The organism is Streptomyces sp. RPA4-2, assembly GCF_012273515.2.
GTDB lineage: Bacteria > Actinomycetota > Actinomycetes > Streptomycetales > Streptomycetaceae > Streptomyces > Streptomyces kaempferi.
The window spans coordinates 2,695,031-3,153,980 of the sequence record NZ_CP050975.2 but is presented as its reverse complement, the minus strand read 5'-3'; the positions used below and the strand labels follow the sequence as shown (position 1 = coordinate 3,153,980).

The following is a 458,950-nucleotide window of genomic DNA, read 5'->3' as shown; positions in this document are numbered from 1 at the left end:
CAAGGAGCTCCAGGTCGCCCAGGAGCAGACCAAGGACAACGACCGGCTCACTCTGTACTTCTGCATGAACTACGGCGGCCGCGCGGAGATCGCGGACGCGGCGCAGGCCCTGGCGGAGGATGTGCGGGCGGGCCGGCTCGACCCGGACAAGGTCACGGAGAAGACCTTCGCGAAGTACCTGTACTACCCGGACATGCCGGACGTGGACCTGTTCCTGCGGCCCAGCGGCGAGCAGCGCACCTCCAACTACCTGCTCTGGCAGAGCGCCTACGCCGAGATGGTCTTCCAGGACGTCCTGTGGCCCGACTTCGACCGCCGTGACCTGTGGCGCGCCTGTGTGGAGTTCGCCCAGCGCGACCGCCGCTTCGGTGGCGCCGTCCCGAACGAGGACCTCCTCGCCATGGAGGAAGCGATGCGGGGCCGGCCGGAAGGGACCTGACAGCGCCGGACGCCGAGAGGCGCCGAGAGACAGCGAGAGGGGCTGCCCGGCCGGGCAGCCCCTCTCGCTGTCTCTGTCTCGCGCTGTCGCGCGTCAGCCCTTGGCGGCGGCGCACTCCGCACAGGTGCCGAAGATCTCCACGGTGTGGGCGACGTTCACATAGCCGTGCTCCGCCGCGATCGCCTCGGCCCACTTCTCGACGGCCGGGCCCTCGACCTCGACCGCCTTGCCGCAGACCCGGCAGACGAGGTGGTGGTGGTGCTCGCCGCTGGAGCAACGGCGGTAGACGGACTCGCCGTCGGAGGTGCGCAGCACGTCCACCTCGCCCGCGTCGGCGAGGTTCTGCAGCGTGCGGTACACGGTGGTGAGCCCGACGGAGTCACCCTTGTGCTTGAGCATGTCGTGGAGCTCCTGCGCACTGCGGAACTCGTCCACCTCGTCGAGCGCCGCCGCCACGGCGGCACGCTGCCGGGTGGAGCGGCCCCGAACGGGCGATCCAGCGGTAGTCACCGTTGCCTCCTCGCGTCTGCCCTTGCCCGGCCATTGTGCCAGCCCGGACTGTGCGTGGTCAGACGCCGACCTTGCGTTCCGGGGCGCGGCCGGCCGGAATCACGCACTCCGCCGGGTCCCCCGGCATCTGCCCGGCCGCCGCGGCCCGCGCCCGGCGCCGGGCGAGCGGCGTCGCCAGCGCGGTGAGCGCGATGAACCCTCCGATGGTCAGCAGCACGATCGTCGCGCCGGGCGGCACGTCCTGGTAGAACGAGGTCACCGTCCCGCCGATCGTCACGCTCACCCCGATCGCCACGGCGATCGCGAAGGTGGCGGCGAAGCTGCGGCTGAGCTGCTGGGCGGCCGCGACCGGGACCACCATCAGCGCGCTCACCAGCAGCAGGCCGACGACGCGCATGGCGACCGTCACCGTGACCGCCGCCGTGACGGCGGTGAGCAGGTTCAGCGCGCGCACCGGCAGCCCCGTCACCCGCGCGAACTCCTCGTCCTGGCTGACCGCGAACAGCTGGCGGCGCAGGCCGAGAGTGACCAGGACGACGAAGCCGGCGAGCAGGCAGATCGCCGTCACGTCGGACTCGCTCACCGTCGAGAGGGAGCCGAAGAGGTACGAGGTCAGGTTGGCGGTAGTCCCCCCCGCCAGGCTGGTGAGCATCACGCCGCCCGCCATACCGCCGTAGAAGAGCATGGCCAGCGCGATGTCGCCGCGCGTCTTGCCGTACCAGCGGATCAGCTCCATCAGGACGGCGCCGAGGACCGAGACGGCCGTCGCCATCCACACGGGGTTGGTCGAGAGCAGGAAGCCGAGGCCGATACCGGTCATCGCGACATGACCGATACCGTCGCCCAGCAAAGCCTGGCGGCGCTGCACGAGGTAGATGCCGATGGCGGGCGCGGTGACGCCCACCAGGACCGCGGAGAGCAGCGCCCGCTGCATGAAGTCGTAGTTCAGGAAGTCCATCAGCTCAGCAGTCCCGTCCGGATCGGTTCGGCGTCGTGAGCCGCGTGCGGGTGTACGTGGTCGTGGCCGGGCAGCGCGTGCTGGCCGACCGCCCGCGGGGGCGGGCCGTCGTGCAGGACGCAGCCGTCCCGCAGGACGACGGCGCGGTCGATCAGCGGCTCCAGGGGGCCCAGCTCGTGCAGGACCAGGAGGACGGTGGTGCCCGCCGCCACCTGCTCCCTGAGCGTCTGCGCCAGCACCTCCTGGCTCGCCAGGTCGACACCCGCCATCGGCTCGTCCATGATCAGCAGTTCGGGTTCGGAGGCGAGGGCGCGGGCGATCAGGACGCGCTGGTGCTGGCCGCCCGACAGGGCGTTCACCGAGTCCTTGGCGCGGTCCGCCATGCCGACGAGCTCCAGGGCCTGGCGTACGGCCTCGTGGTCGGCCTTGCGCAGCACGCCGAAGCGGGCACGGGAGAGCCGGCCGGAGGCGACGATCTCGGTGACCGTGGCGGGCACGCCGCCCGCGGCGGTCGTGCGCTGCGGGACGTACCCCACCCGCTTCCAGTCGCGGAAGCGGCGGCGCGGGGTGCCGAAGATCTCGATCTCGCCGCCGCTGACCGGGACCTGGCCGATGACGCTGCGGATGGCCGTCGACTTGCCGGAGCCGTTCGCGCCGAGCAGCGCGACGACCTCGCCGCGGTGCACCGTCAGGTCGATGCCACGCAGGACGGGGCGCGAGCCCAGTTCGGCGGTCACGCCGCGCAGGGAAATGACGGACTCGCTCACGCTGTCCTCCTGGAACTGGGGATCATGTGGGTCATGGGGGTCACTTGGGGCCCAGCGCCGTCCGCAGCGCCTTCAGATTCGCATCCATGACCTGCAGGTAGTCGCTGCCCTTGGATTTGTCGGTGATGCCCTCGATCGGGTCGAGGACGTCCGTCTTCAGCTTCGCGTCGCCGGCGATGGTCTTGGCGGTCCTGTCGCTGACGAGCGTCTCGTAGAAGACCGTCGAGACGCCGTCGGCCTTCGCCATCCTCTCAAGGTCCTTCACACGGTTCGCGCTGGGCTCCGACTCCGGGTCGAGGCCGTTGATCGCCTCCTCGGTGAGGCCGTAGCGCTCGGCGAGGTAGCCGAAGGCGGCGTGCGTGGTGATGAAGACCTTGGTCCTGGTGTGCGCCAGCCCGGTCTTGTAACGGGTGTCGAGAGCGGAGAGCTTCTTCAGCAGGGCCGCGGTGTTCTTCTCGTAGTCCGCGGCGTGCTTCGGGTCGACTTTCTCCAGGGCCTTGCCGACGCCGCTCGCGACCTGGGCGTACCTCACCGGATCGAGCCAGATGTGCGGGTCGGCGGAGCCCGTCTCCTCGCCCGTGGAGCTGTCGTGCGAGGCCGCGTGCCCGCCGACCTCGTTGCCGTGCTTCTCCAGCGTGGTCAGCGACGCGGCGTCGACCTTGGCCTTGACCGAGGACTGCGCCACGGCGTCGTCGACGGCCGGCTGCAGGTTCTTGAGGTAGACGACGGCGTCCGCCGACTCGAGCTGGACGATCTGCCGGACGCTGATCTCCAGGTCGTGCGGCTCCTGGCCGGGCCGGGTCAGACTCGTCACGTGCACGTGCGTCCCGCCGATCTGCTCGGCGAGGTACTGCAGGGGGTAGAACGACGCCACGACGTCGAGTTTCCCGCCGCTCCCGCCGTCGGCCGCCGCGGAGCCGGAGCAGCCGGAGAGCGTGCAGAGACCGAGAGCGGTGGCCACCAGCGCGGCCGACCCGGATATGAGGCGTCGTCGTACGTTCATGACAGTCATTTTCAACAAAACTGGAAACGATTGTCAACAAGCCCTCGGTAAGTCCTCGGTGAACAGCGGCCCGAGCGGGGTGGTCACCGAACCGATTTGATACGAGGGTGGGCGGCGCCGGTAACCTGAGTCATTCGCGCCGTCCGTCGTACTGAAGAGAGCATCGTGGCCGCCGACAAGATCGACACCATCGTCAGCCTGAGCAAGCGCCGTGGCTTCGTTTTCCCGTGCAGTGAGATCTACGGGGGACAGAAGGCCGCCTGGGACTACGGCCCGCTCGGCGTCGAGCTCAAGGAGAACATCAAGCGCCAGTGGTGGCGCTACATGGTCACCTCCCGTGAGGACGTCGTCGGCCTCGACTCGTCGGTGATCCTGGCCACCGACGTCTGGGTCGCGTCGGGTCACGTCGCCACCTTCACCGACCCGCTCACCGAGTGCACCTCCTGCCACAAGCGCTACCGCGCCGACCACCTGGAGGAGGCCTACGAGGCGAAGCACGGCCGCCTCCCGGAGAACGGCCTCACCGACCTGAACTGCCCGAACTGCGGCAACAAGGGCACCTTCACCGAGCCCAAGCAGTTCTCGGGTCTGCTCTCCACCCACCTCGGCCCCACGCAGGACAGCGGCTCCGTCGCCTACCTGCGCCCCGAGACCGCGCAGGGCATCTTCACCAACTTCGCCTCCGTGCAGCAGACTTCCCGCCGCAAGCCGCCGTTCGGCATCGGGCAGATGGGCAAGTCCTTCCGCAACGAGATCACGCCCGGCAACTTCATCTTCCGCACCCGCGAGTTCGAGCAGATGGAGATGGAGTTCTTCGTCAAGCCGGGCGAGGACGAGAAGTGGCAGGAGTACTGGATGCAGGAGCGCTGGAACTGGTACACCGGCCTCGGCATGCGCGAGGAGAACATGCGCTGGTACGAGCACCCGGCCGAGAAGCTCTCGCACTACTCCAAGCGCACCGCCGACATCGAGTACCGCTTCCAGTTCGGCGGCAACGAGTGGGGTGAGCTGGAGGGCGTCGCCAACCGCACGGACTACGACCTGAAGGCGCACTCCAAGGCGTCGGGCCAGGACCTGTCCTACTTCGACCAGGAGGCCGGCGAGCACTGGACCCCCTACGTCATCGAGCCCGCCGCCGGTGTCGGCCGCGCGATGCTGGCCTTCCTCCTCGACGCCTACGTCGAGGACGAGGCCCCCAACGCCAAGGGCAAGATGGAGAAGCGCACCGTGCTGCGCCTCGACCCGCGCCTCGCACCGGTCAAGGCCGCCGTCCTCCCGCTGTCCCGCAACCCGGAGCTGTCGCCCAAGGCCAAGGGCCTGGCCACCGCGCTGCGCCAGCACTGGAACATCGACTTCGACGACGCCGGTGCCATCGGCCGCCGCTACCGCCGCCAGGACGAGATCGGCACGCCGTTCTGCGTCACCGTCGACTTCGACACCCTCGAGGACAACGCGGTGACGGTGCGCGAGCGCGACTCGATGAAGCAGGAGCGCGTGTCGCTGGACCAGATCGAGGGCTACCTCGCGTCCCGTCTGATCGGCTGCTGATCACCTGCTGATCACCTGCTGATCGGTCGCCGAGCGATCGGCGACCGGCGGGCCTGCTGACCGGCGCCGCCCGGCGATGACGAAGCCCCCGCCTCCCGTGACCACGGGGGGCGGGGGCTTCGTGGTGTCTCAACGGCCTTGCAACGCCTTGACGTTGTCCCCGAACGTCCAGTTCTTCGAGCCGTCCCAGTTGACCGACCACGTCATCAGACCCTTGAGCGCGGTCCCGTAGTGGCGCCAGGCCTGGGAGACCAGGCTCGGCGACATGTAGCCGCCGCCCGCGCCGGACTGGGCCGGAAGGCCGGGGACCTGCTTGTCGTAGGGCACCTTGACGGTGGTGCCCTGGACGACCAGCCCCTTGTTCAGGCAGTCCGTCTGCGCGACGAAGCCCTGGACGGTGCCCGCGGAGTAGGAGTCGCCGGAGCAGCCGTACATGCTGCCGTTGTAGTACTGCATGTTCAGCCACCACAGCCGGCCGTTGTCCGCGTACTTCTTGACGATCGGCAGATACGCGCCCCAGATCGAGCCGTACGTGATGCTGCCGCCGGTGACGTAGGCCGTCTCCGGCGCCATGGTCAGCCCGAAGTTCGCCGGCATACGGGCCAGCACGCCGTCGATGATGCGGATCAGGTTGGCCTGGGAGGTGGAGAGTTGGCCGATGTTCCCGCTGCCGACCAGGCCCGTCTCGATGTCGATGTCGATCCCGTCGAAGTTGTACTTCTGGAGGATGGGCACGATCGTCGACACGAACCTGTCCGCGACGGCGGAGGAGCTGAGGTCGATCCCGGCGGCGGCCCCGCCGATGGACAGCAGGAGCGTCTGCCCGGACGCCTTGGCCGCGCACATCTCCGCGGGCGTCGCGACCTTCACGCCCGTGTCCATCCCGTCCTCCCACAGCGCGGTGCCGTCGGACCGGATGACGGGGAAGGCCGCGTTGAGCACGTTGTAGCCGTGCGCGGCGATTCGGGAGTCGGTGATCGGGGTCCAGCCGAAGGGCGGGTGGACCCCGTTGGACGACCCGTCCCAGTTCTCCCAGTAGCCCTGGAGGACCTTGCTTAGAGCGGGGCGGGACTTCACGGCGCAGGTGTCGGCCGCGGTCGCGGTGGGGGCGGCGGCGACCGACAGGGGGGCGAGGACGGCGGCCGCCAGCGCGACGGCGAGCAGGCGCAACTTCCGGCGGATCATGCGGGGCCTCCTGGAGTGGGGGGAAGGAGGGGCGTGTCGCATGCATGACAGTGCGCGCGGTCCAGACCTGTCGTCAATAGGTCTGGACCAAATAGGGGTGATGGCGGTGACGGCGGGGGTGGCGGCTATGGCGGTGATGGCCTACGGGGCGGCTTAGAGCGGCGTGGCTGACATGTAACAGCTGACAGATATTGAAATCTGTCAGCTGTCATGCCATGGTGGGTACGGGTCACCTGTACGGCCCCCGCCCCCAACCCAAGGAACCTTCATGCGCACCCGCCCCCTCGGAACGACCGGTCCCCAGGTCTCCGCCCTCGGCCTCGGCTGCATGGGCATGTCCGCGCTGTACGGCGACGCGGACCGGGCCGAGTCCATCGCGACCGTCCACGCCGCACTCGAAGCCGGCGTGACCCTGCTGGACACCGGCGACTTCTATGCCATGGGCCACAACGAGATGCTCATCGGCGAAGCCCTGCGCACCGCCCCCGCCGCCCTGCGCGAACAGGCCCTCACCAGCGTCAAGTTCGGCGCGCTGCGCGACCCGGACGGCGGCTGGAGCGGCTACGACGGCCGCCCCGCCGCGGTGAAGAACTTCGCCGCGTACTCCCTCCAGCGCCTCGGGGTGGACCACATCGACGTCTACCGGATCGCGCGGGCCGACCCCGGCGTGCCCATCGAGGAGACGGTCGGCGCGATCGCCGAACTGGTCGAGAAGGGCCACGTCCGGCACATCGGCCTCAGCGAGGTCGGCGCCGACACCATCCGCCGGGCCGCCGCCACCGCCCCCATCAGCGACCTGCAGATCGAGTACTCGCTCATCTCCCGCGGCATCGAGGACGAGGTGCTGCCGACCACCCGCGAGCTGGGCATCTCGATCACCGCGTACGGCGTGCTCTCCCGCGGTCTGATCTCCGGCCACTTCACCGCCGACCGGCAGCTCGGCGCGAACGACTTCCGGACCATGAGCCCCCGTTTCCAGGGCGAGAACCTGCGGCACAACCTCACCCTCGTCGAGGCGCTGCGCAAGGTCGCCGAGCAGAAGGGCGTCTCCGTCGCCCAGATTGCCATCGCCTGGGTGCTCTCGCGCGGCGAGGACATCGTGCCGCTGGTCGGCTCCCGCACCCGGCAGCGGCTGGCGGAGGCGCTCGGCGCCCTGGACATCACCCTCGACGCCGGGGACCTCACCGCCATCGAGGAGGCCGTGCCGGACGGCGCCGCCGCGGGCGACCGCTACCCGCGGGCGCAGATGTCCCACCTCGGCACGGAGCGCTGACAGTACCGCCGGGTACGGTCGTCGTCATGGCACCACCGACCAGCGAGACCCTGACCGCCGAGCGCATCCTCGAAGTCACCGAGGAGGTGCTGCGCCGCCACGGCCCGGCCAAGGCCACCGTGGTGGACGTGGCCCGCGCGCTCGGCGTCAGCCACGGCAGCGTCTACCGCCACTTCCGTACGAAGGCGGCACTGCGGGAGGCGGTCACCAAACGCTGGCTGGACCGCACGTCGCAGACGCTGGGCCGGATCGCCGGGACGACGGACGAGACGCCTCCCGAGGCGCTCAGGCAGTGGTTCGGAGCGCTGTTCGCCGCCAAGCGGCACAAGGCGGGCGACGACCCCGAGCTGTTCGCCACGTACACGGTGCTCCTCGCCGACACCAGCAGCGTGGTCGAGGAACACGTCCTGGAGCTCGTCGGCCAGCTCACGGACATCGTCGGCCGGGGTGTGCGCGAGGGGGACTTCGCGGCGGTGGACGGCGGCGCCGCCGCGACGGCCCGCGCGCTCTTCGACGCCACGAACCGCTTCCACGACCCGGCCTACGCCCGCGAATGGGAACAGCCGGGCATCGAGGCCGAGTTCACGGCGGTCGTCGACCTCGTCCTGCGCGGCCTGCGCCCCTGACCGGCGGACCCGGCGGAGAGTGCTCAGCTCTCCGTCGGGTCCACCGTCGCCTGGTGGGCCTCGGCGAGGTGCTCCTCGGCCTTCAGCCACGGCAGGAACTGCGCGCTCTTGCGCCAGCCGCAGGTACCGCACCTGATCGTGCGCTGCATCCCCGTCCGCTGGACGTGGACGACGTGCTCGCGGCCGTGCTGGTCCCAGCGGCTCACCTTGCTCGTGTTGATCTGCAGCATGGAACCTCCTGGTGTTTCCGTTCCCCTTGCCCGGCAAGGCATGTGCAGCAAGGAGTGTGCAGCATGGAGAAGATCAACGGGGGCTCTCGGGTCATGAGTTGACCGACGGCGCCGTGAGGCCGTCCGCCTAGACTCCGCCGCATGACGACCGAAGCCGCCGCCATCGCGCGGGATCTCGCACCGAACGGCACGCTGCGGGCCTCCATCAACCTGGGCAATCCGGTACTGGCCCGGGGCACTCCGCAGTCCCCGGCCGGCATCACCGTGGACCTCGCGCGCGAGATCGGCGCGCGGCTGGGCCTCCCCGTGGAACTCCTCTGCTTCGACGCGGCCCGCAAGTCCTACGAGGCGATGGCGGAGGGCCGCGCCGACCTCTGCTTCCTGGCCGTCGAGCCCGCACGCGAGGCCGAAGTCGCCTTCACGGAGCCGTACGTGGTGATCGAGGGCGTGTACGCCGTGCCCCGCGACTCGGACCACGTGAGCGCCGCCGACGTCGACCGTCCCGGTGTACGGATCGGTGTGAAACGCGGGTCCGCCTACGACCTGTTCCTGTCCCGCACGCTGCGGCACGCGAGCGTCGTACGCGGGGACGAAGGCGTCGAGGCGTTCCGCGCCGGGGGACTGGAGGCCGCGGCCGGGATCCGGCAGCCGATGACCGCGTATGTCGCGGAACATCCCGAACTCCGGCTGATCGAGGGCCGGTTCATGCAGATCCGGCAGGCGGTCGGCACGACCAGGACCCGCCGCCGCGAGACCGTCCGCTTCCTCCGCGATCTCGTCGAGGAGCTGAAGTCCGGCGGCTTCGTCGCGGACGCCCTGCGGCGTTCGGGCCAGTCGCCGGCCCTGGTCGCTCCGCCGGCCGGACCGGGGCCGGCCCCCGTCACCGCCGAGTTGCAGTGCGTCGTGCTGGACTGCCCGGACCCGCACCGGCTCGCCGGGTTCTACGCGGACCTGCTCGGCGGTGAGGTCGACCGGCCCGACCCGCGCTGGGCGCTCGGCGAGGGCTGGGCGACGCTCCACACGCCGTCCGGTCCGGTCCTGGCCTTCCAACGGGTCGCGGAGTACGAGCCGCCGCGCTGGCCCGAGCCCAGCCGGCCCCAGCAGTTCCATCTGGACTTCGGCGTCCCGGACCTGGACCTCGCGCGCGAACGGGTCCTGGCGCGGGGTGCGACCGTACTGGACGACTCCGACGGGCGCGGCTGGCACATCTACGCGGACCCGGCCGGGCACCCGTTCTGCCTGGTCCGCCACTGATCCGACCCGCCGCGGCCGGGTGGGCCCCGGCCGGGTACGGCCCCGCTACGGCGTCCGTGCCGGTCCGCCACTGATCCGACCCGCCGCGGCCGGGTGGGCCCCGGCCGGGTACGGCCCCGCTACGGCGTCCGTGCCGGTCCGCCACTGATCCGACCCGCGCGGCCCGGTGGGCACCGGCCCGGCACGGGCACGGCGTCCGTCCTGGTCCGCCACGGTCCGGCTCGTGATGGGCCCCCGGCCCGGGGAGGGGCGCCGTACGGTCCGTCGTTGTCCAGCCGTCCCCGTGCCGTCCTCCACGTCGATCGGCCCGTCACCGGTCGGCCTCGATCGGCCCGTCATCGGTCGGTCTCGGCGGGGCCGTCGCCGGCCGTTCCCGTCACCGTCCGAACCCGCCGGCCGGTCCGCGTCCGGCCGGCCCCTCCGGGGGTCGGCCAGGGGGCCTGCACCCGGCGGTCAGGCGCCGGTGGGGCCGCCCCCCGGCCGCCCGCCGATCAGCCCGCGCGGCGATGCCGTCAGCCGACCGTGCGCGGCAGCCGCAGGCTCAGTGCCGTCGTCAGGACCACGCCCGCCAGCTGCACCAGGAGCGTCGTCACCAGGGCGTCCCGCATGCCGTGGCCGGGGACTAGGGACAGGAACAGGGTGCCCAGGGTGGCGACGCCGACGGCGAGCGCCGACTGCTGGGTGGTCGCCATGACGCCGCTGCCGACACCGGCCCGCGCGGCCGGCACCTCGGAGAGGACGATCCGGATGAGCACCGGCAGCTGGAGCGCCTGCCCCGCACCGGCGACCGCCGCGCCCGGGAGCAGCTCCCACACCCCGAGGTCCGGCCAGGACCGCCACGCGGTCAGCGTGATGAGGGCCACGCCCACCACCTGGATCAGGCCGCCCGCGGTGACGACCCGGGTGCCGTAGCGGGCGATCAGCCGCGGCCCGCAGAGGGAGGTGAAGAAGAAGACGACGGCCATCGGGGCGAGTGCCAGCCCGGCCGCGACCGGACCGAGGCCCGCGCCCCGCTGAAGCGCCACCGCGATCACGAACATGAATCCGCTGAAGCCGATCGAGAACGGCACGATCATGATCAGGCCCCGGCGCAGCGAGGTCAGCGCGAACAGGCTCGGTGGCACCAGGGGAGTGCGGCCGGCCCGGTCCTCGCGGCGCTCGACGAAGTAGAATGCCGCGGCCACGAGGGGGAACAGGGCCAGCGACAGCCAGGTCCACAGCGGCCAGCCCGCCGCGCGGCCCTCGGTCAGCGGGGCCAGGAGCGTCAGCAGCGACAGCGCGAGCAGGACGGTGCCGGGGGTGTCGATCGGCTCCGGGTGCTGCGAGCGGGTCTCGGGGACCGCCCGTGCGGCCAGCACCAGGCCGAGCACGACGACGGGCACGTTCACGAGGAACACCGCGCGCCAGCCGGTGCCCGCGATGTCCGCGGCGACCAGGAGGCCGCCGAGTATCTGCCCGGCGACCATGGAGAGCCCGGCCGTCGCGCCGTACAGGCCCATGGCCTTGGCACGGCGGCCGCCCGCGGTCGCCGACTGGATGGTGGCGAGCACCTGCGGCAGCATCGCGGCGGACGCCGCGCCCTGTGCGACACGGGCCGCGACCAGCGTCCAGGCGCTGGGCGCGAGCCCGCACGCCAGCGAGGTCAGGCCGAAGGCCGCCATGCCCCCGAGGAAGAGCTGCCGTCGCCCGAAGAGGTCGCCGAGCCGGCCGCCCAGGACGAGCAGGACGGCGTACGAGACCCCGTACCCGGCGACGACGAGTTCGAGGACGGCCTCGCCCGCGTTCAGGTCCCGGCCGATGGTCGGGAGGGCCACGTTGACGATGAAGAAGTCGATGAGCGGGAGTGCCGCGCCGAGCAGCACGGTGAAGAGTCCGAGACCACCCAGCAGGGGTGGCGCGGACGGTGATCGGACTGGTGTGGTCAGGGTTCCGGTTTCGGTCACGTAAAGAGCTTCGTCCCACCCTCAGGCTGGTACCAGAGTCTCCTTATCCTGGTAGAGGCAGTACCTGGCAACAGGTTCCGGCGGACGGCAGTCTGGAGACATGACGACGATGGTGCGGGAGACGACCACCACCCCGGAGCCGGCCGCCGGCGCCGCCCCGCGCGGAAGCGCGATCCGGCGGCACGAACTCGCCGCCTTCCTGCGCAACCGGCGCGAACGCATCCCGCCCGAGCAGGTCGGACTGCCCCGCGGCCACCGCCGGCGCACCCCGGGACTGCGCCGCGAGGAGGTCGCCCAGCTCTCGGCCGTCGGCGTCACCTGGTACACCTGGCTCGAACAGGCCCGCGACATCCAGGTCTCCGAACAGGTTCTCGACGCGCTGGCCCGCACCCTGCTGCTGGACTCCAGCGAGCGCGGCCACCTCTTCCAACTTGCCGGCGCCGTCGACCCCACGCCCGCCGCGCGGTGCCCGACCCTCACCCCGGCGCTGCGCCACATGCTGACCCAGCTGGAGCCGGTCCCGGCCTGCATCCAGAACAGCCGGTACGACATCCTGGCGTACAACCGCACCTACGCCCGGCTGATGATGAGCGACCTGGACGCGGTGGCGCCCGAGGACCGCAACTGCATGGTCCTCGTCTACACCCACGAGGAGTGGCGCAGGTCGATCGTGCTCCTCGACGAGACCATGCGCATGATGGCCGCCAAGCTGCGCGCCTCGATGGCCGGACATCTCGGCGAGCCCGCCTGGAAGATGCTGGTCAAGCGACTGCGGACGGAGTCGGCGGAGTTCCGCGAGATCTGGGAGCGGTACGAGGTGTTCGGCGGCTCCCGCAGCAAGACCAAGCAGTTCCTCAACCCGTACGTCGGGCTCCTCACCCTCGACCACACCGACCTGTGGCTCGCCCCCGACATGGGCGCCCGGATGGTGACGTACGCCCCCACCGACGAGGCGAGCCGTGCGGGGCTGGAGAAGCTGTACGAGATCGCGCGGGCGGCGGAGACCGAGGCGGCCCAGGGGGTCGGCACCCCCCGGGCCTTCTGAAGCGCTCAGGCCGCCGGCGCGTCCTGGGAGCGGGCGCCCACCGGTTCGCGCGTCTCCACCTCCGCGGGTGCCAGCTGCCTCGCCGTGCGTTCGGCGGTGCCGCGTGCCCAGCGTCCGCTGGTCAGGGCGCCGAGGACGAGGACGGCGAGACCGCAGCCGGTGAGGATCCACCAGCCGGGGCGGGCGGCCGAGACGAACGTCTCCCGGTACGCGGAGGCGTGGATGCCGGACGCGAGGACGGCGCCGATCACGGCGACGCCCAGGGTGCCGCCGATCTGGCGGCTGGTCGAGGCGACGGCCGCGGCGACACCGGCCTGGGTGCGGGGCATCCCGGAGACGGCGGTGTTGGTGATGGGGGCGTTGACGAAGCCGAAGCCCAGGCCGAACAGGACGTAGCCGATGACGAGCGTGACGTTCGACGTCTCGGCCTCGAAGGCGGCGAACAGCAGCCCGCTCGCGGTGGTCGCGACCCCCGCGATCAGCAGGGACAGACGCGGCCCCCGACTGCCGACCAGTCGCCCGGACAGCGGCGCGCACACGAAGCACATCGCCGCCATGGGCAGCATCCACAGGCCCGCGTGCAGCGCGTCCAGGCCGCGGACGTTCTGCAGATAGAGCGTCGACAGGAACAGGAAGCCGCTGAGCGCCGCGAACGCGCTGACGGCGATGACCGTGGCCCCGCTGAACGGCGCCGAGCGGAAGAAGCGCAGATCGATGAGAGGTTCGGCGCGCCGGGGTTCGTACCGGAGGATGCCGAGCAGGGCGGCGACAGCGATCGCGCCGAACGCGGCGGTCCTGGCGACGCCGGAACTGGGCGCCTCGATGATCGCGTACGTCAGCGAGCCGAGCAGCGCGATGACGAGGAGCTGGCCGACCGGGTCGGGGCGGCGGGCCTTGGGGGCGCGGGACTCAGGGACGTACCGCCAGGTGAGCAGGAGGGCGGCGAGGCCCACCGGGAGATTGATCCAGAAGATCGAGCGCCAGCCGACCGAGTCCACCAGCAGTCCGCCGACCAGCGGGCCCGCGGCCATCGATATGCCGACCACGGCGCCCCAGGCCCCGATCGCGCGGGCGCGCTCGCGCGGGTCCGTGAAGGTGTTGGTGATGATCGACATCGCCACCGGGTTCAGCATGGAACCGCCGACCGCCTGCACCATGCGGAAGGCGACCAGCGATTCGAGGTTCGGGGCGAGGGAGCACAGCACCGAGCCGAGGGTGAAGATCACCAGGCCCGCCTTGAAGATCCGGCGCCGGCCGATGCGGTCGGCCGTCGAACCCGCGAGCATCAGCAGCGACGCGAGGACCAGCGTGTACGCGTCGATCGTCCACTGGAGGCCGGCGACGCTCGCGTGCAGTTCCTTCTGCATCGAGGGCAGGGCGACGTTCAGCACCGTGTTGTCCAGACTCACGATCAGCAGACTCATGCAGCAGATCGCGAGCACCAGGAGGCGGTGGCGTGGGGTGAGCTCGGGCATTCCACAAGCCTACGCCGACTTCGATAGTGCGTCTAACTAATGACCCGCGTGGAGTTCGTGACGGCGGTCACGGCGTGCCCCGACGTCCACCGCACGTCCCCGGGAGACCGCTTCGACCACTGTCACGGCACGCGCTCCCGTACGCGACAATGGGGGAATGTCCACGACCGTCCTCGCCCCCGCCGCCCCGCTGGCGATCGGCCCCCACGCCGTCCAGCCGCCCGTCGTCCTGGCCCCCATGGCCGGGATCACGAACGCGCCCTTCCGCACCCTGTGCAGGGAGTTCAGCGGCGGCAAGGGTCTGTTCGTCAGCGAGATGATCACCACGCGGGCGCTGGTCGAGCGCAACGAGAAGACCATGCAGCTGATCCGCTTCGACGCGACCGAGCAGCCGCGCTCGATCCAGCTGTACGGCGTGGACCCGGCGACCGTCGGCAAGGCCGTCCGCATGATCGCGGAAGAGGACCTCGCCGATCACATCGACCTGAACTTCGGCTGCCCGGTGCCGAAGGTGACGCGCAAGGGCGGCGGCTCCGCCCTCCCCTACAAGCGCAACCTGCTGCGGGCGATCCTGCGGGAGGCCGTGAGCGGCGCCGGGGACCTGCCCGTCACGATGAAGATGCGCAAGGGCATCGACGACGACCACATCACCTTCCTGGACGCCGGCCGGATCGCCGTCGAGGAGGGTGTCACGGCCATCGCGCTGCACGGCCGCACCGCCGCGCAGCACTACGGCGGCACGGCGGACTGGGACGCCATCGCGCGCCTCAAGGAGCACGTGCCGGAGATCCCCGTCCTCGGCAACGGCGACATCTGGTCCGCCGAGGACGCGCTGCGCATGGTGCGCGAGACCGGCTGCGACGGCGTCGTGGTCGGGCGCGGCTGCCTCGGCCGGCCATGGCTGTTCGCCGACCTGGTGGCGGCCTTCGAGGGCCGTACGGACGGCCGGGCCGAAGGCCCCGACGGGCACGGCGTCCGCCCGACCCTCCGCGAGGTCGCGGCCGTCATGGTCCGGCACGCCACCCTGCTCGGCGAGTGGATCGGCGACGAGGCCCGCGGTGTCATCGACTTCCGCAAGCACGTGGCCTGGTACCTGAAGGGCTTCGCGGTCGGTTCCGACATGCGAAAGCGCCTCGCGATCACCTCGTCGCTCGCCGAACTCTCCGAAGGGCTCGCCGAGTTGGACCTCGACCAGGCGTGGCCGACCGGCGCCGACGGCCCCCGTGGCCGCACCTCCGGCAACAACCGGGTCGTCCTGCCGGACGGCTGGCTGAAGGACCCGTACGACTGCGCGGGCATCAGCGAGGACGCCGAACTGGACACCTCCGGGGGCTGACCGGCGCGGCCCCTGCCGACGGCAGGCGCCCTCGACAGGGGAACACCGCTCCCCGACACTGATCGGCGTGACGGACAGCACGGTATGGGTCGCGGTCCTCACCGGCGCGACGGCGGTGCTCGCCGGCTGGGTGACCACCCTGGGCAACGCCCGCGCGGCCCGGGTCCAGGCCGAGGCGTCGGCCCGGGTCCAGCACCGTGACCGGCTACGGGAGACCCGGCGCGCCGCCTACCTCGACCTCATGGAACAGGCTCACCTCACCGGCCAGTTGTACTGGCGGGTCGGCGACGCCTACACCCAACTCGACGACCCCGACGACCGTCTGACGCGCGTTCAGGAACTGCGCGACGAACTGCGCGGCGCCTTCGACCCACTCATGCGCGGTGTCCGGGTCGTCGTCCTGGAGGGCCCGGTCCGGGCCGCCGAGGCGGCCACCGCACTCCAGCAGGCGGCGGCGCAGGCCAACCGCGCGCTGTGGCGCGTGACCTGCGGCGACCCGGGCGCCCGCGAACGCTTCGAGGAGGCCCACGCGGCCTTCCGCCACACGCTGGAGCGGTTCATCGGGACGGCCCGGGACGCCATGAGCGCTCCCTGAGTCCCGTCAGGCTCCCCCCACCGCCGTCAGCAGCGCCAGCGGCGCCGCCGCCGACCTCGACTCCCGTACGCACGCGTGCGGGTAGGGCACCGGCTCCGTGTGCGTGGCGCGGCCGTAGCCCGCGAGGACCTCGGGGAGCCGGTGGCCGGCCGCCGTGGCCGCGTCGACCAGGGCGTGGGCGACCGCGCGGGCCTCGTCGTGCAGGCCGTAGCGGGCCAGCCCCAGCGTGATCAGCGCGTTGTCGTGCGGCCAGACCGAACCGCGGTGGTACGACAGCGGGTGGTACGCGGGCTGGCCGGCGGCCAGGGTGCGGACGCCCCAGCCCGAGAAGAAGTCCGGCTCCAGCAGCCGCCGGCCGACCAGTTCGCCGTACTCCTTGTCCAGGAGACCGGACCACAGCAGATGGCCCGCGTCCGAGGCGAGCGCGTCGACCTGACGGCCGTCGCCGTCCAACGCCAGCGCGGGGAAGGCCTGTTCGCTCATCCAGAAGTCCCGCTGGAAGCGGTCGCGGAGATCACCGGCGGCCTGTTCCAGAAGGGCCGCGTAGACCTCGTCGCCCCAGACCGTCCGGGACAGATGGGCGGTGCGGCGCAGCGCGTCGTACGCGTATCCCTGCGCGCCCGCCGCCATCACCGGCCCACTGGGACGGCTGCCGTCCGCCGAGCAGATCGCGCCCGGGGAGTCCTTCCAGTTCTGGTTGGCGAGACCGCCGCCGTCCGCGCGGTAGACGAGATAGCCGCACGAGGTCAGTCCGCCGTGGTCCAGCATCCAGCCGATCGCCGCGCGGGCGTGCGACTCCAGCCGCCGGGCCAGGGCCACGTCCCCGGTCTGCTCGGTGTACGCGCCGAGCAGCACCAGGAACAGCGGCGTGGCGTCCACCGACCCGTAGTACCGCCCGTACGGCACCTGCCCGAAGTGCGCCAGCTCGCCGTGCCGCACCTCGTGCACGATCTTGCCGGGCTGGGCCACCGCGGCCGCCCCCACCTCGACCGCCTGGGTCGCGGCGAGCGCGGGCAGCGTGGCGGCGGCGAGCCGGGGGCGGTAGGGAAGCGCGAACAGCGAGGTCAGCAGGGCGTCACGGCCCAGCAGGGTGAGGAACCAGGGCACCCCGGCGGCCGGCACCCGCAGTTCCTCGCCGTCCGGGCCGGTCGCCGGGACCTGGAGCACCGCGAGGTCCGACAGCCCGCGCGCGCAGGCCGCGGCCAGCTCCGGCCAGCCGGTCGGGAAGGGCACGCCCTCCGCGAACTCGTCCTCCAGCGCGAGCAGCCGGTCGTTCGCCGCGGCGGGGGAGAGCGGCACCTGCGGCTCCTTCAGCGCGCCGTGCGGACGCGCCGCGACGCGCAGCGACAGCTCCGCCGATTCGTGCGGCGGGAGGTCCAGGGTCCACACGAGGCGCCGGGCGCCCGTGCCCGTCTCCTCGACCCCGCCCGGCGGCGGCTCGGAGGTGACCGTCGTACAGGACCGCCACTCCCGGCGCCGGTAGCTGAACTCCACCCCGTCGTCCAGGATCCGGCGCTCCCGTACGGCGCCGGTCTTGACGTACGTGCGGTGGTCGGAGCGCAGCTCGAACTGGTCCGTGAAGTCGGCGTCGACGGTGAGCGCGATACGCACGGTCGTGGGCGTCGGACGGTTGCTGGTGACGCGCAGCGCCTCCACGAACGCGCCGTCGGTGACCGCCTGTTCACGGAAGAGCGTGTACGCGGGCGGTTCGTTGCGGCCGCCGCGCGGGACGAGCACACAGCGCGCCGTGTCCCCGTCCGAGACCGGCGTCAGTGCCTCGGGCACCGCGCCGTCGACGGTCAGCTGCCAGCGGCTGAGGTGCCGGGCGTCCCGTACGAACAGCCCGTCCGGGGAGCTGCCGCCCCGCACCCCGCTGATGTCCCCGCCGTCACCCACGGCGGCGAACGTCCCACCGTGCACGAGCAGATGATGCCGGTCCGTCATCCCCGGTCCCCTCCCTTGGCGCCCGTCTCGAATGAACCGCGCGGTGCCGTGCCGTCCGGCGGTGTGCCGTGCGGGGCCGCGCCCTGTGCCGTGTCGAACGTGTCGCGCCCCGGACGGGACACGACCTGGTCCGCCCCTGGGGGCTCGTGCAGCAGGTCCAGCGTCAGCGCGGCCGTCCAGCTGAAGCCGAGTGCTCCGCAGGCCTCGCCGGTGTACGGATCCACGTACTCCGCGAACCCGGACGTGTCCGCCGTCTCCAGCAGCGCCGAGCGCAGCTCCTGCGCGCGCCCGTGCTCCCCGTGCAGCCGCAGCCCGCGCTCCAGCAGCCAGTTGGTGTTGAACCAGGCCGGGCCACGCCAGTAGCGGCGCGGGTCGAAGGCGTGCCCGGTCAGGTCGTAGCTGGGCACCAGCCGGGCGACCCCGCCGAGCCCGAAGTGCGGGCCGCCCGCGGTGCGGACGAGGGTGGTGGCGATGTCGCGGGGCAGCGCGGGAAGGATGAGCGGCAGCAGCCCGGCGACACTGCGCTCGGGGATCAGGGCGCCACTTGGAGAGCGCCGCTCCGTACCGTGAGCACCGCTCCGCGAGCGCTGCTCTCGTTCGCGAGCATCGCTCTGTGACCGGTGCTCCGCTTCGAGAGCACCGCTCTGCGCGCGTTGTTCCGCGGCGCGATCGCCGGCCCGTGAGCGCCGCTCCGCTTCGAGAGCACCGCTCTGTAAGCACGGCTCCGACGTGCGATCGCCACTCGGAGAGCGCCGCTCCGTTCCGTGAGCACCGCTCTCGCCCTCGCCTCCGCCGTACACGTCCCGGCAGAAGAACATCCCCTCGGCCGGGTCCCACAGCCGCGCCACCAGCGCCGCCGTCAGGCGCTCCGCGCGTGCGTGCCGTGCGGTCCCGGCCGCGCCCAGTTCCCGGGCGATGGCCGCGAGCGCGTGCTCGGAGGCGATCAGCAGCGCGTTGAACGCCGGGTCCTCGACGGCGAATCGGCCCGCGCCGGCCCCGGCCTCCGCCCCGGCCCCGTCGGCGTATCCGCCGTCCCGGTAGTCCGTCGCGAGCCGCACGTACCGCCCGTAGTCGAGATCCGTCGGGCGGTCCTCGGCGGACCCGTGGTCGAGGTCGGCGCGCCGGAAGGTGCGCGGCGGGGCCGGGGTGATCCGGCCGAGCGGGGCGTCCCAGCAGGGGCTGTTGTCCATGCCCTGCTCCCAGGGGTGGACCACGGAGGCGAGCCCGCCGCCACCCAGGTCCCGGCGGTGCAGCAGATAGCGGTGCCAGGCCGCGAGGCGGGGATACACCCGGGGAAGGAAGGACCGCGCCCGGGACAGGCCGGGGTCGGCCTGGTGCACCAGCCAGGCGGCGAGCGCGTGCACCGGTGGCTGCACGATGCCCGACGTCTGTACGGTGCGCGGGGCACCCGCGGCGCGCCCTGCGGTCGAGGAGCGCCAGAAGTCGGGGCTCGGGAAGTACGCGTCGAGTGGGACGGAGGGGTTGAACACGATGTGCGGAATCCGGCCGTCACCCCACTGGGCGCCGAGCAGGGTCTCCAGTTCCGTCTGCGCCCGCAGGGGGGACACATGGCGCAGCCCGATCGCGATGAAGGCCGAGTCCCAGGACCACTGGTGCGGATACAGGCCGCGCGAGGGGACGGTGGACGTTCCCGTCCAGTTGCCTTCGAGCACGTGGGCGGCCCTGAGGTGCAGCGACCCGGCGGACCGGACGGGATCGTATACGTCGGCGGCGGAGTGGGTGATCTCGCCCGAACCGGGCGGAGCGGGGGAGCCCGAGGTGCGCACGGGGGTGGTGATTCCCGTGCGGCGGATGGTGAGTTGGGTTGTGCTGTCCACTCAGGTCTCCCCGAAGACGTCCGGCCGACCGGTTCGGCACTGGGTACCGTAGGGTTACGTCTATTTAACACGCAAAACCCAATATGTAATGCAGAGTTGGGGAACGCAAGGGGTGGGGCATGACCGGCACGACGGGAAGGGCGGCGAAGGCCATGAGGGCCGGGAACCAGGCAAGCGCCGGAGATCTGCTCGAACTGGTGCGCAGCGGCCGTGCCACGACGCGCGGCGCGCTCCAGCAGGCCACCGGTCTGTCCCGGGCCACGGTCGGCCAGCGCCTCGACCGGCTCTTCCGCGCGGGCTGGCTGCGTGAGGGCGCGGGCGGCCCGGTGGACTCACCGCTGGGCGGCCGCCCCTCCATCACCCTGGAGTTCGACGACGCGCACGCCGTCGTCCTCGCCGCCGATCTCGACACCCGGCACGGCCGGGCCGCCGTGGTCTCGCTGACCGGCGAGATCCAGGCCGAGCACCACGGCACGCTGCGTATCGAGGACGGCCCGGACGCGGTCCTCGGCGAACTGGGCGGCTGGTTCGCCGAACTGCTGGAGAAGGCCGGGCGGCCCGTGGGCTCGGTGTGCGGGATCGGGCTGGCGGTGCCGGGCCCGGTCGACAGCGAGACCGGACGGGTCGTGCAGCCGCCGATCATGCCGGGCTGGGACGGTTACGACATCCGGGGGCGCCTGGGGCGCGCCTTCGCGGAGCAGACGGGCGGCGGCGGCTCCGGTGTCCCCGTCCTCGTCGACAACGACGCCAACCTGATGGCGTACGGCGAACAGCGCGCCGGGTACCCGGACTGCTCGGCGTTCGCCCTGGTCAAGGTCTCCACCGGTATCGGCGCGGGCATGGTCGTCGGCGGCTCCATCTACCGGGGTGTCGACGGCGGCGCCGGCGACATAGGGCACATCCGGGTCGGCGCCGACGCGCTGTGCCGGTGCGGCTCGTACGGATGCCTGGCGGCCGTCGCGAGCGGTGGCGCCGTGGCGCGGCGGCTCGTGGAGTCCGGAGTGCCGGCCGCGTCCGGCTCGGACGTGCGCGACCTGCTGACGGCCGGGCACCCGGAGGCGATGGCGCTCGCACGGGAGGCGGGGCGGCAGGTCGGGGACGTCCTCGCGACCGTCGTGACCCTGCTGAACCCGGGTGTTCTGATGATCGCCGGAGACCTGGCCGGAACCCCGTTCCTCACGGGCGTGCGTGAGCTCCTGTACCAGCGGGCGCTGCCCCGCTCCACCGCTCATCTGGACGTGGTGACGTCGAAGCTCGGCGAGCGGGCCGGACTGGTCGGCGCCGGGGCGCTGGTCGTCGAGTACCTGTACGCGCCGGAGCGGGTCGAGGAGCGGCTGGCGGCGCTGGGCGTCTGAGCCTGTGGGCCGTCCGAGCCCGCGCGCTGTCCGAGCCTTCCGTGCCTGGTGCCTGGTGCCTGGTGCCCGGTGGCCGGTGCCAAGTGACAGCCGTGTGTCGCGTCCGCGTCGTGGTCCGCATGATGAAATTCCGGCCCTCGTTCCGGCGTGATTCTCGCCACCTCTGATCGGTGTAATGCTCAGATGAGCGGATCTTGGGCGGCTGCACTTCCCTAAGGGGTGGCACTCAGTGCCACCCCTTGATCGTTCATCGATTAAACTCAGGCGTGCCGGAGCATGCTCACATGAGCGATTTTGTGGGCGAGTGTGCGCTCACTCGTTCAAGAAGTGAAAACATCCCGCTCCGGGCGCTTGCCAAGCCTTGACTTTCGATCGCGTGGCGGACGGGTGGTTACAGGCGTATGACGTGCAAGTGGACGTACCCAGGTGCCTTCGATCTGGGTATGTTCCTCGCCGTCAGGGCAGCCACCGCGACGTCGAGGAGTCGAGACTCGTGTCGGAAAACAAAGATCCCCACGTAGCCGAGAGCGGCGACAGCGGCGTCGGGGACGTGAAGTTCGTCTACGACTTCACCGAGGGCAACAAAGACCTCAAGGACCTCTTGGGCGGCAAGGGTGCGAACCTCGCCGAGATGACCAACCTGGGCCTTCCCGTCCCTCCGGGCTTCACGATCACCACCGAGGCGTGCAAGACGTACCTCGACAGCGGCGAGGAGCCCGCGGCACTGCGTGACGAGGTCAGCACGCACCTCAAGGCCCTCGAGGCGAGCATGGACAAGAAGCTCGGCCAGGCCGACAACCCTCTGCTCGTATCGGTCCGTTCCGGTGCGAAGTTCTCGATGCCCGGCATGATGGACACGGTCCTGAACATCGGGCTCTCCGACAAGTCCGTCCAGGGGCTCGCCCAGCAGGCCGGCGACGACCGCTTCGCCTGGGACTCCTACCGCCGCCTCATCCAGATGTTCGGCAAGACCGTCCTCGGCGTCGACGGGGAGCTCTTCGAGGACGCGCTGGAGGCCGCGAAGGTGGCCAAGAAGGTCACCGTCGACACGGAGCTTGAGGCCGCGGACCTCAAGAAGCTGGTCACGAAGTTCAAGAGGATCGTCAAGACCGAGGCCGGCCGGGACTTCCCGCAGGACCCGCGCGAGCAGATGGACCTCGCCATCCACGCGGTCTTCGACTCGTGGAACACCGACCGCGCCAAGCTCTACCGCCGCCAGGAGCGCATCCCGCACGACCTCGGCACGGCCGTCAACGTCTGTTCGATGGTCTTCGGCAACCTGGGCCCCGACTCCGGCACCGGAGTCGCCTTCACCCGTGACCCGGCCTCCGGCCATCAGGGCGTGTACGGCGACTACCTGCAGAACGCCCAGGGCGAGGACGTCGTCGCCGGCATCCGCAACACCGTCGCGCTCGCCGAGCTGGAGTCGATCGACAAGAAGTCGTACGACCAGCTGATGCAGATCATGGAGACCCTGGAGAACCACTACAAGGACCTCTGCGACATCGAGTTCACCATCGAGCGCGGTCAGTTGTGGATGCTCCAGACCCGAGTCGGCAAGCGCACCGCGGGCGCGGCCTTCCGGATCGCCACCCAGCTGGTGGACCAGGGCCTGATCGACGAGGCCGAGGCGCTCCAGCGGGTGACCGGCGCCCAGCTCGCCCAGCTGATGTTCCCGCGCTTCGACGACCAGGCGAAGGTCGACCAGATCGGCCGCGGCATCGCCGCCTCGCCGGGTGCGGCCGTCGGCAAGGCCGTCTTCGACTCGTACACCGCGATCAAGTGGTCGCGCTCCGGCGAGAAGGTCATCCTGATCCGCCGCGAGACCAACCCCGACGACCTCGACGGCATGATCGCGGCGGAGGGCATCCTCACCTCCCGCGGCGGCAAGACCTCGCACGCGGCGGTCGTCGCGCGCGGCATGGGCAAGACGTGCGTGTGCGGCGCGGAGGAACTGGAGGTCGACACCAAGCGGCGGCGCATGACGGCCCCCGGCGGCGTGGTGATCGAGGAGGGCGACGTCGTCTCCATCGACGGCTCCACCGGCAAGGTCTACCTCGGCGAGGTCCCGGTCGTACCCTCCCCGGTCGTCGAGTACTTCGAGGGCCGGATGCACGCCGGCGCGGACGACGCCGACGAACTGGTCGCCGCCGTGCACCGGATCATGGCGTACGCGGACCGGGTCCGCCGGCTGCGGGTGCGGGCCAACGCCGACAACGCCGAGGACGCCCTGCGGGCCCGGCGCTTCGGAGCGCAGGGCATCGGCCTGTGCCGCACCGAGCACATGTTCCTCGGCGACCGGCGCGAGCTGGTGGAGCGGCTGATCCTGGCCGACACGGACGCGGAGCGCGAGGACTCGCTCAAGGAGCTGCTCCCGCTGCAGAAGCGGGACTTCATCGAACTCTTCGAGGCGATGGACGGCCTTCCGGTGACGATCCGTCTCCTCGACCCGCCGCTGCACGAGTTCCTGCCCGACGTGACCGAACTGTCGGTACGGGTGGCGCTCGCGGAGTCGCGCGGCGACGCCAACGAGAACGACCTGCGCCTGCTCCAGGCGGTGCACCGGCTGCACGAGCAGAACCCGATGCTGGGCCTGCGCGGTGTGCGCCTCGGCCTGGTCATCCCCGGCCTGTTCACGATGCAGGTACGGGCCATCGCGGAGGCGGCGGCCGAGCGCAGGAACGCCAAGGGCGACCCGCGCGCCGAGGTCATGATCCCGCTGGTCGGCACGGTCCAGGAACTGGAGATCGTCCGCGAGGAGGCCGACCGGGTCATCGCGGAGGTGCAGGAGACGACGGGCATCGAGCTGAAGCTCGCCATCGGCACGATGATCGAGCTCCCGCGGGCGGCTCTCACGGCGGGGCAGATCGCCGAGGCCGCCGAGTTCTTCTCCTTCGGCACGAACGACCTCACGCAGACCGTCTGGGGCTTCTCCCGGGACGACGTGGAGGCGAGCTTCTTCACGGCGTACCTGGAGAAGGGCATCTTCGGGGTGTCGCCCTTCGAGACCATCGACAGGGACGGCGTGGGCTCCCTGGTCCGCTCCGCCGTCCAGGCCGGCCGCGCGACGCGTCCGGACCTGAAGCTCGGCGTCTGCGGCGAACACGGTGGCGACCCCGAGTCGGTCCACTTCTTCCACGAGGTGGGCCTCGACTACGTCTCCTGCTCGCCGTTCCGGATTCCGGTGGCGCGCCTGGAGGCGGGCCGGGCGGCGTCGACGGCGAAGGGCAGCGACCACCGGTAGCCCTTCGGGAGCACCGGTGACTCCGGGCCCGTCGACCACCATTCACCCTCACCGGCGATCGACGGCTCCGGCGTACGAAAGAAGCGGGGCGGCACCTTGTGCGAGGTGCCGCCCCGTCGTGCGTGGCCCGCGCTTCTCGGGGACGGGGCCGGCGTCCCGGTCCTGCTCGCCCGCGCGCTGGGCGTCGTGGCCGTCGCCGCCGTCGGCGCCTTGCCGTTGGCCGGGTGGCGGATTGCGTACGGTGAGGGACAGACATCGGTGGAGAGAGGTCCGGCATGACCGCGTGGAACGTGAACGACATCCCCGACCAGAGCGGTCGTACGGCCGTCGTCACCGGCGCCAACAGCGGGATCGGCTATGTGACGGCGCGTGAGCTCGCCCGGCGCGGGGCGCGGGTCGTGCTGGCCTGTCGCAGCGAGGCGCGGGGGAGCGAGGCCGGTGACCGGATCGTGACCGAAGTGCCGGGCGCCGACGTGGAGTTCGTACGGCTGGACCTGGGCGACCTCGACTCCGTCGGGGAGTTCGCGGCGACATACGACCATGCGTACGGAGAGCGGCTCGACCTGCTCGTCAACAACGCCGGAGTGATGGCCCTGCCGCCGGGGCGCACCACCGACGGGTTCGAGACACAGTTCGGGGTCAACCACCTGGGGCACTTCGCCCTCACCGGACTGCTGCTCCCCGCGTTGCTGAACACCCCCCGCGCCCGCGTCGTGACCGTGTCGAGCATGATGCACGTGCTCTCCGACATCGACATCGACGACCTCGACAGCGCGCGGCCCTCCTACCGGCGCTGGATCGCCTACGCCCGCTCCAAGACCGCCAACCTGCTCTTCACCCACGAACTGGCACGCAGGCTGGCGGCCGTCGGCTCCGACGTCGTGGCGGCCGCGGCCCACCCCGGGTACGCCTCGACGAACCTGCAGACCACCGGGCCCCGGATGGCCGGCCGCAAGGGGGCCGAGCGGTTCATGGAGATCGGCAACCGGGTCTTCGGGCAGAGCCCGCGGGCGGGCGCCCTGCCCACGCTGTACGCGGCCACCGCGCCCGGCGTGCGCCCCGACTCCTTCACCGGACCCTCGTTCGCGATGTGGCGTGGCGCGCCGGCGGAGTCCTGGCGGACCGGCCGGACCCGCAACGACGCGGCGGGCGAGCGGCTCTGGGACGTTTCCGAGCAGCTCACCGGAGTGTCGTACGACGCCCTGAAGGCCTGACCGGTCCGCCGGCGCTCAGAGCGCGCCGCCGCCGTCGACCACCAGGTCCGTGCCGACGACCGACGCCGCGTCCTCGGACGCCAGGTACAGGACGGCCGCGGCGACCTCCTCCGTCCTCGACACCCGGCCCAGCGGCAGTTCGTGCCGCACCCGCTCGACCCGCTCGGCCTCCGACTCGCCGGGGCGCAGCGACATCGTGGTGGCGGCGGCGCCTGGGCTGACGACGTTGATCCGGACGCCGTCGGCGATGTGGTCGAGGGCCGCGGCGCGGGTCAGCGCGGTGACGGCCGCCTTGGACGCGGCGTAGGCGGCGACGCCCGGACGCCGGGTGTGCACGCCGATGGTGGAGGCGATGTTGACGATCGCACCGCCGGCCGGCTGGGTCCGCATCTGCCGGATCTGGGCCTGGAGAGCGAGGAACACGCCGGTCGTGTTGATGTCGAACTGCGCGTGCCAGTCCGCCTCCGCGAGGTCGGCGAGCGGTGTCCCGCCGTGGAAGACGGCCGCGTTGTTGACCGCCACGTCGAGTGAGCCGAAGCGGTCCACGGCCGTCCTGACGAGATCCCGCCAGTCGGCGGCGCGTGACACGTCGGCGGGCACGGCCAGCGCCTTGCCGCCGCGCGCCTCGATCAACGCGACCGTCTCGTCCAGCGGGGCGGCGGTGCGCCCGGCGACGACGACGTGCGCGCCCTCGGCGGCGAACGCCAGAGCGGTGGTGCGGCCGATGCCGGATCCGGCGCCCGTGACGAGGGCGGTCCTGCCGGAGAAGCGGACGCTCACGAGTTCTCCATTCGTCTGCGGTGTCGTACGGGACGCGTACGCGAGGGATGGTCTTTACAGACTGATCGGTTCAATATGAGGGGACGCCGAAACGCGCCGAGCGGGGCGCGTTCAGTCGAGCAGGGTCAGTGCCTGCTCCGCGGCGTCCTGTACGCGGGCCGGGTCCGTGGACGCCTTGCCCACCACCCGCAGTCCCTGCATCAGGACCAGCAGCATGCGGGCGAGGGCCAGCGGGTCGCGGCCGGCGGGCAGTTCGCCCTGGGCCTCGGCGCGGACCAGGGCCGCGTGCAGCAGGGTTTCGAGGTGGTCCCAGTTGTGCTCTACCCGGCGGGCCGCGTCGGTGTCGTGCGGAGCCAGTTCGGTGGCCGTGTTGGTGACGAAGCAGCCGCTCAGGCGCCGTTCGCCGGTCGCCGCCTCGGTCGCGAAGCGGCGGACCACCGCACGGACGGCCGGCAGGGCGGGGCCCGGCTGGGACAACTCCCGCAGCAGTTGCGGATTGCGCGCCTGCTGATAACGGTCCAGCGCCTTCAGATACAGGTCGTGCTTGTTGCCGAAGGTCGCGTAGATGCTGGCGCGCCCGACGCCGAGGTGCTCGACGAGATCCGCCATCGACGTCGCCTCGTAACCGCGGCGCCAGAACAGCTCCAGGGCCGACTGCAACGCGGCGTCCGGATCGAACTCCTTGGTCCTGGCCATGCGGGGGAGCCTAGGCTTTTCCAGAACGAACGGTCAAGTCAGAGGGTGTGCAAGCTGCGCCGATGTTGTCCCTGCCTCGTACGTCCTCACCTCGTACGTCGTGACCGTCACCGTTTCGTCGTCCAGGCACCGTCCCGACCCCAGGTCGAACCGCTGCTTGAGGAGCGGCGAGGCGACGAAGGGCCGGCCCTGGTGGGAGCCGGTCAGGCCGCGGGAGAGGACCGCCGCGCCGCTGAACGGGTCGCGGTTGTCGATGGCGTACGTCCGGCCTGCCCGGTCGCGGAAGACGGCGGCCTGACGGCCGTCCGGCAGCAGTGCGGCCACCCCCCGGCCGGGCGTCAGGGCCGAGAAGTCACAGATGGTCAACCAAGCCTCTTCCAGGCGTAGTTGAACCTTCAGTGGAGGGGCGCTGTGTGGTCGGGTCATCGCTGGGCGCTTCCTTCCAGGGGGCGTGGGCCGATGGCCAGCAGCGGCAGGTCCGGCTTGATCTGGTCGCGCTCGGGGACGAAGCCGACCACCGGGTCGGGGGTGCCGGGGGCGTTCACGAACGACACGAACCGGGCCAGTCTCACCGGGTCGCCGAGGGTTTCCGCCCACTCGTCGCGATAGGCGCGGACATGAGCGGCCATCAGGGAGTCCAGCTCCTCGCAGATGCCGAGCGAGTCGTGCACGACGACGTCCCGGACATGGCCGAGGCCGCCCGTCATCCGCTCCAGCCAGGCCGAGGTGCGCTCCAGCCGGTCGGCGGTACGGATGTAGAACATCAGGAACCGGTCGATCAGACGGACCAGCCCGGCATCGTCCAGGTCCTGGGCCAGCAGGTCCGCGTGGCGGGGCGTGGCGCCGCCGTTGCCGCCGACCCAGAGGTTCCAGCCGGTGGCCGTGGCGATGACGCCGAAGTCCTTGGACCGGGCCTCGGCACACTCCCGGGCGCACCCGGAGACCGCCGACTTGAGTTTGTGGGGTGAGCGCAGTCCCCGGTAGCGCAGCTCCAGGTCGATCGCCATCCGGACCGAGTCCTGGACCCCGTAGCGGCACCAGGTCCGGCCGACGCAGGACTTCACGGTCCGCAGCGCCTTTCCGTACGCGTGCCCGGACTCGAAGCCCGCGTCCACCAGCCTGGCCCAGATCAGGGGGAGTTGCTCGACCCGCGCGCCGAACAGGTCGATGCGTTGACCGCCCGTGATCTTCGTGTAGAGGCCGAAGTCCCGGGCCACCTCACCGATCACGATGAGCTTCTCGGGGGTGATCTCGCCGCCGGGGACGCGCGGCACGATCGAGTAGGAGCCGTTCCTCTGCAGGTTGGCGAGGAAGTGGTCGTTGGTGTCCTGGAGGGCCGCCTCCTCGCCGTCCAGGACATGGCCGCTCGTGCCGATGACCGGGGCGAGCGAGGCGAGAACCGAGGCGACGGCCGGTTTGCAGACCTCGCAGCCGTCGCCGCCCCGGGCGCCGGGCCGTCCGTAGCGGTCGAGCAACGCCTGGTACGAGGAGATGCGCAGCGCGAGGACGATCTCGTACAGCTCCTCGCGGGTCTGCGGGAAGCAGCCGCACAGGCCGTGGTCGGCCTCGACGCCGTGCGCCGCCAGCTCCTCGTCCACGAGCTGACCGAGGACCTTGACGCAACTCCCGCATCCGGTACCGGCCTTGGTGCACTTCTTCACCTCCGGCACGGTGGTGCGGGAGTGTTCGGTGACCGCGTCGCGGACCGTGCCCTTGGTGACGTTGTGGCAGGAGCAGACGACGGCCGAGTCGGGGAGCGCGGAGGGACCGAGAGCGGCCGGGGCACCCGCGCCCGCCGGGAGCACCAACTGCCCGGGAGCGATCGGCGGCACCGATCCGGTGAGGGCGCGCAGGGTGCCGTACGCGTCGGCGTCGCCGACCAGGATGCCGCCGAGCAGCTCGCCGTCGCGGCCGATGACGAGCTTGCGGTAGGTGCCCGAGCGCGCGTCGGCGTAGACGACGTCGAGGCAGTCGGCGGTGGTGCCGTGCGCGTCGCCGAAGGACGCGACGTCCACGCCGAGCAGCTTGAGCTTGGTGGAGAGGTCGGCACCGGTGAAGCCGGCGGCCGCGTCCGCGCCGGCGATCGTCGCGGCGGCCGTCTCGGCCATCTCGTAGCCGGGCCCGACCAGCCCGTACACCCGGCCGTCGGACGCGAGGGCGCACTCGCCGATCGCGAACACGCGCGGATCGGAGGTGCGGCACCGCTCGTCGACCGTGATGCCGCCGCGCTCGCCGACCATGAGTCCGCTGTCGCGGGCGAGCCGGTCGCGCGGACGCACGCCCGCCGAGAACACCACGAGGTCCGTGGCGAGTTCGGAGCCGTCGGAGAGGCCCATGCCGGTCACGGCGCCGTCGGCGCCGGTGACGATCTCCCGCGTGCCGGTGCCGGTGTGGACGGTCAGGCCGAGGTCCCTGACGGTACGCAGCAGCGCCGCGCCGCCGCCCTCGTCGACCTGCACGGGCATCAGCCGCGGTGCGAACTCCACGATGTGCGTGGCCAGTCCGAGGCTCTGGAGCGCGCCCGCCGCTTCCAGCCCCAGCAGCCCGCCGCCGACCACCGCGCCGGTGGTCGCACGCGTCTTCGCGTACTCCTCGATGGCGAGCAGGTCCTCGATGGTCCGGTAGACGAAGCAGCCCTCGGCGTCCCGGCCGGGCACCGGCGGCACGAAGGGGGAGGAGCCGGTGGCGAGGACCAGGGTGTCGTAGGCGACGGTCAGGCCGGAGCGGGCCGTGACCGTCCGCGCCGCCCGGTCGATCGTCCCGGCCGGGTCGCCGAGGTGCAGTTCGATGCCGTGCTCGGCGACGAACCCGGCGTCGGTCAGCGAGAGTTCGTCCGGGGTGCGGCCCGAGAAGTACGAGGTGAGCCGGACCCGGTCGTAAGCCGGACGGGGCTCCTCACCGAGCACGACCACCCGGTGCGTCGCGGTCAGCCCGCGCTCGGCCAGCGCCTCCAGGAAGCGCTGGCCGACCATGCCGTGACCGACGAGCACGATCGTGGGGGTGTCCGTGGACATCGGGAGCCTCCGTCGTCGGGGTGCGGTGCAGCGGCCTGCGGCCAGGACCCCGCGGTTCCGGCGCCGGTCACCACCGGCCGCGCGTTCGAGGTCATGCCCGCAGCCTGCGATGCCGGTGTTACCCGGTCGCATCGCCGTGGTTTCCCGGGCGGAACGCTGATCTCAGCGGGGGCGGGGACCGGCTGTGAGGGTCCCGCCCCACACGCGTCACCGGCGGGTGCCGGGCGGTCCCGCGGCAGCTCGGCGGTGGGAGCCGAACCTCACAGGACGCCCCCTTTGATGGACGGCACATCCATCCCCTCCATAGGGTCGCGATCATGCCCGACATATCGCTGACCATGGTCGTTGTGCTGTGCCTCGCCTCCCTCGCGGCGGGATGGATCGACGCCGTGGTGGGCGGCGGCGGACTGCTCCTGCTGCCCGCGCTGCTGCTCGGGCTGCCGGGCGGCACCTCGGCGGCGTACGCGCTCGGTACCAACAAGGCGGTCGCGATCGTCGGGACGAGCGGCGCGGCGGTGACGTACGCGCGCAAGGCGCCCGTCGACGTGCGGCTGGCCGTACGGATCGGTCTCGCGGCGCTCGCCGGCTCCACGGCCGGTGCCTTCGTGGCCGCCGGGATGAGCACGGACGTCCTGAAGCCCGTCGTGATGGTGGTCCTGGTCGGCGTCGGGACGTTCGTCATCCTGCGTCCCGCCTTCGGTACCGCGCCCTCCGCCGAGCCCGTCCCGCCGCGCCGCGTGCTCGCCGCGATCGGACTCGCGGGCCTCGGCATCGGCTTCTACGACGGGCTCATCGGCCCCGGCACGGGCACCTTCCTCGTCCTCGCCCTCACCGCGCTGCTCCACCTCGACCTGGTGACCGCCTCGGCGACCGCGAAGATCGTCAACTGCTGCACCAACGCGGGCGCCCTCGCGACCTTCGCGTGGAAGGGCACGGTGTACTGGCAACTGGCCGCGCTGATGGCGGTCTTCAACCTCGTCGGCGGCACCGTCGGGGCGCACACCGCGCTGAAGCGGGGCAGCGGGTTCGTCCGGGTGGTCCTGCTGACGGTGGTGTTCGCGCTGGTCGCGAACCTGGCCTACCAGCAGTGGGTGGCCTGAGGCCGCCGCTCGGGCCGGACCCGTGTCGGCCGCCCGCGGGCGGGCCCGGGTCAGCCGCCGCCGGTCAGGTGGGCGAAGACGACCACGTTGCCCTGGTAGCCCGTCGTCCTCGAATAGCCGCCGCCACAGGTGATGACGCGCAGTTCGGGGCGGGGCGCGGCCCCGTACACCTTGTCGTCGGGGAAGTCGCGGGCGTCGTACACCTCGACGGCGTCGACGGTGAAGTGCGCGGTGCCGCCGTCGCGGCGCGCCACCTCGATGGCGCTGCCCTTGCGCAGGGCGCCGAGGCCGTAGAAGACGGCCGGCCCCTCGGTGTTGTCGACATGACCGGCGACGATGGCGGTGCCGCGCTCGCCGGGCGTGGTGCCGGCCTCGTACCAGCCCGCGAGGTTCTTCTGCTCGGCGGGCGGGACGTCCAGACTGCCCTGGGGGGTGAGTCCGAGTCCCATCAGCGGGGCGTCCACGCCTATCGAGGGTATGCGGATCCGTTCGGGCGGGGAGTGGCGGAGCGCGGGGACGGACTGCCGGGCGGCGCTGCCGGTGCCCGACTGGGCGGCGGAGGGCTGGGGCGGCGGATGGCTCTCGGTGCCGCTGCGCACCAGCCAGACGCCCGAGCAGAGGGCGACCACGGTGACGGACGCTATGACGGTGTTGCCGACGCTGCCGGGGCGACCGGCTTTGGTTATCCGGTGCACTGGAGCCTCCTCTCGGGGTTCTGCGGGGGTTCGTCAGGGGTTCCGCAGGGGTCTTCGAAGTCCTGTCGGGGCTGCCTCGGGGTTTCGTCGGGGTGGGTCCCCGTCCCCCTCCGGGCCGCGAGGGGCGTCGGGCCACGGAGGGGGAGGGAACGGCGGTACCGGCGGACGGACAGCGGAGGGTGTCCGTCAGATCCCGTCGCCTCTCGCCCGGCGATGCAGGAGCCAGGTACCGCCCGCGGCGGCGACGGCCAGTGCCGCCACTCCCGCCGCGGTCTTCGTGGGGTCGGTGCCGAGTGCGCCACCGACGCCCGTGTTCACATGTCCGCGCGGCTGGAGCTGGTCGCGCGCCGAGGTCGCCGAGGTCATGGTGACCGTCAGATCGCCGGTGACCTGTGTGCCGCGGGAGCATTTCGCGACGATCTCGTACGTCCCGGGCTGGGCGCTCGGCGGCACCCGGAACCGGCCGACCGCGTCGTTCTCGTGCGGGCCGGCGGCGAGCGGGAAGGTCCCGGCGCCGACCGCGCTGGCGTCACCCGTCGCGGCGCCGTTCGTGCCGCACGCCGCCGTGCTGACGGCGATGTCGCCACCCGGGAGCGCGGTGGAGGGGGACACCTCCAGACTCACGGTGCTTTCGCCGTACGCGGGCGCGACCGTGAGACCCGCGGCGGCGACGGCGAGCGCGGTACCGGTCAGCAGACGGGCTGTGCGTCGCATGGTTGCTGCTCCTCCGAGGGGGCGCGGCCCGCGGCACCCCCAAGTGCCGCTGCGTCGGTCGTGCCCCTGCCCTTCCGAGGTAAGTGGTACCGGCACGCGCCCGCTTGCCGGGGAAGGCCGGAAGCGTGGTGAACGGGTGGTGTACGAGAGGGCCGTACGGGGGGATCGGAGGACGTTTCGGCAGGTCAGCGGTGTGCGTCGAGCGCGAGGGGAGAACGGGGGTCCGAAGGGGGGAGGGCCCGGGTGAACGGGTGAAGGGCGTCCGGGCCCGGCGACACGGCCGTCCGGGCCCGGCGACACGGGCGTCCGGGCCCGGCGGCAGGACGCGGCGCCCGCGCGACCTCGACGGGACCGGACGGTACCCGGGTGTACGGCCCGGCGCGTCAGCCCACGGACACGGCGGACCAGGCCGCCGCCACCGCGCCGTACTCCGTGCTCCCCGCGCCGTACAGATCCTTCGCCGCGTTCAGTGTCGCCGTCCGCGCGCCCGCGTACTTGGTCGAGGACGTCATGTAGACCGTCAGCGCCCGGTACCAGATCGCGCCGAGCTTGTCCCGGCCGATGCCGGTGACCGTGGAGCCGTTGCAGGTCGGGCTGTCGTAGGAGACGCCGCCCACGGTCGCCGCGCCGCTGCCCTCGGCGAGCAGGTACGCGAAGTGGTTCGCCACGCCGGACGAGTAGTGGACGTCGAGGTTCCCCACCGACGAGCTCCAGCAGTCCGCCGAGCTGCCGTCCTTGGAGGGCCGGTCCATGAAGCGCAGGGCCGGCTTGCCGAACCCGGAACGCACGACCTTCTCGCCGATCAGGTAGTCACCGGGGTCGGTGGCGTTGTGCGCGTGGAACTCCACCAGCGTGCCGAAGATGTCGGAGGTCGCCTCGTTGAGGCCGCCGGACTCGCCCGAGTACGTCAGCGCCGCCGTCTTCGAGGTCACGCCGTGGGACATCTCGTGACCGGCCACGTCGAGCGCGACCAGCGGGCCGAGCGTGGTCCCGTCACCGTCCCCGTACGTCATGCAGAAGCAACTGTCGTCCCAGAAGGCGTTGTTGTAGTTGCTGCCGTAGTGCACACGGTTGTACGAGCCCTTCCCGTCGCCCGCGATGCCGTTGCGTCCGTGCACGTCCTTGTAGTAGTCCCAGGTCGCGTCCGTGCCGTACTGGGCGTCGACCGCGGCCGAGGCGCGGTCCGCGGCCGCCCCGCTGCCCCAGTGGTTGTCGGTGTCCGTGAAGAGGGTCGCCGGGGCCCGGCTGACGCAGATCCCGAGGATGCACAGGTCCGTCTTGTTCGCCGCGTCGCCCGTGTACGTGTTGCCCCGCGTCGGGTCCTTGAGCTGGTACGCCGATCCGGACGGCGTGGTCTCCAGCGGGACCGTGCCGCTGTAGAGCGAACGGCCGTCGCCGGCCGCCGTCTCGACGCTGTCCCAGGCGTCGATCTGCCGGCCGGTGCGGGCGTCGGTCAGCACCGCGCGGGCGACCGGGTTGCCCAGGGAGTCCTGGCCCGCCACGTCGGTGCGCCAGGCCAGTCGGGGAGCGCCGTGCAGGGCGTCGACCACCAGCTTCGGCCTGGCCGTCACCTTCCTCAGGGTCTGTCCGTCGTGTGCGGCGCGCAGCGCGGTGGCGGCCAGGGAGGCGGCCTTCGGGCCGGAGAGCGCGGGCGTGGTGGTGGGCACGGCGAGGTCGCGGGAGGTGGCCAGGTCCGCGCCGCGGTAGGAGCCGTTCGGGGCGAGATGGACCACGAAGTCACCGCCGAGCACGGGCAGTCGGCGGTACGTGCGGTCGTAGCGCACATGCCGGCCGCCGTCCGCGTCGATGACGACGTCGCGCACGCTGGTGCCCTCGGCGGAAGTCAGGCCGAGGCGCGCGGCCTCGCGCACGAGGGCCGTCGCCGCGTCGGCGATCGCGGTGGCCCGGCTGCCGCCGCAGCGGTGGGGGTGAGGGCGGTGGCGGTGGGGGTGAGGGCGGTCGCCAGCAGGGCGGTGGTGGCCGCGGCCACCCCGGCGGCGGCCAGACGGGAACCTCGGGTGGGGCGTATCCGGTTCCGACTCATCGGTCTCCTCGGGGAGGCACGCTCAGGCGCGTGTGGGGGGCGCTGATGCCCGTTCAGATTTAAAGGTCCATGACATGTCATGTCCATAGCGCATACGTGGTTGCGGCGGGTGTGGAGGGAATCGTTTCCGCGCCCTCACGAATGAGAGGCGATCATGGAGACCGCAGCCGGAACACCCCCGGAATGACCACAGGAACGACGGCCGTGGCAACGTCCGCGGCGTCCACCGGGACACCCCGGGGCCGAGAGAGGGGACTGGCTCTTGAGCGTCACCGACGGGGAACCGCTGCCCTTCTTCGTCTACGGCACCCTGCGCCCCGGCGAACACCACCACGACCTCTTCCTGCGCGGCCGGACGCGGTCCGAACAGCCCGCCAGGATGCGGGGGATCGTGCTGTACGACGGACCCGGATACCCGTACGCCGTCGAGGAACCCGCAGGTGTCGTGCGCGGGGAGCTGGTCACGGCGCTGCCCGAGGCGTACGCGGAACTGCTCGGCGCGCTCGACCGGCTGGAGGGCAACCTGTACGAGCGGATGGTCCGCGACGCGGCCCGCGTGGACGGCACGGCCGCGCGGGCCTGGGTCTACCTGGCCGCACCCGCCGTCGCCGCCCGGTTGCGGACCCACGGTCGGCTCGTCCCGGGCGGGGACTGGCGGGAGCGTCGGCGTGGACCGTGACGGGACCCGTCGTCGACGCCCGGCGGGAGCGGTGCGCCGGGCGCGGTGCGCGGTGCTTGAGCGGCGTCCGCCGGCCGGCTACTGGCGGTTGAGGGAGCGGGTGACGCCCGCCGCGATCGTCGTCGCCAGGATCCAGCCGGTGGCGACCAGCAGATACGAGAGCCACTGGTAGCCGCCGCGCGGCGCGAAGGCCGTCTCCTGCCCGAAGTCGACCAGGGGCAGCAGCAGGTCGAGGGTGTAGACGAGCGGATTGAAACCGGGCGCCTCGGCCGGCTTCAGGGCGTGCGGGTGGTGCAGCGCGAAGGCGACCGCGCCCGTGCACAGCAGCAACAGCAGCCAGCCGGCGGCACGCATCGGCCGGAAGCCGTACCCGACGGTCGCGTCCTGCAGATGACCCCAGAACCGGGCGGGGCGTGACAGCGTCCCGCGATGCCGCCGGAGCTTGGCCAACTGCACCGTACGCGCGGCGGCGTCGTCGCCCGCGGTCCGGTAGGCGGCCGCCAACTGCTCGTAGGCGTAGGGAAGATAGCCGGACTCCTCGCGCTCCAGCAGCGGCAGCCGCAGCTCGGCGGGCAGGTGCGGGGCGAGGGTGCGGTAGCCGAGGCCGTCGAGGCGCACCTGTCCGGGCCAGGTCTCCGGGGGAACGTGCAGCAGGTCCAGCTGGGAGCGGCGCAGATTCACCGTGCCCACGATCGGGGCGGCCTCGCGCAGCCACAGCTCGCCGATGACACAGCTGCTGGCCCGCAGGGCGGGTCCCCCGGGGTTCGACAGCCGGGCGTAGGCCAGATTGAGCTGGTGGGGAATCCTCGCGCCGCTCAGGTTGACCCGCCCGTACGCGCGCAGCCGCATGGCCCGCAGATCGGTGCCGACCGACAGCGTCTCGGCGTGCAGCGCGGTGCCGCCCGGCGCGTGCAGTTCGGCGTCGTCGAGGTTCAGCTGCCCGCCGAGGGTCGCGCCGTTCAGCCGGACCTGGCCGTGGGCGACGAGACCGACGGCCCACACATCGGTGCCGACCTCGGCGTGGTTGAGCTGGAGGGCCGGTTCCGCGGCGGCCTCCGGCGCGCCGGGATCCCGGTCCGGGGCGTCCGGGTCCGGTGGCACGCCGAGCCGCGCCCCGTTCAGGAAGACGGCGCCCGAGATCTTCGCGCCCTGGAGCCGCACCTGCCCGGTGACACGGCAGCAGCTGAGCCGCAGCACCCCCTCCACCCGCACGGTGCCCGCGGTGAGTCCGGGCAGCACCGAGTCGCTCAGCACCAGGTTGCGCAGCCGCGCCCCGTACAGGTTCGGGTCCTGCTCGAAGTGGCAGAACCGCAGCCGTACGGGGTGGTCGACCGTCCCGTAGGTGAGGTCCAGCCGTCCGGTGACGCGCGCCCCGCTCAGCCTCAGGCCGGCTATCTCACCGTCCTGGACGGCTCCGCCGATCAGCAGCGCCCGCAGCACCTCGGCGCGCACGGTCCGCTCCGGTCCCCAGGAGGCCCCGTCCGCGGGGTCCTCGTCGGGGCTCTCGCGGAAGTCGACGCCCTCGCCGCGTGGGAAGGCGTCCCGGACCCGGCACTCCGCGGGCGTCAGGTCGGCGGGGATCACCGCTCGCCCGCAGCCGCCAGCGCCCGCGCCACCCCGGGCTCCTTGTGCCCGAGGAACCGCGGATCGGGCTCGAACACCACGTCCAGCAGGGCCTTGCCCGCCGCGAACACCTCGCGGGCACCCCCGTAGTACCAGGTGGCGTCGTGCTTGGCGTCGACCCCGACGCCGTACGAACGCACCCCCGCCGCCCGGCACAGCGCGACGGCCCGCCGGATGTGGAACCCCTGGCTGATCAGCACCGCCTCGTGGACGCCGAAGATCTTCCGGGCCCGCACGCACGAGTCCCAGGTGTCGAACCCGGCGTAGTCGCTGACGATCCGGCCGTCCGGCACCCCGTGCCTCGTCAGATACGCGCGCATGGCGTCCGGTTCGTCATAGTCCTCGCGGCTGTTGTCCCCGGTGACGAGGACCACCTCGATCCGCCCCGCCCGGTACAGCCGCGCCGCCGCGTCCAGCCGGTGCGCCAGGTACGGCGACGGCTCGCCGTCCCACAGCCCCGCCCCGAAGACCATCGCGACCCCGGTCCTCGGTACGTCCGCGGTGGTCCGCAGCCGGTCGCCCGTCACCACGTACAGCCAGGTCGCGGGAAGCAGCGCCAGCACGCACAGCACCATGACCACCTGTACCGCCCTGCGCTGCCCGGCACGGGTGCGGGGGAGCCGCGGGAGCCGTCCCAGCCGCGGGAAGAACGGTCTACGGATGCTCGGGCGCGGCAGGCGCAGCATGATCGGTGTCCCCCAGATGGCGTCGGCTCGCGGCGGCGTTCGACAGATGGGGACGCAGCGTAAGCCCGTTCGGTTCGGCGCGGTGCGGTGACCGGGGTCACCCGGTGCCCCCGACCGCGCGTGCGGGGGCCTCACAGACCGGCGGAACGCCACCGTGAACCCCCGGAAAACACCCGTCATGCCGGTGCAACGGCGCGGCAACCTCCTACCGGCACGATCGGTCCATGACGGCGTCGCCATCCCCTCACGACGAGTCCCCGACCGGCACCGGGGGCCGGCCGCTCCCGGGCGCCCCCCTCGACAGTACGGCGCAACTCATGAACGCGATCACCAGCCGGCTCGGCCATCAGCTCAGCCTCGTCGACCTCGACGGCACGCGGCGGCCGCCGCCCCCGCCGCTCGTCCTCGTCGCGCACGGCAGCCGCGACCCGCGCGCGCTCGGCACCGTGAGCACCCTCGTCGAACGGGTCCGCGAACTGCGCCCGCACCTGTCCGTGCGGCTCGGTCACCTCGAGCTCGACGAACCGCTGCTGCCCGCCACCCTCGCCTCGATCGACACGGCCCGCGACCCCCGGGCCGTCCTCGTGCCGCTGCTGCTCGGCCGCGGCCACCACGTCAAGCGCGACGTCCCCGACGCGGCGGCCGCCGTCCCGGGCCTGCGTGCCCGCGTCGCCGCCCCGCTCGGCCCGCACCCCCTGCTCGTCGAGACGCTGTACGCACGGCTGGTCGAGGCCGGCTGGCGCACCCGGATGAGTGACGCCGCCCGCCGGGCGAGCGGTGTCGTGCTGGCCGCAGCCGGCTCCCGCGACCCCGAAGCGGCCGTCGACACCCGCCGCACCGCCCGCCTGCTGGCCGAACGCCTCGGCGTGCCCGTCGCGGCGGCGTACGCCTCCGCCGCCGCGCCCACCGTCCCGGCCGCCGTACGGGCCATGGCCGCCCGCGGCCGCCACCGCATCGCCGTCGCCTCCTACTTCACCGCGCCCGGCCGCTTCGCCACCGCGTGCGCCGAGGCCGCCCCCTGGATTGCCGCCGCACCCCTGGGCACCCACCCGGCGATGGCCCGCCTCGTCCTGCACCGCTACGACCAGGCCCTCGCGGCCCCCGAGCCGGCCTCCGAACGCGAGCTGGTGCCGCGGCAGGCAACGTTCGCCCCGTCGCGACGTCCGGCACGCTCCCCCACAGCCTCAAGGGCGTGGGAGGTGCCCCCACTCGCCGCACCGGCCGAAAGCCCAAGTACGTCCAGTACGAGGACTTCCGGCCGGCACGCCGAGAGCACGCACCGGACGCCGCTCCTCGAAGGGCAGACGTTGCCTGCCACGGCACCAGCCACCACCTGAACCGGGGCTCGCGGTGGTCCTCCGCGCCCCGATCGTCAGCGCCTGCGTCTACTGTCGGATGCATGGAAGGCACCGCACCGAAGGCGTACGAGCACCACACCGGCCCCGAGGAGTACGACGAGACCGCCGTCGAGCGCTGGGCCGTCGAACCCGACAAACGCCCCGGACGCACCGCCTTCCAGCGCGACCGCGCGCGTGTCCTGCACTCCTCCGCCCTGCGCAGGCTCGCGGGCAAGACCCAGGTCGTCACGCCCGGCACCCTTCCCCAGGGCCTCGACTCCGCCCGCAGAGGGGGGACCCTCGACCGGGCCTGGGACGCCAGCCCCCGCACCCGGCTGACGCACTCCCTGGAATGCGCCCAGGTCGGCCGTGAACTGGGCGCGGCCCTCGGCTGCGACCCCGACCTCGTCGAGGCGGCCTGCCTCTCCCACGACCTCGGCCACCCGCCCTTCGGACACAACGGCGAACAGGCGCTGAACGAGTTCGCGCGGGACTGCGGAGGCTTCGAGGGCAACGCGCAGTCGCTGCGGCTGCTCGCCCGCATAGAGCCCAAGCGGTTCGTGCCGTCCGAGGCGACCGGCGAGCTGGTCAGCGTCGGCCTCAACCTCACCCGTGCCACCCTCGACGCCGCCACCAAGTACCCCTGGCCGCGCGGCGCCCACCCCACCGCCCCCGCGTCACCGAAGTTCGGGGTCTACGAGGACGACCGGCCGGTCTTCGACTGGATCCGCAAGGGCGCCCCCGCCACCCGCACCTGCTTCGAGGCCCAGGTCATGGACTGGTCGGACGACGTGGCCTACTCGGTGCACGACGTCGAGGACGGGCTGCACGCGGGCCACATCGACCCCGGCTGTCTGCACGCCGAGCCGGAGCGGCAGGAGATCTTCGCGGTGGCCATCGGGCGGTACGTGTCCGCGGAGACCGACCCCGCCGAGCTCGCCGAGGCCCTCGACCGGCTCCTCGACCAGGAGTGGTGGCCGCACGGCTACGACGGATCGGCCATCGCGCAGGCCCGGCTCAAGGACGCCACCAGCCAGCTCATCGGCCGCTTCTGCCTGGCCGCCGAGGGCGCCACACGGGCCACGTACGGCCTCGGCCGACTCACCCGCCACGGCGCGGAACTGGTCGTTCCGCGCGCCGCGCGCCTGGAGTGCGCGGTCCTCAAGGCGGTGGCCGACCGTTACGTCATGCAGCGCGCCGAACAAGAACTGCTCCGCGCCGATCAGCGGGTCGTCGTCGCCGAACTCGCCGAGGCGCTCACCGCCCGCGCCCCGGACGGCCTGGACCCGCAGTTCAGGGCCCTGTTCGACGAGGCACCCGACGACCGCGCCCGCAAACGGGTGATCGTCGACCAGATCGCCTCGCTGACGGACGCCTCGGCACGCTCACTGCACCTCAGGCTCACCACCCGCCCCGGCACAGGCGGCGGAGTGTGACCCTGCGTGGCCTGATCGGGCCACTCCCTCTTCCCGCATCACGCTGCGTGCGGGACGCTCGCATGGGGCGACATCCTTACGAGGAGGCATCAAGTGGTCGACGCGGATCAGACATTCGTCATCGTCGGAGGAGGCCTGGCCGGCGCCAAGGCGGCCGAGACACTCCGAGCGGAGGGATTCACCGGGCGGGTGATACTGATCTGCGACGAACGTGACCACCCCTACGAGCGGCCGCCGCTCTCCAAGGGCTACCTCCTCGGCAAGGAGGAACGCGACACCGTCTTCGTGCACGAACCCGCCTGGTACGCGCAGAACGACGTGGAGCTGCACCTCGGTCAGACCGTCGACGCGATCGACCGGACCGCGAAGACGGTCCGCTTCGGCGACGACGGCACCCTCGTCCACTACGACAAGCTGCTCCTCGCGACCGGCGCCGAGCCGCGCCGCCTCGACATCCCGGGCACCGGCCTCGCCGGAGTCCACCACCTGCGCCGCCTCGCCCACGCCGAACGGCTGAAGGGAGTGCTCGCCGCGCTCGGCCGGGACAACGGGCACATCGTGATCGCGGGCGCCGGCTGGATCGGCCTGGAGGTCGCGGCCGCGGCCCGCGAGTACGGCGCCGAGGTCACCGTCGTCGAGCCGGAGGCGACCCCGCTGCACTCGGTGCTCGGCCCCGAGCTCGGCCAGCTCTTCACCGAGCTGCACCGCGAGCACGGCGTCCGCTTCCACTTCGGCGCCCGCCTCACCGAGATCGTCGGCCAGGACGGCATGGTGCTCGCCGCCCGCACCGACGACGGCGAGGAGCACCCGGCCCACGACGTACTGGCGGCCATCGGGGCGGCGCCGCGCACCGGGCTCGCCGAGGCCGCGGGCCTGGAGATCGCCCCCCGGGCGCACGGCGGCGGCATCGCCGTCGACGAGCGGCTGCGCACCTCCGACCCCGACATCCACGCCGCCGGCGACGTCGCCGCCTTCCCCCACCCCCTCTTCGGCACCCGGCTGCGCGTCGAGCACTGGGCCAACGCCCTCAACGGCGGACCGGCGGCCGCCCGCGCGATGCTGGGCCGCGAGACGACGTACGACCGTGTGCCCTATTTCTTCTCCGACCAGTACGACGTCGGACTCGAGTACTCCGGCTGGGCGCCCCCGGGCACCTACGACCAGGTGGTGATCCGGGGAGACGCGGGCAAACGGCAGTTCATCGCCTTCTGGCTGAAGGAGGGCAGGGTCCTGGCCGGGATGAACGTGAATGTGTGGGACGTCACGGAGCCGATCCAGCAGCTGATCCGATCCCGGTCCCAGGTGGACGCCGAGGCCCTGGCCGACCCGCACGTCCCGCTGGACAGTCTGCTCCCGTGACCCACGGCGGCACTCGGCTGTCACCGCGCCCCCGTAGAATTCACCCGTGGCTGGAAGGATCAACGACGAGGACGTGAAGGCTGTTCGGGACGCGGTCCCGATCGACGCCGTCGTCTCGGAGTACCTCCAGCTGCGCAACGCGGGCGGCGGCAACCTCAAGGGCCTCTGCCCCTTCCACGACGAGAAGTCACCGTCCTTCCAGGTCAGCCCGAGCAAGGGTCTCTTCCACTGCTTCGGCTGCCAGGAGGGCGGCGACACCATCACGTTCGTGATGAAGGTCGACCACCTCTCCTTCTCGGAGGCGGTCGAGCGCCTCGCCGGACAGGCGGGCATCACACTCCGTTACGAGGAGGGCGGGTACAACCCGTCCAACCAGCGCGGCGAACGCATCCGCCTGGTCGAGGCCCACAAGGTCGCCGCGCAGTTCTACATCGAGCAGCTCGACACCAGCCCCGAGGCCGACGCCGGCCGCAAGTTCCTCGCCGAGCGCGGCTTCGACCAGACCGCCGCCGCGCACTTCGGCGTCGGCTACAGCCCGCAGGGCTGGGACCACCTCACCCGCTACCTCCGCGGCAAGGGCTTCTCGGACAAGGAGCTGCTCCTGTCCGGCCTCTCCCAGGAGGGCCGCCGCGGCCCCATCGACCGCTTCCGCGGACGCCTGATGTGGCCGATCCGCGACATCGGCGGCGAGGTCGTAGGCTTCGGCGCGCGCAAGCTGTACGAGACGGACAACGGCCCGAAGTACCTCAACACGCCCGACACGGCGATCTACCGGAAGTCCCAGGTCCTGTACGGCATCGACCTCGCCAAGAAGGAGATCGCCAAGACCAGCCGCGCGGTCGTCGTCGAGGGCTACACCGACGTCATGGCCTGCCACCTGGCCGGCATCACCACCGCCATCGCGACCTGCGGCACGGCCTTCGGCGGCGACCACATCAAGATCCTCCGCCGGCTGCTGATGGACAACGGCTCGGCGCGGGTCATCTTCACCTTCGACGGCGACTCGGCCGGCCAGAAGGCGGCCCTGCGCGCCTTCGAGGACGACCAGAAGTTCGCCGCCGAGACCTACATCGCGGTCGCCCCGGACGGCATGGACCCCTGCGACCTGCGCCTGGCCAAGGGTGACGAGGCGGTCGCCGACCTCGTCGAACCACGCACCCCGCTCTTCGAGTTCGCGCTGCGCCACATCGTCGCCCGCTACGACCTGGAGACCCCCGCCGGACGGGCGGCCGCCCTCGACGAGGCGGCCCCGGTCGTCGCCCGCATCAAGAACACCGGCGCCCAGCACGAGGTGGCCGTGCAACTCGCGGGCATGCTCGGCATCCTCGACACCCAGTTCGTGGTCAAGCGGGTGGCCCAGCTGGCCCGTTGGGCCCGCGACCGCGGCGGCAAGGGCCCGGCCGGCCCGGCCCCCGCCGGACAGCGACCCCAGCAGACGTACGCCGCCGTCCAGACCCCTCGCGGCGGCCCCGCGCTCAACCTCCGCAACCCCGTCTTCGCCACCGAGCGCGAGCTGCTCAAGCTCGCCCTCCAGCGCCCCGAGCTGGTCTCCCCGGCCTTCGACGCCTACGGGATCGACGAGTTCACCGCCCCGCCGTACGCCGCCGTACGCCAGGCGATCATGGAGGCAGGCGGCGCGGAGTACGGGGCCCAGGACCCCCAGGAGTACCTGGTCCTGGTCCGCGAGGCAGCCCCGGACAACACGGTGCGCGCCATGGTCACCGAACTGGCCGTCGAGGCCATCATGCGCAAGACCGTCGACGAGACCTACGCCGGCGACCAGCTCGTCATGGTCCGCCGCCGTGCCGTCGAGCGCCGCGTCGTGGACGTCCAGGGCGCCCTGGCCCGCGCCAGTGCCCACGGCGACCCGGCCCAGCTGACCGCTGTGCAGAACGAGTTGTGGGTCCTCCAGCAGTACGGGCAGGCGCTGCGCGAGCGGGGCGCGGAGGCGCTCTGAGGCCCGGCCCGGTCCGGGCCGCCGCCGCGCCACGGGTCCCGCGCCCGGAGCCCGCACCCCGCTGAAGCGGCCCCGGCGCTCACACCGTCCCCGGAGTGCCCGCCCCCACATGCGCCTTTCCGCAGGTTTCGCACGCCCGGTCCTGCGCACTCGTGCACGAGGGTAATCACGCGGTCACGGACCGGGCGCAAAAAGTCACCGCACGCCCCTCGTGGCGGCGATGTGTCGTACTCCACACTGGGTTCCGGTGCCTGAGTCCTCGGAGCGCGGCCGACCCGCACGCGGCGGGTTCCCGATACCCGCCGTTCCGCCAAACGACTACGGGATGGACAGCGGCGAGGCCGCCGACCCCATCCCCGACGTACCGCTGCCGCACGTCTCAGCAGCGACATTCCTGGAGGTCGCCCCCGTGCAGACCCAGACCCTGACACAGACCGACAATTCCACGGACACGGACACGGACGCGGAGCCCGGCGTCGTCGCGGCGCTCCCCCCGCAGAGCCGTGCCGCGCACCACCCCGAGGCGGAGCCGGAAGTCCCGCCCGAGCCGGACGGGCCGCCCGCGGACGCGGTCGACGTCGAGACCGAGGCGCCCGAACCCGTGGAGCCGCTGCGCACCCGCACCGCGGACACCGGCGGCCCCTCCTCCGACCTGTTCCGTCAGTACCTGCGCGAGATCGGCCGCATCCCGCTGCTCACCGCGGTCGAGGAGGTCGAACTCGCCCGCCGGGTGGAGGCCGGTCTCTTCGCCGAGGAGAGGCTGCGGCTCGCCTCCGACCTGGACAGCCAACTCGCCCTCGACCTCGACAAACTGGTCGTCATGGGCCGCATGGCCAAGCGCCGGCTGATCGAGGCGAACCTGCGGCTCGTGGTCTCGGTCGCGAAGCGCTACGTGGGCCGCGGCCTGACCATGCTCGACCTCGTCCAGGAAGGAAACCTGGGCCTGATCCGAGCCGTCGAGAAGTTCGACTACGCCCGCGGGTACAAGTTCTCCACGTACGCGACCTGGTGGATCCGGCAGGCCATGTCACGGGCGCTGGCCGACCAGGCCAGGACCATCCGGGTCCCCGTCCACGTCGTCGAGTTGATCAACCGGGTGGTCCGCGTGCAGCGCCGCATGCTGCAGGAACGCGGCTACGAACCCACCCCCGAAGAGGTCGGCGCCCACCTCGACCTCCCCAGCGAGCGGGTCAGCGAAGTCCTGCGCCTGGCCCAGGAGCCGGTGTCCCTGCACGCCCCCGTGGGCGAGGAGGACGACGTCGCGCTGGGCGACCTGATCGAGGACGGCGACGCGGCGTCCCCCGTCGAGTCCGCCGCGTTCCTCCTCCTGCGCGAGCACCTGGAGGCGGTCCTTTCCACGCTCGGCGAGCGGGAACGCAAGGTGGTGCAGCTCCGCTACGGTCTGGCGGACGGCCGCCCCCGCACCCTGGAGGAGATAGGCCGCATCTTCGGCGTGACCCGCGAACGCATCCGCCAGATCGAGTCCAAGACCCTCAACAAACTGCGGGACCACGCCTTCGCGGACCAGCTGCGCGGCTACCTCGACTGAGCGCCCCTCCGCCGACATCGAACGAAAGAACGAACGAAAGAACGAAAGAACGAACGAAGGACCGGGCAAAGGACCCGGCAAAGGACCGGGGAGGAGCGCTCGCTGCGGCGAGCACCCCTCCCCGATCCCTGAACCCGTTGGCCGGTCTAGTCGACCTCGGCCACCGCCTGGGCGAACTGCGCCTGGTACAGCCGCGCGTACGCGCCGCCCGCCGCGAGCAGCTCCGTGTGCGCCCCCTGTTCCACGATCGACCCGTTCTCCATCACGAGAATGGTGTCCGCGTCCCGGATCGTGGAGAGCCGGTGCGCGATCACGAACGACGTCCGCCCGTGCGCCAGCTTCGCCATCGCCTTCTGGATCAGCACCTCGGTGCGGGTGTCGACGGAGCTGGTCGCCTCGTCGAGCACCAGGATCACCGGATCGGACAGGAACGCGCGCGCGATGGTGATCAGCTGCTTCTCACCCGCGCTGACCCCGCTTCCCTCGTCGTCGATCACGGTGTCGTAGCCGTCCGGCAGCGTCCGGATGAACCGGTCCGCGTGAGCCGCCCGCGCCGCCTCCTCGATCTCCCCGCGGGTCACGTCGCGCGAGGCCCCGTACGCGATGTTCTCCGCGATCGTGCCGCCGAACAGCCAGGTGTCCTGGAGCACCATGCCGATCGCGGACCGCAGTTCGTCCCGGGACATCGACGCGATGTCGACCCCGTCGAGGGTGACCCGGCCGCCCGTGACGTCGTAGAAACGCATCAGCAGGTTCACCAGCGTCGTCTTGCCCGCACCCGTCGGGCCGACGATCGCCACCGTGTGTCCGGGCTCCACCTTCAGGGACAGGTCCTCGATGAGCGGCTTCTCGGGGTCGTAGCGGAAGGACACGTTGTGCAGTGCCACCCGCCCGCGCAGCTCGTCCGGGCGCGCGGCCGGCACGGGATCCGCCGCCTGCTCCTCCGCGTCCAGCAGCTCGAAGACGCGCTCCGCGGAGGCGACCCCGGACTGCACCATGTTCGCCATCGACGCGACCTGCGTCAGGGGCATCGAGAACTGCCGGGAGTACTGGATGAAGGCCTGCACATCACCGATCGACAGCGTGCCCGACGCGACCCGAAGCCCGCCGACCACCGCCACCAGTACGTAGTTCAGGTTCGACACGAACATCATCAGCGGCTGCATGACCCCGCTGTTGAACTGGGCCTTGAACCCGGCCTCGTAGAGCTTCTCGTTCTGCTCCGCGAACTGCGCGGCCGACTGCTCCTGGCGTCCGAACACCTTCACCAGGGTGTGCCCGGTGTACATCTCCTCGATGTGCGCGTTGAGTATGCCGGTGGTGCGCCACTGCTGCACGAAGTGCGGCTGCGAGCGCTTGCCGATGCGGGTGGCGACGAAGAACGAGAGCGGGACGGTGACCAGCGCGACGAGCGCCAGCAGCCACGACACCCAGAACATCATCGCGAGCACACCCACGATGGTCAGCAGGGAGTTGACCAGCTGGCCCATCGACTGCTGGAGCGTCTGCTGGATGTTGTCGAGGTCGTTCGTGGCCCGCGAGAGCACCTCGCCGCGCTGCCGCTTGTCGAAGAACGAGAGGGGCAGGCGCGACAGCTTCGCCTGGAGGTCCTCGCGCATGTGGAAGACGGTCTTGTTGACGGCCCGGTTCACCAGGCGCGTCGCCACCGCCATCAGCAGACCGGCCACCAGGAACGTACCGAGCGCGATCAGCAGTACGTCGCCGACGGCGCCGAAGTCGATGCCTTTGCCCGGGGTGAAGTCCGTCCCCGAGAGCATGTCGGCCATGCCGCCGTCGCCCCGCTTGCGCATGCCCGCGAGGACCTCGGCCTTGGTGGCCCCGGCCGGCATCTGCCGCCCGATGATCCCCGCGAAGACCAGGTCGGTGGCCTTGCCGAGGATCTTCGGCCCGACGACCGAGAGCCCCACGCTGAGCACGACCGCGCACAGCATGACGTACAGGGTGACGCGCTCGGGTTTGAACTGCGTCAGGAGCCGTTTCCCGGATCCCTTGAAGTCCAGCGAGCGCTGATCGGGGCCGCCCCCGGCCATCATGCGTCCCATGGGCCCGGCCATCAGGCGGCCTCCGCTTCCGTCAGCTGGGAGAGCACGATCTCCCGGTAGGTCTCGTTGTCCGCCATCAGTTCGTGGTGGCGTCCGGTGCCGACGACCCGGCCCTCGTCGAGGACCACGATGCGGTCGGCGTCACGGATGGTCGACACCCGCTGGGCGACGATCACCACGGTCGCCTCGGAGGTCTCCTCGGCGAGCGCGGCCCGCAGCGCCGCGTCCGTCGCGTAGTCGAGGGCCGAGAAGGAGTCGTCGAAGAGGTAGATCTCCGGGCGCTGCACGAGGGTGCGGGCGATCGCGAGGCGCTGGCGCTGACCGCCCGACACGTTCGTGCCGCCCTGCGCGATCGCCGACTGCAGGCCGTTGTCCAGCTGTTCCACGAAGCCCTTGGCCTGTGCCACCTCCAGCGCGTGCCACAGCTCCTCGTCGGTCGCGTCCGGATTGCCGTAGCGCAGGTTGCTCGCCACCGTGCCCGCGAACAGGTACGGCTTCTGCGGGACGAGCCCGACCGTCCTGGCCAGCAACTGCGGCTCCACACTGGCCACGTCCTCGCCGTCCACCAGGACCTGGCCGTCGGTGGCGTCGAAGAGACGGGGGACCAGACCCAGCAGGGTCGACTTCCCGCTGCCCGTCGACCCGATCACGGCCGTCACCTCGCCCGGCCGCGCCACCAGGTCGATGGACCTCAGCACCGGCTCCTCGGCACCCGGGTAGCGGAACCCGGCGCCGCGGATCTCCAGATGACCGTGGCGACGCAGCTCCAGGACGGGCGCGGTGGGCGGCACGACGCTGGAGGAGGTGTCCAGGACCTCCTGGATGCGCTCGGCACAGACCTCCGCGCGCGGCACCATCATGAACATGAAGGTGGCCATCATCACGGACATCACGATCTGCATCAGATAGGCGAGGAACGCGGTGAGATCGCCGATCTGCATGCCGCCACTGGCGATGCGGTGGGCACCGAACCAGACCACGGCGATCGACGAGAGGTTCACGACGGTCATGACCATCGGGAACATCAGTGCGAGCATCCGGCCGGTGGCCAGGGACATCTTGGTCAGCTCGGTGTTCGCGCCCCGGAAGCGGTCCTTCTCGTAGTCGTCCCGGACGAAGGCGCGGATGACGCGGTTGCCGGTGATCTGCTCGCGCAGCACCCGGTTCACGGTGTCCAGGCGCACCTGCATGGTCCGGAACAGCGGGCGCAGCCTGCGCACGATCAGCGTCACGCCGATGCCGAGGATGGGCACGACGGCGACCAGGATCGCGGACAGCGGCACGTCCAGGCCGAGGGCGAGCACGATGCCGCCGACGCACATGATCGGCGCCGACACCAGCAGGGTGAACGTCATCAGCGTCAGCATCTGCACCTGCTGCACGTCGTTCGTGGTGCGGGTGATCAGTGACGGGGCGCCGAAATGACCGACCTCGCGCGCGGAGAACGACTGCACCCGGTCGAAGACGGCCGCGCGGATGTCCCGGCCGACGGCCGACGCCGTCCGGGCGCCGTAGTAGACGGCTCCGATGTTGCAGAAGACCTGGACCAGCGAGATCCCGATCATCAGGGCACCGAAGGACAGGATGTATTCGGTGTCCCCCTTGACCACGCCGTTGTCGATGATGTGGGCGTTCAGGGTCGGCAGGTAGAGGGTGGCGCAGGTCTGCAGGAACTGCAGGAACACCAGGAGGGCGATGGGTTTCTTGTACGGACTGAGGTAGGTCCGAAGCAGTCGTATGAGCACGCGGCTTCTCTCGGAGTCGGCGACGGCAGTGCGGTCGGTGGTGCACCACCCCCTATCGTCGGACACTCCACCCGCGTTACCCCAATCGATTAATCCAAGAGCGGACCAAGAGCCGACCGGAACCGGACCTTCGGACGTACGCCCGCGGCCCTTACGGGACTTCACCGCGCGTCCCGGCTTCCCCGTGTGCCCCCCTGTGCGCCCTTATGCGCGAAACGCCCCAGGATGCGTCTGCTCCCGTACGGAGACGTACTGCTGCCGTACGGCCTGGCCCACCGCCAGTTCCTCGCCGGGCTCCAGAACCTGGGCGACCGCACCCTGCCAGACGGGTGGCAGCCGGGGGTCGAGGGTGCCCTGCGACACGCCGAGTGCCCAGGCCGCCTGGCGGGCCGCGCCGAGCGCCGCGTAGTCCGCGGGCTGCGGTACGACGACCTGCGCGCCGAACAGCGCGGGCGCCGCGGCCTGCACGGCCGACAGCTCCGCGGCGGCCCCGAGCAGGAAGACCCGCCGGACGTCCACGCCCCGCCCGCGCAGGACGTCGAGCGCGTCCGCGAGCCCGCACAGCATGCCCTCGAAGGCGGCCCGCGCCAGGTGTTCGGGCCGCATCGACTCGCGCCGCAGCCCGGCGAGCGTGCCCGCCGTGTGGGGGAGGTTCGGGGTCCGCTCGCCCTCCAGATAGGGGAGCAGGACCAGTCCGTGCGAGCCCGGCGTGGACTTCATCGCGAGCTCGGACAGGCTCTCCAGGTCGGGCAGGCCGAGCAGTTCGGCGGCGCCGCGCAGGGTCCGTACGGCGTTCAGGGTCGTCACCACCGGCAGATGGAGCCCGGTCGCGTCCGCCAGTGAGGTGATCATGCCGGAGGGGTCGGCCAGCGCCTCGGTGTGTACGGCCATCACGGACCCGGACGCGCCGAGGGAGACGACCGCGTCCCCGAGCCCGATGCCGAGCCCGAAGGCCGCCGCCATCGTCTCGCCGGTGCCCGCCGAGATCAGCAGCCCCTCGGGGGTGGTGCCCGCGGCCTCGGACGGGCCGAGCACCTCGGGAAGCGTGGCCTGGTGGCCCAGCGCGAGCTCGACGAGATCCGGCCGGTAGGCGCCGGTCGCCGCCGACCAGTAGCCGGTGCCGGAGGCCCCGCCGCGGTCGGTGGTCCGGCGCAGCGGGCGGCCGAGCAACTGCCACACCAGCCAGTCGTGCGCCTGGAGCAGTACGGCGGTGCGCTGGGCCGCGTCGGGTTCGGTCCTGTTCAGCCAGCGCAGCTTGGTCACCGGCTGCGCGGCCTGGGGGACGCAGCCCACGGCCTGGGCCCATGCCTCGCGCCCGCCGAGCGCGTCCACCAGGTCGGCGGCGGCGACCTGGGCCCGCTTGTCACCGCCGACCAGGGCGGGGCGCACCGTGTTGCCCTGCGCGTCCAGCGGGACGAGCCCGTTCTGCTGCGCCGACACGCCGATGGCCTGCACGCCTTCGAGCAGGCCGCCGCCGGCGGCCTCGCCCAGGGACAGCAGCCACGCCTGCGGATCGACGTCGGAAGGGCGGCCGCCGCTCTCGGTGCTCTCCACCGGGTGCGGCGCATACCCCTGCCTGAGCACGGCGCCCGTGTCCGTGTCGCAGACGACGATGCGAGTGAAATCGGGTGAACTGTCCAACCCGGCGACTATCCCCATGGCGGAAATTCTGCCGTACCGCGGGAGGTGAGCGCGCCGGGCCGGGTGTCACGCCTGGTGAGCGCGGGTGGCCGGGGGCCCCTGAGGCCCCGGTGCCAGGGGCCCGATGCCTCTCGCACCGGGCCTTTCGGGCGATACGGCCATCCGGTGGCTCAGGTGTTCGTGGTGCCCCAGTCGTCCTCGCCGGTGCCGTTGGTGTTCCGCTCGCGCAGGGAGCGGACCCGCTGGGTCACCGAGGCGGGCACGTGGTCGCCCATTTTCTCGCTCACCGCGTGGTAGGCCTTGCCCGCGACCTGGCGCCCCTGCTGGGCGGCGGTCTCGGCGGTGTTGCGCACGGCGGGGTTCTGCGCGACCTGCCGCGCGGACTTCTTCAGCTGTTCGTAGCGCTCGCGCCCGGCGCGTGTGCCCAGCACGTAACCCACGGCCAGTCCGGCGACGAATGTGAGCCGGTACCGCATGACGGCCACCCTTCCCTTGCGTCGGCATCGGTGCGGGGGGAACCGATTGGCGGAGCACCCCCCTGCTTGCGCTAATGTATGTGTCGCAGCGAGCGCACGCCCCCTGGCGAATACCCAGGTAGGTGCGTTCGATGCAACAAGGCAATCCCCTGTAGCTCAATTGGCAGAGCAGCCGGCTGTTAACCGGCAGGTTACTGGTTCGAGTCCAGTCGGGGGAGCGCGATCTCCTGTAGCTCAATTGGCAGAGCAGCCGGCTGTTAACCGGCAGGTTACTGGTTCGAGTCCAGTCGGGAGAGCAACGGAAGAGGACCCCTCTGGGGTCCTTTTTCATGTCCGGGGGAACCGGGTGGCCGGCGCCGAAGTCCTCATGGTCATGCGTTGCCGACCATCCGAAGCAGGAGATCGTATGAGCGGCTATGCTGCGGCAGACGGCGCGCACAAATGTGCGCGACGCGCCGTAAGGGGCGGTAGCTCAGCCGGTTAGAGCAGCGGACTCATAATCCGTCGGCCGTGGGTTCGAGTCCCACCCGCCCCACCCAGTGCCTGCGTAGCAGAACCGTTTCTATCTGTGGAAACGCGGTAACGGCAGTCGCAGCCCCGAGTCGGCGGTCCCCATTCATCCATCCGGACCAGGACCAGGCGGCCCACCCGCGCACGGACGGCCGACCCACGGCCCGGCGGATCCCCACGGACCCCCGTCGGCGGCCGCACGGCCTTCGGTGACGGTGTGCGGGACGGCGGTCGGATGATCCGGCATCCACGCGCGCCCACGCCCGTCCGGAGGGCAGCCGAGTCCACCTCCCCGGGAGGGGCGGGGCGACAGGGCCGGGCTCGCCCCAACTGGTGAACGCGGCGTCACAAACCCCTGTACCTGGTCGGTTACCCCTCCGTCGGCTCGCTCGGCGTCGCACGGCAGCTCGTCGGGCGGCTCGCGGACGCGTCCACCGGCCGGCTCGCGGCCCTCGCCACCGGCGACGGCGGGGACGCCCGCAGCACGCCTCAGCGCCCCAGTGCCGCCCCGCCGTTGATGTGCAGCAGCTGCCCCGTCAGATACGCCGCCTCGGGCGACGCGACGTAGCGGACGGCCGCGGCGATCTCCGAGGGGTGTCCCGGCTGCCCCGTCAGGGACTGCGCGACCCGCGACGCCACGAACTCCGGGGTCGCGCGGTCGCCGAAGAACTCCGTGTCGCCGACGAAGCCGGGGGCGACCGCGTTGACGGTGATGCCCTCGGGGCCGACGCGCTGGGCGAGGTCGTAGGTGTACGTGTTGATCCAGGCCTTGGAGCCGCCGTACGACCCCGGGCCGCGCAGCGAGGCGATGGAGGAGAGCTGCACGATGCGCCCGCCGGGCCTGCGGATGTGCGGGAGCAGGGCCTCGGTGAGCAGCACCGCGGTCAGGACGTTGGCGTCGAAGTTGCGGCGGTAGCCGTCCGCGACGGAGGCGAGGGTGCCGTCGTGCGCGGCGGCCACGTTGCCGCCCGCGTTGGCCACGAGCACGTCCACCGGAGCCTCGTCCGCCGTGATGAAGTCCCGCACCGTGCCGACCTGTTCGGGGTCGGAGAGGTCCGCCGCGCACCAGGTCGCCGCCGACTCCCCGAACCGGCTGTTCAGTGTGTCGGCCGCCTTGCGCAGCACCTCCTCGCGGCGGCCGAGGAGCACCAGCCGATCCCCGTCCGCGGCGAACGCCTCCGCCGTCGCCAGGCCGATCCCGGTGCCGCCACCGGACACCACCACGCGCCGCTGGGCCATGGTCACCCCGTCCTCACCCTTGTCCCGTCCCCAACTCGCCCTGTCTCCCGCACGTCCGTGGATGTGAACAGAAGTCATATCCGCGTATGCGAGTGGTGACGGTACGGAGGCCGGGGGAGGGCGTCAAGTGGCCGTGAGAAAAGCGCAGTTGATGAGGAGGCCCGACCGGACCGGCGCTCACAGGGGTGACTGCCACACGACCGTCGTCCCCGCACGTCCGCGCCCGTCTCCGTCCTCCGTGTCTCCGTCCCCCGTGCCTTCGTCCTCCCTGCGGCCCCCGCCCGTGTCGCCGTCGTCGAACACCGTCAGCCGCACCCCGGCCCGCCCGTCGGGAAGTCTCCTCGTCGCGTCCACCGTGACCTCGATACGGGACACCCCGGAGCGGCGCGCGGCGGAGGCGAGGGCGCGGCGGAGAGCCACGAGCAGGTGGCCGACAACGGGCTCCGGCACGAGTGCCTCCACCGCGCCGGTGAATCGGGTGGACGGCTGGAAACCCAGGGCCGCCGCCGCGCCCGCCGTCTCGCGCAGCACCTTGCCGCGCAGGGTGGTGGGGGCGTCGGCCGGCGGCTGCTGGAGGGCGAAGATCGCGGTGCGTACCTCCTGGACGGTGGACTGCAGTTCGTCGACGGCCCGGCCCAGGATCTCGTGCACCTCCGCGTCGACCTCCCCGGCGCTGCGCCGCTGCGTGGACTCCAGCATCATGCCGGTGGCGAAGAGCCGCTGGACGACCAGGTCGTGCAGGTCGCGAGCGATCCGGTCGCGGTCCTCGTAGACCGCGAGCCGCTCCCGGCTGTGCCGGGCGTCCGCGAGGACCAGCGCCAGCGCGGCCTGTGAGGCGAACTGTGCGGCGAGCAGCCGTTCCGCCGCGCTGTACGGGCGGCCGCCGCGGTCGCGGGGCAGGGCGAGTGTGCCGATGAGACGGCCGCCCGACTGCAGCGGCAGCATCATGTTCGGCCCGAACCGGTGTCGTACGTGGGTGGTCAGTCGCGGGTCGGTCGCCGAGTCGTCGATGAACACCGGTTCGCCGGCCAGGAGTTGTTCCAGCAGGGGGCTGCCGGGAGTGATCGTGGTGCCGACGATGTCACCGAGGTCGGCGGAGCCGTCCGGGGTGGCGGCGGTCACGATCCTCATGCCGCTCTCCTCCGTGGGCTGCAGGATGAGACCGGCCGAGGCGTCGGCGAGGATCCTGGCCCGCTCGGCGACGGTCAGCAGCGCGTCGGCGGCGTCCTCCCCGCTGAGCAGCGCGGTGGTGACGGCAGCCGCGCCCTCGATCCACCGCTCGCGCTGCCGGGCCGTCTCGTACAGCCGGGCGTTGCCGATCGCCACGCCGGCCTGGGTCGCCAGCACCCGCAGCAACTGCTCGTCCTCATCCGTGAACGGACCGCCGCGCTTCCCGGCGACGTACAGGTTCCCGAACACCGCGTCGTCGACGAGGATCGGGACGCCCAGGGAGCCGTCGGGCCGCTCATGGGGCCACCGGTCAGGTCCGGCCGCCGGTGGCCGATCCGTACGGATCTCCAGCAGCCCCGCGTCGCCGGGATCGGCCATGTCCAGCGCCGCGCTCCGGGCCCCCGTCAGTTCGGCGGCGGCATCCACGATGTGCTGGAGCGTGGCCCGCAGTTCGAGATCGGAGCCGACGCACAGGACGGCTTCCACGAGGGCCGGGAGACGGGGGACGGGGTCGGTCATACGGGCCCCTCGGGGGTCGGAGGACGGGGATCGACCGCTCCCGGGCGGGCCGGCCGTCAGCCCGGCAGCGGCTCCAGCGTCAGCGGCTCGATCTTGCCCTCCAGCATGTAGCCCAGGCCCTGCACCGCGCAGACGTCCGGCCGCTCGGCGATGTGCACCGGCATGCCCGTCGCGTGCCGCAGCATCTGGTCGAGCCCCGGGAGCAGCGCGCTCCCGCCGACCATCATGATCCCGCGGTCGGCGAGGTCGGCCACCAGATCCGGCGGACAGGCCCGCAGCACCTTCCCGATCCCGTCGAGTACGGCCGTCAGCGGGGTCTGGATGGCATCGCGTACGGCGGCGGTGTCGACCTGCACCGAACGGGCGAGGCCGGTCGCCACGTCGCGCCCGTGGATCTCCGTGGACGTCGGGCCGTGCGGGGTGAGCCCGTTGCCGGACAGGGCGAGCTGGAGGGGCCGTACGGACTGCGACGGAAGCATCAGCTCGTGCTGGTGGCGCAGATGCTGCACGATCGCGCGGTCGACGGCCTCACCGCCCACCGGAATGCGTTCGGCGGTCACGATGGAGCCGAGGGACAGCACGGCGACCTGGGTGGCGGCGGCACCGCACACCATGATCATGGTGGCCTCCGGCCGCTCGACCGGCAGCCCGCAGCCCACCGCCGCGGCGATCAGCGTGTCGACCAGCTCCACCCGCCTCGCCCCGAGGCCGACGAGCGTCTCGATCGTCGCGCGCTGCGCCAGCGGGTCCGCGTCGTGCGGGGTGCAGGCGGCGGCGCGCAGCCTCGGCTTGCGGCGCAGGGTGCGGCGCACCTTGTCGCCGAGCAACTGCCGCAGCATGCGCTGGGCCATCTCGATGTCGACGACCGTGCCGCCCGACACCGGCCGCATCACCCGGATGTAGTCGGGGGTGCGGCCCGTCATCTTCTCCGCGAACTCACCGACCGCGATCAGCGCGCCGTTCTTCGTGTTGATCGCGGCGACACTCGGCTGGTCGACGACCAGTCCCGCGCCCTTCACATACACACGGGTCCTGGCCGCGCCCAGGTCGACTGCGAAGTGGCAGCGGCGCAGCTGCTCCAGACTGGCGGTCATGGCGGGTCCTCCCGAGAGCAGACCGTCGGGCTCCGCCTCGTGGCGGTCCCTATCTCGCATCGTCCGCTCAAGAGGGCCGGGGCGCCTTCTGAAGGGGGGCCGGGCGGGGTACCGCCGAACGGGTGACGCCGGGCGGTCCCCGACGATCGGCGGGCGGGAGGATCGGCAGACCGGAGGACCGTCCCGGCGGGGGGCGACCGGCCGGGCCCCGCTTCCCCGTGCGCGTGCAGATGCCCCCCGTCCTCGCAACCCGTGCCGCTCCCCGGGTCCCCGCAAGTCGCGCCGATGTCCCGCTTTCCGCGGCCCGCCCGACTCGCCCCGGCCTGTTCCGACCCACCCCGGCCTGTTCCGACCCACCCTGGCTGTTCCGACTCACCCGGCGCGTCCGGACTCACCCGGCCGGTCCCGGCGGGAAGCCGCCAGGGCGCCTTCCCGCCCGAACCAGGAGCCCCTCCGGGCGGTGGGGACGCGGTCGCGGGCCCCATGGTGGGGGCGGCGCCGGCTCCCCCTCCCAAGGGGAGCCGGCGCCGCCCGCGCGCTCACTCCCCCCGGTGCTCCGCGATGCCCCGCACGACCCCCAGGTCCAGCAGGTCCTGCGGCCGGATGCGGAGCTGGTCCGCCGTGGCGCGCACCTCGCTCGCGGGACGCTTGAGGATGGCGGCCGCCAGCTCGGGCGCGATGACCGAGAAGTAACTGTCCGGCGTGGCCCAGGTGTTGCCCGGCGCGGCCAGCGCGAGGGCGCCGCCCGAGCCGCCCTCGCCGATCACCAGGGTGGTGACGGGCGTGCGGGCGGTGGCCACCGCGGCGAACAGGTCCGCGATCGCGGAGCCCGCGCCCTGCCGCTCGGCCTGCTCGTCGTTGGCGGCGCCCGGGGTGTCCACCAGCGTCAGCACCGGGATGCCGAGCCGGCCCGCGAGACGGATCAGCCGGGCCGCGGTGCGGTACCCGGCGGGACGGGTCGCGGTCCCGCACTGCGCCGCGTACGCGACCGTCCGCCCCCGTGGCCCGGAGCCGAACCCGCACAGCAGACCGGCGTCGGTGCCGCCGCAGCGGTCGCCGCCGATCGCCGCGCGGCGGCTGAAGTACGCGTCCAAGTAGGCCTCGGCGCGGGGGCGTTCGGGGGAGCGGGCCCGGTCGACGGCGTCCCGGCCGGTGGCGGGCAGACCGGGCGCGCCGAGGGCGGCCGGCACCGGTGCGGCCTCGGCGGAGGGGGCGCTGAGCAGGGCCAGCCACAGCGCCAGCGTCTCCCGCAGCTCCCCTTCCGGTACGACGGCGTCCACCGCGCCCGCCGCGACCTGGGCCTCGGCCGTGTACGCCGCCGGGTCCGCGCCGGGCGGGCGGACCCGGGAACCGGCGAATCCCACCTGGGCGCCGGGCAGCGCCAGGATCACGTCGGAACCCGCGCCCAGCGTGGCCCAGCCGCCCCCCGTCGTCGGATCCCGGACCACCGCGATCTGCGGCAGCCCGGCCTCCCGGGTCAGCGCCGACTGCCGTGCCACCCGCTGGAGCTGGGTGAGCGCGAGCATGCCCTCCTGCATCCGGCTGCCGCCCGTCGCGACCAACGAGACGACCGGCAGCCGGTGTTCGCGGGCATGGGTGTACGCGGCCTCCAGCCGGTCCCCGGTGCGTTCGCCGAGCGAGCCGCCGAGGAAGCCGAACTCGAAGGCGATCAGCGCGACCCTGGTACCGCCGACGACCGCGCTGCCGCAGACGACGGACTCGTCCTCGCCGGTGCGGGCGGCGGCACGGGAGCGCGCCTCGTCGTACCCCTGCCAGGACAGCGGGCCGTCCGGCTCGAAATGCCGTATCGGTACCCGGAGTCCGGTGAACTCGTCGGTGACGAGGGCGATGGCCTCACGGGCCGGGAGGCGGTCAGTCATGCGTGACGTCGTTCGGGTGGGCGCTCGGGCGGGAGTCCGCGAGGGCGTCCGGGAGCGCTCGCTTCAGGATCTTGCCCATGTCGTTGCGGGGCAGGGCCGACAGGAAGCGCACGGTGCGCGGGCGCTTGTGCGGGGCGAGCCGGCGGGCCACGTGGTCGGCGAGTTCGCGGTCGAGGCCGGGGGCGGGGGCGTCCACCGGCACCACCCAGGCCACGATCCGTTCGCCCAGGTCGTCGTCGGGCTCCCCGGTGACGGCGGCCTCGCGCACGGCGGGGTGTTCGAGCAGCGCGTTCTCGATCTCACCGGCGCCGATCTTGTAACCACCGCTCTTGATCAGGTCGGTGGCCTTGCGGCCCACGATGCGTACGCAGCCGTCGGCGTCGCGCACCGCCATGTCACCGGTACGGAACCAGCCGTCCGCGGTGAACGCGGCGGCGGTGGCGTCGGGCCGGTTCAGGTACTCGGTGAACAGGTTCGGCCCGCGCACCTGGATCTCGCCCACGCTCTCGCCGTCGTAGGCGCCGGTGGGGTTGCCCTCGGTGTCGTACGAGCCGGTCGGGGTGCCGTCCGCGTCGTACGAGGCGAGCGTCGAACCGTCCTCCTCGACCAGCCGCAGCCCGACGCCCGGCAGCGGCACCCCGACGGTCCCGGGCCGCGCCGGGCCGTCCACCCGGACGCTGGTGTTCATGAGGGTCTCGGTCATGCCGTACCGCTCGACGACCGGCCGCCCGGTCGCCGCCGTGATCCGCTCGTGGTCGTGCACCGGCAGCGCGGCGGAACCGGAGACCAGCAGCCGCGCCCGGCCGAGCGCCTTGGCCAGCTCCGCGTCCTCGGCGAGCGCCTCGGCGAGCCGGTGGTACATCGTCGGCACCCCGAACAGCATGGTGGCCCCCGCGTTCAGCTCACGCGTCACGCCCTCCGTGCTGAACCGCCCCAGGTGCCGGACGGCCCCGCCGCGCCGCAACGGCCCGAGGACGCCCAGGATCAGCCCGTGCACATGGAAGAGCGGCAGTCCGTGCACGAGCACGTCGTCGCCCGTCCACTGCCAGGCGTCGGCCAGCGCGTCCAGGGTCGAGGCGATCGCGCGGCGCGGGACGACGGCGCCCTTGGGCGGACCCGTGGTGCCGGAGGTGTAGACGACGAGGGCGGGGGCGGCGGGGTCGTCCGGCTCGGCCGGGGGCTGCGGCACGACACCGCCAGCGTGCCGCGTCCCGACGTCGATGCGCTCCAACTCCCGTACGGGTGAGGGGAGGTCGTCCCCCTCCGCGGCGAGCACCAGTGAGGGCGCGCTGTCGGACACGATGTGCCCCAGTTCGCCCTCGCCCGACTTGGGGTTGAGCGGTACGGCGGGTACCTGGGCGAGCAGCGCGGCCACCACCCCGACGGCCGTCTCCAGGGACGGCGTCGCCCATACGGCGATCCGTCCCCGGCCTTCGAGGCGCGCGGCCAGGGCGCCCGCCGAGGCGGCGAGTTCCGCGTACGTCAGGGACCGGTCGCCGAAGCGGAGGGCGGGCCGCCGTGCGGTCGAACCGCTGACCAGGGCCGGGAAGAGGGAGGACACGCGGGGTGCTCCTTGCCAGTAGGGACGTTCTGCCGGTGACAGTCAGAACCGTTCCTACACCAGGGCGCGGGAAACCTGCCGGAGCCCGCGACCGGCCGAGCGCGAGGCAGATCACACCGCACGGCACAGGGTGAGGCCCCGCCCGGCCTCACACGGCGACCCGCCCCCGGACGCGCTCGGCGACCCGCGCGAGGGCCCCTACCGAGACCCGCACCGGGACCCGGCCCCGGACGCGCTCGGCGACCCGCGCGAGGGCCCCTACCGAGACCCGCACCGGGACCCGGCCCCGGACGCGCTCAGCGACCCGCACGAGGGCCCCGCACCAGGGCCCGTACCAAGACCCGCACGAGGACGCGCGTCGACGTCCACGCGAGGGCGCGTGCCGGGCACGCGCGCCGGGACGTCCGGGCGGCGGGTGGCCGCGCCGTTCCCGAACCGGGAACGCCCGTGCGGAAAACCATGGCGTGGGACGATCCGGGCCCGTAGTCTCGCCCACGGCGCGACCATTTGACGGGTCAACATCCACGACGCCATCACGGGTCGACCGGGCGACGGAGCGAGGAGCGGGGCGGAGCGAGGAGTGACGCGGAGTGCGGCGAGCGGTGTGACGGGCAGGACGGCCGGACGGGCCGGCGGCGTCTGGAAGCGCGCGGCGGCACTGTTCTCCCGAAGAGCCGACTCCGAGATGCGCGCCCTCGCGGTCGAGCTCTCCCGGTCCCTGAGGAAGCGCCTCGACACGCCCGTCGACGTACGGGAACTGGCCGGCGCGCTCTGCGAGGAGATGAGCCGGCGCCGGGACGGCCGCCCCGTCCAGCTCCGCTTCGAACGCTTCCCCGACGAGATCGAGGTCACCGGTCTGTGGGTGGAGTTCCACGACTTCGACCTCGTCATCGTCGAGGAGCGAGCCGAAACGGTCCAGCAACTCGTCATCCTCGGCCATGAGTTGTGGCACATGTCGGCCGGTCACGCGCACTCCCACCACCACTTCGCCGGCGCGGCGGCCGCCCGCGCCCTGTCGGACGACCCCCGCTGGCAGGAGATCGCGCTCACCGTCGCCGCCCGCAACGGCTCGCACGAGGCCGACGAGGCCGAGGCCGAGGACTTCGGCCTCCACCTCGCGAGCGTCTTCCGCTCCTGGGTGACCGGCTCCCGCCCACAGGGCCCCGCCGATCCGGTCGGACGCGCCATCCAGGCCTCCCTGGGCTACCGCGGCTCCCAGGACTGACCGGCGATGGATCCCTCCCACTTCCTCGCCGGGATCTACATCTCCTTCTGGATACCGATCGCGGTCCTCACCGCCGCCCTCGCCATCAAGCTGCCCAGCATCGTCAAGCTCTGGAGGGACCCGCTCCTGAGAGCCGTCGGCGGCCTCCTCGTCCTCGCCTGCGCCGTCTTCGTCTCCGCCGCGCCGCCGACGATCACGTGGACCAACCGCGTCACCGGCGTACCGAACATCTCGGCGCCCCTGCTCTACAGCCTCGTCACCGCCTTCGGCGGAGCCTGCCTGCTGATGATCACCACCTGGCGCAACGGCATCACCGACCGCGCGGCCACCCGCCGCGCCACCCGCTGGGTCGTCGCCGTCTACGCCGGCGTGATCGTCGCGCTGTGGGTGCTGTTCGCGCTCGCCGACACGCCCGACGAGCGGATCCGGGACCTCGACACGTACTACGCCCGCACGCCCTTCATGCGCGAGGAGATCGTCCTCTACCTGCTCGCGCACACCGCGGCCTGCCTGATCACGTCCAAGCTGATCTGGAACTGGATCCGTACCGACGGACTCGACGTATGGCTGCGCGGCGGGCTGAAGTTCCTGGGCGTCGGGTACACGATGAACCTGGTCTACGACGGCGCGAAGCTCTCCGCGGTCGGCGCCCGCTGGAGCGGCCACGACCTGGACCGGCTCAGCACCGACCTGGCCCCGCCGGTCGCCTCCCTCTCCGCCGTCCTGATCGCGGTCGGCTTCATCCTGCCGCACGTGGGCCAGTACGTGCAGCGGCGGGCGCGCACCCGGCTCGGCCTCTGGCGGCTGCGGCCCCTGTACCGGCTGATGCGGACGGCCGTGGGAAGCCGGGTCCCCTTCAAGCTCCGGGTCACCCCGGAACTGCGCCTGATGCGCCGTGAGACGTACATCCGGGACGCGCTGCTCCACCTCGCCCGGTTCCTCGACGAGGACCTGCGGCGCACGGCGTACGAGGCGGCGGTCGGCCTGGGGTTCGAGACCGGCCGGGCGAGGGCGCTCGCCCACGCGGTGACGCTCCAGGACGCCGTCGAGACCGGGCGGCGAACGCGTCGGGACGACGCCACCGCTCCCCTCGTGGACCCGGACACCGAGAACCTGCTGGCGGAGATCGAGTCCGTGTCCCGGGCCCTGCGCCGCCCCGAGGACATCCGGGCGGTGCGCGCCGTCGCGGCCGTCCCGGCCGAGCGCGTCACGGTCCGATGAGCGCCCGGCCCCCGCACGGGCCGGGTCCGCACGGGCGGTTGTAGCCTCCCCGGGGATCAGACGTTACGAGGATGGAGTCCGCCGTGGCCCGCAGCGCCGCCCGCCCCCGCATCGCACTCGCCACCTACCGGCCCGAGGAGGGCACGACGAGCGCGGACCGGGACCTGCCCGTGCTCAAGGGGGCCCTGGAGGACGCCGGGGCGCGGGCGGGGATCGTGCACTGGGACGATCCGGCCGTCGACTGGGCGGACTTCGACCTGGTCGTCATCCGCTCGACCTGGGACTACAGCTGGCGGGTCGCGGAGTTCGTGGCGTGGGCCGAGCGGGTCGCGAAGCTCACCCGGCTGGCGAATCCGGCGGCGATCGTGCGGTGGAACACCGACAAGCGGTACCTCGGTGAGCTGGCCGGGGCCGGGGTGCCGACCGTGCCGACCCGGTACCTCGCACCCGGCGACCCCGCCGACCTTCCGGACGGCCACGAGTACGTGGTGAAGCCCACGTCGGGCGCGGGCGCACGGCTCGCCGCCCGCTACCGGCCCGAGGAGCGGGAGACCGCGCTGCGGCACCTCGCCCGTCTGCACGAACGGGGGCTGACCGCGATGGTCCAGCCCTACCTGCGCGGCGTCGACACCTCCGGCGAGCGGGCGCTGCAGTTCTTCGGCGGACGCTTCCTGCACGCCGGCCGCAAGGGCGCCGTCCTCGAGCCCGGGACGGCCTACGACGCGGACAAGGTCCCGCATCCCCGGATGGAGGTCTGGCAGCCGACCCCGGCCGAACTCGCCCTCGCCGAGCGCGCGCTGGCCGCCGTACCGCACGGGCCGCACGGTACGGACGGGCCGCATGGTACGGACGGGCCGCACGGTACGGACGGCGACGCCCTGCTCTACGCCCGGGTCGACGTCGTCGACGGCGACGACGGCCGGCCGTGCGTCATGGAACTGGAACTGGTGGAACCCAACCTCTTCCTCTGGCTGCACCCGGAGTCGGTGCCCGCCGTCGCGGAGGCGGTCATCCGGGCCGCCCGCTGACGGCCACCCGCTGCAGCAGCCCCCAGGTGAACTCGGCCGCGCACTCCTGCCGTACCCCCGACGCGTCCGGGGCCGTGAAGGCGAGCCCCCAGCGGGTGGGGGCGGTGCCCTCCAGCGGCCGGGCGGGGGCGAAGGCGCGGGCGGCCTCGTCGACCGTGCAGGACCAGGGGGTCAGGTCGTCCAGGGTCCTCAGCACCGGGCCCGCGGTGCCGGGGGCGCGGACCAGCCATTCGTTCCAGACCACGCCGTTCGACAGGGCGAGGACCTCGAAGCGCAGACCGGGCCAGAGGGGCACGGGCCACAGCAGGGCCTCGCAGGCGAGGTCGCCGATCCGGCGCGGGGTGACCGACTCCGGGGTGCCGAGGACCGAGCGGTAGCGGTGGGCGGCGGAGCGGGAGCGCGGGGCGTGCAGCATCGCCTGCCAGCGCCGGTTGGCCTCGCGCATGTCCGCGAGGGAGACACCCAGTTCGTGGCGGGCGTCGTCGACGAGGTCCGGGTTGTGGTCGGCCATGCGGCGCAGCAGGACCAGTTGGAAGTCGAGCGGTGTGAAGGGTCCTGCGGGTCGCTTGGCGGGCATGCGGCCCATGATCGCGCATCGGGCCGGCCCACGGGCGGCGTCGCGCGGGAGGTCCGTACGTCCCGCCGTCCCCACCGGTCGAAATCAGCCCCTGGCACCTCGCTGTCGCCCACCCATTGCCCCTCCAAGACCACCATGAGTAGCCTGTGTTCGTCATGCCGATCGTCTGTTGAAATTTCGAACATAGGGAGGGGGCCGGTTGTGGGACGCCTCGTACCTGCCGTGACCCGAGCTCTCGACATTCTCGAGCTCTTCCTCGACGGGGACGGCACGCTCTCCGCCCCCGACATCGTGCGCAGGCTGCAACTGCCGCGGACGACGGTGCACGAGCTGGTCACCACGCTCGCCGCCCGCTCGTACATCGTGCAGATACCGGGCCAGCCCGGACGCTACCGCCTCGGCGTGCGGCCGTACCAGCTCGGCAGCCGCTATGCCGAGCAGCTGGACCTCGCCGCGGAGGGCCAGCAGGTCGCCCGCACCGTCGCCGAGACCTGCGACGAGACGGTCCATGTGGCGATCCTCGAGGGCACGGACGTCATCTACATCGCGAAGGTCGACTCCACGCACGCCGTGCGCATGGTGTCGGCGGCCGGGCGCCGCCTTCCCGCCCACTGCACCTCCGTGGGCAAGATGCTGCTCGCCTCGCTGCCCGATCCGGAGCTGGCCTCCCGCATCCCCGACGACGCGGACCTGGCCGCGATGACACCGAACAGCATCACCGAACCGGGCGCCCTGCGCGAGGCCCTGGCGGAGATCCGCCGCCGCGGCGTCGCCGTGGAGAGCCGTGAGTCGAACCCGGACGTCAGCTGTGTCGCCGCCCCGGTGCGCGACCGCACGGGACAGGTCGTCGCCGCGCTCTCCATCTCCGTACCGATGATCCGCTGGAGCGACGAGCGCCGCGCCGAGCTGGAGCAGCTCGCCGCGAAGGGCGCGGCCGACCTCTCCGAGCGGCTCGGCCACCGGAGCGTGCGGGGATGACCTCCTTCGACGTCGCGATACGCGCCGACGCGGCCCTCGGCGAGGGCCCGACCTGGGACGCCCGCGAACAGCGGCTGATCTGGGTCGACATCCTCGGCTCCCGGGTCCACACCTACGATCCCGTCTCCGGGCGCCGTACGGTCATGGTCACCGAGCAGCACGTGGGCGCGGCCAAGCCCCGCGTGGGCGGCGGCCTGGTGGTCAACCTCCGTGACGGGGTGGGGCTGTACGATCCCGCAGGTTCATCAGGTTCATCAGGTTCATCAGGTTCATCAGGTTCATCAGGTTCATCAGGTTCATCCGGTTCATCCGGGGGATTCCGCTGGCTGCACCGCGAACTCGTCCCCGGCCGCCGGGGCAACGACGCGGCGGTCGCCCCCGACGGCGCGCTCTGGGCCGGCAGCATGCGCTACGACGAGGACCGGGGCGGCGGCGCGCTGTCCCGGATCGCCGCGGACGGCACCGCGCACACCGTCCTGGACGACGTCACCGTCAGCAACGGCACGGGATGGAGCCCCGACGGCCGGCTGATGTACTACATCGACACCCCGACCCGGCGGATCGACGTCTTCGACGTCGGCGAGGACCAACTTCCCCGCAACAGGCGGGCTTTGGTGACCATCGCTGCTGACGAGGGTTACCCGGACGGCCTCACCGTGGACGCCGATGGCTGCGTCTGGGTGGCGTTCTGGGACGGCGGCGCGGTCCGCCGCTACACCCCCGACGGCCGCCTCGACCGCGTGATCGCCCTCCCGGTCCGCCGCCCCACCGCCTGCGCGTTCGGTGGCGCGGACCTGACCGACCTGTACATCACCACCGCCCGTACGGGTCTGGTCGCGCCGCACCCGCTCTCCGGCTCGGTCCTCGTCGTCCCCGGCGCGGGCAAGGGCCTGGCACAGCCCGCGTTCGCCGGCTGACGGTTTCCCGGACAACAGGCTCCCCCCCGACGTCCCCGCCCGGTCGCCGACCGGACGGGGACGATCAGGCTCCGCCGACGGTCACCGGCCGGGGGAGGCCACCGGTGTCACCGGCACTCCTCCGGCCGCGCTGCCCATCAGCGTCAGCCGCACGGTGCCCGGCCCCGCGGGTGTGGTCCCGTCCGCCAGCACGGCGAGGGCCAGGGTGTTGGCACCACGTGTGTTCAGCACCCCGTTCGGCAGCACGAAGGTGTGCTGAGGACCTACGTCGTTGATGTACTGGCCCAGGTTCCAGCCGTTCAGGAAGATCTGGACACGGTAGGCGCGGGACGGGTCGTCGGTGAGGGTGAGCCCGATCGAGGCGTCCACGGCGGGGTCGACCGCGAGCCGGAACCCGGTGCGGTACCAGCAGACTCCCTGCCCCCGCCGCGCCTGCGGGAACTCCACGGCCTTCCAGCCGCCGTCCGCGAACCCCGGCAGATGCCAGCCCTGCCGCTCCCCGTACAGACCGCCGTGGTTCAGCGGCCCGCGCACCGGGTCCGGGGCCGCCGCGCCCTGGATCCGCCAGGAGAGCGCGGGCGAGGCGCCCCCGAAGGTCACGGCCGTCAGCCCGCGGGCCGCCTTGTGCGTGTCCCGGGCCGCGCCGTCCTGGTCGTGCTGCATCCGGCGCACCAGGACCGACAGCACATGCGGCCCCTTCGCCCGGCGGGCCTCCGGCGTGATCGGGAAGGTGGCCCTGGCGGCCCAGGTCCCCTGCCGGACCGTCTTCTTGTCCGGCACCGGCATCCGGTGCGTGCCCAGCGGCCTGCCGTCCAGCCACGCCATCAGCAGCCCCTGCGTGCCCGTGACGTACGACAGGGACACCGACTCCGCGCCGGCCGTGTCCGCGAAATGACCCCGGTACCAGACGTCCCCGTAGTGGAAGCCGTAGTCGTCGGCGAACAGCACGGGCTGTCCGGCCGGTACGGGGGTGACGCTGTGGGAGGACGTCCGGTCGGCGGTCCGCCAGGCCGAGTCGTCGAAAGGGGCGGCGGACTCCGGGTTCTCGGAGTGATGGCGCCACTTCCCCAGCGCGGGGAGCGCGACGGCCGGTACGCCGGGCAGCCGCCGCTCGGCCAGCCGACTGCCGGACGGGGTCGCGCGGGTGCGCACCGCGCCCTGGTTCCAGACCACGCCGTCCACCCCGCGCGGCCCCCACACCTCCAGGTCCGCGGCCGTCACCGTGTCCCCGGTGAGATGGACGGTGGTGCCGCGCAGCTCCGCGGTGCGCACCAGGGCCGGGCCCCGCACCAGGACCGGGCCGGACGGGGTGTCGTGACGCCACAGCCGCGCCGAGGCCCTGTCGTCGGCCAGGAGCAGCAGGAGGGGCACCGTGTTGCCACCGCCCTCCACCAACACGCGTGTCAGGCCACTGAGTTCGGCGTCGATGCGCAGCAGGCCGTGCGCGTGCTCATGGCGTGCGCTGCCCTCCAGCACGGTGACCTTCGGCGTGCTGGCGCACTCCAGCACCGTCCAGGTCGCCTCGCCCTCGCGCCCCGTGAACACCGCGATGTCCTGACGCCCGGCGGCCAGCCGCAGCATGGGCTGCGCGCTGGAGTACCGCAGGGTCCGCCGCCCGAGGGAGAGTCCGGTGGCGAGCAGCCGGGCGTCGAGACCGGGGAGGGGCACGCGGACGCTCTCGCCGGCGAGCGTGACGGCGGCCACGACGTCGGCGGGCCGGTCGTTGCGCAGCACGTGGAAGTGCGCCTTGGTGTCGGGATTGACGAGGTGGTACGCCGTGATCCCGGCGACGGCCCGCGACCCGCCGCCGTCGCCGACCGCGACGGCCGGCGCCCGGTCCAGTTTGGCGAGGTCGGGCACGGAGTGCAGGAGCTGCCCGATCTGGTGCATGGGGACCAGCTTCGGGGTCGGCCTGCGGGCCTCGTCGAGAGCGGCCCCGTAGTCGTACGACGTGTAGACGATCGGCGCGGGCAGCCAGCCCCAGGAGGTGCCGCCGAAGGTCATGTAGACGTTGTGGATCTTGATGCCGTTGGCGAGGTTGGTCAGGTAGAAGCGCCGCTCGTACGCCGCGTCCCGGGTCCGGGCCGACTCCGCGTACCCCTTGCCGTCGAACTCCACCCCGCCCCACGGGTCGAACCAGCCGCCGCCGAACTCGGCGACGAACCCCGGGGTTCCGGGGCTCGCGGTCGCACCGCCCTTCGTTCCGCCGACGCCGTAGTAGCCCCAGTCCGGCGGCGGTTCGGCCGGGGACGGGTAGCCGTCGAACCCGTACAGGTAACGGCCCTTCTCCCCACCGGTGCTGAAGGTTCCCGGTGCCCAGTGGCCGTTCCTGCCCTTGTCGTTGTGGAACAGCGGTACGTCGATGCCGTCGGCGCGGACCTTGGCGTACAGGTGGGCCATGTAGTCGCGGCCGCGCGGGCTGGTGACGTTGTTCGCGTACTCGTTCTCCAGCTGGTAGAGGACGATCGTGCCGCCGCCGTCGGTGTGGAGGTGCCGGGCCGCGACCCGGTTCACGGCGGTCAGCCACTCGTCCACGTGCGACAGGTACGTCGGGTCGGAGGTCCGGGCGGTGCCCCGGGTGGCCGTCAGCCAGCCCGGGAAGCCGCCGGCGTCGACCTCGGCGTTGATGTACGGGCCGGGCCGCAGGATCACGTACAGACCCGTCTCGGCCGCCGTGCGCAGGAACAGGCCGAGGTCGCGGACGCCCGTGAAGTCGTAGTGCCCGGGGGCGGGGGAGTGGTAGTTCCAGGAGACGTAGACGCTGATCGTGTTGTAGCCGTGGGCGCGCAGCTTCTGCAGCACGTCGCGCCAGAGGGAGGGGCTCGGCAGCCGGAAGGGGTGGACCTCGCCGGACCACAGCACCACGCGCCTGCCGTCGATCAGCATGGAGTAGCTGTCGAACCCGATGGTGTGCCGCCGTCCGTCGGCGCGGGGCGGTCCGGGCGCGGGCCCGGTGGGCACGGTGCCGGCCGCGTACGCGCCGCCGTCCCCGCTGCCGCCCAGCGTGAGGCCGAGTGCGGCGGTGCCGGCGAGTGCGCTGAAGGTACGTCTGCTCAACACCATGCGGGGCCTCCCAGGGACAGCGGCGTCGCTGTGATCATTGTCCACAGCGATACGTCCTATTCCGGTCATATGAGATTCCCGGCGCGGCAACGGCAGCCGGGCCTCAGGCGCGGGAGACGGCGTAGGTGAGGAAGCCGGACCAGGTGGCCGGGGAGAGGGTGAGGTGGGGGCCCTGGGGGTTCTTGGAGTCGCGGACGTGGATGGTGCGGGGGGAGGCAGCGACCTCTACGCAGTCGCCGTCGCCGCCGCTGCTGTAGCTGGACTTGCGCCAGGAGAGGGCAACCTCTACGCAGTCGCCCTGGCTGCCACTGCTGTAGCTCGACTTGAACCACATCAGTCCGCTGGTGCTCATAGGTCTCCTCGCATGCGCTTCAGCAGGCCCCTGGAATCCTCTGGGGTGAGGGCCTGCGAGCGCAGTTTTGCATACCGCTGATGGAGGCGGCTGATCTCTTTCGGGTCGGAGATGAGTCGACCATTTTCTTGCCCCTCGGAATAGCCGAACCACTGATTCTCCGGGGTCTCCAGCAACTGCATCGGGCCGTCCAGCCCCGCGTGCACAGGTTGTTGGAGCTGCATGATCTGCAACTCCACGTTCCAGTGCCGGTCGGTTACCTCCAGCAGGTGGTCGAGCAATGCTCGCGTGACTTCGGTGCCACCGGTGCGCCGCTCCAGTACCGACTGTTCCACGATGAAGCTGAACGCACAGGGCGGCTTCCTGCGTGTGGACAGCAGCTCGTGCCGGGCCAACCGCGCCACGATCCGTTCGTTCAACTCCTCCTCGTCCGGAATCGGTGGCACGCTCAACGACACCGCCCGTGCGTACGCCTCCGTCTGTAAAAGCCCCGGTACGACTCGGCATTCGTACGTGTACAGGCTGATTCCCACCGCTTCCAACCGGGCCCATCGCCGGAACCACGCCGCCAGTCCCGGCTGCCGTGCCAGATGCCCCGCCGCCTTCCGTAACGCCCCGGTGTTCCCCAGTACCTGCTCCGCCCGGTCGACGAACGTCGGGTCCGGCATGCGGCGTCCCAACTCCACCGAAGCCACCGTGTGTTTGGAGAACCGCACCCGTTCGCCGAACTCCTCCCGGCTCAGCCCCGCGTGCTCCCGTAACGCCTGTACGACCGCCCCGAACGTCCGCAGACTGTCGGACGACTCCGGCTCGCCACCCGTCCCCACCGCACCCTCGACCGCCATGGTCACCTCCCGCGACCATGGTCACGCCCCGTGACCAGTACTGTCCACCCCGTCACCGCGTACGCTCCCGCGGCGTACGCGGCGCCGACCTGGTGAAGTGCCCGTGACCACCGTCAGATTGGGGGCATGACCGCACCATCCACCCCCCGACGCCCGGTTACCGTACGTGTGTTCACGCAGCGTTTCAGCGCCACCCCGCGCGGCGCCCGCCTCGCCCGCCACCTCGCCCTGGACCAGCTGCACACCTGGGGCGTCCCGCACGGCACGGACGCCTCCGACACCGCCGCCGTGATCGTCGCCGAACTGGCCGCCAACGCGGTGACCCACGGCCGGGTGCCGGGCCGCGACTTCGAGCTGCGGCTCTCCCTCGTCACGGGCAGCGTCCGGGTCGAGGTCAGCGACACGCGCGACGGGACACGTCCGCCGGGACCGGGCGCCGTACCGCCCGCGGACCCGCTCGGCGAACAGGGGCGCGGGCTCGTCCTCGTCGAGGCGCTCGCCGCACGCTGGGAGGTACTGGACCGGGAACCGCCCGGCAAGACGGTCCGCGCCGAGATCGACCTGCCGGGACGGTCGGCCCTGACCGGACGAGCGGACGGGAGGTGAACGGGACGCCGGCCCCCACCGCGCGGTCAGCCGACGGGCGCGCCGAACCACCTCGGCATCACGCCGAGCAGATCCTCCTGGTCCTCGCCGGCCCAGGCGACATGACCGTCCGGCCGCAACAGCACGGCGGGCACGTCCAGTTCCTCGCCGGCGTCGACGACGTGGTCGACCCGGTCCGCCCAGCCCGCCACCGAGAGCCGGCCCGTCCCGTCGAGCAGCAGCCCGCGACCGGCGTGCGTCAGCCCGTAGAGACGGCCCTGCTTCAGTTCCATGTCCCGCATCCGCCGGCCGAGCAGGTCGTGCCCCTCGCCGAAGTCGTAGCGGACCCCGACCGCGGTGATCATCTCGGTGACGTACCGGTTCACCTCCTCGAAGTCCATCAGTTTCGAGAGCAGCTCGCGCAGCGCGGTCGCCCCCGGATCGGTGCCCAGCAGCGTGATCTGGGCGCGAGTGTTGTCCAGCACGCGGGCGCCCACGGGATGGCGTTCGGAGTGATAGCTGTCCAGGAGGCCCTCCGGTGCCCAGCCGCCGACCTCGGCGGCCAGCTTCCAGCCGAGGTTGAACGCGTCCTGGACGCCGAGGTTGAGCCCCTGCCCGCCGGTCGGCGGATGGATGTGCGCCGCGTCGCCGGCCAGCATGACCCGGCCGACCCGGTAGCGCTCGGCCTGCCGGGTCGCGTCGCCGAACCGCGAGAGCCGGCGCGGCGAGTGCACGCCGAAGTCGGTGCCCGCGACCGCCCGCAGCCGCTGCCTGAACTCCTCCAGGGTCGGCGCGCTCGCCCGGTCCTCCGCCACGCCGTCGGCGGGCACGATGACGCGGTACGTCCCGTCCCCGTTGGCGATGGTGCCGAACCGCAGCTGAGTCCTGCGGACCTCCGCGACGACGGCCTCGACCGTCGCCCGGTCCTCGGTCATCTCCATGTCGCCGAGCAGCGTCTCGACCTTGGCGGGCTCGCCGGGGAAACCGACACCGAGCAGCTTGCGCACCGCGCTGCGCCCGCCGTCGCACCCGACGGCATACCGCGCCCGCAGCCGTGTGCCGTCCGCGAGATCGACGCTCACCCCGGCGTCGGCCCCGGCCCCGTTCCCGTCGTACTGACTCAGCCCGACCGCCTCGCGACCGCGCCGGATCTCCGCGCCGAGTTCGAGGGCGCGCTCGTGGAGCAGGCGCTCGACGACCGGCTGCGGGGTGGAGAGGCCGTACGGGTGCGCCGTGTCCACCCCGTCGGGCCACGGCTTGTGGATGCCGCCGAAGAAACCGCCGACCCGGAACTTCTCACTGACCGCGAGGAACCGGTCCAGCAGGCCGCGCTGGTCCATGATCTCGACGCTGCGCGCGTGCAGGCCGCGCCCGCGGAACTCCGTGGTCGGCTCGGACAGCTTCTCCAGCACGACCACGTGCACACCGTGCAGGCGCAGCTCGCAGGCGAGCATCAGCCCGGTCGGTCCGCCGCCGACCACGATCACGTCAATCATCAGAACGCCCGTTCAACCAGAGGGGATGTTGGCCGGACGCCCCGTGCGCAGGCCCGCGCGCCGACCGACGTCATACGCGGACAACGGCGCATGTACGTCGTGAAGCAGGCATTTCCGCAGGTTCCGGCCCCGGTCGACGATTCTGCGGCACGACCGGGGCCTTGCCGCAAGCCCCCTGGCGCGCTATACGTTGAAGAGGGCAAGGAGCGGGAGTTCTCCTTGCCCTTCGTCGTCCGCGCGGTCCGGGAGGATCTCCCGCCGCGAGCGTCCGCCCTAGCCGACCTGGTTGTACATCGCGCCGGCGGCCGGCCAGCCCGTCGGCTGCGGCGCGGGCTCAGGTTCCGGCTGGGTGCGGCCCCGGACCTGGGCGGCGGTCAGGCCGCCGTTGCGCAGGCCCGGTATCCCGGTCTGGCCGAGTCCGGCGGCCGGCGCGGGAGTCATACCAGGCATACCGTTCGGAACAGGCATGCCGGGCATGCTCGGCATGGGGGGCGCGGACATCGGCGCGGGCTGCATCTGGGCCACCGCCGGCATCGGCGGGGGCTGCATCTGGGCGACCGCGGGCATGGGCTGCTGCCGCGGCGGGGCGGCCGGGGGCATGGGGGCCATGGGCGGCATCATGGCGGCCGCCGGGGCGGGGGCGGGCATCATGGCGGCGGCCGGCGCGGGCATCAGACCGGGCATGCCGCCGGGCAGTTGTGCCGGAGCCTGCGCCGGGCCCGGCCAGGTCTGCGCGGGCGGCAGGCTGGGCATCGCGGCGGCCTGCGCGGCCAGCGGCATGCCGACCCCGTTCGTCTCGCTGATCAGGCGGTCGACCGCCGCCGTGCCCGAGCTGTAGCCGGTCCCTGTGCTCGGCTCGGGCACGACGGCTCCCCTCCTGGACCCGTAGAGCACCTGTTCCAGGCCGGACACCAGGCGACGCACGTCCACCTGGGGGCGCACCACGAGTCTCAGGAAGCGACTGGACGAACCGATCTTGTTGCCGCACTCGCGGACCAGGATCCGGTGCTCGGTGAGCAGCCGGTCGCGGACGACGGTGCCCTCGGCACCCACGGGCAGCCGTACGAAGAGGAAGTTGCCCTGCGAGGGGTAGACCGTCAGACCGGGCAGCGCGGTCAGCTGACGCGCCATGTCGAGCCGGTCGCGGCGCACCAGGTGCAGGCTCTCCATGTACTCGGCGCCGTGCTCCTTGAGCATGAACACCACGGTCTCCGCCAAGGAGTTGAGGTTCCACTTGGGCAGCATGGAGCGGATCTTGCCCGCGAGCGCGGGGTTGGCCACGAGGTAGCCGAAGCGGATGCCGTGCAGGCCGAAGTTCTTGCCGAGGCTGCGCAGCACGATGACGTTGGGCCGCAGCACCGCCTCCTCGACGACACTCGGTTCGTTCTCCGCGTCGGCGAACTCCAGGAACGACTCGTCGATGATCACCAGGTCCAGGTCCTGGAGCGCGTCCATGAAGTTCACGACCGTCTGCCGGCTCAGGAAGCCGCCGTCCGGGTTGTTGGGGTTGCAGATGACGGCGACCCGGGTGCCCCGGGCACGGATGAACTGGATGTACTTCGCGGGGTCGAGGGCGAAGGCCGTCGACTCCTGGAGCGGGAACATGTCGACGCGCTTGCCGGTCTCCATCGGCTGGTCGGTCCAGCGGCCGAAGGTGGGGACGGGGATGGCGAGGGACTCGCGGACCAGCAGGTGGTCGATCCAGGTGATCAGTTCCGTGGAGCCGTTGCCCATGGCGACACAGCTCGGCGGAAGCTGGAGCAGCGCGCACAGCTCGGCCGTGATGGTGTCGGCGCTGCTCGGGTAGTACGTGATGATCTCGCGCAGCCGCCCGGCCAGTTCGTCGAACATGCCGGGCGTGGGGAAGTACGGGTTGCACGGGATACAGAAGTCGATCGGGCCGACTCCATCGCTCTCGCGGGCGAGCGCAGCCATCGAGGGGCTGTGCGCCGCAGTACCGCGGAACAGCGAGGCGACGTTGTCGGCCATGGAACCTCCGTCTCTGGGTGGCCCGTGCGGGGGAGCACGGGCCGCCCTCTCATACGGAGACGGGGGTGGCGCTGTTCAACTCGTGAGGATCCGGTGAGGGTCCGAGCACCGGGGCAACCTCAAGGCCCTCGACGGCGTCCGGCACCGGGTTTCGGGGTGTCAGGCGCCGAAGGAGTGCACCGTCGTCGTGCGGTAGGTCTGCCCCGGGCGCAGCACCGTCGAGGGGAAGGAGGGCTGGTTCGGGGAGTCCGGGAAGTGCTGGGTCTCCAGGCACATGCCGTCGCCCTGCCGATAGGTGTGTCCGGAGGTGCCCACCAGGGTGCCGTCCAGGAAGTTGCCCGAGTAGAACTGCACGCCCGGCTGGTCGGTCGCGATCTTCAGGGTGCGGCCGGAGCCCGGGTCGCGCAGGGTGGCGATGTGCTCGGGCCGGGCGGTGACGCCCTTGTCGAGCACCCAGTTGTGGTCGAAGCCCTTGGCGGTGACCAGCTGGGGGTGGCCTGCCCGGATGTCGCGGCCGACCGGCTTGGCGCGCCGGAAGTCGAAGGGGGTGCCCGCGACCTTCGACAGTTCGCCGGTGGGGATCAGACCGGCGTCGGTGGGGGTGAAGCGCCCCGCCGCCAGGGTGAGTTCGTGGTCGTAGATGCCGCCGCGGCCCTCACCGGCGAGGTTGTAGTACGTGTGGTTGGTGAGGTTGACGACCGTGGCCTTGTCGGTGGTGGCCTCGTAGTCGATGCGCCAGTCGCCGTGCCGGGTGAGGGTGTAGGTCACCTTCACCCGGAGCGTGCCCGGGTAGCCCATCTCGCCGTCGATGCTGGTGTAGTGCAGGTGCAGGCCGACGTCGGAGCCGGAGGTGAAGCCCTCGATGTCCCAGACCTTGGTGTTGAAGCCCTTGGCCCCGCCGTGCAGGCTGTTCACGCCGTCGTTGACGGAGAGTTGGTAGGTCTTGCCGTCGAGAGTGAAGCGCCCGGCCGCGATGCGGTTGCCGTAACGGCCGATCGTCGCCCCGAAGAACGTCGTACCGGCGACGTAGGACGCCAGGTCGTCGTATCCGAGGGAGACGTTCGCGTAGTGGCCGTGCCGGTCGGGGATCTCCAGGGACTGGACGATCCCGCCGTAGGAGATGACCTTCAGACGTGTGCCGCCGTTGGCGAGCGACCAGCGGTGGACCTTCGTGCCGTCGGCGAGCCTGCCGAAGAGTTCCTTGACCGGTTTCCCGCCCCCGGTGCCGGCGTGCGCGGTGCCGACGGTGGCGGCGGTGACACCCGCGGCGGCAGCCGCGGCGATGATCGTTCGTCTGCTGGTTTCCATATACGGCTCCTGCAGTGGAAGTTGAAGGCCCCCACCGAGGTGGGGGCCCTAGCGACTTACGAACCGACCTTGCGCTTGTTCCACACGTCGAACCCGACCGCGGCCAGCAGTACCAGACCCTTGATGACCTGCTGCCAGTCGCTGCCGATGCCGACGAGGTTCATACCATTGTTCAGCACGCCCAGGACGAGACCACCGATGATCGCGCCGAGGACCGTGCCCACGCCGCCGCTCATCGACGCGCCGCCGATGAACGAGGCCGCGATCGCTTCGAGTTCGAAGTTCAGACCGGCCTTGGGCGAGGCCGCGTTGAAGCGGGCGGCGAAGACCAGACCCGCCAGGGCCGCGAGCATGCCCATGTTCAGGAAGACCAGGAAGGTGACCTTCTTGTCCTTCACGCCCGACAGCTTCGCCGCCGGGAGGTTGCCGCCGATCGCGTAGATGTGGCGGCCGATGACCGCGTTGCGCATCAGGTAGCCGAAGCCGGCGACCAGGACGCCGAGGATCAGCAGGACCACCGGAGCGCCCTTGTAACTGGCGAGCAGCATGGTGACGGTGAGTACGGCGGCGATCAGCGCGACGAGCTTGAGCAGGAAGAGGTTCCTGGGCAGGACGCCGAGTGAGAACTCCTGCTGCCGCTTGCGGTCACGGACCTCCTGGAACACCACGAAGGCGATCAGGGCGATGCCGAGCAGCAGCGTGAGGTTGTGGTAGTTCGTGTCGGGCCCGACCTCGGGCAGGAAGCTGTTGGCGACCTTCTGCAGACCCTCGGGGAACGGGCCGATCGTCTGGCCCTTGAGGAAGATCTCGGTGAGACCGCGGAAGGTCAGCATGCCCGCCAGGGTCACGATGAACGACGGTATGCCGAGATACGCGATGAGGAAGCCCTGCGCCGCGCCCGCGGCCGCGCCGATGGCCAGGCACAGCACCAGGGCGAGTGGCCAGGAGAGGTTGTGGTTGACCATCAGCACGGCGCCGATCGCGCCCACGAACGCCGTCAGCGAGCCGACCGACAGGTCGATGTGGCCCGCGATGATGACGAGCATCATCCCGATCGCGAGGATCAGGATGTAGCTGTTCTGCAGCACCAGGTTGGACACGTTGCGCGGCAGCAGCAGGTCGCCGTTGGTCCACACGGCGAACAGCACCACGATCAGACCGAGGGCGAACAGCATGCCGTACTGCCGCATGTTGCGGCGCATGCCGTCCAGCATCAGCTGAAGCAGGCTCCCTGCCGTGTCCGAGCCGCTCTTCCCGGCCGGCGCGGGGGCCGGCGTCTTGGCGGTCACATCCGTGCTCATCGGGTTACCTCTTTGTCCTTTGTCATCTGACGCATCAGCGATTCCTGCGAGGCTTCCGCCCGCGAGAACTCACCCGTCAGCCGTCCCGCTGCCATCGTGTAGATGCGGTCGCACATGCCGAGCAGCTCCGGCAGCTCGGAGGAGATGAAGACGACCGCCTTGCCCTCGGCCGCCAGCCGGTCGATGACCGTGTAGATCTCGAACTTGGCGCCCACGTCGATCCCGCGGGTCGGCTCGTCCAGGATCAGCACCTCCGGGCCCGCGAAGATCCACTTGCTCAGGACGACCTTCTGCTGGTTGCCGCCCGACAGCTTGCCCACCGGCTCGAACACCGTGGGTGCCTTGATGTTCATCGACTTGCGGAAGCCCTCGGAGACCTGTCGCTCCTCGTGCTCGTCGACGATCCCGCGCTTGGAGACCTTGCCCAGGGCGCTGAGCGTGATGTTGCGGTTGATCGTGTCGATCAGGTTGAGGCCGTAGTGCTTGCGGTCCTCGGTGACGTACGCGATCCCGTGCCCGACCGCCTCGGACACGGTCTTCGTCCGGATCTCCTTGCCGTCCCTGTGCACCGTGCCGCCCGCGTAGCGGCCGTAGGCGCGCCCGAAGACGTTCATCGCCAGTTCGGTGCGCCCGGCGCCCATGAGCCCGGCGATGCCGACGATCTCACCGCGCCGTACGGTGATCGACACGTCGTCGACCACCTTGCGCTGCTGGTCGATCGGGTGGAACACGGTCCAGTCGCGGATCTCCAGGGCGGGCGCGGCTCCCTCCTGCGGGTGGTGCGGAGTCCGCTCCGGGAAGCGGTGTTCCAGGTCGCGGCCGACCATGCCGCTGATGATCCGGTCCTCGGTGGTCTCCGCGGCCTTCACGTCGAGCGTCTCGATGGTCCGCCCGTCGCGCAGGATGGTCACCGAGTCCGCGACCCGCTCGATCTCGTTCAGCTTGTGGGAGATGATGATCGAGGTCATGCCCTGGTTCTTCAACTCCAGGATGAGATCCAGGAGTTTGCCGCTGTCCTCGTCGTTCAGGGCGGCGGTCGGCTCGTCCAGGATGAGCAGCTTCACCTTCTTCGACAGCGCCTTGGCGATCTCGACGAGCTGCTGCTTGCCCACGCCGATGTCGGCGACCCGGGTCTGCGGGTTCTCGTCGAGCCCGACCCGCCGCAGCAGCTCGGACGCGTGCCGCAGCGTCTCGGTCCAGCTGATGAGCCCGCGGGTGGCGTGCTCGTTGCCGAGGAAGATGTTCTCCGCGATGGAGAGGTAGGGCACCAGGGCCAGCTCCTGGTGGATGATCACGATGCCGTGCTGTTCACTGGCCCTGATGTCCTTGAACGTGCAGACCTCCGACTCGAAGAGGATGTCCCCTTCGTAACTCCCGTGCGGGTGAACGCCGGAGAGGACCTTCATCAAGGTCGACTTGCCGGCGCCGTTCTCCCCGCAGATGGCATGGACCTCGCCCTGCTGGACGGTCAGAGTGACGTCCGACAGCGCCTTGACGCCGGGAAAGGTCTTGACGATCGAGCGCATTTCCAGGACGGGTCCCGCCATGGTCGTGCCTTCCAATCACTAGGAGGTGGCGGTTACTTGAGGTCGCTTTCCTTGTAGTAGCCGGTGGCGACCAGTTCCTTCTCGTAGTTGGTCTTGTCGACGCTCACCGGCTGCAGCAGGTACGCGGGGACGACCTTGGTGCCGTTGTCGTAGGTCTTGTCGTCGTTGATCTCGGGCTTCTTGCCCTTGAGCGCCGCGTCGACCATGTTCGAGGCCACCGTCGCGAGCTTGCGGGTGTCCTTGTAGACGGTCATCGTCTGGTCGCCGGCGATGATCGACTTCACCGACGCGAGCTCGGCGTCCTGGCCGGAGACGATCGGCAGCGGCTTGCTCTTGGACCCGTAGTCGTCCGACTTCAGCGACGACAGGATGCCGATGGAGATGCCGTCGTAGGGCGAGAGCACCGCGTCGACGTGGGCCGTCTTGTACGCGGAGGTCAGGATGTCGTCCATGCGCTTCTGCGCGGTGCCGCCGTCCCAGCGCAGCGTGGTGACCTGGTTCAGCTGCGTCTGGCCGGACTTGACGACGAGCTGCTTCTTGTCGATGTACGGCTGCAGGACGGTCATCGCGCCCTGGAAGAAGTACTTCGTGTTGTTGTCGTCGTTCGAGCCCGCGAACAGCTCGATGTTGAACGGGCCCTTCTTGCTGCCGTCCTTCAGACCGAGCTTGTCGACGATGTAACCGGCCTGCAGCTCGCCGACCTTGGTGTTGTCGAACGACGCGTAGTAGTCGACGTTCTTGGTGCCGAGGATGAGGCGGTCGTAGGAGATGACCGGGATCTTGGCGTCGGCGGCCTGCTGGAGCACGTTGTTCATCGACTTGTTGTCGATGGCCGCGATGATCAGCGCCTTCACACCCTGCGTGATCATGTTCTCGATCTGCGAGACCTGCTGGTCCGGGTCGTCCTCACCGAAGGCCAGCTTGGTCTTGTACCCCTTCGACTCAAGGTCCTTGACCACGTTCTTGCCGTCCCCGATCCAGCGCTCGGAGGACTTGGTCGGCATCGAGATGCCGATGGTGGCTCCCTTGATGTCCTTGCTGTCGCTCTTGCTGCCGCCGTCGCTGCTCTGGCCGCAGGCGGACAGGGACAGGGCGAGGGATGCGGCGCCGGCTATGGCGGTGAGGGCAGCTCTGCGATTACGCATGATCATCTTCCTTGATGTCGTGGACCGGACTCGGCCTCGCGATGCGGGGACGCTCCGCGGGGCGGTGCGAAGAAAAGACCGAGGAGAGGTGTGTGGGATTGTGCGCGGCCGTGTCGGCTTTTGTGAAGGGGAGTTAGTCGGAACGTTATGAGGAGGTGTCAAAACGCGACATCGGACCGGGAGTTCGCGAGCCGAGCGGCGCCATGTCGCCGTCCGCTCCGTGCCGTGCGAGCAGGTCCAGGGCGAGCCTGCCGCGCCGCACCCGCTCCCTGGCGGTGTTCAGGGTCAGATCCCGCAGGTGGTGGCCGTACGGGTAGATCCCGGGGGCCTTGGACAGGCCGAACTTCAGATAGATCGGTGCGCCGCGCCGGATCAGCTCGGCCACCTCGTACATCCGGACATACCCGCCGAGATCGTCGGGGGCTTCGATGTACATGTCCATGGGTGCGGCCGAAACCCGACGGATCTCCGTGAGGTGATCGAGCGTCAGGTCGCTCGGCACGTTGACGGAGTCAGCGCCGAGCCTTTCGTATACCGCGTACGAGGCCGGGTTGACCGGCCCCACGAGTGCCGAGAGCTTGAGCGTCGTGTCGGCCGGGATGATCCCGGCCACGCGCGCCCGGTGCAGCGTCCACAGCACGCCCTCGTCGGCGACGAGCAGACACTGGACGCCCAACTCCGTTGCCCTGACGGCGTCTTCGACACAGCCGGCCACCGCGTCGTGGCCGCGGGCGCGCAGTCCGCCGCCGCGGGAGTCGGAGCGTACCGAACCGCCGATGTCCCAGGTGCCGCGCGGACCGGTGAACAGACACAGCTCGATGTCGCGCGAGGCGGTGGCCTCGACCATCTCGGTGATCTCGGCGTCGGTCAGCATCCAGACACCGCTGCCCTGGCTGATGCGGTGGATCGGCACATCGAGCCGCGAGGACTCCTTGAGGACCACGGCCAGGGCCTCGGGACCCTCCACGGACGGGACCTCGGTGCGCCAGCGGCCGCCTTCCGGGAAGCTGTGCGGCGAGGCGTCGGCGGGGGAGAGGGCGGGCGCGCCCAGGCCGAGCGCGGCGAGTGCCTGCTCACCGGGTCGACGGGGAACCGAGGGAGAGGGGTCGGTCACTGGCTGTCCTTCATGTTCTTGTTCGTGATTTCGGACGGAGTTCGCGGCTCTGGGCGTGCGGAGGCCGGGTGGTACGCCGGTACGGAGCCGTCAGGTGACTCCGTACCGGCGTACGGCTAAGGACGCAGAAGGACCTTGCCGACCGCGGGATCGCCGGACCCCACCAACTCGATGGCCTCGGCGAACCCGGCGAGCGGCAGTTCGTGCGTGACCAGCGGCAAGGGGCTGAGCAGCCCCGCGCCGAACACCCGCACCGTGTGCGCCCAGGCCGCCGGCGGCGCCCCGAACACGGTGTGCACCTCCAACTGCCGTACGACGAGGTCGGTCGGGTCGAGCCCCTCGGCGCCCGGCGCCGGGATGCCCGTGAGGACCAGGCGTCCGCCGCGCCGGAGCAGGGAGGCGGCGGTGCGCGCGGCGGACGCGGACCCGGCGGTCTCGATGACGACGTCGAAGTCGGCGGGCAGTTCCTGGTCCTTCGTACGGAAGTCGGTGGCACCGAAGGTCCGCGAGAGCTTGTCCCGGTCGGGGCGGGTGCCCACGACGAGCAGCTCCCCGGGGGAACCCGCCCGCAGGAACTGGACGGCGAACATCCCGAGCGTCCCCGTGCCCACCACCGCGACCCGTTCACCGGGGCGCGCGTCCGCCTTGAGCGCGGCCGCCGCGACACAGGCGGCCGGCTCCAGGAGGGCCGCCGCCGTCAGGTCGGCGTCGTCCGGCAGGACGTGCAGCAGCCGGGCCGGCAGGGTGAGGGTGGCGGCCATCGCACCCGGCTGGGTGAAGCCCGTCTCCTCGTACCCCGCCGTGCACAGCGTGGTCTCGCCCGCGTGGCAGCGGTCGCAGACCTGGCAGTTGCGGAAGCCCTCGCCGACGACCTTGCGGCCGACGAGACCGGCGGGCACCCCGGCACCCACCTCCGCCACCGTCCCGGACCACTCGTGGCCGGGGGTGAGGGGATAACGCACGTACCCTTCGGGCCGGTTGCCCTGGTACACCTCGCGGTCGCTGCCGCAGATGCCGACGGCGTGGACCCGGACCAGCGCCTCGCCCGCGGCCGGCGGCACCGGCTCGTGGGCGGTCAGCCGGTGCTCACCCGGCGCGTCGACGACGACCGCGGTACTCACTGCGCCCCCTTCGGCCTGCGCTGCTCCCAGCCGTCCGCCCAGAGGTCGAAGCGGGCCTGCTGCTGCGGGAACTCGGCCGCCGCGTCGACGTCCAGCTCGACACCGAGACCGGGTTCGTGGGACAGCTCGAAGTAACCGTCGACGACCTGCGGGGCGCCCTTCACGACCTTCTTGATCTCCGCGTCCGCGAAGTCGTTGAAGTGTTCCAGGATCTTGAAGTTGGGGGTGCTGAAGCCGACCTGGAGGGAGGCGGCGGTGAGGACCGGGCCGCCGACGTTGTGCGGAGCGACGAGCACGTAGTGGGCCTCGGCGGTCGCGGCCAGCTTCCTGGTCTCCCAGATCCCGCCGAGATGACCGACGTCGGGCTGGATGACGTCGACGGCCTGGCTCTCGAACAGCTCACGGAACTCGATGCGGTCGTGGATCCGCTCGCCGGTGGCGATCGGGATGTCGACCTTGGCGGCCACCTTCTCCAGCGCCTTCAGGTTCTCCGGCGGCACCGGCTCCTCCAGCCACGCGGGCTTGAAGGGCGCGAGCTCGCGGGCGAGCCGGACGGCGGTCGAGGGCGAGAAACGGCCGTGCATCTCCAGCATCAGCTCGGTCTCGGGGCCGATCGCGTCGCGCACCGCCTCGATGAGCGAGACGGAGTAGAGCGTGGCCTCGTGGTCGAGCTCGAAGTGGCCGGTGCCGAACGGGTCGATCTTGAGGGCACGGTACCCGCGGGCGACGACCTCCTGAGCGGCCTTGTGGTACGCCTCCGGGGTCCGCTCGGTCGTGTACCAGCCGTTCGCGTAGGCCTTGACCCGGTCGGTGACCTTGCCGCCGAGCAACTGCCACACGGGGACGCCGAGCGCCTTCCCCTTGATGTCCCAGCAGGCCATCTCGATGACGGCGATGCCCGACATCACGATCTCGCCGGCGCGCCCGTAGTCGCCGTACTTCATGCGCCGGACGAGGTCCTCGACAGCGAACGGGTCGGAACCGAGAATGTGATTGGCCTCCGCCTCCCGCAGATAGCCGATCAGTGCGTCGGTGTGGCCCAGCATGCGGGTCTCGCCGACTCCGGTGACGCCCTCGTCGGTGTGCACCTGGACGTAGGTCAGGTTCCGCCAGGGCGTCCCGACCACGTGTGTGCTGATTCCCGTGATGCGCACGGCAGTTGCCCCCTGTGCTCTTGCGGTTCTGTTCGAAATTTCGTCACACGTTCGAAATGCTGGCGTGACAGTAGGATGCGGGCCCGGGAGTGTCAATGGGTCGAACGCGACGGTCGGCGGCGGATTTTGGCGGTATGCCTCGGGTCGTCGCACACGTGCCGCTGTGAACGAGGGGGGCGACGCGCCGAAACGGATGGTTCACCACACAACTTTCACAGCCGTGACTATCAACGGGACGCATGAGGAACTTAGTCTTCCGGCGTCATGGACTACTGCGACCCGTGCCGAAGGCACCTCAACGGCGCCCTTGCCTGCCCGGGGTGCGGCACCTCAGCCGAACAGCTCCGCTCATCCGCGGGCCGCACCGGGGCGCACCCGGAACCGGACGCGGGGACGAACCCGTACGACTCCGACGATCGGTACGAGAGCGAGGGCGCGTACGGGGAAGGCCCCGATGACGACGGCGACGACGGTGACGGGGGCGACGGGGGCGACGGCGGGGACGATGGTCGTCGCCGGACCGGCGGGCGACGGCGCGGGCGCGCTCCCGCCGGTGCGAGCCGGCGCGACCGGAAGGCCGCGGCGCACCGCAGGAGGCGCCGCAGGGTGCTCTTCGCCGGAGCGGGGCTGTTGCTCGCCGCGGGCGGACTGAGCCTCGCCGAACTCGGTATCGAGGCGCCCGGAGTGACCCCGCACGCGGCCAGCGCGGACGCGTCCGCCGACGGCGGCTCGGGTGCCTCCGCGGAGCGTACGGCGCGGCCGACCGGTGACACCGGCGGTTCCGGGGGCGGGGCGCCCACCGCCACGGGCTCGCCGAGTGCCTCGGCGTCGCCCTCCGCTTCCGCGTCCGAGTCCGCCAAGGGCGACAAGTCCAAGGACGGCGACAAGAAGGACACTCAGGGGCAGTCGGCCACGGCGGGGACGGGGGTGGGGCCCCGGTGTCGGCGCCCGCCTCCTCGGGGCCGCCGCGTTCCGCCACGACGCCGCCGGCCGCGCCGACGTCGGCGCCGCTTACCGTCGCACACGTGCAATCGTTTCCTGTGGTGGTGCACGTCGCCCCGCCGCCCGTCTCGTAGCTGGGGCTCCGCCCCGCCAGGGGCGCTGCGCCCCTGGACCCCCGCCTCGCCAGGGCTCGTCCTCAAACGCGGGACGGGCTGAAAATCAGCAGCCCAGGCCCGCACCATCAGCCCGTCCGGCGCTTGAGGACAAGGCCCTTGAGGCCGAACGGGGGTCTGGGGGCGGAGCCCCCAGTTACGGCGTCAGCATGCGCTGAAGCAGATCGCGCAAAGACACCCGCTCCTCACGCGACAGCCCCGCCAACGGCTCCCGGGCAAAACGCAGTGACTCCCGCAGGGAATGCGCCACCCGCCGCCCCTCCTCGGTCGCGGCCGCCAGCTTGACCCGCCGGTCGGAGGGGTCCGGGCGCCGCTCCACCAGCCCCCGCACCTCCAGCCGGTCCACGATCCCCGTCACGTTCGACGGCTCGCACTTCAGCTTCTGCGCCAGCCTCCGCATCGGCAGCGGCTCCAGCGACAGCAGACCGAGCAGCCGCGCCTGCGCCCCGGTGAGGGCGTGCTCGGCGGCGGCGTCCTCGTACTCCTCGTGGTAGCGCGCCACGACCGAGCCGATGAGGTCGACGACCTCCAGGGTGAGAGGGTCGATCCGGTGCGTCTTCTGGGTGGCCATGGCCTCCAGGCTACTCCCTTACTTGACATCATGAAATATTCAGGAGCATGGTTGTTTCAGGTAGTGAAGTATTAGAGCCGTAGTGCGCAGGCAAGCGTGCATGCATGCAGGAAAGGCACACACCCTCATGACCGACACCCAGCTTCCCTCCGTCAGCCGCGAATGGCACCTGACCGCCCGCCCGGTCGGCTGGCCGAAGCCCGAGGACTTCGCCCTGGTCGAGGCCGAGGTTCCGCAGCCCGGGGAGGGCCAGGTCCTCGTCCGCAACAAGTACGTCTCCGTCGACCCCTACATGCGCGGCCGGATGAGCGCCGCCAAGTCGTACGCCGCCCCCTACGAGCTGGGCGCGGCCATGCAGGGCGGTGCGGTCGGTGAGGTCGTCGCCTCCCGCGCCGAGGGGATCGCGGCCGGTGACCACGTCCTGCACTTCCTCGGCTGGCGGGAGTACGCCGTCGTGGACGCCAAGCAGGCCGTCAAGGTCGACCCTGAGGCCGCGCCGCTCTCCGCGTACCTCGGTGTCCTCGGTATGACCGGCCTCACCGCCTACGCGGGTCTCCTGCGCGTCGCCTCCTTCAAGGAGGGCGACTCCGTCTTCGTGTCGGGCGCGGCCGGTGCCGTCGGCAGCCAGGTCGGACAGATCGCCAGGCTCAAGGGTGCCTCGCGGGTCATCGGTTCGGCGGGCTCCGACGAGAAGGTGAAGCTGCTCGTCGAGGAGTACGGCTTCGACGCCGCGTTCAACTACAAGAACGGCCCGGTGGGCGAGCAGCTGCGCGAGGCCGCCCCCGACGGCGTCGACGTCTACTTCGACAACGTGGGCGGCGACCACCTGGAGGCCGCCATCGGCCGGCTGAACCGGGACGGTCGCGTCGCGGTCTGCGGCATGATCTCCGTCTACAACAACACCGAGCCCGCTCCCGGCCCGAGGAACCTCGCCCGTCTCATCCAGACCCGCGGCCGCATCCAGGGCTTCCTGGTCGGCGACCACTACGACCTGCAGCCGCAGTTCGTCCAGGAGGTCGGAGCCTGGGTCCGCTCCGGCGAGCTCAAGTACAACGAGACCGTCGTCGAGGGCATCGAGAACAACCTCGAGGCGTTCTTCGGCGTCCTGCGCGGCGACAACACCGGAAAGATGATCGTCAAGCTCTGACGCCCCGGCGGGGCTTCTGCTGGACTTCCGACATACGGTAACTTTTTTCCGAAGTCGTCGCGATCGTGGGCGCGAGTCGCGGCGGACCAGGGAGGAACGCACCGTATGTCCATCCAGCAGTCCGACGTCCTGTACACCGCCGTCGCCACCGCGCACAACGGCCGCGACGGCCGGGTCGCCACCGACGACGGCAGGCTCGACGTCGTCGTGAACCCGCCGGAGGAACTGGGCGGGAGCGGCGCCGGGACCAACCCGGAGCAGCTCTTCGCCGCCGGGTACAGCGCCTGCTTCCAGGGCGCGCTCGGCGTCGTCGCCCGCGGGCGGAACGCCGACCTCACCGGCTCGACGGTCACCGCCAGGGTCGGTCTGGGCAAGAACGACGACGGGTTCGGCATCATCGTCGAGATCTCCGCGACCCTCCCGGCCGTGGACGCGGCGACGGCGCGGGACCTGCTCGAGCAGGCCCATCAGGTCTGCCCGTACTCGAAGGCGACCCGCGGCGACGTCACGGTGACGCTCGTCTGACGGGCCCACCGACCGCGGCGCGGGCCGCGTCCCGGGAACGGGGCGCGGCCCGCGCGCGGTGGGGCGGGCGGCGGCCGGACCTCGCACCGCCTCAGGACACGGTCAGCAACGCCCGTGCCACTTGCGGGAATTCGCCCTTCGGGTGATCGCGGAAGAGCGGTTCGGTGCCGAAGAGGACCGCGTGCGGGCCGCTGATGACGCAGGCGTGGCCGCCGGCCGCTCTCGGGCCGCCGCCCGCCGTCGGCCGCCAGTGGCCCGAGACGAGCGGGTCGCCCGGCGCGTACGCCTGCTCGACGCGGACGTCGGGGCCGAGGCCGGTGAACCAGACGGGCGCGTAGACGAAGCTGTGGGCCGGAGCGCCGGACGTGATGCCGCCGTTCCCCGAATTCACCACGCGTACCACGCCGTTGGCGTCCGCGTCGCCCTCGACGGGCACTGCCGCGAGCAGACCTGTCGCGCTGGTGAGCGCGGCCCCGGAGGTGCCGCGTCCGACCAGTCCGTGGCTGCCGAGGAAGGCGTCGAGGGCCGCCCGCGCGGCCGGGTTCAGACGGGCGCGATCGAGTCCCGCCGACACGAACAGGACGTCCGCCGCGGACCAGTCGAAGCCCGCGTCGAGGACCGCCGTCGACACCGGTACGACGTCGAAGTCCATCTCACGCAGCGCGAAGAGCTCGCCCGGAGTGACTGCCGCGGCGACCCGGACCCGGTGCAGCAGAGTTCCCCGGGCGTCCGGGGCCGCTTCGAAGACGACGTCGTACCGCCGGGCGAGGGCGGTGGCCCGCGACCGCGCCGAGGAGGGCACGGCCGCGCTGCCGTCCGCCCGCCGCCGTACCGCGACCCCTTGCCGGAGCAGGGAGTTGAGCGCCGCGACCGCCTGGGGGGTGTCGAGACGCAGACGCAGGTCGCCGTGCGGGGCGACGTACCCGGCCGGTGCGGCCGCCCGCACCGGCCGGGCGGCGGCGGCCGCGGCCGCCGCCGGCAGGTCGCCGGCCCGTACCCGTACGACCGACGCGCCCCACAGCCGCCCCAGGCTCCAGCCGGAGATGTCGTACATCGTCGAGACCTTGTCGCTGATGTCCCGCCCGTCCGCCAGCAGCACGTTCGCCAGCCCGCGTCTGGGCTGGTGCAGGTCGACGACGTACGAGCCCCGCGCGTACGACCGTCCCGCGAGCCGGAAACCGCGGGCCTCGACGTCACCAATGCCACGGATGGCGCATCCCCGGCGCATCCCCGGCGGGTCGCAGAGGGCATGCTGGGGTTGGGCACCGGCGCGACGGAGGGCCGCGTGGGCTCCGGACCGATGTGCCGCGCGTGGCGAGGAGGGCCCATGTCCCCGATTCCGTCGCTCCCCAGCAGGGACGACCTGCTGCGCATGGCGCGCACGGCGACCGACGTCACCGGCCAACTCCTCGACACGGCGGGGAACATCACCAGAATCGCGCTCAACACCCTTGATCCCCGGGACGGGTCGGGGGCGGAGGCGCTGCGGGTGCTCCGGGAGACCACGGCGGAGCTGGCCGAGGCGAGCGCGTCGCCGCAGGCGCAGGAGGCCTTCTACCGCATCGTGGACACACTGACGCGGCTGGGGACGACCGGGGCGCCGCCGGCGACGCATCCCGTGAGTGAACCGGCCCGGGTGCTGCTGGCCGCCGTGGGCGACAGCCTGCTGCCGGTCCTCGACGCGGTGGAGCCCGCGGTGGAGGAGGCGGCCGCCGCGCTCGGGGAGCTGTTGGAGGCGGGGTCGCCGTTGCTGCCGACGGTCGCGGGGGTGGTGGCGGGGGTGCTGCTCGCGTCGACACCGGTGGTCCGCGCGGCGGCCGAGGTCCTGCGCGACGCGTCCCCGGAGCTCCGGCGCATCGCCGACGCGTCGACCGCGGCGCTCGCCGAGCGGGCGGCCACGGCGGGTGCGGGGGTGGTACGGGCCGCGCTGCCGCCGCTGGCCGACCTCACGGAGGCGGCGGCCGCCACGACGAACGCCGTCCGTCCCGTCCTGATCGCTTAGAGCGAGGAACTCCTCGTCTCCGGCCTCGAACGTCTCCAGCCACTGCTGCGGCCTCCGCGTCCCGGGCGGGACGGGTGGGGCGGGCGGCGGCAGTCCGGGTGTCGGCGGCGGTGTCGCCCGCGGCGGACGGAAGCGCGGTGGTGGCGGTGACCCCGGCGTAGGCCCGCTTAAGCGCCCACGCGTCCAGGGGCGCCGGGCACGGGGAAGGCGGCGGGGGCGCCGGTAAAGTGGCCCGCATGCGTGATCTCGGGGCAGGGTTCAACTACCTCATACAGGGCCAGCGATGGGTCGCACGGCATGGGAAGCAGTACGGATTCGGCCTGCTTCCGGGGCTGATCACCCTCGTGCTGTACGCGGCGGCACTCATCGCGCTCGCCGTCTACGGTGAGGACTTCGTCACCTGGGCCACCCCTTTCGCGGACCACTGGACGAGTCCGTGGCAGGGCCTCTTCCGCGGACTTCTGACCGCCGTGCTCTTCGCCCTCGCCCTCCTGCTCGCCGTGATCACCTTCACCGCGGTCACGCTCCTCGTCGGACAGCCCTTCTACGAGTCGCTCTCCGAGAAGGTCGACCGTGACGTCTCCCGGGACGGCACCGCCCCCGAATCCGGGCTGCCGCTCTGGCGCGAGCTGTGGATCTCCGGACGCGACAGCCTCCGTATCGTCGTACGGGCCCTGGTCTGGGGCATCCTCCTCTTCGCCCTCGGCTTCGTCCCGGTCGTCGGCCAGACGGTCGTCCCGGTGATCGGCTTCTTCGTCACCGGCTTCTTCCTCACCGAGGAACTGACCGCGGTGGCCCTCCAGCGCCGCCGCGTCGACCTCCGCGCCCGCCTCACCCTGCTCCGTTCCCGCAAGATGCTGGTCTGGGGCTTCGGCACCCCCCTGGGCCTCGCCTTCCTGGTCCCCGTGGTCGCCGTCTTCCTGATGCCGGGCGCCGTCGCGGGCGCCACGCTGATGGCCCGTGACCTGCTGGGCGAGGAGACGGGCGAGCCGAACCCGGACCGGGAGGACCAGGGGGACCAGGAGGACCGGGAGCTGGGGGCTACGGCGTGAACCAGGTTCTCGCGGTGGCCGTCATCACCGTCCTGGCCGGCCTCGGCGTCAGTCCCGCGTTCGCGCCGTCCCACTGATCCCCGGCGCGCCCGCGTCGGCGGCCACCGTCAGGATCGACCGGACCTGGGCGATGATGTCCAGCCGGTTGCGTACGAACCCGGGATCGGTGACCGTCCCGGTCGCCGGGTCCGTGTTGCCGGTGCCGAACTCGAGCACGGGCGTGTGGACATGGCCGCCCGGCAGGCTGTCGTGCAGGCCGAGGCGGTCGCGCAGCAGCGTCGCGCGGTAGGCGATCTCGTTGGAGAGATAGTCGCCGCCGCCCCCGGCACGCGCCGTCGAGCCCGGGGTCGGGCCGTCGGGGCGTACGACCGGATCGGTGCCTCCCGCCGGGATCTCGGTCACCGACGTGTGGTCGTACACCGGGAAGCGGCCCGTGTCCGCGGCCACGATCCGCGCGTACGGGAGGGTCGTCGTCGTCCACTGCGGCTGCGAGGCCGGATCGGTGACCGGGACCGTCCCGGTCCGTGACACGTTCTCGTTGTCCGGGTAGCCGCCCCGCCAGGCCCCGTTGGTCCGCTCCACGTCGAAGCGGCCGACGCGGCCCTGGCTCACGGTCGTGAACAGGTCCACGCGCGGCAGTTGCCGCCGCAGCGTCCGCTCCACCGTGCCGTCGGCGAAGTCCTGCCAGCGGACGGGGAAGACGGCGGTCTCGACCCGCGCGGGTCCGTGCGCCGTGCGGATCGTCGTGCCGTCGAGGGCGAGGGCCGTGGCCCCGGACGGATTGGAGGTCCGGACGTCCTGGTCCAGCGTGAACGGGTCGAATCCGGTGACCAGGATCCGCTTCAGGCCTTTGGCGCACGGCCAGTGGATGTCCTGCCGACCGCGCGAGGTCTGCTCCAACGCGTCGAGCAGACCGGTGCGTTGCGCGTCCGTCAGCCCGAACCGGGGCGTCCACTGCCGCACTTCGCGGGTCATTCCGAGCCGCGCCCAGTACAGTGGCCGGTCGTCGTCGCGGCTCAGGTCGCCGCCCGCGGGGCCGCGTCCCTGAGCCCGGTCCACGGCCCGCCGCCACAGCCGCGCACCCTGCCGGGCGACCACGTGCTCGGCCCTCGCGTACGAGCCCGACCGTTCCAGCGCCCGGGCGAACTCCGTCGCCACCGTGTCGAATCCGGAGCGCCGCAGAATCTCCTGGGGCGCGGCCCGGTCGAGCCGCCGCTCCTCCACGGTGGCGGAATCCACGGTGCCGGAATCCACGGTGGCGGAATCCACGGTGCCGGAATCCAAGGTGGCGGAGCCCGTGGTGCCGGAGTCCGTGAGGCGGGGGTGCGCCGCGGCCGACGCGGTGGGGACGGCGGCCGACCCCGCCATCAAGGTCAGTGCGAGTAATCCGATGCGAACGCCTTTGTAGGTCAAGGGAGTTCATGCCTTCCGTCGCCGTGGGGTGCTGCCGGACGGCCGCAGTATCGCGTGCCCGAGGGGGCGTACGCCATGAGGGGTGACGCGCGGTGCGACGGTCGTACGGGGAGCTCCGTCACACGGGGATCCGTGCCGCCGCCTCCCGCAGCGCGCCCAGGAACGCCGCCGTGGCCGGTGCCGGGGACCGGCCACGTACCGTCGCCGCGTACACCGCGCGGGCCGTCGCCCCCTCGTCGCGCACCGGAAGCAGGACGACGTCCGGGCGCACGGACTCGGCGGCGAGCGCCGGGACCAGGGTCACCCCGAGACCGGCGGCGACGTACCCCTGCTTGGCGGTCCACTCGGCCACGACATGCGCGACGCGCGGACGGAAGCCGTGCCGCAGGGCCGCGTCCAGAAGAGTGCCCTCGGGGCGGGCGGAGCCGGATATCCAGTCGGCGTCGGCGAGTTGGGGCAGCCGCACCGACGTCTCGGCGGCGAGCGGGTGACCGGCGGGCACGGCGACGTACAGGGACTCGTCGAGGAGATGGTGCAGGGCGTAGGCCTCCAAGGGGGCGCGGCCCGTCGTCGAGACGATCGCCAGGTCCAGATGGCCCGCGGACAGCCGGTCCAGGAGCGCGGGGGTCAGTCCCTCCTCGCGGCTGAGCCGTACCCCCGGACGGTGGGCGCGGAAGGCGGCGATGGCGCGCGGCACCAGTGCCGCGTCGGCCGTGGCGAAGGCCCCGAAGCGGAGCCGGCCGCCCGCCGCCTCGCGCAGCTCCGCCAGTTCGCGTCCGGCGCCGTGCAGCCGCTCGACCACCGTCTCGGCGTGCGGCACGAGGACCCGTCCCGCCTCCGTCAGCCGGACGCCCCGGGGCAGCCGGTCGAAGAGCGCGGCCCCGCCGAGCGCCGACTCCAGCGAGGAGATCTGCCGGGAGACCGCGGACTGCGTCCAGCCGAGGGTCCGCGCGGCCACGGTGAACGAACCGTGCCGGGCCACCTCCAGGAAGACTCGCAGCCAGGTGGTGGAGAGACCGGGTACGTCATGCGGGTCGGGCATGGGACCCATGCTAGACATTCGCTTGCCGCATCACCCGGGCGCGCCTAGCGTCGGGGACATGGAAAAGATCGCATTCCTCGGACTCGGTCACATGGGCGCGGCGATGGCGCGCCGACTCCTCGACGCGGGGCACCCGTTGACCGTCTGGAACCGTACCGCCGCGAAGGCGGAGCCGCTGGTCGCCGCAGGGGCCACGCTCGCCGCGTCCCCGGGCGAGGCCGTGCGGGACGCCGATGTGGTGATCACGATGCTCGCCGACCCTGCCGCGCTCTTCGCGGTCGCGGACACCGTCGTGCCGCGACTGCGCCCGGGGACGTACTGGGTGGAGATGTCGACCGTCGGCCCGGACGTGGTGAAGGAGCTGGCCGCCCGGCTGGGGGAGGGCGTGCGGCTCGTCGACGCGCCGGTGGCGGGCAGCACGGACAAGGCGGCCGCGGGGCAGCTCGGCATTCTCGCGGGCGGTGACGTGGCGGGCGTCGAGCGGGTGCTCGCCCCTCTCGGCACCGTCACCCGTACCGGCCCGTCCGGCTCGGGCGCCGCGCTCAAGCTCGTCGTCAACACCGCCGTGCTCGGCGGGGTCGCCCTCGTCGCCGAGGCCATGGTCCTCGCGGACGCGCTCGGCCTCGACGAGGACACCGTGCGATCCTCGCTCGCGGGCGGTCCGCTCGGCGGCGCCGTCGGCCGTGCCTTCGCCGAGGACGTGCACTTCGGTACCTCGCTCGCGGTGAAGGACGTCGCCCTCGCCACGGAGACCGCCCGGCTCCCCGCCATGGAGGCGGTGCTGGAGCACTATCAGCGGGCGGCGGCCGATCCCGCCGTCGCCGGCGCGGACATCGCACAGGCCGTCGAACGCATCCGCCGGCATTCGGCCTGAGGAGACTCCGTGCGGATCACACTCGACAACCCGGCCGCCGCGCCCCAGCCCGCCAACGGCTACTACTCCCAGGTGGCCCGCGTCGAACTCGCGGGCGGTGGGGCCCTGTTGTACCTCTCCGGTCAGGTCGCCGACGGTGTCGGCCTGGCCGAGCAGAGCCGGGGTGTCTTCGAGACGATCGACGCGCTGCTGAAGGCACACGGCGCCACGCTCGCCGACGTCATCAACATCCGTACGTACCTGACGGACATCACCCGGCTCCCCGAGTACGGCGCCGTACGCGCCCGGTACCTCACCGGCACCCCGCCCACCAGCATGACCTTCGAGGTGTCCCGCCTCTTCAGGCCGGAGGCGCTCATCGAGATCGAGGTCGTGGCCGCCGTCCCCGCCGCCCGGGGGCCGGAGTGATTCCTTCCGGGTGATACTGCCGCGCATGAAGGTCATCAAGGCGGTGAACCTGGGCGTCCTGTTCCTGCTGGAGCTCGCCGTCCTCGTGGCAGCCGGGTACTGGGGGTTCAGCGGGGACACGGCGGCACCGGTGACCTGGCTGCTCGGCATCGGGGCCCCGGCCGTACTGATCGTTCTGTGGGCGCTCTTCGGTTCCCCGAAGTCGCGCCACAAGACCCGTGGCGCGGTCCGCGTCGGCTTCGAACTGCTCTGGTTCGGGGCGGGCGTGGCCGCGTCGGCCCTCGCCGGGGCCACGGGCTGGGCCGTCGCCCTCGGCGCCGTCTGCGTGGTGAGCAAGGCACTGGCGGTCGTCTGGCACCAGTGAGCCGACGCGGTGGGCCGACGACGGTGGAGCGTCGGCGGTGGGCGACCCGTCCGTGGCCGGGGCTCAGGCCTCGCCCAGCAGCACCAGGAAGTCCCGGAACGCGGCCGGCATGTCCACCGACTCCGGATCCAGCAGCCACTGGTACTGGAGCCCGTCCATCACCGCCACCAGCAGGGGGGCGGCGCGCTCCGGCGTGAGCCCGCTCGGCAGCCGTTCCCCGTACTCGGCGCGCAGCACCTGCGCCATGCTCGCGCGCACGGCGACATACCGCCGGGTGAAGAACTCGCGCGCCGGATGCCCCTCCGTGACGCTCTCGCCGAGCAGCGCCGAGAAGGTCTGCACGATGCCGGGCCGCATCGCGTTGTAGTCGGCGAGCGAGGCCAGCAGGTCCAGCCGCCACTGGCTGTCGGGCACGGCGTCCCACTGGTCACGTTCCTTGAGGACCGCTACCAGCAGGGTGTCCTTGGTCGGGAAGTAGTGCAGCAGCCCCTGCTGGGTGAGGCCCACGCGCTCGGCGACCGCGGCCATGCTCGCGCCCCGGTAACCGCGTTCGGCGATCACCTCCAGGGCCGCGCGCACGATCTCCGCGCGCCGCTCCTCGCTCCTGGTCCTGCTCGTCATGGCGTCACCGTACGGTATCCACTCACCCCGAATATCACGGCAAGGCAACGAAACCTACCGCTCTACAGGTCGCGGGTGCAGGATGAGAACGCCCGGCGGATCCCGCGGCCGTACAGCCGTACAGCCGTACAGCCGTGCGGGTTTCACGGGATTCATGGGCTTCACGGGTTTCACGGACTTCAACGAGGAGGTGCCACCGTGACGGAGGCAGCGGAGACAGCGGAGAGCCGGACCGGGACCAGGGGCGGGAGCGCGGCGGACCGGGAGCGCGAGACGGTCGTCGAGGCGGCCCTGGGCAGGCTCGGCCTGGACGCGAAGGCGCGGCTGCTCGCGGGGCAGGACATGTGGTCGCTGCCCGGACTCCCCGAGATCGGACTGCGCTCCCTCGTCATGTCCGACGGTCCGATCGGCGTGCGGGGCGTGCGCTGGACCGCCGACGACCCGTCCATCGCCCTCCCCTCACCGACCGCGCTCGCCGCCACCTGGGACCCCGCACTGGCCCACCGTGCGGGCGTCCTCCTCGCCCAGGAGGCCCGCCGCAAGCATGTCCACGTGCTGCTCGCGCCCACGGTCAACCTGCACCGCTCACCGCTCGGCGGCCGTCACTTCGAGGCGTACAGCGAGGATCCGTACCTGACCGGACGGATCGGCGCCGGCTATGTGCGGGGCGTGCAGTCCGGCGGCGTCGGCACCACCGTCAAGCACTTCGTGGCCAACGATGCCGAGACCGACCGTTTCACGGTGGACAACCTCGTCTCCGCACGCGCCCTGCGTGAGCTCTATCTGGCCCCCTTCGAGGCCATCGTCGAGAACGCCCACCCCTGGGGCATCATGACCGCCTACAACTCGGTCAACGGCACCACGATGACCGAGCACCACCACCTCGTGAACGAGGTCCTGCGCGGCGAGTGGGGCTTCGACGGCTTCAACGTCTCCGACTGGACGGCGGCCCGCTCGACGGTCGGGGCGATCGAGGGTGGCCTCGACGTCGCCATGCCCGGTCCCGAGACCGTGTACGGCGACGCGCTCGCCGCCGCCGTCCGCGCGGGCCGCACCGAGGAGGCGAAGGTCGACGAGGCCGTCCGCAACGTCCTGCGGCTCGCCGCCCGCGTCGGCATCCTGGAGGGCGCCGAACCGGTGGTCACGGAGCTGCCGGAGCAGGTGGACGGCGAGGCCCTGGCCCGCGAGATCGCCCGCCGCTCCTTCGTCCTCGTACGCAACGAGAACGCGACGCTGCCGCTGCGGCCGGGCACGGTGGCGCTGAGCGGCGCCGCCGCCCGCGACGCCAGGGTCCTCGGCGGCGGCTCCGCCACCGTCTTCCCCGCCCACGTGGTGTCGCCCCTGGACGGTCTCACCGCCGCACTCCCCGAAGGCAGCCTGACGTACGCGGTCGGCGCCGACCCGAACCAGGAACTCGCCGTCGCCGACAAGGGGTTCACACTCCGCGCGGAATGCCGCGACCGCGACGGCGAGCTGATCGGCAGCGGCTCCGCGCCCAACGGCCACCTCCAGTGGATGGGCAACGACCTCCCCGAAGGCGTCACCCACGACACCCTCCACACCGTGGACCTGCGGGGCACCTTCACCCCGCGAGTGAGCGGCACGCACACCTTCGGCATCAAGGGCCTCGGCGCGTTCACGCTCACCGTCGACGGCACGGTCCACTTCGAGGGCACCCAGCTCCCCACGGAGGACAGCCCCTTCACGGCGTTCTTCGGCGCCCCCGAGGAGCGCGCCCGGGTCGATCTCACCGCAGGAGAGACCTACGAGGTGTCCCTGCGCCAGGTGGTCGTCCAGCCCGAGGGCGCGCCCCTGCGGATGGTCGGCTTCTCCCTCGTCCACCAGGAACCGCGGCGCGACCCCGACGAACTGATCGCCGAGGCGGTCGAGGCGGCCCGCGCCGCGGACACCGCCGTCGTCGTGGTCGCCACCACCGAACGTGTCGAGTCCGAGGGCTTCGACCGCGGGGACCTCCGGCTCCCCGGGCGCCAGGACGACCTGGTGCACGCCGTCGCCGCCGCCAACCCGAACACCGTCGTGATCGTCAACTCCGGCTCACCGGTGGAACTCCCGTGGCGCGAGGAGGTCGCCGCCGTGCTGCTCACCTGGTTCCCCGGCCAGGAGGGCGGCAGCGCCCTCGCGGACGTCCTCACGGGCGCGCACGAGCCCGGCGGCCGGCTGCCCACGACCTGGGGTCCGCTCGCGGACGCCCCGGTCACCCAGGTGGTGCCCGTCGACGGCGAACTCCCGTACACCGAGGGCGCCTTCATCGGCTACCGGGCCTGGGAGAGGGACGGCAAAACCCCCGCGTACCCCTTCGGGCACGGCCTCGGCTACACCGACTGGGCGTACGAGTCGATCGAACCTTCCGACGGCGACGGTGACAGCGCCGCGACGGTCACGGTCCGCGTCCGCAACTCCGGCGCGCGCTCCGGCCGCGAGGTCGTCCAGCTCTATCTGACGCCGGTCGAGGCGGACAGCGAGCGCCCGGTCCGCAGGCTCGCCGCCTTCGCCGGAGTCGGGGCGGGTCCGGGTGAGACCGCCGAGGCCGTGCTCGGCATCCCCCGCCGCGCCTTCGAGGTCTGGGACGAGGACGCCGGCACGTGGGCGTTTGTGAAGGGTTCGTACGAGGTTGCCGCAGGCCGCTCGATCACCGACCGCCGGGTCGTGGCGACGATTAACGTCTGATCCGGGACAGCCCCCCCCGAGTAGCCCCGGTCCGGAACCTGACATCCGGACCGGGGCTCGTCGGTTCCCGGACCTCTAGGAGCGCATCCCGAACCCGTACACCGTCTCCGAGCGGTACGTGTCCCCCGGCCGCAGCCGCGTGCTCGGGAACTCCGGCCGGTTCGGGGAGTCGGGGAAGTGCTGCGTCTCCAGCGCGATCCCGTCGCCGGGCGCGAACGGGTCGCCCAGGTGGTCCGCGGTGTAGAGCTGGAGGCCGGGCTCGGTGGTCGCGACCGTCAGCACCCGCCCGGAGGAGGGGTCGTGGAGCTCGGCGACCTCGACCGCGCTCGCCGTCGTCCCCTTGTCCAGCACGAAGTTGTGGTCGTACCCCCCGCCGGCCTTCCGCGCCGTCCGGAAGTCGAAGCGCGTGCCGTCCACGGACTCCAGCACCCCGGTGGGAATGAGATCCGCGTCCACCGGCGTGAACCGTGACGCGGACAGCCGGAGTTCGTGACCGCCGGCGTTCCCCGAACCTGCCAGGTTCCAGTACGAGTGGTTCGTCAGGTTCACCACGGTCGGCGCGTCGGTGACCGCCTCGTACGCGATGCGCAGCGCGCCCGCCGCGTCCAGTCCGTACGTCGCCGTGACCTCCAGACGGCCCGGGAAGCCCTCCTCGCCGTGCGGGGAGACCCGGGTGAGCCGCAGCCCGTGTCCGACCGGTTCCACGTCCCACACCCGCTTGTCGAAACCGCGATCCCCGCCGTGCAGGGAGTTGGGGGCGTTGTTCTGCGCGAGGCTGTAGGTGAGACCGTCGAGCGGGAAGCGGCCGCCGGCGATCCGGTTGGCGTACCGCCCGACCAGCGCCCCGAGGTACGGGTCCGGGTGGGCGAGGTACCCGTCGAGGCCGGGGAAGCCCAGCACCACGTCCGCGCGGTGCCCGTCCCGGTCGGGGATCTCGACCGACTGGACGATCCCGCCGTACGTCAGGATCCGCACCCGCACCCCGGCACGCTCCAGCGTCCAGCGGTGGACCGGGGTGCCGTCGGGAAGGGTGCCGAAGAGTTCGCTGTCCATGATCGGAAGCCTAGGCCAATGACCTGTGCCCCCTCGCCCAGGGCGTGGGGCGAAAGTCCCGTCGTCCGCCCGGAGGGCGTGCCAGGCGTCGCGAGGCAGACGGGACTTTCGCAACACGCCCTATGCCATCGGCTGCCGGGCCGTCACCACCCGGTAGGCCAGCTCCGCGAGCCGGGCCTGACCGTCCCTGCTCGGGTGGAACCAGTCCCAGTGGCTCAGCTGGTCCGTGCCGAAGCGGAAGCCGAAGACCGCGCCCCCGTCGAAACGGCAGCGCCGGTCCTTGGCGCACACGTCCCCGAGAACCTTGTTGTACTGCTCCACCCGGTCCTGCACCTTCGCCCGCCGCAGCGCCGCACGCGAGCCCAGGGAGTCCGCGTCGGCCAGCATCGAGGGACAGATGCCCAGTTTCCAGATCTGCTTGCCCAGCGGGTTGCCGCGCCCCTCGGACCACAGCCGCTTCAGATCCGGCACGCTCGACACGTACACCTGGGTCTTCGGCAGCTCGTCGCGCAGGGTGCTCATCGCGTCCTGGAACGCGGCGCGGAAGCGGGCGACCGAGGTCATCGCCGAGACCGACGAGCGGCAGGCGTCGTTGGCGCCCACCATCACGGTCACCAGCTCCGGCTTCTCGGCGACGGCCCGCGCCATCTGCTCCGGCAGGTCCGCCACCCGCGCACCGGTCACCGCGTAGTTCCAGCTGCGCTCGGCGGCCCCCTCCGGCCCGAGCAGCCGCACGGCCAGGCTGCGGACCCCGGTGTCGCTGCCGGTCGCCCAGGAGACCTCGGGACAGTCGGACAGCACGGTGCAGGCGTCGAAGCCACGGGTGATGGAGTCCCCGACGGCGGCCACGGAGTGGGGACTGCGGTTCCAGAGGGGGGACGGCTTCGGGGACGGCCGGCCCTCGACCGCGCCGTGCGGAGCGGAGGAGCCGTCACCCGAGGCGTCGCACCCGGCCACACCCAGCAGGGCCGCCGCCACCAGGGCGAGGACGGCGCGCGGACGGTGGCTACGGATGCGCATCCCCTGGTCCCCTCGTTCGTTGAACATAATCGGTCAGCACCTGACCGACACGGTTGGCCGACACCGCGCAGTACAGGGTCGGTCGCACCGCGTCCCCTTGGGTGAAACCTCAATGTTTCTGGGCGCTGGGACCGACGGTACGTCACACTCCTTGCGCCACCGCACGGTAGCCTCGCCACGTGGCCGCCCTGCCACTGCCGTTCCGCTAAGTTACAAGATGTCTCGCTCTGCCCGGAGGCCCCAGTGACGACACGTGGAGTTCTCTACGTGCACTCCGCGCCCCGCGCGTTGTGCCCGCACGTCGAGTGGGCGGTCGCGGGTGTGCTCGGTACGCGCGTCAACCTCGACTGGATCCGGCAGCCCGCGGCGCCGGGCACCTGGAGATCCGAGTTCTCCTGGAAGGGCGAGGTGGGCACCGCCTCCAAACTCGCCTCCGCGCTGCGCGGCTGGCAGATGCTGCGCTTCGAGGTGACCGCCGAGCCCTGCGCCACGGCCGAGGGCGAGCGCTACAGCTGCACCCCCGAGCTCGGCATCTTCCACGCCGTCACCGGGATCCACGGCGACATCCTGATCCCCGAGGACCGGCTGCGCGCCGCGCTCCTGCGCTCCCAGCGCGGCGAGACCGACCTGGAGGCCGACCTCGCCAAGCTCCTGGGCAAGCCCTGGGACGACGAACTGGAACCCTTCCGGTACGCGGGCGAGGGCGCCCCGGTCCGCTGGCTCCACCAGGTGGTCTGACCTGATGACGGGCGTGACGGAAAGCCTTTAGGGGCGCGGGGAACCGCGTGCCCGGCCTCCACGACCCCGCACCCGACGAACAGGACGCACACACGGATGTGGCCCGGACTCCGACAGGGAGTCCGGGCCACACGCCGGTTCAGTGCACCTACGGCCGGCTTCAGATCGTCCGGAACGCCAGCACCACGTTGTGCCCGCCGAACCCGAACGAGTCGTTCAGCGCGGCGATGCGGCCCTCGACGGGCAGCTTGCGAGCCTCCCCGCGCACGATGTCGGCGTTCGCCTCGGCCTCGGGGTCGAGGTTGTCGACGTTGATGGTCGGCGGAGCGATCCGGTTGTACAGAGCCAGCACCGACGCCACCGACTCCACACCCCCGGCACCACCGAGGAGGTGACCGGTCATCGACTTGGTCGCGGAGACCGCCATGTGGTCGGCGTCGTCACCGAAGACCTTGCGCAGCGCCTTCAGTTCCGCCACGTCACCGGCGGGCGTCGAGGTCGCGTGCGCGTTCACGTGCACGATCTCGGCCGGGTCGAGGTCGGTGTTGTCCAGCAGGTTCTGCAGGGCGCGCGAGATGCCGCGGCCCTCCGGCTCCGGCTGCACGATGTCGTGGCCGTCGGCGGAGATGCCCTGGCCGACCGCCTCGGCGTAGACCCGGGCACCGCGCTCGGCGGCGTGCTCGGCGGACTCCAGGATCAGGACGCCGGCGCCCTCGCCCAGCACGAAGCCGTCGCGAGCGACGTCGTAGGGCCGTGAGGCACCCTGCGGGTCGTCGTTGTTCTTCGACATCGCCATCATGTTGCCGAAGGCGGCGATGGGCAGCGGGTGGATGGCCGCCTCGGTACCGCCGGCGACGACGACGTCGGCGCGGCCGGTGCGGATCATCTCGATGGCGTAGCCGATCGCCTCGGCGCCCGAGGCGCAGGCGGAGACCGGGGTGTGCACGCCGGCGCGGGCGCCCACGAGCAGGCCCACGTTGGCCGACGGGCCGTTCGGCATGAGCATGGGGACGGTGTGCGGGGAGACGCGGCGGACGCCCTTCTCCTTCAGCACGTCGTACTGGTCGAGCAGGGTGGTCACGCCGCCGATGCCGGAGGCGATGACGGTGCCGAGGCGGTCCGGGTCGATGGCCGGGTCGTCGCCGGCCCGGTCGGTGAAGCCGGCGTCCGCCCAGGCCTCCTTGGCCGCGATCAGCGCGAACTGCGCCGAGCGGTCCAGACGGCGGGCCTGCGGGCGGGGGATGACCTCGCCCGGTTCCACGGCGATCTGCGCCGCGATACGGACCGCCTGTTCGGCGGCCCATTCCTGCTCCAGGGGGCGGACACCGGACTTACCGGCGACGAGGCCCTCCCAGGTAGAGGCTACGTCGCCACCCAGCGGTGTGGTTGCGCCGATACCGGTGACGACCACGGTGCGATTGGTCGAGCTCACGGGAATTCTTTCTCCAACGGATACGAGGATTCAGCGGCGCCACCGCCGGGTGGCGGGGCAACGGACTGATCGATGGACCGGGCCGGGCCCGGTCCGCGGATCAGGCCTGGTTCTTGAGGATGTAGTCGGTCGCGTCGCCGACGGTCTTGAGGTTCTTGACGTCGTCGTCCGGGATCTTGACGTCGAAGCGCTCTTCGGCGGCGACGACGACCTCGACCATGGACAGCGAGTCGACGTCCAGGTCGTCGGTGAAGGACTTGTCCAGCTGGACGTCCTCGGTGGGGATCCCGGCGATCTCGTTCACGATCTCGGCGAGACCTTCGACGATCTCTTCCTGAGTGGCGGCCATGTCAGGCGCTCCTTCGGTATGTATCCAGTTGGTGTGGCGGTACTCCGGCCGGAGTGGTCCGGAACGGTGTGCCTAGGGGAGGGTAACGACCGTGGCGGCGTACACGAGACCCGCCCCGAATCCGATGACGAGCGCGGTGTCGCCGCTCTTCGCCTCACCGGTCGCCAGAAGCCGCTCCATCGCGAGCGGAATCGAGGCGGCCGAGGTGTTGCCGGTGGTGCGTACGTCCCGGGCGACCGTGACGTGCGCCGGCAGTTTCAGCGTCTTCACCATCGAGTCGATGATCCGCTCGTTGGCCTGGTGGGGAATGAAGACATCCAGGTCGTCCGGGCTGATCCCGGCCGCGTCCAGCGCCTGCTGGGCGACCTTCGCCATCTCGAACACGGCCCAGCGGAAGACCGCCTGGCCCTCCTGCGTGATCGCAGGGAACTTGATCTCGCCCTTGGAGTCGAGCGGGAGCGTCGAGACGTCGCCGATGTGGAAACGGTCCCACGGGACGGTCTGCTTGATGGTGCCGGCCTTGTCGCCCTCACTGCCCCACACCGTGGGGCCGATGTGCGGCTCCTGGGAGGGGCCCACGACGACCGCGCCCGCGCCGTCGCCGAACAGGAAGGCCGTCGCACGGTCCTCCAGGTCGGTGAGGTCGGACAGCCGCTCCACGCCGATGACCAGGACGTACTCCGCCGAACCCTCGACGACCATGCCCTTGGCCAGGGTCAGTCCGTAGCCGAAGCCCGCGCAGCCGGCCGAGATGTCGAAGGCGGCGGCCTTGTTCGTACCGAGCTTGTCGGCGATCTCGGTGGCGATGGCCGGGGTCTGGCTGAAGTGGGACACGGTGGAGACGACCACGGCGCCGATCTGGTCCGCGTCGATCCCGGCGTTGGCGATGGCCTTGCCGGACGCCTCGATCGACATCGCGGCGACGGTCTCCTCGTCGGAGGCCCAGTGCCGGGTCTCGATGCCGGAACGCGAGCGGATCCACTCGTCGGAGGAGTCGATCGTCTCGAGGATCACCTCGTTGGGCACGACCCGGACGGGACGGTAGCCGCCCACGCCCAGGATCCGTGCGTACGGGGCGCCCTTGCTGGGCTTGATCTTCGACATGCTCTCGGGCTCCTTGTCAGGCGCTGTGCTCGGCGAGGAGCTCGCGAGCCGCGTCGAGGTCGTCTGGGGTCTTCAGCGCCAGGGTCTTCACACCCGGCAGCGCGCGCTTGGCGAGGCCGGTGAGCGTGCCACCCGGGCACACCTCGATCAGCGCGGTCGCGCCGAGCTCCTGGAAGGTCTCCATGCACAGGTCCCAGCGGACCGGGTTGGCCACCTGGCCGACCAGCCGCTTCAGGACGTCGGCGCCGGACTTGACGGCCTGGCCGTCCTTGTTGGAGACGTACGTGACCCGCGGGTCCGCGGGGCTGAGGTCCTCCGCGGCCTGCGCGAGCGCCTCGACGGCGGGTGCCATGTGGTGCGTGTGGAACGCGCCGGCGACCTTCAGGGCCACCACCCGGCGTACGCCGTCGGGCTTGTCCGCCTCCAGCGCGGCCAGCTGCTCCAGCGTGCCCGCGGCCACGATCTGGCCCGCGCCGTTCACGTTGGCGGGGGTCAGGCCGAGCTTCTCCAGGTGCGGGACGGTCGTCTCGGGGTCTCCACCGAGCAGCGCCGACATACCGGTCCGCGTGACGGCGGCGGCCTCGGCCATCGCCAGGCCCCGGGTGCGTACGAGCGTCAGCGCGGCGGTGTCGTCGAGCACCCCCGCGAACGCGGCGGCGGTGATCTCACCGACGCTGTGCCCCGCGACGGCGCCGGGCGCGAGGTCGCGGACGTCGCCGAGTGCCGCGGCGGAGAGGAGTCCGGCGGCGACCAGGAGCGGCTGAGCGACAGCCGTGTCCCGGATCGCGTCCGCGTCGGCCTGCGTGCCGTAGTGGGCAAGGTCGAGACCGATGGCGTCCGACCACGCGGCGAGGCGGTCGGCGGCACCGGGGAGATCGAGCCAGGGGGTCAGGAAGCCGGGCGTCTGGGCGCCCTGGCCGGGAGCGACGAGTACGAGCACTCTCACACTCTCTCTTGTGGACGGCCACGGCCGCCCGTGGGGACAGGGACGAAGAACACGAAGGGGAATTGTAGGGCTCCGACAAATGCCTACGTCTGGAGATCTCCATCGGCCAGACGCCCCAGGATGAGCGCGATCCGCAGTGTGAAGGCGGATCGTACATCCGAGGGTGACCAACCGGTGACGTCAGTCACACGTCGTAGCCGGTAGCGCACGGTGTTGGGGTGAACGAAGAGCATTCGGGCCGCGCCTTCGAGGCTGCTCGCCTGTTCCAGATAGACACTGAGGGTTTCGAGGAGCGCGGAGCCGGCTTCCTCCAGTGGTCTGTAGATCTCCTCCACCAGTTGCTCACGGGCCGAGGGATCTCCGGCGATCGCGCGCTCCGGCAGCAGATCGTCGGCGAGGACCGGGCGCGGGGCGTCCTGCCAGGCGAAACACGCCTTCAGGCCGGCCGCGGCGGCCTGCGCGGAGCGGGTCGCGGCGAGCAGGTCGGGCACGATCGGCCCGGCGACGACGGCCCCGGCGGCGTACGGGCCGATCAGCGACTTGGCCACCGCGAGCGGGTTGTCGCTGCCGCCCGCGATCACCACGAGCCGGTCCCCGAGCACCCCGGTCAGCACCTGCAGCTTGGCGTGCCGGGCCGCCCGCCGGATGGCCTCGACGGTCAGCTCGCTGTCACCGTCGGGCGCCGTACCCAGCACCACGCAGACGTGTTCGGGGGAATTCCAGCCGAGAGCGGCGGCGCGGGAGACGGCGCCCTCGTCCGCCTCGCCGGAGAGCACGGCGTTCACGACCAGGGACTCCAGCCGGGCGTCCCAGGCACCGCGTGCCTCGGCGGCCTGCGCGTAGACCTGGGCGGTGGCGAAGGCGATCTCACGGGCGTAGACGAGGAGGGCCTCGCGCAGCACCGACTCGTCGCCGGGAGCGGCCACCTCGTCGATGGCACTCTCCATCACCTCGATCGTCGTCCGCACCATCTCGACGGTCTGGCGCAGGGTGATGGCCCTGGTCAGCTCGCGGGGGGCGGTGCCGAACACGTCGGTGGAGATGGCCTGGGGCGCGTCGGGACGCCGGAACCACTCGGTGAACGCGGCGATACCGGCCTGGGCGACGAGCCCGATCCAGGAACGGTTCTCCGGTGGCATGGCCCGGTACCACGGCAGCGTCTCGTCCATCCGCGCGATGGCCTGGGCGGCGAGACTTCCGGACGACTTCTCCAGCCGCTTCAGGGTCGCGGAGTGCGTGTGGATGTCGTGCGCTGGGCGCTCGGGGTTGCTGCGTTCGGGTTCGGGCACGGGACAAGACTGCCTTATCAGGACGGAGCTGTGCGGCGGCGGGTCTCCCATCGGGGCCGGGAGGGAGAGGAGCGGGGCTACGGTGGGAGACGTGACGGACGTACGGCGCTGTCGGATGTGGCGGATGTGGCGGATGTGATCGAGGTACGGCGCGCTGACGAGCGCTACCGAGGAGGGGACCCGGCGGCCGGGATCTCCTCGCTGCACGCCTTCTCCTTCGGCCCGCACTACGACCCGGACAACCTCCGCTTCGGCGCGGTGATCGCCTGCAACGAGGAACGGCTCGCGCCCGGTGCGGGATTCGACGAGCACCCGCACAGCCACACCGAGATCGTCACGTGGGTGGTGGAGGGGGAGCTGACCCACCGGGATTCGGCCGGTCACGAGTCGCTGGTGCGGGCCGGGGACGTACAGCGGCTGAGCGCGGCGGCCGGCATCCGGCACGTCGAGCGCAACGACGGGCCGGGTCCGCTGGTGTTCGTACAGATGTGGCTGGCCCCGGCCGCGCCCGGTGGCGTTCCGTCCTACGAGGTCGTCCACGGCATCGCGGACTCCACGCCGTACGCGGTCCCGGAGGCGGAGGCGATGCTGCATGTGCGGCGGCTGGCGGTGGGGGAGCGGACGGCGCTTCCGGACGCGCCGTTCGTGTACGTCCACGCCGTGCGGGGCGAGGTGCGTCTGGACGGCGGGGAGCTGGGCCCGGGGGACGCGGCCCGGATCACGGACGCGAAGGATCTCGAGGCGGTGGCGACGGCTCCGGCGGAGCTGTTGCTGTGGGAGATGACGGCCTCGCGCTGAGACCCGCGGCCCCGGATTTCGTGCGGTGGTCCTTCGGCTGCGACCGGCCCCCACTCACCCGCACCCGAAGCACCACCCTCTGTGTCCCGAAACGGGTCAGCCCCGCAGCTCGGAGAGAACCGCGTCCGTGAACGGCGTCCACGCCTCCGCCGCCCATGGCCCGAACGCCCGGTCCGTGAGGGCGACGCACGCGGCGCCCACCACCGGGTCGATCCACAGGAACGTACCGGTCTGCCCGAAGTGGCCGAAGGTGCGGGGCGAGGACGAGGCACCCGTCCAGTGCGGGGACTTGGAGTCACGGATCTCGAAACCGAGCCCCCAGTCGTTGGGGTTCTGGTGGCCGTATCCCGGCAGCACCCCCTTCGTACCGGGGTACTGCACGGTCATCGCGTCCGCCATCGTCCGCGGATCGAGAAGCCGTGGCGCCTGGACCTCCGCGGCGAACCGCACGAGGTCCGCCACCGTCGACACCCCGTCCTTCGCGGGCGAGCCGTTCAGCGACGTCCCCGTCATGCCCAGCGGCTCCAGCACCGCCTGCCGCAGGTATTCGGGGAAGGAGATGTCCGTCGCCTTGGCGATGTGGTCCCCGAGCACCTCGAACCCGGCGTTGGAGTACAGCCGCCGCTCCCCGGGCGGGGACGTCACCCGGTGCTCGTCGTACGCGAGCCCCGAGGTGTGCGCGAGGAGGTGACGGACCGTCGCACCGGGCGGACCCGCCGGCTCGTCGAGATCGATGGCCCCCTCCTCGTACGCGACGAGCGCGGCGTACGCGGCGAGCGGCTTGGTGACCGAGGCGAGGGGGAAGCGGTGGTCGACCGGACCGTGCGACCCCGTCACCGTGCCGTCCGCGCGGACGACGGCCGCCGCGGCCGTGGGGACGGGCCAGTTCTCGATCAACGCCAGGCTGCGCAGGGACATGGGTACGAGCCTAAGCGGCTCACAGCCGAAGCCGCATCGAGGGGTCCGGCTTGCGTACGAACCCGAGGGACGCGTACAGCGGCTCGGCCTCGGCGGAGGCGTTGAGGTCGACCTGGGGCACGTCCCGCTCGCGGAACCAGTCGAGCAGCGTCTCCATGCAGGCCCGCGCGTACCCCCGGCGCCGCGCGTCGGGGTCGGTGGCGACGCTGAAGACGTGACCGACCGCGCCCCGCGGATTGCCGGGCCGCCCGATCCGGTACTCGATGGTCCCGGCGACGAGCGCGGCCAGCGCGCCCGGCCGGCCGGGGTGGTCGACGACGAAGGCCGCGAAGTCGCCCTCGGGGCGGGCCAGCCTGCCGCGTATCGTCGGGAGCGACCCTGCGTGCCACTCCGTGGAGCCGTCGGTGGTGAAGACCGAGTCGAGCATGATCTGGCGCAGGCGGAGCACTTCCGGTGCGTCCTCGGGCAGGGCACGGCGTACGAGAGTCATGATCCGCACGGTAGCCAGCGCGCCCCGCGGACGTCCTCCGTTTCGCGGCGGCCGCCTTTTACCGGATACCGCTTGCTTGGAGTGCACTCCAAGGTTTTAGCGTGGAGGTCATGACGGTGATGGAGACCACGGCCGAGGCCGCCGAGACCGGCACCAGGACCGATGTGTGCGCGGCGCCTCCCGAGCGGCACCGGCGCCCGGACGGCCAGGACAGCTACACGATCAGCGAGGTCGTCGCCTTCACCGGCCTGTCCGCGCACACCCTGCGCTGGTACGAGCGGATCGGTCTCATGCCGCACATCGACCGCTCGCACACCGGACAGCGCCGGTACAGCAACCGCGACCTGGACTGGCTGAGCCTGGTCGGCAAGCTCCGGCTCACCGGTATGCCGGTCGCCGACATGGTGCGGTACGCGGAACTGGTGCGGGAGGGCGACGACACCTACCTCCAGCGCTTCGAGCTGCTGGAGGCCACCCGCCGGGACGTGAAGGCGCGGATCGCCGAGCTCCAGGACACCCTGGCCGTCCTCGACCACAAGATCAGTTTCTATGCGGACGCCGGGCGGCCCCTGGCGTCGGAGAGGTCCCGATGACGGACAGCAAGATCGCGAAGGTACGGCTCGGCGCCGACGGCCCCGAGGTCGGGGCACAAGGCCTGGGCTGCATGGGGATGAGCTTCGCGTACGGGCCCACCGACGCCGACGAGGCGCGGGCCACCCTGGAGCGGGCGCTGGAACTCGGCGTCACGCTCTTCGACACCGCGGACGCCTACGGCCAGGGCGAGAACGAGAGGTTCCTGTCGCCGTTCTTCAAGGCGCACCGCGACGAGCTCGTCATCGCGACGAAGTTCGCCCTGTCGATCCCGCCGGACAACCCGACGACGCGGGTCGTCCGCAACGACGCCCCGTACATCCGCCAGGCCGTCGAGGCGAGCCTGAAGCGGCTGGACGTCGACGTGATCGACCTCTACTACATGCACCGCCGTGACGTGAAGATCCCCATCGAGGAGACCGTCGGGGTCATGTCCGAGCTGGTGCGCGAGGGCAAGGTCAAGCACCTCGGGCTCAGTGAGGTCACCGGCGGGGAGCTGCGCGCCGCGCAGGCCGTGCACCCGATCACGGCCGTGCAGTCGGAGTGGTCGCTGTTCAGCCGGGACATCGAGGCGGGCGTGGTTCCGGCGGCGGGGGAGCTGGGCGTGGCGCTCGTCCCGTACTCGCCGCTCGGCCGCGGTTTCCTGACCGGATCGTTCGCCAACGCCGACACGGACCTCACCGCCACCGACTTCCGCCGGCAGCAGCCCCGCTTCACCGGCGACAACGCTGCCGTCAACGCGGCCCTGCTGGAACCGGTACGCGAGATAGCCGGGGCGCACGGCGCCTCGCTCGGCCAAATCGCGCTGGCCTGGGTACAGCGGCAGGCCGCGTCGTACGGGGTTGCGGCGGTGCCGATTCCGGGGACGCGGCGGCGCGGCCGGGTCGAGGAGAACGCGGCGGCCACGCGGATCGTTCTCGGCGACGAGGAGATGGCGCTGCTGGAACCGATCGCCTCGAAGGTGGCGGGGGAGCGGTACGCGGACATGTCGTTCTCGTCGGCGGGGCGGGAGTAGGAGGGCGGCGGCGCCGGCGCGTCTCACAGCTCCGCCAGCAGCTCCGCCTTCTTCCTCGTGAACTCCTCGTCCGTGACCAGTCCCGCCTCGTGCAGCTCGCCGAGGTGACGGATGCGGTCGGCGATGTCGGCCGGGTCGCGGCGGGGAGCGGGGACCACGGCCACCGGTGCCGGGCCCGAGGCCCGTACGGCGGCGAGCACCGAGGCCGCGAACGGGAGCGACTCGTGGACGGGCCCGTAACCGAGTCCGAAGACGACGGCGGCCGGATCCTGGTCGGCCTGGGCGGGCTGCGCGGCGGCGGGCTCGCGGCGCAGCAGCCGCAGATGCCCCTCGAAGACCTCGGGGGAGCGCCACTCGACGCCGCTCAGTCCGGCGACCGGGAAACTCTGGTCGCCGGCCTTCCACTTGGCGGAGGACGCGCCGGTCCAGAACCAGCGGAAGGACACCGAGGTGCCGTCGAAGGCCGCCCTCCCGTCGTACGCCTTGAAACGCAGCGGCGCCTCGGGTGCCGCGACCAGGTAGCGCTCGGGGGGTCCGGCGTCGTCGGCCAGCCGGGCGCGCAGTTCGTCCGCGTAGTACTCGGCGAGGGTCTCCCGGTCGGAGGGCAGCACCAGCCGATAGGGGTCGCACCCCTCCTTGAGCTGCCCGGCGGCCGCGTCCATCAGCGGATCGGCGCCCGCCCTCGGGACGGCGTGCAGCACGACCGTGCCGCGCCTGCCCGGCGCCAGTGTGACCGCCTCGATCGCCTCCAGGGGGACCCGGCGTTCGCCGAGCGCCTGGAACAGCTTCGGTGTACGGCTCCCCCGCTCGAAGCGGATGAGCACGGAGTCGGACTCGAACTCCCAGGCGGCATGAAATCCGGCCAGTACGTCACCCATGAGGGCCATCGTAAGCGGCGCGCCCGCCGGAGTCCCCTCCCCGGGCGGGCCGCACTTCTTCGGTCCTCTACGCGCGTCCCGCCGCGGAGGTGGCGGGCAGGTCCTGCCGGCAGACGTCGTCGTCGTGCGCGCACGATACCGAGTCGTATGCGCCAACGCCGATGTCGGCGAAGTTGCGCAGGCTCTCCGTACCGGGCTCGAAATATCCGCCGTGGCCCTTCGCGTCCCGGGCGGACAGCACCCGCGCGCCGAACGCCTTCGACACCGGGTCGGCGCCGTGTCCGAGGCCGCCGAACTCGAGGTACGGGACGTCCTGGATCCAGTCGTCGGAGTCCCGCATCGCCCAGACGCGGGCGGAGGTGTGCAGCGCCGAGGCCTTGTCGGCCCGCATGCCGGGACTGCCCGCGACCGCTATGTCGGAGACCCGGGAGGGCAGCGTGTGAGCGGCGACACCGCACAGCACCGAGCCGTAGCTGTGGCAGTACAGGGCGACGGGGGCCTTGCCGGGCAGCGCGCGCAGCAGCGCGTTCAGCCGGACCGCGCCTTCCTGCGCGCGGACGCCGGTGGCCGCGTCCATGCCGAGTCCGCTGGGTGCGGTGTAGTCGGCCCAGGCGATCACGGCCGTACGCGTCCGGGGGCTCGCCGCGCGCTCCGCCCCGTAGAGGGAGGTCGCCATGCCGACCGGTGCCGAGTACTTCTTGTTGGTGCGCTGGAAGGTGAGCAGGTCGGTGTCGACGCCGGGTACCACGACGGAGATCCGCTGGGCCCTGTCGAGGTTGCCGAAGACCTCGGCGACCCGGCCCGAGCCCATGGGATCGAAGGCGAGGAAGGTGCGGCCCTTGTGCAGCATCGCCTCGTAGCGGTGCATGCGGCGGCCGGCCTCCTGGTGCCCGAGGGACGAGAGCCGGTTGTCGTGCATGCGCCCGAGCTCGATCCCGCGCTGCTGCCCGATGGCGATGCGGTTGGCCGTGTAGCGCAGCCGTACGGGCGCGCCGTTCATGTTGCCGACCGCGAGCGGGTAGCGGTGCGCCAGCCGGCCGCGCTGGCGGGCGTCGAGCGAGGCGAAGAAGCGGGACAGGCGGCCCGGTGCGGAGTCGGGGTCCGGGAGAGCCTGTCCGGCGACCCGGCCGTGCTGCCACGCGGAGCGGGACGCCTGGAGGGGGGTTGCCCCCCGATGGCTGTGGACCGCTGTCCAGCCACTGGTGGTCAGCATCACGAAAACCACGGCCAGCGCGAGCAACGCGCGCCAGACGTTCAGTTGGGGAGATGTGTCGAAGGAAGTCACTGAGAGGACACCCTAGGAGAAGAGGGGTGCCTCCCGTTAAACGAGTGGTGGGGATCACGTTTCTGGCGGGGTAATTGGGGCAAAGCGGGTTCAGTTTCAGATAAATAGTGACGTTGTGTGCGCGGAGTTGCTCATTCCGTGCGCCACTTCTCCGCCAATGCGGGCCCCAGCTGGTCGAGATGTGTGACGGTCAGCGCGCGGATCGCCTCGATACTGTCGTCCTCGCCCGCGCCCCACATCCGGTGCGTCACCCGCATCACTCCGCAGAAGACGGCCACCGCGACCCGCGGTCTCGGATCCGTGTCCACGTCGAGCCCCTCGCGCTCGGCGATCACCCGGGCGATCTCGTCCTCCAGCTCGGCGGAACGGCGCAGATGGGCGGCGAGCAGCGCGGGCGTCGCCTCGATCAACCGGTGGGCGCGCATGTGCAGTTCGATCGGGACCACCGCCTCGACCGCCTCGCTGATGGTGTCCCAGCCCTCCAGCACGGCACCGCGGAGTGTCTCCAACGGGGCTTCGTGGGGCGGGCGTTCACGGACGGCGGCGAGGAAGCGCGACTCGGCGATGCCCTGGGTGAACAGGGCGACGTCCTCCTTGCCCGCGAAGTAGCGGAAGAAGGTGCGCTGCGAGACGTCGACGGCCTCGGCGATCTCGTCCACGGTCGTGCGTTCGTAGCCCTGGGTGACGAACAGTTCGAGGGCGGCCCGCAGCAGCGCGTCCCGGGTGCGCTGCTTCTTGCGCTCGCGCAGGCCCGGACGCGGCGCCATCTGTGTGACGGGGGTCGTGTCCATGGGGTCCTCTTCCGTTCTCCCGTCCAGCTCAGCGTACTCGTGAGTGACGTGACAGTTACCGACTTGTGAATTGGTTTGTCAATTGTCAGCGGCTGTCACTAGCCTCGACGCATGACTAGTCAGACCACCATCGACACGACGGGGTCCGGGGACAGGACGCCACTCGCCCCGTCGGATCCGCCGGGGGCCTCCGGGCTGCGCGGCCACCCGTGGTTCACCCTGTTCACCGTCGCCGTCGGCGTCATGATGGTCGCCCTGGACGGCACCATCGTCGCCATCGCCAACCCGGCCATCCAGAAGGACCTGGGCGCGAGCTTCGCGGACGTCCAGTGGATCACCAACGGGTACTTCCTCGCGCTCGCGGTCACCCTGATCACCGCGGGCAAGCTCGGCGACCGCTTCGGGCACCGCCAGACCTTCCTGATCGGTGTGGTCGGCTTCGCCGCGGCCTCCGGGGCCATCGGCCTGTCCGACAGTATCGCCCTGGTGGTCACCTTCCGTGTCTTCCAGGGCCTGTTCGGCGCGCTGCTCATGCCGGCCGCCCTCGGCCTGCTGCGGGCCACCTTCCCGGCCGAGAAGCTGAACATGGCGATCGGTATCTGGGGCATGGTCATCGGCGCCTCCACCGCGGGCGGCCCGATCCTCGGCGGCCTGCTGGTCCAGCACGTGAGCTGGCAGTCGGTCTTCTTCATCAACGTCCCGGTCGGTGTCGCCGCGCTGGTCCTCGGCCTGCTGATCCTGACCGACCACCGCGCGCAGAACGCCCCGCGCTCCTTCGACATCCCCGGCATCGCCCTGCTCTCCGGCGCGATGTTCTGCCTGGTCTGGGCGCTCATCAAGGCCCCGGCCTGGGGCTGGGGCGCCGGCCTCACCTGGACCTTCCTGGGCGCCTCGGTGCTCGGTTTCGCGCTCTTCGCCCTCTGGGAGACGCGGGTCGCGGAGCCGCTCATCCCGCTGGGCCTGTTCCGCTCCGTACCGCTGTCGGCGGGCGTGGTCCTCATGGTGCTGATGGCCATCGCCTTCCTGGGCGGCCTGTTCTTCGTCACCTTCTACCTGCAGAACGTGCACGGCATGAGCCCGGTCGACGCCGGGCTGCACCTGCTCCCGCTCACCGGAATGATGATCGTGGGCTCCCCGCTGGCCGGCGCCCTGATCACCAAGACGGGCCCGCGCATCCCCCTGGCGGGCGGCATGGCCCTCACCGCGATCTCCATGTACGGCATGTCCACGCTGGACACGGGCACCAGCGGCGCGGTCATGTCGCTCTGGTTCGCCGGTCTCGGCCTCGGGCTCGCCCCGGTCATGGTCGGCGCCACCGAGGTCATCGTGGGCAACGCGCCGATGGAGCTCTCCGGTGTCGCCGGCGGTCTCCAGCAGGCCGCGATGCAGATCGGCGGCAGCCTCGGCACGGCGGTCCTGGGCGCCGTGATGGCCTCCAAGGTCGACGGCGACCTCGCGGGCAACTGGGCCGACGCCAAGCTTCCGCCGCTCACCCCGGCCCAGCTCGACCAGGCCTCGCAGGCCGTCCAGGTCGGCGCCGCACCGGTGGCCAAGGGCACCCCGCCCGAACTCGCGGCCAAGATCACGACCGTCGCCCACGACACGTTCGTCTCCGGCATGAGCCTGGCCTGCCTGGTCGCGGCCGTGGTGGCCGTGGTCGCGGTCTTCGTCGCGCTGCTCACCAAGAGGGGCGAGAACGCGGACGCCGCGGGCGCGGGTGCCGGTCACATCTGACCGGCGCATTCCAGCCCGGTTTCACCCTTCCGGGTGATACCGCTCAAGATCCCACCCGTTCGGCACGCGCCGCAGGTCACAGTGGGTCACGCCCTCCGCACGAACACGGGGGCGAACGGATCTGCGGCGCGCTGTCGGAGGGGGGCAGCGCGCCCGCAGTTCCGAGACGGACGGCCCCGCGGCCGCGTCCGTCAGCGCGCGTGCTCCTCCGCCACCCCGGGCGCGGGGGGCAGGACGATCTCCCGGACGCCCGACAGCGCGGCGACCTCCGCGCGAAGCGCCCGCACCTCCTCCGTCAGCGCCTCGATCGCCGCCGTCTGCCGGCGCTCCTCCACGTCGTCCTTCTCGAAGCGCGAGATGAACCACGCCGCGATGTTGGCGGTGACGACACCGAGCAGGGCGATACCGGAGAGCATCAGACCGACCGCGAGGATACGGCCCATCCCCGTGGTCGGCGCGTGGTCCCCGTACCCCACCGTCGTCATCGTCGTGAACGACCACCACACCGCGTCACCCAGCGTCTTGATGTTCCCGTTCGGAGACTCCCGCTCCACCGACAGCACCGCGAGCGAACCGAACATGAGCAGCCCGATCACCGCGCCCCCGACATAGGTCGTCAGCTGGATCTGCGAGGCCATCCGGGCCCGCCGCCCGACCAGGGTCAGCGTGGCGACCAGCCGCAGCAGCCGCAGCGGCTGAAGGATCGGCAGGATCACCGCGCACAGGTCCAGCCAGTGCGTCCGGACGAACTCCCCCCGGCGCCGGACGAGCAGGAGCCGTACGAGGTAGTCGACGGCGAAGGACCCCCACACCGTCCACTCCACCGCCGTGCACGCCACCGCCACGGCGGGAGAGGCGTCACTGTCCACGATCGGCACGGCGTAGGCCAGGGCGAACGCCACCGCGAGCGCCAGCAGGGGCCGTTGCGTGCGCTGCTCCCAACGGTCCTGTGCCGATAGCTCTTTCATACCCGCATCGTAGGAAGAAAGACGGAGGGGCGGCGGAGCTCAAGGCTCCGCCGCCCCTCACACGGCCGACGCAGGCGGGTCCTACGCGTCGCCGCCGGCGGCTCCGGGATCGGCCGCCGCCACTTCGAGCAGCTGGTAGCGGTCGATCGCCTGCTTCAGCACCGACCGGTCGACCTTGCCCTCACGGGCCAGCTCGGTCAGCACCGCGACCACGATCGACTGCGCGTCGATGTGGAAGAAGCGCCGCGCCGCCCCGCGGGTGTCCGCGAAGCCGAAACCGTCCGCGCCCAGCGACTGGTACGTCCCCGGCACCCAGCGCGCGATCTGGTCGGGAACCGATCGCATCCAGTCCGACACGGCCACGAACGGTCCCTCGGAACCGCTCAGTTTCCGCGTCACATACGGCACGCGCTGCTCCTCCTCGGGATGCAGCAGATTGTGCCGCTCCACCTCGACGGCCTCGCGCCGCAGCTCGTTCCAGGAGGTCGCCGACCAGACGTCCGCCCTGACGTTCCAGTCGGCGGCGAGGATCCGCTGCGCCTCCAGCGCCCACGGAACCGCGACGCCCGACGCCAGGACCTGAGCCGGGATCGAACCCGAAGTGCCCTCGCTGAAGCGGTGGACGCCCTTGAGGATGCCCTCCACGTCGACGTTCGCCGGCTCCGCCGGGTGCTGGATCGGCTCGTTGTAGACGGTGAGGTAGTAGAAGACGTCCTCCGCGTCCGGACCGTACATCCGGCGCAGACCGTCCTTCACGATGTGCGCGATCTCGAAGCCGTACGCCGGGTCGTACGCGACACAGCCCGGGTTCGTCGAGGCGAGCAGCTGGGAGTGGCCGTCCGCGTGCTGCAGTCCCTCGCCGGTCAGCGTCGTACGGCCGGCGGTCGCGCCGAGCACGAAACCGCGCGCCAACTGGTCGGCCATCTGCCAGAACTGGTCACCGGTGCGCTGGAAACCGAACATCGAGTAGAAGACGTAGACGGGGATCAGCGGCTCGCCGTGCGTGGCGTACGCCGAGCCCGCCGCGATCAGCGAGGCGGTGCAGCCCGCCTCCGAGATGCCGTCGTGCAGCATCTGACCGGTCGGCGACTCCTTGTACGCGAGCAGCAGATCGCGGTCCACGGACTCGTACTGCTGACCGAGCGGGTTGTAGATCTTCGCGCTCGGGAAGAAGGAGTCCATGCCGAAGGTGCGGTACTCGTCGGGCGCGATCAGCACGAACCGCTTGCCGATCTCCTTGTCCCGCATGAGGTCCTTCAGAAGCCGTACGAACGCCATGGTCGTGGCGATCGACTGCTGACCCGAACCCTTCTTCACGCTCGCGTACGTCTTGTCCTCGGGAAGCTCCAGCGGCTTCGCGCGCACGACACGCGTCGGGACGTAGCCGCCGAGTCCCTTGCGCCGGTCGTGCATGTACTGGATCTCTTCGGAGTTGCGGCCCGGGTGGTAGTACGGCGGCGCGCCGTCCTCCAGCTCCCTGTCGGAGATCGGCAGGTGCAGCCGGTCGCGGAAGCCCTTGAGGTCGGCGACCGTCAGCTTCTTCATCTGGTGCGTGGCGTTGCGGCCCTCGAAGTTCGGCCCGAGCGTCCAGCCCTTGACCGTCTGCGCCAGGATCACCGTCGGCTGGCCCGCGTGCGCCTTGGCCGCCGAGAACGCCGCGTAGATCTTCTTGTGGTCGTGACCGCCGCGGCCCAGGTGCAGGATCTGGTCGTCGGTCATGCCCTCGACCATGGCGCGCAGCCGGTGGTCGTCGCCGAAGAAGTGGTCGCGGATGTACGAACCGGTCTCGGTGGCGTACGTCTGGAACTGGCCGTCGGGCGTGGTGTTCAGCTTGTTGACGAGGATGCCGTCGCGGTCCTGCGCCAGCAGCGGGTCCCAACTGCGGTCCCACACCAGCTTGATGACGTTCCATCCGGCGCCCCGGAACTGTGACTCCAGCTCCTGGATGATCTTGCCGTTGCCGCGCACCGGGCCGTCGAGACGCTGGAGGTTGCAGTTGACCACGAAGGTCAGGTTGTCGAGGCCCTCCCGAGCCGCGATGGACAACTGTCCGAGCGATTCCGGCTCGTCCATCTCGCCGTCCCCGAGGAACGCCCAGACGTGCGACGCGGAGGTGTCCGCGATACCGCGCGCCTCCATGTAGCGGTTCATCCGCGCCTGGAAGATCGCGCCGAGCGGGCCGAGGCCCATCGAGACGGTCGGGAACTCCCAGAAGTCCGGCATCAGCCGCGGGTGCGGGTATGAGGACAGCCCGTACGGCGCCTTCGACTTCTCCTGGCGGAACGCGTCGAGCCGCTGCTCGCTCAGCCGGTCGAGCAGGAACGCGCGGGCGTAGATGCCGGGGGACGCGTGACCCTGGAAGAAGATCTGGTCACCGCCGTCGCCCCCGTCCTTGCCGCGGAAGAAGTGGTTGAAGCCGACGTCGTAGAGCGAGGCGGAGGAGGCGAAGGTGGCGATGTGGCCGCCGACGCCGATGCCCGGACGCTGGGCCCTGGACACCATCACGGCCGCGTTCCAGCGGGTCGCGTTGAGGATCTTGCGCTCGATCTCCTCGTTGCCGGGGAAGAAGGGCTCGTCCTTGGTGGCGATGGTGTTGACGTAGTCCGTGCTGCGCATCTCGGGCACGGCCACGCGCTTCTCGCGGGCCCTCTCGATGAGCCGCAGCATCAGATAGCGGGCGCGCTCGCGGCCGCGCTCGTCGACGGCGGCGTCGAGCGAGTCGAGCCACTCCTGTGTCTCTTCGGGGTCGAAGTCCGGGACCTGACTGGGAAGGCCGCCAATGATGATCGGATTGCGATCGGATCCGGAAGCCACGCTGTTCCTTCGCTGTCAGAGGGCTGTCTGAAGGCTGCCCGGGGGGCTGAGTAAGGGCTTTCTGGGCGCTGTCTGGGGCGGATTCACGGTGTCTCGGCACCGTTCCCCAATCGTGTACCTCGGGAACGGAATCGTCATCTCTACCGATAGGTAACCGAGACATTCCCGCAGTTCGCCGGGACGGGCCAGACCAAAACGCAACGATACGCTCACTCCGTGACGCGTTCCGCAAAGTCGTTCGGGTCTCGTACGCTCCAAGGGTTCCGAACTTCACAAATGGGGCAGAAAGGTGTGGTGTGCGTCACCTATGGCCGTGATTCGCCGACTGGAGTTGCGCCGACACCGCCGGGATCGTCACCGTTTCGGCGGTCTCGACGGCCGGGTACTTGCGCGATCCGCCCCGCCCGTGTGGACTACGGCCAATGCTTCGCGCACGCGCGTGGCTGAGACATCTACCGAAACATGATCAGGAGGCAAGCCGTGAGCGCGACCGCGGACCACGCGGAGGAGCGGACCAACCCGGCCGGCAGGCTGGGGTTCGAGCCCGGACAGGTGGTCCAGGAGATCGGCTTCGACGACGACGTTGACCACGACCTCCGTGAAGGTATCGAATCGTTGATCGGCCAGGACCTGGTCGATGAGGACTACGACGACGTCGCAGACGTCGTACTGCTGTGGTTCCGCGACGAGGACGGCGACCTTACGGATGCCCTGGTGGACGCCATCGGTCTCCTTGAGGACGGCGGCATGATCTGGCTGCTGACCCCGAAGACCGGCCGGGACGGCTACGTCGAGCCCAGCGACATCAATGACGCCGCCCAGACCGCGGGCCTCTCCCAGACGAAGAGCATTTCCGTGGGGAAGGAGTGGTCGGGCACGCGTCTGGCCACGCCCAAGTCGAAGCGCTGAGCTGTCGCTCCGTCTGACGCAGAGCATCCGTGTGTGCGAGGCCCCCGCCGGCGATCCGCCGGCGGGGGCCTCGGTCATGGGCCGATCCGGGACGCCCGGACGTCCCTGCGTAGGGTGGTCGTCACCCGAACAGCCCCCTGGAAGGGAAGCGTGTGAGTATGGCGATCGAGGTCGGCACCGAGGCACCGGACTTCGAGCTCAAGGACAACCACGGGGCCACCGTGAAGCTGTCCGACTTCCGCGGCGAGAAGAACGTGGTGCTGCTCTTCTACCCGTTCGCTTTCACCGGTGTGTGCACCGGCGAGTTGTGCGCCCTGCGCGACGAACTGCCGAAGTTCGTCAACGACGACGTCCAGCTGCTGGCCGTCTCCAACGACTCCATCCACACCCTGCGCGTCTTCGCCGAGCAGGAGAGCCTGGACTACCCGCTGCTCTCCGATTTCTGGCCGCACGGCAACACTTCACGCGCGTACGGCGTCTTCGACGAGGACAAGGGGTGTGCCGTGCGCGGCACCTTCATCATCGACAAGGCGGGCGTCGTGCGCTGGACCGTGGTCAACGGTCTGCCGGACGCGCGTGACCTGAACGAGTACGTGAAGGCGCTCGACACCCTGTGATTCTTCGGTCGCAGGGCCTGCAGGGTGCGGGAACCCGTCACTAGGATCGACACGTTGATCCGATACCAACGCACGACGGGGCTCCCCGCCCCCGGACACCAATGGGAGGACTCGTGGGAGTCAGCCTCAGCAAGGGCGGCAACGTATCGCTGACCAAGGAGGCCCCGGGACTGACCGCGGTCATCGTCGGTCTGGGATGGGACGCCCGTACGACGACCGGCGTCGACTTCGACCTCGACGCCAGCGCCATCCTCACGAACGCGGACGGCAAGGTCAGCTCCGACCAGAACTTCGTGTTCTTCAACAACCTGAAGAGCCCGGACGGCTCGGTCGAGCACACCGGCGACAACATCACCGGTGAGGGCGAGGGCGACGACGAGCAGATCAAGGTGAATCTCGCCGCCGTCCCGGCCGACGTCCAGAAGATCGTGTTCCCGGTCTCCATCTACGACGCCGAGAACCGCCAGCAGTCCTTCGGCCAGGTCCGCAACGCGTTCATCCGCGTGGTGAACCAGGCCGGCGAGGCGGAGATCGCCCGCTACGACCTCTCCGAGGACGCCTCCACGGAGACCGCCATGGTCTTCGGCGAGCTGTACCGCAACGGCGCGGAGTGGAAGTTCCGCGCCATCGGCCAGGGGTACGCCTCGGGTCTGCGCGGCATCGCGCAGGACTTCGGCGTCAACGTCTGAGCCGTACACCGGCGTCGAGCCCCGGCCGTACGGCCCAGTCCGTCGTGGGCCTACGGCTTACGGCCTCCGGCTCCTCGGCCCGGCGTCGCACCTCTTCGGGTGCGGCGCCGGGCCTGCCCGATATCTGTGCGCCCCGCGTGCGACATATGAGCGCCGGGGCGCCGCGCGCATGCTGTGCCGTGCCGGGGGAAGACACCCCCCGGACCCGGACCAGACGGACGGGCCGGCCGGGAATGGCGGGGACACCGCCCGCAGGACTGAGTGAACGCTTCACCGGGGAGGAATCAGATCATGGGCGTCACGCTCGCCAAGGGAGGCAATGTCTCCCTCTCCAAGGCCGCACCGAACCTCACACACGTGATGATCGGTCTCGGCTGGGACGCGCGTTCCACCACCGGAGCCCCCTTCGACCTGGATGCCAGCGCGCTGCTGTGCAACTCCGGCCGGGTGCTCGGCGACGAGTGGTTCGTCTTCTACAACCAGCTCAAGAGCCCCGACGGCTCGGTGGAGCACACCGGCGACAACCTCACGGGTGAGGGAGAGGGCGACGACGAGTCGATCCTGATCGACCTCTCCAAGGTGCCGGCCAACGTCGACAAGATCGTCTTTCCGGTCTCCATCCACGAGGCCGACAACCGCGGCCAGACCTTCGGCCAGGTCAGCAACGCCTTCATCCGTGTGGTCAACCAGGCCGACGGCCAGGAGCTCGCCCGCTACGACCTCTCCGAGGACGCCTCCACGGAGACCGCGATGATCTTCGGTGAGGTCTACCGCTACAACAGCGAGTGGAAGTTCCGCGCGGTGGGCCAGGGATACGCGTCCGGATTGCGTGGTATCGCCCTGGACTTCGGGGTCAATGTTTCCTAGGCCCACCTGCACCAGCCGAGGGCGGGCCTCTAGACTTCGTGGTCAACAGTAGGTAAAGCCGAGTACGGCGCGGGGGAAGCCCTTCCCCAAGCCGGCGCTTGGGGGTGCCCCCACCACACGATGATTGGGTAGCCAGTGCTTCTGAAAACCTTCGGCTGGTCGTTCGCGATTACCGCGATCGGTCTGGTCGCAGCGGCCTTCTACGGGGGGTGGACCGCCTTTGGCATCGTGGCGATCCTGGCCGTCCTGGAGATCTCGCTGTCCTTCGACAACGCGGTGGTCAACGCCGGAATCCTGAAGAAGATGAGTGCCTTCTGGCAGAAGATCTTCCTCACGGTCGGTGTGCTGATCGCCGTCTTCGGTATGCGTCTGGTCTTCCCCGTCGTCATCGTCGCCATCAGCGCCAAGATCGGCCCGATCGACGCGGTCGATCTCGCGCTGAACGACAAGGACAAGTATCAGCAGCTGGTGACCGACGCCCACCCGTCGATCGCCGCCTTCGGTGGCATGTTCCTGCTGATGATCTTCCTCGACTTCATCTTCGAGGACCGCGACATCCAGTGGCTGCGCTGGATCGAGCGCCCGCTGGCCAAGCTCGGCAAGGTCGACATGCTGTCGGTCTGCATCGCCCTGATCGTCCTGCTGATCACCTCCTTCACCTTCGCGGTCCACGCCCACCAGCACGGCGGCGGCCACGCCGACAAGGCACAGACGGTGCTGATCTCCGGCATCGCCGGCCTGATCACCTACATGGTCGTCGGTGGACTCTCCGGCTACTTCGAGGACCGGCTCGAAGAGGAGGAGGAACGCTCCCACGAGGAAGAGGAGGAGGCCGAGCGGACCGGCAAGAAGAAGCCCGCCGTCGTCCTGGCCGGCCAGGCCGCCTTCTTCATGTTCCTCTACCTCGAGGTCCTTGACGCGTCGTTCTCCTTCGACGGCGTCATCGGCGCGTTCGCGATCACCAACGACATCGTGCTGATGGCCCTCGGTCTCGGCATCGGCGCCATGTACGTCCGTTCGCTCACGGTCTACCTGGTCCGCCAGGGCACCCTCGACGACTACGTCTACCTGGAGCACGGCGCCCACTACGCGATCGGCGCCCTCGCCGTGATCCTGCTCGTCACCATCCAGTACCAGATCAACGAGGTCATCACCGGTCTCGTCGGTGTCGTCCTGATCGGCTGGTCCTTCTGGTCGTCGGTACGCCGCAACAAGGCGCTCGCGGCCGCCGAGGGAAAAGGCACGACCTCGGACGAGAAGGCTGAGGTCTCGTCCGGGGTCTGACGGACTCCCCTTTTCCGGAGGCTCGGGTCGCCTCCGGGGCGCCGGTGCCGGTGTCGAGCGGGTGTGAACCCGGGCCCGGTGAGGGAACGCTCTGAACGGGGCGGCTGTCGAGGACCAGTCCTCACGGCCGCCCCGCCGCGTATCGAGGCAACATGGGGGCGGGATTCGGTAATGGGCTTCTGGGACGAGCTGTGGCGCGGACGCACGACGGACTTCGACTCCGGCAGCGCGGCCACCAACTCCATAGAACTGACCAAACGCAGCCACACGGTCTCGCTCACCAAGCAGGGCGCGGCCACCGGCAACCTCCGCATCAACCTGTCCTGGCGGATGCGGACCTCCGACATCGGCGGCGGCCAGCAGCGCGGCAGCCTGCTGCGCCACCCCCTCAAGATCTTCAAGCCGGACGTGGTCCAGGCACACACGCAGAGCATGGTGAACGTCGACCTCGACCTCGGCGTGCTCTACGAGCTCACGGACGGCACCAAGGGCGTGGTGCAGCCGCTGGGCGGCCTCCTCGGTGAGATCAACGGTCCGCCGTTCGTGAAACTCAGCGGCGACGACCGCTTCGGTTCCGGGTCGGGCGAGACGGCGTACGTCAACCTCGACCACCGCGACGACATCAAACGGCTGCTGGTCTTCGTCTACATCTACGACCAGACGCCCGCCTTCGACCGCACGCACGCCGTCATCACCCTCTACCCGAGCAACGGCCCGCGGATCGAGATCGGGCTCGACGAACGCCATCCGCAGGCCCGGTCCTGCGCGGTCGTGATGATCGAGAACAACAAGGGCGAGATCACCGTGCGCCGCGAGGTGAAGTTCGTCTACGGCTTCCAGGCCGAACTCGACCGGCTGTACGGCTGGGGACTGCAGTGGGGGCGGGGGTACAAGTCCAAGGTCGACCGCTGAGCACGCCTCGATGTGGAACGTCCCCGCGGGACAGCTCCCCGTCCCGGCCGCGGAGCGCCGCCCCGGCAGGACGGCTCCCCGCGGGGCCGCTCAGCGGCCGACGAACTGGGGACCCTGCGGCGGCAGCCGGAAATCCGGGTCGGGCAGGGCACCGACCGCCTGCGGGAAGCCGTACGCCGGCGGCACGGCGGGCGCCGTCTGCGGCTGCGGATAGCCGTAGCCCGGCCGGCTCACCGGCTGGGGATAGCCGTAGGCGGGCTGCGCGGGTGCCGTCTGCGGCTGCGGATAGCCGTACGCGGGCTGCTGGGGCACCGGAGCGGGCTGTTCGGCCGGCAGCGGCACCGAGGTCTCCGGCGACGTCACCGGGACGGCCCAGTCCGCCGCCTCCGGTACGGCCCCGGTCGCGGACTCGGGCTCCGACTCGTCCACCGTGATCCCGAAATCGGAGGCCAGCCCCTCCAGCCCGTTCGGGTAACCCTCGCCGAGCGCCCGGAACTTCCAGCCCGCTCCGCGCCGGTACAGCTCGCCGCAGATCAGCGCCGTCTCCGTACCGGTCTCCGGCTTGACGTCGAAGTACGCCAGGGGTTCACCCTCGGCACCGGAGGCGTCGTACAGCAGAATGCGCAGGGAGCGTACGTGGTCGAAGGACACCCCGTCCGCCGATGCGACCAGCAGAATCTGTCCGACGCCGGACTCGACACCGGCCAGATCTGTCTGGATCGTGTCGGTGAGGCCCTCGGCGACGCGCTTCTTGCCGAGCCGCCAGACCTTGCCCGAAGGATGACGTGGCTGGTTGTAGAAGACGAAGTCCTCGTCGGATCGCACACGACCGTCGGGACCGAGGAGCAGTGCCGAGGCGTCGACGTCCGGGACACCCTGCCCGGGAGTCCAGCGCAGCACGGCACGAACCGCTGTGGCGTCCAGCGGGATGTTCGACCCCTTCAGCATCGCGTGCGTCATGCGGTCATCCTGCCCTCTCGGTCCTGGTCACGACAACGCGGGGGTGAGGATTCCCCATCGGAGCGTGAGGACAACCGACATGGCCGAGTTACCTGAACTTCACGCCCGGTGGGAACCCCTGACATGCATTTGTACGTACTATTACCGGCCACATCACGTAGATCCGACTAGCCGCCATAGGGGAGTCTCATGCGTCATTTCGGGCACATCGCCCCTGTAGAGCGGCAGCGGCTCTTCCACCGCGAGCCCTGCGTCTTCACCGCCGACTCCCCGCCCCGCCTGCTGGCGGCGGCCCTGGGAGCCACCCTCTACAGCCCCGCGACCCGGCCCCACCTCGCCGACGACATCCTCAAGCAGGCCGCGCGCGGCGTGGTCTCCATGGTGCTGTGCCTCGAGGACTCGATCGACGACTCCGAGGTCGTGGGGGCGGAGCGGAACCTGGTCCGGCAGTTCGCCGACCTCGCCGCACGCCCCGCCGCCGAGCTCCCGCTGCTGTTCGTGCGGGTCCGCGAGCCGGAGCAGATCCCGGATCTCGTACAGCGGCTCGGCGCGTCCGTGCGGCTGCTGTCCGGATTCGTCCTGCCGAAGTTCACCGAGGAGCGGGGTGTCCCGTTCCTGGAGGCGCTCACCGCGGCCGAGGCCGCGAGCGGGCGGCGGCTGTTCGCCATGCCGGTCCTCGAATCGCCCTGCCTGCTGTACCTGGAGAGCCGCCGGGAGACCCTGGCGGGCATCTCCCGGGTCGTCGACAAGTACCGCGACCGCGTCCTCGCGCTGCGCCTGGGCGTCACCGACTTCTGCTCGGCGTACGGACTGCGCCGAGCACCCGACATGACCGCCTACGACGTCCAGATCGTCGCCTCCGTGATCGCCGACGTGGTGAACACGCTGGGCCGCGCGGACGGCACCGGCTTCACGGTGACCGGACCGGTCTGGGAGTACTTCCGGGTCCAGGAACGCATGTTCAAGCCGCAGCTGCGCCGCAGCCCCTTCCTGGAGGGCGAGGTCGAGGAGCTGCGCGAGGCCCTGATCGAGCACGACATGGACGGACTGCTGCGCGAGATCGCCCTCGACCGGGCCAACGGACTGCTCGGCAAGACCTGTATCCACCCCTCGCACGTCCCGGCCGTGCACGCCCTGTCCGTCGTCAGCCACGAGGAGTGGAGCGACGCGCAGGACATCCTGCGGCCCGAGCGCGGCGGCGGGGGTGTGCTGCGGTCGGCGTACACGAACAAGATGAACGAGGTGAAGCCGCACCGCGCCTGGGCCGAGCGCACTCTGGAGCGCGCCGAGGTGTTCGGCGTCGCGAACGAGGACATCGGCTTCGTGGAGCTGCTCGCCGCCGGGCTCCCGGCCTGACCGGGCCGCGCCGACACGTACGACCTCGCAGACTAAGGAATTGATGGACAACGTGGTGTGGACGGGGACCTGGGTCGCGGAGCGGCTCGGCGTCGAACTCGTCGGTGACGAGAAGCTGGGCGACCTGCTGGGACTCGCGCTGCGGCGCAACCCCCGGCGGGCGCATCTGCTGGTCTCGAACGTGCTGGGCAAGCACGTCCCGCAGTCGCCGTCCGTGGTGTACGGGTACGGGTTCGCGCTCGGCCGCCGCGTGCGGGAGCTGCTCGGCACCGAGGACGCCCGTGCGGCGGTCGTCCTCGGGTACGCGGAGACGGCCACCGGGCTCGGCCACTGCGTCGCCGACGGGGTGGGCCTCGCGCCCTACCTCCACTCGACCCGCCGCCCCGTCCCGGGCGTCACCCCGGCGGGCGGTTTCGAGGAGTCGCACTCGCACGCCACGTCCCATCTGCTGCTGCCGCAGGACCCCGGTCTGCTGGCGGGGGGCGGCCCGCTGGTCCTGGTCGACGACGAGTTCTCGACCGGCAACACGGTCCTCAACACCATCCGTGACCTGCACGCCCGCCATCCGCGCGAGCGGTACGTGATAGTGGCGCTGGTCGACATGCGGTCGGCCGCCGATCTGGGGCGGCTGGAGGACTTCGCCCGGGAGATCGGCGCGCGAGTGGACCTGGTCGTCGCGGCGAGCGGCACGGTGAAGCTCCCGGAGGGCGTACTGGAGAAGGGCCAGGCCCTGGTCGCGGAGTACGAGTCCGCCGACCGGAGCGCCGCCGGGTCCGCGCCGGCTCCGGGCGACGGGTCCGCGCCGGCCACGGGCGTGGCGTCCGACGGCGAAGCCGGTCGCCCCGGCCCGGGTACACCCGCCGCTGCCCTGTCCGGCGGGGGGAGCGGGAGGCGGCTGCCGGAGAGCGGCTTACCGCCGGCGCCGCGGGCACGGCCGACGGCCCGGCCCGCCCGCCCGAGCGCGCCCCCCGCCGCCGCGGGCACCCGGCCGCCACCCGTGTCGGGCTCGGCTGGCCGCGCGGCGTTCCCGACGGCGGTAAGCACGGGTTCACGCCCGGACAGCGCGTCCGTCTGGACGGGGCCCTGCCCGTCATGGCCGCACGGATCGCCGAGGCGCTGCCGGCCGGCGCCCGCCGCGTGCTGGTGCTCGGCTTCGAGGAGCTGATGTACGCGCCGCTGCGACTGGCCAGGGAACTGGAGCAGGTCACGGCCGCCGAGGTGCGCTACTCCACGACCACCAGGTCCCCGGTCCTCGCCGTCGACGACCCCGGCTACGCGATACGCACCCGGCTCGCCTTCCCGGCCCACGACCACCCGGACGACGGCCCCGGGGAGCGCTACGCCTACAACGTCGCGGGCGCCGGCTTCGACGCCGTCGTGGCCGTCGTGGACTCCGCCGCCGACACCCCCGAGCTGCACGCCCCCGGGGGACTGCTGGCCCGGCTCGCGGACCACACCCCGAGCGTCCTGCTCGCCGTGGTCCCCTCCTACGTCCCCGCACGGCCGTCCACCGAAAGGCCCTCCATGCTGCCCGAGCCCCTCCGCGGCCCCGCCTTCTCCTCGTACGAGCCGGACGAGGTCGGCTGGCTGCTGCGGGATCTCTCGGACGTGACGCTGGAGGCGCCGACGGAGGAGCGCGAGGAGGCGATCCAGAGCGGCGGCGCCCACTACGCGGAGTCGCTGCCCGTCGAGTACCAGCCGAGCGACCAGTACCAGGAGCTGTTCCGCGCGGCCCTCGGCACCTCGGCCGCCCGCATCGCCCAGGCCGTCGGTGCCGTCACCGAACTGGTGCTCGCCGAGCGCTCCCGCTCCCCGCTCGGACCGGGCCGGGACACCTCGGCCCCGCGGCCGGTCCTGGTGTCGCTGGCCCGCGCGGGAACCCCCGTCGGCGTCCTGATGCGCCGCTGGGCCCAGTACCGCCACGGCATCGAACTGCCGCACTACGCCGTCTCCATCGTCCGCGGCCGTGGCATCGACCCCAACGCGCTGCGCTGGCTGGCCGCCCACCACGACCCCGCCGACGTCGTGTTCGTCGACGGCTGGACCGGCAAGGGCGCGATCACCCGCGAACTCGCCCAGGCCGTCGAGGAGTTCGAGGCGGCCGAGGGAATCACCGGCTTCGACCCGGAGATCGCGGTCCTCGCCGACCCGGGGTCCTGCGTACGGACGTACGGCACCCGTGAGGACTTCCTCATCCCGTCCGCCTGCCTCAACTCGACCGTGTCCGGGCTGATATCGCGGACCGTCCTGCGCTCCGACCTGGTCGGCGAACACGACTTCCACGGCGCGAAGTTCTACCGCGAACTCGCCGGCTCCGACGTCTCCGTCGAGTTCCTGGACGCCGTCGCGGCCCACTTCCCCGACGTCGCCGAGGCGGCCTGCGGCCAGGCGAAGGAACTCCTCACCGCCGACCGCACCCCCACCTGGGAGGGCTGGGCGGCCGTCGAGCGGATCAGCGAGGAGCACGGGATCCACGACGTGAACCTCGTCAAGCCGGGCGTCGGCGAGACCACCCGGGTGCTGCTGCGCCGGGTCCCCTGGAAGATCCTGGCCCGCGCGGGAGCCGGCGCCGACCTCGACCACGTACGGCTGCTCGCCGAGCAGCGCGGGGTGCCTGTCGAGGAGGTCGCCGAACTCCCTTACACCTGCGTGGGGTTGATCCACCCGAAGTACACGCGGGGCGCGACCGGTGCCGACGGCAGGGCGGTGGCGGTCTGATGTCCGCGGCAAAAGCTCTCGTCGCCAGCGATCTGGACCGTACGCTCATCTACTCCGCCGCGGCCCTCGGGCTGACCATGCCGGACGCTCGGGCGCCCCGGCTGCTCTGCGTCGAGGTGCACGAGAGCAGGCCGCTGTCCTACATGACCGAGACGGCCGCCGCGCTGCTCTCGGAACTCGGCGACACGGCGGACTTCGTGCCCACCACGACCCGCACCCGCAAGCAGTACCAGCGCATCAACCTGCCGGGGCCCGCCCCGAAGTACGCGATCTGCGCCAACGGCGGGCACCTGCTCGTCGACGGCGTGTCCGATCCGCGGTGGCACGCGCGGGTGACCACGCGGCTCGCCGCCGAGTGCGCTCCGCTGGCCGAGGTGCGCGCGCACCTGGAGGCCACCGCCGACCCGGCCTGGGTCCGCAAGCACCGGGTCGCCGAGGACCTGTTCGTCTATCTCGTCGTCGAGCGCGAACTGCTGCCCGAGGAGTGGGTGAAGGAGCTCGCCGTCTGGGCCGAGAACCGCGGCTGGACCGTCTCGCTCCAGGGCCGCAAGATCTACGCCGTTCCGAAGCCGCTCACCAAGAGCGCGGCGATGCGTGAGGTCGCCCGGCGCACCGGCACGACCCTGACCCTCGCCGCCGGTGACTCCCTCCTCGACGCCGACCTGCTGCTGGCCGCCGACCGGGGCTGGCGTCCGGGCCACGGCGAACTGGCCGAGGCCGACTGGACCGGGCCGGCGGTCACGGCGCTCCCGGAGCGGGGCGTCGCGGCGGGCGAACGGATCCTGCGGGAGTTCATGACCGCCTGCGGGCGGCCCGGCCCGGTCTGAGGAAGCGCCGACGGGTCCCGGGGGCGACGCTCCCGGGACCCGCCGGACAAACGTGAAGAGTTCCTGAGAAAAGGCGGGTCAGCCGCAGCAGCCTCCGCCGCAGCAACCGCCGCCGCCCCCGCCTCCACCACCGCTCGCGCGCGGCGCCGACGCCGCGCCGCCCGTCGCGACCGCGACGGTGGAGAGAAGTTTCACTGTGTCGTCATGTCCGGCGGGGCAGGCCGCGGGGGCCGCGGATTCCGCCATCGGTCGGCTCAGTTCAAAGGTGTCGCCGCAGGTCCGGCAGCGGTACTCGTAGCGAGGCATGTGCCCAGGTTAGCGGGCCGGTGGCGACGATCGCAGTGTTCCGTGACGCGGCTTTCCGGCGGGGCCGGCGGGGACCGGAACCAGACAGTCCGCGGTCGCCCGCAGCAGGCCGGCTCGAGCTCCGGAACATTTCTGTCTCGTTCCTGAGCGAAGAGATCGTATTAGTCGCTGATAATTTAAGAGGGCCGCGACGAGCCGCAAGGTCGGGGATGGGGGGCTCGCAGCCGCATGTGCGGCCGCTGCATCTGCCCGCGCGCGCAATTCCGAAGTGCGGAGGGAGACGCAGTCGTGACCGAGGCATGGCATCACATGGATGTCCCGCATCCTCTGGGCCGTCCACGCGCCGGAGCCCGCCATGGCTGAACCGGGGGAGGACGACCGCGCAGGCCGCCGCGAGGACGAGCCGAAGGACCCCGCGGGCCGGCGCACGGGGAACGAGTCGCCCGCCGAGGAGACCACGCAGCTCCGTATACCGCCGCGCGCCGGACGCCCCGCCGAGGAGACCACCCAGCTTCGAATACCGCCCGCCGAGGAGACCACGCAGCTTCGTCTGCCACCGCGCGCGGACCGCCCCGCCGAGGAGACCACCCAGCTTCGTATACCGCCGCGCGCCGATGTCCCCGACGAGACTCCCGCCGAGGAGCCTCCGGAGGCGGAGGAAGACACACAACAAGCCGATCGAGCGGCGAATTCACGCCATCGTGGCTCCCGTCGTCGGCCCGTGCAGTCCTCCGCTCTCGTCGGGCGGCTCGCGCCTCTCGCCCGCCGTCTGAAACCGCAGTACCCCCGGCCGGGCCGGACCGGCTGGCGGCGCTGGGTGCCCTCGTGGCGGCAGTGGCTCGCGGCGTGGGGCCTGGCCATCGGCCTGAGCACCTCGCTGCTGGCCATCGCGTACGCCGCCACAGACATTCCCAAGAACCTGAACACCTATGCCACCCAGCAGGACAACGTCTACTTCTGGTCGGACGGAACACCCATGGCCCGTACCGGGTGGGTGCAGCGGCAGGCGATGCCGTTGAAGGACATACCCGAGCAGGTGCGCTGGGCGGTGCTGGCGGCGGAGAACGAGAGCTTCTACTCCGACCCGGGCATCTCCTTCAAGGGCATCAGCCGCGCCCTGGTGCGCACGGTGGGCCAGGGGGACACCCAGGGCGGTTCGACGATCACCCAGCAGTACGTCAAGAACGTCTATCTGACCCAGAACCAGACGGTGACCCGCAAGTTCACCGAGGCCATGATCTCCCTGAAGCTCGACAACAGGATGAGCAAGGACAAGATCCTCGAGGGCTACCTCAACACCAGCTGGTTCGGCCGCGGCACCTACGGCCTCCAGCGCGCCTCCCAGGCCTACTACGGCAAGGACGTGAGCCGGCTCAACGCGAGCGAGGGCGCCTTCCTCGCCTCGCTCCTCAAGGGCGCGGGCCTCTACGACCCCACGCTGAGCCAGAAGAACCACGACCGGGCCGTGGAACGCTGGTCCTGGATCCTCGACCGCATGGTCAAGATCGGCAAGCTGTCGCCGGCCGAGCGCGCCCAGTACACGAAGTTCCCCGAGCCGCTCAAGCAGGGCCGGGTCTACGACACGGGCAAGCAGAGCGACTACCTGGTGGAACTGGCGACCCAGTACGCCAAGAAGGCCGGCCACATCTCCGACAAGGAGTTCGACCTGGGCGGCTACCAGATCTACACGACCTTCGACCGCAAACGGGAGACCGCGCTCACCGACGCCGTGTCCCAGGCCCGCAAGAAGGCGCTGAAGAGCGATCCCGGTACGGCGAAGACCGCGCACTACGGAGCCGCCTCGGTGGCCACCGACGGCCGGATCCTCGCCGTCTACGGCGGTCCGGACCACCGCACGCAGGGCTACAACGAGTCCAACGCCACCACCGTCCCGGCCGGTTCGGCGTTCCTGCCGTTCGTCTACGCCGCCGGACTCCAGCACGGGATCCACAAGACCCGCGACAGCACGGCGGCACCGGTCTCGCCCGAGTCCGTCTACGACGGTGACGACGGCGTCCCCGTCTCCACGCCCGAGGGCCCCTACTGGGACCGCGGCGGCAAGAAGGTCGCCGCCCACAACGACGGCAACAAGTCCTACGGGCCGATCAGTCTGCGCAAGGCGCTGGCCGAGTCCGTGAACGTGCCGTTCATGCAGCTCGGCATGGACACCGGACTGGACAAGGTGCGGGAGACCGCCGAGGCAGCCGGACTGCTCCCCTCCAGCCTGGGACCGCAGGTGCCCGCGCTGTCGCTGGGCAGCTCCACACCCAGCGCGATCCGGATGGCGAACTCGTACGCCACCTTCGCCGCGGAGGGGTCGCACACCGAGCCGTACTCCGTGCGGCGCATCACCCGCAACGGCTCCTCGGTCGCCCTGGTCACGCCCCGGTCCCACCGCGCGGTACGTCCCGAGGTGGCCACCCAGGTCACCGAGGCGCTCACGGACTCCTTCCGCGAGGCGCATCCCGCCGCGTCCCAGTCCGCGCCGCGGGCGGCCGGGAAGCCCGGCACCACGCACGACGACAAGGCCGCCTGGTACGTCGGCACGAACAGTTCCGTGTCGACGGCGGTCGTCCTCTACCGCCTGGACCTGACCAAGAGCCTCGAACCGCTGCCGCTCAAGGGGATCGCAGGCACCCCCGACGACGATGTCCCGTACGGCATCTGGGCCGGCGCCATGAGCCCGCTCGGCTGACCACGACGGCCGAGAAGCCGTCTCTCGCTCCGTCCGCCCCCCTCCCAGAATGTGCCCCGTATGAACTCGAAGCACAGCCGGCGCCGCCGCCGCGAGCCCGCTCCCGGTTCCGCTGCCACGTCCGCGCGCCAGAGTTTCGTGGCGATGACGGCGTTCCTCGTCGTGGCCACCTCCACGGCCGCCTTCCTCGCTCTGCGGGGCTCGGACAGCACCACTCCGGCCGCGTCCGCCGGACGCGGCTCCAGTGCCGCCCCGAAGGCGCCCAAGGAGCCCGTGTGGGACGGGAAGACCAAGGTGCTCGGGGACGGCTCCACGTCCTACAGCGGCCCGCAGAAGGGCGGGTTGAAGCCCGTGCCGCTCAAGCCGGGTGAGAAACCGCCCCAGTTCGTCGTCTTCTCCTGGGACGGCGCCCTGCAGGGCGACGACAAGCTCTTCTCGCACTACACGGAGATGGCCAAGGAATACAACGCCCACATGACGTTCTTCCTGACCGGCATCTATCTGCTGCCCAAGGCCAAGAAGAAGCTCTACGAGCCGCCGATGCACTCGCCGGGCTCCGCCGCGATCAGCTATCCCACCGACGAGCACATCCGTACCACGCTGGAGCAGCTCGGCGAGGCGTGGAAGGAGGGCAACGAGATCGGCACCCACTTCAACGGCCACTTCTGCGGTGACAAGGGCGGCGGGGACTGGAGTGTGGCGGAGTGGGAGAGCGAGATCAACCAGTTCTTCTCCTTCGTGGAGAAGTGGAAGACCAACACCGGCTACACCGACCTGCCGGCCCTGCCCTTCGACCCCACGCGTGAGGTCAACGGCGGCCGCGCGCCGTGCCTGGAGGGGCAGCCGAACCTGCTCAAGGCCATGAAGGCCACCGCCAAGAAGTACAAGTGGCGCTACGACGCCAGCTCGGCCGGCCAGTACCAGATATGGCCCACCAAGCAGGAGGGCGTCTGGGACTTCCCGCTCCAGATGCTGCCGTACGAGAAGGGCAAGTACCAGGGCCTGTCCATGGACTTCAACTTCCTCTACAACCAGTCCGGCGGCGAGACCACGGGCGACCCGGCGAAGTACCCGCAGTGGGAGCAGGAGACCGTGCAGTCGTACATGGCGGGCTTCGACCGCGTGTACTACGGCAGCCGGGCGCCACTCTTCATCGGCAACCACTTCGAGGACTGGAACGGTGGCATCTACATGAAGTCCATCGATCAGGTCGTCAAGAACGTCTGCACCAAGAAGGGCGTTCGCTGTGTGTCCTTCCGGGAACTGGCCGACTGGCTCGACGTGCAGAAGCCGGCGACGCTGCTGCGGCTGCGCAGCCTGGATCCCGCGCAGTCGCCGGACTGGTCGACGGTGGTGAAGTAGCTTTTGGCCGGTCAACTTACCTTTCTGGTAGGGGAGTTGACCTTGTCTCCATGAAATCCACCCGGTTTCGCCGCAGTTGAACACCACGGGCACCGTGACGGGCTTCAGCGCGCACCACGCCCTGACCGATCCGGGCGACCACGTGAGGGCCGTTGCCCGGCGCGGTACTGGTTGCCTGCCGCGGTGCTAGGGGTCCATGGCCCCGGGATCCCTGCCCCCGTGGTCCGTGGTGCCGGGGTGGTCCCTGCCCCCCGGGCCCATGGTGCCGGGGTGGTTCCTGCCCTCGGGGTCCGTGGTGCCGGGGGCCTCGCTCCCGGGGCCCATGGTGCCGGGGGCCTCGCTCCCGGGGTCCATGGTGTCGCGGGTTCCGCTCCCGGGGTCCATGGTGTCGCGGGTTCCGCTCCCAGGACCCATGGCCGGGGAGTCCTTCTCCCTGGAGATCGTGGCTCCCGGGGTCCCCGGGGCCTGCGGGGTGCTGCGGCCTCGTTGCAGCGCCGTCGCCGTGGCCGACTCCTGCAGGGTCCGGACCCGCTCCTCCCGTTCCACCGCCTCGGGATTGCGGGCCTTCCAGTACGGGTTGTCGTGCGGCAGGGCCGAGCCGACCCTCCCGTACATCCCGAAGAACATCAGCAGGACGCCCACCACGAAGCTGAACAGCACATTCTGGATGTGGAAGGCGAGGAAGTTGAAGGTGGTGTCCAGCAGCGCCAGGTTCAGGAAGCCGCTGAGGATGAACAGCACACCGAGCACCATGTTGACCGTCGAGGCGACGTTCCCGCCGATCACCATGCCCGCGAACAGGATGAGCCCGACGCAGATGGACAGCACACTGAGCGTGCCGTTGGTGTTCAGCCCCACGACGGTGTCCCCGTGGGTGGTGAAGAAGCCGATGTTGTCGGTCAGGCCCAGGATGCCGAAGGCGAGCAGGAACAGGCCCATCAGGCCCGCGCCGATCCGGTAGAACGTGCTCAGCCGGTGATCGACGGGCAGGTGCTCGTCGAGGACGAAGCGCTTCCCGGGTCCGGGACGAAGTACGTGCGTGGCCATATCCGCCTCCCTCTGCAGCTAGCGGAGGCCGTACGTACCCACCAGCATCCGCCCGCGGGGCCGCGACCGCCACCACAGGACCGCCCGCGACGGACGGACCGGCGGGGAGAGGCGGCGGCAGGGTGCGGGGTGGAGGCGGAGGCGGAGGTGAACACAGGGGCGGGCGGCCGCCCGGAGCGGTCAGGCCCCGGCTCCCCGCTCCCCGCGGATCTGGGAGACGACCCGCGCCGCCGCCCCCCGTACCGCCTCCGTCTCGGTCAGGAAGTGCCAGAAGTCGGGATGACGCCCCTCCAGCGAGGAGACGGCGCGGTCCAGGCGGGCCACGGCGTCGTCGAGGGGACGGGCGTGTCGCGGGTCCGGCGTGTTGCGGCCCGCCATGGCCAGCCGCTGGGCGTCGCGCAGGGCGAACCGGGTGCGGTCGATCTCCTGCTGCGGGTCCTTGGCGACGGCGTTCAGCCGCCGCAGCCGGTCGCCGGCCGCCGACACGGCCTCGTCGGTACTGTTCAGCAGCGCCCGCACGGTGGACAGCAGCGAGGTCGCGTCCGGCCAGCGCTGGGCGTCCCGCGCGGCCTGCGCCTCCTTCAGCTTCAGCTCGGCCTGCCGCACGTTCTCCGCGGCATGGTCCGGTACGTGCTGCAGGTCCTGCCAGCACGCGGCCGTGAAGCGGCGCCGCAGCTCGCTCAGTACCGGCTCCACCTGCCCGGCACGGGTGGTCAGCGCCTGGGCGCGGGTGCGCAGCGACACCAGCCGGTGATCGATCTCGGCGGCCCGCTCCGGCAGCCGCTCGGCCTCCGCGCGCACCGCCCCGGCCTCCCGGGAGACTCGCTCTGCCCGCTCCAGCGTCTCGGGCACGCCGTGCTGCCCGGCGCCCTGGTTGAGCTTGGTCAGCTCGGGTCCGAGGGCGGCCAGGCGGGCGGCGAGATCGTCGGCCGTGAGCCCGGAGCCGCGTACGTCGTCGAGCGCGTTCGAGGCGGCGAGCAGTGCCTGGCGGGCCCGCTCGACGGCCGGCGCGAGGCGGGCCAGCTGGGTCTCGGCCTTGCCGAGCAGCGGACCGAGCCCCTGCGCGTACCGGTCCAGCTCGCCCTTCACCCGGTTCAGCTCGTCCTTGGCGGCGGTCAGCTCGGTACGGGCGTGCGCGGCGACCGAGGCCTCCAGCTCGTCACGGTCGAGGTCGTGGGCGTCGACGGCCTCGATGTACTTCCCGCTCGCGTCGTCGATGCGCCGCCCCAGCGCCTCGAAGTCGGAGACGGCGCGGCGGGCGGCGGGGGAGTCGTCGACAGCGGTGATCGTCTCGATCGAGATCCGCAGATCCCGCTGGGCGGTGTCCAGTTCGTAGAAGGCGGCCGCTGCGGCGTCCTTCGCGGCCTGCGCCTCGGCCCGCTGGCTCTCGGAACGCCCGCCGAACCACCGACGGGTGCCGCCGCCGGCGAACGCGGCGGGCAGGACGAGCGCGGCGAGCAGGGGGAGGGTCATGAGGGCCAGCGCGTCACGGTACCCACGGGGGCGACGGGCGCGTACCGAGAGCGCGCCCGACGGCGACGGTGTGTGCGGCTCTGAAGATGTCGTCGCCGTCACATCCCTCTCCCGTGCTGTCATCCACCCTGTTCCGGTGTCATTCTCCCACCGGTAGAGGACGAACACACGGGCCGAAAGGTTCGCAAGTTCGAACCGAGAGTTCGAACCGAGAGTTCGAGGCGGGAGTTCGATCAGCGCGAGCTTGAACCGTGGGCGCGCACCGTCAGCGCGCATCGTGGGTGCGCACCGTCGGCTCGACCGCGAGCTACTTCGCGGTGCGCGTCCGTACGGTGATGCTCCCGTCGCCGGTGTGGGCGGAGACCCGGTGTGAACTGGCCGGGTCCCGGGGCACGGACACCCGCACCGAGCCGTCGTCGCTCCCGGTGGTCACCCGGTAGGCGTCGTGGGGCAGCTCGATGGTGAGGGAACCGTCGCCGCTGCGGGACTCCACCAGGTCCGGTACGACGCCGAGCCCGAGCCGTACGGAGCCGTCCTCGGTACGGGCGCGCACCCGGCGCGAGTCGACGTCGAGCGCGCTGATCGAGCCGTCGCCGCTGCGCAGGTCCAGCGGGCCGGAGGAGTCCGTCACCCGGACGCTGCCGTCCGACGTGCGGATGTTCAGTGCCGCCGCGAAACCGTTCGCCCGTACGCTGCCGTCGCCGTCGACGACGTTCACGGCGACGCCGGACGGCACCACGATCCGGTGCTTGGCGCTGCAGTCGGCGATCATGCCCGAGCACTTCATCCGCAGGGTGAGCCGGTCGTCCTTCATCGCCCAGGTCACCCTGGGGTCGCCGCCGACGACGACGTGCCCCTGGAACCACCGGGTGACCTCGACCGTGTCCGTCCGCGCGGAGCCGGCGACCATGAGTTCGAGCGCGGAGTCGTCCGAGTCCACGGTGAGCGTGCGCCCGTGCAGGGCGAAGGACCGGTGCTCCGGATGCCGGTCGTCCCCGGCGCCGGCGCCGCATGCCGCGAGTGTCGCGACGAGGGCCACGACGGCGCCGGTCGCGGCCACCGTCCGAGTGCGCGCTGTAGGTGCCATGAAGATCCATCCCCCTGAGAAGAACGCGAGTGCGCCGGGCCCCTCGGGCACGTTCCTCCGACGCACTTCGACCGTACGGATCCGGGCGCCGACGGGGGATCCGGGCGGCTGGCGGATCGGGGGTGGGGTTAACCCCCGTCCACCGGCCTTTCCCGACCGGATACGGGTTTGCGGGGCATGCCCCCGGGCAATGTAGGCTGTCGACTCGTCCTGGGCGCGTAGCTCAGTGGTAGAGCGCCGCCCTTACAAGGCGGATGTCGGCGGTTCGAAACCGTCCGCGCCCACCAGTCTCAGGACATGACTAAGGCCCAGGTCAACCGGTGCGAAGCCGGAGACCTGGGCCTTGATCTTTCTCGGCGACTTTTCGCCGCCGTGCCACTCACGTGCCAGATGGTCCGCGCGGAGGTCGCTTCACCTTCCGGATCTGACCGTCCACGTAGTCGGCGATCTCGTGATCGCGCCCGTTGACGAGGTGCTGATAGACCAGCGCGGCCCGCACCGACGAGTGGCCCATCCGTTGCATCAACTCGCGGGTGGTGGCGCCACCGGTCGCGGCGAGGGTGTTCCCGGTGTGCCGGCCTGAGTCTTGACGGTTCGGCTTCACCAGAAGCTTGACGTTGGACCTAGACGATCTCTGGTTGTTCGGGGGTCACTGGATGACGGTATGCGAGCTCAGTCAGCGGCAGAGCGCCATGATGGTGTCATCGAAGTCGGGGAACTCCCGCGTCGCCTGCTCAATGACGACTGCTGCCGACTGCTGCCGGTCGGCCGCGAATCGTTCCGCGACGGCCATCAGTTCGCGGTTTGGGGACGGCGTCCAGTCGGGTTCTTCCGAGGCGGCGGCTTCCCAAGGGCCGAAGCCACCAGCCAGCAGCCACAAGAGGGCACCCAGATCACGTGCCACGACACCAGTCTCGCCCTCGGAACCGAGGAAAACCACGGGCTGATCGACGAGTGGGCAGCTCGGCCGGATCAGCCAGAACGCCGCGTATCCGCCCGTGCCGTCCTGGCCGAACGCGCGGAAACTGTCACCGCTCAGCTCTTCGTTGCCAGTCCAGGCCCGGAACCAGTCGGTGGTCTCCTCCGCAGACAGGAAGCTTTGGAAGGGTTCGAAGTCGACCCCCTTGCCGTCGTTGTATTTGAACGGAGTCGCCAGCGCGGCGGCGAGGGCGGCAGGGAACTGCCGATCGGTAGGAATCACGCGAACAGGCTAGCGACCGCTGATGTCTAGGGATCACGGCTGCCCATGGACGGCCACGCGCTTTGCTCGCCAGCCTCCTGGTGCCAAGCATCAACCGAGACAAGACATAGACGCCTCATCCCAGCGGGATAGAACTTTCCCTACTTCATCAAGTGCCCGCGCGAGCGCGGGATGGCCCCTGGGCTTCGGCCCCTCTGCGCCTTCGGCGCCAGGGCCGAGCCCTGGGGCCGCAGCGGGGTACGGCCCCGAATCGAGAACAGTAAACACGCCGATGGGCTGGTTGGCTCCGACACTTTAGGCAGCCACCATGGGGCGAGCCTCGAAGATCATGGCCCCAACGTCGTGCTTTAACGGGCAGGTCCACAGACTGCCCGACTCGCCGGAAGCTTAAGGGGCCATGATCACTCGCCCCATGGCAGCTCCCGCCCAAAGTCTCGGAGCCAACCTCTCGCCGTCGTCGACCACAAGCCGGCCGTGCCCCTCGCGAGTCGGCGAGGACCCTTTGAAGCCGTGTCCCTGACAGGCGCGGACCAGAAGGGCCCGGTTTGCTGTCGTGATCAGGCTGCCCTGCAGTCAGCGCACTGAGGTCTTCTCGGCAACCTGACGGTTGCAGTGCGTGACGACCCGCTGGACGGCAGCATGGTGACCCGACGTCAGGCATGAGTGAAACCCCTGGTAGGAACAGGTCTGCGAAGATCACGTTCCCGAGCACCAGAGGCTTCACGCATTGACCGGTGTCACCTACACCGCGGTGCTCAATGCCCGTCGGGAGACCGCCGAGCAGCGAGTGATGACGCCTGGCCCACAACCCGCCGGGGAGCTCGTCGGCCCGAGCGTCCCGGGCCGCCACTACGGAGACTGGTGAGCTCGCATGTTCATCCGTCGACGATGCACCCGCCGACCAAGAACGAACGTCACTCTCTGCAGGTAATGACCTGGGGAACTCGCGACAGTTGAATACGCGAAACTCACCAGCATCAACCCCCGGCCCCCACTTACACTCCCTCGATGAACAACATGCGGTGCACCCAATGCGGTCAGGTCGGGCTTGAGCAGGGCTTTGTCAGTGACAGTGGCAGCGGCGCCCGCGGGTACGCGCGATGGTTCGGAAGCCTCCTTGATCGGGGCATAATGGGCATAGCTAAGACGCGGGGCCTGCCGCAATGGCAGATCGATGCCTTCCGCTGCCCGAACTGCGCACACCTGGAACTGTTCGCCGTCCAGCGATTGAACCTTCGCGGGTAACGTCTCGTGACGGTTCGTGATCTTCGTTCAGGTGGTGCGGCCGTGCTCCATCTGGAGCAGGGCGAGGGCGGCTCGGGCGATTGGGGTAATGCTGCCGGGGTCGAGGCTGACTCTGCGCAGGGCCTTGAAGGTGACCTTGAACAGGGCATTGGCACGTTCGGCGACGCCGTGGATGCCGCGGATCACCTTGTTGAACGTCTTCTGCTTGAGGTCGAGTTCGCGTCCCTGCGGCTTCTTGGCGGGGTGACGGAAGCCAGGGCCGGCGTTCTCGTAGCCGAGGTCGGTCAGGGTCGGGATGCCCAAGGTGGCGGCGAGGCGGTTCAGCGCGTCGACAAGGCCGTGAGTGCGGGCGCAGGTGGTGTCGTGTTCGCGGCCAGGGCGGACCGGGGAGACCCAGATCGGCCAGCCGTCCGGGGCGGAGATGACCTGGACGTTGCCACCATGGTGCCGGTGCTTTCCCGACCACCAGAGGTCTGCTTTGTTGGGGCCGGGGGCGGCGACGCGGTCGGTACGGATGACGGTGCCGTCCAGGTTGAGGTGGGTGTATCCGGCGGCCGTCGCGCGCTCCAGGGCGGTGGACAGGTCCGGGGCGTGGTCGGCGAGCACGGTCAGGCCCTCGTGCAGGTAGCGGTAGGCGGTCGGTGTCGAGATGCCGTTGTCCCGGGCCAGTTGGACGAGCCGGGCACCGTCGATAAACCACCGCAGCACGAGGACTGCCTGCTTGAAGGCGCCCAGCGCGGGTGCCTCTGTGAGTCCCGAGCCGTTCCCGGTGCTCGTGCAGCAGTTTCGCGACGTGCTCGGCGGTCTCCGACGGGCATTGAGCACCGCGGTGTAGGTGACACCGGTCAATGCGTGAAGCCTCTGGTGCTCGGGAACGTGATCTTCGCAGACCTGTTCCTACCAGGGGTTTCACTCATGCCTGACGTCGGGTCACCATGCTGCCGTCCAGCGGGTCGTCACGCACTGCAACCGTCAGGTTGCCGAGAAGACCTCACTGACGGGCGTTGGTGAGCGGCCCAGTGTTCGTCGGCGGTGATGCCCATCAGCACGACGTCGTGGTAGCTGCCCGCGAAGAATTCGTGCTGCCGGAGCCGTCCTTCTTCGACAAAGCCGAACTTGCGGTAGAGGGCGAGCGAGGCATCGTTGAATGCGTAGACCTCGACTTCGCATTTGTTGTACCTCTGTTCGGCGAACATGTAAGTGAGGACCAGCTCGGTGGCTTCAGTAGCGTAACCGTTGCCGCGATGATCGCGAGTGATCGCAATCCCTGCCTTGAATCGTCCTGCGCGGGGGTCGGTTTCCCCGACCGTCACAGATCCTGCAAAGGCCTGATCGGCTACTGTCTCGATCACCAGCCGGAAGGACTCGCCTCCTGGCCCACGTCCAGCACGCTCGGCGGTCCAGGACCGGAAACTCTCCCTCGAGCGAGGCGGCTCGACGAGATCCGCGTTGCGAACGTCGACGGTGTGCTGGGCAAGCGCGCGGAAGCCCTCCCAGTCGTCTGGCTCGACGCCCCGCAAGCGCACCTTCTCGCCCACCCACATGTCGCTCATGTCGTCCCTCGTACCTCAGTCGATGTGCAGGCGCAGGCGGCCATGCACTCCAAATGCGTCACGATAGAGGCATGCGTCCGCAGGGTGCTGAGTAGGTGCTGCTTCGAAGTCGTGGACCGTCGCGGTCATCGGAGCGGGGCTCATCGCCCTAGGACACGTCAGGACACCGACGTTCGACTACTGATCATCGAGCGGCGAGGGACGGCCCCAGGGCGTGCCACTCCCGTGCCAGAACGGACGGGGACTCACGGGGAAGCGAGGTTCGCCAGGGTGCGTACCGCTCCACGCTGCCCAAGGCAGGGATTCCCAGGTCACGCCTATGATCCCCCAACCTCGCTCCTAAGAACTCCTAGCAGAATGAGGCTGGGACAAGCTGGTTGAGACTGAAGATCCAGTCCAGCACCATGAGTCCTGGCAGATGCGGGCGGGCAAAGCAAAGGGCACACGGTGGAACTGATCAGTCTCTCGGATGGTGACAACAGCTTCCGGGTGCGCGTGCTGGGGCGTCGGTCGCCGGGTGTGCTGCATCTTCACGACCAGTTCGACGCAGAGGTCCTTGTCACGAGCAGCTTTGTCAGCGGGCGACTGGCCATGTCCCTGTCCCCTTCCGACCTGGAGAACTGGTCGCGTGCCTTGGACCTGCTCGCTGCCGGCGAGGACATCTGCTGGAGGGATGACGACCACAGCCCGGAGATCAGGATCCAGCCGTACAACGAAGAGCATGAGACGGCCGCTGTCCGTGTAGAGGATCTGGGCAGCTCGTGCGTCTCCGTGTTCCTTCCCATGAGTCTTGAGGAGGGTTGGATCGACGAGCAGCGCAGGCTGCTTGTACTGGTGCGGAAGGAGTGGCCGAGCGAAGTCCTGCAGTCATCACCAGGTGTCTATGAGTGGCGGCGCTGAACTGCCGCCAAGCGGCGCCAGCAGATGATGGCGCAGCCGAGGGTGAGGAAAGCTTCGTGGAGGTCGTCGCGGATCTCCCAGCGGATCCGCAGGCGGCGGAACCAGTGCAGGAGCGCGAAGGCGGCTTCGACGACCCAGCGGTGGACGCCCAGGCCGGAGCCGTGCTCGGTCCCGCGGCGGGCGATGACCGGGCGGATGCCCAGGCCGCGCACGTCGCGGCGGTAGGTGTCGTAGTCGTAGCTGCGGTCGGCGTACAGCACATCGGGGCGCCGGCGGGGACGCCCGCGCTTGCCCTTGACCACCGGAACAGCGTGGACCAGGGGCATGAGCTGGGTGACGTCGTGACGGTTCCCGCCGGTCAGCGTGGCGGCGAGCGGGATACCGTGCGCTTCCACGATCACGTGGTGCTTGCTGCCCGTCCTGCCCCGGTCCACTGGAGACGGCCCGGTCTTCGCACCGCCCTTCATCGCCCGCAGGTGGGAGCCGTCGACTGCCGCCCGGGTGAAGTCCAGCAGGTCAGCCGCCCGTAACTCGGCGAGCAGCAGCTCGTGCAGGGCCTGCCACACCCCAGTCTGATGCCAGTCCCGCAACCTGCGCCAGCAGGTGCTCCCCGAACCGTAGCCCAGCTCCTGTGGCAGGAACTCCCAGGGGATCCCCGTGTACAGCACGAACAGGATCCCGTTGAGGACCCGCCGGTCCTCCAGCCGTTTGCGCCCCGGGTACCGCTGTCTGCGTTCGACCACCGGCAGCAGCGGAGTGATCCGTTCCCACAGCCCGTCATCGACCTCCCACGGCCTCCGCTGCCCCACACCCCACCCCGATCCATCGAATGCAGGCACAACACCAGCTGACTGCCCGTCATTCCAAGGTGGCATCCACTCTTTTTGCTAGGAGTCCTAAGACGACGTTTCACTTGGTGAGTCGGCGGTGGTTGATGAGGCTGGTGGCGATGGCGGTGAAGGCCAGGAAGTGTTCGGGCTTGCGTTCGTAGCGTCGGTGGAGGCGGCGGCATCCGCCGAGCCAGGACATGGTGCGCTCAACCACCCAGCGGTGTTGGCCCAGCCGTTGTGAGTTCTCGACGCCGCGGCGGGCGATGCGAGGAACGATGTTCCGCTCGCGGAGCCATCGACGCAGGTAGGGATAGTCGTAGCCCTTGTCGCCGTGGAGCTTTGCCGGGCGGCGACGCCGCGGCCCGCGGGGGCTGCGGACCGGCGGGATCCCCATGACCAGGGGTTGCAGGGCCAGACTGTCATGGGTGTTAGCGGCCGAGATGGCGACAGAGACGGGCAGGCCGGCACGATCGACGACGAGGTGGATTTTCGATCCCAACTTGCCGCGGTCGGTCGGATTCGGTCCGGTCAGCTGCCCCCTTTGAGGGCACGGACACTGACGGAGTCAACGGCGAAACGTAACCAGTCCAATCCCCCCTGGGCACCCAGCTCGTCAAGGATGACGCGGTGCAGTCGGGCCCACACACGCTGCTGACTCCACCGCGCAAAACGTCGGTAGACGGTGGGCCACGCCGGACCGAACACCGGCGGTAACTGCCGCCAGGAGCAGCCCGACGTGGCCACGAACACGATCGCGGTCAGGCATTCGCGGTCCCCGGCCCGCCGACGGCCCCCGCCCTGCGGACGCACCACCACCGTCTCCGGCACCACCCGCCGAAACAGCTCCCACAACTCATCCGAGACCAGATGCTCAGCAAGACTCGTCATACCAACACAACGACAACCCCCGCCAAAGGAAACGACGTCTAAAGCGGTGGTTGCCCGCCCGCGCGGTAGGTGCAAGCCCCTGGGCCTCTTGTGCCCGATAGCTACTGTGACCGCCATTGATCGCAAACTACGAAAGGCGAGCCATGGGTGCCAGTGCGTGGGACTACGTCACCCCATACCAAGGAAGCGTCCAGACGACGTTAGCGGCCCTGCATGACGAGGTCTTCCAGGAGCTGTACGGCGACGGCGAGGAATACGAGAGCCTTGAGGCAGTCTATGCCGACGAAGAATTCATGGGCGAGGAGGGCACCCACTCGATCCTAGACATAGATCGCATCGTCGAGACGTCGGAACCTCCGCGCAATCTTCACGTGGCGGATTACGGCACAATACGCCCGCTGCCTCCGGTCCGGCTTATCCACTACTTCGGTACCAACCGTCCGACGGTCGACCAGTACAACGACACGATGGCCCGGTCTTATGAGGCCATGGAAACCAGTCGGCCCGGAGAAGAGAGCACGACGCTGCTGGGTGAACTCCGGATGTGTTGGACGGGGTTTTACGTGCTCCTCTACGCCGACTGCCAGCCCACCCACGTGGGCTTCTTCGGTTCCTCCGGGGACTGACACGCCATACAGCTTGTGGTTGCTGTACAGCAGCGAAGTACAGCAACCACCGCGTCCACCACTGACCGCAAGCAGCCCCAGGCGATCGGCCGACGTGCCCGGCAGACCCCAGCGACCACCGCGCCCATAGTTCGCATCGAGGGGCCGCTAGGGCATCTTTTTCGGATCATGCCTAGTACTCCAGCAGCGTTTCGCTATCTGGCCTGGTCAGAGGCGTCGTCGGGAGTGTAGTTGGCTGATGGTAGGTCAGGGGCGGTGTTGGCGGACCGCCCCTCCAACGAGTGGATTGAGAACTGTCTGGGCTGTGATCCGGGCAGCCTCCCGGCGTGATCGACGACCCCGCGGACGCGGCCTGGGACCGGGAACTCAACGACCTCTTTCTCCGTATCGGGCACCGCTTCGGCCGCGCCGACCTACGACGCCGAATGCGCGACTACGTCCGCGCCTTGCTCGGTCCGGTCGGCCGCAAGAACGGCTGGCAACTGGCCGAATACGCAGGCCACCACACCCCTGACGGCCTCCAGCGGCTGCTGAACGGGGCAACCTGGAATGCCGACAACGTCCGCGATGACCTGCAGATATACGTCGCCGAGAAGCTCGGTGAGGACAGCGGGGTTCTCATTCTCGACGACACCGGCTTCGTCAAAAAGGGCATCACGTCCGCAGGCGTGCAAAGGCAGTACTCCGGCACCGCTGGCCGCACCGAAAACTGCCAGATCGGCGTCTTCGCCGCCTATGCCACCACCCGCGGCCGAGCCTTGGTCGACCGGGAGCTGTATCTCCCCAAGTCCTGGACGGACGACCGCCAACGCTGCCGCGCCGCGAAGATTCCCGACGAACGGACCTTCGCCACCAAGGGCGAGCTGGCCAGAGCCATCGTTCTGCGCGCACTGGCATCGCCACTGCCCATCGCCTGGGTCACGGCGGATTCCGCCTACGGCCAGGAATGGCGCTTTCGCCGCATGCTCGAAGAAGTCTCCGTCGGCTATGTCCTGGCCGTCCCGAAGTCCCAGCACGTGCCCCGCTTCGGCCGCATCGACCATCTCTTCACGCAGGCGCCGGACGAGGCATGGGAAAAGCGCTCGTGCGGCGACGGCGCCAAGGGCCCACGCGTCTACCATTGGGCAGCCGTCCAACTCCCTGCCATCGAGGACTTCGACGGCGAGACGCCCACACACCAGCGCTGGGCATTGGCCCGTCGCAGCGTCACCAGGCCCGATGAAATCGCCTACTACCTCGGCTATGCGCCCGTGGGCACGGACGTCGACCAGCTGGTGCGGGTCGCCGGCCGACGGTGGGCCATTGAAGAATGCTTCCAGGCAGCAAAGAACGAGTGCGGCCTGGACCAGTACGAAGTCCGCCGCTACGTCGGCTGGATGCGGCACATCACCCTGGCCATGCTCGCCCATGCCTTTCTCGCCGCAACGGCAGCCCAGGCGGCCTCAAAAGGGGGTGCAGAAACGGTTCCGACACCCTGGTTCCACTCACCGTGGCGGAAGTCCGCCGGCTCCTGGCAACTCGCCCCACCCCAAGGCCAGGCCGAGCGCTTCGCCTTCACGCGGTGAGCTGGTCACGATGGCGACGCAGACGCCAGGCCGTCGCCCGCCACTGCCACTACCGGAAACGAGCTCACTCGTTGGAGGGGCGGTCCGCCAACACCGCCCCTGACCTACCATCAGCCAACTACACTCCCGACGACGCCTCTGACCAGGCCAGATAGCGAAACGCTGCTGGAGTACTAGACAGCGTCGTCCTCCGCCTGCACCCAGGCCAGCTGCGCGTCGCTCAGCGGGGGGTCGAACCCTTCTGGGAACATCAGTATGAGTGGTTGCGGCCACATACTCTCGGGTCCGTGCTCTTGGCAGTCCAGGGCGATGAGATGCGGCCCCTCCCCACAGGACTCGTGCGAGTAGGGGCGGTCATGGGCTTGGCAGAAGTACCCGAACCTTGAGCAGCCGTCCTCATCGCTCGGCTCGTAGAAGCCGAGATCACGGACAATCTGAGTCACCGGCTCCTGCCGATTGAACCGGGGGATGGGCCGGGGATCACGCCACAGCAGTCGGGGAGGGAGGATGCGCTCATCCTGCAACGAGACCATCCCCTTCGGATCACCGGGTCGCTGACCTGGTCTTGGCGCTGACTGACGTGCAGTGGTCGCGGAGGCGTGCCACTTCCGTGCCAGAACGGACGGGGGACTCACGAGGAACCGAGGTTAAGGGCTGTCCCGCAACTGCTGGTCACGGGCGAGATGATCTTGATGTGGCTGGTGTGATCACGGCGTCTGAACCGTCCTGGATAGCCCCGTTCGCCGGGCTGAGCCCACGCTGTTTCGGGAAGTTGGTGACCGCGCTGCGCCGTGAGGGTGCGGACGCGGGGAGGCGGGGCCGGCCGTGGGGTCTGCCGCTGGAGGACCGAGTGCTACTGGTTGCGACTTACTGGCGCACGAACTTGACGATGCGCCAGCTCGCTCCGCTGTTCGGCGTCTCGAAGTCGGCGGTCGACCGGATCATTGACCAGCTCGGCCCGCTCCTCGCGCTGCGGCCCCGGCAGCGTTTCGCGAAGGACACCGTGCTCATCGTGGACGGCACGCTGGTGCCCACCCGCGACCACACGATCGCCGAACAGTCCAAGAACTACCGGTATTCCACCAACCACCAGGTCGTCATCGACGCCGACAGCCGCCTTGTTGTCGTGGTCGGCGAGCCCCTTCCTGGCAACCGCAACGACTGCAAGGCATGGGAGGAATCCGGCGCCAAGGCCGCCGTCGGCAAGACCATGACGATCGCTGACGGCGGCTATCCTGGCACCGGACTCGTCATGCCCCACCGCCGCCGCAAAGGCGAAGAACTGCCTGAGTGGAAGCAGGACCACAACAAGTCCCACAAGCAGGTCCGCGCCCGCGTCGAGCACGCCTTTGCCCGCATGAAGACCTGGAGGGTCCTCCGTGACTGCCGCCTGAAAGGCGACGGGGTCCACCACGCCATGCTCGGCGTCGCCCGCCTGCACAACCTCGCCCTCACCGGATAGGCCCACCGAGCAGGGGATTGAGACGGGGTAGCGAACAGGGCCCGCCACACGTCGAATGACGTCGCACGTCAGCGGTCAATGAAGTTGACATTCCCACGGCTCGATGTCCGGTTCCTCCGGGGGCAGCTTCCCGGTGCAATACCGGTAGATCCAGGCTGCGGCCCGGCGCTCCGCGTGCTTCTCGTTGACCGGTTCTCCCTGCTCATCCAGTTCGAGGACGTTGGCGAAGATCGCGACACAGATCTCCATCTGGGAGGGCGACGCACGCAACTCCTCCCAGTAGTCGATCCCTTCCAGCATCGGGTGGCCCACCGACCCCCGAGCGAGCCATCCAGCGAAGCGTCGCAGGGCTCCGGAAGCACCATGACTGAGATGCGAAGACATGCGAGGAATCTAGCCCCAGCCTTCCCAGATTGATTCGACCTCCCGCCGCAGGAGACGACGAACTCTCAGATCGTTACGGGACAAGCCTTAGCCTGGGTGCGCGCCGTCCCACGCTGCCCAAGGCCGGCATCCCCAGGTCACGCCTAGGGTCGCCCAACCTCGCTCCTAAGAGGTCATCTCAATTGGTGAGTCGGCGGTAGCAGATGAGGGTGCTGGCGATGCTGGCGAAGGCGAGGAAGTGGACGGCTTTGCGTTCGTAGCGGCGGTGCAGGCGTCGGCATCCGGCGAGCCAGGCCATGGTGCGTTCGATGGTCCAGCGGTGGCGTCCGAGTCGCTCGGAGGACTCGATGCCCTTGCGTGCGATGCGGGGTGTGATGCGTCGGGAGCGGAACCATTGCCGCAGGTGACGGTTGTCGTAGGCCTTGTCAGCGTGGAGCTTGGCCGGCCTGCGCCGGCGGGGACCGCGGCGCGAACGGATGGGCGGTATGCCCCGCACCATCGCCTCGAGCGCCTGACTGTCGTGCAGGTTAGCGCCGGAGATGCCGACGGAGATCGGTAATCCGGTCCGCTCGGTAATCAAATGGATCTTCGACCCGTACTTGCCCCGGTCGACAGACATCCCACGCGCGTAACTCGTCAAGCGGCCTCCGCTGGAAGCTGTGCTGCGGGTTGGTTGGGGAAGGCCGTCTCCTCGTCGTAGTGCTCTCCGTGCTGGAGGCAGTGGAAGAGCATCCCCATGAAGCGGTTGAAAAGGTTGCGCTGGGCAGCGACGTGGCGGTCACCAGCCTCCTTGCGGCGGTCGTAGTGGGCTCTGGCGCCCGACGACGCGGTTAGGGAGGCGAAGGCCCAGACGTAGAAGCAGCCGCCAAGCGCTGGTTCTTGACCCGCCGGGCCATCACCGTGCAGCTTTTGCCGCTCGCCCGGGTGACTGGTGCACTGCCGGCGTAGGCCTTCATCGATCCGGCGGTAGTGAAGCGGGCTCGGTCGTCGCCGATCTCAGCCAGGACTCGGGCCCCGGTTAAGGAGCCCAGGCCCGGAAAGCTGGAGATGATCGAGGCATCGGGATGCTGATCGAAGGACTCCCTGGTGGCGGCTTCGAGCTGGTCGGCGTTGGTGCAGGCGGCCTCCAGCTGGCGCAGCAGAGCCGTGGCCTGCTGGCCGAAGGCCGCCTCGACCTGCGGTGGTTGGTGGAGGTACTCGCGGTGGAAAACCTCGTGGAACCGGTCGGCCTCGGCTTCGATGCCGCGCAGGCGTCCAGCCTGCCTGAGCAGGGACTGGAGACGTCGGCGCGTGAGACGGGCCGCCGCTGCGGGCGTCGGCGCCTTGGCCAGGATGGTCCGGGCCTCGGGTGAGCAGATTCCCCCGCGCTTGTCGGCGAACGCGGCCAAGATCGCTGGGTAGAACTCGCGCAGCTGCGAGCGGAGCTTGTTGTGGGCCTGGACGCGATCCCAGACCGCGTCCTGCTGAGCTCGTGCCAGCACCGCGATCGCCTGTGCCAGCTCGGAGTCCTTCGGCAGCGGCCGGTGGGCGGCCATGTCGGTGCGCAGGATGTTCGCCAGGACAGCAGCGTCGATGGCGTCCGACTTCTTCCTCGCGACCGAGTGCCGATCCCTGTAGCGTGCCACCGCCAGCGGGTTGATCGCGAACACAGGGCGTCCCGTCGCGCGGAGACAGGCGACCAGCAATCCCCGAGACGTCTCGATCGCGACCGGGATCTTGTGATCTTTGCTGTCGCCGTGCTCCGTCAGCAGGGCTGTGAGCTGTGCGAATCCGGCTGCATCATCGCTGATTCGCAGCTTGGCGAGCCGTGTTGCGCCGGCATCGACGAGAGCGACATCGTGATGGTCTTCTGCCCAGTCCACCCCGCAGAACACCGGCACTGGTAACCCCGCGATCTCCATCATGTTCTCCCTCACACTCTGATGTTTCCGCAGGCCAGAGCCTGTGCAGGGTGCGCGTGCTCCCTAATGGAAGTGCTCAAGGCACAACATCCCACCAGCCGTTCGCAACCCCAGCGAACTGCACGGTCCTTCGTCTTCGCGAGAGCTCTCAGAGGGCGTTAAGTCCGTTTCTGGTAGCGGCCGCGTCCGGGTTGTTCGAGGAGTCCTTGACGGACGAGTCGTCCCAGGCGGGAGCGGGTGACGTTGATCGAGGGCTCGTCGGTGGGCAGGCCGAGGTGCTCGTGCAGGTCGCGGACACGGAACACCTTCCCAGGGTGCTCGTTGAACGTGGTCACGATGCGCTGGTAGACGGTGGCGGTCTCCACGAAGGCCGTTGCGTGATCGGGCGGGGTGAGGCCGTCGATGACCTTGCGAGTCGCGGTGAGCTCGGCCAGGCGGGCTTCGGTCTCGGCGAGGCCGGTGGTGAGCCGCACGATCTGCTCGCGCAGGTGGTCGGCTCGTGCGGCGGTCTCATCGTGCTCGGCCTGCAGCAGCCGCAGGAGTTCGCTGACGTTCACGCGGCCAGCTCCACGTCGTCCCGCCAGGCGGGGGCAGGGGTGGTGAGGCGGCGGAGCATGCTTAAGCGGTGGAGGCCCAGTAGACGCGGGAAGCCGCGTTGTCGGGCCGGTGATCGTAGTCGCGGGCGAGGCGCCGGTGCAGCATGAGGGTGCCGTTGGCCTGCTCGACCACCCACCGCTTCGGTTGCGGGACGAAGCCCTTGCCTTCGTCGTCGGGGTTGCGCCGAACCACCTCGACGGTGATGTCCTTTACCGCCCCGTGGATGATCACAGCGTCCTTGAAACCCTGGTCGACCAGGACCTTTTCCAGGCGCATCCCACATCGTTCGGCCGCCTGGTCCAGCAGGGCGATGCCGGCCTCGTTGTCGTGGGCGCTCGCGGCCAGGACCACCACACCGATGATCAGGCCCAGCACGTCGACTGCGAGTCCCCGCTTCCTGCCAGGCGTCTTCTTGTTCGCGTCCAGTCCCGTCGTCTCCTTCGGCACCCCGGCCGCCACGCGGACGGACTGGGTGTCGATGATCACCAGGGACGGGTCCTCTAATCGTCTGGACCGCTCCCGCACCTGGCAGCGCAGGATCTCCTGAATCCGCTGGTCAAGACCATCCTGGCGCCACAGAGTGAAGTAGTAGAACACCGCCGACCAGGCCGGGAGGTCGTGTGGCAGGAGCCGCCACTGACAGCCCGTCCGGTTCTGGTAGAGCAGCGCGTTCACTACCTCGCGCAGGTCGCAGGAGCCCGGGTCCCCGGTCGCCGACCGCGCCACCCGCTCCTGCTTCCACGCGGTGACCAGCGGCTCGATCAACGCCCACTGCTCGTCGGACAAGTCGGTTGCGTACGGCATCCGTTCCATGCCCACGACCTCATCATGCACACGACATGACCCGAGGGCGGAACTGTCCCATCACCCACGAACGGGCGACACCACATCATCAGAAACGGGACTTAACGTCCTCTCAGGCTCGCGACAAGATGAAAGGTGTTCCGTGTAGTTGGCTCAGGCCACGACCATCGAAGCTCTTGGTTCGCACCGTCGGGTGACGTGTTCTGAACTGGGTCTGCGGAGACCCGTTGTGAGGCGTTTGTGTCCTCGCGAGGCGCTGTTGTGCTCGCGAAGCTCGGAAACTGGAACGGTTCCGGCCGGGGTCAGATCGCTCTCAGTAGGGGGCTTCCTGCCCAGGTGGCGGACGAGGTCTCGGTTCCGGCCGGAACCGCTGCTGAAGCGAGTCCCGCGGTCTGTCGAAAGAGCTCTCACTCCGGATTCGGATAGCGATGACTCGCTTCGCTGCCCATTAGGATTCGGACCCGTCAGGTCCCCCTTTTCAGGGCCCGCATGTTCACCGAGTCGATCGCGCACCGCGACCAGTCCAGCTCGCCGCGGGCGCCGAGTTCGTCCAGGACCAGGCGGTGCAGCTTCGCCCACACCCGCAGCCGGCTCCACTCCATGAAACGACGATGGGCCGTCGCTCCGGACGGCCCGAACACCGGCGGAACCTGCGACCACGTGCAGCCCGTCGTAGCCACGAAGATGATCGCCGCCAGCACCTCACGATCACCATGACGACGCCGCCCACCTCCCTGCGGACGCGTCGGCGCCTCCGGCACCACACGCTGGAACAACTCCCACAACCCGTCCGGCACCAGTCGCTCCACCATCAGCACACCGACAGACTACCCAACCCACCAATTGAGATGATCTCTAAAGCGGTGCTCCATATCTGGCGGGTGAGATCATCTGTGTATGGCAGACGCGCGACTACCCCAGGGATGGACCCTTCAGCAGATCCGCGACGTATCCGGGGATAAAGAGGCTGCCGCCTTGGATCCCGATCGGCCAGTGAAGTGGGTCTGCGTTGGTGAAACCCACGAGATGTCACGCCCGGAGATCGTCCTCGGATTCCACGACCTGTGCCTGGTGAAGCCCGTTGACGACGACTGGTACATGGGCACCTGTACGACGACGGCAGTGTCATCTGTTGGGCAGCCTGTAACAATCTGTACGAGGCACTGCGCGGCCTGTAGGAGCTCTTGCGCCACGGCTCCGGTGCCTGGCGCATTGAGTGTCTAACTGCGTGGCAACCGCGACGCACAACCGCGAACAACCGTGGACGTCAGCGGACCATCAGCGCAGGTGAAGGGCGCGCCAGCCCAAGGGCAACGAGCCTCCCGAGTTGCTTCGGGGCGAAGAGGCCCCCGTGCCACAGCCGTGCCACATCGTGCGGTCAACCACGGTCAACGACGGGTCGCCACAGTCGAGATGCGCCGATCAGCTGGGCTGCCGCTACGGCCGTAGTGACCTGGGCGAACATGCCGCAGACCACGTCCGCCCTTACAAGGCGGATGTCGGCGGTTCGAAACCGTCCGCGCCCACCAGTCTCAGGACACGACTAAGGCCCAGGTCAACCGGTGCGAAGCCGCAGACCTGGGCCTTGATCTTTCTCGGGGACTTTGCGCCGCCGGTCGCGGCGAGCGTGTTCCCGGTGTGCCGGAGATCGTGGAAGTGGACGTCGCCGAGACCGGCCGCGGCGAGGGCGCGGAGCCAGATGCGCCGGAAGTTGTTCCGTCGGAGGACACCGCCGCGGGCCCCGACGAAGACGAGCCCGGTCCGGCCTGCCTCCGCGTGCTCCGCCAGGTGGTGCGCCAGCTCGGGCACGATCGAGGCCGGGAACGCCACCGTGCGGACACCCGCCGCGCTCGCTGTGGAACCTTCCCTACTTCATCAAGTGCCCGCGCGAGCGCGGGCTGACCCCTGGGGGCCGGCCCCGGGGGCCGCAGCAAGCAACGGCCCATGAGTAGAGACCCGGACACGGAGTCCGCCGGTCAGAACGCACCTCCGGCGGGGGCGCTCAGGCTCCGACATGGCGGGGGCGCCATTCGCGAGTGCCGGCCGAGTGTGGCGTGCGCGGGATGGGAGCCGGGGTGAGTTGTGGGTGGCGGAGGAGATCAGCGCCGCTGCGGTTCGCGGCCAGCCACGTCGAACAACCTGGAGGCCCCAGAGGGCACCCTCACCGCCAAGGAGAGGTATGGCGTGTTGGTCATCAAAGAATCGGCAGCCAGATTGCCGATGGGCGCGCCAGCCATAGTCAGCTTGCCCAACTGGCCACGACCGGGCGGCAGGCGCGATTACGGAACCATGCCAGCACCCAGCTCCGCCCCAGGATGGTGACTCGCCCTCACACACTGCACCATCGAGGTCACCGCCTCGATGAAATACCCAACGGCGCACCCATGTCAGCACCATGCGACGGGCCAAAGCCAGACTCAAGAGCGTATTGGCCGAAATTAAATGGTCACACTAAGGAATCCCGGAAGTTCAATTATTGACATGATCCCCTGGTCGTGAGGTCGAAGCGTATGGCAGGAGGGATGGTGGGTGCCAAACTGTGACCCCCGTCCCATTACGGTTCGTCACTTGGGTTTTCCTTTACCCTGGAACGTGAACTTCCACATCTGGTACCCGTCTAGCTTTCCGGAATGGATGAAGACTCCCTCCGGAAAGGATCTCGATGTTTTCACGCACCATGAAGCGGACGGCGGCCTTCGCGGCCGCAACAGTTACAGCCCTGAGCCTGATGGCAGCGCAGTCGGGTGCAGCTGGTAACCCCCACGTTTATACGCCTCGAAATGCCTTCTACCAGGGGCACGATCCGCGGGGTAATTTCACGGCTCAGATCAAGTACGACACCGGCAAGTTCCAGATGGGCTGGCAGTTAAGTGCCGCCACTGCGGCCCTTGCCACAGGCCCCATGAATGAGACGGCCAACTTGACGTGCAATGGACGAAGGGTGACGCACGACAGCCACGCCGCCGTCGGTGCGCGATACTTCCTCCACATGTCGTCCTCTCTAGGTCGCGACATGACTCGCTGCAACTGGGAGCTGACGATCCATGAGACGTTCCCGATAGGCCACAGCGGCACCCGAACCGTCGATGTCGACTTTCCCTTCGTTGTCACCCTGGTCTGATCGTCCGACAGCTAGGCTTCGGGATTGCTAGAATCCAAGGATGACAAAGGCAGAAGTTCGTGTATGGCACGAAGAAGAAGGCTGGGGTGTCATCGATTCCGAGGAAACTCCCGGAGGGTGTTGGGTGCACTTCTCAGCAATCGAGATGTCTGGTTATCACTTCCTCTCTGTCGGTGATCACGTCACCTTGGAGTGGGAGGCTGGTGAACAGGATGGCTTTCAGTTCCGAGCCGTTCGGGTAACGCGTGAATGAAGGTCCGCGTTGCAGGGTCGCCGCTCGGCAAGAGTGGCGACCCTGCAGTCGTCGTGTGAGGGAATCGCACCCTCATCGGCTTACAGGGGCTTCCCCGGCTTCAACGGCGCCAGCCTGGAGGACAGCTTCGTCCTGGAGATCCAGGCAAGGTCGTGATCGAGTTTCTCGCAGTTCGTGAGCTACTGGGGAGCGATCGAGGTCGTGTCTCAGGAGGCGATCGCGCGGATAGAGGGCGGGCAGTTGATCTGCGGTACAGCAGCGAGGTACAACGGCAGCAACCGACCATGACCCGCAATACCTCTGAGGGATCACTGCGACCGCTATGGCCTCCGTGGACCGCTCTCTCTAGAGCTACGGATCGGAAGGTCTGGCCTCACGGCTGTTGCCTCGTCGACTGCCGAAACGGCAATCGACGCCAGCGCTTCGCTCTGACGCTGCCTTTCGCTTCCCCTCGCCCCGGCCAGGACCGATCATGAGGTTCATGGTGTCAAGCACCGTCGTTCAGTGCACCGATCTCCTACGCACCAGCGAGTACGACCTTTGGGAAAGTCTGCGGGAGGTTCTGAGGGGCCAGGGGCTCGATCCGGACCGGACGATTGTCGTCGACCTCCTGCCCGAGGGCCCCGATCACGAGGATGGCCAAGTCATCTCTGAGGACGGCCGAGTCTTCAGGTTCAGCCTCTTCTACGACCGAGCATCCGAGGACGGTGCCCGACGTGCCACGCTTCACGGCTGGACAGACATCACTGACAGGTGGCGGACCGGATCTCGGGCCACTCTCACGGCGGGAGCCTTCGCGTGGAAGGCCCAGCCCGAAGAGTAGGGGGTCGACCCACAGACCGAGGCAGTAGGTCTTACCTTCAGTGCGTGTCTAACTGCGTGACAACGCCGACGCACAACCGCAGACGAGTACGGACGTCTGCGGATTATCAGCGCAGGTGAAATGCACACCAGCCCAAGGCGGAACCCTCGTCCAAGTTGCTTCGGGACGAAGCGGTCCTCGTGCCATGGCCGTGCCACATCGTGCGGTCATCACGGTCAACGGCCGCTCTCCGCAGTCGAGATGCTCCGATGAGCTGGGCTGGCTCTACAGCCGGAGTGACCTGGGCATCCTGGTCGCCGACCACGTCCGCCCCTGCAACGCTGTAGTTGCGGACTCCTCGGCGGGTCATGATCTGCCTATGGACGAGTACAACTGGCCAACGCGCCACCCCGACGTGCCGGGGCAGTCGCCGGAGGAAGTCTGGACGGCGACGCTTGCAGCTCTCCCTCTGGGAACTTCCGTCGCAGGAGAAGTGGTCGCCCGTCAGCCCTTCGGCGTCTTCATCCGCGTCGATGGAGTTCCGAACGCCATGGCGCTTGCCGAGATCACTGCCATGCCCGAGGGGATGGGACCGCCCGCTCTCGGGGTACGCATCCGGGGTGAGGTCATCGACCACGTTGAGCACAACCACCAGGTGAGAGTTCGGCTGCACTGATCAAGGGCTGCGCTTGAGTGGTGCTCGGGTTAGTGTGCGGCGCATGGCCAGCGACGTTCCGCCCTGCCCCGAATGCAGGCAGCCCCTGAAGTCTGGTGGTCTCGTGCTCTCCAAGCGCAATGACGACGGCCGGCGGACCTGTCGAACGCTCTGGCGGTGTGCCAGTCAGCACGTCTGGTGGAACTGGGCGGATCGACCGGACGAGCCCTTGGAGGTCTGCCCCGTGCCGGGGTTGTTCCGCTGACATCCAACGCTGACATCAACGCCCACGGTCCGCTGCGGCATTGGGCGGCCACAGACGACACGCATGCGTGCGGCTGGGTCATGCCAAGGACGAGTTGGAGCGAACTTACAAGGCGAATGTCGGCGGTTCATTCGCGATGTGGCCGTCCACGTGGTCGGCGGTCCGGTGGTCGCGACCTTGCCCGAGGTGCTGATGGGTCGGTGCGGCCCGCAGCGACGAGAAGTCGTCGTGACTGGGGTGGTCGGTTCTACGGCTTGAGCCGGTCACCTGCGAGCGGGAATCACGATCCGGCAGGGCGATGGTGACGCCGCCGGCATGCTGTTCAGTCGGTCCTGTGTCGGTGATGCTCAGGCCGTCAGGCCCTCGATGGCGACGGGAAGTTGGCGTGGGCCGCGCAGTACCGCGTTGGCGCGGTAGGGCGGCGGGTCCTCGATCAGTCGGGAGAACTTGACCCGGCGGAAGAGCTCGGGCACGGCCAAGTGGAGTTCTATGCGGGCGAGGGGGGCGCCGAAGCAGTAGTGGATGCCCGTGTAGAAGCCCAGGTGCTCGTTGTCCTTGCGGTCGGGATCGAACCGGTCGGGGTCCTCGAAGCGCCGGGGATCGCGGTTGGCCGCGGCCAGCATGAGCCAGACCGGCGAGCCCTTGGGGATCGTGGTGCCGGCGACGTCGATGTCGGCCAGGGCGGTGGTCCACGGGACGAACTGGACCGGAGGCTCGTACCGCAGTACTTCCTCGATGATCGGGACGGCCAGGTCCGGGTCCTTCTGGAACCGTTCGAGGACGTCGGGGTGGCGCAGCAGGGTGAGGGTCGTGTTGGTGATCGCGTTGACGGTGGTCTCGTGGCCGGCGACCAGGAGCAGCACCGCGGTGGCCTCCAGGTCTGCCGGTGTCATGTCGGGGGCGAGCGCGCTGAGCATCCCGGGGCCGGGGTGGCGGCGTTTGGTCTCGATCAGATCGGACAGGTAGGCGCCCAGTTCCTGGCGCGCCCGCTGTGCCTTTTCCGGGCCGTCGTCGTCGCCGGAGCGGGGATCGAGGGACGACGCCAGGACATCGGCCCAGACGTGGAAGCGCGGTTCGTCCTCGCGCGGCACGCCCAGGACCCTGCAGATGGCGGTGACGGGAAGGGGGTAGGCGAAGTCCTCCACGACGTCGACCTGGTCCTTGCCCTCGAAGGCGTCGAGCAGCTCGGTGACGACCTTGGCCAGCTCTCCACGTAGGCCGTCGAGGAACCTGGGGCTGTGCGGCGGGCCGAACGGTCGGTTGATGGTGCCGCGCAGCCGGTCGTGCACGGGCGGGTCGGTGAAGATGAAGCTGGGCGGCAGTCCGGTCTCCTCCGCCGGTTGCCCGGGGCGGGCGTAGCCGGGTGGGCGGTTGCTCGTGTCGTTGCTCAGCCGCGGGTCGTTGGCCAGACTCCGTACCTCGTAATAGGTGCTGACCAGATAGGTGCCGTCGTCCTCCCGCCTGACCGGTTGCTTGCGCAGTTCCGCGTAGAGCGGATAGGGGTCGGCCCGATGGGCGTAGTCGGTGATCTGCGCGGAGATGGTGCCGGACGTCATGGTGACTCCTCAGGGCTCCGTGCGGTGCGGGGCCGGTGATCAGGCATGCGACGGAACGAACGTGACGCGCCGCTCGCTCGGTGAGTGGCCGGTCAGCGTGATGGTGGGCCCGTGGGTGGGCAGATGGGGGTCGGGGAAGGCCGATTCGATCGGCTGCAACGTCTCGCTCCGGCGGTCGACCGAGCGGTACTCGGGCGGGAAGGGGGCGCCGGACGCGATCTGCTGCTCATAGAACCCCAGCCACTTGGCTCCGTCGAAGGACACTGCGGCGATGACGCGGCCGCGGTAGCCGTACACCGCGACGAACCGCTCCTCGGCGAGTGTCCCCTGGGCGACGACCAGTTGGCCGCCCAGCGAGGGCACGCCCACCGACTTGATGTTGACGCCGAACTGGGAGGACCAGAACATCGGCAGCCACAGGTGCGGGCGGCGGTCAGGCCCGGCGCAGATCATGTTGTGGGCGGCGATCTCGGCCTGTTCGACCGCGTTGCCCCAGTGCTCCAGCGCCAGGAACTGGTAGTCGAACAGCGGGTGGGGGCTGCGGGCGACGTCACCGGCGGCGTAGATGTCGTCGGTGACGATGCCGTTGACGTCGAACACCCGGCACCCGGCGTCGCACGCGATCCCCCGTGGACCCGCGGCCACCCCCGAGCCGGCGAGCCATTCCGTGTTCCGCATGGCACCGAGCGAGACGACCGCCACCTCCACGTCGATCACCGAACCGTCGGACAGATGGGCGCGCCTGAGCCGTCCCACATCACCGCCCTCGAGGGCGGTGACGCTGACGCCGCACCGCAGGTCGACCCCGTGCTTGCGCTGCAGCCGGTCCGCGACCGCGCCGATCACTCCGCCGAGCGCGCCCACCAGCGGTGCCGGGCCGCGTTCGGCGACGGTGACCTCAAGGCCGTGCTCCCGGCAGGCGGAGGCGACCTCGGAGCCCGTGAAACCGGCGCCGATCACCAACACCCGGCGCACGCCCCCGGTCAGTTTCCGGTACAGGCGGGCGGAGTCGTCGCGGGTACGCAGCACGAACACCCCGTCCAGGGCGGCCTCTTCCGGGTGGAACCAAGGCCGCGCTCTGGTCCCGGTGGTGATCAGCAGACGGTCGTAGGGGACGGTGTCGCCGTTCACCAGGCGCACTTGCTTGGCGTCCCGGTCCAGGTCCGCGGCGGCGACGCCCAGACGCCACTCGGCGTCGATGTCCCGCCGCCGCGGAAGCGCGGTGTCCTCGGGCCGGGCCCGTCCGAGCAGCGCCTGCTTGGACAGCGGCGGCCGGTCGTAGGGCTCGTAGAGCTCGTCGCCGATCATGGTCAGTGATCCGGTGAAGCCCTTCTCGCGCAGCGTCTCCGCCGCGCGCAGACCGGCCAGCGAGGCACCGACGACGACAATACGGCCCTGGCGCCGCAGGACCTCGACGTCCGTGTCAGCCGACATGGGGCTCGACCCGCTTCGTCGGCTCATCGGAGTAGTCGACGAGGATGGCCTGGACCGGGCAGGCGGCAGCCGCCTTCTCCACCCGGTCACGCTGCGCCTCGTCGAAGCGAGGGGAGAACAACAGCGCCTCTTCCCCGTGCAGGGCAAAAACGTCCGGGGCGAGGAAGACGCACTGCGCGAACCCCTGGCACCGGTTGAGATCGACGACAAGCCTCATCGGAATCCGCTCCCTGCATGGGCCGCGGTGGCCGAGCCCCGCAGCCGTCTGCGCTCGGTCCATGTGGTCGGTAGGCATGCCTCACCTTCAGCTTCAGTCCTCCGCCCAGGTCTCGCAAGGCGAGGACGGCGCTGGAGACCAGGCCTCGCGCGAGGCGAAGGAAAGCTCCTCGGGGCCACTCTGATGTGAATCCGGTTCTTCGGCCACTGAGCGTGCGGCAGCCCGAGGTCCGCCTGTGGATGGACTGCTCGGACGGTGCCCCTGGACCGTCGCGGCAGAGCAACTAAGTGCAGCAACCCCGCCGGACCAGTGCCGACCGTCTGTGTGCCTGACCACCCTCCGCGCCAGCCCGCGAGGCCTCAGCGACCTCCGTGTCCATAGCTCGCATCGAGCGGCACTCTGTGCACACGGCGCGCCGGTTCCAGCGGGTCGCAGTGGGGAACCACGGGGAACGTCAAGCCTGGGCTGCGCTCTGCCCAGGCCTCGGCATGCATCAGTCGGCCGCTGGCAAGAAGAGCAGACTATGCACATGCAGCTCCCTGCCGAAGCCGTTGCGTCCACCGCGCTGATCGAGGTCGTGAGGATCTCCGCCCTGCCGACCGAGAAGGGTGCGCCTTACCCCGGCAGGGCGGTCGCCCACTGGACCGGGAGCGAGGCCGCCAAAGCCCTGACCTTGATCGAGACCCTGCCCGACAGCGAGCAGCACCGCTGCGGCTTCTCACCAGGCTGGAGTGTCCGAGCGTACGAGGACTCTCTCGATCTGGCGCTCTTCGAGGCAGCGTTCTGTTTCAGTTGCCACGAGGTCCGCATGCACGGAACGGCAGTGCCGGCCGCGCTGGCCACGCAGTTCTTCGACGTGGACACCCCGCAGGCCCAGGCCCTCCTGCACCTCTTCCGCGCGGCGACCGCATAGCCGGCTGGCCGGATGAGCGAGCTACGCCGTGGACTCAGGGCGGCTGCTGCACCGGAGGCGTCTTCGGGACGAAACGGCGGCGGGTTCACATCCCGCCGTCCGCCGGCACGCGGAAGACCGGGCTTCGCTTCCACAGCAGCCCGGGAACGCGCTGCCACAGGGCTGCCCCGTTCGCCCGCTCCCAATCTGCGGTCGCCCGGGACCGCGCCCACAGGACCACGGCCCACGGGACCAGCATGACCGGCGGCATCACCTCATGGAACATCAAGCCGAGGAGCATCATCCAACAGGCCGACATTCCCACGATCCCAGCGGCGCGCCAGAGCGACAGCCGCCTCGCCACGTCCTGACCCTCGAGCAGTTCTGCGACGCTGTCGATCCGCGCGGCACGCTCGTACTTGCGGCGACGCCGGCCGGGGAGACGGAAACTCAGCGGCAGCATCGCGAGGGACACGAGAATGACCGCCACCGTTCCCACCAACAGCGTCTCGAGGCTCTGAGCCGTACCGATCAGAGCCAACAGCACCCCTTCGGACAGCACCGCGCCCGCAGCCGTCATCAGCGCGGACACCCGCTCGAAGGGCGCCACCCGTATCAGCCCGTCTTGGGCATCAACAGCCATCGTCGTAGCCTCCCTTGCCCGGACACCCGCACGGGCAGGGAAGATCCAACTCCGGGCGGGACGCGAGGTCAACAGACGCGATGCCAGCACATCGCAAAGTCCGACTACGGTCCGGGCGCCGGGCCCGCGCAGCGCAGCCCATGGGCTCTGCGGGACCCGGTTGGTCACGATGATTCCTCCTGGGAGTGCAGGTCGCGGGCGGCAAGGCGCCGCCCGTCGGTGTCGGCGACGACGAGATTCCAGGCCGTTCCGTCACCGTCGTCGCCGTCCCACCAGCGCGCGAAGTCGCGGGCCGGGCGGCGCACCCCGGGCCCGTCGGCTCCAGCGGTGTATGTGGTGGTCAGCTCGACGTCGTATTCGCCGGCGTCGAGGTGGACCAGCGTGACCCCGGTGAGGTGGCGGGCGGAGTCCGCCACCTCGCTCTTCCGCGCCCAGCTTCCGAAGCGGTGGAGCAGGTCCGCGTCCGGTTCGCGCCGGGTGACGGGGCCGCTCGGCGGGTTGGGGGTGCCGTTTCCGCTGCCCTGCTTGCAGCCCAGGACCCATGCTCCCCGGTCGAGGTCCACCACCGCCGTGGGCTTCGCGGTGAGGGAGCGGCGGACGCACCCACTGTTCACCTCCCGAACCGCGGAGCCCTTGCCGCCGTCTTCGAACAGCCGTTTGCCCACGGCGAATCCCGCGTAGTACGCCTGCCGGGGTCCGGGCGCGGACGCGGACGGCCGGCCGGTCCCGCCGGACGGCGCCGCCGACGGCCGGGCGGAGTCGCCCGCGGAACTGCACCCGGTCGCGGCCAGGCACACTCCTACGATCAGACCGAGCACGCGGGTCGGCCCGATCGCGCCGGTGGAGGGGTGAGATGTCGTCGCCATACCGTGCCAGTTCGGTCGTCATCCGCGTACGGGATCTTTCCAACTGGTGCTGTACAGCGGAGAAGTGCGGCAACCGGCATGGCCCCAGCCGACCGTCACCCGCGGTCGGTGACCGGTTCACGAGTGCGGCAGACCCCGATGACCGTCGCGCGCAGAGGTCGCGTCGAGTGGCGGTCGTGCCACTGTCGTTCCCCGGGCCCTCCAAGGGCCGGCTGCCTCACCACCGTGCAAGACCGTGCCTCGCTCGTGCCGGAAGGGGCATCCGGAATCGGCGAGCTCGGCCCGCGAGACGGTCTTCCGTGGGCCGCCCGTGCGGGGGTCGCTAGAAGTCGCCGTTGGCGAGGATCTCGCCCGTCCTGTCGTAGACGGTGACGAGGCCGTTGTCCGACTCGTAGCAGGAGCTGAACGCTGAGGCGATGAGCTTGGCCTCACCCTGGTGCGGGCCGGTGAGGCCGCCGCTGAAGTCGGTGAACACCTCGGGGGCGTTCAGGATGTTGTTCCGCTCGTCGGCCCCGGTCACCCTCGTGATGTGACGGACGGCGGCCTTCTCGGCGGCGCTGCCGTTCTTGTCCACGCAGGACCTGAAGTCGGCCGCCCGCGATCCGGGCCCGGCGTCCCCGGCCCCGGAACCGTCGCGTGCGTCGTTCCGCGCCTCGTTCTTCGCCTCGTTGTGGACGGAGGAGGAGTTCGAAGCGCCGCTGTCCCCGTCCCCGTCCCCGTCCGCGCCGCCACCGCCGGCCGCCCCGGCGATCCCGATGATCACGGCGAGGCCTAGGACGCCGAGGCAGCCGAGCACCGCGACCCTGCCCACGCCGCGCTTCCTGGGCGGCCGCGGCGCGGGCGCGCCGGAGTCCGCCACCTGCGACGGTCCGCCCCGTCCGAGCCGCTGGTGCCGCCGCGGGTACTCGTGGTCGCTCATGGTCTCCCCTGGGGTGGTTCGTGCCCGTGTGGGTCTACGACGGGGAGGGGAGGGGCGGGGTTGTCGCCGCCCGCAGGGTTTCACCCGAAAGGGCGAGGGCTGTGCTGGGCTCCGGGCTCGAAAGGCGGAACTTCGCCTTCGGGCGGGCGGTCACTCCTCGGCGAAGACCAGGTCGGTGACCGGGTGGGTCATGCGGACGGTTCCGTCCGTGACGTCGACGACGTGGTGCAGGCCGGTCAGGGTCTTCGCGGCGGGGCCCTGGGAGAGGATGCGGAACCGGTCGCCGCCGCCGAAGAGGTAGGCACCGTACGACGGCGGCCGCCGCACCGTACGACGGCTGCCGCGCCGCGTGACGGCTACGAAGGGCCCGCCGCCGTCACCCCATGGGCGTGCTTCAGCCTCGCGCGGGCGTCGACCGTCTCCGGGGGTGCGACCTCCGACCAGAAACGGTGGCAGGTCACGAACACGGCGAGCTCGCGCTCACGCTGCCTGAGCTTCTCGACCTCGGCCTGTTCGTCGTCGGTCCAGCCGGGGGACGCGGGGCGCTCCACCTGGCGCCAGCCCCTGTCGTCGCTGAAGCCGTCCAGGGGTTCCACCGACCAGGGGAGCCGCTTGAGCAGGGCCAGGAGCTCCGCCCGGACCTGGTGCAGTTCCTCCTGGCCGGCCAGGAGGTCACTCGGGAAGTCATAGGTCGCAGCCACGCGGCAATGGTACGCCTGTTCGATTTTGAGGTGCGAGTTCCTTCCGGGAGTTCACACGAACGGTGGTGGCGGAGCGCTTCTGTCCGCCGGCGGCCGCCCTGTGCTCGGCCGCCGGTCGAGCGGCACGGAGTGCTGGGCGTCACGAACGGCGGTCCGACGCCCGACTGCCGTGGATTCGCATGACCCGTACCGAGATCGAGATCACCGCGGAGCTGGTCCGGGATCTGCTGCGCGACCAGCATCCCGACCTGGCCGCTCGCCCGGTGAGGCTCGGCGCGCGTGGCTGGGACAACCAGCTGTGGCGGCTCGGCGACGACCTCGCCGTCCGGTTGCCCTGGGCCACGCTGTCCGCGGACGCCCTGCTGCGCAAGGAACACGCCTGGCTCCCCGATCTCGCCCCACGGCTTCCCCTGCCGGTCCCCGTGCCGCAGCGCCTCGGCGAGCCCTCCGACCGGTTTCCGCGGCCCTGGATCGTCACCACCTGGGTGCCGGGCGAGCCCGCCGACAGGGCTCCCGTCACGCGTGCCGCGGAGGCGGCCGACACCTTGGCCGCCTTCCTGACGGCCCTTCACCGACCCGCTCCCGCCGGGGCACCGGCCGGCCGTGATCGCGGGGGGCCGCCGGCCGACCGCGCCGAGGGGTTCGCCCAGCAGCTCGCCTCGGCCACCGAGCGGGGGCTGATCCCCGACCCGGACGCCGTCCGCGCCGTCTGGGAGGACGCCGCCGCCGCGCCCGAGTGGGCGGGCCCGGCACTGTGGCTCCATGGCGACCTGCATCCGGCCAACGTTCTCACCGCGGACGGCACCTTCTGCGGCGTGATCGACTTCGGCGACCTCTTCGCCGGCGACCCGGCCTTCGACCTCGCCGCCGCCTGGATCCTGCTGCCGGACGGCGCCGCCGACCGCTTCCACGGGGCCTGCCGGCCTGCCCCGGACGCCGCGACCTTGCGTCGCGCCCGAGGCTGGGCGGTGCTGCGCGCCCTCGCCTGCGTCTTCATCGCGGACGCGGGCGTCCACGGCCGCCCTGGCGGCAAGCCCAGCTGGGGCCCACCCGCCCACGCCGCGCTGCGACGCCTCATCGCAACTGCGGGCCACTGAATCGCGGCCGCGGCCTGCGGCCGGCCGAAGCGCTCAGGAGCAGTTGGCCAGTCCAGGCTGTCCAGTTTGAACTGACCAGTTCAAACTGGACAGCCTGGACTGATGGATTTAGTGTGACGCCATGGACGACAGCGCCGAGGGCATCTCCGAGTCCGCCGCACGCGCGGCGCAGGATCTGCGGGTGGCGTTCAACCGGCTGCGGCGGCGGATCCGGGAGGTCTCCGAGCGGCAGGACCTCACCCCCTCACAGGTCTCCGCACTCACCCTGGTGAGCAAGAGCGGAGCCGCCACGGCGAGCGCGCTGGCCGCCACCGAGGGCGTCAGGCCGCAGTCCATGGCCGCCACCCTCGCCGTGCTCGACCAGCAGGGGCTGATCGCCCGCAACCCGGACCCGGGGGACGGCCGCCGACAGCTCGTCACGCTGACCGACGCCGGCCGCGAGCGCGTCGAGGGCACTCGGCAGGCCCGCGGGGAATGGCTGGCCAAGGCCCTCCAGGACCGCTGCACGGAGGCCGAGCGGCAGAGCGTCATCGAGGCGATGGCCGTACTGGACCGGCTCACCCGCCCGTGATACCCGCACTCAGCACCCCGCCCCGGCGGACTCTCGGCCCCCAGTACCACCGCCCGGCGCCGTGGCCGCCGACACCGCCACCCTCGCCGCCACCGCAGCCCTCTTCGCCACCGCAGCCCTCTTCGCCACCGCCGCCTTCTTCGCGGACGGCGCCGACCCTCGTGGACCGCACCAACCGGCCCGCTTCCCTCACGCCCGCCGGAGCCGTACCGCTCCCGGCGGCGCCCCTCCCGGACCGATCCCTCCGCACCCGCACGGGCACACCCCTCCGAAAGGCCTGACCATGGCAGTCACCACGCTCGACCCGCACACCGCCCTCGTCGTCATCGACCTGCAGAACGGCATCGTCGGAAACCCGGGCCTCGCCCCCCACACCGCCGCCGAGGTCGTGGAGCGGTCGGTGCTGCTCGCGGACGCCTTCCGCGCACAGGGCCTCCCGGTCGTCCTCGTACGGGTCACCGCCGCCGCCGACGGAGCGGACGCCGTACGCGGCCGCAACGACGGACCCAGCCGCGCCCGCGGCTTCGCGGAGGGCTGGGACGTCATCGTCGACGAACTGGCCGGGCACGCCGAGGACATCACCGTCACCAAGCGGAACTGGGGCGCCTTCTACGGCACCGACCTCGACCTGCAGCTGCGCCGCCGCGGGATCACCCAGATCGTGCTGACCGGCATCGCCACCAGCATCGGCGTCGAGTCCAGCGCCCGCGCCGCCCACGAGCACGGCTACCACGTGACCCTGGCCACCGACGCCATGACCGACCTGGACGGCGAGACCCACCGCAACAGCGTCGAGCGGATCTTCCCCCGCCTCGGCGAGACCGGTACGACCGCCGAGATCGTGGAACTGCTGGCCAAGACCCACGCGTGATCCGCGCCCCGCGTCAGCGGGGACCCGCGCCCTCCAGCTCCCGCACCAGCCGCTCCGCGACCGGCACGGGCACGCCGTGCCGGGCCGCGGCCCGCAGCAACGCGCCGCCGATCGCGTCCAGTTCGAGCGGACGGCCCGCCTCGGCGTCCCGCAGCATGGAGGACTTCGAACCGGGCGGGAAGGCGTCGTAGCGAGCCAGGGCCGTGGCCGGGTCGGCCGGGCCCCCGCTCGCGCGGCTCACGGCGGCCGTCTCCGCCACCAGAGCCGTCAACTCCGTCCGGTGCAGCGTACGGACGTCGCCCAGCGGCATCCCGTACCGGGTCGTCAGCAGCGCGAACGGGGCGAGGAAGGACATCTTCGCCCACAGCACCGCGGCCTCGTCGGCCTGGACGCGGACGTCCGGGCCGGCCGCCGTGAGGACCCCGGCGAGCGCGTCGAGCCGTTCGCGCGCCACGGTGTCACCGGTCAGGTCGATCTCCGCGAAGGGACTGCCGTGCTCGATCACCCCGGGCGCGGTCCGGGTCGACTCGACACGGATGACGGCGGGAGCCACCCGGTCCGGCCCGTAGCGGGCGCGCAGGGCCGCGGGGTGTTCGACACCGTTCAGGAAGGGGACGAGCAGGCCGTCGCCCAGGGCCCGCGCGGGTACCCGGGCGAGTGCCGCGTCGAGTGTCGTGTGCTTGACCGCGACCAGACAGGCGTCGACCGGTTCGCGCAGCTCGGTGTCCGCCTCGACACGTGCCGTGAACTCCCCGAACCGCCCGCTGCGGACCCGGATGCCGTCCGCGCGCAGCACCCCCGTCGTGTCGTCCCCGGCCAGACAGATCACCCGGTACCCGGCCCGCGCCACCAGCGCGGCGAGCAGCCCGCCGACGCCGCCGGGGCCCAGTACCGCCACCGTGAACCGCTCGTCGCGTCCGTTCTTCGTCATGTCCGTTCGATCCTCTCGTCGGTCGGCCCCGGAAACGGTGGCCGCCTGAACGTGGATCATGCCAGCCGCGCCGTCCGGCGCTACAGCCGCGCCGACGCCCCCGGCTCCAGCAGGTGCAGCCGGTCACCGAGTCCGGCCTCCGCGAAGGCCTTCGTCAGCGTGGCGCCGTCCTCGGTGAAGTGGCCCCAGTGCTCGAAGTGCAGGGGGACGACGTGCCGGGCGCCCAGGATCACGGCGGCCCGCGCGGCCTTCTCGCTGGTCAGGGTCAGCGGGGCGTCCGGCACGAGCGGGGTGCGTGCCGCGCCCGCGAAGAGGACGGCCACGTCGAACGGGCCCTCCCGCCGGGCGATCCCGCGGACCACGTCCAGCGACGCGTTGTCGCCGCTGACGTACACCTTGGGCAGTCCCTCGCCGGACAGTACGAAACCGGTCACCTCGCCCACGACCGGCTCCGAACCCTCGGGGCCGTGCAGCGCGGGTACGGCGGTCACCCGGAGCGCGCCGCCGCCGTCGGGGCGCGGCAGCTCGACGTGCTCCCAGGCGGGCAGGGCCCGCACGGGAGCGCCGATACGGTCGTACGCCGACGCCGTGGACAGGGTGAGGGGCGCGCCGGAGAGGTACGTCCGTCCGGCGGTGTCGAGGTTGTCCGGGTGCTGGTCGTGCGAGAGCAGTACGGCGTCGACGGCGCCGATCTCCGCGGCCGCCACCGCCGGTCCCGCCGTCTTCACCAGCTTGCGCGCGCCGATGGGGTACTCGCCGGGGGCGTCGAAGGTCGGGTCGGTGAGCAGCCGGACGCCACCGAGCTCGACGACGGCCGTGGGCCCGCCGACGTAGGTGATCTCCACAGGGGTCATGTTCTGCACAAGGGGGCGGAGCGGGACCGTATTCCCGTACCGGCACGCCATACCGATGCCCGTACCCGTACCTCGCACCCGTACCGCCCCGGATCACCAGGGCGTGCGACGGCCGGAAGAGGCGACCGGATGGGACGACCGGAGGTCATGGCGGCGTCGTCCGCGCGAGACTGGACCCATGTGCCGCAGCATCAAGACTCTCCGCCCGCCCGTACTCCCCGAAGAGGCCACCGAGGAGGACATCCGCGCCGCCGCCCTCCAGTACGTCCGCAAGGTCTCCGGCTTCCGCGCCCCGGCCGCCCACAACCGCGAGGTCTTCGAGCAGGCGGTCGAGGCGGTCGCGGCCGCCACGGCCGAGCTGCTGGGCGGCCTGGAGGTACGCGGGGTCACCCAGCGCGCCGGATGAACCGGCTTCACCCGGAACGGCCCCGCGGAGCCGTTCCGGGGTGAAGCGTTCCGTGCGTCAGGCGCCGGTGCCCGACTCCTGGGGTATGGGCCGGCGCATCAGGTACGCCGCGCCCGCGCCGGCGCCGAACAGCGCCGCGAACGAGACCCCCGTGGCGAGCCAGGTCGCGCCCAGCCACTGCCCGCCGAAGTAGCCGAGGGCCACGCTGTACACGGCCCAGGCCAGGCTCGCGAGTATGGACCAGGGCAGGAACTCGCGGACACGGCGGTGGGCGGCGCCGGCGCCGAGCGAGACGACCGAGCGGCCGGCGGGCGCGAAGCGGGCGAGGACGACCAGCGCGCCGCCCGCGCCTCCGCCGCGCGCGAGCACCGCGCCGAGACGTTCCTGCGCGCTGGAGAGCCGGCGGGAGCGGGCGATGGCGCGGTCCAGACGCTCGCCGCCGCGCCAGGCCAGCCGGTACGCCACCAGGTCGCCGAGGACCGAGGCGGTGGCCGCGGAGAGGGTGAGCGCCAGGATGTCGGGCACCGCGTGCGGCACGGCTCCCGTGGACCCCGCGGCCGCGGCGGTGGCCGCCGTGATGACCAGGACGCCGCTGGGCAGCACCGGCAGGAAGACGTCCAGCAGGACCGAGACGGCCACCGCCGCGTAGATCCATGGGCTGCCCGTCAGCGACCCCACACTCTCCAGCACCGAAAACTCCCCTGTACTCCCCCGAAGGCACGACCTCGCCGCTACGTCGCGGGGGAGCGGCAGGCGGCCTGTGACAGCCATACAGCGTACGCGGCGGGTGTGACAGCGGGGTCACGGGGGGCTTATGTGTTGTTCACGGTGCGTTGACGCCGGGGGAGTGGGAGGGAGTGGGGGAGTGCCGTCCCACCCATACTCGCGAGTTCCTCATCAATGCTTGCAAGTCCCCTGTTCAGCGGGGGCCTGACGTCCGCTTCCGGTTCCGTTTCGGCCGTCGCCGTGCACAGCGCCGCCCGCGCCACCGCGTCGGCGTCCGACAAGGTGACCGAATCCACCCCTGGTCTGGCGCCGGCCGCGGTCACCCAGTGCACGCCCTCCGTGGGCACTCCGAAGGCGAACCGCCGTGCGTGCGCGCGACCTTGACGATCCCTCAGCCGGTACGGGCGCCGTGTCACGTCCAGCCCCCCGGTCTCGTGGCCGTCACTCGTGTGCGGGCGGCACTGCCCCGTCTTCAGCAGCCGGGCGAGCAGTTCGTCGGCCGTCCGCCTGAGGTCCGGTTCCGGAAGCCGCGCCTCTATGAGCGTGGTCGCGCGGACGGCCGACCCCGGTACGTCCGGGGAGTGCGCGATCCAGGCCCCGTCCCCGGCCCGCACGTCGAAGCGTGGGCCGAGGACGTCCAGGACGCCCGCCTCGATCAGCGCGGTCATCTCCTCGACGCGCCGGCGGGGCGGCCCGATGGACAGGAAGGCGTTGAGCGGTGTGTACCAGCGGTCCAGGTGCTCCCGGCGCGACCCGCCCCGCAGACCGCCGTGGTCGACGATCAGCCGCACCTCGTTGCGCAGGTCGCGCAGCACGTCCAGGGCGGCCTTCAGGGGGCCCTCGACATTCCCGAGCGCGGCCTGCGCGGCGTCCTCGCGCAGATGGGCGAGCAGCCAGCCGCGCCACTCGCCGACGTCGGCGAACGCGTGTCCGGCGTACGGGCGCGACATGCGGTCCCAGGACCACCGGCCGGCCCTCGGCACGCCGAACTCCTCTAGCAGGGAGGCCTCTTGGGGATCGCCGTGGGGTACGGAGAGGAAGCGCTCCCTGAACTCCCGCGGCCCGCCGCGAAGCCGCCCGCGCCCCTTCAACAGCCCCTCGTAGTAGACGGTTTCGACCTCCTTCGCCACCAGCGGCCATATCTCGCCCAGGAAGTCCGGTGCCTCACCCGAGTCGGCGCGTCCGCGGAAGCGGGCGACGGTCTCGGGGGTGAGGACGAGCGGCGTGTGACGGCCGTACGGCCCCTTCGCGTTGTCGCCGCGGGCCTGGTACGGGACGCCGCGGCGGGAGCCCGCGTACAGACGGGGCTCCCGGCCCGAGGGGTGGTAGCGCAGGCCCCGGCGGGTCCGGGTGAAGCGGCCGCCGCGGCCCGCCGTCAGCAGCGCCATGTGGTCGAAGAAGTTGAGGCCGAGCCCGCGCAGCAGGACGGGCTCGCCGGGGGCGACGGCGGAGAGGTCGACGTCGGCCGGATTGGCGGGCGGGACGTGACGCAGACCGTGCCGTCGTGCGTACGAGGCGAGGTCGCGCAGGCTCCGGTCCGCGGACACCGGCAGATGGCCCTGCGCGAGCACGACCGCGGACAGGCCGGGCAGCGCGCGTCCGTCGTCGAGGGTGAGGGTCTGACGGCCGCCGGCGCCGTCGTCGAGCCGTACCGCGCGCGCCCGGTGCGTGCGGACGCGGACCGTGTCCGGTGCCTGCCGCACCACCTCGGCGAACACCCACTCCAGATAGCGGCCGTAGTGGGCGCGGGTCGGGTACTCGTCCGGACCGAGGTCGCCGCCCGCCCAGGTGTGCAGGCTCGGCCGGGGGCGGACCGGGCCCGAGCAGTCCACGCTGTCGTCGGTGAAGAGGGTCACCTGCGAGGCCACGGTGTTCATCAGCAGGTGCGGCGACTGCGCGGTGCGCCAGACGCGGCCGGGACCGGGCGGCGCCGGGTCGACGACGTGGACGGTCAGTCTGGTGTCCGGCGGGAGGAGTTCCGGCGCGGAGGCGCAGAGGCGTTCGAGGACGCTCGTACCCCGCGGTCCGGCGCCCACCACGGCGACGGAGACCTCGGTCGGCTCGGCGGGCCCTGCGGATTCCGCGGTCGGTGCAGACAAGAGTGTGACTCCCGGGCATGGTGGGGCGCATGGCGGCGAACTGCCCGCTGGAAGCGGACGGTCCGCCTCATCATGCCGTCGCGGGGCACGGGAGCCGAGCCCCGGGCGGGTGGACGGCCGCCCGCTGTGTGATGCGTCACGAGCATCACGGGCGACGCGCGCCACAACCGTATACACCGCCTACAAAGGGCGGTTGCGGACGACTGCGGACGTCCGGGACGCCCGAGGGAAGATCGACCGCGTGCCGCGCACGCGCGACCTCCCGAACCCAAGGCTTCTCGATCTCGCGGGTCCCGGGCTCACGAACTCAGCTCGGACTCCACGACCGTCCGCAGCCGGGCGCCCCCGCGCCCATCCCCGCTCCTCCGCCCCGCCCGTGCCTGCTCCAGTCGCAGCCGGGCGGAACGCCCGTGCAGGGTCAGGGTCATGAGCTGGTTGCCGAACCAGGGTCCGCCCGTCCTGCGCCAGCTGACGGCGGGGCGTGCGCAGTTGCCGTGCCTGGCCAGGCGACGGCCGATCGCCCGGCCCACCCCACTCCACCCGAAGCGGAATCCGAGCCGCATGTACGCGGGTATGGAGTTGTGGACGGGGGAGCAGGTCAGCTGGAGCACGCGGGCATCGGGGCCGGACGCGCCCTCGGGCCACGCGGGTTCGGCGACGTAGGCGTGGTGGACGTCTCCCGACAGCACGCACACGGTGGCCGGCGCGTCCGGACCCGAACCGGCCTCGGCGACCAGCCCGGCCAGCGCGTCGAAGGACGCCGGGAAGGCCGCCCAGTGCTCCAGGTCGGCCCCGCGGCGCAGCTTCTCCCCGAACCTGGCCCAGCGCGTGCCCCGCTCGCCCCGGCACAGCGCGGCATCCCACGCCTCGGCCTCGTGCACCAGGTGGGGGAGGAGCCAGGGCAGCGAGGTCCCGATCAGGAGGTGGTCGTACGAGCCCGGGGCGTCCAGTGCCTGTTCGCGCAGCCACCGGGCCTCGCCCGGATCCAGCATGGCCCGCTCGTCCTCGGCCAGCACCCGGGCCGCCCGGGTGTCCACCATCAGTACCCGGACGCGGCCGAAGTCGCGGCGGTAGCTCCAGCGTACGGAGGCGGGGTCGGCGTCGGACTGGGCGGCGAAGCCGCGCAGCACGTCCGTGCCGTCGGGGGTCTCGCGGACGGCGGCGTAGAGGGGGTCCTCGGCCAGCTCGCGCGGCGAGAGGTTGCCGAGGTGCTGGTGGACCCAGTACGACATCAGGCCGCTCAGCAGCCGTTCGCGCCACCACCCCGTGGCCCTGATGTCGCAGACCCACGCGGCGCTGGTGTTCCAGTCGTCTATGACGTCGTGGTCGTCGAAGATCATGCAGCTGGGCACGGTCGACAGCAGCCAGCGGACCTCGGGGTCGAGCCAGGATTCGTAGTAGAGGCGGGTGTACTCCTCGTAGTCCGCGACCTGGCTGCCCGGAGGGTCCGCGAGGCTGCGGCGGGCGGTGAGCCACGCGCGGGTGGCGTCCGAGACCTCGTCCGCGTACACCTGGTCGCCCAACAGCAGCAGGACGTCGGGGCGTTCGCCGTCCGGTGCGGCGGCGATACGTCGCGCGAGGGTGTCCAGGGCGTCCGGACCCACCGGGTCCTTCTCGTCGGCGGGGGGAGCCGCCCAGCGGCAGGAGCCGAAGGTGACCCGGACCGCGTCCTGTCCGTCCGGGGTGCGGACGACCGAGGGCGGGAAGGCCGAGCCGGGCAGCGGCCAGACGCCGGCACCGTCGAGCAGCACTTCGTACGCGGACACCGTGCCCGGTGTCAGCCCGTCCACCGGCACCAACGCGTAGTGGTGCCCGGCGACTTGGAACGTGCGCGCCTCGCCGCGGGCGCCGCCCGCGCAGCGCACCTCGGCGGTGCAAGGACGGTTCGCCTCGACCCAGAAGGTCGCGGACGAGCCGTCGACGTACCTCAACAGCGGCCCCAGGAGCAGCTCCGCCATGGTGATCACCCTCCTCCGTCGCCCCGTACGGTACGGAACGACGGAGGAGAGCGGGGAGGTTCCGGAAAGCGCGCCGGTTTCGGAGGTGGGGGGACGGCGCTGGTTCAGCAGCCGCTGAGGACGGAGCTCAGCTTGGCCTTCTCGGCGGAGTCGACGGCGAGGTTGTAGTAGTACTTCACCTGGACCCAGGCGCGGACGTAGGTGCAGGCGTACGAGCTGAGCGGGGGCATCCACTCGGCCGGGTCCTGGTCGCTCTTCTGCTGGTTGACGTTGTCCGTGACGGCGATGAGCTGCGGGCGGGTCACGTCGTTGGCGAAGGCCTGACGCTGCGCGGTGGTCCAGGCGCTGGCGCCGGAGTCCCAGGCCTCGGCCAGCGGCACGAGGTGGTCGATGTCCAGGTCGGAGGCGGCGGTCCAGGTGGCGCCGTCGTAGACGGAGTACCAACTGCCGCTGGTGGCCGTGCAGGCGGAGTTGGTGACGACGTTCGAGCCGTCGCGCTTGATGACGTACTCACGGGTGTTGCAGGTGCCGCTGATGGTGATCCAGGTGGGGAACAGGTCGCGGTTGTAGCCGGTCCGGTTCTCCGTCTTCACCGAGAGGGAGGCGAGGTAGGTGCGGGCGGTGGCGGCGCTGACCGGGGTGGGCAGGGCGGCGGAGGCGGTGGGGCCGGTGAATATCCCGGCCATGGCTATCAGGCCGGTGAAGGCTGCGAGTATGCTCAGCCGTCGACGCGCGTAGACCTTTGGCATGCGAACTCCCTTGGAGTGGGGGGACGTTGGAGCGAGCGGGCCCATGCTTGCGCCGGCTCGTTTCCGGGAGGGGTGCATCAGGTAAGAAGCTAGTGACGTGCTCATGACATGCCAAGACCTGTGACGTCACGGATCGTGCGCCTTGTGTCCATGGGACCTTCGGCCCTTATCCGCCCGTTCCGCCGTCCCGTAGAGTGGTCGGCGCAGAAGGGGAGTAGCTCTTCGCCGGACCGTCGACATACTGCTCAGCTCGTCTGAGCCGGCGCCCGGAGGCAGGCCTCGACCGTGACCCACGGGTCCGCGGAGGCCGGTCAGCGAGACCTTCGGCAACGCAGTGCACCGCCCGCGCGTCCTCGGACGCGAGGGCGCCGATGTGTGCTGCCGTGCCGAGGTGTCGCGTCACAGTCACAGCACTCTCGGTGGGGCGGCCCCGACCGATTGAGGGATTTTGATCAGCATCACCGTGATGGCGCTCGTCTTCGGTGTCGTCTTCCTTGCCGAACTTCCGGACAAGACCGCGCTCGCCGGGCTCGTCCTGGGCGCCCGATACCGCGCCTCGTACGTCTTCGTGGGTGTCGCCGCCGCCTTCGCCGTGCACGTCGGGCTCGCCGTCGCGGCGGGCAGCGTACTGACCCTGCTGCCGCAGCAGATCGTGCACGCGCTCACGGGTGTGCTCTTCCTCGCCGGTGCCGCCGTGCTGCTCCTGAAGAAGGGCGAGGACGACGAGGAGGTCCGCAACCCCGCGAACCAGACCTTCTGGAAGGTCTCGGGGGCGGGGTTCATGCTCATCCTGGTCGCCGAGTTCGGCGACCTCACGCAGATCATGACGGCGAACCTCGCGGCCCGCTACGACGACCCGCTCTCCGTCGGTCTCGGCGCGGTGCTCGCGCTGTGGGCGGTGGGCGGGCTCGGCATCGTCGGCGGAAAGGCGCTGATGAAGCGGGTGCCGCTGGAGCTCATCACCAAGGTCGCCGCGGTGCTGATGCTGGGGCTCGGGGTGTGGAGCCTGTACGAGGCGGTCGCGGGCTGAGCCGCCCGGAGCGGTACGGTCCCGGCGGAAGCGGTGGCGCCGGGGTCGTCCATTTTGTATCGTAGAGAAACAAAGTGGCTCCCGTCCGCACTCCCTGACCGGCGGGCGGGGCCGCCTTGTCCCTCCGGGGGACCCGGCGCCGAGCCTCGGACCGGACACCCGCGGCCTCTTCCCTCGCCTTTCCTTCCCCCGCGTTCTGGAGCCTGCCGATGACGGCCACCACCGTTCTGACCGCCCGCGCCCTCCTGCTCGACATGGACGGCACCCTCGTCAACTCGGACGTCGTCGTCGAGCGCTGCTGGCGCCGCTGGGCCGACCGGCACGGGCTGGACGGGGACGAGGTCATGAAGGTCGTCCACGGGCGGCAGGGATACGCCTCGATGGCGGTCCTGCTGCCGAACCGGCCCATGGAGCAGAACCACGCCGACAACGCGCGGATGCTCGCCGAGGAGACCGCCGACATGGACGGCGTGGTCCCCGTCCCCGGTGCCGCGGAGTTCCTGGCCTCGCTCGCCGGGCTGCCGCACGCGCTCGTCACCTCGGCGGACGTGGGGCTGTCCGGTGCGCGGATGGCTGCCGCCGGGCTCGGACTGCCCGACGTGCGGGTGACCGCCGAGTCCGTCGGGGCGAGCAAGCCGGATCCCGAGGGGTTCCTGAAGGGCGCCGCCGAGCTGGGCGTCGCGCCCGAGGACTGTGTGGTCTTCGAGGACTCCGGTGCGGGGATATCGGCCGGGCGGGCGGCCGGGATGCGGGTGGTCGGGGTCGGGTCGCGGTACGGCTTCCACCGCCCCGACGTCCTCGTCCGCGACCTGACGCAGATCCGCGTGGAGCCCGTGAACGACGGTTCCCTGCGCCTCCACATCAGCTGACCCGCCCTTTTCCTCGCCCCCGCCGCCCCCACCCTTCCCATCCCAGGGGGCTCCGCCCCCAGACCCCGGCGGGGCTGCGCCCCTGCACCCCGGCGGGGCTGCGCCCCTGCACCCCGGCGGGGCTGCACTCCGGCAGGGCTGCACCCCTGCACCCCGTTGCCGTCCCAGGAGCTCCGCCCCCGCCTTCCCTGGTTGGGCTGGGCCCCTGCACCCGAGTCCCGTCCCACTGGGCTTCGCCCCTGCCTTCCCCGGCGGGGGTGCGCCCCTGGGCCCCGGCTGGGGCGGGCGTCTGAGTTGCAAATGCCGCGGCCGAGAGCTCCAGCGCCCCGCCCGGAACCCGCATCCCGGTTGGCCAAGAACTTCGAACTTCCACCGCCCCGACAGGTTCCCGCCAGAACGCCCCTCAGAACCCAGAACCCGGAACCCAGAACCCGGATCCCGGAACCCTGGAACCCGCTGGTCACCTCACCCTGGAACCCGCTGGTCACCTCACCCTGGAACCCGCTGGTCACCTCACCCTGGAACCCGCTGGTCACCTCACCCTGGAACCCGCTGGTCACCTCACCCTGGAACCCGCTGGTCACCTCACCCTGGAACCCGCTGGTCACCTCACCCTGGAACCCGCTGGTCACCTCACCCTGGAACCCGCTGGTCACCTCACCCTGGAACCCGCTGGTCACCTCACCCTGGAACCCGCTGGTCACCTCACCCTGGAACCCGCTGGTCACCTCACCCTGGAACCCGCTGGTCACCTCACCCAGGAACCCGCTGGTCACCTCGTACCCCTGACCATGCCACCACCATGCCACCGCCGGGGGGCGTGCATTCGGATGTTCGCTCCCGCAGTCGTTCGGCCGGCGGGAGGGGCCGGGGCGGTGCGTCGTAAGGGTGTCGCTTACGTTCGGATCGAGCCGCGGGTCGCTTGCCCGGCCCACGTCTGATCCGGCGGCGACACCCTCGACGTACCGCCCCGGCCCCGACCCACCACCCGGCTGCTACGGCTCCCGCGTCTCCGATTCGAGGCTCGCCCGGGTAGCCCTGCCGTACACGCCCTGTTCGTCACTCGTGATGCCGCGGGCCCACTGGTAACGGCGTACGGCGTCCTCGACCTGACGGGAGTAGCTGCCGTCGGCCTTGCTGTTGTAGAGGAACAGCTGGCGCAGGCGCAGCTGGAGTTCGGTGACCTCTGGCCCCCGGTCACCGCGCCGCAGCGTCGCCGACAGCTGTCCGTTCGAGGGCGAGGTCCCCTGTCTGGGCGCAGCCGAGCCGGTCGCCGCGGGGCTCTCGGGGGACTGCGACGGCCCGGCCGACCGGGACGGCGAAGCGGATGACGACGGCGAGGCCGACGCCGTCGGGGCCGACGCGGAGGGCGACGGCCCGGTGCTGGACGGCGCCACCGCCACCGCCGACCGCGACGATCGCGGCGCGGACGCCGACGCCGAGGCCGAGCCGGACGTCGTCGACGGATCCGGCACGCTCGCCCTCACCTCGTCCGGCAGCGCCCCGTCCCGCGCAGGAGCGTCGTACGAGAAGAGCCCACTCACGAACCCCGCCGCCACGACAGCCACGACCACACCGGCAGCGGCCAGCAGCGCGGTCCGCCGCCCACGCCGCCCCGGCTGCTCGTCCGACGCGGCGAGACGGTCCCCATCCGTCTCACCCCCCACACCGGCACCCGCACCCGCACCCGCACCCCCCACACCGGCACCAGGAGCTTGGCGTCCCGTGCTCGACCCGGAAGAGCGCCACCGTGTCGTCGGCTTAAGCACCCTCCCCAACCGCATCGTCCGAGCCGAAGCGTCCTCGCCCCCGCTTCCACTCCCGCCGCCTCCACCCCCGCCGCCGCCCTCGGCGTCGGCGTCGGAGGGCTCACCCCCGCACCCCTCACTCCCAGCTCCACGTACGGACGTATCCGCAGCGGATCGAAGTCCTCCGCCGCGGCCGCCTCAGCCGTACGGGCGTCCCGCAGGGCGTCGGACGCGCGTAGCGTGCAGACGCACGACGGCGTCCCGTCCCCCGCCCGGGGCACGGCACACTCCGGGCAGACATGCCCGTTCGGATCAGTCACGCCTTGGGTCCCCTCCCCTGAAGATCCCCCGTCGAGTTCCCGAGGCTATCCAGACGCCCCCGGCCCGCGCGCGGGAGCCCCCGGAACCCCTCCCTCCGGCTCGACAGGCCGCAAACGGACATACCGACCACCATGGAGGGTGACCGAGACCCTCGGGGGCCATGGGAGGTGCGAATGACGGGCGAGATACCCGGCGACGTACAGGGCGACAAGCAGGGAGACGCGCAGCGAGACCCGTACGGCGACCCGCACGGCGTGAACGCCGGCACACCCCCGTACGCCGTGAACGAGTCCGCCGAACGAAGGCGCTCCGCGGCCGCCGCCGACGCCCAGGAGACGGTGCACGCCGGCGTGGTCGTCTCGATCGGCGCGCTGCTGCTCGGCATGCTGCTGGCCGCCCTGGACCAGACGATCGTGTCGACCGCGCTGCCCACCATCGTCAGCGACCTCGGCGGCCTGGAGCACCTCTCCTGGGTGGTCACCGCCTATCTGCTGGCATCGACCGCGGCCACCCCGCTCTGGGGCAAGCTCGGCGACCAGTACGGCCGCAAGAAACTCTTCCAGACGGCGATCGTGATCTTCCTGATCGGCTCCGCGCTGTGCGGCATGGCACAGAACATGGGTGAGCTGATCGGGTTCCGGGCCCTGCAGGGCCTGGGCGGCGGCGGCCTGATGGTGCTGTCCATGGCGATCGTCGGCGACATCGTCTCGCCCCGTGACCGGGGCAAGTACCAGGGACTGTTCGGCGCCGTGTTCGGCGCGACGAGCGTGCTCGGCCCGCTGCTCGGCGGACTCTTCACCGAGCAGCTCAGCTGGCGCTGGGTCTTCTACATCAACCTTCCCGTCGGCGCCGTCGCGCTCGTCGTGATCGCGGCCGTCCTGCACATCCCCGGGAAGGCCGCCAAGCACGTCATCGACTACCTCGGCACCTTCCTCATCGCCGCGGTCGCCACCTGTCTGGTCCTGGTCGCCTCGCTCGGCGGCACCACCTGGAGCTGGAGCTCGCCGCAGGTCATCGGCCTCGCCGCGGTCGGCGTGGCCCTCGCCGTGGTCTTCGTGGCCGTGGAGCGGCGCGCGGCCGAACCCGTCCTGCCCCTGAAACTGTTCCGCATCCGGACCTTCACCCTCTCCGCCGTGATCAGTTTCATCGTCGGCTTCGCGATGTTCGGGGCGATGACCTATCTGCCGACCTTCCTGCAGGTCGTCCAGCGCGTGTCCCCCACCCTGTCGGGCGTGCACATGCTGCCCATGGTGTTCGGGCTGCTGATCTCGTCCACGGTCTCCGGCCAGATCGTCAGCCGTACCGGCCGCTGGAAGGTGTTCCCCGTCGCCGGCACCGGCATCACCACCATCGGCCTGCTCCTGCTGCACCAGCTCGACGAGCACAGCAGCACCGGCCGCATGAGCGCGTACTTCTTCGTCTTCGGCCTGGGTCTCGGCCTGGTGATGCAGGTGCTGGTCCTGATCGTGCAGAACGCGGTCTCGTACGAGGATCTGGGCGTCGCCACCTCCGGCGCGACCTTCTTCCGCTCCATCGGCGCCTCGTTCGGCGTGGCGATCTTCGGCACGGTCTTCGCGAACCGCCTCGGCGACAAACTCACGGCCGCGCTGAGCGGACGGCAACTGCCGCCCGGTATCTCTCCGGACAGCCTCAAGGCCGACCCGAAGGGCATCCCGGGTCTCCCGCCCTCGCTGCGCCAGCCCATTCTGCACGCGTTCGCCTCGTCGATCACCGACGTCTTCCTGTACGCGGCTCCGGTCGCCCTGCTCGGCTTCGTGCTGGCCTGGTTCCTGCGCGAGGACAAACTGCGGGGGTCGGTCACGGCGCCGGACATCACCGAGACGCTCGCCACCAATCCGGTGGAGCGGTCGTCGTACGACGAGGTGTGCCGCGCGCTGTCGGTGCTCGGCACCCGGGAGGGGCGGCGCGCGATCTACGAGAAGATCACCGCGCGGGCCGGATACGACCTGCTGCCCGCCGCGAGCTGGCTGCTGCTGCGGATCAAGAAGTACGGCTGGGCGGAGCCGGCGCAGCTGGCCGAGCGGAGCACCGTGCCGCTGCCCGTGGTGCTCGCCGCCGCCCGCCAGCTGGAGGTACGGCGCCTCGTGGACCGGGAGGGACTCGACCTCGTGCTCACCGACGAGGGCCGTGAGGCGGCCGGGAACCTGGCGAAGGCCCGTGAGGAGTCCCTCGCCGAGATGCTGGGCGACTGGTGGGGTCCGGACCGCCCGACGGACCTGGTCGGGCTGGTCGAGGAGCTGAACGCGGAGATGTCGGGCTCCGACGCGGAGCGCCCGCACGACGGCTCGGTGCCGCGACCGCAGGGACCGATGCCCTGACCGTCCCTGCGGTGACCGCCCCGCACCCGCACCCGCCCCCGCCCCTACCCCGGCACCTGCCCTTACCCCGTACCCACCCGGTACCCGCCCCGCCCCGTACCCGCTCCGACCCCGGCGTGGCGACGCGTCAGGAGGACGCCCGCAGCCGCTTCGTGAACCAGTGCTCGGCGTACATTTCGTCGTTGTGGGCCGCGGTCTCCTCGTAGCCGTGCCGGGCGTAGAGCGCGCGCGCCTCCACGAGGTCGCCGCGGGTGTCGAGGACCAGTTTCCGGGCGCCGAGGCCGAGTGCCGCCCGCTCGGCCTCGGTGAGCAGCAGTGCGGCGCCGCCCCGGCCGCGCAGCTCCGGCCGCACGAACACCCGCTTCAGCTCACCCGTGACGGCGTCGAGCATCTGCACGCCCGCCATGCCCCCGGGTTCGCCGCCGTACCGAGCGACCAGCAGCACTCCGGTGGGCGCGGTGAACTCGGCCCCCGTGCTCGCGGCGATCTCCCGCTCCAGCTCTCCGGGGTCGGTCGCGTGGCCCTCGTGCAGCAGGTACCAGCGGTCGCTGACCTCGGTGTAGTAGGCACGCCACAGTTCCGCGGCGGCGGGGGAGTCGAAGGGTTCGGGGGCGATGGTCCAGGAAGCCCCCGCCGGGCCGGCCGGAGCGTTCGTCGCGGCGTCCTTCGCGGCGCTCTTCGTGCCGTCCGTCGTGTCGTTCGTCATGCCGTTCGTCGTGTCGTTCGTCGTGTCGTTCGTCGAGGGGGCGCCGGTACGGGTCATGGCGGTCATTGTCAGGGCGCACCGGACCCGTTCCGCAACCGGTTTCGGGTGAACCGGCCCCGGATCGGGCGGGATCGGGCGGGACCGGGCGCGGCCGTCCCCGTTTGAAGGTGTACTTCCGGGCAACCCGATCCGCGAACCGGCCCGTTGGGTCGAGAAACCCCCGGAAGGCATCCATGTCCACAGGCGTCATCATCGCTCTGATCGTGATCGTGGCGGCCGTTGCCGTTGTCGCAGCCGCCCTGACCCTCCTCGCCCGCAGGCCGCAGGGCGGACGCACGTTGCGGCGGCGCTTCGGGCCCGAATACGACCGGGTCGTCGCCCGGCACGACGGCGACGCCAGGGCCGCCGAGCGTGACCTCGCCGAGCGCGTGAAGCGGCACGGCTCGCTGCGGCAGCGGCCGTTGGAGGCGGCGGCCCGCGAGCAGTACACGGCCCGCTGGACGGCCGCCCAGGAACGCTTCGTCGATTCGCCGCAGGACGCGGTGGCCGAGGCGGACCGGCTGCTCGGCGAGGTGGCCGGCGAGCGCGGCTTCCCCGACGGTGAGCGCTACGAGGAGCGGCTGGAGGCACTCTCGGTCCACCACGGACACCGTGTCCACGGCTACCGGCGGGTTCACGAGGCCACGTACAGCCCCACCGAGGACGACCGCGCCGGCACGGAGGAACTCCGCGAGGCCATGATCGAGGCCCGCGCCCTCTTCGAGGAACTGATGTCCACGAAGCGCCAGGACACCGCCGCCGGCCGGCCGGACCCGGCTCCCGACAACCGATCCCGGACGCCGTGGGCGCTCACCAGGCGCCAGGTGAAGGGGAGTTGAGGAAGGTGAACGACATGACACCGGACGAAGGCAAGGACACGGCGACCCGCCGCGAGGTACTGAAGGGCGACACGGAGGCGACATCCGCCGCGCGGACCCCGCAGAACGAGTCGGCCCCGCAGCACGGGACGACAGCGAAGAACGAAGCCGAGAGGACCGAGGCCGGCAGGACCGAGGGCACGGAGGTACGAGGGGACGAGCGGAGCCGTGGTCGCGAGACCGCGGACACCCACCGCGACACCCCGGACCGGACAGCCGGTCCCGGTGAGCGTGGCACGGCGGCCCGCACCCCCTTCCCCGCGCCCTCCCGTCAGACTGCGGCCCCGTCCGGCGCGACCGCGGACGAACACCGTGAGACACCGGACCGGGCCGCATCCACCACCGGCGAGCACGCCGTGACGCCGCGCACGCCGGTCCCGCTGGGCTCCCGTGAGGCCACCACCTCGCGTGAGGCCACCACCCCCCGTGAGTCCAAGGGGTCCCGCGGGACCGCGGCCCCGGCTCCGGCCGCCGGGCGCGCCGGAGGCGACAGCTCCCGCGAGTCCGCCCGTGCAGGCGCGCACGAGCCGGGCACGGCACGTGAGAACGGCGTCTCCGGAGCGGACGGCACCGCGCTCCTGTCGCACGACGCGTGCGACAAGTACGCGCTGCGGATGCGGCACGCGGTCGGCGGGTTCGTCGACGGTCCGCGGGCGTCCGTCGAGGAGGCCGACCATGTCCTCGAGGAGCTCACGGCACAGTTCACGGACGCGATGGCCCGGCGCCGGCGCACGCTGCGCACGTCCTGGGAGAAGGCCGGCGCGGACGAGGCGTCCGACACCGAGCAACTGCGCCTGGCCCTGCGGGACTACCGTGAGGTCACGGAGCGTCTGCTGCACCTCTGACCGGCACCGCACGGTCATCGTGAGGCCGCGTCCCGGACCATGTTCCGGGACGCGGCCTCACGCGTCGACGGGGTCACTGGGCCCGGCGCTCGCGCCAGTCCCGGACGATCTCGTCCACGTCATAGGGCTTGAGGCCGAGGGGAGGCCCCGGCGGCGGCTTGAACATGACCTCGCGGATCTTGGCGTTGATGTCCTCGACGATCCGGCGCACGGCCCGCTCCGAGGGCGCCGCCGACGCCGCCGCGAGCGCGTCCTCGGCCTCCTTGCGCAGGGCCAGGGTCGGAGGCAGCACCGACAGGCCCTCACGGGCCATCTTCCTTTTGATCCACCACAGTTCGTCGTACGACGTGTCGGTCACCTCGGGCAGCGGCTTTCCCGCGCCGGGGAGGTCCGTGAACTCACCGCGGGCCTCCGCCTCGCGGATCTGCCGGTCGACCCAGGACTCGAAGCTGACGCCGGGTGGCTTGCGCTCGGTCATACGTCCATTGTGCCGGAGGACGCCCGATCGGACGATCGGGCGAATTATCATGCGGCGGCGGCGCGTCAACCACGCCCGGCACCAGGACGATCGAACCGGTGGGCGGATTCACCGGAACGCGAAGGAGCGCACGTGCTCGAACTCACCATGGCCTCGGTCACCGGGGCGGACGCGGGTGCGACGGCCGGAATGCTGATGGCCGACGCACCGAGCGACCCCGGCGCCGTGCTGCGGGTGGGCCGGGACCGGACCGTGTGCCGGCTCGCCACCCCCGACGACTGGCTGTTCGTCTCCCGGGTCCACCTGGAGTTCCTGTGCGGTCCGGAGGGCTCCTGGCAGGTCACCTGGCTGCACGGTTCCCGGCCGGACCCCTCCTCCGAGGTCCGGCTGACCTTCGCCGGGACGTCCACCCGGTCCCTCCCGTACGGGGGGACGGCGCAGCTCCCCGCGGGCAGCTCCGGAGAGATCGTCATCTTCGACCGCACCGGCCCGCAGAGCGTGAACGTGGGTTTCTACCACGAGCACTAGAGCCCGAAACCGCGACACGCCCTAGTCGAGGACCCGGGCCAGCGCGAACCCGTCGTACCCCTTGCTGCCCACCGTCTGGATCGCCGTACCGCTCAACCTGGGGTGGGCGGCGATCAGTTCCAGCGCGGCCCGGGTGCCCCGCACGCTCGGGTCGGTGCTGCCCGCGTCGGCCACGTGACCGCCGCGCACGACGTTGTCGACGACGATCAGGCTGCCGGGGCGGGTGAGCTTGAGGGCCCACTCCACGTACGGCGGGTTGTTCACCTTGTCCGCGTCGATGAAGACGAAGTCGAACGGCTCCGGGTTCTCCTCGGCCAGTTTCGGCAGGGACTCCAGCGCGGGACCCACCCGCACCTCGGCGATCCGGTCGAGGCCGGCGCGGGCGAGGTTGCGGCGGGCGACCTCGGCGTGGGTGGCGTCGTACTCGAAGGTCACCAGCCGGCCGTCGGCGGGCAGCGCGCGGCCCAGCCAGATGGTGCTGTAACCGCCGAGGGTGCCGATCTCCAGGATGCGGCGCGCGCCCTGGATCCGGGCGAGGAGCTGGAGCAGCTTGCCCTGGTTCGGCGCGACGTTGATCTTCGGAAGCCCGGCGGCGTCACTGTCGCGCAGCGCGGCGGTCAGGGTCTCGTCGGCGGGGGAGAGGAGGGCGGTGAAGTAGTCGTCGACGTCGTTCCACAACTGCGACTCGCTCATGCACCATGCCTTTCGTATGCCTAGTGCCGCGGCAGGCAACGTTCGCCCCGTCGCGACGCCCGGCACGCTCCCCCACAGCCTCAAGGGCGTGGGAGGTGCCCCCACTCGCCGCACCGGCCGAAAGCCGAAGTACGTCCAGTACGAGGACTTCCGGCCGGCACGCCGAGAGCACGCACCGGACGCCGCTCCTCGAAGGGCAAACGTTGCCTGCCGCGGCACTAGTTAGAAGCGCTAACTAGTTTCGTGGACGAATCTAGTCGCGCCACCCACGCTTGTCAGCCGCATGAGGGAGAGATCCTCCGTGTGCGGGGTGACACGGGCCGATCGGCGGGGGTGGGTCAGGCGTCGGCCCCGTTGGCGCGCGTAGTGCCGGATTCGGCGTCGGGCACGGTGCCGGGTTCGACGGCCGGGGCGGAACCCGGCAGCGGCAGGCCCGCCGACTCGGACATGAACCACACCGCCACGCCGCCGATCACGGCGGCGGCCATCATGTAGTACGCGGGCATCATCATGTTCCCGGTCGCCCCGATGAGCGCCGTGACCACCAGCGGCGTCGTGCCGCCGAAGAGCGAGACGGAGACGTTGAAGCCGATGGAGAGCGAGCCGTAGCGGACCTTCGTCGGGAAGAGGGCGGGCAGCGCGGCCGGCATCGCGGAGGTGAAGCACACCAGCAGCAGGCCCAGCGCGCCCATGCCGAGCGCGACCGCGAGCAGGCTGCCCTGGCGGATGAGCAGGATGGCGGGGACGGACAGCGCGAGGAATCCGGCGCACCCGGCGGCGATCACCGGGCGGCGGCCGATCCGGTCGGTCAGCGCGCCCGCGAAGGGCTGCACGATCATCATCAGCGCCATCACGCCGAGGACGACCAGCAGTCCGTGCGTCTCGTCGTACTTCAGCTCGCTCGTCAGATAGCTCGGCATGTACGACAGCAGCATGTAGTCGGTGACGTTGAAGACCAGCACCAGGCCGACGCAGAGCAGCAGTGCGCGCCACTGGCCGGCGAGCATCGCGCGCAGCGGCACCTTGGGGCGGTCCTTCTCCTTCTTCGAGGCCTTCTCCAGCTCCGCCGCGAACGCCGGGGTCTCCTCCAGGCGCATCCGCAGATACAGCCCGATGACGCCCATCGGGCCCGCGATCAGGAACGGCACGCGCCAGCCCCAGGCCAGCAGGTCCTCGGTGGACAGGAAGGCGGTCATGAGGGTGACCAGACCCGCGCCGCCGATGTAGCCGGCGAGCGTGCCGAACTCCAGCCAGCTCCCGAAGAAGCCGCGCTTCTTGTCGGGCGCGTACTCGGCGATGAAGGTGGAGGCGCCCGCGTACTCGCCGCCGGTGGAGAAGCCCTGCACCAGCCGGGCCGCGAGCAGCAGCAGCGGAGCGCCGACGCCGATCGTCGCGTACGACGGGATCAGGCCGATCGCGAAGGTGCCTGCCGCCATCATGATCATGGTGAGGGCCAGGACCTTCTGGCGGCCGATGCGGTCGCCCAGCGGTCCGAAGACCATGCCGCCCAGCGGGCGGACGAGGAAGGCCGCCGCGAACGCGCCGAAGGTGGACAGCAACTGCGCGGTGGGGTTGCCGGACGGGAAGAAGACCTTGCCCAGGGTCACCGCGATGTAGCTGTAGACACCGAAGTCGAACCACTCCATCGCGTTGCCGAGGGCGGCGGCCTTCACGGCGCGTTTCACCAGGGCGGGGTCGGTGACGGTGACCTCCGGCCGCACGGGGGGCCGGAGCCGGACGGGAGCGACGGGAGCGACGGGAGTGACGGAGGGCAAGATTCCGCTCGCCTGCCTTTCGACGGGGACAAGGACGTGGTCCGCCCCGCGTGACGACCCGGGACAGACCAAAAAGCGACCATAGGGTCGCTCCCGTGCGTCACGTGCCGTGGGCGGCCCTGCGCGCAACGTGCGCAAACACGGTGTGCGCAGCGGCGACGTGTCCGCCGGGCGCCGGCTTCGAGTGGCCTGTCTGTGACCTTTGTCGCGGGTGATTGTGATCCATGTCGCAGACCGAGGGGGGAACCGAACCGATCTCCCACTATCGTCATCCGGACAAAAGGCGGGGGGACGTCAGGTGAAGAGGGGGTTGCCTGCGTCCTTCCACGGGGGCAGTGCGAGCCTCTTAGGGTCCGGACAGACACCGGCGCACGGGATACGCGGGACGAACGGGGCGGGAGGGCCGACGGGGCGTGGCGAATGTGGAGCACGGCGGGCGAGCGGGTGGTGCCTTCGGGGCGGGGGCGACGGAATCGGCGAAGGCGCGGCTGCGCACGATCCGTATCGGGCTGTGGCTGATCGCCGCGGTCCTCGCGATACGACAGGTCGCTGTCGTCCTGAGCACCCCCAAAGGGGAGCGGCTGACCGACCTGGAGACCTGGGTAGGGCCCGAGGGCGTCCTGCATGTGAAGGGGTCGCTGTACGACTCGACGCAGTTCACCGGAACCCCTTTCGGCGGACTCGTCCTCAAACCCCTCACCCGCGCCGCGGAACAGGGCCTCGGCTGGGGATGGACCTTCGGCAGCCTGTCACTGGTGGTCGCCCTCGGCGTGGTCGCCGCGCGCGCCCTGCCACAGCCCGTGAGCCGGCGCACCTCGCTGCTCGCCGCGCCCGTGGCCATCAGCCTGCTGATGCTGTCGCTGCCGGTGCGCAACGCCCTCTACCTCGGCCAGACCAGCATCATCCCGGTCCTGCTCGTCCTCCTGGCCTGCTTCACGGTCCGCGGGGAGCGGGCGAGCGGTGTCCTGATCGGCCTCGCGGCGGCGCTGCAGCCCACCGTGCTGCTCTTCGCCCCGCTGCTCTGGTTCACCGGGCGCCGCCGCGCCGCCGTGTCCGGGGCGCTCACCTTCGCCGCCTGCACCGCCCTCGCCTGGGCCGCGATGCCGCACGACTCCCACACGTACTGGGTGCACCACCTCGCGGGCGTCGGACTCGGCCGGGACGCCGACGACCTCACCAACCAGTCGCTGCACGGCGCGCTGCTGCGCCTCGGCCTCAACGGCCCGCTGGAGATCGGCCTGTTCCTGCTGCTCGGCGCGGGAGTCGCGGTCCTGGGTCTGCGCCGTGCCGTACGCTACGCCAAGGACGGGCAGCTGCTCCTGGCCGTGGCGATCACCGGCTGCGTCGCCGTCGCCGTCTCACCCACCACCTGGCAGCACCAGTTGCTGTGGGTCCTGCTCGCGCTGGTCGGCCGGGTCGGCAGGAAGGCCTCGGACCGCGCCATGTGGCCCGTCGCCGTCATCCTCGTCATGACCCTGCCGGCGAAGATGATGCTGCCGAACATGGCGGCGGTCTACCCGCTGCGCGACAACGTGGTGCTGCTCGCCGCGCTCGCCGCCGCCACGGTCGTGCCGTTCCTCTCCCGCACCTCGGAGTACTACCGGGCGCCGATCCCCACGGACTACGCGGAGTCCGTCCCCACCCGGTGGAAGCGGGTGCCGCTGCTGCCCTTCCTCGGCCGCGTCCGCACCCGCCCGAACCTGCTGCTCGAACTGCTCCTGATCCGCGTCGGCTACTCCGCCTACCAGCAGGTCAGGCTGGCCGCGACGGGCGGCACCAACGCGGGCGGCCGGGCCGCCGCCGAGCACCACGGCGACCAGATACTCGCGATCGAGCGGTTCCTGCACCTCGACATCGAACACTGGGCCAACCACGCGGTGTTCAAGGTCGAGTGGCTGCGGGACTTCTTCGACTTCTACTACGAGTCGTTCCACTTCGTCGTCCCGCTCACCGTCCTCGCCCTGCTCTACACCCGCCGTCCCGGCGACTACCGCTGGGCGCGCTCGGCACTGGGCTTCGCCACGCTGATCGCGCTCGTCGGCTTCTGGCTCTACCCGCTGGCCCCGCCGCGCCTGATGCCGGGGCTGGGCGTCATCGACACCGTGCACGGCGTACAGGACTTCTCCAAGCCGGACTACGGCACACTGACCGCGCTCACCAACCAGTACGCGGCGATGCCCTCGCTGCACTTCGGCTGGTCCCTGTGGTGCGGACTGGTGATCGCGATCCTGGCGCCCAAGTGGTGGATGAAGGCGCTCGGTCTGCTGCACCCGCTGTTCACCGTCTCGGCGATCGTGGCGACCGGCAACCACTGGGTGCTGGACGCGGTGGGCGGCGCGGCGGTCGTCGCCGCGGGCTTCGGCCTGACCTTCCTCCTCCAGGGCCCGAGGCCGCGCCCGCTGGTGCGGTCCGTGGAGGCAGGCGCGAAGGAGCCGGCCCCGGCGGCAGGCGGTCGCGCGGACGGTCCCGCGGCCGGCCCGGTGGTACTCCCCGCGCAGAGTTCCGCGGGGAGTTCCGGCGGGAGCCTGGAAGGCAGTCGCGCGGACAGCTCGGCGGACGGCCACGCGGACAGTCCGGCGGGTCGTACGGCGGGCTGATCCGGCGCTGGTCCGGCGCCGGTCCGATACGCGCGTCGCGGTCCGGGGTCCGGCGTCCCGGCCCTCGGGGGAGGCAGGGGCGGAGCGTAGGGGGCTGCCCCTGCCTCCCGCGGGACGGGCCGACGGGCGCCGGGAGGCCGTCGGCCCGAGCGGGTGCCGGGGTCAGCCGGCGTCGACCTGGAGTTCCTTGACCCCGTTGATCCACGCGGAGCGCAGCCGGCGCGGGTCGCCCACCAGGGAGAGGTTCGGCATCGCGTCGGCGATCGCCTGGAAGATGAGGTCGATCTCCAGGACGGCCAGGGACTTCCCGAGGCAGTAGTGGGGGCCTCCGCCGCCGAAGCCGAGGTGCGGGTTGGGGTCACGGGTGATGTCGAAGTCGCCGGGGTTCCCGAACACCTCGGGGTCGTGGTTGGCGGAGGCGTAGAAGAGGCCGACCCGGTCGCCCTTCCTGATGGCCCTGCCGCCGAGTTCGGTGTCCTGGGTCGCCGTGCGCTGGAAGGAGACCACGGGGGTCGCCCAGCGGACGATCTCCTCGGCGGTGGTCGCCGGACGGGTGCGCTTGTAGAGCTCCCACTGCGCGGGGTGGGTGAGGAAGGCGTGCATGCCGTGCGTGATCGCGTTGCGGGTGGTCTCGTTGCCGGCGACCGACAGCATCAGCACGAAGAAGCCGAACTCGTCGGAACCGAGGTTGCCCTCGTCCTCGGCCGCCACCAGCGTGCTGACGATGTCCTTCGCCGGGCACTGCTTGCGGTCGGCGGCCATGTTCATGGCGTACGAGATGAGTTCGGTGGCCGACTCGGCGCCGACCTCCTCGGTGATGGCGTACTCCGGATCGTCGTACGCGATCATCCGGTTGGACCATTCGAAGATCTTGACCCGGTCGTCCTGCGGGATGCCGATCAGCTCGGCTATCGCCTGGAGGGGCAGTTCGCAGGCGACCTCGGTGACGAAGTCGAAGGGCCCGGAGTGGGCACGCGCGCCCTCGACGATCGCGTGCGCGCGCTCGCGCAGCCGCTGCTCCAGCGCCCGGATGGCCCGCGGGGTGAAACCGCGCTGCACGATCTGGCGGACGCGGGTGTGCTCGGGCGGGTCCATGTTGAGCAGGATCAGCCGCTGGGCGTCGATCGCGTCGCGCTCGATGTGGTCGTTGAAGCGGATGATCGCGGTGTTGAGGGACGAGGAGAAGATCTCCGGGTGCGTGGAGACGTACCTGACGTCCGCGTGCCGGGTCACCGCCCAGTAGCCCTCGTCCTGGAACCCGGCCAGGTTGTGCGGCTGGGGTATCCAGCGGACCGGTTCGGCCCGGCGCAGCTCGGCGAACTCCGGCAGGGGCACACGGTGGTGCAGCAGGTCGGGGTCGGTGAAGTCGAACCCGTCGGGCAGCGCTGGACAGGGCATCGGCAACTCCAGGTCTCACGCGTTCTGTTGTGACGACGGTGTGCTGACGGCCGTGTTCCGCCGGCCGCCCACTGATGGCCTGACGGTCCATCAGAAAAGGGAATCGCCGTGAAGGTAATAACGGGTTCTACAAGTCGCAAGGGGTGCGGCACCCTCAATTGCGCCCGGAGGCGCCATGGATGGCGACTTCGGGGCGTGCACGACCCTTGCGGCACGGGGGCTCCGCTCAGCAGACTGCACGGAGAACTAGTACACGTTCTAGTTCGGCGCGGTGGGTGGGCCGGGACGCCCCGCGCTGCGCGGGTCAGCGAGGAGAGGACCTAGCCCCATGGCCGCGGAACCCGTGATCGTCGAAGCCGTACGCACCCCCATCGGCAAGCGCGGTGGCGCGCTCGCCAATCTCCACCCCGCCTATCTCCTGGGCGAGACCTACCGTGAACTCCTCGGCCGCACCGGCATCCACGCCGACTGTGTCGAGCAGATCGTCGGCGGCACGGTGACGCACGCCGGGGAGCAGTCGATGAACCCCGCGCGCACGGCGTGGCTCACCATGGGCCTGCCCTACGAGACCGCCGCGACGACCGTGGACTGCCAGTGCGGCTCCTCGCAGCAGGCGGCGCACCTGACCGCCAACATGATCGCGGCGGGGGTGATCGACGTGGGCATCTCCTGCGGTGTCGAGGCGATGTCGCGGGTGCCGCTGGGCTCGGGGTCCAAGCACGGCCCGGGGAAACCGTTCCCCGACGAGTGGAACGTGGACCTGCCCAACCAGTTCGAGGCGGCGGAGCGGATCGCGCGTCGCCGCGGGCTGACGCGCGAGAACGTCGACTCGCTCGGTCTCCTCTCGCAGGAGCGGGCGGCCGTGGCCTGGTCCGAGGAGCGCTTCAAGCGGGAGACGTTCGCCGTGCAGGTCCCCACGACGGAGGACGAACAGCGCGCCGGGCAGGGCATGTGGCGGCTCGTCGACCGCGACGAGGGGCTGCGCGACACGTCGGCGGAGGCGCTGTCGCGCCTCAAGCCGGTGATGCCGACGGCCGTCCACACGGCGGGCAACTCGTCGCAGATCTCGGACGGAGCCGCCGCGATCATGTGGGCGTCGAAGCGGATGGCGCGGGCGCTGAAACTGCGGCCGCGGGCCCGGATCGTGGCCCAGGCACTCGTCGGCGCGGACCCGCACTTCCACCTGGACGGCCCGGTCGACGCGACACGGGCCGTACTCGGCAAGGCCGGCATGTCGCTGAAGGACATCGACCTGGTCGAGATCAACGAGGCCTTCGCCTCGGTGGTGCTGAGCTGGGCCCAGGTCTTCGAACAGGACCTGGAGAAGGTCAACGTCAACGGTGGCGCGATCGCGCTCGGGCATCCCGTGGGGGCGACGGGGGCACGCCTGATCGCGACTGCCCTGCACGAACTGGAGCGCAGGGACAAGGAGTTCGCCCTCATCACCATGTGCGCGGGCGGGGCACTGGCGACCGGGACGATCATCCAGCGGCTGTAGCCGGGACAACACCCGGACGGTGTGCCGGGCGGGGGCTGACGTACGGGTCAGCCCCCAAGTCCCCCTCATGTCCCTGCCGGCCGGTGTCCCTACTTGTTCACCGCGAAGCGCATCAGGTCCCGCTCGTCACCCTGCTTGATCCGGCCCGTCTGGTTGATCACCTCCAGCTTCCAGACACCGCCGACCCTTATCGCCTTGGCCACGGCGCAGCCGTTGTCGTTGCTGAGCAGGCTCGGCCAGATGTCGGCGACCTGCTGGATGCTGCCCCCGGTCGCGTCGTACACCTTGATGCTGATGTTCCGCGCCTTCTGGAAGGAACTGCTCTTCTTGAACGCGGCGGCGACGAAGACGATCGACGTGACGTTGGCCGGCACCCGGGCGAACTCGACGGTCACCGTCTCGTCGTCCCCGTCGCCGCGTCCGGTCTGGTTGTCACCGCTGTGCACCAACGAGCCGTTGCCCAGCGGGTCCAGGGAATCGAGGCCCGCCAGCCGCACCGGGTCCGAGCCCTGCATCGCGATCGCGATCAGGTCGAGGTCGGTGCCGGCCTGCCGGCGGAGCTTGCCCATCAGTCCGCCGCTCGATCCGGCGGTGGGGTCCCAGGACACCCCGATGGACAGATGGGTCACCCCGTCGAGGTCCGCCGGGCCGTCTTCCTTCGTGAGCGTGATCATGCGTGATCCTCCTGGTCATCGGACTGCTCCGATGAAGTCTGCCTGGAGCCCCGCGGACGTCGGAAGCCGGGTGAGCACAAGGACCGTTCCCGCCCCCGGAAGGCCCGCCGCCCGGAGCGGGACTACTCCCGCCCGGAGGCCGACACCGCCAGTACCCCCGCCGCCACGGCCGCGATCAACAGGGGGATCCCCAGTCCGTGGTGGAGCACCAGCCACGCGCCCAGCAGCGCGCCCACGGCCATCGCGGCGACGGAGGCGACGCGCCGCGGGGAGCGGCTGCCCGTACCGCCGCCGCCGACGGCGGTGTCGGCCGCGAGGCCCGTCAGCGTCATCGTCAGGACCGTGGTCGTCAGGTCGGGCACACCCAGCTTGCGGACGGTCGCGTTGCGCACGCCCATGGCGAAGGCCGTGACGGCGATCAGGGTGTACGTCGTACCGGTGGCACCCGGCGCGGCGAAGGCGACCGCCGCGCACCCGCCGACGAGCACCGCCTCGACGGCGAGCGTGACCCGCGCCCAGGTCCGGCGCGACCGGCCGCCGAAACGCACCGCGACCCGCCCTCCGACCGCGGCGCCGATCAGGAAGCAGGCGAGCGAGGTCAGCGTGTGCCACACGGAGAAGCCCGGCGCCCCGGCCGCGGCGAAGCCCAGTACCACCACGTTGCCGGTCATGTTCGCGGTGAAGACGTGCCCGAGCCCGAGATAACTCACCGCGTCGATGAGCCCGCTGACCACGGTCAGCCCCAACAGCACCGTGACCAGGCGCAGTCCGCGCGCCTCGGGGTCGTCGGTCCGCGCGGCCGTGCTGTCCGCACCCATGGAGCCTCCGGTCGGCTGGACGGTCGTGGCACACCCAAGTCCACCATGACGCGGAGGACGTCCGGGCGGAACGCTGGGCCGTGGCGTCGCGGACAGGAGTGACGACCCGCGCACGACGCGCGGAAGACGGACCGGTCGGCGCGCGCGGCGGGGACTCCCCGCAGTGGCCGCGCCGGCTGCTCACCGGACCCGTGGGGCCCGCCACCGGATCGGTGCGGATCGGTGCGGTGCGGTGTACGGGTGTACGGGCCGACGTGGCGGACCGCCGACCCGTGGCCCACGACAGGCGAAGGCGGCGGCCCCGGGGATCGGGGGCCGCCGCCTTCACGTGCGGTGGGGGGTCGCTCAGTACCAGTTGTGGGCCTGCCAGAAGCTCCACGCGGCGACCGGGCTGCCGTAGCGGGAGTTCATGTAGTCCAGACCCCACTTGATCTGGGTGGCGGGGTTGGTCTTCCAGTCGGAGCCTGCGGACGACATCTTCGACGCGGGCAGGGCCTGGACCAGACCGTAGGCGCCGGAGGCGGAGTTCGTCGCGCTGGGGTTCCAGCCGCTCTCGCGCTCGACGATCTTGCTGAAGGCGGTGAACTGCGCGGCGTCCGGGATCATCTCGTGCGCGATCGACTGGGCGGAGGAGGCCGAGGTGGTGGCGGCCTGGGCGGGAGCCGCGGCCAGAGCCATGCCGACGGTGGCGGTGGCCACGGCGGCAGTGGTGAGGACCTTCTTCGGAGAGGCGATGCGGCGGATGAAGGAGACGGACACGGAGAACCTTTTTCTTCGGGGACACGACCGTCGCGGTAGGCCGAACCATGTGGTGCGTGGTGACTGCGTACGTCGGCGCCGCGACCCGGGCGGGTCCGTCGGCGCCTCGCGACTGCTTCAGAGAAACAGGCTCGAGGCCCGCCCGCAATGACCCCCTTTTACTAGTGGTGGTCGCATCCGAGGCGAAAGTGCCTTATGTGATCTGGCTCTCAAACCCCAGGTCAGAGGGCATAAGGACGCGTCCATGCCACCGGAATTCACTACTATCGCGCTTCGGATGTGACCAACGTCCTGTGGGCTGCTTCACGCCCCGCCTCGCACAGCGCGCACGCGGATGTGCGGAGCGCGTCCGGCCGGTGTGACGGGCGCCGCAGATCACCGGGGGTCGAACGTGACCGGCGTCTCGAAGGCGGCCCTACGGGTGGCCCGGCGCAGCGCCCTGAGGAGCGGCGCGCCCAGCGTGAGCGTCAGGACGACCGTCACCACGGCCCGGCCCAGGTCCCAGCCGAGCGAGGTGGCCACGCAGTACGCGAGGAAGCGGGCCAGGTTGGCGGGAACGCCGGCGTGCGGGTCGAAGGCGACGTTCGAGGCCAGCGCGTTCATGAAGGGCCAGCCCTCCAGGTTCATGACGGTGCCGTACGCGAAGGCGGCCAGGAACCCGTACACGGCGAGCAGCGTCAGCTCGGCGCGCCCGCGCAGCCGGTCCGGACCGGGCAGCAGCCCGGCGCCCATCGTGAACCAGCCCATGGCGAGCATCTGGAACGGCATCCACGGCCCCACCCCGCCGGTGAGCAGCGCGGACGAGAACATGGTCACGGACCCGAGCACGAAGCCGAACCCCGGTCCGAGCACCCGTCCGCTCAGCACCATCAGGAAGAACATCGGCTCGATCCCGGCGGTCCCGGCCCCGATCGGCCGCAGGGCGGCGCCGGTCGCGGCGAGCACTCCGAGCATGGCGACCGCCTTGGGGCCGAGGCCGGACTCGGAGATCGTCGCGGCCACGACCGCCACGAGCAGGACGAGCAGCCCCGCGAACAGCCAGGGGGCGTCCTGCGCGTGTGTGCCGGCCTGGGAGGCGGGGTCGGCGAGGAGCGGCCAGCCGAATCCGGCGACGCCGATGACGCTCACCAGACCGAGGGCGGCGAGGGAACGGGGGCCGAGGCGGACGGCACGGACCTGGCGCTGGTGCGTGGTGGTGCGCCGTGGGGCGCCGGACATGGTCATGCGAGCGTGTCCCCTGCGAGCGCGTCCCTGATCTGGGCGACGGTGAGCCACGGCTGCGGGGCCAGCACCTTCGTGACCTGCGGGGCGAAGGACGGGGAGGCGACGACCACCTCGGCCGTCGGGCCGTCGGCGACGACCTCGCCGTCCGCGAGGACGACCACGCGGTGCGCGAGCTCGGCGGCGAGCTCCACGTCGTGGGTCGCCAGCACGATGGCGTGCCCCTCGGCGGCCAGCCCGCGCAGGATGGTGACCAGCCGGGCCTTCGCCGCGTAGTCGAGGCCCCGGGTCGGCTCGTCGAGGAGCAGCAGCGGGGGGCGGGCCGTCAGGACGACGGCCAGCGCCAGCGCCAGCCGCTGCCCCTCCGACAGGTCCCGGGGATGGGTGTCGTCGGTGATCGCGGGCAGCAGCGCGGAGACCAGCGCCCGGCAGGTACCGGTCTCGGCGCCCGCGTCGGCGTCGGCCGCGGCGCACTCGGCGGCGACCGTGTCGGAGTACAGCAGGTCCCGTGGCTCCTGCGGTACGAGACCCACGCGCCGGATCAGGTCCTGGGGTGCCGTCCGGTGCGGGACCGCGCCGCCGACCCGGACCGAACCGGCGGCCGGTTCGACCAGCCCGACCAGGGTGCCGAGCAGGGTGGACTTGCCCGCTCCGTTGCGTCCCATCAGCGCGGTGATCCCGCCGGGGGCGACGGTCAGGTCCACGCGGCGGAGCGCCTCGACCTGACCGCGGCGGACGGCGAGGCCCTCGACGACGGCGGCCTAAGCGCGGAGGAGGCCGGGGATTCGGGGGCGCGCCCGCGGAGGAGACGCGGACGGGCGGGCGGGATGAATCGGGGACGGGAGCGACGGGAGGGACGGTGGGGTGGTGGGCCGCCGGTGGGGGCGCCCGGCAAAGGGAGAAGCCCGGGTGCCGCGGTCGCGGGCGGCGCGAGCTCCGCGAGCCGTTCGCGCAGGGCCCCCGCCCTGCGCCGCGCGTCGCGCACGGTGAGCGGGAGCGGGGACCAGCTTAAGCCAGCTACCAGGTCCACCACCGGCGGACACACCGGGGAGACGGCCATGATCTCGGCCGGGGTGCCGAGGAGCGGAGGGGTGCCGGGGGAGGGGAGGAGGGCGACGCGGTCGGCGTACTGGATGACGCGTTCGAGGCGGTGCTCGGCCAGCAGCACGGTCGTGCCGAGGTCGTGGACGAGGCGCTGCAGGACGGCGAGGACCTCCTCGGCGGCGGCCGGGTCCAGCGCGGACGTGGGCTCGTCGAGGACCAGGACCCGCGGGTGCGGGGTGAGGACCGAGCCGATGGCGACGCGCTGCTGCTGGCCGCCGGAGAGGGTGGCGATCGGGCGGTCACGCAGGTCCGCGAGGCCCAGCAGATCGAGGGTCTCCTCGACGCGGCGGCGCATCACCGCCGGTGCGAGGCCCAGCGACTCCATGCCGTAGGCGAGTTCGTCCTCGACCGTGTCCGTCACGAAATGGGACAGCGGATCCTGGCCCACCGTGCCGACGACATCGGCGAGTTCGCGCGGCTTGTGGGTACGGGTGTCCCGGCCGGCGACCGTGACACGGCCGCGCAGGGTGCCGCCCGTGAAGTGGGGGACGAGACCGCCGACCGCGCCGAGAACGGTGGACTTGCCGACTCCGGAGGGCCCGGCGAGCAGCACCAGTTCACCCTCGGGTACCTCGAAGTCCACGCCCTGGACGGTGGGTTCGGCCGCTCCGTCGTATGTCACGGAGACATCCTCGAAGCGGATCATGAGGGCTCCTCGGTGGCGGCGGGTTCCCGGGCGGCCGGGCGATTGCCGGGCGGGCGGTTCCCGGCCGGGCGGGGCTGCCCGGGGACGGGGGCGACGAAGGCGGGCAGCAGGCCGAGCAGCACGGCGGCCGCGGGCCACAGGGGAAGGGCCGGGGCCACCAGGGGGACGACACCGGTACGCAGTGCCACGGGGTCGTAGGCGGCGCAGACGATCAGCCCGGCGGCGACGGCGATGCCGGACCCGGCCACCAGCCACGCCCGTGCGCCCCACACGTCGGGGCGGTAGCGCGTGCGCGGGGAGCGGCGGCCGCCCAGCCACAGGCCGCCCAGCGCCGCGGCCAGCCCGGCGAGCAGCAAGGGCAGTCCGTAACTGTCACCCTCCGCCGTCAGCAGTCCGTACGTGCCCGCGCAGACGCCGACCAGGCCGCCCAGGGTCAGGACGGCGGTGGTGCGGCGGACGGCGGGCGCCACCGCGGCGGTCCGGCCGTAGCCGCGCGCGTCCATCGCCGCGGCGAGCGCGACCGAACGCTCCAGCGCGCCCTCCAGGACCGGGAGGGCGACCTGCAGCAGACCGCGCAGGCCCCGGTCGGGGCGGCCGCGCAGCCGGCGGGCGGCACGCAGCCGTTGCGCGTCCGCGATCAGGTGCGGTGCGAAGGTCAGCGCGACGACGACCGCGACCCCCGCCTCGTACAGCGCGCCGGGCAAGGACTTCAGGAGCCGCGCCGGGTTCGCGAGGGCGTTCGCCGCGCCGACGCAGATGAGGAGCGTGGCCAGCTTCAGACCGTCGTAGAGCGCGAAGACCAGGCCCTCGGCGGTGACCCGGCCACCGATACGGATGCCTTGGGCCCAGTGCGGGAGGGGGACCTCGGGGAGCGTCACGAGGACGTGCGAGCCGGGGACGGGGGAGCCGAGGAGGACCGCGAAGGCGAGTCGGATGCCGAGCACGGCCATACCGAGCCTGACGAACGCGCCGTACGAGCGGGACCAGGGGGCCGAGGTGCGGCGGGCCGCCACCACGTATCCGGCCGTGCCGATGAGGAGGGCGAGCAGCAGCGGGTTGGTGGTGCGGGAGGCGGCGGTGCCGAGGCCCAGGGCCCAGATCCACCAGGCTCCTGGGTGCAGGGCGTTGCCGCGGTGCGCCTGCGGCGCGCGGGTACGCCGTGGCCGCCGACGCCCACGGCGGCCGTCATCGGTCGGGACGGGCAGGACGGGTGTGGCGGGCACGCGGGAGCCGGACTCCGCGCGGGGGAGCCGGGTCGGCCGGGCGGCGTGCCCGAGGGGGGCGACGGGACTGCCGGGTTCGCTTAAGCCGCGTCCGGAGTGCCGGACTTGGGCGGTGCGGGCCGGGGCGCGGGCACGGTGGGGTCGACCGGCGCCGGCGGCGCGGCGGGCGTGGTCGGTGCCGTGGGCTCCCGCGGGGTCCCGTACGGATCGGCCGCCGCCGCGGTACCCCGTTCCTCGTCGCCAGTCGTCACCCGCGTCACCCGCGTCACCTTCGTCGTTTTCGCCACCCCGGCTCAGCCCCGGCGGCGGCGGGCCTGCCAGATCGCGGCCGCGCCCAGGAGGACCACCGCGGCGACGCCCGCGAGCAGGCCCGCCGACGGGCCGTGGTGGGGTGCCCCGGACCGCGGGTGGGCGGACGCCGTCGGCTCGTGCGGGGCCGAGACCTGCTCGCCGCAGCCGGTCCGCGGGTAGCCCGCGATGGCGCACAGCAGGGCGTTGGTGTCGTAGCGGAGGGGCTTGGCCACCGAAGCCAGGGCGTCCGCCGCCGTCGCGTCGGAGGGGACCCGCGCGCAGGCCGTACGCGGCGCCGGCGGCGTCTGCGCGGAGGGAGCGTCGGCCGCCGTGCCGAAGTCGAGGACCAGGGCCACCCGTTTGGCGCCCGCCCGTGCCTCGGTCCTGGCGCAGACGGACGCGAAGTCCGCGTTGCCGCGCGGCTTCGAGGCGTCCTGCGAGTCCTCGCTCACCGCGAAGCGGAACCCCTCGACGTCCCCGTCGGACGGCCGCGCGGTCGACGGGCCCTGGGTCGCGTACGTCCAGGAGCCGCCGGTCCGGTCCCAGAAGGACCAGTAGCGGTAGCCGACGGCCTGCGCCTGCCCGGCCGCGGTGAGCACGAGCAGCAGCGGGGCGAGCAGCAGGGGGACGAGGAACAGGGCCGGGGCCGTCGTGCGGCGCCGCCTCACAGCTGCTGCTTCTTAGAGCGTCCGCTGATCAGGAAGCCGATGCCGATGCCGCCGACAAGACCGACACCGACGATCCACCAGACGTTGACGCCCTTCGCGTCGTCCTTCTTGTCCTTCTTCTCCGCGTCGGTGGAGGCCGCCGCGGAGCCGGACGGCTGGGCGGCCGGACCCGTCGCGCCGAGCTGCTGGACGAGGTCGGTGCCGCCGAACGCGCGCGGGTCGGTGCCGGTCGCGTGCGCGGCGAGGATCAGCTGCGCGTACGCGGCCGGGCCGGACGTCGTCGCCCAGGGACCGGAGTTCTTCTCCAGCCAGGCGAGGGGCTTCTTCGTCTCCGCGATCCCGCCCTGCGCGGCCAGTGCGACGACCGCGTCCGCCGTGTTGCCGTAGTCGGGCTGGTCCTTGGCGCCCGGCATCGCCGACTTCAGGTACGGGGTGTCGCGCAGCAGGCGGGCGAGGTAGGAGGCGCCGTTGTTCGCGGCCTGCGCGGCCGTCGGGGTGTCCGCCTTCTCGCAGGTGTAGCCGTTCGGGAGAGCCTTCCCGGCCGTCGTCACGAGCCCCTTGCCGAGGGCTCCCAGCACCGCGGCGGCCGTGGCGTCCGCGTTGGCGGCCAGCGCGCCCCGCTTGTCCGGCTGGTAGGCGAAGGCGCCCGCGTCGGCGCCCTTGCCGTCGCACGGGACCGACAGCTCGGCCAGCGCGTCGTACGGCGACCTGCCCTCCTCGGACTTCACGTCCCCGGGCTTCCCGCCGGTCGCGGCCAGCGCCCCGACCACCACGGACGTGGAGTTCGCGTCGCTCGCCCCGCCCGCCGTGTAACCCCAGCCGCCGTCCTTGTTCTGTACGGACTCCAACCAGCCGGCCGCCTTGCGCGTCCCGCCGTCGTGCCCGCCGAGCGCGGCGAGGGCCTGGACGGCCGCGGCGGTGCTGTTGGTGTCGACCATGGTCTTGGCGTCGCACGCGGCCGTGGCGTCGGCGCGGTACGCGGCGAACGCGCCGTTCGCGCACTGCTGCCCGGCCAGCCAGTCGACGGCCTTGGCCGCGGGCCGCTCGCCCACCGTGTGCTGGGCGAGCAGGGCGAGGGACTGCCGCCACACACCGTCGTAGGTGGGGTCGGTGCTGCCGAAGAGACCGGAGGGTATCGCCCGGGACGGGGTGGGGGACGGGGAGGAGCCGTCGGCCACGGCGGCCGGGACAAGGGCCGTACCGATCACGACGGTGGCTGCCAGTACCGCGGCGGTGCGGCGAACGATCATGAGTCTCCCTGCGGGGGCCGGGCAGCACCGGGCGCAGGCTTGGCCCCGAGCGGCTCCGGCTCCGTGTGCCTCGACGGTGCCGGCCACCGGCGGGCTGCCGATGGCACGAGTCGCTCACGTCCCGGGCGCGATGATCCGGCTCACCGCCGGCCGGGCGGTTCACGGATCGGGGCCTCCCCGCTCGGACGGAGCCGAGAGCTCGGGGACAGGGCCGGCGCCGGATTTGAACCGGCTTCCTCCCGTACGGGCGTGATGACGACGCGTTCACTCTACCGGCCCGTAGGAATCGCCCCGGCGCCGCCTGTGGGGCGGGGCCCACGACCGGCTAGGTTCGCCTCATGCGGACGGGGAGACTGCTCGGCTCGGGACGTTCGGCGGATGTCTACGAGATCGACGAGACGTGGGTGCTGCGGCGCGACCGGGAGGGCTGGGGCGACGCGACGGCCGAGGCCACGGTGATGGAACACGTACGCCGGCACGGCTATCCGGTGCCGGGGGTGCGGGCGGCGACCCGCGGCGACCTGGTGATGGAACGGCTGACGGGGCCGACCATGCTGGAGGCGTTCGGCGCGGGGCTCTTCTCCGCCGAGGAGGCCGGGCTCACCCTCGCCCGGCTGCTGCGCAAGCTGCACGCCGTGCCCGCGCGGCTCTCCGCCGACCCCGCCGTCCGTGTGCTGCACCTGGACCTGCACCCCGACAACGTGATGCTGACCCCGGACGGTCCGAAGGTCATCGACTGGGCCGACGCCGAGGAGGGCCCGCCGGGCCTCGACTGGGGCATGTCCGCGGTGATCCTCGCGCAGGTCGCCGTCGGCGCCGAGGCGCACGCCGGGGTGGCCGGGGAGACGCTGGCCGCGATGCTCGACGCGAACACGGACTGTATGACGCAGGACGGTCTCACGCAGGCCGTGCGGCGGCGGGCCGCCAATCCGACCATGAGCGCACAAGAGGTCCAACTCCTCGGTGAGGCCGAGGAACTGGTCCGCACGCTGGCCTTCTAGGGCGTGTCGCGAAGGTCCCGCCCGCCTCGCGACGCCCGGCGCGCCCTCTCGCCGCGCCGGGCGGCTCACACCGCCACGTACGTCACCGGACCGCTTCCCGCGACGGCCTCCGCGCGGCCGAGCTTCACCAGGCGGCGGACATGGGCCTCGGCCTCCGAGACGGCGATGTTCCGGGAGCCGAAGGGGATCTGCTCCCAGGGCCGGTTCCACTCCATGCGTTCGGCGAGCTGCCAGGCGGTGAGGGGCGTCGCGAGGAGGGTGAGCAGACCGGTGAGGCGCTCCTCGTGATGGGTGAGCAACTCCCGTACGCGGCCGGGGGCGTCGGTGAACGCGTGCTGGTGGGCCGGCAGCACCTCGGCGGGGTCGAGGCGGCCCACGCGCTCCAGGGAGTCGAGGTAGTCCCCGAGCGGATCGGCGACCGTGACGTCGTCCGGATCCTCGTACAGGCCGATGTGCGGGGTGATCCGCGGCAGCAGGTGGTCGCCGGAGAACAGGCGGCCGTGGCCCGGCAGTCCGGCGGGATGGGCCTCCTCCAGGTGGAGGCAGACGTGACCGGGTGTGTGGCCCGGGGTCCAGATCGCGCGCAGCCGGCGGCCGGCCAGGTCGAGCAGTTCGCCGGGGACGATCTCGCGGTCGGGGAGCGCGGGAGTGAACTGGGGCAGACTGCCCGAGCGCCGGGCCGTGCGCGCCGCGCGCAGCAGCGCCACGTGGTCCTCGGGTGCGCCGCAGGCCTCCAGTTTGTCCGCCATGTAGGCGAACCAGCGCTCGGCCTTGTGCTCCCGGGTCCGCCGGACGATCTCGGTGTCCAGCGCGTGCATCGCGATCCACGCCCCGGACGCGTCCCGCACCTTGCCCGACAGGCCGTGGTGGTCGGGATGGTGGTGGGTGATGACCACGCCGTGCACCTCGGCGACCGGGATGCCGCAGGCGGCGAGCCCGGCGGTGAGGACGTCCCAGGAGGCCGGGTCGTCCCAGCCGGTGTCGATCAGTACGGGGCCCCGGTCGGTGTCGACGACGTGGACCAGCGTGGTGCCGAGGGGGTTGTCGGGGATGGGGACCCTGAGCGACCGTACGCCCCCGCCGTGATCGGTCACCTGTGTCATGGGCTCCCACCAATCGCCGTCGTGCCGTCACTATAACTAGAACGTATTCCAATGGGTGCCCGAACCAACCGTTGTGCCATTGGCTCCGGCCCGTGGACTCCTCCGACCGGAACTGGTATCAGTTCTCGTATCTGATGAAGCGTCAGAAGTCGGCAGTGTCGGAGAACGCCCCCCGGGGAGGCGGTCGGTCATGACCGAGCTCGTGGAACACGGACAGCTGTTCATAGGCGGGGAGTTGACGGACCCCCTGGGCACCGGTGTCATCGAGGTGATCTCGCCGCACACGGAAGAGGTCATCGGGCGCGTCCCGCACGCCTCGGCCGAGGACGTCGACCGGGCCGTCGCCGTCGCGCGGCGCGCCTTCGACGAGGGTCCCTGGCCCCGGATGAGCCCCGGCGAACGGATCGCGGTCGTCACCCGGATCAAGGACGCGATCGGCGCCCGGCACGAGGAGATCGCCCGCGTCATCTCCTCCGAGAACGGCTCCCCTTACTCCTGGAGCGTCCTCGCACAGGCCCTCGGCGCGATGATGGTCTGGGACGCGGCCCTCACGGTGGCGCGCGGCTTCACGTACGAGGAGACGCGCGACGGAGTCCTCGGCAGGATCCTCGTCCGGCGGGAGCCGGTCGGGGTCGTCGCGGCCGTGGTGCCGTGGAACGTGCCGCAGTTCGTGGCGGCCGCCAAACTCGCGCCCGCGCTGCTGACCGGCTGCTCGGTGGTACTGAAGCCGTCCCCCGAATCGCCGCTGGACGCCTACCTGCTGGGCGAGATCGCGCGGGAGGCCGGACTGCCCGAGGGCGTCCTGTCGATCCTCCCGGCCGACCGCGAGGTGAGCGAGTACCTGGTCGGGCATCCCGGTGTCGACAAGGTCTCCTTCACCGGATCGGTCGCGGCCGGCAGGCGCGTGATGGAGGTCGCCTCGCGCAATCTGACCCGCGTGACGCTCGAGCTGGGCGGCAAGTCGGCGGCGGTCGTGCTGCCGGACGCGGACCTCGCCACGGCCGTTCCCGGGATCGTCCAGGCCGCCTGGATGAACAACGGCCAGGCCTGCGTCGCCCAGACCCGCATCCTCGTACCGCGTTCGCGCTACGACGAGTTCGCGGACGCCTTCGCCGCCGCGGCGAGCGCCCTGGTGGTCGGCGACCCGCTGGACCCGGCGACCCAGGTGGGCCCGCTGGTCGCCGAGCGGCAGCGGCGGCGCAGCCTCGACTACATCCGCATCGGCCAGGAGGAAGGCGCCAAGGTCCTCACCGGCGGCGGCCGTCCGCACGGCCTCGACCGCGGCTGGTACGTCGAACCCACCCTCTTCGGCGACGTGGACAACTCCATGCGGATCGCCCGCGAGGAGATCTTCGGACCGGTGATCTGCCTGCTCCCCTACGGCGACGAGACCGAGGCCGTGAAGATCGCCAACGACTCCGACTACGGGCTGAGCGGCAGCGTCTGGACGGCGGACGTCGCCCACGGCATCGACATCGCGCGCCAGGTCCGTACCGGCACCTACTCCGTCAACACCTTCAGCCTCGACATGCTCGGCCCCTTCGGCGGCTACAAGAACTCCGGGCTCGGGCGGGAGTTCGGCCCCGAGGGCTACGGCGAGTTCCTGGAGCACAAGATGATCCACCTGCCCGCGGGCTGGGAGGCGTAAGGGATGGGCGACCGCTGGAACATCGAGGTCGACCGCTCCCTCTGCATCGGCTCCGCCCAGTGCGTCCACCTCGTCCCGGACGCCTTCCGCCTCGACTCCGCCATGCAGTCCCACCCCGCCGAACCGGAGACCGACGCCAACGAGAGGCTGCTCGCGGCGGCGGAGGGCTGTCCGGTGGAGGCCATCATGATCACGCTGCTGGGCAGCGGGGAACCGGTGTTCCCGCCCGAGGAGTGATTTCGAAAAAAGTCTCACTTTGGGGGGTTCATCCAGTGATGGAGGTTCTATCCTGGTATTGGCCTACGAGACGAGTGAGGGAGTTCAACCGGAGTAGCCGACTTCGGCGTGAGGCAGCAACCTCCGCTGGGGCCGACGTCGACGGTCGAGCTGAGAGGCCGGACGGTAGCAGGCGGACCCGAAGGCGACCCCCAGCACCTGATCCGGACCATACCGGCGAAGGGAACCCGTCTCGTGGGTTCTCCACATGCGCGGGCGCGCCCTAAGGGCTGTCCCGTAATCCCCGGTGGATCAGCGCGCGGCGTCAGATGCGGTCATCGCAAGGCGGAGGGTCGTCCTCATACTGGGCGTATTCGGGCGATCCGACAACGCGGCGTGGGGGTCCCCCCTGCTCGAAGAGCTCGGGGGAGTGCCGTAGCTGTCGTCGTGCGCCCGCCGGGGATTACGGGACAGCCCTTAGCTCCGTTCGCCCGGGTCCGTCAGGTCGATGAGACGGCACACCGTCTCGATGTCGATCTTGACCTGGGCGATGGAGGCGCGCCCGGAGAGCCAGGTGATCAGGGCCGAGTGCCAGGTGTGCTCGATGACGCGGACCGCGGAGAGCTGGGCGGGGCTCGGGTCGTCCAGGCCCATGGCGTCCAGGATGATCGCCGTGGTCTGCCGGGACACCTGGTCGACCTCGGGGCTCACGCTGCGGTCCGCGAAGGTCAGCGCGCGGACCATGGCGTCGGCGAGGTGCGGCTCGCGCTGCAGGGCGCGGAAGGCCCGCATCAGGGTCTCGGACACCCGCTCCGCGGCCGTTTCGCCGGCCGGCGGTTTCTTGCGCAGGGTGCCGTGCATGTGGTCCAACTGGTCCTGCATGGTGGCCACCAGCAGATGGACCTTCGAGGGGAAGTAGCGGTAGAGCGTGCCCAGGGCGACCTGCGACGACTCCGCGACCTCACGCATCTGCACCGCGTCGAAGCCGCCCCGGCCGGCCAGCTGCGCGCTCGCGTGCAGGATCCGCCGACGGCGTGCTTCCTGCCGCTCGGTGAGCCGGGGAGAGGCGAACTGCGCGGACTTGGCTTCCACCTTGACTTCCGCAGGCATGGGTCCCGTTCCGTGGGTTCAGCTGGAGGAGCGATCAGACAGCATGGCAGAACACATCCGCGGGCCGGAACGCCTCCGTCGTGGCGCGGATCACCTGATCCACTTCTCACAGAAGCCCTACCTGCCGGTAGATTCAGTGCTCCTCGAACGATCAAGTCTGAAACTTGTTCTAGATTAGCGTCCCGGCGTAATCTCGCGGGAATGTGCAGGGAGAAGGGGGCCGTAAGTGACCGCTGAGGCCATGGAGGCGGGCCCCGGAGCGGGCGCGGCCATCGACGGCGACGGACCGTTGCGCATCGCGCTCCTGACGTACAAGGGAAACCCGTTCTGCGGCGGTCAGGGCGTGTACGTACGACACCTCTCGCGCGAACTCGCCCGTCTCGGGCACCGGGTCGAGGTCATCGGTTCCCAGCCGTACCCCGTCCTGGACGAAGGCCTCCCCGGCCTGAGCCTCACCGAACTGCCCAGCCTCGACCTCTACCGCCAGCCGGACCCCTTCCGGACGCCGGCGCGCGAGGAGTTCCGCGACTGGATCGACGCCGTCGAGGTCGGGACCATGTGGACCGGGGGCTTCCCCGAGCCGCTGACCTTCTCGCTGCGCGCCCGCCGCCATCTGCGGGCCCGGCAGGGCGCGTTCGACGTCGTGCACGACAACCAGACCCTCGGCTACGGGCTGTTGGGAGACGTGGGCGCGCCGCTGGTGACCACGATCCACCACCCCATCACCGTCGACCGCCGGCTGGAGCTGGACGCCGCCGAGGGGCGCCGCCGCCGCGCGTCCGTGCGCCGCTGGTACGCCTTCACACGGATGCAGAAGCGCGTCGCACGCCGTCTGCCGTCCGTGCTCACCGTCTCCGGCACCTCCCGCCAGGAGATCGTCGACCACCTGGGCGTCACCCAGGACCGCATCCACGTCGTGCACATCGGCGCCGACACCGACCTCTTCTCGCCCGACCCCGCCGTGCCGCAGGTGCCGGGCCGGATCGTCACCACCTCCAGCGCGGACGTGCCGCTCAAGGGACTCGTCCACCTCGTCGAGGCGCTCGCCAAGGTGCGCGCCGAGCACCCCGGCGCCCACCTCGTCGTGGTCGGCAGGCGCGCCGAGGACGGGCCCGTCGCCCAGGCCATCGAGCGGTACGGCCTGGAGCGCGCCGTCGAGTTCGTCAAGGGCATCTCGGACGCGGAACTCGTCGACCTCGTACGGTCCGCCGAAGTCGCCTGTGTGCCCTCCCTGTACGAGGGGTTCTCGCTGCCCGCCGCCGAGGCCATGGCCACGGGTACGCCGCTGGTGGCCACCACCGGCGGAGCGATCCCGGAGGTCGCGGGCCCCGACGGCGAGACCTGCCTGGCGGTGCCGCCCGGCGACGCCGGCGCGCTGGCCGCGGGCCTGAGCCGGCTCCTGGGAGACCCGGAACTGCGCGCGAGGCTCGGCTCCGCCGGGCGCGCGCGGGTCCTGGAGCGCTTCACCTGGGCCCGCGCCGCCCAGGGCACGGTCGCCCACTACCGCGAGGCCATCGCCCACGCCGCGGCTCCCGCCCCCCGCCGCTCCGTGCCGGGCCCCGACTCCTCCGTGTCTCCGGTCCCCGGCCACCTCGCGTCACCGGTCTCCGGCCTCTCCGCGACCCCCGGTGCCGCCCCCGCGGGCGTCGCCGAAGAAGCAGCTGAAGTTGTCGTATCCAATCGCGAAAGCAGGGCCACGTGCTGACCGTCGACTTCTCCCGGTTCCCGCTCGCGCCGGGCGACCGCGTACTGGACCTCGGGTGCGGTGCCGGCCGGCACGCGTTCGAGTGCTACCGGCGCGGCGCCCGGGTCGTCGCGCTGGACCAGAACGGCGAGGAGATCCGCGAGGTCGCCAAGTGGTTCGCGGCGATGAAGGAGGCGGGTGAGGCGCCCGAGGGGGCGACCGCCACCGCCATGGAGGGCGACGCCCTCCAACTGCCCTTCCCCGACGAGTCGTTCGATGTCGTGATCATCTCCGAGGTGATGGAGCACATCCCCGACGACAAGGGCGTCCTCGCCGAGATGGTCCGGGTGCTCAAGCCCGGCGGCCGGATCGCGATCACCGTCCCGCGCTACGGGCCCGAGAAGGTCTGCTGGGCGCTGTCCGACGCGTACCACGAGGTCGAGGGCGGCCACATCCGCATCTACAAGGCGGACGAACTGCTGGGCAGGATGAAGGAGGCCGGGCTCAAGCCGTACGGCACCCACCACGCCCACGCCCTGCACAGCCCCTACTGGTGGCTGAAGTGCGCGTTCGGCGTCGACAACGACAAGGTGCTGCCCGTGCGGGCCTACCACAAGCTGCTGGTCTGGGACATCATGAAGAAGCCCCTGGCCACCCGGGTCGCGGAGAACGCGCTGAACCCGCTGATCGGCAAGAGCTTCGTGGCGTACGCGACCAAGCCGCACCTGCCCGTCGCCGCCGCCGCGGTGGACGCTTCGTGACCACACCCCGTACGGAGCACCTCGTCCTGCCCGGGGTGCTCACCGCCGAGGAGGCCGCCGTCACGGTGCGCGCGATCCTCGGGGCGCAGCGTCCGGACGGCGCCATACCGTGGTTCCGCGGTCACCACCTCGATCCGTGGGACCACACCGAGGCGGCCATGGCGCTGGACGCGGCGGGCGAGCACGAGGCGGCCGAGCGGGCCTACGCGTGGCTGGCCCGGCACCAGAACCCGGACGGTTCCTGGTACGCGGCCTACGCCGACGGGGACTTCGAGGACGTCACCGACCGCGGCCGGGAGACCAACTTCTGCGCGTACATCGCGGTGGGCGTCTGGCACCACTACCTGGCCACCGGCGACGACGCCTTCCTGGACCGGATGTGGCCGTCGGTCTACGCGGCCGTGGAGTTCGTACTGGGGCTCCAGCAGCCCGGCGGACAGATCGGCTGGAAGCGCGAGGACGACGGGACCGCGACGAACGAGGCGCTGCTGACCGGGAGTTCGTCGATCCACCACGCGCTGCGCTGCGCGCTCGCCATCGCCGACCAGCGTGAGGAGCCGCAGCCCGACTGGGAGTTGGCGCTCGGTCTGCTGCGGCACGCGATCCGCAGGCACCCGGAGCGGTTCCTCGACAAGGACCGCTACTCGATGGACTGGTACTACCCGGTGCTCGGCGGCGCGTTGACGGGCGTCGAGGCCGAGTCCCGGATAGCGGAGGGCTGGGAGCGTTTCGTCGTGCCCGGACTCGGTGTGCGCTGTGTCGTGCCCAACCCGTGGGTGACCGGCGGTGAGTCGGCCGAACTCGCCCTGGCGCTGTGGGCCGTGGGCGAGTCCGACCGTGCTCTGGAGATTCTCCAGTCCATCCAGCATCTGCGCGATCCGAAGACCGGCCTGTACTGGACGGGCTACGTCTTCGACGCCCGGGCGGTGTGGCCCGAGGAGCTGACCACCTGGACGGCGGGTTCCCTCCTCCTCGCCGTCGCCGCGCTGGGCGGCGACGAGCCGACCTGCGCGGTCTTCGGCGGCGAACGTCTGCCGCGGGGCCTCGACGCGGAGTGCTGTTAGGCCGTGTCCGCCCCTGCCGGCCGGATCGGTGACGGAAGCCCGGTGGGCGGGGGCGGACACGGCCCTGCGAGCCGTGGTGCCGGAATGGCTCAGTGGCGGTGCATGCGGTTGGCGATGGCGTGGCCGATGAAGAGGTAGACGACGGCGGCGAGACCGTAGCCCGCGACGACGCGCGCCCATGCGTCGTCGAAGGTGAACAGGTCACGGGACCAGCCCGCGAGCCAGCTCGCCAGGTTGTGGACGAACTGGACCAGATCGTTGGCCCGGTTTGCGTCCAGCAGATACATGAGGATCCACAGGCCCAGGATGAGGGCCATCACGTCGGCGACGATCGCGATGACCGTGCCCGCCTGGTTGGAGCCGTTGCGATATCGAGGGGACATGCCGTCCGGGTTGCCGCGTATTCAGGGTTGAAACCCGTACGGGTTTCGCCCAAGTGGCGTAATGCACGGAGCCGGGTGAGGCTGCTGTAAGAGCCGTGTTCTCCCCGCATCCGGGGAGAACCGTTCCCCCACCCCGGAGGACCCCGTGCCTGTATCGATACGGCGCCTCATTGTGGCGCTCACTCTTTCCTGTGCTCTGGTCGCCGGTGCCACCGCCTGCTCAAGCAGCGGCAGCAGTGCCCGCAAGGACACCGCGGCCGTCGCAGCTGCGGTGGCCGCGACCCCGTCCCCGAGTACCACGGCAGAGAAGCAGAGGCTCTCGAAGACCCGCTTCGTGGCCAACGCGAGCCTCGCGGCCGGAGCCACCTACCAGTGGATCGTGAAGCCCTGGAAGGCCGGAAAGTTCAAGAAGGGCGTGAAGGGACGCAAGCTCGCACTCATCAAGGCGGGCGTCGCGGGCGCCTTCGCGTACAACAGGCTCAAGGCGGCGAGCAAGAACGCCAAGGGCGACCCGACCCTGTCCAAGGCGATCGGCCCGCTGACCGCGGGCATCACCGCCCTCAAGGGCCTGCCCGCCAAGCTCCGCAAGGGCAAGTCGACCGACGACACGGTGGGTTCCTTCGACGACATCATCAACCAGGTGAAGGACGCCGGTAAGAGCGCGGGCGCCAATGTCACCGACAAGGTGCCGTCGAGCGCCCAGCTGACCCACGGCTGAAGTCCCTTCGGCCCTGCCGGACCTAGGAGTTGAGGTCCGCCAGGACGCGGAGCGAGTGAGGGTCCGGCGACAGCGCCAGCAGGTCTGTCACCGGACCCTTGCGCCACAGGTCGAGCCGTTCGGCGATGCGCTCACGCGGCCCGACCAGTGAGATCTCGTCGGCGAAGGCGTCCGGCACGGCCAGCACCGCCTCCTGACGGCGCCCGGCGAGGAACAGCTCCTGGATGAGCCGCGCCTCCTCCTCGTAGCCCATGCGGGTCATCAGATCGGCGTGGAAGTTGCGCGCCGAGTGCCCCATGCCGCCGATGTAGAAGCCGAGCATCGCCTTGACGGGCAGCAGCCCCTCGGCGACGTCGTCGCAGACGCGGACGTGGGCCATGGGCGCGACGAGGAACGGGGCCGCACCCGCTCCCGCGCGGGCGTCACCCAGCTCCGCCAGCGCGGCCTCGTACGCCTGCGGGCGGGTGGGCGACCAGTACAGCGGCAGCCATCCGTCCGCGATCCGGGTCGTCTGCGCGATGTTCTTCGGCCCCTCGGCGCCGAGCAGGACGGGCAGGTCGGCGCGGAGGGGATGGGTGATCGGACGCAGCGCCTTGCCGAGCCCGGTGCCGTCGGCCCCCCGGTAGGGATGGGAATGGAAGCGCCCGTCGAGTCGCACGGGCCCCTCGCGTCTGAGGACCTGGCGCACGACGTCCACGTACTCCCGGGTCGCGGTCAGCGGGGACTTCGGGAAGGGGCGCCCGTACCAGCCCTCCACCACCTGCGGCCCCGAGAGGCCGAGGCCGAGCATCATCCGGCCGCCCGAGAGGTGGTCCAGCGTGAGCGCGTGCATCGCGGTCGTGGTAGGGGAGCGGGCGGCCATCTGCGCGACCGCCGTGCCGAGGCGGATACGGGTGGTCTGCGCGGCGATCCAGGTCAGCGGGGTGAAGGCGTCCGAACCCCAGGACTCGGCCGTCCACACGGAGTGATAGCCGAGCCTTTCCGCCTCCAGCGCCAGCGGCAGATGGTCCGCGGAGGGGCCGCGCCCCCAGTAGCCGAGTGCGAGGCCGAGCCGCATGTCCCCTCCAGGCGCCATGTTCTGACGCATCGTCAGCTCTGTGCAACCGTCAGGCGACTGTACGGCAACGGCCCCCCGCCCGAAAGGGCGAGGGGCCGCGGGGAAGCGGTGCGCGTCAGCCGCGCTGGATCCCTGACATGTCCTGCAGCACACCGCGGCGGCCGTCCTGCGTCTGCGCCACCAGGTGCTGGCCACGCTGCTCCACGGCCAGGTACCAGGTGCCCGGCGCGAGCTCGGCGATCGGCGCCGGCGAACCGTCCTCCGAGAACAGCGGACGCGGCACCGGAACGGCGAACCAGAACGGCGAGAAGTCCCCGGCGGGCTGCTGCGCCTGCGGGGCCGGCGCCTGCTGCGGCTGGCTGGGCTGCGCGCCGAACGACTGCCCCTGCTGCGGCTGACCGCCGTAGGGCTGACCCGGCTGCGGGGCACCCGGGTACCCGTAACCACCCTGCGGCTGACCGCCGTAGGGCTGGGGGGTGGCGGGCTTCGGGGCGGGCACGAGGGCGACCTGGAGCGCCGGGACCAGCGGGGTGGCGATCGCGGCGGCCGCCATGACGAGCGTCGCGATGAGGGCGAGGATGAGGCCGATGCCGGGACCCACACCGCTGCCCGCGTTCTTGACGTTGTTGACGCCGCCCGTCGGGTCGAAGACGTTCCCGAGCGCGCTCCACGCGGCGAAGACGGTGAGGGCGACACCGAACGGGCCGAGGTCGAGTCCGGCGACCTTGGGCACCTGCGGCAGGGCGCGGGAAGCGACGACCAGCCCGGCACCGATGATGCCGGCCAGGACCACGCTCAGCACGAAGGAGCCGCTCGCCCAGGTGCTGGGACTTTCCGTGCTGATCGTTTGCCCGCCGATGGTGACGTCGTCGATCGAAAAGATGGCGAGGAACGACGCGATGAACAGCAGTACCGCTGCTCCGATCACCACGCCGTCGCCTCGAGTGAGGGAGCGGATATTCACTTCAGGTCCTTCGTCAGTCGTCTCGTCGTCGGTGGAGGCGTCGCTGACACCATGTCGCCGTCAGGCCCTGGTGTGAAGCGCGGGGGCGGCCCCACATCGTAAAGGCGACACTATCGCCCGCTTGATCGGGGTGTCCGGAAGGTGTGACCCGCCGGTCACTACCCGCGCAGGAAACCCACGATTCCCTCAGAGATCCCACGCGCCGCCTTCTGCCGCCACGCGCCGCTGGTCAGCAACGCCGCGTCCTTGCTATCGCGCATGTTGCCGCACTCGATGAACACCTTGGGAACCGTTGACAGATTGAGACCGCCGAGATCGCTGCGGACGTCCAGTCCGGTGCCGCCGCCGATGTAGTTGGAGGGCGCGCTTCCGGTGGCGCGGACGAAGTTGCCCGCGATGCGCTCACCCAGATCGCGCGACGGGGCGACGATGGGCCGGGTGTCGGCGTCGCCCGAGTGGACGGACGCGGGGAGGATGACGTGGAAGCCGCGGTTGCCGGCCGCGGAACCGTCCGCGTGGATGGAGACGACCGCGTCGGCGTGCGCGTCGTTGCCGATCCGGGCCCGCTCGTCGACGCACGGGCCCCAGGGGCGGCCGCCGTCCTGGGTGAACTTCACCGTGGCGCCCTCCTGTTGGAGGAGCGTGCGCAGCCGGCGGGCGACGTCGAGGGTGAACCGGGCCTCGGCGTAACCCGCGTTGGTCGACGTGCCGGTGGTGTCGCACTCCTTGGAGTTCGTGCCGATGTTCACCTTGCGGTTGATGTCGGCCGTGTGCTCGAAGTTGCCCGGGTTGTGTCCTGGGTCGACGACCACGACCTTGCCCTTGAGCGGGCCGGAGGCGGCGGGGCCGCCCGCGGTGGAGGGACCGGAACCGGTGGAGGCCCCGGAGGGGGACGGGCTCCGTCGCTGCCCCTCGTCCGTCCCGGACGCCGACGGCGTCCGGGACGCGGCGGCCCCGGAGGACGGGGACGCCGGCGAGGCGGACGAGGACGCGGCGGCCCCGGAGGGACCGCCCGGGTCACCCACCGCCTGCCACACCAGCCATCCCACCAGTGCGCCGGGCACCAGCGCGGCGAGCGCCACGGTCATCGGCCCGCGCCGGGAGCGGCGCGGCTGGGGAGGATCGAAGTCAGGGCCTACGTACGACACGTCTGCGACTCTAACCGGGCCCTCAGATCCCTGCTCCCGTTCGGCGCAGGACGCGCAGTGAGCCGGTCGCCGAGATCTCCGTGAACGCGCCGGACCCCAGGGCCCGGAGGTAGACGCGGTACGGGGCCTGGCCGGTGAACTCGTCGGCGGGGTCCGGGAACACGTCGTGGATCAGGAGCAGGCCGCCCTCGGCCACATGCGGGGCCCAGCCGTCGTAGTCGCCGGACGCGTGCTCGTCGGTGTGACCCCCGTCGATGAAGACGAGACCCAGCGGCGTCCCCCAGAACGCGGCGATCTGCGGTGAGCGGCCGACGATCGCGACCACCTGCTCCTCCAGGCCCGCCCCGTGGAGGGTGCGGCGGAAGGTGGGGAGCGTGTCCATCCGGCCGATCTCGGGGTCGACGGTGGACGGGTCGTGGTACTCCCACCCGGGCTGCTGCTCCTCGCTGCCCCGGTGATGGTCGACCGTGATCGCCGTCACCCCGGCCGCGCGCGCCGCGTCGGCGAGCAGGATCGTGGAGCGCCCGCAGTAGGTGCCGACCTCTAGGAGAGGCAGGCCCAGCCGGCCCGCCTCGACCGCGGCGTCGTACAGCGCGAGGCCCTCGTCGAGCGGCATGAACCCCTTGGCGGCCTCGAAGGCGGCGAGAATCTCCGGCTTGGGTGCCGCGGGCATGGGGTCCTCCAGCTGGTACCGGTCCCTCGTGCGCGGGTCCGTGGGCGCCCCATGCTGCACCACACCCCCGCCGCGGGGGCGACGGGGGTGGGCTGCCGGGGAGGCGGGGGGCCGACCGGGGCCCACGGGGACCCGGCCGACGGGACTGGTGGTGCCGGTTCCGGTGGTGCCGGTTCCGGTGGTGCCGGTCCGTTCGGATCTACGCGGGGACCGTCTCGCCCGGCAGGGCGAGGTCGAGGTCGACGGGGCGGTCGTCGCCGGAGTGCGTCGCCGAGGAGGCGAGCGGGCCGTGGCCCGCGGCCCTGGCCGCGAGGACGTACGCGCCCTGGGCGGGCACCGCCAGCGTGTAGCTGCCGTCCTCCCCGGAGAGGGTGGCGCCCGCCTGGCGGCCGCGCCGGTCGATCAGGGTGACCTTGGCACGGGCGACGGGATCGCCGTCGGTGTTCAGGACCCGGCCGCGGAAGCCCCCGAGCACCTCGTGGGCCCGCTCCAGCGCGGCGTCCTCGGCGCTGCTGGCGAGCAGCTGCGGCTTGGTCGCCTGCCGCTGGCGGGGCAGGAAGAGGGCCATGACCAGGCCCACGGCCACCGCGCCCGTCGCGATCATGAAGGAGACCCGGAAGCCGTGCATGGTCGGGACCGCGACACCGCCGACGTCGTTCGCGGTGTTCGCGAGCACCATGCCGATGACGGCGCTGGACACCGACGTGCCGATCGAGCGCATCAGCGTGTTGAGACCGTTGGCCGCACCCGTCTCCGAGGCCGGGACGGAGCCGACGATCAGGGCGGGCAGCGAGGAGTAGGCGAGGCCGATGCCCGCGCCCAGGACCACCGCGATCACGATGGTCTGCCAGGCGGCGCTCATCAGGCCGAGCCCCGCGCCGTAGCCGATCCCGATGATCAGCATGCCGAGGATCAGCGTGACCTTGGGGCCGTACTTGGCGGAGATCCGGGCGTAGACCGGCGCGGTGAACATCATCGTCAGGCCGAGCGGCGCCACGCACAGACCCGCGACCACCATCGACTGGCCGAGGCCGTAACCGGTGGCCTTCGGCAGCTGGAGGAGCTGCGGCAGGACGAGGGAGACGACGTAGAAGGAGACACCGACCATGATCGAGGCGAGGTTGGTGAAGAGCACCGAGCGGCGGACGGTGGTGCGCAGGTCGACCAGCGGCGCCTTCACGCGCAGCTCCATCACACCCCACAGCACGAGCACGACGGCCGACGCGGCGAACAGGCCGAGCGTGGTGCCCGAGCTCCAGCCCCAGTCGCTGCCCTTGGTGATCGGCAGCAGGAAGAGGACGAGACCCGCGGACAGGCCTATCGCCCCCAGTACGTCGAAGGTGCCCTCGGCGCGCATCGGGGACTCCGGCACGGCGACGAGGGTCAGCACGATCGAGACGACGCCGAGCCCGGCGGCGAGGAAGAACAGGGAGTGCCAGTCGGCGTGCTGCGCGACCACGGCCGCGAGCGGGAGTGCGAGACCGCCGCCGACGCCGATCGAGGAGCTCATCAGGGCCATCGCCGAGCCGAGCTTCTCGCGGGGCAGCATGTCGCGCATCAGGCCGATGCCGAGCGGGATCGCGCCCATGGCGAAGCCCTGCAGCGCGCGGCCGGCGATCATCACGAGCAGGTCGCTGGTGAACCCGGCGATCAGCGAGCCGACGACCATCACGGACAGGCTCGTGAGCAGCATGCGCCGCTTGCCGAAGAGGTCACCTAGCCGGCCCATGATCGGGGTGGCGACGGCTCCCGCGAGCAGCGTCGAGGTCAGGACCCAGGTGGCGTTGCTGGGGGCGGTGCCCAGCAGCTTCGGCAGGTCCTTGATGACCGGGACGAGCAAGGTCTGCATCACCGCGACAACGATGCCCGCGAAGGCCAGCACCGGCACGACCGCAGTACTGGTCCTCCGGGCGGGCTGTTGGGTCGTCGTGTGCGTCATTGCGTGAGGCCTCCAGGCCGGGAGAGGAAAGCGGGGGAACGATCCGTGCGGGAATCCGTGCGGGAGTCGATGCGGATACGTGCAAGGTGAACCCGGTGCGCCGGGGCAACTATTCCGATGCTTCGGCGTACTAACGAAAACTTGACCTTCTCGTGAGGATCTGAACGTCCGTCAGATCTGGTGTCTCAATAGAACGTGTTCTAGTCTGGCGCGCACCGCGAGGCTGGGGGTGCCGTGAAGGCGTACGTCGTCGGGGTCGGGATGACCCGTTTCGAGAAGCCGGAGACCCGGGAGTGGCAGTACTGGGACATGGCGAAGGAGGCGGGCACCCATGCCCTGCGGGACGCGGGGATCGCGTACTCCGACGTCCGGCAGGTGCCCGTCGGCCACTGCTTCCAGGCCTCCACCGCCGGGCAGCGGGCCGCCTACGAGCTGGGCCTGACCGGCGTGCCCGTCTACAACGTCAACAACAACTGCGCCACCGGGGCGAGCGCCCTGATGCTGGCGCGGCAGTTCGTCGAGGGTGGGATCTCGGACTGCGTGCTGGCACTGGGGTTCGAGAAGATGAAGCGCGGGGCGCTGGGCGGCGGGGCCGACGGCGGGGACTTCGCGACCTCCCCGGTGGCCCGGCACTACGGGATCATGGCCGCCCGGCACGGCTTCGAGATGTCCCCGCCCACCGCGCAGATCTTCGGTGACGCGGCACGCGAGCACATGGAGAGGTACGGGACCACCGAGGCGCAGCTCGCCGCCGTCGGTGCCAAGAACCACCGGCACTCGGCCCACAACCCGTACGCCCAGTTCCAGGACGTGTACGGGGTCGACGAGGTCCTCGCCTCCCGGGCCGTGCACCGGCCGCTGACGAAGCTCCAGTGCTCGCCCACCTCCGACGGCGCCGCGGCGGCCGTCGTCGTGTCCGAGCGGTTCGCCGAGGAGCGCGGGCTGGGCGGCAGGGCGGTGGAGATCGTCGCGCAGGCGATGACCACGGACACCGAGGAGTCCTTCGCCTCCGGGTCGTGCATCGACGTCGTGGGGCAGCCCATGTCCCGGGAGGCCGCGCGCCAGGTCTACGAGCGGGCGGGGCTCGGCATCCACGACGTGGACGTCGTGGAACTGCACGACTGCTTCTCGATCAACGAACTGCTGACGTACGAGGCGCTCGGCATGTGCGGCGAGGGGGAGTCCGGCAAGCTCGTCGAGTCGGGGGCCACCACCTACGGCGGGCGGTGGGTGGTGAACCCGTCCGGCGGCCTGATCTCGAAGGGGCACCCGCTGGGGGCGACCGGGATCGCCCAGGTGGCCGAGCTGGTCTGGCAGTTGCGGGGCGAGGCCGGCGAGCGCCAGGTGGCGGACGCGCGGGTCGGCCTCGCCCACAACATCGGGCTCGGCGGGGCGGCCGTGGTCACGCTGCTGCGGGCGGCACGCGACTGAACCGGGGCGGGGACCGGCGTCGTACGTCTCCGGCGGGCGCCTGCCGCCGGGTCCGCCGTACGGGCGGGAGGGGCCGGTGTCCGTGGTGACCAAGCCCTCCGGCAAGCCCTCCGGCAAGCCGTCCCGGGCGATCCCGGCAACCAGCCGTCCAGGCCCTTGTGGCCGGCCCCTGGCCGGAGGGCGGCCGCCCGGACCCTGGAGGCGGGGACGGCCCGGACCCCGGAGCCCCCGCCGGGAGCCGCGCGCCGGCCCCTCGTACGGTGTGGACCTGCGAGGTCCGGCGGCGCGGGGCCCGTCCCGTCGGGCCCGCCGGGATCGCCGCGGAGGATCTCCGGCCACCGAGGCAACGAAAACCGGTGCTCGTGGACTCCTATGCACATCTAGGAGGTGCCCATGGGGGATCGGAAACAGGCCCGGGACGAGGAGTTCCAGGGCTTCGTCGTCGGCCGGTGGCCGCGGCTGCTGCGTACGGCGTTTCTCCTCACGGGGGAGCAGCACGCGGCCGAGGACCTGGTCCAGTCGACGCTGGAACAGGTGTACGTGGCCTGGCGCAGGGTCGACACGGCCGACGACCCGGACGCGTACGTACGGCGCGTGATGATCAACGCGCATGCCCGCAGGCACCGCCGGCGTCTCAAGGAGTTCCTGGCGCCGAAGGACGACTCGGGCCTCACCCACGAGGTTCCCGAGGGCGGCGACCGGATGGCCCAGGCCGACGACCGCAGCGCCCTGCTGAAGGCCCTCGCCCAGTTGCCGCCACGCCAGCGCGAGGCGGTCGTCCTGCGGTACTGGGAGGACCTGAGCGAGGCACGGGTGGCGGAGGCGATGGGCTGCTCGGTGGGCGCGGTGAAGAGCAACGCGGCGAAGGGGATCGCGAAGCTCCGCGCCGTACCGGGACTGGCCGACATGGTGACGTACGGAGGGCGGAAGTGATGAACGCGGACCGGGAGAGCGACCACGACATGACGCACGGGGACATCGCCGTGCTGCTGGCCACGGCCGCGGACGAGGTGAGGATCGGCCCGGCCCCCTGCCAGGCGCTGGTGCGCGGCGGCCGGCGCCGCAGGGCCCGCCGCTGGGCGCTGGCCGCGACCGCGGCCCTGGTGGTCGCCGGCTCGACGGGGACGCTGGCTGTGGCCGGGGTGACGGGCGACGACGCGCAGCGGGTCTCGCCGGCCGCGACACGGCCGCCGGTGAGCGACGAACGGCATCTGTACGCGCCGTGGAGCAGCGACCTCGCCAGGGGAACCGAGCACGGCAAGAAGTGGAAGGTGGTCATCTACGTGTGGGGCGCGCCCCGTGACCGGACCGAGGCGCAGCGCCAGCTGGACGCCATGACCGACTCCGGGTTCGAGAAACCGGGGGTGCAGCCGTCCACCGCCTCCGGACTCGTCGGTAAGAGCGCGTACTTCGTGCGCCTGACACTGGACGGCAGGACGACGACCAGGATGCGGGGGTCGTTCGAAAAGGGCGACAACGCGTTCCAGCAGTCCGCCGCGATGCCGCTCGCGACGACGAAGACGGCCACGAGCCGTTCCGACGAACGGCTCGTGGTCGGTCAGGTCTCCACGACCGCCCAGGAGGTGACCTGTACTTGGGACGACGCCACGACGACCACGGCGTCCAGGCCGGCCCCGGGGACGGGCATCGTCGGGGACTTCGAGGACGCGATCCGCCCGGCGGACGGCTCCCCGTCCGACTGGTACGTCTGCGTGGGACCGGAGGGCAGGACCTTCAGGACCGTGGCGGTGACGAAGTAGGAGGCGTGCGGACGGCGCCGCGCGGCAGGAGGCGTGCGGCAGGGGGCGTGCTGCGACGCGGGCGGCCGCCGGTCAGAGCCATCCCTGCTGACGGGCCTCCCGCATCGCCTCCATACGGTTGCGGGTGCCGGTCTTGCCGATCGCGGAGGACAGGTAGTTGCGGACCGTCGACTCGGACAGGTGGAGCCTGCCCGCGATGTCGGCGACGGTGGCGCCGTCCACGGAGGCCTTCAGCACGTCGCACTCGCGGGCGGTGAGCGGACTGGGTCCGGCACTCAGCGCGGCGGCGGCCAGCGCCGGGTCGATGACCCTCTCGCCGGTCAGCACCCGCCGGATCGCCTCGGCCAGCTCCTCCACGGGGCCGTCCTTGACCAGGAACCCCGCGGCGCCCGCCTCCATGGCGCGGCGCAGATACCCGGGCCGTCCGAAGGTGGTGAGGATCAACACCCGGCAGTCCGGGGCCTGTCGGCGCAGCTCGGCGGCGGCGTCCAGACCGCTCATGCCGGGCAGTTCGATGTCCAGCAGGGCCACGTCCGGGCGGTGCAGCAGCGCGGCGTCCACGATCGCGTCGCCCGACGCGACCTGCGCGACGACCTCCAGATCCTCCTCCATGCCGAGCAGCAGGGCGAGCGCCCCGCGCATCATTCCCTGGTCCTCGGCGAGCAGGACCCTCACACACTTCACCGGCCGGTGGTCCCGGGGCATCTCGTCCACGGGCCCAGCGTAGGGGTGCGGCAGCGTCATGTCCTCGACGGACGGGGTGAGAGGGGTGGTCACCGGGCCCCGGGTGTCCTGGAGAGCGGCAGCTCCGCCGGGTCCGCGGGGAGCCGGTCCTGCGCCGGGCGTTCCCCCGCCGCGGGGCCGCCCGCCGCGGAGAGGCCGCCCTCGACGGGGAGTTCGCCCTCCACCGGGTCGCCTTCGACGGGGAGTTCGCCCTCCACCGGGAGCTCGGCCGTGACCGTGAAGCCGCCGCGCGGGGACGGGCCGGCCCGCAGGGACCCGCCGGCCGCCGCCAGGCGTTCGGTCAGGCCCTTCAGGCCGGTTCCGCCGATGCCCGGCACGGGCGACGGGGAGAGCACCCCGTCCCCGTCGTCCGCGACCTCCAGACGGACCCGGTCCCGCGTGCCGGAGACGCTGATCTCGCAGCGGGTCGCGCCGCTGTGCCGGAGGACGTTGGTGACCGCCTCGCGCAGCACCCAGCCGAGCAGGGCCTCGGACCGCGGCACGAGGGGCGGCCCCGACTGCCGTACGACCGGGTCGACGCCCACCGCGGACAGTGCGGAGCGGGCCCGGTCCAGCTCGGTGGCGAGGCTGCCCTCGCGGTAGCCGGTGACCGCCTCGCGGATCTCCGTGAGGGCCTGGCGGCCGACCGACTCGATGTCCGCGACCTGCACCAGGGCCGCCTCCAGATCGCGGGGCGCCAGCCGGCGGGCAGCCTCCGACTTCACCACGATCACGGAGAGCGTGTGGCCGAGCAGGTCGTGCAGGTCACGGGAGAAACGCAGGCGCTCCTTCTCGACGGCGCGCCGGGCCAGCTCCTCACGGGCCGCCCGCAGTTCCCGTACCGCCTCTGCGAGGGACAGGATCGCCGCCGTGACCATCGTGGACAGGAAGGTGCCGTACGCGATGTTGATCGCGTCCCAGCCCTCCCGGACGCCGGAGACCCCGCCCGCCAGCGCGGCCAGACCGATACCCGTCCGGCCGAGCCAGGGGCCGCGCAGGGTCGCCCCCACCGCGAGACCCAGCAGCGGGAAGAACAGCAGCCAGTTGCCGCCGTAGCCGATGGCGAGGGCGCAGGTCAGCACGCCCATCGCGGCCAGCGCCAGACGCGTGGAGAGGGCCTCGCGCTTCTCCTTCACGAAGGCACGGAACGCGACGTTGATGTACAGGGAGTTGAAGGTGAACAGGCCGATGGCGCCTATCCAGGGGTGCGAGGACCTGTCCTGGAACAGGTTGGAGAAGGCGCCCATGCCCAGCAGCAGCCAGGGCAGCAGGGCGAACCCGGTCGGCGGCGGGCCCGGATTCTCGGGCAGCGGCTGCCCGTTCCGCCGCGCGGTGCGCCGCTCCGCCTTGAACCGCGCCATGTCCGCCCTCCACCGCCGCCGCGACTCCCGCCACGCCGTCATCCGGCAGACGACTCCACGCATCCACGAGCTCCGCGTCCACGCCATGTCCGTGCTCCCCGCTCCCCGTTTCCCGTTTCCGGTTCCCCGCTCCTGCCGGGACCTTTCCCCGCCGCCGTACGGGCGGACCCCCGCCCGCCCGACCGCCGCCGCCCTGAGGTGCGGACCGCCGCGGTACGGGCGGCCCGCCCCCGTTTCAGGCCGCCCGCCCGGCCCTGCGGTACGAGACCACAGCGTACGAACCGAAGGCCAGCAGCCAGGCCACGAGCACCGCGACCGCGCCGAGCGCCGGAGGGCGGCCGTCGGTGACGGACATGCCGAGCTCCGCGAAGCGGTTGGCCGGCGTGTACACGGACACCGACTGCAGCCAGCCCGGGAACAGCGTGATCGGGAACCACAGACCGCCCACCACCGAGAGCCCCAGGTTGCACGCCATGTTCGCGACGCCGGTGGTCTGCGCGGTCAGCCGGTAGCCGTTGCCGAGGCCGAGCAGCGTGAACGGGACGGAGCCGAGCCAGAGCAGCACCGCGACCGCCGCCCACTGCCAGGCCGCCAGCCGCACGCCGTTGACCACCCCGCCCGCCGTCAGCACCGCGGCGATCGCCGGCAGCACGGTCACCGAGCCGGTCAGCGCCCGCCCCAGCACCACCTCGCGCGGTGTCATCGGCGTCACCCGGAGCTGTCGCAGCCAGCCGGTCACCCGGTCCTCGGCGACCCCGCCGCCGGTGTTCAGGGCCGAACCCACCGCCCCGTACGCGGCCATCCCGATCATCGAACCGGTCTTCCAGCCGTCGTCGTCGCCTCCGCCGCCGAGGTTGGTGAACAGCAGGTACATCATCACGGGCATCGCCACGCCACCGATCACGAAGCCGGTGTCGCGCAGCGTGCGGCGTACCTCCAGCCGCAGGTAGTCCAGCATCACACCGCCTCCAGAGCAGATGAGGTGAGGGCCAGGAACGCGTCGTCCAGTGACGCCGCGGTGACCTCCAGGCCACGGATCGAGCCCCGTTGGGCCAGTGCGACCACCGTCGCGTCCGAGTCGTCCGTGCGCAGCCGCGCCCGGTCCCCGCGCACCTCCACCGACACCACGCCGGGCAGCAGGGTCAGCCCCTGCGTGCCCGCCCCGGCCAGGTCGAAGGAGACCAGGTTGCCGCCCACCGACCGCTTGAGCTGCTCACCGGTGCCGTCCGCGACGATCCGCCCCCGGTCGATGACGAGGATCCGGTCCGCGTGCGCGTCGGCCTCGTCCAGGTAGTGCGTGGAGAACAGGACGGTGTGCCCGCGCCGCGCGTACGCCCGCATCGACGCCCAGAACGCCTGCCGCGCCTCCACGTCCAGCGCGGCGGTCGGCTCGTCGAGCACGATCAGCGCGGGGTTCCCGGCGAGCGCCACCGCGAACCGCACCCGCTGCGACTGGCCGCCGGAGAGCCGGTCGGCGCGCCGCCCCGCCAGCTCCGCGATCCCCGCCAGCCGCAGTGCCTCGTCCACCGGCAGCGGCGCCGGATAGCGGCCCGCCACGAAGGAGACCAGCTCGCGGACGGTCGCGCGGGGCACCGGCCGCGACTCCTGGAGCATGGCGCCGACCCGCCCGGCGCGCACCGCCCGCTCCGGGGACCCGCCGAAGAGCGCGACCGATCCCTCGTCGGGTTCGTTCAGTCCGAGCAGGAGGGAGATCGTGGTCGACTTGCCCGCCCCGTTGCGCCCGAGCAGCGCCACGGTCTCGCCGCGGGCGATCTCCAGATCCACCCCGTCCACGGCGCGCACCGCGCCGAACGCCTTGACGGCCCCCGTGAAGGACACCGCCGCTTCCGTCTCCGTCGTTCCCGTCGTCCCCGTCGTCCATGTCATGAGGACGACGCTACGAGCCGGGGTGCCGGGCCCGGCAGAGGCAGTTGTGGGCAGTCGGCCGGGACAAATGTCACGGCCCTTGCCGCGAGCCCGGATCTGACGTGACGTCAGCAGCCTTCACAACTCCGGGGCGCTGGGCTATACAGGGGGTCGCCGTACTGGAACGCGTTCTAGAACAGGCGGGTTCCGAGGCCCCGTGTCGACCTCGGTGCGGCCGACGGTGCGGACGGCCGCATCGAGGTCTTTCGCGCTAGTGATCAGGAGCCCCATGCCCATCGACGCCGCAAAGGCCCTCGCCGCCGAACCCCGCATCGGTGAGATCACCTGGGACCGGAAGGACGTCCAGCTCTACCACCTCGGCCTCGGAGCGGGCGCGAACCCGGACAAGCGCAGCCCCGCCACGGACGCCGACGAACTGCGTTACACCCTCGAGTCCAGGCTGCACGTCCTGCCGAGCTTCGCCACCGTCGCGGGCGCCGGCTCACCCGGTGTGATCAGCGGTCTGTCCATGCCCGGGGTCGACGTCGACCTCACCCGCGTGCTGCACGGCGGGCAGCGCGTCGTACTGCACCGCCCGATACCGGCCGAGGGCAGGGCGACGGCCACCGGACGGATCGCCGCCGTGTACGACAAGGGCAAGGCCGCGATCCTGGTCATGCGCACCGAGGTCGCGGACGCCGGGGGACCGCTGTGGACGAACGACGCCCAGATCTTCGTACGGGGAGAGGGCGGCTGGGGCGGCGACCGCGGCCCCTCCACCCGCCTCGACGCACCGGAGGGTCCGCCGGACCGGACCGTCGAGCGCCCGGTCCGCGAGGACCAGGCGCTGCTCTACCGGCTCTCCGGCGACTGGAACCCGCTGCACGCCGACCCGGACTTCGCCAAGCTGGCCGGCTTCGAGCGGCCGATCCTGCACGGACTGTGCACGTACGGCGTGACGCTCAAGGCGGTCGTCGACACGCTGCTCGGCGGGGACGTGTCCCGCGTGCGCTCGTACACCACCCGCTTCGCCGGTGTCGTGTTCCCCGGCGAGACCCTGCGCGTCCGCATGTGGCGCGGGCCGGCCCCGGACGGCGGGATCCGGGTGTCGGTGACCGCGGCCGACCGGGACGACGCGCCGGTGCTGGCCGACACCGTCGTCGAGCACGCGTGAGCCCAGCCCACCGTTGAGAGGAGCCGCACCATGCGCGCAGCCGTACAGCACGAGACAGGCCAGGACAAACTCGACGTCCTCGACGACGTCGAGGCGGTGGGCTTCGGCCCCGGACGGGTCAGGATCCGGGTGCGGGCCACCGGACTGTGCCACTCGGATCTGTCCGCGATGAGCGGCGTACTGCCGCAGCCCGCGCCGTTCGTGCCCGGTCACGAGGGCGCCGGGGAGGTCACCGAGGTCGGCGAGGGCGTCACCCGTCTCAAGCCCGGCGACCGGGTCGTCGTCTGCTGGCTGCCGGCCTGCGGCGCCTGTCCGGCCTGCAAGCGCGGCCAGACCGAGCTGTGCCTGGCCGGGTTCATGAACGCGGGCACCCCCAACTTCAGGCGCTCGGGCCAGGATGTCTTCGGCTTCGCGGGGACCGGCACCTTCGCGGAGGAGGTCGTGGTGGACGCGGGCTGCGCCGTGCCCATCCCCGACGACGTGCCGTTCGACATCGCGGCCCTCATCGGCTGCGGTGTCACGACCGGGCTGGGCGCCGCCCTCAACACCGCCGACGTGGAGGCCGGTTCGTCGGTCGCGGTGATCGGCTGCGGCGGCGTCGGCATCTCCGCCATCCAGGGCGCGCGGCTCAAGGGCGCCGCCGAGATCGTCGCCGTCGACCCGGTCGCCTCCCGTCGCGAGGCCGCGCTGAGGTTCGGCGCGACGAGGGCGGTCGCGCCGGACGGACTCGCCGACGCCAAGCAGTCGGTGACCGCGGGCGAGGGCTTCGACTACGTCTTCGAGGTCGTCGGCAGGTCGGCCACCGCCCGCACCGCCTACGAGAACACCCGGCGCGGCGGCACCCTCGTCGTGGTCGGCGCGGGCGCCATGGACGACTTCCTCCAGCTCAACATGTTCGAGCTGTTCTTCGACGAGAAGCGCATCCTGCCCTCCATGTACGGCGGCGGTGACGTCCTGCGCTCCTACGAGCGGACCATCGCCCTGTGGCGTGCGGGCCGCATCGATCTGGAGGGCCTGATCACCCACCGGGTGCCGCTGTCCGGGATCAACGAGGCACTGGACCAGATGCGGACGGGTACCGCCCTGCGCACCTGCATCGAGATCTGACCCCGAATCCGACCCCGACCACCGCTGAGGACCCTGATGTCACTGCCACTCGAGGGGCTGACCGCGATCGTCACCGGCGCGGGGCGCGGCCTCGGCCGGGCCGAGGCGCTGGAGCTCGCCGGCCTGGGCGCGTCCGTCGTCGTCAACGACTACGGACGTCCCGGGCGGGACGGTTCGGGCGCGGCCTCGGCCGCGCCCGCCGAGGAGGTCGCCGCCGAGATCCGTGCCGCGGGCGGCCGTGCCCTCGCCCACACCGGCGACGTCGCCGACCACGAACAGGCCCGCGGGCTGGTCGAGTCGGCGGTCGCCGAGTTCGGCGGACTGGACATCCTGGTCAACAACGCGGGCATCCTGCGCGACCGGATGGTCTTCTCGATGTCCGAGGAGGAGTGGGACTCGGTGATCCGGGTCCATCTCAAGGGCCACTTCAACATGACGCACTTCGCGTCCGTGCACTGGCGGGCACGGTCCAAGGCGGCGGACGGGCCGGTGTACGGGCGGATCGTCAACACCTCGTCGGAGGCGTTCCTCGCGGGCTCGGCGGGACAGCCCAACTACGCGGCGGCCAAGGGCGGGATCGTCGGTCTGACCACGTCGACCGCGCTGGCGCTGGCCAGGTACGGGGTGACGGCGAACGTCATCTGCCCGCGTGCCAGGACCCGTATGACCGAGGACGTGTTCGCGGGCTTCCCGGCCCGACAGGCCGGTGCGGAAGGGGGGGAGGGGCTGGACCCGCTCGCCCCCGAGCATGTGGCCCCGCTCGTCGGCTACTTGGTCTCGCCCGCCGCCGCGCACGTCAACGGGCAACTGCTCGTCGTGCACGGCGGCATGGTGGCGGTCGTCGAACGGCCGCGGGTGGCCGCCAAGTTCGACACCAAGCAGGACGCCTTCACCTACGACGAACTCGACGCCCTGCTCAGCCCGCACTACGCCGGGCGCCCGCGCGGGGAGACGTTCGCGGCGGCGGAGGTACTCGGACTGAAGCGCGGGTAGCACCCGACCGGACGGGACCAGGCGGGGCCGGGCGGGGCCGGGCGGGACTGTGCGGGACCATGCCGGACCGGGTGGGACCGTACCGGGCCGACCGGCCGTGACCGGGAGATCCAGGGAGCGCGAGCGGGCCCCGGAGGCGTGAGGGAGATCCCGCGGCGGACACCGACGGCACGACACGGCCCCGCTCACCTCGGGTGAGCGGGGCCGTGTCGTAGGTCCGACGTGCTGTCAGGCCGACCTGTCCGGCCGGCCGGCCGGCTTGCGGTGCCGGCCGTGCGGCATGGCCTCGTCGTCCTGGCCGGAGACCGGCCCCCGGTGCCTGCCGTGGCCCGCGGCCTGCGCCGCGGCGTCCTGGGCGTCGGTGACCGGCGGTTCCATGGTGCTGATGTCGCTCATCTGATGTTCACCCCGTCAACAAGATCCTTCTTTGTAGCCGGGGGATTCTAACCGTTGGTCATGGCCGGTTCGTCGGCGGGTGACCGGGACGCGCCCCGGCAAGTTCCACCCGTTCCCATCCACCGGGCGTCCTGCCCCCGGCTCCCCGCTCGCCCCGGGCCACCGGAAAGGCCGGAGCGATCGGGACGATCGGAAGGGCGGAAACGAACGGAAGGGCGAGGACGGCCGGAACGGGCCCGTCCTGTCCCACCGGCCGGCCGGACGGAGCGGCCCGGCCGGTCAGGGGCGCCTGTTGCAGCGGGACCGGACGCGCGGCCACCCGTTCCGGTGGACGTGCGCACTCCGCGTCCACCGGAACGGGTGGCGCCTCCAGCCACGCCACCCCGCACGGCACCGCCCCCGTGGAGTAGGGCAGTTGGAGCAAGCCGTCCTCCGTCAACCGGCCCGCCCCCGCCAACCACCCCTCCGGCGCCGGGAGATGGTGGACCTGGCGCTCGACGGGCCGCCACATCCCCACCCAGGTGCTTACTTACCCGTCGATCCGCAGGGCCACCGCGCAGCGCTCCGGCGTCAGGACCTGCCCCGGCTGGATCGCGAACGGTGTCACCGCGCAGTCCGAGGCGCGCAGACACTCCGGGAAGCGGACCGGCAGCGTGCTCCCCAGCACCCCCCAGCCCAGCCGGGCGTGCCCCGGCGAGGGCGCGTCCGAGCGGATGAGCAGCAACCCGCTGTCGGCGTCCGCGAGCAGCAGCCGGTCGTTGCTGTCCTCGGCGATCTGCAGCAGCGGTGACACCTCGCCGCCGCGCTCCAGGTCGACGACCACGGTCTTGGTCCGGCCGCCGTGGAAACGGTCCAGCGCCAGCATGCGTCCCGTGCCGTCCAGCCACACCCCGCCCGAACAGCGGCCCGGGATCTCGGCGAGGTGCTCGGGGCCGAAGGCGCCGCCCGCCACCAGCCAGACCGCCGTGGACCCCCGTCCCACGGCGAGGGCGTACGCGTGCTCCCCATCCGGCGCGGGCGGCAGCAGCCACAGCCGGGAGCCCTCCTCCAGGCACTCCACCGCGCCCAGCGGCAGCTCCCCGGTGCCGGGCCCGGTCGGATACAGCAGCGAGAACGCGTGCCGCCCGGCCGTCACCCGGTGGATCAGCACCCGTCCGTCGGTCATCGGCAGCACCTCGGTGCCGGGCTCCTCCGGCTGGTGGGACGGCAGCGGTACGGCGTACGGCTCGGGGCCGTCCAGCGTCCAGCGCTCCGGGAACCAGCACTCCCCGTCGAGCGCGAGGCGCGCCGCGTAGGTTCCGTCGGCGGTGATCACACATCCGGGGCGGCTGGCCCGCCCGTTCCCGTGATCCGCGTTCGCCGGGTTGCCCCGGTTCTCCGGGTTCCCAGGGTTCCCAGGGTTCCCAGGGTTCTCGTGGTTTGCCGCGGGCTCGGTCGCACAGGCCGTCATCGCTCGGTCACCTCCGGCGACGAAGCTAGTTTTCGTACGCACAGACGCGGGACCGACGCCCGGCCGCTTCACACATAAGGGTGGCCAAGTCGCGATTCGCCTGAGGGAACGGGGACGGATGTGCTGAGCGGGGCGCGGAGGAGGGGGTGGGGCCGGGGTGACCACGGCCCCCGTGCCCGGAGGCGGCCCGCCCGCCCGGTCGGGAGAACCCGCGACCGGTGGGACACGGACGCGAGGCAGGTAGCCTTTGCCCGTGCCCCGTCTGTCTGAAGTCATCGCCGCGCTCGACGCCCTCTGGCCGCCCGAGAGGGCCGAGGGATGGGACGCGGTCGGCACCGTCTGCGGCGACCCCGACCAGGGGGTGACGCGGGTCCTGTTCGCGGTCGACCCGGTCCAGGACGTCGTCGACGAGGCGGTGAAGCTGGGCGCCGACCTGCTGGTCACCCACCACCCGCTCTATCTGCGCGGGACGACGACGGTCGCGGCCGGCACCTTCAAGGGCCGGGTCGTGCACACCCTCATCAAGAACGACATCGCGCTGCACGTCGCGCACACCAACGCCGACCGGGCCGACCCCGGTGTCTCGGACGCCCTGGCCGGCGCGCTCGACCTCCGTGTCGTACGCCCCCTCGTGCCGGACCCGACCGACCCCGAAGGGCGCCGTGGCCTGGGCCGCGTCTGTGAACTGGACCACCCGGTGACCGTCAGCGAGTTCGCCGCGCGGGTCGCCGGGCGGCTGCCGGCCACCGCGCAGGGCATCCGGGTCGCGGGCGACCCCGACGCGCTCGTACGGACCGTCGCGGTCAGCGGCGGCTCCGGCGACAGCCTTTTCGACGACGTGCGGGCCGCGGGTGTCGACGCCTTCCTCACCGCGGACCTCCGCCACCACCCGGCGTCGGAGTTCACGGCGGTCCGCGCCCCCAGTCCTCTCGCGCTGCTCGACGCGGCGCACTGGGCCACCGAGTGGCCCTGGTGCGAGCTGGCCGCCACCCAGCTCGACGAGATCTCCGACCGTCACGGATGGGACCTGCGGGTCCACGTCTCGAAGACGGTCACCGACCCCTGGACCGCCCACGCGGCCTCGAACACCGACACATCTGGAGCCCCCAACTGAACGCCGCGCCCGCCGACCAGATCCGACTCCTCGACGTCCAGACCCTCGACGCACGCCTGCAGCAGCTCGCGCACAAGCGGAGGTCGCTGCCCGAGCACGCCGAGATCGAGTCGCTGAACAAGGACCTCACGCAGCTGCGCGACCTGCTCGTCGCCGCGCAGACCGAGGAGAGCGACTGCGCCCGCGAGCAGACCAAGGCGGAGCAGGACGTCGACCAGGTGCGCCAGCGCGCCACCCGTGACCAGCAGCGCCTGGACTCGGGAGCCGTGACCTCCCCCAAGGACCTGGAGAACCTGCAGCGCGAGATCACCTCCCTCGCCAAGCGGCAGGGCGACCTGGAGGACGTCGTCCTGGAGGTCATGGAGCGCCGCGAGTCCGCGCAGGAGCGGGTCGCCGAACTGACCGAGCGGGTCTCCTCCGTCCAGTCGAGGATCGACGACGCCACCGGACGACGGGACGCGGCCTTCGAGTCCCTCGACGGTGAGACGGCCACGGTGACGAAGGAGCGCGGCGTCGTCGCGGGTTCGGTCCCGGCCGATCTCCTCAAGCTCTACGACAAGCTGCGCGACCAGCAGGGCGGCGTCGGTGCGGCCCGGCTCTACCAGCGCCGCTGCGAGGGCTGCCGCCTGGAGCTCAACATCACCGAGGTCAACGACGTCAAGGCGGCCTCCCCGGACACCGTGCTGCGCTGCGAGAACTGCCGCCGGATCCTGGTGCGCACGTCCGAGTCCGGCCTGTAGGGGCCATGGGCGTGCGGGAGTTCATCGTCGAGGCCGACGGCGGTTCCCGGGGCAACCCGGGCCCCGCGGGGTACGGGTCCGTGGTCATCGACGCGGTCACGGGGGAGACGCTGAGGGAGGCCGCCGAGTACATCGGCTTCGCCACCAACAACGTCGCCGAGTACCGGGGCCTGGTGGCCGGGCTGAAGGCGGCCCGCGAGCTGGACCCGACCGCCACGGTCCGGGTCCGGATGGACTCCAAACTCGTCGTCGAGCAGATGTCCGGCCGCTGGAAGATCAAGCACCCGGACATGAAGCCGCTGGCCGCCGAGGCGGCCCGGATCCTGCCGCCCGAGCAGGTCGGCTACGAGTGGATCCCGCGCGAACAGAACAAGCACGCCGACCGCCTGGCCAACGAGGCCATGGACGCGGGGAAGCGGGGCGAGCAGTGGTCGCCGTCGCGGTCGACGGCGGAGCTGGACGCGAGGTCCGCGACGCCTGAGCCGTCGGGGCCGCCCGGCGACGCGGCAGCGGGCGCGGCGAAGGCCCGAGCGGCCTTGAAAGCACCGGTCTCGCACGCGCCCCGCAAGGGGCGCGGGGAACTGCGCGACCAGCCCCCACGGTCCGGCAGCACGACGGCTCCCGTCGCACCCCCGTCACCGGGCGGCGGCGAAGCCGCGAAGTCCGAGAACGACGAACGGGCCGCACAGAACGTACGGGCCGCACAGAACGTACGGGCCGCGCAGCACGACGTACGGGCCGCGCGGAACGTGGCCACCCCCGCCCCGACCGTCGGATGGGGCGCGGCCCCCGACATGGGCGCACCCGCCACCTTCGTCCTGCTGCGGCACGGCGAGACCCCGCTGACCCCGCAGAAGCGGTTCTCCGGCAGCGGTGGCACCGACCCCTCACTGTCGGACGTCGGCCGGGAGCAGGCCGAGCGGGCCGCCGCGGCGCTGGCCGCGCGCGGCACGATCCAGGCGATCGTGGCCTCCCCGCTCACCCGGACCCGCCAGACCGCGGAAGCCGTCGCCGCGCGTCTCGGGCTCGACGTGGCCATCGAGGACGGCCTGCGCGAGACGGACTTCGGCGCCTGGGAGGGCCTGACCTTCGCCGAGGTCCGGGAGCGCCACCCCGACGATCTGAACGCCTGGCTCGCCTCGCCGAAGGCCGAACCCACCGGCGGCGGCGAGAGCTTCGAGGCGACCGCCCGCCGCGTCGCCGCCACCCGCGACAGACTGGTCGCCTCCTACGCGGGCCGCACGGTCCTGCTCGTCACCCACGTCACCCCGATCAAGACGTTCGTGCGGCTCGCGATCGGCGCCCCGTCGGAGTCGCTGTTCCGCATGGAGCTGTCCGCGGCCTCGCTGTCCGCGGTGGCGTACTACGCGGACGGCAACGCCAGCCTGCGCCTCTTCAACGACACCTCCCACCTCCGCTGAGCGGACCGCCGGTCCCGGCCCGGCCGGGGTCCCGTCCCTCAACTCGCCCTCGGCGCAGCACGTTCACCGGCGGGGCGGGCGGCGCGGCCTTCGGCAAGGCCGTCATCCGGGTGAGCTGATCCCCGTGCCGCGCCTCAACGGGCGTACTGGGCGTACTGCGTCGCCGCGTCCCTGGCCAGCGACTCGATCCGGCCCCAGTCCTTCGCCGCGATCGCGTCACCGGGAAGCATCCAGGTGCCGCCCACGCACCCGACGTTGGGCAGCGCGAGGTACTCCGCGGCGCAGTCCGGCGCGATGCCGCCGGTCGGGCAGAACCGCGCCTGCGGCAGCGGTCCGGCCAGTGACCTGAGATACGCCGTCCCGCCCGCCGCCTGCGCGGGGAAGAACTTCATCTCCCGCACCCCCCTCTCCAGCAGCGCCACGACCTCCGAGGCCGTGGACACCCCCGGCAGGAACGGCACCCCGGAGGCCTTCATGGCGTCGAGCAGCCCGTCCGTCCAGCCCGGACTGACGAGGAAGCGCGCTCCGGCGGCCACCGTGTCCGCCACCTGGGCGGGCGTGATGACGGTGCCGGCGCCGACCACCGCGTCCGGCACCTCGGCGGCGATCGCCCGGATGGCGTCGAGCGCCGCCGGGGTCCGCAGCGTCACCTCGATGGCGGGCAGTCCGCCCGCGACCAGCGCCCGCGCCAGCGGCACCGCGTCGGCGGCGTCCGTGACCACGACGACGGGCATGACGGGCGCGAGGTCCAGCACGGAGCCGGACGCGGGACCGGGTGCGGGGGCAGGCGAAGGCGAGGGCAGCGACGAGGTCATGCCGTCATCCTGCCCGGGGTGTGCAGCATGCGCAAAGGTCGTTGCGTATGCTGCAACACGTAGGGGAACCGTCCCGTGCGACGCCCCGGACGGCCGCTAGTGGATCTCGGTCACCACCACGTCGAGCGCCCACGGCCGGCCCGCGCCGGCCGGCGCCTTCGCCTCCACCACGTACCCGAGATCCCGCAGCGCCTCCAGCAGCTGGGCCGGGTCCTTGGGCGCCGCACCCGCGCTCAGCAGACTCCGTACGATCCGGCCCTTCGTCGCCTTGTTGAAGTGGCTGACCACCGACCGCTTCTCGACACCGTCCACCCACTGCGAGTGCAGCACCCGCACCGTCGCCGTCCGCCCGGCGACCTCGCCCTTCGGCTTCCACGCGGCCGTGTACGCCGAGGACCGCAGATCGAGCACCAGTCCGTCCCCGGCCGCCTCCGGCAGCGCGGTGGCCATCGGAGCCCGCCAGTGCGCGCCCAGCGCCCCGAGACCGGGCAGCCTCACGCCCATCGAGCAGCGGTACGACGGGATCCGGTCCGTCACCCGGACCGCGCCCCACAGCCCCGAGAACACCAGCAGCGAACGGCTCGCGCGCCGCTTGGCGGCCGTGTCCAGCGAGGCGAGGTCCAGCGAGTCGTACAGGACCCCCGTGTAGATCTCCCCGGCCGGCCGCGCGCCGGTGGTGCGCAGCTCCGTGTTCTTGGCGATCTCCCCGCGCAGCCCCTCGCTCAGCCCGAGCACCTCGCGGGCCTTCTCCTCGTCCCCGGCGCACAGCTCGGCCAGCTCGTCGAGGACCGCCCGACGCGCCTCGGTGAGGCCGGGCAGGGACAGTGACTCCAGCTTCAGAGCGGTTCCACGGCCCGAAGGGGCCTTCCCCTCGGAGGGCGGCAGCAGCACGAGCACGGTGGTGTTCTCCTCACAGCGGGTGTGGCCCGCGCGCCAGCCTAAGGGGTGCGGCCCGGGGTGCCCGACGCGCGAGGGCGACCTACGCTCGACCCATGCCCTGCCGCCACATGCGCGCCGTCTGCGCACCGGAGGCTCCCCTGGGTGCCGCCCTGCGTGCCCTGCGCACCGAGCTCGGCGTACCCGGGAGCTTCCCGCCCGACGCCCTGGAGGAGGCGGCCCGGCCACCCCGGCTGCCCTCCCACGACGCGACGGACATCCCCTTCTTCACCATCGACCCGCCGGCGTCCACCGACCTGGACCAGGCGATGCACCTCGCGCGGCGCGAGAGGGGCGGCTACCGCGTGCGGTACGCGATCGCCGACGTCGCCGCCTTCGTGACACCCGGCGGCCCGCTGGACGCCGAGGCACACCGCCGCGTGAACACGCTCTACTTCCCCGACGAGAACGTCCCCTCCACCCGCCCCGGCTCTCCGAGGGCGCCGCCAGCCTCCTCCCCGACCAGACCTGCCCGGCCGTGCTGTGGACGCTGGACCTGGACGCGGAGGGCCGCACCGAGTCGACCGACGTACGCCGCGCCCTCGTGCGCAGCCGCGCCAAGCTCGACTACGCGCACGTCCAGCAACGGATCGACGCGGGGACGGCCGAGGAACCCCTCGCCCTCCTCAAGGACATCGGCACGCTGCGCGAGCGCCTGGAAGTGGAACGCGGCGGCATCTCGCTCAGCGTCCCCGAACAGGAAATCGTCGAGCAGGACGGAACCTACGCACTCGTCTACCGCGCCCCCCTCCCCACCGAGGGCTGGAACGCCCAGATCTCCCTGCTCACCGGGATGGCCGCGGCCGACCTGATGCTCGCCCACGGCACAGGCGTCCTGCGCACCCTCCCGGCCGCCCCCGACGGCGCGGTCGGCCGGCTGCGCCGTACCGCCAAGGCCCTGCGCATCGACTGGCCGCACCACGTCTCGTACGCCCAGCTCATCCGCTCCCTGGACCCGCACCGGCCGCACCACGCGGCCTTCCTCCAGGAGTGCACGACACTGCTGCGCGGCGCGGGCTACACGGTCTTCCGCGACGGCCTGCTCCCCGAGGTCACCTCCCACGCGGCCGTCGCCGCGCCCTACGCCCACTGCACGGCCCCCCTGCGCCGCCTCGGCGACCGCTACGCCGCCGAGATCTGCCTCGCCGCCGCCGAGGACCGAGAGCCTCCCGAGTGGGTCCTCGCCGCTCTCGACTCCCTTCCCAAGGAGATGGCCGAGGGCAGCCGGCGCGCGGGCACCGTCGAGCGCGAGTGCGTCGACATCGTCGAGGCCGCACTGCTCAAGGACCGGATCGGCAACCTCTTCGAGGCCTGCGTGGTCGACGTACAGGACCATGACCCCACCGTCGGAACGGTGCAGTTGGAGTCCCCGGCCGTCGTCGCCCGCATCACGGGCGGCCGGTCGAGACTCCCCCTCGGCGAACACCTGCGCGTACGCCTCACGGAGGCCGACCCGGGCACGACGAAGGTACGGTTCACGCCGGCGTGAGCGACGGATCGGTTCGAGGGGGCCCGAGTTGCGGTTCGGTCCGCGCCGATGCGAGCCGCGCTGCGCCTGCTCCGGACGTCGCCCTTTCGGTCTGTCCGGGCATCAGCGCATTGGTTCGGGCCCGCATACCCAGCCCGTCCGGCGCTTGAGGACGAGCCCTTCGGGCGAAGCGGGGGTGCAGGGGGCGGCAGCCCCTGACGGGGTGCAGGGGCGGAGCCCCGTAGGGGTACGGGGGCGCAGCCCCCGGGCGGGTCCGGGGCGCAGCCCCGGGGATGGGACGGGTAGGGGCGGCGGGGGCGAAGAACGGCGGCCCCGAGCCGGAGGCCAGGGCATGGAACAGCCCCCACGGGTGTTCCCCTCCTTGACGAAACCGGGGGAAAGAAACATGCGCACTGGACGTGAAGAGACCCGCTGGACCCGAGCCACCCTCGGCCGGGACGGCCACCCCCTCGACCTCCTCACCGCCCGCTTCGAGGACCACCGCTACGCCCCGCACGCCCACGAGGAGTACACGGTCGGCGTCTGTGTGGGCGGCGCCGAGTTCATCGACTACCGGGGCACCCGTATCCACACCGGTCCGGGTTCGATCGTCGTCCTCGCCCCCGGCGAGGCCCACACCGGCGGCCCCGCGGTCCCCGACGGCTACGCCTACCGCGCCCTCTACCCGCACCCCGCCCTCCTCGCCGAAGGCACCCGCACCGCCCCGCACTTCCGCGACCCCCTCATCGACGACCCGGAACTGGCCGCCGCCCTGCGCGCCGCGCACACCGACCTGAGTGCCTGCCCCGACCCGCTGGAGGCCGAGTCCCGCATCCCCTGGCTGCTCACGGCGCTGGCCTGCCGCCACTCGTCGGCCCGCCCCGCCCGCGACACGATCCCCGGCGCGGGCACCCTCGCCCGCACGGTCCGCGACCGCCTCGCCGACGAACTCCTCACCCCGCCCTCCCTCGCGGACCTCGCCGCCGACCTGGGCCTGTCCCGCTACCAACTGCTGCGCGCCTTCCGTACGACGATGGGCATGCCCCCGTACGCCTGGCTGGCGCAGCACCGGGTGAACCGGGCCCGCGGCCTGCTGGAGCGCGGTCTGCGCCCGGCCGAGGTCGCCTCCCTCGTGGGCTTCGCGGACCAGGCGCATCTGACGCGCTGGTTCCGCAGGGTGCTGGGGGTGACCCCGGCGGCGTACCGCGCGAGCGTGTGGTCGTAGGGGGACGCCGCTCGCGCCGACGCAGCGCAACGACGTTCAAGCCGACGCAGTGCAACGACGTTCAAGACGACGGCCCCTCGCCGGGCCCACACTGCCCGCATGACTGCACGCGGCTGGTTCCTGTTCTCCCTGATGGGAGTGGTCTGGGGCATCCCCTACCTGATGATCAAAGTGGCGGTGGACGGGGTGTCCCCGTCCGTGGTGGTGTTCACGCGCTGTGCGGTGGGCGCCGCGCTGCTGCTGCCCTTCGCCCTCCGCCAAGGGGGTTTCACCGGCCTCACCCGGAGCGTACGGAGCCACTGGCGCCCCATGCTGGCCTTCGCGTGCATCGAGATCATCGTCCCCTGGTGGACGCTGACGGACGCCGAGCGCCATCTCTCCAGTTCCACGGCGGGCCTGCTGATCGCGGGCGTGCCGATCGTCGGTGTGGCCGCCGCCCGCCTCTTCGGCGACACGGAACGCCTGGGCGCCCGCCGCATGTCGGGCCTGACCCTCGGCCTGTCCGGCGTGGCCGTCCTCACGATCCCGCACCTGACCGGCGGCGACGCACGCTCGCTCGCCGAGGTGCTGTTGACGGTCGTCGGCTACGCGACGGCCCCGGTCATAGCCGCCCGTCACCTCAAGGACGTCCCCTCACTCCACCTCACGGCCCCCTGCCTGGCCCTCGCGGCGCTGGTCTACGCCCCCGCGGCGGCGGCCACCTGGCCCTCGTCGCCCCCCTCGGCCCAGGTCCTGACCGCTCTCGCGGGACTCGGCGTCATCTGCACCGCGGTCGCCTTCGTGGCCTTCCTCGAACTCATCAAGGAGGCGGGCCCCACGCGGGCGACGGTGATCACGTACGTCAACCCGGCGATCGCCGTCGCCGCCGGAGCCCTCTTCCTGGACGAACGCCTGACCTCCGGCACCCTCGCCGCCTTCGCCCTCATCCTGGGGGGCTCGGTCCTGGCGACGGCGACGGCCGGACCGAAGCGGGCCGCCCGCCCGGTATCATGGTCCACACGGCAGACGAGCCGGGCGGACGGCCGCGTGGAGGTCCTTGCGGACCTTCCCGAGGAACGTCCGGGCTCCACAGGGCAGGGTGGTGGCTAACGGCCACCCGGGGTGACCCGCGGGACAGTGCCACAGAAAACAGACCGCCCGGCGCTTCGGCGCCGGGTAAGGGTGAAACGGTGGTGTAAGAGACCACCAGCGCCTGAGGTGACTCAGGCGGCTAGGTAAACCCCACCCGGAGCAAGGTCAAAAGGAGCGCCGTAAAACGTGCTCTGCGCGGACGTTCGAGGGCTGCTCGCCCGAGTCCGCGGGTAGACCGCACGAGGCCGGTGGCAACACCGGCCCTAGATGGATGGCCGCCTCCCCGGCCGCCGCGAGGCGACCGGGCGACAGAACCCGGCGTACAGCCCGACTCGTCTGCCGCCACCTGCGGCTTTGCTGGGAAAAGGGCCTCCGACCCGCGTCGGAGGCCCTTTTCCGTCTTTCGGGGGCTTGCCGCGGCACGTACTCGTGGCGCTTCGGGCGCGTCCGAAGCGCCCATCGCACGGCAAAGATTTCGTAGGGAAGGTAATAACCGGCTCCTCTCACGGGTGGCGGATCTCCGCGTGACTAGCTGGCATTTCTCGGGAGTTACTGACGACCGGCGGCGTGAAGACGGTAAAGAAACCCTTTTGATTTGAGCTTCGTCTGAGGGTGGAGGGGTGAACTCCGGTTCATGGCCACGGATTTCGTTGAGCGTCGCGTGGGGCCATGGATAGTATGAACGCGCTCCCGGTTGATCAAGGCTTTCGCGAGGCCGGTGATTAATCCCGGAGCGGAGTGTGCACTCGTCTGTGAATCGATTCTGTGCAGGTACAGAATGTTCGGGCCCAGGACTCTGGTTCGGTGGGTCCGACGTGGGAAATCCGTGAACTGCCATCGGGGGCGCGGCTTCACGCTGCTTGCCTCCGACCGCATTTCGTACTCGAAGGGAATCCATCATGAACGGCAAACGTGCCGTTGCCGGTGCGGTGATCGCGGCCCTCGCCGCGGGCGGCACCGCGGGTGTCACCGCCTCCAGCGCGTCAGCTGCCTCGCTGCCGCACCACAAGGCCGCGGCCCAGCACTCGGTCGCCACCGCTCGGGTCATAGGCAAGGGCGTACAGCCGCAGTTCCTGCACGCGATCGCCCAAAGCGTCGCCGCGGCGACGGTCGTCAAGACTGCCGAGTACACCGTGAAGGTCACGACCAAGCTGAAGTCGAGTGAGTCCTCGTCGTCCAGTGAGTCCTCGTCGTCCTCCAGCGGCGGTCCCGCCCTCAGCGGCAAGGCGCTGCACGGCGTGATCCCGGGCGACACCGCCTACGACGCCAAGTGACCCACGGCGTCGGGAGTTCCATGACGTCGCGTGGTGTGCGGCGTCGAGAGATCCAATGGCGTCGGACGGCCACCGGCGTAGCGTGACGTGTGGCGCCGGCTGACCTCCGGCGCAGGGGGAAGTGCCACGGAAATCGCATGACCAGCGGTAGGACGTGGCGTGCGGCATCGAGTGACCATCGGTGCCGAGTGACGTGAGCCACCGCCTGACCAGCGGTGCGAAGCGACTTGCGGTGTCGTGTGACCACCGATGCCGATCGACCCCCCAGTGCCGGGGCGGGGCGCCCTGCCCCGGCACGCGGTCTCACGCGAATCCACCACCTTTCTTGACTTCGATCAACTTGGATGTGGACAGCGATGAGAGTTTTCGCGCGCTCGCGCGCATCTGAGGGCGTGCCCCGGACGGCGGGCGGGACGCTACCCCTGAACGTACGGATCAGTGCGCTGATCGCGCTCGCGGCCGTGGCCGTCTACTGCTTGTGCTGCCTGGTGTACAACGCCCCCGCCTCCCCGGCGAAAGACCGCATCAAGAAATCCGCCACGGCCTTCATGGAACCGTACTTCTGGCAGGACTGGCAGCTCTTCGGCCCCACCCCCGGCAGCAACAACGACCTCATATATCTGCAGGTCCGGATGAAACCCTCCGCATCCGACGAGGCCGTTGAGTCGAGCCCTGTCGAAATCGAACAGGCCATTGACGGATCGCCGCACGATTCCCCGCTGAACCCGACGAAACTTCCCGGCGTACTCCTCGCCTTCGATGCGGCGGCCAATCGGTACGCGGGTGTCGCGACCAAATTCAAGAAACTTGCGCCAGACAGACGTGATGCCGCCCGTAAACTCCTCGACAAGCAATTTGAGCCAGATTTCGAGGAGATGCGGCGCTTCTTCTCTGTGCAGGCGAAGGCACTGTACCCGGACGCGCAGATCATCGCCGTACGGGCGACCTTCAAGAATCGCCGCATCATCCCTTTCTCGGAGCGGTACGAAGTACCCGAGCCGAAAGAGCATGAGCAGGGAATTCTGGCGACATCGTGGATGGACTACGTTCCGGGGGTTGCCGAATGACCGGCACAACTGCCCTGCTGGGCAAGGGATGGCGGGCCGGCACGGAGCGGCTGGACGCCATGGTGCTCCGTTTCGCCACCAGGAAGCACCGGTTGATCGGGACGTCGCTGCTGCGCGTCGTCATCGGCTTCGCCACCATCCTGTACTGCCTGTCCGACTACTCGAAGCGGCGCTTCCTGTGGGGGCCCGAGTCCTACAACTCGATTTCCACAGCGAAATCCGCGCTGCCGCGCTGGGGTTTCTCACTCTTTCTTTGGGGGCATTCCACGGTCTGGTTCGAGATCGTCTTTCACGCCGTGATCCTGGTGTCCGCCGCATTCATGATCTTCGGCGGGCGCGTTCTCGCCCTGGCGCAGGCCGTGCTGATGTGGTCGCTGCACAACAGGAACCAGGACGTGCTCGAAGGCGGCGACAACCTCGCCCAGATCCTCATCCTCTTCATGGTCTTCACCGTCTCCAACGCCTACTTCGCCCCCGGCGCGAAGCGACGGAGAGCCGAGATGCGGGAGTTGGAGCGGCCGACGACCTCCACCGTGCTGCACAATCTGGCCGCCTTCCTGATCGTCTTCCAGACGGCCGTGCTGTACTTCGCCGCCGGCTACTGGAAGATCACCGGCAAGGTGTGGCAGGACGGCGTGGCCATGTACTACATCAGCCACATCACGGGCTTCCAGATGTCGGCGACGTACACGCACCTGATGAACAACGCTTTCCTCGGCACCGCCATCAGCTACTTCACGATCTACGTCGAACTGGCGTTGCCCTTCGCGATCCTGTCTGCCCGCTCCTGGATCCGAAAGGCCAACACCCTGGCCCTGGAGGGAATGCACCTGGGCATCATGACGTGCATGGGGCTCGTGTGCTTCGGGCTGTTGATGATCGGCGCGGACTGCGCATGTCTGCGCGACGACGACTACCGGGCGATCGAGCGGCACTTCAGGTCCGTCAAGGACCGCATCATGAAGCGGAGCCGGCCCCTGCTGCCGGAGCGCGGCATGACACCCGTGGCGATGGCGGCGGGGAGGGACGGTGCGGTCGATGCGTGAGGAGACGGGGAATCCGACAGGCCCCGGCCGATCGGGGCGGCCGGCGGCGGACATCCTGTACAGGTTCCTCACCGTCGAGGGCGTCCACCGGGAGTCTCTCGCGCCGCGCGTGGTCGCGGCCGTGGGGCGTGAGCGGCTCGACGAGATCATGGACGGTACCCGCGAACGGGTCGGCGAGATCACCGGCGTACGGGACAGCCCCGACGGGCTGGTGATCGAGGGCACCAAGGGGCGCGCCCTCGCCTTCGCCACCACCGGCGACGGTCATGTGCTCGACGGGCTCCTGATCGCCCCGGGTGCGTACCGCGCACCGCGCGTGCGCATCTCCCACGGAGCGCGCGCCGCCCTGGCGTGGGCCGTGTGGGCGCTGCTCCTGGCCGCGCGTATCGACGCGTGCTGGCAGGCCCCCTCCCGCATCGCCTGGTGCGGCCGTCTGCTCATCGTGGCGGCCGGGTACCTCCTCCTGGAGGGCTGGCGCACTCCGGCCCGGCTGCCGTGGTGGATACGCCGGCCCGTGGAGGCCGGGGCGCTGGTGGGTCTCGCCTCCGCCTGCCGGCTGCCGGGGCTGCCCCTGGCGGGTGGCGGTGAGGGTGAACTGGTCGTGGGCGTCGTCCTGATCGCCGTCTTCGGGGGTTTCCTGCTCCGGGCGCGGCGTCATCGCTGGGGGACGGCCGTGTCGCGTCCCCTCACCTTCCCTCTGCAGGGCGGGAATTGGTACGTGGCACAAGGCGGGGGGCCCGGCCTGAACCATCACGCGCCCTTCCCCGAGCAGCGCGGCGCTCTGGACGTGATCCAGGTCGGCCCCGGCGGTGCGCGGGCACGCGACGGAGGCACGCGCGCGGGGAACGAGAGCTATCTCGTGTACGGGCAGATCCTGCACGCACCGTGCGACGGCACGGTGATCTCCGCCGCGGGTCACGTCGACGACCAGGAACCCGGCATCATCCGCTACCAACCCCCGTACGGCAACCATGTGTTCATCGACACGGGTGCCGAGGTCGTCAAGCTCGCCCACCTGCGCCGCGGCACCGTGACGGTGGCGGCGGGCGACCCCGTGCGCGCCGGGCAGGTGCTCGGCGAGGTCGGCAACTCCGGCAACACCACGGAGCCCCACCTGCACATCCACGCCGAACGCGACGGCCTCGGACTCGACTTGGAGTTCACGGGGATCACGGGGCCACTGTGCCGGGGCCGGACCGTCCGCACGTGAGCCCCGGCCTCCCTCATCAGGCCGGTCGGCCCGGCGCGTACGACGAGCCGCGGGGCCGCGCCACCTCGCCCTGCCCTGCCCTGCACTGCCCCGCGCGCCGTCCCGCGCCCCACACTCGAAGGGCCCCTTCCTTGTCTTTCCTCGCCCGCATACGTCCTGGGCGTCGCATACGCCCTTACGTCGCCGCGGTGGCCTGTTCCGCGCTCCTCGGCACGGCTCCCCTCGCCGCCCACGCGACCGGCGACCGCCACCCCCTTGTCGGATCCCGGCCGACGTACGCCACCAAGTCCGCTGACGCGGGCCCCGTCCCCGACGACCGGCACGTCAGCGCCCGCCTCTACCTCAACTCCCGTGACCCGCGGGGCCTCACAGAACTCCTGCGCGACATCAGCGATCCACGGAGCCCGCACTACAGGCACTACCTCACTCCGGACGCATACCAGCGGGGCTTCGGCCCGACGGCCGGACAACTCGCCGACCTCAACGTCTGGTTGGACCACTCCGGGCTCACCGTCACCGGACGAACCACCCACTACGTCAAGATCACCGGCACTGCTCGCGCGGTCCAACAGGCCTTCGGCGCACGCCTGCACCGTTACCGCACCGGCCACGGCACGAGCGACGCCCCCTCCGGCGACCTCAGTGTGCCCGCCTCTCTCGCCGCCACCGTGCTCGGTGTGTCCGGCCTCTCCGCCCCCGGCGCGGCCCGCCCCTGTCGACCCCGACCCGCGTACCCGCCCCCGACGGCGGCGCGATCTGCTCCGGCCACTTCGGGCAGAGACCCGCCACCGGCTTTCCCATGGCCTACGGCAAGACCTCCACGTACGCGCCCTGCCCCTACACTCCCACCCAGCTCCGCCACGCCTATGGTGCCGGTACCACCCCCGGCTCCACCGGGCGCGGCTCCACCATCGCCGTCGTGGACGCCTACGGATCCCCGGCCATGCCCGCCGACGCCGACCGCTACACGAGGATCACCGGCGACCACGCCTTCAGACCACACCAGTACCGCCAACACGTGACGCCCGCGGACTGGCACGTCAGCGACGCGTGCGCGCCCCCGGGCACCTGGGCCGGCGAACAGGCTCTCGACGTCGACCTCGCCCACGGCCTCGCCCCCGACGCGAACATCCTCTATGTCGGCGCCGACTCATGCCTCGACAACGACCTGATGGACGCCGAGTCGTACGTCATCGACGGCCGCCGGGCCGACGGCATCTCCAACTCGTGGGCAGAGATCGTCCACTCCGACCCCGGACACCTCACGCCCGCCCTCATCGACGCGTGGAACCTGCTGTTCGAGCAGGCCGCCGCTGAAGGGATCGGCGTCTACTTCGCTGCCGGCGACTGCGGCGACTCCTCGCCCGGCGCGGCCCGAACCGGCGTCAACTGCGACCCGAAGACCACCCGAGCCCAGGCCGACTTCCCCAGCGGTTCCCCGTGGGTCACCTCGGTGGGCGGCACCACCCTCGCCCTCGACCGCCACGGCGACTACGCCTGGGAGACCAGCATGGGCGACGAACTGTCCATTCTCACCGACAACGGCACGGCCTGGGGACCTGTCCCCGGCGTCTTCACCTTCGGAGGCGGAGGTGGCGTGAGCGACTTCCCGCAACCCTGGTACCAGCGCGGTCGCACTTCCGGCGACACCAGACACCGCACGACACCGGATGTGGCGCTGGAAGGCGACGGGGCGCTGCCGGTCCTCATCGGGCTGACCGACTCCGGCGCCTTCCACCTCACCGGATTCGGCGGCACATCGGCGGCCGCCCCTGCCTTCGCGGCGATCCAGGCCGACGCGCAGCAGGCCTCCGGACACCGGCTCGGCTTCGCCAACCCACTCCTGTACGCCCTTGCCCGCGCCCACCTTTTCCACGACATCACCGACCAGCCCGCGAAAGCCGGAGCACAACCTCTCACCGTGGTGCGCGACGAAGGCCCCGACACCGACACTTCCACCGGTGAACAGCGCTACCTCCTCTACACGCTCGGCCGCGACTTCGGACTCCACGCCCGCCCCGGCTACGACGACGCCACCGGACTCGGTTCCCCCACCCACGACTACCTGCGCTGGTTCCAGCGCACCAAGGGAACCTTGAAGTGAACGCCGACGCCTTCGTCGTAGGAGCGGCCCCAACGGTCTCTCCGCCGCCGGCACGCTCCGAGCGGATCGTCCCCTCGGTCGACGGAACGTCAGCTGGTCCGTCGGCTGCGGGCGTTCGCCTCGGAGACCAGGGCGCTCAGCAGTTCGTCCTGGCTCAGGGGCCTGAGGTGGTCCGGGTCGGCGTCCCATTCGACGCCGCCGCCGAGCGGGCGGACCTGGAGGTACGGGCCTTCGTGGCCCATGACGCGTCCGACGCGGTCGCGGACCGTGTCGTGGACGGCCACTCCGACGCCGGGCGCCGCGTTCTCCGTCATGCGGCGATCCCCCTGAGGATCACGTCCGCGAGCATCAGAGCCACGGGCGCGGAGCACACGCCGAGGTGCACGAGCGCGTAGCGGACTTCGCCGTCGTCCGCCCAGGGGGTGCGGACGTCCATCGCGGGGAGCTGGATGCCGGCCCGGCTGAGGGCGGAGGCGAGGGCGTCTCGGGCGTCCAGGGCTTCCTGGGTCTTGGGCGTGCGGGGCATCAGCGTCCTTGTCGGTCCGGTGCTGCGGGTTCCATGACCCATTCCATGACCCGGGCTGCGCTGGGCGTATTACGCTGCGTAGTCCGGGAGTTACGAGAATGCACCCGGTCGTGGGCGACCACGTTGTGGACGGGGCCGTGCTTCCCCGTCGTACGAAGGTGGTTCCACACGTTCCACATCGCTCGCGCGAACGTCCCGAAGGGAGCGGTATGCCGCAGCGCCGCGTCATCACCGGCCGCAGCCAGGAGCCCCGTCAGCGGTTCGCGGAGGAGCTGCGGACCCTGCGGGCCGGGAGCGGGACGAGCCTGCGGGCGCTCGGCGAACGGCTCGGCTGGGACTGGTCGTTGTTCGGCAAGATGGAGAAGGGCGAGACGCTCGGCAGCCCGGAGGTCGTCCAGGCACTCGACCAGCACTACGGGACCCCGGGGCTGTTGCTCGCGCTGTGGGAGCTGGCCGCCGGGGACCATACGCAGTTCCGCGAGCGGTACCGGCGGTACATGGCGCTGGAGGCGGAGGCGGTGAGCCTGTGGCACTTCGCGGTGAGCGTCCTGCCGGGGCTGTTGCAGACGCCGGGTTACGCGCGGGAGGTGCTGGCGGCGGGCGGGCTCAAGGGGAAGGAACTCGAGCAGCAGGTCGAGGCGCGCACGGGGCGGCGGGAGTTGTTGGAGGGGGAGGATGCGCCCCGCTTCCGGACCATCCTTTCCGAGGCCGTCTTGCGGACGGCGTTACTGGACATGCCTGAGTGGCGGGGGCAGTTGGAGTACCTGGCTGAGATGGCGCGGCGCCGGAACATCGCCGTTCAGGTGCTGCCGTTCAGCGCCGGTCCCTACGGGCTTGACAGCACCGACGTCTGGTTCCTGCGTCTGTCACAGGGACGTACGGTGGCATACACGGAGAACGCGCACCGTGGGGACCTGATCGAGGACAGCGCGGCGGTCGAGAAGCTGCAAGGTGCCTACGATGCAGTGCGTGACCTGGCGCTGTCTCCGGCCGAGTCGCGGAAGTTCGTCCTGCGCATGTTGGAGGAAGTGCCGTGCGATCCATCGACCTGAGCGTCGTGACGTGGCGTAAGAGCTCGTACAGCAACTCGGACGGCGGCGCCTGCCTCGAGGTCTCCGACGACCTCACCGCAGGCATCCCCGTGCGGGACAGCAAGGTCCCGCACGGGCCGGTGCTCGTGTTCCCCGCCGGCGGCTGGGCCTCGTTCGTCGCCGCGGTCAAGGGCGGCCGCCTGCCCAGCTGACCCGGCGGGCCGGCCGCACCCCGCCGGACCGGCTCAGCCCCGTCGTACCTCCTCCACCCGCACCGCCCGGTGCTCCGCCAAGGACAACGCGCACGCCTCCGCGATCCAGCTCGCCTCGATCGCGTCGGCGACCGTGCACGGGGAGGTGGCGCGGCCCGCGACGACCTCGGTGAAGGCGGTCAGTTCGGCGCGGTAGGCGGGGGCGAAGCGGTCCATGAAGAAGTCGTGCGGGGTGCCGGCGGGGAAGGTGGCACCGGGTTCCACCGAGCGCAGGGGGAGTTTGTCCTCCAGGCCCACGGCGATGCTGTCGCGCATGCCGTGCAGTTCCAGGCGGACGTCGTAACCGCGGGCGTTGTGGCGCGAGTTGGACACCAGCGCGAGGGTGCCGTCGTCGAGGGTGAGGATCGCGGACGCGGTGTCGACGTCGCCCGCCTCGGCGATGTACTCGGCCCCGCGGTTGCCGCCGGCCGCGTACACCTCGACCACCTCGCGGCCGGTGACCCAGCGCACGATGTCGAAGTCGTGCACGGCGCAGTCGCGGAAGATGCCGCCGGAGACCGCCACATACGCGGCCGGTGGCGGCGCCGGGTCCAGTGTCGTGGAGCGTACGGTGTGCAGCTTGCCGAGTTCGCCGCTCACCACGGCCTTGCGCGCGGCCACGCAGCCCGCGTCGAAGCGCCGGTTGTAGCCGATGTGCACCTCGACGCCGCTGTCCTGGACCGCGCGCAGCACGGCGACGCTCTCCTCGACCGTCCGTGCCACCGGCTTCTCGCAGAAGACGGGGATGCCCGCCTCGACCGCGGCCAGGATGAGCGAGGGGTGCGCGTCGGTGGCGGCCGCCACCACGATGCCGTCGACCCCGGCGGCGAGCACCGCCTCGGGGGAGTCCACCGCCGTCGCCCCGAAACGCTCGACCGCCGCCGCGGCCGCCCCTGCCACCGGATCGGTGACCACCAGCGAGTCCACCGCGTCGAGCCCCGCGAGCGTCGCGGTGTGGAAGGCGCCGATCCGGCCCAGTCCCAAGATGCCTATACGCATGAGAAGTTGCTCCTAAAGCCTAAAAGCCGTAACCGTCAGCCCCGTGCGCGGCCCCGCGGGGCGGAACCGGGGCCGCATGTCAGTCGAGTCCGCCGAAGACGGTCTGGTCCCAGTCGACGACCGAACCGGTGACCACACCGCTGCGGTCGGAGAGCAGGAAGACGACGAAGTCGGCGATCTCGTCGACCTGGCCGAGCCTGCCCATCGGGCGGCTGCGCGCCGCCTCCTCCCGCCAGTCGTCGCCCGCGCCGTGGAAGGTGCGCTGGATCTCGTCCTCGCCCTCGGTGTCGGTCCAGCCGATGTTCAGGCCGTTGATCCGGATCCGGTCCCAGCGGTGGGCGTGCGCGGCGTTGCGGGTCAGGCCGACCAGCCCGGCCTTCGCGGCGACGTACGGGGCGAGGAACGGCTGTCCGCCGTGCGCGGAGGAGGTGATGATGTTGACGACGGTGCCCGGCGCCCCACGGTCCACCAGGTGCCGGACCGCCGCCTGCATCGCGAAGAACGGCGCCCGCAGGTTGACCGCGATGTGCGCGTCGAAGAGTTCGGGCGTGGTGTCCAGGAGGGTGCCGCGCGAGGTCAGTCCCGCCGCGTTGACGAGACAGTCGAGCCGTCCGTGCGCGGCCACGACCCGCTCGACGCCGGCGCGTGCCTGCGCGGGATCGGCGAGATCGGCCCGTACGAAGGTGGCGCCGCTCTCCGCGGCGAACCGCTCACCGGGTTCGGCGCGTCGCCCGGTGAACGCGACCGTCGCGCCCTCGCGGACGGCCGCCCGTACGACACCCGCGCCGACGCCCTGACTGCCGCCGTTGACGAGGACGACCCTGTCCTCGAGAAGTGGTCCCATCGGTTCTCCCCTGACGTGAGTACTCAAGTGCGGCGGCGCTCGGCGCCGTCCCGCAGTTCCTGGCGCAGCCGCCCGGGGCTCCACTCCTCCGTCAGGGCCCGCCACACCGTGTCGGCCTGGGACGGCGGGGCGAGCCCCTCCAGGGGCGGGTCCCGATCGAGGTCCGTGGGGAAGGGGTAACCCTCCGCGCAGGCCGCCACCACCCGGCGCAGCCACGCCTCGCCGACGCCCGCGCTCCGGCGCCGCAGCAGCACCGGGAACAGCGCGTTCACCATCGACTCCCGGTCCACCGTCTCCATCGCGCGGCCGAAGGCCGAGGAGATCTGCAGCAGGTTCGCCATCCGCCTGACGTCCGTCGTGCGGTTGTGGCCCGCCGCGTGGAAGAGCGCGGGGTTGAAGAAGACCGCGTCCCCCTTGGCCAGCGGGAGCTGCACGTGGTGCTCCTCGAAGTACGCGGTGAACTCCGGGCGCCGCCAGGCCAGGTAGCCGGGCTCGTACTTCTGGGAGTGCGGCAGGTACAGCGTCGGGCCGGACTCCACGGGCATGTCGCAGTGCGCCACCGCGCCCTGGAGGGTGAGCACGGGGGAGAGCCGGTGGACGTGCGCCGGATAGCGGGCCGCGCGCTCGTCGGAGAGGAAACCGAGGTGGTAGTCCCGGTGCACGCTCTGCGCCGCGCCGCCCGGGTTGACCACGTTGATCTGGGAGGTGACCTGGTAGCCGGGGCCGAGCCAGGCCTCGCAGACCAGGGCCAGCATGTCGTTGGCGTAGTAGTCGGCGAAGACGTCGGGAGCGTGCAGGGCCGTCTTGTCCAGGGCGCTCCACACCCGGTCGTTGGCGCCGGGCTTCGCGAAGTGGTCACCGCGGGCCGTGCCGCTCGCCCGCTCCCGCGCGATCAGCGCCCGGAAGACGTCCGAGGCCCGGTCCACCAGGTCGAGGTCCGCGAACGCGCCCCGGAGCACCACGATGCCGGGCCCGTCCAGCAGCGCGCGCACCCACTCGGTCCGCACCGCCGTCGGGTCGGCCGCCCGGACACGGTCGCTGTCGTAGAGCGGAACGTTCCGCGCGACTTCGGCGGCGTACGGGTAGTCGCGCGGATCGGTGTGCTCGGCGACCAGCGCGCGGAAGGCGTCGAGATCGCAGTCCGTGTCCCCGCTCAGCCACACCCGTGGTCCCGCATCCTGGGAAGCCATGCAGGGTCCTTTCGCCGCGCGGCCGTTTCCGTCAGTCTTATGAACCCGAGCCCATCATTCAATGAGCAGAAACCCATCAAAAACCCATCAACGACTTCCGGGAACAGCCATGGGACACCCCTATACGATCCGTGAGATCGCCCGTCAGGCCGGTCTGAGCGAGGCGACGGTCGACCGGGTCCTCAACCGCCGGGGCGGCGTCCGCGACAGCACGGCCCGGGAGGTGCGGCAGGCCGTCGAGGACCTGGACCGCCAGCGCACCCAGGTCCGCATCGGCGGGCGCACCTTCATGATCGACATCGTGATGCAGACCCCGGAGCGGTTCTCCTCCGCGGTGCGCGACGCCCTGGAGGCCGAACTGCCGTCCCTGCACCCGGCGATCGTGCGCTCACGCTTCCACTTCCGGGAGACGGACCCCGCGGCGGAGCTGGTGAAGGACCTGGACGGGATCGCCGCGCGCGGCTCGCAGGGGGTGATCCTGAAGGCGCCCGACGTGCCCGAGGTCACCACCGCGGTCGGACGGCTGGTGGCGGCCGGCATCCCCGTGGTCACGCTCGTGACGGACCTGCCCAGCAGCCCGCGCAGGGCGTACGTCGGCATCGACAACCGGGCCGCCGGAGCGACCGCCGCCTACCTGATCCGGCAGTGGCTCGGCGAGGGTCCAGGCCATGTGCTCGTCACCATCAGCCGGGGCTCCTTCCGCAACGAGGAGGAGCGCGAGATGGGCTTCCGCAGCGAGATGCGCGCCGCGCGGCCGGAACGCCGGCTGGTCGAGGTCACCGACAGCGACGGGCTCGACTCCACCCAGCGGGAGCTCGTCCGCGAGGCCCTGGAGCGGGACCCGGAGATCAACGCCGTCTACTCCATCGGCGGCGGGAACACCGCGACCATCGAGGCCTTCGACGCGCTCGGCCGGGACCTGCTGGCCTTCGTCGCGCACGACCTGGACCACGACAACACCCGGCTCCTGGGGGAGCGGCGGCTGTCCGCGGTGCTCCACCACGACCTGCGCCAGGACATGCGCCGCGCCTGCCAGACCATCATGCGGGCCCACCAGGCCCTCCCGGACGAGGGCCCGTCCCTCCCGTCGGCGATCCAGGTCGTCACGCCGTACAACATGCCGCCGGGGTGAGGGCCGCGCGGGGACCCGAGGGGCGGCGGGGGACCCGAGGGGCGGCGGGGGACCCGAGGGCTCGGGCGGGAGCCGGACGGGCTGGGGACGGGGGCCCGAGGGGCTCGGGCGGTAAGCGGCCCGGGGGCGCCGGTGGCTACTCGTCCGGTACCGGCGTCTCCCCGGCGGGGCCCAGCGGCTGACCCGTCGGCCCGCTCTCCCGGCCGGGAGCCGCGTCGCCCAGCGGTGTGCCCGCCCAGGACACGGCCGTCCAGCCGCCCGCCGGGGAACCCTCCAGGATCACCACGTCGGTGTTGTCCAGCCGGTGGCCGGTGGCGAAGGACACCTCGACGTTGTGCGCGCGCGCCGCCGTCCACACCCGGATCGCGGCGCCGTGACTGACCATCGCGACGGCACCGGCCCCGCTCGCCGCGGCCTCCGCGACCACCGTGTCGAACCGGTCCAGCGCCTCCGCGCCGCTCTCCCCGCCCGGCATCCGCAGCGCGGTGTTGCCCGATGCCCAGGCGAACGCCGTCGTGAGGTACGCCCGCGCTTCCTCGGTGTCCCCGCGCAGCATCTCCAGGTCCCCGGCGGACAGTTCGCGGATGCCCTCCCGGACACGTACCTCCAGCCCGCGCGCGGCCGCCAGCGGGGCGGCGGTCAGCCGGGCGCGGGTCAGTGTCGAGGCGTACAGCGCGTCGATCTCCTCGTCCGCCAGTGCCTGGGGCAGCGCGGCGGCCTGTTTGTCCCCGAGGGCCGTGAGCCCCGGTCCCGGCGCGGCGGTGTCCAGCAGGAACTCCACATTGGACGGTGTCTGTCCGTGGCGGACGAGAATCAGGCGCATACGGTCACCTTCTCAGACGGCGGTACGACGGTTCGGCGCCCACCCCGCGGTGCGGCTCAGCTCCGGCCCGTCCCGAGGGACCGGTCCGTGACGCCCGCCAGGTGGGCCGTGAACACCTCGCGGGCGTCCGGCGCCAGGGTGCGCAGAGCGACCAGGCCCGTGATCACGACGTCGCAGAGCTCGGACCGTACGTCGTCCCAGGTGTGCGTGGTGCCCTTGCGCGGGTTCTGGCCGGTCGCGCCGATCACCGCCCGGGCGACTTCGCCGACCTCCTCCGACAGCTTCAGGATGCGCAGGAGCAGCTCCTCACGGCCGTCGTTCTCCCGGTCGTCGTTCGCCCGCGTCCGGTCGTCGTGCGTCCGCCCATCGTTCGTCCGGTCGTCGTGCGCCCGGACCTCTCGCGTCCGGCCGGCGTCGAGCCAGTCGTGCAGACGGTCGATCGCGTCCCAGACGTCTTCATCAGCCATGGGACCAGCCTCCCCACGGGCGGCGCGCCCGACGCCTGTTCGTGGACCCGTGGACCCGTGGCCCGTGGCCCCGGGAGCCGTGACCTCGCTCCTACTCGTCGAAGAGCGTCGCCTGTTCACCCTCGGCGGCCCGCCGCACCCGCTTGGTGCGCGCCCCCACCACGGCCAGCGTGGCCGCGGCCGTCACACCCAGCGCGGCGGGGACCATCCAGCCCCGGTTCACGGTGTGGCCGAGCAGATGGTCCAGCGAGATCCGGCCGGGTCCCGTCACGGCGAGTCCCGCGGCCGTCAGGCCCAGCGACGCCGCGTGCTCGAAGCCGCCTTCGGCGGCGAAGAACCCTTGCGGCAGGTGCACCGCGGTCGCGCCCGCCATCGCACCGGCCGCGGAGGCCGGCCGCGGGCGTCGCGAGGCCCAGCGCCAGCAGGGCGCCGCCGCCCGCCTCGGCGAGGCCCGCCGCGAGCGCGCTCCGCTTCCCGGGCACGTATCCCATCGCCGCCATGGCGATTCCCGTCCCGGCGAGCCCGCCCCCGCCGAACCAGCCGAACAGCTTCTGCGTTCCGTGCGCGGCCAGCACACCGCCCGTGCCCAGACGGAGCAGCAGCAGTCCGAGGTCTCTACGGTCGAAACAGGTCACGGTGACTCCCAACCGGGTTCGCGAGATGACGGCATGCTTCCTCCGCCGGCCTTCGTCCACCGTCGCGCGCGCCGCCGTCCCGCACCCGGCGCGCGCGGCTGTTCGGGTGCCGTCCAGGTGGTCCTCCGGGTGGCCGACCGGGGTCCGCCACCCGGACGGGACGGGTGGCGGCCCGACGGGAGCGGTGTGACGCTGACTGCCATGACGATTCAGGTAGCCAGACTCAGCGATCCGGCCGTGCGGGCCTTCGTCACCGCTGTGAACGCCCACGACCGAGAGGCGTTCGAGGCCGTCCTCGCGCCCGGTGCGACCATGTCCGACGACGGCTCCGACCGGGACCTCGCCGACTGGACCGAGCAGGAGATCTTCTCCTCCCACGGCCACATGGACGTCGACAACGAGTCCCGGACGGGCCATGCCCTCGTCGTCCGCTACAGCAACGACACCTGGGGCGAGATGAAGACGCGGTGGAGCTTCACCGTCGACGACGGCAGGATCACCCGCTTCGAGACGGGCCAGGCGTAACGCCCGTACGGAGAACGGTCCCCTCACCGTCGTCGGCCGCCCTCACCTCAGCCGACGGAGTGCCGGGTCTCGGTGTGCCGCGTGCCGCCGCCCCGCTCGGTGAGCGTGATCCGCCCCGCCGTGATGGTGGCGAGGCGCGGTGCGCGGCGGGCGATCGACGAGTCGTGGGTGACCAGGACGAAGGTCAGCCCGTACTCGTGCCACAACCCCTCCAGCAGCCCCATGATGTCGTCACGGGTGCCCTCGTCCAGGTTGCCGGTCGGTTCGTCCGCGAGGAGCACCTTCGGCTTCTTGACCAGGGCACGCGCGATGGCGACACGCTGCTGCTGGCCGCCGGAGAGTTCGGACGGCGCGTGCGTCAGGCGCTCGCCCAGACCGACCGACCGCAGTGCCTCGGCGGCGCGCTCCCGTCGCTGCGCGGACTTCACCCCGAGCGGTACGAGCGCGGTCTCGACGTTCTCCTGCGCGGTCAGCGTCGGGATGAGGTTGAACGACTGGAAGATGATGCCGATCTTCTCGGCGCGCAGCCGCGTCAGCCGGGCCTCGCTGACGGAGGCGAGGTCGACGCCGTCCAGCTCGACACTGCCGGAGGACGGCCGGTCCAGGCCGCCGATCATCTGGAGCAGGGTCGACTTGCCGCCGCCGGTGGGGCCCTGGATGACGAGCTGGTCGCCGTCCTCGATGGCGAGGTCGACGCCGCGCAGCGCCTCCACCGTCTCCTTGCCCCGCGTGTAGCGCTTGGTGACGCCGGTGAGCTTGTACATGAGGTTCTCCGAAGATGAAGGGATGGGGCGCCGCGATCGGGGGGCGAAGGGGACGCGGCGCCCCGGCTCGGGGTGTTCTCCGCCCGGGGAGGGGGCCGCGCGAGCCGCGCGACACGTCCTAGGCGACGCTGCGCAGCGCGTCCGCGGGGCGCATCCGGGAGGCGCGCCAGCCGCCCATCGCGCCGGCGACGAGACCGCCCGCGATGGCCAGGCCCGCCGCGAGCGCGATGGTGGTCACCGAGACCGGCGCGGAGAGCGCGATCTCCATGGTGTTCTTGACCGTCTGCTTAAGCCGGGCCCGCCGCCCCCGGGCCCGCCGCCCATGCCGCCACCGCCGGTGGAGCCGAGCTCCGCGGTCAGCTTCGGGCTGATCGCCGTCACCGCGTACGCCGCGCCGAGGCCGAGGGCGATGCCGAGCGCGCCGCCGAGCAGACCGTTGACGACGGACTCACCGACGACCTGGCGGGTGACCCTGCGGGACGGCCAGCCGAGCGCCTTGAGGGTGCCGAACTCGCGCACCCGGCGGGACACGGCGGACGAGGTGAGCAGCGCCGCCACCAGGAACGCGGCCACGAGCACCGCGACGGACAGCCACTTGCCGACGCTGGTCGCCAGGTTCGAGGCGGTCGACAGGGAGCCGGAGACGGTGGACGCGAGGTCCGCGGAGGTGGTGACCGTCGTCCCCGGGATGTTCTTCTGGATGGCCGCCTTGACGGTGTCGATCCGCTTCGAGTCGGTCGCCTTGACGTAGATCGTGGTGACCTTGTCCTTCGAGTCGCCCAGTGTCTGCGCCTGCTTCAGCGGCAGGTAGACGTCGGTCGTGGACTCGCCGCTGTCCGGCGTCGCGATCCCGATGACCGTGTACTTGGTGCCGGAGATCGTGAGGGTCCCCCCGACCGTCTTCTTGTTCTCCTTGGCGTACGACGCGCTGAGCACCGCGGCCTTCGCGTCGGTCTGGGACGCGGTGAAGGTCCGGCCCGTGGTGATCTTCGAGGTGGCGAGCGGGCCGAGGTCCTGGTGGGTGACGTCGACGCCCGCGACGGAGTACGAGTTCACGTCGAAGGACGCGCCGCCGCCCTGCACCTGCGGCTGGCCCGAGCCGCCGCCCTGGCCGCCGCCGGGACCGCCCTGCTGCGAACCGGAGGACCCGGAAGAGCCCGCGGACCCCGACGAGGTGGAGGACTTCGCCGTGCCCCGGGTGAACGAGCCGTCGACCTTGGTGACGTTCAGGCTGAGCGCGCCCACCGCGCTCGACACGCCCTTCTGCGCGGCGACCTCGGTGACGAGCGAGGACTTCAGGGACTGCCCGCCCTGCGTCATCACCCGGTCCGAGCTCTGGGTCGTGCTGCTGTCGGCCTTGGCGTCGAAATCGAACTTCGGCCGCCCGGATGAGCTGCCCGTGGCCGCCGGACGGGCCTTCGTGACGGTCATGTCGGTGCCGAGCCCGTACAGCGACTTCAGGACCTTGCCCTGGGCCTGCTGCATGCCGGCCGACACCGAGTTGACGGTGATGACCAGCGCGATTCCGAGCGCCAGACCCATGGCGATCACCAGGGCCGCCTTCTTGCGCCGGCTCAGCTCACGCTTGAGATAGATGCCAAACATCCCGTTCCCCAAAGGTTCTTGGCGCCCGCCGTGGGCGCGGCCACAAGCTATGGAGAAACCTTTGACCGGGGCTGAGTAAGAGGTGTGCGAGAGCTGAGAAAGCCGGGTCCGGAATCAATATCGCCTAAGACAGCTGATTCCCAGGGTCCGGAGGGGTCACTGCCAGGAAACGCCTGTTGGGTGGGGTGCCGGTGGCCCCCGACGGCCGGATGCGGCGTGCGGCCCGCCGCTTTGCCGCGCCTTGGCGAGCGCTGTGCCTTTCTTTTGTGACCCCGCCGTACGGCGGCGCGGACCGGCTTTGTACGGTCCCGAGATGCGCGATTCCTCTCCGCTTCCCCCGCGTGCCGCCGTGCTGTCCCGCCGCGCCGCGCTCGGCCTCGCAGCGGCCGTCCCGCTGGCCGCCGCGTCCCCGGCGGCCGCCGCCACCCCCTCCGCCACTCCGTCCACCGCCCGCACCGCCGCGCGGACCGCCACGATCGGCGGTGACCTGCTGGGCCTCGGCGGCATCCAGGTGCGCGGGGCCTCGGGGCTGCCCAAGCGGCTCACCGCCCGCTCCTGGCTCGTCGCCGACCACGTCAGCGGTGAGGTGCTCGCCTCGTACAACGCGCACCGACTGCTGGCGCCCGCCTCCACGCTGAAGATGCTCTTCGCGGACACCGTGCTGAAGAAGTTCGAACGCACCGAGCTCCACCGGGTCACCGACGCCGACCTCGCCGGGATCCCCGCCGGCTCCAGCCTCGTCGGCGTCAAGCCCGGAATCACCTACACCGTCGAGCAGTTGTGGCTCGGCGTCTTCCTGCGCTCCGGGAACGACGCGGTGCACGTGCTCAGCCACATGAACGGCGGCGTGGACACCACGGTCGCGCAGATGCAGGCCAGGGCCGACGACCTGCAGGCCCTGGACACGCACGTGGTCAGCCCCGACGGGTTCGACCACAAGGGCCAGATGTCCTCCGCGTACGACCTGACGCTCTTCGCCCGGCACGGCCTCGCCGACGCCGACTTCCGCGCCTACTGCTCGACGAGGACCGCGGACTTCCCGGCGGGCGGCAAGAAGACCTTCCAGATCCAGAACACCGACCGCCTGCTGACCGGCGCGTGGGGCGTACCGACGTACGACGGCCTGATCGGCGTCAAGAACGGCTACACCAGCCACGCCGGCAACACCTTCACCGGCGCCGCGACCCGCGGCGGCCGAACCCTCCTGGTCACGGTGATGCACCCGAAGAGCGGTGGCAGCGGCGTCTACGAGGAGACGGCCGCGCTGCTCGACTGGGGGTTCCGGCAGGGCGCGAACGCCCGTCCCGTGGGGACGCTGGTCGCGCCGCTCAGCGAGGGCGGCGCCAGGGCGACGCCCGCCGGGAAGGCCCCGAAGGCCGCCGCGGGCGCGCCCGCCCGGACGGAGACGAGCGGTTCGTCATGGGGGCTGGTCGGCGGGGCCGGGGGAGCGGTCGCGCTGCTCGCGGGCGGGGCGGTCGCGTGGCGCAGGCGGCGGCGTGCGGGGGCGGCGGGCGAGGCTCCGGTCTCGGAGCAGAGGGCTTCCGGCCCGGGAGGTTCGGACACGGGGACCTCGGAGACGGGAACCCCGGACACGGGAGATTCCGGGGCCCGTCACCAGCGGTGACGGTGCCGATCGGTCGTCGAATGTGCGGAGGCAGCCGTTCCGTGGCCCACCTCGCGGTCCCGCGCGAGGTCGCCCCCCAGCCGGGCCGCGGAACGGCTGCCGCCTCCCCCCTCGGTGTGGACCGTGGTCGTACCGAAGTCCTCCACTCCGAGTGTGAAGCTCTCGTGGAGGCGACACGAGCATAAGCCCGCTACCGGGTCTTATAGTGCGGAGGTTCAGCTTCCGTTTGTGCAAGTTGAGACGTTGACGAAACGTGCGGTCGCGCCCTAGCCGCGCCCCACATAGGGCATCGCGGTGGCCATCACCGTCGCGAACTGCACGTTCGCATCCAGTGGCAGCTCCGCCATGTGCCGCACGGTGCGGGCCACGTCCACCGCGTCCATCACCGGCTCGACCGCCAGTTCCCCGTTCGCCTGCGGCGTTCCCGCGCGCATGCCGGAGGTCATGTCGGTCGCCGCGTTGCCGATGTCGATCTGGCCGCACGCGATCCGGTACGCACGCCCGTCCAGGGACAGTGACTTGGTCAGACCCGTCATCGCGTGCTTGGTCGCCGTGTACGCGATCGACCGCGGACGCGGCGCGTGCGCCGAGATCGAGCCGTTGTTGATGATCCGGCCGCCCTGCGGGTCCTGCTCCTTCATCTGCCGGAACGCGGCCTGCGCGCACAGGAACGCGCCGTTGAGGTTGGTGTCCACGACGTGCCGCCACGCCTCGTACGCAAGCTCCTCGACCGGGACGCCGCCCGGCCCGAACGTTCCGGCGTTGTTGAAGAGCAGGTCGAGCCGCCCGAAGCGCTCGCGCACGGAGGCGAAGAGGGCGGCCACCTCCTCGGGCCTGGCGACGTCGGTCCGTACGGCCACCGAGGGGGCCTCGGGGACGAGGGCCGCCGTCTCCTCCAGGGGCTCGGCCCGGCGTCCGGCCAGGGCCACCGACCAGCCGGCGCGCAGCAGTTCGACGGCCACCGCGCGGCCGATGCCGGAGCCCGCCCCGGTCACCACCGCGATCTTCGTCTGCTTGGCATTCATGGGGCCGCAGCGTATCGACGGCATGGCGGGGCCGCGGGGCGCCTCGCGTCCCGCGCCCCCTTTCCGGAGCTGTCAATCGTCAGCTGCAATCGTCGCCGTCAGCCGTCAGCCGTGAGCCGTGAGCCGTCAGCCGTGAGCCGTGAGCCGTGAGCCGTCAGTTGTCGCTGTCGGTCGTCGGTCCGTTCGGTCGTCGGGCCGGTCAGTGGGTCTCGCCCGGGTAGCGGACGCCGATCTGCTCGCGTACCGCGTCGAGCGTCCGCATCACGGCGAGGCTGCCGTCGAGGGGGACGAGCGGGGACTCCTTCTCGCCGGCCCGCAGCGCGCGCATCACCTCGGCGGCCTCGTGCTTGAGGCTGTTGCGCGGACCGTGCGCCGGGTCGGCCGCGAACTCCTCCGCGTCGCGTCCGTCGCGGTGCAGTACGAGCCGTTCCGGGAAGAAGAAGCCGCCGGGGATGTCGATGCGGCCCTGCGAGCCGGTGACGGAGGCCGTGACGGGGGTGCTGCCGTTGATGGAGCAGTGCACCGAAGCGAGAGCACCGCTCTCCCAGGTGAGCACCGCTCCCGTCTGGAGATCGACGCCCTCGTCGGAGAGCACCGCTCTCGCCGTGATGCCCGAGGGCTCCCCGAGCAGCAGATGCGCGAACGACACCGGGTAGACCCCGAGATCGAGCAGCGCCCCGCCGCCCTGCGCGGGGTCGCGCAGCCGGTGCGAGGGCGGGAACGGGCCGTTGATCCCGAAGTCGGCCTGCACGGTGCGGACCTCACCGATCACACCGTCGTCCACGAGCCCCTTGAGCCTGCGGACCAGCGGGTTGCAGTACATCCACATGGCCTCCATCAGGAAGCGGTCGTGGCGGCGGGCGAGCGCGACCAGCTCCTCGGCCTCCCGCACGTTCAGCGTCAGCGCCTTCTCGCACAGCACATGACGCCCGGCCTCAAGGCACATCCCGGCCGCCTGCCGGTGCGCCGAGTGCGGAGTGGCCACGTACACGACATCGACGTCCTCGTCGGCGGCGAGCGACGCCCAGTCCCCGTACGCCCGGGGGATCCCGAACCGCTCGGCGAACGCCTTCGCCGAGGCGTCGGTCCGCGAGGCCACCGCCACCACCTCGGCGTCCGGCATGTCCACCAGATCCGCCGTGAACGCCGCGGCGATGCCACCGGTCGCCAGAATCCCCCACCGCACCCGCTCGTGCTCGCCCGTCATTCCCGGCCCTTCGCTCTGTCACCCTGGTGCTCTGTGACCCCGAACACTCCGTTCGAACTGAGAGCATAGGTGGCGGATCACTCGGAGAGGGAGGGGCACATGCCCGAGCGCGGGCGCACCACGAGGGACCAGGAAGGTCCGCGGGGGCACATACCGAACACCGCCGTCGCCGACAGCCCGGCGGTCGTCGCCGACACCTCGGCGGCCTTCGCCGACCCGGCGCCCGCCGTCGTACACCCCGGGGCGACGCCCGCGGCGGAGAACTCCGGCCCCCGGGACGCGAGTTCGGGGGACGCCGCACCGCGCGACCCCGCAGCGCTGCGCCGTACCGGACTTCTCGTCACCCTGATCCTCGGCGGGCTCACCGCGACACCTCCGCTGGCCATGGACATGTACCTCCCGTCGCTGCCGGAGGTCACCCGCTCCCTGCACGCCCCGGCCGCGACCGTGCAGCTCACGCTCACCGCGTGCCTCGCGGGCATGGCGTTCGGCCAGCTCGTCGTCGGACCGATGAGCGACAAGTGGGGGCGGCGCAGACCGCTGCTCGCCGGACTGGTCGTCTACGTCCTCGCCACCGCCCTGTGCGCCCTCGCGCCCGACGTCGAACTCCTCGTCGCCTTCCGGCTGGCGCAGGGTCTCGCGGGAGCGGCCGGCATCGTGATCGCCCGAGCCGTCGTCCGCGACCTGTACGACGGCATGGCGATGGCCCGCTTCTTCTCCACCCTCATGCTGATCTCCGGGGTCGCCCCGGTCGTCGCGCCCCTCATCGGCGGGCAGATCCTGCGCGCCACCGACTGGCGAGGCGTCTTCGTCGTCCTCACCGCCGTCGGCATCGGACTCACCGCGCTCGTCTGGACGAAACTCCCCGAGACCCTCGCGTCGGGCGACCGGCACGGCGGCGGTGTCGGCGAGGCACTCCGCTCGATGCGCGCCCTGCTGGCCGACCGGGTCTTCACCGGCTACATGCTGGCGGGCGGCTTCGCCTTCGCCGCGCTCTTCGCGTACATCTCGGCCTCACCGTTCGTGATCCAGGAGATCTACGGAGCGTCCCCGCAGACCTTCAGCCTGCTCTTCGGCGTGAACTCGGTCGGCCTGGTGGCCGTCGGCCAGATCAACGGCAAGCTCCTGGTCGGCCGGGTCGGCCTCGACAAGGTCCTCGCCGTGGGCCTCGCCCTCATCGCCCTCGGCGCGACCGCGCTGCTCCTGATGTCCGCCGGCGTCTTCGGCGAGGTCGGGCTGGCGCCGGTGGCCGTCGCCCTGTTCGTCCTGATGTCCGCGATGGGCCTCGCGCTGCCCAACACCCAGGCGCTCGCCCTGATGCGCGTACGGCACGCCGCCGGCTCCGCCTCCGCGCTGCTGGGCACCTCCTCCTTCCTCATCGGAGCGGTCGCCTCACCGCTGGTCGGCATCGCCGGAGAGCACACCGCCGTTCCGATGGCCGTCGTCCAACTGGCGGCGGTACTGGTGGCCGTCGCCTGCTTCATGGGACTGTGCCGTCCCTGGCGGACGGGACAGCCCATGGACGGGACCGATGCCACGGCCGGAACGGCCGGAACGGACGGAAAGGCGGCGGACAGCTGAGCGCACCGAAACTGCGCGTCGACACACCGGAGCGGGCCGGGCTCGATCCGGCCGAACTGCGCCATCTCGTACGCGACGTCCGCGCCCTCACCCGCGGACCGCACCCCTGGGCGGCCGGCGTCGTCGTGGTCGCCGGGCGCGGCCCGGTCATCGCCGTCGAGGAGGCCGCGGGCTGGGCGGTGCGCTACGCGTCGTACGACGAGAAGACCGACACCGGGGTCGAACTGCCGCCCGCGGAGCGGCTTCCGATGAGCGTGCGCACCCTCTTCGACCTGGCCTCCCTCACCAAACTGTTCACGGCGGTCGCCGCGGTGCAGCAGCTGGAGCGCGGCACGCTCGGCATCGACGCGCGCGTGGGCGCGTACCTGCCGGAGTTCCGCGCGGCCTCCGCGTACGACATCACCGTGCGGCAGCTGCTCACGCACACCTCCGGGCTGCGGCCCGAACTCCCGCTGTACGACTGCCCGGACGACAGGGCGCGCCTGGCGATGCTGCGGGCGGAGGGGCCCTCGTCCGAGCCGGGGGAGTACCGCTACTCGGATCTGAACCTGCTCCTCCTCCAGCACGTGCTGGAACGCATCACCGGCCGTGCCCTCGACGTCCTTGTCAGGGACGGGATCACCAGACCGCTGGGAATGACGGCCACCCGCTTCGGGCCGTGCCCGGACGCGGCCGCGACCGAGGACCAGCGGCGGCCGTGGGCCAAGGCGGACCGCGGGATGCTGCGGGGGGTGGTGCACGACGAGAACGCGTGGGCGCTCGGCGGGGTGGCGGGGCACGCGGGTCTCTTCTCCACGGCCCGTGACCTCGCCGTCTTCTGCCGCGCGCTGCTCGCGGGCGGTTCCTACGGGCCCGCGCGCATCCTCGGTCCCGACTTCGTCGAGCTGATGCTCACCCCGCCGGGCCTCGGCTTCGCCATCGGCCAGTCCTGGTTCATGGGGGCCCTGGCGGCGGGCGGTGCTGCGGGACACACGGGTTTCACGGGGACGTCGCTGGTGCTGGATCCGGCGACGGGCACGTTTCTCGTGCTGTTGGCGAACACGGTGCATCCTCGGCGGCGGCCGGTGCGGAATGGGCCTCGGGTGGAGGCGGCGACGCGGATGGCTCGGGCGGTACGGGGCGCTTGACGCGGGTGTTGTCTCGCCCCCGCCGCCCCTACCCGACCCGTCCTGTCCCTGGGGCTCCGCCCCGGACCCCGCCAAGGGGCTCCGCCCCCCGGACCCCCGCTTCGCCCGAAGGAGCTCGTCCTCAAACGCCGGACGGGCTGACCTACCCAGCCCGTCCGGCGTTTGAGGACAAGGCCCTCAAGGCCGGCGGGGGCGAGGATACGGGCGGGTCGCTCCACCCCCGTAGAATCACCGCGTGAACGCCGCCGACACCCTGCGTACCGCCCTCGCCGGCCTGCTCGACGGGCTGCCGCCGAAGGCCGCCGCCCAGGCCGTCGAGCGGCTGATCGCGAACTACCGGGGGACCACCCCGACCCACGCACCGATCCTCCGCGACCGCTCGGACGTGGTCGCGTACGCCGCCTACCGGATGCCGGCGACGTTCGAGGCGGTGCGCGCCGCGCTGGAGGCGTTCGCGGACGCGGTGCCGGAGTGGGCACCGACCAGCCACGTGGACATCGGCGGCGGCACGGGCGCCGCGACCTGGGCGGTGAACGCGACCTGGCCGGGCGCCCGCCCGGTGACCGTGCTCGACTGGGCCGAGCCCGCGCTCGCGCTGGGCCGCGAGATCGCCGCCACGAACCCGGAGCTGAAGCCCGCGGAGTGGCACCGCACCCGCATCGGAGCGGCGCTCACTGTCGAGAGCACTGATCTCGTGACGGTGTCGTACGTCCTCGGCGAGCTCACCGCCGCCGACCGCGCCACCGTCGTGACGGCCGCGGCCGCCGCCGCACGGGCCGTCGTGATCATCGAGCCGGGCACCCCCGACGGATACGCTCGGGTGATCGAGGCCCGCGACCGCCTGATCGACACCGGGTTCCGCGTCGCCGCCCCCTGTCCGCACAGCGCGGCCTGCCCCATCGTGCCCGGCGAGGACTGGTGCCACTTCTCCGCCAGGGTCAGCCGCTCCTCCCTGCACCGGCAGGTCAAGGGCGGCTCCCTGGCGTACGAGGACGAGAAGTTCAGCTACGTCGCCGCCACCCGCCTCCCGGCGGACCCGGCCGCCTCCCGCGTGGTGCGCAGGCCGCAGATCCGCAAGGGGCAGGTGCTGCTGGACCTGTGCGGCCCGGACGAGTCCCTGCACCGTGAGACGGTGACCAAGCGCCACGGACCTCTCTACCGTGCGGCCCGGGACGCGGACTGGGGCGACGCCTGGCCGCCCCCGGCCGACGAGGGCTGACACCCCGTACGTTCACGGCCGACCGGTTCCTCGTCCCGCCACCTCACCTCAGTTCCTGCGTGCAGCACTTCACGCTGCCGCCGCCCTTGAGGAGTTCGCTCAGATCGATGCCGACGGGCTCGAACCCCCGGTCGCGGAGCGGCTCGAACAGGCCGGTCGCGGCCTGTGGCAGCAGCACGTGCAGGCCGTCCGAGACCCCGTTCAGACCGAACGCGGCGGCGTCCTCGTCGCCGGCGGTCAACGCGTCGGGGAACAGCCGGCGCAGCACCTCGCGACTGCCGGGGGAGAACGCGGGCGGGTAGTACATGATCTCGTCCGTCGTGTCGTCGAGGACGGTGAGGGCCGTGTCGAGGTGGTAGTAGCGGGGATCGACCAGGTCGAGCCCGAGCACCGGGCGGCCGAAGAACTCCTGGGCCTCGCCGTGCGAGAGCGGGCTCGCCCGGAAGCCGCGCCCGGCGAGCAGGTACGAGGCGGTGACCGCGAAGTCGCCCTCGCCCTCGTTGATGTGCACCGGCTCGCGCACGGACGGGAAGCCGTGGGCGCGGAACCACTCCAGGTGCACCGCCGCCTCCGCCTCCCGCTCCCGGTGCGCGAACCGCGCGCCGAGCACCCGGCCGTCCACGACCGTCGCCCCGTTCGCGGCGAACACCATGTCCGGCAGGCCGTGACGCGGGACGAGCTCCTCGACCGTGTGGCCCAGTGAGCGGTAGCGGTCCCGCAGGTCCTCCCACTGGGCGACGGCGAGCGCCACGTCGACCGGCTTGGCCGGATCCATCCAGGGATTGATGGTGTAGGTGACGCCGAAGTGCTCGGGCGGGCACATCAGATAGCGCCGGGGTGTGGCGCTGCGCAGAGGGTGCAAGGAGGGCTCCTCACGTACCGCGGGGCAGATGATGCCCATGGTGCGCCGAGCGGCACCGTCCGGCTCGGTGGCGAACGGGTGGTCCTCCCGCGAACCGCCCGCGAGCCACCCGCGAGCCGCCCGCGAGCCACCCGAGAACCGCCGTCTCCCCGGCGACGGCGGCACAGCCCCGCGCCCCACCCGTCGGGCCGAACGGCAGCGAGACGCCCCGTCTTGCCGACCTGTTAGGTTCGCCCCATGGCCCCGACGTCTCCCCAGCCCGCCCCGCCCCCCGGCAGGTCCGCACCCGACTCCTCGCGCCGCAGCGAGAAGTCCCGTCGCGCGATCTTCGACGCGGCCCTCGCCCTCGTCGGCGAGGTCGGCTACCCCCGGACCACGATCGAGGGCGTCGCCGCCCGCGCCGGAGTCGGCAAGCAGACGATCTACCGGTGGTGGCCGTCGAAGGCCGCGGTGCTCCTGGACGCCTTCATGGACCTCGCGGAGCGGGCGGCCCGGGAGGCGGGACAGGAGTCGTACGAGATCCCGGACACCGGCGACCTCGCCGCCGACCTCAAACAGGTCCTGCGCGCCACCGTCGACGAGCTGCTGAACCCCGCCTTCGAGATCCCCTCGCGCGCCCTGGCCGCCGAGGGCCTGGTGAACGAAGCGCTCGGCGCCGAGTTCGTCAGCAAGCTCCTCGAACCCCAGCTCCAGCTCTACGTGAAGCGGCTCAGGTCCGCCCAGGACGAAGGCGACCTGCGGCCCGACCTCGACCCCCGGATCGCCCTGGAGCTCTTCGTCTCCCCGCTCGCCCAGCGCTGGCTCCAGCGCACCGGCCCGATTTCGTACGCGTACACGGACACCTTGGTGGACTACGCCCTGTACGGGCTCGCTCCACGGAGATAAATCACACCAGAATGGTCCATCCTGCCCGATTCCGGTGGGTGGAGCCCTGGTCCCGCCCACCCCGGATGCGAGCTCTGTCCACCCGGGGCGCAGGATGGTGGGACCATAGGGCTTGTCGGATGCCGGTCGCGAAGGCGTCCGCCGGTACGACCGCATCGACACGACCGCTGTCGGCACCACTGCTAGGCGAGGAGATTGATGAGCGCAGAGTTCGGCCGCCGCTCCGGCGCGCAGGGCAGGATCTCCCAGTGGCTGCGTGGTCGCCGTCCCAAGGAGATCGCCGACGACGGCGGGCGTGAAGCCCTGCTGCTCGCCGCTGCCGCCGCTGGGCTGCCGCTCGCGCAGGCCGCGTACCCCTCCGGCTACCGATGTTCCTGTGACCGCGTCGGCTGTCCCACCCCCGCGCGCCATCCCGTGTCCTTCGCCTGGCAGACCCAGTCCACGACCGACCGCGCCCAGATCGAGCGATGGGTACGGCACCAGCCGCAGGCCAACTTCATCACCGCCACCGGCATGGTGCACGACGTGCTCGACGTGCCGGTCGACGCGGGCCGCGAGGCCCTGGAGCGGCTGCTCGCCTCCGGCGTCGAGGTCGGACCCGTCGCCGAGAGCGGTGACGGACGCATGTTCTTCTTCACGCTCACCCGCGGTACGCCCGAGGACGAGGACGAGTGGTGGCCCTGCGAGCTGGACTCGCACCCCGAGACGACGGACGAACACCCCGGCCTGCGCTGGCACTGCCGCGGTTCCTATGTGCTCGTCCCACCGGCCCAGCTTCCCGGTGACCTGACCGTCGACTGGCTGCGCGGCCCCGAACACCCGCTCCCCGACCCGCTGACCCTGCTCGAGGCCCTGACGGACGCCTGCGCCCGCTACGCGGGAGAGAACGAGTCCGACCAGCTGGCCGCCTGGCCCCACCGCGGCTAGGCGCCGGGGCCCGACCCGCCGCGACCGGACCCGCCGCGGCCGAAACCCGCCGGGGCAGCCCCGGCGGGTGTCGCGGGCCGAGCTGTCAGCCGCCCTTCGCCGCCGTCAGCCCCTCGACCCGGCCCAGCACCGTCACCCGCTGGTCCTGAGCATCCTTCGCCGGGTCCAGGGCCGCCTGGTTGGAGACGAACCCCAGGGTGAGGGACTGCTTGACGTCACCGGTCGTCAGCGCCTTGACGTCCGCGCTCTGCGCGGGAAGTTCGGTGCCCTGCGCGGCGGTCAGCTTCTCGTAGCGTTGCGTGACGAAGAAGACCAGTGCCCCGCCGTCCGCGGTGCGCAGTCCGACCGGGGCGTAGTCGTGCGACGTCAGCGGCTCGTCGATGTACTGCCGGGCGAGACCGGGCTTGCTGGCGTTCCTGCCGCGCAGCGCCCGCCACTGCGAGGTGTGGATGCCCGGCGCGAAGGTCTCGCCGCCGCTTCTCAGATACGTCGCGTAGGACTGGCTCAGCTTCGCAGGACCCACGGCGAGGGCCGCGTCGTCCGCCGTGACCGGCCGCGCCCAACCGTCCTTGTCCTGCTGGAACTTCGGCACGTCGGTACCGGCCAGCACGGTCAGGTACGAGGCCTGCCACACGTCGTTCGCGCTGCCGCGCGTGAAGACGAGAAGCCAACGGCTGCCCGCCAGGCCCTTGTTGGCCGCGGTGTCCGCCACGAACCAGCGCGGCCAGCCCGCCTTGGCGGGTATGGCGAACTTCGCGTCGCCCAGCTCCAGCGGCGAGTACCCCGGGTTGCCGCCCGGGTTGTTCCGCCGGCCGGCCCTCAGCTTCGCGCCGTCGATGGCCCCGAGGGCGCCCGAGACGCGGTCCGCGTCCAGGGAACGGTCGTTGGCCTTGTCCGCCTTGTTGTACGCGGTGGTGAAGTCCTCGAGGGCGCGGGCGGCCTCGCCCCGCGTGGCCGCCGGGACGACCTCCCGCTCCCCGTGCACCACCACGCAGCCGCTCGCCGTCACGGACAGCACGGTCACCGCGCCCGTCGCCAGGGCGAGACGGTGGTGACCAGCAGATCCGGGACGGCGAAGAGCCGCCCGTGCGAGGCTAAGAAGTCTTCGAGGGCTGCGACTCGTGCGATCCCTGCTCATCAGGTACCTTCACCTTCCCCTTCCCGGAGGCGAACCCTACCGGGGCGAGGAAGATCGCGAGGGTCGGCACCAGGTAGAGCGCCCACACCGTGATCTGAAGGACGGTCGGATCGGGCTGGAAGTTGAAGACGCCCTTGAGGAGGGTGCCGTACCAACTGTCCGGCGGGATCGCGCCGCTGATGTCGAAGGCCAGGTTCCGCAGCCCCGGGATCCAGTCGGCTTCCTGCAGGTCGTGCACGCCGTACGCGATGACGCCCGCGGCGACCACGACCAGCATGCCGCCGGTCCAGGTGAAGAACTTGGCGAGGTTGATCCGCAGGGCGCCCCGGTAGAACAGCCAGCCGAGGAGCACCGCGGTCGCCAGCCCCAGCGCGACACCGATCAGCGGGCGTGGCGTGCCGTCGCTCGCCGCGTGCACCGACGCCCACACGAACAGCGCGGTCTCCAGGCCCTCCCGGCCGACCGCCAGGAACGCGGTCGCGACCAGCGCGCCGGTACCCATCGCCAGCGCGGCGTCCAGCTTCCCGTGCAGTTCGGACTTCAGATGCCGGGCGGTGCGCCGCATCCAGAAGACCATCCAGGTCACCAGGCCCACCGCGACGATCGACAGCGAACCGCCGAGCGCCTCCTGAGCCTCGAACGTCATCTCCTGGGAGCCGAACTCGAGCGCGCAGCCGAAGCCGAGCGCCAGCAGGACGGCGACGGCGATGCCGGTCCAGATGGGCCGCAGGGCGTCCCTGCGGTCCGTCTTCACCAGGTAGGCGATGAGGATGCAGACGACGAGACTGGCTTCCAGCCCCTCGCGCAGGCCGATCAGATAGTTGCCGAACACGGGCTAAGCCTCCTTGGCGAACAGCGTGCGCCCCCACCAGTCGTCCTTGTCGCGGACGCCGGGCGGGGCGGCGAAGACCGCCGAACTCACGTGCTGGATGTACTCGTTGAGGGCGTCGGAGTGCGAGAGCCGGCGCTGCACGGGGATGAACCCCTTGCGTACGTCCCGCTGGTACGCGAGGAAGAACAGCCCCGCCTCCAGCCGGCCCAGACCGTCGGTGCCGTCCGTGAAGGAGTAGCCGCGGCGCAGGAGGGTGATCCCGTCGTTGGACTCGGGGTGCGCGAGCCGGACGTGTGCGTCCGGCTTCATCGCCTTCAGGAACGGCTCGTCCCGCTCCTTGGCCTTGCCGGCCGGCGCGCCCTCGCCCTTGTCCCGGCCGAACACGTCCTCCTGCTCCTGGAGCGAAGTGCGGTCCCAGGTCTCGATGTTCATCCGGATACGGCGCGCCACGAGGTACGAGCCACCGGTCATCCAGGCCGGACCGTCGCCCTCGCCCACCCACACGAACTTCTTCAGCCGCTCCGGCTCGGTGCCCGCGATGTTGCGGGTGCCGTCCTTGAAGCCCATCAGGTTGCGGGGCGTCTGCGCGTCCGGCGTCGTCGACGAGGTCTTGCCGAAGCCGAGCTGCGACCAGCGGATGGCGACCTTGCCGAAACCGATCCGGGCCAGGTTGCGGATGGCGTGCACCGCGACCTGCGGGTCGTCCGCGCACGCCTGGATGCACAGGTCGCCGTTGCTGCGCGCCGCCTCCAGGTTGTCACCCGGGAACTTGGGCAGGTCGACGAGTGCCTGCGGGCGCTGCCCCGCCAGGCCGAACTTCTCGAAGAGCGACGGCCCGAAGCCGATGGTCAGCGTGAGCCGCGACGGCTTGAGACCCAGTGCCTCCCCGGTGTCGTCCGGCGGCGCCTCGGCCAGGCCGCCGTAGGCGCCCTCGCCGACCGTGTGGCCGCCGGTCATCCGGCGGGCGGCGGCCGTCCACTCCTTCAGCATCTGGACGAACTCGGCGCGGTCGTCGGTCTTCACGTCGAACGCGGCGAAGTGCAGCCGGTCCTGCACCGGCGTGGCGATGCCCGCCTGGTGCGTGCCGTGGAAGGCGACCGCGGCGCCGGTCTCGGCGCCCGCCGGGTCCACGTCGTTCCCGGTACGGGTCATCGCCACCGCGCCCCCGGCCGCGGCGGCGCCGAGCGCGAGCCCGGCACCGCCCCAGCCGATCAGCGAACGCCGCGACGGTGTGGGCCCGTCGGTGGATTCAGTCCTGTCGGTCGTCACGGTCGCCTCGCTTACTTGACCACGGTCGCGGCGAGCTTGGAGAGCGGCTCGGCCAGCGCGTTGACCGCGTCCGAGAGCTCCTTGCGCTGGTCCTTGGTGACCTTGTCGTACGACACGAAGCCGTTCTGCGCCTTGTCCTGCGGGTCGGTCGATCGGTACTTGTCGAGCAGCGTGTTCAGTGCCGTGAACTGCTTGTCGAGCTCGGTGGTCAGCGCCTTGTCGTTCTCCTGCGCGACCGGCTTGAGCAGCTCGTACGACTTCTGCGCGCCGTCGACGTTGCCCTTGAAGTCACTGAGGTCGGTGTGCGAGTAGCGGTCCTCCTCACCGGTGACCTTGCCGGTGGCGACCTCGTCGAGCAGCTCCTTGGCGCCGTTGGCCATGGAGGTCGGGGTGATCTCGGCCTTGCCGACCCGCTTCTGCCAGTCCTTCAGGTCGGTGACCAGCTGGTCGGCGAGGGTCTTCTGCTCGGCGCCGATCTTCTTGTCCGCCCAGAGGGACTTCTCCAGCGCGTGCCAGCCGGTCCACTTCTGGCCGTTCTCCAGGCCGTCGGCGCGGGTGTCGGTCTTGGGGTCGATGTCGCCGAAGGACTCGGCGATCGGCTCGGTGCTCTCCCAGCCCACACGCGAGGCGGCGAAGGCGTTCTTGGCGGCCTCGATGTCACCGGCCTTGACGGCGTCGGCGAACGTCTGCACCTTCGGGATCGTCGCGTCGGCCTGCTCCTGCGCGTACTCGCGGTAGGCGGCGACGGCCTTGTCCAGGCGCGGGTCGCGCTTGGCGACCTTGCCGCCGGTGACCGCGAGCTTCTGGCGGACGCCGAGGCCCTTCATGCCGGGGCGGCAGGCGATCTGGTACGAACCGGCCTTGACCTCGGCGGTCAGCGTGTACTTGGTGCCCGGACCGATGTTCTCCTTCTCGGAGACGATCCGGTCGTCCGGGAAGAGGATCTCGACCTCGGTGGCCTGCGAGCCCTTGTTCTCTATCTTCAGCGTGACCTGGCCCGCCGGGACCGACTTCGCCGAGGTGGTGCACTTCGAGTCGGCGGCGGTCACCTGGATCGCGTCGCCGTTCCCGGCTTCACTCTTCTCGGTGCAGCCCGTGACGGCGGCCAGAGCCGCCGCGGTGGCGGCGGCGGTGACAACTGAAAGTCGGACGGCTCGCATTCAGGCTCCAGGAGAACGAGGGACGAACGCGCGGAAGGGACCGCGCCATTTGGTGAGGCTGGCCTAACTTACCTGAGGCTTACCTCAGTGATACCCGCCCGTCCAGTGATTCAGCTCTCACGTTCGTCGCACTGGCACGTCCTGATCACGATGGCTCAAAGCAGACGCCACAGAGGGGTCAAGGGACGGTCAAGGGTCGCGGCCGGGGGGTCACCAGGACGGCGCCGGTCCGCGGGTGCGCGAGCACGTCGACGGGCCGGCGGTAGACCTCGCTCAGCAACTCGCCGGTGAACACCGCGGCCGGCGGGCCGCCGGCCGCGACCCGGCCGGCGCTCAGCACGGCCACCCGGTGCGCGTGCGTCGCGGCGAGTCCGAGATCGTGCAGGACCACGACCACCGCGTCCCCGGCGCATTCTCTTTCCCGGCAGACCCGCAGCACCAACTCCTGGTGTCTGAGGTCGAGGGCGGCGGTCGGCTCGTCGAGCAGCAGCAGCGGAGCGTGCTGGGCGAGCACCCGGGGAACGCCACCCGGGCCCGCTCACCGCCGCTGAGCGCGGAGAAGGGCCGGGCGGCGAACTCCGCGACCTCCGTGACCGCCATGGCCCCGGCGACGGCCGCGTCGTCGTCCGCTCCGGCGCCCGGCCCAGGGCGCGCGACCCATCCGTACGACCTCCTCGACCGTGAACGGGAAGGAGAGCGACGCGGGCTGGGGGAGCACGGCCCGGCGCAGGGCGAGTTCGGGCGCCGTCCAGTCCGCTGCCGGACGCCCGTGGACCCCTACGACTCCCGCACTGGCGCGCAGATCGGCGGCGAGCGCGGCGAGCAGCGTCGACTTTCCCGCCCTGTTTGGCGGGGGCGCGGGGCGCGCCGTACGCGGGAACCTCATGCCCAACCTCCTTGTCCGCGACGGGTCTTGCGCATCAGTCAGAAGAAGAACGGGCTGCCGAGCAGGGCGGTGAGCACACCGAGCGGAAGTCCGTCGGGCTGGGCGATCGTCCGGGCCGCGAGGTCGGCGCCCAGCAGCACCACCGCGCCGCCCAGGGCGCTGCCAGGGATCAGGAACCGTGCCCCGGCGCCCACGCAGTCGCCGTCACCGAGCCCGTCCGCCTCGGACCCGGCCTCGCCGTCGCCGAGTTCCCCGTCGTCCCCGTCCCCGTCCCCGTCCCCGACCGCCTCCGCCTCCGCGTCCGCCTCCGCGTCCGCCTCCGCGTCCGCCTCCGCGTCCGCCTCCGCCTCCGTCCCCGCCTCTCGGCGAGCTCGGCGCGCTCGGCGCGGCGGCCGCGATGACGGCCGCCGCGGGCGCGGGAGTCGTCGTCGCCGTGCGCAGGCGGCGAGTTCTGGGCTGACGCCCGCCGCAGGGTCCGGAGCCGGAGCCGGAGCCGGAGCCGGAGCCGGAGCCGGAGCCGGGACCGGGACCGAGGCCGGGACCGGAGCGCGCGGGCGACGTCGAGACCGGCGCCGGCCGCGCGGCTGTCGTGACCGTCCGCCGGGTCCGGCTCAACGGCGATCGTCGTTCCTATGATGTTTCAATGCCCGCGTGACTGATTACGACGTGCTGCGGGTGTTCTGCGGACCCGACGGCGGATACGGCAACGAACTCGGTGTCGTGCGTGAGGGCTCGGTGCTGCCGGACCCCGACGACCGTCAGGCCCTCGCGGCCAAACTCGGTTTCAGCGAGACCGTCTTCGTCGACGACCCCGAGCGCGGGGTCGTCGACATCTACACCCCGACCCTGCGGCTGCCCTTCGCCGGGCATCCGTGCGTCGGGGTGGGATGGCTGCTCGACGTGCCCGAACTGGTCACACCCGCCGGAGTGGTGGGGGTCCGGCTCGACGGCGAGTTCAGCTGGATCGAGGCGCGGCCCGAATGGGCGCCGCCCCGCACCCTGCGCCGGTACGCGTCGGCGGCCGAGGTGGACGCCCTGCCCGTCCCGCCGCGCGGCGAGTGGATCTACGCCTGGGCCTGGGAGGACGAATCGGCGGGACGGGTGCGCGCCCGCGCCTTCCCCGGCCGCGACGACGGCATCGACGAGGACGAGGCGACCGGGGCGGCGGCTCTCCTGCTGACGGCCCGGCTCGGCCGCGCGCTCAACATCGTCCAGGGCGGCGGCTCCCAGATCCTCACGGCGCCGCAGCCGGAGGGCTGGGTGGAGGTCGGCGGCCGGGTGTTCCTGGAACAGTGACACGGCCGGCCCGGCGACCCTGTTCACCACACGGCGGACCCGCCCGGTGACCTGGTGGGCGGGCCCGTACGCGAAGGTCAGGCGCTCAGCCGGAACTCCTCGCCCAGCGCCCCGAACACCGCCGTGTTCAGCGCGAACGCCCGCTTGCACTCCGCGATGATGCGCTGCCGCTCCAGGTCGTCCGCGGGGACCGAGTCCAGGAGTGCGCGGTATCCGCGCTTGAACGCGGCCGGGTTGGCGATGTCCTCGAAGACGTAGAAGCGGACTCCGTCGCCCTTCCGGGCGAAGCCCCAGGTGCGCTCGGCCTTGTCGCGGATGATCTGGCCGCCGGAGAGGTCGCCGAGGTAACGGGTGTAGTGGTGGGCGATGTAGCCGCCGGGCCACGCGCGGGCGCATTCCGCGACACGCGCCGCGTACGCCTCGGTGGCCGGAAGCGCGGTGAGCGTCGAGCGCCAGCCGGCGCCCCGCAGATGCGTCAGGTCCCGCTCCAGCGCGGCGCGGCGCAGCAGGCCGGGCTGGATGAAGGGCCCGGCGACCGGATCGGCGGCCAGTGTCCCGGCGTCCGCCTCCAGGGCCTCGTACACGAACCACAGCTGCTCGGTGTAGCGCGCGTACGCGTCGACGCCGAGCCTGCCGCCGAGCAGGTCACTCATGAACGTCGAGGTCTCCGCCTCCGTGTGCTGCTCGTGCGAGGCGGTGCGGATGAGCGTCGAGAAAGGGTCCATGGGACCTCCGGGGCCGGGGGAACGAGAGCCACTCGGATTTTGTATGGTTAGCCTTACCTAAGTCAACGGCGTTGTCGACTCCTTGTCGGTAAGGTTTCCGACACGCTGTCGGTAAAACCGTACACCGGATCCGGGCGCGCCCCCAGGTGAGGCCCGTGACGGCACGCACACGAAAGCCCGCCCTGTCCGGCGGGACAGGGCGGGCTTCGACGGAAGAGAGCCGACGGGGGGAGTAGAGCGGGGCGGGCGGGACTACGGCAGCGTCAGGATCTCCGCGCCGGTCTCCGTCACCACCAGGGTGTGCTCGAACTGGGCCGTCCGCCTGCGGTCCTTCGTCACGACCGTCCAGCCGTCGTCCCACAGGTCGTACTCGTGTGTACCGAGCGTCAGCATCGGCTCGATCGTGAAGGTCATCCCGGGCTGGATGACGGTCGTGGCGTGCGGGCTGTCGTAGTGCGGAACGATCAGTCCGGAGTGGAACGAGGAGTTGATCCCGTGCCCCGTGAAGTCCCGCACGACCCCGTACCCGAAGCGCTTGGCGTACGACTCGATGACGCGGCCGATGACGTTGATCTGGCGGCCGGGCCTGACCGCCTTGATCGCACGGTCGAGGGACTCCCGGGTCCGCTCGACCAGCAGCCGCGACTCCTCGTCCACGTCGCCGACCAGGTACGTCGCGTTGTTGTCGCCGTGCACCCCGCCGATGTACGCCGTCACGTCGAGGTTGATGATGTCGCCGTCCCGCAGGACCGTGGAGTCGGGGATGCCGTGACAGATGACCTCGTTGAGGGAGGTGCACAGCGACTTGGGGAAACCGCGGTAGCCGAGGGTGGAGGGGTAGGCGCCGTGATCGCACATGTACGCGTGCGCGACACGGTCCAGCTCGTCCGTGGTGACGCCGGGCGCGATCAGCTTGGCGGCCTCCGCCATCGCCTGCGCGGCGATCCGGCCGGCGATCCGCATCGCCTCGATCGTCTCGGCGTTCTGCACCTCCGGACCGGTGTACGGCGTCGGGGCGGGCTTGCCCACATACTCGGGACGCCTGATGTTTCCCGGGACGGGACGGGTGGGAGAGAGCTCTCCTGGTACGAGCAGCGACTGGCCAGACATGCCAGCGAGTCTAACCAGCGGGCATGGGGGCACTATGTCCGTGGCGAAAGGAGCAGGTCATGGCCCTCTTCAAGAAGCGGACCGTCGGGAAACCCGGCGAGTGGTACTACTGCCTCGTCCACCAGAAGGTCGAGGAGGGGCCGGACTGCCCCGCCAAGGACCGTTTCGGGCCCTACACCACCCGTGCGGAGGCCGAACACGCCATGCAGACCGCCCAGGAACGCAACCTGGAGTGGGAGACGGACCCCAAGTGGCACGACGCCCAGGCCCAGAATCCGGACGACGACTGACCCCGGCCCGGCCCCCTCGCCGGGCGCGGCCCCTCCGGCTCCGGCGGGGCGACCGTTCAGGGCGCTGCCCGAGCGCACGGGGCCGGTGACCACCCGGGCGGGACGGGCCGGCCGCCGAGGGTGACGGTCTCCGAGGATGACGGTCCCGGATCGGCGCGAGCGCGGCAGGGCAGCGGCTACCACCGTGCCGCGGGCGGGGCGGTCAGCTGGTCCGCGAGCCGGGAGAGCCGGTCGCGCAGACGGCGGCGCCCCCGCTGCGAGGGCAGGGTGTTCTCCCCGGCCGCCGCGCTGACGAGGTGCTGGACGGTGTCCAGGTCGAGCTCGTGCTCGGGCGGCACGGTCAGGGCCTCGTGCGCCATCGCCCCCAGTTCACGGTCGCCCGCGTCGAGCGCGAGCACGGTCGCCCCGGCCCGCCGGGCGTCGTGGACCCGCTCCAGGAGCGGCGCCCCGGGAGCGGACGGCGCCACCACGAGCAGGGTCTCCCCGCGCCGCGCGGCCTCGATACGGCCGAGGCCCACGGCGAGGTGGGCCGGGTCCGAGGCCCGCGCCCCGTGCCGCACCAGCGTCGGGGACAGCTCCGGCGTGCCCGACCAGGCGGCCTCGTCCACCAGGTGCGCGGCCAGGTGCCACGGCTCGTACTCCGCCGTGCCCACGAGCAGCAGCCCGCCCCCGTACGACACCACGGACCCCCGCAGGGCCCCCGCGAACCGCCGGGTGGCCCCCGGCCACTCCGTCCCGGCCAGGACCTCGCGCAACAACGCGACCCGTACGGCATCCATGAGCACGCATCCTGCCGCAACCGACGACTCGTCAGGCGGAGTTCACCATGAATTCGCCCAAGTGGGGCAGAGCCCGCCCATGACCGAACCGAACACCACGACCAGCGTCCCCTTCCGCGCCGGTGGTGAAGGCCGGGCGAGTTACCGGATTCCCGCCCTCGTCGTCACCCGCGCGGGCACCCTGCTCGCCTTCTGCGAGGGCCGGGTCGACTCCGCCCAGGACCACGGCCGCATCGCCGTCGTCCTGAAACGGTCCACGGACGGCGGCCGCACCTGGGGCGCCCTGCAGGCCGTGGCCGAGAACGGGGAGGACCTCGCGGGCAACCCCGCCCCCGTCGTCCTCGACACCGGCCGCATCCTGCTCGTGCACGTCCGCGCCGCGGCCACCGCCACCGAGGACGCCATCCTGCGCGGCAGGGTGAGCGCCGCCGACGGCCGTCGCGTGTGGGTGCAGTACAGCGACGACGACGGCCTCACCTGGTCCGCGCCGCGGGAGATCACCTCGCGGGTGAAGAGAGCGGGATGGCGGTGGTACGCGACCACGCCGGGGCACGCGATCCAGCTCACCACCGGCCGCGTGGTCGTGCCCGGCAACCACACCCTGCCGCCCGTCGGCACCGACAACGGCACGGAGGCGCGGTACAACAGCGGGCACTGCCTCCTCAGCGACGACCGCGGCGCGAACTGGTACCTCGGCTATCTCGACGAGAACACCGACGGATACGTCAACGCGAACGAGACGACGGCCGCCGAACTCCTCGACGGACGGGTCTACTTCAACACCCGCAACGACTCCCCGTCGCCGGGCTGCCGCGCCGACGCGCACTCCGCGGACGGCGGGCGGACCCTGCTGAAACCCTTCCGTCCGCAGGCGGGACTCGTCACCCCGGTGGTCCAGGGCAGCGTCCTCCAGCTCCGCGATCCCGACCTGCTCCTGTACGCGGGCCCGGCCGACCCCGCCGCCCGCGCCCTGATGACGGTCCGCGCCTCCGCGGACGGCGGCACCACCTGGCGGCCCGTGCACACGGTCGACGGACTGCCCGCCGCGTACTGCGATCTGGTCCGCGTCGACCCGGAGACCGTGGGACTCCTCTACGAGACCGGCGACTTCGGCCCGTACGAGACGATCACCTTCCGGCGCATCCCGGTGACCGCCCTCACCTGAGCCCCCGCGGCCCCCGGGGCGGGATCCGCGCACGTAAGGTCGGCCCATGACCTCTACTGACAGCGCACAGAAGGCCCCCGCCAAGGACCCCTGGGACCTGCCCGACGTGTCCGGGCTCGTCGTGGGCGTGCTCGGCGGCACCGGTCCTCAGGGCAAGGGCCTGGCCTACCGCCTCGCCAAGGCGGGCCAGAAGGTGATCATCGGTTCGCGTGCCGCGGAGCGGGCGCAGGCCGCCGCCGCGGAACTGGGGCACGGTGTCGAGGGCGCCGACAACGCCGAGTGCGCCCGGCGCAGCGACCTCGTGATCGTCGCCGTGCCGTGGGACGGGCACGGCAAGACCCTGGAAGCCCTGCGCGAGGAACTGGCGGGCAAGCTCGTCGTCGACTGCGTCAACCCGCTCGGCTTCGACAAGAAGGGCGCGTACGCGCTGAAGCCGGAGGAGGGCAGCGCCGCCGAGCAGGCCGCGGCCCTGCTGCCGGACTCACGCGTCACGGCCGCCTTCCACCACCTCTCCGCGGTGCTCCTCCAGGACCCGGAGATCGAGGAGATCGACACCGATGTGATGGTCCTCGGCGAGGAGCGCGCGGACGTCGAGCTCGTACAGGCGCTCGCCGGGCGCGTCCCCGGCATGCGCGGGGTCTTCGCGGGCCGGCTGCGCAACGCCCACCAGGTCGAGTCGCTGGTCGCGAACCTGATCTCGGTGAACCGGCGCTACAAGGCCCACGCGGGCCTGCGGGTGACGGACGTATAGGTGACGGACGTGCAGATGACGGACGTACGGGCGACGGACGCGTAGACGTACAGCGGCGGCACGGGCCCGGGGCGAGAGTGGGGCACGGAGCACGGGGCATGAGGCATGGGGGACACGGACATGAGGGACACTGGACACCGCAGCACCAGCGATCCGTCCGTCTGTCAGGAGCCGTCCCCCATGTCCGCCTCGCCCTCCTCCGACCCGACCCGGCGCCTCGCGTTCTACGCCCTCGCGGTCTGCGTCCTCTCCGTCGCCGCGGCCGTGGTCTCCTTCGTCCAGGGCAGCTGGCTGGGGATCGTGTGGGTGCTGCTGGCCGGTCTCTCGTCCAACATGACCTGGTACTACGCGCGGCGCGGCCGGACGCGCGACCGGTCCGGGTCCGTCACCGGCTGAGGGCGCAGAACTGGTCGGCGCTGTTCCAGAAGCGGTAGAGGTTCTGGCCGCAGTAACTGTGGAATTCGTCGATACCCAGGCTGCGCAGGATGGAGTCGATCACGTCGAAGAACACGGTGTTCACCGACGGGATCCACAGCACCGCGAACACGGCGAGCAGGCCGAACGGCGCGAAGGGCTCCACCTGACGGCGGATACCGTACGACAGCCACGGCTCGATCACGCCGTAGCCGTCCAGGCCCGGGACCGGCAGGAAGTTCAGGATCGCGGCCGTGACCTGGAGCAGCGCGAGGAACGCCAGCGCGTACTGGAAGGCGGCCGGCACGCCGTCCAGCGCGTGCAGCCAGAACGGCGCCGTGCACACCACCGCGAACAGCACGTTCGTCAGCGGGCCCGCCGCCGAGATCAGGCTGTGCTTCCAGCGGCCCTGGATGCGGCCCCGCTCGATGAAGACCGCGCCGCCCGGCAGACCGATCCCGCCCATGATCACGAAGATCACCGGCAGCACGATGCTCAGCAGCGCGTGCGTGTACTTCAGCGGGTTGAGCGTCAGATAGCCCTTCGCGCCGATCGAGATGTCACCGCTGTGCAGGGCGGTGCGCGCGTGCGCGTACTCGTGCAGGCAGAGCGAGACGACCCACGCGGCCGTCACGAACAGGAACACGGCCACACCGGGCTGCTCGGCGAAACCGGTCCAGGTCGCCCACCCCGTCACCGCCATCACGGCCACGATCCCGACGAAGACGGGGCTGATCCTCCGGTCGCTGCGACGGGACGCGGCGGTGGTCATGGGACTCCCTGGACTGGTACGCGTGTGCTGGGCCTGCCCGACCGTACCGGGCTCGGACGGAAAACGTCTCGCGATCGGTCGTTGGTTCCGGAGAGGGTGGGGCCATCGCCGTACGGGGACGGCGGCGCCCCGACTCCCGGACCGGGCCGGAGTCCCGGCCCGGCTCGCGGTACCCGACGCCCGCACTTGATGTCACCGGAGACAATGGACCCCGTGCGCTACCGCATCCTCGGAACCACCCAGGCACTCCGCACCGACGGCACGGCCGTCCCGGTCGGCGGGGCGCGCCTGCGTGCCCTGCTGACCGTGCTCGCGCTGCGGCCGGGCCGGACCGTGCCCGCCGCTGTCCTGGTCGACGAGGTGTGGGACGCCGACCCGCCCGCCGACGCGCCCGCGGCGCTGCAGGCGCTGGTCGGGAGGCTGCGCCGGGCGCTCGGCGCGGGCGCGGTGGACTCGGTGGGCGGGGGCTACCGGCTCGTCGCGTCCGCGGACGACATCGACCTGCACCGTTTCGAGCGGCTCGCGGGTGAGGGCGCACGGGCGCTCGCCGACGGCGACCCGGCGAAGGCGGCCGTGATCCTCGACGACGCCCTCGCGCTGTGGCACGGGCCGGCCCTGGCCGACCTCCCGGACCGCACCGCCGAGTCGGCCCGCTGGGAGACCCGCCGCCTCGACGTGCGCCGCGCCCGCCTCGGCGCGGCCCTGGCGCTCGGGCACGCCGAACAGTCCCTGCCCGAGCTCACCGCCCTGTGCGATCTCCATCCCCTGGACGAGCCCCTGCACGTCCTGCGGCTGCGCGCCCTGCGCGACGCGGGGCGCCCCGCCGAGGCCCTGGCCGCCTACGAGTCGCTGCGCGCGCTGCTGGCCGACCGGCTGGGCTCCGACCCGGGCCCGGAGCTCCGCGCGCTGCACGGCGAACTGCTCCGCCCGGCCGGCCCGACGGCGTCCCCACGCCCGCCGGCGCACCCGGGCGGCGGCACCGAGGCCCGTACCGCACCCGCACGACACACCCCGGCGCCGGCCCCGCGCACCTCCGCGCCCGCGCCGCTCCTCCCCGCGGCCGGGGGAGGTCCCGGTGTCCCCGTCGCGTCCGCGCCCCCCGGCAACCTCCGCGCCCGGCTCACCTCGTTCGTCGGGCGTCAGGCCGACATCGACACCATCCGGGGCGACCTCGCCTCGGCACGGCTGGTGACACTGCTCGGCCCCGGCGGCGCCGGGAAGACCCGGCTGTCGCAGGAGGCGGCGGAGGCCGTCGCGTCCGGGGCCCGGGACGGGGTGTGGCTGGCCGAACTCGCGCCCATCGACGATCCGAAGGCCGTGCCCGACGCCGTACTCACCGCGGTCGGAGCCCGTGAGACGGTGCTGCGCGGCGCCGGCGCCGAGGAGATGCGGGCCGCCTCCGACCGGCACGACGATCCTCTCCACCGGCTCGCCGAGTACTGCTCCAAGCGCAGCATGCTGCTCATCCTCGACAACTGCGAGCATGTCGTGGACGCCGCCGCGCAGCTGGCCGAGGAGCTTCTGGAGCGGTGCCCGGGGCTGACCGTCCTGGCCACCAGCCGCGAACCCCTCGGTGTACCGGGGGAGTTGCTGCGGCCCGTGGAGCCGCTGCCGGAGCCGTTCGCGCTGCGGCTGTTCGCCGACCGCGGGGCCTCGGCCCGGCCGGGCTTCCGGATCGACGCCGACGCCGGGACCGCCGAGGCCGCGGCGGAGATCTGCCGCCGGCTGGACGGCCTGCCGCTCGCCATCGAACTCGCCGCGGCCCGGCTGCGGATGCTCACCCCGCGGCAGATCGCCGACCGGCTCGACGACCGGTTCCGGCTGCTGACCTCGGGCAGCCGTACGGTGCTGCCGCGCCAGCAGACCCTGCGGGCCGTCGTCGACTGGTCCTGGGACCTGCTCGACGGGGACGAGCGGGACGTCCTGCGGCGGCTGTCGGTGTTCGCGGGCGGCTGCGACCTCGCCGCGGCCGAGGCCGTCTGCGGCCCGGTGGCCCTGGAGTCGCTCGGCTCGCTCGTCGACAAGTCCCTCGTCGTCGCGGCCCACTCCGGCGACGGCGCGATGCGCTACCGGCTCCTGGAGACCGTCGCCGAGTACGCCGGTGAACGGCTCGACGAGTCCGGGCAGCGCTCCGCCGCCGAGCGCGACCACCTGACGTACTACCGGGAACTCGCCCGCACCACCGACCCCCAGCTGCGCGGCGCCGGCCAGCGCGCCGCGATCGAGCGGATGGAACGGGAGTCGGAGAACCTCAGGGCCGCCCTGCAGCGTGCCGTCGCCACCGGCGACGAACAGGAGGCGCTCTGCCTCGTCCTCTCGCTGGCCTGGTACTGGCAGATGCGCGACCTGCGGCTGATGGCCCGCCACTGGTCCGCTGAGGTCATGGCCCTCGGCCCGGACCCCTTCGCCGGACCCCTGCGGCCGGTGCCCCCGCTGGCCGAGAGCTGCACGGACGGCCCGCCGCCGATGCGCCCCGAGATCCTCGACGAGGCCCGCCGGGGCCTGCATCTCGTCCACCTCGCCTGCATGGACATGGACATGGGCGCCTGGGAGACCCCCGAGGCCCAGGAGAAACTGCGCGCCATCAGCCGGGCCTACAGCCCGGGGCTGCCGCAGACCTGCCGCAGCCCCGGCAACCTCTGGTTCTACGCCGTGATCATGACGGGTGACATGGACCGGATGCGCGCCGTCATCGACGAGACCGTCCGTACCTGCCGCGAGCTCGGCTACGCGTGGGAGCTGGGCGTCGCCCTCCAGATGCGCGCCAACGTCCTCGCCAACCGGGCCACCTGGGCGGGCGACGCGGTCCGGGACGCGGATGAGGCGCTGGAGATCTTCACCCGGATCGGAGACGCCTGGGGCGCCGCCGAGGCGCTCTCGGCGCGCGGCGAGGCCCATGAACGGCGGGGCGCCTACCGGCTCGCGGCCGACGACTACGCCGAGGCGATGGAGCACGCCGAAGGGCTCGGGGCGCACGCGCAGACGGCGGTGCTCAGCACCCGGCTCGGCGGTGTCCTCATCGAGTCCGGCGAGAGCGAGCGCGGCGAGCGGATGCTGAGGGAGGTGCTCGCCAAGGGCGAGGGCACGCTGAACGAGGCCATGCCCGCCTCCCGGCTCTTCCTGTCGATGTGGCTGGCCCGCAGCGGCCGGGTCCCGGAGGCGCGCGAGCAGATGCGGCTGCTGCGCGCGGACTTCGAGGCCGTCACCTTCGTGGTCTTCGACGGCTTCGTGCTGGGCATCGAGGCCTGGCTGGACGCGCTGGAGGGACTGTACGAGGCCGCCCTGGTGAAGGTGCGCAAGGCGCTGGAGCGGGCGGGCGATCCGCTGTCGCAGGTCATCGCGCCGCACATGACCTCCGCGCATCTGACCACCGCCGCCGTCGCCCTCACCGGTCTGGACGGCGGCCGCCGGGTGCGGGACGCGGCCGTACTGCTGGGCGCGGCCGACAGGCTGCTGCCGCCGGGCCACTTCGTGGGCCCGATGGAGGACGAGGCGCGGGTCCGGGCCGAGGCCGACGTACGGGCCCTGCTGGACGAGAGGGCGTACGAGACCGCGTACGCCGAGGGCGGCGCGCTCTCCGTGGAGGAGGCCGCCGCCCTCGTGTGACGCGAGCCGGGGTCCCGGTCATGACCCGGGCGGACGTCAGCTCTTGGTACGGAACTTGTGGATCGCGATCGGCGCCATGACCACGGTGAGCCCGGCCGTCCAGGCGAGTGTCACCCACAGGCTGTGGGTGACCGGGCCGCCCACCATCAGGCCGCGCGTGGTGTCCGCGAGCGAGGACAGCGGGTTGTAGTCGGTGAAGGCGCGCAGCCAGCCGGGCATGGTCCCGGTCGGCGAGAAGATCGACGAACCGAACTGCAGGGGCATCAGGACCAGGAAGCCCATCGCCTGCACCGACTGCGCGTTCTTCATCGTCACACCGAGGACCAGGAAGATCCACATCAGGGCGGAGCCGAAGAGGACGGAGAGCCCCACCGAGGCGAACAGGCCCGGCCAGTTGGTGATGTCGAAGCCGACCAGCACGCCGACGATCAGGAGGATCGTCGTGGCGACGAGCATCCGCATCAGCTCCACCACGATCTTGGCGAAGAGCACGGAGCCCTGGCCGATCGGCAGGGTGCGGAAGCGGTCCATCACACCGGTCTGGAAGTCCTGGTTGAAGCCGGTGCCGACGGCTGTCGCGATGTTCATGGCCGTCATCGCCATCAGACCGGGCACGACGTACTGCACGTACGCGTCCTGGCCGCCGCCCAGGGACTGTCCGATGGAGCCCCCGAAGACGTACACGAACAGCAGGGTGAAGACGACCGGCATCAGGACGGCGTCGAACATCGACTCCGGGTCCTGGCGGATCCACAGCAGGTTGCGGCGGACGAGGGCGCCGATGTGGCGCGCGTGCGCCCGGGGCGAGATACGCGGGTCGCCCTGGGCGGCGAGGGGGGCTTCGGCGACAGCGGTGGTCATGCGGAGACCTCCTCGTAGGCGCGGGCGGGGGCCTGGTCCTGCGGGGCACTGGCCTTGTGGCCGGTGAGGGACAGGAAGACCTCGTCCAGACTGGGCAGTTCGGTGGAGATGGAGGCGATCGTGATGCCGCGCGCGCTGACCGCGCCGACCACGGCCGTGAGCTGTTCGTCGCTGAGGATCGGCACCACGACGGTGCCGGTCTCGATGTCCACGGCCGTGGCCGCGAGACCGGTGAGGCCCAGCTCGTCGAAGAGGGAGGCCAGCGGACGCAGCTCCAGCGGGTCCAGCGGGCGGATGCGCAGCGTACGGCCGCCGACCCGTGCCTTCAGGTCGTCGATCCGGCCGTTCGCGATGACCTTGCCGCGGTCGATGACCGTCAGCTCGGAGGCCAGCTGCTCCGCCTCCTCCATGTACTGGGTGGTGAGCAGTACGGTCGCGCCGTCCGCCACCATCCGCTTGACCTCCTTCCACACCTCGTTGCGGGTGCGCGGGTCGAGGCCGGTGGTCGGCTCGTCCAGATAGAGGACGGACGGGTGGCCGATCATGGAGGCGGCGAGGTCGAGACGGCGGCGCATACCGCCGGAGTACGTCGACGCGGGGCGCTTGGCGGCGTCGGTGAGGGAGAAGCGCTCCAGGAGCTCGTCGGCGCGCCGGCGGGCCTCCTTGCGGGGCAGGTCGAGCAGCCGCCCGATCATGTACAGGTTCTCCCAGCCGGGGAGCTTCTCGTCGACCGAGGCGTACTGGCCGGTGAGGCCTATCACCCGGCGGAGCTGGCGGGGCTGGGTGAGCACGTCGTAGCCGGCCACCGTCGCCCGGCCGGCGTCGGGTGTGACCAGGGTGGACAGGATGCGGACGAGGGTGGTCTTGCCGGCGCCGTTGGGACCGAGCACGCCGAGGACGGTGCCTTCGTGGACGTCCAGGTCCACGCCGTCCAGTGCCTTGGTCTCGCCGTAGTGCTTGACCAGCCCCCGCACGGTGACGGCGCTGCGGGCGCCGGTGCCGGGGTTCTTGTCGATTCGCGTCATGCCCACAAGATGTCAGTGCCCACCGACAAACCGCCTACAGGGTGCCTACAGCCCCCTGCGGCCACCGACAGGCCGCCGACAGCGGCCGCCGACGGGCGTGCGCACCCCGCCGTCCGGGAACGGCGACAGCCCGCCGACGGGGGAAGTTCGGCGGGCTGTCTTCGTGCCGCAATGGCTCGGTGGGGCCTGGTGACGCTAGTGGACGGAGTGCTCCTCGAGGGGGAACGTTCCGCCGACGACGTCGTCGGCGAACGCGCGGGCCGCGTCCCCCATGACCGTGCGCAGATCGGCGTACTGCTTCACGAACTTCGGCACCTTGCCACCGGTGAGGCCGAGCATGTCGGTCCACACCAGGACCTGCGCGTCGGTCTCCGGTCCGGCGCCGATGCCGACGGTCGGGATGTGCAGGGTGCGGGTCACCTCGGCGGCGAGCTCCGCCGGGACCAGCTCCAGGACGACGGCGAACGCACCCGCGTCCTGGACCGCCTTGGCGTCGCGCAGCAGCTGCTGGGCGGCTTCCTCGCCGCGGCCCTGGACGCGGTAGCCCATGGAGTTCACGGACTGCGGGGTCAGGCCGATGTGCGCCATGACGGGGATGCCGGACTCCACGAGCAGCTCGATCTGGCGGTGCGAGCGCTCGCCGCCCTCCAGCTTCACCGCGCCGACCCCGGCCTCCTTGACCAGCCGGGTGGCGGAGCGCAGGGCCTGGACCGGACCCTCCTGGTACGAGCCGAAGGGCAGGTCGCCGACGATGAGGGCGCGGCTGGTGCCGCGGACGACCGCGGCGGACAGCATCGTCATCTCGTCGAGAGTGACGGGCACGGTCGTCTCGTACCCGAGGTGGCAGTTGCCGGCCGAGTCGCCGACGAGCATCACGGGGATACCGGCCTCGTCGAAGACGGACGCGGTCATCGCGTCGTAGGCGGTGAGCATGGGCCACTTCTCGCCGCGCTCCTTGGCCGCGGTGATGTCGCGGACCGTGATGCGGCGGGTGCTCTTGCCTCCGTACAGCGCCTTGCCGCTGTCGGTGGTGGCCCGCGCACCGTCCGCGGGCTGCTTCGGGGCAGCCGAGAGCTGCGTCATCGCAACGGCTCCTTCTGTCATCTCGAGGCGCCCTGACGGCGTCCCCGGATCCCCACCATGGTGGCACCTCGTGCCAACGGGGGCCAGACCAGGTCGAGCGACACGCGTCTCATCCTCCGCCCCAGGGGTCCGCCTTTCCATGGATTCGTCCCCCGCGGCCCAGCTCTCCGGGGCCGGTTCCAGGGGGCCAGGGGCCGGTTCCCGAGGGTTCGGCTCTCCGGGTCGGACTCGCGCCGGCCGCCCGCCGTTGCACCCGTCGGATGGTCCGTACGCCCCATCTGTCCGGTTGGTCCGGGCCGCTTCGCAAGGTCTCCGTAAAGGATTTACGATACGATACGGTTCCGTATCGAATCTCGTTAGGCTCCCGCACATGACAACTCCCGCTGCCCCCGCCGAACGGCGTGTGCCCGAAGCGGTGCATCGGCGCCGCTGGGCCATTCTCGGCGTGCTCATGCTCAGCCTGTTGATCGTGGTGCTGGACAACTCGATCCTCAACGTCGCGATCAAGACGATCTCCACCCCGGCACCCACCGGACTCGGCGCCACGCAGAGCGAGCTGGAGTGGGCCATCAACGCCTACACACTCGTCTTCGCCGGGCTGCTCTTCACCGCGGGCCTCCTCGGCGACCGGCTCGGCCGCAAGAAGGTCCTGCTCGCCGGTCTGGCCGTCTTCGGAGTGGGCTCGGCACTGGCGGCGGAGTCGGGCTCGCCCGTACAGCTCATCGTCTTCCGCGCCGTCATGGGCTTCGGCGCGGCCTTCGTGATGCCCGCCACCCTCGCCGTCCTCATGAACGTCTTCGAGCGCGAGGAGCAGCCCAAGGCCATCGGCATCTGGGCAGGCGGCGTCGGTCTCGCCATCGCCATCGGCCCGATCACCGGCGGTGTGCTGCTCGCCCACTTCTGGTGGGGCTCGGTCTTCCTGATCAACGTGCCGATCGTGATTCTCGCGCTCGTCCTGATGTTCTGGCTGGTCCCCGACTCCCGTGACCCGAACCCCGGCCGCGTCGACCTGGTCGGTGTCGTCCTGTCCGTCATCGGGCTCGTGCTGCTCGTCTACGGCATCATCAAGGGAGGCCAGCTGGCCTCCTTCACCGACGCGACGGTCCTCGCCACCATCGGGGCCGGAGTCGCCGTCCTGGTCGCCTTCGTCGTCTACGAGAAGCGCAGCGACCATCCGTCCATCGACGTCACGTACTTCAAGAACAAGGTCTTCTCGGCCGCCATCGCCGCCATCGCGCTCGTCTTCTTCGCGCTGATGGGCGTGACCTTCTTCTCCGTCTTCTACACGCAGAGCGTGCGCGGCTACTCGCCGCTGAAGACCGGTGTGCTGATGCTGCCGCTCGCCGCCGCCCAGCTCATCTTCGCGCCGCGCGCCCGCCTCGTCGTCGACCGCATCGGCAACCGGGCCACGTGCACGGGAGGCCTGCTGCTGCTCGCCGCGATGCTCGGCGCGTTCGCGACACTGAAGGCGGACACCCCGATCTGGCTCCTCGAGGTCATCTTCTTCCTGATGGGCACCGGTATGGCGCACATCATGACCCCGACGAGCGTCGTGATAATGCAGGCCCTGCCGCGCGAGAAGGCCGGCTCCGCCTCCGCCCTCAGCAACGTCTTCCGCCAGGTCGGCGGCGCGCTGGGCATCGCGGTCCTCGGTTCGGTCCTCTCCTCGGCCTACCGCAACGGCATCGAGGACAAGCTCTCCCTCCTGCCGCCCGGCCTGCGCCACACCGCGGGCGAGTCCATCGAGGCCACCCTCGGGGTCGCCGCCAAACTCGGCCCCCGGGGCGACGCCCTGGTCACCCCGGCCAACGACGCCTTCCTGCACGCCATGCACGTGACCGCCCTGTGCGGCGCGGGAGTGGCGATCGTGGGCGCCGTCATCGTGGCCCTCTTCCTGCCGGGCCGTCCGCCCACCCCGCAACAGGACGAGGACCGGACGGAGTTGGTGACCGCGGAGCACTGACGGAGGGACGCGGCGGGGCACCCCCTTGCATCGGCAGCGGGTGCCCCACACGCCGTACACGCCGCAGACCGGGAAGAACCACCAGGGCAGGACGAAGGAACGGAGCGACACGTGAACCTCGCTGACAGCCGGGAAAGGCACGAGGGTTCCCCCCGGGGGCGCCCCCGCAGCGAGGCCGTGGAACGCTCCATCATCGAGGGCGCGGTGAAGCTCCTGGAGGACGGTGTCCCGCTCGCGGACATCTCCATCGAGCGTCTGGCGCGCACCGCGGGCGTCGGCAAGGCGACCATCTACCGCCGGTGGAGCGGCAAGGAGGAACTCTTCGTCGACGTCATGCGCGCCACCGAGCCCCCGGACGCCGAACTCCCGGGCACCTCCATGCGCGACGATCTGATCGCCCTTCTGGAACCGCTGCGCCGGCGGGGTCTGGCCAGCCGCTCGTCGGCGCTCCTGCACAACGTCTACGCCCAGATAAAGACCAGCCCGAAGATCTGGGCGGCCTATCAGGCCACCGTCATCGAACCGCGGCGCCGGACCACCTTCGAAGTCCTGCGCCGCGGACAGCGCGACGGCGAACTCCGCGACGACGTGGACATAGAGGTCATCAACGACCTCTTCGTCGGACCCATGCTGGTGCGCGCCGTGATGCGCCCGGAGGCCGAACTCCCCGAGGACCTCGCGGAGCAGATCGTCGACGCGGTGCTCACGGGGCTCCGCCCGCCCGGACGTTAGTCCATCTGTTCGGCCGTTGGTTCACCCGGCCGGCCGATGGGCCGAATGTGCGCGTTTCGTCACAGAGGGCGCGCTTCACTCCCGATTCGGAACTCCGGACCCCGAGTTGTTCGTCCTCGTGCCCGTACGGCCGTCATGGGACGGCAGGAACGGCACCGATCATCCCCTAGGGTCGTAACCGCGGGGCTGACGGTGTGCACGGCAGGTTGTGAGGCGACGGTATGGCGCAGGCGTATATGACGGAGACGGGCAGTGGCGACTCGGGGCCCGAGCGCCGAGGACCCCGTTTTCGGCGCCTGCTGGACAGATGGCGCGGCGACCGCGGCATCTGGCGCCGCGGCCTGCTCCTCGCCGCGCTCGCGCTGCTCCTCGCGCTGGTGATGCTGCTGCACGCGCAGATCCCCAACCGGATCGGCAACCTCGGCAGCCTCACGGAGACGTTCCTGCCGTGGCTGGGCCTGTTCGTCCCGGTCCTGCTCGCTCTCGCGCTGGTGCGGAAGTCCGCGAGCGCCCTGATCGCCGTGCTGCTCCCCGCGATCGTCTGGCTGAACCTCTTCGGCGGACTGCTCGTCGACAGGACCGGCAGCGGCGGCGACCTCACCGTCGCCACGCACAACGTCAACGCGGAGAACCCCGATCCGTCCGGCACCGCACGCGACGTGGCAGCCTCCGGCGCCGACGTGGTGGCCCTGGAGGAACTGACGGCCACGGCGGTCCCGACGTACGAGAAGGCGCTGGCGGCCACCTACAGGTACCACTCCGTGCAGGGCACCGTCGGGCTGTGGAGCAAGTACCCGCTGACCCGGGCCAGGCCCGTGGACATCAAGCTGGGCTGGACGCGGGCGATGCGGGCGACGGTGGCCACGCCGGACGGCGCCGTCGCCGTGTACGTCGCCCACCTGCCCTCGGTACGGGTGAAGCTGGAGGCCGGGTTCACCGCCCGTCAGCGCGACCGCAGCGCCGACGCGCTGGGCGAGGCGATCGCCGACGAGCCGCTGAAGCGGGTCGTCCTGCTCGGCGACCTGAACGGCACGATGAACGACCGCGCGCTGAACGGCGTCACCTCGCAGATGCGCTCCACGCAGGGCGCGGCGGGCAGCGGCTTCGGGTTCAGCTGGCCGGCGTCGTTCCCGATGGCCCGGATCGACCAGATCATGGTCAAGGGTGTCGAGCCGGTGACCTCCTGGACGCTGCCCGAGACCACCAGCGACCATCTCCCGATCGCCGCCCGTGTGAAGGTCGCGGCAACCGGGTCTTAACCTGCTGGAATACTGGGCCTGAGAGAGTTTGTTCCATAGCTGAACTTACAAAGCCCGTGCACACCGGTGTGCACGGGCGTCTCCGTGCGCGCCGAACGGCCCCCGGCGCCGGCCGGTCCGGTCCGTCCGCGTCACCTCGCCCGTAGGCCGCCCCCGTTCCGCTCAGCCCGGCTGTTCCACCCTCCGCTCCCTTGAAAGGCCCCTTCATGCCCCTGGCCCTGCTCGCCCTCGCCGTGGGCGCCTTCGGCATCGGAACCACCGAGTTCGTGATGATGGGCCTGCTGCCCGACGTCGCGGACGACCTCCACATATCCCTCCCCGCCGCGGGACACCTGGTCTCGGCGTACGCGCTCGGCGTGGTGATCGGCGCCCCGCTGCTCGCGGCGGCCACCGCCCGTATGTCCCGCCGCAAGGTCCTCATCGGCCTCATGGTCCTCTTCGTCGCGGGCAACGTGCTCTCCGCGCTCGCCCCCGACCAGCACTGGCTGCTCGCCGCCCGCTTCCTCAGCGGTCTGCCGCACGGCGCCTTCTTCGGCGTCGGCGCCGTCGTCGCCACCGGTCTCGTCGCGCCCGAGCGCAAGGCGCGCTCCGTCTCGCTGATGTTCCTCGGGCTGACCGTCGCGAACATCGTGGGAGTGCCGGTGGCCACGTTCATCGGCCAGCACTTCGGCTGGCGGGCCACCTTCCTCGGGGTCGGCGTGATCGGTCTGGCGGCGATCGCCTCGCTGGCGCTGCTCATCCCGCACGACCACACCCACGCCGCCACCGGCGGTCTGCGCGGCGAACTGGCGGCCCTGCGGTCCCTTCCCGTCTGGCTGGCCCTGGGGACGACGGTGGCCGGCTTCGGCGCGCTGTTCTCCGCGTACAGCTACATCACGCCGATGCTCACCGAGTCCGCCGGGTACACCGAGTCCAGCGTCACCCTGCTGCTCGCGCTGTTCGGCGTCGGCGCGACGGTGGGCAACCTGGTGGGCGGACGGCTGGCGGACCACTCCTTGCGCGGCACGCTCTTCGGCGGTCTCGCGTCCCTGGTCGCGGTGCTCGCCCTCTTCCCCCTGCTGATGTCGGCGCAGTGGAGTGCCGCTCTCGCCGTCACCCTGCTCGGCACGGCCGCCTTCGTCACCGGCTCGCCGCTCCAGCTGATGGTCATGGAGAAGGCCTCCGCGGCCCCGTCGCTGGCCTCGTCCGCGAACCAGGCCGCGTTCAACCTCGCGAACGCGGGGGGCGCGTGGATCGGGGGGCTCGCGCTGGCGGCGGGGTTCGGCGCCACCTCCCCGGCGCTCGCGGGAGCGGCCCTCGCCGTGCTCGGCCTGGCCGTCGCCGGGACGGCGTACACGGTCGACCGCCGCCACCGGGCCGCCCAGGCGGTCAGCCCCGGCCGTCTGGTCGCCGCTCACGTCCCCGACCGGCCGGAGACCGTGCTGCGCTGAACGGTCAGCCCTCCGTCTCCGGCGGGTCGAAGCGGGCCAGGTCACGCAGCCAGGTGCGGGCCGAACTGTCGGACGGCGCGCGCCAGTCGCCGCGCGGCGAGAGCGAACCGCCCGCCGAGACCTTCGGCCCGTTCGGCATCGCCGAGCGCTTGAACTGCGCGAACCCGAAGAAGCGGCGGCAGAAGACCTCCAGCCAGCGCCGGATCTCAGGGAGGTCGTACGCGACCCGCTCGGCCTCGGGGAAGCCGGGCGGCCAGGCGCCCGCGTCCGGGTCGCGCCACGCGTGCCAGGCGAGGAAGGCGATCTTCGACGGCCTGAACCCGTAGCGCAGCACGTGGAAGAGCGTGAAGTCGTGCAGCGCGTACGGGCCGATCTTCGACTCGGTCGACTGCATCTCCTCGCCGGGGACCAGCTCCGGGCTGATCTCCGTGTCCAGGATCGCGGCGAGCGTCCGGTCGGTGTCCTCGCCGAACTGACGGCTGCCGATGACCCAGCGGATCAGATGCTGGATCAGGGTCTTCGGCACACCCGAGTTGACGTTGTAGTGACTCATCTGGTCGCCCACGCCGTACGTGGACCAGCCGAGCGCAAGCTCCGACAGGTCGCCGGTCCCGAGCACGATGCCGCCGCGCTGGTTGGCGAGCCGGAACAGGTAGTCGGTGCGCAGTCCGGCCTGCACGTTCTCGAAGGTGACGTCGTACACGGGCTCGCCGGACGCGAAGGGGTGGTCCATCTCCTTCAGCATCAGCCGGGCGGTCGGCGTGATGTCCAGCTCGGCCGCGGTGACGCCGAGGGAGCGCATCAGCTCGTGCGCGTTGCCCTTGGTGTGGTCGCTGGTGGCGAAGCCGGGCAGGGTGAAGGCGAGGATGTCGCTGCGCGGGCGGCCCGCCCGGTCCATCGCGCGGGCCGCGACGATCAGCGCGTGCGTGGAGTCGAGCCCTCCGGACACCCCGATGACGACCTTCGGGCCACCGATCGCCGCGAGCCGCTGCTGGAGCCCCGCGACCTGGATATTGTACGCCTCGTAGCAGTCCAGGGCCAGCCGGTCGGGGTCCGCGGGCACGAACGGGAAGCGCTCGACGCGACGCCGCAGGCCCAGGTCGCCGGCCGGCGGGTCGAGCCGGAACGACACCGTGCGGAAATCGGCGGTGCGGGGGGTGTGGGTGCGCCGGTTGTCGTCGAAGCTGCCGGTCCGCAGCCGTTCCTGCCGCAGCAGGTCGAGGTCGACGTCCGCCACGGCGAACTGGTCGTCGAGCGGGAAGCGGTCGGACTCGGCCAGCATCGCCCCGTTCTCGTAGATCATGGTCTGTCCGTCCCAGGACAGGTCGGTGGTCGACTCGCCCAGGCCGGCCGCCGCGTAGACGTACGCGGCGATGCAGCGCGACGACGCCGAACGGCACATCAGCTTGCGGTCCTCGGCCCGGCCGACGGTGATCGGACTGCCGGAGAGGTTGGCGAGGACGGTGGCGCCCGCCAGGGCCGCCTCGGCGCTCGGGGGCACCGGCACCCACATGTCCTCGCAGATCTCCGTGTGCAGCACCAGGCCCGGGACGTCGTCCGCGGTGAACAGCAGGTCCACACCGAACGGCACGGACTCCCCGTCGACCCGGATCGTGCCGCCGCGCTCGTCGTCGCCCGCGGCGATCTGCCGGCGCTCGTAGAACTCCCGGTAGTTGGGCGGGTACGACTTGGGTACGACACCGAGGACGCGGCCGCGGTGCACGATCACCGCGCAGTTGTAGACCCGGTTGCGGTGGCGCAGCGGGGCGCCCACGACCAGGACCGGCAGGAGTTCCGCCGACCCCGCCACCACGGTCCGGAGCGCCTCCTCGACCTGGTCGAGCAGCGCGTCCTGGAGCAGCAGGTCCTCGATCGAGTAGCCGCACAGTCCCATCTCCGGGAAGACGGCGACGGCGACACCCTCCCCGGCGCACCTGCGCGCCTGGCGCAGGACCGCCTCGGCGTTGGCGAGCGGGTCCGCGATGACGGTGTGGCCCGTGCAGGCGGCGACGCGTGCGAAGCCGTGCTGATAGAGCGACCGGAAGTTCAGAGAAGGCACCCGCCCAGTGTAATCGTCAGAGCGACGCGATGGGGGCCTGGGGCGTGTGGCGGGCCCCCGTCGACGGCGGACGCCGGCTGCGGAGAGCGCCGTGCGGGGCCGGACGCGACGATGCGCCCGCCTCCCCTGGGGAGGCGGGCGCATCGTCCGTGCAGGCCGGTCGTCAGCGACGGCTGAACGAGCTGACGTAGCCCGGGGCGGGGGAACCCACGCCGGTCACGTCGTCGTAGCCCTTCACGGCTGACAGCGAGCTGTCCTTGCCGAGGCTGCGCACGGAGATCAGCAGACCCCCGGACGCGTCGAACGAGTTGGCGAAGTCCACACGCGCCACGGCGAGTCCGGAACCCTTGGGGTTGTCCGTGACGTCGTGGTACGCCTTGGAGCCGTACTTCGCGTAGATCGACGGGTTGGCGAAACCGATCGCCTTGCCGCCGCGCGCCTCCTGGGCCAGGGCCTGGACGGCCGCGATCACCGGCGCGGCGAGCGAGGTGCCGCCGATCCGGTACTCGCTGTACTGCTGCGACCCGTCCGGGAAGGTCTGCGTCTGGCCGACGCGGAAACCGGTGTTGGGGTCGGCGATCGCCGCGATGTCCGGCACGGTACGCATGGCCGTGGTGCCGTTGGCCTTGGCCAGCGCGCCCGGTACGACGCCCTTCTGGTAGAAGGGCTGCGCCACGGTCTTGCTGGTGCCGCCGCCCGCGCCCGAGGTGAACGCGCCCGGGAAGCCGGTCCAGCTCTTGCCGTCGGCCGACAGCGAGGCCTTCTCGGTACCCCAGCCGGTCTCGAACTGGTACTTGTCGTTCTTGCCGACGGCCAGCGAGGTGCCGCCGACCGCGGTCACCCACGCCGAGTTGGCCGGGGTGTCGACCTGCTTCGTACCGGTGTTGGCGACCTCGTCGCCGTTGTCGCCGGAGGAGAAGTAGAAGCCGATGCCCTCGACCGCGCCGAACTGGAAGACCTGGTCGTACGCGGCGGCGAGGTCCGGGGTCTGGTTGGCCTCGATGTCGCCCCACGAGTTGGAGACGATGTCGGCCAGGTGCCCGTCGACGATCTTGCTGAGCGAGTCGAGCAGGTCGTCGTCGTAGCAGGAGGCGGCACCCACGTACGTGATGTTCGCCCCGGGCGCGACCGCGTGCACGGCCTCGACGTCGAGGGTCTCCTCGCCGTACCAGCCGGCCGCGCCGCACTCCTCGGTCTTCGTGTAGGTGCCGGGCAGCACCTGACGCAGCTGACTGGTGGAGTACTTCGCGTCACCGTGCTTCTTGGCGTACGAAGCCGCGTCGAACGCGATGGTCGGCGAGGCGTACGCGTCGGTGATGGCGACGCGGACACCCTTGCCGGTGTGCTTGCCCGCGCCGTAGGCGGCGCGCAGCTGCTTGCCGGTGTATCCCTGCACCGCGTACGGGATCTTCTTGCCGTACGCGTCCGGCAGCGTGCTCGCGGTGTTCGAGCCGTAGTACGAGGAGAACGGCCCGGCGTTGCGGAACACCGCGTCCGGAGGCGGCAGGGTGTCGTTGTGCGTCGCCTTGTGCGGGGCGTTGTCCAGGCCGGTGACGGTCAGGACGGCGCCGTTCAGGGCGGACGGGACGGAGGCCGACCCGGCCGGAGCCCGGTAGGTCTTCCCGCTCTTGGTGTAGTTGTGCAGCTGGGTGCCGAACGCCTTCTCGGCGGCGGCGACGTCACCGGTGACGGAGACGTAGTGCTGCGTGCTGCCGGTGACCTTCAGGCCGGCCGACTTCAGCCACGAGGTCACCTCGGCGACCTGTGCCTTGGTGGCGCCGAAGCGGGCCTGCGTCTGCTCGGCGGAGAGGTACTTCCCGTACGAGGCAGACGCCGGGTCGGCGACGGCCTTGGCATACGCGGCAAGGCCGGCGGCGTCCCGGCCCGCGAAGTAGACCCGGGCGGAGACCTGGGAGCTGTCGGACGCGGCCCCCTTGTCCGCCTTCGCCGTGGCCCACGCGGGCTTGGTGCCCGCGAGGGTGTGCCGGCTCGGGCCGGTCGCGGCGTGGGCCGCGGGTATGCCGAGCGCCAGCGCGCCGGCGAGCAGCGGCAATGTCGCTGCCATGCTCACTCCGGCGCGTACTGCAGCGCGATTGGATCTCATAAAACCCCCTGCGATGCGGTTCGTCGCATGTGCGGTCGTCCGTGATGTGCGAGACCGTGCGCCGAACGCGGGGCACACGGAATGGATCACGCTGGGGTCACTCTGGCGATGAACCGTTCATGCAAGGGGAATGAGAAGGCCAAGGAAACGCCAAGTGGCCGTGATTGAAGGTCATTTGGGACGGTTTGGAGAGAGCCCTCCCGCGGCCGTAGGGATATCCCTCGATTTCGCGCGAAGGGGTTCCCCGCACCCGGGTACAGCCCTGGGGGGTGTTACGAGAGCCCGCCCGCCTCCGGGCGCCCGCCTGGGATTACGGGACAGCCCTCAGTCGCGCGCCTTCGCGCCGCGTGCCTTCAACAGGTCGGCCATCAGCTTGATTTCGGACTGCTGTGCGTCGACCATGCCCTGCGCGAGCTTCTTCTCCACGCCGACCGTGCACTTCTGGACGCAGCCCTCGGCCATGTGGATGCCGCCCTTGTGATGGTCGGTCATCAGCTGCAGGTACAGGATCTCGGCCTGCTTGCCCTTCAGCGTGTTCAGCTTCTTCAGCTCGGTGTTGGTCGCCATGCCCGGCATCAGCGCGCCGTCCTTGCCGGAGGCCATGTCGCCCATGCCCATCCAGGTCATGGGCGGGTCCGCGGACACCTTCGGCAGCTCCCACAGGTCGAGCCAGCCGAGCAGCATGCCGCGCTGGTTGGCCTGCGTCTGCGCGATGTCGTACGCGAGCCGCCGTACCTCCTCGTCGCCCGTGCGGTCGCGCACGAGGTAGGACATCTCGACGGCCTGCTGGTGGTGGACCGCCATGTCCCGCGCGAAGCCCGCGTCCGCGGAATCCGCGGCGGGCGCCCTGGTCCCGGGGTCGTCGCTCTCGGCGACCGCGTACGTGATGGCGCCCGCGGCGACCAGCACCGCCGCCGTGGTGCCCGCGATCCAGCCCGCCTGCCTCATCTGCCTCATCCGGCTCACTGCGCCAGGCCGTTGGTGCAGGCGGCGCCCGGCTCGGGCGTCTGCTTGCCCTGCACGAACTCGGAGAAGAACGTGTTGACGGCCGGGTCGCTCGCACCCGTCACCGTGCGCTGCTTGCCCCAGGCGCTGAGCATGATCGGGTCCTTCTGGTCCTCGACGGGGCTCATCAGGGTGTACGGGGTCTTCTTGACCTTCTCCGAGAGCGCCTTCACGTCGGCGTCCGAGGCCTTGCCGTTGTACGTCACCCAGACCGCGCCGTGCTCCAGCGAGTGCACGGCGTTCATGTTGTTGACCGGCTTGGCGTAGACGTCGCCGTTGCAGTTCATCCACACCTGGTTGTGGTCACCGCCGACCGGGGGCTCCATCGGGTACTTCACGGTCTTGGTGACGTGGTTGCGGGACAGCTTCCCCGACCACGTCCGCACGCCGTCCTTGCCCGCGACGAAGTGCCCGGAGCCGCCGCCCTTGGAATCGCTCGCCGAGGTGTCGCTCTTGTCGGACTGCGACCTGACCAGGACGACACCGCCGACCACGAGACCGACGACGACGACCGTGCCGGCCGTGATCGTGAGGATCCGGTTGCGACGCTCCCGGGAACGTTCGGTCTTGCGCATCTCTTCTATGCGCGCCTTGCGCTGCGCGGAGGTGGTGTTCTTGGCGGAACCCATGGCGAGTCCTTATGGGGATGGGACGGTCGGGTCCGCTGATCGTAATGGGGAGAGGGTGCCCCACAGGCGGTCAGGGCACAGAATGTCCAAAGGTGGGCGCTCCGCGACAACGGCGCCGGCGGTTCCGTACGCCCCGCGCGGATAATTTGAACCTCGGATGCGCATTATTTACGCTGGCGCCATGAGGCTGCTCCGCTCCACCGACCTGGCCCTGCGTGTGCTGATGCGGCTCGCCGTCGCGGGCGACTCGACGCCCACGACCCGCGAGGTCGCGGCGGACATGGACGTCCCCTACACGCATGCCGCGAAGGTCGTCGCCGAGCTCCAGCACCTCGGGCTGCTCGCGGCCCGCCGAGGCCGGGGCGGCGGTCTCACACTCACCGAGGCGGGCCGTACGGCTTCGGTCGGCGCCATCGTCCGGACCTTCGAGGGGGACGGTGACGTCGTCGACTGCGAGGGCGCCGCGCCCTGCCCGCTGCACTCCGCGTGCCGACTGCGGGGTGCGCTGCGGCGGGCCCAGGAGGCCTTCTTCGCCTCGCTGGACCCGCTGACGGTACGGGACATGGTCGCGGCACCGACCGGCCCGCTGCTGCTGGGAATCTCCAGCCGGCCCTGAGGGTCCCGTCTCCTTGCCGGTGCGTGCCGGTGCTTTCCGGAACGGGACCGGCGGTCCTGCCGCGCGCTCCGTTCAGTCCTGGGCGAGCCAGAGGTCGGGCCCGAACACCTCGTAGTGGATGTCGGCGGCGGCCACGCCCTTGCCGAGGAGCTGGGCGCGCACCGCCCGCATGAAGGGCAGCGGGCCGCACAGGTACGCCCGGGTGCCCGAGGCGACCGGCACCGAGGAGAGGTCCGCGCGGCCGGGCAGGCCCGCTCCTGCCCTCTCGGAGTCCCGCTCGTACCAGAAGTGGACCGACGCGTCGGCGAGCTTGGCCGCGTACGCCTCGTGGTCGGCGCGCAGTGCGTGGTCGGCGGGGGAGCGGTCGGCGTGCACGACCGTGACCGGGGCGCGGTGTCCGGTGAGCGCGAGCTGTTCCAGCATGGCGATCATCGGGGTGACGCCGATGCCGGCGGAGGCCAGCAGCACGGGGGCGTCCGTGTCGTCGAGCACCAGATCGCCGTACGGGGCGGAGACCTCCAGGGTGGAGCCGACTCCTGCGTGGGTGTGCAGGTGGTTCGAGACCTCGCCCTCGGGGCTTCCGGCGTCGCGCACCCGTTTGACGCCGATCCGGCGGTCCGGCGAGCCCGGGGCGCCGGCGAGGCTGTACTGACGTATCTGGCGGGCGCCGTCCGGCAGCGTCACGCGGACCGAGACGTACTGGCCCGCCCGGAAGTCCGGCAGCGGCCCGCCGTCGGCCGGACGCATCCGGAACGTGGCGACGTCGGCGGTCTCCTCGTCGCGGCCCACGACCTCCCACGTCCGCCAGCCGGAGGAACCGTCCGCGTGCTGGGCGTACAGCCGCTTCTCCAGGGCGATCAGGGCGTTCGCCATCAGCCAGTAGACCTCGTCCCAGGCGGCCGCGACCTCGGGGGTGACCGCGTCGCCGAGGACCTCGGCGATGGCCGCGAAGAGGTGTTCGTGCACGAGCGCGTACTGCTCGGGAGCGATCCCCAGTGAGGCGTGCTTGTGTGCGATGCGGCTCAGCATGACGTCGGGGCGCTCGTCCGGCCGCTCGACGAGGTGGCCGGCGAAGGCGGCGATGGATCCCGCCAGTGCCTGGCGCTGGATGCCCGAGGCCTGGTTGCCGCGGTTGAAGAGGTCGCGCAGCAGTTCCGGGTGGGCGGCGAACAGCCCCTCGTAGAAGCGGTCGGCGATCTCGCCGATGGCCGCGCCGACCGCGGGGAGGGTGGCGCGCACGGTGACGGTGGACTGCTCGGACAGCATCGGAACTCCTCAAGGTCATGACGGAAGCGGAGGGCCGCGGTCGCGGCTCCCTGGTCCGTACGGCACGGTAGTTAAACTTGCATCTGAGATGCAAATTAAAGTGCGGAGAGAGTCCGGCGGCCGGGCATTACAAGGAGGCGGGTGAGCAGGCAGTATGGGCAACGGAGCGGGACACCTTCCGTATGCGAGGCGTTCACGCCGTGGTCGGCGGGCCGATCATGGTCGGCAACGCGCACGAAATGGTGTTGTGGTGGGATGCTCAGGTGCCCCGACCGTCTTCGAGGCGTGGGAGCAGGCGGCCTGACCAGCAAGGATGGGTGGAAGCGGAAGATGGACAAGCAGCAGGAGTTCGTGCTCCGGACACTGGAGGAGCGGGACATCCGGTTCGTACGGCTGTGGTTCACGGACGTGCTGGGCTTCCTCAAGTCGGTGGCCGTCGCCCCGGCCGAACTCGAGCAGGCCTTCGACGAGGGCATCGGCTTCGACGGCTCGGCGATCGAGGGCTTCGCCCGCGTCTACGAGTCCGACATGATCGCCAAGCCCGACCCGTCGACGTTCCAGGTGCTGCCGTGGCGCGCGGAGGCCCCCGGCACGGCGCGCATGTTCTGCGACATCCTGATGCCGGACGGCTCCCCGTCCTTCGCCGACCCGCGCTACGTCCTCAAGCGCGCCCTCGCGAAGACCTCCGACCTGGGCTTCACCTTCTACACCCACCCGGAGATCGAGTTCTTCCTGCTGAAGGACCGCCCGCTGGACGGCTCCCGCCCCACCCCCGCCGACAACTCGGGCTACTTCGACCACACCCCCCAGAACGTCGGCATGGACTTCCGCCGCCAGGCGATCACCATGCTGGAGTCGATGGGCATCTCGGTCGAGTTCTCCCACCACGAGGGCGCGCCCGGCCAGCAGGAGATCGACCTCCGCTACGCCGACGCCCTCTCCACGGCGGACAACATCATGACCTTCCGCCTGGTCATGAAGCAGGTGGCGCTGGAGCAGGGCGTGCAGGCGACCTTCATGCCCAAGCCCTTCTCCGAGCACCCCGGCTCCGGCATGCACACCCACCTCTCGCTCTTCGAGGGCGACCGCAACGCCTTCTACGAGTCCGGCTCGGAGTACCAGCTCTCCAAGGTCGGCCGCTCCTTCATCGCGGGCCTGCTCAAGCACGCCGCGGAGATCTCGGCCGTCACCAACCAGTGGGTCAACTCCTACAAGCGCATCTGGGGCGGCTCGGAGCGCACCGCGGGCGCCGGCGGCGAGGCCCCCTCGTACATCTGCTGGGGCCACAACAACCGCTCCGCCCTCGTCCGCGTGCCGATGTACAAGCCCGGCAAGACCGGCTCCGCGCGGGTCGAGGTCCGCTCCATCGACTCGGGCGCGAACCCGTACCTGGCGTACGCGCTGCTCCTGGCCGCGGGCCTGAAGGGCATCGAGGAGGGCTACGAACTCCCGCCGGGCGCCGACGACGACGTCTGGGCCCTCACCGACGCCGAGCGCCGCGCGATGGGCATCGAGCCCCTGCCCCAGAACCTCGGCGAGGCCCTCACCCTCATGCAGCGCAGCGAACTGGTCGCCGAGACCCTGGGCGAACACGTCTTCGACTTTTTCCTGCGCAACAAGAAGGCGGAGTGGGAGGAGTACCGCTCCGAGGTCACCGCCTTCGAGCTGCGGAAGAACCTGCCGGTGCTGTAGTCGCTGGTCAGCGGCACTTTTCGCGACGCGGTACGCGGGGCCGGCGGTCATCGACCGCCGGCCCCGCGGCCGTCCTCACCGCCCCTGGGCCGTCTGTGGGCCGTCCGCCCCGGAAGCGCCGTCCTGCCAAAGCGGATTTCGTCCGCCGGGGTTCGAGTCCCTGATCAGGACGTTTCGCTGCGGGACGGTGGTGTGCAGCCGCGGACCATCCCGTGCCGTCGAAGAGCAGATGCAGCTGTCGGGCCAGGCTCTCGGAGTCGGCGTACCCGGCCTCGGCTGCCAGGTCCGTCAACAGGCCGCGCAGCCAGGACCGGTAGTCGGCAGCGGCGCGGCTGATCGAGCTGTTGTCGGCCGTCTCGGAGGTGGCCCGCGCGAACGCGCAGCCGTACTCGGGGTCGGTGAACATCTCGCCTTGCGCGTCGAAGACGCCGGGCAGCCGCTCGCGCGGGGTCCGGAAGCGGGTCAGTGTCCGGGTGATCAGGTCCTGGATACGCGCACTGCGGGACTCCAGGTAAGCGCAGACCAGGCCCTCCTTGCTCCCGAAGGTGTTGCAAGGGCCGGTAACCGGGACACACGTGAAGGGGCCGGCCCGCGCGCCGCGGACCGGCCCCTTCGTACGGCACGCCCGGCGCGGGCGATCGATCGGGCAGCCTGTGTCCAGGCGCTTCGGACCGGGCCTGTCGATCACCGTGGTCCGGGCAACTGCGCCAGGAAGCTCAAGAGTTGCTGGTTGACCTCGTCGGGGCGTTCTTGCTGGGTCCAGTGGCCGCAGCCGGGCAGGATCAGACCGCGCCACAGCTGCGGTGCCGCCTGCTCGACGGTCCGCAGCGTCGCGTCCGGGCCGCGCAGGCCGATGACCATGTCGCGGTCCCCTCCGATGTACAGCGCCGGCACCTCGATCAGGCGGCCGCGGAAGGCCGCGAGCAACTCCCAGTTGCGCTCGATGTTCCGGTACCAGTTCAGGCCGCCGGTGAAGGCCCGGTCGCCGTGGCGGCCGTAGTCGCCGGCGAAGACGTCGATGTCTGCCTGGGTGAGCCAGCCCGGCAGTTGCTGCGGCTCCGGCATCGCATCCAGCAGCGTGCCACCGTCGGGGACGATCCACGGGCCGGGCGGATCGTTGGCCGGATTGTCCCCCGAAGCGCCGGAGAGGATCCGGCGGAAGGTGGCCGCGGGGTCCCGGGCCAGCGCCGCGTCGGCGGCCCCGGGTTTCTGGAAGTTGATCTGGTAGTAGCCTTCGCCGAACTTCTTCCGGGTGATCGACGGCGGAGGCATCCCTCCCGGCAGTATCGGCGGGACGCTCAGGCCCGCCACGGCGCGCACCACGTCCGGGCGCATCATGGCCGTCGCCCAGGCGACAGGGGCGCCCCAGTCGTGGCCGACGAGGACGGCACCCTCCTCGCCCAGCGCGTCGACCAGCCCGATGACGTCTCCGGTGAGATGGAGCAGGCTGTACGCCTCGACGGCTTCGGGCTGCTCACTGCGGGCATAGCCACGCTGGTCGGGGGCGACGACCCGGTACCCCGCGGCGGCCAGCGGGCCGATCTGGTGCCGCCATGAGTACCAGCTCTCCGGGAATCCGTGGAGCAGTACGACCAGCGGGCCCTCACCCTGTTCGGCGACATGCAGCTTGACGCCGTTGACCGTGACGAACGTGTGCTGGATCGTGCCCGACATTGCCACCTCCGAGTAGAGTTTCCGTCCCCCACCAGGCGTTCCTTCCCCCGCGCGCAGTCGGGGCGAAGGAATCGGCCTGTCGGTGTCGGTGTGGCCGAGTTCGACCGCCTTCAGAACATTGCCCTCCTGGTCGATGCCCTCTGCCGGGATGATCTCGGGGTGGATTTCTCCTGGGCTGACCTGACCCGGGAACCGGTCTTCCCACTCCGCGACGCGGTTTTCGTGCTGTTTTTGGACGTACACGGCGGTTTTGGCGGTCGAGTACACCCTCGCTCCCGGGAAGCGGTCGAGCAACGCGGGTGCGCCGAACCAGTGGTCGCCGCGGCCGTGGGTGATGTAGATCGCGGTCAGGTTCTTTTCGAAGGATGCGATCCAGTCGCCGATCACGTGGACGTGTTCGTGTGTCCACGGGGTGTCGACGAGGACGGCCGAGGTGGCGGTCGGCCACAGGGTCAGGTGCGGGGTGGACATGGGCGCGGACGTGACGACGTTGGGCACCGTGTGCAGCGAGTGCGCCTGAATCGCGCGGGCCCTGAGGGTGTCCGGGTAGTTCACCCGCGCGGCCTCGAGCTTGGCGCGGGTGTCCCGCTCGTGCCGCGCGGCTGCCTTGCTCGCCACCCGGGCCGCGCGACGGCCGGCCGCGAACGGATTGTTCGACGCGGCGCGCGCCGTGAGTTGCTGCGACTTGGCGGTGGCGTGCGTGGAGGGCGCGGCGTTGTGCTCCTTCTGCGCGGACACGAGCGCCTTGAGGTGCTCCGGGTGTGCAGCTTGTCCCGGCGGTCCGCCTCAAGATCCCAGCGGGCCGCGAACGGAACGCACACCGGGGCCAGCGAATCCAACGCGCTGTCGGTTGCGTCGACAGCACCGGTTGAACCCCTGCAACCACATCTGACCTCCGATGTTGCAGAGTTGAGGGATGGGGAGGCGTGGGGCCCTGCGCGCACGCGCGCGTACAGCGGTGGAAAAACCGGCCGCGCAACCCCCTCGCGAGGCCCTGTACGGCCGTTCGCGACCCGGGGGGTCCCACCCACACGCGAGGAGGGTCAGGCACCCTACGAGCCGACTGCGACTTCCGCCCGCTCCCGGGGAGGTTCCAGGCCGTAGCCGGTAGAGGGATGGGGTGGTCGGCGCGATGGCCGGCCGCTGCGAGAAAGGCTTGACCGGACTGTTGGGGACGGCGATCCTGTGCTCGCTGCGGGGAGCGGCTCGATACACAGGGGGGTTACATGGCTCAGCGACGTCCAACCGTGTCCGGCTCCTGGGTCCCCGTCGCGTTTCTGGTGGGATGGATTCTGCTCATCGTGGGCGACTTCACCGGTCGCCCGTTGTGGTTGGCGCTCGTAACGCTGTGCTTCCTGCTGCCGGGTTGTGTCGGGGTGTGGATCAGGAAGCCGAAGCGACGCCCCTGAACATGCGGGCTGTCGACGTCCGCGGCCCAGACCGACGAACTCGCGTACCACGGATACGCCGGCCAGCTGGTCAGCCCGCCCCACGCCGCGCAAGTTCCGGCGCAACAAAGCTCAACAAGAAGGCGGAGTGGGAGGAGTACCGCTCCGAGGTCACCGCCCTCGAGCTGCGGAAGAACCTGCCGGTGCTGTAGGGGCAGGTCAGGGACGTTTTTCGTGACGCGGTACGCGGGGCCGGCGGTCGATGACCGGGGCCCCGCGGCTGTCCTCACCGCACTCACTGCCCCTGGGTCGGCGTTGCTCTGATACCGGGGCCGGTCGTCCACGGGGCAGGCTCCCGATCGGCGTCGCCAGACAGAAGATCGCGGGTTCGAGTCACCCCGAGACGGTCAGTCAGTCCGCGAAGGTGCCGACCAGTCGTCGCGGGGTGATCCTGACGACCACCCGCACCAGCTCCGGCGGCAGTTCCAGGTACTCCTCACCCGCGCCGGGCCCCTCGTACTGCTCGGCCAGCGCGACGGCCAGCTTCCGGTCCGGATCCTCGGCCACCGTCGCGGTACCGCGCACCTCCAGGTATCGCAGCGGGTCGGCCCGGTCGTAGACCGTCAGGCTGACCCGCGCGTCGCGCTCCACGTTGGTCACCTTGCGGCGGCCGGCTGCCGAGGAGAGCAGCAGGTCGTCGCCGTCCCGAGCGACCCAGACCACCGAGGTCTGCGGGCTGCCGTCGGGGTTCACGGTGGCCAACACCGCGGGATTCACGTCGTCAAGAAGTCTGCGTGCGGCATCGTTCAACTCGATCGTCACGCCCGCGACCCTAGCCAGGTCGCCAGGCGGCGTCGACCGAAAAATTCTCTGCCGCCGCGCGCGGCCCCCGGGGAGGCCCGCGCGCCCCGGACGGGTACTCGGTGCCGGACTGGCGCACTCGGGACAGGGCGGGGCGCCCTCGGCCGGGGCGTTTCAGCCCAGGTAGAAGTCCTTGCGGGCGGCGACGAACTCCTCGATCGACCGGGCCGGGACCCCCGTGACGCGCTCGACGCCGTCGGTCGTGCGGTCGTAGCGGTTGTCGCGGTGCAACCGGGCCATGGTGGCGACGTGCTGTTCGAGGTGCGGCGGCATCCCCAGCCTGGGGAGCTGGGCCTCCCACCGGTCCTGCGGCATGTCCACGTACGACACCGGACGGCCCAGCGCCCGGGAGAACTCCGCGGCCAGTTCCGTCATGTCGACCGAGCGCGGCCCGGTCAGCTCGTGGACCCGCCCGATGTGCGGAGCCGGGTCGCGGAGCACGGTGGCGATGACCCGGGCGACGTCGTCCACCGCTACCGGCGAGGTGCGTCCGGTGCCGAACGGCAGCGCGATGGTGCCGTCCGCCTGGATCGACCGCGCGGCCAGCATGGTGAACAGCGGAGTGTCCAGGAACGCCGTCGGCCGGATGTGCACCACGGGCAGGCCGGACCAGTTCAGTACCTGCTCCGCCAGCCAGTGCAGCCGCTGCTGGTGCGACTCCTCGGTGCTGGTGGCGGTCATCTGCGACACCGTCATCTGTGACAGGTCGACCAGGGCGTCCAGTCTCCCGTACTCCCTCGCGACGGAGGCCACCACGGTCGCGGCCAGCAGGTGGTCCGGCGAGACGCGCATCGCGAAGTACATCCGCGTCACGCCCTCCAGCGCGGCCGCCACCGTCTCCGGCCGGGTCAGGTCGCCGATGACGACCTCCGCGCCGAGCGCCCGCAGCTCGGCCGTACGTTCGTCCTCGCGACGGACCATGAATCGCACCGGCACATCCTGGACGCGCAAGTGCTCGAAGACCGTGCGGCCCACGCCGCCGGCACCGGGGATGAGAACAAGGTTGTCGGCAACCATCGGTCGATCTCCTTAGGAGTGTGGGAACAGCTGGGTTGAGTTGAGTTGAGGTGCGTTGAGGTGATGCGTCGAGTGAGTTGAGTCAGTCGAGTGAACTGACGAGGTGACGGGGGCGGTTCGTGATCGTCCTCGGGCTCTCGGGGGACGGTTCGTGATCGCCGTCGGGTTCAGACGGTCTGGCGCCGGGTACTGCCGCCGGCGGCCACGGCGGCGTCCTTGCCCGGGAGGAAGACCAGTACGACGACCGCGCCGACCAGGGCGACGGCGGCCGACCCCATCGCGGTGATGTGCATGGCGTGGATGAAGGCGTCGTGCGCGGGCCGCACCAACGACCTGCCGGCCGGGCCCAGCTTCTCGGCGACGGTCAGGGTCGCCTGGACGGATTCACCCGCGGTGTGCCGGTCGGAGGCGGGCAGCGCGCCCAGACGGCCGTCGATGCCGTTGCGGTAGGTGGTGGACAGCAGCGACCCCAGGACGGCGACCCCCATGGCCCCGCCGACCTGCCGGAAGGTGTTGTTGACCGCGGATCCGGAGCCGGCCTTCTCCCGCGGCAGCGACGACATGATCATGACGGTGGCGGGCGGCATCACATGGGCCATTCCCGTGCCCATCAGGAAGAACAGCACCTCCAGCACCCAGATGGGGGTGTCCTGGCCGAGCAGCAGGAAGCCGGCGAAGGCCACGGCGGTCAGGACGAGGCCGCCGGCGCACACGGCACGGGCCCCGAAGCGGCCCACGACCAGCCGGGCCCGCGGGGCGAAGAACATCTGGGAGACGGCCAGCGGCACCACGAGCAGACCGGACTGCAGGACGTTGTAGCCGCGCACGCTCTGGTTGTAGAAGACGCTGAAGAACGTGACGCCCATGAGGGCGAAGAAGACCAGGCCGATGGCGGCGACGGACGCGGAGAACCGCCGGTCGCGGAAGTAGCCGACGTCGAGGGCCGGATGGTCGCTGCGGGCCTCGTACACCACGAAGCCGGCGAGGACCGCCAGGCCGCCGAGTATCGCCGCCCAGGCCTCGGGCCGGGTGAAGTCGCCCAGCTGGCCGCCCTTGATGATGCCGTACACCAGCAGTGCCAGGCCGGCGATCGACAGCAGTACGCCGACCGGGTCGAGCCTGCCGGGCCGGGGGTCCTTGGAGTCGGGGACGATCGCCGCCATCGCCACCATCGCGGCCACCACGATCGGCACATTGACCAGGAAGACCGAGCCCCACCAGAAGTGCTCCAGCAGGACACCGCCGGCGATGGGGCCGGCGGCGATGGCGAAACCGACCACACCGGTCCAGATGCCGATGGCCTTGGGCTGCTCCTTGGGCTCGAAGACGTTCATGATGATCGCGAGGGTGGCGGGCAGGATGAAGGCGCCGCCGAAGCCCATCACGGCGCGGAAGGTGATGAGCTGCCCGGACGAGCCCGACAGCGCGGACAGCACGGATCCCGCGCCGAACACGAGCATGCCGAAGAGCAGCACCTTCTTGCGGCCGAGCCGGTCACCGAGCAGGCCCGCGGTGAAGAGCAGTCCGGCGAAGACCAGCGTGTAGGAGTTGACCGCCCACTCCAACTGGCCCTGGGTGGAGCCGAGTCCGACGGGAGCGGGCTGGGCGATGGTCTTCATCGCCACGTTGAGGATCGAGTTGTCCAGCATCACCACCAGGAGGCTGAACGAGAGCACGGTGAGGATGGCCCAGCGCCGGCGGTGCACCGCCTCGGAAACGCCGTTCCGCCGGGCGGGCGGCACGGGCGGCGTGGACGCCGCGGGCGTGGAGGACTCGGTGGGGGTGGGTGGTGATGCCACGGGTGGTCTCCAGTGCTGGTCGGTGGTTCTGCGATCGCGGGGCCCGGGTCGCCGGCCCTCGGACGGTGGGAGGCGGCGCGTGGTCCTGCTGACCTGCCGGTTGATCCCATCGACGCAAATAGATGTCGCTAGCAATCTAAACGAGGGGTAGGATAGATGGCAAGCCACATCTACTGAGGAGAGTGATTCCATGGGCCGGGTGTCCCGGGCGCAAGCAGAGGAGAACCGGCAGCGCGTCGTAGCCACCGCGTCCCGGATGTTCCGTGAGAAGGGCACCGCGGTCAGCATCGCCGACCTGATGAAGGCCGCCGGGCTCACCCACGGCGGCTTCCACAAGCAGTTCGCCTCCAAGGAGGACCTGATCGGCGAGGCCATCACGCATGCCTTCGAGGAGCAGGCGGGACACTCGGCGGCGACGGCGGAGGCGAAGGCCGAGGAGCGTGCCGTCGAGCGGGAGCACGAGCACGCCGGGGAGCACGCGGCAGCCCGCCGGACGATGATCGAGGACTACCTCTCGGTCTGGCACCGCGATCACGCCGGGGACGGCTGCCCCGTCTCCGGGTTCGCCACCGACCTGGGGCGCGAGCCCGAGCAGGCGGCCGACGTCCGCCACATCTACAGGAACGGGGTGCGCAACCGCGCCGCTCGGGTGGCCACCGGCGACGACGACGGCATGGCCCAGCTCTGCACCATGGTCGGAGCCCTGGTTCTCGCCCGCGCCACCCGGGGCGACGCGCTCTCCGAAGAACTGCTGAAGGCCGCGCGCACGGCCCTCCTCGGGAGCGACACCGGGCGGTCCGAACCGCGGCCGCCCACGGACTGACCCGGCCTCGGGGGGAGGACCGGCCGAGGCGCGGCGTCCGGTCCGTCCCGCCTTGCCCGCGGTACTGACCGCCGCCCAGCACCTCGAGGTGAGGGACGGGCCTAAATCAGGTGCCGGCGCATGCGCCACCGCCGAGGATGTCGCCATGACCGACGACCTGCCGGCGTTCCTCAGGGTGCGCCTCGACGAGGACGCCGGCGTGGCCCGGCGCTGTGGCGAGGCCGGATTCGCCGCGGAATGGACCGCGCACGAGGCCGCAGTCGACTTCGGCCAAGGGGATACTGGCGGATTTCCCACCATGATCGCGCTGCACGTGGCCCTGCACGATCCCGCCCGTGCGCTGCGCGAAGTCGAGGCCGAGCGACGTGTGTTGGACCGGCACACGCTCAGTCCGGCCGAAGAGGATCCCGAGCGCCCTTGGGGCGAGCGTGACGACTGCCGGTTCGACGGTGACCTCTGGCCGTGCGACGACCTGCTCGATCTCGCCCTCCCGTACCAGGGACACCCCGACTTTCCGGAGCGCTACAGGCCGAACCGCGGTCCGTGACCGAGGGCCCCGCGTCGCCTCACTCGGCGGACGGTCCGTCGTCGGTCCGTCGTCGGTTTACGGGCGGCGGGCGGCGGGCGGTGGGCGGTGGTTCCGTGGGGTTCAGCCCGTCGAACGGTTCACGTACGCGGGGGACACCGCCGCGGTGCTGATCCGCCGCGGCTTTCCCGTGCCGTCGGACGGGACGGTGTACAGGTCGGCTCCGTAGTCACCGGGGAGGGCGTAGACGAGGGTGTGGTCGTCGCGCCAGACGGCCTGGTCGTCGACGCTGCGGGGCTCGGCGAGAGGGGTTTCGCGCAGGGTGCGGAGGTTCAGGACGTACAGATGCCAGGGGGCGTCCTTCGGGAGGCCCTTCACCCGCTTCTTGTAGGCGACGCGGGTGCCGTCGGGGGAGAGCGACGGGCACTCGACGTTCGGGTGGACGGTGGTCAGGGTGCGGGCGCGCAGATCGCCCCGGACCAGGTACGTACTGCCGTGGGTGGCGAGCGTCGCGTAGAACGTGCGGTCGTCGGCGGCGAAGGTGACACCCCAGAAGTTGGCGTCCGCCGCGTGGTACGTCCTGCCGTCCTTCACGACGCGGAACGCCTCCAGGGACGGGGTCAGCCGTCCCGTGCGGGTGTCGACGACCGCCGCGCGGGTCGAGAAGTTCGTGCCCGCGTACGAGTCGCCGCCCACGAACGCCGTCCAGGCGGCGTAGCGGCCGCTGGGGGAGACGCGGGCGCGGGACGGGATGCCGGGGACGTCGTAGCGGGCCGTCACCCGGAGGCGGGAGTCGAGGATGACGGCCCGGTAGGTGTCCTGGACCGGGCCGTGCAGCGACTGCAGACAGACCCCCGTGCCCCCGGCCGCGTAGAAGCGCAGGCACTTCACCTTCGAGGCCGTCCGGGGGCCCGACGGGTCCGACGCCGGGACCGACGTCAGTTCGTCGCGGTGCGGGCCCCACGCCATGTTCCGGAAGATCATGCGGCCCCGCGTGCTGAGCGCCACCTGCCCGGCGGCGATCCGCGGGCCACCCGGTACGGCATGGTCGCGGCGGTCGGCGCGGGCCGACGCGTGCAGGACGGACGCCGTGCCGACGCCCGCCAGCACGACGAGGGCCGAGACCAGCACCAGGAGACGGGTACGGAGGGTCATGCGGGGCCTTCCGAAGGAGCGGGACGCAGGGCGAGCGAGACCAGCACCCCGAGCGCGAGCAGTACGGCCGACCCGGTGAGGGCCGTACGGTCGCCCCAGGCCGTCCAGGCGGCGCCGAACCCGAGCGAGCAGACGAAGCGGGCCAGCGCCTGGCCGGTCTGGACGAGGGCCAGCCCGGACGAGCGCAGCTCCTCCGGCACGCTCTCGGAGGCCGCGGCCATCAGCACGCCGTCGGTGGCCGCGTAGAAACCGCCGTGCAGGAGCAGGACCACGTACGGCAGCGCTGTGCCGTGCCAGGCCGAGAGCAGCAGGGCGTACACGAGCAGCAGGGCGCCGTGGCCGGCCAGGAACAGCCGCCGGCTGCCGATCCGGTCGGCGAGGCGGCCCAGCGGGACGGCCAGCAGGAGGAACGCGGCGGCCGTGCCGAGGGGGAGCAGCGCGAACCAGCGGTCCGGTACGCCCAGGCGCCGCTGGAGGAGCAGGAAGACGAAGGCGTCGCTGACCGTCGCGAGCCCCAGCAGGAGGGCGCACAGGGTGATGCGGCGTACGGCCGGAGTGGCCAGCAGGGACAGGGCCGCGCGGAGGGTGGGGGGCGCGGTGGTCTCCGCGGGGTTCTCGCCGGACGACGGCGGCCCGGACTCCGTCGCCTCCCACGTGGACCGCGTGGACCGTGCCCCGGCCTTCGTGCGGGTGTCTCCCGGCACGAACAGCACCAGCACCAGCACTCCCACCACCGCCACGCAGAAGCTCACCGTGAACACCGCGTCGTAGCCGTCCACCGTCGCCCGCAGGATCAGGAAGGCGACCAGCGGGCCCAGCAGCGCGCCCGCCGTGTCCATGGCCCGGTGCACGCCGAAGGCGCGGCCGCGCGTCGCGGGAGTGCTCGACAGGGAGATCAGCGCGTCGCGCGGGGCGGTGCGCAGGCCCTTGCCGGTGCGGTCGGCGGCCAGGACGAGGCCGATCGGGGTCAGCGAGTGCGCCAGCAGGAGCAGGGGTTTGCAGGCCGCCGAGAGCCCGTAGCCGAAGCCCGCCACCCACTTGTGGCGGCCGCCGCCGCGGTCGGCCAGATGGCCCCCGATCAGCCGGACGAGCGCCGAGAAGCCGTTGTAGATGCCGTCCAGCAGGCCGAAGCCCAGCGGGGACAGGCCGAGGCCCGTCACCAGGTACAGCGGGAGCACCGCGGTGACCATCTCGGACGAGACATCGGTGATCAGACTGACCGTGCCGAGCGCCAGCACCGTGGGCGCGACCGCGGCGCGGCGCCGCCCGGCACGGGGCCGGGCGGCGCCTTCCGCGGACGCCGCACGCGCACCGGCGCGGCTGTCCGCCACGTACATCTCAGGACGTCCAGATGCCGGTGATGTCCTTGCCGGAGGCGGCGTTGCCGGCGTGCGGCAGGCCGTGCATGTCCTCCAGGGTGCGCAGCAGGTCGTAGTGGTTGTAGGTGGTGGTGGAGGAGGATCCGGCCGTCACCTGCTGGCCGTAGAGCACCGTGGGGATCTTGTTGCCGCTGAGCCGGTTGTCCTCGTCGAAGGTGACGACGAGCAGGCTGTTGTGGGCCTTGGCCCAGGTGGCGTAGGCGCCCAGGTTGTTCTTGAGCCAGGTGTCCCCGGAGGACACCGAGCAGTCGTGCATGTCGCTGCACAGGTTCGGGACGACGAAGGAGACCTGCGGCAGCGTCGTGTAGTCGGTCGGGAACTGCGTGAAGGTCTTCGCGCTCGACGTCGGCACGTTGCCGAAGCCGAACCACGGGTTGTGCTTCTGCGCGTACTTGCCGCTGCTGCACGTCGTGGAGCCCTGGCTGGGCAGCGTCTCGTTGTAGCTCGCCCAGGTCTTGCCTGCGGCGATCAGCTCGGAGGCGAGGTTCGGCGCGGAGGAGAAGCCGGGCCTGACGCAGCTGTCGTCCGTGACGCCCTGGGTGGACCCGGAGAACAGGGCGTAGTAGTTGGGCTGGCTCGGGTGCGTCTCGGCGTAGGACTGGGAGAGGTTGGCGCCCCCGGTCTTGAGCGAGTTGATGTACGGGGCGCTGGAGGAGCCGATCACCTGGCTGTACGCGTGGTTCTCGAAGACCACGACGACCACGTGGTCCGGGGTCGGGACCCCGGCCGCGGCATGTGCGGTGGTGGATCCGCCGAGCCCGGTCCACAGTCCCACCGCGGCCGCGGTGAAGGCGAGGGCGGACGCCACGATGGCACGGCGGCGGCGGTACACGTTTCTGCCGGACACTTCAGACCTCCGGTGGGGGAGAGGCGACGGTGACGATAACAGTGCGAACAGAGCATGTACACGCCAGCACTCGACGGCCTCACGGCACCCGGCCCGGGGGGTGAAGACCTGGTGAACTGCCCGCTTCGCCGTCCCTTCAGCGGCCCCGTTACGCCGGTCCCGCTGCCCTTCCCCTCCTCCGCCCGCCGTACGTCAGGTGAAACGCCAGCGCGTCTGGCTGAACGGCTCGCCCTTCCCGAAACCGAACGCGGTGCGCGGCGCCACGGCGAAGACGAACGCGGGACCGTACTTGTCCTGGAACGCGCCGTCCTCGCGCACCTCGAAACGCCACGCGGCGCCGTACTTCCCTTCCCACGCCCCGGCGAGTTCCCGCAACCGGGCCACGTCGGTCACCCGTACCGCCTCGCCCTCGACGACGAGATCGCAGCCCTCGGACCAGGTGTTCACCCCGGTGGTGAGGACGACGTACGGGTTCTCCGCCAGGTTCAGGGCCTTGCGCTCGCCCGCCCCCGTGGCGAAGTGCAGCGCCCCGTCCCGCCAGACGCCCAGCAGCGGGGTCACATGGGGGCGGCCGTCCGGCCGCACCGTCGACAGCCAGTACAGCTCGGCCGCGGCCAGCCGCTCCACGGCCTCCGGCCAGGGGGTCGCGACCGCGCCCGGACTGCTGTAGCGGGCGTCGACATCGGTCCTCGGTGATGTGTCCGTCATGGCTCTCCTCCTGCGACGGCCAGGGGCTGTCGCCCTGCGACGACCACGAGCTCCTGTCCTGCGTCGGCCTCGGGCTCTTGTCCTGCGTCGGCCTCGGGCTCTTGTCCTGCGGCGGCCACGAGCTCTCGGCCCGCGACGCCATGGTCCCGCCCGGGAGGAGTCACCGCACGCCCCGGCGCTTCCGCACGCCTCTCCGGTTAGGCTCGGGCTCGTACGACCTTGATCGGACCGGCTGTGCGACGCTGACCGGACCGGTGGTGCGACTTCGATCCGAGGGAGGCCGAGGATGACGGCGCCGGGGCGCAGAAGCAGTACCTTCACACGGCTGCTGCGGCACGGCTTCACCGATCCCTCGGCGGCCGAGCGGCTCCTGGAGAGCGACCAGCTCGCGCCCATACGAGCCGATCCGGTCCTCCTCGAAGCACTCGGGACGACCGCCGACCCGGATCTCGCACTTCTCGGGCTGGTCCGGCTGGTCGAAGCGCAAGGCGGGCACACGGCCGAGCGCGAACTCCTCGACACACTGGTCGCCGCCAAACCACTGCGCGACCGGCTGCTCGGCGTGCTCGGCGCCTCCGCCGCCCTCGCCGACCACCTCGCCCGCCACCCGGGCGACTGGCGGGAGCTCGTCACCTACGAGCCGCAGGACCTGCATCCCGGAGTGGCGGAGTTCGAGCGCGGCCTCGCGGAGGCGGACGACCCCGTCTCGCTGCGCGTCGCCTACCGGCGCTGTCTGCTGTCCATCGCCGCACGCGACGTCTGCGGCACCACCGACCTCGCCCAGACCGCCGCCGAACTCGCCGACCTCGCCACCGCCACCCTGCGCGCCGCGCTCGCCATCGCCCGTGACGCCGCGCCCGGCGACGCCGTGCTGTGCCGGCTCGCCGTCGTCGCGATGGGCAAGTGCGGCGGACACGAGCTCAACTACGTGTCCGACGTCGACGTGATCTTCGTGGGGGAGGCGGCCGACGGGGCCGACGAGGGCAAGGCGATCCAGGCCGCGACCCGGCTCGCCGCCCACATGATGCGGATCTGCTCCGAGACGACCGTCGAGGGCAGCATCTGGCCCGTCGACGCCAACCTGCGGCCGGAGGGGCGCAACGGCCCCCTGGTCCGCACGCTCAGCAGCCATCTCGCCTACTACCAGCGATGGGCCAAGACCTGGGAGTTCCAGGCACTGCTCAAGGCGCGGCCGGTCGCCGGGGACATCGAACTCGGCGCGGAGTACGTGGCCACGCTCGCGCCGCTCGTCTGGCACGCCGCCGAGCGCGAGAACTTCGTCGCCGACGTGCAGAAGATGCGGCGCCGGGTGGTCGAGAACATCCCCGTCGCCGAGGTCGACCGGGAGCTGAAGCTCGGGCCGGGAGGACTGAGAGACGTCGAATTCGCCGTGCAGCTCCTGCAGTTGGTGCACGGCCGGGCCGACTCCTCGCTCCGTAGCGGCACCACGCTCGACGCCTTGAAGGCACTCGCCGCGGGCGGGTACGTGGGGCGTGCCGACGCCGTCCAGCTCGACGACTCCTACCGGTTCCTGAGACTGATGGAACACCGCATACAGCTGTACCGGCTGCGGCGGACCCATCTGGTGCCCGAGGACAGCGCCGATCTGCGGCGCATCGGACGGTCGTTGGGACTGCGCGTCGATCCGGTCGTCGAGCTGAAGCGTGAGTGGAAGCGGCACCGGGCCGTGGTGCGGCGCCTGCACGAGAAGCTCTTCTACCGGCCGCTGCTCGACGCCGTCGCCCAACTCGCCACCGGCGAGGCCCGGCTGAGCGCGGACGCGGCCCGGGAGCGGCTCGTCGCGCTCGGATACGCCGACCCGGCCGCCGCGCTGCGGCACCTGGAGGCGCTGGCCTCCGGCGTCTCGCGCAAGGCGGCCATCCAACGGACCCTGCTGCCCGTGCTGTTGGGATGGTTCGCGGACTCGGCCGAACCCGACGCCGGCCTGCTCAACTTCCGCAAGGTGTCGGACGCGCTGGGCAAGACCCCGTGGTATCTGCGCCTGTTGAGGGACGAAGGCGCGGCGGCCGAGAACCTCGCACGCGTGCTGTCCGCCGGGCGGCTCGCCCCCGACCTGCTGATGCGTGCCCCGGAGGCGGTCGCGCTGCTCGGCGACGGGGACGGCGGCGGGCTGGAGCCGCGCGTCCGGGCGCATCTGGAACAGGAGGTGCTCGCGGCCGTCGGGCGGGCCTCCGGGGGTGAACAGGCGGTCACCGCCGCGCGCGGGGTGCGGCGGCGGGAGCTCTTCCGTACCGCCGCGGCCGACATCGTCGCCTCCTACGGCACCGAGGAGACGCCCGTCGTCGCCGACCAGGGCGCCCTCGTGGACCAGGTCGGCGGAGCGGTCTCCGACCTGACCGCGGCGACGCTCGCGGGGACACTGCGGGCCGTGGTGCGGGACGGATGGGGGGACACCCTGCCCACCCGGTTCGCGGTGATCGCGATGGGACGGTTCGGGGGGCACGAGCTCGGCTACGGGTCCGACGCGGACGTACTGTTCGTGCACGAGCCCCGGGAGGGCGTGGACGAGCACGAGGCGTCCCGGGCCGCCAACGCCGTGGTGTCCGAGATGCGGCGCCTGCTCCAGGTGTCCAGCGCGGATCCGCCGCTGCTGATCGACGCGGATCTGCGGCCCGAGGGGAAGTCCGGGCCGCTCGTACGGTCGCTGAAGTCGTACGAGGCGTACTACCGGCGATGGTCGCTGGTGTGGGAGTCGCAGGCGCTGCTGCGGGCCGAGTTCGTGGCCGGGGACGAGGACCTGGGGCGCCGGTTCATCGAGCTCGTCGATCCGCTGCGGTATCCGGCGGAGGGGCTGGGCGAGGACGCCGTGCGCGAGATACGGCGGCTGAAGGCCCGGATGGAGTCGGAGCGGATGCCTCGCGGGGCGGATCCGACGCTGCACACCAAGCTGGGGCGGGGTGGGCTGTCCGACGTGGAGTGGACGGTGCAGTTGTTCCAGTTGCGGCACGGGTGGGACGAACCGGGGCTGCGGACCACGCGGACGCGGGAGGCGCTGGCGGCCGCGTGTGCGGCGGGGCTGGTGTCGGGGGAGGACGCGGCGATCCTCGACGAGGCGTGGGTGCTGGCCACGCGGGTGCGCAACGCGGTGATGCTGGTGCGGGGGCGGGCCGGGGACACGTTTCCGTCCGATGGGCGGGAGCTGGCTGCCGTGGGGAGGTACTTGGGGTACGGGCCCGGTCATGTGGGCGACATGCTCGACGACTATCGGCGGACCACTCGGCGGGCTCGGGCTGTGGTGGACGAGTTGTTCTACGGAGCGTGAGATTGGCGGGTGCCGGGTGCCGGGGGCGACGGCGCGGGTGCGGGTGCGGGTGGTGGTGGGGCGGGGCCGTGCCGGTACGTCGAGCCCGTCGCCGCTGGATCAGACGTGGGCCGGGCAGGGGAGCCGCTGCTCGATCCGGGCGTAAGCGACGGGCTGCGACGTACCGGCACGGCCCCTCGCGTGCGTCGTCGGGTGCGGGGCCGCGGGGGTTCAGGGGCCGGTCGGCTCGTTTCGGGCGTAAGCGACGGGCTGCGACGTACCGGCACGGCCCCTCGCGTGCGTCGTCGGGTGCGGGGCCGCGGGGGTTCAGGGGCCGGTCGGCTCGTTTCGGGCGTGAGCGGCGGGCTGCGGCGTACCGGCACGGCCCCTCGCGTGCGTCGTCGGGTGCGGGGCCGCGGGGGTTCAGGGCCCGGTCGGCTCGTTTCGGGCGTGAGTGGCGGTCACGGTCGGTGTTGTCAGGCCTTCAGGGGGAGCATCGGGGCGCCGCGCGTCCCGGGGACCCAGCGGGGCAGCTCGTACGGCAGGGCGCCGTACCAGAGGCGCGTCATCGTGAAGCCGAAGGCCAGGCAGAGCAGGCCGCCCACCGCGTCGAGCCAGAAGTGGTTGGCGGTGGAGACGATGACCAGCAGGGTGGCCGCCGGGTAGAGGAGGCCCAGGATGCGGGCCCACGGTGCCGAGGCCAGGGCGAAGATCGTCAGGCCGCACCAGAGCGACCAGCCGATGTGCATCGACGGCATCGCGGCGTACTGGTTCGACATGTGCTTGAGGTCGCCGGAGGCCATCGAGCCCCAGGTGTGGTGGACGACGACCGTGTCCACGAAATGGCCGCCGTTCATCAGGCGGGGCGGGGCGAGCGGGAAGAAGTAATAGCCGACCAGGGCCACCGCCGTCGTGGCGAACAGGGCCAGTCGCGCCGCGGCGTAGCGGCCTGGATGGCTGTGGTAGAGCCAGACCAGGACGGCCAGCGTCACCACGAAGTGCAGCGTCGCGTAGTAGTAGTTCATCCCGATGATCAGCCATGTCGCCGAGTTGACGGCATGGTTGACCGACTGCTCGACCGCGATCCCGAGGTGGTGCTCCATGCGCCAGATCCAGTCCGCGTTTTGCAGCGCCTTGCCCCGCTGTTCCGGCACGGCGTTGCGGATCAGCGAGTACGTCCAGTAACTCGCCGCGATGAGCAGGATCTCGAACCAGAAGCGGGGGCGGCGCGGAGTCCGCAGACGGCGCAGGAAGCCCTTACCCGCACGGTCCTCCGCGACGGGGCGTGGAGCGGCCCGGTCCTGGCCTTCCAGTGTCGTCACGGTCGTCTCACCCATAGGCGCAAAGTCTGCCAGAAAAGCGTTCCGCGACCGATCATCCCTTGGTCGGGTCCTGGCCGCACGTTCTACACCGAACGGACCGCTACGAGTGGCGCGGGGGATCCTCCCTAGGGACGATTCCGGTCCCCAGGGGCCGAAGCGGTCGAACCGCGCACCACCAGTTCCGGCATGAACACGAACTCGCTGTGCGGTGCGGGAGTCCCCCCGATCTCCTCCAGCAGCGTCCGCACCGCCGCCTGCCCCATGGCCGGCACCGGCTTGCGGATCGTCGTCAGGGGCGGGTCGGTGAAGGCGATCAGCGGTGAGTCGTCGAAGCCCACGACGGATATGTCCTTCGGTACGTCCAGACCGCGTCCGCGTGCCGCCCGTATCGCCCCGAGGGCCATCATGTCGCTGGCGCAGACGACCGCCGTACAGTCCCGGTCGATGAGCGCGGCGGCCGCGGCCTGCCCGCCCTCCAGGGTGTACAGCGAGTGCTGGACCAGTCGCTCCTCGACGTCGGCGGGGGCGAGCCCCAGCTGCTCCTGCATCGTGCGCACGAAGCCCTCGATCTTGCGCTGCACGGGCACGAACCGCTTCGGACCCAGGGCGAGCCCGATGTTGGTGTGCCCCAGTGAGACGAGGTGCGTGACCGCCAGATCCATCGCCGCGCGGTCGTCGGGCGAGATGAACGGCGCCTGCACCTTCGACGAGAACCCGTCGACCAGGACGAAGGGGACCCCCTGGGCACGCAGCTGCTCGTAGCGCTGCATGTCCGCCGAGGTGTCCGCGTGCAGCCCGGAGACGAAGATGATGCCGGCGACTCCCCGGTCCACCAGCATCTCCGTCAGCTCGTCCTCGGTCGAGCCGCCCGGCGTCTGGGTCGCGAGGACCGGGGTGTACCCCTGGCGGGTCAGCGCCTGCCCGATGACCTGCGCCAGCGCGGGGAATATCGGGTTCTCCAGCTCGGGGGTGATCAGGCCCACCAGGCCCTCGCTGCGCTGCCGCAGCCGGACAGGGCGCTCGTAGCCCAGCACGTCGAGCGCGGCCAGGACGCACTGGCGGGTGGTCGCGGCGACACCGGGCTTCCCGTTCAGGACGCGGCTGACAGTCGCCTCACTGACCCCCGCCTGGGCTGCGATGTCGGCAAGCCGTGTGGTCACGGGATGGGACTGTACCTGCCGGTTCTCGCCCTGCCCACCAACCAGACGCCGTGTGCGGGCGGTTGATCGGCCCGCTCCGGGCTGCTGCGTCATCGCGCTCCCTCGTGTTCTGGTCGGCTCGGCGTCCCGTGCGTGCGCCGCGGGAAGGGGTGGCTCCTGCAAGGCGCTGACGGGCCGACTATCCCCGTACCGGGCGGGTATGGCAAGAGCTTGCAGAGTCTTGCACAGTGGCCCGGTTCCCTGCTGAGGGGCCTCGGACAAGGGTTTCCGTACCGTCGCCGCCGGGTCACGGGCGGATAACTCTCGGCAGCTCTTGCACTTTTTTGCTGCAAGGTCTTTCGCGCCGCTTTCAACGCTGTTACGTTCACGTCGCCCGGCGGACGCAACGGCGCAGTCGGCAAGTCGGCAAGGGGAGCGGGCGGGACCGCTTCCCCACCCACTCGGGCTTTCACCCTCAAGGAGATCTCATGCGGCGTGGCATAGCGGCCACTGCGCTGGTGGCGTCCCTCGCCCTCGCGGCGACGGCCTGCGGCGGCAGTGACAGCGGCAGCGACAAGTCGGACGGCCCCACCACCATCACCTGGTGGGACACCTCCAACGCCACCAATGAGGCGCCGACGTACAAGGCACTGGCCCAGCAGTTCGAGAAGGCCAACCCGGACATCAAGGTCAAGTACGTCAACGTCCCCTTCGACCAGGCGCAGAACAAGTTCGACACGGCCGCCGGCTCCAAGGGCGCCCCGGACATCCTGCGCTCGGAGGTGGGCTGGACCCCGGCGTTCGCGAAGAAGGGCTTCTTCCTGCCGCTGGACGGCACCGAGGCCCTCGCGGACCAGGCCAAGTTCCAGCCCAGCCTGATCGAGCAGGCCAAGTTCGACGGCAAGACGTACGGTGTCCCGCTGGTGACCGACACCCTCGCGCTCGTCTACAACAAGGCGCTGTACAAGAAGGCCGGCATCACCGAGGCCCCCAAGACCTGGGACGACCTGAAGAAGGCCGCCGCCACGATCAAGCAGAAGACGGGCGTCGACGGCTACTGGGGCTCGACGCAGGCGTACTACGCGCAGTCGTTCCTCTACGGCGAGGGCACCGACACCGTCGACGCCTCCGCCAAGAAGATCACCGTGAACTCGGCCGCCGCGCAGAAGGCGTACGGGACCTGGCAGGGCCTGTTCTCCGGCAAGGGACTGCACAAGGCCGACACCACCGCCGACGCCTACGCCCACATCCAGGACGCGTTCGTCAACGGCAAGGTCGCCTCGATCGTCCAGGGCCCCTGGGAGATCACCAACTTCTACAAGGGCTCGGCCTTCACGGACAAGACCAACCTCGGTATCGCCACCGTCCCGGCCGGCTCCACCGGCAAGGCGGGCGCCCCGACCGGCGGCCACAACCTCTCGGTCTACGCCGGGTCCGACAAGGCCCACCAGACGGCGTCGCTGAAGTTCGTGAAGTTCATGACCTCGGCCGCCTCGCAGGCCACGATCGCGCTCAAGAACTCCACGCTGCCCACCCGTGACGACGCCTACACCAGCGCCGTCAAGGCCGACCCGGGCATCGCCGGCTACCAGACGGTGCTCGCCGCCGCCCAGCCGCGGCCGGCGCTGCCCGAGTACAGCTCGCTGTGGGGCCCGCTCGACACCGAGCTGCCGAAGATCGCGGGTGGCAAGGAGTCCCTGGACAAGGGCCTGAGCAACGCCGAACTGGCGATCGCCAAGCTGGTCCCGGACTTCAGCAAGTGAGTCCGTGTGGCCGTCGGCTCCCCTCCCGGACCCCGGGGGACGGGAGGGGAGCCGACGGCCACCGGCATGCGCACGGCCCCAACCCTGATCTTCCAGAAGGTGTCGAACCATGACAGTCGCCATCGACCGAGCGACCGGAAAGCGTGTCGGTGACCGCGGGTCACGCCCCGGTCCGCTCCAGCGTCTCAAGCGCGCGTACCAGAAGTACTGGTACGCGTACGCGATGATCGCCCCGGTGGTCGTCGTGCTCGGCGGACTGGTGCTGTATCCGCTGGTGCGGGGCCTCTATCTGACGCTCACGGACGCCAACAGCCTCAACTCCGCCCGCACGATCGGCGTCAACCACATCGACGCCACCTACAAGTTCATCGGCCTCGACAACTACAAGGACATCCTGTGGGGCCCGACGTCGTACGACCGCTTCTGGTCGCACTTCATCTGGACCATCGTGTGGACGGCGCTCTGTGTCGCCCTCCACTACTGCGTCGGGCTCGGCCTCGCCCTGCTGCTCAACCAGAAGCTGCGCGGCCGTACGGTCTACCGGTTGATCCTGGTGCTGCCGTGGGCCGTGCCGACCTTCGTCACCGTCTTCGGCTGGCGCTTCATGCTCGCCGACGGCGGCATCATCAACTCCATGCTCCACGCGGTGCACCTGCCGTCGCCGGCGTGGCTGGAGGACACCTTCTGGCAGCGCTTCTCCGCGATCATGGTCAACACCTGGTGCGGTGTGCCGTTCATGATGGTCTCGCTGCTCGGCGGCCTGCAGTCCATCGACGGCACGCTGTACGAGGCCGCCGAGATGGACGGCGCGAACGCCTGGCAGCAGTTCCGCTTCGTGACCCTGCCGGGGCTGCGGTCGGTCAGTTCCACCGTCGTGCTCCTCGGCATCATCTGGACCTTCAACCAGTTCGCCGTGATCTTCATCCTGTTCGGCAACACCGCGCCGGACGCTCAGATCCTCGTCACCTGGGCCTACTACCTCGGCTTCGGACAGCAGCCACGTGACTTCGCGCAGTCGGCCGCCTACGGCATGCTGCTGCTGGCCATCCTCGTCGTCTTCACCTCCTTCTACCGCCGCTGGCTGAACCGCAATGACCAGCAGCTCGCGATCTGAGGCGGGAGTCTCCATGAGTACCACCACCCTTCGGACGTCTGCGGCCGAGCAGGCCACTGGGTACGACGAGTCTCCCCGCCGTCCGGCGCGGGGGCGCGGTGAGCGTGGCTTCGCCGGCAAGCTCGTCTCCCACGGCATCCTGATCGTCGCGAGCCTGGCCGCGCTGTTCCCGATCGCCTGGCTCGTCTTCCTGTCCCTCGGCCCGGACAAGGACGACTATCTGCACCCCGGACGCATCTGGCACACGATGACGTTCAGCAACTACTCCTTCGTGCTCCAGCACACGAACTTCTTCGAGTGGATGAAGAGCTCGCTCATCGTGTCGCTCGGCACCACGGTCATCGGCGTGATGATCGCGGCCACCACCGGCTACGCGGTCTCGCGCATGCGCTTCCCCGGGTACAAGAAGTTCATGTGGGTCCTGCTGGTCACCCAGATGTTCCCGATCGCCGTACTGATCGTGCCGATGTACCAGATCCTCTCGGACCTGCAGCTCATCGACTCCTACCTCGGCCTGATCATCGTCTACTGCTCGACGGCGGTGCCCTACAGCGCCTGGCTGCTCAAGGGCTACTTCGACACCATCCCGTTCGAGATCGACGAGGCCGGACGCGTCGACGGACTGAGCCCCTTCGGCACCTTCTTCCGGCTGATCCTGCCGCTCGCCAAGCCGGGCCTGGCGGTCGCCGCCTTCTACAACTTCATCACCGCGTTCGGTGAGGTCGCGTTCGCCTCGACGTTCATGCTGGACGACTCGAAGTACACCTTCGCCGTCGGACTCCAGACCTTCGTCAGCGAGCACGATGCCCAGCGCAACCTGGCGGCCGCGACGGCCGTCCTGGTCGCGATACCCGTCTCCCTCTTCTTCTACCTGGTGCAGAAGAACCTGGTGACCGGACTCACCGCCGGCGGAACGAAGGGCTGACCCGCCCGGACAGCCCCCAGGCTCCCGCGCGCTCGTCGCGCGCGGGTGGCGGCCGCGGTGCCCATCCGACCCCGCCGGCACCGCGGCCGCCTCGTTCCGCCACCCCGACGACGCACCTCCCTCCCCGAGCCCCGGGCCCCGCCCGGACGGAGGGGAGATCCCACCTCGAACTCTCTCCCACGCTCGGCCTCGACCGAGCGGGGGGACCCCCACCGCATCAAGGACGCCATGAGCCAGCACTCCGCCGACCAGGCCCCGAACTCCGCCCTCGCCACCGTCGCCACCCGTCGCGACTGGTGGCGCGACGCGGTGATCTACCAGGTCTATCCGCGCAGCTTCGCCGACAGCAACGGCGACGGCATGGGCGACCTGGAGGGCGTACGTTCCCGACTGCCCTACCTGCGCGACCTCGGTGTGGACGCCGTGTGGCTCAGCCCCTTCTACGCCTCGCCGCAGGCCGACGCCGGATACGACGTGGCGGACTACCGGGCCGTCGACCCCATGTTCGGCAGTCTCCTGGACGCCGACGCCCTCATCCGTGACGCCCACGACCTCGGCCTGCGGATCATCGTCGACCTCGTTCCCAACCACTCCTCCGACCAGCACGAGTGGTTCAAGCGCGCCCTGCGGGAGGGCCCCGGCTCCGATCTGCGCGACCGCTACCACTTCCGTCCCGGCAAGGGCGCGGACGGCGAACTGCCGCCCAACGACTGGGAGTCCATCTTCGGCGGGCCCGCCTGGACCCGGGTCACCGAGCCGGACGGCACCCCCGGCGAGTGGTACCTGCACCTCTTCGCGCCCGAGCAGCCGGACTTCAACTGGGAACACCCGGCCGTGGGCGACGAGTTCCGCTCGATCCTGCGGTTCTGGCTCGACATGGGCGTCGACGGCTTCCGTATCGACGTCGCGCACGGACTGGTGAAGGCGGAGGGCCTGCCGGACCTCGGCGACCACGACCAGCTGAAGCTGCTGGGCAACGATGTCATGCCGTTCTTCGACCAGGACGGCGTGCACGACGTGTACCGGCAGTGGCGCACGATCCTCGACGAGTACTCGGGCGAGCGCATCTTCGTCGCGGAGGCGTGGACCCCGACGATCGAGCGCACCGCGAACTACGTCCGCCCCGACGAGCTGCACCAGGCCTTCAACTTCCAGTACCTGGGCACCCACTGGGACGCGGCCGAGCTGCGCTCGGTGATCGACCGCACCCTCGACGCGATGCGCCCGGTCGGCGCCCCCTCCACCTGGGTGCTGTCCAACCACGACGTGACCCGGCACGCCACCCGGTTCGCCAACGAGGCCGGCCTCGGCACCCAGATCCGCACCGCGGGCGACCGGGAGCTCGGGCTGCGCCGGGCCCGCGCGGCGACCCTGCTGATGCTGGCGCTGCCCGGCTCCGCCTACCTCTACCAGGGCGAGGAGCTCGGCCTGCCCGACGTCGTCGACCTGCCCGACGAGGTGCGCCAGGACCCCGCCTACTTCCGGGGCGCCGGCCAGGACGGGTTCCGCGACGGCTGCCGGGTGCCGATCCCGTGGACCCGGACGGGTTCCTCGTACGGCTTCGGCAGCGGCGGCAGCTGGCTGCCGCAGCCCGCCGAGTGGGCGGAGCTGAGCATCGAGGCGCAGACCGGCGTGGCCGGCTCCACGCTGGAGCTGTACCGCGACGCGCTCGCCGTGCGGCGCGAGCGGTCCGACCTCGGGGCGGGCGACACCGTCGACTGGCTGGACGCGCCGGACGGTGTGCTCGCCTTCCGCCGGGGCGCGTTCGTCTGCACCGCGAACACCGGGAGCGAGTCCGTGACCGTCCCGGCGTACGGCAGGGTGCTCGTCGCGAGCGGCGAGGTGACCCTGTCCCGGGACGGCGAGGCGAAGCTGCCGGCCGACACGACCGTGTGGTGGGCAGCCTGACCCTCCCGCCACGACGGCTGAGTGGTGCCCCGGTCCTTCTGGACCGGGGCACCACTTTTTTACGCGTTGAAATCTCTTACGACATCTTGCTGAAACTTGGCGGCAAGAGATACGTTCCGGCACACGCCCGACTGATTCACTGGGCAACTTCCTTCCAGGGCCCCCCACTTGTACCCCGGAGCCCCGGTCACCCGCACCCGTACACCCCCACCGCACAACGACGTGCAGGAGATGACATGGCGAAGAGAACTCTTGCCACCGCGCTCGCGCTCGCCGCGGGCATGGCGGCCTCGGTGGTCCTGCCCACCGGCACCGCCCAGGCCTCCCCGCCCGGCACCAAGGACGTCACCGCCGTCCTGTTCGAGTGGAAGTTCGACTCCGTCGCCAAGGAGTGCACCACCACCCTCGGCCCCGCCGGATACGGCTACGTCCAGGTGTCCCCGCCCGCCGAGCACATACAGGGCTCGCAGTGGTGGACCTCCTACCAGCCCGTGAGCTACAAGATCGCCGGGCGGCTCGGTGACGCCACCGCCTTCAGGAACATGGTCAGCACCTGCCACGCGGCCGGTGTGAAGGTCGTCACGGACACGGTGATCAACCACATGTCCGCCGGTTCCGGCACCGGAACCGGCGGGTCCTCGTACACGAAGTACAACTACCCGGGCCTGTACTCCTCGTACGACATGGACGACTGCACCGCCAGCATCAGCGACTACACCAACCGCGCCAACGTCCAGAACTGCGAGCTCGTCGGCCTCGCCGACCTGGACACCGGTGAGGAGTACGTCCGGTCCACCATCGCCGGGTACCTGAACACCCTGCTCGGCTACGGCGTCGACGGCTTCCGCATCGACGCGGCCAAGCACATACCGGCGGCCGACCTCGCCAACATCAAGTCCCGGCTCAGCAATCCGTCCGTGTACTGGAAGCAGGAGGTCATCTACGGCTCCGGCGAGGCGGTCCAGCCCACCGAGTACACGGGCAACGGGGACGTCCAGGAGTTCCGGTACGCGTACGACCTCAAGCGGGTCTTCAACAACGAGAACCTCGCCTATCTGAAGAACTACGGCGAGGGCTGGGGCTATATGAGCAGCTCCGTCGCGGCCGTCTTCGTCGACAACCACGACACCGAGCGCAACGGCTCGACCCTGAACTACAAGGACGGGGCGAACTACACGCTCGCCAACGTCTTCATGCTGGCCTACCCGTACGGCGCCCCGGACATCAACTCCGGCTACGAGTGGTCCGACGCGGACGCGGGACCGCCCAACGGCGGTACCGTCAACGCCTGCTGGCAGGACGGCTGGAAGTGCCAGCACGCCTGGCCCGAGATCAAGTCGATGGTCGCCTTCCGCAACGCCACCCGCGGGCAGGCGCTGAGCAACTGGTGGGACGACGGCAACGACGCCATCGCCTTCGGGCGCGGCAGCAAGGGCTTCGTCGCCATCAACCACGAGACCTCCGCGCTGAGTCGGACGTACACGACGTCCCTCGCGGCCGGCACCTACTGCAACGTGCAGAACAACACGCAGGTCACGGTGAACGGTTCGGGGCAGTTCACGGCAACGCTGGGCGCCAACACGGCACTCGCCCTCTATGCGGGCAAGTCCAACTGCTGAAAAGACTTTCCGCATGTTGCAAGACTCTTGCTGTAAACCTTGCGTGAGCGATACGGTCACGCGGGCGTTCGGCACCGGAGCCGGAACGCAGCGCGGGGTCGGACCCATATGCGCCGTAATCGCTAGGAGTTCACACCGGTGGACCTGATACCGAGAGGGCCGGCGCGTCGCCCCGGCCGTTCCAGGCTGCGCGCGGCGGTCCTCGCCGCCGCGCTCGCCGTATCGCTCGCGCAACCCCTCGCGGCGCGGGCCGAGACCCCGCCCGCACCCCCGTCCGACGCGAAGCTCGCGGCCGAGCCCGCGCGGCACGACGCCACCCGCGACCAGTTCTACTTCGTGATGCCGGACCGCTTCGCCAACGGCGACACCTCCAACGACGAGGGCGGGCTGACCGGCTCACGGCTGTCGACCGGATACGACCCGACCGACAAGGGCTTCTACCAGGGCGGCGACCTCAAGGGCCTGACGAAGCGGCTCGACTACATCAAGGGCCTGGGCACCACCGCCATCTGGATGGCGCCGATCTTCAAGAACCAGCCCGTGCAGGGCACCGGCAAGGACGCCTCGGCGGGCTACCACGGTTACTGGATCACCGACTTCACCCGCGTCGACCCGCACTTCGGCACCAACAAGGACCTGGAGACCCTCATCTCCAAGGCCCACGCCAAGGGCATGAAGGTCTTCTTCGACGTCATCACCAACCACACGGCCGACGTCGTGGACTACCAGGAGAAGTCCTACGACTACCTCTCCAAGGGCGCCTTCCCCTATCTGACCGAGGACGGCCGGCCCTTCGACGACGCGGACTACGCGGACGGCGCCCACGGCTTCCCGTCCGTGGACACCGACTCCTTCCCGCGCACGCCCACCGTGCCCGCCGCGAAGAAGGACGCCAAGGTCCCGTCCTGGCTCAACGACCCGGCCATGTACAGCAACCGGGGCGACTCCACCTACGCGGGCGAGTCCACCACGTACGGCGACTTCTCCGGTCTCGACGACCTGTGGACCGAGCGTCCCGAGGTGGTCGGCGGCATGGAGAAGATCTACGAGCGGTGGGTGCGGGACTTCGGCGTCGACGGCTTCCGGATCGACACCGTGAAGCACGTGGACATGCCGTTCTGGACGCAGTGGGCCACCGCCCTGGACCGCTACGCGGCCGAGCGCGGCCGGAAGAACTTCTTCATGTTCGGCGAGGTCTACTCCGCCGACACCTCGGTCACCTCGCCGTACGTCACCCAGGGCCGGCTCGACGCCACCCTCGACTTCCCCTTCCAGGACGCGGCGCGCTCCTACGCCTCCCAGGGCGGCAGCGCGAAGAAGCTGGCGTCCGTGTTCGGGGACGACTACAAGTACACGACCGACAAGGCCAACGCGTACGAGCAGGTCACCTTCCTCGGCAACCACGACATGGGCCGCATCGGATCCTTCCTGAGGCAGGACGACCCGAAGGGCACGGACGCGGAGCTGGTGAAGAAGGACCGGCTCGCCAACGAGCTGATGTTCCTCAGCCGCGGCAACCCCGTCGTCTACTACGGCGACGAGCAGGGCTTCACCGGCGCCGGCGGCGACAAGGACGCCCGTCAGACGATGTTCGCCTCCAAGGTCGCCGACTACCTCGACGACGACGAGCTCGGCACCGATCGCACGCACGCGAGCGACGCCTACGACACGAGCGCACCGCTCTACAAGGAGATCGCCGCTCTCTCGAAGCTCCGCAAGGACAACCCTGCCCTCGCGGACGGGGTGCAGACCGAGCGGTACGCGGCCGACGGGGCGGGCATCTACGCCTTCTCCCGTACCGGCGGCGACAGGACCGAGTACCTCGTCGCCCTCAACAACGCGGGCGAGGCGAAGACGGCGACCTTCGCGACCGGCTCCGCCGGCACCACCTTCCAGGGGATCTACGGAACCTCCTCCCGTCCGACCAGCGACGCCGACAGGAACGTCACCGTCACCGTCCCGGCCGGTTCCGCCGTCGTCCTCAGGGCGGGCCGTCCGCTCGGCGCCCCCGCCGCGAAGCCCTCGCTCACCCTGAAGGCGCCGGACGCGGGTGCGACCGGCACCGTCGACCTCGGCGCCGACGTCACCGGCGGTCAGCTCGACCGGGTCGTCTTCGCCGCCCAGGTCGGAGACGGAAAGTGGCGGACCCTCGGCTCCGCCGACCACGCCCCGTACAAGGTCACCCAGGTCATCGGCGCGAACGTACCGGCCGGAACGGCCCTGCGCTACAAGGCGGTGGTCGTCGACTCGGCCGGGCGGACCGCCAGTGCGACCGCGACGACCACCACCGGGACCCCGCCCGCCCCGGAAGTCCCCACCGCCTCCTCGCGCGACTACGCGGTCGTCCACTACAAGCGCACCGACGGCGACTACACCGACTGGCGGCTGTACGCCTGGGGCGACCTCGCCGACGGCGAGGCGACGACCTGGCCCGCCGGCCACGACTTCATCGGCCGGGACGCCTATGGGGCCTTCGCCTACGTCAAGCTGAAGCCGGGCGCCTCCAGCGTCGGCTTCCTCGTCATCGACAAGGACGGCAACAAGGACGTCGCCACCGACCGCACGATCGACGTCACCAAGACCGGCGAGGTCTGGCTCGAACAGGGCAAGGAGCCGGTCCTCACCGAGCGGCCCGACCACCCGGCCCAGGACAAGACCAAGGCCGTGCTCCACTACCACCGCGCCGACGGCGACTACGCCGGCTGGGGCCTGCACACCTGGACCGGGGCCGCGACGCCCACGGACTGGACGAAGCCCCTGGAGCCGGTACGCACCGACGCCTACGGAGCCGTCTACGAGGTGCCGCTCGCCGAGGGCGCGACCAGCCTCAGCTACATCCTCCACAAGGGCGACGAGAAGGACCTGCCCACCGACCAGTCCCTCGACCTGACCGCGAACGGCCACGAGGTGTGGCTGCTGAACGGCCAGGAGAAGTACCTGCTCCCGCAGCCCGCGGGCAGCGCGGCCGCACTCGACCTGACCACCTCCAAGGCGGTCTGGATCGACCGGGACACCGTCGCCTGGAACGGTTCCGACGCCGCCGTGTCCACCCAGCTCCTGTCCTCCCGCGACGGCTCGATCGCCGTCAAGGACGGGACGCTGACCAGCGACGACGAGCGCTGGCTGCGGCTGGAGAAGACCACCCTGACCGACGCCCAGAAGGCCGCGTTCCCGCACCTGAAGACGTACACCGCCTGGTCGGTCGACCCGCGCGACCGCGACCGGGTCCGCGCGTCGCTCGGCGGCCAGCTCGTCGCCTCGCAACGCGCGGCGAACGGCGCCGTGCTGGCGGCGACCGGTGTGCAGACCGCCGGCGTCCTGGACGACCTGTACGACGCGAGGAAGGCGCGGCTCGGACCGGTCTTCCACGACGGAGTCCCCACCCTGTCCGTATGGGCCCCGACCGCCCAGTCGGTGAGCCTCGACCTCGACGGCACCACCGTCGCGATGCGACGGAACGACACCACCGGCGTCTGGTCCGTCACGGGCAAGCGGTCCTGGACGGGCAAGCCCTACCGCTACGTCGTGAAGGTGTGGGCGCCGACCGTCGGCAAGGTCGTCACCAACAAGGTCACCGACCCGTACTCGGTCGCCCTGACCACCGACTCCGAGCGCAGCCTGGTCGTCGACCTGGACGCCAGGTCCCTCGCCCCGTCCGGCTGGTCCTCGCTGAAGAAGCCGAAGGCCGTGCCGCTGCGGGACGCGCAGATCCAGGAACTGCACATCCGCGACTTCTCGGTGGAGGACAAGACCGTCCCCGCGAAGGACAAGGGCACCTACCTCGCCTTCACCGACAAGAACAGCGACGGCTCGAAGCACCTGAGGAAGCTGGCCGCGTCCGGCACCTCGTACGTGCACCTGCTGCCCGCCTTCGACCTCGCGACCGTTCCCGAGAGGAAGGCGGACCGGGCGAGCACCGACTGTGATCTGGCCTCCTACCCGGCCGACTCCGAGAAGCAACAGGAGTGCGTCGCGCAGACCGCCGCGAAGGACGCGTACAACTGGGGCTACGACCCGTACCACTACACGGTGCCGGAGGGCTCGTACGCCACCGACCCCGACGGCACGGGACGCACGGTCGAGTTCCGGAAGATGGTCAAGTCGCTGAACGAGGACGGCCTCAGGGTCGTCATGGACGTCGTCTACAACCACACCGCCGCGAGCGGCCAGGCCGACACCAGCGTCCTCGACCGGATCGTCCCCGGCTACTACCAACGGCTCATGGCCGACGGCAGCGTGGCCACCTCCACCTGCTGCGCGAACACGGCGACCGAGAACGCCATGATGGGCAAACTGGTGGTGGACTCGATCGTCACCTGGGCCAAGGAGTACAAGGTCGACGGCTTCCGCTTCGACCTCATGGGACACCACCCCAAGGCCAACATCCTGGCGGTCAGGAAGGCCCTCGACGCGCTCACGGTCGCGAAGGACGGCGTCGACGGCAAGAAGATCATCCTGTACGGGGAGGGCTGGAACTTCGGTGAGGTGGCCGACGACGCCCGCTTCGTGCAGGCCACCCAGAAGAACATGGCCGGGACCGGCATCGCGACCTTCTCCGACCGGGCCCGCGACGCGGTGCGCGGCGGAAGCCCCTTCGACGAGGACCCCGGCGTCCAGGGCTTCGCGTCGGGTCTGTTCACCGACCCCAACTCCTCGTCCGCCAACGGCACCCCGGCCGAGCAGAAGGCCCGCCTGCTGCACTACCAGGACCTCATCGAGGTCGGCCTGACCGGCAACCTGGCCGCGTACCGCTTCACCGACTCCGCGGGCAAGGAGGTCACGGGCTCCGGCGTCGACTACAACGGCCAGCCGGCCGGGTACGCCGAGGCGCCGGGCGACGCGCTGGCCTACGCCGACGCGCACGACAACGAGTCCCTGTACGACGCCCTCACCTACAAGCTGCCGGCCACCACGAGTGCGGACGACCGGGCGCGCATGCAGGTGCTCGCCATGGCGACGGCCACCCTCTCGCAGGGCCCGTCCCTCTCCCAGGCAGGCTCCGACCTGCTGCGCTCCAAGTCCCTCGACCGCAACTCGTTCGACAGCGGTGACTGGTTCAACGCCGTCCACTGGGACTGCCGGGACGGCAACGGATTCGGGCGCGGGCTGCCCATGGCCGCCGACAACCAGTCCAAGTGGCCCTACGCCAAACCCCTGTTGAGCACCGTCAAGGTCGGGTGCGGACAGATCGAGGGCAGCTCGGCCGCGTACCAGGACCTGCTGCGAATCCGTACCACCGAGAGCGTCTTCTCGCTCGCCACGGCCGGCCAGGTGCAGTCGAAGCTCTCCTTCCCGCTGTCCGGGAAGGACGAGACACCCGGGGTGATCACCATGAAGCTCGGCGACCTCGTCGTCGTCCTCAACGCGACACCCCAGCGTCAGGAACAGCGGATCGGCTCGCTGTCCGGGACGCCCTACGCGCTGCACCCGGTGCAACGGGCGGGCGCCGACCCCGTCGTCAAGTCCGCCGCGTACACGAAGGGGACGGGAACCTTCACCGTTCCGGCACGGACTGTGGCCGTCTTCTCCCTGACCTCCTGAGAAGGGCATTACCTTGGTGGGGCGGACCGGGCACCCGGTCCGCCCCACCGGCAGGCCCGAGGCTTTCAGTTGGACGGCAACAGCAGAAGGAACGGGTCGACCACCGTGCTGGTCGTCGACGACGTGGCGGACGACCGGCTCGCCATGAGCGCGCTGCTGCGCCGCGCCGGTCACGAGGTCGTTCCCGTCGCCACCGCCGCGGACGCGCTGCGCGCACTCGGCACCCGGCTGCGCGAGGGCACCCTGCCGGACGTGCTTCTCGTCCAGGTGGATCTGCCGGACATGACCGGCTTCGAACTCTGCCGCCGGCTCAAGACGCATCAGGTCCTGGGCGCGCTGCCCGTGGTGCACCTCTCGGACGCCGGTACGGACCCGGGCGACCGCCGCCGCAGCCTGGACTCCGGCGCCGAGGCCTGTCTCACGCTGCCGGCCGAGCCGGAGGAGATCCAGACGGTCGTAGGGGCCGTGGTGCGCGCGGCCCGGCTGCGGACGGACGACCAGGCGCTGATACGTCGGCTGACGCTGCTGTCCGAGACGATCGTCACCGTCCAGGCCGCGCGCAGCCTCGACGAACTCGTCGACGCGGCCGCCGAGGGCACCGCCCGGCTCACCGGTCTGCCGGCCGTCGTGTTCGTCCTCGGCCCGGAGGGCGAGCTGTACCGGGGCATGTCCCCGAAGCGGATAGCCCTCGCGCTGCCCGACCGCGGCGCGCACGAGGCCGTGGCCCGGCTGATCGGCAGACTCGCGGCGGACCGGGCCGTCGTCCACCGCACCGTCGTCCACTCGCCGCTGTGGCCCGCCGGGTTCTTCCGGCCCGGCGTCCAGGACGACGCCCGGCTGGTGCTGGCCCAGGGCGGCAAGGCGCCGGTGTGCCTGGCGACGCCGGTCCGCGACTCACGCCCCCAGAGCCCCGCCGACGAGGCCGGGGTGGCACGGCTCGCCCAGGCCACCGCGCTCGTCGCCGAGCCGCTGCTGATGTACCAGGTCGAGCGCCATGTCGCCCTCACCCTCCAGCGCAGCTTCCTGCCCGAGCCGGACAAGCTGCCCGACCTGCCCGGTGTCGACATCGCGGTGCGCTACGAACCCGCGTCCCAACAGGCCGAGATCGGCGGCGACTTCTACGCGGCGCTGCGCACCGGCGACGGTGTCCTCGCCGCGGTCGGCGACGTCGTCGGTCATTCGCTGGAGGCGGCCACCGTGATGGTCGAGATCCGGCACGCGCTGCGCGCCTACTGCGTCGAGGACAGCGACCCGGCCGTCCTCGCCGAGCGCCTCGACCGGATGCTCCAGCGCTACCACCCCGAGGTCACCGCGACCGTCTGCCTGATCCTGGTCGAGCCGGAGACCGGGCGGGTACGCATCGCCAACGCGGGCCACATCCCGCCGCTGATCGTGCGCGGTGCGGGCGGCGCCGAATACGCCAAGGTCCACGGGCCGCTGCTCGGCCTCGGTCTCGCGGTGAACCGGCCGACGCCCACCGAACTGTTCCTGGAGCCCTCGGACCGGCTCCTCGTGGTCACCGACGGCCTGATCGAGACCCGCGGCACGGACCTCGCGATCTCCATGGAACGCCTGCGCGCGGCCGTGGCCGACGCCCCGCCCGGGGTCCGCCCGCTGTGCGACATGCTCCTGGACCGCTTCGGGCAGGACCGGGAGGACGACGTCGCGATGCTCGCGCTCCAGCTCAGGCCGGGGCAGGCCAGGCCCTAAGGTGAGTTCGTTGACCTAGAACAGGAGTGCTCATGCCGCAGATCACCGTCGACTACTCCGCCGCCCTCGACGAATCCTTCGACCGGCGCGGATTCGCGCTCGCGCTGCACCCGGTGGTGGTCGAGACGGCGGCCGCACGGATCGAGGCGTGCAAGACGCGGTTCCGGCCGACCGGGGACAACGTGGTGGGAGCGGAGGCGGACGGACACGCCGTCGTGCACGTCACGCTCGCCCTGCTGGCGGGCCGCAGCGAGGAGACCAAGGTCCGGCTCACCGAGTCGGTACTGGAGTTGCTGTGCAAGTACGTCGAGCCCGTCGCCGGTCTCGCCCTGCACGTCTCCGCCGAGGTCCGGGATCTCGACCCGTCGTACCGCAAGTTCGAGGAGTAGGACAGCGCGGGAAGGGGCGCCTACGCCTTCGGGGGCGTGGCCAGCGCGATGAGCCGGACGGCGAGGTCGGTGAACGGCCCGTCGCCCGGCTCGCCCTGGAGCGCACCGCGCAGCAGCGTGCCCAGTTCCTCGTCCCGGGCGGCGCTCACCGCGGCCAGCGCCGCGAAGTCGTGCACGAGCTGCACCTCCAGCTCGCCGCGCGGAATCCGCCGGCCGTCCAGCCAGATCAGCGCCGTCGACTCCACCAGCGAGATCCACGAGCGGATCACCAGCTCCAGCCGGACGGGCGGGTTCTCGACCTTCAGATGCGACAGGATCTGGACATACGCGGCCTGCCGCACCGCGTCGACGAGCGCGTTCGTCTTCGAGGAGCCGACCGCGGGGCCGCCGCGCATCAACGCCGAGAAACCGGGCCCGTGATCGTCCACGAAGTCGAAGAACCGGCGCATGACCCGCAGCAGCCGCGCGCCCAGGGGCCCCTGGGGCGGCTCCACGAACCGACTCGCGAGATCGTCCGCGGCGCGCTGCAACGCGGCTTCGTACAGGCTGAGTTTGCCGGGGAAGTAGTGGTAGACCAACGGTCGTGAGATGCCCGCCGCGGAGGCTATCTCGTCGATGGAGACCTCGTCGGGCGAGCGTCGGCTGAACAGCTCGAGGGCGACGCCGATCAGCTGCTGCCGCCGCTCCTCGACACCCATCCTGCGGCGTACCCCGGTTGTCATGCGAACACCTTACCGATCGGATCCGGCCGGGAACGGACCGGAGCGACCATGGTCGTTCACATGTCGAGGACGAGGCGGTCGCCGCGCGCCCGTGACACACAGATCAGCATCGACTCGCCACGCTCCGTGTCCGCGAGCAGTTCGTCCCGGTGGTCGATCTCGCCCTCCAGGACGCGTTGTTGGCAGGTTCCGCAGAATCCCTGCTCACAGGAGTAGAGGGTGTCGGGCAGTTCGGCCCGTACGGCGGCGAGCAGCGTGGAGCCGGCCGGCACGGTCACGGTCCGTGCGCTGCGGCGCAGTTCGACCTCGAAGGCGCTGTCGCCGTCACCCGCGGCCGGGGTGCGTGGAGTGAAGCGCTCCAGGTGCAGTGCGGCCCCCTCCGGCAGCCGCTCCTCGACCGCCGCCATCAGCCCCTCCGGCCCGCAGCAGTGGACCGCCGTTCCCTCGGGCAGGCCGGCGAACAGTGTGCCGAGGTCAGGCCGCCCGTCCACGTCCTCGGCCACGACGGTGACCCGCGCCGGGTCCAACTGCTCGATCTCCTCCAGGAAAGGCATCGACGCCCGGGTGCGCCCGCCGTACAACAGCCGCCAGTCCGCCCGGCCCTGGACCGCGCGCAGCATCGGCAGGAGGGGCGTGATCCCGATGCCGCCCGCGACGAAGACGTACCCGGGCGCCTGGGCGAGCGGGAACCGGTTGCGCGGTCCGCGCGCCTCGACCGTCATGCCCTCCCGCAGCCGTTCGTGGATCTCGCGCGAGCCGCCCCGCCCGTCCTCGGCCAGCCGTGCCGCGACGGTGTACGACGAGGTGTCCGCGGGATCGCCGCACAGCGAGTACTGCCGGACGAGCCCGGACGGCAGCACCAGTTCGAGGTGGGCGCCGGGTTCCCAGCGCGGCAGACCGTGCCCCTCCAGGCGCAGTCGTACGACACCGTCGGCGATCCGCTCGCGTCCGGTGACCGTCAGCCGCAGGGCCCGGGAGCGCGGGCGGCCGGAGACCGGCTCCTCCAGGGCGGGCAGCGGCCACAGCGGTGAGGCCCCGATCCGGCGGCGCAGCGCGCGCCGGACGAGCAGGGCCGTACCCGCGACGGCCGCGACGGTCCGCAGCCGGGGCGTCACACGCCCTCCTCGGCCGTGGCCGCGGCTCTCGCGGCGGGGGAGCCGGCCAGGTAGGCGACGGCCTGCGCGGTGGACCCTTCCTGGGAGGGGTGGTAGGAGCGGCTGAGGTAGCGGGGGATGGACTTGAGCATGTCCCCGGTCGCCGGCAGCACGCCCTGCTGTCCGCTCAGGTAGAAGTCCTTGAAGCTCGCGCGGCCCGCCGGCAGGGTCGGGTCGTTCTCCATGAAGAAGCGCGCCCCGCGCTGCCACAGGAAGACGAGTGCGGTGAAGGCGGTGGCCCAGGTCCGCGCGCGCCGCCGGTAGCCCCCGTCGACGTGCAGGAACAGCTCGAAGGCGACCGAGCGGTGCTCGACCTCCTCCGCGCCGTGCCAGCGCAGCAGGTCCAGCATGGTCGGATCGGCGCCGCGCCGGTCCAGCTCCTCGGCGTTCAGCACCCAGTCGCCGAGGAAGGCGGTGTAGTGCTCGATCGCGGCGATGATCGCGACCCGCTCCATCAGCCACCATCTGCGGGCGCGGCCCGGGGGAAGGGTGCGGTCGCCGAGCAGCTTCTCGAAGAGCCAGTCGACCTGCGCGGTGTAGGGCGTGGGGTCGAGCCCGAGTTCCCTGAGGTGGGGGAGGACCTCGTCGTGGGCCTGCGAGTGCATCGCCTCCTGCCCGATGAACCCGATCACGTCCTCGCGCAGCCGCTCGTCCGTGATGTGGGGCAGCACCTGCCGGTAGACGTGGACGAACCAGCGTTCACCGGCGGGCAGCAGCAGGTGCAGCACGTTGATCGTGTGGCCGGCGAACGGGTCTCCCGGGACCCAGTGCAGGGGTGTGTCCTCCCAGGAGAACGACACCTTCCGCGCCTTGAGCGGGGTCCGCTCCGATGCGACCGGCAGGGGCGGTCGGGCGTGCGTGTGAGACATGGCGTCAATGTACTGACGAGTAGCGCGGGGGTGAACCCCTCGGCACCCACTTGTTGACATGAACGTCAATTAGAGCGCAGGCCCCTTCCCGCCGGGCGGCCCACCGATCCGGCACGAGCGGGCGGACGCCCAGGGCGTGTCGCGCACGTCCCGTCGTCCGCCCGGAGGGCGTGCCAGGCGTCGCGAGGCAGGCGGGACTTGCGCAACATGCCCTAGCGCAGCCCGGTGACCGACCTGCCGTCCGTCAGGTTGCCCCGCAGTCCGGCCTGGGCCCCCTGCCTGGTCCGTACGGCGAGCAGGGGACCCTGGGCGGATCCGGTCACCCCGCCGGTCGCGGTGACCGACGCGGTGCCCTTGCTGCCGGCCGCGAGCAGATACCAGGCACCCGTCCCCGACTTCCACAGCACGCCCGCCAGCACATGGGGGTCGCGCGCGCCGCACGCGGGCGAGTTCTCGGCCTTCGCCGCGACTGCCCCGTACGTACCGCCCGGGGTATGGAACTGGGCCAGGACACGGGTGCCGTCGCCCCGCCAGGTGTCGGCCCGCGTGCACACCCACGCCGCTTCCCCGCCGGCGTCCGGCAGCGGCTGGCGCGCGTACTGCCACGCGTTCACCGACCGCACGCCCTCGGAGCGCATGGCGGTCAGCGAGCAGGCGAACGGCGCCCAGTTCGCCAGCGCCGCCGCACCGGTGGCCTCGTGGGGCGACGAGGGCGCTCCGGACGTCAGATGGGCCGGGATCAGTTCGCCGAGGTCGGTCATCAGCCGGGTGCCGGTGGCGTCGGTCAGCTGCAGCGCGTTCCACGACGTGCACGCGCCCGTCCGGGCGGGACCCGCCACCGGGGAGGTGGCGCCGTCGGCCGACAGGGTGAGGGCGGTCGGGCCCGCGGTCGGCTTCATCAGGTCGCGCTCGGCGGCCCCGGTCACCCAGGGGGCCGTCAGATAGCGGACGTTGCCGTCGGCACGGTCCAGGACGACCGCGCTCGCCTCGGCCCCCAGCGCGCCGTCGGCCCGCGCGAAGTCGAGGGCCGCCCCGCCGGTGCCGTCGCGCGGCTCGGCGTACCGGGCGATGCGCAGCCCGTCGTGGAACAGCACCACACGGGCCTGGTCCACGTCACCGGCGTACAGCAGCTGGGGCGGTCCCGGCGGGGCGCCCGCGGGGGTGCCCGGGGTCGCCGAGACCTGTACGGACCCGCCAGGGCGGGCCCAGACGGCGAGGGCGCGGCGCAGCAGCGCGCTGTCCCCGGCGAGGTTTCCGCGCGCGGGCCACACGGAGAGGTCCGTGCGCGCGGACGTCCGCCAGGCCGCCGGGGAGACCCGGGTCACCTTCCCGGGGTCGAGCGCGGCCACGGCGGCCGGGTTCTGCGCGTACGAGGGGGCAGCGGGGCCCTCGGGACCCCAGCCGTCGCCGGGCAGGGCGAGCAGCGCGCCGCAGACGGCGACCGCCGCACCGGCGGCGAGCGCGGCCTTCATGTGCTGTCTGCGCCGCATCAGGTCGGTGGGCCGGGCGTGCAGCGCGCAGGGGTCGAACTCGGGGGAGTGGAGCAGCGGGTCCCGGGCCTCGACCCGATCGGCCTGAGCGAGTGCCGCTCGGGGATCGCCGACTCCCGCCGCCGCGAGCACCCTGCGCACGTCGGCGTCGGCCAGCTTCTCCAGCCCGCGCAGCACATACGCGGCGCGGGCCGCCCCGGACAGCGCGGACAGCCGCTGGTCCAGGGCGAGTTCGGCGGCGCCGCCCGAGCGCGGGAACAGCCGCAGGCCCCACACGTGGGGCAGCAGTGGCGGCAGCTGGGACCGCTTCGGCCACGCGGTGCGCCGCAGCGGCAGGCCGGCCTCCAGTGCCGTACGCACGACCGTGAGGCGTACGAAGGCGTAGCCCGGGTCGCCGTCGCGGCCGGTGGCCTGGGCCGGGATCACGGACGAGGGCGTGCGGCGCCGGGGCAGCGCGCGCTGGGTGAGGGCGTGCGCCGTCAGCACCCGTCGGTTGCGGCCGAGGCTCGGCGGCAGCACCAGATAGGCGAGCCGGACGAGCCGCGGGTAGTGCTCGACGAGCGCGGCCTCGGCCTGGGCGACATCGACGACCTGTCCGGAGGAGGCTGTGGGGCGCGGGGCTACATCCTGTGACTGCACGTTCAGCAGAACGAGCGAATCGGTGGATGGTCACCTCGGTCCGGCGGACTCAGCCCTCGGGCTCGACGAGCAGCCGCGCGTAGTTGGCCATGGACCGCTGGTAGCGCGGCAGATGGGGCGCCAGGGCGCCGATCACCAGCGCCAGGCCCTCGCGTTCGCGGCCCAGGTCGGCCAGGCACAGCGCGAGGCAGGCGCGTACTGCGTCGTCCAACTCGTCAGACGGGGCGACGAGTTCGGGGGTGAGGAGCTTGACGCCCTCCTCGGCCTGCCCGATGTTCCGCAGCGAGCTCGCGAGCTGGATCCTGGTGCGGCGCCCTCGGTAGCCGTCGAGTCCGCGGGACAGCGCCTCCCGGTACAGCGGCACGGCCTGGTCGGAATGGCCCGTGGAGTCCCAGGCGCAGGCCCGCTCGAACGGGCCGAGCGGACTGTCCGCCGGCAGCTCGGCGACCAGTGCGTCGATCACCGCCCGGAAGTCCGCCGCGTCCGCTTCCTCGTAGTCGTCGAAGGTGGCCCAGGCCGCCGCCGTACGCTCTTCCCAGTCTTCGTTCACGCGGCACACTTTCGCATAGGTGTGCTGGCGGCGGCATCGGCTTTCCCGCACCCCGCGGTGGCCGATTGAGTGCTGAGCGCCTCGGAGCCGTATCGAAGACCAGGGCCCTCGCCGGGGCTCTCCATGGCGCGGGCGCCGACGGTACCGGAGGAACGTATGAGGTTGACACGCGAAAAGCTCGTCGCGGGAGCCGCCGTGGCGCTGCTGGCGCTGACCGGCTGCGGCGGGTCGGACGACGGCGGGACCAAGGCCGGCACGGCGGACAGGGTGCCGGCCACGGCGACCGGCAGCCTGGAGGATCTGGCGGCCGAGGTGAAGTGCCGTCCGGACATCCAGACCGACGCGGACGAGATCCGCCAGGGGGTCTGCAAGGTCGACGCCGGCAAGTTCATCCTGGCGACCTTCGCCACCGACCGCGGTCAGCGCGAGTGGCTCAACGGTGCGAAGGACTACGGCGGTTCGTACCTCGTGGGCGCCAAGTGGGTGGCCGTCGGCGACCAGAAGATGGTCACGTCCCTGCGCGGCCGTCTCGGCGGGACCCTGGAGGAGGGGACCTCGCACGGTGCGCACGCCGGTCACGAGCACAGCGGCTGACCGCACGAAGCCTCCCCGGCCCGACGGGCCGGGGACATGAGGACACAAGAAAGCCGGTGGCGGGAGAATCCCGCCACCGGCTTCCTCATGGGGGTCACTTACAACGCTGGCCCTTGTTGATGCAGTTGACCATCTTGTTCATCAGGTTCTCGTCGAAGACGTTGATGAAGTCGTCGTGGTCGGTGGCCGCCTTGTGCAGCTGCTCGGGGAATCCGTCCACCGCGTAGGCATTCTTGATCTGCCCGTTCTGCAGGGTCGGTGCCCGGAAGCCGTAGACGAGGCGCATCGTCAGCTGCGGAATGGCCTTGAAGCCATTGGCACAGCTGCCCTGGGCGTCCGCGAAGGCCACGTGCGTGCGGTGGTTCGCGCTGTCGATGTTCACTCCGTCCCAGCAGCTCTGGAAGGCGAAGGTGCGTACCACGGTGCTGCCGCGCGGGCAGATCGGGTACTGCTGCGTGAGCTGCACCTTGTTCTCGAAGCCGGTGCAGGACCAGTGGGCGTTGGCGTTCGCGAGACCGTTGGTCGTGGTCTTCGCGTCACCCGTGATGATGCGCAGGAACTTCGGCATCGCGACGACCTGGCTCTTCGCGCTGCCGACGAACTTGATCTGCGCCTGCTTGACCTGCTGGATCTGGCCGACGTTTCCTTCCTTGCCACCGCCGTCGTTGTTCTGGTCGAAGTCCTGCGTACCGTTCTGGATACGCACGACCGGCCAGTAGTACGTCGACTTGTCGCCCTGGTTGGCGCAGGTGGTCTTGGCCGCGGCGAACGTGTCGTTGTTGGCGAACGCGTCGTTCGACTGGTTGCCGACGTAGTCGTGCAGGTGGTGCGCGCCGTTGGTGACACCGGGTGCCACGATGACGTTGTCGGTGTTGAACTTCTTGTTCGCGTTCACGCCGCAGGACGTGGTGAACGTGCCCGTCGAACCGCCGGCCCGGGTCCCTGCCTTGCGGGGTACGTTCGCCTGGACCTTCGTGATGTCGACGAAGTCCGAGGCGAGCGGCCCGTTGCCGGCCTGACCGCCGTTGCCCGTCTGCTGGCCGCCGCCCTGCTGGCCGCCGGCGCTCGCGCTGGCCGAGGGGGAGGGCGCCGGACTGGCCGTCCCGCCGTTGTTCTGGCCACCGTTGTTCTGACCGCCGTTGTTCTGGCCGTTGTTGCCCCAGCCGGCGTTGGTCTGGTTGGCGGGCGTCCCCGTGCAGGAGGACAGGCCGTCGAGCGAGGACGGTGTCGAACCGCCGACCCGGCTGATCTCCAGCTTGATCCGGTCGATGATCACCGACCGGTTGTTCTTCAGCGGTCCGAGGATGGAGTTCTGGACGAAGCTCGCGTCCCTCGTCTGCGCGTCACGGGTCGTGGCGAGCCGCTGGTAGGCGGCGGTGATCTGTTGGTCCAGCGTGGCGAGTTCGCCGTCGACCTCACCGCGGGCCTTGTTCGGCACATTGGTCAGCTTCTGACCGACGTCCGGACAACTGATGGTGGCCACCTGAGCGGTGGCGGCCTTCGTGGTGTTGGGAGACGAGTTCTCCTCGTGCGCCGAGGCGTAGAAGTTCGCCCAGACCAGTCCACCCCCGCCGATCGCGAGTGCTGCCGACGCGGCGATGGCCCGAACGGCCAGCGGCGAACGGCGTTTTCGTATGTTGCGTCCCATGGAACTCCTCTGACTTCCTTGCGGGGCATCGAGGGCGCCCGACAGGAGTGAAGCGGCTCCCATCCATACGCAGGTGACGTGTGAGGCGTTCAGAAACCTCGGAAAATCTTAGAAGTTCGTGAGGCCATTTCCGGCACAATGGGCTCAGAAGCGCACGATTTTCGGGAAGTTGATCTCCGAAATCATGTTTGAACAATATTCAGCGCGCTCTGAAGGGGATTCTTTCCGGGGCGTCGGCACGGCTCTTGGGACTCCGCCCCGGACCCCGTCCGGGGGCGGAGCCCCCAGGGGGCGCGAGCGGTCACCGGGAGAGCAACCTGGCCTCCGCTTCCGGAGGCAGCCCGACCGGCGGGCGGTCCGGACGCCGCGGAGCCGTACCGCCCACGGCCTGGAGCCACGCCCACGTGTCGGCGACCGTCTCCGCGACATCCCGGCACCGAAGCCCGGCCTCCACCGCCCGGGAGACATCCGCTCCGTACAGCGCATCGTGCAGGTCACTCCCCGGCGGCACCCACACCGGCAGCTGTGTCCACGGCTCGACCCCGGCGCCCAGGATCATCTCCGGCTCGATCCACCGCAGTTCCGCGCCGCTGCCCGTCACCCGCACGCACGCGTCGAGCAGCTCCCCCATCGTCGTGTGACCCGGCGGACTCGTCAGGTTGTGGGCCCCGCTCGCCCCCCGCTCCACCGCCCCGAGGATCCACTCGGCGAGGTCACGGACATCGACGTACCGGAGGGGAAGGTCCCGGGGTCCGGGCGCCGGTACGGGCCCGCCCCGCGCGATCCGGCCCAGCCACCACGGCAGGCGGCCGATGTTCTCGTACGGCCCGAGGATCAGCCCGGACCGCACGAGCAGCGAACGCTCCGCGCCGAACGCGGAGACGGCGGCCAGCTCACCGCCCAGCTTGTCGCGCGCGTAGTCGGTCGGCCCGGCGTCCTTCGACGCCCCGGTCACGAGTGGCGCGTCCTCGGTGTACCCGGCGGGCGGAGCCCACGCGTAGACCGAGCAACTCGACACGTACACATGGCGCGCGGCCCGGTCCGCCAGCAGCCGTGCCGCGTCGAGGACGGGCCGCGGCGCAGCCGACCAGGTGTCGACGACGACGTCCCAGTCACTTTCGGCGGCGGCGCCCGCGAGCGCCGCGAGCCCGTCGGGAGCGGTGCGGTCACCGAGCAACGACCGCACCCCGGCGGGAGGTTCGTGCCGTCCCCGGTGGAAGACGGTCACCTCCCAGCCGCGTCCCACCGCCGCCTGCGCCACGGCGCGCCCCGCGAACTCCGTACCACCCAGCACCAGAAGTCTCATGGTGACGACTCTGCACGGTCGGCCCACCGGACGGAACGGGAATCTGCTGAGGGAAGATCCGCCAGAAGATGTGACGGACGCGGACGCGGACGCGGGACGGACCGACCGGCCGGCCGGCCGGCCGACGGACCGATCAGCGACCGGTCGGAGGCGCGTACTTGTAGCCGACCCGTCGTACCGTCTGGATCGACTGCCGGTGCTGCGCCCCGAGCTTGCGGCGCAGCCGCGCGACATGCACGTCGACGGTCCGTCCGTCGCCCACGTGCCCGTAGCCCCACACGGTGGTGACCAACTGGTCCCGGGTGTGCACCCGGTGCGGGTGCGTGACGAGATGCGCGAGCAGCTCGAACTCCAGGTAGGTGAGGTCGAGCGTCCGCCCGTCGACCTCGGCGGTGCGCTGCACGGAGTCGATACGCACGAGCGGGTCGCTTCCGGCGGGGGCGGGCGTCCCCGCCGGGTCCGGGGCGACGGCGACCGGCAGCAGGGGCTGCTGGTCGGCCGGCACGAGGAGCAGGTAGCCGATCATCGGCGGCCGGCCGGGCAGTACCGGCAGCGTGTGCGGGGGCGCGGGCAGCCAGGTGGCGCCCGGCGGCAGGAAGTCCGCCACGTTCACCACCTCGTCCCGGTCGACGGCACGGAGCCGGTGACGCCCGGCGCCGGCCGTGGGCGTGACCGGGGAGGGGGAGGTCGCGACGGAGGTGAAGGAACGTGTGTTCGCCATGAGAGGTCAGCTCTTTCGCGCGAGGAGTTCGTCGGGAGGGTCGACGACCGCGAGTTCGTGGTCGGGGCCGTCGAGGACGTACGTCGTGCGCGCTGGCCGAAGGCCGGGGTGTACGGCTTTAGAGGGCCGGCGCGTTCGTCGCGCGGCAACACACCCGGTCGAAGTCGTGATGCTGACGGGAAGGCCAGAAGGGCTCCAGGTCGTGGCGACCTGTCGCGGTGCACTTCTGGTGGCTGGCCATGTCTCCATTGAAGCAGAAGGCGGGGCCGGGCAGGAGTCCTGGTTCAAAGGTCGGACGCGCCCTTGATGCGAACGAGGGCTCGCACCCCTCGCGCGCTCCGCACGCCGGGCCGCCGTACGGGGGCGTGCCACGCCGAAGGGGCGCCCACCGGCATGGTGGGCGCCCCTTCGCGGGCAGGGGGTGGATCAGACCTGGCCGGCCTTGTCCAGGGCGGCGCAGCAGGTGTCGACGAGCAGCCGCGTCACCACGTACGGGTCGACGTTGGCGTTCGGACGGCGGTCCTCGATGTACCCCTTGCCGTCCTTCTCGACCTGCCACGGGATACGGACCGAGGCACCGCGGTCGGAGACGCCGTACGAGTACTCGTTCCACGGAGCGGTCTCGTGCAGGCCGGTCAGGCGGTCGTCGATGCCGGCGCCGTAGTTCTTGACGTGGTCGAGCGGCTTCGAGCCCTCGCCCAGCGACTCGCACGCGGTGATGATCGCGGCATAGCCCTCGGGCCCTTCGCGCATCGCCCTGGTGGAGAAGTTGGTGTGGGCGCCCGCGCCGTTCCAGTCGCCCTTGACCGGCTTGGGATCGAGGGTGGCGGAGACGTTGAAGTCCTCGGCGGTGCGGTAGAGCAGCCAGCGGGCCACCCACAGCTGGTCGGAGACCTCCAGCGGGGCGAGCGGGCCGACCTGGAACTCCCACTGGCCGGGCATGACCTCGGCGTTGATGCCGGAGATGCCGAGGCCCGCCTTCAGGCAGTTCTCCAGGTGCGCCTCGACGATGTCACGGCCGAAGATCTCGTCGGCGCCGACACCGCAGTAGTAGCCGCCCTGGGGGGCCGGGAAGCCGCCGACGGGGAAGCCGAGCGGGCGCTCCCCGTCGAAGAAGGTGTACTCCTGCTCGATGCCGAAGATCGGCTCCTGAGCGGCGAACCTCTCCGCGACCTCGGCCAGCGCGGCACGGGTGTTGGACTCGTGCGGCGTCATGTCGATGTCGAGGACCTCGCACATGACGAGGAGGTGGTCCCCGCCGCGGATCGGGTCGGGGTAGCTGGCGACCGGCTTGAGTACGCGGTCCGAGGCGTGGCCCTCGGCCTGGTTCGTGGAGGACCCGTCGAAGCCCCAGATCGGCAGCTCGGCACCCTTGGCGTCGTCGGCCAGAATCTTCGTCTTCGAACGGAGCTTGGCCGTCGGCTCGGTGCCGTCGATCCAGATGTACTCAGCCTTGAAGGTCACGGGCCACATCCTTCGGGTGGGTCTCCAGGCGCGCCGCGGGTGCTGCGGCGCTCGCGGCACCGTGGCGCCGCGTCATGCCCGGAAGCCTGTCAACAGGCGATTTCCCGATCATTGCCCGAGCATGAACCCCGTGTTACCTGGTGTCCCTGTGCCGCGCCTCACTCGCCGAGAGCGATGCGCGACCGCTGTCAGGGGCCCGTTCGCGAAGGCCGCGAGGGAGGCGCGCCGCCCGCCGTGATCCGCCCGGGGTGGCCGCGGCGTCTCGTATGCGATGGGTTTGCGGGCGCGCTGGATGTTCTGGTGCGCTGGGTGTTCTGGAGGTGAGGTGCCGGTCCTGCTGCTCGTGGCCGCGAACAGCAGGACCCATGACCCGTGCCGGGTGGCGGCACGGGCCGCCGCGGCGCTGCCGCGCATACAGGCGGCCGTCCTCCCGGACGTCTCGCCGCAGGCGCCGCCGCACACCGCGTCGGCCGAACTCACCTTCGATCTCGCGCAGTTCCCAGGTCGTCAGTCTCCGGTCCTCACCCCACCTTCTCGATCAGGGCCCGGCGGATCAGGAACTTGCCCGGCTCGCGGACCTGTTCGAACGCGGCGTTGTTCAGCAGCGCGCAACTGCCGGACACCGACGTGACCTGCACGGTGGTGGACTTGTTGTTGTCCAGGTTCGTGACCTTGAGCTTCGTCCCGGCGGGGAACTGGTTGCTGGAGGCGGCCGGTGCGCCGCCCTCGCCGGAGAGGGTGACGGTCGAGCCGGCACAGACCTGCCGGCCGGTGGCCGCGCCGCCACCCGCCCCCTGCGCGGGTGCGGTGGTCTGCTGCTTCCCCGGCGCGCTCGGCGCAGGCTGTGCGGGCTGCGCGGGCTGCGCGGGCTGCGCGGCCTGGGGGCCCTGAGCCGACTCCCCGACCTGGCAGTTCGACGCCGCCTGCTGGACCTTGATCTGCGCGATGACCGCGTCGCGGTTGGCGATCCGGGCCTGCGACTGGGCGTCGGGCTTGGCCCGCTGCCCGTCGATGAACGTCTGGTTGTTGCCCAGCGCGGTGGCCAGTCCCTGGCAGACCGTCGAGTTCGACGCGTTCTGGACCGGGGCCGCGTTCGAGGTGGTCGCCATGACGAAGGCGCCGCCTCCCGCCACGGCCGCGGCACTGACCAGCAGCGCGAGCTTCTTCCTGGGACTGAGAGTTCTCCTACGCGACATGCGCGCCTCCTGTCCCCGGCCGCCGCCATGGGCGGCCGGATGCGATCCGTATGCCGCTATGTACGAGATACCGAACGGGGCTGCTCAACAGTTCACCCAAGTCACTGAAGTGACCTGTGTCACGCGGGAGTTGGGGCAGCCGGGAAGGGGGAGGCGGGGTGGCCGGGGAGGGGCGGCCGCTAGCGGGACAGGGCCTCGCGCACGGCGTCGTCGGTGCGCGCCACGACGGCCGTGCCGTCGTCCGCGGTGATGATCGGCCGCTGGATGAGCTTCGGGTGTTCGGCCAGCGCCGTGATCCACCGTTCCCGTGAACCGTCGTCCCGGGGCCACGACTTCACCCCGAGCTCCTTGGCGTCGGCCTCCTGGGTGCGGGTGATGTCCCACGGTTCGAGGCCGAGCCGCTCCAGTACGGCCCGGATCTCGTCCGGCGTCGGTACGTCCTCCAGGTAGCGGCGCACGGTGTAGTCCGCGCCCTCCGCGTCGAGCAGGTCGATGGCGCCGCGGCATTTCGAACAGGCCGGGTTGATCCAGATCTCCATGCCGGACACGGTACATCGATGAGTCTGTTCGAATTCCTGTCGTCACATGCGCACCGTCGGAATCTGGTGTGACAGGACGTCAATTGCGGCTTCCACCTGGGCATTTACTGGACCTTGCGCTCTCCCCGGATGTCAGTGGCGGGCGGTAGACTGGGAGCAGTGTTCGAGGGGGTCGCCGGGAGGGCCGGCGGTGCCCCGACCGCGACAGGAGGATGCCGGTGCCCGCTGCCGCACTGAAGCCGCTGCCCACCCAGTCCACATCGAAGAGGGCGGTCCTGATGGACCTGCCGTACGAGCCCGTGGCGAAGCGCCCGCTGCCGCCGGGGCGTCCCCGCGAGTGGTACGTCACGCACAACCGTCGGCTCAAGGCGATGCGTCTTGCGATCGCCCTGCTCGACTCCGGTGTGTACGTGCCGAATCAGGCCCGCAACGAGGTGATACGCAGCACCGCCGCGATCGTCGGGGTGCATCCGCCGTCGGACACCACGTGTCACATGGTGCGGGCGTTGCTGCGGTACGCGCGCTGAGCGGGGGGATGTCCGGTGCCGGGTCGCTTGTTCCCGGCACCGACGTCTCTCGCCCCCGCCGCACCTACCCGACCCGTCTCCGGAGCCAGCCAAGGGGCTGCGCCCCCTGGACCCCCGCTTCGCCCGAAGGGCTCGTCCTCAAACGCCGGACGGGCTGATGGTGCCGGCCTGGGCTGCGGATTTTCAGCCCGTCCGGCGTTTGAGGACAAGGCCCTCAAGACCGAACGGGGGTCTGAGGGGCGGAGCCCCCGGGGACGGGTCGGGCAGGGGCGAGAAGTGGGCCGGTGACCTCACGGAGTGGTCAGTTCGCGTTCCAGCGGTGTGCGGAAGCGCGGGGTGACGCGGGCCGAGCCCAACCAGCCCCGCAGACGCGCGGCCTCCGCCTCGATCGCCGCCATCCCCTCCCGCCCCACTCCCTCCGGCTCCAGCACCCGCCACACCACCTCACCGTCACCCCGCTGAGCCCACCCCCCGACCACCCGCCCGTCCCACCACACCGTCGGCCCGACATTCCCGCTGCGGTCGAACAACGCTTAAGCCGCAGCGAGGGCGCGAGATACCAGTCCCGCTCCTGCCATCCCATGGCCGTCGGGTCGAGTCCGGGCAGCAGCGCGGCCCACGGCGCGCCGGGCTCGTCGACCGGACCGGCGTCGCTTACCATGACGTACCCGCTCACCCCGCCGTCGAGCGACACGGCCTCCGCCCCGACCGCCCCCAGCGCCCGCCGCACATCCGTCACCTTCCACCCCGTCCACCACTTGAGGTCCGCCTCCGATGCGGGCCCGCACACCGTGAGCCAGCGGCGCAGCAGCTCGCGCTGGGCGTCACCGGCCGGGAGCCCGGGGTACGGCGGGGCGACGGCCCAGCGGAACTGCGTCGAGGTCCAGGAGCCGAGCGGACGCCCCCGCACGACCCGCCCCTCGACGCCGAGCACCCGCATCAGACGCGAGGACACGGTGTGCGCACTCTCGTACCCCCGGCCCGCGCCGTAGGTGAACTGCTCCCTCAACCGCGGTTCATCGCCCGTGAGTTCGTTCACGGTCGCCTGCCCGCGCCGGGCCAGCGCGGCGAGCGCGGACGCCTCGACCTCCGCGAGCCACTCCTCGGTCAGCCGCCCGCCACTGCCGGTGATCATGTCCTTGATCAGTCCGGCCCGCGCCTTCGCCGCGATCGCCAGGCCGGTCGAGGCGTGCACCACGGCGGCCAGTTCGGTGGGGAACACGAACACGGTGTGCCGCATGCCGTGCATCCGCACCAGGGTCCGGTCCCCGTACAGCGCCCGGTCGAGCTCGGCCACCGTCCGCCCGGCCTCCGCGAGGCGCGCGCCCACCGCCAGGTACACCGTCGCCGGATCGGTCCCGTGCAGCGCGACCAGTGACCCGGCGACCTCCTCGGGGGCCGCCGCGCGCCGTGGCCCCGTGAGCCGGTGCCGCAGCGCGAGCCGGGCCCGCCGCTCCGCCACCCCGATGTGCCGCCGCTGCTCGCCCACGCCGCCTCCGCCTCATGGCCGTCGTTCCCCGCATCCTCTCGCGCCTCACCCGATTGCCGCCTCCCGCATGCGTATGCCCTGCTCAGAGCCTTGACTGTGGTGAACGCGAGGCAGGGAATCCGCAGCGGAACGCCGGGAGGCGCGATGGCGAGGAACGGGATACGGGGGCTTCGGGTACGGGGGGCGCGGCTGCGACGGGGGATGCTTAAGCGGTACGGGAGCGAGGTGCCGTCGTACGAGGTGCCGTCGTACATGGTGCCGTCGTACGACGGCTCGGTGTGCGAGCCGTCGGCGCGCGCGGGACGCTGCTGCGGTCGGCCGGTGCCGTGCTGCTGGGCGTTCTCTCCCTCACCGGCTGTTCGGGCGACGGCAATCCCGCCGGTACCGCCTCCCAGGCCGCCTCCGCCGCCGCCTCCCTCGCCTCGGCGGCGAGCAGCGCCCTGGCCTCCGCGACCGCCGGGGCCGGCAACTCCCTCGCCTCCGCCACCGCCGAGGCGGGCCGGCGGTTCGACGAGTTCAGGAGCGGCCTGAACGCCAAGGGCGAGGTGAAGGCCGGCGACCGGATGCGCACCGACTCCGACGGCCGTTCCACCGTCGAGGTCACCGCCACCAACCCCACCTCCACGTCCCGGACGTACGTCGTCCAGGTCGACTTCCGCGACAAGGGCGGCAACCTCCTCGACACGGTCGTCGTCAAGGTGGACGACGTTCCGGCGGACGGCTCCAAGGACGCCACGGCCCGCAGCACCCGTAGCCTCTCCGGAGCCGTCAGCAGCGACGTCGCTCGCGCAGTGCGGACCTGACGGCCGTGGCCCCGACCGGCGCCACCGCCACCCCCGCCGCACGGGCCGCCCACGGCAGGGCCGCCCGCAAGCGCGCCCCCCGTTCCTCGCACGCCGTCTGGATCCCCGGCGTCGACCGCCCCGACCCCGTCGCCGTCCTGGAACGGCAGGGCAGGGACCGACTGCCGGAACTGCTGCCGATCCGGTACGGGCGGATGACCGCCTCGCCGTTCGCCTTCCTGCGCGGAGCCGCCGCCGTGATGGCCGCCGACCTCGCCTCCCAGCCCCACACGGGCCTCACGGTCCAGCTGTGCGGTGACGCCCACCTCCTCAACTTCGGCCTGTTCGCCTCACCGGAACGCGCCCTGCACTTCGACCTGAACGACTTCGACGAGACCCATCCGGGCCCCTTCGAGTGGGACGTCAAACGGCTCGCGGCCAGCGTCGCGGTGGCCGCCCGCGAGAACGGGTACGCCGAGACGCGCGTGCGCCGCGCGGCCGAGGCCGCCGCGGCCGAGTACCGCAAGGGCATACGACGGCTCGCGGACCGGGGCGAACTGGCAGTCTGGTACGAGCGCATCGACGCCGACCGGCTGCTCCCGCTCGTCCGCTCCGCCGGCCGGCGGCGACGCGTCGAGTCGAGCCTCACCCGCGCCCGCCGCCGCACCAGCCTGCACGCCCTCGGCAAACTCACCGAGACCGTCGACGGACGGCGGCGCATCGTGCGCGACCCACCGCTCCTCGAACCGGCCGGCGCCTCCGACATGGCGACCCTGCGCAAGATCTTCAGCGACTACCGCTCCACCCTCGCCGAGGAGCGCCGCCTCCTGCTGGACCGCTACCGTTTCGCGGACGCCGCGCGCAAGGTCGTCGGCGTCGGCAGTGTGGGCACCCGCTGCTTCATCGTGCTGCTCACCGGCCGGGACACCGACGACCCGCTGTTCCTGCAGATCAAGGAAGCCACCAGATCCGTACTGGAGGAGCATCTGCCCGGCGGTCCGTACGTCCATCCCGGCCACCGGATCGTCGCCGGGCAGCGGCTGCTGCAGTCGGCGAGCGACATCTTCCTCGGCTGGATGACCGGGCCGCAGGGCCGCGCCTTCTACTGGCGGCAACTGCGCGACATGAAGGGCTCCGCGAACGTCTCCGGCATGACGCCGGACGAGCTGGTGGCCTACGCCCGGCTGTGCGGCACCGCGCTGGCCCGCGCGCACGCGCGCTCCGGCGACCGGGTCGCCATCGCCGCCTACCTGGGCGGCGCCGAGACCTTCGAACACGCCGTCGCCGACTTCGCCCTGCGCTACGCGGACCAGAACACGAGGGACCACGCGGCGTTGGACTCGGCGGTGGCGGCCGGAGTGGTCACGGCGGCACGCGGGGTGTGAGGCCGCGGGCGGCGCCCCGGGGGGCGTCACAGACCGGGGGCGCCCCACACGGGGAACCACCGGCCGAGGTCCTGCTCGATGCGCAGGTCGTCGGCGAGCGCGGCCTTGATCCGCAGTTCGAGCGCGTTGTCGCGTCGCCCGCCGGTATCGGCCGACGGCGCGAAGGGGTAGAAGGTGCCGCGTTTGTAGAGATACACGAGCCCGAGCCGCTGCCCGGCCTGCTCGGGGTCCTCGGTCTCCGCGAAGGCCACCACCGAGCACAGCAGTTGCGGGCCGAAACCGCTGCCCTCCAGTGTGCTGTTGACCGCGTGCAGATCGCTCACCAGCGCGGGCAGGTCGTCCGGGGCGCGCCGCGAGACCAGCCACGAGTACCCGTATTCGTCCCGCGTCACCTCCACCGGTGGCCCCGAGCCGGGCTGCCCGGACGGCGCGGACTGCGCTCGGCCCGTGTCCGCCTCCAGCAGCTCCCGCACCTCGCGGTGGGCCTCGGCGAAGGCCGCGCCCTCGACGGACGCGAAGCACACCGCGCCCGTCCCGGTCGGGGTGAACCCGGCGGCCGCCTGTAGGGTCACGGCGGCCGACGGCAGTCCGAAGAGCTGGTCGAGATCGGGTGCGACGGCCTTGGTGCGCCCGAGCAGGATGTCCAGGAACCCCATGCGGACGGCTGCCTTTCGAAGAACGGCGAAGTACGGTCAGGTGGTCTTGCCGGGGGTCGCCGCCTCGCCCAACTCGGCCGAGATGCGGCCCAGTTGTTCGAGCCGCTGTTCCAGGCTCGGGTGGGTGGAGAAGAGCTTGCCGAGACTGGGCCCGGCGCCCAGGGCGGGCGTGAAGTAGAAGGCGTTGAAGGCCTGTGCCGTCCGCAGGTCCTTCGTCGGGATCCGCGCGATGTCCCCGGAGACCTTCGTCAGCGCGGAGGCGAGCGCCGAGGGCCGGCCGGTGAGCAGTGCCGCGGACCGGTCGGCGGCCAGTTCGCGATACCGGGACAGGGCCCGGATGAGCAGGAAGCTGATCGCGTACACGGCCGCGGAGACGGCCATCACGGCCATGAAGATCGCCAGGGTGTTCTGGTCCTTGCGCCCGCGCCCGCCGAAGAGCTGAGAGTAGAAGGCGAACCGTACGATCAGTCCGGCGATCACCCCGAGGAACGAGGCCACGGTGATCACGGCGACGTCCTTGTGCGCCACGTGCGACAGCTCGTGCGCGAGGACGCCCTCCAGCTCGTCCGGCTCCAGCCGACGCAGCAGCCCGGTCGTCACGCACAGCACCGCGTGGTCGGCGTTCCGTCCGGTCGCGAACGCGTTCGGCATGTCCAGGTCGGAGACGGCGACGAGCGGCTTCGGCATGTCGGCGACGGCACACAGCCGGTCCACGACCCCGTGCAGCTGCGGATGCTCCTCCCGCTCCACGATGCGCCCGTGCATCGCGTACAGGGCGATACGGTCCGAGAACCAGTACTGGGCGCCGAGCATCGCGGCGGCGACGACCACGACCAGTACCCAGGACTTCAGCAGCACGATCAACGCGGCGACGAAGGCCACGTACAGCAATCCGAGCAGGAACAGCGTGACCGTCATCCGCACGGTCAGGCGCCGATCGCTCCGGAACCGGCTCTGCATTCTGCATCACCCCGAACTCAGACACTCAGGCACTCACGCACTCCGGCACTCGTCCCGCTTCCATTGTGCGCCCGTGCCCACCCAAGAACCGGTGCCGAACGGCCCCACGGGAGGCAAAGAACAGCCCTGTCGAACGTCACTTCCTTACGCGCCGCACACACCCGTCCAGCGCCTCGCGCGACGACGGCCCACGCGCCGTGTACGACGACCCGGGTGCCGCGCACAACGACGGAGCCCCGTCACCACCCGAGGGCGGCGACGGGGCTCCGTACGGAAGCCGGGCCGGCTCACACGTCGTAGTACAGCTCGAACTCGTGCGGGTGCGGACGCAGCTGCAGCGGCGCGATCTCGTTCGTGCGCTTGTAGTCGATCCACGTCTCGATCAGGTCGGACGTGAAGACGTCACCCGCGAGCAGGAACTCGTGGTCGGCCTCGAGACGGTCGAGGACGGCCGGGAGCGAGGTCGGGACCTGCGCGACGCCCGCGTGCTCCTCGGGGGCCAGCTCGTACAGGTCCTTGTCGATCGGCTCGGCCGGCTCGACCTTGTTCTTGATGCCGTCGAGGCCCGCGAGCAGCAGCGCCGAGAAGGCGAGGTACGGGTTGCCGGAGGAGTCGGGCGCGCGGAACTCGACGCGCTTGGCCTTCGGGTTCGAGCCCGTGATCGGGATGCGCATGGCCGCGGAGCGGTTGCGCTGCGAGTAGACCAGGTTGACCGGGGCCTCGAAGCCGGGGACCAGGCGGTGGTAGGAGTTCACCGTCGGGTTGGTGAAGGCGAGCAGGGAGGGGGCGTGCTTGAGGATGCCGCCGATGTAGTACCGGGCGGTGTCCGAGAGGCCCGCGTAGCCCGCCTCGTCGTAGAACAGCGGGTCGCCGTTGGCCCACAGCGACTGGTGCACGTGCATGCCCGAGCCGTTGTCACCGAAGATCGGCTTCGGCATGAACGTCGCGGTCTTGCCGTTGCGCCAGGCGACGTTCTTCACGATGTACTTGAAGAGCTGGAGGTCGTCGGCCGCGGCGAGCAGCGTGTTGAACTTGTAGTTGATCTCGGCCTGGCCGGCGGTGCCCACCTCGTGGTGCTGGCGCTCGACCTGGAGCCCGGACTTGGCCAGTTCCAGGGAGATCTCGGCACGCAGGTCGGCGAAGTGGTCGACCGGCGGGGTGGGGAAGTAACCGCCCTTGTAGCGGACCTTGTAACCGCGGTTGTCCTCCACCGCGCCGGTGTTCCAGGCGCCCGCCTCGGAGTCGATGTGGTAGAAGGCCTCGTTCGCCTTGGTGTCGAAGCGCACGCTGTCGAAGACGTAGAACTCGGCCTCGGGGCCGAAGAACGCGGTGTCGGCGATGCCGGTCGAGGCGAGGTAGGCCTCGGCCTTCTTCGCGACGTTGCGCGGGTCACGGGAGTACTGCTCGCCCGTGATCGGGTCGTGGATGAAGAAGTTGATGTTGACCGTCTTGTCGCGGCGGAAGGGGTCGACGCGCGCGGTGGACAGGTCGGCGCGGAGCGCCATGTCGGACTCGTGGATGGCCTGGAAGCCGCGGATCGAGGAGCCGTCGAACGCGAGCTCCTCGGCCGGGTCGAAGGCCTCGGCCGGGATCGTGAAGTGCTGCATCACACCCGGCAGGTCGCAGAACCGTACGTCGACGAACTTGACGTCCTCGTCCGCGATGAACTTCTTGGCCTCGTCGGCGTTCTGGAACATCCAGCTCCTCCTACTCCCGCCCACTGTGGACCGGGGTGGTAGTTCGTTCGTGCGGCCAGTGCGGTGGCACACGCTGGGGCCTGACCATAGGGACGGGGGATTTCTCCAGCGTGACCCATTTGTTTCGCCCAAGTTAACCGACCCGGGCTGCCCAGGCCCCTCGTGTCCGTATGCCAAAACGGGCGCAGTACCGTTGACGGGTGGACAACAGGCAAGCAATCGGATCGTGGCTCTCCGGACCCCGGGCGGCCATGGAGGACTCCGGCGCGGAGCTGGGGTACCGGGGCGAGCAGCTCGGTCTGCCGGAGACCGGGCCCGGCTCCATCGCCCGTCCGGGACGCCGCCTCGGCGCCATCGCCGTCGACTGGGCCCTGTGCATGGTGATCGCATACGGGCTGCTCACCGACGGCTACGGCCAGGCGACCGGGAACTGGGCGCTGCTCGTCTTCTTCGCCCTCGGTGTCCTGACGGTCGGTACCGTCGGCTTCACACCGGGCAAGCGGCTGTTCGGCCTGCGCGTCGTGCCCGAGGGCGGCGGGCGGCTCAACCCGCTGCGCGCCCTGCTGCGCACCGCCCTGCTGTGCGTCGCCGTCCCCGCGCTGATCTGGGACCGCGACGGCCGGGGCCTGCACGACCGCCTCGCTCGGACCGTCGAGGTCCGCGCCTAGGGCGTGTTGCGAAAGCCCCGCCCTCCGGGCGGACGACAGGGCTTTCGCAACACGCCCTAGCCGTCCGGCCTCCACCGCGGGGCTCGGCGCTCCCCGGGCACGACGTCCGGACGGACGAACCAGGGCCCGGCATGAGCTCGGGCCCGGCAATGAGCGCGGCCACGACATGAGCCCCGGCGCGGTACGAGCCCGGCCACGGCAGCGGGATGCGACGACACGACGTCCGGGCAGGACGTCCGGACACGACGAAGGGGGCGACCGGAGAGATCCGGTCGCCCCCTTCGTCGTACGCATGTAGGAGGGGTGTCAGCGGGCCTTCGGACCGCCGCGCGGCATCCGCATGCCCTTGGGCATCGGGCCCTTCGGCAGCGGCATGTTGCTCATCAGGTCGCCCATCGCCCGCAGCCGGTCGTTGGTGGCGGTCACCTGCGCGCCGGTCAGGACGCGGGGGAACTTCAGCATCGTGGTGCGGAGCTTCTTGAGCCCCACCTGCCCGTCACCGGTGCCCACCAGTACGTCGTGCACCGGTACGTCCGCGACGATCCGCGCCATCTTCTTCTTCTCGGCCGCCAGCAGGCTCTTCACCCGGTTCGGGTTGCCCTCGGCCACCAGCACGATGCCGGCCTTGCCGACCGCGCGGTGCACCACGTCCTGGCTGCGGTTCATCGCCACCGCGGGGGTGGTGGTCCAGCCCCGGCCGATGTTGTCGAGCACGGCCGCGGCGGCGCCCGGCTGGCCCTCCATCTGTCCGAACGCGGCCCGCTCGGCCCTGCGCCCGAAGACGATCGCCGTCGCGAGGAAGGCGAGCAGAAGGCCGAGAATGCCCAGATAGACCGGGTGGCCGATCAGGAAGCCGATCGCGAGGAAGACACCGAGGGTGACGATTCCGACTGCCGCGAGTACAAGACCGATCTTGGAATCGGCCTTGCGAGTCATCTTGTAGGTCAGGACGATCTGCTTGAGTCGCCCGGGGTTCGCAGCGTCCGCTGCAGGTTCCTTCCTCGCCATGCCACGAAGTCTACGTGGCCCGGCAAGGCCCGACGACGGCAGTGTCCGGGCGGACGGCGGCAGCGCCCGCGGCCGGGGCCCGCGGCGAGGCGGGCGACGAGTCGTGCGACGGCTACGGACGCGTCGCCACGGACTCCAGCACGCGCTGCGCCTCGACCCGGTCCTTGGCGCGACGGCGGTCCTCCAGGACGGAGGTCCAGGCGTTGCGGCGGGCGGTGCGCTGGCCGCTGCTCATGAGCAGCGACTCGACGGCACGGAGTGCATCGGTGAACGACGGGATCGCGGTGGCGCGTACGGGCGCGGCCTGCATGATGGGAGGTCCCCCCTCGGGATGACGGCTCGTGGGACGGGGCGGTACGTGGTGTAAGACCAGGGTCACTGATTGGTGTTACCAGGGCGTGACCGACCGGTCAAACACCAATGAAGCCTTGATGCACCAGGTCTCCAGCCTGACGCGATCCTGACGGGGGTCCCCAACTGCGCGGACGGCCGCGAGGGTGCCGAATTGGCCACTACCGGGCGGTAGTTGCTTGTGCGCCGACTCACACGCGAGCGGTGGCACTCAGTGCCACCGCTCGGGTCGAACAGGTTTCCCCCGACTGCTCCGTCCGGGGGTGCCGCGCGCCGGTCAGACGGCCTGCGAGGCGACGTACGCGCCGCGCTTCTCGACGGCCATCCGGTACAGCCGGCCGGCGCGGTACGAGGAGCGGACCAGGGGGCCCGACATGACGCCGGAGAAGCCGATCTGCTCGGCCTCCTCCTTGAGCTCCACGAACTCGTGCGGCTTGACCCAGCGCTCCACGGGGTGGTGGCGCACGGACGGGCGCAGGTACTGGGTGATGGTCACCAGCTCGCAGCCCGCCTCGTGCAGCTGCCGCAGCGCCTCACCGACCTCCTCGCGGGTCTCACCCATGCCGAGGATCAGGTTCGATTTCGTGACCAGACCGTAGTCCCGGGCCTCCGTGATGACCTTCAGCGAGCGCTCGTAGCGGAAGCCCGGGCGGATGCGCTTGAAGATCCGAGGGACCGTCTCCACGTTGTGCGCGAAGACCTCCGGGCGCGAGGAGAAGACCTCGGCGAGCTGGGCGGGCTCGGCGTTGAAGTCCGGGGCGAGCAGCTCGACCTTGGTGCGGCCCTCCGCGCGCTCGGCGGTCTGGGCGTGGATCTGGCGGACCGTCTCCGCGTACAGCCAGGCGCCGCCGTCCTCCAGGTCGTCGCGGGCGACGCCGGTGATGGTGGCGTAGTTCAGGTCCATGGTGACCACGGACTCGCCCACACGACGGGGCTCGTCACGGTCGAGGGCCTCCGGCTTGCCCGTGTCGATCTGGCAGAAGTCGCAGCGCCGGGTGCACTGGTCCCCACCGATCAGGAACGTGGCCTCCCGGTCCTCCCAGCATTCGTAGATGTTGGGGCAGCCCGCCTCCTGGCAGACCGTGTGCAGCCCCTCGCTCTTCACGAGGCTCTGCATCTTCGTGTACTCGGGGCCCATTTTCGCCCGGGTCTTGATCCACTCGGGCTTGCGCTCGATGGGGGTCTGGGCGTTCCGGACCTCCAGGCGCAGCATCTTGCGTCCGTCGGGTGCGACTGCGGACACATCGGCTCCCTGTAGCTTCGATTCTTCGGCGTACACCAGGGTACGCCCGTGCGGTGCTTGCTCCCCGGGGTGGGCAACCTTGGGGAGCAAGGGTGCATTCCCGGGGCCGGTCGAGCGGTTCCCCGCGCTCCGGGGGGTTTCCCTTCCCCGGAGTGTTCCCCGGTGCGTTTCCCGGAGTGCTTCCGGGGTGTTCCCCGGAGGGGGACGTCAGGCGGACGCCCGCTCCACCTCGCGCGGCCTGAGGTCGGCGTTCGCCAGTACGTCGCCCAGGTGCTTCTCCACGACGGGCAGTACCTCGTCGATGGTGAGCTCGCGGCCCAGCTCGTACGCCAGTGACGTCACGCCCGCGTCCCGGATGCCGCACGGGATGATCTTGTCGAAGGACGAGGTGTCCGGGTTCACGTTCAGGGCGAACCCGTGCATGGTGACGCCCTTGGCGACCCGGATGCCCATGGCGCAGATCTTGCGGTCCTCGCGCCGCTGGCCGGCGTTGGAGGGCGCGTACTGCGGTCCGTTCAGCCGCGGGTCGAACTCCTCGTCGGCGAGCCGGGGGTCGAAGTCGAGGGAGAGTCCGCCGGAGGGGCGCTGTTCGACCGGGTCACCGAGGACCCAGACGCCCGCCCGGCCCTCCACCCGGCTGGTCTCGACGCCGAACTCCGCGCAGACCCGGATCATCGCGTCCTCCAGGCGCCGCAGGTGCGCCACCACGTCCACGGGGCGCGGAAGCTTCTGGATGGGATAGCCCACGAGCTGCCCCGGTCCGTGCCAGGTGATCTTGCCGCCGCGGTCCACGTCGACGACGGGCGTGCCGTCGAGCGGGCGCTCGTTGTCCGCCGTACGCCGGCCCGCCGTGTAGACCGGCGGGTGCTCGAGGAGCAGGCAGGTGTCGGGGATCTCGTCCAGGAAGCGGGCGTTGTGCACCCGGCGCTGCTCGTCCCACGCCTCCTGGTAGTCCACGGCATCGGCACCGAATCCCATGCGGACGAACCGCAGCTCACTCACGGCAAGCGCCTCCCTCGAAGTCCACGACCGCGGTCCGGCACATCCGCGGAACCGTTGTCCGGTACGCGAAAGAACCTTTCGTCAGGTACGTAACGCGCCCACGCCACTGTACGTCCGGGTCCTCCGCGTCAGCCCAAAGGGCAATCCTCACACGATCGGATGAATGTATGTCGAAAGGTGCGATCGGGTGCTCACGCTCAGCTACATTCGCGCCGTTCACGAGGCCATAAGGGCTGCTCACAGACGGGCACGCAGTGGTGCCCGAAAGGCAGGAGACCGCACCGCAGATGACGGAACGACCCGCGCAGCGCACTCCCAACCGCCAGCTCGCCGCGCTCATCGCAGAAGCGGGGTTCTCCAACGCCGGTCTCGCCCGCCGCGTGGACCAGCTCGGCCTCGAACACGGACTGGATCTGAGATATGACAAGACATCGGTGACACGGTGGCTGCGCGGGCAGCAGCCCAGGGGCACGACCCCCGCGCTCATCGCCGAGGTGTTCACCCGCCGCCTCGGACGACGGCTCAGCGCGCAGGACCTCGGGCTCGACGCCTGCGCGCCCGTCTACGCGGGCCTGGAGTTCGCGGCGACCCCCGAGGAGGCCGTCGACATCGTCAGCGGGCTGTGGCGCAAGGACTCCGGCAGCCACGCCGAGCTGCGCAAGATCGCCTTCACCCCGGCGGGACTCGTCGTCCCCAGCCGGGACTGGCTGATCGGCCGGGCCGACGACCGGGTCGGCCGCGGCGACCCGGCCGCAGGCACGCGCATCCCCGCACAGGTGCGTCCCGCCTCTCCCAGGTTCCCGGCCCCGCTCGAACCGGGAGATCCTCCGGCCCGCCGCCGCAACCAGACCGAGCGCGGCCCCGGCCAGCGGGTCACCGGCGGCGACATCGCCGCACTGCGCTCGGTCGGCGAGCTGTTCCGTGCCCTCGACCACGCCTACGGCGGCGGCCACGCCCGGCAGGCGCTGGTCCGCTATCTGGAGCACGAGGCCGAGCCGATGCTGCGCGGTGTCTACGGCGAGCAGACCGGACGGCGTCTGTTCGCCGCCGCGGCCGACCTCACCCGGCTGGCCGGCTGGACCTCGTACGACATCGCCGCGCACGGGCTCGCGCAGCGCTACTTCGTACAGGCGCTGCGGCTGTCGCAGGCGGCCGGGGACCGGGCGTACGGCTCCTACGTGCTGGTGACCATGAGCCGGCAGGCCGTCTATCTCGGCCACGGGCGCGAGGCCGTACAGCTCGCCCGGGTCGCCCAGCAGGGCGTCGGCTCCTCCGCGCCGCCCGTCGTGCAGGCTCTGCTGCACTCGGTCGAGGCGCGCGGGCACGGAGTGCTCGGGGAGGTCCGGGCCTGCACGGCGTCGCTGGTGCGCGCCGAGCGGGCGCTGGAGACCGCCCGGCCCGGGGACGACGCGCCGCACTGGGCGCGGTTCTTCGACGAGGGACAGCTCGCCGACGAGTTCGGGCACTGCCACCGGGATCTGCAGCAGTACCGGGCCGCGGCGCAGCACGCCGAGCGCTCGCTGCAGTTGCGGGCGCCCGGGTACGCGCGCAGCCGGCTCTTCTGCCGGGTCGTGCTCGCCACCGCGCGGCTCGGGCTCGGAGAGCTCGACCAGGCCTGCCAGCTGGGCGCGGAGGCGGCGGGGCAGGCGGCGGAGATGCGGTCGGTACGGGCCGTCGAGTACGTACGGGACTTCGAGCGCTTAAGCTCGAACCGTACCGGGACGCCGCACCCGTGCGCGGCTACCGGGACCGGGTGGCCGCGCTCGGGTGACCCGGGGGTCAGGCGGCCGCCTCCAGCGGCTCCTCGGCCGCGGCCGGACGGGCGCCCAGGTCCGCGAGCAGGGCCTGGGCGGCCCTGCGGCCCGAATGGAGGGCGCCCTGGAGCGTTCCGGTGTCGCGATGGTCGCCGCAGACGTACAGGCCCGCCAGGAGGCGTACCGGGCGGCGCAGGTCGTGCGGCGGGGGCATCGCGGGGACGGCGTCGGGGGTGTGGTGGACCGCGAGGAGTTCCCAGCGGCCCGTCGGCGTCCCGTACAGGCGGGCCAGCTGGGCGCGGACCGCCGCGTCCAGAGGGGCGGGGGACGGGGGACACCCAGCACCGTCGAGGAGATCAGGACGCGCCCGGCCGGGGCGCGGCTCGGATCGACCTGGCTCACCACCGCCGTGTGTGCCACCGGGCCGCCACGGTCGGCGTCCAGGAGCAGGGCGGGCTCGGCGAGCGGCGGCTCGTCCGTGGTGTGGTGCAGGACCGTCACCGGGTGGAAGTCCGGGACGCGCAGTCCGGGCAGCAGCCGGGCGGCGTCACGGGCCCCGGTGGCCAGCAGGATGGCGCGGCAGGTGAGCCGGCCGTGGTCGCGTGTGGTCACGGTGGTCGTGGAGACCGCGGTGACCTGGACGCCGGTGCGGACGGTGCCCGGGGGGAGGGAGGCCGCGAGGAGCTCCGGCAGGGTGTCCGCGCCGCCCTCCGGCAGACAGAGCCGGCCCGACGCGAACGAGTGCAGGGCCAGGTCGGCGGCCCGGCTGGAGGCGGTGAGGCCCGGATCGCACAGGAGCGCGGCGAGCAGGGGGCGCAGGAAGCCGTCGACCGTACGGGGCGGCAGACCCCGGGCGGCCAGTGCCCGCGCGGCGGGGAGCTCCGGGCGGGTCAGGAGACGCTCGGGCGGGGTGGCCGCGAGGCGGGCGAGGGCGGCGGTGAGGCGGGTCTGGTCGAGGGGGCCGCCCAGCGGGCCGCGGGACCCCGCCCTGGCTCCGGGAAGGGCGGGAGGAACTCCGGGTGGCGGCCCGGGGGAGTCGGGGGGCGCTTGCGAGGGCGCGCGCTGCGGTGAGTGCGCCCCTTGCGCTCCGGGGGGTGAGGGCAGCCGGCGCGGTGGTGGCGGCCGTCGCTGTGCAGCAGGACGCCCGGGGAGAACGGGCGCAGGGTCAGGCCGTCCAGGCCGGGGGTGCGGCGTAGTTCCGGGTACGACGTGGACAGCAGCCGGCCGATGCGATCGAGCCGGAATCCGTCCACCTTCTCCGTCGACATGCGGCCGCCCACGGTGGGGGCGGCCTCCAGGACCACGGTGGTGAGCCCCGCCCTGGTCAGGTGCTGGGCGGCCGCGAGGCCCGCGGCTCCGGCCCCGACGATGACGACGTCCACGTCCGCTTGACATACGGGCTCTAGCACATGCCCCTCCTCGAGGTTGCGCGGCCGGTGGGGACGTCATGCCCCCAACATGCCCTGGGAATACCCGAGTTCGGGTCGAGAGTAGGGGTGCGGGCGGCGTGGGGGAGTCGCGCGTCGGGTGTGCACGGTCGCATGGGGGTGCATACGGTTCCGTGTCCGACCGGGGTTTTTCGCCCCCGCCGCCCCTACCCGTCCCATCCCGTACCTGGGGCTCCGCCCCCAGACCCCCGGTCGGCCTTGAGGGCCTTGTCCTCAAACGCCGGACGGGCTGACTACCCAGCCCGTCCGGCGTTTGAGGACGAGCTCCTTCGGGCGATGCGGGGGTCCAGGGGCGCAGCCCCTTGGCGGGGTCCGGGGCGGAGCCCCAGGGACAGGATGGGTCGGGTAGGGGCGGCGGGGGCGAAAACACCCGGTCAGCGCAGGGCCGCTCGGAGCGTGTCCTCGATCGACGGGAACGTGAAGGCGAAGCCGGACTCCAGGAGGCGGCCGGGCAGGACCCGCTGACTGCCCAGGATGTCCCCGGACATGTCACCGAGAGCCACCCGCAACACCCCCGCGGGAGTGGCCAGCACCGTGGGCCGCCGCATCACCCGCCCCATCGCCGCCGTGATCTCACGGTTGGTCAGCGGCTGAGGCGCGGTCAGATTGACCGGCCCGGACAGCGACGGCGTGTCCATGAGGTGCCTGATCGCGGCCACCTCGTCGTGCACGGAGATGAAACTCCAGTACTGACGGCCGTCCCCCATACGCCCGCCGAGCCCCGCCTTGAAGAGGGGGAACAGCCTCCCCACGCCCCGCCCTCCCGCGCCACCACCAGCCCCGTACGGGCGAGCACGGTACGGACACCCGCCTGACGCGCCGCGGCAGCCGCCCCCTCCCACGCCACGCACACGGAGGGCAGGAACCCCTCCCCGGTAAGCGCCGACTCGTCCACCGCCCGCTCGCCCGTGTCGCCGTAGAACCCGATCGCGCTGCCGTTGACGAACACCGGCCGCTCGTCGAGGGACGCCACCGCCTCGGCGAGCACCGTGGTCCCGCGCACCCGGCTCTCCCGGATCGTCCGCTTGTACGACTCCGTCCACCGTTGCGAGGCGACGCCCGCCCCCGCGAGGTTCACCACCGCCGCGCACCCGGCGAGCGCCCCCGCGTCGACCCCGCGCCCCTCCGGATCCCACCGCACCTCGCTCGGGGTGCGGGGGGCCCGCCGCACCAGGCGGACCACCTCGTACCCGTCCGTGGTCAGGGAGCGCGTCAGCGCCGAACCGATCAGGCCGGACGCACCGGCGATCACCACGCGGGAACCCGGAGCAAGCGGTGAGTCGTTCATGCGCCCATCCTGCCCCGCGACCCGCGAAAAGACGGGCGGGAGCCCCGTGGCGCCGCCGTACAGTGATCCTCATGCCGGTACCGCACATACGCTTCGCCACGCCTGACGACGAGGACGCCCTCGGCCGTCTCGACCGCGCGACCTGGTCCACGCAGCACGCGGTCATGCCCCGCCCCCAGCCGCCGTACGAGCCCTTCTACAACGACCGGTTCGGACCGCGCGACCATCTGGTCGCCGAACTCGACGGCGTCCTGGTCGGCTACGTCCGGCTCGGCCACCCGACCACTCTCGCCTGCAACTCCCACGTCCGGCAGATCCAGGGACTCGCCGTCTCCGACGCGGCCCGCGGCACCGGTGTCGGGCGGGCGCTGCTCCGGGCCGTGCAGGACGAGGCCCGGCGGCAGGGCGCCCGGCGGATCTCGCTGCGGGTCCTCGGGCACAACACCCCGGCGCGGAAGCTGTACGAGTCCGAGGGGTTCGTGGTGGAGGGGGTCCTGCCCGAGGAGTTCCTGCTCGACGGCGAGTACGTCGACGACGTGTTCATGGGCCGCGGTCTCTGACCCCGGTCCTCGGCCCCCGACCGGGCCCGGCCCACCTCACGAGGTGACCAGGTCACCCGTGTCCACCGGCGCCGTCGCCCGCGCCGCCCGCCGCGCGTCGCCGCTGACCTCGTCCGCCGTCAGGACGTAGCCGGTCTCGTTGTCCGAGGTCGAGCGGGCGAAGACGACCCCGTACACCCTGCCCTCGGTGGTGAGGAGCGGACCGCCGGAGTTGCCGGGGCGGACGGTGGAGCGGATCGAGTAGATCTCCCGGGTGACGGTGCCCGTGTTGTAGATGTTCTGGCCCCGCGCGTTGATCTGGTTCGCGACCGTCGCCGCCTGGAGGTCGAGACCGCCGTCCTGCGGATAGCCCGCGACGACCGCCGAGTCGCCGCGCGCGGCGCTCGTGTCGAAGCGGAGGACCGGCGCCCGGAGACCGGGGACGTACAGGACCGCGACGTCCTTCCGCGGGTCGAAGAACACCACACGTGCCGAGTACACCCGGCCCACGCCGCCCACCCGCACCGTCGGGTTGTCGATGCCCGCCACCACATGGGCGTTGGTCATCACGTGCTGCGCCGCGTACGCGAACCCGCTGCCCTCCCGGCCCTGGGTGCCCGCGGCGCCCTCGATCTTCACCGTGCTCAGCTTGGCGGCGGTCGACGCGGACTCGGTGACGCTGTCCCCGGAGGGCTTGGCGACACCCGCCGTCGGCTCGTTCTCGAACGGGTTGAAGACCTGTGGGAAGCCCGCTTCCGTGAGCGCCGAGGTCGCCCGTGAGAACCAGGTGGGCGTGGTGTCCGGCATCGTCTTCTGCACCGCGCCCAGCAGGGCCGAACCGCGGATCGACTGCGTGATCAGGGTGGACGAGGAGGCGCCCAGGACGCTCGCCGCCACCCAGGCCACCAGCAGCACGGCCAGTGTGTTCGCCGCCGCCCCGCCGATCCCGTCCGCCACCCGCAGCGGTCCCCGGTCCAGCTCGCGGCGCAGTTTCAGCGCCAGCCGGCCCGCCAGCTCGTGGCCCACCACGGCCGGTACCAGCACCGTCAGCACCGCCGTCACCGTCGCCGCAGACGTCCCCGCCGTCACCAGGTCCATCATCCAGGGCAGCACCCATACGCCGATGACCGCGCCGCCCACGAACCCGGCCAGCGAGACGCAGCCGGCGACCAGGCCGCGCCGGTAGCCGGACGCCGCGTAGGCAAGGATCACCAGCATCAGCAGGATGTCGAGCAGGTCCACGGAGCCGCCTTTCTCTAGGGCCCCTTAGTACGCGCGGGGCGGGCTCAGTGATCAGGCACGCGCGCGTGGTCCCGCGAGGGGACCACGCGTGCGTCGGACTGTGAAAACGCTCCGGACCAGGGAGATGGTTCCACCGGGTGGCACAGTGCACATCGCGAGGCGGGAGGATCCGGGCGAGGGTGAGGGCATGCGTGTCGTCCGGAGGGCGCGAGGGGCATCGCGGGAATCAGGCGGGGAGCGACTTCGCCATGCGCTGGAATGGGTGCCGCTGTGGCTGCGGTGGTGGCTGCCGCGGCGACCGGTGTGGACCGGGAACTGGTGGGCCTGGTGGGTGACGTGCCGCCCGGCGTGGGACCGGTCGGCGACGTGGCGAGCGGTGTGTGTCCGGGCCCGGTCGGTGACGTGGCGGCCGGTGTGGAGCGGCCCGCTGCGGGGCCGGTGGGCGACGCGGCCCACGCTGATCGTGCTCGGGTGTGTCTCCGGGCTGCTCGCCGTGCTCGCGCTCGTCCTGTGCGCCCTCGGAGTGGACGGTGCGGTGGGCCGCTCCCGCACCGCCGCGCCTCCGGCCGCCGTGCGGCCCGCCGTTCACACAGCCGTGCGGCCGACCATCGTGCCGCGGTCTCGCTGGCTGGACGCCCGGACCGCGCACGGCCAGCCGCCGCCGCGTTACGACGACCGGGTCGTCGCGGTCTTCGTCCACCACACCGACTCGCCGAACGCGTACGACTGCGCCGACGTGCCCCGCATCATCCGGTACCTCTACGCCGGGCAGACCGGCGCCCGGAACTGGGACGACATCGGCTACAACTTCCTCGTCGACCGGTGCGGGACGATCTACGAGGGGCGCGCGGGCGGGGTCGACCGGGCCGTCACCGGTGCCCACACCCAGGGCTTCAACCACCGGACCGCGGGGATCGCGGCCATCGGTACGTTCACGGAGGGGGCGGTGGTGCCGCCGGCGATGACCGAGGCGATCGCGGAGCTCGCCGCGTGGAAGCTGGGGCTGGCGGACGTGGATCCGCGGGGCACCGTGCGGCTGGTGTCCAGTAACAGTCTCAGTCGGTACGCCGTGGGTACCGCGGCGGTGCTGCCGACGCTGGCCGGTCACAACGCCGGGTTCATGACCACGTGTCCGGGCGCCGCGCTGACGGCTCGCCTGCCGGCGATCCGCACGAGGGCCGCCGTTTTGCAGGGCCGGCGCTGAGGCTCCGCCGGGTTTCCTCGCCCTTGCGGCTCCTTGTCCGACCCGTCCGTTCCGGGGCTCCGCCCCGAACCCGCTCAAGGGCCGCGCCCCCTGGCCCCCCGCTTCGCCCGAAGGGCTCGTCCTCAAACGCCGGACGGGCTGGAGACGCGGGCCTGCGCTGGAACGTTCCGGCGGGGCTGGGGATGCGGGCTTGCGCTGGAACGTTCCGGCGGGGCTGGGGATGCGGGCTTGCGCTGGAACGTTCCGGCGGGGCTGGCGATCCGGGCCTGCGCTGGAACGTTCCGGACTGGGTGGAGGTGTCGGTCCGCGCTGGATGAGGGTTCCGGCCGGGGGATGCCTTTCAGCCCGTCCGGCGTTTGAGGACGAGGCCGTTCAGGCCGAAAGCGGGGGTCTGGGGGCGGCAGCCCCCAGGTACGGCGGGGACGGCGCAGGCAAGTACCCCCACCCCGACCCTCACCCCCTGAAACGCTCCCACAGCTTGGGATACCGCTCGGCGAGAACCCCCTCGTTCTCGAAGTCGAGCGGCGTCCCCTCCGGCTCCGGCGACGCCGGAGGAATCCCGAGGTCGGGCGCGACGACCCCGGTGAGCTGTTCGTACGCCTCGTCCGCCGCGTACCCCAGCTCCTCGCCGTCCCCGTCGAGATCCTCGTCGAAGTCGTCCAGCAGCTCGGCGAGGGTGTCCGGGTCGTGCATGGCCCCCTCGAAGACCTCACGCCCCTGGCCGATCAGCCAGCACCGGAAGAAGTCGAAGGCGTCGTCGCTCGCCCCGTCGAGCAGCACCCACGCCGCGCCCCACAGATCCCAGCGGTAGGCGCGGTTGTAGCGGGCCTCGAAGTGACGGGCGAAGTCGAGCACGACGTCCGGGTCCCGCTGGACGAGCCGTTCGACGATCAGGTCGGCGTGGTCCTCGGGGTCGCCCTCGACGGCCTCGCGGGTCGTGTCCACCAGCTCCCAGAACTCCGTCTCGTCCATCACGGGTCAAGCATCGGGCCTGAACGGGAGTGACGCACGCGGAGTGCCGCAGATTGTTATGCGCGCACATGCCGACGGTAAAACCGGCAGGTGCGGGGTGCTTTCGCGGGCCCCGTCACGCGTAGAGCGCCGCCGACCGCGCCGCGTCCGCGGCGAAGCGCTCGCGCAGGGCGGCGGGGGAGAGCACCTCCACCTCCGGCCCGAGCCCCGTGAGCTGCGTATGGGCGACCTCCTCGGACTCGACGGGGAGGGTGACGGTCACCCACCCCCGGTCGTCGGGGGCACCGCATCCGTCCAGGGCCGCCCTCGCCGCCGTGGGATCGACGGCGTACGGCAGACGCCGTACGCCGTCCGGGGAGAGCCGTACGACGGCCTCGGCCCGCAGGATGGACCGCGCGAACTGCTCGGCCCGCTCCTCCCAGAACCCGGGCAGGTCGAAGCCCTCGTCCCGCCGGAACCGCTCCTCGCCGAGACCGACCGCGGTGAACCGGTCGATCCGGTACACCCGGAAGGTCCCCGCCTCCGGCACCCGCGCGCACAGGTACCAGACCCCCGCCTTCAGCACGAGCCCGTACGGCTCCAGCGTCCGCTCCACCTCCGCCCCGTCGCGCCCGTACCGCGCGACGACCGGCCGGTCGTCCCACACCGCGTCCGCGACCGGCGGCAGCAGCTCCGGCGCCCTGGGCTCGCTGAACCAGGCGGGCGCGTCCAGATGGAAGCGCTGCGCCGCCGTCCGTGAGGCGTCCCGCAGGGAGGGCAGCAGGGCCGCGGAGACCTTCAGACGGGCCGCGGACGCGGTGTCCTCCAGACCCATCTCGCGCAGCGCCCCCGGTACCCCGCTCAGGAAGAGCGCCTCCGCCTCACCGCGCGCCAGGCCGGTGAGCCGGGTGCGGTAGCCGCCGATCAGCCGGTAGCCCCCCGCCCGCCCCCCGGTCCGCGTACACCGGGACCCCCGCCTCCGAGAGCGCCTGAGCGTCCCGCGCGACGGTCCGCTCGGACACCTCCAGCTCCCGCGCCAGCTCGGCGGCGGTCATCGACGCCCGCGACTGGAGCAGCAGCACCATCTTGATCAGGCGGGCAGCACGCATGGGTTCATCATGCCGGGCGCCACCGACAGCGAGCCGGGGGCGGTGACGACGGCGAGGGGGTACGGCGGTCGCCGTACCCCCTCGCCGGGATGAACCACAGGTCCTACAGGCCGTAGCGCTCCCGGGCTTCCTTCACCGCGGACGTCTTGACCTCACCACGGCGGGCGAGCTGCGCCAGCGCCGCGACGACGATCGACTGCGCGTCGACGCCGAAGTGACGGCGGGCCGCCACACGGGTGTCCGAGAGGCCGAAGCCGTCGGCACCGAGCGAGGACCAGTCCTGCTCGACCCACTGCGCGATCTGGTCCGGGACCTGGCGCATGTAGTCGGAGACCGCGAGCACCGGGCCCTCGGCGCCGTGCAGCGCCTGGCGGACGAACGGCACCCGCTCCTCGCCGCGCAGCAGCGCCGCGTCGGCCTCCAGCGCGTCGCGCCGCAGCTCGGTCCAGGACGTCGCGGACCACACGTCCGCGGCGACGCCCCACTCCTCGGCGAGCAGCCGCTGCGCCTCCAGGGTCCAGTGGATCGCCGTGCCGGAGGCCAGCAGCTGGACGCGCGCGGCGTTGGCGGCCGGGGACAGGCCCGCCGACTCGGCCGTGTTGAAGCGGTACAGGCCCTTGACGATGCCCTCGTCGACGCCGAGCCCGGCCGGCTTCGCGGGCTGCGGGATCGGCTCGTTGTAGACCGTCAGGTAATAGAAGACGTTCGGGTCCTCGCCAGGCGCGGTCTCGCCGTACATACGGCGCAGACCGTCCTTGACGATGGCCGCCACCTCGTACGCGAACGCCGGGTCGTAGCTGAGCGCCGCGGGGTTGGTCGCCGCGATGACGGGGGAGTGGCCGTCGGCGTGCTGGAGGCCCTCGCCCGTCAGCGTCGTACGGCCGGCCGTGGCGCCGACCAGGAAGCCGCGGCCGAGCTGGTCGCCGAGCTGCCACATCTGGTCGGCCGTGCGCTGCCAGCCGAACATCGAGTAGAAGATGTAGAAGGGGATCATCGCCTCGCCGTGCGTGGCGTACGCGGTGGACGCGGCGATGAAGTCCGCCATGGAGCCGGCCTCGGTGATCCCCTCGTTGAGGATCTGGCCGTCCTTGGCCTCCTTGTAGTACATCAGCTGGTCGCGGTCGACCGGCTCGTACGTCTGGCCCTTGGGCGAGTAGATGCCGAGGGAGGGGAAGAGGCTCTCCATGCCGAAGGTGCGCGCCTCGTCGGGGACGATCGGCACCCAGCGCTTGCCGCTCTGCTTGTCGCGGACGAGGTCCTTGACGAGCCGCACGAAGGCCATCGTCGTCGCCACGTTCTGCGTGCCGGAGCCCTTGTCGAAGGACGCGAACGCCTTGTCGGCGGGGGCGGGCAGCGGGGCGAGCGGGTGCGTACGGCGGGCGGGGGCCGGGCCGCCGAGGGCCGCGCGGCGCTCCTGGAGGTAGCGGACCTCGGGAGCGTCGGCGCCCGGGTGGCCGTAGGGAACCACACCGTCGACGAACTGGCTGTCGGAGATGGGCAGTTCGAGCAGGTCACGCATCTGCTTGAACTCGTCCGTGGACAGCTTCTTCATCTGGTGGTTGGCGTTCTTGGACGCGAAGCCCGTGCCGAGGGTGAAGCCCTTGACCGTCTGGGCCAGGATCACCGTCGGTCCGCCCTTGTGGGCCAGCGCGGCGCGGTAGGCGGCGTACACCTTGCGCGACTCGTGGCCACCGCGGGAGAGGTGGAAGCACTCGGTGATCTTGTCGTCGCTCAGCAGCTTCGCCATCTCGACGAGCGCCGGGTCGGCGCCGAAGAAGTCCTGGCGGATGTAGGCGGCGTCGCGGGTCTGGTACGTCTGCACCTGGGCGTCGGGTACCTCGCGCAGCCTGCGTACCAGCGCGCCGGTGGTGTCGAGCCGGAACAGCTCGTCCCAGGCGTTGCCCCACAGGGACTTCACGACGTTCCAGCCGGCGCCGCGGAACTGGGCCTCCAGCTCCTGCACGATCTTGAAGTTGGCGCGGACCGGGCCGTCGAGGCGCTGCAGGTTGCAGTTGATGACGAAGGTCAGGTTGTCCAGGCCCTCACGCGCGGCCAGGGCGAGTGCGGCCGTCGACTCCGGCTCGTCCATCTCGCCGTCGCCGAGGAACGCCCACACGTGGGACTGCGAGACGTCCTTGATGCCGCGGCTGGTGAGGTAGCGGTTGAAGCGCGCCTGGTAGATCGCCGACAGCGGGCCGAGGCCCATCGAGACCGTCGGGAACTCCCAGAGCCAGGGCAGCCGGCGCGGGTGCGGGTAGGACGGCAGACCGTTGCCCCCCGCTTCCTGGCGGAAGTTGTCGAGCTGCGTCTCGGAGAGGCGGCCGTCGAGGAAGGCGCGGGCGTAGATGCCGGGGGAGGCGTGGCCCTGGATGTAGAGCTGGTCGCCGGACCCGTCCCCCTCCTTGCCCTTGAAGAAGTGGTTGAAGCCCGTCTCGTAGAGCCAGGCCGCGGAGGCGAAGGTGGCGATGTGACCGCCCACGCCGTGTTTCGCGCCCCGGGTCACCATCGCGGCCGCGTTCCAGCGGTTCCAGGCGGTGATCCGGCGTTCCATCGCCTCGTCGCCGTCCACGACGGGTTCGGCGGCGGTGGGGATGGTGTTGACGTAGTCGGTCTCAAGCAGCTTGGGCAGCGCGAGGCCGTTGCCCTCGGCGCGCTCCAGCGTGCGGCGCATCAGGTACGCGGCACGGTGCGGCCCGGCCGCCTTGGTGACGGCGTCCAGTGAGGCCTGCCATTCGGCGGTCTCCTCGGGGTCGCGGTCCGGGAGCTGATCGAGCTCGCTCGGCTGGATTGCGGTGGGGTCGGTCATTGCGCCGCCTTCCGGAGTCGAAGGGGGTTCCCTCATCGGTAAGGGTTCGGGGTCGCCCTTGGTCTTTGGCAGGACAGGGCTCAAGGGCTCTGGTGCGAGCCCGCGATGACTCTAACTCCCTGATCGATGATCGATCAAAGGAATCCGGCCGAAAACCTCTCTGTCGGGCAAAAGTCGGCACGGGGTGCCTCGGTAGCAGGCACCGGGTGCCTTGGATTCAGGGGATTTCCGCAGGTGAGCATGGCCGCGCTCCGCTGTGTCAGGGCCGCGGCGCGCAGCCGAGGACGTGCGCCTTCACCAGTTCCGCGATCAGCGGGTCCCGGCGCCGGAAAGCGTCCACGAGGGCCTCGTGCTCCTCCGCGTACGACTGCTGGACCGTCCCCAGCCAGCGGATCGACAGCGCCGTGAAGACCTCGATGCCCAGGCCCTCCCAGGTGTGCAGGAGGACGGAGTTGCCGGCGGCACGCACCAGTTCCCGGTGGAAGGCGACGGTATGGCGGACCTGGCCGGTTCCGTCCGACAGCCGGTCGGCCTCGTACAGCGCGGTGACGTGCGGCTCCAGCGCCGAGCAGTCCTGGGCGAGCCGCTCCGCCGCCAGCTCGGCCGCGATGGCCTCCAGACCGGCCCGTACGGGGTAGCTCTCCTCCAGGTCGGCGGCCGTGAGGTTGCGCACCCGCACGCCCTTGTTGGGCGCCGACTCGATCAGCCGCAAGGACTCCAGCTCCCGCAGCGCCTCCCGGACCGGGGTCTGGCTGACCTCCAGCTCGGTCGCGATCCGCCGCTCCACGATCCGCTCGCCCGGCTTCCAGCGCCCGCTCACGATCCCCTCCACGATGTGCTCGCGGATCTGTTCGCGCAGCGAGTGGACGACGGGCGCGGTCATGAGGGCTCCTTCGGCGGGGGCTCTGGATCCAATACTGCGGCCCGAAGGGCCTCGTTGAGGGGTGGTGACCGGGCGACGAGCGGGACCCAAGGGCGTCTGACGTTTAGACAATAAGGCCGCACCACTGCCGGAGAGAGGCGCACGGGGGCGCTTTCGCGCAGGTGAGACGAGACTTACACGCACGCGACGCCCCCGCCCGGAAGGTTCCGGACGGGGGCGTCGCGTGCGCCGGGGTGGGACTACAGGCCGAGCTCGACCTCGAACTCGCCCGCCTCCAGGATCGCCTTGACCGCGGTCAGGTAACGGGCCGCGTCTGCGCCGTCCACCAGACGGTGGTCGTAGGAGAGCGTCAGGTACGTCATGTCGCGGACGCCGATGACCGTGCCCTCCTCCGTCTCGATGACGGCCGGACGCTTGACCGTCGCGCCGATGCCGAGGATCGCGACCTGGTTCGGCGGCACGATGATCGTGTCGAAGAGCGCGCCGCGCGAGCCGGTGTTGGAGATGGTGAAGGTCGCGCCGGACAGCTCGTCCGGGGTGATCTTGTTGGCCCGGACCTTGCCCGCCAGGTCGGCGGTCGCCTTGGCGATACCGGCGATGTTGAGATCGCCCGCGTGCTTGATGACCGGGGTCATCAGGCCCTTCTCCGAGTCCACCGCGATACCGATGTTCTCGGAGTCGAAGTAGGTGATCGTGCCCTCGTCCACGTTGATCCGGGCGTTGACGGCCGGGTGGGCCTTCAGCGCCTGAGCCGCCGCCTTCACGAAGAACGGCATCGGGGAGAGCTTGACGCCCTCGCGGGCCGCGAAGGAGTCCTTCGCCTGCGCGCGGAGCTTCATCAGGCGGGTGATGTCGACCTCGACGACCGAGGACAGCTGGGCCTGCTCGTGCAGGGCCTTCACCATGTTGTCGCCGATGACCTTGCGGATGCGCGGCATCTTGACGGTCTGACCGCGCAGCGGGGAGACCTCCAGGACCGGGGCCTTCTTGGCGGCGGGAGCGGCGGCCGCGGCGGGAGCCGGAGCGGCCGCGGAGGCCTTCGCGGCCTCCGCGGCGGCGATGACGTCCTGCTTGCGGATGCGGCCACCGACGCCGGTGCCCTTGACGGCGGCCAGGTCGACACCGTTCTCGGCGGCGAGCTTGCGCACCAGCGGGGTGACGTAGGCGCCGTCGTCACCGGAGGTCGCGGCGGGCGCCGGGGCCGGGGTGACGGGGGCGGGCGCGGCTAAGCGCGGGAGCCGGAGCGGCGGGCGCGACCGGGGCGGCGGCCTGGACCGGAGCCGGAGCCGGAGTCGGAGCCGGAGCCGGAGCGGCCGGAGCGGCGGGGGGTAAGCGCGGGGGCCGGAGCGCGGGGGCGGCCGGGGCCGGAGCGGCAGCGGCGGGTGCCGGAGCCGCGGGAGCCGGAGCGGCGGCCGGAGCCGCGCCCGGGGCGCCGATGACGGCGAGCTTGGCACCGACCTCGGCGGTCTCGTCCTCGCCGACCACGATCTCCAGCAGGACGCCGGCGACCGGCGCGGGGATCTCGGTGTCGACCTTGTCCGTGGAGACCTCGAGCAGCGGCTCGTCCTCCGCGACCTCCTCGCCGACCTGCTTCAGCCAGCGGGTGACGGTGCCTCGGTGACCGACTCGCCCAGCGCGGGCAGCACGACGTCGGTACCGGAGGCGCCACCGGCCGGAGCGGCGGGGGCGGGGGCGGCAGGGGCGGCGGGCGCCGGAGCCGCGGGGGCCTCGGCGACCGGGGCCGGAGCGGCCGGGGCCGGGGCGGCCTCGGGCTCGGCGGCCGGAGCGGGGGCGGCGGCGGGCGCGCCCGTGCCGTCGTCGATGACGGCCAGCTCGGCGCCGACCTCGACCGTCTCGTCCTCGGCGACCTTGATGGAGGCGAGCACACCGGCGGCGGGGGAGGGGATCTCGGTGTCGACCTTGTCGGTCGACACCTCGAGCAGCGGTTCGTCGGCTTCGACGCGCTCGCCCTCGGCCTTCAGCCAGCGGGTGACAGTGCCCTCGGTGACGCTCTCACCGAGCGCCGGAAGGGTTACGGAAACCGGCATGGTTTCTGTTGCTCCTTACGAATGGGTCTCCCCTGCTGCCCGAGCGGAGTCGAGAGCCTGGGGAAGGTGCGGAAGTCTGTGGTCGTCGCGCCCAGGGCGACGCGGTGACTGAGTACAGCCGGGGCGGTATCAGTCGTGCGAGTGCAGCGGCTTGCCCGCGAGGGCCAGGTGGGCTTCGCCGAGCGCCTCGTTCTGCGTCGGGTGGGCGTGGATGAGCTGGGCGACCTCGGCGGGCAGCGCTTCCCAGTTGTAGATCAGCTGGGCCTCGCCGACCTGCTCGCCCATGCGGTCGCCGACCATGTGGACGCCGACCACGGCACCGTCCTTGACCTGGACGAGCTTGATCTCGCCCGCGGTCTTGAGGATCTTGCTCTTGCCGTTGCCGGCGAGGTTGTACTTCAGGGCGACGACCTTGTCCGCGCCGTAGATCTCCTTGGCCTTGGCCTCGGTGATGCCCACGGAGGCGACCTCGGGGTGGCAGTACGTCACCCGCGGCACGCCGTCGTAGTCGATCGGGACGGTCTTGAGACCGGCCAGCCGCTCCGCGACCAGGATGCCCTCGGCGAAGCCGACGTGGGCGAGCTGGAGCGTCGGGACCAGGTCGCCGACGGCGGAGATGGTGGGCACGTTCGTGCGCATGTACTCGTCGACCAGGACGTAGCCGCGGTCCATGGCGACGCCCTGCTCCTCGTAGCCGAGACCGGCCGAGACCGGGCCGCGGCCGACGGCGACGAGCAGGACCTCGGCCTCGAACTCCTTGCCGTCGGCGAGGGTGACCTTGACACCGTTCTGGGTGTACTCGGCCTTCGAGAAGAAGGTGCCCAGGTTGAACTTGATGCCGCGCTTGCGGAACGCGCGCTCAAGAAGCTTGGAGGAGTTCTCGTCCTCGAGAGGGGCGAGGTGCTTGAGTCCCTCGATGATCGTGATGTCCGTACCGAAGGACTTCCACGCGGAGGCGAACTCGACGCCGATGACGCCGCCGCCGAGCACGATCGCGGACTGCGGGACGCGGTCCAGGACCAGCGCGTGGTCGGACGAGATGATGCGGTTGCCGTCGATCTCCAGGCCCGGCAGCGACTTCGGCACGGAGCCGGTCGCCAGCAGGACGTGGCGGCCCTGGACACGCTGGCCGTTGACGTCGACGGAGGTGGGGGAGGACAGACGGCCCTCTCCCTCGATGTACGTCACCTTGCGGGACGCGATGAGTCCCTGCAGGCCCTTGTACAGACCCGTGATGACCTCGTCCTTGTACTTGTGGACGGCCGGGACGTCGATGCCCTCGAAGGTGGCCTTCACACCGAACTGCTCGCTCTCGCGGGCCTGGTCGGCGATCTCGCCCGCGTGCAGCAGGGCCTTGGTGGGGATGCACCCCCGGTGCAGGCAGGTACCGCCGACCTTGTCCTTCTCGATCAGGGCGACGTCCAGGCCCAGCTGCGCTCCGCGCAGGGCCGCGGCGTAACCACCGCTACCACCGCCGAGGATCACTAGGTCGAAAACGGTGCTGGCGTCGTTCGCCACGTCACGTCCTCCATGCATGTGCGCCACGCCGGTCTCCAGTGACCGGTCGGCGGCTGGTGTCCGGCCGCTCTTCTTCGGCCCTGTGGTTCGGGCCCTGTCCTGCCGAGAACCCATCTTCGCACTTGTCGGAGGCGTTCGAGACGCCGGGCCGGTGTGTGAGACGTCGCACTGTCCGGTTTCCTGCGGACAAAACGGCCCCGGGCGACACGTCGCCCGGGGCCGTGGAGTTCCCGGCAGGGGCGCGGGGCCCTGCGCGAGCGGCCACGGATCACCCGTGGCCGCGGAGCGGACTAACCGAGGTCGCCCGCCGCGGTCAGCTCGGCGAGACGCACCAGCGTCCGCACCGCCGACCCCGTACCACCCTTCGGCGTGTAGCCGAACGGTCCCGACTCGTTGAACGCGGGCCCGGCGATGTCCAGGTGCGCCCACGTGATGCCCTCGCCCACGAACTCCTTCAGGAACAGACCGGCGACCAGGCCGCCGCCCATCCGCTCGCCCATGTTCGCGATGTCCGCGGTGGGGGAGTCCATGCCCTTGCGCAGGTGCTCCGGCAGCGGCATCGGCCAGGACTCCTCGCCGACCTCCTCGGCGGCCTCCACGATCGAGGCACGGAACGCGTCGTCGTTGGCCATGACACCGAAGGTGCGGTTGCCGAGGGCCAGCACCATCGCGCCGGTCAGCGTCGCCACGTCGATGATCGCGTCGGGCTTCTCCTCGGAGGCCTTCCACAGCGCGTCGGCGAGGACGAGGCGGCCCTCGGCGTCCGTGTTGAGGACCTCGACGGTCTTGCCGCTGTACATGCGCAGCACGTCACCGGGGCGGGTGGCGGAACCGGACGGCATGTTCTCGGCGAGCGCCAGCCAGCCGGTGACGTTGACCTGCAGGCCGAGACGCGCGGCGGCGACCACGGCGGCGAAGACCGCCGCCGCGCCGCTCATGTCGCACTTCATCGTCTCGTTGTGCCCGGCGGGCTTGAGGGAGATGCCGCCCGAGTCGTAGGTGATGCCCTTGCCGACGAAGGCGAGGTGCTTGGCCGCCTTGGGGCTGGTGTACGAGAGCTTCACCAGGCGCGGAGCGGCGGCCGAGCCCGCGCCGACGCCCAGGATGCCGCCGTAGCCGCCCTTTTCGAGGGCCTTCTCGTCGAGCACCTGCACCTTGATGCCGTGCTCCTTGCCGGCGGCGGTGGCGACGGCGGCGAAGGCCTCGGGGGTGAGGTCGTTCGGCGGGGTGTTGATGAGGTCGCGGGCGCGGTTCAGCTCCTCGGTCACGGCCGTGGCGCGCGCGAGCGCCGCCTTGTGCGCCGCGTCACGGGGCTTGCCGCCGAGCAGCGCGACCTCGACGAGCGGGGCCTTGCCGTTCTTGGCGGCGCTGCCGGACCTGCCGGTCTCCTTGTACGCGTCGAAGGCGTACGCGCCGAGCGCCGCGCCCTCCGCGAGGGCGCCCACGTCGGCGGCGTCCGTGATCGGCAGGGCGAGGACGGCCTTCTTGGCACCGGCGAGAGCACGGGCGGCGACACCGGCGGCGCGGCGCAGCACCTCGGCGCCGAACGCCTCGTCCTTGTCCGGGACCGCTCCCAGGCCGACGGCCACGACGACGGGCGCCTTGAAGCCGGACGGCGCGGGCAGCTTCGTCACCTCGCCCTCGCCGCCGGACGCGCCGAGGGTCTCCAGGATGCCGGCGAGCGCGCCGTCATACCCCTTGTCCACGGCCTCGGCGCCCGGTGCGAGGACCGGGCCCTTGGCGCCCTTGGCTACACCGACGACGATCGCGTCGGCCCGCAGGCCGGACGCTGCGGCGGTGCTGAGAGTCAGAGCAGTCACGGTGGTGAATTCTCGCTTCCATTGAGTTTCAGTGGCCGATCTGGGTGGGTCGACCGGGCCCGGCATCGATCCTTGCTCTGGCAGCGGAGGGGTGCCTGCGGTGGGGCCGGGAGGGCAATCGACAAGAGCCTACGCGGGGGAGACCGCCCCTGCGTCGTGGGGTGTTCACCCTTCCGTGGCGCGGGGGCCGTCCGCCGCTCCTGCGCGCCGGAGATCCGGTGCGCAGGTGGAGGCTTTCGGCCCATGCGTCGCATGCGGCTCCACACTAACTTCACCGGTCGTCCACCCGATGCCGACGGGTACGCCGGGTCCGGCCGGGCCCCGCGGACCGACGACGGCCGCGCGCGCCGTGGAGCCCGCCCGGACAAACGCGCCCCCTCCATCCTGTTCGCCCCCCCACGAGCGGCACAGGGGAGTGGTGGGGGCCGACCCGTCGGTCAAACCCCCCGGCGCACCGGGGACTTCGGCCTCGTGGTCGGCGGAGGCCTGCCGGGAGCGGCCTCGTGACCGCCGGTCAGCCGAGGCAGAACACGACCAGGGCCGTGGTCGCCGCCGTCTCGGCGAGGCCGCCGAAGACGTCGCCCGTGACACCGCCGAAGCGGCGCGTGCAGTGGCGCAGCAGAAGTTCGGCCGCCGCGCAGGCGGCCGCGACCGCCACCGCGGCGCGGACCAGGTCGTACGTCCCCAGCAGGGCGCCCGCGCCGGCCGCCGCGGCGACGACCGCGAGTGCCACCAGCAGGGCGCCGCGCACCGGCACCGTGCCCGCGACCGCCGCGCCCAGTCCCTCGGGGCGGGCCGGGGGCACCCCGGTGCGCGCGGCCAGGGTGAGGGCGAGCCGGGCCGCGGTCGCCGAGACGACGGCCGCGAGCACGCCCCGCGCCCACGAGGACTCGTAGGCCTGGTGGAGCGCGGCCACCTGGGCGAGCAGGACGAAGAGCAGCGTGACCACGCCGAACGGCCCGATGTCGGACTGCTTCATGATGCGCAGCGCGTCCTGCGCGGGTTTGCCGCTGCCGAGGCCGTCCGCCGTGTCGGCGAGCCCGTCGAGGTGGAGACCGCGGGTGAGCGCCGCGGGTACGGCGGCGGTGGCGACGGCGGCGAGCAGCGGGCCCCCGCCCAGCGCGAGCAGCGCCACGCCCACCAGGGCCGCGCCCGCCCCGACGACCAGTCCGGCCATGGGGGCGCAGAGCATTCCGGCGCGCGCTGCCTCGCGGTCCCAGCGGGTCACCTCGACGGGGAGCACGGTCAGGGTGCCGAAGGCGAAGCGCAGGCCGTGGGAGACAGGGGTCGGGGACACCGGCGCAGGTTACCCGGGAGGGCGGCGGGCGGGTGCGGCGGCCGGGGGCAAAGGGCATGGATAAAGTGCCCGATATGGGTCATTGGCTGCACCGGAACATCATCGAGCCGGGAAAACTGCCGCTGTTGCTGGCGCTCGGCTCCTTCGTGCTGACCTTTGTGATCACCCGTGTCATCGTCCGGCTCATCCGTGCGGGCAAGGGGCCGTTCGGCAACGTGAAGGCGGGCGGACTGCACATCCACCACGTGGTCCCGGGTGTCGTCCTGACCGTGGTCGGCGGCTTCGGCGCGGTGGCGAGCGTCCGGCCGGGTTTCGGTGCCTCCGCGTTCGCCGTGGTGTTCGGGATGGGCGCGGGGCTCGTGCTGGACGAGTTCGCGCTGATCCTGCACCTGGACGACGTGTACTGGACGGAGGAGGGCCGCAAGAGCGTCGAGGTCGTGCTGATCACGGCGGCCCTGGTCGGGCTCGTGCTCGGCGGATTCCTGCCGTTCGGCGTCAACGACCTGAGCCAGCAGGAGGTGCAGGACCGTGGCGGTGTCATCGTCAGCGTGGCCGTGAACTTCCTCTTCGCCCTGCTGGCCCTCGGCAAGGGGAAGGCCCGGATGGCGATCTTCGGCGTGATCGTCCCGTTCCTCGCCCTGATCGGCGCGGTCCGGCTGGCCCGGCCGTCCTCGCCGTGGGCCAGGCGCTTCTACCGCGCACGGCCGCGTGCCCGGGCCAGGTCGATGCTGCGCGCCTACCACCACGACCGTCGCTGGGCGGGCCCGCGTCGCAGACTTCAGGACCTGATCGGCGGGAAACCGGATCCGTTGCCCGCCCGGCTGCCGCCCGGGCGCCGGTGACGCCGCCTGCGTCGGCGGCGCAGCGCGGAGATCCCGCAGAGCACGAGGGCCGCGGCGAGCGCGGCGATGTGCTCCCGGCCCGCGAGGTTCCCCTTGACCGTCACCTCGACGGCCATGGACGCGATCACCACCGCCGCCGTCCAGTACGCGCGATAGCGCCAGGCCACGAAGACGGCGAGACCGACCACCGCCGCGGAGGGTCCGGTGTCCACGACCCGCGCGTCCGTCGCGGGCAGTCCCAGCGGGTGGTCCGGGCCGAGCATGACCGCGATACGCGCGTAGAGCGTGCCGGCCAGAGTGGCGGCGTACGCGATGACCAGCATCCGCCACCAGCCCAGGCAGATCTCGGCGATGCCGAACACCACGAGGATCTGGATCAGCGCACCCCATACCGGAAGGTCCAGGGCCGGTACGAAGAGTGAGAGCGGGGTGCGCAGCAGAGCGAGTCCGAGTGCTTCGTCGGCCTGTACGGAGCCGATGTCCTGGACGAACCGGTAGCCCCAGGGCTGGTTCTGCGCGAACTGCAGGAGAGCCGTCAGGAGAACGGCTCCCAGGGTCACGGGGACGGCTCGCAGGCGCCTTGCCTCCAGGTCCCCGCGCACGGTGAGGAACAGCGGTCCCCATTCCGCGCGGGCCAGGCGGGCGAGTGTGTTCATCTATGCGACTCGAGGTGCTTGCGGTGCAGCCACTTCGGCAGTCCCGGAGCCTCCAGGAACCCTTCCGCGCGGGCGGACGCGACACCGATGCGCAGCAGGTCCGCGCTCTTCTCGAAGAGCAGGAACCGGGGTTCCCAGATCGGCCGGTACTTGGCGTTGGCGCGGTAGAGCGACTCGATCTGCCACCAGCGCGAGAAGAAACTGAGCAGGGAGCGCCACAGCCGCAGCACCGGGCCCGCGCCCAGCCGCGCGCCACGCTCGAAGACGGAACGGAACATGGCGAAGTTGAGCGAGACCTGGGTGATCCCGATGTCCCGGGCGCGGCGCAGGAGTTCGATCACCATGAACTCCATCAGCCCGTTCTCGGAGTCGCGGTCGCGCCGCATGAGGTCGAGGGAGAGCCCGCGCGGACCCCAGGGGACGAAGGACAGCAGCGCCCTCAACTCGCCTTCCCCATCCGTGCATTCGAGCATCACGCACTGCCCGTCGTCGGGGTCGCCGAGCCGTCCCAGGGCCATGCTGAACCCGCGCTCGGTGGCCCCGTCGCGCCAGTCGTCGGCACGCTCCAGGAGGTACGCCATCTCGTCCGCCGGGATGTCGTCATGGCGGCGGATGCGCACCCGGTACCCGGCTCGCTTCACCCGGTTGTAGGCCTGCCGGACGGTACGCATGGCCCGTCCTTCGAGCGTGAACTCGGCGGTCTCCACGATGGCTTCGTCGCCCAGCTCCAGGGCGTCGAGGCCGTGCCGGGAGTAGATGGTCCCGGCCTCCTCGCTCGCGCCCATCACCGCCGGGATCCAGCCGTGCGCGCGGGCCTCGGCGAGCCAGGGCTCGATGGCGCCGGGCCACGCCTCGGGATCGCCCAGGGGGTCGCCGGAGGCGAGCGAGACCCCGCCGACGACCCGGTAGGCCACCGCGGCCTTGCCGGTCGGCGACCAGACCACGCTCTTCTCCCGGCGCAGCGCGAAGTAACCGAGCGAGTCCCGGTCGCCGTTCTTGTCGAGCAGGACCCGCAGCCGCTTCTCGTCGTCCTCGGTGAGCGGGTCGACGGCGCGGCGGGACCGGAAGGCCGCGTAGAAGACGGCGAGGACCAGCAGGGTGCTGAGCACGTTGATGGCGACGTTGACCCAGTTGGCGATCTCCAGCCCGTGGAAGCGGGAGTCGTTGGCGGCGACCGAGACCAGCCGCAGGGTGCCGTAGCGCCAGCGTTCCGGGAACGTGGAACGGGACGCGTCGTGCGCGCTGTTGGTGACCGTCACCAGCAGCGCGGCGAGCAGTGAGCAGACGAGCAGACCGCCGGTGGCGACGGCGGCGGCGAGCTTCGGGTTCGAACGGTCACCCTTCGCGTAGAACTCGCGGCGGCCCACGACGAGCGACGCGACGAACGCCGCGGTCAGTGCGAGCGAGATCCAGTTCTGGGCGTACCGACGGATCTCCGGGAACGCCATCGCGACGGCGAACAGCAGCAGGAAGAGCCCGCCGAGGACGAAGTTCAGGATCCATGCGGCCCGCTTGCGCCGGCGCATGGTGATGGCGAGGAACATCGTGAACACGCCCGAGGCGAATCCCGCCGTCAGCAGGTACGGGGTGAAGAGGTTCTCGGTGTTGTGGCGCCGCACGTCCTGGCCGAGCGTCAGCCACGCGGCGCTCAGGAAGTTGATGAACGTGACCGCACGCAGGTACCAGACGGTGAAACCGGCGGCTCTGCGTGAGGCCCCGGTGGACCCGCGGTCCCCTTCGCCCTGACGGGCCGGGGGCCGCTCCTGCGCGACGGCAATTCGGGCATCTCCCATAATGCGCGATGATATGGGGCGGTGTGCTCCGCGCGGGGGAAGGGCGGTACGGGGGCTGTTGCGGGGTGGGTTCGTGGGGGACGGGGCGGCCGGGCGCAATCGCCCACCGGCAGCGCCCCTTCAGGGGCGCGGGGAACCGCGCGAGCATCCCGCACCGGCCGTCAGCCGACCGACCGCGCCCCACGGCACATCCCCGCAGGGTGCCCGCACCCCTCAGGGGCGACGACCGGTGGAGGCCGGGGGTTGTGCGGCCCCCGGCGGGTCACTCCTCGCCGGAGGGTACGGGCTCGGGCTCGGGGGCGCGTTCGGGGTCGGCCTCGGGGGTGGGCTCGGGCGTCAGGAAGCTCCGCGGCGAGTGCGGCCGCGGACTGGACGAGGGCAGGGCCAGCAGCGCTCCCGCGCCCTCGCCGACCGTGACCCCGTGGTCGAGCAGCGGTTCGAGCGCCATCCGGTCCAGCGCCTTCGCCTGGGCTTCGCCGCTGTTCTGCCCGGCCAGCCACCAGTCCGGCGCCCGGAAGGCGACCCGCTGCCCGACGAGGGCGCACGCGGCGGAGACCACCCCGTCGAGCACGACGGGCATCTTGCGCACCGCGCTCTGCAGCAGGAACCCGGTCATCGCGGCGAGATCCGCCCCGCCGACCACCGCGAGCAGCTGCAGCTGATCCCCGAGCACGGGCCGCGCCCGCCGCAGCGCGTCCCGCACGGCGGCGCACTTGCGCATCCACGCGAGGTCGTCGATGGCCCGCCCGCCCCGCCCGGTGACGACGGACGCGTCGGTCCCGCACAGCGCCGCGACCAGCACGGCCGCAGCGGTGGTCCCGCCGACGCTCACGTCACCGAGCACCACCAGGTCCGTACCCGAGTCCGCCTCCTCGTCCGCGACGGCGACACCCGCCAGGAACGCGGCCTCGGCCTCCTCCGCGGTCAGCGCGTCCTCGACGTCGATGCGTCCCGAACCGCGCCGCACCCGGTGCCGTACGACCTCGGCGGGCAGCTCCGCGGGGTCGCAGTCCAGCGCCATGTCGACCACGCGGACGGGGACACCCAGCCGGCGCGCCAGCACCGCCGCCGGGCTCGCGCCCTCCAGGACCGCCCGCACCAACTGGTCGGCGGTGCCCGCGGGCCGCGCGGACACACCGAGTCCGGCGATCCCGTGGTCGCCCGCGAACAGCACCACACGCGGACGCTCGATCGGCCGCACGGGCACCGCGCCCTGCGCCGCCGCCAGCCACTCACCCAGGTCGTCGAGGCGGCCCAGGGCCCCGGGCGGCACGGTCTGGCGCTCCCGGCGCGCCTCGGCGTCGCGGCGCACCCCTCCGTCGGGGCGCTCGATCAGATCGGTGAAGTCGTCGAGATTAAGCGAGCTCATTCGCCGAACAGTACCGGCACCGATCGAACACGTCCGCGCCACGTCGTTGCGCCCCGGAACGCCATCCGATACGTACCGTTTGTGTCGGATTGTCGTATGCCCGGTCCGTCGCCCCGCCGCCCCTCCCAGGAGCGCCCATGCCCCCACGCCGCCCCCGACCGACGACCACCGCGCCGCCTACGCGGCCGAACTCGCCCGGGGCACCGACCGGTTCCACGAGCCGCGCCGGGAGGACTGCCCCTGGTGCGGTTCGCGCCGGCTGCGCACCCGGCTGCGTACGCCGGACCTCGTCCAGCGCAAGCCCGGCACGTTCGTCGTCGACGAGTGCGGGGACTGCGCCCACGCCTTCCAGAACCCCCGGCTCACGGCGGAGGGCCTGGCCTTCTACCACCGGGACTTCCACGAGACGCTCGACAGCCTCACCGACCGGCTGCTCGGCGCCCGCGGCAGCAGCGGCCGGCACCGCGCCGCCGCCCGCGCGCTGCTGCCGTACGCCGAACCGGAGAGCTGGCTCGACGTCGGCACCGGGCACGGCTACTTCCCGGCCGCCGCCAAGGAGGTCCACCCGTACACCTCCTTCGACGGACTCGACCCCACCCGCCGCGTCGACAAGGCGAAGGCGGCCGGGCGGGTCGAGGAGGCCCATCGCGGCCGGCTCGGCGATCCCCGGATCACCGGCCGGCTGCGCGCCCGCTACGACGTCGTCAGCATGTTCCACCATCTGGAGCACACCCCCGACCCGCGCGAGGAACTGCGCGCCGCCCTGGTGGCCCTGCGGCCCGGCGGACACCTCCTCATCGAAGTCCCCGACCCCGACTGCGCGTTCGGCGCGCTGCTGGGCAAGTGGTGGGTGTCCTACGGCCAGCCGCGCCACCTCCACCTCATGCCGCTGCCCAACCTGCTGGCCGAACTGGAGTCGCTGGGCTGCGAGATCGTCACGACGGACCGCCGCGAACCGCACATCCCGTACGACCTCGCGGGCGCCCTCGCGCTCGCCCTCGGGCGGGTCCTGCCCGACCTCGACGCCCCCTGGCGTCCGGCGCCGCCGACCGCGTTGCGGCGCCGTCTGCACACCGTCCTGACCGGGGCGTCGGCCCCGCTGCTCGCCTCGGCCTCCGCCCTGGACCACGCCGTCGCCCCCCTCCTCCGGCGCACCCGCTTCTCGAACGCGTACCGGATCATCGCCCGCAGACGGGCATGAGCAGGGCCGGAACCGCGATCAGCCCCGCAGGACCAGCGCCTGCCCCGCCACCACCAGCAGCAGGTGCTCGCACTCCGCCCCGAACCCGGCGTTCAGACGGCCGAGTTCGTCGCGGTAGCGGCGCCCGGAGGCGGTGGCCGGGACGATGCCGGAGCCGACCTCGTTGGAGACGGCGACCAGGGTGCGGCGGGTGTCGCGGACGGCGGCGGTGAGCTCCTCGACCCGGGCGCGCAGCGCGCGTTCGCCGCCGCCGGCCCACTCCGCGTCGTCCCAGGCGTTCACGGAGTCCATCGCGTCCGTCAGCCACAGCGAGAGGCAGTCGACGAGGAGCGGCGGCCCCTCCTCCGCCAGCAGCGGCACCAGGTCGCAGGTCTCGGTGGTGCGCCAGGAGCCGGGGCGCCGCTCCCGGTGCGCGCTCACCCGGGACGCCCACTCGTCGTCCCCGCCCCGGGTGCCGCCCGTCGCCACGTACAGCACGTTCGGGAAGGACTCCAGCCGCCGTTCGGCCTCGACGGACTTGCCGGAGCGCGCGCCGCCGAGCACCAGGGTGCGCCGCGGCACGTCCGGTACGTCCTCGTAGACGCCCACGTCCAGCGTCGTCCCGTCCGGCACCGCGCGGGCGCCCGCCGCCGCGAGCCGGCGCCGCAGTTCGGGGCCCGGCGGCACATCGTGGTCGAGGTGCACCGCGATCACGTCCGTCGTGGGTCCGACGGCGCCCACCGCCCGCAGCTTCGCCAGCGCGTCCGGCCGCCCCACCACGTCGGCCGCCACCATCGCGTACGAGCCGCCGCCGTCGTCGAGCCCGGCGGGGGCCGCGCCCGGCGGCAGATAGAGCAGCCGCTGTCCGTCCGGGCCGGTCACCGCGTATCCCGTGCCCGGCGCGTCCATCGGCACCGCCCGCACCCTGTGCCCGGTCAGCAGGGTCAACTCGCTGCCGTCCGGAACCCGCACGGGCTGCGGCAGTCCCGCGGGCACCTCGACGGCGGGTCCGTCGTGCGGATGGGAGAGCAGTACCTGCCGTACGCCACCGAGCGTGTGCCCGGCGCGCGCGGCCGCGAACGCCGCGCCGGGCGTCAGGTCGAGCAGCAGCGTGCCGTCCACGAGCAGCGCGGTGGCCGCCCGCGCGTCCTCGCCGAGCGCGGTCGCGCAGGACGAGCAGGGGCAGTCGGGGCGGGGCAGGCCCTCAGGGGCGCCGGTGCCGAGCAGAGTCAGTTCCACGGGGATGATTTTTCCGTGTCCCCGCAGGTCTTGCGCGCCCGGCTAGGCTTCGGACGGGAGCCGGATCTTGTCGGGCTCCCGCTGTGCAGTGTGCTCATACCTGGGAGGCGTACATGGCGGCATGGACGTGGCGGTTCGAGAAGGCCGACGGGACAGAGGTCCAACCCGCGGTGGAGCCCGAGGAGTTCACCACGCAGGGGGACGCGGAGTCCTGGATCGGCGAGGTGTGGAAGGACCTCCTGGCGGGCGGCGCCGACCAGGTGTTCCTCTTCGAGGACAGCACGCAGATCTACGGGCCGATGAGCCTGCACGCCGAGCCCGAGTAGGCCGGTAGAGGTCGCCGGGGCCACCGGAACCGGCTCCGGCGACCCGCCCGTGTCCTCAGCCCCGTACGCCGCACAGGTGCAGCAGCGCCGCCACCTGACGGTAGGGATCGGTCCGTCCGGCCCGCTCCTCCGCGGCCAGCAGACTCTCCACGTCCTCGGGAACGGGTGTCCCGTCCGGCGCGCCGTCCGTGAAGACCCGCACGCCGTACCAGGCGTGCAACGGCGCCCCGATCCCCGCCAGCGTCGACGTCAGCGTGGCCAGCCGGTCGGCGCGGACGGCGAGTCCGAGCCGGTTGACGTACGCGTCGGATTCGAACGCGGCCAGCGCCGACGACCAGTCCCCGGCCAGCCCCGGCCGCAGGGCCAGCGCGTCGGCGTTGCGCACCAGCAGCGAGAGCAGCCCGCCCGGGGCCAGCATCCGCGCCAGCCCCGCGACCAGCGGGTCCGGCTCCTCGACGTACATCAGCACGCCGTGACAGAGCACCACGTCGAAACTGCCGGGCAGGAAGTGGACCCCCGTGTCCCGGCCGTCGCCCTCGATGAGCCGGACCCGGCCCTGGATGCCCTCGGGCTCGGCGGCCAGCGCCCGGCGGGCCACGGAGAGCATCCGGCCGTCCTGCTCCAGGCCGGTCACCTGATGCCCGGCGCGGGCCAGCCGCAGCGCCTGCGTGCCCTGGCCCATCCCGACGTCGAGCACCCGCAGCCGCTGCCCGACCGGGAACCGTCCGGCTATCTGCTCGTCGAGCTGCCGGGCCACCAGTTCCTGTCGTACGACATCACGCAGTCCGCCCAGCTTGCTCAGCCAGGCATCCGCCGCGTCTCCGGAGAAGGATGCCGCGCTCAGGGCCGCTCTCCGCGCTTGACCTGCGGCTTCGGCAGCCGGAGGCGACGCATCTGGAGAGTACGCATCAGCGCGTAGGGAACCGCGCCCTTCTTGGGGAGGTCCGGGAAGCGCGTGGTGAGCTGCTTCTTCAGACGGATCGCGATGCCGATCGAGTCGACCACGATCATCACGATCACGACCAGCCACAGCAGCAGCGCGATGTTCTGCAGCGAGCCCACCCGCACCATGCTGAGGACGAGGATGACCACGGCCATCGGCAGGAAGAACTCCGCGATGCAGAAGCGCGAGTCCACGAAGTCGCGGGCGAACTTCCTCACCTGCCCCTTGTCGCGGGCGGGCAGATAGCGCTGGTCCCCGCTGGCCAGCGCCTGGCGCTGCTTCTCCAGCTGGACACGGCGATCGTCGCGCTGGCGCTTGGCGGCCTCCTTGCGCGTCGACGGCGTCTGGGCGACGCTGCGACGCTGGGTCTGGGCCTCACTGCGCTTGGGCGTGGGGCGGCCCTTGGGGGCCTGCGGGTCACGGGTCTGCTTGGAGTCGGTCACCCGCGCCTTGTCGGCGGGGGCCTTCTCTTCCTTGGCACGGCTACGGAACACAAAACCCAAGGGTACGGGGTGCGGCGGCATGGACGTCGATCGAGTGGGGAACGATCCGGCAACGCCGTACGTCTGTAGGGGGACAGAGGGGACGTTGTTCGCGGGGGGACGTGAAAGGGACGCGGGGGGTCACCCCGGGTTCCACCTACTCCCTACGCCGGAGCGGCACCGTACGCAGTCGTCCTTGGGGATGAGCGCATCCGTCCCCGAACAGTGCGGTAATGGATGCAGGGCCCGTACTGTGGGTTCTGTTGCAGTAGCTGGAGCTGGAGTCCGTCAGAAGGGGGCGCGCGAAGCCCATGAGCGGTGTCATGAAGCGTATGGGGATGATCTTCCGCGCGAAGGCGAACAAGGCCCTTGACCGGGCCGAGGACCCGCGCGAAACCCTCGATTACTCGTACCAGAAGCAGCTGGAGCTGCTCCAGAAGGTTCGCCGTGGCGTGGCCGACGTCGCGACCTCCCGGAAGCGTCTGGAACTGCAGCTCAACCAGCTCCAGAACCAGTCCACCAAGCTGGAGGACCAGGGCCGCAAGGCGCTCGCGCTCGGCCGGGAGGACCTGGCCCGCGAGGCGCTCTCCCGCCGCGCCGCGCTCCAGCAGCAGGTGACGGACCTGGAGACGCAGCACCAGACCCTCCAGGGCGAGGAGGAGAAGCTCACCCTCGCGGCCCAGCGTCTGCAGGCCAAGGTCGACGCCTTCCGCACCAAGAAGGAGACCATCAAGGCCACGTACACCGCGGCCCAGGCGCAGACCCGCATCGGCGAGGCCTTCTCCGGCATCTCCGAGGAGATGGGCGACGTCGGGATGGCCATCCAGCGCGCCGAGGACAAGACCGCGCAGCTGCAGGCCCGCGCGGGTGCCATCGACGAGCTGCTCGCCTCCGGCGTCCTCGACGACCAGTCCGGACTCGCCAAGGACGACATCCAGAGCGAGCTGGACCGGCTCTCCGGTGGTACGGATGTGGAGCTGGAGCTGCAGCGCATGAAGGCCGAGCTGGCCGGCGGTTCCTCGCAGCAGGCGATCGAGGGCGGCACGGGAGAGGGCCAGACCCGGTCCCAGCCGCAGGACACCCCGCGCTTCGACAAGCAGTAGCACGGGCCGTAGCAGCAGCGGTGACCGACCGGGTCCCACGCCTTAGGAGGGCGACATGATCGTGCGGATCATGGGGGAGGGGCAGGTGAGGCTGGACGACGGCCACCTCACCGAGCTGAACAAGCTGGACGACGAGCTCCTCGCCGAGGTGGAGGGCGGCGACGAGGCCGGCTTCCGGCGCACCCTCGCCGCGCTTCTCGACGCGGTCCACCGTCTGGGCACTCCGCTTCCGGACGACGCGCTGGAACCCTCGGGGCTGATCCTTCCGTCGGCGGACGCCACGCTCGCGGAGGTCCGCGACCTGCTCGACGGGGATGGCCTGATCCCCGGCTGAGGGTCCCTTCGCCGGAAGGGACCGGCGTGGCTGGGATGCGGGCCGGCGCTGGATCGTTCCGGGCGGGGGCATGTCTTTCAGCCCCTCCGGCGTTTGAGGACGAGGCCGTTCAGGCCGATGCGGCGGTCTGGGGGCGGCAGCACCCAGGTACCGACTCCGGGGACGAGAAACCCCGGGCCGCACAGCACCCGTTCCGCCCCCTGCAAGGGCCCCGTACCGTGAACGAAGTGAGCACCCTAGAGCGCACGAGGTGCAGACTCCACGCGCACCCGACGGTCCTGGACGCCGCCCTGGCGACCGGCGTACTCGTGACCATGATGGCCAGCTCCTTCGTGGACCCGCACGGCGGCCACGGAGCGAGCTGGGGCGCCCGCACCCCCAGCGCCCTCAGCCTGACCCTGATGGTGCTCGGCGCGGCCGCCCTGGTGTTCCGCCGCCGTGCCCCCCTGCCCGTCCTCGCCGCCACCGGCGCGCTCTCCGTCGTGGAACTGGTCGCGAGCGACCCCCGTACCCCGGTCGTGATGTCCGCCGTCGTCGCCCTCTACACCGTCGCGTCGGCCACCGACCGCCCCACCACCTGGCGGGTCGGACTGCTCACGATGACCGTGCTCACCGCCTGCGCGATGCTCGCAGGCCCCCTGCCCTGGTACGCGCAGGAGAACCTCGGCATCTTCGCCTGGACGGGCATGGCCGCCGCCGCGGGCGACGCCGTCCGCAGCCGCCGCGCCTTCGTCCACGCCATCCGCGAACGCGCCGAACGCGCGGAACGCACCCGCGAGGAGGAGGCCAGGCGCCGCGTCGCCGAGGAACGGCTGCGCATCGCCCGCGATCTGCACGACGTCGTCGCGCACCACATCGCCCTGGTCAACGTGCAGGCCGGAGTGGCCGCGCATGTGATGGACAAGCGCCCGGACCAGGCCAAGGAGGCGCTGTCCCACGTACGGGAGGCCAGCCGCTCCGCTCTCAACGAGCTGCGCGCCACCGTCGGCCTGCTGCGCCAGTCCGGCGACCCCGAGGCCCCCACCGAGCCCGCCCCCGGCCTCGCCCGCCTCGACGAACTCGCCGACACCTTCCGCAACGCGGGACTCCCCGTCGAGGTGGCGCGCGCCGACCACGGCACCACCCTCCCCGCGGCGGTCGACCTCGCCGCCTACCGGGTCATCCAGGAAGCCCTCACCAATGTGCAGAAGCACGCGGGCTCCGAGGCGAAGGCCGAGGTCAGTGTCGTACGCGTGGGCCCGAACGTGGAGGTGACCGTCCTCGACAACGGGCCCGGACAGGACGACGGCCCGGAGGAGGGCGGCGGCCACGGGCTGCTCGGGATGCGCGAGCGGGTCGGCGCGCTCGGCGGGACCTGCTCGGCCGGTCCCCGGTACGGAGGCGGCTTCCGCGTCCATGCGATCCTTCCGGTCAAGACCCGCACGCCTGCCCTGGGGGACCCCGCATGACCATCCGCGTCCTGCTCGCCGACGACCAGGCGCTGCTGCGCAGCGCGTTCCGCGTCCTCGTCGACTCGGAGCCCGACATGGAGGTCGTGGGGGAGGCGTCCGACGGCGCCGAGGCGGTGCGGCTGGCCAGGGAGACGCGCGCCGACGTGGTGCTGATGGACATCCGGATGCCGGGGACCGACGGGCTCGCCGCCACCCGGCTGATCAGCGCGGATCCCGGGCTCGCGCAGGTACGGGTGGTCATGCTGACGACCTTCGAGGTCGACGAGTACGTGGTCCAGTCGCTGCGGGCCGGGGCCTCCGGGTTCCTCGGCAAGGGCGCCGAGCCGGACGAGCTGCTGAACGCCATCCGGATCGCGGCGGGCGGCGAGGCGCTGCTGTCCCCGGCGGCGACCAAAGGGCTGATCGCCAAGTTCCTGGCGCAGGGCGACGGCGCGGACGAGGAACGGGACCCGGGCCGCACGGAGCGGCTGAACGCGCTCACCGGGCGTGAGCGCGAGGTGCTCGTCCAGGTCGCGGGGGGCCACTCCAACGACGAGATCGCCGAGCGGCTGGAGGTCAGCCCGCTGACGGTGAAGACACACGTCAACCGGGCCATGGCGAAACTCGGCGCCCGCGACCGGGCGCAACTCGTCGTCATCGCGTACGAGTCGGGACTGGTACGTCCAAGGGTGGAGTGAACTTCACCGGGCCGTACTGCGCCCGCAGTAGGTTCCTCATAAGGAAATAGACCCAGGGGCGACGGATCACCGTCGGCCGATGGCTCATGGTGGCAGGAGAGCGCTCACCTGTGCGGCGCGGCCGCCGCCCCGGCCCGTCGGGACACGTACGCGCTCGCCCGCCACACCTCCGTCACCCCCGTCGTCACCCTGTCGTCCAAGCCGGCCACGCCACCCACCACGCACACTCACTCACGCCACGGAAAAGAGACCCCCCACCCATGTCCTGGCTGTCCAGATTCAGCCTCGCGCAACGGGCCCTCATCGGGCTGATGTCGATCGTCGCGCTCGCGTTCGGAGCGATCGCGATCCCCCAGCTCAAGCAGCAGCTGCTGCCCACCATCGAACTGCCCATGGTGTCCGTGCTCGCGCCGTACCAGGGTGCGTCTCCCGATGTGGTCGAGAAGCAGGTCGTCGAGCCCATCGAGGACACCCTCGAAGGCGTCGACGGCATCACGGGTGTCACCTCCACCGCCAGCGAGGGCAACGCCGTGATCAGGGCGTCCTTCGACTACGGCAACAACACCAAGCAGCTCGTCGCCGACGTCCAGCAGGCCGTCAACCGTGCCCGCGTCCAGCTCCCGGACGCCGTCGACCCGCAGGTCATCGCGGGTTCGACCGACGACATCCCGACCGTGGTGCTCGCCGTCACGTCCGACAAGGACCAGCAGGCCCTGTCCGACCAGCTCGACCGCACGGTCGTGTCGGACCTCAAGAGCATCGACGGCGTCGGCCAGGTGACGGTGGACGGCGTACGGGACCTCCAGGTCACCGTGGTGCCGGACGACGCAAAGATGGCGGACGCCGGGCTCACCCCCGCCGCTCTCGGCCAGGCGCTGCAGGCGGGCGGCGCGACCGTCCCGGCCGGCTCCTTCGACGAGGACGGCAACAACCGGACCGTCCAGGTCGGCGGCGGCTTCACCTCGCTGCGGCAGATCCAGGACCTGATGGTCACGGGCGGCCAGGGCAAGAAGCCGGTGCGCCTCTCCTCCGTCGCCACGGTCGAGCAGCAGCCGTCGAAGGCCGACTCCCTCACCCGCACGGACGGCCGGCCGAGCCTCGCCGTGAACGTCACCATGGACCACGACGGCAGCGCGGTCGCCATCTCCGACGCCGTCAAGGACAAGCTGCCCGGGATGCGCAAGGACCTGGGCACCGGGTCGACGATCACCGTCGTCAGCGACCAGGGCCCGGCCGTGTCCAAGTCGATCAAGGGTCTGACCACCGAGGGCGGGCTGGGCCTGCTCTTCGCGGTCCTGGTCATCCTGGTGTTCCTGGCGTCGATCCGCTCGACGCTCGTCACCGCGGTGTCCATCCCGCTGTCGGTGGTACTGGCGCTGATCGTGCTCTGGACCCGTGACCTGTCGCTCAACATGCTCACGCTCGGCGCGCTCACCATCGCGATCGGCCGGGTCGTCGACGACTCGATCGTCGTCCTGGAGAACATCAAGCGGCACCTCGGCTACGGCGAGGAGCGCGAGGAGGCCATCCTCAAGGCGGTCCGCGAGGTGGCGGGCGCGGTCACGTCCTCGACCCTCACCACGGTCGCCGTCTTCCTGCCCATCGGCCTCACCGGCGGCATGGTGGGCGAGCTGTTCGGCTCCTTCAGCCTGACGGTCACGGCGGCGCTGCTGGCGTCCCTCATCGTCTCCCTGACGGTCGTCCCGGTTCTGTCGTACTGGTTCCTGCGGCCCCCGAAGGACATGCCGGCGGACGCCGACGAGGCACGCCGCACGGCCGAGGAGAAGGAGGCCCGCAGCCGTCTGCAGCGCTTCTACGTCCCCGTCCTGCGCTTCGCCACCCGCCGCCGTCTGACCAGCGTGGCGCTCGCGGCGGTCGTCCTGGTCGGCACCTTCGGCATGGCGCCGCTGCTGAAGACGAACTTCTTCGACCAGGGCGAGCAGAAGGTGCTCACCCTCAAGCAGGAGCTGAAGCCGGGCACCAGCCTGGCGGCGACCGACGCGCAGGCGAAGAAGGTCGAGCGGATGCTCGGCGGTGTCAAGGGCGTCAAGGACTACCAGGTCACGGTCGGCTCGTCCGGGTTCATGGCCGCGTTCGGTGGCGGTACGGACACCAACCAGGCCTCGTACCAGGTCATGCTGGAGGACTCGGCGTCCGCCACCGACGTCCAGAACCGCATCGAGGACGGACTCGGCAAGCTGTCCGGCATCGGTACGACGACGGTCGCGGCCGGCGACGGCTTCGGCAACCAGGACCTCAGCGTGGTCGTGAAGGCGGCCGACGCGGGCGTCCTGCGCGAGGCGGCGGAGCAGGTGCGCGCCGAGGTCGCGAAGCTCGACGACGTGACGGACGTGACCAGCGACCTGGCGCAGAGCGTGCCGCGCATCTCGGTCAAGGCCAACTCCAAGGCCGCGGCGGCCGGGTTCGACGACACCACGCTCGGCGGTGCCGTCGCCGAGGCGGTGCGCGGCACCACCAGCGGCAAGGCGATCCTGGACGACACCGAGCGGGACGTCGTCATCAGGTCGGCGAAGCCGGCCGAGTCGCTGGCCGGGCTCAGGGACCTGCGTCTCGGCGCGGTCAAGCTCGGTGACATCGCGGACGTGAAGCTGGTCGACGGCCCGGTCTCGATGACCCGGATCGACGGCCAGCGGGCCGCCACGATCACGGCGAAGCCGACCGGGGACAACACGGGCGCGGTCAGCTCCGCCCTCACCGCGAAGCTGAACGCGCTCAAGCTGCCGGCCGGGGCGACCGCCGAGATCGGCGGGGTCTCGCAGAACCAGGACGACGCGTTCAAGAACCTCGGCCTGGCGATGCTGGCGGCGATCGCGATCGTCTTCATGCTGCTGGTCGCGACCTTCCGCTCCCTGGTGCAGCCGCTGATCCTGCTCGTCTCGATCCCGTTCGCGGCGACGGGCGCGATCGGCCTGCTGGTGGTCACCGGTACCCCGATGGGTGTCCCGGCGATGATCGGCATGCTGATGCTCATCGGCATCGTGGTGACGAACGCGATCGTGCTGATCGACCTGATCAACCAGTACCGCGGACAGGGCTACGGAGTGGTCGAGGCCGTGGTGGAGGGTGGCCGTCACCGTCTCCGCCCGATCCTCATGACGGCCCTGGCGACGATCTTCGCCCTGCTCCCGATGGCTCTCGGTGTCACGGGTGAGGGCGGGTTCATCGCCCAGCCGCTGGCGGTGGTCGTCATCGGCGGCCTGATCAGCTCGACCCTGCTGACGCTCCTGCTGGTCCCGACGCTCTACGCGATGCTCGAACTCCGCAAGGAGCGGCGGGCGGGGAAGAAGGCGCAGAAGCGGCTGTTGAAGGCCGGGTCCCCGCCGCGGACGCCGTCCGTCCCGGACGACGAGCCGGAACCGGCGAAGGTCTGAGGACCTGACTCTCCGGGGTCTCCGGGGTCTCCGGGGTCCCGAAACGGCTCGGGCCCGTCCGACACCGATGGTGTCGGACGGGCCCGAGCCGTTCACCGGGCTGTACGGGTTACCGGGCCGTACAGGCGGCGGGGCGGGGTGGTGGGCCGCGGTTACGGCAGCGCCAGCATCCGCTCCAGCGCCAGCTTGGCGAACCGTTCCGTCTCCCGGTCCACCTCGATGCGGTTGACCAGGTTGCCCTCGGCCAGCGACTCCAGGGTCCACACCAGGTGCGGCAGGTCGATGCGGTTCATGGTCGAGCAGAAGCAGACCGTCTTGTCGAGGAAGACGATCTCCTTGCCCTCGGGGGCGAAACGGTTCGCGAGCCGCCGTACGAGATTCAGCTCCGTGCCGATCGCCCACTTCGAGCCGGCCGGGGCCGCCTCCAGGGCCTTGATGATGTACTCCGTGGAGCCGACGTAGTCCGCCGCCTCGACGACCTCGTGCTTGCACTCCGGGTGGACGAGCACGTTCACGCCGGGGATGCGCTCGCGCACGTCGTTCACCGAGTCCAGGCTGAAGCGGCCGTGCACCGAGCAGTGGCCGCGCCACAGGATCATCTTCGCGTCGCGCAGCTGCTGCGCGGTCAGGCCGCCGTTCGGCTTGTGGGGGTTGTAGAGGACGCAGTCCTCCAGGGACATCCCCATGTCACGGACGGCGGTGTTGCGGCCGAGGTGCTGGTCGGGGAGGAAGAGGACCTTCTCGCCCTGCTCGAAGGCCCACTCCAGGGCCCGCTGCGCGTTCGACGACGTGCAGATCGTGCCACCGTGCCTGCCGGTGAACGCCTTGATGTCGGCGGACGAGTTCATGTACGAGACGGGGACGACCTGTTCGGCCACCCCGGCCTCGGTCAGCACGTCCCAGCACTCGGCGACCTGCTCGGCCGTCGCCATGTCGGCCATGGAGCAGCCGGCGGCGAGGTCGGGCAGGACCACCTTCTGGTCGCCGGAGGTGAGGATGTCCGCGGACTCCGCCATGAAGTGCACACCGCAGAAGACGATGTACTCGGCCTCGGGGCGCGCGGCCGCGTCCCGGGCGAGCTTGAAGGAGTCGCCCGTCACGTCCGCGAACTGGATGACCTCGTCGCGCTGGTAGTGGTGGCCGAGCACGAAGACCTTGTCCCCGAGCTTCTCCTTGGCCGCTCGTGCGCGTTCCACCAGGTCCGGGTCGGACGGCGAGGGCAGGTCGCCGGGGCACTCGACGCCGCGCTCGCTCCTCGGGTCGGCCTCACGGCCGAGCAACAGCAGGGCGAGGGGCGTCGGCTGTACGTCGAGCTCCTGGGTCTGGGCGGTGGTCACGACACGCACCCTTTCTGTTCTGCGGCTCGCCGGGTCACGAACGACCCGGCGGGACATGCGGGACAAGCCTTTTCGTCTAAATGACGCTATCTATCATAACCGCTTCACGTCATGTTGACGATGTCCGTCGTGACCATGTGATGAGAATCCCTGACTCGTCCACAGGCCGCTGGGCGTGTTCTCGCCCGTGTGCGAGCATGAGAGGGAAGAGAGAGACCAGAAGACAGACTCTCGGCCCGGAATGAATCCGCGGCCCCGGCGGTTGCAATCGTCGGCAAGCAGTCTCCGAACAACCCGGGAGAGAAGCAGATGTCCGTATCGGACGAGACCACCACCGTGAGCGACGGCATCATGCTGTCCGACGCCGCCGCGGGCAAGGTCAAGGCCCTGCTCGACCAGGAAGGCCGCGAGGATCTGGCACTGCGTGTCGCCGTTCAGCCCGGCGGCTGCTCCGGCCTGCGCTACCAGCTCTTCTTCGACGAGCGCTCCCTCGACGGCGATGTCGTCAAGGACTTCGGCGGCGTCAAGGTCGTCACCGACCGCATGAGCGCCCCGTACCTGGGCGGCGCCTCGATCGACTTCGTGGACACCATCGAGAAGCAGGGCTTCACGATCGACAACCCGAACGCGACGGGCTCCTGCGCCTGCGGCGACTCCTTCAGCTAGGCCCCCGGCCCCTTCGCCGGGCCCAGGCCGACTGCTGGACACGTACGAAGGCGGCGTCCCCCACCGACGGGGGACGCCGCCTTCGCGTATCCGTGCCCGCACCCGAGCGGGCCGTTCCCGCTACCGCACCAACGGCTCCGGGGTGTGCGGCACCTTCGGCACCCTCGGCGTCGTCGGTTGCGTCGGCACGGTCGTCGAAGCGCCCGGTGTCTTCCCCTCCCGGATCTCCCGGCCGTCCGACCCCACGACCTTCCGGTCGCCGAGCGGCTCGTCCAGGCGCACCGTCTTCTCGTAGACCTTGGCGATCAGGATGCAGACCTTGCCCTGCCACGGGGTCTCGGTGACCTTGACCGTCACCTCGTGCGCACTCCCGCTCGCCGAGACGGAGTAGTCGGCGCACACCCCGCCGGTGAAGCTCACCGTCAGATCCCTGCCGTCGGCGGTGTACCCCTGCACCGTGACGTCACGGGACGCCGGCTCGCCGGTCGGCCGAGGGCTCGGCGTCACGCCCGGCGCCCCGGGGGTCTCCGGCGCGGCCAGGTACTTCGGATCGACGGCCGGATGCGTCACGGTGAGGGGGGCGGTGGCCCCCTTCGGCCGTACCTCGAACAGCCAGGACGGCACCAGCGTCTGGTGCCCGTCCACGAAGTGCGACGCCAGCCCGAAGGCGGCCTTCTCGACGTTCACCGACTCCCGCCGCGGCAGCGCGGTCGACGCGGCGCACGGCGACTCGTCCCGGTCCTTCAGCGGCACGGCGCTCGCGCAGCCGCCGGGCCCGTTGCGCGCACCGCCCGGGGCGGATCCGGGGGCGTTCATCAGGTCCAGCGTCCGGCGCGCGCTGAGGACGGGGTACGTGTCCCCGCGCTCCGGCGCCTTCAGCAGGCCGTTGCCGCCCACCACCTGGCCTTCCTTGTCGACCTGGACGCCGGTGGTCCAGCCGGAGGTGGGCAGGCCGCCGACCTCGGGGTCCGCGTTCACCACCCGTACGGCGCCCATGAGCGTGCTCGCGTCGAGTTTCGCGTCGTCCTCGCCGAGCGCCTTCAGCACGGGGGCGGCGGCCTTCTTCGCGGCGGCCTCGCTCGCCGCGTGACTGCTCGGCGAGCCGGGGTCGCTGGTGCACACGGCGCCCTTGCAGTTGTCGGTGCCGGGCGCGTAGCGGCTGAACGTCCAGGTGCCGGGGGCCTGCCGGTTCACCTGGAGACTCGGGCCGGAGCCGTCCCCGGCCTGGCCGGCCTGCCAGGTGTCGCCGACGAGCCGTGGGGTGCCGGTGAGTCCGAGGGCCTTGGCGAGGCGGGTCACCTCGGCCGCGGTGACCGTGCCCCTCGCCGTGTAGACCGGCGCGGAGTCCGGGCCGTCGGGCAGCTTGCCGTCCGCACGGTAGACCGTGCCGTAGGGATTGGGCTCACCTGGCGCGACACCGCCCGTGCCACCGCCTCCGGTGGCGCCGTCGAGGGCGAGCGGCGGGGGAGTGCCGTCGCCGCCGGGGGACTCGGAGCCGCTGTGTCCGCCGCCGTCGAAGGCGGTCGTGGCCAGGTACGCCCCGCCGCCCCCGACGAGCAGAACGGCGGCCGCGACCGAGGCGACGGCCACCGGGAAACGCCGACGGCGTGGCTTCGCCGTCCCGGCACCGTCCTCGGCGGGGTCGGTCGCTTCGTGGTCGGGTCGCTCGGTGCTCACCGCATCGCTCCTTCGGCTCCACTGCTGTCCGCGACGGCCCGGCCCGGCCCCCGGGATTCCCCGGAGCGGGCGCAGAAGGGTCGTACACCGCATCCCCTTTACGGGGGACGGCGATGGGACGCAGCGGGGGAGCGCACGGTTCCCTGCGGGCGCTGTCCGGCCGCCCGCGCACGGCACCCTCGCGGGCGCCGTACGAAATGCGGGGTCAGTCGCCGTAGTCGGACATCGCGTCCAGCAGGCGGGCCGAGGCGGGGGGCACCCGCACCCCGTGGATGCGGGACGGGGACACGGGCGGGACGGTGACCGGGACCGGCGCCGCCCAGTGCCGGGCGGTCCGGGCGCAGTCGTCGCGCAGTGAAGCCAGGCCGCCTTCGAGGTCGAGCGGAGCGGAGCCGTGGACCTTGAGGTTCGTCATAACGGAACCGTATGCACTGGGAGCGTTACGAAGAAAGACCTACTATCGGGTAGTTTTGACCGCTTCAGAGGCCAGGCGCCGACCGGGTAGCGTGAACTGTCAACCCTCTCCCTTCGCAGGAGCGTGTCCTCGCCGTGCGTATCGCAGTCACCGGCTCCATCGCCACCGACCACCTCATGACCTTCCCCGGCCGTTTCGCCGACCAGCTGGTCGCGGACCAGCTGCACACGGTCTCCCTGTCCTTCCTCGTCGACAACCTCGACGTGCGCAGGGGCGGCGTCGGCGCGAACATCGCCTTCGGTATGGGTCAGCTGGGCACCAGGCCGATCCTGGTCGGGGCCGCGGGCTCCGACTTCGACGAATACCGCGCGTGGCTGGACCGCCACGGCGTCGACACCGGCTCCGTGCGGATCTCCGAGGTGCTGCACACCGCGCGCTTCGTGTGCACCACGGACGCCGACCACAACCAGATCGGCTCCTTCTACACGGGCGCGATGAGCGAGGCCCGGCTGATCGAGCTGAAGGCGGTCGCCGACCGGGTCGACGGTCTCGACCTCGTTCTCATCGGGGCGGACGACCCCGAGGCGATGCTGCGGCACACCGAGGAGTGCCGGTCCCGCTCGATCCCCTTCGCGGCCGACTTCTCGCAGCAGATCGCCCGCATGAACGGCGACGAGATCCGGATACTGCTGGACGGGGCGACCTACCTCTTCTCGAACGAGTACGAGAAGGGGCTCATCGAGTCCAAGACCGGCTGGAGCGACTCCGAGATCCTCTCCAAGGTCGGCCACCGGGTGACCACCCTCGGCGCGCGGGGCGTGCGCATCGAGCGCGTCGGCGAGGAGCCGGTGGAGGTCGGCTGCCCGGACGAGGACCGCAAGGCCGACCCGACGGGCGTCGGTGACGCGTTCCGCGCGGGCTTCCTGTCCGGGCTCGCCTGGGGCGTCTCCCTGGAGCGCGCCGCCCAGGTCGGCTGCATGCTCGCCACCCTGGTGATCGAGACGGTCGGCACCCAGGAGTACCAGCTGCGCCGCGCCCACTTCATGGACCGGTTCACCAAGGCGTACGGCGACGACGCGGCCCTGGAGGTCAGGGCCCACCTGGTCTAGGCGGGCCCCGCACCGCACCGGGTCAGGACACCCGGCGGACCACGTAGACCGAGCCCTGGTCCGCCGGCTCCTCCCCGACGTACTCCTGACCCCGCATCTCGCACCACGCCGGGATGTCCAGGCGGGCCGCCTCGTCGTCCGCCAGCACGCGGACGGTGCCGCCGAGGGGCACGTCGCCGATGACCCCGGCCAGTTCGATGACCGGGATCGGACAGAGCTTGCCGAGGGCGTCCAGGACGAGGGAACCGGAAGTGGTGGACGCCGTCCGAGGGGCCGTCGGAGCGCCGAGCTTCTCGCGCACCGCGGAGACCGCCGCCGGAAGGACCGACAGGAACCGGTCCACGTCCTCGGACGGCGTGCCCGGCGGCAGCGACACCCGGACGTTGCCCTCACTGAGTACGCCCATCGCCTTCAGGACATGGCTGGGGGTGAGCGTGCTGCTCGTGCACGACGAACCCGAGGAGACCGAGAAGCCCGCCCGGTCCAGTTCGTGCAGGAGCGACTCCCCGTCGACGTAGAGACAGGAGAAGGTGACGACCCCCGGCAGCCGGCCGACCGGGTCGCCGACCACCTCCACGTCCGGGACCAGTTCCGGGACCCGCGCCCGGATCCGGTCCGTCAGTTCCCGCAGCCGCGCCGCCTCCACGGCCGCCTGCGCGCGCACGGCACGCAGCGCGGCCGCCGCGGCCACCACGGCCGGGATGTTCTCGAAACCGGCCGCCCGCCCCGACTCCCGTTCGTCCAGCGGCCCTTGAGGGGCGAACCGCACTCCCTTGCGTACGACGAGGAGCCCGACCCCCGAAGGGCCGCCCCATTTGTGGGCACTTGCCGTCAACAGGGACCAGTCGCCCTCGATCCGCCCCCAGCCCAGCGACTGCGCCGCGTCCACCAGCAGCGGCACCCCCGCCGCCCTGCACGCCTGTGCGACCGCCGCCACCGGCTGCTCCGTACCCACCTCGTGGTTGGCGGACTGCAGGCAGGCGAGCGCGGTGTCGGGGCGCAGGGCGTCGGCGTACGCGGAAGGGGACACCGCGCCCGCGCGGTCGACCGGGACGTGGGTCACCGTGCCGCCCGCCGCCTCGTGGACCTCCGCCGAATGGAGTACCGACGAATGTTCGACGGCTGACACGATCAGGTGGCGTCCGACCCGTCGACGGCCCGCCAGTGCGCCCTCGATGCCGGAGTGCACCGCGCGGGTGCCGGAGCTGGTGAAGACCAGTTCGTCCGGGCGGCAGCCCACCGCGTCGGCGGCCGCCTCGCGGGCCGCGTCGAGCAAAAGCCGGGCCCGCCGGCCCTCGCGGTAGAGCCGGGCCGGGTCGGCCCAGCCCTCGTCGAGCGAGGCCTGCAGGGCCTGTCGGGCGACGGGATGGAGAGGAGCCGCGGAAGCAGCGTCGAAGTAGGCCACACCCCCACGCTAAAGCCCCGGTCAGGGCAGCGCCCCGAGGGGGCGCGAGGAACGGCGCGACAAGCCGCAGCAGGCCCGCGGCCGCCGAGATGTCCCGTGTCCCGAGCTCCTGGGCGCCCCGAACCACCGTCAGAAGTAGCCCGGAGCAGGGCAACCCACCCCCTTCGGCTGACCCGGCGGCGCGTTGGGCACCCTCCCCGCGCGACCTCAAATAGCGTCCAGTAGGGTTTGGTCCGCATAAACATCCAAACCCCTGCCCGTGTGCCAGGGCGGCGAGCGACCAGCGAGAAGGGCCGTAGCCAACCAGCGCGGGCGAGACTCTCGGGAAGGCGCTACGTGAGTCCCAACGGCTCCGACCGCTCGCCGCGGCGCCCGATGCGGCGGAAGCTGCTGCAGGCAATGACTGCGGGCCTGGTCCTGGTGACCGCCACCGGTTGCACATACAAGGACTTTCCCCGCCTTGGTATGCCCACCCCGGTCACGGAGGAGGCTCCGCGGATCCTCTCCCTCTGGCAGGGCTCGTGGGCGGCCGCGCTCGCCACGGGCGTGCTGGTCTGGGGTCTGATCCTGTGGAGCGTCGTCTTCCATCGGCGCAGCCGCACCAAGGTCGAAGTTCCCCCGCAGACCCGGTACAACATGCCGATCGAGGCGTTGTACACGGTGGTCCCGCTCATCATCGTCTCGGTGCTGTTCTACTTCACCGCCCGCGACGAGACGAAGTTGCTCAGCCTCGACAAGAAGCCCGACCTCACGGTCAACGTGGTCGGCTACCAGTGGAGCTGGGGCTTCAACTACATCGAGAACGTCCCCGGTGTCACCGGAGACGCGAAGACCGACAAGAACCTGGACGCCATTCCGGACCGGTTCAAGACGGACTTCCCGGTGAACGCCGGCGGTGTCTACGAGGCCGGCACTCCCAGTGAGCGGAACCCGCAGACGCACAACCCCGGTCCGACCCTCTGGCTCCCCAAGGGCAAGACGGTCCGCTTCGTCCTCACTTCGCGTGACGTCATCCACTCCTTCTGGGTGGTGCCGTTCCTCATGAAGCAGGACGTCATCCCGGGCCACACCAACTCCTTCCAGGTGACCCCCAACAGGGAGGGCACCTACCTGGGCAAGTGCGCCGAGCTGTGCGGCGTCGACCACTCCCGGATGCTCTTCAACGTGAAGGTCGTCTCGCCCGAGCGCTACGAGGCTCACCTCAAGCAGCTCGCGGCAGAGGGGCAGACCGGTTACATCCCGGCCGGCATTGAGCAGACGGGCCACGAGAAGAACCGGGAGACGAACAACCTGTGAGCATCCTCAACGAACCCCAGGGTGCCGCGGACGCCGACGACTCGTACGAGAACGAGCTGCCGGTGCGGCGCAAGCAGCCGGGCAACGTCGTGATCAAGTGGCTCACCACCACTGACCACAAGACGATCGGCACGCTCTATCTGGTGACGTCGTTCGCCTTCTTCTGCATCGGCGGCGTCATGGCGCTGCTCATGCGCGCCGAGCTGGCGCGCCCCGGTCTGCAGATCATGTCGAACGAGCAGTTCAACCAGGCGTTCACGATGCACGGCACGATCATGCTGCTGATGTTCGCGACGCCGCTGTTCGCCGGTTTCACGAACTGGATCATGCCGCTGCAGATCGGCGCGCCCGACGTGGCGTTCCCGCGGCTGAACATGTTCGCCTACTGGCTGTACCTCTTCGGCTCGACGATCGCGGTCGGCGGCTTCCTCACCCCGCAGGGCGCGGCCGACTTCGGCTGGTTCGCGTACTCGCCGCTGTCGGACGCGGTCCGTTCGCCTGGTGTCGGCGCCGACATGTGGATCATGGGTCTGGCCTTCTCCGGCTTCGGCACGATCCTCGGTGCGGTCAACTTCATCACCACGATCATCTGCATGCGCGCTCCCGGCATGACGATGTTCCGTATGCCCATCTTCGTGTGGAACGTGCTGCTCACCGCGGTTCTGGTGCTGCTCGCCTTCCCCGTCCTGGCGGCGGCCCTGTTCGCCCTGGAGGCGGATCGAAAATTCGGGGCACATGTCTTCGACGCGGCAAATGGCGGAGCCTTGCTCTGGCAACACCTCTTCTGGTTCTTCGGCCATCCAGAGGTGTACATCATCGCCCTCCCCTTCTTCGGAATCATTTCCGAGGTCATCCCGGTGTTCTCGCGCAAGCCGATGTTCGGTTACATGGGCCTGATCGGCGCGACCATCGCGATCGCGGGTCTCTCCGTGACCGTGTGGGCGCACCACATGTACGTCACCGGCGGCGTACTGCTCCCGTTCTTCTCCTTCATGACGTTCCTCATCGCCGTACCGACAGGCGTGAAGTTCTTCAACTGGATCGGAACGATGTGGAAGGGCTCACTGTCCTTCGAGACACCGATGCTCTGGGCCACCGGCTTCCTCATCACGTTCACCTTCGGCGGTCTGACCGGCGTCATCCTGGCCTCGCCGCCGATGGACTTCCACGTCTCCGACTCGTACTTCGTGGTGGCGCACTTCCACTACGTCGTGTTCGGCACCGTGGTGTTCGCGATGTTCTCCGGCTTCCACTTCTGGTGGCCGAAGATGACGGGCAAGATGCTCGACGAGCGGCTCGGCAAGATCACCTTCTGGACGCTGTTCGTGGGCTTCCACGGCACGTTCCTGGTCCAGCACTGGCTGGGCGCCGAGGGCATGCCGCGTCGTTACGCGGACTACCTCGCGGCCGACGGCTTCACCGCCCTGAACACGGTCTCGACGATCTCCTCGTTCCTGCTCGGTCTGTCGATCCTGCCGTTCCTCTACAACGTGTGGAAGACCGCCAAGTACGGCAAGAAGGTCGAGGTCGACGACCCGTGGGGCTACGGCCGTTCGCTCGAGTGGGCCACCTCCTGCCCGCCGCCGCGCCACAACTTCCTCACCCTGCCGCGGATCCGCAGTGAATCCCCGGCGTTCGACCTGCACCACCCGGAGATCGCCGCTCTCGACCAGCTCGAGAACGCCGGTCACGGTTCGGCGGCCCTGGCCGGCGGCAAGGAGGCCGGCAAGTGAAGGTCCAAGGCAAGATGTTCCTCTGGCTGGCCCTCTTCATCCTGATCATGGCCATCGTCTACGGCCTCTGGTCGAAGGAGCCGGCCGGCACCACGGCGCTCTTCCTGGGCTTCGGCCTGAGCGTCATGATCGGCTACTACCTGGCCTTCACGGCCCGGCGGGTCGACCAGCTGGCGCAGGACAACAAGGAGGCCGACGTCGCGGACGAGGCCGGTGAGGTGGGGTTCTTCGCCCCGCACAGCTGGCAGCCGCTCTCGCTCGGTATCGGCGGCGCGCTCGCCTTCATGGGCGTCGTCTTCGGCTGGTGGCTGCTGTACTTCTCGGCCCCGCTCATCCTGATCGGCCTGTGGGGCTGGGTCTTCGAGTTCTACCACGGTCAGGACCGCACCCAGTAGGACCCGGCGGCCCGCGCCACGCGCGGGACACCCTTTACACCAGAGAGCCCGGACACTCCGTCAGGAGGGTCCGGGCTCTCTGCGTGTCGCGCTCGATGTCCCCCGGACGGCTCACCCGCCGTGCCGTCACGGCCGGCCGTTCATAGCGTGAGCTCATGAACCACGTACCGCGAATCCGCACGGTCGTCAGCTGCGCCACGCTGGTGGTTGCCTTCGGCGCGGCCACCACCGCCTGCGGCTCAGACAGTCATCCACTGGCGGCCAAGCCGTACGACGCGGCGGGCCTGATCTCCTTCAACGGTCCGGTCGAAGGCGACAGCAGCAAAGTGGACCCGGACAAGCCACTCGAGATCACCGTCAATGATGACGACGAGCGCATCACCGATGTGACCGCCACGGACGCGACGGGCCGCTACGTGTCGGGTGAGCTGGCCGCCGACGGCACCCGATGGCACAGCACCTCGGCCCTGGCCGCCGGCGCCCACTACACGGTGCAGGTGAGCACGGAGGACGAGGACGGCGCCCAGGGCCGCAAGTCCATCGGCTTCGACACCACCACGCCCAAGGCCAAGAAGACGCTCGGTGTCACCTTCGGGCCCGACGCGGGCGAGTACGGCGTCGGACAGCCCGTCACCGCCCAACTCAGCGCCCCCGTCAAGGACAAGGCCGCCCGCACGATCGTCGAGCGGGCCCTGCGGGTGGACTCGACGCCCGCGACGGAGGGCGCCTGGCACTGGGTGGACGACAAGACCCTGCACTACCGCCCCAAGGAGTACTGGCCCGCCCACGCCACCATCCAGGCGCACAGCAATCTCAAGGGCGTCAAGGTCGGTGCGGGGCTCTGGGGCGGCACCGCGAAGCCCCTGACGCTCACCACCGGCGACCAGCTCGTCGCCCTCACGGACGCCGGCACGCACATCATGACGGTGTACAAGAACGGCGCGGCGATCAACAAGATCCCCATCACCACCGGCAAGCCCGGCTTCGAGACGCGCAACGGCGTCAAGGTGGTGCTGAGCAAGGAGTACGTCGTACGGATGCGCGGTACCACCGTCGGCATCGCCGAGGGTTCCTCCGACTCCTACGACCTGCCCGTGTACTACGCGACCCGGGTCACCTGGAGCGGCGAGTACGTGCACGCGGCGCCCTGGTCCGTGGGCTCCCAGGGGTACGCCAACGTCAGCCACGGTTGCACCGGCATGAGCACCAGCAACGCGGCGTGGTTCTTCAACCACGTGCGCGTGGGCGACATCGTGAAGGTCGTCAACTCCAACGGGGCCCAGATGGCCGCGTTCGACAACGGTTTCGGCGACTGGAACGTCTCCTGGGCGAACTGGCGCAGCGGCAGTGCCCTGGTGGGCGGTACCCCCGACGGTCCGCCGGTGGCGGAGAAGGCGCGCCTGCGCCCCGAGTCCGTGTGAGACGGAGCCGCGGTCCCGCGCCCCGTCGAGGGCGCGGGAAACGGCGTGCCGGGCCCCAGGCGGCCCGCGGCCGCCGCGGCCCTCCGTCCGGGCCCTCAGGCGCCGAGCAGAGCCTTACGGCGCAGGAGAGAGGCCAGCGAGGCGGCGAACTCCACCGGGTCGACCGGCAGGGTCACCGCGGCGTCCGCACGGCTCCAGGTGGCCAGCCAGGCGTCCTGGGGGCGCCCGATGAGCACGAGGACGGGCGGGCAGTTGAAGATCTCGTCCTTGATCTGCCGGCAGATCCCCATGCCCCCCATCGGAACCGCCTCGCCGTCCAGCACACAGACGTCGATGCCGCCCCTGTCCAGCTCCTTCAGGACCGCGGCGGGCGTCGCGCACTCGATGAACTCGACCTGGGGAACGTCGGAGGCCGGTCTGCGGCCTGTCGCCAGCCGCACCTGCCCCCGGGTGTTGGAGTCGTCACTGTAGACCAGCACCGTGGCGGTCGGCTGCATTGTTCCTCCACGCATCTGAGAAGCACCGCATCGGTCGGGTACTCCTGGTACCGATGGCGCGGATGCTACTCCTTCAAACACCTCGTCAACACCGGTTCGGACAGGGCTTCGATGGGCCATACGGGCTGGACACACCCCACAGACACCCCGAACGGCACCCCCCGGGGTGAGGGCGGGATAAGCGACCGACATAATGTCGGTCGTGGCGACAGCAACGACAGTAGAAACCGGGCACGCGCACCCGTCGGTCAATCGACCGAACCTCACCAGCGTCGGAACCATCATCTGGCTGAGTTCCGAGCTGATGTTCTTCGCGGCCCTCTTCGCGATGTACTTCACCCTGCGATCGGTGACCGGACCGGATCACTGGAAGGAGATGGCGGGCCATCTCAACTTCCCGTTCTCGGCCTCGAACACCACGATCCTGGTGCTCTCCTCCCTGACCTGCCAGCTCGGCGTGTTCGCCGCCGAGCGCGGGGACGTGAAGAAGCTCCGGATGTGGTTCACCGTCACGTTCGTGATGGGTGCGATCTTCATCGGCGGTCAGATCTTCGAGTACACCGAACTGGTCAAGAAGGACGGGCTCTCGCTCTCCTCCGACCCGTACGGCTCGGTGTTCTACCTGACCACCGGCTTCCACGGCCTGCACGTGACGGGCGGCCTCATCGCCTTCCTGCTGGTCCTCGGCCGCACCTACGCGGCCAAGAGGTTCACTCACGAGCAGGCGACCGCCGCCATCGTCGTGTCCTACTACTGGCACTTCGTCGATGTCGTCTGGATCGGCCTCTTCGCCACGATCTACATGATCAAGTAATCGGGCCCGCAGCCCGAAACATCCAGAAGCATCGACGCAGAAGATCCTGACACCGGGGTAATCCGTGAAAAAGCTCTCCGCACGACGACGCCATCCGCTGGCGGCGGTCGTCGTCCTACTCCTCGCGCTGGCGGCCACCGGGGGGCTGTACGCCGCGTTCGCACCCGCGAGCAAGGCGCAGGCCGACACCACCGCCCAGTCCCTTGCCATCGACGAGGGCAAGAAGCTCTTCTCCGTGGGCTGCGCAAGCTGCCACGGAACCGGCGGTCAGGGCTCCTCCGACGGGCCGAGCCTGGTGGGTGTGGGCGCCGCGGCGGTCGACTTCCAGGTCGGCACCGGCCGCATGCCGGCCCAGCAGCCGGGCGCGCAGATCCCGCGCAAGAAGGTCATCTACTCGCAGGCCGAGATCGACCAGCTCGCGGCGTACATCGCCTCGCTGGGCGCTGGTCCCACGGTCCCGACCAAGAGCCAGGTCAGCCCGGAGGGCGCGGACATCGCCAAGGGCGGCGAACTGTTCCGCACCAACTGCGCCCAGTGCCACAACTTCACCGGCAAGGGCGGCGCGCTGACGGACGGCAAGTTCGCGCCGGGCCTTGAGGGTGTCGACCCCAAGCACATCTACGAGGCCATGCAGACCGGCCCGCAGAACATGCCCTCCTTCCCCGACACCACGCTGTCGGAGAAGAACAAGAAGGACATCATCGCGTACCTCGACGCGGTCAACGGTGACAACACCGAGAGCCCGGGCGGTCTCGACCTGGGCGGCCTCGGGCCGGTCAGTGAAGGCCTCTTCGGCTGGATCTTCGGTCTTGGCGTCCTGGTCGCCGTCGCCGTCTGGGTCGCCGCTCGGACCGCAAAGGCCAAGAAGTCATGAGTAGCCAAGACATTCCAGAAGAGAACCTGCCCGCTGAGCGGGCCGACGAGCACGGTCACGGCGCAGTAGCCGTCGCGAACGAGGACAACCCGTTCGCGGACCCGGGACTGCCGCCCCACGAGCACCGCATCCAGGACATCGACGAGCGGGCCGCCCAGCGGTCCGAGCGTGTCGTCGCGATGCTGTTCACGCTGTCGATGCTGGCCACCGTGGCCTTCATCGCCTCGTACGTGACGATCCCGAACGACAAGTCGATCTTCGTCTTCCCGCTCGGGCACATCAGCGCGCTGAACTTCGCGCTGGGTATGACGCTCGGTGTGGCGTTGTTCGCGATCGGCGCGGGCGCGGTCCACTGGGCCCGCACCCTGATGTCCGACGTGGAGATCGCCGACGAGCGTCACCCGATCGAGGCGGAGCCCGAGGTCAAGGCCAAGGTCCTGGCCGACTTCAAGCAGGGTGCCAAGGAGTCCGCGCTCGGCCGCCGCAAGCTGATCCGCACCACGATGTTCGGCGCGCTGGCCCTGTTCCCGCTCTCCGGCGTCATGCTGCTGCGTGACCTCGGTCCGCTGCCGGGCACCAAGCTGCGCCACACGATCTGGTCCAAGGGCAAGCTGCTCGTCAGCATGAACACGAACGAGCCGCTGCGTCCCTCCGACATCGCCGTCGGCTCGCTCACCTTCGTCAAGCCCGAGGGCCTGGAGGAGAAGGACGAGGACTTCCAGCAGGAGATCGCGAAGGCCGCCGTGATGATCGTCCGGCTCCAGCCGGAGAACATCAAGGACAAGCGCGAGCTCGCCTGGTCGCACGAGGGCATCGTGGCGTACTCGAAGATCTGCACCCACGTCGGCTGCCCGATCTCCCTGTACGAGCAGCAGACGCACCACGTGCTCTGCCCCTGCCACCAGTCCACCTTCGACCTCTCCGACGGTGCCCGAGTGATCTTCGGCCCGGCCGGTCATGCCCTGCCGCAGCTGCGCATCGGTGTGAACGACGAGGGCTACCTCGAGGCGCTCGGCGACTTCGACGAGCCCGTCGGTCCTGCATTCTGGGAGCGCGGATGAGTACTACCAGCACCTCCGACTCGCGCTCGCGCGAGAAGGCGCCCGCCGGTGAGCGGGTCGCCGACTGGGCCGACGGCCGCCTGGGGATCTACTCCCTGGCCAAGTCCAACATGCGCAAGATCTTCCCCGACCACTGGTCGTTCATGTTGGGTGAGGTCTGCCTCTACAGCTTCATCGTCATCATCCTCACGGGTGTGTATCTGACCCTGTTCTTCCACCCGTCGATGAACGAGGTGGTGTACCACGGCAGCTACGTCCCGCTGCAGGGCCAGATGATGTCCGAGGCGTTCAACTCGACCATGCACATCTCCTTCGAGGTGCGCGGTGGTCTGCTGATCCGGCAGATCCACCACTGGGCGGCGCTGGTCTTCCTCGCCGGCATGTTCGTGCACATGATGCGCGTGTTCTTCACGGGTGCGTTCCGCAAGCCGCGTGAGGTCAACTGGCTGTTCGGCTTCCTGCTGTTCGTCCTGGGCATGTTCACCGGCTTCACCGGATACTCGCTCCCGGACGACCTGCTCTCCGGCACCGGTGTCCGCTTCATGGAGGGCGCGGTCCTGTCCGTGCCGATCGTCGGCACGTACCTCTCGTTCTTCCTCTTCGGCGGTCAGTTCCCGGGCGGCGACTTCGTGGCCCGCTTCTACTCCGTGCACGTGCTGCTGCTGCCGGGCATCATGCTCGGCCTGGTCGTCGGCCACCTGATCCTGGTCTTCTACCACAAGCACACGCAGTTCGCGGGCCCCGGAAAGACGAACAAGAACGTCGTCGGCATGCCGCTGCTGCCGGTCTACATGGCCAAGGCCGGAGGCTTCTTCTTCCTGGTCTTCGGTGTCATCGCGGCCATCGCGGCGATCGCCTCGATCAACCCGATCTGGACCATGGGTCCCTACCGTCCGGACATGGTGTCCACGGGGGCCCAGCCCGACTGGTACATGGGCTTCTCCGAGGGCCTGATCCGAGTCATGCCGGGCTGGGAGATCAACCTCTGGGGTCACACGCTCGTCCTGGGTGTGTTCATCCCGCTGGTGATCTTCCCGCTGGTCCTGGTCGCGATCGCGGTCTACCCGTTCATCGAGTCCTGGGTCACCGGCGACAAGCGCGAGCACCACATCCTGGACCGCCCGCGCAACGTCCCGACCCGTACCGCGTTCGGCGCGGCCTGGATCAGCTGGTACTTCGTCCTGCTGGTCGGTGGCGGCAACGACATCTGGGCCACGCACTTCCACCTGTCGATCAACTCGATCACCTGGTTCGTCCGGATCGCGTTCTTCGTCGTGCCGGTGCTCGTCTTCATCGCCACCAAGCGGATCTGCCTCGGCCTCCAGCGCCGGGACAAGGAGAAGGTGCTGCACGGCCGCGAGTCGGGCATCATCAAGCGCCTGCCGCACGGTGAGTTCATCGAGGTGCACGAGCCGCTCGGCCAGGAGGCCCTGCACACGCTCACCGCGCACGAGCAGTACCGGCCCGCCGAGATCGGCCCGGTGGTCGACGAGAACGGTGTCGAGCGCAAGGTCAACGGCGCGCAGCGGCTGCGTGCCAAGCTCAGCAAGGGCTTCTACGGGGAGAACAGCCAGATCCCCAAGCCCACGGTCGAGGAGTACGAGGAGATCACGAGCGGCCACGGCCACCACTGATCCCCCGGCCGGTCCTCACCGGTCCCACTGATCGCCACGGCAGGAGCCCCCGTCCCTTGGACGGGGGCTCTTCGCCGTGCCCGGGCTGGATAGGGTGGACCCTGCTTGTACCTGTCTACGAACCCAGGAGCGGCATATGAGTGCTGTGACCCCCGCTGGAGGCGACATCGCGGCGGGCCGTTCCTGGCCCGCCGTGCTGAACGGCCTGCTCGACGGCCGGGACCAGAGCGCGGACGACACGGCCTGGGCCATGGACCGGATCATGAGCGGCGAGGCGACGGACGCGCAGATCGCCGGCTTCGTGGTGGCGCTGCGGGCCAAGGGCGAGACGGTCGAGGAGATCACCGGTCTGGTCCGCACGATGTACGAGCACGCCAAGGTGATCGAGGTGCCGGGGGAGACCGTCGACATCGTCGGTACGGGCGGTGACGGCGCGAAGACGGTGAACATCTCCACGATGTCGTCGATCGTGGTGGCCGGGACCGGCACGAAGGTCGTCAAGCACGGCAACCGGGCCGCGTCGTCGGCGTCCGGTGCCTCGGACGTCCTGGGAAAGCTCGGCGTCAATCTGGAGCTGACCCCGAAGCGGGTGGCGGAGGTGGCCGAGGAGGCCGGGATCACCTTCTGCTTCGCGGTGAAGTTCCATCCGGCGCTGCGTCATGTAGCGGCGGCACGCGGGCAGTTGGGCATCCGGACGGTCTTCAACTTCCTCGGCCCGCTGACCAACCCGGCGCGGGTGAGGGCGCAGGCGGTCGGTGTCGCCGACGCCCGGATGGCGCCGATCATGGCCGGTGTCTTCGCCGAGCGCGGCAACTCCTCGCTGGTCTTCCGCGGTGACGACGGGCTGGACGAGCTGACCACCACGGCGCCGTCGAAGGTCTGGGTCGTGCGGGACGGCAAGGTGACCGAGGAGCGGTTCGACCCGCGGGACGTCGGCCTCGATCTCGTGCCCGTGGAGGCCCTGCGGGGTGCCGACGCCTCGTACAACGCGGAGGTCGCCCGTCGTGTCCTGGACGGCGAGAGGGGGCCCGTACGGGACGCCGTGGTCCTGAACGCGGCGGCGGCGCTGGTGGCGTTGTCCCCGACGGACGCGTCACTGGTGGACCAGCTCAGCGCCGCGATGGTGAAGACGGCTCGGGCCATCGACTCCGGCGCGGCGCGCGCCGCGCTGGACCGCTGGGTGACGGCCACCAACGCGTAGCCCACCGGTGGGCATACCCGTCCTCCCCTCCAGGCCTGGGGTCCCGCCCCCAGGCCCCCGTGTCGGCCTGAACGGCCTTGTCCTCAATCGCCGGACGGGCTGATGGTGCTAAGCCGGGGCATGTATGTCAGCCCGTCCGGCGTTTGAGGACGAGCCCTTCGGGCGATGCGGGGGTCCAGGGGCGCAGCGCCCCTGGTGGGGTCTGGGGGCGCAGCCCCCATGAACGGATGGGTCGGGTAGGGGCGGCGGGGGCGCGTACCGCTATGTGGACGCCGGGGTTGCGGCGGGAAGATCGTGTGGCAGGATGCGGTATCAGGTCATGAGCGACAGCCATCAGGCCCCGGCTTACTGTCCGGCAACCCTCCGTCCGTGGCGGGGTGCCCCGGGTGAAGACCAGGCCGTAGGCAGCGAGGTCTACGGCAAGCGCGGACCCCTCGAGAATCCCAGGGGTCCTGGTCGTTCGAGGGAGCCTTCTGTGAGCAAGCGAATGCGCTAGGGCGTAGAGCCCCGCCGCCGCACACCCCTTTTCACCCTCACCTGCGCCCGGCCGCGCGCGCGTACCTCCGTACGCCCCCGCCCCGCGCGGTGCTTCCGCCTGCCTCTCACAGGAGTGCGCCATGTCTGTCTCCACCGCTGCCGCCGACCAGTCCGTATGTGCCCCGCTGCCTGTTCTGGGCCGTGATGTGACCGTCCCGCTCGTCACCGGCGGCGAGGTCACCTACGCCGCCCTCGACTACGCCGCCAGCGCCCCGGCCCTCCAGCGCGTCTGGGACGACGTCGCCGCGTACGCCCCGTACTACGGCAGCGTGCACCGCGGAGCCGGCTACCTCTCCCAGCTGTCCACCGACCTCTTCGAGAACGCCCGCAGGACCGTCGCGGAGTTCCTGGACTGCCGCGAGGACGACCAGGTCGTCTTCACCCGGTCGACGACCGACTCGCTCAACCTGCTCGCCGCCGCCCTCCCGGCCGACTGCCAGGTCTTCGTGTTCGAGACCGAGCACCACGCCTCGCTGCTGCCCTGGCAGGACGCGCGCGTCACCTACCTCGACGCGCCCCGCACCCCGCGGGGGGCCGTCGCGACCCTGGAGCGCGCCCTCGCCGACCGCGACCCCCACGGACCGGCCCTCGTCTGCGTCACCGGCGCCTCCAACGTCACCGGCGAGCTGTGGCCGGTGCGCGAGCTCGCCGCCGCCGCGCACGCCCACGGCGCCCGGATCGTCCTGGACGCCGCCCAGCTCGCCCCGCACCACCCGGTGTCCGTCGGCGACCTCGGCGTCGACTGGGTCGCCTTCTCCGGGCACAAGCTGTACGCGCCCTTCGGCTCAGGTGTCCTCGCCGGCCGCTCCGACTGGCTGCGCGCGGCCGAGCCCTACCTCGCCGGCGGCGGTGCCAGCCGCAAGGTCGCCCGGCGCGCGGACGGCGGCGTCGACGTCGAGTGGCACGAGGGCGCGGCACGGCACGAGGCCGGCTCTCCCAACGTCATCGGCGCCTACTCCATCGCCTCCGCCTGCAAGGCGCTCACCGAGGAGGGCTTCGACCGGATCGTCGCCCGCGAGCGGCACCTGATCCGCACGGTCCGGGAAGGACTCGCCGAGGTGCCCGCCGTGCGCGTGCTCTCCCTGTTCGGCGACGACGCGCCCCGGGTCGGCGTCATCTCGTTCGTCGTCGAGGGCTGGAACAGCTCGCACTTCGCGGCGGCGCTCTCCGCCGAGTACGGCATCGGGGTGCGCGACGGCCTCTTCTGCGCGCACCCGCTGCTGCGCACGCTGCTCGGCAGCGACCCGCAGACCCAGGGCGAGTGCGGGGCCCCGGAGGCCGCGCCCGGCGAGACGTCCCTCAACGCGATCCGCGTCAGCTTCGGGGCGGGCACCCCGGACGAGCACGTGGAGCGCTTCGTGCGCGCCGTGAAGGAGCTCGTGCGGGACGGTGCGCAGTGGCGCTACCGGACCGAGGGCGGTCGCTGCGTGCCCGCGGTCTGACCCCGGCGGCCGCGGAGGACCCGCGGCGGTACGGAGCGGTGGGGAGCGGTGCGGGGCCAGGAGTCCAGGCCGGTCAGGAAACCAGGCCGGTCAGGAGTCCAGGCCGATCGCGAACGCCGCCTCCAGGTCGTGCTGCGAGTACGTACGGAACGCGACGTGCGTGTCGGTGCCCTCGACCCCCGGGATCTTGCTGATGCTGCCGGGGATGACGTCCGCCAGATCGTCGTGGGCCTTGACCCGGACCATGGCGATCAGGTCGTACGTACCGGTGACGGAGAAGACCTCGCTGACACTGTCCAGTGCGGCGATCGACTCGGCGATCTCGGGGATCCGGTCCACGCTGGTCTTGATGAGCACGATCGCGGTGATCACGGCTGGTTTTCTCCCTCGGGGGCCGCTGCTGGGACTTTCACTCTAGTCGGCTGCCGGAAGCGCACCCACGCGTAGAGGAAGCCCACCGAGAAGCCCACCAGGTGCGCCAGATAGGCGACCCCGGGCCCCGAGGGGCTGCGGCCCGCCGCCAGCCACTGCAGCGCCGCCCAGAACGGCAGCACGATCCAGGCGGGGAAGCGCAGTGGCAGGAAGAAGAGGAACGGGAAGAGACTGGTCACCCGGGCCTTGGGGAACAGGTACAAGAACGCTCCGAGGACCGCGGAGATCGCTCCCGAGGCACCGACCAGGGTCTGTTCGGAGGTGGAGTTGGCGATCGCGTAGCCGACCAGCGCGAGATAACCGCAGCCGACGTAGAAGAGGGCGAACTCGAAGTGGCCCATGCGTTCCTCGGCCATGGCCCCGAAGACATAGAAGAAGAGCATGTTGCCCAGGAGGTGGAGCCAGCTGCCATGGATGAACAGGGCCGTGGCGGGGGTCAGCAGGGCGCCCGGAGTGCCGCTGAGCAGGTCGGCGGGCACCACACCCCAGCGCCGGAAGTAGGCGCGCTGCGCGACGAGCAGTTCGTCCCCGGTGCCGTACGTCGGATTGAACCCCGACGCCGGACCGATCACGAAGATCACACAGCACAGGACGATCAGCCCGTACGTCACGGGCGCGGACTGGGCCCGCACCGTCCTGCCGACCGTCGTACTCCAGTTGCCGATCATGTTGCAGAGCATGACGTAACCGGACCGATGCACACAGAGTGCCTCGCCGCTGTGGACGGCCGAGCGTCGAGTACCCGCCAGGCCGTAGGGTTACGAGCCACACGGACACCAGAAGGAAAGCGACTGCCACATGACGGTTCCCCTTCCGACCGCCGACACCCGCTGGCGCTGCACGCTGTGCGGCAATCTGACGCGCTTCGACGTGACCCGCTCGTCCAAGGTCGTCGAGTACGTGCACCTCGACCTCGCCGGTGAGCCGAGCGTGGAGGAGCGCGAGGTGGTCAGTGAGACCATCGAGTCGGTGCGTTGCCGCTGGTGCAACGCGGTGGATCAGGTGGAACTGGTGGACAGGCCGGGCGTCGGCTCCTGAGGGAGCGGGCCCCGCACGGACGATGGAGTGACGGATGGCGGAGACCACAGGCGGGGAGCCGGACGACGGCGCCGCCGAGGTGCTCGACCGTCCGCTGCCCGACGGCGTGCGCCGCCGTGTCGTGCAGATCGTCTCCGACGGGTTCGGCGGTCTGACCGTCGCCGAACTGCCGGTTCAGCTGCGGCAGTACGCGCGGTTCGCCCCGAACCGGCGCGCGAAGTTCGCCGGCAACGCGATGGCCGCCGCGCTGGAGACCGACCCGCTCTTCAGGCAGCGTATCGCCGAAAAGCTCAGAGAGGCGCAGCCGGAGCTCGTCGGCGCCCTCGACTCCGGCGCGCCGCCCCCGGCCGCGGACCCACTGGACGTGGCCGCCGCGGCCTATGTGCTGCGCCCCACGGGCTGGGTGAAGCTGGTGACCGCCGCGGGCGAGGAGGCCCTGCGGGCGGACGCCGAGCGGGCCGACGAGGAGAGCCGCGCGGAGCTGGAGCGACTGCGCGAGGAGCTCGCCGAGGCGCGGACGCACACCCGGACCGAGACCGAACGGCTGCGCACCGAGCTGGAGTCCGCGAAGAAGGAGTCGGAATCGCTGCACCGCAAGCTGCGCGGTGCCCTCAGCGACGTCAAACGGGGCGAGGCCGCGCTGCGCAGGCTGCAGGGCGAGATGGACATCGCGCGGGCGGAGGGGCAGGCCCAGGTGTCCGCCGCGGAGAGCGAGAGCCGGCGGCTCAAGACACGGCTCTCCGAGGCCGAGGCGGCCCTGGAGGCCACCCGCAAGGCGGCCCGCGAGGGGCGCAGCGTCGAGGACATGCGCGTCCGGCTGCTGCTGGACACCGTGCTGGACGCGGCGCAGGGGCTGCGGCGCGAACTCGCCCTGCCACCGGTGTCCGTACGGCCCGCCGAGACCGTGGACGCGGTCGAACCGGGACGGATGACGCCCAAGGACATCGCCGCTCGCGCGCTGTCCGAGAACGATCCCGCGATCCTCGACCAGCTGCTCGCGCTGCCGCAGGCGCACCTGGTGGTCGACGGGTACAACGTCACCAAGACCGGCTATCCGCAGATGCCTCTGGAGAAACAGCGGTTGCGGCTGCTGGGGCAGCTCTCCCAGCTCGCCGCGCAGACCGGCGCCGAGGTCACCTGTGTCTTCGACGGGGCGGAGCTGGCCGCGCCGGTGCTGCTCGCGCCGCCGCGCGGGGTGCGGGTGCTGTTCTCCAAAGCCGGGGTCACCGCGGACGAGTTGATCCGCCAGCTGGTGCGCGCCGAGCCGCCCGGGCGGCCGGTCATCGTGGTCTCCACCGACCGTGAGGTGGCCGACGGGATCGCCAAGGCGGGCGCCCGGCCGGTCGCGTCCGTGGTGCTCCTGAAGCGTTTTTCGCGGGGTTAGCCGAACGTTCACCGCGGGGTCGGCCGAGCGCGTTTCTCGCGGGGTCGGCCGACGGGCTGTCCGTTGGGTCGGTCGAGGGGATTTCGCCCGGTTCGTCAAGTGACTTTCGCCGGGTCGGCGATCTGCGGCCTACGCCTCAAAGGGCTCGTACGTCCCATGTGTAACGTCCGGGCGCAATGGGCCGTTTGGCGAGACCTTCACGCAACGTAGCGTCAATCGGGTATCACTGCAGGTGAGTTGAGTGCAAAGAATGCGCTCGGTAACCGAGATTTTTCAGGTTTGGATTTGAACTGATCACAGGAAGGTCACTAGGGTCTGGGCTCGAACCTCCGCTCGGGTGATCACTCATTGGGAGTGACGGCGGAGGGGCACCGCCCGTCGGCGTATCGGCAGGCGGCTGAAGGAAGAAGGAGCTCGCCTTCGTGGCGTCCCACCGTCGACCCAAGCAGCCGAGCCGCACCCGTGTGACCGTGCTCACCACCGCCGCGGCGGCCGCCGTGGCCCTCAGCGCCAACGCCGCCAACGCCGCGCCCAGCGAGAAGCCGAGCAAGGACGAGGTCAAGGCGAAGGTCGACGCGCTCTACCAGGACGCCGAGCAGGCCACCGAGAAGCTCGACGGGGCCAAGGAGAAGCAGGACAAGCTGGAGAAGCAGATCAGCGCCCTGCAGGACAACGTCGCCCGCGGCCAGGAAGACCTCAACCAGCTGCGCGACGGCCTCGGTTCGATGGCCAGTGCCCAGTACCGCACCGGCGGCATCGACCCCTCCGTGGCGCTGTTCCTCTCCTCGAACCCGGACGACTACCTGGACAAGGCGTCCGCGATGGACCAGCTGAGCAGTCAGCAGGTCGAGGCGCTGAAGAAGGTCCAGGGGAAGCAGCGCGAGCTCGCCCAGCAGCGCCAGGAAGCGTCCGAGAAGCTCAAGGACCTCTCCGACACCCGCGCCGAGCTCAAGAAGAAGAAGCAGGAAGTCCAGGGCAAGCTCGCCTCCGCGCAGAAGCTCCTCAACTCCCTGACGGCGAAGGAGAAGGCGGCTCTCGACGAGCAGCAGTCGCGAGCCAGCCGTGCCAGCGAGCGCACGGTCCTCGGCAGCCCCGGCAAGGCCGCCTCCGGGCGCGCCGGTGCCGCGTTCGCCGCCGGACAGAGCAAGATCGGCACCCCGTACGTCTACGGCGCCACCGGCCCCGGCTCCTTCGACTGCTCCGGCTTCACCTCCTGGTCCTACGCCCAGGCCGGCGTCTCCATCCCCCGCACCTCCGAGTCGCAGGCCACCATAGGCACCCGCATCTACTCGCAGAGCGATCTGCAGGTCGGTGACCTGGTCTTCTTCTTCGGCGACCTGCACCACGTCGGGCTCTACGCGGGCGGCGGCCAGGTGCTGCACGCCCCGCGTACCGGCACGGTCGTGCGCTACGAGTCGATGAGCACCATCGGCGGAGCGTTCCAGTTCGGCGTCCGGGTCTGATCCGGCCTCCGAACCGCTCCGAGGATCTCCTCGGCGTGCCGCCCAAACGGGCGAATCACGCTGACTCCCGCTGACCCCACGCCCCGTCGGTGACCTGCGTCTCCGGCGGGGCGCAGCCATGTGCGCCCCCGGAGGTCTTTGGCCGGTGCGTAGTCGCACGGCTACTGTCTGCCGCGTTTCCCCCGATTCCAGGGGGACCGTCAGCGGAAGGGAGAGCGGCTACCTTGGGGTCCCATCGCCGCCGTGCACCGTCCGGGTCCGACCGGGGTGCCGGCACCGCGGGCATCGCCGGCATCACCGTCACCGTGATGTCCGTGGCCGCAGCCGCCCTCGGTGCCGTCCCGGCCGCCGCGGCACCGCAGGACGACACCCGGGCCGAGGTGGACCGTCTCTACACGCAGGCCGAGAAGGCCACCGAGGCGTTCAACAAGGCCGGTGAACGCGCCGGCGCGCTGCGCAAGGAGGTGCGCACGGCGCAGGACCGGATCGCCCGCCAGCAGGAGCGCATCAACACGATGCGGGACGCGCTCGGTTCGCTCGCCGTGGCCCAGTACCGCGCGGGTGGCCTCGACCCCTCCCTCGCGCTGATCTTCTCGGACAACCCGGCCGAATACCTCGACAAGGCCGCCGTGCTGGACCGGATCACCGCCCACCAGGCGGGGGAACTCGAGGACCTCCAGCTCGCCATGCGCGATCTCGCCCAGGAGCGGGAGGAGGCGACCGGGAAACTCGCCGAGCTGGAGCGGAGCAGCCGGGCCGTCGCCCACCACAAGCGGACCGTCGAGCAGAAGCTCACCGAGGCGCGGCGGCTGCTCAACGCGCTGCCCGACGCCATGCGCGCCGCCTACGACCGGGCCTCGCGCTCCGGGCGCCCCGGCTTCCCCGACCTCGGAAGCGCCGTGCCCTCCTCGGGGCGCGCCGCCGCGGCCCTCGCCGCGGCCCGCTCCGCGCTCGGCCGCCCCTACGTGTGGGGCGCCAGCGGGCCCGGCGGCTTCGACTGTTCGGGCCTCATGCAGTGGTCGTACGCGCGGGCCGGGGTCGGTCTGCCACGTACCTCGCAGGAGCAGCGGTACGCCGGACATCAGGTGCCGCTGTCCCAGGCTCGGCCCGGCGACCTGGTCACCTACCGGTCGGACGCGAGCCATGTGGCGATGTACGCGGGCAACGGGCAGGTGATCCACGCGCCCTATCCGGGGGCCGCGGTGCGCTACGACCCGGTGGGCATGATGCCGATCTCGTCCGTGACACGGGTCTGACCGCGCCGCCGGACCGCCGTACGATCGGGAACGTGGCAGGTCGAGGGCGTGCGTCGCGGGCGGGGTGTTCCCTGGTGCTGCTGCTCGGCGTGCTGGCGGGCTGCGGCGGGCCTCCGGCCACGGACACCGCCGCCGCCGAGGTGCAGCGGGTCCTCGACCGGCGGGCGACCGCGGTCCTCGACCGGGACGAGGCGGCGTACCGCGCCACCGAGGAACCGTCCGGCTCGGTCACCGAGTTCCGGCGGCTGCGCGCCGTCCCGCTGGCCGCCTGGGCGTACCACCTGACCGACCTGCGCCGTTCCGGGGACCGGGCCACCGCCGACGCGGAACTGCGCTACCGCGTCGAGGGTTACGACAGGGCTCCCGTCACGGTCGCCCGCACCCTGCGTCTGGTCCACGACGACGGGCGGTGGCGGGTCGCCTCCGACGCGCCGGCGAAGAAGGCCGGTCAGCAACTGTGGGAGCAGGGCGCGGTGACGGCCGTACGGGGCGCGCACAGCCTCGTCCTGGGGGTCGGGCAGTCCGGTGAGCGGTTGCGGGCCTACGCGGCTCTCGCGGACCGCGCGGTGCCCGCCGTCTCCGAGGCCTGGGGCACGGACTGGCCGGGGCACGTCGTCGTCCTCGTACCGAAGTCGCTGGAGGGCATGGCGGGGCTGCTCGGCGCGTCGGCGTCCGGCTACCGGGGGATCGCCGCGGTCACCACCGGAGAGGCCGGGGGCTCGGCGAAGGCGCCCGCGGACCGGATCATCGTCAACCCCGAGGCGTACGGCGTGCTCGGCGACCTCGGCAAGCAGGTCGTGCTGACCCACGAGACGACGCACGTCGCCACCCGGGCCCACACGACCGCCGCCACGCCCCTGTGGCTGTCCGAGGGGTACGCGGACTGGGTCGGCTACCGAGGCAGCGGGCGTACGGCGGCACAGGTCGCGCCGGAGCTGCAGCGGGCGGTGCTGGACGGCCACCCCCCGGCCGCGCTGCCGGCCGACGGGGACTTCGGGTTCACCGGGGACGCGGCGCGGCTGGCGCGGGCGTACGAGGGCGGCTGGATGGCCTGTCGGCTGATCGCCGACCGCTGGGGCGAGGTGCGGCTGAACGACTTCTACCGGGCGGTGGGCGACCACGGGAAGCGGGCGGGGGCCGTGGAGGGCGCGCTGCGGGACGTACTGGGCACGACGCCGGAGAAGTTCACCGGGCAGTGGCGGACCTATCTGCGGACCCGACTCGGCTGAGCGGCTCCCGACGGTGGCCCCGTGCCTGCCCATCAGGAGGGGCTCAGGGGCTCCCTGGCGCGGGCGGCCTGCGCGGGCAGCGTCGGGGCCGGGTGGGTCACCGTGCCCCACCAGAGTTCGCGGGCGGCCACCAGCGCGGCGGCCACCAGCAGCCCGTCGCGGGCGAAGAGCAGGGTGACGCCCAGCCAGTCGCTGATCACCACGTGCGAGAACCAGACCGGGAACTCCAGCACGGTCGCGGCGCACGCGCCCACCACCATCGCCACCGGCGGCGTCATCCGGCTGCCCCGGAAACACAGACAGACGGCGCCGATCCCGACCAGCCACACCATGTACTGCGGGCTGATGACCCGGCTGGTGGCGGTGAACATCAGGACCGCCACGAAGGCGGCGTCGGCGAGGGTGTGCGACCGCATGCGTCCGGTGCGCAGCCGCCACAGCAGCAGCCAGGCCAGGGCGGCCGCGGTGAGCGTCAGGGCCGCCGCGCTCACCACGCCCACGTACGGGCCCAGGAATTCCACCGAGCCGTAGTTGAGCAGCACCTGACCGCTCCAGCCGAAGTGCCGGGCCACGTGGAAGACCAGGGAGCCCAGCGACTCCACCTCGGTGCCGCGGCCCCGCTGGAAGGCGAGGAAGGAGAAGGCGCCCGGCACCGCTGCCCAGAACAGCAGGGCGATCCCGCCTCCGGTCACCGCCGCCGCGGTCCACGCGCGGCGCTTCACGGCTCCGGCGAGCAGCAGGACGGGCCACACCTTCAACAGCGCCCCGAAGCCCGCGAGAGCCCCCATCACGCGCGGGTGACGGGCCCCCGCGAGCAGCGCGGCGACCGCCACGGCCGTCACCATCACGTCGTAGCGGGCGTAGACGGTCGGTCCGAGCAGCGGGAGGCCGGCCACCCACACCCAGGCGCCGCGGAGCGTCCTGCCGGGGCGCACACCGGCGTACCGCAACAGCGCGAACACCACCAGGTCGGCGAGGAGGGCCAGTACGAAGAAGGCGGACGGGTAGTCGAGGAAGGGCAGCAGCCCGGGGGAGAGGATCGCGAGCGACGCGGCCGGCGGGTACTGCCAGGTCACGTCGTCGAGAGGGAAGGTGCCGGTGCGCAGGATCTCGTACCAGCCCTGGTAGATCACCGAGACGTCGCTGGTGACGTCCGGGCCGGGCAGCACGAACACTCTCAGGACGAAGAACAGCAGCACCAGCCTGGTCAGGATCCAGGCCCCGAGCAGTCCGTACGGGAACCTCGCCCCCCTTGCGCCCGTCATGCCCACCTGGCCCTCGTCCGTTCGGATCCCGCGCGGTTCCGCGTGGAGACATGATGGCGTCCCGGACTGCGCGAGGGCCAAGAAGCGGGGCCGTGCGCGGGGTGTGTGCCGGGCGCGAGCGGGCGCGGGGGTTTCGGTACTGTCGAGCGCGATGGACAAGACCCTGATCGTGACCAACGACTTCCCGCCCCGCCCCGGCGGCATCCAGGCGTTCCTGCACAACATGGCGCTGCGCCTGGACCCCGAGCAGCTCGTCGTCTACGCCTCCACCTGGAAGCGCGGCCGGGAGGGTGCCGAGGCGACGGCGGCCTTCGACGCCGAACAGCCCTTCACCGTCGTACGCGACCGTACGACGATGCTGCTGCCGACGCCGGACGTCACCCGCCGCGCCGTCGGGCTGCTGCGCGAACACGGTTGTACGTCGGTGTGGTTCGGGGCGGCGGCCCCGCTCGGCCTGATGGCGCCCGCGCTGCGCCGGGCGGGCGCCGGGCGGCTGGTGGCCACCACGCACGGTCACGAGGCCGGCTGGGCTCAACTGCCCGCCGCGCGCGGGATGTTGCGGCGGATCGGCGACTCCGTGGACACGGTCACGTATCTGGGGGAGTACACGCGCTCGCGGATCGCCTCCGCGCTGAGCCCGGCCGCGGCCGCGCGCATGGTCCAGCTGCCGCCCGGCGTCGACGAGAAGACGTTCCACCCCGGTTCGGGCGGCGCCGAGGTCCGCGCCCGGCTCGGTCTGGCGGACCGGCCGGTGGTGGTCTGTGTCTCCCGCCTGGTTCCGCGCAAGGGGCAGGACACGCTCATCCTCGCCATGCCGCGCATCCTCGCGGCGGAGCCCGCGGCGGTGCTGCTGATCGTCGGCGGCGGACCGTACGAGAAGGAGCTGCGCCGGCTCGCGTACCGGACCGGTGTCGCCGACGCCGTCCGCTTCACCGGAGCGCTGCCGTGGTCGGAGCTGCCGGCCCACTTCGGCGCCGGGGACGTCTTCGCGATGCCCTGCCGCACCCGCCGGGGCGGCCTCGACGTCGAGGGTCTCGGCATCGTCTACCTGGAGGCGTCCGCGACCGGTCTGCCGGTCGTCGCCGGCGACTCGGGCGGCGCGCCCGACGCGGTCCTCGACGGCGAGACGGGCTGGGTCGTGCGGGGCGGTTCCCCGGAGGACTCGGCCGACCGCATCGTCACCCTCCTCGCCGACCCGGAACTCCGCCGGCGCATGGGCGAACGGGGCCGCGAGTGGGTCGAGGAGAAGTGGCGCTGGGACCTCCTGGCGGAAAAACTCAAGACCCTCCTGTAGCCCACCCCCTCAGGGGCGCGGGGAACGGCGCAGGACCCCCGGCGCCCCGCACGCATTCACGGCCGCCCCGTCGACTCCTCAGGGGCGCGGGGAACCGCGCGCTCAGCCACAGCGCTCCCGCACATTCCCGCGCACAGTGGCCCCCACCCCCTCCTCAGGGGCGCGGGGAACTGCGCAGAACCCCGACGCTCCCGCACATCCCCACGCACAGCGACCCCCACCTCCTCGAAATCCGGGCGAAGCCCCTAGGCGGAAGCCAATAATCCGCCGATGCTGCGCACATGACAGAAAATCTGACCCATCATCAGATGACTAACCGTCACCTGACAAGACGTCAAATCCTGGGCATGGTCGCCCTCCAGACGGCCGCCACCGTCGGCCTCACCCGCATCGGTCTCCAGTCGGCGCACGCCGCCGAACCCGCCGCCGTCGACAACGCCCCCGCGATCGTGATCGGTTCCGGCTACGGCGCCGCCGTGGCCGCCCTCCGCCTCGGCCAGGCCGGCATCCGTACGCTCGTCATCGAGATGGGCAGGCTCTGGAACACGGCGGGCTCCGACGGCAAGGTCTTCTGTTCCACCAGCGCCCCCGACCAGCGCTCCATGTGGTTCCGCACCCGCACCGAGGCCCCGCTCGCCACGTTCCTGTGGCTGGACCTCGTCAACAAGGACATCGGCCGGTACCCGGGGGTCCTGGACCGCGTCCACTACGACCACATGTCCGTCTACGTCGGCCGCGGCGTCGGCGGCGGTTCGCTGGTCAACGGCGGCATGGCCGTCACGCCCCCGCAGTCGTACTTCTCCGAGCAGTTCCCCGGCGTGGACGCCACGGAGATGTACAACACCTACTTCCCGCGCGCCCGCACCATGCTCGGTGTCAACACGGTCGACCCCACCTGGTTCGAGTCCACCGAGTGGTACAAGTTCACCCGGACCTCCCGCAAGGCCGCGGCGAACGCCGGCCTGAAGACCACGTTCGTGCCGAACGTCTACGACTTCGCCTACATGCAGCGGGAGGCGGCCGGCACCGCCACCAAGTCGGCGCTCGCGGGCGAGGTCATCTACGGCAACAACTACGGCAAGAAGAGCCTCGACAAGACGTACCTCGCCGCCGCGCTCGGCACCGGTAACGTCACCATCCACACCCTGGAGCGGGTCCGCGCCGTGCAGCGCGCCGCCGACGGGACGTACACCCTGACCGCCGACCGGATCGACGTCACCGGCGCGGTGGTGGAGACCAAGCAGTACAGCTGCACGTACCTCTTCCTGGGCGGCGGCAGCCTCGGCACCACCGAACTCCTCGTCCGGGCCAGGGAGACGGGCGCCCTGCCCGCCCTGGACGCCAGCGTGGGCACGGGCTGGGGGACCAACGGCAACGTCATGACCGGCCGCGCCAACCACATCTGGGACACCGTCGGCGCCAACCAGGCCACGATGCCCGTGATGGGGATCGACGACTGGGCGAACACCTCCAACCCCGTCTTCGCCGAAATCGCCCCGCTGCCCATGGGGTTGGAACACTGGATCAGCCTCTACCTGGCGATCACCAAGAACCCGGAGCGCGCGTCCTTCACCTACGACGCCGCCACGGACTCCGCGAAGCTCGGCTGGACCGCGGCCCAGAGCGCGGTCTCGGTGAGCATGGCCAAGAAGCTCTTCGACCGGATCAACGCGGCCAACGCGACGATCTACCGCTACGACCTCTTCGGCGGCAACAAGACCTTCGCCGACGACTTCTGCTACCACCCGCTCGGCGGCTGCGTGCTGGGCAGGGCGACCGACAACTACGGCCGGGTGAAGGGCTATCCGCACCTGTACATCACCGACGGCTCGCTGGTGCCGGGCTCGATCGGCGTCAACCCGTTCGTGACGATCACCGCGCTCGCGGAACGCGGCATGGCGCGGATCCTCGCCGAGGACACCGCGCCATGAGAGCCGTAGAACCGTGCGCCTGAGCCGGACGCGCCGGGGTCAGCCCCGGTAGATCGCCTCGATCTCGTCCGCGTAGTCCTTCGCCACCACGTTGCGCTTGAGCTTCAGGGACGGCGTCAGGTGGCCCGACTCCTCGCTGAACTGGGAGGACAGAATGCGGAACTTCCGCACCGATTCCGCCTTCGACACCGCGGCGTTGCCGTCGTCGACCGCGTCCTGGATCGTCCGTACGAGATCCGGGTCATCACGCAGCGACGCCGCGGTGGAACCCGCCGGTTTGCCGTGCTCCGCGCACCAGCGGCCCAGGAACTCCTCGTCGACGGTGATCAGCGCGCCGACGAACGGACGTCCGTCGCCGACCACCATGCACTCCGCGACCAGCGCGTGCGCCCGGATGCGGTCCTCGATCACGGCCGGGGCGACGTTCTTACCGCCCGCGGTGACGATGATCTCCTTCTTGCGGCCGGTGATACGGAGGTAGCCGTCCTCGTCGAGGGTGCCGATGTCGCCCGTGTGGAACCAGCCGTCGGCCAGCGCCTCCGCGGTGGCGGCCTCGTTGTTCCAGTACCCCTTGAACAGGTGCTCGCCGTGCAGCAGCACCTCGCCGTCGTCCGCGATGCGGATCACCGAACCCGGCAGCGGCTGGCCGACCGTGCCGATCTTCGTCCGGTCCCAGGGGTTGAAGGCGGTGGCCGCGCAGGACTCGGTCAGGCCGTAGCCCTCCAGGACCGTGAAGCCGATGCCGCGGAAGAAGTGCCCGAGCCGCTCGCCGAGCGGGGCGCCGCCGGAGATGGCGTACTCGCCGCGACCGCCCAGCACCGCACGCAGCTTGCTGTAGACCAGCTTGTCGAAGGTCCTGTACTTGATCTTCAGGCCGAGCGAGGGGCCGGACGGGGTGTCCAGCGCGCGGCTGTAGGCGATCGCGGTGTCCGCGGCCTTGTCGAAGATCTTGCCCTTGCCGTCCGCCTGCGCCTTGGCGCGCGCCGAGTTGTAGACCTTCTCGAAGACACGCGGCACACCGAGGATCAGCGTCGGCCGGAACGCGGCCAGCTCGTCGGTGAGGTTCTTGATGTCCGGGACACAGCCCAGCTTGATCGGCGCCATCATCGGCGCGACCTGCACGAGACGTCCGAAGACATGGGCGAGGGGGAGGAACAGCAGCACGGAGCACTCGCCCGTGCGGAACAGCGGACGCAGCCGCTCCACGATGTTGCCGCACTCGGCGAAGAAGGCGCGGTGGGTGAGCACACAGCCCTTCGGACGGCCGGTCGTGCCGCTCGTGTAGACGATGGTCGCCGGGTCGTCGGCCTTGGCCAGCGAGCTGCGCTCCTCGACCGTGGCGTCACTGACGTCCTGGCCGGCACGGCCCAGCTCCTCCACCCCGCCGGCCTCGATCTGCCAGACGTGCTTGAGGGCGGGCAGTCGCTCGCGCACCGACTCCACGGAGGCCGCGTGCACCGGCAGCTCGACGATGCAGGCGGTCGCACCCGAGTCGCCGAGTATCCACTGCACCTGCTCCGCCGAGCTGGTCTCGTACACCGGCACGGTGACGGCGCCCGCGCTCCAGATGGCGAAGTCGAGCAGCGTCCACTCGTAACGCGTACGGGACATCAGACCGACCCGGTCGCCGGGCTGCACACCCGAGGCGATCAGACCCTTGGCAGCGGCCCGAACCTCCGCGAGGAACACGGTGGCGGTGACGTCCGTCCACGTGCCGCCCACCTTGCGGGCGATGACGGCGACGTCGGGATGCTGCGCGGCGTTTCTGCGGACGATGTCGGTCAGGTTTCCGTCCGCAGGGACCTCGTACAAAGCCGGAAGGCTGAACTCGCGCAAGACTGCTGCTCCTCATAGGGCGCCGGCGCCACGACTCTGTGTGATGCGACGGTGCGGTCCAAGGCTCGGGCAGGTACTCGGGAACATCGTTGTTGAAATCCTGAGTACGACTGGACTGCCCGGACGTTACCCACCGGTACGGCGGTTTCGATAGGGGGTCCCGGCCAGATGTTCCCTGCGTCACACAGGTTGGCGTTCCTTCGCGCACAGTAGTCCACGCTCTTCTCGGCGTGCCAGTAACCGCAGGTCCGACCGCCTCTGTTCACGTTTGCCGCACAGGCCTACGCTTGATCGCCATGGCACCCACACCAGGCGGCAACCGCAGGACGCGCATTCATGTGGTGAGTGACGTGCACGGCAACGCACGTGACCTCGCCCGGGCCGGCGACGGCGCCGACGCCCTGATCTGCCTCGGTGACCTGGTGCTCTTCCTCGACTACGCCGACCACTCGCGGGGCATCTTCCCCGACCTCTTCGGCACGGAGAACGCCGACCGGCTGGTCGAGCTGCGCACCGCCCGCCGCTTCACGGAGGCGCGCGAGTTCGGGGCACGCCTGTGGGCCGGCGTGGGGATGGACCGCCTCGGGGTCATCGAGAAGGCGGTGCGCAAGCAGTACGCCGAGCTGTTCGCCGCGTTCCCGACACCGACGTACGCCACCTACGGCAATGTCGACATGCCTCCGTTGTGGGCGGAGTACGCCGGACCCGGCACCACCGTCCTCGACGGCGAGCGCGTGGAGATCGGCGGCCGGGTCTTCGGCTTCGTCGGCGGCGGCCTGCGCACCCCCATGCGCACGCCCTACGAGATCAGTGACGAGGAGTACGCGGCGAAGGTCGAGGCGGTCGGCGAGGTCGACGTGCTCTGCACGCACATCCCGCCGGATGTACCCGATCTGGTGTACGACACGGTGGCGCGCCGCTTCGAACGCGGGTCCCGCGCCCTGCTCGACGCGATCCGCCGCACGCGCCCCCGCTACGCGCTCTTCGGCCACGTCCACCAGCCGCTCGTCCGGCGGATGCGGATCGGCGCGACGGAGTGCGTGAACGTCGGGCACTTCGCCGGGTCGGGGAGGCCCTGGGCGCTGGAATGGTGAACCCCAGGTGGGGTGGCGATGGTTCGGTCGGCGCGCGGTAGCCTTCACGCTGCACACACGTGCGCACCACCCTCCCTCACCGGACCGCACCTGGAGGAGCCACGGCGATGGCTGAACACACCAGCTCGAGCATCACGATCGAGGCGGCACCGGCTGACGTCATGGCGGTCATCGCCGACTTCGCCCGCTACCCGGACTGGACCGGCGAGGTGAAGGAGGCCGAGGTGCTCGGCACGGACGGGCAGGGCCGCGCCGAGCAGGTACGCCTCGTCATGGACGCCGGCGCGATCAAGGACGACCAGACCCTGGGGTACACCTGGACCGGCGACCACGAGGTCTCCTGGACCCTCGTCAAGTCCCAGATGCTGCGCTCCCTGGACGGCTCGTACCTCCTCGAGCCCGCGGGCACCGGCGCCACCGAGGTCACCTACCGACTGACGGTCGACGTCAAGATCCCCATGCTCGGCATGATCAAGCGCAAGGCCGAGAAGGTCATCATCGACCGCGCCCTGGCGGGCCTGAAGAAGCGGGTGGAGTCGGGCGACGCGGTCTGACCCCGTCCGGCGGCCGGGCTGACTCCGGCCGTCCGTACATGAGCCGGCCCGGTCCGTCCGCGGACCCACCCCGGTTTTCGGCGGGCCGACCCCTGTCCTCACCGAGACGGACGGGGTCGGGTCCTGGCCTGCGGGAGCAGACCGGCGACGGGGCGGGGCGGTGGGGACGCCCGGCGCGGGTAGCGTTCCCTCCCATGCGCACCATCCTGATCACCGGCTCCGGCGGTACCGGCCGTACGACCCTCGCGGCGGCCACCGCGCTGAAGGCCGCGGGCGAGGGCACCCGCACCCTGCTGCTGAGCGCCGACCGCACCGACACCCTCGGAGCGGCGCTCGGCACCCGCACGGGCGCGGAGCCCACCGAAGCCGCCCCCGGCCTCACCACCTGGCGTCCCGACGCGACGGAACGCTTCCGCGAGGACCTCACCGCCTTCCAGGACCGCGCGACCACCGCCCTCGACCTGCTCGGCGCCGCCCGGCTGGACGCCGAGGAGCTCACCCCCCTGCCCGGTGCGGAGGAGCTGGCCCTGCTGCGCGCCCTGCGCGACGCGGCGACCTCGGACACCTTCGACCTCCTGGTCGTGGACCTTCCCCCGACCCCGCAGGCCCTCGCCCTGCTCGCGCTCCCCGAGGAGCTCCGCCGCTATCTGCGCCGCCTGCTGCCCGCGGAACGCCAGGCCGCCCGGGCCCTGAGGCCCGTCCTCGGCCGACTCGCCGGCGTTCCGATGCCCGCCGAGTGGCTGTACGAGACGGCGGCACGCTGGGACGTCGAGCTGGCCGCCGTGGAAGCGGTCGTCGAGGACCGCGCCACGACCGTACGGGTGGTCGCCGAGCCCGGACCGGCCGGCACCGACGCCGCCCGCACCGCCGTCACCGGCCTCGCCCTGCGCGGCCTGCGCGTCGAGACGCTGCTCGCCAACCGCGTACTGCCCGCGGCCAGCCCGGACACCTGGCTGGGCGCCCTCGCCGCCCAGCAGCGCAAGGCCCTCGACGAGTGGCGGGAGGCGTACACCGTCCACGAGATCCCGCACCTGGGCCGCGACCCGCGCGGCACCGACGACCTCGGCGCGCTCCCGCTGCCCGGTGTCAACGAAACGCCACCCCCGGTCGAGTGGCCCGTCCGCGACCACCTCGCCGACGACGGCGTCCTCGTGTGGCACATCCCGCTCCCCGGCGCGATACGCGAGGAACTGGACCTGATCCGCAGGGGCGACGAACTGGTCGTCACCGTGGGGCAGTTCCGCCGGATCCTGCCGCTGCCGTCCGCGCTGCGCCGCTGCGCCGTGGACGGCGCGGCGCTGCGCGAGGGAGAACTGCGGATCCGTTTCGCGCCGGACCCGGATCTGTGGCCGCGCACACGGTGAACCGGGTACCCCTGTTCGGGTAACGTCGAAGGGAGGAAACGTAGGCAGGAGTCCGCCATGAGCGAAGAGCGCACCACGTCCGACGACGCTCAGCACGAGGCGGTGGACGAAGCGCGCGTCAGCGACGCCGACGCCTGGGCGAAGGCGTGCGCCGAGGATCTCGCGGCGGAGAAGGCCCGCCGCCGTACCCAGTACGGACCACCGCCCGGTTCCGCCTCCGAGGAGCTGCGCAAGCTCGTCGACGCGGTCACCGACAAGCTGTCCGGACTGAACTCACCGCTGTTCGGAGCGATCGCCTCCGGCACCGCCCAGCAGATGGTCAGCCAGGTCGTGCAGCAGGCCAGGGCGGCCGTCGAGCCGGTCATGGAACGCAACCCCGACGTCTTCGACCACCTCGCCGCCGCGGGCTCCGAGCTGCTCGCCGCGTACCGCTCGGCCGTCGAGGCACAGGAACGGCGCTGGACGACCCGGGACACCGGCCCTCGCGACGAGGGCACCGGTCCGGGGGAGCGGATTGACTTGGACTAAAGGCCGCTCGGGTACGGTTGGCCGTAGCGGGGCTCGACCGAAACTGAGGGATTCATGGGACTCACCATCGGCGTCGATATCGGCGGCACGAAGATCGCGGCCGGTGTGGTCGACGAGGAAGGCAACATCCTCTCGACCCACAAGGTGCCGACCCCCACCACGCCGCAGGCCATCGTGGACGCCATCGCCGCCGCCGTCGAGGGCGCGCGCGCGGGTCACGACATCGTCGGCGTGGGCATCGGTGCGGCCGGATACGTGAACCGCCAGCGCTCGACGGTCTACTTCGCGCCCAACATCGACTGGCGGCAGGAGCCGCTCAAGGCCGAGGTCGAGGCGCGTGTCGGGCTGCCGGTCGTGGTGGAGAACGACGCGAACGCGGCGGCGTGGGGCGAGTACAAGTTCGGCGCGGGCAAGGGCCACCGGAACGTCATCTGCATCACGCTGGGCACGGGCCTCGGCGGCGGCATCATCATCGGCAACAAGCTGCGCCGCGGGCACTTCGGCGTCGCCGCCGAGTTCGGGCACATCCGGATGGTGCCGGACGGTCTGCTGTGCGGCTGCGGCTCGCAGGGCTGCTGGGAGCAGTACGCCTCCGGGCGCGCCCTCGTCCGCTACGCCAAGCAGCGCGCCAACGCGACCCCCGAGCACGCGGAGATCCTGCTCGCGCTGGGCGACGGCAACCCCGACGGCATCGAGGGCAAGCACATCTCGATGGCGGCCCGGCAGGGCGACCCGGTGGCGGTGGACTCCTACCGGGAGCTGGCCCGCTGGGCCGGCGCCGGTCTCGCCGACCTCGCCTCGCTCTTCGACCCGTCGGCCTTCATCGTCGGCGGCGGTCTGTCGGACGAGGGCGAGCTGGTCCTCGACCCCATCCGTAAGTCGTACAAGCGCTGGCTCGTCGGAGGCAACTGGCGCCCCGTGGCCGATGTGATCGCCGCCCAGCTCGGCAACAAGGCCGGCCTCGTGGGCGCGGCGGACCTGGCCCGGGAGCCCGACCCGATCATGTGACGCCCGCGCCACACACAGTCACCCGACACCGCCCGCCGCGCCCCACGAAGCCGGCGGGCGCTGTCGTGCGGCGAGCCCATCGGGCCGGGGGCCCACCCTCAGTCGCCCCGCAGAGGCGCGGGGAACTGCGCGACCAGCCACGACGTCTCCCGCACCCGAGAGCCGACCCGGCCGCGATTCCCCCCGGGGGCATTGCCGGCGTGCGGGGGATCTTCGGGGTGCGGGCGGCAGCCGACGGCCCCGCTTCCAGGATTCCGGCGCGCTGCCGTGCCCCATAGGGGCGCGGGGAACTGCGCGACCAGCCACGACCCGCCCGCACCCGAGAACCGGCCCGACCGCGATTTTCCCCCCACCCAGCGGAGCGCCCCCGTATCTTGATCCGCATGGCGACGACCCCGCTGCCCGACTCCCACACCGAACCCGACGGCTCCGCCGTGATCCGGGTGCTCAGCTACAACATCCGCTCGATGCGCGACGACACCGACGCCCTCGCGCGGGTGATCAGCGCCTGCGCGCCGGACCTGGTCCTGATCCAGGAAGCCCCGCGCTTCTTCCGCTGGCGCAAGAAGCTGGCCCGTCTCGCGGCGGCCTCCGGCCAGATGATCCTGTCCGGTGGCGCCCCGGCGGCCGGCCCCGCACTCCTGTGCTCCCTGCGGGCCACCGTCGAACGCACCGAGGACGTCCTGCTCCCGCTCACCCCCGGCCAGTTCCGCCGGGGCTTCGCCACGGCCGTGGTCCGCTTCGGCGGCGCTCGCCTGGGCGTCCTGAGCTGCCACCTGTCGCTCGACGCGGACGAGCGTCATGAGCAGGGCGCCATGCTCCTGGACCGCGTCGCCGCCCTCGGCACCCCGCACGTCGTGGCGGGCGGCGACCTCAACGACCTCCCCGACGGCCGCACCTTCGAGCGCCTCGCGGCCTCCCTCCAGGACGGCTGGGCGACCCGCCCCTGGGGTGCCGAGCACACCTGGATCCGCGACGCGCCGCACCGCCGTATCGACGCGGTCTTCGCGACGAAAGGCATCGAGGTCCTGGGGTGCGGGGTGCCCCTGGGCCACCCCGGCGTGACGGAGAGGGACCTGAGAGCGGCCACGGACCACCTGCCCGTGCTGGCCGCCCTCAGAGTGCCGGCGTCCTGAGACGTCGGTGCCGAGACGTCCGGCCCGACACGTCCGTCCTGACACGTCGAGCCGGAGACACCCGTCCCATGACGCCCGTCCAGGACACCCGTCCCGGGACGCTCGCGCGCGGGGACGGTCTCAGACCACCGCGCCCCGCCCAGGATCGTCCTCGTCCTCGTCGTCGGGGTTCATCCGCATCACGAGGGTGGCGAAGCCGCCGAGGAAGCCGCCGATGCCCACGGTGGCGAGCCACCACGTCATGTCCCAGCCGAGCAGGATGGCCAGCAGGAGCACGATCGGACCGCCGATGACGGCGAGCCAGGCGAACTTGGCCGTGGTGTCGGCGGCCGGCAGCGGAGGCGGCTCGGGCGGCACGAAATGGCCCTCGTCGTCCTCGTCGAAGTCCTCCTCGGCGGGCTCCGCCGTCCGGTAGTCGCGCGGGCCGCCGACGCCGGGCGCGAAGGAGACGGAGCTGCCGAGAGCCTGGGCCGCGGAGGGCCCGTCCCCGCCCTCGTCGCTTCCGTCGGCCTTGTCCGCCGCATCCGCCTTGTCGGCCTTGCCGGCCTTCTCGGTGTCGTTCGCGTCGCCCTTGGCCCGCTGCCCGGACCTGCCCCCGCGACCTGTGGGGGTGCCGTTCGTCTCGGGATCGAGGAGGGCCAGGTCCTCGACCGACTTGAACGGGTTCGCGCCGGGCGGGTCCTTCGGCTCCTCGCCGTACCCCTCGACGATCGCCTGCCACGCGGCGTCCTCGTCGAACGGCACGCTCTGCTCGTCCCCCGGGGGCCCGCCGACGGGCACGCCCTTCTCATCGGGCTCGCCGCGCTCCGCGTCCTGCTCAGCCACCAGTGGCCGTCCCTTCCTGCTGACCCGCCTGAACCGCGTCGGACCGCTCGCCGACACCGGGCGCGAGCCGGCCGATGAACGCGTAGCTCTCCTCGAAGACCCGGTCCGCGTCATGGTCCAACGTCGCCACGTGGTAGCTCTGTTCCAGGAGGATCTCCGTCACGTCCGTGGAGGACACCCGGCTCAGTACGCGGGCCGAGTCCACCGGCGGCACCACATGGTCCTGCGGGCTGCGCAGCAGCAGGAGCGGCTGGGTGACCTGCGGCAGCTCCCCGTCGACGATCCGGTAGAAGTTCCGCATGGAGTGCGCGGCCCGCAGCGGCACCCGGTCGTAGCCCAGTTCCGTGACACCCTCCTTCGCGATGTCGCTCGCGATGCCGCCCACGGTCGGTACGAAGTGACGCAGCACGGGAAGGGCGTACGCGGCGGCCCCGTGCACCCTGTTCGCCGGGTTGACGACGACGACGCCGCTCACCTCGTCCCCGTGCTTCGCCGCCAGCCGCAGGGCCAGCGCGCCGCCCAGGGAGAGGCCGAAGACGAACACCCGGGTGCAGCGTTCCCGCAGGGCGCGCAGTTCGCGGTCCACCTCCGCGTACCAGTCCTGCCAGCCGGTGAGCTGCATGTCCTCCCAGCGCGTGCCGTGTCCGGGCAGCAGCGGGAGCGCGACGGTCAGCCCGCGCTCGGCGAGGAACTCGGCCCAGGGGCGCAGCGACTGGGGGGACCCGGTGAATCCGTGGCAGAGGAGGACGCCGACCTCTCCGCCCTCGTGGCGGAACGGCTCGGCTCCAGGAAGGACCGGCACCTTCGGTCTCCTGTTCGTCAGGACGGGCGGAACGGGACAAGGCGGGTGGGCGGACCGGAACAAGACGGGCGACCCGAACGGAGGCGGAACACGACCCCGGGAGATCCGGGCGTACTTCACCGTACGCGACCGCACTGACACCGACCAGGGTCGTCGGGTCCTTTGACAGTCCTCCGGGATAAGGTCTGAGCGACGACACAGGAGGCATTCGGTTGATCTACGGCGCCATGAAGTTTTCCATCGGAGGGCCGCTGAAGCTCGCCTTCAGGCCCTGGGTGGAAGGCCTCGAGAACATTCCCGCCGAGGGCCCCGCCATCCTGGCAAGCAATCATCTGTCGTTCTCGGACTCGTTCTTCCTGCCCGCGGTCCTCGACCGCAAGGTGACCTTCATCGCGAAGGCCGAGTACTTCACGACGCCTGGCGTCAAGGGCAGGATGACCGCCGCGTTCTTCAAGGGTGTGGGCCAGCTCCCGGTGGACCGCTCCGGCGCGCGCGGCGCGGGCGAGGCTGCGGTCAAGAGCGGTATCGACGTCATCGAGCGCGGCGAGCTGTTCGGCATCTACCCGGAGGGCACGCGCTCGCCCGACGGACGCCTGTACAGGGGCAAGCCGGGCGGCCTCGCGCGCGTGGCCCTCGCCACCGGCGCGCCGGTCATCCCGGTCGCCATGATCGACACCGAGAAGATCCAGCCGCCGGGCAAGGTGATGCCCAAGCTGATGCGCCCGGGCATCCGCATCGGCAAGCCGCTCGACTTCGGCCGGTACGCCGGCATGGAGCACGACCGCTTCGTGCTGCGCGCGGTGACCGACGAGGTCATGTACGAGATCATGAAGCTCTCCGGCCAGGAGTACGTCGACATCTACGCGACCGCCGCCAAGCGGCAGATCACGGACGCGGCGAAGGCCGAGAAGCAGGCGCAGAAGGAAGCCGAACAGGCGCAGAAGGAGGCCGCGAAGGCGGCCGAGACCGAAGAGGGACGGGCGGGCGGCTCCTAGACGCGTTCGTCGGGGCGGTGGGGTGGGGGGGCATGGCCAGGCGCGAGAGAGTCATGAGGATGTCGGTCGAGCTGCCGCTGTGGCGTGCGCTCTCCGCCTACCGCGTGCTGACGATGCTGTACGCGATCGGGCTCTTCGTCGCCGCGACGGGCAGGTTCGCCCACCCCTGGGTGGCCGTCGGCTACTACGCCGTCCTGTTCGTCTGGACCCTGGCGACCCTGCCCAGGGTCGCGAACGCGGCGAGCTGCACCAAGCGCTTCCTCGCCGTCGACCTGGCCGTGGCGCTCACCGGCATCCTGCTCACGCCGGTCGCCGTCACCCACCACAGCATCGTGGACGGCGGCCCCACGCTCCCGTCGATATGGACCGCGGGCTCCGTCCTGGCCTTCGCCATCAAGGGCGGCTGGCGCTGGGCGGCCTTCGCCTCCACGCTCGTCGCGGCCGCCAACCTCGTCGAGCGCGGCGCCCCCACCCGTGACACCGTCCACAACGTGATCCTCGTCTGGGTCGCGTCCATCGCCATCGGCTACGTCGTCGAGGTCGCCCGCGCCTCCGAGCTCACCCTCGCCCGCGCCCTGGAGATCGAGGCCGCCACCCGCGAACGCGAGCGCCTCGCCCGGGACATCCACGACGGGGTCCTGCAGGTCCTCGCCATGGTGCAGCGGCGCGGCAGCGCCCTCGGCGGCGAGGCCGCGGAGCTGGGCCGGCTGGCCGGCGAGCAGGAGGTGGCGCTGCGCACGCTGGTCTCCGGCGGCCTGCTGCCCGTCTCGCGGGTCTCCGAGGACGCCGCGCTCGGCGCGGTCGTACGGGCCGTCGAGGAGCCGGACGACGACGGGAGCCCCGTCGATCTGCGCGTGCTGCTCGCCCGGTACGCCACCGCGCGCGTGACGCTCTCGGAGCCGGGCGCCCCGGTGCCGCTGACCCCGGTGGCCGCCCGGGAGCTGGCCGCGGCCGTCGGTGCCGCCCTGGACAACGTGCGCAAGCACGTCGGGGAGAGCGCCCGCGCGTGGATCCTGGTCGAGGACGAGCCGGACACGGTGATCGTCACCGTGCGCGACGACGGCCCCGGCATCCCGGAGGGCGGCTCGCGCAGGCCGAGGGGGAGGGGCGGCTCGGGGTGGCCCTGTCGATCCGCGTGCCGGCTGCGCGAGCTGGGCGGCGCGGCCGAACTGATCTCGGTCCCGGGCCAGGGCACCGAGGTCGAGCTGAAGGTACCGAAGGTCTGACGGGGGAAGGCAGAACGGCGATGAGGGACATGGCGGACACGACGGAGGCGGAGCAGCAGGTGGGCGAGGACCCGATCAAGGTCATGGTGGTGGACGACCACCCCATGTGGCGCGACGCCGTGGCCCGTGATCTCGCCGCGGCCGGTTTCGCCGTGGTGGCCACGGCGGGCGACGGCGAACAGGCGGTGCGGCGTGCGCGGGCCGTCGGCCCGGACGTACTCGTCCTCGACCTGAACCTGCCGGCCAAGCCCGGTGTCCAGGTCTGCAAGGAGCTGGTCGGAGCCAACCCCGCGCTGCGCGTCCTCGTACTGTCGGCCAGCGGTGAGCACGCCGACGTCCTGGAGGCGGTGAAATCCGGGGCGACCGGCTATCTGCTGAAGTCGGCGTCCACGGAGGAACTGACCGACGCGGTGCGCCGTACGGCGGTCGGCGACCCGGTGTTCACCCCGGGTCTCGCGGGTCTGGTCCTCGGCGAGTACCGCAGGCTCGCCTCCGAGCCCGTGCCGGCCGCTGGCGCGGGCGAGCCCAAGGCCCCGCAGCTGACCGACCGTGAGACCGAGGTGCTCCGTCTGGTGGCGAAGGGTCTGAGCTACAAGCAGATCGCCGAGCGGCTGGTCATCTCCCACCGCACGGTCCAGAACCATGTGCAGAACACCCTGGGCAAGCTCCAGCTGCACAACCGGGTGGAGCTGGTCCGCTATGCCATAGAACGTGGTCTCGACGAGGCGTAAACCCGGTGTTGTCCACCATCGAGTGAATGATGAGTGATCAACACCCGCACATTTCAACGGAATTGCCCTTCCGCCCCATAACGAAGTGACCTGGATCACTATTAGCGTGAGTCCCCTCAGGCAATCGCGGCGAAGGGACTTTTCCATGCGGGTCGGAGTACTGACCGGAGGCGGCGACTGCCCCGGACTCAACGCCGTCATCCGGGGCATCGTCCGCAAGGGCGTGCAGGAGTACGACTACGACTTCGTCGGCTTCCGCGACGGCTGGCGCGGGCCGCTCGAGAACGACACCGTCCGGCTCGACATCCCCGCCGTACGCGGCATCCTGCCCCGTGGCGGCACCATCCTCGGCTCCTCGCGGACGAATCCGCTCAAGCAGGAGAACGGCATCCGGCGCATCAAGGAGAACCTCGCCAAGCAGGAGGTCGAGGCGCTCATCGCGATCGGCGGCGAGGACACCCTGGGCGTGGCCGCGCGCCTGCACGACGAGTACGGCATCCATGTCATCGGTGTTCCGAAGACCATCGACAACGACCTGTCCGCCACCGACTACACCTTCGGCTTCGACACGGCGGTCGGCATCGCGACGGAGGCGATCGACCGCCTGCACACGACCGCCGAGTCGCACATGCGCGTCCTCGTCGTCGAGGTGATGGGCCGTCACGCCGGCTGGATCGCCATCCACTCCGGGCTCGCGGGCGGCGCGAACGTCATCCTCATCCCCGAACAGCGCTTCGACGTCGACCAGGTCTGCGCCTGGGTCACGTCGCGCTTCAAGGCCTCGTACGCCCCGATCGTGGTCGTCGCCGAGGGCGCCATGCCCAAGGACGGCGACGCGGTGCTGAAGGACGGCACGCTCGACTCCTTCGGTCACGTCCGGCTCTCCGGCGTCGGGGAGTGGCTGGCCAAGGAGATCGAGAGGCGGACCGGCAAGGAGGCCCGCACCACGGTCCTCGGCCACGTCCAGCGCGGCGGCACCCCCAGTGCCTTCGACCGCTGGCTCGCCACCCGCTTCGGTCTGCACGCCATCGAGGCCGTCCGTGACGGCGACTTCGGCAAGATGGTCGCCCTGCGCGGCACGGACATCGTCCGGGTCCCGATCGCGGAGGCCACGGCCAAGCTGAAGACGGTCGACCCCAAGCTGTACGAGGAGGTCGGCGTCTTCTTCGGCTGAGCCGCCCGCCGCCGCGCCGCCACGTCCTACCCGTGGCGGCGCGGCGGCGTTCCGGGCCCGCGGGAACCGCCCTCGCCGGCGCCGGTCCGCGCGCCGGACGCGCGATCCCGGCGACCTCGACTACACCGCCGGCCGCCGCTCGGACAACGTACCGGCGCCGCGCAGCTGAGCGATCAGCTCCCGTACCACGGCGGTCCCGTTCAGCGTCAGCACCGACTCCGGATGGAACTGGACACCCGCGAACCCGGGCCCGCGCAGCGCGTGCACCTCTCCGGCGCCGCTCCGGGCGACCTCGACGCCGTGGGCCGCCAGCTCCGCCGCCGCCTCCTCGTCGCAGCGCGCCACGAAGCTGTTGTAGAAGCCGACGGTCTCCGCCCGCCCGAACAGATCGATCGTGGTCTGCGCGCCCTGGTACGGGACCTCCTTGCGGACGATCTCCAGGCCCAGCTCCGCTGCGATCAGCTCGTGGCCCAGGCACACGCCGAGCACCCCGTGCCGGTGCTCCCGGATCACCTCGGACGCGAGGCCGCGCAGGAACCGCATCTTGGGGTCGGCCGTGTCGGCGGGGTCACCGGGGCCGGGACCGAGCACGACCGGACCCGTGTGCGCGCGGACCGTCTCCCGCAGCCCCGGCTCGTCGTACCGCCGCACGGTCACCTCCAGCCCCGACGACCGCAGCACGTGCGCGAGCATCGCGGTGAAGGTGTCCTCCCCGTCCACCACGAGGGCATGGCCCTCCAGGGAGTCGGTCCGCTCCTGCATCCGCAGCCAGAACGGCGCGAGCGAGGCCCGCCGGCCGTCGAGCGCGGCCTGCACCCGCGGATCGTCGGCCAGCCCCGGCCGTACGCCCGGTGCGCGCGGGCTCCCCTCCACGACCCCCAGCGCCGCGAGCACCCCCGCCGCCTTCGCATGCGTCTCCGCGACCTCGCCCGCCGGGTCCGAGCCCCGGACCAGGGTGGCGCCCACCGGCACCCGCAGCCGGCCGTCCGCGTCGATGTCGGCGGTCCGGATGAGGATGGGGGAGTCGAGGGTCTGGGCGCCGCCCGCGTCCCGCCCGAGCAGGGCCAGCGCCCCCGCGTAGTAGCCGCGCCCGACACCGTCCCGCCCGAGGGGCTCGTACCGCTCGATCACCCGGCACGCGTTCTGCACCGGCGACCCGGTGACCGTCGCCGCGAACATGGTCTCCTTCAGGACCTCGCGCGCGTCCAGCGAGGACCGGCCCCGCAACTCGTACTCGGTGTGCGCGAGATGGGCCATCTCCTTGAGTCGCGGCCCGATCACGACCCCGCCCATGTCACCGACCGTGCACATCATCTTGAGTTCCTCGTCCACGACCATGGAGAGCTCCTCGATCTCCTTGCCGTCGGCGAGGAAGCCGAGCAGACCCTCGGCGGAGGGTCCCCCGGCGGGGTAGCGGTACGTCCCGCTGATCGGGTTCATCACCACGGTCCCGCCGGACATCCGCACGTGCACCTCCGGGCTCGCCCCGACCAGCGTCCGGTTCCCGGTGTGCACGACGTACGTCCAGTACGCGCCCCGCTCGCCGACCAGCAGCCGCCGGAAGAGGGCCAGCGCGTCGGCCTTCCCGAACCCCGGGATCTCCCCCTCGTACGTACGCCTGATGACGAAGTTCGCCCCTTCGCCGCGTCCGATCTCCTCGCGCAGCACGCGCCCGACGATCCCGGCGTACTCCTCGTCGCCGACGTCGAAGCCGCCGCCCTCGACACGCACGTCGTGCGCCGGGAGCTGGGCCAGGGCCCGCTCCAGCGGCAGCTCGTGCGTCTCCTCGGGCGTGAGCGCCACGAGCGGCGTGCCGTCGTCGCGGACGTCGAAACCGCGCTCACGGATCTGGCGGAAGGGGATGAGCGCGAGGGCCTCGTCGGGCAGGTCGGCGAGCCGGTCGTACCCGGCCACGGGCCCGAGCAGCACCTCCACCGTGCCGCCCTCGTCGGTGGAGCGGCCGGGGGTACGGCGGCACAGCAGGGCGAACGGGCGGGGATCGTCCAGCAGGTCGAGCAGGTTCATCGGTCCTGTTCCTTCTCACATCGGAGAGGAACGACCCCGGAAAACGCCGAAGGCCGCCCCTCGGGCGGCCTTCGCGAAGTCTTGCGTACGCGCAGTCAGTGGGCCGCCGGATGAGCGGTCCACCACCAGGTCTGGTGCGAGTGCGCGAACATGCGCCGCACATTACCCGACGCCGGGGGAGGGGCGACAGCGCGACACGTCCGCGCTTCGTCCACCCGTACGAGCGCGCCACGGCCGACACGGCCGGGCCCCACGGCGGTCCAGTGATCTCCCTAGACTGCGTCCGGCACGGCGCGGACCGGCCACCGCCCGAAAGCACCTGCTCCGGGCGGTCGACCCGCAGCTCACACCGCCGACCGGGCCGTCTCACGGCGAGCGTGACACGTCTCAGTCGCTGGGCACCGGGAGAGGACGCGGCGCACGACCCCGTAGTGTTGTGCAGGTGACCGTGAACGCTAAGTCCAGCGCGAGCGCTGGCAACACCTGGCGAGACCTGCCCGCGGCGCAGCAGCCCGAGTACCCCGATGCCGAGGCTCTGCGCGATGTGATCGCGGACCTCGAGTCGTATCCGCCGCTCGTCTTCGCGGGCGAGTGCGACCAGCTGCGCGCCCGGATGGCATCCGTCGCCAAGGGAGAGGCGTTCCTCCTCCAGGGCGGCGACTGCGCCGAGGCCTTCGACGCGGTGTCGGCCGACCAGATCCGCAACAAGCTCAAGACCCTGCTCCAGATGGGTGCCGTGCTCACGTACGCCGCCTCGGTACCGGTGGTGAAGGTCGGCCGGATCGCCGGCCAGTACTCGAAGCCGCGTTCCAAGGGCACCGAGACCCGGGACGGCGTGACCCTGCCGACGTACCGGGGCGACTCGGTCAACGGGTTCGACTTCAACGAGAAGGCCCGTGTCCCGGACCCCGAGCGGCTGAAGCGGATGTACAACGCGTCCGCCTCCACGCTCAACCTGGTGCGCGCCTTCGCCACCGGCGGCTACGCCGACCTGCGCCAGGTGCACGCCTGGAACCAGGACTTCGTGAGGTCGTCCCCGTCCGGCCAGCGCTACGAGCAGCTGGCGCGCGAGATCGACAACGCGATGAACTTCATGCGGGCCTGCGGCACCGACCCGGAGGAGTTCAAGACCGTCGAGTTCTACTCCTCCCACGAGGCGCTGCTCCTCGACTACGAGTCGGCGCTGACCCGCGTCGACTCCCGCACCGGCAGGCTGTACGACGTCTCGGGCCACATGGTGTGGATCGGTGAGCGCACCCGGCAGCTGGACGGCGCGCACATCGAGTTCGCCTCCAAGATCCGCAACCCGATCGGCATCAAGCTGGGCCCGACGACGACGGCCCAGGACGCGCTGCAGTACATCGACCGTCTGGACCCCGACCGTGAGCCGGGCCGCCTGACCTTCATCGTGCGCATGGGCGCCGACAAGGTCCGCGACAAGCTGCCCGAGCTGGTGGAGAAGGTCAGTGCCTCCGGCGCGACCGTCGCCTGGGTGACCGACCCGATGCACGGCAACACCTTCGAGGCGGCCTCGGGCCACAAGACCCGCCGCTTCGACGACGTGCTCGACGAGGTCAAGGGCTTCTTCGAGGTCCACAAGGGCCTGGGCACGCACCCCGGCGGCATCCACGTCGAGCTCACCGGGGACGACGTCACCGAGTGCGTGGGCGGTGGCGACGAGATCTTCGTCGACGATCTGCACCAGCGCTACGAGACGGCGTGCGACCCGCGTCTGAACCGCAGCCAGTCCCTTGACCTGGCCTTCCTGGTCGCCGAGATGTACCGGGACCAGTAGCGGACCGAGGTCTGTTCCGTCCCTCGTGGCGGAGCGCGGTGGGGCGCGGATCACATACGATCCGCGCCCCACCGCGCTTTTGCGGACTCCGGACGACGGGTAAGGTTAGGTTAGCCTCACCGTTCATCGGGGGGCGTTGCCTGTCGATTCTGTCGATCCTGTCGAGCCCGCCCCGGGAGGTGAACCGCGTGTACGTCTGCAGCTGCTTCGGTGTCACCGAGGCGCAAGTGAAGAAGCACGCGGAGGACGGCGCCTGCACCCCTCGCCAGATAGCGTCGGTGAGCAAGGCGGGCACGGACTGTGGTTCGTGCGTCCGCCAGATCCAGTCCCTGCTGGGCCGTGGCGCGTGCCCGCGCCGGGAGCTCGCGGACCAGGGCAGGCCTGCCCTCGCGGAGCTCTCCGGCGTCGCGGGCCGCTCGGCGCCCGCGGTGACGGCCGAGGCCGCCTAGTTCTCGTACCGGCTCCGCCGCCGGGTCAGCTCTCCGGCTGCTCGATCAGCTGTGCGATGTAGAGCGCCTCACCGAGCTTCTCGACCAGTTCGAGCTGGGTGTCCAGATAGTCGATGTGGTGCTCCTCGTCCTCGAGGATCGACTCGAAGATGTTCGCGGACGTGATGTCGCCCTTGTTGCGCATCACCTCGATCCCGCGCTTGAGGCGGTCGATCGCCTCGACCTCCACCTGCCGGTCGGCCTGGAACATCTCGGTGACGGTCTGACCCACCCGGACGTGGAACAGCCGCTGGTAGTTGGGCAGGCCCTCCAGGAAGAGGATGCGGTCGGTGAGCACCTCCGCGTGCTTCATCTCGTCGAAGGACTCGTGCCGCGTGTACTTCGCGAGCTTCGTCCAGCCGAAGTTCTCCTGCATCTTCGCGTGCAGGAAGTACTGGTTGATCGCGGTCAGCTCGCCGGTGAGCTGCTCGTTGAGGAACTCGATGACCTCGGGGTCGCCCTGCATCGCAGAGGCTCCTTCCAAGCGGGGGGAACTGGGCAGGCTGCGCCGCATCCTCGCATCGGCGTTCCGGGTCGTCCAGTAAGTGCATGCTTAGTAGGAGTTGCCCTGGTAGGGGTTGTGCTGGTCATGGGCACCGTCCCGGGTCTGTCAGGATGGAGTCATGGGTCAGCCGGTGGAGCGAGGAACGGGAGCGGCGGCACAGTCGGAGCTTCCGCCGGGGCAGCGACTACAGCGTGGCTGGCCCGTCACGCACTACGGTCCCGTGCCCAAGTTCCGCCCCGAACGCTGGGAGTTCAGGGTCTTCGGCGCCACCGCCGACGGTGAGAAGCACTGCTGGACCCACGAGGAGTTCACGGCCCTTCCGTACACCTCGGTCATGGCCGATCTGCACTGTGTCACGAAGTTCAGCATGCTCGGGGCCGAATGGGGCGGTATCCCCGCGCGCACGATCCTGGACATCGCTCCGCCCTCGCCCGCCGTCACCCATGTGATGGTCTGGGCCGAGTACGGGTTCAGCTCGAATCTGCGCCTCGACGACTTCGCCTCCGACCGCGCGATCTTCGCCACCCACAAGGACGGCGAACTGCTGACGGCGGAGCACGGGTTCCCGCTCCGCCTGGTCGTCCCGCACCTGTACGCCTGGAAAGGACCCAAGTGGGTCCGCGGCGTCGAGTACATGACGGCCGACCGCCGCGGATTCTGGGAGGAACGCGGCTACCACAACATCGGCGACCCGTGGCGTGAGCAGCGCTACTCGTACCAGGAGGAGCCCGGGGACGGCCCCGAGCTCTGACCCGGCGGGCGCCGGCGGGTGCGTCAGTGGTGGTTCCGGTGCACCACGGCGTGGCCCTCGCTGCGGCCGATCATCCACCCGTCGACCGGGGTGACGAGGACGATCGCCAGGATCATCGCCGGCACGTTGCCCTACATACCCCTCGAGGGTATTCCTGCGTCGACGGGTTCAGTCGTCGCGCAGCTTCTTCAGGCGCTCCACGTCCGCCGCGTGCCCCTCCTTGCCGCCGGGCGTCTCGATGATCAGCGGTACGCCCTCGGTGGCGGGGTGGGTCATCAGCGCGCGGAACGGGTCCTCGCCGATATGGCCGGAGCCAATGTTCTCGTGGCGGTCCTTGTGGGCGCCGACCACATCCTTGGAGTCGTTGGCGTGAATCAGCCGGAGCCGGCCCTCGCCGACCGTGTCCACCAGCAGATCGAGCATGCGGTGCATCCCGTCCGGTCCGGTCAGGTCGTGGCCCGCCGCGTAGATGTGACAGGTGTCGAGGCAGACCCCCAGCTTCGGATGGGCGTCCAGCGCCTCGAAGTACGGCCCGAAGTCCCAGGTCCGGGAGCACAGGGAGGCACCCTGGCCCGCGGTCGACTCCAGAAGAAGGTACGGGTCGTCGTCGTGGGTCAGCTCGTCCAGCAGCGGCAGCAGGTGTTCGCGCACCTGAGCGAGGGCCACCGCACGCTCCCGGCCTCCGGTGGCGCTCCCCGTGTGCACGACCACGCCGAGCGCGCCGATCTCCCGGCCCCGGCGCAGCGAGTGCCGCAGCGAGTCCACCGACCTCTCGGCCGTCGCCGCGGTGTGCGAACCGAAGTTGATCAGATACGGGGCGTGCACGTACGCGGGGATCGACTCGGCCGCGCAGGCCGCGCGGAACTCCTCGTCCTGCTTCGGGTTCCCGGCGGGCGTCGCCCAGCCGCGCGGGTTGGCGACGAAGACCTGGACGCTCTCCGCGCCCATCTCGCGCGCGTAGGCGAGACCGACGGAGTTGAGGCCGCCGGCCACGGGGACATGGCCGCCGACGGGATTGCGGAGCTGCTTGCTGGTCACACCCTTCAGGGTGTCACGCGCTCCGGCGCACCCCGCCGGCGGACCTTCGCGTTCCGCTCGGCGGACCGCCTGGACCGGTTGCGTGGCTTCCGGCCCGGCTCAGCGGATCTCGATGGTGATCGTCGACCCCTTGGGCGCGGTCTTGCCGCCGTCCACCGACTGGTTCTTGACATGGTCCCCGAAGAGCCCGAGCAGTCCACGGTCCTCGTTGACCTCGAACCCCGCGTCCTCCAGGGCCTTCGTCGCGTCGTCCACGCTGTCGCCCACCACGTCCGGCACCTGGACCATCTCCGGGCCCTTGGAGAGCGTCAGGGTGACGGTGTCGCCCGTGGCGGCCTCGCTGCCCGCGTCCGGCGACTGCCGGGCGACCTGGCCCTTGTCGAACTCCGAGGTGACCCGCTGGGCGGCGATCCTCACCTTGAGGCCCGCCTGTTCGAGCTCCGCCCTCGCGTCCTCGACGGACGTCCCCGTGACATCCGCGACGTCCACCGGACTGCCCTTGCTGACGACGAGGGCGATGGCCGAACCGGCGTGCCGTCGCGTGCCCGCTTCCGGGTCCGTACGGATCACCGAGCCCTTGAGCACGTCCTCGCCGAACTCCCGGGTGATCATGCCCGCGGCGAGCCCTTCGTCCTTCAGTACTTCCCTCGCCTTGGACAGCGTGAAGCCGTTCAGGTCGGGCACCCGCACCGTCTTCGGGCCGTCGGAGACGGTCAGCGACACGGAGTCGTGGTCACGGATCCGCGCGCCCGGGTGCGGATCACTGCTGATCACGGTGCCGCGCTTCACGGTGTCGCTGTACGCGTGCTTGACCTGCCCGACGTCGAGCCCGGCCGACTCGATCCGCGACCTGGCCTGCGTCTCGGTCTTCGCCAGCAGCAGCGGGACCTTGGTGAACTGGCCGGAGTTGATGTACCAGACGCCCGCGCCGAGGCCGAGCGCCAGCAGGATCGCGGTGACGATCACGATCGTTCCACGTCGGGAGCGTGAGCCGCGCCGCCGTGTGGGGGCGGGCGGCTCGGAGGCGAGCACACTGGTCTGCTCGAACCGGCTGGTCCGGTTGAGTCCGTCGGCCCCCTCGGCCTCGTTCACCGGCAGCAGGCGAGGCACGGACAGGGAGCGCGGGATCACGCTCGTACGGTCCTCCGCGTTGTCGTGGCCCGCGGTGACGGCCTGCGGCGGCACGGCGTCGAGCTGCTCGGCGGTGAGCCCGGCCCGCGCCTCCAGCACCTGGCCGAGCAGTGTCACCGCGTCGTGCGGGCGCAGGCCCGGATCGCGGGCGGTGGCCGCGGCGACCAGCTGGTCGAGCGCGAAGGGCATGCCCGGCACGGCGGCCGACGGCGGCGGCACGTCCGCGTGCAGGTGCTGGTAGATCACCTGGGCCGGGGAGTCACCCGAGTGCGGCTTGCCGCCGGTGAGCATCTCGTAGAGGACGACTCCGCAGGCGTACACGTCGACGCGGGTGTCGGCGGTGCCGTGCTCGATCTGCTCGGGAGCGAGATACGACACCGTGCCGAGCACGGACCCCGTCGTCTGGGTGACGGTGTCCACGGCCCGTACGAGGCCGAAATCCGCCACCTTGACCCGGCCGTCGTCCCCTATGAGGACGTTCTCCGGCTTCATGTCGCGGTGCACGAACCCGGCACGGTGCGCGGCGCCGAGCGCGGCGAGCACCGGCTCCAGGACGTCCAGCGCGGCCCGCGGCTGGAGCGCCCCGCGCTCGCGCAGCACGTCGCGCAGGGTGCACCCCGCGACGTACTCCATGGCCAGATAGACGTACGAGCCGTCCGCCCCCTGGTCGAAGACCTGGACCACATTGGGGTGCGCGAGCCGGGCCACCGACTTGGCCTCCCGTATGAACCGTTCGACGAACGAGACGTCGGCGGCCAGCGTCGGGTGCATCACCTTGAGCGCGAGCACGCGGTCCAGGCGGGTGTCCAGGGCCCTGTAGACCGTGGCCATCCCGCCGACCGCGATCCGGGCGTCGACGCGATAGCGGCCGTCGAGCAGCTGCCCGACAAGCGGGTCCTGAAGGGTCGTATCCACGCAGGCGAGTCTACGAGCCGTAGCCGTCGACCCTCCTGTCGTGGCCCGTACCGGGGCGGGACTGCAGCCGACCTGTGACGCACATCGCGCCGAAGAGGTGACGCGGCCCACTTCGCTGACGGCGCGCCCCACCACCCGGAGCCCCACCCGCTCCCCCCTGGCCGGAAACCGCCGCCCCGGGGCCGCCGGGAGGAGCCCGTGACGAGACGGCCCACGGTGACGGCAGGCGGTGATCCCCCCGTAGCGGCGTTCAGGGCGTCGTGAGGCCCGCCCTCCGGGCGGACGACGGGACTTTCGCAGCAGGCCCTAGAAGGCCGGCCGCTCCGGATCCAGCCGCGCCAGGCCCTCCGCGGGCGAGGACGCCGAGGCGAAGTGCCGCCGGGGAATCCGCCCCGCACGCCGCGCCAGACGCCCCGCCTCCACGGCGTGCCGCATGCCCTCGGCCATCAGCACCGGTTCCTGCGCACGGGTGACGGCCGAGGCGAGCATCACACCGGCGCACCCCAGCTCCATCGCCAGCGCCGCGTCCGACGCCGTACCGGCCCCCGCGTCGAGGATCACCGGCACGCGCGCGTGCTCCACGATCAGCTCGAAGTTGTGCGGGTTGCGGATCCCCAGGCCGGACCCGATGGGCGAGCCGAGCGGCATGACCGCCGCGCACCCGACGTCCTCCAGCTTCCGCGCGAGCACGGGGTCGTCGTTCGTGTACGGCAGCACCGTGAATCCGTCGTCGACCAGTGTCTCCGCGGCGTCGAGCAGTTCGATCGGGTCGGGAAGCAGGGTGCGCTCGTCGGCGATGACCTCCAGTTTGACCAGGTCGGTGCCGAGCGCCTCCCGGGCGAGCCGCGCGGTCAGCACGGCCTCGCCCGCGGTGAAGCAGCCCGCGGTGTTCGGCAGCACCCGGATGCCGAGCCGGGCGAGCACGGACAGGACGGAGCCGTGCGCCGCGGGATCCACCCGGCGCATCGCGACCGTCGTCAGCTCCGTCCCGGACGCCACGAGCGACCGTTCCAGCACGGTGAGGCTGGGCGCACCTCCCGTACCCATGATCAGCCGGGACGAGTAGGACGTACCTCCGAGGACGAACGGATCGTCGGCCATGGGTCAGCCTCCTTGGACAGCGGTGAGGACTTCGACACGGTCTCCCTCGCGCAGGGACGTGGCGGACCACTGGGTGCGCGGGACGACGGTCTCGTTGAGCGCGGCGGCGACGCCGGAGGGCGCCGCCGTGAGGGTGGCGACGAGCGTGTCGAGGGCGGTGCCCGCGGCGACGAGCCGGCGCTCGCCGTTGACGAGGATGTTCATACGGGTTGCTCCGTGCGTGTCGGGCTGAACCGGTGGGGAGTGAAGGGACGCGCTTCCTCGGGGAGCTCCCCCGAGGCGAGGACGTGCGCCATGACGTCCCCGGTGACGGGAGTGAGCAGGACGCCGTTGCGGTGGTGGCCGGTGGCCAGCAGCAGTCCGTCGAGCCCGGTCGGGCCGAGCAGCGGAGCGTTGTCGGGCGAGCCGGGGCGCAGTCCGGCCCGGGTCTCGGTGAGCGGCAGTTCGGTGATCCCGGGCACCAGCTCATGGGCGTCGCGCAGCAGCTCGTACACGCCGCCCGCGGTCACCGTGGTGTCCCAGCCCAGCTCCTCGCTGGTCGCGCCGACGACGAGTTCGCCGCTCTCGCGCGGCACCAGATAGACGTGGCTGCCACGGACCACGGCCCGCACGGTGCGGCTCAGGAAGGGCGCGTACCGCTTCGGCACGGTCAGCCGCAGCACCTGCCCCTTCACCGGGCGCACGGGCGGCCTCACGAAGTCGGGCACGCCCTCGAGCCTCCCGCTGAGGCTGCCCGCGGCCAGTACCACCTGCGCCGCCGCCAGCCCGTCGCCGCCCGCGGTGACGACCCCGGTGGCCCGCTCCCGGACCACCGTCAGCCGCTCCGCCCAGGTCCGGTGGAACACCACTCCGGCTCGCTCGCACGCCGTGACCAGGCCCTTCGCGAGGCGGCGCGGGTCGATCTGATGGTCGCCGTCGACGCGCAGACCACCACGGACACCGGGCGCGAGCATCGGCTCCAGCCGGCGGCACTCACGGCCGCTGAGCCACTCCGATTCGAGCCCCGAGCGGATCTGCAGGGCATGCAGTTCCCGCAGATGGGCGCGGTCGTCGGAGTCCAGGGCGACGGCCAGCGTGCCGCACCGGCGGTAGCCGAGATCCTGGCCCGTCGCCTCGGTGAGCTCGGCGACGAAGTCCGGATAGCGGCGGGCGGAGGCGAGGTTCAGGCCCAGCAGGGTCTGCTCGCCGTAATGCAGTTCGGTGACGGCGGCGAGCATCCCGGCGGCGACCTGCGCGGCCCCGCCGCCGGGTTCCGGGTCCACGACCGTCGTGGTGAACCCGCGCTGAGCGGCCCGCCAGGCCGTGACCAGGCCGATGATCCCGCCCCCCACCACCAGGACGTCGGACGTGACGGACCTCTCCGCCGGTGTACGCGACATGGGCGTCCAGCCCCTCCCTTCGCCGGCATGACCCGGATCAGGTTCGTACGGTCGGAGGCCGCCAGCCTCCCTCTCAGCCCGGTGCGTCCGGGCTCCCGCGAGTGCTCTACGTCGACCACCCTAGCTCGCCGCCGTATGCCTCAGTAAGGGAGCCTCCGTCCATCGCCCAGGCGCCCGACGGCCTTGTCCGGCTGCGGCTGGAGGAGAGCGGGGAGGGGAGCCGTGGGCGGGCGGGCGGGACGAACGTGGTGGTACCGATCGGGCAGATCCGGCAGATCGAACACCCTGAACACCCCGCACAGGCCGCACGCGCCGGACGGACCCGCCGACACCGGGTCGCATTGTGGAACAGGTCACCGAGCACGTCCGCTGACTGACGGATTGTCAGGTGTCTATGGTGATCAGGTGAGCGAGCAGACGCAGGCGCAGAAGCAGGGGCCTACGGCACGCCGGGTCGTCATCGCGGGCGCGGGCATGGCCGGCGTGCAGACCGCGGTCGCCCTGCGCGAACAGGGATTCACCGGCGGCGTGACACTGATCGGCGCCGAGCCGCACCAGCCGTACGACCGGCCGCCGTTGTCCAAGGCGGTGCTGCTCGGAAAGGCCGAGCACTCCGCCTTCGACATCGACTTCGAGGCACTGGGCATCGAACTGAGGCTCGGCTGCGAAGCGCTGGGCCTGCGCCCCGGGGACCACGAGCTGGACACCGCCACGGGACCGGTGCCCTACGACCTCCTGGTCCTGGCGACCGGCGCGGAACCGATCCAGCTCCCCGGCGCGGAGGGCATGCCCGGCGTCCATCTCCTGCGCACCCTGGACGACGCCGAACGGCTGCGCCCCGTGCTCGCCCGGCAGCACGACATCGTGGTGGTCGGGGCGGGCTGGATCGGCGCCGAGTTCGCCACGGCGGCGCGCAAGGCCGGGTGCGCGGTGACGGTCGTCGAGGCCGCCGACCGGCCGCTGGCCGGGGCGCTTCCCGCCGAGGTGGCCGCGCCGATGGCCGCCTGGTACGCGGACAGCGGGGCCTCGCTGCGCACCCACGCGCGCGTGGAGCGCGTCGAGCCCGGTGCCGTGGTGCTCGACGACGGGTCCCGGGTGCCCGCGGGCGCCGTGGTAGTCGGCATCGGCGCCCGGCCCGCCACCGCCTGGCTGGCCGGCTCCGGCATCGAGCTCGGAGCCCACCGCGAGGTCGTGGCCGACAGCCACCTGCGCACCTCCGTGCCGGACGTCTACGCGGTCGGCGACTGCGCCTCCTTCCCCTCGGGCCGGTACGAGGAGCGCCTTCTCGTCCACCACTGGGACAACGCCCTGCAGGGACCGCGCACGGTGGCGGCGAACATCATCGGCGAGGCCCCGGTGGCGTACGACCCGGTTCCGTACTTCTGGTCCGAGCAGTTCGGCCGTTTCGTCCAGTACGTCGGCCACCACGCGCCCGCCGACACGACCGTCTGGCGCGGCGACTCCTCGGGCGCCGCCTGGACGGTCTGCTGGCTGCGCGACTCCCGACTGGTCGCGCTCCTGGCGGTGGGCCGCCCCCGCGATCTGGCCCAGGGCCGCCGCCTGATCGAGGCGGGCATGCCGCTGGCCCCGGAGATCCTGTCGGATCCGTCACGTCCGCTGAAGGACGCCATGGGCTAGGCGGGCACCGAGGCCTCCGTTCGGGCGGCCTGGGGGCGGACCCGGTCCGGTGGGCTCCCTCACCGGGTGGCGGCCGGGCGGCCGGGGCGAGGAATTGCGCCGGGCCGCTCGCCCGATGGCCGCCGGGCGGCCAGGCGGCCAGGCAACCGGGCGGCGGACGGTCGGGCGAGCAAACCCGCCGGGCCCGCTCGCCGCGTGGCCCGCGCACGCTCCACCGCGCCGGAATTCGGCGGAATTCCGCAAGATTCACGCGCTTCTGACGCGGGACGGGTGGCGCTCGGGTACCGAGTGTCAGTCCGGGATGGCAGGCTTGTCCCGTGACCGAGATTGACGCAAAGATCGATGCTCTCGTCCCCGCCTGGCTCACCCTCCCCGACATCGCCGAACAGTTCGGCGTCGAGGTGACCCGCGTCCGGCAGTTGGTCAAGGAAGGCCAGCTGATCGCCGTACGCCGTGGTGAGAACCGCGCGCTGCACGTCCCCGCCGCTTTCATCGACGAGGACAAGGTCGTCAAGGGCCTCACCGGCACCCTGACGCTCCTGCGGGACGACGGCTTCACCGACGAAGAGATGCTCGAGTGGCTCTTCACCCCCGACTCGACCCTGCCCGGCACCCCCGCGCAGGCGCTGAGCGAGAATCGCGGCACGGAGGTGAAGCGTCGCGCCCAGGCGCTCGCCGTCTGATCCGACAACACGTCCGGCGTACGGACCACGGCCGGCCCCGGGCCACCCCGGCCGCCGTGGTCCGTACGCACCGCAGCACCACGGGGGACCCACGCATGCCCGAGAACGCCGCCCGCCTCGCCGACGCCCGCGTCTACCTCTGCACGGACGCGCGCACGCGCCAGGGCGACCTCGCCGAGTTCCTGGACGCCGTCCTGGCGAGTGGCGTCGACATCGTGCAGCTGCGCGACAAGGGCATGGAGGCGGCCGAGGAACTGGAGCACCTCCAGGTCTTCGCGGACGCCTGCGCCCGCCACGGCAAGCTCCTCGCGGTCAACGACCGGGCGGACGTCGCCCACGCGGTCGGCGCCGACGTACTCCATCTGGGCCAGGGCGACCTCCCGGTCCCCGCGGCCCGCGCCATCCTCGGCGACGAAGTCCTGATCGGCCGTTCCACGCACGCGGCGGCGGAGGCCTCGGCCGCCGCCGTCCAGGAGGGCGTGGACTACTTCTGCACCGGCCCCTGCTGGCCCACTCCCACCAAGCCCGGCCGCCACGCACCGGGCCTCGACCTGGTCCGCCACACCGCCGCGCTCGGCACCGACCGCCCCTGGTTCGCCATCGGCGGCATCGACCTGGGCAACCTCGACGAAGTGCTGGAGGCGGGCGCCCGCCGTGTCGTCGTCGTCCGCGCGATCACCGAGGCGGACGACCCCGCGGCGGCGGCCGCCGAGTTCGCGAAGCGGCTGCGGCAGGCCTGACCGCGCGGAGCCGGCCCCGCCCGTGGCGCGCCGGACCGTCCCGCCGCCCGTCGGGTCGTCCCGCGCTCTGTCCGAGGGGTGGACAAGAACCCGACGAATCGGACAATTCTTTCCGGTTCGGTTGGGGGACCGGCGCCCCCTGGCTAACCTGCGAGTATGGCCCTCGGATCTGCCTCCACCAGGACTGACCGCGCACGCATCGTGAGCGACATGCTCGCGTCCGGCAAGAAGACGTACTCGTTCGAGTTCTCCGCGCCGAAGACCCCCAAGGGCGAGCGGAACCTGTGGAACGCGCTGCGCAGGGTCGAGGCCGTCGCCCCCGACTTCGTCTCCGTGACCTACGGAGCGGGCGGCTCCACCCGCGCCGGCACGGTCAGGGAGACCGAGCAGATCGTCGCCGACACCACGCTCACGCCGGTGGCCCACCTCACCGCCGTCAACCACTCCGTGGCCGAGCTGCGCAACATCATCGGCCAGTACGCGGATGCGGGGATCCGGAACATGCTCGCGGTCCGCGGTGACCCGCCCGGAGATCCCATGGGCGACTGGGTCCCGCATCCCCAGGGCCTGACCTACGCGGCCGAACTCGTCCGACTCATCAAGGAGTCCGGCGACTTCTGCGTGGGCGTCGCCGCCTTCCCCGAGATGCATCCGCGCTCCGCCGACTGGGACGCGGACGTCTCACACTTCGTCGACAAGTGCCGGGCCGGCGCGGACTACGCGATCACGCAGATGTTCTTCCAGCCCGAGTCGTACCTGCGGCTGCGCGACCGGGTCGCGGCGGCGGGCTGCGCGACACCGGTGATCCCCGAGGTCATGCCGGTGACGAGTGTGAAGATGCTGGAACGGCTCCCGCAGCTCAGTAACGCTTCGTTCCCGGACGTCCTGAAAGAGCGGATCCTCACAGCCAAAGAGGATCCGGCGGCTGTACGCTCCATTGGCATCGAGTTCGCGACGGAGTTCTGCGCGAAGCTGCTGGACGAGGGCGTCCCCGGACTGCACTTCATTACGCTGAACAACTCCACGGCGACGCTGGAAATCTACGAGAATCTGGGCCTGCACCACCCGCAGCAGGCCTAGACCGGTCGCACCCGCGTACGACACACTGCGTAGCGGCCACTGGGAGAGGGGCGTACATGGGCTTGACGGTCCTCTATATCGCTTTCGGCATCGTCGCACTGTGGCTCCTCGGCGAGGTTCTGCTGCAGTACAAGGCGCGGCTGCGCTACCGGCTGCTCGCCTTCGTCGGCTTCGCCGGTGTGGTCCTCGGTGTGCTGATCCCGTCCGTGATCGTCGTCGGTCTGGGTGCGGCCGCCTTCGCGGTCGGCCAGACGTACGTCACGCTGTCGTTCCGGCGCGGCTTCGCGGCCGGCTGGGCGGTGGGCAACCGCCAGGGAGCCGACGAGGCTCCGGACAAGAGCTCGGGCAGGAGCAAGCGCCGCCGCGGCGAGCCGGACCGCCAGGACCCGGCGCTGGAGGCATCCGACCTCGAGGCGGAGCAGGAGGCGGCCGAGAGCGCGCCGTATCCGCAGGGCGAGGACGACTACGCCCGCGAGGACGACGTCTTCACGCCCGCGCACTCCGACCGGTTCATGCCGGCCGGCTCCGGCGACCTCACGGCGACCGGGAGCACGGCCGTGTACGAGCCCCAGCCCCTGCCCGACGACACCGGCTCCTACGGCGTCTACAGCGACGCGGCCTACGCGGCCGCCGCGGGGCAGCCCGGCCAGTCCTACGCCGCCGCCCCCTCGCAGGACCAGCAGGCCTACGCGTACGACGGCTACTCCGGCTACGACCAGCAGCAGTACGGCTACGACAACGGCCAGCAGCAGTACGCCGCCTACTCCGACCCGTACATCGGCACACAGACCTACAACGGCGCCGCGTACGACATGACGTACGGCGGCGGCGATCAGCAGTACCCGCAGCAGCAGGGCTACGGCCAGGACCAGTACGCCGCGGGCGGCTACGGCGGCGAGACCCCGGCGGGCGGTGTCTGGGTCCCGCAGCAGCGCAGCACCGACGACCAGTACGGCGGCGAGCTCCCGCCCGAGCAGCAGTATCCGTACCAGGACAACGGCCAGGGCAACGGCAACGGCAACGGGAACGGCGCCGGGTTCGACGAGCAGTACCGGTACTGACCGTCCTCAGGGGCGGGAGCGCTTCAGAGGCGGGCGGTGGCCGCACGGGCCGCCTTCAAGGATGCCCACGGGCTCACTGCGAGCCGCGGAAGTCCGGTCCCTCCACGATCAGCCCGGACACCAGGGCACCCGACATCCCCGCGTGCGGAAGGCCGCCGCCTGGATGCGTCCAGCCGCCGACCGTGTACAGCCCCGGCATGCGGGTGCCGTTCGACGGGTGCAGCAGCCGGCCCGCCGCCGCCGCGAGCGCCGGTGCGGGCACCGCGCCGCCCTCCGCGCCCGTCGCCTCCGCGATGTCGGCCGGGGTGCGGACCTCGTGCCACAGCAGGCGCTCACGCACGTCCGGCACGGCGCGCCGGGTGGCGTCGAGCACCCGCTCCACGTCCGCCTCCGACACCCGCAGGCCCGAGGGCACCGTGACCGTCACGGTGACCGCTTCGTGCTCGGCGTCGGGCGCGAGACCGGGGTCGTCCGGGCGCGAGACCGTCACCGTGGGCGCGGCGGGGAATCCGGGACGCTCGCCGAAGAGCCGCTCCAGCTCCTCCTCACGGTCGGGCGTGTGCACCACCGTCCGGTGCGCCACCCCCGCCGGACGCCCGCCTCGCAGCGCCAGCAGCACGGTCAGCCGGCTCGGCGCGCCCCGCTGCGGCGCGACCTCGTCACCGCCGCGCAGCGTCGTCCCGGCGACGAGACGGTCCAGCATCTCGGGCGCTACACCGGCGACCACGAAGTCGGCGTCCTCGACCGGCGCCGCCGCGGAGCCGAGGTCCCGGGAGGGGTCCTCGGCGAGCTCGACGCCCACCGCCCGTCCGTCCTTCTCCACGATCCGCCCGACCGGCGTCCCGAAACGGAACTCCACCCTGCGGGCCAGGCACCGCTCGTACACCGCACGCGCCAGCTCCCGCGCACCTCCGCGCACGTACCAGGTGCCGAAGGCGTGCTCCATGTACGGAAGCACCGCCGCGCTCGCCGGCGCGACGCGCGGGTCGAGCCCGTACGCGAGGGCGTGGCTCTCCAGGAGGGCGGCGAGGCGCGGCTCGCGCAGCTCCCACGCGCCGACCTCGGCGAGCGTGCCGGCCCGGCGGGTGCGCAGCATCCTTCTGTGGGACACCGCGGGGTAGGGATCGCGGTCGGCGAGCACCTGCCAGTTCGGCCACAGCGGCTCCTCCAGGAGCGGCCGGCGCGTCCGGTCCCAGGTCTCCCGGGCCCGCACCAGGAAGTCGCCCCACCGCTCGCCCGAGCCCGCCCCGAGGGCCTGGTCGAGGGCGGTGACGACACCGGCGCGGGAGGCGTTGGGCAGGGAGACCTCCGTGCCGTCGGCGAAGACATGGCGTGCGGACGGGTCCACCTGGACCAGGTCGACACACGCCTCCAGCGGCTCCTTGCCCGTCTTGACGAACAGATCGCGCAGGACGGCGGGCACTCGCAGCAGGCCGGGGCCCGTGTCGAACGTGAAGCCGTCGCGCTCGAAGCGGCCCAGCGCTCCGCCGTACGTCGACGCGCGCTCGTACACCACCACCCGATGGCCCGCGACGGCCAGCCGGGCGGCGGCCGCCATCGCGCCCATCCCGGCGCCGATCACCGCAATCCGTCCCATGCCCGTGACCTTATCGGCCACCACTGACAGGCCGGGCCAGGGGCCTCAGGCGGTCAGCCGGGTGGTGGCCCGACCTGTCCGGCGAGCCGTCTCTCCTCACGGCGCTGGGCCCTGCGGCGCAGGAACCGCCGGATCCGGGAGACCAGGAAGAAGAGCGTCAGCAGGCCCGCGAGCAGCAGCACGGCCGCGATGACCGCCGCGGCCACGGGGTGGAACATCGCGAACGTCAGGATCCCGGCGACCCCGAGGTCCTCGGCGATGCTCATGCCGACGTTGCTGAACGGCTCGGGTGAGGTGTTGATCGCCATCCGGGTCCCGGCCTTGACCGCGTGGCTCGCCAGCGCGGTCGAACCGCCGATCGCGCCCGCCGCCAGATCGGGGAGCGAACCGCTGTGCCCGGCGAGCAGCGCGCCGACCACCGCCCCCGCCACCGGCCGGACGACGGTGTGCACCGAGTCCCACACGGTGTCCACGTACGGGATCTTGTCGGCGACCGCCTCGCACAGGAAGAGGACGCCCGCGGCGATGAGGACGTCGGGGCGCTGCAGGGACTGGGGGACGTCGTCGCTCAGGCCGGTCGCGCCGAAGACGCCGAGCAGCAGCACCACCGCGTACGCGTTGATGCCGCTGGCCCAGCCGCTGGTGAAGACCAGGGGGAGTACGGACACGGCAGCGATCGTAACCAGTTGACGACGGTCCGTCCTGGGCATGAGTGCCCAGGAGTAGGTATCCGTACCCACTGAGGGAGATGAGTACCCGGACGGATGGGGTCCGGCCCGTGTGAACGGGAGAGTGGAGGCACGGAAGGGGGCGCGGCTCCGGTACCGCCGGCACGGGGCGGCGGAACGGTTCTCGCGCCCTTGGCCGCTCCTTCCACCGGCCCGGTCGGCGGGAGCGAGGCACGGGGGACCCGGGGGACGACCGAACGGGGCCCGACGGAGGGAACGGGGAACACGGGGGAGCAGGGCGAAGCGCCGGTTCGAGGTGGCCCGCGGGGGACGCGGCCACTTCGGACCGGCGCTTTCGCGTGGTGCCGGTCCGCCGCGGTCGGGGTCGGGCCGGCGGTGGCCTAGCGGCTGCCGCTCACGCGCCCCTGGAGCAGCCGTGAGAGCGCCGCGTGGACGTCGTCCAGGGAACGCTCGGGCTGGAAGGCCTGCCAGTCCAGGGCGGCCACCAGGACCATGCCGACCATAGCGGCCGCGGTCAGCGGGATGTCGATCTCGTCGCTGAGCTCACCGCCCGCCACCCCCTCGCGCAGCACGTCCTCGACGACCGCGACCGCCTCCCGCCTGACCACCATGAGCGTGGACTGCCAGGCCCGGTTGGTGCGCCACAGTTCGGCCACGTACAGCTGGGTGAAGGCCGGGTAACGGTCCATGAAGACGAGCCCGGCCCGGATCATCGCGTCCAGGGCGTCGACTCTCGTCCCGCCCTCGCGCTCGGTCCGTTCCGCGGCCTCGCGCAGGGAGGCGGTGAGGAGCCCCACGCCGTGCCGCAGCAGCTCTTCGAAGAGGACGGCCTTGCTGGCGAAGTTGTAGTAGACGGTGCCTTTGGCGACCCCGGCCCGCTCCGCGATCTCGTCCACGGTGGTGGCGGAGAAACCCTGTTCCGCGATGAGGGTGACGGCCGCTTCGTAGAGCTTCTGCCGGGTGGCCTCGCGGCGACCGCCGCCTGCCGTGGTGTTGCTGCTTTCCATGGCCCTGATTGTCACAGGCTCAGCTCCGGGTGAAGGCGGTCCAGGGTCCACACCTGCCTGCGGCGTGCCGACAGCGCGGTGAGCGCGAGGGCGCCCGCGGTGAACGCCGTGAGAACGGCGCACGCCTGCCAGACAGGTCCCAGACCGCCGCCGGTGATGAGCCTGCGGAGGGCCTCGACGACGTAGCTCATCGGCAGGAAGGGGTGGATCGCGTTGAAGAAGCGCGGACTCGTCTGGACGGGGTACGTGCCGCCCGCCGATGTCAGCTGGAGCATCAGGAGGGCGAGCACGAGGATCCGGCCGGCCGCTCCGAAGCGCGCGTTCAGCCACTGGACGACGGCCGCGAAGCACGCCGTCACCAGGAACAGGAAGCCGACCGTCCCGGCCGCCCGCACCATCTCCAGGCCGATCGCCCAGTGCAGCACGGACATCAGGGCCGCTGTCTGCAGCACCCCCAGGGCGGCCACCGGCAGCCAGCCCGCCAGGGCGATGCGCCAGGCCGAGGCGCCGACCGCGAGCGCGCGCCGGTTGAGCGGCGGGATCAGCATGTAGGCGACCATCGCGCCCACCCACAGCGACAGCGGGATGAAATAAGGGGCGAAACCGGTGCCGTAGTTGGGTGCCTTGTGGAGGTCCCTGGAGGCGAGCTGGACCGGATCGGCCATGACGTGGGTACGCCGGTCGCGGTCCTGCCGGTCGTAGTCGGGGATCCGGCCGGCGCCGTCGTGCAGGCCGCCGGCCAGCTTCCCGGAGCCGCCGACGAGCTGGTAGATGCCCCCGTCGAGGTCGCTCGCGCCCGTCGTCAGCCGGCCGACACCCGTGTCGAGGTCCGCCGCGCCGGTCCTGGCCGTGCCGAGCCCGGTGTGCAGTTTCTCGGCGCCGGTGGCGACCTTCGCGGCGCCCGCGTCCAGTGCATCGATCTTGGAGACGGCGTCGCCGAGGTCCTCGGAGAGGTGCGGCGAGCGGTTCGCGAGCGCACGGGCCTGCTTCTGGAGCGTGCCCAGGTTCTGGTCGAGCGTGTCGAGGTCGCCGCCCTGGTCGTCGATGAGCGTGTCGAGGTCGTCGGCGACCGCGGCCACGTCCGCGGCGGCCTGCTTGGCCTTCTTGAGATCGGGGCACGCGGGGTCGGGGACCGGCAGGGTCTCGCAGCGCGCCTTGTAGACGGTGTTCAGCACGGTGGAGGCCGTGTGCGCGCCCTTGGCGGCCGCCGGAGCCGCCTCCACCAGGGTGCGCAGGTTGTGGCGGACCGCCGAGGCGGAGTCGGCGACGAGACGGGCCGTGTCGCCGATCGACTTCTCGTTGACCTTCAGGAAGGGGCCCACCTTGTCCGCGACGCCGTCGACCTTGGTGGCCAGCGTCCGGGTGCCGTCCGCGACCTGCCGTGAACCGTCCTCCAGGTCCCCCGCGCCCTTGTCGAGCTTCGCGAGGCCCGTGGAGAGCTTCCCGCTGCCCTTCTCGGCCTCCTTCAGACCGTCCGCCAGGTTCTTGGAGCCCTTCTTGGCCTTGCCGATCCCGCCCTTGAGCCGGTCGGCCCCCTTGGCCGCCTTCTCGGTCTCCCCGTGGATGTCCGAGAACGAGATGAAGATCTTGTCGAGGAACGATCTCGACGCCTTCGTGGAGGCCGCGGTGCGCACCTCGCTGAAGACCGTGCGCGAGATCTGCCCGACGATGTAGTTGTTCGCGTCGTTCGTACGCACCTGGAGCGCGCCGGTCTCCGGCGCGTCCCCGGAGCTGGAGGCGACCCTGCTGCTGAAGTCGGACGGCATGGTCAGCGACAGGTAGTACGTGCCGTTCTCGACGCCCTCGCGGGCCTCGGCGGCGCTCACCTCGTGCCACTCGAAGGTGTCGCTGTCGCGCAGCCCCTTGGTGATGTCGTCGCCGGCCCTGATCCTGGCGCCCCCGGCCGTCGCCCCCCGGTCGTCGTTCACGAGCGCGACGGGGATGCGGTCGAGGCGGCCGTACGGGTCCCAGAACGACCACAGGTAGAGGGCGCCGTAGAGCAGGGGCAACAGGAGGAGCGCGGCGAGTGCGGCACGCGGGAGCCTGCCCCGGCCGAACCGCCTGAGCTCAAGAGCGGCCAGTTTCGGTGAGCGCATCGGCCGTCTCCTTCTTGTCGGTCGGGTGGGCGTCGGCCTTCGTGCGGAGGTCGCGGGCCGCGTGGGGTTCGGTGCTGCCGTCGGGTTCGTGGGCTGGGCGGGGACCGCCGGTCGCGTCGGGGTCGTCGGCTGGGCCGGGACCGCCGGTCGCGTCGGGGTCGTCGCCTGTTCCGGTGGGCTTTCCGGTCCGTCCGGTGGACACGGTGACCGCTCCTTCAGGGGCCTCGCTGCACACCGCGACGACGGTGGTGCCGGAGGCGGCGATCGACGTCAACAGGGCCCACGCCTCGGTCCGTTCGGCGTCCGACAGCTTGAGGTCGGTGTCGTCGACGCCGAGCAGCCCCGGGCCGCCGACGAGGGCCAGCGCCACGGACAGGCGCAGGCTTTCGAGCCGCTCCAGATCGCGTACGGCCGTCCGGGGCCCCTTGGGCAGGGCTTCCCGGACCAGCCCCGCGGCGGCCAACGCGTCGTCGATCCGCTGTTCCGTCCCGGCGTTCCGCTCGGCCCTCGGGCGCCACAGCCCCCGCAACGGTCCCCCGAACCGCCTTTGCAGCAGCGCCCGTTCGAGCAGGTGCTCCCCGACGGTCAGGGCTGGGTCCAGGTCGGTGACGCCCGGGACGTGGGCGAGCGCGCTCACGCGCCGCACCGCGCCCATCTGCTTCGGCAGGGTCGATCCGCCCACGAGGGCACTTCCCTCGGTGGGCCGCATCCGGCCGGTGAGGGCGAGCAGCAGGCACGTCCGGCCGGATCCGGACGGGCCCTCGACCGCGATCAGCGAACCGGGCTCCGCGCTCACCCCCACCCCGCGGAACGCCCAGCCGCGGGGTCCCTCCAGCCCGAAGTCCGTGGCCGTGACACCGAGTCCGTGCGGACCGTCCACAGCGCCCCCATCCCCTGAGCAATATTTGAACTGACTGGTCAGTGCAAAAACTAACGCGAACCTTCGATCGAAGCAAAGGCGCAGGTCAGAACGGATTGTCAGTGGCATACCTCACGATGGGCACATACGGCCACAGTGCCGTCACACAGACGACAGGAGGTTCGTCATGGCCACCTCTTCCGCAGCAGCCGCCCACCGGCGCCGCGCCACCGGCCCTGCCCCCTCACCGACCGGCCCCGCGAGCGACGTGCACCCCGTGCTCCGCCGGACCACGGCCCCGCCCGCCGCCCTCGACCTGCTGGCCCAGGCCCGCACCGGACTCGAGGAGGCGGCGATCCTGGAAACGCCCAACGAGCGCTACGCGACGGCCCACTTGGCCGCCCTGCGCACCGCCGCCGCTGTCCTCGCCGCGCGGGGACGACCCGAACCCACCCCCCGACGCCGGGCCCGTATCCGCAGCGCCTGGGAGGTGCTCCCCGAAATAGCGCCCGAACTGACCGAGTGGAGCGCCCTGTTCGCTTCCGGAGCCGACCGCCGCGCCCGGGCCGAGGCCGGCATCCAGGGCGCGGCGGGCAACCGCGACGCCGACGACCTCATACGTGACGTGGCGATGTTCCTGCGCATCGTCGAGCGGATGCTCGTGCTGCAACCCGTCCTGCCCCAGCCACGGCAGGACGGGGGCCGGGAGGTCCCGGACGCCGGCTGACCGCCATGTGATCCGGTGCGTGATTCACCAAGTGGTTCAACAGGTGATTCACCACGTGATCCGGCGCGTGAGACGGAGGATCGGGTACGGCGGCGGAGGCAATAGGGTGGAGGCGCCTGATGCCTCCCGCCGGGGAGGCCCCCCGATCGCTCCGCCATCCCCGAGGCGGTGCCGCGCCGAGGAGTCAACTTCCGTGTCGGACCCGATGCGCCCCCGCGCTTCTCTCCGTACCGCCGTGGTCTGGGAGGTCCTCAAGGACGCCCTCGACCGCCGGGTCAAGGCGACCGGGCGGGAGTCCCTGGACGTTCTCGACACCGGGGGCGGCAGCGGCAACTTCGCGGTGCCCGTGGCCCGTCTCGGCCACCGTGTCACCGTCGTCGACCCGAGTCCGAACGCGCTGTTCGCGCTGGAGCGCCGCGCCGCCGAGGCGGGCGTCGCCGACCGCGTCAAGGGCGTTCAGGGCGACGCCCACGGTCTCTTCGACGTCGTCGAGCGAGGCGGCTACGACGCGGTGCTGTGCCACGGGGTCCTCGAGTACGTGGACAACCCGGCCGAGGGCGTGCGCAACGTGGTGGACGCGCTGCGCCCCGAGGGTGTCCTCAGCCTGCTCGCCGCCGGCCTGGGCGGTGCGGTGATCGCCCGCGCCCTCGCCGGACACTTCAAGGAGGCCAGGCACGCCCTCGCCGACCCGGACGGACGCTGGGGCGAGGGCGACCCGGTACCCCACCGCTTCACCGCCGAGCAGCTCACCGCGCTCGTCGAGGGCGCCGGCCTGCGCGTCGGCGCGGTGCACGGCGTACGGGTCTTCGCGGACCTGGTCCCCGGAGTCCTCGTGGACACCGAACCGGGAGCCCTCGAAGCCCTCCTGAAGCTGGAGGCGGCGGCCGCGGAACTCGCCTCGTTCCACTCCGTGGCCACGCAGCTTCATGTGCTCGGTGAGACGCAGGGGGCGGACGGGGGCTGAGTCGTCCGCCGTGGTGCGCCCCTGATCAGGGGCTGGGCGGCAGATGGAGTACGCCACAGGCCACCCGATCGAGCCCTCGGCGCCGTATGATCGAGGGAGACCGTCCGGCATGACGGGCCGGTCGCTGGGGAATGCACGCCTCAGTGGATCGGGGTGCCATGGCGGGTTCCGGTTGGCGAATTGGCGCAGAGGGGCGGGTTTCACGGGGGCGATTCCCTGCCTATCCTGAAGGGGACCCCCGGTCGCCCCGGCGACTGCACGATGAGGAGGACGCCGTGCCGCTCTCGGAGCACGAGCAGCGAATGCTCGAGCAGATGGAGCGAGCGCTGTACGCCGAAGATCCCAAGTTCGCGACAGCGCTTGAGGGAAGCGGGCTGCGTACGTACACCCGGCGACGGGTCTACCAGGCGGTCGCGGGCTTTCTGGTGGGTATCGCGCTCCTCATGGCCGGAATGGTCGCAGTACAGATCTGGCTGAGCGTGGTGGGTTTTCTTGTCATGCTGGGCTGTGCGGTGCTTGCCGTCACCGGTTGGCGCAAGGCTCCCAAGCCGGGAGAACAACCGGCGACGCCCGGCGCACCCGCCGCGCGTCGCCA

At 71.4% G+C, this 458,950-nt stretch carries 384 protein-coding genes, 4 tRNA genes, 1 other RNA gene, 28 pseudogenes and 2 riboswitches (2 of these 419 cut by a window edge); of the genes and pseudogenes, 191 read left to right on the top strand and 226 right to left on the bottom strand.

Annotation, left to right across the window (positions count from 1 at the left end):
- Positions 1-439, top strand: the 3' portion of a protein-coding gene (locus HEP85_RS13630) for an isoprenyl transferase (protein ID WP_329287771.1). The gene continues 413 nt to the left of window position 1, outside the view; only the last 439 of its 852 coding nucleotides appear in the window; the start codon falls outside the window, past its left edge; the stop codon is at positions 437-439.
- A gap of 93 nt (positions 440-532) precedes the next feature.
- Here HEP85_RS13630 and HEP85_RS13625 read toward each other — a convergent pair whose 3' ends face one another.
- From HEP85_RS13625 to HEP85_RS13610, 4 genes are read right to left on the bottom strand one after another with little or no spacing between them, the layout of a single operon-like run.
- Entirely contained in the window at positions 533-949 is a 417-nt protein-coding gene (locus HEP85_RS13625; protein ID WP_168528018.1) for a Fur family transcriptional regulator, read from the bottom strand.
- A gap of 58 nt (positions 950-1,007) precedes the next feature.
- Positions 1,008-1,907: a metal ABC transporter permease gene (locus tag HEP85_RS13620; RefSeq protein ID WP_168528017.1), complete on the bottom strand. Its 900-nt coding sequence runs from the start codon at positions 1,905-1,907 to the stop codon at positions 1,008-1,010.
- Complete coding sequence (locus tag HEP85_RS13615; protein ID WP_168528016.1) at positions 1,907-2,674, bottom strand: metal ABC transporter ATP-binding protein; 768 nt, start codon at positions 2,672-2,674, stop codon at positions 1,907-1,909. Before HEP85_RS13615 ends, HEP85_RS13620 begins: the two co-directional genes overlap by 1 nt.
- 40 nt (positions 2,675-2,714) lie before the next feature.
- Positions 2,715-3,677 carry a metal ABC transporter substrate-binding protein gene (locus tag HEP85_RS13610; RefSeq protein ID WP_168528015.1) on the bottom strand — a complete coding sequence of 321 codons (963 nt, stop codon included), beginning with the start codon at positions 3,675-3,677 and terminating at the stop codon, positions 2,715-2,717.
- Positions 3,678-3,842: 165 nt separating this feature from the next.
- Between HEP85_RS13610 and HEP85_RS13605 the strand changes: the two genes are divergently transcribed.
- On the top strand, positions 3,843-5,225 hold the full coding sequence (locus tag HEP85_RS13605; protein ID WP_168528014.1) for a glycine--tRNA ligase: 1,383 nt from the start codon (positions 3,843-3,845) through the stop codon (positions 5,223-5,225).
- 129 nt (positions 5,226-5,354) lie between these two features.
- Here the strand turns inward: HEP85_RS13605 and HEP85_RS13600 are convergent, their stop codons facing one another.
- Complete coding sequence (locus HEP85_RS13600; RefSeq protein ID WP_369657704.1) at positions 5,355-6,410, bottom strand: chitinase; 1,056 nt, start codon at positions 6,408-6,410, stop codon at positions 5,355-5,357.
- A 268-nt stretch (positions 6,411-6,678) separates the two neighbouring features.
- Here HEP85_RS13600 and HEP85_RS13595 point away from each other — a divergent pair, with 268 nt between their 5' ends.
- Together HEP85_RS13595 and HEP85_RS13590 are read left to right on the top strand one after the other, a co-directional pair.
- Positions 6,679-7,683, top strand: a complete 1,005-nt coding sequence (locus HEP85_RS13595; RefSeq protein ID WP_168528012.1) for an aldo/keto reductase — start codon at positions 6,679-6,681, stop codon at positions 7,681-7,683.
- A gap of 26 nt (positions 7,684-7,709) precedes the next feature.
- Positions 7,710-8,309 (top strand): TetR family transcriptional regulator, encoded by a 600-nt coding sequence (locus tag HEP85_RS13590; protein ID WP_168528011.1) that lies wholly within the window; start codon positions 7,710-7,712, stop codon positions 8,307-8,309.
- Between the two features lie 23 nt (positions 8,310-8,332).
- Here HEP85_RS13590 and HEP85_RS13585 read toward each other — a convergent pair whose 3' ends face one another.
- Entirely contained in the window at positions 8,333-8,539 is a 207-nt protein-coding gene (locus HEP85_RS13585; protein ID WP_168528010.1) for a hypothetical protein, read from the bottom strand.
- A 141-nt stretch (positions 8,540-8,680) separates the two neighbouring features.
- Here HEP85_RS13585 and HEP85_RS13580 point away from each other — a divergent pair.
- A pseudogene (locus HEP85_RS13580) lies at positions 8,681-9,397 on the top strand (transporter substrate-binding domain-containing protein); the annotation flags it as partial.
- Positions 9,383-9,793: a VOC family protein gene (locus HEP85_RS13575; protein WP_356016247.1), complete on the top strand. Its 411-nt coding sequence runs from the start codon at positions 9,383-9,385 to the stop codon at positions 9,791-9,793. The pseudogene HEP85_RS13580 and the gene HEP85_RS13575, both read left to right, overlap by 15 nt.
- 512 nt (positions 9,794-10,305) lie before the next feature.
- Here the strand turns inward: HEP85_RS13575 and HEP85_RS13570 are convergent.
- Positions 10,306-11,736: an MFS transporter gene (locus HEP85_RS13570; protein WP_168528009.1), complete on the bottom strand. Its 1,431-nt coding sequence runs from the start codon at positions 11,734-11,736 to the stop codon at positions 10,306-10,308.
- 100 nt (positions 11,737-11,836) lie between these two features.
- Here HEP85_RS13570 and HEP85_RS13565 point away from each other — a divergent pair, with 100 nt between their 5' ends.
- Complete coding sequence (locus HEP85_RS13565; RefSeq protein WP_329287755.1) at positions 11,837-12,781, top strand: helix-turn-helix transcriptional regulator; 945 nt, start codon at positions 11,837-11,839, stop codon at positions 12,779-12,781.
- 5 nt (positions 12,782-12,786) lie between these two features.
- On the opposite strand, the gene HEP85_RS13560 is transcribed toward HEP85_RS13565, so the two are convergent.
- Complete coding sequence (locus HEP85_RS13560; RefSeq protein ID WP_168528008.1) at positions 12,787-14,256, bottom strand: MFS transporter; 1,470 nt, start codon at positions 14,254-14,256, stop codon at positions 12,787-12,789.
- A gap of 157 nt (positions 14,257-14,413) precedes the next feature.
- Here HEP85_RS13560 and dusB point away from each other — a divergent pair, with 157 nt between their 5' ends.
- Together dusB and HEP85_RS13550 are read left to right on the top strand one after the other, a co-directional pair.
- The gene (gene dusB / locus HEP85_RS13555) at positions 14,414-15,592 is read left to right on the top strand and encodes a tRNA dihydrouridine synthase DusB (RefSeq protein WP_168528007.1); all 1,179 of its coding nucleotides are present in this window, start codon (positions 14,414-14,416) and stop codon (positions 15,590-15,592) included.
- Positions 15,593-15,659: 67 nt separating this feature from the next.
- Positions 15,660-16,187, top strand: a complete 528-nt coding sequence (locus HEP85_RS13550; RefSeq protein ID WP_168528006.1) for a hypothetical protein — start codon at positions 15,660-15,662, stop codon at positions 16,185-16,187.
- Positions 16,188-16,193: 6 nt separating this feature from the next.
- Here HEP85_RS13550 and HEP85_RS13545 read toward each other — a convergent pair whose 3' ends face one another.
- Both HEP85_RS13545 and HEP85_RS13540 read right to left on the bottom strand, forming a co-directional pair.
- Positions 16,194-18,131: a glycogen debranching N-terminal domain-containing protein gene (locus tag HEP85_RS13545; protein WP_329287751.1), complete on the bottom strand. Its 1,938-nt coding sequence runs from the start codon at positions 18,129-18,131 to the stop codon at positions 16,194-16,196.
- Positions 18,128-19,825: a hypothetical protein gene (locus tag HEP85_RS13540; RefSeq protein ID WP_365768925.1), complete on the bottom strand. Its 1,698-nt coding sequence runs from the start codon at positions 19,823-19,825 to the stop codon at positions 18,128-18,130. The genes HEP85_RS13545 and HEP85_RS13540 overlap by 4 nt, the downstream gene beginning before the upstream one ends.
- Positions 19,826-20,088: 263 nt before the next feature.
- On the opposite strand from HEP85_RS13540, the gene HEP85_RS13535 reads away from it, so the two are divergent.
- From HEP85_RS13535 to HEP85_RS13525, 3 genes are all read left to right on the top strand, one after another.
- Positions 20,089-21,324: an ROK family transcriptional regulator gene (locus HEP85_RS13535; RefSeq protein WP_248001914.1), complete on the top strand. Its 1,236-nt coding sequence runs from the start codon at positions 20,089-20,091 to the stop codon at positions 21,322-21,324.
- Positions 21,325-21,817: 493 nt separating this feature from the next.
- A complete protein-coding gene (gene ppdK, locus HEP85_RS13530; RefSeq protein WP_168528005.1) occupies positions 21,818-24,568 on the top strand; it encodes a pyruvate, phosphate dikinase in 2,751 nt (916 codons plus the stop codon).
- 275 nt (positions 24,569-24,843) lie between these two features.
- Positions 24,844-25,782, top strand: a complete 939-nt coding sequence (locus tag HEP85_RS13525) for an oxidoreductase (protein WP_168528004.1) — start codon at positions 24,844-24,846, stop codon at positions 25,780-25,782.
- A 15-nt stretch (positions 25,783-25,797) separates the two neighbouring features.
- On the opposite strand, the gene HEP85_RS13520 is transcribed toward HEP85_RS13525, so the two are convergent.
- The 4 genes from HEP85_RS13520 to nirB all read right to left on the bottom strand — a co-directional run bounded on the left by HEP85_RS13520 (position 25,798) and on the right by nirB (position 30,272).
- The gene (locus HEP85_RS13520; RefSeq protein ID WP_168528003.1) at positions 25,798-26,562 is read right to left on the bottom strand and encodes an SDR family NAD(P)-dependent oxidoreductase; all 765 of its coding nucleotides are present in this window, start codon (positions 26,560-26,562) and stop codon (positions 25,798-25,800) included.
- Positions 26,563-26,673: 111 nt separating this feature from the next.
- Complete coding sequence (locus HEP85_RS13515; RefSeq protein WP_168528002.1) at positions 26,674-27,258, bottom strand: TetR/AcrR family transcriptional regulator; 585 nt, start codon at positions 27,256-27,258, stop codon at positions 26,674-26,676.
- 33 nt (positions 27,259-27,291) lie between these two features.
- Positions 27,292-27,684, bottom strand: a complete 393-nt coding sequence (gene nirD, locus HEP85_RS13510; protein ID WP_168528001.1) for a nitrite reductase small subunit NirD — start codon at positions 27,682-27,684, stop codon at positions 27,292-27,294.
- A complete protein-coding gene (nirB, locus tag HEP85_RS13505; protein WP_329287741.1) occupies positions 27,681-30,272 on the bottom strand; it encodes a nitrite reductase large subunit NirB in 2,592 nt (863 codons plus the stop codon). Before nirB ends, nirD begins: the two co-directional genes overlap by 4 nt.
- Before the next feature lie 317 nt (positions 30,273-30,589).
- Here nirB and HEP85_RS13500 point away from each other — a divergent pair, with 317 nt between their 5' ends.
- Positions 30,590-31,372 (top strand): TSUP family transporter, encoded by a 783-nt coding sequence (locus HEP85_RS13500; protein ID WP_168528000.1) that lies wholly within the window; start codon positions 30,590-30,592, stop codon positions 31,370-31,372.
- 50 nt (positions 31,373-31,422) lie between these two features.
- Here the strand turns inward: HEP85_RS13500 and HEP85_RS13495 are convergent, their stop codons facing one another.
- The 3 genes and pseudogenes from HEP85_RS13495 to HEP85_RS13485 form a co-directional block, all read right to left on the bottom strand.
- Positions 31,423-32,067: a class F sortase gene (locus HEP85_RS13495; RefSeq protein WP_248001913.1), complete on the bottom strand. Its 645-nt coding sequence runs from the start codon at positions 32,065-32,067 to the stop codon at positions 31,423-31,425.
- 186 nt (positions 32,068-32,253) lie between these two features.
- Positions 32,254-32,781: a hypothetical protein gene (locus HEP85_RS13490; RefSeq protein WP_168527999.1), complete on the bottom strand. Its 528-nt coding sequence runs from the start codon at positions 32,779-32,781 to the stop codon at positions 32,254-32,256.
- 383 nt (positions 32,782-33,164) lie between these two features.
- A pseudogene (locus HEP85_RS13485) lies at positions 33,165-34,825 on the bottom strand (M4 family metallopeptidase).
- Between the two features lie 262 nt (positions 34,826-35,087).
- Here HEP85_RS13485 and HEP85_RS13480 point away from each other — a divergent pair.
- Positions 35,088-35,504, top strand: a complete 417-nt coding sequence (locus HEP85_RS13480) for a gamma-glutamylcyclotransferase family protein (RefSeq protein ID WP_168527998.1) — start codon at positions 35,088-35,090, stop codon at positions 35,502-35,504.
- A gap of 78 nt (positions 35,505-35,582) precedes the next feature.
- Here HEP85_RS13480 and HEP85_RS13475 read toward each other — a convergent pair whose 3' ends face one another.
- Positions 35,583-37,088 (bottom strand): membrane-associated oxidoreductase, encoded by a 1,506-nt coding sequence (locus HEP85_RS13475; protein WP_168527997.1) that lies wholly within the window; start codon positions 37,086-37,088, stop codon positions 35,583-35,585.
- On the bottom strand, positions 37,085-37,813 hold the full coding sequence (locus tag HEP85_RS13470) for a vancomycin high temperature exclusion protein (RefSeq protein WP_168527996.1): 729 nt from the start codon (positions 37,811-37,813) through the stop codon (positions 37,085-37,087). The genes HEP85_RS13475 and HEP85_RS13470 overlap by 4 nt, the downstream gene beginning before the upstream one ends.
- A gap of 224 nt (positions 37,814-38,037) precedes the next feature.
- Between HEP85_RS13470 and HEP85_RS13465 the strand changes: the two are divergent.
- From HEP85_RS13465 to HEP85_RS13445, 5 genes and pseudogenes are all read left to right on the top strand, one after another.
- Positions 38,038-38,910 (top strand): annotated as a pseudogene (locus HEP85_RS13465) (sirohydrochlorin chelatase); the annotation flags it as partial.
- Between the two features lie 302 nt (positions 38,911-39,212).
- Positions 39,213-40,586 (top strand): deoxyguanosinetriphosphate triphosphohydrolase, encoded by a 1,374-nt coding sequence (locus HEP85_RS13460; protein WP_168527995.1) that lies wholly within the window; start codon positions 39,213-39,215, stop codon positions 40,584-40,586.
- Positions 40,587-40,679: 93 nt separating this feature from the next.
- Complete coding sequence (locus HEP85_RS13455; RefSeq protein ID WP_168527994.1) at positions 40,680-41,945, top strand: NAD(P)/FAD-dependent oxidoreductase; 1,266 nt, start codon at positions 40,680-40,682, stop codon at positions 41,943-41,945.
- A gap of 46 nt (positions 41,946-41,991) precedes the next feature.
- Complete coding sequence (dnaG, locus tag HEP85_RS13450; RefSeq protein ID WP_168527993.1) at positions 41,992-43,902, top strand: DNA primase; 1,911 nt, start codon at positions 41,992-41,994, stop codon at positions 43,900-43,902.
- A 247-nt stretch (positions 43,903-44,149) separates the two neighbouring features.
- Positions 44,150-45,451, top strand: a complete 1,302-nt coding sequence (locus tag HEP85_RS13445; protein ID WP_168527992.1) for an RNA polymerase sigma factor — start codon at positions 44,150-44,152, stop codon at positions 45,449-45,451.
- Between the two features lie 146 nt (positions 45,452-45,597).
- Here HEP85_RS13445 and HEP85_RS13440 read toward each other — a convergent pair whose 3' ends face one another.
- The 4 genes from HEP85_RS13440 to HEP85_RS13425 all read right to left on the bottom strand — a co-directional run bounded on the left by HEP85_RS13440 (position 45,598) and on the right by HEP85_RS13425 (position 51,376).
- The gene (locus tag HEP85_RS13440; protein ID WP_168527991.1) at positions 45,598-47,526 is read right to left on the bottom strand and encodes an ABC transporter ATP-binding protein; all 1,929 of its coding nucleotides are present in this window, start codon (positions 47,524-47,526) and stop codon (positions 45,598-45,600) included.
- The gene (locus tag HEP85_RS13435; protein ID WP_168527990.1) at positions 47,526-49,259 is read right to left on the bottom strand and encodes an ABC transporter ATP-binding protein; all 1,734 of its coding nucleotides are present in this window, start codon (positions 49,257-49,259) and stop codon (positions 47,526-47,528) included. The genes HEP85_RS13440 and HEP85_RS13435 overlap by 1 nt, the downstream gene beginning before the upstream one ends.
- A 204-nt stretch (positions 49,260-49,463) precedes the next feature.
- Positions 49,464-50,918 carry an FGGY family carbohydrate kinase gene (locus HEP85_RS13430; protein ID WP_168527989.1) on the bottom strand — a complete coding sequence of 485 codons (1,455 nt, stop codon included), beginning with the start codon at positions 50,916-50,918 and terminating at the stop codon, positions 49,464-49,466.
- Positions 50,919-51,070: 152 nt separating this feature from the next.
- Entirely contained in the window at positions 51,071-51,376 is a 306-nt protein-coding gene (locus HEP85_RS13425) for a YtxH domain-containing protein (protein ID WP_168527988.1), read from the bottom strand.
- A 145-nt stretch (positions 51,377-51,521) separates the two neighbouring features.
- Between HEP85_RS13425 and HEP85_RS13420 the strand changes: the two genes are divergently transcribed.
- From HEP85_RS13420 to HEP85_RS13410, 3 genes are all read left to right on the top strand, one after another.
- A tRNA-Asn gene (locus HEP85_RS13420) sits at positions 51,522-51,594 on the top strand.
- Positions 51,595-51,599: 5 nt separating this feature from the next.
- Positions 51,600-51,672, top strand: a tRNA-Asn gene (locus tag HEP85_RS13415).
- A 165-nt stretch (positions 51,673-51,837) separates the two neighbouring features.
- Positions 51,838-51,911, top strand: a tRNA-Ile gene (locus tag HEP85_RS13410).
- Positions 51,912-52,375: 464 nt separating this feature from the next.
- Here the strand turns inward: HEP85_RS13410 and HEP85_RS13405 are convergent.
- From HEP85_RS13405 to HEP85_RS13385, 5 genes are all read right to left on the bottom strand, one after another.
- The gene (locus HEP85_RS13405; RefSeq protein ID WP_168527987.1) at positions 52,376-53,125 is read right to left on the bottom strand and encodes an SDR family NAD(P)-dependent oxidoreductase; all 750 of its coding nucleotides are present in this window, start codon (positions 53,123-53,125) and stop codon (positions 52,376-52,378) included.
- A 177-nt stretch (positions 53,126-53,302) separates the two neighbouring features.
- The gene (locus HEP85_RS13400) at positions 53,303-54,814 is read right to left on the bottom strand and encodes a GAF domain-containing protein (RefSeq protein WP_168527986.1); all 1,512 of its coding nucleotides are present in this window, start codon (positions 54,812-54,814) and stop codon (positions 53,303-53,305) included.
- Between the two features lie 56 nt (positions 54,815-54,870).
- Positions 54,871-55,908, bottom strand: a complete 1,038-nt coding sequence (locus HEP85_RS13395; RefSeq protein WP_153290745.1) for a rod shape-determining protein — start codon at positions 55,906-55,908, stop codon at positions 54,871-54,873.
- A 539-nt stretch (positions 55,909-56,447) separates the two neighbouring features.
- A complete protein-coding gene (locus HEP85_RS13390) occupies positions 56,448-57,788 on the bottom strand; it encodes a carboxyl transferase domain-containing protein (RefSeq protein ID WP_365217112.1) in 1,341 nt (446 codons plus the stop codon).
- Positions 57,781-59,349, bottom strand: coding sequence for an acyl-CoA synthetase (locus tag HEP85_RS13385; RefSeq protein ID WP_168527985.1), 1,569 nt, complete (start codon positions 59,347-59,349; stop codon positions 57,781-57,783). The genes HEP85_RS13390 and HEP85_RS13385 overlap by 8 nt, the downstream gene beginning before the upstream one ends.
- Positions 59,350-60,007: 658 nt before the next feature.
- Here HEP85_RS13385 and HEP85_RS13380 point away from each other — a divergent pair.
- The 3 genes from HEP85_RS13380 (at position 60,008) to HEP85_RS13370 (ending at position 62,823) form a co-directional block, all read left to right on the top strand.
- Positions 60,008-60,574 carry a toxin-antitoxin system, toxin component family protein gene (locus HEP85_RS13380; RefSeq protein WP_248002477.1) on the top strand — a complete coding sequence of 189 codons (567 nt, stop codon included), beginning with the start codon at positions 60,008-60,010 and terminating at the stop codon, positions 60,572-60,574.
- A 6-nt stretch (positions 60,575-60,580) separates the two neighbouring features.
- Positions 60,581-61,795 (top strand): MAB_1171c family putative transporter, encoded by a 1,215-nt coding sequence (locus HEP85_RS13375; protein ID WP_168527984.1) that lies wholly within the window; start codon positions 60,581-60,583, stop codon positions 61,793-61,795.
- 71 nt (positions 61,796-61,866) lie between these two features.
- Positions 61,867-62,823 (top strand): RimK family alpha-L-glutamate ligase, encoded by a 957-nt coding sequence (locus HEP85_RS13370; protein ID WP_168527983.1) that lies wholly within the window; start codon positions 61,867-61,869, stop codon positions 62,821-62,823.
- Here the strand turns inward: HEP85_RS13370 and HEP85_RS13365 are convergent.
- Complete coding sequence (locus HEP85_RS13365; protein ID WP_211117948.1) at positions 62,804-63,409, bottom strand: hypothetical protein; 606 nt, start codon at positions 63,407-63,409, stop codon at positions 62,804-62,806. The two genes, HEP85_RS13370 and HEP85_RS13365, sit on opposite strands and share 20 nt — an antisense overlap.
- 192 nt (positions 63,410-63,601) lie before the next feature.
- Between HEP85_RS13365 and HEP85_RS13360 the strand changes: the two genes are divergently transcribed.
- A complete protein-coding gene (locus HEP85_RS13360) occupies positions 63,602-64,378 on the top strand; it encodes an IclR family transcriptional regulator (RefSeq protein WP_168527982.1) in 777 nt (258 codons plus the stop codon).
- A complete protein-coding gene (locus tag HEP85_RS13355; RefSeq protein ID WP_168527981.1) occupies positions 64,375-65,295 on the top strand; it encodes an SMP-30/gluconolactonase/LRE family protein in 921 nt (306 codons plus the stop codon). The genes HEP85_RS13360 and HEP85_RS13355 overlap by 4 nt, the downstream gene beginning before the upstream one ends.
- A gap of 81 nt (positions 65,296-65,376) precedes the next feature.
- On the opposite strand, the gene HEP85_RS13350 is transcribed toward HEP85_RS13355, so the two are convergent.
- The 3 genes from HEP85_RS13350 to HEP85_RS13340 all read right to left on the bottom strand — a co-directional run bounded on the left by HEP85_RS13350 (position 65,377) and on the right by HEP85_RS13340 (position 69,555).
- Positions 65,377-68,358, bottom strand: a complete 2,982-nt coding sequence (locus HEP85_RS13350) for a beta-galactosidase (RefSeq protein ID WP_168527980.1) — start codon at positions 68,356-68,358, stop codon at positions 65,377-65,379.
- Positions 68,359-68,461: 103 nt separating this feature from the next.
- On the bottom strand, positions 68,462-68,710 hold the full coding sequence (locus tag HEP85_RS13345; protein ID WP_168527979.1) for a DUF397 domain-containing protein: 249 nt from the start codon (positions 68,708-68,710) through the stop codon (positions 68,462-68,464).
- Positions 68,707-69,555 (bottom strand): helix-turn-helix transcriptional regulator, encoded by an 849-nt coding sequence (locus tag HEP85_RS13340; RefSeq protein WP_168527978.1) that lies wholly within the window; start codon positions 69,553-69,555, stop codon positions 68,707-68,709. The genes HEP85_RS13345 and HEP85_RS13340 overlap by 4 nt, the downstream gene beginning before the upstream one ends.
- Positions 69,556-69,681: 126 nt before the next feature.
- On the opposite strand from HEP85_RS13340, the gene HEP85_RS13335 reads away from it, so the two are divergent.
- On the top strand, positions 69,682-70,161 hold the full coding sequence (locus tag HEP85_RS13335; protein WP_168527977.1) for an ATP-binding protein: 480 nt from the start codon (positions 69,682-69,684) through the stop codon (positions 70,159-70,161).
- A 26-nt stretch (positions 70,162-70,187) separates the two neighbouring features.
- Here HEP85_RS13335 and rox read toward each other — a convergent pair whose 3' ends face one another.
- The 11 genes from rox to HEP85_RS13280 form a co-directional block, all read right to left on the bottom strand.
- Positions 70,188-71,636 (bottom strand): rifampin monooxygenase, encoded by a 1,449-nt coding sequence (gene rox, locus HEP85_RS13330; RefSeq protein ID WP_168527976.1) that lies wholly within the window; start codon positions 71,634-71,636, stop codon positions 70,188-70,190.
- Between the two features lie 273 nt (positions 71,637-71,909).
- Positions 71,910-73,625, bottom strand: coding sequence for a histidinol-phosphate transaminase (locus tag HEP85_RS13325; protein ID WP_369657703.1), 1,716 nt, complete (start codon positions 73,623-73,625; stop codon positions 71,910-71,912).
- 159 nt (positions 73,626-73,784) lie between these two features.
- Positions 73,785-74,933, bottom strand: a complete 1,149-nt coding sequence (locus HEP85_RS13320) for an aldose epimerase family protein (protein ID WP_168527975.1) — start codon at positions 74,931-74,933, stop codon at positions 73,785-73,787.
- Positions 74,934-74,989: 56 nt separating this feature from the next.
- The gene (gene mmsB / locus HEP85_RS13315; protein ID WP_329287714.1) at positions 74,990-76,234 is read right to left on the bottom strand and encodes a multiple monosaccharide ABC transporter permease; all 1,245 of its coding nucleotides are present in this window, start codon (positions 76,232-76,234) and stop codon (positions 74,990-74,992) included.
- Positions 76,231-77,781, bottom strand: a complete 1,551-nt coding sequence (mmsA, locus tag HEP85_RS13310) for a multiple monosaccharide ABC transporter ATP-binding protein (protein WP_168527974.1) — start codon at positions 77,779-77,781, stop codon at positions 76,231-76,233. Before mmsA ends, mmsB begins: the two co-directional genes overlap by 4 nt.
- 32 nt (positions 77,782-77,813) lie before the next feature.
- On the bottom strand, positions 77,814-78,932 hold the full coding sequence (gene chvE / locus HEP85_RS13305; RefSeq protein ID WP_168527973.1) for a multiple monosaccharide ABC transporter substrate-binding protein: 1,119 nt from the start codon (positions 78,930-78,932) through the stop codon (positions 77,814-77,816).
- 139 nt (positions 78,933-79,071) lie between these two features.
- Positions 79,072-80,040, bottom strand: a complete 969-nt coding sequence (locus HEP85_RS13300) for a hypothetical protein (RefSeq protein ID WP_168527972.1) — start codon at positions 80,038-80,040, stop codon at positions 79,072-79,074.
- A gap of 116 nt (positions 80,041-80,156) precedes the next feature.
- Positions 80,157-81,161, bottom strand: coding sequence for an alcohol dehydrogenase catalytic domain-containing protein (locus HEP85_RS13295; RefSeq protein WP_329287711.1), 1,005 nt, complete (start codon positions 81,159-81,161; stop codon positions 80,157-80,159).
- Complete coding sequence (locus HEP85_RS13290) at positions 81,158-82,315, bottom strand: mandelate racemase/muconate lactonizing enzyme family protein (RefSeq protein WP_168527970.1); 1,158 nt, start codon at positions 82,313-82,315, stop codon at positions 81,158-81,160. Before HEP85_RS13290 ends, HEP85_RS13295 begins: the two co-directional genes overlap by 4 nt.
- 348 nt (positions 82,316-82,663) lie before the next feature.
- Entirely contained in the window at positions 82,664-82,903 is a 240-nt protein-coding gene (locus HEP85_RS13285) for a hypothetical protein (RefSeq protein ID WP_329526285.1), read from the bottom strand.
- Positions 82,904-83,566: 663 nt separating this feature from the next.
- Positions 83,567-84,001, bottom strand: a complete 435-nt coding sequence (locus HEP85_RS13280; protein ID WP_168527968.1) for a MarR family winged helix-turn-helix transcriptional regulator — start codon at positions 83,999-84,001, stop codon at positions 83,567-83,569.
- A gap of 127 nt (positions 84,002-84,128) precedes the next feature.
- Here HEP85_RS13280 and HEP85_RS13275 point away from each other — a divergent pair, with 127 nt between their 5' ends.
- Together HEP85_RS13275 and HEP85_RS13270 are read left to right on the top strand one after the other, a co-directional pair.
- On the top strand, positions 84,129-85,148 hold the full coding sequence (locus HEP85_RS13275) for an NADP-dependent oxidoreductase (protein ID WP_168527967.1): 1,020 nt from the start codon (positions 84,129-84,131) through the stop codon (positions 85,146-85,148).
- Positions 85,149-85,253: 105 nt separating this feature from the next.
- Positions 85,254-85,673, top strand: coding sequence for an organic hydroperoxide resistance protein (locus tag HEP85_RS13270; protein ID WP_168527966.1), 420 nt, complete (start codon positions 85,254-85,256; stop codon positions 85,671-85,673).
- A 91-nt stretch (positions 85,674-85,764) separates the two neighbouring features.
- Here HEP85_RS13270 and HEP85_RS13265 read toward each other — a convergent pair.
- Positions 85,765-86,850, bottom strand: a pseudogene (locus HEP85_RS13265) (peptidase M28); the annotation flags it as partial.
- Positions 86,851-87,000: 150 nt separating this feature from the next.
- Between HEP85_RS13265 and HEP85_RS13260 the strand changes: the two are divergent.
- On the top strand, positions 87,001-87,675 hold the full coding sequence (locus HEP85_RS13260) for a hypothetical protein (protein WP_248001912.1): 675 nt from the start codon (positions 87,001-87,003) through the stop codon (positions 87,673-87,675).
- Between the two features lie 236 nt (positions 87,676-87,911).
- Complete coding sequence (locus HEP85_RS13255) at positions 87,912-88,727, top strand: EI24 domain-containing protein (RefSeq protein WP_168527965.1); 816 nt, start codon at positions 87,912-87,914, stop codon at positions 88,725-88,727.
- 48 nt (positions 88,728-88,775) lie between these two features.
- Here the strand turns inward: HEP85_RS13255 and HEP85_RS13250 are convergent, their stop codons facing one another.
- Positions 88,776-90,095, bottom strand: coding sequence for a pyroglutamyl peptidase (locus HEP85_RS13250; RefSeq protein ID WP_168527964.1), 1,320 nt, complete (start codon positions 90,093-90,095; stop codon positions 88,776-88,778).
- Positions 90,096-90,258: 163 nt separating this feature from the next.
- On the bottom strand, positions 90,259-91,182 hold the full coding sequence (locus HEP85_RS13245; RefSeq protein ID WP_248001911.1) for a LysR family transcriptional regulator: 924 nt from the start codon (positions 91,180-91,182) through the stop codon (positions 90,259-90,261).
- 58 nt (positions 91,183-91,240) lie between these two features.
- Here HEP85_RS13245 and HEP85_RS13240 point away from each other — a divergent pair, with 58 nt between their 5' ends.
- Genes HEP85_RS13240 through HEP85_RS13230 form a run of 3 tightly spaced genes read left to right on the top strand, consistent with a single transcriptional unit; the run spans position 91,241 to position 92,828 of the window.
- Complete coding sequence (locus HEP85_RS13240; protein WP_168527962.1) at positions 91,241-92,056, top strand: NAD(P)-dependent oxidoreductase; 816 nt, start codon at positions 91,241-91,243, stop codon at positions 92,054-92,056.
- A gap of 9 nt (positions 92,057-92,065) precedes the next feature.
- Positions 92,066-92,464, top strand: a complete 399-nt coding sequence (locus HEP85_RS13235; RefSeq protein ID WP_168527961.1) for a RidA family protein — start codon at positions 92,066-92,068, stop codon at positions 92,462-92,464.
- A 25-nt stretch (positions 92,465-92,489) separates the two neighbouring features.
- Positions 92,490-92,828, top strand: a complete 339-nt coding sequence (locus HEP85_RS13230) for a YrdB family protein (RefSeq protein ID WP_168527960.1) — start codon at positions 92,490-92,492, stop codon at positions 92,826-92,828.
- 63 nt (positions 92,829-92,891) lie between these two features.
- Here the strand turns inward: HEP85_RS13230 and HEP85_RS13225 are convergent, their stop codons facing one another.
- Complete coding sequence (locus HEP85_RS13225; RefSeq protein ID WP_168533584.1) at positions 92,892-93,467, bottom strand: TetR/AcrR family transcriptional regulator; 576 nt, start codon at positions 93,465-93,467, stop codon at positions 92,892-92,894.
- Positions 93,468-93,647: 180 nt separating this feature from the next.
- Here HEP85_RS13225 and HEP85_RS13220 point away from each other — a divergent pair, with 180 nt between their 5' ends.
- Positions 93,648-96,137, top strand: a complete 2,490-nt coding sequence (locus tag HEP85_RS13220) for a glycoside hydrolase family 3 protein (RefSeq protein WP_168527959.1) — start codon at positions 93,648-93,650, stop codon at positions 96,135-96,137.
- A gap of 75 nt (positions 96,138-96,212) precedes the next feature.
- Here HEP85_RS13220 and HEP85_RS13215 read toward each other — a convergent pair whose 3' ends face one another.
- Entirely contained in the window at positions 96,213-97,190 is a 978-nt protein-coding gene (locus tag HEP85_RS13215; protein WP_168527958.1) for an aldose epimerase family protein, read from the bottom strand.
- Between the two features lie 120 nt (positions 97,191-97,310).
- Positions 97,311-98,210, bottom strand: coding sequence for an SGNH/GDSL hydrolase family protein (locus tag HEP85_RS13210; protein ID WP_168527957.1), 900 nt, complete (start codon positions 98,208-98,210; stop codon positions 97,311-97,313).
- 243 nt (positions 98,211-98,453) lie between these two features.
- Here HEP85_RS13210 and HEP85_RS13205 point away from each other — a divergent pair, with 243 nt between their 5' ends.
- Positions 98,454-98,948 carry a DUF3145 domain-containing protein gene (locus tag HEP85_RS13205; protein WP_153290778.1) on the top strand — a complete coding sequence of 165 codons (495 nt, stop codon included), beginning with the start codon at positions 98,454-98,456 and terminating at the stop codon, positions 98,946-98,948.
- 160 nt (positions 98,949-99,108) lie between these two features.
- On the opposite strand, the gene fabF is transcribed toward HEP85_RS13205, so the two are convergent.
- The 5 genes from fabF to fasR form a co-directional block, all read right to left on the bottom strand.
- On the bottom strand, positions 99,109-100,380 hold the full coding sequence (gene fabF / locus HEP85_RS13200; RefSeq protein WP_168527956.1) for a beta-ketoacyl-ACP synthase II: 1,272 nt from the start codon (positions 100,378-100,380) through the stop codon (positions 99,109-99,111).
- Positions 100,381-100,480: 100 nt separating this feature from the next.
- Positions 100,481-100,729, bottom strand: coding sequence for an acyl carrier protein (locus HEP85_RS13195; protein ID WP_148013808.1), 249 nt, complete (start codon positions 100,727-100,729; stop codon positions 100,481-100,483).
- 72 nt (positions 100,730-100,801) lie between these two features.
- A complete protein-coding gene (locus HEP85_RS13190; RefSeq protein ID WP_168527955.1) occupies positions 100,802-101,833 on the bottom strand; it encodes a ketoacyl-ACP synthase III in 1,032 nt (343 codons plus the stop codon).
- Between the two features lie 16 nt (positions 101,834-101,849).
- Positions 101,850-102,773 carry an ACP S-malonyltransferase gene (locus HEP85_RS13185; RefSeq protein WP_168527954.1) on the bottom strand — a complete coding sequence of 308 codons (924 nt, stop codon included), beginning with the start codon at positions 102,771-102,773 and terminating at the stop codon, positions 101,850-101,852.
- An 89-nt stretch (positions 102,774-102,862) separates the two neighbouring features.
- Positions 102,863-104,068: a fatty acid biosynthesis transcriptional regulator FasR gene (fasR, locus tag HEP85_RS13180; protein ID WP_168527953.1), complete on the bottom strand. Its 1,206-nt coding sequence runs from the start codon at positions 104,066-104,068 to the stop codon at positions 102,863-102,865.
- 135 nt (positions 104,069-104,203) lie between these two features.
- Between fasR and HEP85_RS13175 the strand changes: the two genes are divergently transcribed.
- A complete protein-coding gene (locus HEP85_RS13175; protein WP_168533582.1) occupies positions 104,204-104,866 on the top strand; it encodes a pirin family protein in 663 nt (220 codons plus the stop codon).
- A 96-nt stretch (positions 104,867-104,962) separates the two neighbouring features.
- On the opposite strand, the gene HEP85_RS13170 is transcribed toward HEP85_RS13175, so the two are convergent.
- Both HEP85_RS13170 and HEP85_RS13165 read right to left on the bottom strand, forming a co-directional pair.
- Positions 104,963-105,784 (bottom strand): serine hydrolase, encoded by an 822-nt coding sequence (locus HEP85_RS13170; protein WP_168527952.1) that lies wholly within the window; start codon positions 105,782-105,784, stop codon positions 104,963-104,965.
- Between the two features lie 19 nt (positions 105,785-105,803).
- Positions 105,804-106,274 carry a GNAT family N-acetyltransferase gene (locus HEP85_RS13165; protein WP_168527951.1) on the bottom strand — a complete coding sequence of 157 codons (471 nt, stop codon included), beginning with the start codon at positions 106,272-106,274 and terminating at the stop codon, positions 105,804-105,806.
- A 110-nt stretch (positions 106,275-106,384) separates the two neighbouring features.
- Here HEP85_RS13165 and HEP85_RS13160 point away from each other — a divergent pair, with 110 nt between their 5' ends.
- Both HEP85_RS13160 and HEP85_RS13155 read left to right on the top strand, forming a co-directional pair.
- Positions 106,385-106,867: a MerR family transcriptional regulator gene (locus HEP85_RS13160; RefSeq protein WP_168527950.1), complete on the top strand. Its 483-nt coding sequence runs from the start codon at positions 106,385-106,387 to the stop codon at positions 106,865-106,867.
- Positions 106,864-107,880: an aldo/keto reductase gene (locus HEP85_RS13155; RefSeq protein ID WP_168527949.1), complete on the top strand. Its 1,017-nt coding sequence runs from the start codon at positions 106,864-106,866 to the stop codon at positions 107,878-107,880. Before HEP85_RS13160 ends, HEP85_RS13155 begins: the two co-directional genes overlap by 4 nt.
- A gap of 23 nt (positions 107,881-107,903) precedes the next feature.
- Here the strand turns inward: HEP85_RS13155 and HEP85_RS13150 are convergent, their stop codons facing one another.
- The 3 genes from HEP85_RS13150 to HEP85_RS13140 all read right to left on the bottom strand — a co-directional run bounded on the left by HEP85_RS13150 (position 107,904) and on the right by HEP85_RS13140 (position 110,834).
- On the bottom strand, positions 107,904-108,758 hold the full coding sequence (locus HEP85_RS13150) for a DUF4429 domain-containing protein (RefSeq protein WP_168527948.1): 855 nt from the start codon (positions 108,756-108,758) through the stop codon (positions 107,904-107,906).
- Positions 108,759-108,825: 67 nt separating this feature from the next.
- Positions 108,826-110,043, bottom strand: coding sequence for an alpha/beta hydrolase (locus HEP85_RS13145; RefSeq protein ID WP_168527947.1), 1,218 nt, complete (start codon positions 110,041-110,043; stop codon positions 108,826-108,828).
- 131 nt (positions 110,044-110,174) lie between these two features.
- On the bottom strand, positions 110,175-110,834 hold the full coding sequence (locus HEP85_RS13140; RefSeq protein ID WP_168527946.1) for a TetR family transcriptional regulator: 660 nt from the start codon (positions 110,832-110,834) through the stop codon (positions 110,175-110,177).
- Positions 110,835-110,945: 111 nt separating this feature from the next.
- Between HEP85_RS13140 and HEP85_RS13135 the strand changes: the two genes are divergently transcribed.
- Entirely contained in the window at positions 110,946-112,568 is a 1,623-nt protein-coding gene (locus tag HEP85_RS13135; RefSeq protein WP_168527945.1) for an MFS transporter, read from the top strand.
- Between the two features lie 191 nt (positions 112,569-112,759).
- On the opposite strand, the gene HEP85_RS13130 is transcribed toward HEP85_RS13135, so the two are convergent.
- Together HEP85_RS13130 and aceE (HEP85_RS13125) are read right to left on the bottom strand one after the other, a co-directional pair.
- Positions 112,760-113,536, bottom strand: a complete 777-nt coding sequence (locus tag HEP85_RS13130; RefSeq protein WP_168527944.1) for a potassium channel family protein — start codon at positions 113,534-113,536, stop codon at positions 112,760-112,762.
- 81 nt (positions 113,537-113,617) lie between these two features.
- Positions 113,618-116,350, bottom strand: coding sequence for a pyruvate dehydrogenase (acetyl-transferring), homodimeric type (gene aceE / locus HEP85_RS13125; protein ID WP_168527943.1), 2,733 nt, complete (start codon positions 116,348-116,350; stop codon positions 113,618-113,620).
- A gap of 480 nt (positions 116,351-116,830) precedes the next feature.
- Here aceE (HEP85_RS13125) and HEP85_RS13120 point away from each other — a divergent pair, with 480 nt between their 5' ends.
- The 6 genes from HEP85_RS13120 to HEP85_RS13095 all read left to right on the top strand — a co-directional run bounded on the left by HEP85_RS13120 (position 116,831) and on the right by HEP85_RS13095 (position 121,628).
- Positions 116,831-117,259, top strand: a complete 429-nt coding sequence (locus tag HEP85_RS13120) for a DUF3052 domain-containing protein (RefSeq protein ID WP_153290793.1) — start codon at positions 116,831-116,833, stop codon at positions 117,257-117,259.
- 158 nt (positions 117,260-117,417) lie between these two features.
- Complete coding sequence (locus HEP85_RS13115) at positions 117,418-117,876, top strand: peroxiredoxin (protein ID WP_168533581.1); 459 nt, start codon at positions 117,418-117,420, stop codon at positions 117,874-117,876.
- Between the two features lie 113 nt (positions 117,877-117,989).
- The gene (locus HEP85_RS13110; protein ID WP_148013793.1) at positions 117,990-118,565 is read left to right on the top strand and encodes a TerD family protein; all 576 of its coding nucleotides are present in this window, start codon (positions 117,990-117,992) and stop codon (positions 118,563-118,565) included.
- A gap of 291 nt (positions 118,566-118,856) precedes the next feature.
- The gene (locus HEP85_RS13105; RefSeq protein ID WP_148013792.1) at positions 118,857-119,432 is read left to right on the top strand and encodes a TerD family protein; all 576 of its coding nucleotides are present in this window, start codon (positions 118,857-118,859) and stop codon (positions 119,430-119,432) included.
- 135 nt (positions 119,433-119,567) lie between these two features.
- Positions 119,568-120,716 carry a DUF475 domain-containing protein gene (locus HEP85_RS13100; RefSeq protein ID WP_168527942.1) on the top strand — a complete coding sequence of 383 codons (1,149 nt, stop codon included), beginning with the start codon at positions 119,568-119,570 and terminating at the stop codon, positions 120,714-120,716.
- Positions 120,717-120,887: 171 nt separating this feature from the next.
- Entirely contained in the window at positions 120,888-121,628 is a 741-nt protein-coding gene (locus tag HEP85_RS13095; RefSeq protein ID WP_168527941.1) for a Tellurium resistance, read from the top strand.
- Between the two features lie 90 nt (positions 121,629-121,718).
- Here the strand turns inward: HEP85_RS13095 and HEP85_RS13090 are convergent, their stop codons facing one another.
- Complete coding sequence (locus tag HEP85_RS13090; protein ID WP_329526270.1) at positions 121,719-122,588, bottom strand: TerD family protein; 870 nt, start codon at positions 122,586-122,588, stop codon at positions 121,719-121,721.
- Between the two features lie 189 nt (positions 122,589-122,777).
- Here HEP85_RS13090 and HEP85_RS13085 point away from each other — a divergent pair, with 189 nt between their 5' ends.
- The 3 genes and pseudogenes from HEP85_RS13085 to HEP85_RS13075 all read left to right on the top strand — a co-directional run bounded on the left by HEP85_RS13085 (position 122,778) and on the right by HEP85_RS13075 (position 127,489).
- Complete coding sequence (locus tag HEP85_RS13085) at positions 122,778-123,944, top strand: HpcH/HpaI aldolase/citrate lyase family protein (RefSeq protein WP_168527939.1); 1,167 nt, start codon at positions 122,778-122,780, stop codon at positions 123,942-123,944.
- Positions 123,945-123,987: 43 nt separating this feature from the next.
- Positions 123,988-126,662, top strand: a pseudogene (locus tag HEP85_RS13080) (phosphoribosyltransferase).
- Positions 126,662-127,489: an HAD family hydrolase gene (locus tag HEP85_RS13075; protein ID WP_168527938.1), complete on the top strand. Its 828-nt coding sequence runs from the start codon at positions 126,662-126,664 to the stop codon at positions 127,487-127,489. Before HEP85_RS13080 ends, HEP85_RS13075 begins: the two are co-directional and overlap by 1 nt.
- Positions 127,490-127,567: 78 nt before the next feature.
- Here the strand turns inward: HEP85_RS13075 and HEP85_RS13070 are convergent, their stop codons facing one another.
- The gene (locus HEP85_RS13070) at positions 127,568-127,795 is read right to left on the bottom strand and encodes a zinc ribbon domain-containing protein (protein ID WP_168527937.1); all 228 of its coding nucleotides are present in this window, start codon (positions 127,793-127,795) and stop codon (positions 127,568-127,570) included.
- 355 nt (positions 127,796-128,150) lie between these two features.
- On the opposite strand from HEP85_RS13070, the gene HEP85_RS13065 reads away from it, so the two are divergent.
- Both HEP85_RS13065 and HEP85_RS13060 read left to right on the top strand, forming a co-directional pair.
- Positions 128,151-130,490, top strand: coding sequence for a transglycosylase domain-containing protein (locus HEP85_RS13065; protein WP_168527936.1), 2,340 nt, complete (start codon positions 128,151-128,153; stop codon positions 130,488-130,490).
- Between the two features lie 60 nt (positions 130,491-130,550).
- Positions 130,551-131,852 (top strand): hypothetical protein, encoded by a 1,302-nt coding sequence (locus HEP85_RS13060; protein ID WP_248001910.1) that lies wholly within the window; start codon positions 130,551-130,553, stop codon positions 131,850-131,852.
- A 186-nt stretch (positions 131,853-132,038) separates the two neighbouring features.
- Here HEP85_RS13060 and HEP85_RS13055 read toward each other — a convergent pair whose 3' ends face one another.
- From HEP85_RS13055 to HEP85_RS13045, 3 genes are all read right to left on the bottom strand, one after another.
- A complete protein-coding gene (locus tag HEP85_RS13055; protein WP_248001909.1) occupies positions 132,039-132,899 on the bottom strand; it encodes a DUF4383 domain-containing protein in 861 nt (286 codons plus the stop codon).
- A gap of 180 nt (positions 132,900-133,079) precedes the next feature.
- A complete protein-coding gene (locus HEP85_RS13050) occupies positions 133,080-134,372 on the bottom strand; it encodes a hypothetical protein (RefSeq protein WP_248001908.1) in 1,293 nt (430 codons plus the stop codon).
- Between the two features lie 307 nt (positions 134,373-134,679).
- Positions 134,680-135,459: a DUF4097 family beta strand repeat-containing protein gene (locus HEP85_RS13045; RefSeq protein WP_168527934.1), complete on the bottom strand. Its 780-nt coding sequence runs from the start codon at positions 135,457-135,459 to the stop codon at positions 134,680-134,682.
- A gap of 212 nt (positions 135,460-135,671) precedes the next feature.
- On the opposite strand from HEP85_RS13045, the gene HEP85_RS13040 reads away from it, so the two are divergent.
- Positions 135,672-135,746 (top strand) — tRNA-Val (locus tag HEP85_RS13040).
- A 92-nt stretch (positions 135,747-135,838) separates the two neighbouring features.
- Here the strand turns inward: HEP85_RS13040 and HEP85_RS13035 are convergent.
- Together HEP85_RS13035 and HEP85_RS13030 are read right to left on the bottom strand one after the other, a co-directional pair.
- Positions 135,839-136,036: pseudogene (locus tag HEP85_RS13035) on the bottom strand (integrase); the annotation flags it as partial.
- A 99-nt stretch (positions 136,037-136,135) separates the two neighbouring features.
- On the bottom strand, positions 136,136-136,660 hold the full coding sequence (locus tag HEP85_RS13030; RefSeq protein WP_168527933.1) for an SMI1/KNR4 family protein: 525 nt from the start codon (positions 136,658-136,660) through the stop codon (positions 136,136-136,138).
- 1,008 nt (positions 136,661-137,668) lie between these two features.
- Here HEP85_RS13030 and HEP85_RS13025 point away from each other — a divergent pair.
- Positions 137,669-137,905 carry a hypothetical protein gene (locus HEP85_RS13025; protein ID WP_168527932.1) on the top strand — a complete coding sequence of 79 codons (237 nt, stop codon included), beginning with the start codon at positions 137,669-137,671 and terminating at the stop codon, positions 137,903-137,905.
- 27 nt (positions 137,906-137,932) lie between these two features.
- On the opposite strand, the pseudogene HEP85_RS13020 reads toward HEP85_RS13025, so the two are convergent.
- Positions 137,933-138,730 (bottom strand): annotated as a pseudogene (locus tag HEP85_RS13020) (transposase family protein).
- Positions 138,731-138,861: 131 nt separating this feature from the next.
- The gene (locus tag HEP85_RS13015) at positions 138,862-139,458 is read right to left on the bottom strand and encodes a GNAT family N-acetyltransferase (RefSeq protein ID WP_168527931.1); all 597 of its coding nucleotides are present in this window, start codon (positions 139,456-139,458) and stop codon (positions 138,862-138,864) included.
- A 447-nt stretch (positions 139,459-139,905) separates the two neighbouring features.
- Here HEP85_RS13015 and HEP85_RS13010 point away from each other — a divergent pair, with 447 nt between their 5' ends.
- Positions 139,906-140,358 (top strand): DUF5959 family protein, encoded by a 453-nt coding sequence (locus HEP85_RS13010; RefSeq protein ID WP_248001907.1) that lies wholly within the window; start codon positions 139,906-139,908, stop codon positions 140,356-140,358.
- Here the strand turns inward: HEP85_RS13010 and HEP85_RS13005 are convergent.
- Both HEP85_RS13005 and HEP85_RS13000 read right to left on the bottom strand, forming a co-directional pair.
- Positions 140,340-141,167 carry an IS5 family transposase gene (locus HEP85_RS13005; RefSeq protein WP_168527930.1) on the bottom strand — a complete coding sequence of 276 codons (828 nt, stop codon included), beginning with the start codon at positions 141,165-141,167 and terminating at the stop codon, positions 140,340-140,342. The genes HEP85_RS13010 and HEP85_RS13005 overlap by 19 nt on opposite strands.
- Before the next feature lie 100 nt (positions 141,168-141,267).
- A protein-coding gene (locus HEP85_RS13000; protein WP_168527929.1) for an IS5 family transposase occupies positions 141,268-142,076 on the bottom strand; the annotation gives its coding sequence in 2 pieces (ribosomal slippage) (positions 141,268-141,726 and positions 141,729-142,076; 807 coding nt in all).
- Positions 142,077-142,192: 116 nt separating this feature from the next.
- On the opposite strand from HEP85_RS13000, the gene HEP85_RS12995 reads away from it, so the two are divergent.
- The 3 genes from HEP85_RS12995 (at position 142,193) to HEP85_RS12985 (ending at position 145,729) form a co-directional block, all read left to right on the top strand.
- The gene (locus HEP85_RS12995) at positions 142,193-142,702 is read left to right on the top strand and encodes a hypothetical protein (RefSeq protein WP_248001906.1); all 510 of its coding nucleotides are present in this window, start codon (positions 142,193-142,195) and stop codon (positions 142,700-142,702) included.
- A gap of 386 nt (positions 142,703-143,088) precedes the next feature.
- On the top strand, positions 143,089-144,267 hold the full coding sequence (locus tag HEP85_RS12990; protein ID WP_329295208.1) for an IS701 family transposase: 1,179 nt from the start codon (positions 143,089-143,091) through the stop codon (positions 144,265-144,267).
- Between the two features lie 694 nt (positions 144,268-144,961).
- Complete coding sequence (locus HEP85_RS12985) at positions 144,962-145,729, top strand: transposase (protein WP_168527928.1); 768 nt, start codon at positions 144,962-144,964, stop codon at positions 145,727-145,729.
- A 75-nt stretch (positions 145,730-145,804) separates the two neighbouring features.
- On the opposite strand, the gene HEP85_RS12980 is transcribed toward HEP85_RS12985, so the two are convergent.
- The 7 genes and pseudogenes from HEP85_RS12980 to HEP85_RS12950 form a co-directional block, all read right to left on the bottom strand.
- Positions 145,805-146,113, bottom strand: a complete 309-nt coding sequence (locus HEP85_RS12980) for a hypothetical protein (RefSeq protein ID WP_168527927.1) — start codon at positions 146,111-146,113, stop codon at positions 145,805-145,807.
- 178 nt (positions 146,114-146,291) lie between these two features.
- Complete coding sequence (locus tag HEP85_RS12975; protein WP_369657702.1) at positions 146,292-146,732, bottom strand: IS5 family transposase; 441 nt, start codon at positions 146,730-146,732, stop codon at positions 146,292-146,294.
- Between the two features lie 17 nt (positions 146,733-146,749).
- Positions 146,750-148,017 (bottom strand): annotated as a pseudogene (locus HEP85_RS12970) (IS110 family transposase).
- Positions 148,018-148,172: 155 nt separating this feature from the next.
- On the bottom strand, positions 148,173-148,571 hold the full coding sequence (locus HEP85_RS12965) for a type IV toxin-antitoxin system AbiEi family antitoxin domain-containing protein (protein WP_211117739.1): 399 nt from the start codon (positions 148,569-148,571) through the stop codon (positions 148,173-148,175).
- A pseudogene (locus tag HEP85_RS12960) lies at positions 148,568-149,424 on the bottom strand (IS5 family transposase). Before HEP85_RS12960 ends, HEP85_RS12965 begins: the two are co-directional and overlap by 4 nt.
- A gap of 441 nt (positions 149,425-149,865) precedes the next feature.
- A pseudogene (locus HEP85_RS12955) lies at positions 149,866-150,227 on the bottom strand (transposase); the annotation flags it as partial.
- Between the two features lie 673 nt (positions 150,228-150,900).
- Entirely contained in the window at positions 150,901-151,245 is a 345-nt protein-coding gene (locus tag HEP85_RS12950) for a tyrosine-type recombinase/integrase (RefSeq protein ID WP_248001905.1), read from the bottom strand.
- An 832-nt stretch (positions 151,246-152,077) separates the two neighbouring features.
- Between HEP85_RS12950 and HEP85_RS12945 the strand changes: the two genes are divergently transcribed.
- The 4 genes from HEP85_RS12945 to HEP85_RS12930 all read left to right on the top strand — a co-directional run bounded on the left by HEP85_RS12945 (position 152,078) and on the right by HEP85_RS12930 (position 154,267).
- The gene (locus tag HEP85_RS12945; RefSeq protein WP_168527926.1) at positions 152,078-152,536 is read left to right on the top strand and encodes a hypothetical protein; all 459 of its coding nucleotides are present in this window, start codon (positions 152,078-152,080) and stop codon (positions 152,534-152,536) included.
- Positions 152,537-152,576: 40 nt separating this feature from the next.
- On the top strand, positions 152,577-152,789 hold the full coding sequence (locus tag HEP85_RS12940) for a cold-shock protein (RefSeq protein ID WP_168527925.1): 213 nt from the start codon (positions 152,577-152,579) through the stop codon (positions 152,787-152,789).
- Between the two features lie 472 nt (positions 152,790-153,261).
- Positions 153,262-153,612, top strand: a complete 351-nt coding sequence (locus HEP85_RS12935) for a hypothetical protein (protein ID WP_168527924.1) — start codon at positions 153,262-153,264, stop codon at positions 153,610-153,612.
- 358 nt (positions 153,613-153,970) lie between these two features.
- Positions 153,971-154,267: an RNA-binding protein gene (locus tag HEP85_RS12930; RefSeq protein WP_168527923.1), complete on the top strand. Its 297-nt coding sequence runs from the start codon at positions 153,971-153,973 to the stop codon at positions 154,265-154,267.
- A gap of 591 nt (positions 154,268-154,858) precedes the next feature.
- Here the strand turns inward: HEP85_RS12930 and HEP85_RS12925 are convergent.
- The 3 genes from HEP85_RS12925 to HEP85_RS12915 are packed head-to-tail and all read right to left on the bottom strand — an operon-like array spanning position 154,859 to position 157,718.
- Positions 154,859-156,067 carry a cytochrome P450 gene (locus tag HEP85_RS12925; RefSeq protein ID WP_168527922.1) on the bottom strand — a complete coding sequence of 403 codons (1,209 nt, stop codon included), beginning with the start codon at positions 156,065-156,067 and terminating at the stop codon, positions 154,859-154,861.
- Between the two features lie 39 nt (positions 156,068-156,106).
- Positions 156,107-157,501 (bottom strand): NAD(P)/FAD-dependent oxidoreductase, encoded by a 1,395-nt coding sequence (locus HEP85_RS12920; protein WP_168527921.1) that lies wholly within the window; start codon positions 157,499-157,501, stop codon positions 156,107-156,109.
- Positions 157,491-157,718 carry a ferredoxin gene (locus tag HEP85_RS12915; protein ID WP_168527920.1) on the bottom strand — a complete coding sequence of 76 codons (228 nt, stop codon included), beginning with the start codon at positions 157,716-157,718 and terminating at the stop codon, positions 157,491-157,493. Before HEP85_RS12915 ends, HEP85_RS12920 begins: the two co-directional genes overlap by 11 nt.
- A 529-nt stretch (positions 157,719-158,247) precedes the next feature.
- Between HEP85_RS12915 and HEP85_RS12910 the strand changes: the two genes are divergently transcribed.
- The gene (locus HEP85_RS12910; RefSeq protein ID WP_168527919.1) at positions 158,248-158,631 is read left to right on the top strand and encodes a hypothetical protein; all 384 of its coding nucleotides are present in this window, start codon (positions 158,248-158,250) and stop codon (positions 158,629-158,631) included.
- Positions 158,632-158,716: 85 nt separating this feature from the next.
- Here the strand turns inward: HEP85_RS12910 and HEP85_RS12905 are convergent, their stop codons facing one another.
- The 5 genes from HEP85_RS12905 to HEP85_RS12885 form a co-directional block, all read right to left on the bottom strand.
- Positions 158,717-159,253 (bottom strand): hypothetical protein, encoded by a 537-nt coding sequence (locus HEP85_RS12905; protein ID WP_168527918.1) that lies wholly within the window; start codon positions 159,251-159,253, stop codon positions 158,717-158,719.
- A gap of 164 nt (positions 159,254-159,417) precedes the next feature.
- A complete protein-coding gene (locus tag HEP85_RS12900) occupies positions 159,418-160,119 on the bottom strand; it encodes a hypothetical protein (RefSeq protein WP_168527917.1) in 702 nt (233 codons plus the stop codon).
- 322 nt (positions 160,120-160,441) lie between these two features.
- Entirely contained in the window at positions 160,442-161,038 is a 597-nt protein-coding gene (locus HEP85_RS12895; protein ID WP_168527916.1) for a hypothetical protein, read from the bottom strand.
- A gap of 150 nt (positions 161,039-161,188) precedes the next feature.
- Positions 161,189-161,365: a hypothetical protein gene (locus tag HEP85_RS12890; protein WP_168527915.1), complete on the bottom strand. Its 177-nt coding sequence runs from the start codon at positions 161,363-161,365 to the stop codon at positions 161,189-161,191.
- A gap of 29 nt (positions 161,366-161,394) precedes the next feature.
- Positions 161,395-161,739, bottom strand: coding sequence for a hypothetical protein (locus HEP85_RS12885; RefSeq protein WP_168527914.1), 345 nt, complete (start codon positions 161,737-161,739; stop codon positions 161,395-161,397).
- A 179-nt stretch (positions 161,740-161,918) separates the two neighbouring features.
- Here HEP85_RS12885 and HEP85_RS12880 point away from each other — a divergent pair, with 179 nt between their 5' ends.
- The 3 genes from HEP85_RS12880 to HEP85_RS12870 all read left to right on the top strand — a co-directional run bounded on the left by HEP85_RS12880 (position 161,919) and on the right by HEP85_RS12870 (position 164,278).
- Positions 161,919-162,836, top strand: coding sequence for an aminoglycoside phosphotransferase family protein (locus tag HEP85_RS12880; protein WP_329526257.1), 918 nt, complete (start codon positions 161,919-161,921; stop codon positions 162,834-162,836).
- A gap of 121 nt (positions 162,837-162,957) precedes the next feature.
- Positions 162,958-163,407, top strand: coding sequence for a MarR family winged helix-turn-helix transcriptional regulator (locus tag HEP85_RS12875; protein ID WP_168527913.1), 450 nt, complete (start codon positions 162,958-162,960; stop codon positions 163,405-163,407).
- A gap of 283 nt (positions 163,408-163,690) precedes the next feature.
- Entirely contained in the window at positions 163,691-164,278 is a 588-nt protein-coding gene (locus tag HEP85_RS12870) for a hydrolase (RefSeq protein WP_168533575.1), read from the top strand.
- 13 nt (positions 164,279-164,291) lie between these two features.
- Here HEP85_RS12870 and HEP85_RS12865 read toward each other — a convergent pair whose 3' ends face one another.
- Positions 164,292-165,209: a ketopantoate reductase family protein gene (locus HEP85_RS12865; RefSeq protein ID WP_369657701.1), complete on the bottom strand. Its 918-nt coding sequence runs from the start codon at positions 165,207-165,209 to the stop codon at positions 164,292-164,294.
- Positions 165,210-165,289: 80 nt separating this feature from the next.
- A complete protein-coding gene (locus HEP85_RS12860; RefSeq protein WP_168527912.1) occupies positions 165,290-166,063 on the bottom strand; it encodes an MBL fold metallo-hydrolase in 774 nt (257 codons plus the stop codon).
- 178 nt (positions 166,064-166,241) lie between these two features.
- Here HEP85_RS12860 and HEP85_RS12855 point away from each other — a divergent pair, with 178 nt between their 5' ends.
- The gene (locus tag HEP85_RS12855) at positions 166,242-166,469 is read left to right on the top strand and encodes a DUF2277 domain-containing protein (protein WP_168527911.1); all 228 of its coding nucleotides are present in this window, start codon (positions 166,242-166,244) and stop codon (positions 166,467-166,469) included.
- 57 nt (positions 166,470-166,526) lie between these two features.
- Here HEP85_RS12855 and HEP85_RS12850 read toward each other — a convergent pair whose 3' ends face one another.
- From HEP85_RS12850 to HEP85_RS12835, 4 genes are all read right to left on the bottom strand, one after another.
- Positions 166,527-167,159: a VTT domain-containing protein gene (locus tag HEP85_RS12850; protein ID WP_329287605.1), complete on the bottom strand. Its 633-nt coding sequence runs from the start codon at positions 167,157-167,159 to the stop codon at positions 166,527-166,529.
- Positions 167,160-167,281: 122 nt separating this feature from the next.
- Entirely contained in the window at positions 167,282-169,294 is a 2,013-nt protein-coding gene (locus HEP85_RS12845; protein ID WP_168527910.1) for an FAD/NAD(P)-binding domain-containing protein, read from the bottom strand.
- Between the two features lie 299 nt (positions 169,295-169,593).
- A complete protein-coding gene (locus tag HEP85_RS12840) occupies positions 169,594-171,252 on the bottom strand; it encodes an alkaline phosphatase D family protein (protein ID WP_168527909.1) in 1,659 nt (552 codons plus the stop codon).
- A gap of 104 nt (positions 171,253-171,356) precedes the next feature.
- Positions 171,357-172,001, bottom strand: a complete 645-nt coding sequence (locus tag HEP85_RS12835; protein ID WP_168527908.1) for an HNH endonuclease family protein — start codon at positions 171,999-172,001, stop codon at positions 171,357-171,359.
- Between the two features lie 448 nt (positions 172,002-172,449).
- Here HEP85_RS12835 and HEP85_RS12830 point away from each other — a divergent pair, with 448 nt between their 5' ends.
- The 3 genes from HEP85_RS12830 (at position 172,450) to HEP85_RS12820 (ending at position 174,689) form a co-directional block, all read left to right on the top strand.
- Positions 172,450-173,031: a TMEM165/GDT1 family protein gene (locus tag HEP85_RS12830; protein ID WP_168527907.1), complete on the top strand. Its 582-nt coding sequence runs from the start codon at positions 172,450-172,452 to the stop codon at positions 173,029-173,031.
- 209 nt (positions 173,032-173,240) lie between these two features.
- Positions 173,241-173,900, top strand: a complete 660-nt coding sequence (locus tag HEP85_RS12825; protein WP_369657700.1) for an HAD family hydrolase — start codon at positions 173,241-173,243, stop codon at positions 173,898-173,900.
- Between the two features lie 348 nt (positions 173,901-174,248).
- Positions 174,249-174,689, top strand: coding sequence for a hypothetical protein (locus HEP85_RS12820; protein WP_168527906.1), 441 nt, complete (start codon positions 174,249-174,251; stop codon positions 174,687-174,689).
- 206 nt (positions 174,690-174,895) lie between these two features.
- Here HEP85_RS12820 and HEP85_RS12815 read toward each other — a convergent pair.
- Positions 174,896-175,968 (bottom strand): annotated as a pseudogene (locus HEP85_RS12815) (peptidoglycan-binding protein).
- A 384-nt stretch (positions 175,969-176,352) separates the two neighbouring features.
- Between HEP85_RS12815 and HEP85_RS12810 the strand changes: the two are divergent.
- Entirely contained in the window at positions 176,353-178,308 is a 1,956-nt protein-coding gene (locus HEP85_RS12810; RefSeq protein ID WP_248002475.1) for an MFS transporter, read from the top strand.
- Between the two features lie 127 nt (positions 178,309-178,435).
- Here HEP85_RS12810 and HEP85_RS12805 read toward each other — a convergent pair whose 3' ends face one another.
- Positions 178,436-178,924, bottom strand: coding sequence for a GNAT family N-acetyltransferase (locus HEP85_RS12805; protein ID WP_248002474.1), 489 nt, complete (start codon positions 178,922-178,924; stop codon positions 178,436-178,438).
- A gap of 323 nt (positions 178,925-179,247) precedes the next feature.
- Here HEP85_RS12805 and HEP85_RS12800 point away from each other — a divergent pair, with 323 nt between their 5' ends.
- Both HEP85_RS12800 and HEP85_RS12795 read left to right on the top strand, forming a co-directional pair.
- Positions 179,248-179,892, top strand: a complete 645-nt coding sequence (locus tag HEP85_RS12800) for a hypothetical protein (RefSeq protein WP_356012915.1) — start codon at positions 179,248-179,250, stop codon at positions 179,890-179,892.
- Between the two features lie 614 nt (positions 179,893-180,506).
- A pseudogene (locus tag HEP85_RS12795) lies at positions 180,507-180,776 on the top strand (hypothetical protein); the annotation flags it as partial.
- A 73-nt stretch (positions 180,777-180,849) separates the two neighbouring features.
- Here the strand turns inward: HEP85_RS12795 and HEP85_RS12790 are convergent.
- Positions 180,850-181,254: a DUF1992 domain-containing protein gene (locus HEP85_RS12790; protein WP_168527903.1), complete on the bottom strand. Its 405-nt coding sequence runs from the start codon at positions 181,252-181,254 to the stop codon at positions 180,850-180,852.
- 132 nt (positions 181,255-181,386) lie between these two features.
- Here HEP85_RS12790 and HEP85_RS12785 point away from each other — a divergent pair, with 132 nt between their 5' ends.
- The gene (locus HEP85_RS12785; RefSeq protein WP_168527902.1) at positions 181,387-181,782 is read left to right on the top strand and encodes an FHA domain-containing protein; all 396 of its coding nucleotides are present in this window, start codon (positions 181,387-181,389) and stop codon (positions 181,780-181,782) included.
- Between the two features lie 21 nt (positions 181,783-181,803).
- Here HEP85_RS12785 and HEP85_RS12780 read toward each other — a convergent pair whose 3' ends face one another.
- The gene (locus HEP85_RS12780) at positions 181,804-182,475 is read right to left on the bottom strand and encodes an O-methyltransferase (RefSeq protein WP_168527901.1); all 672 of its coding nucleotides are present in this window, start codon (positions 182,473-182,475) and stop codon (positions 181,804-181,806) included.
- Between the two features lie 338 nt (positions 182,476-182,813).
- Positions 182,814-184,196, bottom strand: coding sequence for a glycine betaine/L-proline transporter ProP (gene proP, locus HEP85_RS12775; protein ID WP_248001904.1), 1,383 nt, complete (start codon positions 184,194-184,196; stop codon positions 182,814-182,816).
- A gap of 467 nt (positions 184,197-184,663) precedes the next feature.
- Here proP and HEP85_RS12770 point away from each other — a divergent pair, with 467 nt between their 5' ends.
- On the top strand, positions 184,664-186,847 hold the full coding sequence (locus HEP85_RS12770; protein WP_369657699.1) for a bifunctional glycosyltransferase 87/phosphatase PAP2 family protein: 2,184 nt from the start codon (positions 184,664-184,666) through the stop codon (positions 186,845-186,847).
- Positions 186,848-187,009: 162 nt separating this feature from the next.
- Here the strand turns inward: HEP85_RS12770 and HEP85_RS12765 are convergent, their stop codons facing one another.
- The gene (locus tag HEP85_RS12765; RefSeq protein WP_168527899.1) at positions 187,010-188,245 is read right to left on the bottom strand and encodes a cytochrome P450; all 1,236 of its coding nucleotides are present in this window, start codon (positions 188,243-188,245) and stop codon (positions 187,010-187,012) included.
- Between the two features lie 328 nt (positions 188,246-188,573).
- Between HEP85_RS12765 and HEP85_RS12760 the strand changes: the two genes are divergently transcribed.
- Positions 188,574-189,743 carry a steroid 3-ketoacyl-CoA thiolase gene (locus HEP85_RS12760; protein WP_168527898.1) on the top strand — a complete coding sequence of 390 codons (1,170 nt, stop codon included), beginning with the start codon at positions 188,574-188,576 and terminating at the stop codon, positions 189,741-189,743.
- An 89-nt stretch (positions 189,744-189,832) separates the two neighbouring features.
- Here the strand turns inward: HEP85_RS12760 and HEP85_RS12755 are convergent, their stop codons facing one another.
- The 9 genes and pseudogenes from HEP85_RS12755 to HEP85_RS12715 form a co-directional block, all read right to left on the bottom strand.
- Positions 189,833-190,417 carry a TerD family protein gene (locus tag HEP85_RS12755; protein WP_168527897.1) on the bottom strand — a complete coding sequence of 195 codons (585 nt, stop codon included), beginning with the start codon at positions 190,415-190,417 and terminating at the stop codon, positions 189,833-189,835.
- A gap of 122 nt (positions 190,418-190,539) precedes the next feature.
- Positions 190,540-191,235, bottom strand: coding sequence for a YoaK family protein (locus HEP85_RS12750; RefSeq protein WP_168527896.1), 696 nt, complete (start codon positions 191,233-191,235; stop codon positions 190,540-190,542).
- Positions 191,236-191,580: 345 nt separating this feature from the next.
- Positions 191,581-191,994, bottom strand: a complete 414-nt coding sequence (locus tag HEP85_RS12745) for a transglycosylase SLT domain-containing protein (protein WP_168527895.1) — start codon at positions 191,992-191,994, stop codon at positions 191,581-191,583.
- Positions 191,995-192,369: 375 nt separating this feature from the next.
- A complete protein-coding gene (locus tag HEP85_RS12740; RefSeq protein ID WP_168527894.1) occupies positions 192,370-193,218 on the bottom strand; it encodes an ECF transporter S component in 849 nt (282 codons plus the stop codon).
- Positions 193,215-194,965 (bottom strand): annotated as a pseudogene (locus tag HEP85_RS12735) (ABC transporter ATP-binding protein). Before HEP85_RS12735 ends, HEP85_RS12740 begins: the two are co-directional and overlap by 4 nt.
- Positions 194,962-196,170 (bottom strand): energy-coupling factor transporter transmembrane component T, encoded by a 1,209-nt coding sequence (locus HEP85_RS12730; protein WP_211118214.1) that lies wholly within the window; start codon positions 196,168-196,170, stop codon positions 194,962-194,964. The pseudogene HEP85_RS12735 and the gene HEP85_RS12730 overlap by 4 nt, the downstream one beginning before the upstream one ends.
- 98 nt (positions 196,171-196,268) lie before the next feature.
- Positions 196,269-196,439 (bottom strand): hypothetical protein, encoded by a 171-nt coding sequence (locus HEP85_RS12725; protein ID WP_369657698.1) that lies wholly within the window; start codon positions 196,437-196,439, stop codon positions 196,269-196,271.
- A 42-nt stretch (positions 196,440-196,481) separates the two neighbouring features.
- Positions 196,482-197,147 (bottom strand): SCO2322 family protein, encoded by a 666-nt coding sequence (locus HEP85_RS12720; RefSeq protein ID WP_329287578.1) that lies wholly within the window; start codon positions 197,145-197,147, stop codon positions 196,482-196,484.
- Positions 197,144-198,397 carry a terpene cyclase/mutase family protein gene (locus tag HEP85_RS12715; protein WP_168527892.1) on the bottom strand — a complete coding sequence of 418 codons (1,254 nt, stop codon included), beginning with the start codon at positions 198,395-198,397 and terminating at the stop codon, positions 197,144-197,146. The genes HEP85_RS12720 and HEP85_RS12715 overlap by 4 nt, the downstream gene beginning before the upstream one ends.
- A 338-nt stretch (positions 198,398-198,735) precedes the next feature.
- Here HEP85_RS12715 and HEP85_RS12710 point away from each other — a divergent pair, with 338 nt between their 5' ends.
- On the top strand, positions 198,736-199,398 hold the full coding sequence (locus tag HEP85_RS12710) for a phosphotransferase (protein WP_168527891.1): 663 nt from the start codon (positions 198,736-198,738) through the stop codon (positions 199,396-199,398).
- A gap of 65 nt (positions 199,399-199,463) precedes the next feature.
- Here the strand turns inward: HEP85_RS12710 and HEP85_RS12705 are convergent, their stop codons facing one another.
- The gene (locus HEP85_RS12705) at positions 199,464-200,501 is read right to left on the bottom strand and encodes an MBL fold metallo-hydrolase (RefSeq protein ID WP_168527890.1); all 1,038 of its coding nucleotides are present in this window, start codon (positions 200,499-200,501) and stop codon (positions 199,464-199,466) included.
- A gap of 190 nt (positions 200,502-200,691) precedes the next feature.
- Between HEP85_RS12705 and HEP85_RS12700 the strand changes: the two genes are divergently transcribed.
- Together HEP85_RS12700 and HEP85_RS12695 are read left to right on the top strand one after the other, a co-directional pair.
- Positions 200,692-202,149: an aldehyde dehydrogenase gene (locus HEP85_RS12700; protein ID WP_168527889.1), complete on the top strand. Its 1,458-nt coding sequence runs from the start codon at positions 200,692-200,694 to the stop codon at positions 202,147-202,149.
- A gap of 3 nt (positions 202,150-202,152) precedes the next feature.
- Positions 202,153-202,386 (top strand): ferredoxin, encoded by a 234-nt coding sequence (locus HEP85_RS12695; protein ID WP_168527888.1) that lies wholly within the window; start codon positions 202,153-202,155, stop codon positions 202,384-202,386.
- A 456-nt stretch (positions 202,387-202,842) separates the two neighbouring features.
- On the opposite strand, the gene HEP85_RS12690 is transcribed toward HEP85_RS12695, so the two are convergent.
- Positions 202,843-203,475: a TetR family transcriptional regulator gene (locus HEP85_RS12690; RefSeq protein WP_168527887.1), complete on the bottom strand. Its 633-nt coding sequence runs from the start codon at positions 203,473-203,475 to the stop codon at positions 202,843-202,845.
- A gap of 226 nt (positions 203,476-203,701) precedes the next feature.
- On the opposite strand from HEP85_RS12690, the gene HEP85_RS12685 reads away from it, so the two are divergent.
- The 3 genes from HEP85_RS12685 to HEP85_RS12675 are packed head-to-tail and all read left to right on the top strand — an operon-like array spanning position 203,702 to position 206,984.
- Positions 203,702-205,180, top strand: a complete 1,479-nt coding sequence (locus HEP85_RS12685) for a glycosyltransferase family 4 protein (protein ID WP_356012930.1) — start codon at positions 203,702-203,704, stop codon at positions 205,178-205,180.
- Positions 205,174-205,920 carry a class I SAM-dependent methyltransferase gene (locus HEP85_RS12680; protein WP_168527886.1) on the top strand — a complete coding sequence of 249 codons (747 nt, stop codon included), beginning with the start codon at positions 205,174-205,176 and terminating at the stop codon, positions 205,918-205,920. Before HEP85_RS12685 ends, HEP85_RS12680 begins: the two co-directional genes overlap by 7 nt.
- Positions 205,917-206,984: a prenyltransferase/squalene oxidase repeat-containing protein gene (locus HEP85_RS12675; RefSeq protein WP_168527885.1), complete on the top strand. Its 1,068-nt coding sequence runs from the start codon at positions 205,917-205,919 to the stop codon at positions 206,982-206,984. Before HEP85_RS12680 ends, HEP85_RS12675 begins: the two co-directional genes overlap by 4 nt.
- Before the next feature lie 89 nt (positions 206,985-207,073).
- Here the strand turns inward: HEP85_RS12675 and HEP85_RS12670 are convergent, their stop codons facing one another.
- Complete coding sequence (locus HEP85_RS12670) at positions 207,074-207,367, bottom strand: hypothetical protein (protein WP_168527884.1); 294 nt, start codon at positions 207,365-207,367, stop codon at positions 207,074-207,076.
- Positions 207,368-207,512: 145 nt separating this feature from the next.
- On the opposite strand from HEP85_RS12670, the gene HEP85_RS12665 reads away from it, so the two are divergent.
- The gene (locus tag HEP85_RS12665) at positions 207,513-208,085 is read left to right on the top strand and encodes a hypothetical protein (protein WP_168527883.1); all 573 of its coding nucleotides are present in this window, start codon (positions 207,513-207,515) and stop codon (positions 208,083-208,085) included.
- Between the two features lie 22 nt (positions 208,086-208,107).
- On the opposite strand, the gene HEP85_RS12660 is transcribed toward HEP85_RS12665, so the two are convergent.
- The 5 genes from HEP85_RS12660 to HEP85_RS12640 form a co-directional block, all read right to left on the bottom strand.
- Positions 208,108-209,142: an LLM class F420-dependent oxidoreductase gene (locus tag HEP85_RS12660; protein WP_168533568.1), complete on the bottom strand. Its 1,035-nt coding sequence runs from the start codon at positions 209,140-209,142 to the stop codon at positions 208,108-208,110.
- Between the two features lie 115 nt (positions 209,143-209,257).
- On the bottom strand, positions 209,258-210,106 hold the full coding sequence (locus HEP85_RS12655) for a DUF5336 domain-containing protein (protein ID WP_168527882.1): 849 nt from the start codon (positions 210,104-210,106) through the stop codon (positions 209,258-209,260).
- A gap of 158 nt (positions 210,107-210,264) precedes the next feature.
- On the bottom strand, positions 210,265-211,254 hold the full coding sequence (locus HEP85_RS12650; RefSeq protein ID WP_329287562.1) for an N-acetylmuramoyl-L-alanine amidase: 990 nt from the start codon (positions 211,252-211,254) through the stop codon (positions 210,265-210,267).
- 22 nt (positions 211,255-211,276) lie between these two features.
- On the bottom strand, positions 211,277-211,927 hold the full coding sequence (locus HEP85_RS12645) for a class I SAM-dependent methyltransferase (protein WP_168527881.1): 651 nt from the start codon (positions 211,925-211,927) through the stop codon (positions 211,277-211,279).
- Between the two features lie 199 nt (positions 211,928-212,126).
- A complete protein-coding gene (locus HEP85_RS12640; RefSeq protein WP_168527880.1) occupies positions 212,127-213,866 on the bottom strand; it encodes an MFS transporter in 1,740 nt (579 codons plus the stop codon).
- Between the two features lie 234 nt (positions 213,867-214,100).
- Between HEP85_RS12640 and HEP85_RS12635 the strand changes: the two genes are divergently transcribed.
- The 3 genes from HEP85_RS12635 to HEP85_RS12625 all read left to right on the top strand — a co-directional run bounded on the left by HEP85_RS12635 (position 214,101) and on the right by HEP85_RS12625 (position 217,057).
- On the top strand, positions 214,101-215,297 hold the full coding sequence (locus HEP85_RS12635; protein ID WP_168527879.1) for a lipid-transfer protein: 1,197 nt from the start codon (positions 214,101-214,103) through the stop codon (positions 215,295-215,297).
- Positions 215,298-215,690: 393 nt separating this feature from the next.
- A complete protein-coding gene (locus HEP85_RS12630; protein ID WP_168527878.1) occupies positions 215,691-216,230 on the top strand; it encodes a SigE family RNA polymerase sigma factor in 540 nt (179 codons plus the stop codon).
- Positions 216,230-217,057 (top strand): hypothetical protein, encoded by an 828-nt coding sequence (locus tag HEP85_RS12625; protein ID WP_369657697.1) that lies wholly within the window; start codon positions 216,230-216,232, stop codon positions 217,055-217,057. The genes HEP85_RS12630 and HEP85_RS12625 overlap by 1 nt, the downstream gene beginning before the upstream one ends.
- A gap of 72 nt (positions 217,058-217,129) precedes the next feature.
- Here HEP85_RS12625 and HEP85_RS12620 read toward each other — a convergent pair whose 3' ends face one another.
- The 4 genes from HEP85_RS12620 to HEP85_RS12605 form a co-directional block, all read right to left on the bottom strand.
- Entirely contained in the window at positions 217,130-217,762 is a 633-nt protein-coding gene (locus tag HEP85_RS12620; RefSeq protein WP_168533566.1) for a response regulator transcription factor, read from the bottom strand.
- A 68-nt stretch (positions 217,763-217,830) separates the two neighbouring features.
- Complete coding sequence (locus HEP85_RS12615; RefSeq protein ID WP_329287555.1) at positions 217,831-219,228, bottom strand: sensor histidine kinase; 1,398 nt, start codon at positions 219,226-219,228, stop codon at positions 217,831-217,833.
- Positions 219,229-219,376: 148 nt separating this feature from the next.
- Positions 219,377-220,099 (bottom strand): ABC transporter permease, encoded by a 723-nt coding sequence (locus HEP85_RS12610; RefSeq protein ID WP_168527877.1) that lies wholly within the window; start codon positions 220,097-220,099, stop codon positions 219,377-219,379.
- Positions 220,099-221,028, bottom strand: a complete 930-nt coding sequence (locus HEP85_RS12605) for an ABC transporter ATP-binding protein (protein ID WP_211117938.1) — start codon at positions 221,026-221,028, stop codon at positions 220,099-220,101. Before HEP85_RS12605 ends, HEP85_RS12610 begins: the two co-directional genes overlap by 1 nt.
- A 268-nt stretch (positions 221,029-221,296) precedes the next feature.
- Here HEP85_RS12605 and HEP85_RS12600 point away from each other — a divergent pair, with 268 nt between their 5' ends.
- From HEP85_RS12600 to HEP85_RS12590, 3 genes are read left to right on the top strand one after another with little or no spacing between them, the layout of a single operon-like run.
- The gene (locus tag HEP85_RS12600) at positions 221,297-222,181 is read left to right on the top strand and encodes a MaoC/PaaZ C-terminal domain-containing protein (protein WP_168527876.1); all 885 of its coding nucleotides are present in this window, start codon (positions 221,297-221,299) and stop codon (positions 222,179-222,181) included.
- A 30-nt stretch (positions 222,182-222,211) separates the two neighbouring features.
- A complete protein-coding gene (locus HEP85_RS12595; protein ID WP_168527875.1) occupies positions 222,212-223,288 on the top strand; it encodes a Zn-dependent alcohol dehydrogenase in 1,077 nt (358 codons plus the stop codon).
- 36 nt (positions 223,289-223,324) lie between these two features.
- Positions 223,325-224,281, top strand: coding sequence for a 3-oxoacyl-ACP reductase (locus HEP85_RS12590; RefSeq protein WP_168527874.1), 957 nt, complete (start codon positions 223,325-223,327; stop codon positions 224,279-224,281).
- A 228-nt stretch (positions 224,282-224,509) separates the two neighbouring features.
- Here the strand turns inward: HEP85_RS12590 and HEP85_RS12585 are convergent, their stop codons facing one another.
- Positions 224,510-224,677, bottom strand: a complete 168-nt coding sequence (locus HEP85_RS12585) for a hypothetical protein (RefSeq protein ID WP_329287543.1) — start codon at positions 224,675-224,677, stop codon at positions 224,510-224,512.
- A gap of 58 nt (positions 224,678-224,735) precedes the next feature.
- A pseudogene (locus HEP85_RS12580) lies at positions 224,736-226,127 on the bottom strand (hypothetical protein).
- Positions 226,128-226,380: 253 nt separating this feature from the next.
- Here HEP85_RS12580 and HEP85_RS12575 point away from each other — a divergent pair.
- The 3 genes from HEP85_RS12575 to HEP85_RS12565 are packed head-to-tail and all read left to right on the top strand — an operon-like array spanning position 226,381 to position 229,402.
- On the top strand, positions 226,381-227,241 hold the full coding sequence (locus HEP85_RS12575; protein WP_329526233.1) for a Nif3-like dinuclear metal center hexameric protein: 861 nt from the start codon (positions 226,381-226,383) through the stop codon (positions 227,239-227,241).
- Complete coding sequence (locus HEP85_RS12570) at positions 227,238-227,981, top strand: zinc ribbon domain-containing protein (protein ID WP_211118213.1); 744 nt, start codon at positions 227,238-227,240, stop codon at positions 227,979-227,981. The genes HEP85_RS12575 and HEP85_RS12570 overlap by 4 nt, the downstream gene beginning before the upstream one ends.
- An 11-nt stretch (positions 227,982-227,992) precedes the next feature.
- On the top strand, positions 227,993-229,402 hold the full coding sequence (locus HEP85_RS12565) for a bifunctional RNase H/acid phosphatase (RefSeq protein ID WP_168527871.1): 1,410 nt from the start codon (positions 227,993-227,995) through the stop codon (positions 229,400-229,402).
- A gap of 134 nt (positions 229,403-229,536) precedes the next feature.
- On the opposite strand, the gene eda is transcribed toward HEP85_RS12565, so the two are convergent.
- Both eda and yaaA read right to left on the bottom strand, forming a co-directional pair.
- Positions 229,537-230,217, bottom strand: a complete 681-nt coding sequence (gene eda / locus HEP85_RS12560) for a bifunctional 4-hydroxy-2-oxoglutarate aldolase/2-dehydro-3-deoxy-phosphogluconate aldolase (protein ID WP_168527870.1) — start codon at positions 230,215-230,217, stop codon at positions 229,537-229,539.
- 96 nt (positions 230,218-230,313) lie between these two features.
- The gene (gene yaaA, locus HEP85_RS12555) at positions 230,314-231,114 is read right to left on the bottom strand and encodes a peroxide stress protein YaaA (protein ID WP_329287532.1); all 801 of its coding nucleotides are present in this window, start codon (positions 231,112-231,114) and stop codon (positions 230,314-230,316) included.
- Between the two features lie 95 nt (positions 231,115-231,209).
- On the opposite strand from yaaA, the pseudogene HEP85_RS12550 reads away from it, so the two are divergent.
- From HEP85_RS12550 to HEP85_RS12505, 10 genes and pseudogenes are all read left to right on the top strand, one after another.
- A pseudogene (locus HEP85_RS12550) lies at positions 231,210-232,642 on the top strand (RNB domain-containing ribonuclease).
- 385 nt (positions 232,643-233,027) lie between these two features.
- A complete protein-coding gene (locus tag HEP85_RS12545) occupies positions 233,028-233,846 on the top strand; it encodes an AraC family transcriptional regulator (protein ID WP_168527869.1) in 819 nt (272 codons plus the stop codon).
- Between the two features lie 99 nt (positions 233,847-233,945).
- Positions 233,946-234,734, top strand: a pseudogene (locus HEP85_RS12540) (DMT family transporter); the annotation flags it as partial.
- Between the two features lie 118 nt (positions 234,735-234,852).
- An RNA gene (rnpB, locus tag HEP85_RS12535) (RNase P RNA component class A) lies at positions 234,853-235,256 on the top strand.
- Positions 235,257-235,816: 560 nt separating this feature from the next.
- Positions 235,817-236,191, top strand: coding sequence for a hypothetical protein (locus HEP85_RS12530; protein WP_168527868.1), 375 nt, complete (start codon positions 235,817-235,819; stop codon positions 236,189-236,191).
- Positions 236,192-236,547: 356 nt separating this feature from the next.
- On the top strand, positions 236,548-237,258 hold the full coding sequence (locus HEP85_RS12525) for a DUF5819 family protein (RefSeq protein WP_168527867.1): 711 nt from the start codon (positions 236,548-236,550) through the stop codon (positions 237,256-237,258).
- Positions 237,255-238,304: a hypothetical protein gene (locus HEP85_RS12520; protein WP_168527866.1), complete on the top strand. Its 1,050-nt coding sequence runs from the start codon at positions 237,255-237,257 to the stop codon at positions 238,302-238,304. The genes HEP85_RS12525 and HEP85_RS12520 overlap by 4 nt, the downstream gene beginning before the upstream one ends.
- Positions 238,297-239,514, top strand: a complete 1,218-nt coding sequence (locus HEP85_RS12515) for a M23 family metallopeptidase (protein ID WP_348772398.1) — start codon at positions 238,297-238,299, stop codon at positions 239,512-239,514. The genes HEP85_RS12520 and HEP85_RS12515 overlap by 8 nt, the downstream gene beginning before the upstream one ends.
- Positions 239,487-240,194, top strand: a pseudogene (locus tag HEP85_RS12510) (protease pro-enzyme activation domain-containing protein); the annotation flags it as partial. The gene HEP85_RS12515 and the pseudogene HEP85_RS12510, both read left to right, overlap by 28 nt.
- 119 nt (positions 240,195-240,313) lie before the next feature.
- A complete protein-coding gene (locus tag HEP85_RS12505) occupies positions 240,314-241,618 on the top strand; it encodes a S8 family serine peptidase (protein WP_369657696.1) in 1,305 nt (434 codons plus the stop codon).
- Positions 241,619-241,707: 89 nt separating this feature from the next.
- Here HEP85_RS12505 and HEP85_RS12500 read toward each other — a convergent pair whose 3' ends face one another.
- A complete protein-coding gene (locus HEP85_RS12500; RefSeq protein WP_168527864.1) occupies positions 241,708-241,932 on the bottom strand; it encodes a hypothetical protein in 225 nt (74 codons plus the stop codon).
- Positions 241,929-242,144, bottom strand: a complete 216-nt coding sequence (locus HEP85_RS12495; RefSeq protein ID WP_168527863.1) for a hypothetical protein — start codon at positions 242,142-242,144, stop codon at positions 241,929-241,931. Before HEP85_RS12495 ends, HEP85_RS12500 begins: the two co-directional genes overlap by 4 nt.
- A 209-nt stretch (positions 242,145-242,353) precedes the next feature.
- On the opposite strand from HEP85_RS12495, the gene HEP85_RS12490 reads away from it, so the two are divergent.
- Positions 242,354-243,196 carry a helix-turn-helix transcriptional regulator gene (locus HEP85_RS12490; RefSeq protein WP_168527862.1) on the top strand — a complete coding sequence of 281 codons (843 nt, stop codon included), beginning with the start codon at positions 242,354-242,356 and terminating at the stop codon, positions 243,194-243,196.
- A complete protein-coding gene (locus HEP85_RS12485) occupies positions 243,178-243,387 on the top strand; it encodes a DUF397 domain-containing protein (protein WP_168527861.1) in 210 nt (69 codons plus the stop codon). Before HEP85_RS12490 ends, HEP85_RS12485 begins: the two co-directional genes overlap by 19 nt.
- Positions 243,388-243,420: 33 nt before the next feature.
- Here HEP85_RS12485 and HEP85_RS12480 read toward each other — a convergent pair whose 3' ends face one another.
- The 3 genes from HEP85_RS12480 to HEP85_RS12470 form a co-directional block, all read right to left on the bottom strand.
- Positions 243,421-244,425 (bottom strand): Gfo/Idh/MocA family oxidoreductase, encoded by a 1,005-nt coding sequence (locus HEP85_RS12480; RefSeq protein ID WP_168527860.1) that lies wholly within the window; start codon positions 244,423-244,425, stop codon positions 243,421-243,423.
- Between the two features lie 79 nt (positions 244,426-244,504).
- Positions 244,505-245,269 carry an SDR family oxidoreductase gene (locus HEP85_RS12475; RefSeq protein WP_168527859.1) on the bottom strand — a complete coding sequence of 255 codons (765 nt, stop codon included), beginning with the start codon at positions 245,267-245,269 and terminating at the stop codon, positions 244,505-244,507.
- 23 nt (positions 245,270-245,292) lie between these two features.
- The gene (locus HEP85_RS12470) at positions 245,293-246,459 is read right to left on the bottom strand and encodes a phytanoyl-CoA dioxygenase family protein (protein WP_168527858.1); all 1,167 of its coding nucleotides are present in this window, start codon (positions 246,457-246,459) and stop codon (positions 245,293-245,295) included.
- Between the two features lie 109 nt (positions 246,460-246,568).
- Between HEP85_RS12470 and HEP85_RS12465 the strand changes: the two genes are divergently transcribed.
- A complete protein-coding gene (locus tag HEP85_RS12465; protein ID WP_168527857.1) occupies positions 246,569-247,591 on the top strand; it encodes a LacI family DNA-binding transcriptional regulator in 1,023 nt (340 codons plus the stop codon).
- A gap of 136 nt (positions 247,592-247,727) precedes the next feature.
- On the opposite strand, the gene HEP85_RS12460 is transcribed toward HEP85_RS12465, so the two are convergent.
- The 3 genes and pseudogenes from HEP85_RS12460 to HEP85_RS12450 form a co-directional block, all read right to left on the bottom strand.
- Complete coding sequence (locus tag HEP85_RS12460; RefSeq protein WP_168527856.1) at positions 247,728-248,414, bottom strand: histidine phosphatase family protein; 687 nt, start codon at positions 248,412-248,414, stop codon at positions 247,728-247,730.
- A gap of 56 nt (positions 248,415-248,470) precedes the next feature.
- Positions 248,471-248,881, bottom strand: a complete 411-nt coding sequence (locus HEP85_RS12455; protein ID WP_168527855.1) for a MazG-like family protein — start codon at positions 248,879-248,881, stop codon at positions 248,471-248,473.
- 91 nt (positions 248,882-248,972) lie between these two features.
- Positions 248,973-249,516, bottom strand: a pseudogene (locus HEP85_RS12450) (DoxX family protein).
- A gap of 201 nt (positions 249,517-249,717) precedes the next feature.
- Here HEP85_RS12450 and HEP85_RS12445 point away from each other — a divergent pair.
- Positions 249,718-250,041, top strand: coding sequence for a nuclear transport factor 2 family protein (locus HEP85_RS12445; RefSeq protein WP_168527854.1), 324 nt, complete (start codon positions 249,718-249,720; stop codon positions 250,039-250,041).
- A gap of 47 nt (positions 250,042-250,088) precedes the next feature.
- Here the strand turns inward: HEP85_RS12445 and HEP85_RS12440 are convergent, their stop codons facing one another.
- Together HEP85_RS12440 and HEP85_RS12435 are read right to left on the bottom strand one after the other, a co-directional pair.
- Entirely contained in the window at positions 250,089-250,805 is a 717-nt protein-coding gene (locus HEP85_RS12440) for an ABC transporter ATP-binding protein (RefSeq protein ID WP_168527853.1), read from the bottom strand.
- A 118-nt stretch (positions 250,806-250,923) separates the two neighbouring features.
- Positions 250,924-252,410, bottom strand: a pseudogene (locus tag HEP85_RS12435) (ABC transporter permease).
- 313 nt (positions 252,411-252,723) lie between these two features.
- Between HEP85_RS12435 and HEP85_RS12430 the strand changes: the two are divergent.
- On the top strand, positions 252,724-254,034 hold the full coding sequence (locus HEP85_RS12430; RefSeq protein WP_168527852.1) for a D-alanyl-D-alanine carboxypeptidase family protein: 1,311 nt from the start codon (positions 252,724-252,726) through the stop codon (positions 254,032-254,034).
- Between the two features lie 266 nt (positions 254,035-254,300).
- Here HEP85_RS12430 and HEP85_RS12425 read toward each other — a convergent pair whose 3' ends face one another.
- Both HEP85_RS12425 and HEP85_RS12420 read right to left on the bottom strand, forming a co-directional pair.
- A complete protein-coding gene (locus HEP85_RS12425; RefSeq protein WP_168527851.1) occupies positions 254,301-255,059 on the bottom strand; it encodes an SDR family oxidoreductase in 759 nt (252 codons plus the stop codon).
- A 199-nt stretch (positions 255,060-255,258) separates the two neighbouring features.
- Complete coding sequence (locus HEP85_RS12420; RefSeq protein ID WP_168527850.1) at positions 255,259-256,266, bottom strand: Gfo/Idh/MocA family protein; 1,008 nt, start codon at positions 256,264-256,266, stop codon at positions 255,259-255,261.
- A 99-nt stretch (positions 256,267-256,365) separates the two neighbouring features.
- Here HEP85_RS12420 and HEP85_RS12415 point away from each other — a divergent pair, with 99 nt between their 5' ends.
- From HEP85_RS12415 to HEP85_RS12405, 3 genes are all read left to right on the top strand, one after another.
- Positions 256,366-257,847 carry a multidrug effflux MFS transporter gene (locus tag HEP85_RS12415; RefSeq protein WP_248001898.1) on the top strand — a complete coding sequence of 494 codons (1,482 nt, stop codon included), beginning with the start codon at positions 256,366-256,368 and terminating at the stop codon, positions 257,845-257,847.
- Entirely contained in the window at positions 257,844-258,974 is a 1,131-nt protein-coding gene (locus tag HEP85_RS12410) for a serine hydrolase (RefSeq protein ID WP_248002473.1), read from the top strand. Before HEP85_RS12415 ends, HEP85_RS12410 begins: the two co-directional genes overlap by 4 nt.
- 235 nt (positions 258,975-259,209) lie before the next feature.
- Positions 259,210-260,193: a small ribosomal subunit Rsm22 family protein gene (locus HEP85_RS12405; protein WP_168527849.1), complete on the top strand. Its 984-nt coding sequence runs from the start codon at positions 259,210-259,212 to the stop codon at positions 260,191-260,193.
- A 43-nt stretch (positions 260,194-260,236) separates the two neighbouring features.
- Here the strand turns inward: HEP85_RS12405 and ddaH are convergent, their stop codons facing one another.
- A complete protein-coding gene (ddaH, locus tag HEP85_RS12400; protein WP_168527848.1) occupies positions 260,237-261,094 on the bottom strand; it encodes a dimethylargininase in 858 nt (285 codons plus the stop codon).
- 198 nt (positions 261,095-261,292) lie between these two features.
- On the opposite strand from ddaH, the gene HEP85_RS12395 reads away from it, so the two are divergent.
- Both HEP85_RS12395 and HEP85_RS12390 read left to right on the top strand, forming a co-directional pair.
- Complete coding sequence (locus HEP85_RS12395) at positions 261,293-261,940, top strand: TetR/AcrR family transcriptional regulator (protein ID WP_168527847.1); 648 nt, start codon at positions 261,293-261,295, stop codon at positions 261,938-261,940.
- Positions 261,941-262,138: 198 nt separating this feature from the next.
- On the top strand, positions 262,139-262,867 hold the full coding sequence (locus HEP85_RS12390; RefSeq protein WP_168527846.1) for a bifunctional DNA primase/polymerase: 729 nt from the start codon (positions 262,139-262,141) through the stop codon (positions 262,865-262,867).
- A gap of 85 nt (positions 262,868-262,952) precedes the next feature.
- On the opposite strand, the gene HEP85_RS12385 is transcribed toward HEP85_RS12390, so the two are convergent.
- The 6 genes and pseudogenes from HEP85_RS12385 to HEP85_RS12360 form a co-directional block, all read right to left on the bottom strand.
- On the bottom strand, positions 262,953-264,005 hold the full coding sequence (locus tag HEP85_RS12385; protein ID WP_168527845.1) for a hypothetical protein: 1,053 nt from the start codon (positions 264,003-264,005) through the stop codon (positions 262,953-262,955).
- The gene (gene efeU / locus HEP85_RS12380) at positions 263,962-264,837 is read right to left on the bottom strand and encodes an iron uptake transporter permease EfeU (RefSeq protein WP_168527844.1); all 876 of its coding nucleotides are present in this window, start codon (positions 264,835-264,837) and stop codon (positions 263,962-263,964) included. The genes HEP85_RS12385 and efeU overlap by 44 nt, the downstream gene beginning before the upstream one ends.
- Positions 264,838-264,840: 3 nt before the next feature.
- Positions 264,841-266,106, bottom strand: coding sequence for an iron uptake transporter deferrochelatase/peroxidase subunit (gene efeB / locus HEP85_RS12375; RefSeq protein ID WP_329287487.1), 1,266 nt, complete (start codon positions 266,104-266,106; stop codon positions 264,841-264,843).
- 11 nt (positions 266,107-266,117) lie between these two features.
- A complete protein-coding gene (efeO, locus tag HEP85_RS12370) occupies positions 266,118-267,266 on the bottom strand; it encodes an iron uptake system protein EfeO (protein ID WP_168527843.1) in 1,149 nt (382 codons plus the stop codon).
- A 178-nt stretch (positions 267,267-267,444) separates the two neighbouring features.
- Positions 267,445-268,116, bottom strand: a pseudogene (locus tag HEP85_RS12365) (ATP-binding cassette domain-containing protein); the annotation flags it as partial.
- Between the two features lie 74 nt (positions 268,117-268,190).
- Positions 268,191-268,343 (bottom strand): annotated as a pseudogene (locus HEP85_RS12360) (iron chelate uptake ABC transporter family permease subunit); the annotation flags it as partial.
- 460 nt (positions 268,344-268,803) lie between these two features.
- Here HEP85_RS12360 and HEP85_RS12355 point away from each other — a divergent pair.
- Entirely contained in the window at positions 268,804-269,448 is a 645-nt protein-coding gene (locus HEP85_RS12355; protein WP_168527842.1) for a PhzF family phenazine biosynthesis protein, read from the top strand.
- Positions 269,449-269,525: 77 nt separating this feature from the next.
- Here HEP85_RS12355 and HEP85_RS12350 read toward each other — a convergent pair whose 3' ends face one another.
- Together HEP85_RS12350 and map are read right to left on the bottom strand one after the other, a co-directional pair.
- A complete protein-coding gene (locus HEP85_RS12350; protein WP_168527841.1) occupies positions 269,526-270,173 on the bottom strand; it encodes a heme oxygenase (biliverdin-producing) in 648 nt (215 codons plus the stop codon).
- Positions 270,174-270,425: 252 nt separating this feature from the next.
- Positions 270,426-271,283: a type I methionyl aminopeptidase gene (map, locus tag HEP85_RS12345; protein ID WP_168527840.1), complete on the bottom strand. Its 858-nt coding sequence runs from the start codon at positions 271,281-271,283 to the stop codon at positions 270,426-270,428.
- 59 nt (positions 271,284-271,342) lie between these two features.
- On the opposite strand from map, the gene HEP85_RS12340 reads away from it, so the two are divergent.
- Positions 271,343-271,573: a hypothetical protein gene (locus tag HEP85_RS12340; protein ID WP_168527839.1), complete on the top strand. Its 231-nt coding sequence runs from the start codon at positions 271,343-271,345 to the stop codon at positions 271,571-271,573.
- A 176-nt stretch (positions 271,574-271,749) separates the two neighbouring features.
- Here the strand turns inward: HEP85_RS12340 and HEP85_RS12335 are convergent, their stop codons facing one another.
- Positions 271,750-272,352, bottom strand: coding sequence for a hypothetical protein (locus HEP85_RS12335; protein ID WP_168527838.1), 603 nt, complete (start codon positions 272,350-272,352; stop codon positions 271,750-271,752).
- A gap of 79 nt (positions 272,353-272,431) precedes the next feature.
- Here HEP85_RS12335 and HEP85_RS12330 point away from each other — a divergent pair, with 79 nt between their 5' ends.
- From HEP85_RS12330 to HEP85_RS12320, 3 genes are all read left to right on the top strand, one after another.
- The gene (locus HEP85_RS12330) at positions 272,432-273,517 is read left to right on the top strand and encodes an exo-alpha-sialidase (RefSeq protein WP_168527837.1); all 1,086 of its coding nucleotides are present in this window, start codon (positions 272,432-272,434) and stop codon (positions 273,515-273,517) included.
- A 46-nt stretch (positions 273,518-273,563) separates the two neighbouring features.
- On the top strand, positions 273,564-274,268 hold the full coding sequence (npdG, locus tag HEP85_RS12325) for an NADPH-dependent F420 reductase (RefSeq protein ID WP_168527836.1): 705 nt from the start codon (positions 273,564-273,566) through the stop codon (positions 274,266-274,268).
- A 180-nt stretch (positions 274,269-274,448) separates the two neighbouring features.
- Positions 274,449-274,664: a hypothetical protein gene (locus HEP85_RS12320; RefSeq protein WP_168527835.1), complete on the top strand. Its 216-nt coding sequence runs from the start codon at positions 274,449-274,451 to the stop codon at positions 274,662-274,664.
- On the opposite strand, the gene HEP85_RS12315 is transcribed toward HEP85_RS12320, so the two are convergent.
- Entirely contained in the window at positions 274,654-275,454 is an 801-nt protein-coding gene (locus tag HEP85_RS12315) for a site-2 protease family protein (protein WP_168527834.1), read from the bottom strand. The two genes, HEP85_RS12320 and HEP85_RS12315, sit on opposite strands and share 11 nt — an antisense overlap.
- A 204-nt stretch (positions 275,455-275,658) precedes the next feature.
- Here HEP85_RS12315 and HEP85_RS12310 point away from each other — a divergent pair, with 204 nt between their 5' ends.
- On the top strand, positions 275,659-279,060 hold the full coding sequence (locus HEP85_RS12310; RefSeq protein ID WP_369658117.1) for a BTAD domain-containing putative transcriptional regulator: 3,402 nt from the start codon (positions 275,659-275,661) through the stop codon (positions 279,058-279,060).
- A gap of 36 nt (positions 279,061-279,096) precedes the next feature.
- On the opposite strand, the gene HEP85_RS12305 is transcribed toward HEP85_RS12310, so the two are convergent.
- The 3 genes from HEP85_RS12305 to panB all read right to left on the bottom strand — a co-directional run bounded on the left by HEP85_RS12305 (position 279,097) and on the right by panB (position 282,029).
- Complete coding sequence (locus HEP85_RS12305; protein ID WP_168527833.1) at positions 279,097-279,921, bottom strand: ABC transporter permease; 825 nt, start codon at positions 279,919-279,921, stop codon at positions 279,097-279,099.
- Complete coding sequence (locus tag HEP85_RS12300; RefSeq protein WP_168527832.1) at positions 279,918-280,946, bottom strand: ATP-binding cassette domain-containing protein; 1,029 nt, start codon at positions 280,944-280,946, stop codon at positions 279,918-279,920. The genes HEP85_RS12305 and HEP85_RS12300 overlap by 4 nt, the downstream gene beginning before the upstream one ends.
- Positions 280,947-281,141: 195 nt before the next feature.
- A complete protein-coding gene (gene panB / locus HEP85_RS12295; protein ID WP_168527831.1) occupies positions 281,142-282,029 on the bottom strand; it encodes a 3-methyl-2-oxobutanoate hydroxymethyltransferase in 888 nt (295 codons plus the stop codon).
- Between the two features lie 370 nt (positions 282,030-282,399).
- On the opposite strand from panB, the gene HEP85_RS12290 reads away from it, so the two are divergent.
- The 4 genes from HEP85_RS12290 (at position 282,400) to HEP85_RS12275 (ending at position 287,413) form a co-directional block, all read left to right on the top strand.
- Positions 282,400-283,992, top strand: coding sequence for an MFS transporter (locus HEP85_RS12290; RefSeq protein WP_168527830.1), 1,593 nt, complete (start codon positions 282,400-282,402; stop codon positions 283,990-283,992).
- Positions 283,993-284,103: 111 nt separating this feature from the next.
- Entirely contained in the window at positions 284,104-284,724 is a 621-nt protein-coding gene (locus tag HEP85_RS12285) for a TetR/AcrR family transcriptional regulator (RefSeq protein WP_168527829.1), read from the top strand.
- Positions 284,725-284,945: 221 nt separating this feature from the next.
- Positions 284,946-285,983: an endonuclease/exonuclease/phosphatase family protein gene (locus HEP85_RS12280; protein WP_168527828.1), complete on the top strand. Its 1,038-nt coding sequence runs from the start codon at positions 284,946-284,948 to the stop codon at positions 285,981-285,983.
- 206 nt (positions 285,984-286,189) lie between these two features.
- Positions 286,190-287,413, top strand: a complete 1,224-nt coding sequence (locus HEP85_RS12275) for an MFS transporter (RefSeq protein ID WP_168527827.1) — start codon at positions 286,190-286,192, stop codon at positions 287,411-287,413.
- Positions 287,414-287,417: 4 nt separating this feature from the next.
- On the opposite strand, the gene HEP85_RS12270 is transcribed toward HEP85_RS12275, so the two are convergent.
- The 4 genes from HEP85_RS12270 to HEP85_RS12255 all read right to left on the bottom strand — a co-directional run bounded on the left by HEP85_RS12270 (position 287,418) and on the right by HEP85_RS12255 (position 293,210).
- Positions 287,418-289,472, bottom strand: coding sequence for an NAD(+) synthase (locus tag HEP85_RS12270; protein WP_211117936.1), 2,055 nt, complete (start codon positions 289,470-289,472; stop codon positions 287,418-287,420).
- Between the two features lie 163 nt (positions 289,473-289,635).
- On the bottom strand, positions 289,636-291,576 hold the full coding sequence (locus HEP85_RS12265) for a protease pro-enzyme activation domain-containing protein (protein WP_168527826.1): 1,941 nt from the start codon (positions 291,574-291,576) through the stop codon (positions 289,636-289,638).
- Positions 291,577-291,900: 324 nt separating this feature from the next.
- Positions 291,901-292,533: a DUF305 domain-containing protein gene (locus HEP85_RS12260; protein WP_168527825.1), complete on the bottom strand. Its 633-nt coding sequence runs from the start codon at positions 292,531-292,533 to the stop codon at positions 291,901-291,903.
- A 5-nt stretch (positions 292,534-292,538) separates the two neighbouring features.
- Complete coding sequence (locus HEP85_RS12255) at positions 292,539-293,210, bottom strand: DUF3105 domain-containing protein (protein ID WP_168527824.1); 672 nt, start codon at positions 293,208-293,210, stop codon at positions 292,539-292,541.
- Positions 293,211-293,391: 181 nt separating this feature from the next.
- On the opposite strand from HEP85_RS12255, the gene HEP85_RS12250 reads away from it, so the two are divergent.
- Entirely contained in the window at positions 293,392-293,826 is a 435-nt protein-coding gene (locus tag HEP85_RS12250; protein ID WP_168527823.1) for an Rrf2 family transcriptional regulator, read from the top strand.
- Between the two features lie 72 nt (positions 293,827-293,898).
- Here the strand turns inward: HEP85_RS12250 and HEP85_RS12245 are convergent, their stop codons facing one another.
- Complete coding sequence (locus HEP85_RS12245) at positions 293,899-295,092, bottom strand: globin domain-containing protein (RefSeq protein WP_168527822.1); 1,194 nt, start codon at positions 295,090-295,092, stop codon at positions 293,899-293,901.
- Positions 295,093-295,422: 330 nt separating this feature from the next.
- Between HEP85_RS12245 and glnA (HEP85_RS12240) the strand changes: the two genes are divergently transcribed.
- Positions 295,423-296,784: a type I glutamate--ammonia ligase gene (gene glnA / locus HEP85_RS12240; protein WP_168527821.1), complete on the top strand. Its 1,362-nt coding sequence runs from the start codon at positions 295,423-295,425 to the stop codon at positions 296,782-296,784.
- A gap of 7 nt (positions 296,785-296,791) precedes the next feature.
- Here the strand turns inward: glnA (HEP85_RS12240) and HEP85_RS12235 are convergent, their stop codons facing one another.
- The 5 genes from HEP85_RS12235 to HEP85_RS12215 all read right to left on the bottom strand — a co-directional run bounded on the left by HEP85_RS12235 (position 296,792) and on the right by HEP85_RS12215 (position 303,466).
- Positions 296,792-297,472, bottom strand: coding sequence for a TetR/AcrR family transcriptional regulator (locus HEP85_RS12235; protein WP_369657695.1), 681 nt, complete (start codon positions 297,470-297,472; stop codon positions 296,792-296,794).
- Complete coding sequence (locus tag HEP85_RS12230) at positions 297,469-298,458, bottom strand: alpha/beta fold hydrolase (protein ID WP_168533552.1); 990 nt, start codon at positions 298,456-298,458, stop codon at positions 297,469-297,471. Before HEP85_RS12230 ends, HEP85_RS12235 begins: the two co-directional genes overlap by 4 nt.
- A 1,799-nt stretch (positions 298,459-300,257) precedes the next feature.
- Positions 300,258-300,668, bottom strand: coding sequence for a PPOX class F420-dependent oxidoreductase (locus HEP85_RS12225; protein WP_211117933.1), 411 nt, complete (start codon positions 300,666-300,668; stop codon positions 300,258-300,260).
- Between the two features lie 153 nt (positions 300,669-300,821).
- Positions 300,822-301,724, bottom strand: a complete 903-nt coding sequence (locus HEP85_RS12220) for an NmrA family NAD(P)-binding protein (protein WP_168527819.1) — start codon at positions 301,722-301,724, stop codon at positions 300,822-300,824.
- A 167-nt stretch (positions 301,725-301,891) separates the two neighbouring features.
- A complete protein-coding gene (locus tag HEP85_RS12215; RefSeq protein ID WP_248002472.1) occupies positions 301,892-303,466 on the bottom strand; it encodes an MFS transporter in 1,575 nt (524 codons plus the stop codon).
- A gap of 247 nt (positions 303,467-303,713) precedes the next feature.
- On the opposite strand from HEP85_RS12215, the gene HEP85_RS12210 reads away from it, so the two are divergent.
- Positions 303,714-304,346, top strand: a complete 633-nt coding sequence (locus HEP85_RS12210) for a TetR/AcrR family transcriptional regulator (RefSeq protein ID WP_168527817.1) — start codon at positions 303,714-303,716, stop codon at positions 304,344-304,346.
- A gap of 145 nt (positions 304,347-304,491) precedes the next feature.
- Entirely contained in the window at positions 304,492-304,893 is a 402-nt protein-coding gene (locus tag HEP85_RS12205) for a DUF6221 family protein (RefSeq protein WP_168527816.1), read from the top strand.
- A 102-nt stretch (positions 304,894-304,995) separates the two neighbouring features.
- Here HEP85_RS12205 and HEP85_RS12200 read toward each other — a convergent pair whose 3' ends face one another.
- The 4 genes from HEP85_RS12200 to HEP85_RS12185 all read right to left on the bottom strand — a co-directional run bounded on the left by HEP85_RS12200 (position 304,996) and on the right by HEP85_RS12185 (position 308,961).
- A complete protein-coding gene (locus tag HEP85_RS12200) occupies positions 304,996-306,027 on the bottom strand; it encodes a PD40 domain-containing protein (protein WP_168527815.1) in 1,032 nt (343 codons plus the stop codon).
- Complete coding sequence (locus HEP85_RS12195) at positions 306,024-307,364, bottom strand: MFS transporter (protein WP_211117931.1); 1,341 nt, start codon at positions 307,362-307,364, stop codon at positions 306,024-306,026. The genes HEP85_RS12200 and HEP85_RS12195 overlap by 4 nt, the downstream gene beginning before the upstream one ends.
- A gap of 1 nt (position 307,365) precedes the next feature.
- Positions 307,366-308,253, bottom strand: coding sequence for an alkaline phosphatase family protein (locus HEP85_RS12190; protein ID WP_168527814.1), 888 nt, complete (start codon positions 308,251-308,253; stop codon positions 307,366-307,368).
- A 192-nt stretch (positions 308,254-308,445) separates the two neighbouring features.
- Positions 308,446-308,961 (bottom strand): pyridoxamine 5'-phosphate oxidase family protein, encoded by a 516-nt coding sequence (locus HEP85_RS12185; protein WP_168527813.1) that lies wholly within the window; start codon positions 308,959-308,961, stop codon positions 308,446-308,448.
- A 286-nt stretch (positions 308,962-309,247) separates the two neighbouring features.
- Here HEP85_RS12185 and HEP85_RS12180 point away from each other — a divergent pair, with 286 nt between their 5' ends.
- Positions 309,248-312,244 carry a bifunctional [glutamine synthetase] adenylyltransferase/[glutamine synthetase]-adenylyl-L-tyrosine phosphorylase gene (locus tag HEP85_RS12180; protein ID WP_329287457.1) on the top strand — a complete coding sequence of 999 codons (2,997 nt, stop codon included), beginning with the start codon at positions 309,248-309,250 and terminating at the stop codon, positions 312,242-312,244.
- Positions 312,245-312,699: 455 nt separating this feature from the next.
- Here the strand turns inward: HEP85_RS12180 and HEP85_RS12175 are convergent, their stop codons facing one another.
- Positions 312,700-313,560, bottom strand: coding sequence for a phosphatase PAP2 family protein (locus tag HEP85_RS12175; protein ID WP_168527811.1), 861 nt, complete (start codon positions 313,558-313,560; stop codon positions 312,700-312,702).
- A 110-nt stretch (positions 313,561-313,670) separates the two neighbouring features.
- Positions 313,671-314,705 (bottom strand): LacI family DNA-binding transcriptional regulator, encoded by a 1,035-nt coding sequence (locus HEP85_RS12170; RefSeq protein WP_168527810.1) that lies wholly within the window; start codon positions 314,703-314,705, stop codon positions 313,671-313,673.
- 467 nt (positions 314,706-315,172) lie between these two features.
- Between HEP85_RS12170 and HEP85_RS12165 the strand changes: the two genes are divergently transcribed.
- From HEP85_RS12165 to HEP85_RS12130, 8 genes are all read left to right on the top strand, one after another.
- Positions 315,173-316,447, top strand: coding sequence for an extracellular solute-binding protein (locus HEP85_RS12165; protein WP_168527809.1), 1,275 nt, complete (start codon positions 315,173-315,175; stop codon positions 316,445-316,447).
- A gap of 109 nt (positions 316,448-316,556) precedes the next feature.
- The gene (locus HEP85_RS12160; protein WP_168527808.1) at positions 316,557-317,561 is read left to right on the top strand and encodes a carbohydrate ABC transporter permease; all 1,005 of its coding nucleotides are present in this window, start codon (positions 316,557-316,559) and stop codon (positions 317,559-317,561) included.
- Between the two features lie 13 nt (positions 317,562-317,574).
- On the top strand, positions 317,575-318,486 hold the full coding sequence (locus HEP85_RS12155; RefSeq protein WP_168527807.1) for a sugar ABC transporter permease: 912 nt from the start codon (positions 317,575-317,577) through the stop codon (positions 318,484-318,486).
- 228 nt (positions 318,487-318,714) lie between these two features.
- Entirely contained in the window at positions 318,715-320,394 is a 1,680-nt protein-coding gene (locus HEP85_RS12150; RefSeq protein WP_168527806.1) for a glycoside hydrolase family 13 protein, read from the top strand.
- Positions 320,395-320,630: 236 nt separating this feature from the next.
- On the top strand, positions 320,631-322,013 hold the full coding sequence (locus tag HEP85_RS12145) for an alpha-amylase family protein (RefSeq protein WP_168527805.1): 1,383 nt from the start codon (positions 320,631-320,633) through the stop codon (positions 322,011-322,013).
- 138 nt (positions 322,014-322,151) lie between these two features.
- Entirely contained in the window at positions 322,152-327,554 is a 5,403-nt protein-coding gene (gene pulA, locus HEP85_RS12140; protein WP_369657694.1) for a pullulanase-type alpha-1,6-glucosidase, read from the top strand.
- A gap of 105 nt (positions 327,555-327,659) precedes the next feature.
- Positions 327,660-329,264, top strand: a complete 1,605-nt coding sequence (locus HEP85_RS12135) for a fused response regulator/phosphatase (protein WP_282189843.1) — start codon at positions 327,660-327,662, stop codon at positions 329,262-329,264.
- A gap of 32 nt (positions 329,265-329,296) precedes the next feature.
- Positions 329,297-329,653 (top strand): 5-carboxymethyl-2-hydroxymuconate Delta-isomerase, encoded by a 357-nt coding sequence (locus HEP85_RS12130; RefSeq protein ID WP_168527802.1) that lies wholly within the window; start codon positions 329,297-329,299, stop codon positions 329,651-329,653.
- A gap of 20 nt (positions 329,654-329,673) precedes the next feature.
- Here HEP85_RS12130 and HEP85_RS12125 read toward each other — a convergent pair whose 3' ends face one another.
- The 5 genes from HEP85_RS12125 to HEP85_RS12105 all read right to left on the bottom strand — a co-directional run bounded on the left by HEP85_RS12125 (position 329,674) and on the right by HEP85_RS12105 (position 335,077).
- Positions 329,674-330,375: a TetR/AcrR family transcriptional regulator gene (locus tag HEP85_RS12125; RefSeq protein WP_168527801.1), complete on the bottom strand. Its 702-nt coding sequence runs from the start codon at positions 330,373-330,375 to the stop codon at positions 329,674-329,676.
- A 56-nt stretch (positions 330,376-330,431) separates the two neighbouring features.
- Positions 330,432-331,490, bottom strand: a complete 1,059-nt coding sequence (locus tag HEP85_RS12120) for a PDR/VanB family oxidoreductase (RefSeq protein WP_168527800.1) — start codon at positions 331,488-331,490, stop codon at positions 330,432-330,434.
- Complete coding sequence (locus HEP85_RS12115; protein ID WP_168527799.1) at positions 331,487-332,398, bottom strand: metal-dependent hydrolase; 912 nt, start codon at positions 332,396-332,398, stop codon at positions 331,487-331,489. Before HEP85_RS12115 ends, HEP85_RS12120 begins: the two co-directional genes overlap by 4 nt.
- Before the next feature lie 212 nt (positions 332,399-332,610).
- The gene (locus HEP85_RS12110; protein WP_369657693.1) at positions 332,611-334,527 is read right to left on the bottom strand and encodes a hypothetical protein; all 1,917 of its coding nucleotides are present in this window, start codon (positions 334,525-334,527) and stop codon (positions 332,611-332,613) included.
- Positions 334,528-334,576: 49 nt separating this feature from the next.
- A complete protein-coding gene (locus HEP85_RS12105) occupies positions 334,577-335,077 on the bottom strand; it encodes a tetratricopeptide repeat protein (protein ID WP_168527797.1) in 501 nt (166 codons plus the stop codon).
- Positions 335,078-335,233: 156 nt separating this feature from the next.
- On the opposite strand from HEP85_RS12105, the gene HEP85_RS12100 reads away from it, so the two are divergent.
- Positions 335,234-335,671: a hypothetical protein gene (locus HEP85_RS12100; protein ID WP_168527796.1), complete on the top strand. Its 438-nt coding sequence runs from the start codon at positions 335,234-335,236 to the stop codon at positions 335,669-335,671.
- Between the two features lie 94 nt (positions 335,672-335,765).
- Here HEP85_RS12100 and HEP85_RS12095 read toward each other — a convergent pair whose 3' ends face one another.
- The 6 genes from HEP85_RS12095 to HEP85_RS12070 all read right to left on the bottom strand — a co-directional run bounded on the left by HEP85_RS12095 (position 335,766) and on the right by HEP85_RS12070 (position 342,545).
- Positions 335,766-337,319, bottom strand: coding sequence for a DUF1996 domain-containing protein (locus tag HEP85_RS12095; protein WP_168527795.1), 1,554 nt, complete (start codon positions 337,317-337,319; stop codon positions 335,766-335,768).
- A 301-nt stretch (positions 337,320-337,620) separates the two neighbouring features.
- On the bottom strand, positions 337,621-338,625 hold the full coding sequence (locus tag HEP85_RS12090; protein WP_211117930.1) for an NAD-dependent epimerase/dehydratase family protein: 1,005 nt from the start codon (positions 338,623-338,625) through the stop codon (positions 337,621-337,623).
- A gap of 133 nt (positions 338,626-338,758) precedes the next feature.
- Positions 338,759-339,346: a winged helix-turn-helix domain-containing protein gene (locus HEP85_RS12085; protein WP_168527794.1), complete on the bottom strand. Its 588-nt coding sequence runs from the start codon at positions 339,344-339,346 to the stop codon at positions 338,759-338,761.
- Between the two features lie 426 nt (positions 339,347-339,772).
- Positions 339,773-340,810: a glutamine synthetase gene (gene glnII / locus HEP85_RS12080; RefSeq protein WP_168527793.1), complete on the bottom strand. Its 1,038-nt coding sequence runs from the start codon at positions 340,808-340,810 to the stop codon at positions 339,773-339,775.
- A gap of 521 nt (positions 340,811-341,331) precedes the next feature.
- Positions 341,332-342,006 carry a hypothetical protein gene (locus HEP85_RS12075; RefSeq protein WP_168527792.1) on the bottom strand — a complete coding sequence of 225 codons (675 nt, stop codon included), beginning with the start codon at positions 342,004-342,006 and terminating at the stop codon, positions 341,332-341,334.
- 179 nt (positions 342,007-342,185) lie between these two features.
- Entirely contained in the window at positions 342,186-342,545 is a 360-nt protein-coding gene (locus tag HEP85_RS12070; protein ID WP_168527791.1) for an arsenate reductase family protein, read from the bottom strand.
- Between the two features lie 218 nt (positions 342,546-342,763).
- Here HEP85_RS12070 and HEP85_RS12065 point away from each other — a divergent pair, with 218 nt between their 5' ends.
- The gene (locus HEP85_RS12065; protein ID WP_168527790.1) at positions 342,764-343,072 is read left to right on the top strand and encodes a hypothetical protein; all 309 of its coding nucleotides are present in this window, start codon (positions 342,764-342,766) and stop codon (positions 343,070-343,072) included.
- 290 nt (positions 343,073-343,362) lie between these two features.
- Here the strand turns inward: HEP85_RS12065 and HEP85_RS12060 are convergent.
- Positions 343,363-344,561, bottom strand: a pseudogene (locus HEP85_RS12060) (winged helix DNA-binding domain-containing protein).
- Positions 344,562-344,839: 278 nt separating this feature from the next.
- Here HEP85_RS12060 and HEP85_RS12055 point away from each other — a divergent pair.
- Entirely contained in the window at positions 344,840-345,364 is a 525-nt protein-coding gene (locus tag HEP85_RS12055; RefSeq protein WP_356016605.1) for a hypothetical protein, read from the top strand.
- 5 nt (positions 345,365-345,369) lie between these two features.
- On the top strand, positions 345,370-346,728 hold the full coding sequence (locus HEP85_RS12050) for a DUF2252 domain-containing protein (protein ID WP_369657692.1): 1,359 nt from the start codon (positions 345,370-345,372) through the stop codon (positions 346,726-346,728).
- Positions 346,729-346,754: 26 nt separating this feature from the next.
- Here HEP85_RS12050 and HEP85_RS12045 read toward each other — a convergent pair whose 3' ends face one another.
- From HEP85_RS12045 to glnA (HEP85_RS12035), 3 genes are all read right to left on the bottom strand, one after another.
- Positions 346,755-347,384, bottom strand: a complete 630-nt coding sequence (locus HEP85_RS12045) for a hypothetical protein (RefSeq protein WP_168527786.1) — start codon at positions 347,382-347,384, stop codon at positions 346,755-346,757.
- 36 nt (positions 347,385-347,420) lie between these two features.
- A complete protein-coding gene (htpX, locus tag HEP85_RS12040; RefSeq protein ID WP_168527785.1) occupies positions 347,421-348,344 on the bottom strand; it encodes a zinc metalloprotease HtpX in 924 nt (307 codons plus the stop codon).
- Between the two features lie 287 nt (positions 348,345-348,631).
- Positions 348,632-350,041 (bottom strand): type I glutamate--ammonia ligase, encoded by a 1,410-nt coding sequence (gene glnA, locus HEP85_RS12035; RefSeq protein ID WP_168527784.1) that lies wholly within the window; start codon positions 350,039-350,041, stop codon positions 348,632-348,634.
- A gap of 200 nt (positions 350,042-350,241) precedes the next feature.
- Here glnA (HEP85_RS12035) and HEP85_RS12030 point away from each other — a divergent pair, with 200 nt between their 5' ends.
- Positions 350,242-350,709 (top strand): RDD family protein, encoded by a 468-nt coding sequence (locus tag HEP85_RS12030; protein WP_168527783.1) that lies wholly within the window; start codon positions 350,242-350,244, stop codon positions 350,707-350,709.
- A 306-nt stretch (positions 350,710-351,015) separates the two neighbouring features.
- On the opposite strand, the gene HEP85_RS12025 is transcribed toward HEP85_RS12030, so the two are convergent.
- The 4 genes from HEP85_RS12025 to lipB all read right to left on the bottom strand — a co-directional run bounded on the left by HEP85_RS12025 (position 351,016) and on the right by lipB (position 354,313).
- Complete coding sequence (locus tag HEP85_RS12025) at positions 351,016-351,717, bottom strand: DUF4191 domain-containing protein (protein ID WP_168527782.1); 702 nt, start codon at positions 351,715-351,717, stop codon at positions 351,016-351,018.
- Between the two features lie 112 nt (positions 351,718-351,829).
- Positions 351,830-352,027 (bottom strand): hypothetical protein, encoded by a 198-nt coding sequence (locus tag HEP85_RS12020; RefSeq protein ID WP_148013661.1) that lies wholly within the window; start codon positions 352,025-352,027, stop codon positions 351,830-351,832.
- Positions 352,028-352,345: 318 nt separating this feature from the next.
- The gene (lipA, locus tag HEP85_RS12015; protein ID WP_168527781.1) at positions 352,346-353,311 is read right to left on the bottom strand and encodes a lipoyl synthase; all 966 of its coding nucleotides are present in this window, start codon (positions 353,309-353,311) and stop codon (positions 352,346-352,348) included.
- A 207-nt stretch (positions 353,312-353,518) separates the two neighbouring features.
- Positions 353,519-354,313 (bottom strand): lipoyl(octanoyl) transferase LipB, encoded by a 795-nt coding sequence (gene lipB / locus HEP85_RS12010; RefSeq protein WP_168527780.1) that lies wholly within the window; start codon positions 354,311-354,313, stop codon positions 353,519-353,521.
- Between the two features lie 287 nt (positions 354,314-354,600).
- Here lipB and HEP85_RS12005 point away from each other — a divergent pair.
- Positions 354,601-356,084 (top strand): annotated as a pseudogene (locus tag HEP85_RS12005) (regulator).
- Between the two features lie 8 nt (positions 356,085-356,092).
- Here the strand turns inward: HEP85_RS12005 and HEP85_RS12000 are convergent.
- Together HEP85_RS12000 and HEP85_RS11995 are read right to left on the bottom strand one after the other, a co-directional pair.
- A pseudogene (locus tag HEP85_RS12000) lies at positions 356,093-357,476 on the bottom strand (NAD(P)/FAD-dependent oxidoreductase).
- A 413-nt stretch (positions 357,477-357,889) separates the two neighbouring features.
- A pseudogene (locus HEP85_RS11995) lies at positions 357,890-358,803 on the bottom strand (TIGR01777 family oxidoreductase).
- A 71-nt stretch (positions 358,804-358,874) separates the two neighbouring features.
- Here HEP85_RS11995 and HEP85_RS11990 point away from each other — a divergent pair.
- Positions 358,875-359,363, top strand: a complete 489-nt coding sequence (locus tag HEP85_RS11990; RefSeq protein WP_211117926.1) for a GNAT family N-acetyltransferase — start codon at positions 358,875-358,877, stop codon at positions 359,361-359,363.
- Positions 359,364-359,399: 36 nt separating this feature from the next.
- Here HEP85_RS11990 and HEP85_RS11985 read toward each other — a convergent pair whose 3' ends face one another.
- Positions 359,400-360,584 carry a MarP family serine protease gene (locus HEP85_RS11985; RefSeq protein WP_168527777.1) on the bottom strand — a complete coding sequence of 395 codons (1,185 nt, stop codon included), beginning with the start codon at positions 360,582-360,584 and terminating at the stop codon, positions 359,400-359,402.
- A gap of 397 nt (positions 360,585-360,981) precedes the next feature.
- Here HEP85_RS11985 and HEP85_RS11980 point away from each other — a divergent pair, with 397 nt between their 5' ends.
- Positions 360,982-361,788, top strand: coding sequence for a peptidoglycan recognition protein (locus HEP85_RS11980; RefSeq protein ID WP_348772397.1), 807 nt, complete (start codon positions 360,982-360,984; stop codon positions 361,786-361,788).
- A gap of 453 nt (positions 361,789-362,241) precedes the next feature.
- Here HEP85_RS11980 and HEP85_RS11975 read toward each other — a convergent pair whose 3' ends face one another.
- From HEP85_RS11975 to HEP85_RS11940, 8 genes and pseudogenes are all read right to left on the bottom strand, one after another.
- Positions 362,242-362,763, bottom strand: a complete 522-nt coding sequence (locus HEP85_RS11975; protein WP_211117924.1) for a DUF4240 domain-containing protein — start codon at positions 362,761-362,763, stop codon at positions 362,242-362,244.
- Between the two features lie 112 nt (positions 362,764-362,875).
- Positions 362,876-363,848 (bottom strand): annotated as a pseudogene (locus HEP85_RS11970) (helix-turn-helix transcriptional regulator).
- 103 nt (positions 363,849-363,951) lie between these two features.
- A complete protein-coding gene (gene aceE, locus HEP85_RS11965; RefSeq protein ID WP_168527774.1) occupies positions 363,952-366,654 on the bottom strand; it encodes a pyruvate dehydrogenase (acetyl-transferring), homodimeric type in 2,703 nt (900 codons plus the stop codon).
- A gap of 259 nt (positions 366,655-366,913) precedes the next feature.
- Positions 366,914-367,537, bottom strand: coding sequence for a GntR family transcriptional regulator (locus tag HEP85_RS11960; RefSeq protein ID WP_168527773.1), 624 nt, complete (start codon positions 367,535-367,537; stop codon positions 366,914-366,916).
- Between the two features lie 239 nt (positions 367,538-367,776).
- A pseudogene (sucB, locus tag HEP85_RS11955) lies at positions 367,777-369,585 on the bottom strand (2-oxoglutarate dehydrogenase, E2 component, dihydrolipoamide succinyltransferase).
- A 129-nt stretch (positions 369,586-369,714) separates the two neighbouring features.
- Positions 369,715-371,103: a dihydrolipoyl dehydrogenase gene (lpdA, locus tag HEP85_RS11950; RefSeq protein ID WP_168527772.1), complete on the bottom strand. Its 1,389-nt coding sequence runs from the start codon at positions 371,101-371,103 to the stop codon at positions 369,715-369,717.
- A 290-nt stretch (positions 371,104-371,393) separates the two neighbouring features.
- Positions 371,394-372,923 (bottom strand): leucyl aminopeptidase, encoded by a 1,530-nt coding sequence (locus HEP85_RS11945; protein ID WP_168527771.1) that lies wholly within the window; start codon positions 372,921-372,923, stop codon positions 371,394-371,396.
- Between the two features lie 514 nt (positions 372,924-373,437).
- Positions 373,438-374,220, bottom strand: coding sequence for an adenosylcobinamide-GDP ribazoletransferase (locus HEP85_RS11940; RefSeq protein WP_369657691.1), 783 nt, complete (start codon positions 374,218-374,220; stop codon positions 373,438-373,440).
- 74 nt (positions 374,221-374,294) lie between these two features.
- On the opposite strand from HEP85_RS11940, the gene HEP85_RS11935 reads away from it, so the two are divergent.
- A complete protein-coding gene (locus tag HEP85_RS11935; RefSeq protein WP_168527769.1) occupies positions 374,295-375,062 on the top strand; it encodes a hypothetical protein in 768 nt (255 codons plus the stop codon).
- On the opposite strand, the gene HEP85_RS11930 is transcribed toward HEP85_RS11935, so the two are convergent.
- The 3 genes and pseudogenes from HEP85_RS11930 to cobT all read right to left on the bottom strand — a co-directional run bounded on the left by HEP85_RS11930 (position 374,999) and on the right by cobT (position 378,880).
- Positions 374,999-375,718: a hypothetical protein gene (locus tag HEP85_RS11930; protein ID WP_211117922.1), complete on the bottom strand. Its 720-nt coding sequence runs from the start codon at positions 375,716-375,718 to the stop codon at positions 374,999-375,001. The genes HEP85_RS11935 and HEP85_RS11930 overlap by 64 nt on opposite strands.
- On the bottom strand, positions 375,715-377,511 hold the full coding sequence (locus HEP85_RS11925; RefSeq protein ID WP_168527768.1) for a phosphatidylglycerol lysyltransferase domain-containing protein: 1,797 nt from the start codon (positions 377,509-377,511) through the stop codon (positions 375,715-375,717). Before HEP85_RS11925 ends, HEP85_RS11930 begins: the two co-directional genes overlap by 4 nt.
- A gap of 262 nt (positions 377,512-377,773) precedes the next feature.
- A pseudogene (gene cobT / locus HEP85_RS11920) lies at positions 377,774-378,880 on the bottom strand (nicotinate-nucleotide--dimethylbenzimidazole phosphoribosyltransferase).
- A gap of 79 nt (positions 378,881-378,959) precedes the next feature.
- Between cobT and HEP85_RS11915 the strand changes: the two are divergent.
- Complete coding sequence (locus tag HEP85_RS11915; protein WP_369657690.1) at positions 378,960-380,081, top strand: class I SAM-dependent methyltransferase; 1,122 nt, start codon at positions 378,960-378,962, stop codon at positions 380,079-380,081.
- Between the two features lie 18 nt (positions 380,082-380,099).
- Here the strand turns inward: HEP85_RS11915 and HEP85_RS11910 are convergent, their stop codons facing one another.
- Positions 380,100-381,299 (bottom strand): bifunctional adenosylcobinamide kinase/adenosylcobinamide-phosphate guanylyltransferase, encoded by a 1,200-nt coding sequence (locus HEP85_RS11910; protein ID WP_329526178.1) that lies wholly within the window; start codon positions 381,297-381,299, stop codon positions 380,100-380,102.
- Between the two features lie 113 nt (positions 381,300-381,412).
- On the opposite strand from HEP85_RS11910, the gene HEP85_RS11905 reads away from it, so the two are divergent.
- Positions 381,413-381,625, top strand: coding sequence for a hypothetical protein (locus HEP85_RS11905; RefSeq protein WP_168527766.1), 213 nt, complete (start codon positions 381,413-381,415; stop codon positions 381,623-381,625).
- A 55-nt stretch (positions 381,626-381,680) separates the two neighbouring features.
- Here the strand turns inward: HEP85_RS11905 and HEP85_RS11900 are convergent, their stop codons facing one another.
- A complete protein-coding gene (locus HEP85_RS11900; protein WP_168527765.1) occupies positions 381,681-382,382 on the bottom strand; it encodes a bifunctional 2-polyprenyl-6-hydroxyphenol methylase/3-demethylubiquinol 3-O-methyltransferase UbiG in 702 nt (233 codons plus the stop codon).
- Positions 382,383-382,465: 83 nt separating this feature from the next.
- On the bottom strand, positions 382,466-383,092 hold the full coding sequence (locus HEP85_RS11895; protein ID WP_168527764.1) for a DUF3043 domain-containing protein: 627 nt from the start codon (positions 383,090-383,092) through the stop codon (positions 382,466-382,468).
- Positions 383,093-383,361: 269 nt separating this feature from the next.
- Here HEP85_RS11895 and HEP85_RS11890 point away from each other — a divergent pair, with 269 nt between their 5' ends.
- The 5 genes from HEP85_RS11890 (at position 383,362) to HEP85_RS11870 (ending at position 390,007) form a co-directional block, all read left to right on the top strand.
- Positions 383,362-384,153 (top strand): PspA/IM30 family protein, encoded by a 792-nt coding sequence (locus HEP85_RS11890; protein ID WP_168527763.1) that lies wholly within the window; start codon positions 383,362-383,364, stop codon positions 384,151-384,153.
- Between the two features lie 55 nt (positions 384,154-384,208).
- Entirely contained in the window at positions 384,209-384,487 is a 279-nt protein-coding gene (locus HEP85_RS11885) for a hypothetical protein (protein ID WP_168527762.1), read from the top strand.
- Between the two features lie 227 nt (positions 384,488-384,714).
- The gene (locus HEP85_RS11880; protein ID WP_211117921.1) at positions 384,715-385,935 is read left to right on the top strand and encodes a sensor histidine kinase; all 1,221 of its coding nucleotides are present in this window, start codon (positions 384,715-384,717) and stop codon (positions 385,933-385,935) included.
- Positions 385,932-386,615, top strand: a complete 684-nt coding sequence (locus HEP85_RS11875) for a response regulator transcription factor (protein WP_168527760.1) — start codon at positions 385,932-385,934, stop codon at positions 386,613-386,615. The genes HEP85_RS11880 and HEP85_RS11875 overlap by 4 nt, the downstream gene beginning before the upstream one ends.
- Positions 386,616-386,875: 260 nt before the next feature.
- Positions 386,876-390,007 (top strand): efflux RND transporter permease subunit, encoded by a 3,132-nt coding sequence (locus tag HEP85_RS11870; protein WP_168527759.1) that lies wholly within the window; start codon positions 386,876-386,878, stop codon positions 390,005-390,007.
- Between the two features lie 152 nt (positions 390,008-390,159).
- Here HEP85_RS11870 and nadA read toward each other — a convergent pair whose 3' ends face one another.
- Entirely contained in the window at positions 390,160-391,344 is a 1,185-nt protein-coding gene (nadA, locus tag HEP85_RS11865; protein ID WP_168527758.1) for a quinolinate synthase NadA, read from the bottom strand.
- 309 nt (positions 391,345-391,653) lie between these two features.
- Between nadA and HEP85_RS11860 the strand changes: the two genes are divergently transcribed.
- Positions 391,654-392,010, top strand: a complete 357-nt coding sequence (locus tag HEP85_RS11860; RefSeq protein WP_168527757.1) for an iron-sulfur cluster assembly accessory protein — start codon at positions 391,654-391,656, stop codon at positions 392,008-392,010.
- A gap of 120 nt (positions 392,011-392,130) precedes the next feature.
- On the opposite strand, the gene HEP85_RS11855 is transcribed toward HEP85_RS11860, so the two are convergent.
- Both HEP85_RS11855 and HEP85_RS11850 read right to left on the bottom strand, forming a co-directional pair.
- Positions 392,131-393,687, bottom strand: coding sequence for a hypothetical protein (locus HEP85_RS11855; RefSeq protein WP_248001897.1), 1,557 nt, complete (start codon positions 393,685-393,687; stop codon positions 392,131-392,133).
- 205 nt (positions 393,688-393,892) lie between these two features.
- Positions 393,893-394,102 carry a hypothetical protein gene (locus tag HEP85_RS11850; RefSeq protein WP_168527756.1) on the bottom strand — a complete coding sequence of 70 codons (210 nt, stop codon included), beginning with the start codon at positions 394,100-394,102 and terminating at the stop codon, positions 393,893-393,895.
- A gap of 134 nt (positions 394,103-394,236) precedes the next feature.
- Between HEP85_RS11850 and HEP85_RS11845 the strand changes: the two genes are divergently transcribed.
- Positions 394,237-395,211, top strand: a complete 975-nt coding sequence (locus HEP85_RS11845) for a carbohydrate kinase family protein (protein WP_168527755.1) — start codon at positions 394,237-394,239, stop codon at positions 395,209-395,211.
- A gap of 22 nt (positions 395,212-395,233) precedes the next feature.
- Here the strand turns inward: HEP85_RS11845 and HEP85_RS11840 are convergent, their stop codons facing one another.
- Entirely contained in the window at positions 395,234-396,616 is a 1,383-nt protein-coding gene (locus tag HEP85_RS11840) for a cysteine desulfurase/sulfurtransferase TusA family protein (RefSeq protein WP_168527754.1), read from the bottom strand.
- A gap of 336 nt (positions 396,617-396,952) precedes the next feature.
- On the opposite strand from HEP85_RS11840, the gene coxB reads away from it, so the two are divergent.
- The 4 genes from coxB (at position 396,953) to HEP85_RS11820 (ending at position 401,461) form a co-directional block, all read left to right on the top strand.
- Positions 396,953-397,912, top strand: a complete 960-nt coding sequence (gene coxB / locus HEP85_RS11835; RefSeq protein WP_168527753.1) for a cytochrome c oxidase subunit II — start codon at positions 396,953-396,955, stop codon at positions 397,910-397,912.
- Positions 397,909-399,645: a cytochrome c oxidase subunit I gene (gene ctaD / locus HEP85_RS11830; protein WP_168527752.1), complete on the top strand. Its 1,737-nt coding sequence runs from the start codon at positions 397,909-397,911 to the stop codon at positions 399,643-399,645. The genes coxB and ctaD overlap by 4 nt, the downstream gene beginning before the upstream one ends.
- On the top strand, positions 399,642-400,040 hold the full coding sequence (locus HEP85_RS11825; protein ID WP_168527751.1) for a cytochrome c oxidase subunit 4: 399 nt from the start codon (positions 399,642-399,644) through the stop codon (positions 400,038-400,040). Before ctaD ends, HEP85_RS11825 begins: the two co-directional genes overlap by 4 nt.
- A gap of 155 nt (positions 400,041-400,195) precedes the next feature.
- Positions 400,196-401,461 (top strand): Ig-like domain-containing protein, encoded by a 1,266-nt coding sequence (locus tag HEP85_RS11820; protein WP_168527750.1) that lies wholly within the window; start codon positions 400,196-400,198, stop codon positions 401,459-401,461.
- Positions 401,462-401,556: 95 nt separating this feature from the next.
- On the opposite strand, the gene HEP85_RS11815 is transcribed toward HEP85_RS11820, so the two are convergent.
- Positions 401,557-401,958, bottom strand: coding sequence for a hypothetical protein (locus HEP85_RS11815; RefSeq protein WP_168527749.1), 402 nt, complete (start codon positions 401,956-401,958; stop codon positions 401,557-401,559).
- Positions 401,959-402,151: 193 nt separating this feature from the next.
- On the opposite strand from HEP85_RS11815, the gene HEP85_RS11810 reads away from it, so the two are divergent.
- The 6 genes from HEP85_RS11810 to HEP85_RS11785 all read left to right on the top strand — a co-directional run bounded on the left by HEP85_RS11810 (position 402,152) and on the right by HEP85_RS11785 (position 409,521).
- The gene (locus tag HEP85_RS11810; RefSeq protein WP_168527748.1) at positions 402,152-402,772 is read left to right on the top strand and encodes a heme-copper oxidase subunit III; all 621 of its coding nucleotides are present in this window, start codon (positions 402,152-402,154) and stop codon (positions 402,770-402,772) included.
- 64 nt (positions 402,773-402,836) lie between these two features.
- Positions 402,837-403,646: a c-type cytochrome gene (locus HEP85_RS11805; protein ID WP_168527747.1), complete on the top strand. Its 810-nt coding sequence runs from the start codon at positions 402,837-402,839 to the stop codon at positions 403,644-403,646.
- Entirely contained in the window at positions 403,643-404,707 is a 1,065-nt protein-coding gene (locus HEP85_RS11800; protein ID WP_168527746.1) for a ubiquinol-cytochrome c reductase iron-sulfur subunit, read from the top strand. The genes HEP85_RS11805 and HEP85_RS11800 overlap by 4 nt, the downstream gene beginning before the upstream one ends.
- Positions 404,704-406,341: a cytochrome bc complex cytochrome b subunit gene (locus HEP85_RS11795; RefSeq protein WP_168527745.1), complete on the top strand. Its 1,638-nt coding sequence runs from the start codon at positions 404,704-404,706 to the stop codon at positions 406,339-406,341. The genes HEP85_RS11800 and HEP85_RS11795 overlap by 4 nt, the downstream gene beginning before the upstream one ends.
- Positions 406,342-406,477: 136 nt before the next feature.
- Positions 406,478-407,542, top strand: a complete 1,065-nt coding sequence (gene trpD, locus HEP85_RS11790; RefSeq protein WP_168527744.1) for an anthranilate phosphoribosyltransferase — start codon at positions 406,478-406,480, stop codon at positions 407,540-407,542.
- A gap of 315 nt (positions 407,543-407,857) precedes the next feature.
- Positions 407,858-407,974: riboswitch (SAM riboswitch) on the top strand.
- A 185-nt stretch (positions 407,975-408,159) separates the two neighbouring features.
- A complete protein-coding gene (locus HEP85_RS11785; protein WP_329287341.1) occupies positions 408,160-409,521 on the top strand; it encodes an aminotransferase class V-fold PLP-dependent enzyme in 1,362 nt (453 codons plus the stop codon).
- 90 nt (positions 409,522-409,611) lie between these two features.
- Here HEP85_RS11785 and HEP85_RS11780 read toward each other — a convergent pair whose 3' ends face one another.
- Together HEP85_RS11780 and HEP85_RS11775 are read right to left on the bottom strand one after the other, a co-directional pair.
- Positions 409,612-409,893: an Lrp/AsnC family transcriptional regulator gene (locus tag HEP85_RS11780; RefSeq protein WP_148013620.1), complete on the bottom strand. Its 282-nt coding sequence runs from the start codon at positions 409,891-409,893 to the stop codon at positions 409,612-409,614.
- Positions 409,890-410,621, bottom strand: coding sequence for a rhomboid family intramembrane serine protease (locus HEP85_RS11775; RefSeq protein ID WP_168533542.1), 732 nt, complete (start codon positions 410,619-410,621; stop codon positions 409,890-409,892). Before HEP85_RS11775 ends, HEP85_RS11780 begins: the two co-directional genes overlap by 4 nt.
- 130 nt (positions 410,622-410,751) lie before the next feature.
- Between HEP85_RS11775 and HEP85_RS11770 the strand changes: the two genes are divergently transcribed.
- From HEP85_RS11770 to HEP85_RS11750, 5 genes are all read left to right on the top strand, one after another.
- Positions 410,752-410,991 carry a hypothetical protein gene (locus tag HEP85_RS11770; RefSeq protein WP_168527743.1) on the top strand — a complete coding sequence of 80 codons (240 nt, stop codon included), beginning with the start codon at positions 410,752-410,754 and terminating at the stop codon, positions 410,989-410,991.
- 34 nt (positions 410,992-411,025) lie between these two features.
- Positions 411,026-412,375 (top strand): NYN domain-containing protein, encoded by a 1,350-nt coding sequence (locus HEP85_RS11765; protein ID WP_168527742.1) that lies wholly within the window; start codon positions 411,026-411,028, stop codon positions 412,373-412,375.
- Positions 412,376-412,797: 422 nt separating this feature from the next.
- Positions 412,798-413,838 (top strand): C40 family peptidase, encoded by a 1,041-nt coding sequence (locus HEP85_RS11760; protein WP_168527741.1) that lies wholly within the window; start codon positions 412,798-412,800, stop codon positions 413,836-413,838.
- Positions 413,839-414,062: 224 nt separating this feature from the next.
- A complete protein-coding gene (locus HEP85_RS11755; protein ID WP_168527740.1) occupies positions 414,063-415,094 on the top strand; it encodes an NlpC/P60 family protein in 1,032 nt (343 codons plus the stop codon).
- 32 nt (positions 415,095-415,126) lie between these two features.
- Complete coding sequence (locus tag HEP85_RS11750) at positions 415,127-416,323, top strand: hypothetical protein (protein WP_168527739.1); 1,197 nt, start codon at positions 415,127-415,129, stop codon at positions 416,321-416,323.
- A 32-nt stretch (positions 416,324-416,355) separates the two neighbouring features.
- Here HEP85_RS11750 and HEP85_RS11745 read toward each other — a convergent pair whose 3' ends face one another.
- Positions 416,356-417,588 carry a glycosyltransferase family 87 protein gene (locus HEP85_RS11745; protein WP_168527738.1) on the bottom strand — a complete coding sequence of 411 codons (1,233 nt, stop codon included), beginning with the start codon at positions 417,586-417,588 and terminating at the stop codon, positions 416,356-416,358.
- Between the two features lie 151 nt (positions 417,589-417,739).
- Between HEP85_RS11745 and HEP85_RS11740 the strand changes: the two genes are divergently transcribed.
- Both HEP85_RS11740 and HEP85_RS11735 read left to right on the top strand, forming a co-directional pair.
- The gene (locus HEP85_RS11740) at positions 417,740-418,882 is read left to right on the top strand and encodes a glycosyltransferase family 4 protein (protein ID WP_168527737.1); all 1,143 of its coding nucleotides are present in this window, start codon (positions 417,740-417,742) and stop codon (positions 418,880-418,882) included.
- Positions 418,883-419,229: 347 nt separating this feature from the next.
- Positions 419,230-420,813, top strand: coding sequence for a GMC oxidoreductase (locus HEP85_RS11735; RefSeq protein WP_168527736.1), 1,584 nt, complete (start codon positions 419,230-419,232; stop codon positions 420,811-420,813).
- Between the two features lie 39 nt (positions 420,814-420,852).
- Here HEP85_RS11735 and HEP85_RS11730 read toward each other — a convergent pair whose 3' ends face one another.
- On the bottom strand, positions 420,853-422,649 hold the full coding sequence (locus HEP85_RS11730; RefSeq protein WP_168527735.1) for a long-chain fatty acid--CoA ligase: 1,797 nt from the start codon (positions 422,647-422,649) through the stop codon (positions 420,853-420,855).
- A gap of 296 nt (positions 422,650-422,945) precedes the next feature.
- Between HEP85_RS11730 and HEP85_RS11725 the strand changes: the two genes are divergently transcribed.
- The 6 genes from HEP85_RS11725 (at position 422,946) to HEP85_RS11700 (ending at position 428,333) form a co-directional block, all read left to right on the top strand.
- Positions 422,946-423,743, top strand: coding sequence for a metallophosphoesterase (locus HEP85_RS11725; protein WP_168527734.1), 798 nt, complete (start codon positions 422,946-422,948; stop codon positions 423,741-423,743).
- A gap of 107 nt (positions 423,744-423,850) precedes the next feature.
- On the top strand, positions 423,851-424,297 hold the full coding sequence (locus HEP85_RS11720; RefSeq protein WP_168527733.1) for an SRPBCC family protein: 447 nt from the start codon (positions 423,851-423,853) through the stop codon (positions 424,295-424,297).
- Positions 424,298-424,491: 194 nt separating this feature from the next.
- Entirely contained in the window at positions 424,492-425,661 is a 1,170-nt protein-coding gene (locus HEP85_RS11715) for an ArsA family ATPase (protein WP_369657689.1), read from the top strand.
- 57 nt (positions 425,662-425,718) lie between these two features.
- Positions 425,719-426,189: a DUF5304 domain-containing protein gene (locus HEP85_RS11710; RefSeq protein ID WP_168527732.1), complete on the top strand. Its 471-nt coding sequence runs from the start codon at positions 425,719-425,721 to the stop codon at positions 426,187-426,189.
- Positions 426,190-426,243: 54 nt separating this feature from the next.
- The gene (locus tag HEP85_RS11705; protein ID WP_168527731.1) at positions 426,244-427,197 is read left to right on the top strand and encodes an ROK family glucokinase; all 954 of its coding nucleotides are present in this window, start codon (positions 426,244-426,246) and stop codon (positions 427,195-427,197) included.
- Between the two features lie 383 nt (positions 427,198-427,580).
- The gene (locus tag HEP85_RS11700; protein WP_168527730.1) at positions 427,581-428,333 is read left to right on the top strand and encodes an endonuclease/exonuclease/phosphatase family protein; all 753 of its coding nucleotides are present in this window, start codon (positions 427,581-427,583) and stop codon (positions 428,331-428,333) included.
- A 120-nt stretch (positions 428,334-428,453) separates the two neighbouring features.
- Here the strand turns inward: HEP85_RS11700 and HEP85_RS11695 are convergent, their stop codons facing one another.
- Both HEP85_RS11695 and HEP85_RS11690 read right to left on the bottom strand, forming a co-directional pair.
- Positions 428,454-429,158, bottom strand: coding sequence for a hypothetical protein (locus HEP85_RS11695; protein ID WP_168527729.1), 705 nt, complete (start codon positions 429,156-429,158; stop codon positions 428,454-428,456).
- Positions 429,151-429,960, bottom strand: a complete 810-nt coding sequence (locus tag HEP85_RS11690; protein WP_168527728.1) for a carboxylesterase — start codon at positions 429,958-429,960, stop codon at positions 429,151-429,153. Before HEP85_RS11690 ends, HEP85_RS11695 begins: the two co-directional genes overlap by 8 nt.
- Positions 429,961-430,187: 227 nt before the next feature.
- Here HEP85_RS11690 and HEP85_RS11685 point away from each other — a divergent pair, with 227 nt between their 5' ends.
- The 4 genes from HEP85_RS11685 (at position 430,188) to HEP85_RS11670 (ending at position 434,086) form a co-directional block, all read left to right on the top strand.
- Positions 430,188-430,955, top strand: a complete 768-nt coding sequence (locus HEP85_RS11685) for a 1-acyl-sn-glycerol-3-phosphate acyltransferase (RefSeq protein ID WP_248001896.1) — start codon at positions 430,188-430,190, stop codon at positions 430,953-430,955.
- A 32-nt stretch (positions 430,956-430,987) separates the two neighbouring features.
- Entirely contained in the window at positions 430,988-432,181 is a 1,194-nt protein-coding gene (gene macS, locus HEP85_RS11680; protein WP_369657688.1) for a MacS family sensor histidine kinase, read from the top strand.
- A gap of 29 nt (positions 432,182-432,210) precedes the next feature.
- Positions 432,211-432,912, top strand: coding sequence for a response regulator transcription factor (locus HEP85_RS11675; RefSeq protein WP_168527727.1), 702 nt, complete (start codon positions 432,211-432,213; stop codon positions 432,910-432,912).
- 145 nt (positions 432,913-433,057) lie between these two features.
- A complete protein-coding gene (locus HEP85_RS11670) occupies positions 433,058-434,086 on the top strand; it encodes a 6-phosphofructokinase (RefSeq protein WP_168527726.1) in 1,029 nt (342 codons plus the stop codon).
- A 120-nt stretch (positions 434,087-434,206) separates the two neighbouring features.
- On the opposite strand, the gene HEP85_RS11665 is transcribed toward HEP85_RS11670, so the two are convergent.
- A complete protein-coding gene (locus tag HEP85_RS11665; RefSeq protein WP_168527725.1) occupies positions 434,207-436,111 on the bottom strand; it encodes an anthranilate synthase family protein in 1,905 nt (634 codons plus the stop codon).
- Positions 436,112-436,206: 95 nt separating this feature from the next.
- Positions 436,207-436,263: a trp operon leader peptide gene (locus tag HEP85_RS11660; protein WP_148014101.1), complete on the bottom strand. Its 57-nt coding sequence runs from the start codon at positions 436,261-436,263 to the stop codon at positions 436,207-436,209.
- Between the two features lie 290 nt (positions 436,264-436,553).
- Here HEP85_RS11660 and HEP85_RS11655 point away from each other — a divergent pair, with 290 nt between their 5' ends.
- Both HEP85_RS11655 and HEP85_RS11650 read left to right on the top strand, forming a co-directional pair.
- Positions 436,554-437,906 carry a class II 3-deoxy-7-phosphoheptulonate synthase gene (locus HEP85_RS11655; protein WP_168527723.1) on the top strand — a complete coding sequence of 451 codons (1,353 nt, stop codon included), beginning with the start codon at positions 436,554-436,556 and terminating at the stop codon, positions 437,904-437,906.
- A 188-nt stretch (positions 437,907-438,094) separates the two neighbouring features.
- On the top strand, positions 438,095-438,355 hold the full coding sequence (locus HEP85_RS11650) for a bacterioferritin-associated ferredoxin (protein ID WP_248001895.1): 261 nt from the start codon (positions 438,095-438,097) through the stop codon (positions 438,353-438,355).
- Positions 438,356-438,380: 25 nt separating this feature from the next.
- Here HEP85_RS11650 and bfr read toward each other — a convergent pair whose 3' ends face one another.
- Entirely contained in the window at positions 438,381-438,860 is a 480-nt protein-coding gene (bfr, locus tag HEP85_RS11645; protein ID WP_153291042.1) for a bacterioferritin, read from the bottom strand.
- 157 nt (positions 438,861-439,017) lie between these two features.
- On the opposite strand from bfr, the gene HEP85_RS11640 reads away from it, so the two are divergent.
- Positions 439,018-439,650, top strand: coding sequence for a sulfite oxidase-like oxidoreductase (locus tag HEP85_RS11640; RefSeq protein WP_168527721.1), 633 nt, complete (start codon positions 439,018-439,020; stop codon positions 439,648-439,650).
- Positions 439,651-439,818: 168 nt separating this feature from the next.
- Here HEP85_RS11640 and HEP85_RS11635 read toward each other — a convergent pair whose 3' ends face one another.
- The 5 genes from HEP85_RS11635 to thiO form a co-directional block, all read right to left on the bottom strand.
- Positions 439,819-440,688 carry a deoxyribonuclease IV gene (locus HEP85_RS11635; RefSeq protein ID WP_211117919.1) on the bottom strand — a complete coding sequence of 290 codons (870 nt, stop codon included), beginning with the start codon at positions 440,686-440,688 and terminating at the stop codon, positions 439,819-439,821.
- 99 nt (positions 440,689-440,787) lie between these two features.
- Complete coding sequence (pknB, locus tag HEP85_RS11630) at positions 440,788-442,734, bottom strand: Stk1 family PASTA domain-containing Ser/Thr kinase (RefSeq protein ID WP_168527720.1); 1,947 nt, start codon at positions 442,732-442,734, stop codon at positions 440,788-440,790.
- Positions 442,735-443,040: 306 nt separating this feature from the next.
- Positions 443,041-443,835, bottom strand: a complete 795-nt coding sequence (locus tag HEP85_RS11625) for a thiazole synthase (protein ID WP_168527719.1) — start codon at positions 443,833-443,835, stop codon at positions 443,041-443,043.
- Between the two features lie 3 nt (positions 443,836-443,838).
- On the bottom strand, positions 443,839-444,039 hold the full coding sequence (thiS, locus tag HEP85_RS11620; protein WP_168527718.1) for a sulfur carrier protein ThiS: 201 nt from the start codon (positions 444,037-444,039) through the stop codon (positions 443,839-443,841).
- On the bottom strand, positions 444,036-445,214 hold the full coding sequence (gene thiO / locus HEP85_RS11615) for a glycine oxidase ThiO (RefSeq protein ID WP_168527717.1): 1,179 nt from the start codon (positions 445,212-445,214) through the stop codon (positions 444,036-444,038). Before thiO ends, thiS begins: the two co-directional genes overlap by 4 nt.
- Positions 445,212-445,323, bottom strand: a riboswitch (TPP riboswitch). (Overlaps the previous gene by 3 nt.)
- A 296-nt stretch (positions 445,324-445,619) precedes the next feature.
- Between thiO and HEP85_RS11610 the strand changes: the two genes are divergently transcribed.
- From HEP85_RS11610 to HEP85_RS11590, 5 genes are all read left to right on the top strand, one after another.
- Positions 445,620-446,852 (top strand): NAD(P)/FAD-dependent oxidoreductase, encoded by a 1,233-nt coding sequence (locus HEP85_RS11610; RefSeq protein WP_168527716.1) that lies wholly within the window; start codon positions 445,620-445,622, stop codon positions 446,850-446,852.
- 317 nt (positions 446,853-447,169) lie between these two features.
- Positions 447,170-447,535 (top strand): Rv2175c family DNA-binding protein, encoded by a 366-nt coding sequence (locus HEP85_RS11605; RefSeq protein WP_153291051.1) that lies wholly within the window; start codon positions 447,170-447,172, stop codon positions 447,533-447,535.
- A gap of 95 nt (positions 447,536-447,630) precedes the next feature.
- On the top strand, positions 447,631-448,275 hold the full coding sequence (gene thiE / locus HEP85_RS11600) for a thiamine phosphate synthase (protein ID WP_369657687.1): 645 nt from the start codon (positions 447,631-447,633) through the stop codon (positions 448,273-448,275).
- 156 nt (positions 448,276-448,431) lie between these two features.
- The gene (metF, locus tag HEP85_RS11595; protein ID WP_168527715.1) at positions 448,432-449,355 is read left to right on the top strand and encodes a methylenetetrahydrofolate reductase [NAD(P)H]; all 924 of its coding nucleotides are present in this window, start codon (positions 448,432-448,434) and stop codon (positions 449,353-449,355) included.
- Between the two features lie 56 nt (positions 449,356-449,411).
- Positions 449,412-450,416: a hypothetical protein gene (locus HEP85_RS11590; protein ID WP_168527714.1), complete on the top strand. Its 1,005-nt coding sequence runs from the start codon at positions 449,412-449,414 to the stop codon at positions 450,414-450,416.
- Between the two features lie 73 nt (positions 450,417-450,489).
- Here HEP85_RS11590 and HEP85_RS11585 read toward each other — a convergent pair whose 3' ends face one another.
- From HEP85_RS11585 to HEP85_RS11565, 5 genes are all read right to left on the bottom strand, one after another.
- Positions 450,490-452,013: an NAD(P)/FAD-dependent oxidoreductase gene (locus HEP85_RS11585; protein ID WP_168527713.1), complete on the bottom strand. Its 1,524-nt coding sequence runs from the start codon at positions 452,011-452,013 to the stop codon at positions 450,490-450,492.
- Positions 452,014-452,066: 53 nt separating this feature from the next.
- Entirely contained in the window at positions 452,067-452,681 is a 615-nt protein-coding gene (locus HEP85_RS11580; RefSeq protein ID WP_211117917.1) for a DUF4126 domain-containing protein, read from the bottom strand.
- A 401-nt stretch (positions 452,682-453,082) separates the two neighbouring features.
- The gene (locus HEP85_RS11575; RefSeq protein ID WP_168527712.1) at positions 453,083-453,709 is read right to left on the bottom strand and encodes a TetR/AcrR family transcriptional regulator; all 627 of its coding nucleotides are present in this window, start codon (positions 453,707-453,709) and stop codon (positions 453,083-453,085) included.
- Between the two features lie 11 nt (positions 453,710-453,720).
- A complete protein-coding gene (locus tag HEP85_RS11570; RefSeq protein ID WP_168527711.1) occupies positions 453,721-455,805 on the bottom strand; it encodes a YhgE/Pip domain-containing protein in 2,085 nt (694 codons plus the stop codon).
- On the bottom strand, positions 455,777-456,685 hold the full coding sequence (locus HEP85_RS11565) for an ATP-binding cassette domain-containing protein (RefSeq protein ID WP_248001894.1): 909 nt from the start codon (positions 456,683-456,685) through the stop codon (positions 455,777-455,779). The genes HEP85_RS11570 and HEP85_RS11565 overlap by 29 nt, the downstream gene beginning before the upstream one ends.
- 166 nt (positions 456,686-456,851) lie before the next feature.
- Here HEP85_RS11565 and HEP85_RS11560 point away from each other — a divergent pair, with 166 nt between their 5' ends.
- The 3 genes from HEP85_RS11560 to HEP85_RS11550 form a co-directional block, all read left to right on the top strand.
- On the top strand, positions 456,852-457,391 hold the full coding sequence (locus tag HEP85_RS11560; protein ID WP_168527709.1) for an SAV_6107 family HEPN domain-containing protein: 540 nt from the start codon (positions 456,852-456,854) through the stop codon (positions 457,389-457,391).
- 193 nt (positions 457,392-457,584) lie between these two features.
- On the top strand, positions 457,585-458,355 hold the full coding sequence (locus HEP85_RS11555; RefSeq protein WP_168527708.1) for a methyltransferase: 771 nt from the start codon (positions 457,585-457,587) through the stop codon (positions 458,353-458,355).
- A gap of 275 nt (positions 458,356-458,630) precedes the next feature.
- A protein-coding gene (locus HEP85_RS11550) for a DUF3040 domain-containing protein (protein ID WP_153291062.1) crosses the window boundary here: on the top strand, positions 458,631-458,950 show its 5' portion. Its footprint extends 76 nt past the window's final position; only the first 320 of its 396 coding nucleotides appear in the window; the start codon lies at positions 458,631-458,633; its stop codon lies beyond the right edge, outside the window.

What these genes read in the sequence shown, in the direction of transcription:
- HEP85_RS12610 (WP_168527877.1), bottom strand. Translation starts at nt 220,099, where the DNA reads ATGCTGGACTACCTGCGGCTGGAGGTACGCCGCACGCTGCGCGACACC.
- HEP85_RS12810 (WP_248002475.1), top strand. Translation starts at nt 176,353, where the DNA reads ATGCTGCTGGCCGCCCTGGACCAGACGATCGTGTCGACCGCGCTGCCC.
- HEP85_RS12390 (WP_168527846.1), top strand. Translation starts at nt 262,139, where the DNA reads ATGAGCGCAGAGTTCGGCCGCCGCTCCGGCGCGCAGGGCAGGATCTCC.
- glnA (WP_168527821.1), top strand. Translation starts at nt 295,423, where the DNA reads ATGGACAAGCAGCAGGAGTTCGTGCTCCGGACACTGGAGGAGCGGGAC.
- HEP85_RS13470 (WP_168527996.1), bottom strand. Translation starts at nt 37,813, where the DNA reads ATGCTGCGCCTGCCGCGCCCGAGCATCCGTAGACCGTTCTTCCCGCGG.
- HEP85_RS12940 (WP_168527925.1), top strand. Translation starts at nt 152,577, where the DNA reads ATGACAAAGGCAGAAGTTCGTGTATGGCACGAAGAAGAAGGCTGGGGT.
- HEP85_RS12245 (WP_168527822.1), bottom strand. Translation starts at nt 295,092, where the DNA reads ATGCTGTCCGAGCAGTCCACCGTCACCGTGCGCGCCACCCTCCCCGCG.
- HEP85_RS12500 (WP_168527864.1), bottom strand. Translation starts at nt 241,932, where the DNA reads ATGACGGAGAACGCGGCGCCCGGCGTCGGAGTGGCCGTCCACGACACG.
- HEP85_RS12445 (WP_168527854.1), top strand. Translation starts at nt 249,718, where the DNA reads ATGACGATTCAGGTAGCCAGACTCAGCGATCCGGCCGTGCGGGCCTTC.
- HEP85_RS12935 (WP_168527924.1), top strand. Translation starts at nt 153,262, where the DNA reads ATGAGGTTCATGGTGTCAAGCACCGTCGTTCAGTGCACCGATCTCCTA.
- HEP85_RS12070 (WP_168527791.1), bottom strand. Translation starts at nt 342,545, where the DNA reads ATGGAGATCTGGATCAACCCGGCCTGTTCGAAATGCCGCGGCGCCATC.
- HEP85_RS12165 (WP_168527809.1), top strand. Translation starts at nt 315,173, where the DNA reads ATGCGGCGTGGCATAGCGGCCACTGCGCTGGTGGCGTCCCTCGCCCTC.
- HEP85_RS13190 (WP_168527955.1), bottom strand. Translation starts at nt 101,833, where the DNA reads ATGTCGAAGATCAAGCCCAGCAAGGGCGCCCCGTACGCACGGATCCTG.
- HEP85_RS13405 (WP_168527987.1), bottom strand. Translation starts at nt 53,125, where the DNA reads ATGGCCCAGCGGCGCGTGGTGGTGTCCGGTGGCGGCACCGGGATCGGC.
- HEP85_RS12590 (WP_168527874.1), top strand. Translation starts at nt 223,325, where the DNA reads ATGTCACTGCCACTCGAGGGGCTGACCGCGATCGTCACCGGCGCGGGG.
- HEP85_RS13610 (WP_168528015.1), bottom strand. Translation starts at nt 3,677, where the DNA reads ATGAACGTACGACGACGCCTCATATCCGGGTCGGCCGCGCTGGTGGCC.
- nirB (WP_329287741.1), bottom strand. Translation starts at nt 30,272, where the DNA reads ATGTCCACGGACACCCCCACGATCGTGCTCGTCGGTCACGGCATGGTC.
- HEP85_RS12455 (WP_168527855.1), bottom strand. Translation starts at nt 248,881, where the DNA reads ATGGCTGATGAAGACGTCTGGGACGCGATCGACCGTCTGCACGACTGG.
- HEP85_RS12530 (WP_168527868.1), top strand. Translation starts at nt 235,817, where the DNA reads ATGAACGGCAAACGTGCCGTTGCCGGTGCGGTGATCGCGGCCCTCGCC.
- HEP85_RS13325 (WP_369657703.1), bottom strand. Translation starts at nt 73,625, where the DNA reads ATGGCCGACAACGTCGCCTCGCTGTTCCGCGGTACTGCGGCGCACAGC.
- thiS (WP_168527718.1), bottom strand. Translation starts at nt 444,039, where the DNA reads ATGAACATCCTCGTCAACGGCGAGCGCCGGCTCGTCGCCGCGGGCACC.
- HEP85_RS12145 (WP_168527805.1), top strand. Translation starts at nt 320,631, where the DNA reads ATGGCGAAGAGAACTCTTGCCACCGCGCTCGCGCTCGCCGCGGGCATG.
- panB (WP_168527831.1), bottom strand. Translation starts at nt 282,029, where the DNA reads ATGACGCAGCTCTCGGCTGCCCCGAAGCAGCCCGCGGACGGTGCGCGG.
- HEP85_RS12875 (WP_168527913.1), top strand. Translation starts at nt 162,958, where the DNA reads ATGGACGACAGCGCCGAGGGCATCTCCGAGTCCGCCGCACGCGCGGCG.
- HEP85_RS13230 (WP_168527960.1), top strand. Translation starts at nt 92,490, where the DNA reads ATGAAGGTCATCAAGGCGGTGAACCTGGGCGTCCTGTTCCTGCTGGAG.
- HEP85_RS13375 (WP_168527984.1), top strand. Translation starts at nt 60,581, where the DNA reads ATGGATCCCTCCCACTTCCTCGCCGGGATCTACATCTCCTTCTGGATA.
- HEP85_RS11850 (WP_168527756.1), bottom strand. Translation starts at nt 394,102, where the DNA reads ATGACGAACCTCAAGGTCCACGGCTCCGCTCCGCTCGACCTCGAAGGC.
- HEP85_RS12625 (WP_369657697.1), top strand. Translation starts at nt 216,230, where the DNA reads ATGAACGCGGACCGGGAGAGCGACCACGACATGACGCACGGGGACATC.
- HEP85_RS11815 (WP_168527749.1), bottom strand. Translation starts at nt 401,958, where the DNA reads ATGCAGCCGACCGCCACGGTGCTGGTCTACAGTGACGACTCCAACACC.
- HEP85_RS11885 (WP_168527762.1), top strand. Translation starts at nt 384,209, where the DNA reads ATGATCGTGCGGATCATGGGGGAGGGGCAGGTGAGGCTGGACGACGGC.
- HEP85_RS13600 (WP_369657704.1), bottom strand. Translation starts at nt 6,410, where the DNA reads ATGATCCGCCGGAAGTTGCGCCTGCTCGCCGTCGCGCTGGCGGCCGCC.
- HEP85_RS11725 (WP_168527734.1), top strand. Translation starts at nt 422,946, where the DNA reads ATGGCACCCACACCAGGCGGCAACCGCAGGACGCGCATTCATGTGGTG.
- HEP85_RS12230 (WP_168533552.1), bottom strand. Translation starts at nt 298,458, where the DNA reads ATGTCGGGCACGATCCAGCACACGTTCGTCACGGTCAACGGCGTCAAG.
- HEP85_RS11820 (WP_168527750.1), top strand. Translation starts at nt 400,196, where the DNA reads ATGAACCACGTACCGCGAATCCGCACGGTCGTCAGCTGCGCCACGCTG.
- HEP85_RS12470 (WP_168527858.1), bottom strand. Translation starts at nt 246,459, where the DNA reads ATGGCTTCCCAGGATGCGGGACCACGGGTGTGGCTGAGCGGGGACACG.
- HEP85_RS13400 (WP_168527986.1), bottom strand. Translation starts at nt 54,814, where the DNA reads ATGACCGACCCCGTCCCCCGTCTCCCGGCCCTCGTGGAAGCCGTCCTG.
- HEP85_RS12520 (WP_168527866.1), top strand. Translation starts at nt 237,255, where the DNA reads ATGACCGGCACAACTGCCCTGCTGGGCAAGGGATGGCGGGCCGGCACG.
- HEP85_RS13165 (WP_168527951.1), bottom strand. Translation starts at nt 106,274, where the DNA reads ATGACTCTCGTACGCCGTGCCCTGCCCGAGGACGCACCGGAAGTGCTC.
- HEP85_RS11770 (WP_168527743.1), top strand. Translation starts at nt 410,752, where the DNA reads ATGACGGTTCCCCTTCCGACCGCCGACACCCGCTGGCGCTGCACGCTG.
- HEP85_RS13395 (WP_153290745.1), bottom strand. Translation starts at nt 55,908, where the DNA reads ATGACCGCCAGTCTGGAGCAGCTGCGCCGCTGCCACTTCGCAGTCGAC.
- HEP85_RS12800 (WP_356012915.1), top strand. Translation starts at nt 179,248, where the DNA reads ATGTCCACAGGCGTCATCATCGCTCTGATCGTGATCGTGGCGGCCGTT.
- aceE (WP_168527774.1), bottom strand. Translation starts at nt 366,654, where the DNA reads ATGACCGACCCCACCGCAATCCAGCCGAGCGAGCTCGATCAGCTCCCG.
- HEP85_RS12315 (WP_168527834.1), bottom strand. Translation starts at nt 275,454, where the DNA reads ATGACCACCGCCGCGTCCCGTCGCAGCGACCGGAGGATCAGCCCCGTC.
- HEP85_RS12175 (WP_168527811.1), bottom strand. Translation starts at nt 313,560, where the DNA reads ATGGGTGAGACGACCGTGACGACACTGGAAGGCCAGGACCGGGCCGCT.
- HEP85_RS13140 (WP_168527946.1), bottom strand. Translation starts at nt 110,834, where the DNA reads ATGGACACGACCCCCGTCACACAGATGGCGCCGCGTCCGGGCCTGCGC.
- HEP85_RS13105 (WP_148013792.1), top strand. Translation starts at nt 118,857, where the DNA reads ATGGGCGTCACGCTCGCCAAGGGAGGCAATGTCTCCCTCTCCAAGGCC.
- HEP85_RS13015 (WP_168527931.1), bottom strand. Translation starts at nt 139,458, where the DNA reads ATGAGCGACATGTGGGTGGGCGAGAAGGTGCGCTTGCGGGGCGTCGAG.
- HEP85_RS12310 (WP_369658117.1), top strand. Translation starts at nt 275,659, where the DNA reads ATGGACCCCGTGCGCTACCGCATCCTCGGAACCACCCAGGCACTCCGC.
- HEP85_RS12440 (WP_168527853.1), bottom strand. Translation starts at nt 250,805, where the DNA reads ATGTACAAGCTCACCGGCGTCACCAAGCGCTACACGCGGGGCAAGGAG.
- HEP85_RS13160 (WP_168527950.1), top strand. Translation starts at nt 106,385, where the DNA reads ATGACGGTGATGGAGACCACGGCCGAGGCCGCCGAGACCGGCACCAGG.
- macS (WP_369657688.1), top strand. Translation starts at nt 430,988, where the DNA reads ATGGCCAGGCGCGAGAGAGTCATGAGGATGTCGGTCGAGCTGCCGCTG.
- HEP85_RS11625 (WP_168527719.1), bottom strand. Translation starts at nt 443,835, where the DNA reads ATGGCCGACGATCCGTTCGTCCTCGGAGGTACGTCCTACTCGTCCCGG.
- HEP85_RS12865 (WP_369657701.1), bottom strand. Translation starts at nt 165,209, where the DNA reads ATGACGAAGAACGGACGCGACGAGCGGTTCACGGTGGCGGTACTGGGC.
- HEP85_RS13620 (WP_168528017.1), bottom strand. Translation starts at nt 1,907, where the DNA reads ATGGACTTCCTGAACTACGACTTCATGCAGCGGGCGCTGCTCTCCGCG.
- HEP85_RS11890 (WP_168527763.1), top strand. Translation starts at nt 383,362, where the DNA reads ATGAGCGGTGTCATGAAGCGTATGGGGATGATCTTCCGCGCGAAGGCG.
- HEP85_RS13090 (WP_329526270.1), bottom strand. Translation starts at nt 122,588, where the DNA reads ATGACGCACGCGATGCTGAAGGGGTCGAACATCCCGCTGGACGCCACA.
- HEP85_RS11640 (WP_168527721.1), top strand. Translation starts at nt 439,018, where the DNA reads ATGGGTCAGCCGGTGGAGCGAGGAACGGGAGCGGCGGCACAGTCGGAG.
- trpD (WP_168527744.1), top strand. Translation starts at nt 406,478, where the DNA reads ATGAGTGCTGTGACCCCCGCTGGAGGCGACATCGCGGCGGGCCGTTCC.
- HEP85_RS12025 (WP_168527782.1), bottom strand. Translation starts at nt 351,717, where the DNA reads ATGGCGAGGAAGGAACCTGCAGCGGACGCTGCGAACCCCGGGCGACTC.
- HEP85_RS13390 (WP_365217112.1), bottom strand. Translation starts at nt 57,788, where the DNA reads ATGACTGACCGCCTCCCGGCCCGTGAGGCCATCGCCCTCGTCACCGAC.
- HEP85_RS11905 (WP_168527766.1), top strand. Translation starts at nt 381,413, where the DNA reads ATGGCGGCATGGACGTGGCGGTTCGAGAAGGCCGACGGGACAGAGGTC.
- HEP85_RS11575 (WP_168527712.1), bottom strand. Translation starts at nt 453,709, where the DNA reads ATGGAAAGCAGCAACACCACGGCAGGCGGCGGTCGCCGCGAGGCCACC.
- HEP85_RS12220 (WP_168527819.1), bottom strand. Translation starts at nt 301,724, where the DNA reads ATGGTTGCCGACAACCTTGTTCTCATCCCCGGTGCCGGCGGCGTGGGC.
- HEP85_RS11735 (WP_168527736.1), top strand. Translation starts at nt 419,230, where the DNA reads ATGGTCGCCCTCCAGACGGCCGCCACCGTCGGCCTCACCCGCATCGGT.
- HEP85_RS13045 (WP_168527934.1), bottom strand. Translation starts at nt 135,459, where the DNA reads ATGGCACCTACAGCGCGCACTCGGACGGTGGCCGCGACCGGCGCCGTC.
- HEP85_RS12425 (WP_168527851.1), bottom strand. Translation starts at nt 255,059, where the DNA reads ATGAATGCCAAGCAGACGAAGATCGCGGTGGTGACCGGGGCGGGCTCC.
- HEP85_RS13075 (WP_168527938.1), top strand. Translation starts at nt 126,662, where the DNA reads ATGTCCGCGGCAAAAGCTCTCGTCGCCAGCGATCTGGACCGTACGCTC.
- HEP85_RS13055 (WP_248001909.1), bottom strand. Translation starts at nt 132,899, where the DNA reads ATGGCCACGCACGTACTTCGTCCCGGACCCGGGAAGCGCTTCGTCCTC.
- HEP85_RS13545 (WP_329287751.1), bottom strand. Translation starts at nt 18,131, where the DNA reads ATGACGGACCGGCATCATCTGCTCGTGCACGGTGGGACGTTCGCCGCC.
- HEP85_RS12085 (WP_168527794.1), bottom strand. Translation starts at nt 339,346, where the DNA reads ATGGCGAACACACGTTCCTTCACCTCCGTCGCGACCTCCCCCTCCCCG.
- HEP85_RS13195 (WP_148013808.1), bottom strand. Translation starts at nt 100,729, where the DNA reads ATGGCCGCCACTCAGGAAGAGATCGTCGAAGGTCTCGCCGAGATCGTG.
- HEP85_RS11775 (WP_168533542.1), bottom strand. Translation starts at nt 410,621, where the DNA reads ATGATCGGCAACTGGAGTACGACGGTCGGCAGGACGGTGCGGGCCCAG.
- HEP85_RS11705 (WP_168527731.1), top strand. Translation starts at nt 426,244, where the DNA reads ATGGGACTCACCATCGGCGTCGATATCGGCGGCACGAAGATCGCGGCC.
- HEP85_RS11785 (WP_329287341.1), top strand. Translation starts at nt 408,160, where the DNA reads ATGTCTGTCTCCACCGCTGCCGCCGACCAGTCCGTATGTGCCCCGCTG.
- HEP85_RS13365 (WP_211117948.1), bottom strand. Translation starts at nt 63,409, where the DNA reads ATGGGCCGCATGCCCGCCAAGCGACCCGCAGGACCCTTCACACCGCTC.
- HEP85_RS11715 (WP_369657689.1), top strand. Translation starts at nt 424,492, where the DNA reads ATGCGCACCATCCTGATCACCGGCTCCGGCGGTACCGGCCGTACGACC.
- HEP85_RS13525 (WP_168528004.1), top strand. Translation starts at nt 24,844, where the DNA reads ATGACCGCGTGGAACGTGAACGACATCCCCGACCAGAGCGGTCGTACG.
- mmsA (WP_168527974.1), bottom strand. Translation starts at nt 77,781, where the DNA reads ATGGCGGGACCCGTCCTGGAAATGCGCTCGATCGTCAAGACCTTTCCC.
- HEP85_RS13515 (WP_168528002.1), bottom strand. Translation starts at nt 27,258, where the DNA reads ATGGCCAGGACCAAGGAGTTCGATCCGGACGCCGCGTTGCAGTCGGCC.
- HEP85_RS12710 (WP_168527891.1), top strand. Translation starts at nt 198,736, where the DNA reads ATGCGGACGGGGAGACTGCTCGGCTCGGGACGTTCGGCGGATGTCTAC.
- HEP85_RS13130 (WP_168527944.1), bottom strand. Translation starts at nt 113,536, where the DNA reads ATGAAAGAGCTATCGGCACAGGACCGTTGGGAGCAGCGCACGCAACGG.
- HEP85_RS12300 (WP_168527832.1), bottom strand. Translation starts at nt 280,946, where the DNA reads ATGACGCGAATCGACAAGAACCCCGGCACCGGCGCCCGCAGCGCCGTC.
- HEP85_RS12525 (WP_168527867.1), top strand. Translation starts at nt 236,548, where the DNA reads ATGAGAGTTTTCGCGCGCTCGCGCGCATCTGAGGGCGTGCCCCGGACG.
- HEP85_RS12895 (WP_168527916.1), bottom strand. Translation starts at nt 161,038, where the DNA reads ATGAGCGACCACGAGTACCCGCGGCGGCACCAGCGGCTCGGACGGGGC.
- HEP85_RS11700 (WP_168527730.1), top strand. Translation starts at nt 427,581, where the DNA reads ATGGCGACGACCCCGCTGCCCGACTCCCACACCGAACCCGACGGCTCC.
- HEP85_RS13085 (WP_168527939.1), top strand. Translation starts at nt 122,778, where the DNA reads ATGCGTCATTTCGGGCACATCGCCCCTGTAGAGCGGCAGCGGCTCTTC.
- HEP85_RS13430 (WP_168527989.1), bottom strand. Translation starts at nt 50,918, where the DNA reads ATGGGGATAGTCGCCGGGTTGGACAGTTCACCCGATTTCACTCGCATC.
- HEP85_RS12180 (WP_329287457.1), top strand. Translation starts at nt 309,248, where the DNA reads ATGACGGCGCCGGGGCGCAGAAGCAGTACCTTCACACGGCTGCTGCGG.
- HEP85_RS13560 (WP_168528008.1), bottom strand. Translation starts at nt 14,256, where the DNA reads ATGCCCGAGCTCACCCCACGCCACCGCCTCCTGGTGCTCGCGATCTGC.
- HEP85_RS11960 (WP_168527773.1), bottom strand. Translation starts at nt 367,537, where the DNA reads ATGACCGCGCCCGTCGTCCACTCGCTGCGCGAACAGATCCGCGAGCAC.
- HEP85_RS12760 (WP_168527898.1), top strand. Translation starts at nt 188,574, where the DNA reads ATGGCCGCGGAACCCGTGATCGTCGAAGCCGTACGCACCCCCATCGGC.
- HEP85_RS13240 (WP_168527962.1), top strand. Translation starts at nt 91,241, where the DNA reads ATGGAAAAGATCGCATTCCTCGGACTCGGTCACATGGGCGCGGCGATG.
- HEP85_RS12195 (WP_211117931.1), bottom strand. Translation starts at nt 307,364, where the DNA reads ATGTACGTGGCGGACAGCCGCGCCGGTGCGCGTGCGGCGTCCGCGGAA.
- HEP85_RS11860 (WP_168527757.1), top strand. Translation starts at nt 391,654, where the DNA reads ATGTCCGTATCGGACGAGACCACCACCGTGAGCGACGGCATCATGCTG.
- HEP85_RS12715 (WP_168527892.1), bottom strand. Translation starts at nt 198,397, where the DNA reads ATGATCGTTCGCCGCACCGCCGCGGTACTGGCAGCCACCGTCGTGATC.
- HEP85_RS12155 (WP_168527807.1), top strand. Translation starts at nt 317,575, where the DNA reads ATGAGTACCACCACCCTTCGGACGTCTGCGGCCGAGCAGGCCACTGGG.
- HEP85_RS11585 (WP_168527713.1), bottom strand. Translation starts at nt 452,013, where the DNA reads ATGGGACGGATTGCGGTGATCGGCGCCGGGATGGGCGCGATGGCGGCC.
- HEP85_RS12545 (WP_168527869.1), top strand. Translation starts at nt 233,028, where the DNA reads ATGCGCACTGGACGTGAAGAGACCCGCTGGACCCGAGCCACCCTCGGC.
- HEP85_RS12100 (WP_168527796.1), top strand. Translation starts at nt 335,234, where the DNA reads ATGAGGTTGACACGCGAAAAGCTCGTCGCGGGAGCCGCCGTGGCGCTG.
- HEP85_RS12095 (WP_168527795.1), bottom strand. Translation starts at nt 337,319, where the DNA reads ATGGGACGCAACATACGAAAACGCCGTTCGCCGCTGGCCGTTCGGGCC.
- HEP85_RS13155 (WP_168527949.1), top strand. Translation starts at nt 106,864, where the DNA reads ATGACGGACAGCAAGATCGCGAAGGTACGGCTCGGCGCCGACGGCCCC.
- HEP85_RS13355 (WP_168527981.1), top strand. Translation starts at nt 64,375, where the DNA reads ATGACCTCCTTCGACGTCGCGATACGCGCCGACGCGGCCCTCGGCGAG.
- HEP85_RS11875 (WP_168527760.1), top strand. Translation starts at nt 385,932, where the DNA reads ATGACCATCCGCGTCCTGCTCGCCGACGACCAGGCGCTGCTGCGCAGC.
- HEP85_RS12835 (WP_168527908.1), bottom strand. Translation starts at nt 172,001, where the DNA reads ATGCCAAAGGTCTACGCGCGTCGACGGCTGAGCATACTCGCAGCCTTC.
- HEP85_RS12330 (WP_168527837.1), top strand. Translation starts at nt 272,432, where the DNA reads ATGACCGAACCGAACACCACGACCAGCGTCCCCTTCCGCGCCGGTGGT.
- HEP85_RS13215 (WP_168527958.1), bottom strand. Translation starts at nt 97,190, where the DNA reads ATGGACAGCGAACTCTTCGGCACCCTTCCCGACGGCACCCCGGTCCAC.
- HEP85_RS12340 (WP_168527839.1), top strand. Translation starts at nt 271,343, where the DNA reads ATGGCCCTCTTCAAGAAGCGGACCGTCGGGAAACCCGGCGAGTGGTAC.
- HEP85_RS13070 (WP_168527937.1), bottom strand. Translation starts at nt 127,795, where the DNA reads ATGCCTCGCTACGAGTACCGCTGCCGGACCTGCGGCGACACCTTTGAA.
- HEP85_RS12415 (WP_248001898.1), top strand. Translation starts at nt 256,366, where the DNA reads ATGCCCGAGCGCGGGCGCACCACGAGGGACCAGGAAGGTCCGCGGGGG.
- HEP85_RS12045 (WP_168527786.1), bottom strand. Translation starts at nt 347,384, where the DNA reads ATGGGGTTCCTGGACATCCTGCTCGGGCGCACCAAGGCCGTCGCACCC.
- HEP85_RS12420 (WP_168527850.1), bottom strand. Translation starts at nt 256,266, where the DNA reads ATGACGGGCGAGCACGAGCGGGTGCGGTGGGGGATTCTGGCGACCGGT.
- thiO (WP_168527717.1), bottom strand. Translation starts at nt 445,214, where the DNA reads ATGTCGCGTACACCGGCGGAGAGGTCCGTCACGTCCGACGTCCTGGTG.
- HEP85_RS13340 (WP_168527978.1), bottom strand. Translation starts at nt 69,555, where the DNA reads ATGGCGGTCGAGGGTGCGGTGGGGACGGGTGGCGAGCCGGAGTCGTCC.
- HEP85_RS11710 (WP_168527732.1), top strand. Translation starts at nt 425,719, where the DNA reads ATGAGCGAAGAGCGCACCACGTCCGACGACGCTCAGCACGAGGCGGTG.
- HEP85_RS13270 (WP_168527966.1), top strand. Translation starts at nt 85,254, where the DNA reads ATGTCCATCCAGCAGTCCGACGTCCTGTACACCGCCGTCGCCACCGCG.
- npdG (WP_168527836.1), top strand. Translation starts at nt 273,564, where the DNA reads ATGACCTCTACTGACAGCGCACAGAAGGCCCCCGCCAAGGACCCCTGG.
- HEP85_RS11795 (WP_168527745.1), top strand. Translation starts at nt 404,704, where the DNA reads ATGAGTACTACCAGCACCTCCGACTCGCGCTCGCGCGAGAAGGCGCCC.
- HEP85_RS12305 (WP_168527833.1), bottom strand. Translation starts at nt 279,921, where the DNA reads ATGACCACCGCTGTCGCCGAAGCCCCCCTCGCCGCCCAGGGCGACCCG.
- HEP85_RS12780 (WP_168527901.1), bottom strand. Translation starts at nt 182,475, where the DNA reads ATGAGCGAGTCGCAGTTGTGGAACGACGTCGACGACTACTTCACCGCC.
- HEP85_RS13440 (WP_168527991.1), bottom strand. Translation starts at nt 47,526, where the DNA reads ATGGCCGGGCCCATGGGACGCATGATGGCCGGGGGCGGCCCCGATCAG.
- HEP85_RS12910 (WP_168527919.1), top strand. Translation starts at nt 158,248, where the DNA reads ATGCAGCTCCCTGCCGAAGCCGTTGCGTCCACCGCGCTGATCGAGGTC.
- HEP85_RS13460 (WP_168527995.1), top strand. Translation starts at nt 39,213, where the DNA reads ATGGAAGGCACCGCACCGAAGGCGTACGAGCACCACACCGGCCCCGAG.
- HEP85_RS12090 (WP_211117930.1), bottom strand. Translation starts at nt 338,625, where the DNA reads ATGAGACTTCTGGTGCTGGGTGGTACGGAGTTCGCGGGGCGCGCCGTG.
- glnA (WP_168527784.1), bottom strand. Translation starts at nt 350,041, where the DNA reads ATGTTCCAGAACGCCGACGAGGCCAAGAAGTTCATCGCGGACGAGGAC.
- HEP85_RS12605 (WP_211117938.1), bottom strand. Translation starts at nt 221,028, where the DNA reads ATGACATGGACGACGGGGACGACGGGAACGACGGAGACGGAAGCGGCG.
- HEP85_RS12265 (WP_168527826.1), bottom strand. Translation starts at nt 291,576, where the DNA reads ATGAGATCCAATCGCGCTGCAGTACGCGCCGGAGTGAGCATGGCAGCG.
- HEP85_RS11870 (WP_168527759.1), top strand. Translation starts at nt 386,876, where the DNA reads ATGTCCTGGCTGTCCAGATTCAGCCTCGCGCAACGGGCCCTCATCGGG.
- HEP85_RS12915 (WP_168527920.1), bottom strand. Translation starts at nt 157,718, where the DNA reads ATGAGGCTTGTCGTCGATCTCAACCGGTGCCAGGGGTTCGCGCAGTGC.
- HEP85_RS13115 (WP_168533581.1), top strand. Translation starts at nt 117,418, where the DNA reads ATGGCGATCGAGGTCGGCACCGAGGCACCGGACTTCGAGCTCAAGGAC.
- HEP85_RS13565 (WP_329287755.1), top strand. Translation starts at nt 11,837, where the DNA reads ATGACGACGATGGTGCGGGAGACGACCACCACCCCGGAGCCGGCCGCC.
- efeO (WP_168527843.1), bottom strand. Translation starts at nt 267,266, where the DNA reads ATGCGAGCCGTCCGACTTTCAGTTGTCACCGCCGCCGCCACCGCGGCG.
- HEP85_RS11560 (WP_168527709.1), top strand. Translation starts at nt 456,852, where the DNA reads ATGGCCACCTCTTCCGCAGCAGCCGCCCACCGGCGCCGCGCCACCGGC.
- HEP85_RS12905 (WP_168527918.1), bottom strand. Translation starts at nt 159,253, where the DNA reads ATGGCTGTTGATGCCCAAGACGGGCTGATACGGGTGGCGCCCTTCGAG.
- HEP85_RS13050 (WP_248001908.1), bottom strand. Translation starts at nt 134,372, where the DNA reads ATGACCCTCCCCCTGCTCGCCGCGCTCGTCCTGCCCGCCGCGTTCGCC.
- HEP85_RS12980 (WP_168527927.1), bottom strand. Translation starts at nt 146,113, where the DNA reads ATGTCTTCGCATCTCAGTCATGGTGCTTCCGGAGCCCTGCGACGCTTC.
- HEP85_RS12880 (WP_329526257.1), top strand. Translation starts at nt 161,919, where the DNA reads ATGACCCGTACCGAGATCGAGATCACCGCGGAGCTGGTCCGGGATCTG.
- nirD (WP_168528001.1), bottom strand. Translation starts at nt 27,684, where the DNA reads ATGACCCGACCACACAGCGCCCCTCCACTGAAGGTTCAACTACGCCTG.
- HEP85_RS13275 (WP_168527967.1), top strand. Translation starts at nt 84,129, where the DNA reads ATGACCGACACCCAGCTTCCCTCCGTCAGCCGCGAATGGCACCTGACC.
- HEP85_RS12585 (WP_329287543.1), bottom strand. Translation starts at nt 224,677, where the DNA reads ATGAGCGACATCAGCACCATGGAACCGCCGGTCACCGACGCCCAGGAC.
- HEP85_RS12490 (WP_168527862.1), top strand. Translation starts at nt 242,354, where the DNA reads ATGCCGCAGCGCCGCGTCATCACCGGCCGCAGCCAGGAGCCCCGTCAG.
- HEP85_RS13280 (WP_168527968.1), bottom strand. Translation starts at nt 84,001, where the DNA reads ATGGCCACCCAGAAGACGCACCGGATCGACCCTCTCACCCTGGAGGTC.
- HEP85_RS12280 (WP_168527828.1), top strand. Translation starts at nt 284,946, where the DNA reads ATGGCGCAGGCGTATATGACGGAGACGGGCAGTGGCGACTCGGGGCCC.
- HEP85_RS13255 (WP_168527965.1), top strand. Translation starts at nt 87,912, where the DNA reads ATGCGTGATCTCGGGGCAGGGTTCAACTACCTCATACAGGGCCAGCGA.
- HEP85_RS12515 (WP_348772398.1), top strand. Translation starts at nt 238,297, where the DNA reads ATGCGTGAGGAGACGGGGAATCCGACAGGCCCCGGCCGATCGGGGCGG.
- HEP85_RS12640 (WP_168527880.1), bottom strand. Translation starts at nt 213,866, where the DNA reads ATGACGCACACGACGACCCAACAGCCCGCCCGGAGGACCAGTACTGCG.
- HEP85_RS12750 (WP_168527896.1), bottom strand. Translation starts at nt 191,235, where the DNA reads ATGGGTGCGGACAGCACGGCCGCGCGGACCGACGACCCCGAGGCGCGC.
- HEP85_RS13590 (WP_168528011.1), top strand. Translation starts at nt 7,710, where the DNA reads ATGGCACCACCGACCAGCGAGACCCTGACCGCCGAGCGCATCCTCGAA.
- HEP85_RS11765 (WP_168527742.1), top strand. Translation starts at nt 411,026, where the DNA reads ATGGCGGAGACCACAGGCGGGGAGCCGGACGACGGCGCCGCCGAGGTG.
- HEP85_RS12205 (WP_168527816.1), top strand. Translation starts at nt 304,492, where the DNA reads ATGACCGACGACCTGCCGGCGTTCCTCAGGGTGCGCCTCGACGAGGAC.
- chvE (WP_168527973.1), bottom strand. Translation starts at nt 78,932, where the DNA reads ATGATCATGCGTAATCGCAGAGCTGCCCTCACCGCCATAGCCGGCGCC.
- HEP85_RS12495 (WP_168527863.1), bottom strand. Translation starts at nt 242,144, where the DNA reads ATGCCCCGCACGCCCAAGACCCAGGAAGCCCTGGACGCCCGAGACGCC.
- HEP85_RS12505 (WP_369657696.1), top strand. Translation starts at nt 240,314, where the DNA reads ATGGCCTACGGCAAGACCTCCACGTACGCGCCCTGCCCCTACACTCCC.
- HEP85_RS12870 (WP_168533575.1), top strand. Translation starts at nt 163,691, where the DNA reads ATGGCAGTCACCACGCTCGACCCGCACACCGCCCTCGTCGTCATCGAC.
- HEP85_RS12160 (WP_168527808.1), top strand. Translation starts at nt 316,557, where the DNA reads ATGACAGTCGCCATCGACCGAGCGACCGGAAAGCGTGTCGGTGACCGC.
- HEP85_RS11930 (WP_211117922.1), bottom strand. Translation starts at nt 375,718, where the DNA reads ATGAACACACTCGCCCGCCTGGCCCGCGCGGAATGGGGACCGCTGTTC.
- HEP85_RS12825 (WP_369657700.1), top strand. Translation starts at nt 173,241, where the DNA reads ATGACGGCCACCACCGTTCTGACCGCCCGCGCCCTCCTGCTCGACATG.
- HEP85_RS11675 (WP_168527727.1), top strand. Translation starts at nt 432,211, where the DNA reads ATGGCGGACACGACGGAGGCGGAGCAGCAGGTGGGCGAGGACCCGATC.
- eda (WP_168527870.1), bottom strand. Translation starts at nt 230,217, where the DNA reads ATGACCTCGTCGCTGCCCTCGCCTTCGCCTGCCCCCGCACCCGGTCCC.
- HEP85_RS12350 (WP_168527841.1), bottom strand. Translation starts at nt 270,173, where the DNA reads ATGGACCCTTTCTCGACGCTCATCCGCACCGCCTCGCACGAGCAGCAC.
- HEP85_RS12200 (WP_168527815.1), bottom strand. Translation starts at nt 306,027, where the DNA reads ATGACCCTCCGTACCCGTCTCCTGGTGCTGGTCTCGGCCCTCGTCGTG.
- HEP85_RS12860 (WP_168527912.1), bottom strand. Translation starts at nt 166,063, where the DNA reads ATGACCCCTGTGGAGATCACCTACGTCGGCGGGCCCACGGCCGTCGTC.
- HEP85_RS13535 (WP_248001914.1), top strand. Translation starts at nt 20,089, where the DNA reads ATGACCGGCACGACGGGAAGGGCGGCGAAGGCCATGAGGGCCGGGAAC.
- HEP85_RS12020 (WP_148013661.1), bottom strand. Translation starts at nt 352,027, where the DNA reads ATGCAGGCCGCGCCCGTACGCGCCACCGCGATCCCGTCGTTCACCGAT.
- HEP85_RS12460 (WP_168527856.1), bottom strand. Translation starts at nt 248,414, where the DNA reads ATGCGCCTGATTCTCGTCCGCCACGGACAGACACCGTCCAATGTGGAG.
- HEP85_RS12660 (WP_168533568.1), bottom strand. Translation starts at nt 209,142, where the DNA reads ATGCGGCTCGGCCTCGCACTCGGCTACTGGGGGCGCGGCCCCTCCGCG.
- HEP85_RS12855 (WP_168527911.1), top strand. Translation starts at nt 166,242, where the DNA reads ATGTGCCGCAGCATCAAGACTCTCCGCCCGCCCGTACTCCCCGAAGAG.
- HEP85_RS13025 (WP_168527932.1), top strand. Translation starts at nt 137,669, where the DNA reads ATGAACAACATGCGGTGCACCCAATGCGGTCAGGTCGGGCTTGAGCAG.
- HEP85_RS12480 (WP_168527860.1), bottom strand. Translation starts at nt 244,425, where the DNA reads ATGCGTATAGGCATCTTGGGACTGGGCCGGATCGGCGCCTTCCACACC.
- rox (WP_168527976.1), bottom strand. Translation starts at nt 71,636, where the DNA reads ATGATTGACGTGATCGTGGTCGGCGGCGGACCGACCGGGCTGATGCTC.
- bfr (WP_153291042.1), bottom strand. Translation starts at nt 438,860, where the DNA reads ATGCAGGGCGACCCCGAGGTCATCGAGTTCCTCAACGAGCAGCTCACC.
- HEP85_RS13500 (WP_168528000.1), top strand. Translation starts at nt 30,590, where the DNA reads ATGCCCGACATATCGCTGACCATGGTCGTTGTGCTGTGCCTCGCCTCC.
- HEP85_RS13245 (WP_248001911.1), bottom strand. Translation starts at nt 91,182, where the DNA reads ATGCCCGACCCGCATGACGTACCCGGTCTCTCCACCACCTGGCTGCGA.
- HEP85_RS11810 (WP_168527748.1), top strand. Translation starts at nt 402,152, where the DNA reads ATGTCGGTCGTGGCGACAGCAACGACAGTAGAAACCGGGCACGCGCAC.
- HEP85_RS13595 (WP_168528012.1), top strand. Translation starts at nt 6,679, where the DNA reads ATGCGCACCCGCCCCCTCGGAACGACCGGTCCCCAGGTCTCCGCCCTC.
- HEP85_RS12790 (WP_168527903.1), bottom strand. Translation starts at nt 181,254, where the DNA reads ATGACCGAGCGCAAGCCACCCGGCGTCAGCTTCGAGTCCTGGGTCGAC.
- HEP85_RS12385 (WP_168527845.1), bottom strand. Translation starts at nt 264,005, where the DNA reads ATGAGCAGGGATCGCACGAGTCGCAGCCCTCGAAGACTTCTTAGCCTC.
- HEP85_RS13585 (WP_168528010.1), bottom strand. Translation starts at nt 8,539, where the DNA reads ATGCTGCAGATCAACACGAGCAAGGTGAGCCGCTGGGACCAGCACGGC.
- HEP85_RS13370 (WP_168527983.1), top strand. Translation starts at nt 61,867, where the DNA reads ATGGAGTCCGCCGTGGCCCGCAGCGCCGCCCGCCCCCGCATCGCACTC.
- HEP85_RS12705 (WP_168527890.1), bottom strand. Translation starts at nt 200,501, where the DNA reads ATGACACAGGTGACCGATCACGGCGGGGGCGTACGGTCGCTCAGGGTC.
- HEP85_RS12645 (WP_168527881.1), bottom strand. Translation starts at nt 211,927, where the DNA reads ATGCCCGCGGCACCCAAGCCGGAGATTCTCGCCGCCTTCGAGGCCGCC.
- HEP85_RS12840 (WP_168527909.1), bottom strand. Translation starts at nt 171,252, where the DNA reads ATGGCGGAGCTGCTCCTGGGGCCGCTGTTGAGGTACGTCGACGGCTCG.
- HEP85_RS12115 (WP_168527799.1), bottom strand. Translation starts at nt 332,398, where the DNA reads ATGTCTCACACGCACGCCCGACCGCCCCTGCCGGTCGCATCGGAGCGG.
- HEP85_RS12930 (WP_168527923.1), top strand. Translation starts at nt 153,971, where the DNA reads ATGGACGAGTACAACTGGCCAACGCGCCACCCCGACGTGCCGGGGCAG.
- HEP85_RS13320 (WP_168527975.1), bottom strand. Translation starts at nt 74,933, where the DNA reads ATGGAAACCAGCAGACGAACGATCATCGCCGCGGCTGCCGCCGCGGGT.
- HEP85_RS12075 (WP_168527792.1), bottom strand. Translation starts at nt 342,006, where the DNA reads ATGTCGCGTAGGAGAACTCTCAGTCCCAGGAAGAAGCTCGCGCTGCTG.
- HEP85_RS12700 (WP_168527889.1), top strand. Translation starts at nt 200,692, where the DNA reads ATGACCGAGCTCGTGGAACACGGACAGCTGTTCATAGGCGGGGAGTTG.
- HEP85_RS12695 (WP_168527888.1), top strand. Translation starts at nt 202,153, where the DNA reads ATGGGCGACCGCTGGAACATCGAGGTCGACCGCTCCCTCTGCATCGGC.
- HEP85_RS12690 (WP_168527887.1), bottom strand. Translation starts at nt 203,475, where the DNA reads ATGCCTGCGGAAGTCAAGGTGGAAGCCAAGTCCGCGCAGTTCGCCTCT.
- HEP85_RS11800 (WP_168527746.1), top strand. Translation starts at nt 403,643, where the DNA reads ATGAGTAGCCAAGACATTCCAGAAGAGAACCTGCCCGCTGAGCGGGCC.
- ddaH (WP_168527848.1), bottom strand. Translation starts at nt 261,094, where the DNA reads ATGGGCATCATCTGCCCCGCGGTACGTGAGGAGCCCTCCTTGCACCCT.
- HEP85_RS12260 (WP_168527825.1), bottom strand. Translation starts at nt 292,533, where the DNA reads ATGAGGCAGATGAGGCAGGCGGGCTGGATCGCGGGCACCACGGCGGCG.
- htpX (WP_168527785.1), bottom strand. Translation starts at nt 348,344, where the DNA reads ATGCAGAGCCGGTTCCGGAGCGATCGGCGCCTGACCGTGCGGATGACG.
- HEP85_RS12615 (WP_329287555.1), bottom strand. Translation starts at nt 219,228, where the DNA reads ATGGCGTGGACGCGGAGCTCGTGGATGCGTGGAGTCGTCTGCCGGATG.
- HEP85_RS12945 (WP_168527926.1), top strand. Translation starts at nt 152,078, where the DNA reads ATGTTTTCACGCACCATGAAGCGGACGGCGGCCTTCGCGGCCGCAACA.
- HEP85_RS11935 (WP_168527769.1), top strand. Translation starts at nt 374,295, where the DNA reads ATGGGTCATTGGCTGCACCGGAACATCATCGAGCCGGGAAAACTGCCG.
- HEP85_RS12395 (WP_168527847.1), top strand. Translation starts at nt 261,293, where the DNA reads ATGGCCCCGACGTCTCCCCAGCCCGCCCCGCCCCCCGGCAGGTCCGCA.
- HEP85_RS13425 (WP_168527988.1), bottom strand. Translation starts at nt 51,376, where the DNA reads ATGCGGTACCGGCTCACATTCGTCGCCGGACTGGCCGTGGGTTACGTG.
- HEP85_RS13490 (WP_168527999.1), bottom strand. Translation starts at nt 32,781, where the DNA reads ATGCGACGCACAGCCCGTCTGCTGACCGGTACCGCGCTCGCCGTCGCC.
- HEP85_RS11895 (WP_168527764.1), bottom strand. Translation starts at nt 383,092, where the DNA reads ATGCCGCCGCACCCCGTACCCTTGGGTTTTGTGTTCCGTAGCCGTGCC.
- HEP85_RS12150 (WP_168527806.1), top strand. Translation starts at nt 318,715, where the DNA reads ATGAGCCAGCACTCCGCCGACCAGGCCCCGAACTCCGCCCTCGCCACC.
- HEP85_RS12125 (WP_168527801.1), bottom strand. Translation starts at nt 330,375, where the DNA reads ATGACAACCGGGGTACGCCGCAGGATGGGTGTCGAGGAGCGGCGGCAG.
- HEP85_RS12290 (WP_168527830.1), top strand. Translation starts at nt 282,400, where the DNA reads ATGACAACTCCCGCTGCCCCCGCCGAACGGCGTGTGCCCGAAGCGGTG.
- HEP85_RS13210 (WP_168527957.1), bottom strand. Translation starts at nt 98,210, where the DNA reads ATGCGCATCCGTAGCCACCGTCCGCGCGCCGTCCTCGCCCTGGTGGCG.
- HEP85_RS12255 (WP_168527824.1), bottom strand. Translation starts at nt 293,210, where the DNA reads ATGGGTTCCGCCAAGAACACCACCTCCGCGCAGCGCAAGGCGCGCATA.
- HEP85_RS11925 (WP_168527768.1), bottom strand. Translation starts at nt 377,511, where the DNA reads ATGGGAGATGCCCGAATTGCCGTCGCGCAGGAGCGGCCCCCGGCCCGT.
- HEP85_RS11740 (WP_168527737.1), top strand. Translation starts at nt 417,740, where the DNA reads ATGGACAAGACCCTGATCGTGACCAACGACTTCCCGCCCCGCCCCGGC.
- HEP85_RS12430 (WP_168527852.1), top strand. Translation starts at nt 252,724, where the DNA reads ATGCGCGATTCCTCTCCGCTTCCCCCGCGTGCCGCCGTGCTGTCCCGC.
- HEP85_RS11745 (WP_168527738.1), bottom strand. Translation starts at nt 417,588, where the DNA reads ATGACGGGCGCAAGGGGGGCGAGGTTCCCGTACGGACTGCTCGGGGCC.
- HEP85_RS11990 (WP_211117926.1), top strand. Translation starts at nt 358,875, where the DNA reads ATGCCGGTACCGCACATACGCTTCGCCACGCCTGACGACGAGGACGCC.
- HEP85_RS12920 (WP_168527921.1), bottom strand. Translation starts at nt 157,501, where the DNA reads ATGTCGGCTGACACGGACGTCGAGGTCCTGCGGCGCCAGGGCCGTATT.
- dusB (WP_168528007.1), top strand. Translation starts at nt 14,414, where the DNA reads ATGTCCACGACCGTCCTCGCCCCCGCCGCCCCGCTGGCGATCGGCCCC.
- HEP85_RS11685 (WP_248001896.1), top strand. Translation starts at nt 430,188, where the DNA reads ATGAAGTTTTCCATCGGAGGGCCGCTGAAGCTCGCCTTCAGGCCCTGG.
- HEP85_RS12595 (WP_168527875.1), top strand. Translation starts at nt 222,212, where the DNA reads ATGCGCGCAGCCGTACAGCACGAGACAGGCCAGGACAAACTCGACGTC.
- HEP85_RS11570 (WP_168527711.1), bottom strand. Translation starts at nt 455,805, where the DNA reads ATGCGCTCACCGAAACTGGCCGCTCTTGAGCTCAGGCGGTTCGGCCGG.
- HEP85_RS11665 (WP_168527725.1), bottom strand. Translation starts at nt 436,111, where the DNA reads ATGAACCTGCTCGACCTGCTGGACGATCCCCGCCCGTTCGCCCTGCTG.
- map (WP_168527840.1), bottom strand. Translation starts at nt 271,283, where the DNA reads ATGTCTGGCCAGTCGCTGCTCGTACCAGGAGAGCTCTCTCCCACCCGT.
- HEP85_RS12275 (WP_168527827.1), top strand. Translation starts at nt 286,190, where the DNA reads ATGCCCCTGGCCCTGCTCGCCCTCGCCGTGGGCGCCTTCGGCATCGGA.
- HEP85_RS12465 (WP_168527857.1), top strand. Translation starts at nt 246,569, where the DNA reads ATGGGACACCCCTATACGATCCGTGAGATCGCCCGTCAGGCCGGTCTG.
- HEP85_RS13250 (WP_168527964.1), bottom strand. Translation starts at nt 90,095, where the DNA reads ATGGCGGGGTCGGCCGCCGTCCCCACCGCGTCGGCCGCGGCGCACCCC.
- HEP85_RS12185 (WP_168527813.1), bottom strand. Translation starts at nt 308,961, where the DNA reads ATGACGGACACATCACCGAGGACCGATGTCGACGCCCGCTACAGCAGT.
- HEP85_RS12765 (WP_168527899.1), bottom strand. Translation starts at nt 188,245, where the DNA reads ATGCCCTGTCCAGCGCTGCCCGACGGGTTCGACTTCACCGACCCCGAC.
- HEP85_RS12620 (WP_168533566.1), bottom strand. Translation starts at nt 217,762, where the DNA reads ATGCCCCGGGACCACCGGCCGGTGAAGTGTGTGAGGGTCCTGCTCGCC.
- HEP85_RS13260 (WP_248001912.1), top strand. Translation starts at nt 87,001, where the DNA reads ATGTCCCCGATTCCGTCGCTCCCCAGCAGGGACGACCTGCTGCGCATG.
- HEP85_RS12630 (WP_168527878.1), top strand. Translation starts at nt 215,691, where the DNA reads ATGGGGGATCGGAAACAGGCCCGGGACGAGGAGTTCCAGGGCTTCGTC.
- metF (WP_168527715.1), top strand. Translation starts at nt 448,432, where the DNA reads ATGGCCCTCGGATCTGCCTCCACCAGGACTGACCGCGCACGCATCGTG.
- thiE (WP_369657687.1), top strand. Translation starts at nt 447,631, where the DNA reads ATGCCCGAGAACGCCGCCCGCCTCGCCGACGCCCGCGTCTACCTCTGC.
- HEP85_RS13095 (WP_168527941.1), top strand. Translation starts at nt 120,888, where the DNA reads ATGGGCTTCTGGGACGAGCTGTGGCGCGGACGCACGACGGACTTCGAC.
- HEP85_RS12250 (WP_168527823.1), top strand. Translation starts at nt 293,392, where the DNA reads ATGAGGCTGCTCCGCTCCACCGACCTGGCCCTGCGTGTGCTGATGCGG.
- HEP85_RS11670 (WP_168527726.1), top strand. Translation starts at nt 433,058, where the DNA reads ATGCGGGTCGGAGTACTGACCGGAGGCGGCGACTGCCCCGGACTCAAC.
- HEP85_RS13065 (WP_168527936.1), top strand. Translation starts at nt 128,151, where the DNA reads ATGGCTGAACCGGGGGAGGACGACCGCGCAGGCCGCCGCGAGGACGAG.
- HEP85_RS12755 (WP_168527897.1), bottom strand. Translation starts at nt 190,417, where the DNA reads ATGATCACGCTCACGAAGGAAGACGGCCCGGCGGACCTCGACGGGGTG.
- mmsB (WP_329287714.1), bottom strand. Translation starts at nt 76,234, where the DNA reads ATGAGCACGGATGTGACCGCCAAGACGCCGGCCCCCGCGCCGGCCGGG.
- HEP85_RS13350 (WP_168527980.1), bottom strand. Translation starts at nt 68,358, where the DNA reads ATGGTGTTGAGCAGACGTACCTTCAGCGCACTCGCCGGCACCGCCGCA.
- HEP85_RS13150 (WP_168527948.1), bottom strand. Translation starts at nt 108,758, where the DNA reads ATGGGTGACGTACTGGCCGGATTTCATGCCGCCTGGGAGTTCGAGTCC.
- HEP85_RS13135 (WP_168527945.1), top strand. Translation starts at nt 110,946, where the DNA reads ATGACTAGTCAGACCACCATCGACACGACGGGGTCCGGGGACAGGACG.
- HEP85_RS12600 (WP_168527876.1), top strand. Translation starts at nt 221,297, where the DNA reads ATGCCCATCGACGCCGCAAAGGCCCTCGCCGCCGAACCCCGCATCGGT.
- HEP85_RS13335 (WP_168527977.1), top strand. Translation starts at nt 69,682, where the DNA reads ATGACCGCACCATCCACCCCCCGACGCCCGGTTACCGTACGTGTGTTC.
- HEP85_RS12740 (WP_168527894.1), bottom strand. Translation starts at nt 193,218, where the DNA reads ATGACCATGTCCGGCGCCCCACGGCGCACCACCACGCACCAGCGCCAG.
- HEP85_RS12335 (WP_168527838.1), bottom strand. Translation starts at nt 272,352, where the DNA reads ATGGATGCCGTACGGGTCGCGTTGTTGCGCGAGGTCCTGGCCGGGACG.
- HEP85_RS13345 (WP_168527979.1), bottom strand. Translation starts at nt 68,710, where the DNA reads ATGAGCACCAGCGGACTGATGTGGTTCAAGTCGAGCTACAGCAGTGGC.
- HEP85_RS12320 (WP_168527835.1), top strand. Translation starts at nt 274,449, where the DNA reads ATGTCCGCCTCGCCCTCCTCCGACCCGACCCGGCGCCTCGCGTTCTAC.
- HEP85_RS12130 (WP_168527802.1), top strand. Translation starts at nt 329,297, where the DNA reads ATGCCGCAGATCACCGTCGACTACTCCGCCGCCCTCGACGAATCCTTC.
- HEP85_RS12900 (WP_168527917.1), bottom strand. Translation starts at nt 160,119, where the DNA reads ATGGCGACGACATCTCACCCCTCCACCGGCGCGATCGGGCCGACCCGC.
- HEP85_RS12210 (WP_168527817.1), top strand. Translation starts at nt 303,714, where the DNA reads ATGGGCCGGGTGTCCCGGGCGCAAGCAGAGGAGAACCGGCAGCGCGTC.
- HEP85_RS12475 (WP_168527859.1), bottom strand. Translation starts at nt 245,269, where the DNA reads ATGGGACCACTTCTCGAGGACAGGGTCGTCCTCGTCAACGGCGGCAGT.
- HEP85_RS11720 (WP_168527733.1), top strand. Translation starts at nt 423,851, where the DNA reads ATGGCTGAACACACCAGCTCGAGCATCACGATCGAGGCGGCACCGGCT.
- HEP85_RS13060 (WP_248001910.1), top strand. Translation starts at nt 130,551, where the DNA reads ATGAACTCGAAGCACAGCCGGCGCCGCCGCCGCGAGCCCGCTCCCGGT.
- HEP85_RS12670 (WP_168527884.1), bottom strand. Translation starts at nt 207,367, where the DNA reads ATGTCCCCTCGATATCGCAACGGCTCCAACCAGGCGGGCACGGTCATC.
- HEP85_RS12925 (WP_168527922.1), bottom strand. Translation starts at nt 156,067, where the DNA reads ATGACGTCCGGCACCATCTCCGCGCAGATCACCGACTACGCCCATCGG.
- HEP85_RS13170 (WP_168527952.1), bottom strand. Translation starts at nt 105,784, where the DNA reads ATGTCCCTGCGCAGCCTGGCGTTGATCGAGAACTGGCCCGTCCCCACG.
- HEP85_RS11590 (WP_168527714.1), top strand. Translation starts at nt 449,412, where the DNA reads ATGGGCTTGACGGTCCTCTATATCGCTTTCGGCATCGTCGCACTGTGG.
- HEP85_RS12975 (WP_369657702.1), bottom strand. Translation starts at nt 146,732, where the DNA reads ATGTCTGTCGACCGGGGCAAGTACGGGTCGAAGATCCATTTGATTACC.